Genomic DNA, 461,373 nt, shown 5'->3' on the forward strand with positions numbered 1-461,373 from the left:
TGCACCGTGTAAAGCGATTGCACCAGTACTTGAAGTACTTTCAACTGAATTTGAAGGTAAAGTTAAAATCGTTAAAGTGGATGTAACTGCGTGTGAAGCAACTGCGGTCAACTACAACATTCGTAACATTCCAGCATTATTGATGTTTAAAAATGGTGAAGTTGTTGCTCAACAAATTGGTGCAGTGCCAAAATCTAAATTAACTGCATTCATTGAAGAAAATATTTAATTTGCTGAATTTATACATTATTTGTATAAATCTAGGAAAATGAGAAATACGCTTGATTTTCTAGCGTATTTTTTTTCGACTATAATTTGACAAACTTGTTGATCTAACTTATATTCCATGCTCAAGGAACATTAGGATTCTCTTCCTGTTTCTTAAAGGACAACACATAAGATCGCCGTTCGGCAACAGAAATTGTTTTACATATTTCTCCTCGAAAGAACTACATAGATTCTGAGTTTGTTTTTGTGTCTATACAATTTCAACTCACCTATTACACTGCTGGCGACTTTTGCTTCTTTTCTCTTTATCTGTGTTCCACACATCCTTATTCAATCTGACCATTTATGAATTTAACTGAACTCAAGAAAAAACCGATCGGCGAACTCATTAAAATTGCTGAGTTTATGGGCCTTGAAGGAATGGCTCGTAACCGTAAGCAAGACATCATTTTTGCCATCCTCAAACGCCATGCAATGAATGGCGAAGAAATTTTTGGTGATGGTGTTCTTGAAATTTTGTCTGATGGTTTCGGCTTTTTACGCTCCGCTGCAGGTTCTTATCTTGCAGGTCCGGATGATATCTATGTTAGTCCTTCACAAATTCGTCGTTTTAATCTACGAACTGGTGATACGATTACAGGTACGATTCGCCCACCTAAAGAAGGTGAACGTTACTTTGCATTATTAAAAGTTAATCAAATTAACTATGACACCCCTGAAAACTCACGCAATAAAATTTTATTTGAAAACCTCACACCACTTTTCCCAACTGAGCAATTGGTTATGGAGCTGGGTAATGGTTCTTCTGAAGATTTGACAGCGCGTGTCGTGGACTTGGTTGCACCCATCGGTAAAGGTCAACGTTCAATTATCGTAGCACCGCCAAAAGCGGGTAAAACGATGTTATTACAGAACATTGCCCAATCTATTGTGCGTAACAATCCTGAATGTTTCTTGATTGTTCTTCTGATCGACGAGCGTCCTGAAGAAGTGACAGAAATGGAACGTACTGTGCGTGGTGAAGTTGTTGCATCAACCTTTGATGAATCTCCTGCTCGCCATGTCCAAGTTGCTGAAATGGTGATTGAAAAAGCCAAACGTCTGGTAGAACACAAAAAAGATGTTGTGATCTTACTTGATTCAATCACGCGTTTAGCCCGTGCTTATAACACTGTTGTTCCTTCATCAGGCAAGGTACTTACCGGTGGTGTTGATGCACATGCCTTAGAACGCCCTAAACGTTTCTTTGGTGCTGCACGTAATATTGAAGAAGGCGGTTCTCTCACTATTATTTCTACTGCATTGATTGAAACAGGCAGTAAAATGGATGAAGTGATCTACGAAGAATTCAAAGGTACAGGTAACCAAGAAATCATCCTTGATCGTCGTATTGCTGAAAAACGCGTCTTCCCAGCAATGAATATCAAAAAGTCAGGCACGCGTCGTGAAGAGCGTCTCATGAGCGAAGAAAACCTACGTAAAGTATGGATTCTTCGTAAACTTCTTCATCCTATGGATGAATTAGTGGCGATGGAATTCTTGTTGGATCGCATGAAAGAAACCAAAACCAATGATGATTTCTTTGATCAAATGAAGCGCAAAGCTGCCAACTAATTCCATAAATACTTAAAAAGGCTACTCTAAGAGTAGCCTTTTTATTTGGTTGACATTATTTACATAAATATACAATCACCGAGTTTCAACGTTACACGATATTGCAAATATTTGAATATAAAAATTATTCATCAAGATTTTTTATATTTATTAATAACTTATTTATCAATAAACCAATCTAAAAACGCAACTTGATTGTAAAATACTGTTAAAAAAACATCATTTTTTCATCAATTTGGTCAGTTTTTTTAAGATAAACAGTAGCAATTCAAAATGCGCAGTGATAGCATATTCGCATACCAGTTAGACTGCTCATGCAAAAAGCAAAAAACAGGCTAACTTGGGTTTTTTGTCTCTATTAAATTTATGAGAGTGATGCCATGTTATTCAAAAAAATCGCTATTGCTGCTGCAGTTGCTACTACTTTAGCTTTCGTTGGTTGTGCTAAAAAAACTGAAGAAGCTGCTGCTGATGCAAACGCTGCTGCTTCTCAAGCTGTAGAAGCTGCTTCTGAAGCTACTGCTGCTGTTGACGCTGCTGCTGCATCTGCTACTGATGCTGCTGCTGACGCTACTGCTGCTGCATCTGATGCTACTGCTGCTGCTGCAGACGCTTCTGCTGCTGCTTCAGCTGCTCAATAATAATCGCTTAGATTATTATCAAGAAAAGAGAACCTTTTAGGTTCTCTTTTTTTTGCTTTGTTTTTACCTTAAAAGTTCAAATAATCATAAACAAGCTGTATCACCCTTCGCTACTGAACCCGTAAATCCAATAAGTACAAAACTATACCACTCTATTTTACTTTGCTTATCAACCGTTAAAATATCAAGCGTATTGGATCATCTTAACCAATACTAGAATAGCTTTACTTATTTGCATTTTTATAAAGTTGCTAAGAGTTTTCTAAAATAAATTTATTCCGCATAAGAGTCCCACTTTTACCCAACAATTACACCATCTCCCCCTACTCTGTTTTTAACCAAACCTCACCCACGTAAACCCATTTGATCTTTGGATATAGAGATAAAAAACGATACTCCAGTCTTATCACTGTGATTACAGCAAACTGGTTAATCGAATTCAAATGATGTTTATTTCTGGCAATAAAAAACCCCAAGCAGATTACTCAGGGTTTTTATCTTACAAAACTTTTAGATTACAGAGCTTTCATCTTACGACACACAAATTGCCGATTAATCTTCTTGTTCTGTACCCACACGTTGTCTAAATTTTTGACCTGCACGGAATGTTACAACTCGACGTGCTGAGATTGGAATCTCTTCTCCAGTTTTAGGATTTCGACCTGGACGTTGACGTTTGTCACGTAGTTCAAAATTTCCGAAACCTGAAAGTTTGACTTGTTCGCCTGCAATTAATGCTTGGCTAATCTCGTCAAAGAACAACTCGACCATTTGTTTTGCTTCACGACGGTTTAAACTCGTAAGCTCACTTAAATGATCAGCCATTTCTGCTTTTGTTAATGCTGTCATGAGGCCCTCAATGTCGCTTGATAAGTGTCTTCTAACACTTGAATAATATGATCCATACCGGATTTAATCTCAGCATCTTCGAGTGTACGTGATGGATGTTGCCATAACAATGCAAATGCTAAAGAGCGCTTACCTTGTTCAACACCTTGCCCTGTATACACATCAAATAACCAAGTAGAGTCTAAAAGCTCTCCACCCGTTTTTTCGATAAGTTGCTGAATTTCACTAACATTAATCTTATCACTAATTACAAGCGCAATATCACGTCTAACCGATGGAAATCGTGATAATTCTGTAAAATTAGATACATAAGTTTGCAAAACAGCCGATTGGTCGAGCTCTGCGATCCAAGTTGTGCTCAAATCCAGTGCATTTTCCAAAGATGGATGTAGACGACCTAAATAACCTACTGATTTCCCATCCACGAGAATTTCCGCAGACTGACCTGGATGTAACCATTCACGATCAGAACGAACATATTCAACATGAACACGTCCAGCTGCTAAAATTTCTTCGACCTCGCCTTTGAGATCAAAGAAATCCATAACTTGAGCTTTTCCATGCCAAGATTCAATTTGTTTTGATCCTACAGCAATCATAGCCAAAGTTGGAATCTGTTTCAAATCTTCTATACTTTTCGCGTTTTGATAATCAAAACGTAGCCCTAGCTCAAAGAAGCGCACACGACTTTGTTGACGATTGATATTGTACTGAACACACGGAATTAAGCTTGAAAGTAAAGTTGAACGCATGACGGCCAAATCACTTGAAATCGGATTTGCAAGCGCCAATGGATTTACTTGTGAATTCAATTGTTTTTCAAGTTTTAAATCTGCAAAACTAAAACTAATCGCCTCTTGATAACCCAGTGTTACTAAAGTTTGACGTAACTGAGTCAGTTCAAATTGATCCTGATATTTAGCAAGTTTTACATCAATCACTGGCAGACTAATTTGAATATTGTCATAACCATGTATACGCGCAACTTCTTCAATTAAATCTTGATAAATTGCCATATCGTAACGATGTGAAGGTGGTACAACAGTCCATTTACCTTCAGCTGTTACAGTCACAGCACAACCTAAACGTTGCAACGCATCTGTAATAAATGCAGTAGGAACTTGATAACCCAGCAATTGATCCACTTGCGCTTGATTCAACTCAATTGCTTCGCGTTTAGGCAACAATTCAGTTTTTTCAGATACGGTAATTGGACCGAAATCACCACCTGCAAGAGTTTGAATCAATTGTGAAGCGCGTTGCATTGCGATCATAGGCAATTCAAAGTCCACACCACGTTCATAACGTTGTGACGCATCTGTATGCAAACCATAACGACGTGCGCGCCCTGCGATATGTAATGGTGCAAAGAATGCAGATTCAAGGAAAATCTCAGTGGTTTCATCTGTTACAGATGAGGACAAACCACCCATGATGCCTGCGATCGCCAATGCTTTTACATCATCTGCAATCACCATAACATCTTCGGTCAATTCAATTTCTTGTTCATTTAACAAAACAAGCTTTTCATTTGCACTTGCCTGACGCACATGCACTGAACCTTGAACCTGACCACCATCAAACGCATGTAACGGTTGACCAAGTTCCATAAGCACATAGTTGGTAATATCAACAAGAATACTGTGTTGACGAATACCTGAACGTGCTAGAGCTTGCTCCATCCATGCAGGCGTAGCTGCTTTAGTATTTACATTTTTAATTACACGACCTAAGTAACGAGGGCAACCATCCGTTGTCACAACAACTTGCTTCTGATCAGCAATCGTAGCCGCAACCTCTTGAATTTCAGGTGCGGTTACAGGCAATTGGTTAATTACCCCAATTTCACGTGCCACTCCACGAATACTAAAACAGTCACCACGGTTTGGCGTGATGCTGATATCAATCACATGATCATCAAGATTTAAATATTCTCGAATATTTGTGCCTACAGGTGCATCTGCAGGAAGTTCTAACAGACCATCAATTTTATCTTCAAGGTCAATTTCTGAAGCACCGCAGAGCATCCCTTGTGATTCAACACCACGAAGTTTGCCTTTTTTAATTTTAAAATCACCCGGAAGCACCGCACCAATGGTTGCAACTGGCACTTTCATCCCAACGCGTACATTTGGTGCACCACATACAATTTGCAAAGGTTCACTCGAACCAATATTCACTGTGGTGACACGTAAACGATCTGCATCAGGATGCTGTACAACAGTTAAAACTTCACCAATCACCACACCTGTAAATGGTTTAGCTGCGGGGACCAGTTCATCAACCTCAAGTCCCAACATGGTCAGTTGATCAGACAAGGTATCGCTATCAATTGCAGGGTTGACCCATGTGCGAAGCCAATTTTCGCTAATTTTCATTTCTAAAACCTATATTCAATATCTATGAATTCCTCTCTGACTCCCCTTTAAAAAGAGGCAGAACCCTTCGTCTCATTATCTTGGACATCCCCTCTCCTTTTAGGAGAGGTCAGGGAGAGGTATAAATTTGTTAAGCAAATTGGCGTAAAAAACGCACATCGTTTTGGTAGAACATACGCAAATCATTGATGCCATAACGCAACATTGCGAAACGCTCTACACCGAGACCAAATGCAAAGCCTTTATATTTTTCAGGATCAATACCCGCAGCTTGTAAAACATTTGGATGCACCATACCGCAACCCAAAACTTCTAACCAACGACCACGCTCATCCATAATATCCACCTCAGCACTTGGCTCTGTGAATGGGAAATAAGACGGACGGAAGCGTACTTTCAAATCTTTCTCAAAAAATTCATTTAGCAGATTAATCAACAAACCTTTTAATTCTGCGAAGCTGGTATTTTCAGCAACGTATAAACCTTCGATTTGATGGAACATTGGAGAATGGGTTTGATCTGAGTCACAACGATAAACACGCCCTGGACAAACGATACGAATCGGTGGTTGCGAGTTTTCCATTGTGCGTACTTGTACACCTGATGTATGGGTACGTAGTAAATGGTTTGCATCAAAGTAAAACGTATCATGCATCGCACGTGCAGGATGATGTCCTGGAATATTCAATGCTTCAAAGTTGTGATAATCATCTTCAACTTCTGGCCCTGTCGCAACAGTAAAACCCGCTTTGGTAAAGAATTGGCAAATACGTTCTTGAACCTGAGTAACGGGATGAATACTTCCTACAGCTTGCCCACGTCCTGGCAAAGTAATATCAATTGTTTCACTTGCTAGCTTTAATTCTAATTCAGCTTTCTGTAATTCAGTTTGGCGTTCAGTCAATGCTGCACTAATCGCTTCACGTACTGCATGAATTGCAGCGCCCTGAACTTTACGCTCTTCAGGGTCCATTTTGCCAAGTGCCTTAGATTGTTCCGCAAGCTGGCTTTTTTTCCCTGTAAATTGCACTCGTACTTGGTCGAGTGTAGTCAGGTCTTGAGCTGCTGCAATCGCAGCGAGCGCTTCAGTGGTCAGGGCTTCCAGTGACATAGTAACTCTCAAAGCAATATTTTAGAAAAATAATATAACTCTATATTCTAACAGTTTTTATGCAGTTGAATGAAGTTTCCGCTTTACAAAAAATACGATTAGTCACAACTTATTCTAAATAATTTGTATATTTCCCTGTTTGATTCCTGTTGAAATGCTAGAACTTTGATTTATAAAAAGTATAAAATGGATTTAATGTCGCTGAGATCTATAAAAAATGGCACTCGATCAAATCTGGAAACGTCAACTTACACTCGTCACTTATGGCAATGAGTATCTCACTCAAGGGATCAGTTTTTCTCGTTGGGTCAATCATGCCATTTTTAATCAGCATGCTTTTGGCTTCCGTGATTTAACCAACCAACACCTATTGGCACAGCATTTTCAGATTTGGCTTGAAGGGCTAAAAAAACAAGGCGTGTATCGACTCAGCTTACATAGCGCGAGCATTTTAAACGATGAACAAAATCCAAATGCCAATGTTGAACTGTTAGCCATCCCACACTTTATTGTTAGCCATGATCAACAAAAGAAAACTGCATGGATTTTTGGTAAAGAATTGGCGGAATGGTATAGCGCAGACAATGATTATGAAGCGCCTGAGCAACAACGCCCCAATTTACGTACCGAGATTTTTTGGCGCTATGATCTCAATGCAAAATTGATTAAACGGATTGAACAAGATTTAGTTCAACCGAATTGGGATGATATTCAAGTTTATACAGACAATGAATTGTTCGATACTCAATATGCCAAAGGTTTTCCAGAACCTGTAAATAAAGATTTACCTTATTATGGATTAGATGAAACGCTATACACGACCGAGGATTCAAGCCTTAAACTTGCGCTGTTACCCACTGACTATCAAGCTGATTACGCACATGAAACCTTCTATCGTATCGATGCATTAGAAAGCTTTATTTCTACAAAATTAAAGCATCCCTATGATGAGAATGAGCAAATCATGAGCCCTGAAGAACAAATGAATTTGCGCCATTTCCTCCAAAAAGTTGAAGATTTAAAATCAAAATTTATTGTTAAAGTTGCAAATCATTATAAATCTGCACGCTTAACGCCTAAACAAATTGCTTCACCCTTTGACGCGCATGACAATATCAAAACCGAGCAGCGTCAAGCGTTTAACAGCAAGGCAAATCCTGAGCATAAACCCGGTAAAACAGGTGTTTTTGCATTAATTATTGTGACCATTTTAATCTGCCTTGCGGCTTATTATTTCGGACTATAATGTCTTATCTATTTGATAAAATGAATCTTAAAAAGAAAGCAACATTAAAATTGCTTTCTTACTTCCATTAAGGCAAAACCCAAAAGATTTAAACCTTGCCATGCGTTTGGATTTGTCGCATTAACATGATCTGCTGCAAGTCCAATCCCCCAAATTTGATCTACAGGCGAGGCTTCAACGATGATTTGATCTGAGGTACTCAGTAGAAACGCTTTAAGATCATTGTCTTGAGAAAACTTAGCCAAATTACCTTGAACCACAATTTCATAACGATGAGCAATCCAAATCTCATCTTGATAATTTTTGACCAAACGACCTAATGCTTTTATTTTCTTAGGATCATCTGTTTGTAAAATTTTCTGAAAAATAGCCTCATCATTAAATAGTTTGGCTTTCTGCGCCATCATATACTGTTCTGTACTTTGATAATTGACACCATCAATTTCAAATTTTGCAGGAAACCATTGACTTAAACAGCTCTTGTCTATTTTTCCAGAAGTCTTTTGACTATGCCCCCAAAAACACAAATAACTATACTTTTGCCCACTCTTTACCTGTTCTTGTAAAGTTGTTAAAAATTGAGAATCACTCATTTTATTGTCCTATGATTAATATCCCACTGATACGATACTTCTGTTATGCCATCACCATAATCAGAAAGAATCTCTTCTCCAAGTACATTTCCCCCTAATTTCTCATAGAAATGACGGCTTGGATTTTTATTGATCACGCCCAAGCGAATAAATTGATAATGCTTAGCATGAGCATATTGATAAAAGCGCTCAAACATCTCACGACCAACACCTTGTTTTTGAATTTTCTTTAATAAATAAAAAGCATTAATTTCTGCGATATTATGCGTTGTATTAAAATAACCACTTAAAAAACCAACAATTTGACCATCTTGCTCATATATCAGTACATAGTGATCTTGATGCGAAAAAATCTGTTGCCAAAGATGTACTCGCTTTTCGATATCTGCGCGATCTATAATTTCTTGCTTAATCATACCAGTATAGGTTTCATTCCAGCTTTGCACATGCACTTCAGCAATCTGCTGAGCATCACCTAAAACAGCTAATCGAATCATATCATCCTCATTTAATTGGGACTTGCCTCGAAACCAAACTTTATACCCTTCAAAAAATTAGGTAAAAAACTTTTTTATATTGTTTAATCTTACATGTTTGTATCTGTCGCGCGATGTCATGGATATCAGCAACGGAGGAAAGTACTGCACATACCCCACCCAATCCAAGATTTTTATCACTTTGTATGCTAAGTAAAAACACAGCTTTCTGTAGAGCAACTTAAGATATCAGCTACACAAATATATTCAATCAATACATGGTATAGCAGGATAAGTTAACTTTTAGAGGCACTGGTGAGTTATGACGCGTCAAATAGACGCTAAAAATTGATCAATATCTTTTCGCGATTTTAACTGGATAAATCGAATATGTGAATATTGAGGATCATTCATCATCGTTATATATTGCTGACGATTTTTTTGATGCGTTTTAATCATCCACCAAATAATCGAGTCACGACTAAACATTTTACTAAAACTTTCACGATTATTTGAACTCTCCCAAAGTCTGTTTCTAAAAATAGCACGGCGAACAGCTCGTTGTATGGATTGGTAAAGATTGATATAAAAAGGAATATCCAACCAAATTACAGTATCGATATCTCGCCATTTGATCTGCGTGGTTCGCGTATAATTACCATCTATGACGAAACCAGATTTAGCTTGATCTAATTTGGCCTGAATTTTCTGAAAAAATGCAGTATCGGTAGACTCTTGCCAATCATCCAGCCAAAATAAATCATCCAATTCAATGTAGGTGAGTTTTAATTTTTGAGCCAATCTTATTGAAAATGTTGTTTTTCCTGACGCAGAAGTCCCCACGACATTGATCCGTTTCATAGATTTAAGAACTCTCTAAAAATAAAAAAGTAGCCAAATAAGCTACTTTAGATCACATAACAACCCAATCATGATTCAATCATTTTAGCTGATCTATATCAAAATACGGGCCGTATGCTGAGTATCACTTTATGTTCATTTGCATGTTGATTAATATAGTGCTCAACTGCTGTTACTTCACCTTTAACTTCTGCATCTGCACCATACATCACTTTTAAAACTTCCCCAACTCTGGGTAGTAGTTGCAACTCAACTTCAATTGCACCTTGTTGTAAACCTTCAATCTCAACACGCATACCTACTCCATCATTTTCTATTATTCGTTGTTCTACTCTATGCGAGCTATTTCTAAAACAATAATGTTTTCACGTTGATATTGTGTAATGTGTATGCAAGGTTATTTGAATGTTTAAATCATTCGGATGACCTGCTCAATCAGCATAATCCAAATCATCCTCATCAATATTGATAAAATTTGCTGGTGGTGTAATTTCAAACCTGAAGGCTTTAATCGTGAGATGATCGAGTAATTTTGCTTTTGCCACACGATGCATACCATCCATCACTCTGCCATCAGCAGATAGAATAATTGGATAACTTAGATCTGCCTGTTGTATCAGTTGAAAATGTTCAATCATTTGCTGTGTTGTTGGATGTGTATCTGGAAACCAATACGCTTCATTGAGTTCTTGTATATCTGATAATAGAACTTCATCGATTGGGAACTCTTGGCTCAGCTCAACCAGATAATGCACATCCCAAATATAAGTGTCTTCACCAACTTGGCGAAAGTGATATTGTTTACGCATAAGACTAGATTCTATAGTTTGGTCAATTCAATGTCATAACAAAATAGTTAGAGCATCCATAATGACAGATTTTACATCAACACAAATTTTACTGATTAGTACTGTATTCGAACAATCAAACTCAAAAAAAACTTATCTCGAAAAGTTCCCGCAAGAGTTTGAAAATAAATTTTTAGGCATAAAAAAGACCGCTATAAAAGCGGTCTTTTTTAATCATCGAAGATGATTAAGCAGCTAATGCGCCTTTAGCTTTTTCAGCTAAAGCAGCAAATGCAACTGAGTCATGCATAGCGATGTCAGCAAGTACGCGACGGTCGATGATCACTTGAGCTTTTTTCAAGCCATCGATCATACGGCTGTACGACAAACCATTTTGACGAGCACCAGCATTGATACGCGCAATCCATAAAGCACGGAATTGACGTTTCTTTTGACGACGGTCACGGTAAGCGTATTGACCTGCTTTAATTACTGCTTGGAACGCTACACGATAAACACGTGAACGCGCGCCATAGTAACCTTTAGCACGAGCAAGAATTTTTTTATGACGGCGATGAGCCTGTACACCACGTTTTACACGAGCCATTTATAATCTCCTTAGATGTATGGGCACATACGACGAACTGAATTCATGTCACTTACGTGAACCATGACACAACCGCGCAATTGACGAATACGTTTAGCAGATTTTTTGGTCAAAATGTGGCGTTTGAACGCTTGTTTACGCTTGAAACCGTTAGCAGTCGCTTTGAAACGCTTAGCTGCACCACGGCGAGTTTTTAACTTAGCCATAACAACCTCTTTAAACACCTGTTCGGTACGTTCGCACCATTGCGACAACGACCTGCAGGTAAGGGAGGCAGTATTCTAAATCATCTCTGTACAAAACAAAAGCAAAACATCCAAAAATTTCACAATTCCCCAATGTAATTTTCGATGTAAATTTCACCTAGTTTTATAAGAAAAATCAGGATGAAATCTTTATAATCATCACATCATGATAAAACTGGACAGTTATGACCCCTGCACAGGATGCTTTTGCTGCGCTTCGCTATCGAGATTTCTCAATTGTTACCATCAATCAATTTTGTTTAACGCTCGCAATTTTAATTCAAGAAATTATTGTTGCCTATTCACTCTATCAAATTACCAAAGACCCGCTCACCTTGGGTCTGATTGGACTAGCAGAAGCAATCCCGTTTATTGCACTGTCGCTTTGGGGTGGTTATTTTGCAGACAAGTTGAATAAACAAACTATTATGAAAGTTTGCTTATTTTTCTCCTTTCCTTTGCCGTTGGTGCTTTGGTGGTTATTTCACAGTTATGATCATGGGCAAATTGGTGTGACTACACTGTCTTGGGGGATTTATGCGGTTATTTTTGGATTGGGTACCATCCGTGGTTTCTATAATCCATCAGCAACCTCATTAAAACCATTTTTAATTCCTCGTGAACTGTATGCCAATGGTGCAACATGGACCACGATTGGATGGCAAAGTGGCGTCATTATTGGCCCAATGCTGGGTGGTTTTATGCTGGCAGGAATTGGTCGTGAAAACAGCTTACTCTCGGTAGCGGTACTTTTATTTATTTGCTTCTGTCTGATTAACTTATTAAAAAAGCGTACTTTTCCTACCATGGAACAAGACAATCTTTGGGACAGTTTAAGTGAAGGCTTTCGCTTTATTTGGAAAACCAAAATTGTACTGTGGGCCATATCTTTAGATTTGGTTTCAGTGCTGTTTGGTGGTGTGATTGCCCTACTGCCAATTTTTGCAGAAGACATTTTAAAAGTTGGACCTGAAGGTTTAGGTTATTTACGTGCGGCCCCCTCTATTGGCGCATTAATAACCATGATCGCTTTAACCAAATTTCCACCTACACATCATGCTTGGCGAAATATGCTGATTGCTGTTGCTGGTTTTGGGGTGTTTACCATTATCTTTGCATTCTCAAACAACGTCTGGCTCTCTTTATTTGCTTTGGCTATGACTGGTGCTTGTGACAGTATCTCAGTGGTTGTACGCCAAACCATTTTGCAAGTTTACCCACCTGAAAATATGCGTGGCCGTGTCGCTGCGGTGAATGGGATGTTTGTTTCATCGAGTAATGAATTGGGCGCATTTGAATCTGGGCTGGCTGCAAAATATCTAGGAACGATCACAGCCACTGTATTTGGTGGATGTATGACCTTAGCCGTTGTCGCAATAAGTTGGGTAAAAACCTCGGATTTATTCAAAGTAGACATTACCAAAGGTCAAGAATAATGCCTTTTACAGAATAAAAAACAGTAAAAAAATGCACCTTCGGGTGCATTTTCTATTGCGAGAATACAAAATTCGATAAATACTTTGCGCAATTAAACTACTCTCATGCGTATTAAACTGCATGGATTGCCAAACCTATGAATAAAGCTCTTTTTACCACTTGTTTATTGTGCCTTTCAACCTATAGCTATAGTGCGGATAAACTTCCTACAATAAAGGTCAAAGGGGAGCAATCTGAACAAAATGATCCTCAGCATTTGACTACACGTATACAATGGGTCAAATTTCCTCAAATTCACTATCAAATCGCTGAATTAAAAGATCAAGATCGTTCAGCGATCATTCGCGTAAAAGCCAATAATGCAGGTGAAGTCACAGATGCTGATATCCAAGAGAGTACAGGCATCCGTGCATTGGATCAGAAACTTGTAGATGCTGTGGAAAATGCAAAAGTAAAACCCTATTCCAAAAATGGAAAAGCCATTGCTTTAGTCGGTTATCAAACATTTACCTTAACGCTAGAGAATGCAACGGATCATGTTCAGCGCGCTAAGCAATGTACATATAGCTTTAATTCAAAAAATTGGAACAAACAACAACTCGATAAGTCGGTTGCTTTTATTTATTTAAAACAACCACAACTTGCACTGGATCAATCGCTATTAAAAAATAAAGATCGCACAGTAAAGTTTAAATTTAAAGCCAATAAGCAAGGTGAAATTACCCAAGTTAAGCTAACTCAACGTTCTGGTATTAATGCACTTGATCAACAAGTACTTGCAGCCGTAGAGCATGCATCAATCAATGTAAAACGTTCTTACCGTACTTTATGGATCTATAAACAATCCAGCTTCAATGACGCGATTCAATTTAAAATCAATGAATGTAAATAAATTCATCAAGATGCGCCTTTTAAGGTTAAAGATAGTTTAGTGTCTTTAGGGTCTGTTGACATTTCATAAATGGCTTGCGTTGTAGGTTAAAATTGAGCAGGCAAGGCATGAAACGAAGAGAATAGCGAGACTATTTTCGAGTTTCATAACGAAGGCTGAGATAATTTTAGCCACAACCCTTCGGGACTTGTGTGTTTTTTGCCGCTACGTCGTTACGAACTACTTATTTAGAATGACTAAATTTCGTATTTCGCGCCTAGTATCGCCTAAAAAACACACGTAGTCGCAAACCAAGACGAATTGTCAACAGCCCCTAACTTTTTATTAAAATAATCCGATATACACCAAATAGATAAAAGCATACCGACCACCTTTTGCAATGGTCACAATCAAAAGAAAACGCCAAAAGTTCTCTTTCATTAGCCCTGCAATAAGTGTGATTGGATCTCCAATAATTGGGGTCCAGCTTAATAACAAAGACCAAAAGCCATACTTTTGATATATTTTTTCCGCTTTAAGCATATTTTTTTCAGAAACGGGAAACCATTTCTTATCTTTAAACTGCTCGATTTTGAGTCCCAAATACCAATTCACGCATGAACCTAAAACATTGCCAATCGTTGCAACAGCAAGCAGTAAATACGCAGAATGTTGTGTTTGTACCAGTAGCCCAACCAATACAGCTTCTGACTGTAAAGGTAATAGCGTCGCTGCACCAAATGCGGAAAGAAATAAGAGGAGATAAGCCATATCACATATGCAAATTTTGTTTGAATTTGAGTTTATTAGGGATCATAGACATAAGTGCACGAACATAAGAACAATCAGAGCTACAGTCCATCACTCCGCTTACTTTCTATAACTCACAACATCATGATGATAAGTTCAACGCTTTTTTGGTTTTACGATATTGAAAATGCGCCCAAATGATCGCCAATAACATAAAGATAATCCGAGACCACTGATAACGTTGCGCAATCGGGTCGATCACACTTCTAATCAGTGCTGACGCTTGGCCATTTAATTGCTCTAAAATATTTTGGATATGCACAATTTCCGCAATATAGAGCATTAAGCAACCGGCAATACCAACAATAATGCTCCAGTAGATTTTTGGGTTTGCTTCTAATATTTTCGTAAAGTTCAAAAAGAAATCTTTCATAACTAAAGCCTACCAACCATCCAAAAATCGATTATTTAAAAAATAAAAAACCACGTTACGTGGTTTCTCATTTTAACATAAAATACATTTTACACTTTGATTGATAGCGCTCTTTGTATCGCTGGACGTGCAGTTAAACGCTCAATATATTCTTTAACATAAGGATAATCATCTAGTGCTATTTGCTGCCACTCATAGCGTAATACCCACGGTAAAATGGCCATATCTGCAATCGAATACTCACCAGCCACATATTTTTGTCCAATGAGCTGCTTATTCAAAACACCATACAAACGTTGAGTTTCCGTAACATAACGATCAATTGCATAAGGAATCTTTTCTTTGGCAAATTTACCAAAATGATGGTTTTGCCCTAACATCGGCCCTAGCCCGCCCATTTGCCACATTAACCACTGTTCAACTTCAACACGATCTTGCTCATCGCTTGGATAATACAGTCCTGTTTTACGGCCAAGATATTGCAAGATTGCGCCTGATTCAAATACTGAAATCGGCTCACCATTTGGACCATCTTGATCGACAATCGCGGGGATTTTGTTGTTCGGTGAGATACGAAGAAAATCAGGCTGGAACTGGTCATTCTCTAAGATGTTGATGGGAAAAATCTGATAATCCAAACCCATTTCTTCAAGTGCAATGGTAATTTTATGACCATTGGGAGTACCCCAATAATAGAGATCAATCATATTTCATCCTTCTTCGTTTTCACGTATTTTCTGAATTTTATTGCGTTAATCGTTTACTTTTATAACATGAATTGGCTTGATTCAGTATGCTATAAAAAGAGATTATTCTAATAATCTATTCTAAAATTATGTTATTGCATTTTATTAAATACAGTACGTTCTCATATTATGATACTAATTTCCAATATCTACCTCAGCAATTGCATCTAAATATGCTTTGGCTTTTTCACCTACAAATTTACGACCTGCATTGTTTCCCAATATCCATTCATCTGGACTAAATAAGTCAAATAAACCAACTTTCACTAAAGTAGGGATCGCGAGGATCAGTTCTTGTTCAATCTCGCCTCTTAAACCTGAGTTATACAGATTGATATTATGCAACATCGTTGCCACTGTCCCCGTTTGTACAGCACTACCATCCTTTAATTTAACCACAGGCAAGACCTCACCTGCTTGAATAATTTTTTGGTTAATACTCGATAGCGCATTTGAATTTTGAGTAGATGACATATCAACTCCGCTCGATTCAGATTAATTCACCTGCATTTTAACGTAAAAAAGCACTGCTTAATGCAGTGCTTTTTTAACAGATGAATAATTACTTTTTCTTTTTAGGTCCAAGTAACATACCCATTTGACGGCCTTCCATTTTTGGTGCTTGTTCAACAATACCAAACTCTGCTACGTCTGCTTCAATTTTTTGCAATTGTGCAAGACCCAACTGTTGGTGAGCCATTTCACGACCACGGAAACGTAGAGTAATTTTGACTTTGTTGCCTTCTTCAAGAAACTTCAGAATAGCACGCAACTTAACATTGTAATCACCAACGTCTGTACCAGGGCGCAACTTAATTTCTTTCACTTGAACTTGATGCTGTTTCTTTTTCGCATCTTTTTGCTTTTGCTTCAAGTCAAATAAATGTTTGTTGAAATCCATGATTTTACAAACAGGTGGCTCTGCATTCGCCACGATCTCAACAAGATCAAGATCAACTTCTTCAGCAGCACGCAAAGCTTCAGCAAGTGAAACGATGCCTTTTTGCTCTCCATCTGCAGCAACGAGACGCACATCTTTCGCTTTGATCTCATCATTTAATGCAGGACGATTACTTTTAGCACCTTGTTGTTGGTTACGGTCAGGCTGTTTAATCTTTCTTACTCCACAATATACCGGCCGCGTTCGGCTACGGCTGCTTTCACTAGGTCAATAAATGCGTCTATTGACATAGTACCTAAATTTTTTCCAGAGCGAGTACGAACATTCACAGTCCCTTCCTCTACTTCTCGATCTCCAAGTACCAATAGGTATGGAATACGCTCTAGTGTACGCTCACGAATCTTAAAGCCGATTTTCTCATTTCTCAAGTCTGAAATTGCTCGAATTCCATTTTCTTTGAGTTTTGCGACGACTTGCTCACAAGCTTCCGCTTGAGAATCCGTAATATTCATGACACATGTTTGGATTGGAGCCAACCATGGTGGCATAAAGCCTGCGTAGTGTTCAATTAGTATACCAATAAAACGTTCAAAACTGCCAAGAATTGCACGATGTAACATCACAGGATGGTCACGATCGTTATCTTCTGTTACATATGAAGCGTCTAAACGTAACGGTAAGTTAAAATCACACTGGATTGTACCGCACTGCCAGATACGTCCTAAACAGTCTTTTAATGAAAATTCAATCTTCGGACCGTAGAAAGCACCTTCACCAGGTTGTTCTTCCCATTTAAGATTTGCAGCATCTAAAGCATCTGCTAAAGATTTTTCTGCAACATCCCAAAGTTCATCAGCACCCACACGTTTTTCAGGACGTGTAGACAGTTTCATTTGAACTTCTTCAAAGCCAAAATCTTTATAAACATCCAAAGTCAGTTTAATAAAGTCTGCAACTTCTTTACCAATTTGTTCAGTTGTACAGAAAATATGTGCATCATCTTGAGTAAAGCCACGTACACGCATAATCCCGTGTAACGAACCTGATGGCTCATTACGATGGCATGAACCAAACTCTGCCAAACGAATTGGAAGATCACGGTAAGATTTTAAACCTTGGTTAAACACTTGAACGTGACATGGGCAGTTCATTGGTTTTACCGCATAGTTACGACTTTCTGAATGTGTCGTAAACATATTTTCTGCATAGTTCGCAGCATGACCCGATTTTTCCCACAAAGTGAAATCTACAATTTGTGGTGTTTTAATCTCTTGGTAGCCGTTGTCCTGTTGAACTTTACGCATGTATTGTTCAAGCACTTGGTAGATCGTCCAACCATTGGCATGCCAAAACACCATACCTGGTGCTTCTTCTTGCATATGGAACAAATCTAAAGCTTTACCAATTTTACGATGGTCACGTTTTTCAGCTTCTTCAATACGCTTGATATACGCTGCTAATTCTTTTTTGTCTGCCCAAGCAGTACCATAAATACGCTGTAATTGTTCATTCTTGGCATCACCGCGCCAGTAAGCGCCAGAGATTTTAGTCAATTTGAATGACTTTAAAAATTTAGTATTCGGTACGTGTGGACCACGACACATATCTAAATAATCTTGATGATAGTACAAGCCCATTTGAGTTTCTTCAGGCATGTCAGCAATCAAACGTAACTTATAATCTTCACCACGTGCAGTGAATTCAGCAATCACATCATCACGAGGTGTCATTTTTTTAATGACATCATAATCCTGATCGATGAGCTTTTTCATGCGCGCTTCGATTGCAGCCATATCATCTAAAGTAAATGGACGAGGCATCCAGATGTCATAGTAGAAACCTTCTTCAATGACAGGGCCAATCACCATTTTTGCTTCAGGGAAGAGTTGTTTTACCGCATGACCCACCAAGTGTGCACAAGAGTGACGAATAATTTCTACACCGTCTTGATCTTTTGGAGTGATGATTTGTAAGGTTGAGTCTTCGGTAATTAAATCACTTGCATCGACTAAGCGACCATTTACTTTCCCAGCAACTGTATTTTTAGCCAGTCCAGGTCCAATACTTTGAGCAACTTCCATAACGGAAACAGCTTGATCAAAACTTTTTTGATCGCCATTTGGCAATGTGATAATAGGCATATTTAAAAATCCTTAAGGAGTGATGCCCCGTACAATGGAGCATGTCACCGCGAGATTATGATCGAGGAAGATCCTCAAGATAAAATCGGTGGAACAAAATAAAAGTGTGTCGAATTTTACACCTTTGTTGAATATTTATAAACCTTTGTCTTAAATTAATCTAAATTTTAGTTTTTGATTTTATCAAAGCACTCATTTATGATCGCGCCGTGACACTTTAGTAACTTTAAAATCATAAAACGAATGGATAACTAAATGAATTCGGTAAACTTAAGCAAACTTACTTCAGCAATACTTGTTGGATTTACATTAACTGCTTGTGGCGGTAGTTCTAGCGATAATCAACAAACATCAAATACCCCCAATACACAAAGCCAATCTGAAAAAATTGAATGTAGTAATGGGATTCCAAAAAACTTTAAAACAGTTGGACAGGGCTTTTTCAGTGATGAAATTTATTCTCTAGAGACACAACCAAACGACAGTGGTGATGATTACGTTATAGTTTTATATTCAAATAAACTGATCAATGGTGTGATATACCAAAATCTCACTACCTTACTTAAAAACCCACCAAGGCAGATAAATACTGAATTTTTAGAATCGTATCTTTTAACAAAATCTAAACTCGATACAAGCTTCAAACAAACCAATACAAATATTGGATTTCCTTTAGGGTATCTGATTAATCAAGATGAGAACTCAGCAATACTAAATAATTTTACTGATAAGTGTACAATTCATATAGAAAATCAAATTAAATTAAATTTAAAACAAATTGATATTTCAGGAATGACCATTGCTGATCTCTTTAAATATTACGACTACCCAAATGCAGGTACTGCAGAACGTTATGTGAATTCAGACTTAGCTCAGATTATACAAAACAACCATAAGGGTGCTTTAGAAAAATTATTAGCAAATCCAACAAAGTTTCCGTCTGGTTCTAAACTAAGCTATGTTGTGCAATCAATATTTAATACACCTACAATTTCATTTGATGATAGTGACCTAACTGATTATAAGTCATTAGAAGAATTTACAGATAAAACGGAACTTCCAACTGGATACATTTGGCAAAAAGACCAATTTGCAGGTTATAAAGTTGTCTATCCAATCAATCCTACTACAGGTATTTCCAAGAGCTTTATTGATAACTACACTGGAGTGGAAATGGATGGAAAAATATATCAAGCATATCAAGTTATTTCTGGAGATTTAATTAAGGATCAAATGGCCCCATCAGAAAACAATGTTGATATGTCAGAAACTTACTTCAATAAAACAGCAGTGCAAACTTTAGCGGATGCTCTAAATCAAGCTCTTTGATTTGATCAATAATCTATTATTTTTAAAACCGCCATTTCTATGGCGGTTTTTCATTTATGTAATTACTCTCTAAAGGTTTCCCACGCTTCAAAATCTCGATTTTTATAACAATATAATTTATGAAATTGAGGAATAATCGCTTCGCTTTGTGTGGGTCTTAAAAATACAAAATCATCAACAGCTATTTCAGTGTTTTTAGGCACATTAACCATTTCCTGATTGGTACTCCGTCCATAAAGTGCATGCGGATGAATCCCTCGCGGATAAACATAATGTGCCATCCAATATCCACCATAAACAAATAAGGCTTTAGAGCTATGTGGTAATTTATCTAAAACTTCTAATCCAGGTAACTGGGTAAATGGCAGCACTTTTAAAACAGGAGTTGAAATCCATAGCGCAGCTTGTAAAACACTTAAACCATCACTGTCAAAGTCACTTGGTTTAAGCAACATCGAACCAAAAGAAAGATCATTACACACACTTTGCTCCACGTGGAGGTAAAATGTAGGGCTACCTCCACCATTAAAACAAAGATCAGCTCGCCATAAATGTGGAAATTGCTGTTGAATAATATTTTTATAATTTTGATAAATGTCTTGTGATTCTCGATACGCAACATCAATCTTTTTAATCACTGAAGGCAGCTTCGTCACATGGGCATCATAGCCCATCAAGCCCGCAAGTACTAAATGCTCAGGATTTTGCTCAATCAATCTTAATATTTCGATGAGTGCAAAATCGGAACGAACACCACCGCGATGCAAACCCACATCAATTTCAATATTGATTTTAAGCGTTAAGCTAAACTGTTTTGCGACCTCAAGATACTGTAATAAACGTGCTTTAGAATCAATTAACCATTGTATATCGGCTTGTCTGCAATTTTGATTCATCGCATAAAAATGCTGAACTATACTCACAGGCATCGGTTTCCCAAACAACACATCTACATCCGAAAAGTTCTCAAGGATTGGCAAAAGCTGTGGCATATGAAACACCATAAACCGTTGAGTCGAAAGCTTTAGACTAATGGTTTTTAATAATGCTAAGCATGCCAAAGACTTTACCACAATACGTGGTTGCAAATGGCTTCCATATTTAAGCTTTTTGGCAACGTACTGTAGATTTTGTTCAAGCGCCTGATCATCAACAATTAACCGAGGTAATGCACCATTTGACTGTTTTAAATCACGATTTAATTGCTCAAAAAAGTTGTTCATAGTCTACCTTTATGGTCTATTTTAGTTTTACCCATTCACTTAATTTTATCCATTATTCAGATAAGAATAGCTTTTCTAAATAAGGATTTAAAAACTTTCTGCTTGGATCAAGTCGTTCTCGCAACTGCATAAACTCATCCCACTTAGGGTATAAGGTTTTAAGTTGTGTTGCTGTCATACTATGCATTTTTCCCCAATGTGGTCGCCCTTGATAATGTTGCAAAATCGACTCAACTTCATCAAATAATTGTCTAGGTGCTTGCTTATAATATTGGTGTACTGAGATGGAAATAGAGTCCCGCTGATAAAACGAACTCAACCAAATATCATCACCTTTGACAAATCGAAACTCCACAGGGAAAAAGGTTTGTGCTCTTGAGTTTTTTAGCGCAGCTAGAACAGCTTGCAAACATTCCACACCCAATTCAACTGGAATCTGATATTCCATTTCATTAAATTTCGTTTCACGCGGTGTCGGGAAAATCTTGCCTGACCAATCAACAAATGTGCTTGGCTTAATAAAAACGCCTAAGAGCTTTTGTAGTTTTGGATTCAATGCCGGAAAAGATTTGGTTAACTCGCAACATAAGGTTAATAACGTATCCTCAGATGGCCATGATTCAGTGCGTGGTTGAACCTCATCTTCAGTAATATCTAAAGTTTTTAAAATCAATTTATCTGCATGAGAAAATGCAAAACACTCGATATGCCGATGTTGTGCTTTCCATTGGTCAATATTTTGAATAAAGTCTTTGACCGCACACAGTCTAACTTGCTCTTTAAGTTTATAGCGTGGTTTATTCTGCATGGTGATTTTAGTCAAAATCCCTAAACTCCCTAAAGACACTCGTCCTGCTGCAAAAATATCTGGATTTTCATGGCGATTACAATGAAGAATTTCTCCTGATGCTGTGAGTAATTCAAATGCTTGTACATAACCTGAAATACAATGTAAGCCCACGCCAGTACCATGTGTTCCCGTTGAAACAGCACCAGCTAAACTTTGCTGGTCAATATCACCCTGTTGCATTAAAGACTGCTGCATCGGTTCTAAATATTGCCCTAAATTAAATAATCGTGTTCCTGCCCAAATACTGGCTTGGGCAAATTCAGTATTGACTTGATCCACACCAGAAAGACCATCCAAAGACAGCAATGTTGCGTCGGTACTCACCAAAGGTGTAAATGAATGCCCTGCTCCCACCACTCGAATCTTTGCTTGGGTTTGGACAATGTGTTTTAACTCATCAAGACTGTCAGGCTTTAAAATCTGCTCAGGGTGAGACTGTTGATAGCCAGACCAATTGTTCCATTTTTGCTGATTTAATTTGTGCTTGTTCGGTGCTTGATTAATCAATTGATTCATAATGCTCATCCTTTAGCGTACAGCCGTTTTTAAATTGCTGTGATTTGTTCTTTTTTCTATTTCGTGTGGTGGAATCGCTGCGGGGCGTGTGATTTGGTCATATTCTCGTTGAGATTTATCTAGACTCAACTGCGTTGCCAATTGCTGAAATTTGTACTGAATTGCCGCATGTGTCCATTGACCATATAAAGTATGTGCACCTTCATAAGCTTGTTGCTGGTATTCTTCATTGGTGGTGATATAGCCCATATAATCATTGCAATAAGACACTAAACCAACCTTTGAAATACCATGATGCTTTGAGAACTGTTTTGCCACAGTCTGAATTACACGTTGCCCTGCTGTTGTGGTAATTTCTCCAGGGCAACAAATCAAAGCCAATTGACCAATTTGGATAATCTGTAGCGGAATAACACTTGGAACCAGTGGGCTGTATTGAATGGCACCGGCTTTAACTTGGCGATTCATTTCTGCAATTAAAGGATCAAAAATACTTGGGGGAAAATCTAAACTTTTACCCAGCAACTGATTGTCTGGACTTTCTAAAACAATCTCTTTCGGAAATTGTGAGTCATAGAGCGCTTTATATTTGCTGTACTGCAGAGAATTCGAGTTTGCTAAACGTTGCTTACGTACTCGCTTAGCGAGTAATGACATTACTTTAAGAATTGCTGTAGGTGTTCCCTTACCATCTATAGGCGTTCCCCCGAAGAAGCCGACACCATGACAAGCGGCACTGGTTTTAGCGCCTTGGATCCCCTGACTAAATTCACTCGGCACATCGACTTGACTCAGATCTACATAGGATAAAACAGCATCGACACTGCCTTGGAGTAAACATGCTTCCATCGCATTGTTGGTATTTTTTTCAAGCGGTGTAGTCAGTGCTTTAATCGCAATTTCACTTTGATAACGCCCATTTTGCTCAGCATATTGATATTCTCTTTCGCCCTTAATTTTATTGCGAATCGCATCTTGTTTGGGGCCATGAAAATGTGGCGATACATCTCCTGCCGTTGCTTGTGCAAAAATGGCAACTGGGTGTGGAATACCTTGTGTTAATAGATAATGTTCACTTATCGCCGCAGCATAGCCTTTATTGTCACCATCATGGGCTTTGAGTTGGCTACTCAAACAGGTTGCATGTACTCCAAATAATGAAATAAAGGAACATAATTGATCATCACGGTAAAACCCGATTAATTGCATTTCACGATTTAAGGCGAGATTGGTTTCTGCTTCGGTTCTTTGAATCACATCGGGGTTACGATTATATGCCTGCAATGATCGATTCCATGCCACTGGAATATCATGAGCAAATTGGCAACTTTGATAACGAAGTTCAGTTTCTTTTTCAGTGTCTAAGGCATTGGAAATACTGAGCATGACCGCCTTTACTACCGCTTCGACATGCTCTGGAACAAAACCTGGGGTCGGCATATTGTATAAAGCTTCATAAGCACAACCGCCAGGGCCAGAATGAGTATGAGTTGCCATCAAGACCAAATGCTGTTCATTAAATTGCTCAGCTAGTTGTTGTTTTAAGCATTCAACAACACCACTGCGGATCGCATAAGTAATACAACCAAAATCCAGACAACAAAAAATAATGGGCTGTTCTAAAGCCAAACGACGGATAGTGAATGTACGAGCAAACAATGCTGTGCGTTTTTGATAAGCACGATGCGACCACATACCATAACCAAACATGGCATAACCTTGCGGCTGAATCTCTATTTCTTGTTTATCCCAACCCACCATAAACATATGCGGTCATCCTTTATCTTTTTTATGTCAGCGAATTTATATCTGCGAATACCAGAAGTAGATTGAATCTTAATCAAAAATATGCGATACCAACTAGGGTAAAAGCAACAATAATATGGGGGGCGAAGCGGACTTTATGAGCTTGCAGCAAAAGGAAATTGCCAATTCTCAATTTTATATTCCACCAATGATACTGACGAGTTTGGTTCATTATGCAGAACAACAACACTGGCAATATGACAATTGGTTCGCAGCACAAAATTTAGACTTGGAACAAATTCGCCAAGGGCATGGTTTTGTTGGTTTTTCAGAACTCTGTGAGGTTATTCATCTCGCAGTTAAAGATACCCAACAACAAAATTTAGGCTTATTGTTGGGCAGTAGTGAAGGTCAGATTTCAATTGGTATTTTGGGCTTTGCCATGCAAGCCTGTAAAACAGTGGCCGAAGCACTAGAAACGGCACTGCACTATCATCCTATTTCAGGCAGTGTCTTAGATTTAACCGTCAATCTTGTTGATAATTATTGTGAAATTGAACTTTCTGAACGAAGTAACTGTGGTGAGTTAAAAGCATTTTTCTGTGATGAAGTGTTTGCCAGTATTATTACCTGTGTCAATATGATGCTAGACCATAGCTACGAGTTAATCAGCTTGGAACTGAGCTATGATCATTCAGCATATATCAATGATTATCAAAGAATTTTCAATTGTCCAATTTATTTTAAAACGGCTAAAAATATCATCCGATTTAACAAAACACTCTTGTCGAGAAGCCTCAAAAACTATAGTCCTGTCAATTATCAAAGTGCAATTCTGATTTGTGATCAAGCTTTAAAACAATTTGATCAAATGAATCAACACAGTTTGGCAAAGGTATTAGCACATTTGATTGAAAGCCACCTACCTGAACGCTTTGATATGCAACAAGCAGCGCAATATTTTCATTTTAGCGAACGCCATTTACGGCGTTTACTTCTTAATGAGGGACTAAATTTTCAGTTATTAAAGCAACAGGTGTTAGAAAAAAAAGCCAAACAATGGATTGAAGAAAATCAATCGATGAGTGAAATCAGTTTCAACCTTGGTTTTAGTGAGTTAAGGGAATTTCGTCGTGCGTTTAAAAAATGGACTGGATCTTCGCCAACGGAATACAAAAAAGCGAAACTGCTGAGTTCAGTTATTCATATTTGAATAACGGGATTTTAAATAAGATTCTGAATAAAATCAGGATTAACATTACATCAATCTTCCAAAATATTAATTTAATTCAATAAATTAAATATTCCAAAAAATATTTAAATAAGGGTAAAGATGTCTAACGATGCATATTTAGCTGGAGTACTCGACTAAAGCCTAAATGAATTCTGACAGGCTTATGCATATCTTTTAAACACGGAAATTAGAACAAATATAGATGGAGCTAAACATGGTCAGTGCCTATGATCAATTACCACGAACCCCTGCAAACTTTGTAGCATTATCACCTTTACGTTACCTAGAGCGTGCAGCCTACATTTATCCAAATCAAGATGCGATTGTACATGGTGCTCGTCATATCACTTGGCGTGACACCTATACACGTTGTCGTCAATTTGCCCATCAATTACAAAATCTTGGGATTCAAAAAAATGATACTGTTTCAGTTCTTTTACCCAATATCCCTGCGATGGTCGAAGCGCATTTTGCAGTCCCTATGGCTGGTGCTGTTTTAAATACCCTGAATACTCGTTTAGATGCCAAAACCATTGCATTTATGCTAGAGCATGCTGAAACCAAAGTACTTTTAGTTGACCCCGAGTTTGCGGCTTTGGCTAAAGAAGCGGTAGCACTTATTGCTCAACAGATTTATATCATTGATGTTGCAGATGAAGAATACGAAAACAATGATGTTACAGCACGTATTGGTCAAATTGAATATGAGGATTGGCTGAAAAGTGGTGATGCAGATTTTGAGTGGCATTTACCTCAGGATGAATGGGATGCGATTAGTCTAAATTATACCTCTGGCACTACAGGCAATCCGAAAGGTGTGGTTTATCACCATCGTGGTGCTTATATCAATGCGGCCAGTAATATCATCGCCTGTGGTATGAAGCCACGTTGTAAATATTTATGGACACTTCCACTATTCCATTGCAATGGCTGGTGTTTTGCTTGGACTGTTGCAGCCAATGGCGGTACCAATATCTGCTTACGTAAAATTGATCCTGAGTTAGTTTATCAACTCATTGATCAATACAAAGTTGACTATTTCTGTGGTGCACCGATTGTCTTGTCGATGTTGATCAACACCCCGAAAGAACAACAAATTAAATTTGAACATCATGTAGAAGTAATGGTGGCTGGTGCTGCACCGCCTGCGGCAATTATTGAAGGAATGCATCATATTGGTATTCAAGTCAATCATGTCTATGGTCTCACTGAAACTTATGGCCCTTCTGCATTATGTGCAGCTCAAGCAGGTTGGAGTGACCTGTCTATTCAAGAGCAAGCACAATTACATTCGCGCCAAGGTGTACCGTATCCATTACAAGATGGTATGCGTGTGTTAGATGCTGAAACGATGCAACCTGTGCCTAATGACGGCAAGACCATGGGAGAAATTATGTTCCGTGGCAACATTGTTATGAAAGGCTATTTAAAAAATACCAAAGCCACAGAAGAAGCCTTTAAAGGTGGCTGGTTTCATACGGGTGATTTAGCGGTTTGCCAGCCCGATGGTTATGCAAAAATTATGGACCGTTCAAAAGACATCATTATTTCAGGTGGTGAAAATATCTCATCTTTAGAAGTTGAAGAGGTTCTTTATACTCACCCCGCAATTATGACTGCGGCAGTGGTTGCGCAACCTGATCCGCGTTGGCAAGAAGTTCCTTGTGCCTTTATTGAACTTAAACACGGTGCTGAAATTACACCAGAAGAGGTGATTGAATTCTGCAAACAGCATTTGGCACGCTTTAAAGTCCCTAAAAATGTGGTGATTTGTGAGATTCCAAAAACATCGACAGGTAAATTGCAAAAATTTATCTTACGCGACTGGGCAAAAGAGCGCTCAGTGGGTGAGTTTAATTAGCCTACCCGTTTAAATCATCCAATTTACCTTCCTCTTCTCAGTAAAAATAAACGACTGTTTTTATTTAAAAGGTCATCTGGCGAGTAAGGTAAATTGGTGAAAGAGAGCTGTAAATCTGTGAAAATGGGCTTAAAACTTTCATTTCTCATTTCTCGGCTTCATTTTAGAAATTATGCTTTTCTTGTCGCTTATTGATAGCACCATTAAAACTTTTTGATCATTTAAACATAGCAAACGATGAATAAACTTCGTACAGAAATAGAACCCGATTTTGAAACAGCGCAACAACTTTATCCAACTGTGCTCGAATTGATTGCTAATTACACAGACTATTGCGATGAGTTTGGTGATGAAGACTCGCTTGAATATCAAAAACTCAGTGAAAAGCTCACAGAAACTACCAGTAAAGACATTTCTCAATATGATCTTTGGGAGTGGTGGGAAGCCGAAGGCATCGAAAATTTAAGCTTTGATATTTGCTTACCTGAGCCTAAACTCATCCATAATATTTCAAAACAAGAACTTACTGAAATCGTCCAGCGGATTAAAAGCTCAGATTTCCATACTCAACATGCAAATGAATTCATCAATGCTTTTTACCTCCGCACCATTTTCTCTGGAGGCTATTTCTACAATTTTTTAAAACTCAATTTTAAAGCATTTAAGCATCAATTGTTTCAACGCAATAAAGATCAAGCAGGACGATACTTTGAATATTCGGTAGAAGACATTGTGGATCGACTTTGGGACGAGTGATTGCCATAAAAAATATCACCATTAAAAAGTATGCAGTGCGTTTATTGGTTTAAATCATTTAGAGTCATATTGCATTTAAACACTAAAAACATTCTCAATATCTGTAGTTTTAACCACACATCCAATCACGTCTCATCCAAGATCAAGTCTACACTTCAATCTGTTCGCTACATTTTAGAAATATAAATAGCATTTCCGTCATATTTTGACTGGCATTTTATTGGACACAAGTTTTTACGATTTTGACTATTTGTATCCTTATTTTTCAATGAAAAGTGTTTACACTCAATGCACTTACAGCTTTCAAGCCTTTTTTCTTTGACTTTACAGTCACAGAGAAATAACCATGAAATACTTGTACGTCACTATAAGATGTTGCACGATGTAGCGGAACAAATATGTGTCATAGAAGACACACGTCGTATTTATGAAGATTATAAATCTGGTTTAACCAGTATTGAGGAAACCGATATGCCACAATACAAAGCACCCTTACGTGATATGCACTTCGTTTTGCATGAATTATTAAATGCTGAAGAACATTACGCGAAACTCCCTGCATTCCAAGAAACCGTAAGCCGTGAATTGATTGATCAATATTTAGAAGCTGGCGCGGATTTCTGTGAAAATGAATTATCTCCACTTAACCAAATCGGTGACAGTGAAGGCTGTAAATGGAATGATGGTGTAGTGACTACGCCTACAGGCTTTAAAGCAGCCTATGACAAATATGTAGAATTAGGCTTCCCTTCTCTTTCAGTTCCAGAAGAACATGGCGGTCAAGGTTTACCTGGTTCTTTAGCAACAGCTATTTCTGAAATGGTAGGTGCAGCAAACTGGGCATGGGGTATGTACCCTGGTCTTTCACATGGTGCTGTTCGTACAATCGAACATCATGGTTCTGCTGAGCAAAAAGCTACATATTTACCTAAACTTGTTTCAGGTGAGTGGACTGGTACTATGTGCTTAACAGAATCTCATGCAGGTTCTGACTTAGGCATTATCCGTTCTAAAGCTGAGCCACAAGCAGATGGTAGCTATGCAATCTCTGGCGAGAAAATCTTTATCTCTGCTGGTGAACACGATATGGCGGAGAACATCGTTCACATCGTTTTGGCGCGTTTACCAGGTGCTCCTAAAGGCACTAAAGGTATCTCGTTATTCATCGTACCTAAGTTCAATGTAAATGCAGATGGCTCTATTGCAGACCGTAATGCAGTTCGTTGTGGTTCAATCGAACACAAAATGGGTATCCACGGTAACGCAACTTGTGTGATCAATTTTGATAACGCAAAAGGTTTCTTGATTGGGCCTGAAAACCGTGGTTTACATGCAATGTTTACCTTTATGAACACTGCACGTATTGGTACTGCTGTTCAAGGTTTAACAGCATCTGAATCTTCTTTCCAAGGTGCACTTGCATATGCGAAAGATCGTTTGGCAATGCGTTCACTTTCTGGTCCTAAAGCACCAGAGAAAGAAGCTGATCCAATCATTGTTCACCCAGCTGTACGTAACATGTTGATGACACAAAAAGCCTTTGCTGAAGGTGGTCGTGCATTGGTTTACTTCTTATCTCAATATGCAGATATCGTAGAGCAAGGTGTTACTGAAGAAGATCGTAAATTTGCCGACAATATCTTGTCATTATTAACACCGATTGCAAAAGCATTCTTAACTGAAACAGGTTCTGAATCAGCGAAGCATGGTGTACAAGTATTTGGTGGTCACGGCTTTATTTCTGAACACGGTATGGAGCAAATTGTACGTGATACGCGTATCTCTTGCTTATACGAAGGTACAACTGAAATCCAAGCACTTGATTTGTTAGGCCGTAAAGTATTGGGTACGCAAGGTGCAATGTTGAAAGACTTCACCAAGATCATCCATAAATTTGCAGAAGCAAACAAAGACAATGCTGACCTGAAAGAATTTGTTGAACCACTTGCTGCTCTTAACAAAGAGTGGGGTGATTTAACCATGCAAATCGGTATGAAAGCTATGCAAAATCCAGATGAAGTAGGCGCAGCTGCGGTTGACTACCTATATTTCTCTGGTTATGTAACGCTTGCATTCTTATGGGCTCGCATGGCGCTTGTTGCTCAACAAAAACTTGCTGAAGGCTCTACTGAAACTGGCTTCTATAATGCAAAAATTAAGACTGCTCGTTTCTACTTCAAGAAAATCTTACCACGCGTTCGTTCACATGTTGATGTGATCGCGGGTGGCTTAGATCCATTGATGTCACTAGATGCTGAAGACTTTGCATTCTAAGTAGAATGCCGAGCTAGGTATTTAGAAAACTGTACTCAAGAGTGCAGAAATTGAGAAAGGACGGTCATAGCTTTGGCAGTCCTTTTTCTTTATAAATAGAGCGTTATTTACTTAGACCATCTAACAACATACATGCTTGTTGGTTAAACTGATCTAAGTCTACAGATTCAAACAATAAACAGGTGAACGAACATGCCAATTTATAATGCGCCACTTGCAGATATGAAATTCATTCTGAATGACGTTTTCAATGCAGAGCAATTCTGGCAAGCCAACGAAAAGCTTGCACATGTTGATGCAGCAACGGCTGAAGCAATTTTAGAAGAAATGGCTAAATTTGCACAAAATGTTACGCTTCCTTTAAACCGCACAGGTGATGAAGAAGGCGCTCATTATGAAAATGGCAAAGTCACGACACCTGCTGGTTTTAAAGAAGCATTCCAACAATACGCTGAAGGCGGTTGGATTGGCCTAGGTGCTGAAGAGGAATGGGGCGGTCAGGCAATGCCAAAAATGCTGACTGTACTTGCAGATGAAATGTTATTTGCTACCAATCCATCATTCATGCTCTACCCGCTTCTCTCTGTTGGTGCTGGTATGGCGTTAAACAGCTATGCATCTCAAGAACAGAAAGAAACCTATTTACCTAAAATCTATTCAGGTGAATGGTCTGGTACGATGTGTTTAACTGAACCTCATGCAGGTACAGATTTAGGGATTATCAAAACTAAAGCTGAACCTAACCAAGATGGTACGTATAACATTACTGGTACTAAAATCTTCATTACTGGTGGTGACCACGATCTTGCTGACAACATCATTCACCTTGTTTTAGCAAAAACACCTGATGCACCTGCGGGTTCACGTGGTATCTCACTCTTTATCGTGCCTAAATTCCTCGTCAATGCTGACGGTTCATTGGGCGAACGTAATACAGCGGGTCCTGGTTCAATTGAACACAAAATGGGAATCAAAGCGTCTGCAACATGTGTCATGAACTTTGATGCAGCCAAAGGTTTCCTTGTTGGTAAAGAAAATGAAGGGCTTGCAGCTATGTTCGTGATGATGAATTACGAACGTTTGTCGATGGGTATTCAAGGCCTAGGTGCTTCTGAATATGCATACCAAAATGCAGCACAGTATGCGACTGATCGTGTACAAGGCCGTAGTGCGACAGGTGTTAAATCTCCAAACAAACCTGCTGACAGCATCCTTGTACATGGTGATGTGCGTCGTATGTTACTCAATGCACGTGCCAACAATGAAGCTTCTCGCGCATTTGCTGTTTACGTAGGTCAACAACTCGACATTACTAAATTTTCAACCGATCCTGAAGCTGTAGCGAAGGCAAATAATCGTGTTGCATTATTGACGCCAATTGCCAAAGCTTATTTAACAGATACTGCATTTAATGCTGCAATTGACGCGCAAATGGTGTTTGGTGGTCATGGCTATATTCGTGAATGGGGTATGGAACAGTGTGTGCGTGACTTACGTATCGCACAAATCTATGAAGGCACCAACGGCGTTCAGTCACAAGATTTAATTGGTCGTAAAACAATTAAATGTAATGGTGAATTCATTGCTGAATATATTGAAGAAATCCGTGATTTTGCTAATGGTCTAGATACAGACTTAAACTTCATTAAAGATGCGACTTTAGATATTGCAACTGAAGTAGATATGATTACGCAGCATATTTTAGAACGTGCAAAAGAAAATGCTGATTTCGCAAATGCTGCGGCAGTAGAGTATCTGCATGTTGTTGGCTTATTAAGCTTCTCTTACATGTTTGCTCGTATTGCCAATGCTGCAAAAAATAAGCAAGGTCAATTCTACCAAGACAAACTTGCATTGACTCATTATTTCATTCAACGCCTCTTGCCTGATTTAAATGCACGTGTTGCTAAAATCAAAGCAGGTGCAGAAGTTATTATGAATTTCAGTGAAGATTATTTTACGAATCAGGCTTAATTTCATCATCAACTGAAATAAGACATTAAAACGCCCGATGATTCGGGCGTTTTTTTATTTGCAACTGATGCTTTTTTAGAACACCTGCTGATCTATATCTCTTGGACGTCATAAAGCCGTTAGGTTTGCTTTTCTATGCATCTTAAAATCAAGGATGGTGCAATTATATCGTGTGGCTATAAAAGTTGATCGCAACATAAATCAAGTTACATCAGATAATCTTACTTTGGATAAAACTTCCGAATCGATTCAGCCATCTCTGGAGATTGGTTTTGCAAAGCATTTGCCGCACTTGTGGCATCCACAGCGCTGCGATTTTGACTGACTTTAAATTTTCCTACAATTGAATCTATTTCGATTTCAATCGCCACAATTTTTTCTAATTGCTCTTCGATATAATCGTTGGGCGCATCTCCCATTTTCCAAGGTAGCGCCTGTGGTGCTTCATGTTGTCGAGTCAATCGCGCCAAAATACCCCGCAAATATTTTTCATCATCTATTTTTCGAATTGTTCCCTTCACATGCACAACACGATAGTTCCATGTCGGTACTTCCCGATGATGCTCAAATTTTCCTGGATACCAATTCGGTGAAATATAACTTTGTTCAGCATGGAAAATCACATAAGCCGATTGAATCTGTTCTAACACATTCAGTAAAGGATTGGCTTTGGCGATATGCCCACGTAACAATCCAGACTTGCCAGCTGACCGATCCAATTCAAAAGGAATATGATTCGCTTCAATTTCACCATCATAGATAACCATCAAACTTCCCAATGGATGCTTTTCAATTAAATCGAAAAGTTCAGGGAGATTCTCTTGTTTAAAATGAGTAGGAAGATACATGTTTTATTTCCTAATACTCTTTCGAGCCATCTGGGCTGGTTTTAAAGATTTCAGGTAATTCAGCATTTTCAGTAAAAGCTTCACCTTTGAAAATATTAACCACTTCAATGTTGCCTATAATTTGCTGATTAAACTCGTCTAATCGCTCAGCGGGAATCCATAACTCCTGACAAAAGTCATCACCAACCGTATGTATTTCAAACTGAGCCAGATACTCATCACTCAGCTCAAAACGAGTGACATAGCCAATATAACCACTTGCTTGATCTTTGGTATTCCAATCTAAAGCAATTTTTTCAGCATATTTCTGATTTAAAACAGGATAGAAAATAGGTTGCCAATACAATCTTGGTGGGAAATTTTTAAAGTCACCCTTTTCAATCAATTGATATTCAAAAAGCCCAATTGGTCGGTACAAATACATTGTTATTCCTTTCATTGTATTGAAAATAATCTATCTATAGCCCAATCAGATGAAATGATCAATTTCTTAATTAAATCGTTGTGATTTATTCACTATAAACATTTTACTTTTGTTTTCATGTGCATGAAATTTGCATAGTGTTTAATCGTAAATAACACAGGCAAATGGAGGATGTTATGAATAAAGATCCACGTATAGAAAAAATAGAAAACCTCCTCGATAAATTGGGCAATATTGCAGTAGAAGCATTTCATTATATTGCGCTGTTTATCATTGGCTGTATGATCGCTTGGTCAGCGGTACATACAATTATTGAAATTTTAACCGTAAAACAATATGCCAGTATTGACGATATTTTATTGTTATTCATCTATTTGGAATTAGGCGCGATGGTGGGGATCTATTTTAAGACCAACCACATGCCTGTACGTTTCTTAATTTATATCGCAATCACCGCACTCACGCGGTTACTAATTTCAGATATACAGCATGACCATAAAGCAGATATGGATTTAGTGATTATCACAGGATCTGTTTTAATTTTAGCTATTGCAATTTTGATCGTGAGATATGCGTCTTGGACATATCCTTCTGTCATTCGCGATAAGCATACTGAAAAATCATTACCCCATGGTAAAACACCACGACCAGAAGATGATGAACTGGCTTAGTCTTTTGTCTTGATTCATGCGCTTACCCTTCTCCCTAAGCAAAATCAAAGTAATACTATATTAAAGTCTAAGGCAAAGTGGAGAAGGGACTTTTTTAATGTGTTGAAAATTTAATACATTGCTATTGATCATGATGATGCTTTTAAATCACGTTCAGCGATCATTGGGCACTTGTAAATAACGACCATTCTGGAAAATCCAATGCATACCAACCTGCGGATCAGGTAAACCATAACGGCGCCAATCACTAATCAACGTGTATTGCGAACTTTCTATATGACCACCCTCCCCATTTACATAACCATAACTGCTACCTGAATACTCCGTCTGGGTTGGAAACTGGTGATTATAAATAATCGTCACACCATTTTGTGGTGGGTAACTTGGGTGTGGGCCATTTGGATGCGGGTATTGAGGTCGAACAGGAATCTCCTGTGACATTTGGCGGCCATATTGATCCGTATATTTATAGGTCGTTGTTGGATATTTCTTTTGAGGGCGCTCAACACTGCGATAATTCGCCCAATCTTTAGCGTCTGCCCATGTCATTGTTGAAGTTGCTGAAAGCATCAACATCAAGACACTTAAACTGAGTCTCTGTTTCATTTCAACCTCCAAACTTGAACATATACACAACAGCTTAATATATCATTCAAGATAAATAATGGATGAATTACAGTCAAAATTTAATCTTCTTTATTGTTTATACATCAACTTGGGTAAATTCTGACATCAATCTGATAAAATATAATTTTAATCTGATGAGTGCTGTATTGTGGCTGAACTGAGCTTTGACCGTTTACATCAATTTTTTTGCAAAATCCCAAGTGTGCAAGAAGCATTTATTGATAGCTATGGTTCAGATGGCAAACAAGCATGGTGGTTTAAATTTCAAATCAATATTGACCATCCTTTAGCGTGGCAAACTGTACAAGAACTTGGTCACGTTCTAAATTATATTTCTAAAAATGAACGTCTTCCGACTCAGTTTTTACCCGTTTCTCCTCCTCCGTATATGAATGGTGAAGCGAAACAATTTTTAGCTTGGGTGATTCAATGTAACCATGCAGATTTTTCGCCCGATGTGGTGTGTGACTGGTTAGAGGCACGTTTACCAAAACCCGTAGATGATGAAAGCAAATGGAAAATCAAAACTGATTTACATGAGTTAGATCATATTTCAAATAAAGATTTGGATGAGTTAGTTCCACCAAATCCGCAGTAATTTAATCTACATAAATTTCAAAAACTTAGAATTATGCAGTAAGAAGCTCAAATATCGACTTGAGCTTCTTACTCACTTATATTTTTAATTTATTTTGCAAATACAGTACTTCTGCTTTCAAACAATTGAAATACTAAAACGTCGACAAACCACTCCATTCCATAAAACGGTAAACCCCGTATTTAAGTTTTGATTCATCAGCGTACTTACTGTAATCCACACTCATTTGACGCCCATTTAAGTTTGACCAAGCCGTATTAAAATACTGTTCAGCATCGATAAAGACTTGTTGTTGTGGATTGCCAACCACGCGTAAATCAGTTTCCAAATTATAATTTTTTAAATTACGTGCGGTAAAGTTGGCAGAACCTAAAATCATTTCCGCAGATTGCGCATTATGCTTTACGATCATCTTACTATGGCACTGCTCACCTTGGGTATTACACCAACGCACATCAATTCCTGCGTCATTTAACTCTGAAGCCACTTGACGGTTTGGAATACCATTTTTTTGACGACCAAATGCATCTTTATTCGGATCAAGCAAGATACGTAATTTCACTCCACGTTGCTTGGCAGCAACTAAACCTTGAACAATTCGGCGCTCTGACAAATAGAACATGGCTAAATCAATTTGATCATTGGCTTTTGCTGACGCCAACATGTTTAAGACCGCATCATAAATTGCTTTTTCAGTGAGTACTTGAACCTGAGGATCATTTGGATTTTCAGGTAGTTTGCCAAATGCAACAAAAGGCGTATCACCTCCCGACATATGCGCGACAGTTTGTTCGGTATTTAAAATATCTGTCGCAGTTGCACCATCAACCATTAATGCGATATTGGAGTGGCGTGAGCTACCATCATGAGGATTGGCAGATGTGACGATGGTTTTCCAACCTTCCGCTGTATCGACCACAATGGTTTTACGATGATTGGCTTTAAAATTAAATAAATTTAAATAACTGCGGACTGTAATTTTTTCTTTACCAAATGGATTATTCAGCCAGCCTTTATTTGGGTTATTGCCAATATCCTGACAGCATAAATACCATATTCCAGACCAAGTAGGATTAGATGCGCGGAGTGGTGTTAAATTCGTTTCAATCACGTCAATACCGCCTAAACGTAATTGACGATATTGTTCAGGCTGAATTCCACCATAAACAGAATTGATTGGATCGGTAATAAACTTAATTTCTAAGCTTGGGTTTACAATTTTTTCATTAATCAAGGCTTGGGTTAATTGCTTGGTTAATTCTCGTTGCTGAACTTTAGAATCGCCGACTTCACTGTTAAATAGAAACATATCAATCACAATGGTGGTCTTGGCTTGCTTAATCAGCTGTAACACCTGATCAAAGATATGTTGATCAAGTTGCTGCTTCCCTTGCGCATCAATATAGGTTTCATCGGCAATAAATTTTACATTGGCGTGACGCAATGGTCCGGTAAAATTCAGCCCTTTAGGAAGCGGTTTATAAACATGATAAATCGCAGATGAGAGATATCCTAAGGCCAATATGCCGATAATAATGCCGAAATAGCGACGTTTTGACCAATTCAGTTTGTTTTGAATTTTATTGAAGATACGCATAAGAAAAGACCTAGACCAATTTAGGGTCTGTCAACATTTCATATATAACTTGCGTTGTCGGCTAAAATTGAGCAAACGAGGCATGAAATGAAGAGAATAGCGAGACTATTTTCAAGTTTCATAACGATGTTTGAGATAATTTTAACCACAACCCTTGGGGGGACTAGAGTGTTTTTTGATGCTACATCGTTATGATCTACTCATTTAGATCACTAAATTTCATAGCTCATGCCTTGTACCCTCTAAAAAACACTCGTTGTCGCAAATACAGATGAAGTATTGGCAGACCCTTAGAGCCTAGGTCGAATTCCTTTATTTTTCAATAACGATTTGGTGAATGATTGCAAATAATTAGAACTTATAGTCCATACCTATGACAAAGTTACGTCCAATTTGTGGAATATTCGATAAGAAAGAAGTGTGTTCATAAATCTTCTCGTCCAACAGGTTGTTGGCTTTAAAGAATACTTTCGCTTCTTGTTTGTTGGCCAAAGGATATTGATAAGCAACGCCTAGGTTCACCATGTTATAACCTTTGGTTTCTTGTTCATAAGACGCAAATTTATCTTGATTAAACACATGTGAATATTCTGCTGAACCAGACCAATGCTCATCAAACTCAGCATTTACACGAGCGCCTAAACGACCAGCAGGAACACGCGGTGCATTCTCATCTTCAATTTTCCCACGTACATAGTCACCAAACAGACTGGTTTTATACACATCATTCCACTGATAAGCGACTTCACCTTCTGTACCATAGAACTTAGCTTTATCTTGACTATATTTGATCAAACGGAAGTTTTCGTATTGATCCAAAGTTTTGGCATAAATGTAGTTATCAAACCAATTTTGATAGACATGTACATGATAGCTCAACTTGTCATTGTCATAATGAAGACCTAATTCCACATTATTTGACTTCTCTTTATTTAAGTCTTGATTGCCCAATTCATAGGTGTTGGTCGCATAATGCTTTCCATCAGCATAAAGTTCTTGTGCTAAAGGCAATCGTTCTTGATGAGAACCCGTTAAAGAGAGCGTGTAATTTGGTGCAAATGCCCAATTCACAGCACCAGAATATGAGAATGCATTGCCATCAAAGTCTTTTTGATCTGAGTCGACATCCACTGTTTGATGATCAAAACGAGTCCCTAATTCCACATGAAAATCACCAAATTGGCGATGCTCTAAGCCAAATACACTATATTTTTGGGTTTTATTTGGTGCAAGAACCGCTTCTTCACCTGTGATATCTAATTTTTGCTGGCTGGCTTGAACACCCCACACCCCTTCCCAAGCAGCAATCGGATTGTGTAACAACTCAACACGACCTTCATAACCTTTGCTCTTGAAGGTTGTCATTGCTGTACTTCCTTCAATTTCATCATGTTGATAGTCGGTATAACTTGCTTGTGCACGAAGTTTTTTAAAGCCAGCAAAAGGCTCATTGAGCTCAGAACGGAAATCATAACGTTCTGTTTTCATATCAATCCATGGCCCAGCTTCAGCGTGATCATGGTCTTCTTCACCATGATCATGGTCATGGCCCGCATGGTCGTCATCATCGTGCCCACCACAATGAAGTGATAAGCCATGTAAATGGCATGACTCATATTCATGGCTATGCCCAGGTAAACCGTATTGATCTTGGCGATTGCTATAAGACACACCCGCAAAACCACGTTCACCGATCCAAGATAAGCCGACATTTACATTTTCAGACTCTGAAAATGTATTGCCAACTCGACGCTCTTTCGTACTATGTGCATGATCACCATGCTCTTCTGTTACGATATAGTTCGGGGTAATGTAATCATTGGCATCGCGTTTTAAGCCTTCTACACGTAATGCAACATTTGAACCTAAACCAACAGTCACCCCAGCATGTGCCATTTTTTCGTCGTTGCCTGTGTTATAACGCAGACCAACATTGCCTTCATAACCATTTTCAGGCATCGCTGTCGGAATCTTACTGTCAACCACATTGACTAAACCACCCACAGACCCAGCCCCATATAATAATGTTGATGGTCCACGAATGACTTCAATTTTTTGTGCCAGCTGCGGATCTACAGTGACGGCATGATCGGGTGATAAGCTTGAAACATCCATTGTCTCTGTTGCATTCTGAGTCACTTTAACCCGTGCACCCTCTTGCCCACGAATTACAGGGCGACTAGAACCCGCCCCAAAGGTATTGGAATAGACTCCTAATTCATCTTTGAGTGCTTCACCTAAAGTCGTGCCCGCCTGTTGTAATTTTTCACGTGAAACAGTTTCATCTGCAACGCCAAAATCTTGACTTGAACGGACTAAGGGATGTCCAACAACGGTAATGGTTTCTAATTGTTGTGGATTTTTTTCAGTATTGGTTTGATCTTCAGCCCAAATAGAAGTTGAAATAACTGCAGAAATGGAAAGTGTTAGGGCACTTTTGGTAAAGGACATGCGATTGCTCTCAAAGCTCAATATTTTTGAATTATGTTATATTATAACATTTCAATATTTTTGCAATAAAAAAAGGAAATCAAAATTGATTTCCTTTGCATTTAAAATTAAATTTATTTTTCTTTCATAAGCTTATTGATCAAAATAAAGCTCATAAGGGAAGCAGTCACCCAATAGAACACATAGGTCGTATTTTGAAAAAATAAATAATATTCCGTAAGACCGCTACACATATAATAGATTACGAACACTGTACCAGTGATTGCTAAGTTTTGAATTAGCAAATTTTTAGCAAAGATATGCTTTATAAAAAAAACCAAAGCAGTCAAAAATGTCATCAATAAACCAATAAATCCAATCAAACCATTTGCTGCTAATTCATGGAAGTAGATGCTATGCATGTGCTGAAAACAATGTGGTAAATCGCCTCGTTTATATAAACGGCAATTATCAGCTTCTATTTCATACATCCCGATTCCTGTGATAGGTGAGGTTTTAAACATTTCCACTGAATTATTCCAAAGGAATAACCTAATTCCCGAACTATTTTGATAATTATTATTACGAATATTAAGTGAATCAGATTGAAAGTTTTCAACTCTTTTTAGCAGTGGTGAGTTTGGTATAGCCATATTTATGCCAATAAAACAAACAACCAAACCCAGCATCAAAATGATTTTTTTTAATTGAGTTTTAGTATAGAAAAGAACCAAAAAGCCCAATACAAATAGCAACCCCAGCCATGCTCCTCTAGTGCCATGAAGGATTAAAAGAAACATACAGAGTAAGCTGGTCACCAAATATAAATAAGATTGTTTACCTTTTAAATAAAATGAATAACATAGCAAAAGTATTGTGAGCGAAATAAAGCCGATATCATAACTAATCACTGGATTAAAGAAAATACTAAACAGGCCGCGATCAAACTGTAACATCACCCCCCAATACAATAAGTAAGGGGTCAACAAAAACAATATAAAAAACAATATTCGATAAAAACACTCGGCATTAAAATTACTTTTATAATAAATTGTCGGTAAAAAAATGAATGGAATAAACCAAATATACTGGTTAATAATATGCTTATACGTACTCAATAGATTATGCGGAACTGAATCAAGTCGAAAAAGTGACTGATTTAATACAGTAGTACTAATAAAACCAATACAACAAAATGCAATCAGATAAAAATTTGGTTTTATAACTTCCCCTTTAATCCCAAAATAGGTAAAAAGTAAAATTAAAACAATTGAAATATTCCAATGCCGAAAATTATCATTAAAAATATAATGCGTAAATACAATAACAAAAAGGATAGATATTAAAAAAATAAATTTATTATTTTTTATCATCAAAGAATAACTTTCAAACATTGACACTTTAGATCTACTCAATTTTTTGTAATATTCTACTTTGAAATTACATTTAATTCATTGATGTAAACAACAAATTAACGAATAATTTCCTAATATAAGTTTTAATAACCTATTTTCAATGCCCTTTACACTTTCACATGCTGTTTTAGCGCCACCTTTGTCCAAACTTTCAGGAAATCGCTTGCCGATTGCAGCACTCGCGATTGGCACAATGACGCCAGATTTGTATAGAGTATTGGTTAAAACTGAAATTTATTTAAATCATCAATTTAAAGGAATTATCTATCCAGATTTATTGGTGGGATTACTGTTCTGCTTACTTTGGTATAGCTTATATCGCCCATTATTATTTAAGTTTTTAGGCATTCAAAAACCATTAAACATTGCTTCTTTTTCAACTTTTTTTCAATTTCTAATTTGGATGGTATTGGCGATTATCTTAGGTACAGCAACCCATATTATTTGGGATGGTTTAACCCATTTAGATTTTCGAACTTTCGCTTTTAAAGAATTTTTAGCGCAACCCGTCAGTATGTTTGATCGTATTTATCCGATGCATAAAGTTCTACAAATCGGCTGCTCTGCTGCGGCTTTACCGTTTTTAATGTGGATGGGTTTACATTACTTTTTTAAATATAGAGCCCGTCAAATACGCAATCTTAAAGTAAATTTTTTCTGTATAAGCTTATTTGTAAGCTCATTTTTTAGTGGCTGCTTATATTATGTGTATGTTGCCAAAAGTATAGGCGTCGTTCCACAAGACACTGATCTATATGTGCTGATTGGCTTGTTTATGAAATTTTTTACCCAAGGTTCAATCCTTTGTTTCACTTTAGGTTGTCTATTGTTTCATTATTTAAATTATAAAAAATATTTTGAATGATGCTCTATTTGCCGTTTCAGTCACTGAAACTTTATCAAAATCAGCTTAAATTTATTCGGCAACATGCTAGTTTTTGCCCCAAGTCCTTGTGACTCACCGCTCAAAGAGGCATAATCTCACATTACATTTTTAGGCGATGCGCTGTTTACGTACTCGCTTCCTTAACCCATATAGTTGGATTTTTAACGCTATGATGCGAACTCATTATTGCGGTTCTTTAACCGAAGCTCAAATTGACCAGACTGTAACGCTTTGCGGCTGGGTACATCGTCGCCGTGACCACGGTGGGGTGATTTTCCTTGATATGCGTGATCGTGATGGTCTCGTTCAAGTCGTCATCGATCCAGATACCCCAGAAGCATTTGCAACTGCGGATAAAGCACGTTCAGAATATGTATTAAAAATTGTAGGACGTGTACGTCGTCGCTATGAAGGCACCGAAAATGCCAATATGGTGAGTGGTCAAATCGAAGTTTTAGGTAAAGAAATCGAAGTTCTTGCTGCATCTGAAACTCCACCATTCCCATTGAATGATGAAAATGCCAATATTTCTGAAGAAATCCGTCTGAAATATCGTTTCCTCGATATTCGTCGCCCAGAAATGATTGATCGCTTACGTTTCCGTTCTAAAGTAACCACGTTAATTCGTAACTACTTAGATGAACATGGCTTCTTGGATGTTGAAACACCAATCTTGACACGTGCAACACCTGAAGGCGCGCGTGACTATTTAGTACCTAGCCGTGTTTCAAATGGTAGCTTTTATGCACTTCCGCAATCACCACAACTATTTAAACAATTGTTGATGGTTGGTGGTGTAGACCGTTATTACCAAATCGCAAAATGTTTCCGTGATGAAGATTTACGTGCAGATCGTCAACCAGAATTTACTCAAATCGACATCGAAACATCGTTCTTAAACGATGACGATATTATGGATTTGATGGAAGGCATGACCGTTAAGATGTTCAATGAACTTCTTGGCGTAAAATTCGACAAATTCCAACGCATGACTTATGCAGATGCTATGCGTGATTATGCATCTGACAAACCAGACTTACGTATCCCTTTGAAACTTGTAGACGTTGCTGACATGATGCAGGACGTTGAGTTCAAAGTATTTGCCGGCCCAGCAAAAGATCCTAAAGGCCGTATTGTTGCACTTCGTGTACCAGGAGCAGGTTCACTGCCACGTAGCCAAATTGATGAATACACTAAATTCGTTGGAATTTATGGCGCGAAAGGCTTGGCTTATATTAAAGTCAATGAACTTGAAAAAGGTATCGAAGGTCTTCAATCACCTATCGTTAAATTCATCGAACCAATCGTGCTTGATTTGTTAAAGCGTGTTGGTGCTGAAAATGGCGACATCGTATTCTTTGGTGCCGATAAAGCCAAAGTTGTAAATGATGCAATGGGTGCTTTACGTATCAAGATCGGTCACGACATGAACATGTCAACAACCGAGTGGGCGCCACTTTGGGTTGTTGATTTCCCAATGTTTGAAGAAACTGATGATGGTAAATGGACCTCTGTTCACCACCCATTCACACTGCCAAAATCAAGTGTTGAAGAAGTGAAAAGCAATCCAGGTTCAGCACTTTCTGTTGCTTACGATATGGTATTGAATGGTACTGAAATCGGTGGTGGCTCATTGCGTATCTATACTTTAGAAATGCAAAAAGCGATTTTTGAAGCTTTAGGTATTGGCGAAGAAGAAGCTGAAGAAAAATTCAGTTTCTTATTAAATGCTTTAAAATTCGGTGCGCCTCCTCATGGTGGTTTAGCATTCGGTTTAGACCGTTTAGTGATGTTGATGACAGGTTCATCATCTATTCGTGACGTGATTGCTTTCCCGAAAACTAAAACGGCTGAGTGTCCATTAACTCAAGCACCTGCGCCAGTTGAACCAAATCAATTGCGTGACTTGGGTATTCGTTTACGCGAAAAACCGAAAGCTGAAGAAGCTAAATAATTTTTAGCTATTTCATCGAAAACCCTGCGCTATGCAGGGTTTTCTGTTTTGCGTATGTATTTTATTTCGATAGGTTCTAATTGAGATAAGTTCTCATAAATGGCATACTATCGCTGTTAACTTTTGAGGTGAAAACCTATGGCTATGCGACCTAATGTACTTCGTCATACAATTATTATCATTGTATTTTCAGTGGTTCAATGGGGATTTATGCGTTATATCCTAAGCCATCAGTTGTTTAATTTAGATACTTATCAACGTATTTTATATTTCAGCATGAGCAGTTTTATTGCTGGTTTCTTTATTATTTCAGCACTGATTTACTTGGTGTTGAAAGGCAATGCTGACCGCGACTAATATTCATTAAATGTATAAGCTACTTAAAACTTTCTCTCGATTACCTCTAGGTATGATACAAAGTATTGCTAGAGGTGTCGGGAATTTATTGTTTATGAGTAATTCTTCAGCAAAACGCACCACTGAATTGAATTTAACTGCGGCATATCCTGAGCTTGATGAACAACAACGTAATCAACTGATTAAAGCCAGTTTAAAAAGTCAATGTATGACTTATGCAGAGTCAATTAAAATTTGGGGATCTCCTCCAGAGTTCGCCTTAGCACAAATTAAACAGGTCTATAATGCTGAGATTTTTCTCAATGCATTAAAGAATCCCAATGGTAGTATTGGTGTGGTCCCTCATTTTGGGGCGTGGGAACTCATGAATGCCTGGATCAATCAACATACTCATCCCGTTATCATGTATAAGCCGAGTCGAAATAAAGACTTAGATCAGTTTATGCTAGAGTCTCGCCAACGCTTAAATGCAACATTGGTACCTACTGATGATACTGGTGTACGTGCCTTATTTAAACATTTAAAACAAGGTGGATTTACCGCTATACTTCCTGACCATATTCCCAAAGAGTCTGGCGGTATTTATTCTGAGTTTTATGGGCAAAAAGCATTTTCTTCAACTTTGCTTTCAAAGCTTGCTGCAAAAACCCAATGTTCAGTCGTGGGTTTGACTTGTGTCCGTCGCCCTGATTTCTCAGGTTTTGATATACATTTTACGGCACTATCTCAAGATATTAATTCTAAAGATTTACAGCTTTCTGTCGATACCTTGAACAAAGAAATGGAGCGAATGATTAACATCGCTCCTGAACAATATTTATGGGGTTATAAACGATTTAGGAAATTAGAGGGCGGCAGGAATTTGTATAAATAAGCAAATTCTTACCACTAATCAATACTCAAAATCATATTTAAATATTAAATTTTAACGGAATTTTATTTTCACAACCCGAATACCCTGTCTAAACTTTGTCAGCGTAATCAACATTTTTTGAATTTTTCTAAAAATTCGTGAACATTCTTTTTTCAATTTAACACTGAATTTCAAGTTTTCTTTTTTTAGAGACTTACCTTTTCTGAGATTTCTCACGTCCTCTAAGGCACTGGGAAATTGTGTATTACCTCTCCTCAAGATCATATCTTGAATACATAATGCAGGGCTAAGTTGGTACACTTCAAGCTCAGGGCACTCTCTAAACAAAAAGTGATCGACTGGAATCAATACTTTTGATTCAACGATAAAACTGAGTAATTTTTTTGCTACATCTAGGGATAAGATATAACCACCACATCCCATATGTGCCTCGCGTAATAACAATAGCTTACGAGCGTTGGGAGCTGAAAGGTTTTGTTGTTTTAACGCCACACCAATTTTTTTATAAAAGACTTCCAACTTGATCACTGAACATTCTTTTGGAATCCATGCATCATCCAATAAAAAATCTTTTGCATGCTCACCTAAATAAATATCATCTTCAAAAATTACAATATAATCAAGTTGCTCATCTATGGCTTTTTTCCACAACAACATGTGACTGAGTAAGCAACTCACTTCATTTTGATGTAAATTTGTTGTATACCCGACCATCCCAAGTTGAGATGTCGCGATATCTATATTCGCAGGTGTAATCGCATCAAAAAATTCAAAATTTACTTCTTGTTTTGCAAATTCAGCATCGATGTGCTTACGGCGGTCTTGAGCCGTTGATAAACTAATAACAAAATTTTTCATAAAAACTCTTACAACAATTACTTATAAATTTAATTTTGAGATCGACTCCACGATAAAGATTAATGTTCATTTAATTTAATCGCATTTAGCGATATACTATATGGCACCACTCTAATAAATGTGATTTTAGGGGCTATAAATAATGATTACTGAAAACATTAAAATTTTTGTAGGTTGCGATCCCAATAACTGTGACCTTGAACAACTTATGGTATTAGAACACAGTGTTCGTAAACATACACAGCATAATGTTGAAATTATTTGGATGCAACTTAGTCATGACATAAATAGTCCATGGTACAGCAATCAAGACACAGGTAAAGGATGGTCTACAGAAAAGTGGGCAACACCTTTTTCAGGTTTCCGCTGGGCAATACCTGAGTTATGTGACTTCAAAGGCCGTGCGATTTATATGGATGCAGATGTAATCGTGCTCTGTGATATTGCAGAACTTTGGTCACACCCGATGAATAATGATGCAATTGTTATTGCGAAAGGTGGGAAAAGTTCAGCACGTTTATGTACTTGCGTGTGGGATTGTGAAAAAGCTAAACAATATCTCCCACCACTTGATGAGATCCGTAACAATCCGGAAAGTCATAAGAATTTAATGCGTCTTATCAAAGAAAAGCCTCAGTTAGTTGAACCTTACCAAGATTCTTACAACAATATTGATGGTGAGGATTTAGCGATCGAACAAATTAAAGTATTACATTATTCAGACATGGGAACTCAATTTAGTCATAAGTATGCGATTCCACGTCTTGCTGAAATGAATCAAAAGCATTGGTTTGATGGCAAAATTATGCCTCATCCTCGTCAAGATTTAGTTGAATTATTTGATCAATACTATGCAGAAGCACTGGAGCTGGGATATAGACCTGAAAATTATTTAATTGAACCTTTTGGAACTTTTTCAAAAGCAAGTCAAATTAATTACCACGGTAATAAAGTGACTCGTCCAGATCAAGAAACCAATTGGTTGAACAAGCAAATACGTAAAATTAAAGCTAAATTTAAAAAATCTACATTCACTTTAGATGGATAAATTGTCGAATAGACAATTTTCCATCTTCACTCATTTTCTCATTACGACGCTATATGAACTATAAAGTACCACAATCGATTCAATTGCTGTTTTCAAATTTTATTTTAAGAAATATATATAAATTAATTTATAAACATAGCCACCCTAAAACATACCGACATAATCGCAGATACTGGCCTTATTATTCTGTAAAAAGAAATAAATTTGGTGGAATTGATCAGATTTATTTTCGCAAGAAACTTGTTGTCGATAATTCAGTCATGCCAACAAGTGCTTGTAAAAAAAGCATGTTGATTGCAACAGGACCCTCTATTCAGAAATATCCAGCAGACGTATTTCAAAAGCAAGATATTGATTATATAGGTGTTAATGGATCAATTTCATTAGATCACGTTCAATTTAAATATTATGTCATTATCGATCATAATTTTACTCAAAACCGTTTTGATTTAGTGCTCAAAGTACTTCAGAGCCAATGTACTTTTTTCACCACACCCCGCTGTCTTGATATAATTTTCAGAAAAATTCATCCTGATCAAATTAAGTGCCAAATTAAAGTCATTGAAACGATTACAGAAGGTAAAGTTGAACGATTTTTAGGGCCACGTATTACCATCAACCCTCACCAAAACTATTTTTACTTAGAAGGAAATAAAGGATTTTCTCAGCATATCCATGATGCCATTTTTGACTATTTCACAGTGCCATATGTTGCTTTACAGATTGTTTATGCCCTATCTTATCAAGAAATTTATTTGGCAGGTTTAGATATGAATAACTTTAATCAGCCACGTTTTTATGAAAAGAGTACCAACAAACAACCGACAATGCTCAATCAATACTTAACTGAAATATTTCCAGCATTTGACGCTGCCTCGCACTTTTTAAACAAGCAGAATATTAAAGTTTACAATCTTTCACTTAAGAGTGCGATAGAGTCATTCGAGAAATTAGATCCAAAGCTTTTATAAAACTTGGATTCACCTTAGCTCCTAATTCGTTTTCAATATGCAAACCAAAAATTTTCGTGATGATATCAATGGGCTCCGCGCCTATGCCGTAATACTTGTCGTTCTGTTCCATTTCGGGGTTTCAGGATTTTCTGCTGGTTTTTTAGGCGTCGATGTTTTCTTTGTTATTTCTGGTTATCTAATGACCAAAATTATTATTGAGAACCTTGAAAGAAACAGTTTCTCTTTTATAAACTTTTATTTAGCGCGAATCACACGGATTTTTCCTGCACTATTTTTTGTCGTATTGGCTATGACGGTTTGTGGATGTTTTTTTTTCATCCCAGAAGATTTTAAGCTATTTGCTAAAGATGCAAAATATAGTCTAAGTTTTTTATCCAATGACTTATATTACCGTCAAGCAGGTGATTATTTTGCTGTAAGCTCACATGATAAAGCCTTACTGCATACTTGGTCTTTATCAGTAGAATGGCAATTTTATATATTATTTCCTATTCTTGTTTATTTATATTTTAAAATTATTCAAAATAAAAAATTCTTAGGGATATTTTTAATCTTATTATGTATTTCATCTTTAAGCTTTTCGATTTATATCTCATCTAAAGACTCCATCTATGCTTTTTTTAAGCTCAGCTCTCGTGCTTGGGAATTGCTTGCTGGTGGCTTGGCTTATTATTATTTTAGAACGTATACACCAACCCAACCGATAAAGTATTTTTTTGAAATTGTTGGTTTCTCATGCATTGTGCTCAGTTTAGTTCTGTTTGGTCAAGATACGATATGGCCAAGTTATAACGCATTAGTTCCTGTAGTTGGAACGATGTTGATTCTTATTGCCAATCAGCAAAATTCAATTTTCACAAAATTTAAATTAATTCAAAATATAGGCAGTGCCTCTTACTCTATTTATTTGTGGCATTGGCCTGTTGCCTTTTTACTTGGATATTTTTTCTTTGAAAAAGACTTCATCAATATTAGTTTAGCGATTCTAATCTCTTTTATCTTAGGTTGGTTAAGCTATAAATATATTGAAAGCTCAAGAAAATATTTAGTCAATATCAAGGTATATTACTGCTATTTACTATTCTTTATTCTTCTTATTTCTGCATCTATGCTCTATTCATACATCAACAAGGATGGTGTAAAAAGTCGCGCAGATTCTCTATATTTAAAACACAATGAAAAACTTGAAATGCCAAAAGTTTCCAATGGCTGGTGTTTTTATAATATTAAAGACGATCACAGTCTTAAGGTGGGTCAAAAAGGTCTTGAATGTCATATTGGATCGAAGCAAGCTGATGCTCAACCCGTGCTTTTATTTGGCGATTCTTTTGCAGGGCATAATATTCCCTTTTGGCATTATCTTGGTAAAGAACTCAACTTAAATATCCATGCTATTACTACAAATTGGTGTTATCCGAGTATAGATAAACAATTTACAGGGGACAAAAACTCAACAGCCTACCAGCAATGCATGCTGAACCGAGACTACTTAAAAAACAATATAAATCAATACAATGTATTAATATTTGCAGGTCGCTGGTCCGATATTGTACAACAGCATCAAGAGCAGAGCTTTGAGAGTTTGCTAAAGCTCGCCAATCAATCTCATAAGAAAGTTATTGTGATGTCCGAGCCTTATGCCTTTGATGCAAATATTAGCCTTTTATACAAAAGATCATTGTGGTTACATCGAAATTTCAACCTCAATAATTATTTTGATAATGTTAAAGCGAAACAGCAAAGAATTGCACTTCAACACATCACAGACATGACTCAGCGCTATCCAAATACGTTATTGCTCACTCAAGCTGACTTGTTTAAACCAAATCATATGGCAAAAGAAAGTATTCCCTATTCTTTGGATGGTCGCCACTTATCTGTTTTTGGTTCATTATCATCTGAAGAGTACTTTACTCAACAGGCTAAATATAAAGTACTCAAACAGTTTTTATCTTCTTCAGACGAACCATAGCTTTTATGCCAACTCTGTTATGCGTCCTGATAAGCTTTGATTTTGTAGATAAGATCAAAGCTTATTTTTGATCTTGATTTAATTAACTTCTGATTTAAAAATAAATCCTGAGCTAAAATATTGTTTCAAAAACTGAAATCAAGTATTTTCAGGCAACCTCTTGATCATTTTTCAAAAGAGTCTGGCCGTATTTATCCTGCTATAAAAAATTTAGAAAGTTAGAGGATGGGCCTCATTTGTATAAATAGTCTAAAATTAAATCAATACACAATGCTAATGACGCAAACTATTTATTTTTGCAATCATCAGCGCAACTTGCACTCCAAAATATGCTTTAAGTCCTGAATTTTACTTATGCCTAGATTATAGTCTGGTAAAGATGCTGCATCTTATATCCTGTCTTGTTCTAAAGAAATGCTAAAACTGACGAATACAGAGCGTTATTATAAAAATATCCAAGACGCTATCTCTTTTCCTCAACAATTCTAGACAAATTCAAGTGGCTGATGATTTTGATGCAGCAATGAAAATTAAATTCATTTAAATTTTATAGATCGATATGCCGATAGTTTGAAAATTTGATGAAATAATCGTAAAACTTCTCTTTGAATTTTACTGAGTATAGTCATTGCTTCTTTCTGCCGATGTTGCTCAATCCTGTCAGATTCGTGGCGAATAGCACGCTCATTCTCTAAATGACTCGGAAAATTGTCATATTTCTTATGTAAATAAAAATCCTGAACACAAATTGCTGGCACCATTTGATAAGCCTTATATTTTCCATATTTCACATGACAACCAAATAATATGTGATCAACTGGAACTAACTCAGGCATATTACGAATAGATGCCAGAAAATATTCTGCAGCTTCTCTTGATAAGATATAACCAGCTCCACCGAGATGCTTCGCTTTAAGTTGATACAATGCCCTATCATTGATTAAAGCTGTTGGAAAAAATGAGAGATCCACTTTTTTATCAAAGGCTTCTAATTTTATAAGATGTATATTTTTAGGAATCCATGAAAAATCATCAATAAATTTTTGTAGGTTTTCTCCAAAATGCACATCATCTTCAAAAATTGCCATATATTCCAAGTTTTGTTCGACAATTTTTTTCCATAGCAATACATGACTTAATAGACAAGCGATCTCACCTTGTGTTAAGACGCCTGTGCGAGTTAATTCAATCCCTAAACTTTTCGCATTTTCTATGGTTGTTGCAGGTGTAACCGCATCAAAAAAACTAAATGGTACAGAATGCTTTTTAAACTCTGAATAAATATGCTGTCTTCTATCAAGAGCCGAATCTAAACTAATAACAAAATTCACTGAAAAACCATCTCGATGAGTGCAAAAATAATGATACAACAATTAAGCGATTATAAAACTATCATACTATTCAATTTATTGATTTTAAATAAATTAATCTTTAGAGCTTCTAATAAATTCGAGTTTGGTTTTAAACGGGAGGTCAGCAAGTTGAATAAAGACCCGACTGACTTCTCTCAAAACTTTTTGCAGTCCTGTCGGTTTAGATACAACTTGATCTCGCCATTGAAGGCTTGTCGTAAATTTTTGCTCATTGGGGTTCAATATATAATCTTGAATACATAATGCAGGTGTTAATTGATAAACCCCTAATTTCCGTTCCGAAATATACTTTCTAAAGATCATTTGATCGACATGGTCAAAAACGTCTTGCTTTTTTAAGTATTCAACAAGCTCAATCGCACCGTTGTAAGACAAAATATAACCTGCAGCACCCAGATGAGCTTTTCTCAATCTTCTTAAAAAAAAGTTCTTATTGTTAAAAACCTTAGTTTTATCTAAATCTAGAACCACTTTAGCGTAGGCTTTTTCAGTTTTCACAATATCATGACTTAACCAATTTGAGTCTTTTAAAAACAATTCAGCATCTTGGCCGAGATGAATATCATCTTCAAAAATTGCGATTGCTGGGATTTTTTCGTCGATTGCTTTTTGCCAAAGTGAAACATGACTCAATAAACACGCCAATTCATTTTGACTTAAATCACTTTGACAAAGTGTCAAATTAATTTTTTCTGCTTGGGTTACAATTGAATCAGGCTCAATCGCATCGAAAAAAGAAAAAGGAATATCTTTGTCGTCAAATTGCTGAAGAATATGAGCTCTACGGTCTTTTGCTGATTTTAAACTAATAACGAAATTTTTCATAAAATACTCGATTTATTTAAAACCTACCGACTTAAAAAATAGGATACTTTTTAGCTGATGCAATATACGATAGAGTTCTAAAATAATTTTATCTACCCCCTTCTTCTTATTATATTTTCTTCTCAGCAAACGCTCTTTATATAAATGGCTTGCAAACCGAACACTATCTTTGCATGAATACAGGGTTACATCCTGAATACATAACGCTGGTTTCATTTGATATACAGAAAAAATATTTTCTGTGATCACACATTCAAACATTAAGTGATCTAAGGCAATTAACTTATCTAGTGTTTGAATGTAGCCCAACAATGTTTTTGCACCGTCTAAAGACAATATATAGCCAGCAGTACCTAGGTTTTTACTCTTTAATTGAAAAATAGCTCTATCATTAAAATCGTTAAAAAATTTTACTTTTTTTCCTAAAGCAGTCCTATGTGTAAATTCTTCTAATTTTATAAGATGCCAACTTGGATCTATCCATTGACTATCAGAAAGAAATTCATTGACGTCTTCGCCTAAATAAATATCGTCTTCAAATATCGCCATATACGGGGTATTTTCATCAACCATTTGTTTCCATAAATAGGCGTGACTCATAAAACAAGCAACCTCACCTTTGGTTAAAGCTTGCTCATCAATATTTAAATCAAGCGCTTGGGCAAAAATAGCAGCAGGCTCTGGCGTTAAAGCATCAAAAAAATCAAAAGCTACATTTTTTTTCCCAAACTCACTCAATATATGTTGTCTACGTTCAAGTGCTGTCGATAGGCTAATAACGATTTTTTTCATAGAGATGTGACTATAAGCAATAGGTCTATTTTACTATTTTTTTGTCTAGCAATCATCCTTACTTACATACTTTACTAAGAAATATCGAGGAAACTATCTTCGAAATACATTTTTTTTGAAAAGTAATGACTGAGTGTTTTCCGTTCTTTTCCTGCGAGTTTTAACAATTTAGGTGCCTCGGTTGGAGGATAATTAATAGCAAAATCAATTAAAATTTTTTCTTTGATCCACTGATTTTTCACTTGATAAAACAAAGCATTTTCATCGCAATTAATTAACGTAATACTCGGGAAAGATTGTCTAAGTACTTTTTGACAAGCAACATAGGCGACTAAATATTCTAAATTACCGATTCTTTGAAAAAATTCTTTGTTGTTCTCTTGGGTATTTCGAATATTTGCTACATAGCGTTTGGGTGTTTGTTGAATTGCTAAATATAATTCATCATACCAATATTTAAAAAAAGCATTATTTTGAACAGTTGCCAACAACCAATTTTCCAATACTGGATAATCGATCTGCGTGGTATTTTTTTTACGATAATATGAAAAACATTCTGTCTGATTCTTTTGCATCAACTCAGAAATCCAGTCTAGATTTTCATAGACAATAATACTGGCATCTAACCAAATTCCACCATGCCGATATAACAGATCAAATCTGAGTAAATCAGCCTTTTGTTGAGGCGTTGCATTCGTCAATAAAGAGAAATCAATATCACTATACTGGCTGACATTTTTAGGATTAAGTACACATACTTGATAAGATGGATTTTTTGCTTGAGTATTTTGAATACATTTTTCAACAAACTCAGGAAAATCACCTTCCCAATACATCCATATCTTTTTAGGTAATTCAATGGGTGTAGCAACAGGATTAAAAATCAGTTGTCCTGCATAGTTATCAATTTTTTGATTAGCATGTCTAATTTTGTAATAGTACATCATATGAAATTTAGCTAAATAAAATAATTTTTTAAAAATTTTCATATAAAAAATCCAATATTTTTTACAAAAAAGCGGAACCAATAAAATTTAAACTATACAGTATTTAAAATATTCGTTACGTTATTTACTAGAACATCTTTGTACACTTAAAAATAAAGATGTTTAAATGCATACATCCGATCACGCCACATACGTTTTTGCTTCTTAAAACCATAAGAATGGTCACGATTTTCTTTCTCTTTACGAGATATTCCTTGTGTTGCAACTGTACCTAAAATATCGCTATCTAGACCTGCTGGGCGAACAAAAGCAGGCCAAACACCTAATCCTTTTCCATTCTTACTCAGCCAAGTTTGGAAAAAGATATCAACAGGCATGGCGATTGTTTTACCTTGTGCAATAAACGCTTCAGCACCTTTACGTGACCAGATTAAACCCAAACCACGAATAGGAAAATAATAAGCATGCCACAATGAATAGTCACCTAACTGAGTAATATCTTTGGCTAACTTTTTCTTCTTTGCCGCTAAATTCACCAAATACCAATCTAGCGCTTGATGGCGATCTAAATAAGCTAAAACTTGATCCATAGATTGTTTGAAATCAGCTGTAATTTTCATATCATCTTCTAAGACAACAAGATAATCTGCATCACTTGCTAAAAATTTCTGAGCGCAGCCATAATGACTGAGATAACAGCCCAGTTCTGAATTGAGTAAACGTCTTCCTAAAGTTTGCTGCGTTAACGCATCATCATAATCCTGAAAAGATGATAATTCTTTGCCACGGCCATCATAAGCAGAAAAACGCTCAAACTCCCAGTTTACCGCCTGTAACTGTTCTGTTGCGCGAGCAAGCCGCTCATCACTACCATCTAAATTGATCAGATATGTTTTAACTTTCATGATTGGCTTCCTACGATAAAACTTTGGCTGAAATCACTGATTTAGGCAAATAATCATATAATTTATCGATCATTTTACGACGTACCTGTGCAGCATTCTCAGAATTCAGTTGATCTAAACTTTGGATACAACCATATTTAATATTGTCTTGATTCAATGCGTCTACAAACGCAGCTAAGCTTTCAGCATTCTTCAAATAAGCCAAAGCTAAATCAGGCTTTAAAACAGCTTCATTTTTTTGAATCTTTAAATGATTCATCAATGAAATCGGATTTAGTTGTTCGACACTTCTAAATTTATATTTAATCTGTGTTTCCAATAGGTCTGGATGATGCAATAAGTATTCACTTAAAATTTTACGATCGACACAGTGTGGATAATGATGGATTTCAAAAAATTCTTTAAATCCTAAAATATCAGCACCCAGCATTTGTGCGATCACATGACCGGGTTGAATCGGTTTATTAAAATTACGATTTAAAAATTGACGGTATTTCAGCTTGGTCTTGTAACTAAAACAACTTTTCCAGTGCCCATAGGTGACGATTTTATTGCTCTCAAGAAAATCTTCAATTTGAGCGGGTGAATTAAAAAAGAAGTCATCATTTAAGTAGATGAAGTAATCTGAAAGCCCGTTGATATTCCATAACATGCTTTCAATTGACCGAGTGTTAAACGTAGGTAGAAATTGCGTATAACCAGCAAAAATCTCACGATGATCAACGACACGAATTTTATTTGTATCACAAAGACCTTGCGCTACAAATTCATTTAAAAACTCAGGCTGCTGATTATCTGTAACAATGAAAATATGACGGCAAAAAGGCACATACTTCAATATAGATGCAATGTTGTAATAGATCTCATCATTACTGGCAAAACGTGTATCGCTCACGGCATCTGAGGCATCACCACCTGTGAGATATTGCTGACGTTTACGTTTTAACTCAACATCATTGCCATCGACCCAAGCAATCACGATATCAAGGTTTTGCATCTATATTGTTCTCAAATGTTCTAATCATCTAAATAAAATTATTGCCAAGCGTCTTTAATCCAGTCTGAAGGCAACACATAGCGGTACCATTTACCTCCACCTCCAGTCACGGCATCAGGTGGATTAATTTCCCCATGGAAAATAATAATTTTGGCATCTTGTGGCTTAACTGGTGGCTTGAAATAAGCAAGCGGTAACTTTTGCAAACAATGGTATTTATAACTCTTACACCAATCTTTTGGCCAGTAGCTGAGTTTTTGCTGCTGATCAACATACCAAGACAGATATTCTTGTTCATTTCGAAATTTATGACTAATTTCTTTAAAGTTTTCACGAAAATAAGGCAAGATGTCAGGAAAAGTACCTAACTTAAAACGATAAACTGAACTATTGCCAGTCACACGCCAAGGACGTTTCCAGTCGTGAATAATGAGGAATTCACCCGGATAGCTAAAGAAGTCATCAATATTGTCTACAATGACCACATCAAGATCTAAAAATAATAAATTGCCTTTTAAACCATATAAGTCAGGTTCAAAAGTCGATAACTTATTCCATCCTCGTTCAGGACTTCCTTCAGGCAATGCTAACGGCGGAATTGGAAAGCATTGAACCTCTGGATTAATACCTTCTGTACGGTCAGTCAAACAGACCATTTGGAAATCAATTGTGGTATGTCGTTTGACCATGTTATATAGGCGATTGACATAATCAGCACCATATTTGCTGCCCCACTTCATACACAAAACGATATTCTGTTCTGATTCAACTAAATTCGACTGTAAATTTGATTCATTGACCTGCATGCATCAATCTTCCACCTGAGCAATCCCCATATCATACCATTACCATCGCCAAGTTACTGTATTCGATTGCATATGCTGAACAATTTGTTTCATGAGAATATGCTATGATGCGTTAACAATTTACATTGAGCATAGTCATTTTAATTGTTCGATATTTTATTGAGCAATCTTTAAATGAAATCTCAGTGAAATTGAATACAACTTTTGCAAGCACATTTTCTATATTAGGTTTTTATGAAAATAGCAGTCGCTGGAACAGGTTACGTTGGCTTATCCAATTCAATGATATTTGCACAACATCATGAAGTTGTTGCAGTAGATATTTTAGAATCTAAGGTTAACTTGCTCAACAATAAAATATCACCCATTCAAGATGCGGATATTTCATTATTTTTAAAAGAAAAATCATTAAATTTTACAGCTACGACAGATTATCAAGCAGCTTATCGCAATGCAGATTTTGTGATTATTGCGACCCCAACGGATTACGACACCAAAACCAATTATTTTAATACGCAAAGTGTCGAAAGCGTGGTTCAACAAGTTTTAGAGGTCAACCCAAATGCAGTGATGGTGATTAAATCAACTGTCCCTGTCGGCTTCACCAATAGCTTAAAAGAAAAATTCCACACTGAAAATATTATCTTTTCTCCAGAATTTTTACGTGAAGGAAAGGCATTGCATGACAATTTGTACCCTTCCCGTATTATTGTTGGGGAAAAATCTGATCGCGCTAAACTGTTTGCTGACTTATTGATCGAAGGCGCCATCAAAAAGGATAGCCCTGTTTTATTTACCGACGCAACTGAAGCTGAAGCAATTAAGTTATTTGCCAATACCTATCTCGCTATGCGCGTTGCCTATTTCAATGAACTGGATACCTATGCGCAAATTTTTGGCTTAGATACTCATCAAATTATTGATGGTGTTTGTCTAGATCAACGTATTGGTAATCACTATAACAATCCGTCATTTGGTTATGGTGGCTATTGCCTACCGAAAGACACCAAACAACTTTTAGCTAACTATAATCACGTTCCAAGTAATTTGATTCAAGCCATTGTTGACTCAAATAGTACGCGTAAAGACTTTATCGCAGACTCGGTGATCGCACGTAACCCTAATAAAGTTGGTATTTATCGTCTAGTGATGAAAAGTGGTTCAGATAATTTTAGAGCGTCGGCAATCCAAGGTGTGATGAAACGCATCAAAGCCAAGGGAATTGAAGTGATTGTCTATGAACCGACTTTACAAGAAGATGAGTTCTTTAAATCCAAAGTCGTCAATGATTTAGAACAATTTAAACAGCAAAGTGATGTGATTATTGCTAATCGAGTTTCTAATGACTTAAGTGATGTATTAGATAAAGTCTATACACGAGATATTTTCGGAGCAGATGAATGAAAGTCCTCGTCACAGGTGCAGCAGGTTTTATTGGCTTTAATGTTGCAAAAAAACTTTTAGAGCGTGGTGATGATGTTGTCGGCTTTGACAATATGAATGATTACTATGATCCCGCATTAAAACAAGCCCGATTAGCAGTTCTCAAAGATACGGCAGCACAAACCCAGCAAACGTTCACTTTTATTCATGCCAATCTTGCTGATAAAGCAATCGTTGATCAATGTTTTCAAGATCATCAATTTGATCGGGTGATTCATTTGGCTGCACAAGCTGGTGTCCGTTACTCATTAGAAAATCCATTGAGCTATGTGGAAAGTAATTTAATTGGCTTTACCAATATTATTGAAGCATGCCGTTATGCCAAAACGCCACATTTAACCTATGCCAGTACCAGTAGTGTTTATGGTGCGAATACCACCATGCCATTTAGTGAAAAACATGGTGTTAACCATCCTGTACAGTTCTATGCGGCAACCAAACGTGCCAATGAACTCATGGCGCACAGTTATAGCCATCTCTTCAATTTACCGACAACAGGCTTACGCTTTTTTACTGTCTATGGTCCTTGGGGCCGTCCAGACATGGCTTTGTTTAAGTTCACCAAGAACATTATTGAAAACAAGTCTATTCCTGTGTTCAATCACGGCAACCATACCCGCGACTTCACTTTTATTTCAGATATTGTGGAAGGTGTGATTCGTTCAAGTGATCAAATTGCACAACCTGATCCAAACTGGGACAGCAGAAATCCTGATCCATCGACCAGTTATGCGCCTTTCCGTATTTTCAATATCGGCAATAACAATCCAGTAAAATTGATTGAATATATTCATGCCATTGAAAAAGCTTTAGGCAAAGAAGCCATTTTAGAATTACTCCCATTACAACTGGGCGATGTGCCAGATACTTTTGCGGATAGCAGTGCTTTAGAACAGATGGTCGGATACAAACCATCGGTATCTGTTGATGATGGTGTCAAGCAATTCGTAGATTGGTATCGAGATTTTTATCAGGTTTAATCAATAGTATTGTTGAGTTTAAAGCTTAATTTTAGCATTTGAATTTTTCTTTCAATTCTTTCAATACTCAAATTTAAGCACAAAAAAAGGATTCCACTCGGAATCCTTTTTTAGCATGCAGCCACTTATTTTACATAAGTCAGCCAATGTGCATATTTTGGATCTTTACCTTGAACAGCATCAAAGAATGCTTTTTGAATCTTCTCAGTAATCGGACCACGAGCACCTGAACCTATTTCACGATCATCATATTCACGGATCGGCGTCACTTCAGCAGCAGTCCCGGTAAAGAATGCTTCATCACCAATATAGAATTCATCACGGGTAATACGACGTTCAACAACTTCAATACCCATATCTTTTGCAATGGTGATAATTGTTTGACGCGTAATCCCATCCAATGCACCGCCAGCAATATCTGGTGTATGTAGTACACCATCTTTGACTAAGAATACATTTTCACCTGAACCTTGGCATACATACCCTTGAGGGTCCATAAGCATTGCTTCATCATAACCAGAATGTGCCACTTCTTGGTGTGCAAGAATAGACAAGGTATAGTTACCTGAAGCCTTGGCTTTACACATGGTCACGTTAGGGTGATGGTGGGTAAATGATGAGGTTTTAACACGAATACCTTTTGCCATTGCTTCATCGCCAAGGTAAGCACCCCAGCTCCATGCAGCAACTGTCGCATGAATGGTATTATCAGTTGCAGCGATACCTAATTTTTCCGAACCAATGAAAATAATTGGGCGTAAATAGCATGATGCCAATTTATTTTCACGGACAACATCAATTTGAGCTTGTTCAAGAGTTGCTTGATCAAATGGAACTTTCATTTGATAAATTTTTGCAGAATTTAACAAACGTTTTGTATGGTCTTGGAGACGGAAAATCGCAGTACCGTTAGGTGTTTCATAAGCACGGACACCCTCAAAAACACCCATACTATAATGTAATGTATGAGTTAAGACGTGAATTTTAGCTTCACGCCAATCAACCATTTGTCCATCTTGCCAAATAAAACCATCACGATCAGCCAAATTCATGGCGCACACTCCAAATTTTTACACAATTATTCACTTTCCAAAGCGAAACTCGCTGTTGGATCAATTAATCTTTGCCATAACTTGCAAACGACCTCTCGGGTATCGTGCCAATCCGCAGCACTCACTTGCATATTATGATTTGCAAGTGCCAAACGGTGGCTCTCGGCGCGTTCACTGAGATAAGCTTGAATCAATGCGGATACATCGTCGCTGGATAAGCAACCTGCCTTTGCGGCATCTTCAAGGATTCGTACGTTGTCGGAATAATGGGCGAGATCAGGATTCGTCCCACTCCAGGCTAATACGACATACTGTGCCATAAATTCGATGTCAACGATACCACCTGCATCCTGTTTTAGATGAAAAATTCCATCTTTTTTCTGATCTTTTGAGGAACCCAAATGATCTTTCATCTTCTGGCGCATGTTCAAGACTTCTTTGCGAACCGTTTCTTCTTCTCTCGGTAATGTGAGAACCCTACAACGCAATTCTTCAAATTTTGCTCTTAGACTTTGCTCACCAGCAATTGAGCGTGCGCGAACAATTGCTTGATGTTCCCACAACCAGGCACTTTTGAGTTGGTACTGTTCAAATGCTTTTAAACTGGTGACCAATAAGCCTGCTTCACCAGATGGGCGCAAACGGGTATCAATTTCATAGACTCGACCATCTAAAGTTTGTGTGGTCATCAGAGACATAAATTTTTGCGCAACACGCATGGCAAATTCAAAACCACTAATGGCTTTTTGACCATCGGTATCTGCTTGCTCATCCATATAATGGATAAAAACTAAATCGAGGTCTGAACCATAGCCCAGTTCAATGCCGCCTACTTTGCCATAACCAATCACAGCATAGGCCATGTGATCTAATGAACAACGTAGACCTTCTGCATCGACAGGATAACCATGACGCTTGGCAACCGTCTGATAAGCCAAATTTAATGTCGCAATCACAGAAACTTCTGCAATATCTGTTAAAGCATCCGAAACTTTCATCAATGGGCTTTCTGCTAGCACATCACTTGCGGCAACGGTAAGCACATTGGATTTTTTAAATAAGCGCAATACTCGCATTTGATCTTCAACTTGATCGATTTCAATACGTAGTAATTGCTGGCGTAGCGAATCTTCCAAATAATCTCGTCGAGGCAGTTCAAAATCCATGGATAAAAACTCATCCAGCAGAACTGGATAATGTGTCAATTCCTCACAAATCCATGGACTGACTGTGGCCATTTTGACCAAACGTTGCAGCGCTCCTTTGCTTTCAATCAGCATCACCAAATACACAGTACGGCGCATTACAGATTCGACCAACGGCATCAATCGCATTAAAGCCACTTGCGGACTATTTGACTGTAAAACTGCTTCAACCAAATGCGGCCAAAATTCTTTTAAACGCTGTACAGCTTTAGCAGGCAGTTTCTTGATTGCATGACCATACCAAAACTCATGAATCAGATTTTGAGCATTACTGTCTAAGATTTCATTGAGCTGGCTTTCCAACTGACTAAAGCTTTCAATTGGAGAATCTAGCCCTTTTTCTTTAATCAAATGCTCAAATTGAAAAGTCACTTTGCTGCGCTTTTGGTTGAGAAAATCAATAAAAGCATCCCAATCATCAAAACCCAAGGTATCAATTATTCGCTGACGAAGTTCAGGCTCTGTCGGTAAAGATTGTGTTTGCTGGTCATTCAAAGCTTGAATAGCATGCTCTACACGTCGTAAGAATAGATAGGCATCTTCAAGATCCTCAACAGATTGATGATCGAGTAAGCCTGCCTCACCCAAATGTTTTAGGCTAACAAGGCATTGGCGGTCTTGTAATTCTAATTTTGCTCCGCCATAAATCAGCTGAAAAACCTGCACAATAAATTCAACTTCACGAATACCACCAGCGCCCAGCTTAATATCATCTGCAATGTTACGCCGAGCCACCTCTCGTTCAATCATGGCTTTCATTTCACGCATGGCTTCAAAAGCGGTGTAATCTACATATTTACGAAAAACGAAGGGGCGGGTCATGTCTAATAAACTATCACCGTCTTGCCCACCGGTGATAATACGCGCCTTAATCCATGCATAACGTTCCCACTCGCGCCCATGCTGGCTTAAATATTTTTCTAAAGCCACATGACTTATTGCCAATGCTGAACCATCCCCCCAAGGACGTAAACGCATATCCACACGAAATACAAAACCATCTGCGGTAATATGATCCAATAAATAGATCAGTTTTTGCCCCCACAAAATGCAAAATTGCTGTACATCAATACACTTACGCCCATTGCTTTCACCTTGTTCATCAAAGGCAAAAATCAGGTCAATATCACTAGATAAGTTCAGCTCTTGTGCGCCAAGCTTGCCCATCCCAATGACGATCAAATCTTGAATCTTACCGTTATACCCCATCGGTTCGCCATGTTTTGCCAGCAAAGGAATTCGGGCAAAATCTTTTGCTGCAACGATACAGGCATCTGCAAAATCAGACAGTTCTCTTGTCAACTTCACCACATTGGTCAGTTGGTTGGCATCTTGCCAAATCCAGCGAAACATTAAGCGTGCACGAAGAATACGTAAGACTTTCATCCACGTATTTTCATCTTGTATATTGACTAAATGATCATAAACGAGTTGCTGAATTTGTGCAGTACTGAGCGATTGTTGAAATTGATCAATTGCATAATCATGTTCTAAAGTGGCTTGATGTAGACTTAATACTTGTTCTGCATACTGACTTGCATGTAATGTTTTTTGCAATTGCTCAATGTTCATTGAAAAGCCTGTACTTATGTTTTATCAAGTTATTTATAGCAGTTTGCTTTACATTTAGGGAGGTTTTTGTACTTTTCTTAAAAAACAAAGCTCAAAAAACCACCAACCACAATCAATCTAAATTATTCAAATATAGAATTATGAAATTTTTATTTTATCTTGCTTGATTTCAGGACAAACCAAAGTTTGATGGGTGTTTTTTGCAGCGGGTAACGCAACAATAAAAGTCGTTCCCTCACCTGTTTTAGAGCTTACAGAGATTTTTCCATGATTGAGATCCACAAACCGTTTACATAGAACCAGCCCTAAACCTGTTCCTCGTTCTCCAATGGTACCTTTTATACTGGCTTTAATCTGTGGTTCAAACAGTTGTTCAATTTGCGACTGCGTCATTCCCAAACCAGTATCATGAATAATAATTTCTATATTTTTCCCTACTGGGTGCGCAACAATGGAAACTTTTCCAGAACCATCAGTACGGGTAAATTTTAAGGCATTTGAAACCAGATTTTGAATTACCGAGGTCACCATATTCATATCTGCAAAAACGCTTAAATCCTCAGCAACATTTTCAATCAGTTGTATATTTTTATTGACTGCCAAAGGCTTAAGCACATCGTAAACGATCTTTGTGGTCTGTTTTAATTTAAAATTAATTGGGTGATAAACAAAGCGCCCACCTTCTGCCATCGCCCAATTGAGCAAGTTTTCAAGTAGGGAATAAGTTGATTGCAAGGTATCATGCAGATAATCTGCAATATCCTGTATACCGTCATCAGTTAATGTTTCTCGTTCGTTTGCTAAAACATCCGAAAAGCCAATTAACCCATGAAACGGCGCACGTAAATCATGTGCAATGACTTGGAAAAACTTGGTCTTACTAAAATTTAAAGCGCGTTCTTGTTCATATAACTCATAATAATCTTGAGATTCAGATTTACGCGCTAAAATCGTCACTAAACCTGAGCTAAGTTCTTCTAATAAAGCCTGCTGCTTAGTTGTAAATCTTGTATCTTTATCATCATAAAAATAAACATGTGCAATAGAATCATCATCTTCTAACTTAAAGTCATAGCACAATAAGCGTTGGTGTTTTATCCCAATTTCAGCCATATATTGTGAGAATTTTTCATAATTTTTATGGGTTTCTGAAACGATGAGCTGATTGCCAAAATACGGCGATAAACTCAATTTATGCGGAACTGACGCAGCTTTGAAATCACCATTTTCATTTGCAACCCAAATATAAGGCTCATTATGAAAAGTAAAAAAAGCATTTTCGACATTGAGAACCGCACGCGCTACACGTAAATAGCGTTCAATTTTATTATTTGAGGTATAGACCCCTAAAATCAGCGATAGTCGACAAGCACTGAGCTGTTCGGTCTGATGAGCTTCTAAGAATTCTAATTTCATGTTTACCTCATTTGCACTTTCAGTTAACACGCTAGTTATTTAAATCGCCCACTTTTAAATATCAATTTCTTCCAAATACATCAAAACTTAAGACAGAATGTAAAATACAGCCTTGGAAGAGCACTTACAAATGTTCACATAAAACAATATAACAGCAATACAACCAAATAAAAACAATGGGGTGAAAGTTTCGATAAATTTCACATTTTTTTCAACATAAGTAGTCGGTTACAGCTTTATATATTTTTATGATTTAAATAGAAAAAACGAAGCGTTTTATATAGACTAATACTTTAAAACATGGTGATCAAATTCATGAATCAGATATCAACCTATTGGCGTCTATAACCAAGCTTAAGGATATAGAAGTCGCTGTTAAAAGACAAAACAGTAAAATTCGGCATCAACCAGAGCAAGGATATCCCTTAAATGAGTGAGAAAATACGTTATTTTTAATTCATTAAAAAGAGCATTTCAAATAAATAAACCACACCATACAAGAACATAAAAATCAGAGATAGCAGCGTTAAATTTAAAATGAATTTGAGTATCTTATATGTCTTGAAATGCTTTTCACGGAATTGTATTGAATACTGTCTAAATGGCGCAAAAAATTTAAAAATCGCACTATACACCCCTCTTTTATCTTCAGGCGTGTTTGGAACAACGGTTCCTTTAACAAGAATACGATAAGCACTGTTAAAAATTCGTCCGAATATATTCATCGGACGATCAACATCACACATCAGAATTAAACGCGCTGAATTTGCTGTGTTATATGCAAAATGAGGATAGGTTTCATCAAAGACAAAATCTTTACCATCAAACCAAGTACGGGTTTGCCCATCAATATTAATTTGGCAATTTTCAGAGTTGGGTGTCAGCAAACCGAGATGGTACCTAAAACTACTACCGATAGGATCTGCGTGTAAGCTCAGTTCAGAACCCGCTGGTAACAGTGAAAACATGGCACCGCGAATAGCAGGAACTTGATTAAGTAATGCCAATGTCTTGGGACATAATCTTTGCGCGGAAACATGCGTTGTTCCATACCATTTTAAGTAAAACTTACTCCAACCGCGTTTGTAAAAAGTGCGAAAACCAACATCATAATAACCGTCTGCTCCAGGTGTCTTGATCACTTCAAACACACCTGATGACTCTAATGCTATAGCCTCATCTCTAATAATTGTCCAATTGGCTCTAAGCACTTCAATATTTTCCAAAAAATCAGCATCTAATATTGGCTTTTTTGCAAAACTGCGTGTCGTCATATACAGAACACAATTAAATGGTGCAAATATAGGCCAGCTTTTTCTTAAATATTGTGAGAGTGAGTCATAACGTGCTTTTCCTCGCCAACGGTATACATAAGTCATGGCTGCTATCGAATACACGATTAAACCAATGATGATCATAATACTTAGATTCATTATAATTTTACTCCGATTATGATTTCTGTATCCTCATGGTGTGTCCTTGATTTTCCTTAAATAAAACCAATCTTCTTTACTGGATAAGCCGCACTGAGATCATTTAGTTATTTTTCAAAATAGCGGGAAAAATAAAATATTTTCAAATTATTTAAAATACTTTTAACTATAACTAATTAATTTTCCTATAGGCAAGAAATATGTACACCTTTGGTTAAGTTTTAAATGATTGAAATTAAAAATATTAACTATCGTTGTTAAGTGATCAGGTGCTATTTATCGCATACTGATATTTATTATAAAAATGCGTCATTAAAGAGGGATCGAAGGAACACTAGAAATTACGTAATTTTAATTAAGCATCGAAACCATCATTTAAATGCCAATCTATTAATTGCGTCATACTGATCAAAATCAGTTTTTTCTTTTTTAAAGCATTCGCGTTGTTATTGGGTTTCTTAGTTTTTGATAGCACTAATTTCAGTCAATAAAAAAATCCCTCAAGTCTAAATATGCTTGAAGGCTTTCCATAATATATGGTCCCGAGGGTCGGACTCGAACCGACACGTCATCGCTGACAGTGGATTTTGAGTCCACCGCGTCTACCAATTTCACCACCTCGGGAGAGGTTGTGTGCGTATAATAGCGCGTTTCATTTTCTTGTCAACGACAAGTTTTCACATTTGTTTAATTTTAAGGCAGTTCTGGTTTTTTTGGATTATAAAACATCAATTTCAGCCATTAATTTGAAAAACGACTATACTAGCGGCAGTTTTTAAATCCCAAATGTCAGTTTTTCTTCCTCATGATGCAACTCTCCGATTTTAATTTCGAACTTCCCGACGAACTCATTGCGCGCTACCCACTTGAAGCACGTAGCGCTTCTCGCCTTTTACATCTCAATGCAGATGGTTCATACCAAGATCTTCACTTCACCGATGTTTTTGATTTATTCAATGAAGGCGATTTATTGGTACTCAATGATACCAAAGTGATGAAAGCACGTTTAAAAGGTAAACGCGCCTCTGGTGGTGCTATTGAAGTTTTGGTTGAACGTATTTTTGATCAGACCATTGCACATTGTCATATCAAAGCCAGTAATTCGCCTAAAGCAGGTGCTGAGTTATTTATTGGCAAAGATGAAGTTAAAGTGACGGTAACAGGGCGTCATGAAAACTTATTTGTGGTGGAATTTTCTCAGCCTATTTTGCAAGTTTTAGATTTATACGGACAATTGCCTATTCCGCCTTATTTTAACCGTGAAGCAGAAGCCATTGACACAGAACGCTATCAAACCGTGTTTAACGATCCAACCAAATTAGCAAGCGTAGCAGCACCGACAGCAAGTTTGCACTTTGACCAAGCCCTATTAGAAAAATTAGAGCAAAAAGGCGTAAATAAAGCGTTTGTAACCTTGCATGTGGGTGCTGGAACATTTTTACCCGTACGTACAGATCAGATCGAAAATCACATCATGCACAGTGAATGGTGTGATGTGCCTGAAGCAACCGCAAAATTGATTCAAGAAACCAAAGCACGTGGCAACAAAGTGATTGCCGTTGGAACGACAGCAACACGCGCCTTAGAAAGTGCAGCACAAGCGTCTGGTGGAAAAATTGCCGCATGGACAGGCGATACGCAAATCTTTATTTATCCAGGGTATCAATTCTGTGTGGTTGATCGCTTGATCACCAACTTTCATTTACCAGAATCTACCTTGTTAATGTTGGTATCTGCATTATCCAACCGTGACAATATTATGAACGCATATCAACATGCTGTTGCAAGCAAATATCGTTTCTTTAGTTATGGCGATGCAATGCTGATTGAAAATGCAAATGACTAGATCCAACGAAGCACAATGTATTTAAAAATTATTGCTTAGTCAGCATATCAATATGCACAGTGTGGTTTAGACACCACACTTTGCATTCAAAATCATTTTTTCGTTACAATCAGGCATCTAAGCACTTGCTACAATAATGAATAAAGATGAATGATTTACTCACAAAAATTCAAAATGCCTTTAGTCAACAACACGCCAACAATGGCAAGACTCAGCACAATATCCATGCGATCAATCAGTTACTCTCGTCAAATCAGAATTTTGAACAGACCATTGCAAGTTTAAAGAATTGGCAAGATGATCCGAGTCTATCTATTCAAAATTATACGTTTTGGCTTTTTATCGCGATCGCGATTGGCTTATTTGTACTGGCTATTTTTACCCACCCGATACTCTTGCTGGTTGCGGGTGTGAGTGTGGCTTTTGCTTTCTATAAGCGCACTTCGACAAAAGCCCTCAATCAATTGGTTGAAGATGCTCATCAAAAGAACCTAGAAGCGAAATATCAAATCCGCTTCTATCCCAATGCCTTCGATGAAAATATTGAGTCTCCTTATAATTTCCCGTTATTTGGATTAGGGGATCATGAAAATACGATTGGCCATTGCATTTATGGCGCTTGGCAGGTCAACGGCATCAACTATCCATATATGCTGTTTAATTATCATTATGTGGATGAAGTCGAAACGCGTGATTCAGAAGGCAAAAAAAAGACTGAATATCGTCATTATGATTTATGGGGGATCATTCTAGAAAACTTCCCTGCTCAAGGTATCAGTATTTCATCTAAACAAAATCGAGCCTGCCGTCTTGGGGTAAAATGGTCGAGTGGGGATATTCGTTTCGACAATCAGTACCAATTAAGTGGTACAAATGAAATGCAACTTGCCAATTTTTTTACACCAAATCATGTATTAATGCTTGATCAAGCCATGGCTTATTTTAAAGGTGATTTTTATGTTCAAGCCCAGCGCCCTTCTTTGTGCTGGCTGTTTAAAACACATATTACCAAAGCGCAGATGCAAGTCGATAAAGTTCAAACTGTCTATGATTTGGCTGCACAACTTGAAAGTATGAACATGCCTGATTATGAGCAGCTTAAAGATTCACTGATCACGATTCTACAAGAAGTCCAGCCTCATTATGCGACAAATAAAGTTGAAAAATAAACAATTTACTTTGTCGATACAATAATTTATCGCATACTGATCAATCTGGAATTCGAACTTTAATAGACTTCAATCATGATTATTTGCCATGCCTATAGAAACCGTTGAGCGATTACTTCACCTACGCACAAGAAAAAATAAACATGTGATGCGCAATATCGCTCGGCTTTGGGAAATTGGACAACAGGCTCAATCTGCACAAGATATTTTAGATGGCTTACATCCGTGGGGAGAATGTAGAGAGTTATTTTTTCATAACCTCATCCCCAGACTGCTGTTTATGATTGGGGTACTGACTGCAATTTTTGGTTGGCTGATTCATCACTATATTCCCTACCCACTGAGTCTATTAGCAGCCTTGTTATGCTGTTTTGCTGCTTATTTAATTTATGAGCAAAGCGATCCAATTGATGAAGTCATCAATTTTTTAGAACAGCGCATGATGTTTCTCCGCTACGAGTTAGATTTTAATAAAACCCCAAGTCATATCTCCACAACAAGCAATAGCTTTTTGGTCATGAGCAAGTTAAAACAAAGTTTTCCGTTGTTTTCGCAAGGCAATGTGTTGAATGAGATTGAACAATTTGCATCCACCAAATGGTTTGATGGTGAACAAGAACATCATGTGATGTTATTTCAGTATCATTATGTCGATGAGTTTTCACTGCCCAATACCCAGGGTGAAAAACAGATAATTAAGGAAACTCATAAAAACCAATGGGGTGCTTTTATTTTTCAATTACCCGCCCTCGGCTTTGCCGCCAGTAATAAACATCATGAATTTATTCCGCCCTATACCCAAATATGGAAAACTGCGGATATTCTGGTCAGTCAAAATTTATATATTTTTGGCTATGATCAACATCAACTTGCCCGTACCATTAGTCCAAGTATCACCTTAAAATTAAGTGATTTTTTTCAACACTATTCAGGTGATATTGTTTATCATTTTGAAGAAAATATGCTGTGCTATATGGGAGATCAAGATCTCTTTCGCATTCGTCGTAAAAAACAAAAGCTTCAGGATATTTCAGCACTTCGTGGACATTTAAGAACATTAACCATGCCTGAATATGAAAAATTTAAACAGTGCATGCTAAACTTGATTTCATAAATCAAAAGGAATAATCAAAATGGGTTTAATCATATTTATTGGGATTTTTATTGTTCTGATCGTTTGGGGTATTCTGGTCAGAAATAACATTGTGCGTTATTTCAATGCGACACAACGCGCATGGGCTGAAGTTGCTAACTTTGAACGCCAGAAAGTAAAAACACTGGAAACTTTAGAGCAAACTTTGGCACAATATACACAGTTTGAAAAATCAACTTTGGAAAAAGTGACCGAGTTACGTCAGCAAATTTTGAATCTAAACTTGAACAATACTGATGTTTCTCAACTGCAACATGTTGAAAAACTCAATCAAGATTTAATGAAAAGTTTAAATGTGGTTGTTGAAAATTATCCTGAACTCAAAGCGGATACTTTGTATGCAAAAATGATGGATGATATTCAAGAACAAAATGAAAATGTCGGTGCAGCAATCACTATCTTTAACCGTAATGTTGAAGAATTTAATAACACCATCGAAATTTTTCCAAACAATATGATCAATACCATTACTTTGGCAAAGAAAACAATTCGTCCATTTTCCGACAATGTGGTCACTCAGAATTTTGATTACAAGCCTAATTTTAACTAAGCTTTACTCTATATTATTAGAAAAACCCATCCTTCCCAAAGAAATATTGGGAAGGTTCTTTGATCAATTACTTGAATAAATACGTAAAAAATAAATAATCACAATGGATTTATCAACAGGCTTGGTAAAAACAATGATCAACAATCCAGTCCCTTCATGCAGATTAAACTGAAATTTCAAATCGTCTGTAGGGTTTAAATCGGGTATAAATTACCAGCAAATAACACCAACAGCATTATTTAGAATTACAAACCCTATGTTGAAACTCTTTTCCCCCTCCCTCTTTCACATTCTTTTCAAAAACTGGAATGTATTTGAGATTATTTGGCTTTTTAGTTTTATTTTCATCGGCTGTATCATTACCTTAGTTCAACAAGATACATGGTTTAATTTCGTGGTATTACTCAGCGGAATTCTCTGTGTGGTATTAGCAGCAAAAGGCAATATTCTCAATTATAGTTTTGGTTTATTTAATAGCTGTGCTTATGCATGGATTTGCTATAACAACGGGCTTTATGGCGAAATGGGACTGAATCTCTTATTCTTTGTCCCAACCGCTTTGATCGGCATGCTACTTTGGCAGCAACATACCAAAGAAAAACAATTACAACAGGCCTATACCCTTCGGCAGGCATATTTGATTTTGATCATCCTGAGCAATATAGGTTGTATTGCGATACTCGGTTATCTGCTTGCCCAAATTCCCACTCAAAATACGCCTTATATAGATGCAACCACCAATATCCTTGCAATCACAGCAACGATTTTGATGTTGCTGCGTTTTAAAGAGCAATGGTGGTTTTATATTACTTTAAATATCTTCAGTATTTTAATGTGGGCGATCCGAACCATTGATGGGAGTGGTGATGGTGCAATGATGTTATTGATGTGGTCGGCCTTTCTGATCAATGCCATCTATGGCTACTATAACTGGAACAAACTTGCACAAAACTATTCAAACTCATCCTATTGAATTTAAAAACTATGAAAAAAATCGGACTAACACTCGGTAAATATGCACCCTTACATGCAGGTCATGTGCATGTATTTGAAACAGCATTACAAGAGGTAGATGAGCTGTATGTATTGATCTATCAAAGTTCAATTACAACTATCCCCTTAAACATTCGCGCCCAATGGATCCGTGATTTATTTCCTCAAATTCATGTAATTGAAGCATGGGATGGGCCTGAGGGTTATTCCAATGATCGGGCGTTTGAAATAGAACAAGAAAATTACATCATTCAAAAGCTCAATGGTGTGAAAATTTCGCATTTTTATAGTAGTGAATTTTATGGTGAGCATGTCAGCACAGCACTCAATGCAATTGATCGTAGAGTGGATGAGTCACGTTTACAGGTGCCGATCTCCGCTACAATGATTCGAGCAAATGCCTTTCAAAATCGAAAATTTATTCCCAACTGTGTCTATGCGGATTTGATTAGCAAAGTTGTCTTTGTCGGTGCCATGTCTACAGGCAAGTCGACTCTGGTTGAAGCACTTGCGAAAAAGTATGCAACAACTTTTGCCCCAGAATATGGACGTGAATATTGGGAAAGCCACCAAGTGGATCGTCGTATCGGTTTTGAGGATTTCAACATTATTGCAGATCGTCATATCGCCTACGAAGATCAGGCCACTTTAGATGCAAACCGTTATTTATTTGTAGATACCAACGCGATAACCACAGCGATGTTTTGTATGGATTATCATGGACGATTACCGGAACATCTCAAACAACTTGCACTCGAAAATGCACAGCGCTATGACTTATTTTTCTTGTGTGAAGATGATATTGCTTATGACGATACTTGGGATCGTAGCGGCCCACAAAAAAGAGCTATTTTTCATCAACAAATTATTGCCGATCTCAAACAACGTCGGATTCCATACATCGCTTTAACAGGAAGTTTAGAACAACGGATTGCCAAGGTTGAACAAGTGCTAAATCAGTTTGATAAATTCAATAATTTTTTTGGATCAGCTTTTAAGCCATGATCAGGAATTAATTATGGCGATTGAGTATATTTGACTCGAAACATATTACCTAAATCACCATGTGGAAATTTGAATAAAAAATTCAGTCATAATCCTGTTTATTTTCAACATAAAAAATGACATTTTGATCATTTTCTGATATTTTCAAACCGCTAAAAAATGACTATTTTTAGAACAAAACGATCAACTTAAAATGATCAACTTAATAAAAAGACAATCTAAAGATTGGAGTAAATCTAATGTTAAAAAAATTATTCATGATGTTATGTCTGTGTTTTCTTTGGCAAGCCCCTGCTCAAGCGAAAGGCCTGTTAGTTTTCAATACAGGCGATGAAATGTTTAAGGTTGGCCCATTTCCACAAGAGCTGTTAAGTCAATATGAAGATCTTAAAAGTTTAAATGCAGGGTATAAATGTAGTCACTTTGGGATCTTATGGGCAGATGTCAAAACATGGGACTGCACCTTAGTCGGCATGACCGATGCAGAACCAGATACGTTTTATGAATTACCTGATGATGTCATTTCAACCTTAAGTAAAAACCCTGAATACCAAGAAAATAAAATGCAACGTAATTTTTGGAATCATTATGGAATATTCATCATGATTCTGGGAGTTATCGCCTTGATCATTATCGGTCGTAAGGCAAAAGACTAATTTTCTATCTTGTCCAAATCTAAGCTCAAAAGCGAACTACTATTCGCTTTTGAGCAGCATAAAAATAAGACTTTGATATTCAAAAATAATTATTCAACGATAAAAAAATGATTCTCCTATCAATCTGTTGATGTTCAAGCCGCTAAATCAATAATTTTAAATTTAACATTATGAAAAACAACATGACTGGTATTCGACCATAAAATCAGGGAAAATAGCCCCCTTTTGCAATTATCAATCAGCGAACTGTTTTTTCGCCAGATTTAGGTTATTTATGAAGTTTGAAAAATTAGGTCAGTCGGGGCGTGCTCGTCGTGGTCGTTTAACTTTAGAACATGGTGTGATTGAAACACCTGTGTTTATGCCTGTGGGAACTTATGGCACAGTTAAAGGCATGTTGCCACGCGATATCGAAGACATCAAAGCACAAATTATTTTAGGCAATACCTTCCATCTTTATTTACGTCCTGGACTAGATGTTATCCGTGAACACGGCGGTTTGCATGAGTTTATGAAATGGGGTAAACCGATTCTTACTGATTCAGGCGGCTTCCAAGTCTTCAGTCTGGGTGCTATGCGTAAAATCAAAGAGGAAGGGGTTACTTTCCGCTCGCCTATTGATGGTTCAAAAGTCTTTTTATCTCCTGAAATTTCAATGGATATTCAACATACATTGAACTCAGATATTGTGATGATTTTTGATGAATGTACGCCATATCCAGCGACCCATGAAGAAGCACAGAAATCGCTTCAATTGTCATTACGTTGGGCGAAGCGTTGTAAAACACAACATCACGATGTTTTAAAAAATAGAAACGCATTGTTTGGAATCATTCAAGGCGGCATGTATGAAGACCTTCGTGAAGAGTCTTTAAACGGTCTTAAAGAAATTGATTTTGATGGCTTTGCGATTGGTGGTTTATCTGTCGGTGAACCAAAAGAAGAAATGATCAAAGTTTTGGATTATCTGCCTGCAAAAATGCCAGAAGATAAACCACGTTATTTGATGGGTGTGGGTAAACCAGAAGATATCGTTGAAGCAATCCGTCGCGGTGTCGATATGTTCGACTGTGTCATGCCAACTCGAAATGCACGTAATGGTCATTATTTTGTTACAGATGGTCTGGTTCGGATTCGTAACAGCCAATATCGTCATGATCAAAGTCCACTGGATCCACATTGCGACTGTTATACCTGTACCAACTTCACTCGTGCTTATTTATTCCATTTAGAAAAATGCGGTGAAATGCTCGGTTCGATGTTGGGCACGATCCACAATTTACGTTATTACCAACGTTTTACCCAAGATATTCGTGATGCTTTAGATCAGGGAACTTTTGATGAATACGTGACTGATTTCTATCAACGTCGCGGTTTAGAAGTTCCTCCTTGTCCTGCTGACTAATGCCCCAATATAAAGTTGAATTGAAGATTAATTCAACAGTATTTGCGCTGAAACCCAAGACAAGGTAAATTGCTGAACAAGTCAATTTAAAAGCCATGAAAATGGCAGATAATTTTTAACATTAGGAAATTAGAATGAGCTTATTTATTTCTTCTGCTCACGCTGCAGCAGCGCCTGCACAAGGCCCAGGCATGATGGCAAACATATTGATGATTGTAGTATTTGTTGCAATCTTTTATTTTCTCATCTGGCGTCCTCAAGCAAAACGTGCAAAAGAACACCGCACTTTAATCGAAAGCTTAGGTGTTGGCAGTGAAATTGTCTTTGCAGGCGGCTTAATGGGTCGTATCCTAAAAATTGATGGCGACTTTGCAGTGGTTGAATTAAGTAAAGGAAATGAAGTCAAAGTTCAACGTGCAAGTGTTATTTCAGTACTCCCTGAAGGCACATTAAATAACCTTTAATCATAAAACGGTCGTGCACTTAGCACGACTTTTTCATTTTAAGAAGAAAGCGAATGCGTTACCCTGCATGGAAATATATATTGATTCTAGTGGTACTAGTGATCAGTACATTATATGCGCTGCCGAGTTTGTATCCTGACGAACCTGCTGTTCAAATTTCTGGTGCCAAGGCTGGTACCACAATTGATCAGTCTGTCATACAAAAAGCAGAGCAAATTTTAAAAAGTGAAAATATTAGCAGTCATGATAATACCTTCACCAACAATGCTGCCCTTCTGCGTTTAAATACGTCTGAAGCACAGTTAAAAGCAAAAGATGTCCTCAGCAAAGGTTTGGGTGAGAACTATACCGTTGCATTAAACCTTGCACCAACCACACCTGAGTGGTTGCAAAAAATTGGCGCTAAGCCAATGAAGCTTGGTTTGGACTTACGTGGTGGTGTTCATTTCTTACTTGAAGTAGATATGGACAAAGCTATTGCACAACGTATGGAAACCTCAGCAACAGACTTACGTCGTGAGTTCCGTGACAATAAGATTAAATTTAATAGTCTTTCATTGAACAACAATACCATTACGATTCAGTTTGCAAATAATGATGACCGTGCAGCGGTAATGGACTTTTTACGTCGTGATGGGAATAAGTTCAATCAACAAGCTTTAGCAACGGATACAGGTTCTACGCTTAAGTTGACTTATAACGATGCGACCAAGCAAGATATTCAATCTTATGCACTTAACCAAAACTTAACCACTTTACGTAACCGTATTAATGAGTTAGGTGTGGCTGAAGCATTGGTACAAAGCCAAGGTAGCAACCGTATTGTGGTTGAATTGCCTGGTGTACAAGATACTGCCGAAGCTAAACGTGTCTTGGGGCGTACTGCAAACCTTGAATTCCGTTTAGTGTCTGATTTAAATGATCAATATATTGACCGTTTCACAGGTAAATATAATGGTCAACCTTTACCACCAGGTACTGAAGTTTTTGCTTACGAATCTTTGGACAGTGGTCGTGAACTATTATTAAATCGCAGCCGTATCCTTACGGGTGAACGTGTACAAAATGCATCAAGTGGTTTTAGCCAAGATAGTGGTGGCGCTGAAGTAAATATTACTTTAGATACTGCTGGTGGTAAGTTGATGTCAGACGCAACCCGTACTGCTGTTGGCAAACGTATGGCGGTTTTGTTTATTGAAAATAAACAAAAAATCACCTCTGTTGCTGATCCAGTTACAGGTGCGATGACAGAAGTACGCACACCATATACTGAATCTGTGGTGATCAATGCTGCAAATATTCAAGCTGTTTTAGGTTCATCTTTCCGTATTACCGGTTTAGATTCTCCTCAAGAAGCGGCTGAACTTGCATTGATGTTACGTGCTGGTGCTTTAGCTGCACCAATGTACTTTGTAGAAGAACGTGTTGTTGGTCCAAGTTTGGGGCAAGAGAACATCGACAAAGGCGTATTATCAACGCAAGTTGGTTTCCTGCTTGTTGCAATCTGGATGATCGTGTTCTTCCGTCTATTTGGTTTAATTGCGGATGTAGCATTGGTGATTAACTTGGCAATGCTTCTCACCATCATGTCTTGGATCGGGGCTTCACTGACCTTACCAGGTATTGCCGGTATCGTAATCACCATTGGTATGGCGGTCGATGCCAACGTACTGATCTGTGAGCGAATACGAGAAGAAATGCGCTGGGGGGCCTCGCCCAAACAGGCCATTATTGCCGGTTATGATCGAGCCTATAACACCATTCTCGACTCAAACTTAACCACATTCTTGGTTGCATTTATTCTGTTTGCTATTGGTACAGGTCCGATCAAAGGCTTCGCTGTAACGCTGATGATTGGTATTATTTGCTCAATGTTTACTGCAATTACAGTAACACGTGCAATTGTTCAATTGGTATATGGCAGAAAACGTAACTTGAATAAGTTGAGCATATAGGAGATCGAAGATGACTGATGTGACTCAACCGAAAAAGAAATATGGTCGCCCAGATGATGAGCATGTAATTAATTTCATGAAGATTGCCAAACCAGCGGCAATCATCTCAATCCTTTTGACCATTGCAAGTATCTTCTTTATTGCAACCAAAGGCTTAAATCTTGGTTTAGATTTTACTGGTGGTGTTTCTGCAGAATTGAACTATCAATATGCGGCAAAACCAGCAGACGTGATTTCTAATTTGGATAAAGCTGGCTTTAAAGATGCAGTTGTACAAACATTAGGTTCAAACAAAGACTTAATTGTACGTATGCCTGCGCAAGACCTTAAAGTTGAAGACTTAAGCAATACCATTACCAAAGCGGTTCAATTGCCGAATAACACTGCTGTTGTTCACAAAGTTGACTCTGTCGGTGGTCAAGTCGGTAATGAGCTATATTTACGCTCTGCAGGTGCTGTAGCGCTTGCAATGCTGCTTATGTTGATCTACGTGACCATTCGCTTCGAGTTTAAACTTGCAGTTGGTGCAGTGCTTTCATTACTGCACGATGTGATCGTAACGATTGGTATTTTTGCAATGATGCAATGGCCATTTGACCTTACTGTTTTAGCGGCTATTCTTGCCTTAATCGGCTTCTCGTTAAACGATAACATTGTTGTATCGGATCGTATCCGTGAAAACTTCCGTAAGATTCGTGGCGCGACACCGTTAGAAATTGTGAATATTGCCTTAACTGAAACCTTAAAACGTACCATTCATACTTCGATGACATTATTGCTGGTTGTACTCGCAATGATGTTCTTGGGTGGTGATGGCTTACACTGGTTCTCAGTTGCCATGTTTATTGGTGTATTTGTGGGTACGTATTCTTCAATCTATATTGGTACTGCATTTGCATTGTGGCGTGGTCTTAACCGTCAAGACTTTATCGTACAAGTTAAACCTGAATTCGAAGATGAAGAGCATATTCCTCATTAAGTTTCAGTTTTAATTGAAAAAGCTCATCTTTGGATGGGCTTTTTTATGCTTAAAATTTAACATCACAATGTAAAGAAGTTGTTCTATTCATAAAACCTTACGCTATCCCACAATTCAGCATCTGTTGATTTACATCATATAGCGATGTCAATACAAAATAGTGATACGAGGTAAATTGTGACTACTGAGCATAATATTTTGCAGTTGGATAATACTTGGTCTTTTCCTTCCATTTTCCATTAATCAAATTACGATCTGTGACTTCAACTTGATCACCTTGTGGTGATGTTGCATCCTCAATAAACTCTCGAACCAGCAATAAACCTTTTCTAGGTACAACTTGATACTCAGAACGAATATGGTAGCAACAGCCACTTTTATTAAAAGTGATGATACGTTTGCGCTTTTTGTCTAGCTCAAACATACCTAAATTTTCTTGAGTGAGTGCAGACAGTTCCTGACTTAAAACAAATTTATTCTTGCTTTGATTAAATACATAAATGTCATACACCGGACCGCCATAAGAACCATAATTGCCGTTTCTAATCGCGAGGTCTTCTGTTCCATCAAAGTTAAAATCATCAAAAATCAAAGGACTTTGTTCGCCATAAAGCTGTATAACATTAACACTCGGTTTAAACTTTTCATCCAAATACATGGTCAATTCATCAGAGTGAAATGCTTGAAATACCGCTTTACTGCCCTTTTTAAATAGCTTTACTTCGGCCTTAGCCCCACATTCATCTTTTTCACATGCAATATCAATTACGGCATCATAGTGTTTCGAGCCATCTTGAATTTCAAAAACTTGTGCATGCGTTATAGATAAGGAAAATGCCAGATAGATGCCTAAGCTGTTACAGATTATTTTAAATGGTTGATTCATCATTTTTTATTCAGTCAATTTTATCAAAATCATAGCATTAAAATTGCTTAAATAAAAAACCGCCCGAAGGCGGTTAGGCTCCCTCCTTTATCAAAGGAGGGTTGGGGGTGGATTTAATCCGATAGCGGCTTAGTGCCCACCACCATTGATTGCTTTTGTCATCTCTTCAACAACTTTCTTGGCATCACCAAAGATCATCATGGTTTTGTCATTGTAGAATAAGTCATTGTCTAAACCTGCATAACCTGTTGCCATAGAGCGCTTGATTACCATAATGGTACGTGCTTTATGTGCTTCAAGAATCGGCATGCCATAAATTGGTGAGCTTGGATCATCTTTAGCCGCTGGGTTAACAACGTCATTCGCACCAATCACCAATACAACATCAGTCGCTGGGAAATCAGAGTTGATCTCGTCCATTTCCAAGATGTCTTCATATGCAACATCAGCTTCCGCCAACAATACATTCATATGACCAGGCATACGACCTGCAACTGGATGGATTGCAAAACGAACCGTTACACCTTGCTCTTTTAAGATTTCACACAATTCTTTCACTGCGTTTTGTGCACGACCTTGCGCCATACCATAACCCGGTACAATCACAACGCTGTCCGCATTCGACATCAAGAAGCCCGCATCATCCGCAGAACCAGAACGGTAATTACGTTGAACTTGCTCACCTTTATCAACCGATGCTACAGCCGTACCACCCATCGCACCACCAAACAATACATTGATGATTGAACGGTTCATTGCTTTACACATAATGTAAGACAGAATCGCACCTGATGAACCCACCAGCGAACCCGCAACAATCAGCATGTTGTTTTCAAGTGTGAAACCAATACCAGCCGCAGCCCAACCAGAGAATGAGTTCAGTAGTGAAACCACCACTGGCATATCACCGCCACCGACTGGTGCAATCCAAACCCAACCAAATGCCAATGCCAGTGCAGTCATTGCCCAGAATGCTTGCATATTGCCTGTGGTAAAGAAGTACACACCACACGCCAGCATAGCCAGGAAAATGATCGCTTGAACGGGTTTAACCCAAGCACCTGAAATGGTTTTTGCCCATTTCTTTGCAGCTAACTTACCATAAGCAAATACAGATGCAGTAAAGGTAATCGCACCAACGAAGCAACCGACGAATAATTCAAATAAATGAACTTTACTCATATGCGCATGCTGTACACCAGCAGCGCTTAAAGCAGATTCGTTTTGTGCAAACAGAGCAGTCAGTTGGTTATTATGTAAAATTGCAGCAATTGCAATCAGTACCGCAGCCAAACCAACAAGTGAGTGCATCAATGCCACTGTTTCTGGCATTTGGGTCATTGGAACTGTACGTGCACGCGCAATACCGACAATTGCACCCAACACCATTGCACCACCAATCATCCATACAACAGGATGATCTGCGACAAAGAATGTGGTGATTACTGCAATCGCCATAGCGATCATACCGTAACGGTTACCAGCAATCGCAGTTTTAGGACCTGAAAGACCACGTAAGGTTAAGATGAAAAGGACAGCACCTACAAGGTAGAACCAATCCGCATATTCTCGAATAAATTCCATAGATTAGCCCTCTTTTTTCTTTTGTTTTGGCTTAAACATTTCAAGCATACGTGCAGTCACTGCGAAGCCACCAAAAATGTTAATACTTGCCAAGAACACTGCAATTGCACCAAGTACACTGACAACATTCACGGACTGGAATTGTACACTTGCGTCTACAACACCAGGAATTCCAACAGTTTGTATCATCGCACCTACAACGATAATTGAGGACAATGCATTGGTTACTGCCATTAACGGCGTATGCAATGCAGGTGTTACACCCCAAACCACGTAGTAACCAACAAAAATGGCTAAGACGAAAATAGTAATAGTTTCAACCATGATGACTCTCCTTAACCACGCTTCAGCAGTACTTGACCGCCATGAGTTACTAGAAGTGCTTTTTGAATTTCGTCTTGTTGATTGATGGCAAAATTTTTCTCTTGATCAAACAAAGTTTCTACGAAATTGAAAACATTACGTGCATACAGTGCCGAAGCTTCTGTCGATACTGTAGAAGGAATATTTGGAATACCTAAAATCGTCACACCATTGTCAGTGACAACATTTTCACCATTCTTAGAACCTTCAACGTTGCCGCCTGATTCAACCGCCATATCTAAGATGATTGAACCCGGTTTCATTTTGGCAACAGTTTCAGCTTTGATTAAGCGAGGTGCATCACGACCTGGCAACAACGCAGTAGTAATCACGATGTCTGCATTTGACACTGCTTTATCTACGATGATGGCTTGGTCTTGAATATATTGCTCGCCTGGCATCCAGCCATAACCATTTTTAGCGGCATCGGCAGCTTTTTGTTTTTCTTCATCAGACATCGGTACATCTAACCACTTACCACCAAGCGATTCGACTTGGTCACGTGCAGTTGGACGTAAATCTGTTGCTTCAACAACTGCGCCTAAGCGTTTTGCAGTTGCAATGGCTTGAAGACCTGCAACACCCACACCCATAATCACGATACGAGCGGGTTTCACAGTACCTGCAGCAGTCATCAGCATTGGGAACATACGTTGATATTCCGCAGCGGCCAATAACACCGACTTATAACCTGCAAGGTTGGCTTGAGAAGACAATACATCCATATTTTGCGCACGAGACAGTGTTCGTGGCAAAAGCTCTAACGCAAATGCAGACACTTGTTGTGACGCAAATTGGTCAAGTTCAGTATTACGGTATGGGTCAAACATTGCTACCACAGCTGTTCCTGCGGCAAGCTTTTGAATTTCCTCACCTTGTGGTGCACGAACTTTCAAAATAATTTGACTACCTGTATAGGCATCATCTGTAATTTTAGCGCCGACTTGTTCATAAGCACTGTCTATATAAGCCGCTTTTTTACCAGCGCCTCGTTCAATGACAATACTATGACCAGCACTAATCAACTTTTTTACTGTCTCTGGCGTAGCGGCTACGCGGTTTTCACCGACGACAGATTCTTTTGGGATTCCAATCTGCATGAGCGTTCCTCAAGCTAATTTTTCTTCAAGTAAACATCGTAAATAACCCGATGTTTCCCCCAGATGCGTTGTTATGAATTTTTGGATTCTAATTGAACTTTTTTAAAATACCACCCAATATTTATTTAATAAATACCCATATTTTGAACTGATGATTCATAAATATAATTGTGCGACATACCCTATATTCAATTTATTGTATTTTTCTCGTATTATCCTGCTCAGTTTTTTTGACATATCCTGTCTCCAATTTTTAAAAATGATGTTTTTTTAAGCTTATTTGCATATTTTAAGCTGCTCACCCTACCCTACTGATTGGCATTTACAGCAGTATGATTCACTTTTAAGCATTCCAGCTTGCTGTTTAAATACTCCATAAAACAATAGATTTAGCACAAAAACCAACATCCCTATTGACCTTTCTGACAAATTACATGGTTTTTTTATCAGCTTATATTGGCCTTTTCTATCATTTTTTTCGTCAAAAATGTAAGTCGGTTTTTATTACATTTTTTAATTTCATTAATAAAAAAAAGTACTTGGAATAACCATTAGAATTACCCTAGAACTGAGTCTAAAGCAATTACAAAAAATTTTAGTTTTTTTTTATTTGCCATTTTGTCAGTTAATAATACTCGAACAGCTTGAACCAACCATTACGATGTTGCACCTTTTTTGTGCAAAAAATAGCATATTGAATTTGAGCAGTTTATAAACAAGGATCTCACGGTTGATTTTTATACAATTTTTATTTCAATCTATTTAAATGCCACTTAAATCCACACAAAAAGAAGTAAGCAAGTGTGTTTTATATTCCTTTTATTGCGCCAATTCATTCTTTTTTTGTATTTCCACTGATTGAAAACAACATTTATACTGCTTGTTCAAATTTACATGTCGTATAGCGACATCGTCAATGCAGTCAAATTCATGAAACTTTCTTTATCCAGTACCCAACTCGGTTCGATTTTCGCACTTGGTGCGGCTTTCTTATTTAGTACCAAAGCTATTTTTATTAAACAGGCTTACGCATTATCGCCATTGGTTGACAGCACCGTGCTTATGGCATTGCGAATGGCAAGTGCCCTGCCTTTTTTCCTTTTACTGTGTTGGTTCAATCGCCATCATAATAAAAATATGACAGGAAAAGACTGGGCCTTATTGGTTGCTGCAGGTTTGATGGGCTATTATCTTTCAAGTTGGCTCGACTTCGCTGGTCTGATGTATATCAGTGCTTCGTTAGAACGTATTATTTTATTTCTCTATCCAACACTGACAGTGATTGCCACAAGCTTTATTTATAAGCAAAAACTCAACTTTAGAACCATACTAGCGATTGCATTAAGCTATGGTGGTACAGTGATTGTGATGCTGCAAGAGCAAAGCACAGTACCGCATGAAGGAAATTTCTGGCTAGGCGTGAGTTTAGTCTTTGCCAGTGCGGTCTGTTTTGCGACGTACTTACTCATGACCCCACGTTTAATTCAAAAATTTGGTTCATGGAATTACACTGGTTTGGCATTAAGCATTGCATGTTTTGGTACGCTAACTCATTTTATTATTGCAACACCCCAGCCGATTCAACTGCTTACTCAACTTCCGACACAAGTCATTTGGTATGGTATCGCCTTAGGCTTATTGGTGACGGTTTTACCGACGATTTTGGTCGCGCAAAGTATTTCTCGTTTAGGTGCTGCACAAGCAGCTATGATTGGTTCGATTGGCCCGATCCTAACCATTATTTTGGCTGTGGCTTTGCTCGGTGAGCATATGAATGCGATACAATGGTTTGGTTGTTTACTGAATATCATCGGTGTCATGATGATTACTTTGTCTAAAAAGAAACTTGCACACTAAATTGTGCAGAAGCTTGGAAGGAATATGCATTTTAAAATTGTATCGCCGAGTGCCTGTGTAGATGTTGAAAATATCCAGTTGGCACAGTCGCATTTGGAACAGTTAGGTCATACAGTCAGTTTGGGTAAACATGTATTTTCACAACATCGCTATTTGGCAGGTACAGTTGAACAACGTATTCAAGATTTAAAACAGGCATGTTTAGATCCAGATATTGATGCAATTTGGTGTGGCCGTGGTGGTACTGGTGCTGCAATGTTATTGCCATTTTTAGGCAAGTGGATTTTAAATAAACCCATTATTGGCTATTCAGATACCACCGTGTTATTAAACTATATTGCGATGCATCATGGGCAATCTTTACATGCGCCTGTATTTCAGGAAATTGCCGTTAAAAATTTAGACAATAGTCCTCTGTCGTATGATGCTTTAAAAACCATCAGCCTGTTATCCGCGGATATAAACCAACACGGTCATTATCCCTTATCCAGCGCAAATGGTTTTGCTCAAGATCAGCACATTGAAGATGTTAAAATCTTAGGCGGAAATCTTACTGTGCTGTGTACTTTACAAGGCACACCGTCTGCCTTAAAACTGAATCAGCCGAGTGTTTTACTGATTGAAGATGTAGGCGAACCCTATTATCGAATTGAACGTTCATTGACTCAGCTCCTACAAAGTATTGATACTTCAAACTTAAAGGCTTTGGTCTTGGGTGATTTTTATCAATGCCCACAAAAAAATGTCCCGCAAAGTATTGTTGAGATTGTAAAAGAACATCTCGATCCACTGCACATCCCACTTTACCAATGTGACTGGTTTGGTCATGGTGAAGTCAACCGTCCATTTTGGTTAGGGAAAACGGGCAAGATTGTAGATTCACAACTGATTATTTAACGGCTAGGTTATTTAATGACTGGGTTATTTTAGTACAGCGCTATTTCAGCGCATTGAATATAAAAATAGCCAATAACTTGCTTAAGATAGGCCTCTACGAAATCCTAGTCAGTGCTTACTGGGATTTCCTAAGAGCATCAAAGCAAAGGTAACCAACCTATATACGTTTAATCCTGAGCAATACTTTACTTGCATCGTGCTTCTTCTGATCACTTTTCTATATGACGGTTTTCTTGTTTAACAGCCCCTTGATTGTTCATTCATAAATACGATCAGTTGCTTCGGTTTTTTCTTGGCATTTTCACTTGACCTTAAGTTAACTTGAGCTTTGATACTGTCGGAAATTTCCAGTCAATCAAAAAGAGTCATCCATGCATTCCAGATCAGAATCCGCGCAGATCAAATCGTTCCAAATGATTAACCCAAATACACTTTATAATCCAACAGCATTTGCGTATAGTCATGTGGCTGAAGTACGCCATTATTTGCGTATTTTGCATATATCTGGACAAGGTGGTGAAAACCAACAAGGACAATTATCCCAAGATTTTGCACAACAAGTTCATCAAGCTTTTGTCAATCTGCAACATGCCCTACAAGCGGCTGATGCATCATTATTGGATATTGCTGTTTTAAGAGTGCTTGTGGTCGATCACAGTACTAAAAAACATCAGTTTTTAATTCAGGAAATGCAACAACTTTGGAAAGATCAACCTTTCCCTGCGTGTACACTGATTCCTGTCCCGTGTCTTGCTTTACAAGGAATGCTCATTGAAATTGAAGCAACTGCCTATTGTATGTAACTCCAAGAACTAGGATATTTTTATGAATGCTCAACTCGATATTAGCCAAAATAAAGCATTACTTTGGCTGATGGCGATTGCCTGCGGTTTATGCGCAGGAGCAAACTATTATAGTCAGCCGCTGATTCACTCGATTCAACTCTATTTCAACATGCCAGAATCACAAGTGGCACTTACAGTGACCTTTGCCCAAGTGTCTTATGCGCTTGGTCTTTTATTCATTGTGCCGATGGGTGATATTGTCAATAAAATCAAATTTATTCCTTGGTTAATGTTTTGTGCTGCGATTGGTTTATTGATGTGTGCTTTTGCTGTCAATTTACCTATGCTTTGGGTTGGCACAATTATTACAGGTCTATTTTCTGTTGCGGCTCAGGTGTTAATCCCACTTGCAACGATGGCAGTTAAACCTGAAAAAACAGGAGAAGTTGTTGGCTTTTTAATGAGTGGGCTATTGGTTGGGTTATTACTTTCCACCAGTCTTGCCGGTTTGTTATCTAACCTGTTTAACTGGAAACTGATTTACTTTGTCAGTGCGGTATTAATGTTGATTCTTGCCTATTTATTGAAAAAACGTCTGCCACATGTACCTGTGTTTAAAATGAGTTATGGCAAAATTTTCTACTCGATGGGTGTGCTGTTAAAAGAAGAACGTCGTTTGGTCTATCGTGCAATTATTGGTGGCTTTGCATTTGCAGCCATGAGTATTTTATTTTCAACGATTGCTGTTTTACTGACTTCTGAACCGTTTCAATTACCTGATGTTTTGGTTGGTGTTGCAACGATCATTGGGGTATTTGGTGCTTTAGCCACTGCAAAAATTGGTAAAATTGCAGACCGTGGACATACCAGTATCCTGACATGGATTGGGGTAGCGTTAATGATCGTCAGTTGGGCGCTGCTTTATTTCGGTGGAAAGTACCTCACCAGTTATATTTTAGGGTATGGCCTGATTAGCTTTGGACTCGCTGTGGTTCATACCAGCAATCAAAATATCATTTTCCGTTTACGCCCAGATGCTAAATCTCGGATTAACTCTATCTATATGACAGCCTATTTCACAGGTGGTGCATGTGGTTCAGCTCTAGGCGTTTATGCATGGCATCATGGCGGTTGGACCATGACTTGTCTTGTCGGTGTATGTTTGGTTATGGGTTCTGCACTATTTTCTCTGCTAGATCGTCTATATCTCAATAGAGCACAGACCATTTAAAGCATTCTAAAATCAAAATCCTTCAAAATTTGAGGGATTTTTATTTTTTAAGAAACTGATTATTTTAATAAAAATACGGATACCCAAATCATTCTATTTGAATAATATTCACTGTAACTATTGTGTGAAAAAACTGATCATAATATATTCGCATCAATAGTCTGCGATAAAATTCCAAAAAATGCGATGTACACAATTTCAATTTAAATGAATATGCGGGTTACTCTCTTAAAGCTATATGAATAAACAGTTGAGGAGCAGTAATAATACGGAAAATAAATCCCAGAGCTTTAAAGAAATTTGTACAGGACAATCGATGTTTTTGGAAAAAACATCAAAATATCCATGATTATTCAAATTTAAAGTTGATACACTTTGATCAAAATGATAACCCTATTTGTCTTTGCTAAAGTGTGATTGACGATACTCAAGCAAGGTTTTATTCAGCTCACACAACAGCCAACACTCATCCTGATAGATCAATCAAGAGTTTATCCCTTATGAAAAAAATACGATTAGCATGCTTACCGATCGGTTTTTTATGTAGTTTTTCAAGCTTGGTCTTCGCTGCACCAATAGGAAATGAAAACTTATTAAGCCAAGCTTTTATAAACTGTGACAACAGTGCCCAAGGTATTATTGAACAGGCAACTTGTCTAAAAGATGAGGCTGAACGTCAAGATACGCAATTGAATAGTACCTATAAAAAATTACAATCGCATTTGAGTGCTACCCAGAAAACAAAACTGGTTGCATCACAACGCATTTGGCTACAATCACGTCAAAGTGATGCTGAACTGGAAACAACGCTGTATGGTCAATCACAGCCAGACAACTTGCAAACTGAACTTAATGATATACAGCGTATCGCAGGCCGTACTGCACAATTGCAACGCTACCTGAAGTTACTTCAATAATGCGAATCAAAGCATAAAGATATTCAAGAACGAACATCGATATCAAGATAAAACTAAAGGTCAAATATATGAAAAAATTTAAAACTACTACATTGTTGTTTATCTCTCTTCTTCCTTTTGCAGCTTTTGCCGATGATGAAATGTCTCGTCCCCTTCCTGATGATTCTTATATTCATGCCAAATTAAGCAGCAGTTATGGCCAATGTATCAAGCAAAGTGGTGCAGTAACATTTGAAATGCAAAGCTGTATGGACCAAGAATATGCTCAACATAAGAACCGCGTTCAACAGGCCTTTGCCAAAATCATCAGTCGTCCAGACAGTGTGAAAAAAGACCGGCAGATGGATGAAATCGCAGCATGGTGGGAAAACACCGACAAGTATTGTAATTGGGATCCGAAAACCGAAGGACAAGGGCAAATGTTAGATGCACAGTCTTGCCGTCTGAACCGTATTGCCAATCTTGCCGATAAAATCAGCCACTATTGAGTCTCACAAATTAAAACTTAGCATCCCATCGTATTCAATAAAGTACTGTTGATTGGCATATTGTGATCCGTGAAACTGGGTTTATCTATGCCCAACAGTTGCATACTTATCTTCACATACTCACTTGGACTTTCTGAGAGTCTGTCAATCTTGTTGAGTAAGTAATTGATGCCCGAATGTAGCTAAAAAGTATTTTTATAAATTATTGTCATTCACAATCAATACAATGGCGTATCTGCTATTTTGAGGTTGTACTTTTGGATAAATTTGCCTTCTTAAAGAATATTCAGGAATGGTCTGATCAGTATCCATGGATAGAGATGCTAACATCATTATCAATTCTAATTTTTTTCGCTTTTGTTGCAAATTATATTGCTAAACAAGTCGTTGTTCGTGGGATACGTAAACTTATTTCAAAAATGAAGTTTGCACACAGTGAAATTTTTTCCCAGCATAGTGTTATCCGCAGAGTGGCGAATATTGTTCCTGCGATTGTTATTTTAAATGGTATTACCACAGTTCCACATTTGTCCTTAAAAGCGGTTGGCCTGATACAAATGGCTGCACAGGCGTTTATCTTCCTGACCATTGCACTGGCCATCAGCGAACTTTTAAATGTCTTTAATCTGCTTTATCAACGTAATCCAAAATCACTGAATAAGCCTATCAAAGGCTATCTTCAACTGATCAAGCTGATTCTGTTTATCGTTTGTGGTCTGCTGATCTTGGGTACCTTCTTAAAGAAAGATGTTTTTACCCTGCTTGCTGGTTTTGGTGCGATGGCCGCGGTATTGTTACTGGTTTTTCAAAATACGATTCTATCCTTGGTGGCATCGGTGCAAATCTCTTCCTACGATATGGTTCGTATCGGTGACTGGATTGAAATGCCAACATTAAATGCAGATGGTGATGTTATTGATATGTCCTTACATACCATTACCGTACAGAATTTTGATAAAACCTTTACCACAATTCCCACCAATAAGTTGGTGACGGACACCTTTAAAAACTGGCGTGGGATGAAATTGCTGGGGGCGAGACGCATCAAACGCTCAATCTTTATTGATCAAACCAGCATTCATTTTATTACCCATGAAGAACAACAGAAATTAAAAGCGTTCCTATTACTGGATCAGTATTTGGATAATAAACAATCTGAATTAGATAGCTTTAATCAACAGTTTGAAGATCAGTCCGTCTATAACCAGCGCCGTCTAACCAATATTGGAACATTTCGGGCCTATGTCGAGTTCTACCTAAAGCAACATGCTGGTATTGCTAAAAACCAATCCCTGATTATCCGTCAGTTACAACCAACAAGTGAGGGATTACCACTGGAAATCTATGCATTTGCCAATACAACAGTATGGAATGATTATGAGGCAATCCAGTCTGATATATTTGACCATCTGATGGCAATTATTCCTGAATTTGGACTCAAGATTTATCAGGCACCTTCTGGTTCAGATTTACGTTCATTGTCAAAACACGCTGAAAGCAGCTCGGAACTTCTGTCCTGAGTTGTTCATTTACATCAAAAAAGCCCATGCGGTAACCATGGGCTTGCTTGCAATGAAAAAAGAAGGTTTATAGCGTACCCCATAATCACTTCAAAGCATAAACTGACGGCTAAAACCCTCACTAAATATCTTGAACATAATTCTATATTTATTTCACCGCTATCTAATTATAAAAGGTCTATCGGTTCTATTTCAGCGAGATAGTTACTATCCAAAACTTTTAACGTTTTATTTTTAAACTGAATGATGTTTAAGTCTGATAAATCTTTAAAAATCCGATTTAGTTGTCTGGTCGAAACTCCTAACATAGCAGCAATAGAATCACGTTTTTCCAAGTGAATCATACTCCCCTCCATTTCCGCCCTAATTGCTAAATATTTACGTACTTTTATAAATGCTGGAAGCGTTGCATTTGTTAGCAGTTGAGTAGAAGCATATAATTTTTGACTGAGATGAGAGCAGATAAAACGTAGAAAAGCTGGATCGTTAAATGCATATTGCTCAATTTTGCTCAGGGATATCTCGAGAATATCCGCTTTTGAAATCGCAGTCACAGTACTTACTGTACCTATATCTCTATTTAAAAAAAGCTCTAAATCACCAATCACGGAAAAAGCCCTTTCAATAGAGAATACGGCACAACTCCCATCTTTTTGGTAATGTTCTACTTGTAATTTTCCATTCACAAGTAAATAGAGGCTACTTAGCGAGCTTCCTTGTGCAAGCAGATACTCACCTGCTTCTATTTGTTTTAATAAGAAATTTTCTAACAATATTGGAGAAAAATAACGCGATAAAGAAAACTTATCGATATAATTCTGTATTAATTCATCATTACTACTAGTCCTCATCTTTTACGGCTCTTCATTCAAAACTATCTATATTTACAAAGTCTTTATCAATATTTGAAACCTATACTGGGCCTAGATAATAGGTAATAAACAGTGACATAGACCTAAGTTATCTTCTTGAGACAAGGTATTTTACGATCAATATAAAAAAAGGTCATCTGTCCTTTTTTTAATTTATCTTGAAGCATAAGCTGTAGACCACTCCAATAGCCAAGGTTGTGTCACGATGAGCCCCTTACTGATCCATATACAATGCTTCGGATGATGAATTTGCAATGCAGCAATCAACGCATACGCCTAAATTGAAGATGTTAGCGAAAAGTCATCTGGACATTATGTTATTGATTGCTTCTATTTAATACATAAGCCTGTAGCTGCTCTCGTAGTAACCAGAATCAAAACAGATTACTTTAAAAAGCATTTATTAAGCTTATTAAAAGTAAAAATCTATAATTTTGATAGGAATAAGAAACCGAAATGAATACTGACATTATTAAAGGTCGTCTACTCTTTTTGAAAGAGGCTGAAAACCTGAAAAATATAATGCGTTCCTCTCATACCTCTAAAGGCAGAATTGAAAGTACAGCCGAGCATACATGGAGGCTTGCCCTGTTAGCTCTTGTATTTGAAGATGAATTAAAATATCTAGACTTTTCAAAGGTTTTAAAGATGTGTCTTATTCATGATTTAGGCGAGACAATCAATGGTGATGTTCCAGCGACTGAAAAGAAAAACCATCCAGATAAAGACGTTCAAGAACGTAACGATCTATTATTACTTACTCAATCCCTAGATGCTCCCCTGAGAAACACCATACTTGGATTATGGGAAGAATATGAAGCTGGTCTAACGCAAGAAGCTGTTGCAGTAAAGGCTTTAGATAAGCTAGAAACAATTTTACAGCATAATCAAGGAATTAATCCTGATGACTTTGATTATGAGTTTAATCTTAGCTATGGTGAAAAATATACAGATAAACATCCATTATTTAAAAGTATCCGTGTCCTCATGGATACAGAAACAATGCAAAAAATTAATAACAGTAAATAGAGATAAAAAGCCCATGCGGTAACCATGGGCTTGCTTGCAATAAAACAGATTCTTAACTAAAACATATCTCTTTTATTGCGTTTCAAGGACCTTTTAAATTACTAGCACACTCCCAAACTCTGCCCAAATATTGGCAAGCACTTAAAAATTAATTTTTATACAAATCATATATATATTTCAAATTTATGTGGAAGATCTAATTAAAACCTGCTTAATAGGTAATGGATTGCCTTAATGTTTTAATTAAGAGTTCATATAAATGATCGACCGCTTTTGAATTAAGAGAAGCTCGACTTCTATATACAGATGCTTCCATGGGTGCTAATGGGCCTAGTCCGTGCTCTGCTCCTAAAATTTCTAAATGCGGAGGCGCGCTACATTGTGTAAAAACTGCGACAGCCAAACCACTTTCAACTGCTGCAATTTGCCCGATTAAACTAGAACTATTATAAACAACACGATAACGGCGACCTTGCAATGCGAGCGAATTGATCGCACTTTTTTTGGCTAAACTGGTACTCTCATAAACAGCAATCGGTATCGGATCTTCACGCCATAATTCAAATTGGGGAGAACCTACCCACACCATTGGCTCATGAAACAATAAAGTGCCTTGACGGGGGTTATCCCTTGAAATCAAGGCTAAATCAATCTCGCCATTTTCTATACGTGGGATCAATGAAGTCGATTGTTCACAGATAAATTCTATTTCAACGCCACTATAACGCGGTGCAAAACGCTTAAGCACAGGTGTTAGATATTTAGCAGCATAATCATCGGGTACACCTAGTCTAATCCGACCAGTTAACTCTTCTCCATTAAAAGCCATTTGTGTTTCATGATGTAGATCAAGTATCCGTCTTGCATAACCTAAAAGAAGTTGCCCTTCAGAAGTAAGTTGAATTTGTCTATGCGTTCGAACTAAAAGTTGGCATTTTAAAGCGCCTTCCAATTTTTTTAACTGCATACTGACAGCGGACTGTGAACGGTATAGCTCAGGTGCTGCATTGGAAAGAGAACCTGTATCAACAACTGCGACAAAACATTTTAACCAATCAATCTGTAGATTTTGTAGATTCATGATTACCCCAAATTATTCGATTTTCGAATAGTATATGCAAGAATTATGCGCTTTTCATTCTAACTTTCTAAGTCCATAATTTATTAAGAAAAGAACGAAATTTCCCCTAATTTCCATCAGCGATCATTAGGTATATAGCTCATTAGAAAATTTAAAAAGATAAGGAAATTATTTTGTCGAATGTTGACCCAGATATTTACAGTTTAAGTTATTCCCAAGTTTGGTCAGGCTTTAAAAGCCTTCTTCCAATTTCATCTTTCGTGGTGATTTTTGGGGCTGCTTTCGGTTTAGCAGCAACGCAAACAGGACTAGACAATAGCTCTATCATGTTAATGAGTAGCTTTGTTTTTGCAGGAGCATCTCAATTTGCGACTTTAGAATTATGGGGCGCGCAAATATCACTGATTCCCTTAATAGTCACAGTTTTCTTTATCAATGCTCGGCATCTTTTAATGGGCGCATCTCTTTATCCTTGGCTACGGCACCTGCCTCCCATCAAACGATACAGTATCTTGCTGGTTATTTCTGATGCCAATTGGGCACTCTCACTACAAGCATTTAATCGTGGTGAATCCGGGATGGGCTTATTGTTTGGAGGGGGCCTTGCGCTTTGGCTCGCGTGGGTTTTAGGCACAGGACTGGGGTTCTATTTTGGTAATGTCATTCATCATCCTGCATTGCTGGGATTAGATATGGTCATGGCTTGTTTTCTACTGGCGATGGTTGTCGGTGGACAAAAAAACCTCAGAATACTGATCATCTGGACAATCGCAGCCTGTAGCTCATTATTGGCTTATTGGTACTTACCAGAAAATAGTCATGTCGTTGTGGGTGCTTTATTTGGCGGAATTGTCGGAATTTTCTGGAAAGAGAAACAGCTATGAACCTAGAGATTAGCACCACTTATCCATTAATTATTATTTTTATTATGGCCATTGTGACATTAGCCACTCGCTGGGGTGGTGTTTTAATTATGTCTTATGTACCTATTAGCGATCGTGTGCAACGATTCATTAATGCAATGTCGGGGTCTGTACTGGTTGCACTTTTGGCCCCTATTGCGGTTGAAGGTGATCATGGCGCTCGTTTGGCGTTACTGACAACATTGATCGTTATGCTACTGCTTAAAAAACCACTGGTGGCAATTGCAGTAGGAATATTGGCAGCAGCCTTATTCCGTCAGTATTTTGTATGAAATGATAGGGAGCTCAAAGAAGCTACCTTTGGCTATATTAAACCTAAACAAAATTGAGCAATGACTACACATTGCGCATAAGCGACATAAGGGTAATTCAGTGAAACTACAATGTATTGTGATTCATTTTTTTGAATAGAAGAATCAACCAATTAATAAATTCACTTAGTCTTCGGGGTTGATTATTTCGCGATTCATATAAAATCGACAAAGACATCGGCGCACAGGTAAACGCTGTTAATACTTCAATAAGGTCACCATTTGCCAATTGTTGTCTAACACCAATTCTGGGAATTTGAATGATCCCTAGTCCATTTAAACCTGCAGCTAAATAGGCATCCGTTGTGCCGACACTGATTAGACTCGGAGTTGGTACAAGGTAGGTTTGATTATTTTGATTGTATTCAAAAGCATTTTGTGACTGGGTGTCAGCATGCGAATAATCAACAATATAATGATTTTTAAGATCCTCTAATGATGTTGGTCTACCGTAATGTTCCGCATAACTGGGACTAATACAATTAACCATTTCCATAATACCCAAATGGCGTCCTATTAAATTACTGCTTTCAAGCGGACCACCACGGATTACGCAATCTACTCGTTCCTTGATAGGATCAATACGATAATCAACCCCAAGCAGCTTAATCTGTGTTTTAGGATATTGTTGAAACCATGCAGGTAGATGGGGAGCCACTACGCTAGAAAAAAACCGACTAGGCATATCAATGTTAATCACACCACTGAGTTCTTCACTTTGTTGTTGAAATTGATTATCTAAGCCTTCTAACTCATCCAACAATCTTAAGCATTCGACATAATAGCGCTGACCTGCTTCTGAAAGAGAAACTTGTCTTGTGTTCCGATAAAGTAAACGAGTTTTTAAATGATCTTCAAGCTTAGTGATTGACATAGAGATTGCTGACTTAGGAATCTTTAACTGTTCTGAAGCACGGGTAAAGCTACCATTTTGTACAACAGCGATAAAACGTTTCATCGTCTCAATCTTATCCATACATCACTTCCAATTGTTCATTATTTATGAACAGTCTTATCTGATTACTTATATTTATCAAGACAATTAATTCCTGTACTTTAATTTCATCAACAGTTAATCAGCATAATATGAGGTCAGTACATGAATAAAATTGCATTCATCACCGGAGGGAGTCGTGGAATAGGTCGAGATGCAGCGCTTAAACTCGCTGAGCAAAATATTGACATCATTTTGACTTATCATCGCAATGAAAAAGCCGCTCTAGACGTGGTTGAGAAGATTAAAGAAAAAGGTCAAAACGCATTTGCCATTCAATCTGATATTCGAGATATCACATTATTTGATGATTTGGTAAAAAGCTTAAGTTTCGTATTAAAAGAGCAATTTGGTCGTGAAAGTTTTGACTACCTACTCAATAATGCTGGGATAGGTTTACATACGAGTATTGAAGAAACTAGTATTGATGATCTAGATGATATGCTCAATATCCATGTGAAAGGTCCATTTTTTCTCACTCAAAAATTGCTACCACTCATTGAAAATGGCGGTCATATTGTAAATATATCCTCTGGTCTAACACGCTTTTCTATGCCTGGGTCAGCTGCATACGCAATGGCAAAAGGCGCTGTAGAAGTCATGACACGTTATATGGCAAAAGAATTCGCCTCCAAAGGGATTCGTGTCAACACGATTGCGCCCGGTGCGATTGCGACTGATTTTAGAGACGGTGCCGTCCGCAATAGTGAACAAGTTCAGGGGATGATCGCATCTATCACGGCATTAGGCCGTGTTGGTGAAGCGGATGATGTTGGAAAAGCAATCGCTGCAATTTTTAGTGAAGGATTTGACTGGATCACAGGTCAGAGAATAGAAGCCTCTGGTGGTATGATGTTGTAGTTTTAACTCGCACACTTTTAACATATTGGTGGAGTTATGCAAATTTCATATAACTCTGCCATATCGGGGTTCTAAGCAAATACAAAAAATTAATATTCATTAATTTTACAAATTCTATCTTTTGAGTATGGCTATTGATTTTAAAATAAAGCACGTATAATCCGCACTTGCTTTTTTTTCTATCTTTTTCAGGTTGACTGTATGTCTGAGCTCCAATCTTTAACGCCTCGTATTTCGGTCGCTCCGATGATGGATTGGACAACTCGTGACTATCGTTTCTTTGCACGTTTGTTTAACCCCAATATTATCCTCTATACAGAAATGGTTACTACAGGTGCCATCATCTATGGTGGAGCAAATCGTCATTTGGACTATAACCATGAAGAACATCCGATTGTTCTACAGCTCGGTGGTTCAAATCCGAAAGATCTAGCAACTTGTAGCAAAATGGCTCAAGACTGGGGTTATGACGAAATCAATTTAAATGTGGGCTGTCCAAGTGACCGTGTGCAAAATAATAAGATTGGTGCCTGCTTAATGGCAGAGCCTGATTTGGTTGCAGAATGTATTGCTGAAATGCGTAATGCAGTTGATATTCCAGTTACTGTAAAGCACCGTATTGGTATAGATGACATGCAATCTTATGAAGAGATGCTCCATTTTGTCGATACAGTTGCGAAAACTGGATGTGATAATTTTATCGTACATGCCCGTATTGCTCTGCTTCAAGGGTTATCACCAAAAGAAAACCGCGATGTTCCACCTCTACGTTATGACGATGTTTATCGTTTAAAACAAGAGCGTCCTGAGTTGCTGATCGAGATCAATGGTGGGGTTAAGACTTTTGCTGAAACGCAAACACATTTAAAGCATGTTGATGGGGTCATGATTGGGCGTGAGGCTTATCACAACCCTTACCTCTTGGCAGAATTAGGTCAACTTTGGAATTTAGATTTACCTGATCGTTTTGAAATTATCGACCAAATGCTGCCTTATATTGCCAAACGTATGCAAGAAGGCGCGCCTCTATCGATTATTACACGCCATATTTTAGGCTTATTTCAAAATCTTCCCGGTGCCCGTAAATGGCGTCAGGCTTTAAGTGGCGGTAATGCCAAAACATTTGCAGATGTTGAAAATGCCATTATCAATATTAAAGAAGCCATGAAGCGTACAGAAGATTATATTCGTGAACAGTCTGTCTGATCACGACTGAAATTTCTACGATTCAATACAGTCTTAATCCACAGCTATCTTTTCAATCAAACGATGGTCTTTAAAGATCATCGTTGAAACTGTTTGATCATGTATTCAGTACATCGCTGAATGACATCATCTGCATTTTTACTCCAGACCATCACAACATCAGACCATGCATTTTCAGCGTCCAAAGCTATCAGTCTTACCCGTTTAGGCAGAATATGTCTAAATTCTTCAGGAACAATACAAATTCCAATTTCAGCAGCCACCAATTGTAATTGTGAAACTTTACGGGACTGAACCGCCGCTTTCTTTGGAGAAAAACCAGCACTTAGGCAAAGGGTTGCAACCAAGTAACTTAATCCACCCCGTTCCGCATGTGGTGTAGAAACAAAATTTTCATGTCTTAACTGTTGGATTTTAATACTGCGTTCTGAAGCGAGTATATGATTTTGATGAAGTGCAACGTACAAAGGTTCAGGGTAGAGCGTGGTTGCATGTAACTCATCTAAGCGATTTAAAACAGGTGGGCGAATAAAACCAACATCAATATTTCCTTTCATCAGTGCAAGAATTTGGTCTTCAGATGACAAGGTATTGATCTCGAAATTAACATTGAAATGCTTTGAGGTTTGATCAAATACTTTGACTTTTTCTAAGCTCATGGTAATAGTACTTGAGTGTGCAATTTTGATGAGTCGATTTTTTCCACCTGCAATATCTTTAGCATTTTCAATAATATGATCTAAGTTCAGTAAATTATTTTTAATTTGAGCATAAAAGAACTGCCCTGCTTGGGTGAGTTTTATTTTTTTATCACTGCGGTCAAAAATTTCAAATCCTACTTCGTCCTCTAAAAGCTTGATCTGACGACTTAAAGCAGATTGAGCAATAAACAGCTTTTCAGAAGCTGCAATAAAACCACCTTCCTCCACAATTCTAATCAAATAATTAAATTGTTTGAATGTCGCCATACCCATCTCAAAATTAGATCAATCCTGCTTTTTTCTATATTAGATTAGATTGTTTAATTTCACTAGACTTTACTTAAAGCGACTTAGATCAGAGAGAAATAGTATGAGCATATCCAAACAATTACTGGTTTTTATTTGTATTATTTGCGCTGTTGTTTTACTCAATCTTTATGATGGTTTTATCGCAAAGCAAACAGGTAAAACGCCCCAACAGCCTGAATTTATTTATTTACAGGACTGATTAAGCGAAACAGATAAAGTATGTTTTTTACAAGCGCGTGCAAGATTTCACTAAAGCATACTTTTTTATATTGGTGACGCATGTTGTGGTGCTTTTTTAAAATCATATTGGTAAGTAATATACTTGCCAGCAAGCTCATCACTTACAAAGGCGTCTTTTCGAAAATGAGCACGTATAATACAGCCGTGTAAATCAGGTGCAGCATATACTTTTATGCTTTCAACATATTTGCTGTGTTGTTGGATATTGACATTCCAGCCCAACAGTTGCTTGATCTTTTGAAACTCTTCTTGTTTGCTGATCTGTTGGATATTTTGCAAATTACAGACTTGAATTGCATCCGCTTGAGGTTGAAGGATTGACCATCCCAACAAGTTCTGTATATCACGCATTATTGTTTTAGCTTCATCCAATTGGTTGACCGCCTGAAAATGACGAACCGTTGAATAAAGGTAATATCCAATTCCGCCAATCAACAGGATCGCCAATATTATTATTTTAAGATCGGGGATAGCTCGATTAAAAAGCCGCTTCATTCTCTAAGCTGTCCATGTCTATGGTCTGAATGCTATAGAGCATTTCAAGCGACTTTTCAGCATAGTTAACGACCAAACTTATTTAAACAACGCCAATATTTATCTTTAAATAGGCTGACATCGATTTCAAAATTGTTCTGATATTTTTCAACAACCTGATCTATAACTTTGGCGGGTTTTCTAAACTCTTTACAAGCAAAATACATGGTTCTTAAGTTATTGCCAGTTTCTCGCCCAATATTTAAATACCCTTCAAAATCCTTTAGCTCATCTAATAATTCTTCTTCAATCGCGTTAAGCAACTCATAATCTGTTGCAGACGGCATACCACTTGAATTCTGGCCAGCATAAGGTATTTCTACCAGCAGCATCCACGGATGAGAAGCCTTTTGATCCCATGTTAAAAGTGTACTGTTTAAGATCGCCACCAAAGGCAAACCGTCATTGGTCTCCCCCTCCAAACTGATATATTCATCTTCATCAGTGCTTGAACGGGTTATTTTGTCTAAGCGAGAAATTTCACTGTTCTTTAAAATTAAAATATTCTTTAAACGATCGATAGGCATTAATTCTTTTTCAGCATCTTGTCTGAATTGTAGCGAAACTTGATCTAGCTTTGTAATCGAATCATATTCACCCAAATAATTATCCAAAAAGATATAAACCGCTTGTAAGAATTCAGCTTTTTGAGCTTCATTATATTGATCATGCACAACCACAAGATCAGTTTCATCTGGATATTCTTCATGATCCTTTAAATAAAACGATAGCGTTTTTTGACTAAATTCATGACCATGCATACCAATACTGGTTTGCTGAATATCACTTGCGGGTTTAAGGGCGGTAAATTTCCAGCCAGGAATTTCAGGGGCTGCTGCCACCAACTCCTCTACAAATACAATATTTGCCACAACACCATCTGGCGTTAAGATCAATTCAGCTGTTTGTGGGTCAAGCATCCCGGTAAGGAAAAAAATTCCACCATGAACTTTGGCCAATTCAGGCGATAATTTATCAAAGAAATCCGCCTGAATCGTATCTTGATTTAACTCATCCACAATACGATGGAAATCCTGTTGATGCTGCTCAAACCATTGCCAAAATTCAGCATAGCGGTTTCGATTGATTTGTATTTGTTGTTCTTTCTTTCCAAATAACTTTTTGAAAAAACTCATTTTGATTGTTCTCTGTTATTGCGTTTATTTCAGATTAATTTAACTGAATTTTTATGATTTTTAAATGCATCTAAACTTTTACTTAAAAATACCAAGCGCTTATTTGATCCGATCTAACTTTTTCAACACTTCTGCAACAGCGACCATCGCAAAACTAGAAGTCACCACCACAGCCGAACCATATCCACCACAACGCAAGCCTGCACTCGCACACACATCAGCACTGGAAAAAGGATTATCAATTGAATACACACAAGTAATGCCAAATTTTTCTTTTGGTTTCTTACAAATGCCTTTGGCGCGCAACTGGCTCCGCAATTTTGCAAGCATCGGATCTTGTTCTGTTTTAGATAAATCAGCAACACGAATTTTTAAAGGATCAAGCTTACCACCTGCCCCACCCGAAACAATCAAAGGAATTTTATTAAAACGACAATGTAGCATGAGTGCAAATTTTGCTTTAACGTCATCGATGCAATCTAAAATAATATCGGGAACATTTTCTAAAATTTCTTTCACATTGTCAGGGCTGAGATAATCATCAATCAAATTAATCTTGACCCGAGGATTAATTGAACGGCAACGTTCCGCCATCACTTCAATTTTCTCATGACCTAAAGTAGAGGTCATTGCAGGCAATTGTCGGTTGATATTTGAAGCAGCCACTGAATCCATATCGACCAGTGTTAACTCGCCAATCCCTGTACGTGCTAAGGCTTCGACCGCCCATGAGCCGACCCCACCAATACCGATCACCATGACATGACTTTTTTCATAGTGATTGAATGTCTCTTCTCCATAAATTTTGGCTACGCCTGCAAAACGGCGCTCATATTCATCATTTTGGAAAAGTTCAGTCATGTCTAGTATCAACTCAAAAATACCTCGCTATTTTACTCATTTATCGACAGTGTGTCTTGTTCCAACACAATAAAAAAAGCCCTGCATTCTATACAGGGCTTGGAGAACTGAAATATATCGTGATTTATTGATTAGGCTATGAAGCGATTAAATTACGCAGTACATAATGCAAGATACCACCTGCTTTAAAGTATTCCACTTCATTCAAAGTATCAATACGGCATAACACTTTGAAACGATCTATTGAACCATCGACACGTTTAACCTCCACATCTAAACTTTCATGTGGTTGTATGTCATCAGAAAGTCCATAAATCGACAGTTGCTCATGTCCAGTTAAGTTAAGTGATTGACGAGTTTGACCATCCACAAATTGCAACGGTAAAACCCCCATACCAACCAGATTTGAACGATGGATTCGTTCAAAACTTTCAGTAATCACCGCTTTTACCCCTAAAAGGTTGGTGCCTTTCGCTGCCCAGTCACGTGATGAGCCTGTACCATATTCCTTACCTGCGATGATGACCAACGGCGTACCATCTTGCTGATACTTCATCGCAGCATCGTAAATGGCTAACTTCTCATCTGTCGGGATATAGAGGGTATTGCCGCCCTCTTCACCATTGAGCATTTCATTCTTGATACGAATATTGGCAAAGGTACCTCGCATCATCACTTCATGATTACCACGACGAGATCCATAAGAGTTAAAGTCCTTTTGATCGACACCTTGCGCTTCTAGGTAACGACCTGCTGGGCTGTCTTTCTTAATATTCCCCGCAGGAGAAATATGATCTGTTGTGACTGAGTCGCCAAGAACGGCCAAGATATTTGCATTGAGAATATCTTTAATTGGTTTCGCGGGTTGATCAATGCCTTCAAAGAATGGAGGATGACGAATATACGTTGAGTTTTCATCCCATTCATAGGTTTCAGAGTCTGGGATTTGAATTGCTTGCCATTTTTCATCACCATCAAAAACTGCCGCATATTCTTTATGGAACATCGCTGTATTAACTTTTTGCAGCACCTCATCAATCTCGATTTGACTCGGCCAAATGTCTTTGAGATATACCGGTTGACCTTGTTGATCGTGCCCTAATGCTGTGCTGGTAATGTCACTACGAATGGTCCCCAATAAACCAAACGCAACCACCAAAGGCGGTGATGCTAGCCAATTGGTTTTTACCAGTGGATGTACCCGCCCTTCAAAGTTTCGGTTGCCTGAAAGTACCGATGCAACATTCAGGTCATGGCACTGAATAGCGTCTTCAATCGGTTTAGGTAAAGGTCCAGAATTACCAATACATGTGGTACAGCCATAACCAACGAGGTTATAACCCAACTGGTCCAAATAAGGTAATAGCCCTGCTGCTTCTAAATAATCGGTCACCACTTTAGAGCCTGGTGCTAGAGAGCTTTTCACCCATGGCTTACGTTGAATGCCTTTTTCGATGGCTTTCTTTGCCAACAAACCCGCAGCCAACATCACACTTGGATTAGAGGTATTGGTACATGAAGTAATCGCAGAAATCACCACATCACCATCCGTCAATGGATAGCGTTTACCGTCAATCACACAATGCGGTTCTTCATTTTGTAAAGCAGACTGTTTTGAATCAATTGCTGTACCTGCACCACCTTCATTGGCTAAACGTTCTTTTTCTTCACCTTTAGCTGGCTTAAGATCCAGCGCCATTAAGGCACTAAAAGTTTGTGGGATATCAGGCAATGCCACTCGATCTTGCGGACGTTTCGGGCCAGCAACACTTGCTTCGACGGTTCCCATATCCAAAGCAAGCACATCGGTAAATACAGGCTCATCCCCAGTATGACGCCATAAGCCTTGTTCTTTACAATAAGCCTCAACCAATGCAATACGGTCTTCTTTACGACCCGTTAAACGCATATAGCCTAGAGTGATTTCATCAATCGGGAAAAAGCCGCATGTTGCACCATATTCGGGTGCCATATTGGCAATGGTTGCACGGTCTGCAAGTGGTAAAAATGCCAACCCATCACCATAAAATTCAACAAATTTACCCACCACACCTTTTTTACGTAGCATCTGAGTAATGGTTAAAACCAAATCCGTTGCGGTAATCCCTTCACGCAATTTCCCTGTCAATTTAAAACCAATCACTTCTGGAATCAGCATTGAAATCGGTTGTCCAAGCATGGCCGCTTCGGCTTCAATTCCCCCCACACCCCAACCTAATACACCTAAACCATTGATCATTGTGGTATGTGAATCTGTACCGACTAAGGTATCGGGAAAGGCAAATACCTCGCCATCACTTTCACCCAGCCACACTGCTTGAGCTAGGTATTCTAAATTAACTTGATGGCAAATCCCTGTTCCGGGCGGTACCACACTAAAATTATCAAAAGAAGACTGCCCCCAACGGAGGAATTGATAACGTTCTCCATTACGTTGCATCTCAATTTCGACGTTCTCATCGAAGGCATGATCTGTCCCAAAGTGATCCACCATCACAGAGTGGTCAATGACCAAATCCACTGGAGATAAAGGGTTAATTAAATTGGGATCTTTATTGGCTTTCTGTACAGCTGCACGCATCGCAGCCAAATCTACCACAGCAGGTACGCCAGTAAAATCTTGCATCAAGACCCGTGCAGGTCGATATTGGATTTCTTGATCTGAAGTTTTATTGTTTTGCCAATCGACAATCGCCTGAATATCGCTTTGCCTCACGGTTTGATCATCTTCAAATCTAAGTAAATTTTCCAATAATACTTTGAGTGATTTAGGCAATTTTGAAATATCACCTAAACTCGCTTGAACCTGTTTTAAATTAAAAATTTTATATCTTGTATCCCCTACAGTTAGGTCTTGTAGAGAATTTAAACGATTGATATGACCATATTTTGCCATTGGTTGAACCTCCAGCTTGGCGTTAACTTTCTTATTGGCTACTTGGAGTACTTCTTTAAATCTAAGACAAATATTTATTTTAGGTGTTGTTGATTGGTTATTTTTATTCAAATTTACATCGCTAAATATGGGGTCTGTTGACAATTCGTTAACGTTTGCGACTACGTGTGTTTTTTAGGCGATACTAGGCACGAAATACGAAATTTAGTCATTCTAAATGAGTAGTTCGTAACGACGTAGCGGCAAAAAACACGCTAGTCCCGAAGGGTTGTGGCTAAAATTATCTCAGCCTTCGTTATGAAACTTGAAAATAGTCTCGCTATTCTCTTCGTTTCCTGCCTTGCCTGCTCAATTTTAACCTACAACGCAGGCCATTTATGAAATGGCAACAGACCCTAAGCATTCATGTGAATTTTTCCACAACATCCCTGCCAGCGTTGCTTGATCCATTGCCAAACTTTCTGCTAAACCTGCCAAGACAAAAGGCAAGTTCACTGGTGTATTACGGGTATGCTGCTGGTCAGACGTCTGGCAACACAGTGGTGTCATATCTGGGCAATCGGTTTCTAGCACTAAATGTTCTGCACCAACCGCTTGTACAACTGCATGCAATTTTTTGGCATTTGGATTGGTAATTTGTCCTGTGACACCCAGTTTAAAGCCTAATTTAATAAAGGCTTTTGCTTCCTCTATCCCGCCACTAAAAGCATGTGCAATACCACCATGTTTAAACTGGTGCTGTTTCAACATTGCAAGCACGTCAGCATGAGACTTACGAATATGTAGAAGAATGGGTTTATCGTATTGTTGGGCAAGTTCAATTTGGGCTGAAAAAAAATCTTGTTGTTTTTGAAAAATTTCAGCTTGTTTATGCTGTTTAAGAAACGTGTCTAAGCCGATTTCACCAACCGCAATACAAGCTTCAGTTTTCAGTATATTTTCCAAAGCATTTAAATGCTCTAGACGGTGTTGTTCGATATAAAAGGGATGCAACCCCGGCGCAAGATGGCTACGGGGCGCATTATTTAGCTGATTTAAAAATTGCTGAGTGTCAATCAAATCTTGAAAGCGTTCATATAGAAACCCAATCAAAATCAAATGTTCTACACCCACCTTTTTTGCTTGATACGCCAATTGTTCCCGATCCAGATCAAAATCAGGAACATCAAAATGTGTATGCGTATCAAACAAAGACCAAGGCATTAGGATTTCGCTTTACCACTTGCAACAGGTGTAGAGCTGCTTGGCTGATCAACTTGCATCTCCGCGGGGAAATATTGACTTTTCAGCACGCCTTTTAACTGATCGTAAGGAATCATCAAACGCGGTAAGCCAACAACATAAGGCCCAATATCATATTCACCATATTGTAAAATCAGACCTTGTTTACCCAAATAGAAATTGTCTGATAATGTAAACTTCCACGCCTGTTCATATTCATTGACGCTTTCAGCAAGTTTTGAATCGATAACCCAAGTTTTAAATGCATCATGTGCCAATTTTTCAAATTTAGCTTTTTGATTGGCTTCAATGATTTGATCCAAGCCAACTTGTTTTTTACTCACCAAATCAAAGTTAAAATAGGTTTGCGCAGATGCCCCATGTGCACCGCCTAAATAACTACTGGTATTTAATACCACCGTCGCTAAAGGTTTATCTGAGTTTAAAATTTTAGGACTTAAACTAATCGTGATCTGGCCACTTGCCCCTAATGTTTTAAGCTCTTTATCCATCTCAAGGAATGAATTTGCATAAGGTTGCACCCGCTCTTGCAATTGCTGAACAGGGGTTTTATTGGCTTGCACCTCACTTGCTGAAGCTTGTGAAGCCGTTTGTTGCTGATCTGCATCTTTTTTTGCTTTACTCAATTGCGCGATATCCAGCATTTTATCCAGATTATCAAGAATCGCTTGATCAATCGTTTCATCAACAAAAGCCTGATTACTTTTTAGTCTTTCTATAGAAAACTCAGGGCATGTATTGCCATTACACTCAGGCAGTGTCAATTTTACTTTTTCTGTATCGCCCTGTAATAACATTGATGTATCAGGCACTTGAGATGCAGCACTTTGATCAACTGTTGGTTCTGCTTTTTTCGAGTCAGATTTTTGACATGCAGTTAACCCTAAAGTGATCACCAGAATTGAAAGCGCTAAAGTACTTTTTTGATTTAACATTTCACAAACCTATCCAACGAATCAAGCCAAGATTTTTTAATCTCTATATTCATTAGCCTATTCTTCTCTATACAAATCCTCAATCAAAATTTGTATGAAAATTGAAGCGTTATTGCAATACGTGGCCCTAGTTTATTGATCGCTGAGTCAATTCAACAAGGACCAATGATCTTAACCGCTCTGCTTTAGAATCCCGCTAAAATTGGCAGAATGATCAGAATACTCCTTAGAACATGCGTTGATACACTTCAGGCTTGAATATTTTTTGCGTCTGTTCTTTGCTCAAATAAATATCCAACTGGGTACCATCTTCGACAATTTCATTGGCGCGATAATGTAAGCCAACACCTTCACCATCAAAGAACCAATCGGCTTGCCCCCAATATAACTTTTTAGGCGCATTTTTTTTCACATCACTATTTTGCTTTTCCAACCATTCTGCATATTTTTCTTGGACCCAAGTATTCAGTTGGTTCTGATGTTTGGCATCAATCACATCTAAGATACTTAAGCTTTTCTTCAATTTCCGGTCAGCAACAAAAAAGTATTGTCGTTCTTTGATACTGACATCCGCTTGTAAACTATTGACTGAAACTTGCAACAAAACATACTGATTACGTTGTGAAGCCATACGCGTTTGCATATGCAGTTCAAAGGCTTTATTTTTCGGGAACTCTTCTTGCCAAGTATCTGACTTTTTGACAAAAGCATTAATGGCCTGTTGTAAGGTCATATTCTGTTTTAAATCAATCTGTGCCTGAATCACGCTGGACTGACTATTTGCAATCCACTGATTTAACCAATTGTCTTGGGTTTTAATGGTTTGAATATCAATTTCAATGCAATTGTTCTTTTCACAAAACGGTAAGGCATAATCAGCTTTGGTTTCTTGAATATTTAAATAAGGTAAGACTTCAGCGGCTTCTTGTTTGGGTTGTAATACAGAACCATCTTTGTCCTGATCTTTTTTAGAATCACATGCAACCAAAACCATTGTACTTAAGCAAAGCACTGAAATTATTTTTTTTGAAAATTGCACTGCATAAATCCCTTTGGACAAAAAGCATTGTATTTTGATACAAAAACAGCTTCACAAGGAAGCTGTTTTTACATTTTGCAATAAGTTAGCTGAACTTAATGCTCACGTGTAGAACGGAATTGAATATCCGGATAACGCTCTTGCATTAATTGTAGATTCACTCGGCTTGGTGCGAGATAAGTTAAATGCCCACCACCATCGACAGAAAGTTGGTCATGTGCCTTTTTCTTAAATTCATTAAATTTCTTTTCATCATCACAAGAAACCCAACGCACTGTGTTGATGTTCACTGGCTCATAAATACAATCTACTTTGTATTCTTCTTTCAAACGATACGCCACCACATCAAACTGAAGTACACCTACAGCCCCAACAATCAAGTCATTGTTGATTTGCGGCATAAACACCTGCGTTGCACCTTCTTCTGAAAGCTCTTTTAAACCCTTTTGCAATTGTTTAGATTTCAATGGATCTTTTAAGCGTACACGGCGGAACATTTCAGGTGCAAAGTGTGGAATCCCCGTAAAATGGAGTTTTTCACCTGAAGTGAATGTATCACCAATCTGGATCGTACCGTGGTTATGTAAACCAATGATATCGCCAGGCCAAGCTTCTTCAAGTTGCTCACGTTCACCGGCAAGGAATGTCAATGCATCACTGATACGCACATCTTTACCAATGCGCACATGATTCATCTTTAAACCTTTCTCATACTTACCTGAACAGATACGCATGAAGGCAATACGGTCACGGTGTTTTGGGTCCATATTGGCTTGGATTTTAAATACAAATCCACTGAAGCCTTCTTCCGTTGCTTCAACAGTACGTTCATGTGTTGGATGCGCTTTTGGTTGTGGTGCCCACTGAATAAATGCATTTAATACATGGTCAACCGCAAAGTTACCTAACGCTGTACCAAACAATACTGGCGTTTGACGACCTGCTAAAAACTCCGCTGGATCTAGCGGATCATTCGCCATTTGCACCAACTCTAAAGACTCTTCAAATGAAGCAAAGGCCAGATCACCGACTTTTTCACGAATGTCTGGATAGTCATAGCCATCACGAATTTCAATATCTGTAATGGTCGAACCAAAACCCGCTTTATATACATAAAGCTTATTTTCAATGATGTTATATACGCCTGCGAAGTCACGCCCCATACCCAATGGCCAAGTAATCGGCACACAACGGATTTTAAGCACGTTTTCAATTTCATCAAGCAATTCTAATGGCTCACGGATTTCACGGTCCATTTTGTTGACGAAAGAAATGATCGGGGTATCGCGCATACGACACACTTCCATCAATTTGATGGTCCGTTCCTCGACCCCTTTTGCACCATCAATCACCATCAATGCTGAGTCAACGGCAGTTAAAGTACGATAAGTATCTTCAGAAAAGTCTTCATGTCCTGGTGTATCAAGTAAATTGATGACATGATTTTTATAAGGGAACTGCATGACTGAGGTGGTAATCGAAATACCACGCTCTTTTTCCATTTCCATCCAGTCAGATGTCGCAGAACGGTCTGACTTTCGACTTTTAACCATACCTGCAACTTGGATTGCTTTACCCCACAACAACAGTTTTTCTGTCATTGTGGTTTTACCAGCATCGGGGTGGGAAATAATAGCGAAGGTACGTCGCTGAGCGACTTGCGCCGCTAATTCATCTTTAAACATAAAAAATCTACAATATGTACACAGTTATGTACACATTTATAAATATGTACTTGAACTGGAAAATGGGAATTCAAAAATTGGCGATATTGTATCAGATTTAGCGTCGTTTTTAACGATTGTTGCTATATCATTAAGCACTTTGATCGCACAGACATCGCAAAAATTCCAGAAAGAGGATGAGCGATACAGACGACAAGCAAATGGTTTTAAAGATCAACATAGATCTCAATATACAGTGGCGATGATTAAGTAAAACGCGATTATGCTCAGCTTAAACCTCGTTTGAATGATCGTGCTAGGTCTTTAGCTGGCTGAATATTTTTATATCTAAGGTATGGCTTTAACCATACTATAATTGGTTTCCAAACGGTCTACAGGTAACGGCATGCCTAACAAATAACCTTGTAATTGCTGGCAACCTAAACGTTTAAGAATCTGCGCCTGCTGTTCAGTTTCAACGCCTTCTGCCGTCACCACCAGACCCAAACGAATCGCCAAATGAATAATACTTTCTAAAATGATTTGTTCTTTTGAACCTTCACACAAATTACGGATAAATTCTCGATCTATTTTTAATTCATCTACAGGTAAATCTTTTAAATACAAGAAACTCGAATGCCCCGTCCCAAAATCATCAATTGCCAATCGGATACCTAAATTTCTTAATTTCTCAAAGGTTTGAATACTGTCATCAATATGATGCATCGCTGTAGATTCAGTAATTTCAATAATTAAATTACCATTTTTGACATGGTATTTTTGAATCAATTTTTCTAAAGTTTCAATCAAATGTTTATGTTCAAATTGTACTGCTGAAAGATTTACGGCGATGGGACCAAAAGCATATTTTTTATCTTCCCATTCTTGAATTTGCTTACATGCTTTCTCTAAGGCCCAATAGCCCATACGAATAATCAGCCCCGTTTGCTCAGCGCCATCAATAAACATACTCGGGGCTAACAAGCCTAGGGTTGGATGCTTCCAACGGATTAAAGCTTCTACCCCACAAATTTGGTAGTCCGCAGTGAATTTAGGTTGATAAAATAGAATAAATTGTTGTTCTTCAACTGCTTTATATAAATCATTGATGAGTTTAGATTGACTTCGACTTTGGTGTTGTTGGTCTAATGAACTGCTATAAACACTAAAAGTATTACGCCCCTGCTCTTTAGATTGCATCATGGCGGAGTCAGCATTGATCAATAAATCTTGTAAGTTCTGCCCGTGGTCGGGGAAAAATACGATGCCAATACTGGCAGAAATATTAATTTCTTTACCTGAGATTTGAAAACCATCTTGTATTTTTTGTAAGAACAATTCGGCAATCTCTTCAGCTTCATTACGATTAGAATCTTCCAGAATCAGAATGAACTCATCTCCACCAATACGAGTGAGTCTTTGCCCATCCTTAAGTAACGGATATAAACGCTGGGCGAGTTTAACCAAAAGCTCATCACCGATATGATGACCAAATGCGTCGTTAACAGATTTAAAGCGGTCTAGATCAATATAAATAAAAGCAATTTTAGACTGTATGTCCTTATAATCTAAAAATAAAGCATCGGTGTATTCAACGAGAAATAATCGGTTTGGAAGTTTAGTCAGATTGTCTTGAAGTGCTAAGTCTTCAAGCTCTTTATTGGCTTGTAATAACTGTAAACTACGTTCTTCTAATCTTCGTTCTAAAATCGCCACACAAAAAGCAGAGACAAGTATTAAACTCGCGACAAAAATAATGGTAAACAATAAAATACCTTGCCCTTCGTGTAGTTGACTTCCAAAATGATTGTCATGCACCGATGAGATCGTTGCTGCTGCCATACCGATATAATGCATTCCCACAATACTGAGTGCGATCATGATTGATACAGCAATTTTATAAAGCATCTTATGATTAAAAGAGTTCTTATATTTAAATGCGAGCCAGAAAGACAATCCTGAACCACTAATCGCGATGATGACAGAGAGCATCACCAAAATAACATCATAATCAACTTGTTGATTTGGAATATCTAGCCCCAGCATGCCGATATAGTGCATTCCAGAAATTCCCAGTCCCATCAACACGCCACCTAAAATCAACCGTACAATTGGCAAAGTCTCTTGAGTGGTGAGCCAAATCGCAAAAGTCGAAGCCATGGCCGCAATAATATAGGAGATCACAGTTAATGTTAAATCAAAGGAATAACCTTGCGGTAGATCACAAGCCAACATTCCGACAAAGTGCATTGCCCAAATGGCGAAGCCAAAAACCATGCCACTTAAACACAAGATAATTTTCTGTAGACGAGGGGTATGTTGGGTAAATATGAGTTGTTCTAATGAAATAGCTACGTAACAGATGATAACTGCAATACATGCAGAACCTATTACGAGATTACTATCATAACTCATATAACTCATAAAAATTTACTTCCAGTAATGAACCTATTTTTGTTATAAGCAACCTCTATATATACAACGCAAAATTGCGAGAAGGTTCACCTTTTTTTAAAGAACGTTCGTTTTACTTAAAATATCACTATCCTATTGAACGTCAAGTTATTTTTTGAATCGAAATAAAAAAAGCATATCCGAGATATGCTTTTTTATTTTACCTAAATAGAATTTTTAGTTATTTACTTGTTAGATGTGCCAAATCTAACAGAACATTGGCAGCCTCATTCACAAAGGTCTCTTCCTCTGGCAATGCCGGACGTTGGTTTACCTTCATTTTCGCTCTTGATTCAGCCAATGCATCCAAACTTGCTTGGTAACTTTCCCAATTTGAATATGGCTTTAATCCTGTTTCAGTGCGACGCTTATTCTCCGCAGCCAATGTTCTTGCTTCAAGTGCCACTAAATCTGCTTTACGTTTATCAATATCTAAAGAGATACGTTTCTGATCTTTGGTTTCTTGAGCAATCGCTTTACGCGTCTCTAAGTATTGGAACTGTGGATCACCTGCCGCACGAACTTTTGATTTTTCACCAAGCTGTGCCACATACGGTTGAATTGATCCTTCACGTTTAAACGGCGCAGTTGGAATCGTATCCCATTTCAAAGCATTTTTAGCTTTACGCTCACCAAACTCTTCATCATAAATATCCACCAGTTTGATATCTGGAATCACACCTTTGTTTTGGGTGCTGCCACCAGTCACACGGTAGAATTTACGTTGCGTTAAGGTTGCTTGACCATAAGCAAGACTATCCAATTGAACTTGTGCAGTCCCTTTACCCGTGGTCGTACTTCCTAAAATTACCGCACGATCGTAATCTTGTAAGGCAGCAGAGTAAATTTCACTGGCAGAAGCCGATGCTAAGTTAACCAAAACAGCCAAAGGTCCTGCATAGGTTTGCGCACCACCGTCGGTGTCTTCAAACACGCTCACATTGCCGTTACCATCACGGATTTGAACCACTGGGCCTTCTTTAATCACTTGCCCAATCATTTTGGCAACTTCTTCTAAAGAACCACCTGGGTTATTACGTAAATCAATAATAATCCCTTCAACATTTTGTGCTGCAAGTGACTTCAATGCTTTATTGGTATCTTCTGAAACGGAACGATATTCAGTCCCTGCACGACGTGCGCGATAGTTCAGATAGAAAGATGGGATTTCTAAAACACCAAACTTATGTTTTTTACCATCACGTGTTAGCTCTACAGTACGTGAACGCACACCCGCATCTTCTTCTTGAATCACATCACGAGTAATGGTCACAACTCGTGCTTGGCTCATAGAAGCGCCTGCAGCCAACAATTTCACTGACACCTTGGTGCCACGTTTACCACGAATCAAGCCGACAATTTCAGAACTTGGCCAACCAATCACGTCGACCATTTTATTGCCATCTTGTGCAACACCAATAATGCGATCACCAGATTTAACCTGTCCGGTCTTACTTGCCGGCCCACCATCTACAATGGTTTCAATCTTGGTATAGTCTTCATTACCACGCTCAGGACGAATCGAAACACCGATACCTTCAAGTTGTAAGGTGGTTTGGCGATTCAACTCCATAGCATCAACAGGTGGGAAATAATTGCTGTGTGGATCGTAGGTCAAGGTCATTGCATTGAGGATACGTTCCAGTACATCATCACTCTTGGTTCGTCCAATACGCTCTAGTTGGCGGGCATACCGCTTGGTGAGTGTTTGAACCGGTGTAAGATCTTCTGATGCTGCCAAATCCTGACCATTGGCCAATGTTGGATCATCTTTCAATGCTTTTTGTTTGGCTTGATCTTCTTGCTTAGCAATAGTGAGATTGATTAATTGCGACACCAGCATCTTACGCCAATAGTTTTGCAACTCGGCTTTGCTGGCAAAGAATTCAGCTTTCTCACGATCTGCATCAATAAATTCATTTGGCTGATTTAAGTTCTGGGTCTTTTTAAGTTCAGCCAATTCAAATTCATAAAATTCTTTTAAACGTGCACGATAATGCGCATGAATCGCAAATGGTCCAGACAAATCGCCTGCTTTTAATTTTGCGCCGAGTGTTGCCCCATATTGCTTTTTATATTGTTCAATTTCTGAAGCTAAAAATAAGGTGTGCTCTGGGTCAAGGCTATCAATATACATGTCGAGAATACGATTTGATGTATTTGCATCTAAACGCATATTCAAATAATGCTGACGGTCAATCAATGTTGCAAGTTGACGTGTCACTAAGGCTTGATCTTGTGAAGGATGAATCGATTGAGACACGTTTGTAGCATTGGTTTCCGCCATTGCCTGATTGATGGTATGGGTAAAGAATAAACCACCTGTTGCAAGTGCTATAGCGCAAGCGAGAGTTTGAATTTTCATAAATTCTTAATACTTCCTTGGGTTTTCCAATTTCTATATCGTTTTTCAATCTGAACTCAACAGTTTCAATATCTTAAACGACTTTATCTGTTTATGTTGTGTAGTTTTAGCATAATCTGTACTGAGTAAGTGTAGCAAATCATTGCAGAAATCGGGTATTGTTTCCCAGTTTATATAAATACAACCGTGGATTCCTATGATCGGCGCATTGATGCTTGATATTGCAGGCACAGAACTTACTCAAGAAGATATTGAACTATTACAAACTCCGCAAGTCGGTGGCATGATTTTATTTTCAAGAAATATAGAATCACCCGCTCAAGTTCGCGCTTTAACCGATCATATGCGCCAAATTCGCCCCGACATTCTTATTGCCGTTGATCAAGAAGGTGGACGAGTACAACGCCTAAAACAAGGCTTTACCCTACTACCAGCCATGGGGCATTTTGGTGAGCTATACTTAACTCAACCTGAAAAAGCCTTAACCCTGGCTGAACAATGTGGTTGGCTCATGGCAATTGAAGTGCTTGCAGTGGGGATTGATTTTAGTTTTGCACCTGTTTTAGATCTGAATGACATTAGTGATGTAATTGGCGATCGTGCCTTTGCAAAAAATGTACAAGATATTGTACCGCTTGCCAGCGCATTTATGAAAGGAATGCAACGTGCGGGTATGGCAACCACAGGAAAACACTTTCCTGGACATGGTTCTGTGAAAGCAGATTCACATGTTGCTGCAGCAATTGATCCACGTGAATACCAAGACATTTATAACAAGGATATGCAAAGCTTTATTCAGCTACAAACCCAGCTGGATGCACTGATGCCTGCACATGTGATTTATGAAAAAGTAGATCCAAATCCTGCTGGTTTTTCACCTTACTGGATTCAAACGATTTTACGCCAAGAGCTTCAATTTGATGGTGTGTTATTCTCGGATGATTTAAGCATGCAAGCAGCTTGTGTTGCAGGCGGAGCAGATGCACGTATCCGTGCTGCCCTCGAAGCAGGTTGTGATATGGGCTTGGTGTGTAATAACCGTGAATCGGCATGTATTGCATTGGCTGGGATCGAAAACTTACCTTTGCCAAATCAAGCACGTTTAGAACGTATGCGTGGCAAAATTCCACAGATCAGTATTGATGAAACATTTGATCTTGGAAATGAATGGCAAGCTGTCAAAAAAGTCATTGAAGAATTTAAAAATTCACTTTAAAACCAATAGAGAGCTATCCATAGGATATTGCGCTAGATAACTCAATTTTCCTGCCCCCTCTTGATGACAAGCTGGGGCAAATCTCCAGCCTTTTATGATTAAAGAGATTTAAACAATCCTCCTTTCAACAGGAGGGTTGCAAAGGATCAAAAAAGACGACGAAGCAAAATTAAATTTTTAGTTGTGTTTTAATTGCTTTTCATCATGACCCCATTAGAAAAAATAAAAGTTAAGGATAACCATGTCAGACCAGCAACTTTCCAAGCACCGCCATATTTCATTTACAGCCCATTACACAGGCTATATTTGGTATCAAATGGGCATTTCTCATCCCTTATTTGCCACATCCAAAGGTAAAACTTTGGCTATGATTGCCCACCCAATAGAAAGTTGGGGAGAAAAATATGTCGGTGGCAGTATGCGTACCACACTCAAGCAACGTCATACCATGTTGGATGAGCGCTTAGCTGAACTGATTGAACAGTCTCCAGACTTACAAGTATTGGAAATAGCCGCGGGGCTGTCACCCAGAGGCTGGTGGTTTAGACAACATTATCCCTTGATTGATTATCGTGAATTAGATTTACCCGATATGGCAAAAACCAAGCAAACGGCGCTTAAGCAAATTGATCACAAGAGCCCAGATGTGTTGTCTGTCGACTTATTTACAGAGGATTTTAAAAAAGCCTTTAAGGTATTTGATCCACAACGACCACTCGTCGTGATCAGTGAAGGTTTAATTAACTACTTCACCAAAGAACTGTTACAACAATTGATTCAATCGATTGCCCATTATGGGCAAGACTTTAACAGTCTGCATTATCTCACCGACCTTTACCCTGAACCGGTAAAAAACAAATTGGCAAAAGTGATTTGGAACAGCAGCAAGCTGTTAAAAGTCATGTCACGAAGTGCTTTTACTTTTCACTTTGTCACACCAGAACAAGTCAGAAATTTTATCTATCAAGCTGGTTTTCAAAAAGTTGACGTGATTCAGCCTCGTGTCTATTTCAATACAGATTCAACTGAATACAATGCTGAAGAGCATCTCGGTGATTTGGTGTGGATGATTGATGCACAACGCTAAAGCAATCATGTATTGAGATTTCGAGACTTAAATCCTTCGAAACATAAACACTTCGAGATTTAAATACTTCAATTCTTAGAAATAAAAAAACCAGTCCAAAAGACTGGTTTTTTAACAGATCAATATATCAAAAGCTTAAGCCACCGCGCCTTCTTGCGCTATACATAACTGCACTGCTTGAGTCTGGCGTGCAATAAACCGTAATAAGCGATCTGCATTTTCAAAGCTACCATGCTTAAATAGTGCGCGAACACCAGCTGCAGAGGTTTCAAAAATCAAACATTCAATCGCAAACTCACCTTCATCATCACTTAAATTTAAAGCCAAATCACGTGTATGTTGATTTACAAAAGCTAAATCTTGTTGATGATCAAGACGCATCAATAAACCAAAGTAATTTAAATCAACCACCTCAACCTGAATCACTTTATTTGAATGGCGATGTGTCAACTGACGATGTGGATCAAGCACTTGAATACGATTTTCACCACGACGCTCGATATGCTGCATTTGTTCCCGTGTGAAATTGACAATCCCATCCAGCCCTTGGATCGACCCACCTTTTAAGTAAGTGGTGAATAAAGTCATGGTTTCTTTACGGCGTTGTAATTGAGGAACATGATCGGCATTGGCAATCATTGCAAACTGCATATCTGGGCATTGCAAAGCAAAGTTTGCATTTTCATGAGGTAAGGTAAAACTGTCGTATTGACCACATGCCACCAGTGTATTCACTTGAGGAACCGGTACATGGCTTAAGCGTAATAGACGATTACAATTGATTTCATAACGTTCTTGTTCAGTATTTGAAAACTCAGCCATTTGCTTAAAGAATAATCTTTTGGCTGTGGGCGACATACGCGTTTTATCGAGCTTGGCATGATTGACTAAATACAAAATCACGGCCTGACCAAACTCGCCCATACGTTGCTCTTTCATCAACATCAATGATTCTTCTAACAACATGCGCCAGCTTTTACGGGTTTCTTGCATCACCCCCATCAAGATCATTTTCTCGACCAGTTCAGGGCGTTGATCAACAAAAAATGAAGCAATCACAGAACCTAAAGAAATCCCCACCACAGCAACTTTTTCAATCGCGACAATATCAAGCCACTGTCCCAACATACGAGAAAGATCAGGTAATTCTAATGTCCCCGCAGATAAACCAGAGTCGATATTGGTGATTTGTTGATTGGCGCCCATAGAGGGCAAATCAATCAAAATGACTGGGCCACTTTCAAAGAACTGCTCAACACAATACTTATATGAGTTAAAGTTTTGGAACGCTCCGCCCACAATCACAATCGGTGTATTGTGAATTGTTCGTGGATCCGCGATCGCCATATACTCAATTTTCCAGCCATCAATCCAAGTTGTTCTTGGCTCCTGCTTAAAACTGTTTTTGTGGTATATGTCGAAAAAACCAAAGCTTGATAAAGATTGGTGTGATTCTGTGTCCATTTGGATAATGGAATTCATATCCTTCCTCCATCCTTGCTTTATTCTTTTAATATGCAAGATTTTGACCCGCATTATTCTTTCAAATTCGTGATACGTATGAATTCTGTATCACATCAATGTCCTTATTGTTTCATTCTTACAGATGTGTGATTTATACGCAATCGCTAAATTGACCGTTTATCCAGTTTAAATGGCAAAAGATTTTGCAAGATATTTAACGCTTCAACGCTGCAAAATAAGTTTATTTCAGTGAAATACTTCCTTGGCTTTACTTAGACTGCTACTATCAAAGGGAAATTTTTAATGATCAAATAAACTGCTATGCAAGACTCAATTGAACAGTATATGCAAACTGTAGGGAAGCAAGCACGCCAAGCCGCTAGTGTTTTGGCAGGCGCAACTACACTTGCAAAAAATAATGCCTTATCTGCGATTTATACTGCTTTGGAAAATAGTCAACCGCAAATCTTGGCCGCCAACCAAATTGACATAAACAAAGGTCGTGACAATCAATTGGATAGTGCTTTACTTGATCGTTTAGAACTCAACCCCACACGCTTTAAAGGGATGTTACAAGGCTTAAAAGATGTCATCAGCCTTGTCGATCCGATTGGTGAAATCACGGATCTTGCTTTCCGTCCGACAGGTATTCAGATTGGTAAAATGCGCGTGCCTTTAGGTGTGGTCGGTATGATTTATGAATCACGCCCAAACGTTACCCTTGAAGCTGCCTCACTTGCGTTAAAATCTGGCAATGCCATCATTTTACGTGGTGGCTCTGAAGCATTGAATTCAAATCAAGCAATTGCTGAAGCTATCCAACATGGTTTAAAAGCAGCGGGCTTACCTGAAACTTGTGTACAAGTGATTAACACTACTGACCGTGCTGCCGTGGGTCAATTGATTACTATGTCTGAATATGTCGATGTCATCGTACCTCGTGGTGGTAAAGGCTTGATTGAACGCATTACCAATGAAGCAACCATTCCTGTGATTAAACATCTTGATGGAAACTGTCATGTTTTTGTTGAGGCGCAGGCGGATCTACATAAAGCACTTCCTATCGCATTAAACTCAAAAACACATCGTTATGGTGTGTGTAATGCAATGGAAACATTGTTGGTTGATGAAAAAATTGCGGAAGAGTTTTTACCCCGTATCGCTGAGCTTTATGCAGAAAAAAACGTTGAATTACGTGGCTGTATCAATGTTCAAAAAATCTTAGGCAATGCTGTAAAACCAGCCAGTGAAGAAGATTGGTATGAAGAATATCTAGGTCCAATCTTGGCAGTGAAAATTGTGACGGGGATTGAAGAAGCCATTCAACATATTAACAAATATGGCTCACATCATACCGATGCAATCATCACTGAAAACTTTAGCTTAGCGCGTCAATTCTTAACCCGTGTAGATTCAAGTTCAGTTATGGTCAATGCTTCGACGCGTTTTGCTGATGGTTTCGAATACGGTTTAGGTGCTGAAATTGGTATTTCTACCGATAAAATTCATGCCCGTGGTCCAGTCGGTCTTGAAGGTTTAACCTCGCAAAAATGGATTGTTTTAGGCGATGGTCAAATTCGTCATTGATTCCAAGCTTGAATAACTCGACTCAGCATTTATCTCAAACATAAGTGCTGAGTTTTTATTTTTAATGCACAGTAAAAACATCAATCAATTTAAAATTTTGATAAAAAATATGTGCTTATCTTTTAGAAAAACGCAAAGATTGCCTTTGGATAGGACAAGATTATTTACAAGAAATTATAGAATGCAGATAGATTAAAACAACAATGAGTGATAATTTTTAACAATCAATTGATAAATATTAATTATTAATCAATATCAGGTCGATAGTCCAAAAGTCTAATCACCTAAAGTCTATCTAGGACAAAAAAACTACACATGGTACAACATGACTGCTGATCTAATTTGCCCTTTATAAACAAGCATAATCAGATCAATCAGGATGACTTTTTTAAATTATAATTTCGGGTATTCAAACGTGTCTACATCAGTATTAGTAATTAACTGCGGATCTTCATCAATCAAATATGCGCTTGTTTCTGAACGTCGTGAAGATCGAATCTTTGGTTTAGCAGAAAACCTAGGCTCTGCTGATGCACGTATTAAAGGAATCACGGCGGGCAATCAACCGCTTGAGCTTTCAATTCCCTATGCAGACCATGAAAAAGCTTTAGAAACCATCTTAGGGCGTTTATCACAGTATAAACCTCAAGCCATTGGACACCGTGTTGTTCATGGCGGTACCTTAACCAAAGCTGAGTTATTGACGCCTGAAATTGTAGAAAAAATTCGTGAAGCAACACCACTTGCACCACTGCATAACCCTGCTCATTTAGTCGGTATCGATGCGACAATGCGTCTATTCCCGGAATTACCGCAAGTTGCCGTATTTGATACAGCATTCCATCAAACCATGCCTGCACATGCATATCGTTATGCTTTACCAAAGTTCCTGTATACACAACACAATGTTCGTCGTTATGGTTTCCATGGTACCAGTCATGCCTATGTTTCTGAACGTGGTTCTGAACTTGCGGGGAGCTATAAACATGGCGGTTGGTTAACAGCACACTTAGGCAATGGTAGCTCCACTTGCGCCATTTGGAATGGTCAAAGTGTCGATACCTCCATGGGACTGACTCCGCTTGAAGGTGTGGTTATGGGTACCCGTAGTGGTGATGTTGATCCAAGTATTCATAGTTTTCTTGCTTCAAATCTGGGCTGGGACATCTATAAAATTGATAAAATGCTGAACAGTGAATCAGGCTTACTGGGCTTATCAGATCTTTCAAATGATATGCGCACCTTGATTGAAGCCTCAGAACAAGGCAATGAAGATGCGACTTTGGCGATTGAAGTATTCTGTTATCGTTTAGCCAAATCACTTGCGGCATTAAGCTGCGGTTTACCACGTATCGATGGCCTGTTCTTTACTGGCGGTATTGGTGAAAACTCTGCCTATATTCGTGAAAAAACGATCGCTTACTTACCACACTTCGGTTTCAACCTCAGCAAAGAACAGAATGATGGTTTAAAACGTGGTACAGAAGGTCGAATTGATGCTGGAACAGGTCCTCAAATTTGGGTCATACCAACCGATGAAGAAGGTCGTATTGCTAAAGAAACCGTTCATGTTGTAGAACACGAGGTACAACAGGCCGCAAAAAAGCCTGAATCTGATATTGCGACAGCTTAAGCTGTCGTAAGTTTTGTACGAGCTTTGGGTATACCTGTTGAAATAGCAGCATACTCAAGCTCGTTATTACAATTGATCTTGACCAGATTTTGATATAAAGCTGTTTTGTAATCGCTTAAGCTGGCATAAATATATAAACCAGCCTTGTAGATAAATATCGTTTTGCGATCACTGTATACACCACCAAAAAGATGTTGAGTGAAGCAGATGATTTGAGATATTCATCTTCAATTTATCCATGAATTCACATATTTTTACTGATTAAAGAATCGTCTATGAAAACAATTTTATTGGTTCCAACTGGGGAAGGCGTAGGTTTAACGTCTGCGTGTTTAGGTTTAGTCTATGCATTGGAATGCCAAGGCGTTAAAGCAGGCTTTGTAAAACCATTTTCACAAGAATTAGTTGCTGAACCAGACCGCACCACTGCGCTTTACCGTCATATCTCAAAATTAGATACGGTTGAACCGATAGCTTATACAAAAATCACACAACAGCTCAATGATGGTGAAACTGATGAGCTCCTTGAAGAAGCGGTCAGCTTACAACGCCAAATTGCAAAGTCCCATGACATTGTGATTGTAGAAGGCTTAGTCCCTACTGCACGTGATGCTTTTGCCAGTGATTTAAATGCCTCTTTGGCGCAAGCTTTGGATGCCAAGGTTATCTTTGTCAGTAATGCCAATATCGAAAAACCAGAACAAACTGCTGAAAAAGTTGAAGCACAAGTACGTAATTTTGGTGGTGCATCATCATCGCGTAATGCAGGCGTACTGTTTATGCGTACCCGTGGTCTACCGGCAGAATCTGCACAAATTCCGGTGACCATTGATCCAAGCTTACGTTTAGTTGCAGATACTGAAAAATTTAAAACTGAAATTCAAAAAACTCATGCACACATCGGCTCAGCAACATTTCCAATTATTGGCTTAGTTCCATTCAGTGACACCTTGAGTGTGCCTCGCATCTCAGACTTAGCAAAACAAATTCAAGCCACGTGGATTAATCAGGGCAAAGCCAACACACGCCGTGTATTGCACAGCAGCTTAATTGCTTCAAATATTGAACATGAACTACAAAAATTCGTTGCAGGTGAACTGATTATCAGTGCTTCTGATCGTATTGATGTGTTATTGGCCAGTAGTTTAGCCACCAGCAATGGCATTCCACTCGCAGGTTTGGTTTTAACTGAACACCATGAGCCAAATCCATTGGTTTTAGAGTTCTGCCAGGCTGCAATCAAAAATGGTCTACCGATTTTACATACACCACTCAGTACCTTTGAAACAGCACAGCAACTTGCCAATCTAAGCAATGAAATTCCTGTGGATGATACTGAACGTGCTGATCAAGTGACCCGCTTCGTTTCAAGCCATATTGATCCAAAATGGTTGACCCAGATGTTAAATGGTGACTATAAACCGCGTTTATCCCCTTCTGCATTCCGTCATGAATTGGTACAAAAATCTATTGCTGCAAAAAAACGTATTGTACTGCCTGAAGGCGATGAGCCACGTACCATTCAAGCCGCAGCAATTTGTCAATCTCGTGGTATTGCGCAATGTGTATTGTTAGCAAAACCTGAAGCGGTACTCGAAGTCGCCAAAGCACGTAATATTGAACTTCCTGTGGATTTAGAAATTATTGATCCAGATCTGATTCGTGAAAACTACGTGACCCAAATGGTTGAATTACGTAAAGGTAAACTTAACGAATTACAAGCACGTGAACAACTGCAAGATACTGTGGTACTCGGTACGATGATGCTGGCACTTGATCAAGTCGATGGACTGGTTTCTGGTGCTGTGCACACCACCGCCAATACGGTGCGCCCTGCATTTCAGCTGATCAAAACTGCACCAGAATACTCCTTAGTCTCTTCAATCTTCTTTATGCTACTGCCAGACGAAGTTTATGTATACGGTGATTGCGCGATCAACCCTGATCCAGATGCTGAGCAATTGGCAGAGATTGCAATTCAATCTGCAGATTCGGCAAAAGCATTTGGTATTGATCCACGTATTGCCATGATTTCCTATTCAACCGGTACTTCAGGTGCAGGTGCGGAAGTTGAAAAAGTTGCAAAAGCCACGGAAATTGCCAAACAACGTCGTCCAGATTTACTGATTGATGGCCCTTTACAATATGATGCTGCATCTGTTGAAAGTGTTGGACGCTCTAAAGCACCAGACTCTCAAGTTGCTGGGCGTGCCAATGTATTTATCTTCCCAGATCTCAATACAGGCAATACCACCTATAAAGCAGTTCAACGCTCGGCTAATGTGGTCAGTGTTGGTCCAATGCTGCAAGGTTTAAATAAACCTGTAAATGACTTGTCGCGTGGTGCATTGGTAGATGATATTGTCTTTACCATTGCATTAACGGCGATTCAGTCAGAACAACAAGCTGCACATTAATGCTGATCTGCTAGACATAAAAAACCACCCAAATATCGGGTGGTTTTTTTATAATATACTGACTGAAATTTATACTAATATCCCCATCGATTCAATTGCTATCATGACAATCAGACCGCTTTATTTTCGATGAGATTAAAGCTTAGAAGAAATAGTTCACGCGAAATAAATAATTACGCGGAGTACCTGGCATAGCGTTTGAACGCCAATATTCTTTATCTGTTAAATTATTCACAGCAATCGTCGCGCCCCATTTATCGTCTTTATAACCAATTGCAGCATCTACACGAGTCCAGTCTGGCATTTTGATCAAATTTTTATCCGTAGTGTAATAAGAACCAACATAGGTCGCCCCTACCTCTCCATACCATTTTTCTGTTGGTAAATAACGAACAAATAAGTTACCTGTATTTTCGGATATTCCAGATAATTTTTTATCTTTTAGACGATCCTCATCTTTTACAGTAGTACGGCTATCATTTTTCCATTTCGCGTCAGTATAGCCATAACCACCTCGTACATAGAGATTATCTAAGACTTGACCAATAAAACTAAACTCTACACCTTGTGATTGTTGCTTCTGCCCCACTTCCCAATCATTCGGTCTGTTCACTGCATCTGGCTGGTAGCGTATATTATTTTTAGTAATATCAAAGATAGAAAGCTGAGTGTTTAAACGACCATCCAACCAATCACTTTTCACTCCAATTTCATATTGCTCATTATATTGAGGTTCAGCATCATACAAGCTTGGATTTATTGTAGTACTCACCCCTAACAATCCTCGACCACCATAGGGTGAGAAGCTTTTACTATAAGAGGTGTAGAAACTTTGACTTTCAATAGGTTGCCAAACAAAACCAATATTTGGACTTACACTATCATCTCGATATGATCGTTTACTTTGATTACGAATATCATTGGTTGCAAAATCATAGCTGTCATAGCGGAGACCTAGCATCATTTTATATTTTTCATTGAATGAGATTAGATCTTGTAGGAAGAAGCTTAATGAAGTTGCATCAGTTTCACTATGTGAAGTCTCTGCTGGGCGTGAACCATTGAGTGTAGACCAACCAGAAGATAAAGAACTATCTGAAGTATTAAATGGATTGACATAACGATAATAAAGCCCCGCCTTGTCACCACTTGAATAATTCCCAAGAATTGGCTCTCTTTTTTCCATTGACCAATCACTACCAAACATAACTTTATGATCTAAAACACCAGTTTTAAACTGTCCTGTAATATCAAAGGTATTCATTAGAGTTTTATTGGTAGTTTGCTGCCAAGCATAGTTTTGACGTATTTTTCCTTGCCAATTACATGTTTTGCCATCGTTTTGTAACCCAGCTGCTGAACACCATGTTCCACCAAAGAAGTTATCGAAATCCTGAAAAGATTCACGCTGACTCAGTGCCCAATGGAATTTCCAATTTGGTGCTAATTCATATTTCAGATCAGTTCTAAATGATTTTGTTTCATCAACAATATTATCATTGCTTCCCGCAAAACCTGTTTTAATGGAAACGCCTGCAGGCAGTTCATTGTAGGCTGGACCACGGTCAGGCGTTCTATTTAAATTATCGTAAGTGAATTCGGTCGTCCAAAGTAGTTTTTCATCATCGCTACGATAAGTAATACTTGGTGACAACATCTCCTGATTAAAGCCGATCCCTGAACGGAAGCTATTGGTATCAGACTTTTCACCAACCAAACGTACAGCCCAGTTATCATTGAGTGCCTTATTAATATCAATGATTCCACCAACATTATCATAAGAACCAACATAAGCTCCAACTGAGCTTTTTGAATCAAAATTGGCAACTTTAGTCACCATATTAATCACACCACCACCTGCACTTCGTCCGTACAATACTGATGCTGGTCCTTTTAAAATTTCAATCCGTTCAACATTGGCAGTACTTCGTCGGAACTGTCCGCTTTCACGAATACCGTCACGATAGATATCATTCGCATCAGCATTAAATCCACGAATAGAGATTCCATCATTTCTTGTATCATAACTGGTTGATACGCCTGGTGTGCCTTGTAACATAACACTCAAATCATTTGCGCCATACAGCTTATATTTAGAAACATCAATTGTATCAATCGTTTGTGGTATATCTTTTTTATCTAAACCATTTCTCGTAACATTGGCTTGTTTATAGTCCACATATGTTTTTATTGGGTCACCATCATTCATTGCTTCAATGACAATCGTGGGAAGCGTTGCTGTACTTTTTTTCTGTTCTTCACTGCTATCTGTATTTGCAAATGTTAGAGAGGAAACGAAAAGTCCTCCCGTCGACAGCATCATTAAAGTTAAGCTTTTTTTAACAAAAGGCATTATTGCACCAAGAAAAATAATGAGAATTATTATCATTATAATATGATTTTTCACTAAAATTTACAATAACACGCTAATTTAACTACAAAATAATGATAGGTAAAAAAATAAACGTGAAAAGTATATTAAATTAGCTAAAATTATTTTTAGTTATTTAGAAATTAAACTAAAAAATAACTTCAATATCCACAATTAAAATATATGAATCTCTTAATTTGAGAATATTAAAATTTTTAGATATTGTTATATTTATTGCTTAATTTATTTTCATCTAGATATTTTATATTCGCTTGGCTAACCAAACAGTATGTCCTGTACAATCACGGTCTTCAGCAATCATCTTTATCACTTCAAAATTATACTTTTTAAATAGTTCGTGGTACTCAGCAGATGCTAAGCTGGCATGATACAGCGCATCACCAAACATCTCTCCAACCGCTTCACCCTGTGATGGTCCACTGGTAAACATTAAAGCAGCGCCAGCTTTTGTATATTGATCAAAAATTTCAAACATATCTCGCTGATCCTGTGGTGTAAGATGAAAAAAGCTATCCCAAGCGAGTATTGCATCAAATTTGCGATTTAAATTTACTGTTCGCATATCAGCTAAAATCCAAGTGTGCTCAGGAAAATTCTGTTTCGCCATTTCAATCATCACATCAGAACTATCAACACCTATCACAGTATTCTCTTGCTCAATCAAATAAGTTGCAATTGGTTTTGCAGAGCCACAGCCCAAGTCAAGAATATGGGAGTGAGCGGGAATTAAAGTTAAAAAGCGATCCAACCACGCTTTTTCATAAAGAAATTCCCCGCGTAATTCAGTCCATGCACGAGCATGCTTTGTATAAATTTCAATAATATTTTCCGCAAGATGCGTATAGTTTTCCATGTTGTTGTTATTTAACCCAAGCTTTTGACTCAATAGAGTATAGAACTTTTCACCCTGTAAAATCTGAAATTTATTTCAATACGGCTTTATCATCATTTATATAAAAAGTAGAAAAGTTGACTTGATCAATCAAAATATAAGCTGAGTTTCTCAAATAAAATCATAAAACTTTAGGCTGAAATTAGATCTAAGCCACCACAAAACAAGCAATATCACGTATAATTTAGCCCGCTAGCTAACAGCCCGCTCAAGAGATTTTTGATATGACAACTATTATCAAACAAGATGACTTGATCACATCGGTCAAGGACGCGCTTCAGTTCATTTCGTACTATCATCCACAAGACTTTATCCAAGCGATGAGCCGTGCTTATGATCGTGAAGAGAACCAAGCTGCAAAGGATGCAATTGCACAAATCTTAATTAATTCACGTATGTGTGCAGAAGGTCATCGTCCAATCTGTCAAGATACTGGTATTGTTAACGTATTTGTTGACGTGGGCTTAGATGTTAAATTTGATTTAACCATGAGCTTAGATGATGCGATCAATGAAGGTGTACGCCAAGGTTATTTAGAAAACAGTAACGTACTCCGCGCTTCAGTTTTAGCAGATCCTGCTTTTGGTCGTAAAAATACCAAAGACAATACACCTGCTGTAATTCACTACAAACTCGTTCCAGGCAATAAAGTCGATATTACTGTTGCAGCGAAAGGTGGTGGTTCAGAGAATAAATCTAAACTGGCAATGCTTAACCCTTCTGACTCGATCGTAGATTGGGTACTTAAAACTGTGCCAACGATGGGTGCGGGTTGGTGTCCTCCAGGAATGCTCGGTATTGGTATTGGTGGTACTGCTGAAAAAGCCATGATGCTTGCGAAAGAATCGCTCATGGAAGAAATCAATATGGACGAGTTACTTCGCCGTGGTCCACAGAACCAAATCGAAGAACTGCGTATTGAAATCTTTGAAAAAGTAAATGCATTGGGTATCGGTGCACAAGGCCTTGGTGGTTTAACCACAGTGCTTGATATCAAGATCAAAGACTACCCTTGCCATGCTGCTGGTAAACCAGTCGGTATGATTCCAAACTGTGCTGCAACTCGTCACGCTCATTTCCAGTTAGACGGTTCAGGTATCGCACATATTCAAGCGCCTTTACTTTCAGATTACCCAGAAGTGACTTGGGATACGTCAACATCTAAACGTGTTGACTTAGACAATATCACACAGGAAGAAATGAACTCATGGCAACCAGGCGATACATTATTATTGAACGGTACCATCTATACAGGTCGTGATGCTGCGCATAAACGCATGGTTGACATGTTGAATAAAGGCGAACAGTTACCTGTAGATCTCAAAGGTAAATTCATTTACTACGTGGGACCTGTAGATCCTGTAGGCGATGAAGTTGTAGGCCCTGCTGGCCCAACAACAGCAACACGTATGGATAAGTTCACACGTCAAGTCCTTGAAGCGACTGGCTTGTTCGGTATGATCGGTAAAGCGGATCGTGGCCCTGCTGCTGTTGAAGCAATCAAAGACAATAAAGCAACTTATTTGATGGCTGTTGGTGGTGCTGCTTATTTAGTATCTAAAGCCATTCGTGAAGCAGAAGTTGTTGCATTTGCTGACTTAGGTATGGAAGCTATTTATAAATTTAAAGTACAAGACATGCCTGTATCTGTTGCAGTTGATGTCAATGGTACTTCTATTCATGCGACTGCACCTAAAATCTGGCAAGCCAAAATTGGTAAAATCCCAGTGGTTGATGCTGTTGCACAATAATCTGATCTAAAGCTTAGATTAAGCTTGAGCATCACTTAAAAAGCACTCTATGATTAGAGTGCTTTTTATTTTGAGTCAGATCATGAACTTTATAAAATATATTATTTTTTCTGGGTTATTTGTATGCTTGATCTCTATTCAAAGTTTTGCTTCAAACACTGATAGTGACGCCGTTGACCGGCTAGCGCAAGGTATCATTACCAATCAAATATGGCGCCTACAATACAATGAAAGTGCAAAAAAGATTTATCAAAATCAAGCGGAAAATTTAATCAAAAACGGATTAAGTACAATAGGACTAACTGATAAAGAAAAACAAATCATCCCTCAAATTGTAGAGATTTATCAGGCAATACCAGAGAATATTCTCCGAGACCCACAATTTATCGCCCAAACCAAACAAATTCTTTTAGAATCGTTAAGTTCTCAAGAAATTGAAATGCTCTCACAGCATGACACAACGTCGAGCCAAGAGCTGTACACAAAACTTGCCAATATTGACACAGAAATATTCCTAGAAAGCAATGCAGCTATTCGTAAGGCAGTCAATGACTCTCAATTTATCCAACAATATCGCAATAAAATTGGAGAAATTATTCAGCAACTGCATCATTTAGATGAAAATAAATAATGGAAACCCTATGAAAATTAAGCAGTTCGTTTTAACTTTAAGTTTATGCTGCATCACAATGTCAAGTTTTGCATCTCCAGCAACAGATAAAAGTGTCGACAAATTGATGCAACTCTCCAATATCTCAGAGATTTTCAAACAAAGTACTCGTGATATGCAACCCTACTTTGACGATCAAGCAGAAGCACTTGTTCGCCAAGTGACGGGGGTTCAAACATTGAATATCGATCAGCAAAATGCAGCACTACAAATTAGTGCGCTGTATAGTGATATTCAACAACAGCTGGTGACTGACCCAGAATATCTCAATATGTTTAAATCATTATTTAAAAAGACCTTTACTGAAGAAGAAGTTCAAGCCAATATCGCTTTTTTAAGTACACCGATTGGACAATCTATCAATCAAAAGATGAACACGCTTATGACAGAAGTCATGCAAGAAACCGCAAAGTTTTCTCAAGAAAAAATGCTAAAAGTAGAAAATCAAAAAGCCCTGAAAGAAAAAATGGAAACGATTTTAAAGCCGATTCTTCAAGTTGAATAAGCTTTTACTCAACCATTTTATGATGTGAATTACAACCAGAACTTATATAGGTATTTTATGAAATTACTCCAACACTTACTACTTGCAAGCGCATGTATCAGCACAAATTTTGCTTTTGCAGCGCCCGCTTCAGACCAACAAGTTCAACAATTATTAAAAGTCATGAATATTGATGAACTGCTACAAGAAACCATACAACAGATTCGTCCTCAGCTGGATCAACAAGCTTACCAGATCATTCAAATGACAGTAAAAAAAGATCAGCTCAATCCACAAGAACAAATTGTCGCCAATGAGCTTGCTGACAAAATGTATGAGCAAAGTAAAAAAACTGTTGCGTGGGATCAAATCAAACCAATTTATCTTAAGATTTATAAAGACATATACAGTGCTGAAGAAGTTCAAGCTCAAATTGATTTTTATTCAAGTGCGATTGGACAGTCGATTCTGAAAAAAACACCTCAAGTTGCTCAAGAAACCATGAAAGTCATGAACAGCCAACTGATTAAAAGTGTACAAACCGCATCTGAAGACTTTAAAGAAGTGACTAAAAAACTAGATGCTTTAAAAAAGGCCGCAAATACTCAATAAAACAAATAAGAAAAGAGAGCCTCGCTCTCTTTTCTATATCAAACATCATCTAGCGATAGATTACCAAGTCATTGGGTTCCAAAGTTTAAACTGCTGCCCCAAGTGCACATCATCACTCACTTTGTACGGTTCACCTTTGATTTTTTCTTTAGGTTTGATCACTCGTCCATCTGCAGTCACTTCAGCCACGAAATTAAGGCCTGGAGTTTTCAGTTGAGTCATTGCAATTTCTTTAAGTCCTTGTCGGGTAGGCATTTGCATTAAAGGCCCTACACGTAATAACCCTGCTTCACCATTGGGTCCACCGCGAAATTTTTCTTCTTCATATTTGACAAAATATTGCCCGCCAGCTTCCACTGAGAAGTAAGCAACTTTGGGTTTCTGGAAATGAAAAACCGTTAATGGGCGACTGAGACTTAATTTATAGTCACCTTCAGCCAGTTCAATCCAGTAATAATGATTACTGATCAAACTTGGAATTTTCTTACCATTCAGAAAAAAATTGTTTGGAATAATTTCTTGTCTATTCCAACGACTGTCTGGTCGATAAAAATACACAATTGCAGCTTGAGGATTCTGTGGTTTAACCAGCTTAAAGTATTGCCCCGGTTTTTGATTGACCCAAGATCCGGTAGAGAATGATGCAACTTTATATTGTTCAAGCTTTTCATGAACCAACGAATCTTCTTTTTTGAAATCGATTGGATCTAAAGTTGAAACAACTTTTGCAGGTTGCTGTTCAACAGATTGATGACTTTGACAAGCTGCCAACCCACAACTGATCAAAACGACTAGACCGATGTAACGCATGATTTTCCCTCACCGCGTATTTTTTATTTTCGTTTTTAATAAACCCTATTGTCTACAGCCAGCTTAACATTTCAATGACCATTTAAAAATAAAAAACGTGCAAATAGTCAAGCTACTTGCACGTTTCAGATGAATTGCACTGAGGATGTATCAGAATCCAGCTTTTAAGCTGATTTTGTATCCAACACCTTCAAATCTACTTTTTCAACTTCAGTATTTTCATGCTTTGGTTGACGTTCAGATTTGAACTCTGGTGCAGCTTTATCGTTAATCACCGCTTCATTGATAATCACAGTACCAATGTCTGAACGACTTGGTAAGTCATACATGGTTTCAAGCAATACATTTTCTAAAATAGAACGCAGACCACGTGCACCTGTATTACGCTCTAACGCTTTTTTCGCGATCGCACGTAAAGCAGAGTCTTCAAAAAGAAGGTCTACATTTTCCATCTCAAAAAGATATTGATACTGACGCGTTAATGCATTTTTTGGTTCTGTTAAAATCTGCATCAAAGCTTCTTGATCAAGCTCTTCAAGTGTTGCAATCACAGGTAAACGACCAATGAATTCTGGAATTAAACCAAATTTCACCAAATCTGCGGCTTCAACTTGACGGAATAATTCAGATACTTTCTTACTATCGTCTTTATTCTTTACGTCTGCGGTGAAGCCAATGCCTCCTTTTTCTTGACGTTGTTGCACAACTTTTTCAAGACCAGAGAATGCACCACCGCAGATAAACAAGATATTTGCAGTATCGACTTGAATAAACTCTTGCTGTGGATGTTTACGTCCACCTTGAGGCGGAATTGACGCAACCGTACCTTCAATCATTTTCAACAATGCTTGTTGCACGCCCTCGCCAGACACATCACGTGTAATCGAAGGGTTTTCAGATTTACGGGTAATCTTGTCAATTTCATCAATGTAGATAATGCCCTTTTGTGCTTTTTCTACATCGTAATCCGCTTTTTGCAAAAGTTTCTGAATAATGTTTTCAACATCTTCACCAACATAACCAGCTTCGGTCAAAGTTGTTGCATCAGCCATTGCAAAAGGTACATCAAGCAAACGCGCAAGTGTCTGTGCCAGCAATGTTTTACCTGAACCTGTCGGTCCAATCAGCAAAATATTACTTTTAGCAATTTCAACGGCATCTTTAGGCTTGTGACCTGTTTGTGATACTTTTAAACGTTTGTAATGGTTATACACTGCAACTGAAAGTGTTTTCTTTGCTGTGTCTTGACCAATTACATACTGGTCCAAAGCCGCACGAATTTCATGTGGTTTTGGCAATGGACGTGTTGCCCAATCGCCTGTTTCCACCTGCTGACTCGTTTGCACTAAGTCTAAGCACACATCCACGCATTCATTACAAATATATGCGTCCTCGCCTGCGATCAGCTTACCGACTTCAGACTGCGTTTTACCGCAAAATGAACAATGCTTTTGTCCTTGAGGAAGATCGGACATTTTCACTCCAAATTCTTAAATCTTATCTATAAATGTTTAGTCTTGAGGTCGTTTACTTAATACCTGATCCACTAAACCATATTCTTTTGCTTGCTGTGCAGTCATAAAATTATCACGATCTGTATCTTTCGCGACAGTTTCGTAATCTTGACCACTATGTTCAGCCATTAAACGATTTAAACGTTCTTTGATGAATAAAATTTCACGTGCATGAATTTCAATATCCGATGCTTGACCACGGAAACCACCCAATGGTTGGTGAATCATCACACGCGCATTTTCCAAGCAATAACGCTTACCTTTTGCACCAGCATTTAATAAGAAAGCCCCCATAGATGCAGCTTGACCCATACAATAGGTCACTACATCAGGCTTAATAAATTGCATCGTATCGTAAATTGCCATACCCGCAGTCACTGAACCACCAGGTGAATTGATATATAAATGGATATCTTTATCTGGATTTTCAGCTTCTAAAAACAACATTTGCGCGACAATAAGATTCGCCATGTTGTCTTCAACTTCACCAGTTAAAAAAATCACACGTTCACGTAAAAGACGTGAAAAAATATCGAAAGAACGCTCACCACGTGAAGATTGTTCTACGACTACTGGCACCAAAGCGCTTTCAATTGATGGAACATACATACGTTATTTATTCCTGAATTCTTGTTACTTCACTCATGTTCACAATATGAGGGATAATTGCTGAAAATGCAAAATATTCCCAACTTAATATCAGATATTTTTTGCATAAGTATTGTGAATGGAATGATTAAATCCATGTTTAAGCTCATAAAAAAAGGCGCCAAAGCGCCTTTTTTTAGATCAAACAACTTAGCCTTGTTGGCGCGCTTGTTGCTCTTTTAACAAATCTTGATAGCTAACAACTTCATCAGTTACTTTAGCAGCAGCTAAGATATGATCAACAACTTGATCTTCTAACACTACGCCTTCGATTTGAGCACGTTGTTGCTTATCAGTTTTGAAATATTCGATCACTTCAGTCGGATCTTCATAAGAAGAAGCCATATCTTCGATATAAGCATCAACACGTGATTGGTCTACTTCAAGTTTAGCGTCAGCCAATACTTTGCTTACCAATACACCAAGTTTAACTGCTTTTTCAGCTTGTTCTTTGAACAATTCATCAGGAAGCATGCTGCTGTCAAATGCTTTAGCACCTTGAGCACCAAACTGTTGAGTAAATTGTTGAATCATTTGTTGACGTTGACGATCAATTTCTTGAGCCAACATAGATTCAGGAACTTCTACGTCATTTGCAGCAACAAGTGCATCAAAAGTTGCACCTTTCACTTGGTTACGTAGGCCATTTTTTACTTCACGTTCCATGTTTTTGCGAACGTCAGCTTTTAATTTCTCAACGCCTTCTTCTTCAGTTAAACCGAAGATTTTAAGGAATTCAGCATCAATTTCAGGAAGTTTTTGTTTTTCAACAAGTTTAACTGTGATTTTGAATTGAGCCGCTTTACCTGCTAAGTTTTCAGCTTGGTAGTCTTCAGGGAAAGTTACATCAATCACTTTCTCTTCGCCTTTCTTCATACCAACGATACCGTCTTCGAAGCCAGGGATCATACGACCAGAACCTAAAACAAGTTTAAAGTCTTCAGCAGCACCGCCTTCAAACTTCTCACCATCAACAGTACCTTCAAAATCGAAAGTTACTTGCATGTCTTTTTTAGCCATGCCTTTAGTTTCAGTCCATTCAGCGCGTTGCTTTTGAAGATTTTCAAGCATTGCATCAACGTCTTTATCTGTTACTTCAGATGATTTACGTGATACTTCAAGACCTTCAAATTTAGCTTCAACTTCAGGATAAACTTCAACTGTAGCTTGATAAACTAAAGCATCATCTTTGTTTTCAACTTTGTCGATGTTTGGCATACCAACAGCGTTGATTTTTTCTTGTTGAATTGCTTCAAATACTGTGTCACGAATGATGTCGTTTACAACTTCTTGGTAAATACCAGCGCCGTATTCACGACGTACAACGTTTACTGGCACTTTACCTTGACGGAAGCCGTTGATCTTCACAGTTTTGGCAGTGCGTTTCAAGCGAGCTTCAAACTGCTCGTTAATACGGCTCGTCGGTACAGATACATTTAAACGACGGGCAACGCCCGAAACCGCTTCAGAAGTTACTTGCATGGCTTCCTCGATAGAATTTAATAATTACAGTTTTTCAAAAAGTGCCACATTATATGACAACATTTGAATATATACAAAACACCTGTGTAAATCATTTTATTTCGATCACTGATTTTCTCATTGTGACGCTTTTTTTAATAAATTATCTTCGACTCGATGACAAAATAAAAATTTTGTATTTCTTTATGAATTTACCAAATTCAAATACTTTAGTGACATTAGAATAAATTTATTTACATTTTGAAATATCTAGAAATAAAATTAAATAAATAAAATTCAAAAAGTTAAGTGAAATTTCAATACATTTTTAATTCATTTTCTCATCATAAACATTTAAAACCATCGACAATTTCAATTTCAAACAGATGCAATAAACAATAAGAATCATTATTATTCGCATACAAATTTACACTACTCTTTGTGAGTTCACGTATGTCTTTTATCAAATCACGCAAAAAGATTGTTTCTACTGCAATCGCATCTTCACTTTCAGTTATTGCAACATCAGCCATCGCTCAAGACGAAATCGCAAAGCTTCCAACAATTAAAGCACAAGCGACTGTAGAACAAAGTTTAAAAGTAGATGAGTCTGCCAATAAAAAATTTGTTGCACCTTTATTAGATACACCTAAGTCTGTATCAGTTATTTCAAAACAATTGATTGAAGATACTAAAGTAACCACTTTGAGTGATGCCCTTCGTACAGTACCTGGCATTACCTTAGGCGCTGGTGAAGGCGGTAACCCAAATGGCGATCGTCCATTTATCCGTGGTTATAACTCTGAAGGCTCGATGTATGTTGATGGCGTACGCTCTACAACTTCACAAAATCGTGAAATGTTTGCTGTTGAGCAAGTAGAAGTAACCAAAGGGTCTTCTTCAATGCTTGGTGGTGGTGGTAATGCCAGCGGTAACATCAACTTAATCTCTAAAGTCGCTAAGAAAGGAGATTCTTTAGAAGGTTCTGTGCAAGCTGGTACTGATGATTATCAGCGTATTACTTTAGACGGTAATAAAGATTTTGGTAATGGTATTGCTGCTCGTGTTGCAGTGATGGGGCACCACAATAATAAGGCTGGTCAAGGTGATGATGGTTCAGAATATAAACGTGCTGGGATCGCACCAAGTATTACTTTTGGTTTAGATACTGCGACACGTGCAACTTTAAGTTATTACTATTTAAAAACAGATGATACACCTGATGCAGGTGTTCCATACAACAATCCAAACAATTATGCTGCTGGCTCAGGTAAACCAATTGATGTTAAACAAGGCATCTATTATGGCTGGAAAGATCGTGACTTCCAGAGACAAGAAAACCAAATTGGTACATTTAAATTAGAGCATGATTTAGCAGATAACTTAACCTTAACGAATGTTGCGACTTACAGTAAATCAAAAAATGACTATGTCTGGACACAACCAGATGACAGTCAAGGTAACTTTATTAACTCAGCCACTGGACAATTAAAAGATAAAGGTATCTGGCGTCGTGCCAATACTCGAACAACCGATATTGATACATTTAGTGACCAACTTTTCTTAAATGGTAAATTCAATACGGGTTCATTAAAACATAGCTTTATTGCAGGTGCTGAATACTCAAAATTAGATGGAGATAAAGGTACATATGTCGTTACTGACCCAGCGACAGGTAACAGCACTGCAATTGGTGGTAGTATCACAGCTGGGGCATGCACCCTTGCTAATTCAAATGGCTGGTGTACTTCTACATTTAACCCGAACTCAAAGGATCCGTTCTTAGGTTCTGTACAAGCAAATAAACGAGTAACAAATACAACAACTGAAACCACAGCATTTTATCTCAGTGATCATATTGAGATTAACCCTCAATGGCTTGTTGATTTAGGTGCTCGTTGGGATAAATTTGAAACAGAATTAACCACATATAAAAATGGGACAACAGCACTTCCAACACCGACAAAAGTAAATAGTGATTCTGATTTTTGGAGTTGGAATGGTGGTGTAACATTCAAACCTACAGAGAATGGTAGTATCTATGCAAGCTATTCAACCTCTGCAACTCCTGTAGGTATTGATGCAAGTGAAAGTAGCGAAGCGGCTCCATCTGATGCAATTAAAAATTTAGACCCAGAAAAAGCGCGCACTTATGAAATCGGTACTAAATGGGATCTATTAAATGATAAGTTAAATTTAACTGCTGCTATTTTCCGTACTGAAAAACAAAATACGCGTATTCAAATTGATCCAACTACATATACCAATGGTGGCGACAGCAAGGTCGATGGTATTGAACTTGGTTTAAACGGTAACATTACTGATAAATGGGCTGTTTCAGCGGGCTATACATATTTAGATAGCGAACAAACCAATCCAGGTCCATCATGTACTCGTGCTGGTGTTTGTACATATCCAAATGCGGCAAAAGGGAAACAACTACCAAACGTACCTAAAAACTCTGCGACACTATGGACGACTTATAAAGTATTACCTCAAGTTACACTTGGTGCTGGTGCAGTTGCAATGGATAAAGTCTATGGCAATGCTACAAATACAAAATGGGTTCCAGGTTATGTCCGTTATGACGCAATGGCAAAATATGATGTCAATAAAAATGTTAACTTACAGTTAAATGTAAATAACCTTTCTGATGTCCGTTATTTCAGCAAAGCGTATGCATCTCACTATGCAACAGAAGCAGAAGGTCGTAGCGCAGTATTGTCGATCAACTTTAAATATTAATTGAAAGAACAAATCCATAATTATTTTATGGATTCGTTTTAAATGATATAAAATAGCCTCTGTACAGAGGCTATTTTTCTATAACCGATTACTCTGCAATCAATTTGATTAAAAGGTATTAAGATGATCCATCATATTCCTAATGTATTAAGCAAAGAACAAGTTCTATATTTTAGAAATACAATGCAAAGTACAGAATGGATTAGTGGTCAATATACAACAGGTTCACTTTCAGCCAATGTCAAAAAAAACCAACAACTGCCAGAAAATCATCCATTAACACAACAATTAGGCAATATCATCTTAGACGCTCTAGGACAAAATGCTCAATTTTTATCAGCAGCATTGCCATTAGAAATTCTTCCGCCATATTTTAATCGTTACGAAAATAACCAATCTTTTGGATTTCATGTTGATAACTCCATCCGTAATATTCGCGGTACTCAGCAACGTATCCGTACTGATCTATCTTGTACTGTTTTTTTAAGTGAACCTGATGAATATCAAGGGGGTGAACTCGTTGTTGAGGACACTTATGGCTATCACGAAATCAAACTCCCTGCGGGAGATCTAATTCTGTACCCTTCCACAAGCCTTCATGAAGTAACAGCTGTGACTCAAGGTGCTCGCATCGCTTCTTTTTTTTGGCTTCAAAGTATGATTCGCGATGATGCTAATCGCCATATGTTATTCAATCTAGATCAAAGCATTCAAAATTTAAGAATTGAATTAGGTGATATGCACGCTGAAGTCGTTAAACTCACCAGTCTTTACCATAATTTAATTCGTAAGTGGGCTGAATTGTAACCCTCCATCCTGTGAAATTGATTTTCTCAATCGGTAAGTTTTCTCATGAGTAAAAAAATCCAAGCACCACTCACTCAAATTCCAACATATTTACAGACCATTGCGGATTACGAGAAACAAGCAGAACAGCATCTATCTGAAAACACTTGGCACTACTTGCAAGGTGGGGCGATGGATGAGCAAAGTGTGCAAGAAAACTTACAACAATTTAAAAATATTCAACTGATTCCAAGACTGCTCAATGACTTAACTCAAGGCTCGACCGAATGTGAAATTTTAGGACAAAAATTTCCTCATCCAATTTTTCTTGCACCGATTGGACATCAACAATTGTTCCACCCTGACGGCGAAACTGCGGCTGCACTGGCGGCCGAAGTTTTAGGAAGTAATATTGTACTGAGCACTTTCACCAATACTGATATGCGAAGTTTAAAACAAGAAAACCCTTTGAAATGGTTTCAACTGTATTGGCAAGGTGATCGTGAGAAATCATTGGCCTTAGTTCGACTCGCAGAACAACAAAATTTTAAAGCACTTGTGATTACAGTAGATTCACCGCATACAGGGATTCGTGATCGTGAACGTCGGGTGAATTTTCAATTGCCAGAAGGCATGCAACACCCCCATACACCCACCCACATTCCCCTACCCGAAATTTCTGAGCATCAACACCCTGTATTCAACGGTTTAATGCAAATTGCACCCAAATGGGCAGATATCGAATTTATAATTGCCCATAGCCATTTGCCTGTAATTTTAAAGGGTGTGCTACATCCACTCGATGCAAAAAAAGCAGTCGAAATCGGAGTAAAAGGCTTAATCGTTTCCAATCATGGTGGACGGGTACTCAATACGAGTATTTCCCCACTGATCGCCTTAGCAAAAATTAAGGCCGTTGTTCCGCATGATTTTCCTTTGCTTTTAGATGGTGGAATCCGTCGTGGTACCGATATATTTAAAGCATTGGCATTAGGCGCATCTGCGGTGCTGATTGGCCGTCCTGCGATCTACGGGCTCTCTGTTGCTGGTGCTTTAGGTGTGGCCCATGTGATTAAAATTTTAAAGGAAGAATTTGAAATTACCATGGCATTAATGGGAACAGCTACCGTAAAAGAAATCAATCAAGAATATATTTTTCAAGATTAAGTCGTTCAAAGGAAATTTTTCTCTCAACTGATATTTTTTATGCAAATTAAGGAAATTATTTCCAAGATAATTGTTTTAGAATTAATCTCAAGTTAAACCATTTGTAAGTTATCAGTGTTTAGATTTATCTCGTGTTACCCACGTATAAGTTTATGAAAATTTACTGTGTTTTCATCTTAAAAACACTTGTAAATTGAACAGATAGACACAATCTATATTTGTAGTAAGTTGCCTTTACCCAAGAGACGAGCAACAACAACTACACAAGGAGTTCCCTCATGATGTTGGCTGATCCAAGTAAAAAATATCGTCGCATGTATCAACGTGTAGACTTGCCTGACCGTCAATGGCCAAATAACGAAATCAATAAAGCGCCAATTTGGATGAGTACCGACCTTCGTGATGGTAACCAAGCGATTTTCGAGCCAATGAACATTGAACAAAAATTCAAAATGTTCGAAATGTTGGTCAAAATCGGCTTTAAACATATTGAAATTGGCTTTCCTTCAGCATCACAAGTTGATTTTGATTTCACTCGTAAGTTGATTGAAGAAGGTCATATTCCAGATGACGTTTATATCGAAGTCTTGGTGCAAGCGCGTGATCATTTAATTGCACGTACCTTTGAAGCCTTACAAGGTGCGAAACGTGCCATTGTGCATATCTATAACTCGAACTCACCCACTTTCCGTAAAAAAGTATTGAATGTTGATGTCAATGGTGCAAAACAATTGGCCATCAATGCAGCAAGCAAAGTAAAAGAATATGCAGCAAAACAGCCTGAAACTGAATTTATTTTTCAGTACAGCCCAGAATGTTTTACAGCAACAGAATTAGAGGTTGCTAAAGATGTCTGTGATGCAGTGACTGAAATTTGGGAAGCATCACCTGACAATAAAGTCATTTTAAATTTACCTGCAACTGTTGAGGTTTCAGGTCCGCATGTCTATGCCGACCAAATCGAATGGATGCATCGTAATTTGCAACGTCGTGATGGTGTGATTATTTCAGTACATTGTCACAATGACCGTGGCTGTGGTATTGCAGCATCTGAGTTAGCGATCATGGCTGGTGCTGATCGTGTTGAAGGTTGTGTATTTGGGAATGGTGAACGTACTGGTAACGTTGACGTTGCTGCAATTGCATTAAACATGTACACACAAGGTGTAGCATGCGAGTTAGATTTCTCAAACATTAATGAGATTATTGCCACAATAGAAGAATGTACTGGCTTGCCTGTACATCCACGTCACCCATATGCTGGTGATTTGGTCTTTACTGCTTTTTCTGGTTCTCACCAAGATGCAATTAAAAAAGGCTTTGAATTCCAAAAAGATGAAGAAATTTGGGATATGCCTTACTTACCAATCGACCCTAAAGACTTAGGTCGTGATTATGATGCCGTGATCCGTGTCAACTCACAGTCGGGCAAAGGTGGTATTGCTTACTTATTAGAGTCTAACTATAACGTGGTTTTACCTCGTCGCTTACAGATTGAATTCTCACAAATTGTTCAACAAGTTGCAGATGAAGAAGGCGTTGAAGTTTCAGCTCAACAAATTTGGACCTTGTTTAAAGACACCTATGTTGCTGCAAAAGATGCACATTATTCAGCGAAAAATTATAGATTGTCAGATGAAAATGGTAGCCAAGTGATTGAGCTTGATGTGGTCATCAATGGTGAAACTCAGCGCTTACGTGGTGAAGGGAATGGTCCAATTTCTGCGATTTTAAATGCACTTCAATTACCAATTGATGTCTTAAACTACGAAGAACGTAGTATCAGTTCAGGCGCACACGCAAAAGCGTTGGCATTGATCGAACTTCAAGTCCAAGGCACAGGTAAATCTGCATTCGGTGCTGGTGTACATGACAATATCGTCACCTCTTCAATTGAAGCAATCATTGCGGCAACCAATCGTTTGATTGACCAAGGTGTTTTAAGTACTGAACAAGTCATCGCTGCTGCTGTATAAGCGATATCAATTAAAAGACTTTAGAAAGGATGCCCCCTAGTGGTATCCTTTCTTTTATTTATTTGATGTTATCAAGCAATCTCTTCGATCAACTTTATATCTTTTAAAAATAATTTAAAGATAAAAAGAGACGTGGAAATTTCATCCATGATTGTTTGAGGTCAGACTGATGTTGGCGAGTAGTGAACATGCTTGGTGATGAGAAGCAAAGTTTGACAAGATCGCTCTCTTATAAAGCTTAGCTTTTCATTTTTTCGAAAGAAGAATACGTTGCGCCTCAGCAAAGTCAAAACATTCATTGTGACTCTACTCGACATCATCACTCATCCAGAAGTGAACTTTAATGATAAAAGCTATTGTGAAAACCATGGAATATCATTAATTTATTAGCCATACAGATGACTTAGATATCTCTAATATCCGTAATTTATCGACCTTCTAAAATTTTAAGGTGAACATTTCCAGTGTCTTTTCCAGCTGATTCAGTGGGGCTCGTTACTCCACAAAAGTTTGAATTTGAAGAACCGTTAGAGCTTGAGTGTGGTCGAGTATTGCCACGCTATGAAATCATGGTGGAAACCTATGGTGAGCTCAATGCAGATAAATCAAATGGAATTTTGATTTGCCATGCACTTTCAGGACATCATCATGCGGCTGGCTATCACCATGAAGACGATAAAAAAACCGGCTGGTGGGATGCATGTATTGGGCCGGGTAAAGCCATTGATACCTCGAAGTTTTTTGTGGTCGCACTCAACAATATCGGAGGTTGTAGTGGCTCAACGGGCCCCACTTCACCTAACCCTGAAAATGAAAATCGCCCATACGGTCCCGACTTTCCATTAGTGACTGTACGTGATTGGGTTAAAACCCAAGCCCTCCTCTCTGACCGTTTAGGGGTAGATGTTTGGTATTCAATCATTGGTGGTTCTTTAGGTGGCATGCAGGCTTTACAATGGTCTGTGGACTATCCAGATCGTTTACAAAAATGTGTCATCATTGCCAGCGCACCAAAGCTTTCCGCACAAAATATTGCATTTAACGAAGTGGCACGTCAGTCCATTTTGTCTGATCCAGATTTTCACAATGGCCGCTATTTAGAACTCGATAGTTATCCAAAACGTGGCTTAATTTTGGCACGTATGGTGGGTCATATTACCTACCTTTCCGAAGAAGCCATGAAACAAAAATTTGGCCGTGATTTAAAATCAGGCAAATTTATGTATGGTTTCGATGTTGAGTTCCAAGTTGAAAGCTATCTGCGTTATCAAGGCGAACAATTCAGTCGTAACTTTGATGCCAATACTTATCTGATCATGACCAAAGCCTTGGATTATTTCGATCCATCACGTGAATATGAACAGTCACTGACGAAAGCCCTATCTAATACCAAATGCCGCTTCCTAGTGGTGTCATTTACAACAGACTGGCGTTTTAGCCCAGAACGTTCGCAAGAGATTGTCAACGCCTTGATTACCAATCAAAAACCTGTGAGTTATTTGGATATTGATGCTGAGCAGGGCCATGACTCATTCCTATTCCCTATCCCCTTGTACGTCAAATCCTTACGTGCATTTTTAGGTGGTATCGAACACCTTCATTCAACACCTAAGGAGGCTTTGTAATGCGTATTGACCAACAGCTTGCAGAAAAATGGATCAATGCTGGTGCAAGTGTGCTCGATTTAGGTTGTGGTGATGGCGAATTATTGTCACAAATGAGCAAAAAACAGCAAATTCATGCTTACGGGCTAGAAATCGATCAAGAAAAGATTGCAATTGCCGTCAGCAAAGGGTTAAATATTATACAACAAGACTTAAACCTCGGTTTGGGACGCTTTGCCGACCAGTCTTTTGACTATGTGGTTATGGCACAAGCTTTGCAAGCTGTAGATGCACCTGATGTGCTTCTGCGCGATATGGTGCGTGTGGGGAAACAAGCAATTATTACGTTTCCTAACTTTGCGTATTGGAAAACACGGTCTTTCCTTGCACTGAAAGGCAAGATGCCTGTTTCTGATGCCTTACCGTATATGTGGTACAATACACCTAATATCCACTTATGCACCTTTCGTGATTTTGAAGCATTATGTGCTGAAAATCAGATTCAAATTATTGATCGACTCGCTGTAAATGGGAACCAACAAGGTAGCTTTTTAAGTAAAGCCATACCGAATTTGTTCGGCGAAGTCGCTATTTATCGAGTGAGCGCTCTATGAAGAAATTATTATTAGGCAGTACGTTATTTTTTGGGCTAGTGAGTATTCAAGCCCATGCGGACTATGTACCGCAGCAACAACAATCTGTATCAGCAATGGCAGCGCAATATGCACATATGAATGTGACAGATTTGCAAAAAGCAGCCAAAGCTGGCCAACCTGCTGCACAATTTTATTTAGCAACACATTTTCAGGCTGGTACTGGCGGTGTATCTAAAGACCTTAAACAAGCATTTACATGGTTTAAAGCTGCGGCTGACCAAGGTATTTCTGCGGCTCAGTTAAATGTTGGTCGTATGTATGCTGATGGTTTAGGCGTTTCTAAAAGTGAAACATCTGCGCGTCAATACTTTGAAAAAGCAGCAAGCCACGGCGATAACCGTGCAAGCTTTAATCTTGCGGTGATGGAAGAGCAAAAGAAAAACTACATGGGCGCTTATCAGTGGTATGAGCTTTCTACACGTGATGGTATGTTAGACAATAAAGTAATTAACATGTCGCAAACCAAGAAAACTGCTTTGGCTGCTAACTTAACTCAAGACCAAATTCGTACTGCAACACAACGTGCAGATCAATGGATTCAAGCTCAATAATTTGATTCTCATCGATCATAAAAGCACCTTCGGGTGCTTTTTTTACTGCCACCTATTTAAGTATTTCAACTGGGATTGTTGACAATGCAAGACCTATTCAAACAATTAATTCAATATGAATGCGGGTTGCATCATCGTGATCGTCAAAACTTTCAAATACTTGATCAACGGTTACATCCAGATTTTAAAGAAATTACCAAATCAGGGTGGGTTGTGCATAAAGCCCAAATGATTGAAGCACTTTTAAACGATACAGATAGCGACATCATTCAAGCACAGGATTTTCAAGTTCAGTCGTTATCTGATCATAGCGTTTTACTGACCTATCAAAGCCATCAAATCAGTGTGGCAACTCAAGCTCAATACAATGTGGCTTTACGCAGTTCAATTTGGGTTATGAATGATCACGGTATATGGCAAATGATTTTCCATCAAGGCACCACTTGTGCTTTTGAGAAGTAAATCGAGTTCTTCTATGTATGGAAAGATATGCAAAAGAAAAAATATTATGCTTCACGCAAACAAATGATTCCTTTGGCGATTTTTGCTGGAATTTTGGCCTGCCCCTTTTGGGCTGCGACCGTGCTTTTGATCTTGGAAATGTTTGAATGGAAGAACGGCTTAAAAAGTCTCTTTTCGCTATTTCTTGTTACGCCTTTGGGTTTCATTGCTTATTTTTTCAGTAATAAAGCTATTCAGATGTTTAGCAATCAACGTCCTATTTTAACCCTCTCCCAAGACATGATTAGAAGCATTGATTTTAAAGGTCGAGTGATAATTAAAAAACACATTAAAATACCAGAGATCTATGAAGTTGAGCTAAAAAAAACCTTACTTGATCGGCAGTATTATTTACTTTTTATCATGAAAGATAACAGCAAACAGAAACTCAATGTTGGGCTAGGTTTTATGAAAAATGAAGATGTTCTCGATTTAAAACAAGAATTGGACAAACGCATTAGTGCAAAAGCAAAACACATCCAGTAAAGCGTAGAGGACAAGAGAATTTAGCCATATTTTATGACACAGATTAAGTTAAAATAACTCAATTTTAAATTTTGAGTCTGCATCATGTCATCAAAAGATTGGTTATCACAAGGAACACTGGTACTCGCAAGCAATAACAAAGGCAAAATTGCTGAATTTGAAAAATTGTTTGCTGAATTGGCTTTACCCGTTGAAGTGATTCCTCAAGGTCGACTGAATATCGAAGATGCGATTGAAGATGGCTTAAGCTTTATTGAAAATGCAATTATCAAAGCACGTCATGCAAGCCGTATTTCAGGTAAACCTGCGATTGCAGATGATTCTGGGATTTGCGTTCCCGTATTAGGTGGAGCACCTGGAATTTACTCTGCACGTTATGCAGGTGAACATGGCGATGATGCAGCCAATAATGCAAAGTTGCTGGAAAACCTTAAGCCTTTACGCCAAGACGATCAAGCGATTGAAGCAATGTTCGTATGTGTATTGGCATTGGTTGAACATGCAGATGACCCTTTACCACAAATCTTCCAAGGGATCTGGCAAGGTGAAGTACTCGAGCAAGCTCGTGGTGAAAATGGTTTCGGTTATGACCCACTGTTCTGGCTACCCGAGCTAAATATTTCAAGCGCAGAAATGAGTAAAGAAGAAAAGAACAAAATTAGCCATCGTGGTCAGGCGATGCAATTGTTTAAAGCAAGCTTGAAATAAGCAGCTAAAACCAGCCGTTTAAGATCATACGATCTTGTTAGATTCCTCCTCGCCTTTGAGCAAAGGAGGAATACGATGAGTCTCGCTAAAGCTTATCTAAAACAAAGTGAAATAAACCGATAAGACTATAAAAAATGAATCAATGCACCGTATAGGACACATACCACACAACTGACTATCGTTCCTGAAGCAATATATTTTGCTGAAACGCCAGTGCCTTGATAGTGGGTTTCCAATGCGACAATATTGGCAGCTGGCGGTAAACAAAACAGTAAAAACATCACCCCAATATATTGATGGATCTGTGGAACCGGTAAAAAGAAATAAGCCAGACTACACAATACAACACCACAAACTAACTTTAATATTGCAAGCTTAGTACTGGACAGTAAATCCTCGATATGGACTTTGGTTTTTCTTAACCACATCCCCAATACACACATACCGGTAAAACTCATACTCCATTTAGCCAGAGTATAAATCCAATTAATCCAATCATTTGTCTGAAACTGTTGCACATCAAAACAACGTAAAAGCCCGGCAATGATCAAGGCAATCACAGGTGGCGATTGCAGTACTTTTTTGATAAGCAATCGTTTGGATAGTGGAGCTGAGCTCACCGAAGTCACAGCCCAAGAGTTTCCAAAAATTGAAACCCCGATATAAAGCGGTATCATCAGCATACTATTGTCTGGGCCAAATATAGCCAAGGCAATCGGAAAGCCGAGCCATGCCATATTGGTATAGCTAAAACACAATGAAGCTAAACGATCTTTAGACAGCGTGAGATAAATAAAGAAAAGCGTAAAGCATGAGAAAAAAGCAAATAAGATTAAAGCAATACTGCCCGATTTATAAAATACCATATTGTAAATAATCACAATCGGGATAAATAAGCGAGCCAGCAGCAAAGACATGAATGATTTTAAGTTTACTGAAAATTTGCTATTCGCCAGTATCAGCCCACAGATAAATGATAAAACTGGAAATAACAAAGCCACAATACAACACCTTATTCTCAAATCATGAACATACTAGCATTTTCCAAATACAGATGACGTTGAACATATCAAAATAATTTATAAATATTGTCTGTCTTTAAATTGAAATATTAGTGTCACTTTTTTGTCATGGATAACTGTTGTTATAGCTGTTATTAAATAGGAGTTAAAACTATGGCTGGATTATCGATTTGGCATGTACTTATTTTTGCAATTGTTGTGATTCTACTATTTGGTACATCAAAGCTGAAAAACTTAGGTAAAGATGTTGGTGGTGCCGTCAAAGATTTTAAGAAATCAATTAAAGAAGAAGAGGCAACAACTGCTTCACTGACTGAAACACGTACCCTAGAACATCAAACAAGCAATACTGATGTGAACTCTACAGTAAAACACTAATCGGTGAGGCGTAGATCATGTTAGATGTTGGATTTTCAGAACTGTTAGTGTTTGGGATCATTGCGCTCTTAGTATTGGGACCAGATAAACTTCCTGAAGCTGCGCGTTTTGCTGCCAAATGGTATAGCAAATTTAAACGTGCAATTAGTAGTGTCCAAAATGACATCGACCGTGAATTACGTCTTTCTGAATTTAGAGAACAAATGCAACAAGAGATGCAAAAAATTCAAGAACTTGAACAAAAAATGCAGGCTCAGATGCAGGAGTTACAGCAACAAAAAATTGCTGTAGAACAAGAAAGTCATCTCGCAATAACAGACAATAAAAAAATTCACACGACTTATCATAAACTTGATATTACGGTTCCCGCTATTTATATGTCAAAGACTTGGTTAGATAAACAAAACTGTACTGTAACTCGACCACAAATTGTTCTTGTTAAAGAAGTACCGCAATTGAAGGTGGCTGTATGAGCGACTCATTAGCACCACAAGTACATGATGCCTCATCTACCGAGATGCCGCCTTTAGATGCGATGCCGATTACTCAACACCTGATGGTGTTACGTAAGCATTTATTTAAAATTGTTGGCGCGCTCATTGCTATATTTTTTTGTTTATTGCCATTTGCCAATAAGACCTATATTGCGTTATCAGAACCACTCAGAAAACAATTACCTGCAACCTCAACCATGATTGCAACTGATGTTACAGCAACCTTCATGGCGCCGTTTAAGTTAAACTTCTTTATTGCGCTGATGCTGGCGATGCCCTTTATTATCTATCAGCTTTGGGCGTTTATTAAACCTGCATTATACGAAAAAGAAAAAAATCTAGCGTTTCCATTGCTGTTTGGCAGTATTGTGCTGTTTTATTCAGGGATTGCTTTTGCTTACTTTATTGCATTGCCATCTATCCTGCATTTCTTTATCAGTGTTTCACCAGAAACCGTCGCGCCAATGACGGACATCAATAGTTATTTAAGCTTCTGTCTAAAATTATTTTTGGTCTTTGGTGTGACCTTTGAAATCCCAATTATTACTTTAGTGTTAATTTTAGTTGGCTTGGTCACCACTAAAACATTGGCTGAAAAGCGCCGCTTTATCGTGGTGGGATGTTTCTTCGTATCTATGTTTATTACCCCTCCAGATGCAATTTCAATGATCATGCTCGCAATTCCAATGTGGATGCTATTTGAGTTAGGTTTATTGCTGGGTAAAGTGATTGAAAAACGTAAAACTGTAGATGCTTAAGTATCAAAATAAAAAAGCGTTTTAATATTTAAATGACTTCTTTTGAGGTCATTTTTTATTTTAAGAATGCTAATTTTTTTAAAACAATTATAAAAACAAGTCTATGGCTTAATCTTCTGCACTTTTATTCAAATACATTAGATCTATTTCACAAGTCGAAAAATGATCATATTGAGTGAATTATATTGTGATTAAAAGTTCCTTTTCCCCTCGTGAGAAGGTCAGGATGAGGGGAATTTTATGTTGATCTATGCTTTTAATAAGCGTTTATAAAAGAAGTCTATTCTTAAAATCTCTTTATGAAACATCTCTATTAAAAAAACAACTGCAAGTTAATCCTGTTAATTCAATTCACCAAGCACATACCATGCTCAATCAGTCATACCTCAATGTTTATAGAAATTGAACAGCACAGTAATTATCTAAATACAAATATGACAATCCTATTACTTTCTTAAAATAAGATTAAATTTAACCAATATTAAATATAAGAGTAAGAGATCTTACACATTTGTTCTGTATGTTTTTAAGCTGAATCAAAATCACATTTAATCAAGACTTAAAGCCAAAGGGAATCGTATGACAGACCTCACGCCATATCATGAAAATCAAGAGTTAGATAACAATACTTCGAATAACACGCATTTCCGTGACATTTTAGAACAACGGATTTCTCGTCGTAGTTTAATTACAAAAACAGCAAGCGGTGCAGCGGCTCTCGCTTTAGCATCGAGCCTAGTCGGTTGTAATGACGACGATGACAATAACTCAACCCCAACAACGACCGTTAAAAAACCAGAAAAATTCACCTTTAACCCTGTTGCAAAAAACCTCAATGACATCGTCACTGTTCCTGCTGGTTATGAAGCAAATGTGCTTTATGCTTTAGGTGATCCATTAACACAGACTATCCCTGACTGGGATGATAACAATGTTCCTTCAGGGGCCAGCTTTACAGCGCGTTCAGGCGATTGTCATGATGGTATGAGCTATTTTGGCTTAAATTCCAATAGCTCTAAATATGATGCGAAAGCCTCAAACCGTGGCTTACTGGTCATGAATCATGAATACATTAATCAAACCTTCTTACACCCTAAAGGTGCAACAAAAGTAAATGGTCGTCGCCCAGAAGATGAAGTGATTCGTGAAGTTAATGCACACGGTGTTTCCGTCATTGAATTAAAAAAAGATGCAACCACACAAAAAGTAGAGATTGTTAAAAGCTCTCCATTTAATCGCCGTATTACAGCGTCAACGGTCATGGACTTTGCAGGTACAGTTGCGGGTTCAGACTTGGTGAAAACCAAATACTCAAGCTCAGCAAAGCAAACACGTGGCACACATAATAACTGTGGTAATGGTTACACACCTTGGGGGACTTACCTCACTACAGAAGAAAACTTTATTGGATACTTTGTGCGTAATAAAGGTGACGATGCAAAACGTAGTGCGGCTGAAATCATCGCACTGAATCGCTATGGTTTAAAAGATGGTGCCAGCTCACGTTATGGCTGGGAAACTGCGATTGGGGCTATCGAGAGCCAAGATTTATATGACCGTTGGAACGCTTCAATTACCGCTGACTCAGCAGACAAAGATTATCGCAACGGCGCAAATACCTTTGGTTGGATTGTTGAAATCGATCCGTTCGATAGTCGTTCGAACCCAGTTAAACGGACCTCTTTAGGTCGCTTTGCACATGAAGACTGTCGCTCAAGCCGTTTAATCGAAGGGGAAAATCTGGCCTTCTATATGGGCGATGACTCACGTGGCGAATATATCTACAAATTTGTATCTGATGCGAAGTGGGATGCAAAAGATGTCAATGGTGGCTATCGCGCTGGCGATAAATATATGAACAGTGGCAAGTTATATGTTGCGCAATTCAATAATGATGGTACAGGTAAATGGATTGAATTGGCATACGGTAAAAATGGTTTAAATGATAGCAATACTGTCTATCCTTTTAAATCTCAAGCCGATGTCACTACTTTTGCACGTTTAGCCGGTGATTCGGTCAAAGCCACCAAAATGGATCGTCCAGAATGGGTTGCGGTGAACCCTGAGAATGGTGAAGTCTATGTCACCTTAACCAATAACTCGAACCGTGGTACAGCACATGCATTAGATGCTGCAAATCCACGAAACTATAGTGACCCTGAAGGCGGTAAAGGCAATGTAAATGGTCATATTATCCGCTTCCATGAAAAAGATAATAAAACCACTGCTGAAAGCTTTACTTGGGATATCTACCTCTTTGGTGCTGAAGCAAAAATGGCCAGCAACATCAACTTATCTGGGTTAAATGATAACAATGATTTATCGTCACCAGATGGTATGTGGTTTGACCCACGTGGTGTCCTTTGGATTCAAACCGATGATAGTGCTTATACAGATACCACCAACTGTATGATGCTTGCTGCACTGCCTGGTAAAGTCGGTGATGGTGCAAAAGCAATAACATCTGCTGGGCAAGAAACGATCGTGGGTAAACAAGTCACTGATGAAAACCTGCGTCGCTTCCTAACAGGTCCAAAACAATGTGAAATCACAGGTGTCACCATGACACCCGACTACAAAGCCATTTTTATCAATGTTCAGCATCCAGGTGAAGACTCACCTAGCTTTGATAAGCCATCAAGTAACTGGCCTGCCTCACAAAAAGATCCAAGTAATAAGACCGCTCGCCCACGCTCTGCAACGGTCGTCATTACTCGTAAAGATGGCGGTGTAATTGCTGGCTAATCAACTAAATTTTTTTTTAAAGCCATAGTGACGAAAGTTGCTATGGCTTTTTATTTTTCAATAACGCGCTTAATCTCGACTAACTCGCCCATATGTTCACCTTGTTGTGTTTTTTCGATCCAATCAATCTGCGTACTGCTTATTCTTAAAAAGTTGGAACAGCGTGTCCCATAAATTGGACTTTGAATAAATGTTGAAGACAACAAGGCTTCCATCTCAGGATTAATTCCAGTATTGGGCAGTAAATCAGGAATAATTTTTCGTTCATCTTCTAAAATATCCCAAACAGCGAATTGTAGATCTTGTTCAGGGATAGCAGGAACTTGCAGCATGGGTAAAAATTCTTGGGTAAAGCGTTTACGTAAATGCTTAGTTTTTTCCCAATCGTCTGACATCAAGCCGTTTGAAACAACAAATACACCTTGGGATAATACTTGTGGGGCTTCACCACGATTACTCATATAAACAGCCTGCTGTCGATCACCCACAAATAAGTTAAAACCCGCATAATCTCTTTGCTGCTTTTCCAGTGCTTGTGCAAAACGAATCGGTGTTTGATCTGACGCTAAAAAAGCTTGAATCAAATAGCCTCGTGTCGTCGGATAAGTTTGTTTATCAGCACCATCACGATAATTGGTAATCACTGCCCAACGTCCCTGTGGTGTGACCCCCATCCATGTCCCGCCTGATTGCAAATCTTGCCCTGCAATAATCGGACTGTTCGACCATGACTGTAATTGAGTGCTTGGACGATGGTAGAATTCGTCACGATTTGAAATTAAACAAACAGGTAAATCATCCAAAACTTGCCAAGCCAATGCCACAATACACATAAAATACATTCCATGAAGTTTACACATTGAATGTACAACATTTTTAATATGTTTCAGCTAAAATCTGTGCAAAATAGAAAATCAAGGATTGGGAATGCTTACCTACCCGAATATTGACCCAGTTGCAATATCACTGGGTCCACTCAACGTCCATTGGTATGGGCTGATGTATCTCTTGGCATTTTTATGTGCTTGGGGCCTTGCCACTTATCGCGCCAAACAACGTGCTGACTGGAACTCTGAAATGGTTTCCGATCTGGTGTTCTATGGCGCACTTGGGGTTGTACTCGGTGGTCGTGTTGGTTATGTCTTATTTTACGAGTTTGGCAAATTTTTAGCAGATCCTATCTGGCTATTTAAAGTCTGGACTGGTGGTATGAGTTTCCACGGGGGCTTCCTTGGCGTAATGATCGCCATGCTTTTGTGGTGTCATAAATATAAGAAAACTTGGTTTGAAACACTAGATTTCATTGCACCCTGTGTACCGACGGGCTTGATGTTTGGTCGAATTGGTAACTTCATTGGTGGTGAATTATATGGCCGCCAAGTTTCTGACCCTAACTTTGCGCTAGGTATGATCTTCCCGACTGATCCACTACATTTGGTTCGTCATCCATCTCAGCTCTATCAAGCGCTGTGTGAAGGACTGCTGCTGTTCCTTATTCTATGGTTCTATAGTGCTAAACCGCGCCCACGTTATGCCGTATCTGCAATCTTTCTAATGGGTTATGGCTGTGCTCGATTCTTTATGGAGTTCTTCCGTGAACCTGATGCAGATCAAGGTTATATCTTGTTTGGTTGGATGACCAAAGGTCAAATCCTCTCATTCCCAATGATTCTGATTGGATTGTGGTTAATTTGGTACGCTTACCAAAAGAAAATTTTTGACTGGGGTCCACAAAAAAATACTTAAGCCTTATGAGCTAAGTTTAAAAAGGTGAAGCTAAGCTTCACCTTTTTTATGCTAAATTATCATTATCCAATTTAAACGAAATCACTATGCTTGAATTTTGGTTTGATCCTAAAGTCTCGGTTGCAAAGAAGCTCATTTTTCTTATTTTATTGGCACTGGTCACTATTGGACTATATTGGTACCAGCCTTTAACCCTTGATAATATTTTACTTTTTGCAGGTACAGGTATTATTTTTCTGATTTGTCGTTACTGTAAGGTTCATTTTGCAGCCCAACGCCCAACAGGATTTCTTTATCGTTTATTGACCTGGATTCCACTGGCTTTAGTTTTGGCATTGGTTTTTAAAAATATGAACAATGGTGAAATTTTGATCCCAGGCGCTCAAGGTATTGGTTTTATGGCCCTAGCGGTTTGTATTTTTTCACCACTCTCGCTACTCAATAAAAATTCATCTGAACACGTGTCTAAATAATGTTAGATTTTTGGTATTCAGCGCGCTGTAGCCGTGAAATGAAAGTGATCATCTCAATCTTAACCTGTGTGATAATTTATTATTGCGCCACGATTGAGAAGTTAAGTCCAACGTTTACCATAATATGTTTAGCCATTGGAATCTCTACGCATTTATTAAGAATGCTAAGGCTAAAAATTACTCAACATAATGTCTATGCTCAAGGTTTTAAAATTTTATTTTCAATCTACCCATTGCTTGCACTTATGCTTTTAATGGTTTTTTTACCCGCACAACATAAAATATTGACCTCGATTCAAGCCATTGGCTTTGCTGCATTGGGGCTATTTATCATGTCAATTTATCAAAATCGCGCAAAACGTTTTGACTAAAGGTGGTGTAGTAAAAAAGCATAGTAATAAAAAAGGAAGCCTTTCATTCCAAAAGCTTCCTTTTTTATCTTTTAATCCGTAATGGATTAAATGCTTTTGACTGTATAACTAAGCAGCTAAACGATAATATTCATAGGTTACATTTGGGTCTTTATACACATCGTAACTACGTTGTCTAAAATCAGAAACCCATTGAGAACCTGTAAATCCAGCAATATGGCCATAACGATGGCGACTGGTACTGTTGATGATATAAATATCACCTTCTTGAGGATTATCAAAGTCAGGACGGATTTGCTTATAACCAATCTCAGTTAAAGTCGAACCCCAATCTGAAGCGGCAACAGGATGATCAGAAAAACGTGCACCAGCTGATTCAAGCGCTATACGCACATATCTTGCACAACGATGTGCAGTAGTACTACGTGACATACTGACAAGTTTTTCAGTAAATTTACTAATATCGATTAAGCTTTCTTTCTTAAATGCTTCAGTTTGATTTTTAAAAGTTTCAAATGCTTTATTTTTTAAGTATTCATCTGGTCGAAAATTATTATTTTGATTTTCCGATCGAATCTGAATATGAACCGTGGGATTCACGTATTCATTCATATTAACATTGTGGTCGTAAATCATGCATTGTCCTCAAACTGCCCTTTTGAATTGATTCAAACCACCTTGTTTAAACCAATAACAACTTTTCACAAGCCATGAATAGTAATCAGCAATTCTTAAAATGTAGACTTAAAACATGTAAAAAAATATGTAAGTGTTAATAAATCTCATTTGTAACACCTCAAACTACTGAAACTGCTGACATTACACAATTCATCATCTGGGTTTGTTTGTTTAAAAATTAATCAACAAAAGTTTACTCGGCCGTATCATTAAAATATTTTCTTAATCTAATCAACATATTAAACTGTCAATTCAGTCACACTTTTGTTTTATGAATTCAGAAAAATCGTATGCCAAAAAAAGATTTTTTCAATAAAAAGCTGACGTTATCAACATCAGCTTTTTAGAAATTATGCCGTCAGTGCTTAATAACAATCCCAGTTATACACCACTTTAGAGAAATCTCTTTTTTCAAGATCATCAGGATGAATAAAGAAGTTCCCTACACCTGAGTCGCCCCACATAATCTCAATACCTTCAGCTTCACCTGTATCAATCTGCAACAGCAAAATATAATCTTGAATAGATTCATTGTATTCACGCGGATCAGATTGAGTAAAAAATGGATATCCCCCTAAACGATGACCGCTTGCGGAAAAAACTTCACTGTACTCATCACAAAACTCTTCCTCATCGTCTCTTTCATAAGGGTCTGTGACTTTTTGAGCAAAATCAAAATTATTCATATCAATATAGCTTTCTGCCTTCTCAAACTGAATCGCAGACTGCCCTGCGATAGGACTATAAATATCGTCCTCAGCAAAACTTGGAAAATCGCTTTGTAAAAGTGCAAGATCTTGCTCAATCTTGTCATAAAAAACCACACGAAAGCCATCTTGCTTTTTTTGATCATCAAAATTGAGACCATATAAATCATCATGCGGATTGATAAAAAACTGTAAAATTCCAGACTTTGGATAATGTTGATTTTCTGGCACTTCTGCAAAATTGATCTGCGCCAATAATTGTAGGTCATCCCCCTCCGCACTCTGCGGATATTGCTTTCCTACAGGTAAATAAGGATTTCCACTCACTTTGCTTTGCCAAATCTGTAAATCTTCAGTCGGCACTAATGATATTTCTATACTGTCTTTTTTTGTCGCAATAATTTGCGTTTTATATGGCTGTAAACATGCTGGGAGCTCATTCAAATTTATACTCATTTTCAAATACTCTTAGTTTTAGCTGTTAGATGGATGCAAAACAGAAAATAATCTAGCTTAAAAAGAAACTCAGATTAGTATAAACTCTGAAGCTATTCAGAAACATTACGAATGGGTAATCATGCGACATAATCTGTCATTTATGTCGTATAGACGCCCCAAATTGGACACTATATGAAAGCGTATTTAGACCTTCTACAACATATCCTAGACGATGGCGGTGACAAAGGTGATCGTACTGGTACAGGTACTCGTTCTGTATTTGGTCATCAAATGCGTTTTGACTTGTCAAAAGGGTTTCCGCTACTAACCACTAAAAAAGTTCATTTCCGCTCAATTGTGATTGAACTGCTGTGGTTCCTAAAAGGCGACACCAACGTTCAATATCTTAAAGACAATAAAGTTTCGATTTGGGATGAATGGTCTACCGCTGAGCAGACTGCCCGTTTTGGACGCCCTGAAGGGGAATTGGGCCCAGTCTATGGTCATCAATGGCGTAACTTTGGCGCAACGCAAAAAGACAATGGTTTGTTTGAAAGTGATGGTTTTGACCAAATCAGTTGGTTGGTCAATGAAATCAAGACCAATCCAAACTCACGTCGTTTGATTGTGTCTGGCTGGAACCCAAATGAAGCAGGTAAAGTTGCCTTACCGCCATGCCACACTTTATTCCAATTTTTTGTTCAGGATGGAAAGTTGTCTTGCCAACTTTATCAACGTAGTGCAGATGTTTTCTTAGGGGTGCCATTTAATATTGCCAGCTATGCTCTACTGACTCATATGGTTGCTCAAGTTTGTGGTTTAGGCGTAGGTGATTTTGTCTGGACTGGCGGTGATACACATTTATATGTTAACCATTTTGAACAAGCAAAACTTCAGTTAACACGTGAGCCCTTACCACTGTGCCAACTCAAGTTAAATCCTGAAATTAAGGATATTTTTGACTTTAAATTTGAAGATATTGAAATTACAGGTTATGAGTCACATCCTGCAATTAAAGCACCTGTAGCTGTTTAAATATTTTAATTCAGTCTTTCCTTATTCCCTCCTTGCAATAGGAGGGAAAATTTTCCAATGGATAATAAGCGAATTCATTATGACATTTAAAAACTTTGAAATTGTGCATGTCGTTGCAATGGATCAACAACGCTGCATTGGTAAAGCGAATGATCTTCCATGGCATATTTCAGCAGATCTTAAACACTTCAAAGAAATCACCCAAGGTGGTGTTGTGGTGATGGGACGTAAAACGCTTGAATCGATGGGACGTGCATTACCTAAACGTGTCAATTGGGTAATTACCCGTGATCAGGATTGGAGTTTTGCTGGGGTTAAAACGGCCCATAGTATAGATGCTGCTTTGGAGCAAGCGATTCCTGATGTATTGGCATCAGAAAAACCTGCCAGTATCTTTATCATTGGTGGTGGTGAAATTTTTAAACAAACCATGCACATTGCCGATCGTTTAGAGCTCACCCACATTGAGCTCGATGTACAAGGTGACGCGTATTATCCAAAAATTCCAACGGAATTTAAAAAAGTTGCGAGCGAGTCACATGTTGATGACAAAACAGCTATTGCTTTTGAGTTTGCAACATACCGAAAATAGCACTGAACTTTATGAATAAAAATAGTGGCTTATGGATAGCTTAAAAGCAAGATCAATACTGCATACACTTGGAATGGGGATAATCCATTCCTTGTTTAGCTTATTTGTCATATTGAGCAGCCTGTGGTTTTGTTTCGCGATTTGGATTCAACACCCCTTAGGAAAGATTTTCAGTTATATCATCATCCCTATTTGGATTATTTTTGCACTGAGTATTCTTGGGATCTATTTTACTAAAAATATATTTAGCCGAAAAACTGACAGTTTGATCTATATCATCGCCTTTATTGTCAGCTTAGTCTGGTACTTTAATATTCCTGCACAGCAAGATCGTCAATGGAGTCCAGAAGTTTCCAGAATTTTTACTTACGAGCAGCAAGATAATCTTGTCACGATTCATAATGTCCGCAACTTTAATTGGCACTCCCCTGATCAATATGACGAACGCTGGGAAACCAGAAGCTACAACTTAGATGAGATTACAGGCGTCAATATCATCACCTCTTATTGGATGGGACCACAGATTGCCCATACCTTGGTTAGCTTTGATTTTTTAAATCAGCGCCCACTCGTTTTTTCCATTGAAATTCGAAAAGAAAAAAATGAAAACTTTTCTGCAATTGGTGGGTTTTTTAGACAGTTTGAGCTAAGCCTAATCGCTGCAGATGAAAAAGATATTGTTTATACACGAAGTAATATTCGAGGCGAGCAGGTTTATTTTTTCCCGATTCAATTACCGAAAGCAGAAACCAAAGCATTATTTGAAGAGTATCTTTTGAAATCTTCCGCTTTGGCAGAACATCCAAAGTGGTACAACACCCTAACTAGTAACTGTACAACTTTGGTTTTTGATATGGTTCAGGCGATTTCCCCTGAAAAATTACCAACAGATTATCGTTTATTGGCTTCAGGTTATTTACCCAATTATCTTTATGATTTGGGTGCATTAAATCATCAATGGTCAATCAAAGAATGGTATAAAAAAGCACATATTAATCCAAGAACAGCTGAATATGCTCAGTTTAAATATCAAAATAGCGATAACTTTTCTAAAGTGATTCGTTTTGGTTTACCTGAAGACCATACTCAATAATGTATAGCTTTAGTCAGCCCGTCTTTATGGTTTAACTCAATTTTGTTTATATAATGATTAAAATTAGGAGAATACGCATGTTTAAATCCATACTCGCAACCACATTCATCACAGCAACGCTCTTGTTTTCTGGATGTGCATCTACACCAAGTGTCGATCAGCAAAGCCAAAATTTAAGTTTGTTGCAAAACAAAAATTGGACACTTACGCATATTGGTGCAACAGAATATAAAGCAACGCCAAATGCTCACAACATACCAAGTATTCAATTTGGTTCAGATTTACGGGTAAGTGGTGCAGATGGTTGTAATCGTATTATGGGTGCATACGCCATCAAAGGACAGCACTTAACCTTAGGGCAACTCGGCTCTACTCGGATGTATTGTCAGGACACTATGAAACTCGCGGCTAACTATACTGAAGCACTCAATAAGGTGAAAGGTTATCAAGTCTATGACAAAACGTTAAAGTTAGTTGATCAATATGGTAATCGTGTTTTGCAATTTACAACACCATAACATCACCGAATCAGTTATTTGTATACTCCTGTTTAAAAGCTTAAAACTTTAGGCTTTTAAACACCTCCAATTATAAAATCCAATACCAACAATGAAATTGAATAAAAATTTTAACTCAATCAATGAAAGACAATAATTTTACTACACACGCCGTCTTATCAATGGGATTAGAATAACAACAACTTAAAATTTGGATATCTCTATGAAAGTTATTGGCCTTATCTTGATCTCATGTCTACTTCTATCTGCATGTAGTTCAATGAATGTAAGACCTACGGTTGGGGTAAGTATGGGAACATCTGTTAAATAAAAAAACAGCGCCGAAGCGCTGTTTTTTATCAATAAAAATTATGGGCATGTAGTCGTATTGATACCATAAGGACTGTTTAAATTTGGTCCGTATGTCCCATCAGTACTGTAATCAGATGCAACTGAAGCCAGCCCTAAATTATATGTCGTTCTAAATGGTAATGTCGCAACTTGTGATGATGCGCCAATTTGTACATTAAGCCATTGAGCATAAATCTTCGGATAACGAATCACAAAATCAAATTTCCCTTCAGCATCCGTTGTATACGTTGCCGTAGCCCCTTGTCCTAAGAATGTTGGTACTTTAACTGGAATGCTGTTTACTTCATTATTGGTAATTGCACTATATGGCGCGGTTACAGCACAACTATGTGCTGAATTGATTGTTGTTAATGCAGGAAAGTCATCAGTCGTATCTGCTGGCGTTCCATTATTGTTCATTGGAATACCATTACTTAAATAAATATTTGGATTGTTCAAGTTATAATAACCACTACCAGGTCCAACCCATTTTAATACTGGATCAGAGCCAGGCACAGGTGCTAACGCCCAAATGTAACGACCTTTAACATAATTAGTTGGATTAATATCCATTTCCACTTTTTGATTCGCTAACGGCTTACCATCAAAATCGACAACACTTACTGATAAATTTTTCGTGTAGTACACACCGTCATTTGAAGATCCCGTTTCTGTAGGATTAACGCCGATGACAATTGATGCAACTGGATTCTGCACAACTGACTGCACAACATCAATACGTGAAATTTGAGTTGCGTCTAAATACCCAGCTTCACTGAATGTCGCTGTTAAATTTAAATCATCAGCATCAAATGCTGCTGCAGTATATGTCGCATTACGTGCACTTTCATCAACCTTAACTTTAAATACTGCTTGTCCATTTTGGTCGGTTGTTAAACCAGATGCACCAACAATAATTACACCATTTCGAACAAAATCTTTGATATTCAAGTTGACATATTTATTCGCAACACCACCACCATTTTGATCGACTAAAGTCACTGTAACATTTGCTAGATCATTACGCACATTTAGTGTTGCTTTATTCGACTCGATTCGTAAATTATAACGCGCAGGTTGAGGTGCTGTTGGTGAAGGTTTAAATGCAGTTAAACGATAAATCTGTGTTGTTAAGGCACCATTTGTATTGGTATTACTTGCTGTGAGTTCAATACCACTTGCCAATAACAAGTCTCCATCAGCAGTATTACCATCCACTTCCACAGAGAAGAAAGCATTACCATTTGAGTCAGTTTTTACAGTCTGTGGTTTACTTGTATTTGTTGGGTGTCCATCTCCTGGTGTTCCAATAATCAATGTCGCAGAATTATTCGCCGCTAAGGTTACATCTTCATCTCTAACAGGAAGACCATTGTTATCAAGCAATTGCACTTTAACAATTGTTTTATCACCAGCAACACTTAAACTTGCCTTAGAAGAATCTATAGTTAAATGATTTGGATTCACTGCCTCAAAAACACTAAATTCTAAGGTAGATACAACATCAACACCCTTCGGATTTTTAATCGTACCTTTGATTTGAATTGCTTTAGAACCTAAATCAATTAATGCTTGTTTAGCAGCACTTGGAATATCTTTTGGAATCGTAATCGTAATCTGTGTTTGACCATTTGCTGCTGTGACTAGCGAATCATTACTTAAACGAATTCCTGCATCATAAGCTTCTTTATTTAAAGCTAAATTTACAGGATAGCCTGTATTAGCACCCAATTCATCTTTAACTGCAACTTGAACTTGATAACTTTTGCCAAACTCTAATTCTTTTTTATCAGCAGTTAAACGCAAGTTTACAGAATCTTGAGGGATAGCAACCTGAATCGAACCCGTCTGCTGAATACGATCACCATTATTACGATTTGTACCCACAACAGCAAACGTGATGCCATTCTTGATTAAGCTCGCATCATAAGCACCTTCAGCAACTCTAATGGTAAATTCAGCTTCACCCTTACTATTTGTTGTTAAATTGGAGTCTGACAATGAAACTCGAGAACCCGCTAAACTTGATAATGCAATCGCGACAGATGTATTTGGAATAATTGTTCCATTCTCATCTTTAGCAATTACTTTAACACGGACTTCTCCACCCAATACAGAAACGGTTTGAACATCATAGCTCAGACTTAACGCAGCCAAATCTGGAATGATAACCACAGGTTGAGAGATCTCAACTTTACGTGTAACGGTATAAGCAGAGCCATCGGTACGTACTCCTTTTACAGCCACGGTAAGGCCATTTGCAACCAAGTTTGCCAACTCACTTATATTATTGGCTTTCACCTTAATCTTAAACGTTGCTTGACCTTGGGCATTCGTTGTAAGTGTTGCCGCCGTGGCTAGGCTCGCTCCATTACTTGTCGCTGCATCATTTAGCCCGATAGACACTTTTTGATTCGCCAGCGCCTTACCATCTGTACCCAACGCATTAACGGTTACATCGAATGTTTGTTCGTTATTTGCGGTTAAAATGAGGCTACCCAACATATCAATATTCAAGTGATCTAAATCAATTTCACCTTGAGCTGTTGGTGCTTTGAAATTGAGATTGACTGTACTTGCCGCGCCAACTCCATTGGTTGGTTTAGCAATGAGGCCTAAACCATTCTCAACTAATGCTTTTTGGGTTGGACTTCCACTTGCTTTATACTGATAGGTAAAGGTTGCATAACCTGTTGCATCCGTAAGTGCATCCGCAGAACTGGATAGACTTAATCCTAGGCTTTGCAACTCTGAAACTGAATATGCCGTTGAAAATCCTAAATTAACAGTCTCTCCTTTTAATGCACTACCTTTTACACCTGTAGCTTTCACTTTGACTACAATGGTTTGATCCTTAGTGTAATCATAGGCCACATTAATCGGGTCTATTGCAAGATAACTTAATGCTTCCTCTGACTTCGCTTCATCTTCTACTGTAATCTTAATGCTGTTCGTTACATTATTATCGGTGGTAAATGTTGCAGTAATACCTGCCGCAACTAAAGCTTCAACAGCTGCCGGCGTTTTAGCATTGGTTTTTAAGGTGTAAGTGACATAACCTGTTTTAAATTCCTGTTCTGCACTTCCATCAAAAGTAACACCATTAGAATTCGCTTCAGCATTTAGGCTCAGTTTGACCTTACCTTGAGTCGCGGCTTCACCTTTATTATTAATTCCTTTGACTGTAATGGTAATCGAATCATTTTTTGCATTAATCTGATACGAAGATGCAATTTCAAGACGTTGAAGTGCCTGCTGGTTTGATGCTCCAGTATCAGCAGTTGTCACTTTAACTGTTGCTGTTGCAAAAATATCTGCGGAATCACTATAGGTCGCTTTTAAGTTAATTCCTTGTTGAGATAAGGCAATCGGATACGATGATGCAGATTTAAGGGTAAATACTGCATAGCCTTTCGCATCAGTTGTCACTTCTGCCTGATCAATCGTTACACCATATACAGCACTACTATCTGTAAAAGATAATTTTACTTTTTTATTGGTTAAAAGATTACCATCACTATTTTTTGCAACAACAGTAACTTGCGTCGTTCCACCTTGTGCAACGATAGGGCTATCTTGAGTAACAATTTCTAATTTTTGAACAATTTGAGAAACATCTTTAAAAGTAATTGATGCTTTTGCTTGGCTCTCAGCTTTAAACTCATCCACTAATTTAAAATCTAAACTTGACGAGGTTAATACAAGTTGAGCAATGTCAGCTGCCGTTAAATCACTATTCGCAGTAATATTAAAAGTTGCTTTGCCTAGCTCATCTGTTTTTAAGGTAGAACCATTTGTAATCGAAAATTTACCTTGCATTTCAGCAGGTAAAGCTAAAGATACAGATTGATTCGCTTTTACACCACCATTTTTATCTGTGACTTGGGCAGTAATAGAAGCTGAACCTTTTGGTAAATTAAGCACAACTCCCTGTTGGATTTTAAGATTATATTCACTTTGAATCGTGCTTGTTTTTTTAATATTAAGGGTATAAACCTGTTTAATTGTTGTTCCATCTACAGTTGCAGTCAGCTGTACTTTTCCAGAATTCGCATTCAGTGTAGGAATATTTAATTCAAATACCGCAACACCATCATCACCAGTCGTTACTTGAGAACTCTTACTTGTTACACCTAATTTTTCACTATCTGCAATCGATAAATTTACCAGTTTAGCAGCAACACCACCTTTATCACTGTTCAAGGCTTGAACTGAAATTAAGACTTTAGAATTGTCATAAGCAACATCAATTGGTTTAGCTTCAGCATCTTGTAGCGAAAGCCCCAAACTTTCTACAACTTTTTTAGTATCCGTGGTTGAACCATTACCACCATTTCCTGTACCTGTTCCACCATTATTCTTATCATCCCCATAATATCCACCACCTCCACCGCCGCCACACGCCACTAAAGCTAATGAGGACGCCAGAACTGTTGCTTTAACCCCTAATTCTTTAAATTTTGTTAAGTAAATCATAATTTCATCCATTGTATTTAGTATAAGTTTTGCCCTAAAAATACTTTTATGGCTTTTACACGAAATGTACTCAAATCTACAAAACTTTTCAATCTAATACTTGTGATATATTGAAAAAATATAATTTGACGACACTCTTTATATGAATATTTTTTATAAATTGCTATTAAATCTTTAATTAATATTTCTTGTAATATAATTAAATGAGGAGAAGATATGTACGACATCATCATCATTGGCGCAGGAACAGCGGGTATTAGTGCATATAAAGAAGCAATCAAATATACATCTAACATATTGATTATCAATAAAGGTCCATGGGATACAACCTGTGTCCGTGTTGGCTGTATGCCAAGTAAAGTTCTCATTTCAACTGCAAATCGGATGTATGACATTCAAAATGCCAAAGAAGTCGCTTTAGAGGTAAAAGCAGAGATCGATACACGTCAAGTTATGCAACATGTCAGAAATTTACGTGACCGCTTTGCTCGTGCGACGCTTAAAGATGTAGAAAGTTGGGAAACTGCACATAAAATTGATGGCGAAGCTAAATTTGTAAATGCAAATACGGTTGAGGTCGATGGAAAACATTATCAATCTAAATCATTTATTCTTGCTGTAGGTTCAACGCCGACCTATAACCAAGATTGGAAAAATAAAATAGGCAATAAACTGATTACTTCAGATGAAGTATTTGAGCTTGAGACACTGCCTAAGTCTATTGCCGTGATCGGGAGCGGTGTGATTGCAATTGAATTAGCTCAAGCAATGCATCGCCTAGGTGTAAATACGACTGTTTTTGCAAGAAGCAAAAAAGTGGGGGTGCTTAGTAGCCCTAATTTACAAGAAATCGCTCAAGCGGAATTATCCAAAGAACTGAATATTAAATTTGAAGTTTTACCTGATTCAATCCAAGATATTAAAAATGGGGTTGAAATATCATTTATTGAAAATAATGAATCTAAATGCATACAGGTTGACTATATTTTAAATGCGACTGGTCGTGCTACACACTTATCAACCTTGTCCCTCGAAAACATTGATCAGTCATTCTCAGATTTAAAACAATTACCAGTTCATCCCACCACTAAACAACTGGCTGATTTTCCAATATTTATTATTGGCGATGCTTTTACCCAAACGCCTTTACAACATGAGGCTGCAAATGAAGGAAGAAATGTCGTTTCAAGTTGTTTAAATTTTCCCAATATACATAACTTAAATAACCTATCCCCTTTAGGTATTGTGTTCTGTAGTCCAGAAATGGGGATTGCTGGGCAAAACTTTGCCACGTTGTCAAAATCAGACACAACATTTGTTACAGGTTTTGCTTCTTATGAAAAACAAGGTCGTGCATTGGTTTTAGGTAAAAATAAAGGTGCTGTTGAAGTTTATGTAGATCAGCAAAGCAGAAAACTCTTAGGTGCTGAGCTTTTTGTTGAGTCTGCCGAACATATGACCCACTTACTCTCTTGGATCATTGCAGAACAGCTGACAATTGATGAGATATTAGCAAAACCTTTTTATCATCCAACATTGGAAGAAGGCTTAAGAACAGCATTAAAACATGCCCGAAGACAACTTAAATAACGTTTTACCTATCAAATTAAGCTCTATTTTAAAGAATGGAGCTTTTATATTTCCTTTCGCAGTTTTCTTTTCATTAAGCCTATAAACACCACCCATAAAAAAACACCCCGCTCTCGTTAGAGATCGGGGTGTTTTAGATTTAAAAGCTGGCGATGACTTACTCTCACATGGGTAACCCCACACTACCATCAGCGCTAAGAGGTTTCACTTCTGAGTTCGGGAAGGGATCAGGTGGTTCACTCTTGCTATTGTCGCCAGCAAACTGTTATGGACTTGTTCGGGTCTTATTTAAATGCCTTACTTCGTACCAAATGAGTTTAACAGAACATTTGAGTTGAATAGTTTAACTAGCTTTACAACTAAATCAAGTATGTTTGATCTTTTATGAATCAAATGATGCTTCGTATACAACTGCTTGGGTGTTGTATAGTCAAGCCTCACGAGCAATTAGTATTGGTCAGCTTCATGCGTCACCGCACTTCCACATCCAACCTATCAACGTCGTAGTCTTCAACGGCTCTTTAGAGGACATAAAGTCCTAGGGAAATCTTATCTTGAGGTAGGCTTCCCGCTTAGATGCTTTCAGCGGTTATCCCTTCCGAACATAGCTACCCGGCGATGCGACTGGCGTCACAACCGGTACACCAGAGGTTCGTCCACTCTGGTCCTCTCGTACTAGGAGCAGATCCTCTCAAATTTCCAACGCCCACGGTAGATAGGGACCGAACTGTCTCACGACGTTCTAAACCCAGCTCGCGTACCTCTTTAAATGGCGAACAGCCATACCCTTGGGACCTGCTTCAGCCCCAGGATGAGATGAGCCGACATCGAGGTGCCAAACACCGCCGTCGATATGAACTCTTGGGCGGTATCAGCCTGTTATCCCCAGAGTACCTTTTATCCGTTGAGCGATGGCCCTTCCATACAGAACCACCGGATCACTAAGACCTACTTTCGTACCTGCTCGACTTGTGGGTCTCGCAGTTAAGCGCGCTTTTGCCTTTATACTCTACGCGTGATTTCCGACCACGCTGAGCGCACCTTCGTACTCCTCCGTTACTCTTTAGGAGGAGACCGCCCCAGTCAAACTACCCACCAGACATGGTCCTCGTCCCGGATAACGGGACAGAGTTAGAACCTCAATATTACCAGGGTGGTATTTCAAGGATGGCTCCATAGCAACTGGCGTCACTACTTCAAAGCCTCCCACCTATCCTACACAAGTAAGATCAAAGTTCAATGTCAAGCTGCAGTAAAGGTTCACGGGGTCTTTCCGTCTAGCCGCGGGTACACCGCATCTTCACGGCGATTTCGATTTCACTGAGCCTCTGCTGGAGACAGCGCCCCCATCATTATGCCATTCGTGCAGGTCGGAACTTACCCGACAAGGAATTTCGCTACCTTAGGACCGTTATAGTTACGGCCGCCGTTTACTGGGGCTTCGATCAAGAGCTTCGCTTACGCTAACCCCATCAATTAACCTTCCAGCACCGGGCAGGCATCACACCCTATACGTCCACTTTCGTGTTTGCAGAGTGCTATGTTTTTAATAAACAGTTGCAGGGGCCTGGTTTCTGTGGCTGCCAATAGCTCAAGGAGCAAGTCCTATCACCGTCAGCAGCGTACCTTCTCCCGAAGTTACGGTACCATTTTGCCTAGTTCCTTCAGCAGAGTTCTCTCAAGCGCTTTGGTCTACTCGACCTGACCACCTGTGTCGGTTTAGGGTACGATTCCTGTGTAACTGAAGCTTAGAGACTTTTCCTGGAAGCATAGTATCAGCCACTTCGCTAGTAAACTAGCTTGCTATCAGCTCTCAGCATAGAGCACCCCGGATTTGCCTAAGATGCATGCCTACTGCCTTTCACCTGGACAACCAACGCCAGGCTGACTTAACTTTCTCCGTCCTCTCATCGCATTACACAGAAGTATTGGAATATTAACCAATTTCCCATCGACTACGCCTCTCGGCCTCGCCTTAGGGGTCGACTCACCCAGCCCCGATTAACGTTGGACTGGAACCCTTGGTCTTTCAGCGAACGGGTTTTTCACCCGTTTTGTCGTTACTCACGTCAGCATTCGCACTTCTGATACCTCCAGCATACTTCTCAATACACCTTCATCGGCTTACAGAACGCTCCCCTACCACGTATACATAGTATACATCCGCAGCTTCGGCATATAGTTTTAGCCCCGTTACATCTTCCGCGCAGGCCGACTCGACTAGTGAGCTATTACGCTTTCTTTAAAGGGTGGCTGCTTCTAAGCCAACCTCCTAGCTGTCTATGCCTTCCCACATCGTTTCCCACTTAACTATAATTTGGGGGCCTTAGCTGGCGGTCTGGATTGTTTTCCTCTTGACTACGGACGTTAGCACCCGCAGTCTGTCTCCCGGATAGTACTCATAGGTATTCGGAGTTTGCATCGGTTTGGTAAGTCGGGATGACCCCCTAGCCGAAACAGTGCTCTACCCCCTATGGTATTCGTCCGAGGCGCTACCTAAATAGCTTTCGGGGAGAACCAGCTATCACCGAGTTTGATTAGCCTTTCACCCCTATCCACAAGTCATCCCCTGGCTTTTCAACGACAGTGGGTTCGGTCCTCCAGTTAGTGTTACCCAACCTTCAACCTGCTCATGGATAGATCACCCGGTTTCGGGTCTATACCCAGCAACTAAACGCCCTATTAAGACTCGATTTCTCTACGGCTCCCCTATGCGGTTAACCTTGCTACTGAATATAAGTCGCTGACCCATTATACAAAAGGTACGCAGTCACCGAACAAGTCGGCTCCCACTGCTTGTATGCATGCGGTTTCAGGATCTATTTCACTCCCCTCACAGGGGTTCTTTTCGCCTTTCCCTCACGGTACTGGTTCACTATCGGTCAGTCAGGAGTATTTAGCCTTGGAGGATGGTCCCCCCATATTCAGACAAGGTTTCACGTGCCTCGCCCTACTCGTCATCATTATATGTGCCCTTTCGTGTACGGGACTATCACCCTCTACGGTAGCACTTCCCAGAGCTTTCCGCTAAAACACATATAACTTAATGGGCTGATCCCCGTTCGCTCGCCGCTACTGAGGGAATCTCAATTGATTTCTTTTCCTAAGGGTACTGAGATGTTTCACTTCCCCTCGTTCGCCTCGCATGACTATGTATTCATCATGCGATACCTACCTTATGGTAAGTGGGTTTCCCCATTCAGAAATCTCCGGATCACAGGATATTTGCCGCCTCCCCGAAGCTTATCGCAGGCTATTACGTCTTTCATCGCCTCTGACTGCCAAGGCATCCACCACATGCACTTAATTACTTGACTATACAACCCCAAACAGTCGTTAATCCCTACAAGGAGGATCAACAATGTGAACTTAATCACTTCTATTTGTTGCCTGTGAATTTAATCACCATACAGCTTCAATTTAATTCATATACCAAAACGCTTGATTCAGTTTTATCGCTAGTGCTCATTTCATTCAACATTAACAATTACTTGCTAACATCAACTAAAACGAGTTTAAACAATTATTTCAACTCAAATATATTCTGTTAATGATTCACTACCGCCTCGTCAGCAAGTAGTTAACTGTGATAAATCACAGAACTTAATAAGCTATCGGCTTACTAAGTTCTGTAATCACTTAGTCTTTAATTAGTGGTGGAGACTAACGGAGTCGAACCGTTGACCTCCTGCGTGCAAAGCAGGCGCTCTACCAACTAAGCTAAGTCCCCAGCTTAAGATCTTAATATATCTGCTCTTCTGTGTTCAGTAGACTTGGTGGGTCTGACAAGACTTGAACTTGTGACCCCACGCTTATCAAGCGTGTGCTCTAACCAACTGAGCTACAGACCCTCAGATACATCAATGAAGAACAACTTGTTGTGGATTCTTACCAATCGTCAATCTTTCGTTAAGGAGGTGATCCAGCCGCAGGTTCCCCTACGGCTACCTTGTTACGACTTCACCCCAGTCATCGGCCACACCGTGGTAAGCGTCCTCCTTACGGTTAGACTACCTACTTCTGGTGCAACAAACTCCCATGGTGTGACGGGCGGTGTGTACAAGGCCCGGGAACGTATTCACCGCGGCATTCTGATCCGCGATTACTAGCGATTCCGACTTCATGGAGTCGAGTTGCAGACTCCAATCCGGACTACGATCGGCTTTTTGAGATTAGCATCCTATCGCTAGGTAGCAACCCTTTGTACCGACCATTGTAGCACGTGTGTAGCCCTGGTCGTAAGGGCCATGATGACTTGACGTCGTCCCCGCCTTCCTCCAGTTTGTCACTGGCAGTATCCTTAAAGTTCCCACCCGAAGTGCTGGCAAATAAGGAAAAGGGTTGCGCTCGTTGCGGGACTTAACCCAACATCTCACGACACGAGCTGACGACAGCCATGCAGCACCTGTATGTAAGTTCCCGAAGGCACCAATCCATCTCTGGAAAGTTCTTACTATGTCAAGACCAGGTAAGGTTCTTCGCGTTGCATCGAATTAAACCACATGCTCCACCGCTTGTGCGGGCCCCCGTCAATTCATTTGAGTTTTAGTCTTGCGACCGTACTCCCCAGGCGGTCTACTTATCGCGTTAGCTGCGCCACTAAAGCCTCAAAGGCCCCAACGGCTAGTAGACATCGTTTACGGCATGGACTACCAGGGTATCTAATCCTGTTTGCTCCCCATGCTTTCGTACCTCAGCGTCAGTATTAGGCCAGATGGCTGCCTTCGCCATCGGTATTCCTCCAGATCTCTACGCATTTCACCGCTACACCTGGAATTCTACCATCCTCTCCCATACTCTAGCTTCCCAGTATCGAATGCAATTCCCAAGTTAAGCTCGGGGATTTCACATCCGACTTAAAAAGCCGCCTACGCACGCTTTACGCCCAGTAAATCCGATTAACGCTCGCACCCTCTGTATTACCGCGGCTGCTGGCACAGAGTTAGCCGGTGCTTATTCTGCGAGTAACGTCCACTCACTGTAGGTATTAACTACAGGAGCCTCCTCCTCGCTTAAAGTGCTTTACAACCATAAGGCCTTCTTCACACACGCGGCATGGCTGGATCAGGGTTCCCCCCATTGTCCAATATTCCCCACTGCTGCCTCCCGTAGGAGTCTGGGCCGTGTCTCAGTCCCAGTGTGGCGGATCATCCTCTCAGACCCGCTACAGATCGTCGCCTTGGTAGGCCTTTACCCCACCAACTAGCTAATCCGACTTAGGCTCATCTATTAACGCAAGGTCACAAGTGATCCCCTGCTTTCCCCCGTAGGGCGTATGCGGTATTAGCATCCCTTTCGAGATGTTGTCCCCCATTAATAGGCAGATTCCTAAGTATTACTCACCCGTCCGCCGCTAGGTCAATCACCGAAGCAATCTCCCCCGCTCGACTTGCATGTGTTAAGCCTGCCGCCAGCGTTCAATCTGAGCCATGATCAAACTCTTCAGTTAAAAATCATTAGTGACTTAAGGTCACAATTCTGGCTCATCAATGTACTGACAAATTCTCTCAAATAAACTTCGAGTAATTTAAACCAATCAATCAATGATAATATTTCGATCAATCAATCAGTAAAAATCCACACAAGTTGTTCTTCATATTCTCTTAATGATCTTCTCAATGCTTCGTCAGCATCAAGCTAGGTCGGCTATACTACTCTCTATCTCTAAAAAGTCAATCAATAATGTTAATTATTTTTTCTAACAAACCCAACCCTAACATCATCTTAAAATCTCAATTCGAAATCTTAACAACTTAATCAAGTGCCTGATTTATCAGAAGTTTTATTTAACATCACCGCCGATGGATGTGCATTCTACAGCATTCCCAATCCAACACAACCCCTTTTTTTAATTATTTTTCATTTTATCTATCACTTGCTTATTTATTCTTCTAAATTGGCCTTATTTCTGTTTTTTGGTCTATTTTTTAAGCATGATCAGCACAGGACTGCTCGATTTATTTGATAATTTATTGTCTTTATCTATTTCCTGCCATTTTAAAGGGCGGCAATCTATATATTCACAGTAACCACCCTCACCTTGATAGTATTCATCATTGAGATGTAGTTGATAAACAAAACTTCCAACATAACCTGCAGCTAAACCAAACTTATAATCACCACGGCTTTGTGCTTGAATATCAATTTTGGTATTTTCATCTTGATATTGCCATTCAAACTCGCGTGGTAAATACATCTCCTGATGATTTACTGTTGTGACTTTAGGGAACACCCGATGAATATTGAAACGGACCTGTCGATCAAGCATTTCTGTTTCATTGTTTTGAATATCTCGAATATAGATACGTGAATGTAAAATATTATTCATCTGATCACGACTATGCATAAAAATAATCTGTAGATCGTCATTCACTTGAATCAATTGATATGTATACAGCGCATAAGGCAGATAAGGAAAATTCACTGTTTTCATATATTCAAAAACAGCATTTTGTTCAATTTCGTAATTTTGATCTTTGTATTGAATTGTCCCTTTACAATGCGCAACCAAAGACCAGTGCTGTGCAAATCCAAATTTCAAATGAATAAAATGAGAAATTAAAGGCATTGTTGTAATGCTTAAATTCATACTCAATTCGTCATCTTGTCTTTGAATAGTAAAATCAGGAATTTTTCCAAACACTTTTTCTTTTTGACCAAATGTATAAGTCACATTGCTATTTTCATCAATGTGAAATTGGCATTCATGCTGAATTGAGTATGAGTTTAATTGTCCCACCATATGGGGACTGGAGCTGACCAGTAAGGTTGCTGTATCTAAAGCAGTTGTTGAGATTTCATTGTTATTGCAAAAAACAGGACTATTGGGCTGCCCAATCAAACTAAAAAAATTGAGGTAATGCAACGGCGCAGGTAAATTGGAAAGCACTAATTTTTGATGAATAATTTTATATCTGTCTTGTGGGGGATGACAGCAAAGTTCTATAGGCTTTTGAGCTTGATTCAGCTGTTTAGACTGATCTAAGAAATCTTGAAACAACCGCATATCAAGCCCCCTTACCTTTTTATCTTTTTACATTTTATTCAACAGTATTCTTTCTCGCTAAGAATGTTGTCACAAAACCAGAAATCGCATAGATAATCGAAATGACTAAAATCCCTACAGGAATATTATAAGTGATTGCTGCAAGGATAAAAACTGCTATAGGCAATACAAAGAATGGAACACGTTTACGGTCTACCGTTTTAAAAGAATAATATTTGATATTTGAAATCATCAACAAACCTACTGCAATAATAACAAATGCATTGGTCGCTTGAATCGCAACATCTTTTAAATCAAAAATATAGGTAAAATCTTGTCCAACCCATACCCATGCAATAATAATAATTGCTGCCAATGGGCTTGCCACACCAATGAAATAACGCTTATCGACCACACCAATTTGTACATTAAAGCGGGCTAAACGAAATGCAGCACATGCGGTATAAACAAAACAAGCAGCCAAGCCAATCCGCCCGAGATCATGCAAACTCCAGCTATACATCAAAATTGCTGGCGCAACACCAAATGCCAAGAGATCTGAAAGAGAATCGAATTGTTCACCAAAAGCACTTTGTGCACCAATTGCACGAGCAACACGACCATCTAAACCATCAAATAGTGCTGCAAGGAATATCGCATAAACGGCTTGAGTGAAGTCACCATTCATACTGGCAATGATCGAGTAAAAGCCAGATAACAACGCAGATGTTGTAATCAGGTTAGGCCACAAATAGATTCCGCGACGTTTGACCTTCTGCCCTTCATGGGTATGCTCTTCTTCTTCCACTTCAAAAGTAATGCCATCAAATCCATGGTCTTGATTAGAAGAGTTTGGGCTTTCTGGTTTATTTATATTTGTCATTTTTTGAATCCTATCTATGGCTCTTATAGAGCTGTTGATATCTCACTTAAATATTTTATCACATTCATTTTTAAGTGAAATTGATGTGAATTACTCAATGTATTTCGTCTTAATTTGTAATTCACACCATCGTTCATGTTTCTGTTGATATCCAATCGAATGGATTATTCACCCACTAACCAGCGAACAGCAGCATGTCCACCATTCTCACTCATACGTAAATGTGGGAACAACCATTGTAATGCCTCATCAGCATCGTTAGAGAATTTCCAAGGTGGGTTAATCACCAATAAACCACAACCATTCAACCCGACTGGTGTGTCATCTGGCCAAACACAAACTTCACAGACCAACTGACGGCGAATCCCTGTTTTCATCATTTTCTTTTCAAAACGATCAATCATGGCACGGTCTTTAATTGGATACCAAATGGCAAATACGCCTGTTGGCCATTTTTTATGTGCAGTGGCAATCAACTCAACCAATTGCGGGAAGTCTTTACGTTCTAATTCATAAGGTGGGTCGATCATCACCAAACCACGTTTTTCTTTTGGAGGAATAACCCCCAAAAGACCTTCATAAGCATCACGCTCATGTAAACCCGCACGTTTATCGCGAATATTAAAATACAGTTGTTGAAACACATCACGCTGCATTTCAAAAATAGTCGCTTTATCAATATCACGCATGCCTTCAAGTGCAAACCACGGTGAACCTGGATAAGCGCCTTTACCTGAACCTGCACGCATATCTTCAACAATTTTAAGATATTGTTTTACACCTTCAGGCGCATTACGTTTAATCGACTCATCCAGCTTAACCAGACGATGAATACCGGTTAAGAATTCACCTGATTTTTGTGCTTCAGAAGTAGATAAATCGTATTTACCTGCACCACCATGTGTATCTATATAGCGATATGGTTTGTCTTTAGTATTTAGACGTGTCAAAAGTTGCAGCAATAACACATGTTTCATGACATCGGCAAAGTTGCCTGCATGGAAATGGTGACGGTAATTCATGTTTCGATTAATTCCTGAGTTCAATAATCATTTTAACACGAAAAAATATTTCTTCACTGTCCATCGTTTGTTCTAATATAACAACATATCTTTATTGCACTATTTTTTGGTAATTTATGGAAGCGCTGCTACTCCCAAAGTCATGGAATGTTGATCAAATTCTTGATGATTTAGATCAACATGGATTTACCATTATTGATCATGCTTACTCCGCTGAATACGGACTTCAACTGGTTGCAGAATGTACTTCAAATTTAAATCGCTTTCGTGAAGCAGCAATTCAAAATGGTGTGATCAGCAATATTCGCAGCGACCATATCTTGTGGATCAATGAAGAGCTTACGATCGCACAACAACATATTGATGCACTCAAACAGCTCTCGCAAATTTTAAACTACTCATTTTATTTAGGCATTCAGGATGTAGAAGCACATTTTGCCTGCTATAACGCAGGTGAATTCTATGCACTTCATCGCGATAATCCGCAAGGTAAAAATGGCCGTATGATTTCTACTGTGTATTATCTACACCAAGAATGGCAGGATGACTGGGGTGGAAAGTTACACTTACAGGATAAAAATAATGTTTGGCATACAATAGATCCCCAGCCTAATCGTATTGCCATGTTCCAAAGTGATTTATTACATGAAGTGCTAGAAGCCAACCATCAGCGATTATCAATTACCGCATGGCTAAGAAGCGACAATACTGTGTTGTAATATACTCAGTTTTCAAATTTGCAACGCTGTATCTCTATAGGCCAAGCTTTAAATTATTGAAATAGACCTCATAATACTCTTCATAAATTCAGAGGATTCAGCACATGTTTGATAATACAAAACAAATCATCTCGCGTATTGGGGAAACAGATCAATTGTATTTGTCAGGCAATACACCTGAACTTGCACTTGAACGTGGGGACTTACGCTTACAGCTGGTCACTCAAAGTCATTCAAAGCAGGAACAAATCCATTTCTTGCAAGAAGCCATTGTTTTACTTGAAACTGCACGATTTGAATATGAAGAAATGCCAATGTCAGTCTACATTCAGCTTTCTTTGCATTTGGCCAAAGCTTATATGATTTACTTTGAATTGACCAAAGAATCACGTTATGCCTTGATTACGCAGCAGATTTTAAAACCATTGGCACAACATCATCATGCTGATATTTACTTTATGTTGGCTTATGCATCTGTGAGTAAAAATGAATTTGCATTGACTCGTCACTGGCTGAGTAAATATATCAAGACAACTGATTTTGATTTAACCTTACTGCAACAACACACTGCCTTTAGACCTGTTCGCAATGAAACTTGGTTTAGTCAAATGATTCAGTCTAAATTACATTGATCAGCGCTATGCCCATTCAAAATAACTCAATTTGTTATTCGTTTTGATCAAAGCTAATTTGATCGATGCGAAATAGAAAAGATGGCCATAACGGCCATCTTTTTTGTTGCTCTGGGGGAAACTAAATCATTAGGCTGTTAGCTTATACGCATCTAGATGTAATTGTTGGTTTAACTCGTCAATCCAAATTGCCCAATCATCATCTTGTATCAAATGACTAATTAATAAGTCACGTTGAGATTTATTCCAAAACGGCGCTTCATGTAATGAAAGATTTGCTGGCAATTGATGAGTGCGTACATATAGCTCAATTGCTGCGGGACTATTTGCCAAACCAAGTTGAGAAAATAGTAATTCTAAGGATGGTGTGTTCGTCCTGAGCATATTGCCTCCTTATATAAATTTATTTGTCATCTTTTATTCAATTAACTTATAAGAAAATAATTTTAAAAGATAGTCTAGATTTTAATTTTCTTGTTTCAATTTGTGATTAAAAAACAAACAAATGTTGGCTTAATATAAATTATCGATTCTCAGAATATTTGATTTGAAGCATAAAAAAAGCACTCTAAATAGAGTGCTTTTTCAAAATTAATCTTTAAAAGATTAATTTTTAATTATTTAAGCATATCAGCAATAGCTGCGCGCTCTTCTTCAAGTTCTTGAAGTGTTTTGTCCATACGTTCACGGCTGAATGCATCAATTTCTAAGCCTTCAACACGAGTGTATTCGCCATTTTCACAAATTACAGGAACACCGTACATCACACCTTCAGGAATTCCATAAGAACCGTCAGAAGGAATACCCATTGTTACCCATTCGCCATTGGTGCCAAGCGCCCAATCACGCATATGATCGATCGCAGCATTTGCAGCAGAAGCAGCAGAAGAAAGACCACGCGCTTCAATGATTGCAGCACCACGTTTACCAACAGTTGGAAGGAATACGTTTGCGTTCCAATCAGCATCGTTGATTTTGTCTTTTAAGCTTACGCCATTTGCAGTTGCAAAACGGTAGTCCGCATACATTGTTGGAGAGTGGTTACCCCAAACTGTAAGGTTTTTGATATCCGCTACAGCAACACCCGCTTTTTGAGCAATTTGAGTCAACGCACGGTTGTGGTCAAGACGTAACATTGCTGTAAAGTTCTTCGCTGGAAGATCTGGAGCAGATTTCATTGCGATATAAGCATTTGTATTTGCAGGGTTACCTACAACAAGTACTTTAACGTCACGGCTCGCAACTTCGTTAAGTGCTTGGCCTTGACCAATGAAGATTTCACCGTTCACTTTCAACAAGTCAGCACGTTCCATACCAGGACCGCGTGGACGTGAACCAACCAATAACGCGTAGTCAGCATCTTTAAATGCAACTTTTGGATCATCAGTACCGATCATGCCAGCCAATAATGGGAAAGCACAGTCATCTAATTCCATCATTACGCCTTTAAGCGCAGCTTGAGCTTTCTCAAATGGAACTTCTAACAATTGCAAAATAACGGGTTGGTCTTTACCAAGCATTTCACCGCTAGCGATACGGAATAATAAGCTGTAACCGATTTGACCAGCTGCGCCAGTAACGGCAACGCGAACAGGTTGCTTCATGTAATTATCTCCAATGAGGATCGTTAATGTGATTAAACGGTTAAATCCGTTTTAATCGAATTATCATAAACGGCAAAGATTGTACTCCAATCCTTTAACAGTTGCATGTAAAAGAGAATGCTTTTCAACAAAAGTATGATAGGAAATATAAATAAAATTCCTCAGAAGAACTAATAAGTCCCTTTGATCGAGAATGTATTTGGGCAGTTTGAAACAATGTGATTTGAACATTGTTTATACTGACCATTGACCCGATAACACACTTGAACCTCGGTTAACACTGGGTTTGATGATGAACTTTGACAAGTAAAACGGATACTGTCGTTATTCATTCCCGGGTTTAATCTAACAAATTGAGTTTTTAACGCATTATGTTGCACATTCTTGTTTTCAGAGCTGGTTAAATCTGCAGGAATTTTCAAACGATCTGCTAAATTAATCACAGTTCTAAAATATTGACTCGCGTTCATTGGAACACAGCCACCCACGCTACGCCACAACTGAATACGTGCATTTTCCTCAGGCATTACCCGTGCAACCACCTTAGCTTGTAAAGGGGTCAAACTTGCAGATGTATTGGTGGTGCAATTCCGCTCTGTCGTTTCAGGCAACAGACCTGTGATTGTCAATGAATAACCTTCGAGACATTTGCGTTGCTTTTGTTTTGAAGAATCAAGTGCACAGACAGCAGGTGTCAACTGGACTTGCATGACATAGCCTTGTAATTGCGGTGCAGCATGTAACTGCACATTGAGCCCAAACAATCCCGCAAAGCATAAGCTCCATGCTAAGCAAGATTGTTTCAATTTACGCAAAATTTTGAAAATCATTGATTTACCAACAAAGTTTCATCCAAGTCCAAATAGTTTTATTGTGAAACACGGGTTGGAATAACAGGCATACGACTTTCAATCGCTTGAGGCCCTTGTCCCAACAAGATTCCATAATGTGCTGCATTGGTCATCACATTTTTGACATAGTCACGTGTTTCATTCAGAGGAATAGATTCTGTATATTGATCTGCTGAAAGATTTTGATAATCTGGCTGCCAACGCTTCGCGCGATTTGGCCCAGCATTATACCCTGCGGTTGCCAAGACAGGATTACTGCTTAATTGACCATGAATCATCGACAGATAGAAAGTACCATAGCGAATATTGGTGTTGGCATCACTGAGTGCAGCAGGATTATAAGTTTCACCCATTTGTTTTGCCACCAACTTTGCAGTGCCTGGCATAATTTGCATTAAACCACCTGCACCAACATGTGAGCGAGCAGCAGTCACAAAACGACTTTCTTGGCGCATTAAACCATAGGCCCAAGCTGGATCAATACCTGCATTACGGCTATGACTCACCACCAACGACTGATGAGGTGTGGCATAACGATAAACATAGTTATGTTTTTTCTCAGTACGTTCTGCTGCGTAAATTGCACGATCATACCAGCCCATATCAGTTGCACGTTTTGCCGCAGCAAGCAGCAACCCATCATCATGTTTTAAGTATGCCTGACGTACCGCCCAGTTCCATTCCCTATTGGTATAAGTCGCAGGCGCATTAATATTTCGCAAAGTAAATGCACGACGGAAATGAATATCGCTATTTAAGCGTTGCTGATCATCAGTTGAAGGCTGTTCTCTGGCAGGACTATCATTATACTTTTGCCCCAAATGATCTTTGGCAAGCAGATTATGATAATCATCACCTGACATTGCCAATCGTTGATAAATATCTTTGGCAGTTCTTTTAGATTGTGCATCATTGCGTTGTTCTGAAGCACGTGCCAACCAATATTGCCAACGGTCTTCTTGCTTTTGTGTCACGCTCATACTGTCTATTGCACGAATCACACTTTCCCAAGCCCCAAATCGAATGGCTTGTCGTGCATAAACTTCTGCTTCTTCTGCACTGAATGGCGCACCATAGCTTGCATCAAAATTTTGCAGTACTTCACGATTAAAATTATTTTTCATAACGGTCGTTCCGCCGATATAACCGACAGTACGATAAATATATTTTTGCACATCCGCTGGTACACCCTGAACCAACTTAGGTACCGACTGCAAAGCGCTGGTTAAATCCGTATCTGCCGCACGACCCAATGCATAAACCAAATAAGCATAATCTTCTACATTATTTTTTGGTGCAGACCATAAATAATTTAATGGATTCGCTTGGATTTGGTTCAATTGGGTTAACGATAAATTAACGCCAATCGTTTGTGCGGTAGCGATGGCTAGACCAGACTGCCCTGCTCTCAGTTGTGCATATAATCGTTGTTGACGATCTTGAGCAGTCATGAGTGGGCTACTAAGCATCATGCGGCCTAAACCATTACATGACTCAGGTTGAGAATTGGTTGCCAACCAAACATCTTTAAATTCAGCATAGACCAAAACGTCACCAGTTTTCGCACGAACTTGAGCAACGGCACAACGTTCTGCTTGATCTGGATTAGAGACATATTGCAATACAGGTTGCGCGCTTGCGTAATCTGCTTGTTTAACCTTTTCTTCGACATAATCCGCAGCCAACTTTTCCGCCATCGCCGATTGAGGATAACGTTGCGCAAAGCTAATAATATTTGCAGAAGGTTGAAAAGCGAGATTTGAATTCAGTGACCAATACTCAGGATAATAGCCCAAAGCATCATTTTGCATTGAAGAACGATATTGTTCTAAAGCACTTGGATTATTTGCATTGCGTAAAGCATCATTAAACTGCTCTTCAGCAGCATGAGCCACTTGCAGGCTTGTACATGCAACTGTTCCTAAAAGGTAAAGTTTTAATTTATTTTGCTTAAGTTGCTGCTTTAACACCGTTTTTCTCTCAACCTGCATGATGTGCCTTTAACATACTGATGCACTTATTTGTGCCTAGTTTAATTATTCTAATCCATTTCTACTGTTGTGTTATGTAACCTTATGATTCATCATTAATATTGTTCTCTATTTTTTCTTCATAATTTTCATTTTCAATGCCCTACAATCCAATAAATGGCAATAGCCGCTAAATATTTTCCTGAGTTCACTCTAAATGCTATAAAATGGCGCGCCTTTTATGAGTCTGTTAAAATAGCAGGCTTAGTACACATTCAAAATTCCCTTTATTCATAGGAAAGACGCCTCCATGACGGTTCAAACCTTCATTCCCAATGGTGCCAAAGCTGCCTCAGAAAACACTGTAACCCAGCCACAGCACACCCCAGCCGACGGTGCAGTAAAAAAACTGTATATCGAAACGCAAGGGTGTCAGATGAATGAGTATGACAGTCATCGTATGGCAGATCTTTTAGGCGACTCACACGGTTATATTTTAACCAAAGATCCAAGTGATGCAGATATCCTGTTAATGAATACCTGCTCAATTCGAGAAAAAGCCCAAGAAAAAGTATTTTCTGAGTTGGGTCGCTGGCGCAAATTAAAAGAAAAAAATCCTGATCTCGTCATCGGTGTTGGCGGATGTGTTGCTTCTCAAGAAGGCGACAATATTCAAAAACGTGCACCGTATGTCGATATGGTTTTTGGCCCTCAAACCTTGCACCGTTTACCGCAAATGCTGGATCAGCATGTTGAGCAAATTGAAAAGCCGAAGAAAGACAAAATTAAACTTGTAGATATTTCATTCCCTGATATTGAAAAATTCGACTTTTTACCTGAACCACGTGTTGAAGGTTACAAAGCGTTTGTTTCAATCATGGAAGGTTGCTCGAAATACTGTTCTTTCTGTGTGGTTCCCTATACGCGTGGTGAAGAAGTTTCTCGTCCTTTGGATGATGTCTTGGCAGAAATTGCTGGTTTGGCTGAAAAAGGCGTTCGCGAAATTAGCCTTTTAGGACAAAATGTAAATGGCTATCGTGGTGAAACTTTTGAAGGTGAAATTTGTACCTTTGCAGATTTATTACGTTTGGTTGCAGAAATTCCAGGAATCGGTCGTTTACGTTATACAACATCCCATCCGCTCGAATTTAATGAAGATTTGATTCAATGCTACCGTGACCTGCCACAAATGGTTTCACATCTGCATTTACCAGTACAAAGTGGCTCAAATGATGTGTTACAAGCGATGAAGCGTAACCACACCATTGATGTCTATATCGAAAAAATTGCCAAACTGCGTAAAGCTCGTCCAGATATGCATTTATCTTCAGATTTTATCATCGGCTTCCCTGGTGAAACTGATGCACATTTTGAAGAAACCTATCAGTTTATCCAAGATTTAGACTTTGATCATTCTTATAGTTTTGTTTATTCAAAACGCCCTGGTACACCAGCGTCTGAATTACCTGATGATACCTCTGATGCAGTCAAGAAAGAACGTTTAGCCAAAGTTCAACACTGGATTAAGCAATCAAGTATTCGTAAAACCGATGCGATGTTAGGCACCATTCAACGTGTACTGGTTGAAAATGTTTCCAATAAAGATCCAAATTTATTGGTCGGTACAGCTGACAATACACGTTTAGTAACATTTGTAGGTGACGCCTCTTGGGTCGGACGCTTTGCAGAGATTGAGGTTACAGAGATTAAGACCCTAAATTTAGTTTATGGAGAACTCTTGAATCTTGAGCCTGACGTGGCGTAATGTAAGGGTATAGACTTTACTTTAAAAAGGATATCTCTTGACTGCAGCGATTCGACGTACAGTAGCTTTTCCAGGTATTTCAGTTGAACGTTTAAAAAGCATGTTAGGTGCTTATAACGGTCATCTGAAACAAATCGAACAACGTTTAAATGTCAACATTTCTCATCGCAACGATAACTTCTATATCGATGGTGATTTAGAAGCAGTTGAGAGAGCTGAAGGTTTATTGCAGCGTTTGCATGCAGAAGCTGAACTCTCTCAGCAAATCAGTGCTGATACGATTCATTTGATGATTCAAGGCAGCCAAACTGACCGTGAGTTACAAGACGACCTTTCAGACAATGAGCATACCGGTTTAGATGATGTCTGGTTGCAAACGCGTAAAGGTCGAATCAACCCTCGTGGTGCCAATCAAAAACGTTATGTACAACGTATTCTACAAAGCGATATTTCTTTCGGAATCGGCCCAGCAGGTACAGGTAAAACCTATCTTGCAGTCGCTGCTGCGGTAGATATGCTAGAACGTAATGAAATTCAACGTATCCTTTTGGTTCGCCCTGCTGTTGAAGCTGGAGAAAAACTTGGTTTCTTGCCGGGTGATTTAAGCCAAAAGATCGACCCATATCTACGCCCGCTATATGATGCGTTATATGAAATGCTTGGCTTCGAAAAAGTTGCAAAACTGATTGAGCGCCAAGTGATTGAAGTTGCACCGCTTGCTTATATGCGTGGTCGTACATTAAATCATTCCTTTGTGATTCTCGATGAAGCACAAAACACCACCCCTGAACAGATGAAGATGTTTTTGACCCGTTTAGGTTTTGGTTCTCGTGCAGTGATCACCGGGGATATTACACAGGTCGATTTACCACGCGGGCAACAGTCTGGTCTTGCTCACGCATTGCGTATTATCGAAAAGATCAAAGAAATTCACATCACTCGCTTCCATTCCCGAGATGTCGTTCGTCATCAGCTAGTACAAAAAATTGTAGAGGCTTATGAAGGATGGGACAGTGAACAATACCGTTTAAGTGCTGAAGCACGTGCAGAACGTAAAGCACGTCAAGAAGCCTTAATTTCTGAAAATGATTCTGCCGCAGATGCTCAACATGAAGAACATACTGCTGCAAATCAGGAAAATGTTTAAGGACTGTTTTTGAAACTTAGCTTATCGTTACAACAAGCGTTTGAAGCACCAGAATTGGTGCTCAAACGTGTCTATGTAAAAAAAGTCATTGAAACAACACTACGTCATATTGATGTAGACCAAGATTGTGAAATCGGAATTGCGTGTGTTGATGAAGATGAAAGTCACAAATTAAATTTTGAGTATCGTGAAAAAGACAAACCCACCAATGTATTGTCTTTTCCAAGTGAGATTCCAGAAGAAGTTTTACCCATGCTCGATGCATTACCCATCGGTGATTTAGTCATTTGCATCCCCGTGGTTTTGCAAGAGTCGATTGAACAACAAAAAACACCGATTGAGCATTTCACTCATATGCTGGTTCATGGCACCTTACATTTAATGGGGTATGACCATGAAACTTCTGATGATGATGCTGAAGAAATGGAAGCACTCGAAATTGAAATCTTGAAAAAACTAGGCTTTGAAAACCCTTATACTGTTAAAGAAAGTTGATTTTATAATCAACTCCAAATCCCTCTGCTCTAGAGGGATTTTTTGTTTCATTCAAATGAGATGCCTTTCAAAAAACTGATCTCATTCGAAAATCTAAGTATTTGAATACATCATCACGGTGTATTATCGGAAACTCTCCCAAATCCCAACTTGCCCTTCTTTGACGCGTGGAATATTGCCTAATTTAATCCAAGGCATATTGTCACCATGAAAATCACTCCCCACAGACACTTTTAAACCATATTCAGCAATCATTCGATCAACCATTTGTCGTGTTGAAGCGGGTTCCATTGCGGGTGGAAGCTCAACAGCATCACCACCATATTGTGCAAAGATTTCAATTAAATAACGGGTATTTGTTGCTGATAGATCATAACGTGTTGGGTGTGCCAATACTGCAAAACCTTGACTTTCATGAATCACCTGAATGGTTTCTGCCAAACCTAAACCATCAAATTTCACATAGGCTTTTTTACCTTCCTTAATGTATTTATCAAATGCCTGCTGTGCGCGCTGAACAAAACCCTTTTCTACAAGGGTCTTGGCAATATGCGTCCGAGTAATCCGATCAGGTTCACCATCTACTTTTGCCACAACTTCTGCATAAATATCCTGATGAATCAAAGGAATTAGCAAATCACAGATTTGCTTGGCTCGCTCAGCACGAATTTTCTTCTGTTGCGTTAAAAGCTGTTGTAATGGTTCAGGATTTTGCATATTGAGCGCAACAATATGCACACCATAACTTTTTTTAGTCTCTGGTCTGGACCATTGACTAGAGATTTCTACACCTGAAATGATTTGAATTGGTTGATTTTTTGCAAATTGTTCAGCTTGTATTAAGCCATCCATGCTATCGTGGTCCGTCAATGCAAGTGTATGTATGCTTTTCTCGATGGCAGCTTGAACCAATAACTCTGGTGTTAGAGTCCCATCAGAAATATTACTGTGAGTATGTAAATCTATGCCTTGCATCTTTTATACTATCCCATCAACCTGAACAGACTAGATACTTTAACATGAAAGCACTTTTAGACTTTGTGCCCCTCATAATTTTCTTTTATTTATACAAAACGGTTGATCCTAAAAACACCGATCATCCATTATTACAATTGATCGGCTCAGCAGGTGGTGTAAATAACAACAACATTCTTGTTGCAACTACAGGTCTTATTATTTCAATGCTTGTGGTCTATGGTGCGTTATTCATTTTCCAAAAATTCCGTCTGGATAAACAACAATGGTTTGTTTTGTTCATGACCGTCATTTTTGGTGGAATCACCTTAATGTTGAGTGATGACTTCTATATTCGCCTGAAAGCTGCAATTTTGAATTTAGCCTTTGCTGGCGCGTTCTTACTCTCTCCCTATTTTGGTAAAGAAAAGAAGCCTCTCATTCAAAGATTATTTGGTCCTGTTTTAAACCTGACTGAAAAAGGCTGGAAAAATCTAAACTTTGCATGGGCTGCAATGTTCATTGTCATGTCTTGTTTACATATTTTCTTCGCATTTTTATTTGCAGGTGGAAAATATTGGGGTGAATTTACAGCATTTGGTGACATGATCGTCATGTTTTCCTTTATTATTATCCAGTTTGTTATATTACGAAAACACTTTAAATCTACCGATGAATAAAGTGTTTTAGAAAATCGAGAAATATCATGCCATTATTTGTAATTACGTGTACAGATCAAGCAGGTACAGTAGAAAAACGTCTTGCTGTACGCCCACAACATTTAGCTCGACTCGAGAAGTTAGATGCTGAAGGCCGTGTCATCGTGGCTGGCGCGATGCCGATTGATCGTGAAAATCCACAAGCAGGTTTTTATGGCAGTACTTTAATTCTCGATTTTGACAGCCGTGAAGCTTTGGATGAATGGTTAAAAGACGAACCTTTCTTAAAAGAAGGGATTTATAGTCATATTGATGTTAAACCATTCAATAAAGCATTGCCTAAGGGATAACATAATGCGCGTTGTCGTCCAAAGCTTACTTAGCATGACTTTAAGTTCTTTTGTACTTTTATCACCTGTTGTATCGGCTGAGCCTACTCAATCTTCAGCGACTCAAGCAACGACGGCAGCGCCTACTCAGGCAGCCCAACCTGTTGCACCGCCAAAACCGAGTATTATTCCTGCTGTAGCAGGCGCAAATTCCAGTACCCAAACACAGGCGCAAGCACAAGAAAATAAACCGTTAACAGCTGAACAAATTAGCAAAGAAAAAGCATCTCAAGATGCCAAAGCTAAAGCTTTGGTTAAAGACCAAGCAACACGTTTACAGCAACTTGAAAAGGCCAATTTAGAAGCCCTTTCACAGAACCAAGAATTACAACTCAAAAATGACAATCTGGGTGTACAAGTTCAAGTTCTACAAAGTGAACAAAGTGCGCAAATGTTCTTATATGGTGCTGCGACCATTGCTGTTGGTGTTTTACTTGGCTTTTTAATCGCAAGCTATATCTATACCAAACGTCGTCGCCAGTGGTAAGCCACTGCTTCGACATTACGCTTAAAAAGTTTCACGCTATAACCTGATACTGCGAAATGTCAGGTTTTTTCATTTTAATTATCAAAAGGTAATCTGCTTTGTCAAATGCCATTCAAACTGCCGATTTAGACTGGCAATGTATTGATGGAATTGAAGTTCCAATTTCCAAACAATTTGGTGATGTCTATTTTTCTAAAGACAACGGGTTACTTGAAACCCGACACGTATTTTTGAATGGTAATGATCTTTCAACACGACTTGCAGATTTAGATGATTTTGAATACTTCTGTGTTGGTGAAACTGGTTTTGGTACAGGATTAAATATTTTGGCATTGTGGCAACTTTGGCACAATGTTCGTCCAGATAATCACAGCCACTTACATGTGATCAGTGTAGAGAAGTTCCCCTTGTCTAAACAGGATTTAACCCGTGCGTTAAAGGTCTGGACTGAACTTCAACAATTTTCTGATCAATTGATTCAACACTATCCATTGCCCATCGCTGGTTGTCACCGTTTAAGCTTTCCAGAAGCGCGTTTTTCAATTGATCTCTGGTTAGGTGATGCACATGATGTATTTCCAGCAATGGTTAAAGCCCAACAAGTTAACGCATGGTTTTTAGATGGATTTGCACCCTCTTGTAATCCAGACATGTGGGAAGACAAAGTTTTAAACAATATTGTCAGACTGTCAGATTTTGGAACAACTTTTGCCTCATTCAGCGTGGCAGGTGTGCTTAAACGGGGTCTAAAACAACATGGAATCACTATTTCACGTCCGCGTGGTTTTGGTCATAAACGTGAAATGCTAAAAGCCATTTGGAATCCATCTGAGCAAGCAGCCGAAGAAAATCAATCACAGTCAATGGACCTTACAGCGCAAAATATTCAAAAAAAAACACGGAAAACTCAAAATAATTTAAATCAACGCCACATTGCTATCATTGGTGCTGGAATTGCAGGTTTAAGCTGCGCATGGGGATTTGCCCAAAGAGGACATCAAGTTACGATTTACGACCAATCAGCGCCTTTAGCAGGTGCTTCTGGTAACCCTCTGGCCTTATTAAATCCGAAACTATGCCCTATCGAGCAAAGTTCGGAACATTTAATGACCTTGGCTTGGCAACATGCCCTACAGCACTATCCAAAATTTCAGGCTTTTCGTGCTATTGCCGTTCAACAATTAGCACAAAAAAATGCTGAACATTTACTGGATTTAGCAGCGCAATATCCTCAAGATTTACTCAAAACTCAAACAGCCGATGATTTAGAGCTACAAACTACACTTGAGAGTTTACAGCTCACTCAAGCGGGTTCAATCTATCCCCAGCAACTTAAAGACCAAATCATTGAACATCCGCTGATTCAATTTAAACATGCTCACATTCATAGTATTGTTCAATCGAATCATCATCAATTAACCCTACAAGATAGCCAACACACCGATCTTGGTGATTTTAATCATGTGATTGTCTGTTGTGCCAAGGAAAGCCATGCTTTTTTTGAGCAGTTCCCAATACTCAAACCGATCCGTGGACAAGTCAGTTGGCTCAACAATGTTAAACACCGATTAGATCCGCAATATGCCTACAGTTATGGTGGCTACTGCATGCAGCTTGATGAGCAGCATTTGATTTTAGGTGCTTCTTTTTATCCCAATCGTGATGACACTGAAGTTTTGCTTGAAGACCATGTGCATAACTATGAACTTATCCACAGTGTGTTTCCACAATACGCAGAATCACTCTGCAAAGTAGATGAATGGCACGGGCGTGCTTCTGTACGAGCCCAAAGTCTGGACTATTTTCCATTACTGGGAAAAGTTGAAGCTGAGAAAGAGGTTTATACATTTTCTGGGCTGGGCTCTAAAGGTTTTTTATTTGCGCCCTTGTGTAGTGAAATATTGGTGGCTTTGGTCCTTAATCAAGCTTGCCCGATTCCCCAAAATTTATTGCAAAAATTAAATCCAAACCGCTTTCAAAAGAAAGTAAAAGCCAAAAAACCTTATTTTAAACCGATTCAATCATGATTCTTTTTTATTAATTATGTGTAATAAAAAAGCGCCTTTCGGCGCTTTTTTATGAACCCTGTTCTAATGGGAGACCTGCATCACGTGCTGCACGTGTTCCCCCCATAAGTACAACGTAATCACGAGAATCATCTAAACTCTCTAATTTTTCAGCAGCTCGAGGCGCTTTACTTCCACCACCACATAAAATGTAAATGGACTGATCCGAATTCACTTGAGTCAAGCTCTCAGCACTTAAACCATCTATAGGCTGATTTACAGCCCCTTTTACATGGCCTTCGGCAAAGGCTTTTGCATCACGAACATCCCAGATAACTGCATTTTCTGGGAACTCAAATGTTGTAATTTCTAATTTACGGATCATTGTGCACTCCTTTGATGTAAACAACACTTGGCAAATGAAGAAAACATCCCTAGCATCTCAGATATTCTTTCCATTTGTAAAGGTCTAAACTATGCCATCTTTCGATATTGTTTCAGAATTAGAGATTTTTGAAGTAAATCATGCTGTTCAAAACACACAAAAAGAAATTGCAACACGCTTTGACTTCCGTGGTCAGGACGTTTCAATCGAAATTAATGAAAAAGCCAAAGAAATTAAAATTTCAACTGAAAGTGATTTCCAGTGTGAACAAGTCTATAGCATGCTTGAAAATCATTTCTTTAAACGTAAAATCGATATTCAAGCCCTTGATCCACAAAAAATGACGGCTTCAGGTAAAAATATTGTGCAAGTGATCAAGCTTAAAGATGGACTTGACTCAGATACCGCAAAAAAAATTAATAAAGCCATTAAAGAAAGTGGCGTCAAAGTGCAATCTTCTATCCAAGGTGACAAGATACGTGTAACTGATAAAAAGCGCGATACATTACAGCAAGTTATGGCATTTTTAAAAGAACAACAATTCGGTGTACCTTTACAATTTAATAACTTCAAAGACTAAGGTCTTTAGCAACACTATAGGTTAAGACATGACTCAGACCAACCGTTTATCTAAACTTGTGAAAGCGACTTCTAAATTCCCTAAAGGCATTCGTAGTACGCTCTGGAGTAAGGCGTTTGGTCGAGTTGTGCCTATGGTGGGCACAGCCAATATTAAGTACCTAGAAGTCAGTCATTCAAAAGTTGTGGTGGAAATTAAAAACCACCGTGCTATGCAAAACCATATTGGACAATTACACGCTGTTGCAATGGCGCTGATTGCTGAAACAGCAACAGGCTTTGTCACAGGTATGAATGTTCCTGATAGTTCAATTGTATTGATCAAAAGCATGCATATTGAATATAAACGACCGTCTAAAGGTGATATGACAGCAACAGCGACATTGAGCAAAGAACAAATTTTAGAAATGCAAAGCTCTGAAAAAGGTGAAACACTGGTTCCAGTCACCATTATGGATGAGTCTGGAAAAGAGCCTGTCGAATGCCAAATGGTGTGGGCGTGGGTGTCAAAAGAACGCCTAAAAAAGAAATAAATACAAATCTGTAAATGTAAATAAAACTTACTGTTTAGTTAGTATAAAATTTACCAAAGTACAAATAATGAGTGACGATTATTCACTATATTCATGCTTACTTACTCATCAAGATGGTGTTATTTCCACCACCATCTTGAACTATTGAGACTTGAACTATAGAGGATAATCATGCGATCAGCTACGCCAAGAAAAATTATTGCACTCAGCCTCATTCTAAGCCCTATTTTGTTTCTCACTGCATGTGCCCAAAATCCAAGTCACGTTGCTACTGCTGCAAAGGGCAACACATTAGCAGTGAATTCAACCACCCAACAAGCGCAACAAAATAAAGCCATTGTGACTGATTTTTATGAAGGTGTATTTCAAAAGCATCAAGTTAAAGCATATGCAGATCGTTATATTGGTGACCGATATATCCAACACAATCCGCGTGTTCCAGATGGTAAAGCGCCCTTTGTAAATCACTTTACCCAGTATTTCCAAAAAAATCCTGAAGCAAAAAGTGTAATCAAACGTGCTGTCGCAGAAGGAAATTTAGTATTTTTACACGTTCATTCAGCTCAAAATCCACAAGATCGTGGTGTTGCAATTGTCGATATCTTTAGAGTCGAAAATGGAAAAATTGTTGAACACTGGGATGTACAACAAGCTGTTCCAGAATCAAGCGCCAACAGCAATACCATGTTTTAACACAATATTTAAATCAAACGATCTAAGCACCTATTCCATAAAAAAATCCCAAACAATGTTGGGATTTTTTATCTTGAGCATTTAAGCACTTTGCGAAGCTAAATACTTCTGCTTTACATCTTCAGGAATTTGGCGTTTATTTCCCGCAACATCTACAGCAACAAAAGTAAATACACCTGCGGTAACACGCTTGGCAGCACGAGAACTGTCATGACTATCCCAAACTTCGATCTGCATTTGAATCGATGTATTACCGACCTTTAAAAGCTTGGTATAACAACTGATCACATCCCCCACTTTTACGGGAACAAGAAAAGTCATCTGATTAATCGAAATCGTTGCACAACGCCCTTTACTAAAGCGTTCTGCATGAATTGCACCAGCCAAATCCATTTGTGAAACAATCCAACCACCAAAAACATCACCACTCCAGTTTGTATCTGCTGGCATTGCGATGGTTTGTAAAGACAGTGTACCTTCAGGTTTTACATGAGAATCTGACACAATAACTCCGAGCCCGTGAATTACTTATGGGCATTCAATTGTTGATCTAACCATTCTTGTAATTGGTTAGCACGTAACGCACCACTTATTCTAGCAACTTCCGTGGTTTTATTCATTAAAACCAAGGTTGGAATGCTGCGAATATTAAATGCACTACTTAACCGTGGATTCGCTTCAGTATCAATTTTAGCAAAAACCACATGGGGGTTATTTTTTGCAACTTCAGCAAAATGCGGTGCCATCATTTTACAAGGACCACACCACTCTGCCCATAAATCAATCATAATTGGCAAATCACTATGGCTGACAAAGTTACTGAAATTTTGTTCATTTAACTCAATAGGAGCAAGTGTAATCAAATTTTGATGACATTGACCACAAGTGGGTTGAGCATTTAATTTATCTTCGGGAACTCGGTTTTTTGCGCCACATGATGGACATACAATAATCATCTAGCTCACTCCAATATGTTGATGTAAAAACTCTAATTGGGTCAAAATTGATTTTTCCAACCATTTCCCATGATAAATATCAAAATGCGCCATATCCCATTCATGATATTGTACAAAAGGTGCAATATTTGTCGCCGTTTCCCGACTAGATTCAATCGGGATAAAACTGTCTTTTTTAGCTGCAATAAATAGCACAGGAATATTAATACTTCTGACGGTCTGAATTGGTCTAAAACGAATTAAATTAAAAAATACCCGTGCTGGAACTTCCCCACTCCAAAAATAGTCTGGATTTACAATCGACATATAGCCTTTATAACTATCTTTGGTCGGAATAAAGCATAAATCAAAGGGGTGCACCACAGGTAAGGTTCGTGGAAGCATGCCAACTTTTGCCCCCATATAATCTTGACTGGATATTTTTAATGCCTTGGGTAACTGTTGAATTGGAAATAATTTTGCAGTTTCTGCCCCATCCACATAAGGCACTTGCACCATAATGGCTTGGACACTTTTTAGCTCACTTGCAAGGTTTAGTACATAGCCGCCACTCAAAGAGGTCCCCCAAAGCACTATTTTTTTTGGATTAATTTTCTTTTGTGTTGCAACATAACTGACCACAGTTTTCCAATCATCCAACTGATTTTGCAATGAAATCAGTTCACGAGGAAAGCCTGTACTTCCTCCCCAAAAACGATAATCAAACAGTACAACTGCATAGCCTGCCTGTGCAATTTTTTGCGCATAGCTCACCAACTTAAATTGTCTTAAACATGCAAATCCATGAGCCATAATAATAACAGCAGGTTTTTTTAGATTTTTAGGTCGATAAAAATCAGCCGCTATGACTTCTTGTCCAATGGGAATATATAGTGGTTCAACTGTATATGCGTACATACACACTCCATTGCGTTATCTTTTATAGATATTTCTTTTATAAATCTTTTATCGTTCAAACTCAGTTCTGAGCTTAATGCTATTATATATAGCATATTGGATTTTAAATCATATAGGAGTGACGAAATGAGTGAAAATGTTGGTTTTGCTGGTCAAATTGGTCCAGAACATATTGCTCAAGTGGCAGAAAAAGGCTTTAAGTCTGTAATGAATAATCGTCCTGATTTGGAAGGCGGAACGGAACAGCCTACAAGTGCTCAAATTGAAGAAGCTGCACGTGCTGCAGGTTTGGACTATGTATTTCTACCTGTCGTTGCTGGTCAAATCACAGAAGTTGATGTCAGAACCTTTGCCAACCGCTTTAACGAGCTTCCAAAACCAGTACTCATGTTTTGTCGTACAGGGAATCGTTCAAATAACCTCTATCAAATTGCAAAACAAATGGATTTATTAGACGACGAATAAATTCTCATGAATATAGAAGGCATTCTATTGAATGTCTTTTGGTTCACCTTAAATAGAAAAGCTTAAGTTTTTACAGCAATTCGAATAGATTGCGCTTTTAAAATTTTGCAACAATTTAAACAGATCTGTTTAGTGAATCAAACAGCTATTGTACCTATGCTTAAATGGTTATATGACAAACTAAGCAAGTTCACGATATGATCTTTGGCATCGTTTCGTCTTTTCTATAATTTAAAAATAAAGGGATCTTCACATGCAACAGGCTCTATTTGGTGGTGGCTGCTTTTGGTGTACCGAAGCCGTATTTTTACAACTCAAAGGTGTCAATCACGTTGTCAGTGGTTATGCTGGCGGGCATACTCCCAATCCAACTTATGAAGCAATTTGTAATGGGGATACCAATCATGCTGAAGTGATTTTGATTGAATTTGATGAACAACAAATCAATTATCAACAATTACTCACGGTTTTTTTTGCAATTCATGATCCAACCACATTAAACCGCCAAGGCAATGATATTGGAACACAATATCGTTCGGTGATTTATTACTTCAATGAGCAGCAAAAACTTGAATCTGAACAATTTATTGAGCAGCTCAAAGCAGATGGTTTAAATATTGTGACTGAACTCAGTCCAGCACCCACCTTCCATCCTGCCGAAGAATACCATCAAAACTTCTTTGCCCGTAATCCTGCGCAAGGTTATTGTAATTTTGCCATTCCACCAAAATTACTCAAACTCCATAGCCAATTTCAAGATCTTTTAAAAGACTAAGATCACTGAAATAGTTCACTTTATGCAACAAAAGTGAAGTAACCCAATAGTTAAAATATCAACATAAAAAAACCTCCTTAAAAGGAGGTTTTCAAATATTTGTAATTATTTAAATTAATTATCACTCATAAAGGCAAGATCATTTAATCCTGCTTCACTTGCACGAGACATCACTTGTGCAACGGTATCATAGCGAGATTCTTTATCCGCTCTCAACTGTACAGCTGGTTTTACTGGCTTTTGACCTTCTTCATCAAATCGTTTAGCCAATTCATCTAAAGTAATGACTTTATCATTCCAAGCCACATCGCCATTCTGATTGATACTGATGGTAATTGCTTCAGGTGGAGGCGCGATTACTTCAGCAGTGGTCTTTGGTAAAGTTAATGGTATCGATGGGTTAGCAACGGTGGCTGTCACCAAGAAGATGATCATCAATACCAACATAATATCGATCAGCGGAATGAGATTCATCTCATTCATGCCAGAATCGTTGTCTTCTCCCAATTGAAAAGCCATTAAGCTTGACCTCCAACTAAACCTTTATTGGTAGATTCAGATTCAACTTTTTGCGTTGAAGAATCTTGTTGTAACATCGTATCAATTAACAAACCATGTGCTTGATCTTGCAACTCATTTGACAATGTACGGTTAAAACGTACGCAAATGTTATATGCCAATACCGCTGGAATCGCAACAGCAAGACCTAGACCGGTCATGATCAATGCCTCACCAACTGGCGTTGCAACTTGAGCTAAACCTGCTTGACCACTTTTACCTACAGCAACAAGTGCATGGAAGATTCCCCATACTGTACCAAATAAACCAACAAATGGTGCAAGTGAAGCAATCGTTCCTAAAACTGAAACACCTTTTTCAGCATTGGCCTTTTCTGCTGAGATTTGACGGAGTAAAGCTTGTTCTGCAACCGCTTTACGTTGATCAAAGCTTAATGGCGCAAGCTTGGCTTTTAATGCTTTTAAAGCCTGAGCAAGGTGATCCTGAGCAACCTGCTTGAGTTGACGCGTGCCTAAAATACGCAAAATGAACACAGTCCACGTTGCAATAGACATTGCCAATAACACGAAATACAGTGTCTTACTGACCGCATCAGCATGTTGCCAATAAACTGAAAAGTTCATATGCACATTTCCTAATTCTTAAAAAAATTATTTACTTTTTAGAGACCGACAATGCAAAATCTTGCCTAATTTTAAATGGTACACCCGCACCATTTTCTCTATAAGCTTTAAATTTTGCAGATTGAGTCTGCTTAACAACATAACTATCTAAACTTGAATTACCGCTAGATTGAAGAATACGGACATTGGTAATATTTCCGCCCGCATCCGCAGTAATTTCTAGATTCACAACCTTTGTTCCATCTTCTGGAGACATCAGTTTAAGTAATTGCTCTTTTGCGATACGTGGACTACGACTCCAAGACACCTGACCTTCATTTACATTACGCGGCGTGTTTCTTTGCTCTTGATCACGACGTTGACGATCGCGCTCATCTTGCTCACGTTTTTGACGATCACGTTCATCTTGTTCACGTTTCTGCTGTTCCGCACGCTTCTGATCATCTTGACGTTTTTGCTCATCTTGACGTGCCTTATCCTGCTTCTGTTGCTCTTCTAAACGCTTTTGTTCTTCAAGCTTTCTTGCCCGATCATCATTTTCTACAGGTTTTTTCTGCTCAATGATTTTTGGCTTAACCACAGGTTTAGGCTCAACTTTCTTCTCTATAGGTTTCGGTTGAACTTTAGGTTTGATGGGTTCAGATGGAGGAGGTGGCGGTGGTGGAACATCTTCTTTTAACTTTAAAAATTTGATTTTTAAAGGTTCTTTCTTTATTTGAGGCAGTTCAAATGGTTTCATATGACTTACCCCCCACAACACACCTACGTGCCCGACAACAACTGCTAACACTGCAGCAAGGACTTTTTTCTTCATCGGTGGTGGCGTTTGAAGTGGTGCAATGGAAGACTGACTCATAAGAATCTAAATACCTAAAATTGAGCAAACTACAAAAAATTATTCAGTTTGTAGATTAAGCTCATCGGATAGAACAATTAAAGTGCAACAATGATAAATGAGAAGTGTTTTCATTTGCAACTGGTTTTTCAATGTTTTTAATCGATTTTACAAATTAAAAATAAAAAAAAGATGCATAAAGCATCCTTTTTTACTACTCATATTAAATGAATATTCACATGTTATTGAAAAACAACAGTCTTATTGCCATCGACAATAATACGGTCTTCTAGATGCCATTTTACCGCTCTAGCAAGTACGTTACGTTCAACGTCTTGGCCTAATTCACGCAGTTGTTCCACAGTAAAATCGTGGTTTACTCGTTCTACATCTTGCTCAATGATTGGACCTTGATCCAGATCAGCCGTCACATAATGCGCTGTTGCGCCAATCAATTTAACGCCTTTTTCATAAGCCTGTTTATATGGATTTGCCCCCACAAAAGCAGGTAAAAATGAGTGATGAATATTGATCACTTTCATTTCCCACTTTTGTACAAACTCTTCATCGAGAATTTGCATATAACGCGCGAGAACCAATAAATCATTCCCTTGCATTAACTCATCGATCTTTGTATAGGCTTCACGTTTATTTTCTTTGTTGACTGGAACCACATAGAAAGGGATACCAAAGTTTTCTACTGATTCGCGTAAGTCTTCATGGTTTGAAACCACTTGAGTAATTTCACAAGGTAAGCCACCACGAGAATGGCGCCACAACAACTCAAGCAAAGCATGGTCAACTTTAGACACCAAGATACCAACTTTTTTAATGTCGCTCACCAAAGCTAAACGCCAATGCATACTATAACGTTCAGCCACATTGGTTGCGAAAGTTTGAATGAGACTCTCACGACGGGATTGCAAATGATCAAGTTCAAACTCAACACGCATAAAATAACGCCCGCCCTGAGCTTCAGTTGCGTATTGATCAAGCGCAGTAATGTTCGCGCCCTGATGATACAAAAAGCTCGATACAGCTTGCACGATTCCTGGCTTGTCTTCACAAGTAATCAGTAGACGTGCTGTGTTGGCAGTAGTCATGTTCATGTTGATGGATATCACTTATAAGTTAATTTAAAAAACAGCCGAATATTTTAACGCTTTTTCATCAGCTTTCAATCTTGATTCAGCATCAATCGCGTTTTACCGCAGATAAACTGGCAAATAATTCCGAAGAACCGAAGCTTTCTAGCAAACGTTCATAGGTTTCACGACTTTCGCCACGTAAATAAGGACCTTCTAAAAACACCATCTGGCGCAATGCTTGCCAAATCCATTTTTCATCTAAATGATTGGAATCACTTAAATGCCCAGACATATACAGGAAGTTGGTCCAGTTGGTCAGGACAATCCAAATATTGATGATGAGTGCTTCAATTTCAGAAGGTGTCATCTGCATCAGTCCCGCTTCAACAAAGGCATGATAAATTTTTTGCCCTTGTTGCATCACCTTGCCAGCAAAGCGAGGATAAATTTTTCTAAAGTCGTCGTTATTTTCAATTAAATGATAAACATCACGATGTAGAAAGCGATATTCCCATAGCTGACTGCTTAAAACTTGGAAATAACGGATTTTATCATTGGCATTGACTCCACGGTCATCGGGTAATGACAGCATATCTAAAGTTTCTTTTTGGTATTGTTCCATCAATTCTTTGATGATTTCTTGTTTGTTTCGAAAATGATAATACAAATTTCCAGGACTGATCCCAAGCTCTGCTGCAATATGATTCGTTGTAACTGCACGTTCGCCGCGCTCATTAAAAAGTTGCAGACTAATCTGCAAAATTCGGTCTTTCGTTTTCAAAGTTTTGGAGCTCGACATCCTATTACCATTTTTAACCGTTAGCACAAGCTAACATAAAGTGACTTGACTATTTAGAGTATTTACTCTAAAAATTATATTATATTAACCTATTCGTAAATGGTGTTTGTCATGAACAGTCATACAAAAACAAATTCAATGACTTCTTACTCACCTGAAGTTCAACGTATGCATGACATTCTTGAACAACAGAAAGTCGCTTATCAACGCTACCCTGTTCCTACAGCAAAGGAACGTATTGAACGTTTAGCTCGCTTAAAGAAAGTTCTGGTAAAATACCAAGATCAATTTGCAGAAGCAATCAATCAAGACTACGGCAATCGTTCAATCAGCGAAACTAAAATTGGTGAACTACTCACATGTTTAGAACAAATTAAATATTATAGCAAGCATTTAACAGCATGGATGAAACCATCTAAGCGCCATGTGTCTATCTTACACCAACCAGCCAAAGCTTGGGTGCAATATCAGCCTTTAGGTGTGATTGGAATTATTGCACCATGGAACTATCCATTGTTACTTTCTGTTGGCCCACTGATTTGTGCGCTGGCTGCCGGAAATCACGCAATACTCAAAATTTCAAGTTCATCTTCTAATTTTGGCTTCGTACTTGAAAATGCTCTCTCAGAAGCATTTCCACAAGAATTGGTTGCCGTGGTGAATGGCGGTGGTCAAATTTCCGATGCATTTTCACATTTAGCATTCGATAAAATCATTTTCACTGGCTCTACCAATGTCGGTAAAACCGTGATGTCTGCTGCTGCCGAAAATCTAGTGCCTGTTATTCTTGAGCTTGGTGGTAAATCACCTGTAATCGTACACCCTTCAAGCGATCTCAATCTGGTCGCTGAACGTATTGCTTTTGGTAAATTGTGGAACTCTGGTCAAACCTGTGTAGCACCAGACTATATGTTCCTACCTAGAGGAAAAACTGCCGAGTTTATTGAAAGCTTTAAACAAGCTGCAACAACAATGTACCCGACGATTCGTGATAATCAAGATTACACCAGCATCATCAACGATAAGCAGTACAACCGTGTTCAAGGTTATTTAGAGGATGCACGTCAACAAGGCGCTGAGTTGATTGAAATCAATCCTCAAAATGAAGAATTAGCGAGTGTACGTAAAATTGCCCCAACATTCTTAACAGGTGTTCTACCTACAATGGACATTATGAAGAATGAAATCTTTGGTCCAGTGCTTCCAATTATGGAATATGATCAAATTGACGATGTAATTGACTTTATTAATGGCAGACCGCGTCCACTTGCTTTATACTATTTCGACTTTGACAATGCCCGCGCAGAATACGTTTCTCAACGTACCCATTCTGGGCATTTCGGTCAAAATGCCGTAGTTACCCATGTTGCACAAGACGATTTACCATTTGGTGGCGTTGGTGCATCTGGCATGGGCAAATATCATGGCCCAGAAGGTTTCTTTGGTTTATCACATGAGCGTTCAGTAATGTCTATTCCTAAGCTATTTAGCTTAAAATTCATATTAGCGCCTTATGACAAAGCCCTAAATAAGATTTTAGAGAAAACTTTCTTACGCTAACTGATCAAGGCATGATCTATCAAATTAGATCATGTTGCGTTTTGACGAATTCCGCTTGTCTTTTAAGCGGAATTTTGGTATAAAACGCCCCTTGAATGAATTCAATCCGTTTTATTTTGACTGGCCATACAGATTTGCTGTTGGCTAAATCAATGGAGTTACACCATGTCTAAGGTTTGCCAAGTTACCGGCAAGCGTCCAGTCGTTGGTAACAACGTCTCACACGCCAACAACAAAACTAAACGCCGGTTCGAGCCGAACCTGCATCACCACCGTTTCTGGTTAGAAAGCGAAAAACGTTTTGTACGTCTTCGTCTAACCACTAAAGGTATGCGTATTATCGACAAATTGGGCATTGAAAAGGTTGTTGCTGACCTTCGTGCTCAAGGTCAAAAGATCTAAGGAGTCTGAACCATGCGTGATAAAATTCGCTTAGTTTCTACTGCTGGTACAGGTTATTTCTATACCACTACTAAGAACAAACGTACTATGCCGGAAAAAATGGAAATCAAAAAATTTGATCCAAAAATCCGTCAACACGTAATCTTCAAAGAAGCTAAAATTAAATAATTTTAGTTTTCTTAAAAAATACGATCCATTTGGGTCGTTTTTTTTGCCTTTTTTTTCTTCGACTTGTTAAACTCTTTAGCGAATTTGGCACTGATTGTGCATTTTATATGGCTTTATACAAAGTCATTACCTTAAGAAATGATTTTTTGAATGATTTCTCCTGAAGATTTAAGGAGTATTTAGTGCCTCATGATGTAGATCTGATTATTTTACTTGCAGTTGGTTTTGGTATAGCCCTGATCTTTGGCTATATCGCTGCACGATTACGCCTGCCACCTTTGATTGGTTATTTAATTGCGGGAATTATCATCAGCCCCAATACCCCAGGTGTTGTTGCAGACATCGCGCTGGCCAATCAGCTTGCTGAATTAGGCGTCATGTTCTTGATGTTCGGTGTCGGGATGCATTTTTCCCTCAACGATTTAATGCAAGTCCGAAAAATTGCCCTCCCTGGTGCAATTTTACAAATCGCGGTTGCGACCTTACTGGGTATGGCAGTTTCCATCTTTTGGGGCTGGAGCTTTGGCTCTGCACTGGTCTTTGGCTTAAGTTTATCCTGTGCGAGTACGGTGGTTTTACTCAAAGCATTAGGTGACAAAGGACTGCTTAACTCGGTGAATGGTAAGATTGCCGTTGGCTGGTTGCTGGTCGAAGATCTGGTCATGGTTTTAGTCTTGGTTCTACTGCCTGCAACAGCTGTACTTTTAGGCGGACATCCTATTGCAGGACATGAATCTGATCAAAACATTTGGTTAACACTCGGCATCACCCTATTAAAAGTAACTGGTTTTATCGCCTTTATGCTCATCATTGGCAAACGCCTTGTGCCAATGATTATGCAATATGTGGCACGTTTAGGCTCTAGAGAGCTTTTTACTTTAACCGTAGTCGCAGCAGCAGTTTCAATCGCTTATGGCTCATACGCAATCTTCGGCGTTTCTATGGCACTTGGAGCGTTCTTTGCCGGAATGGTGGTTAAAGAATCAGATTTTAGTCATCGTGCAGAAGAAGAAACCTTGCCTTTACGCGAAATTTTCTCGATTTTGTTCTTCGTTTCTGTCGGGATGTTATTTGATCCACGTATTATTGTGGAACAGCCTCTGCATATTTTAGCAGTCATTGCCATTATTATGATTGGTAAGACGCTGGCCGCCATGGCATTGGTGTTATTTTTCCGTTATCCCATCAATACAGCATTAACAGTGGGCGCCAGTTTGGCACAAATTGGAGAGTTCTCCTTTATTCTGGCAACCTTAGGCTTGTCACTGGGATTACTTAGCCCTGAAGCGCAAAACTTAATCTTAGCGGGTGCTTTATTTTCTATCACTCTCAATTCATTTCTATTTTCTGCGATCGAACCTGTACAAAACTGGATCCGTGAACGTTCGCATTTAGCGCGCTTACTTGAGCGTAGCGGTGACCCATTGGCAATGCTTCCAGATGAAGTTGATCAAGCCTATTTACGTGATCAAGTGGTGATCGTTGGTCATGGTGAAGTCGGACGTCGTATTACCAAAACATTGATGGATGATGGCATCAAAGTGGTCATCGCTGAAGAAAACCGTGAAATTGTAGAGAATTTGCGTGAAAAAGGCATCGCTGCGGTTTCTGGCCGAGCAACTGAACCCAGTGTATTGATTCAAGCCCATATCCAACATGCACGGCTATTGGTGATTTCACCGATGGATATTGTAGATATTCATAAAATTGTCGATACAGCCAAGCTGCTTAATCCAGAAATTCAAGTGTTAGTCTGTGCTGAAAATAAAGAAGAAGCTGAAGTGATCCGTAAAGACAATGTCGGTGAAGTGTATTATGCAAAAGAGGAAATGGCGAAAAACATGAGTAATCATATTTTAAACCAGATCCAAATTGCTCATCATCATGAACCAACACATTGAATTCGGCTCATCTTTAAAACGTAGATCTTTAAAACGCAGCTAAAACCACATGACTGTTCTTTGTAGACCTTGGAAAGTCGTGGTGCTTCATTATGTAATGGTATCGATAATGATGTTGGATGGGGGATCGCCACCCCATCAAAGCAGAGATTTAGAACTTCTAGAATTTGATGCCATTTGCGTATGTCAGGTTATTTGCATACAAAGAAAAACGCACTCGAAAGTGCGTTTATTGTATTTATTCTAGAATAAATAAAATCACTAGCTCATAAATTTTGGTTGTTCATCAACAACTTCAGCGTGCCATTCATCTGCCTGTTTTTCAAGTAACGCAAATAATGCAGCTTGAATCATCTGTTGTGCAATCGCTGGCGTTTGATCACCCAGTAGTGCTTTCACTTCTTCATTAAATTGAATAGTGACCAATGGCTCTTTTTCAGAACCTGCATTACGCAGTGCCAGCTCCCCACTTTCGAGCTGTACCAACTCCAAAATAGCTTCCTGATTTCCAAATAACTCTTTTAACTGTTCGATAGACATAAATCCTCCATGCTCAACATGGGGCAAAGTGCTGAATGCACTTTGCATCTTGTAGATATTTTATATAGTCATTTAAAACAAAATTTCAAGTATATCTGATCAAAAAGATCAGAATTCAACCATTTCATTACGAAAACCATCAATAAGTTGCGATAAATCTCGGTGCCACTCTCTTAAAATCTTTGTATCAGGCAACCAAGCTTGTGGTGTTTGCGTCACTTTGATAATTAAGTTTGATGATGTTTCATCCTCTGGTTCTGGCGCACTTGGTTCAGGTGCATATTGACAAAGTCGATACGCTCTTTTGAGTTCAGCAATAAATCCGTCTTTGGCTAATTTTTGCATCACTAAAACTTCTGGTGAGACTTGTCCTTTAGCCGCCATATTTTCTTCGATTGACTTTAAGGTTGGGGAAAAATCATTTAAACGGTAATAACGTACCAACTCTTGCAGAAATGCTAAAACCGCGCCATGTAAATGAAATACTGCTGCTTCACGATGTGCTTGAGCTTGTTGAACATTTTCAGTTTGTTCTCCCTGCATACATGCAAGACGAGCAAAATAAAGTTTTTGATTGGTACGGTCTGCATGAAAGCGAGCTACACGTGACATGGAAGTTCCCTAAGATTTTGGCATTCGTTGCAGTCTTAGCTTAATCTTTATTGAACAAAAATCACAATGAATTTTATCCATGTTGTATGTCAATAAAATAGATAGCGCTCTTTTTTTCAAAAATATCAATTTAAGCTTTTATTTTTATCATGGTTTGACGAGATTACTTAAATACTAAAATAAAAAAAGGAGCAATAAATGCTCCTTAGACTATCTGCCAATTATGCTTCTGGCTTATCTTCCGCTGCTTTTACACGAATTCCATGACCATGTAAGCGCAAGGTATTTAAACCTTTAATCGCTTTAACTGCTTCTCTACCGTGTGGCATTTCAACAAAAGCAAAACCTTTCGATTTACCTGTTGCTGCATCAAGTACTAGAGTACAAGTATCTACTGTACCGTATTGCTTAAATAACTCTAACAATTCAGCTTCAGTTACAGTACGTTCTAAATTACGAACTAAAATTTTCATCTCACAACCTTAAAATATAAACGAGGCAAAAAACATCAAAAAGCACTCGCCTACCTACTTTTTGAATGAAAAACGATTGCTATAGTTTAATCTAGATCTATACCAAAATCTAAATTAATCGCCCGACGTTCGATTAAGGCACTTTTTACAGTTTGCTCTCGCTGTCTATAGTGGGTTTCTGTGCTACATAAATTTCGAGTTAAATCATTGAGAAAATAACTTTCAATCTTACGACCTTGTTCATCTGATTGCGTATGTGCCCAAAAACTTAAATTTTGTTTGGTTAGAATAAGTTCATTTTGCGCGCGTGTTAAAGCCACATAAAGTACACGGCGCTCTTCTTCAACTTCATCGAAATTGCCTTGTGCACGTGCATTTGGGTATTGCCCCGCAGAGACATTTGCCACATAGCAAACCTTTTGTTCTGTGCCTTTAGCAGAATGGATGGTAATTAAAGTCACCACATCATCTTGCGACTGACGCTCAATTTCACTGATTGAAACAGGGTCAAGTACATATTCTTCTAAGAACTCGCTCAGTTGAGTATGTTTAGACGCCAATTGCTTGACCAGATCAAAATCCCCCACCCGTTTATGCCAATCTTTTTTAGCATAATTTTCTTCAAGTTGGTTGAGAATAGCCTCTACACCGAGTTTTACACAGGCTTCAACTTCAGTTTTTAGCACACTCATTTGCTTCATAATCAGCAAGGTATTTTCAGGAATGCGCCCAAACTTTTCTAATTTTTCTGTAATTTTTTCAATATCTGCATCAAGTAAGAGTTGTTGCGCCAGCTTACTCGCACCAACATCACCCACGCCATTCCATAAGGTTAAAAACCGCATCCACGCAATATCATCCAATGGATTGGCAATAACACGCAATAAGCTCAGTAAGTCTTTAACATGTGCTGTTTCAAGTAACTTCATCCCTCCAATAAATCGGTAGGGAACATTGGCTTGGATAAAAGCAGCCTCGATATGCCGTGCAGCAAAGGCTGAACGCACCAACACCATGTGGTCATTCCAAGCTGAACCTTCCAATAAATGCCGTTCTTTGATGTCGATCGCGATCCATTTTGCTTCATCAAACTCATTTGGAAAAACATGCATTCGCGGTTTAATCCCATCACCACGATAAGCTTCTAGTTTTTTATCGTAATGAATCGAACTTTGATCGAGTAACCAGTTTGAAAAATCTAAAATTTCTTGAGTAGAGCGATAATTTTTTTCTAATTTGAAAATCTCTGCATCTGGCACACGCTCTTTAAAATGGTGGATATTTTCAAAATCCGCACCACGAAAACCATAAATCGACTGTGCATCGTCCCCCACGCAGAAGAGTGATGTTTTATCTTTTAATGGTTCAAGAATCGCCCACTGTAGAGGATTGGTATCTTGCATTTCATCAACCAGCATGTACTGACATAAGCCCGCAACATAATCCGCTAAACCATCGGACTGTGCCAAAGCAGACGCAACCACGGCGAGAATATCATCGTAATCTAGAAAACTACGTGCCCGCTTACGTGTTTCGTACTCTTTCATGATTTCTGCGATTTGATCTTTATCGTCTAAAAACTCAGGCAGTTGCTTTTCTAAAGCCAAACTTAGTTTTTGCCGAGTATTACGTGCAAAGGAATATAAATCACAAAGCTGTTGTGGTTTGGGTAAGGCGTTGGGATTCTTTTTATCGTCCTTTCCACGAATCAAACGGAACAACATCAATTGATCATCACGATCTATGATCGAAAATTGATCTAATCCAAAAGCTTTTGGCACGCGTCTGAGTAAATACATGCAAAAGGTATGAAATGTAGATGCGCGCAACCCTTTGGCCTGATCACCTAAAGCAAGTTCTACCCGGGCCACAATCTCGCTGGCAGAACGGCGGGTAAATGTCAAAATTTGGATTTGATTGGCAGGAATGCCTTGATCAATGAGATATGCAGCTCGTGCCACAATGGTTTTGGTTTTGCCACAACCTGCCCCAGCAAGAACTAGACTATGTTTTGTTTCAGTCGTAGCAGCTTGTTTTTGTTGAGGGTTTAATTCATTAATCAGGTTGGCTAAACTCATTTTCACTCATCATTTTATGGATGGCTGCTAGTTTAGCAGAGCTATAGTGAAATTATGCATTTTAACACAAGAATCAAGTCGTGAATTGACGCTTAACTCAGGACATACCAACGAAGAAAAATTCAAGACAATAAAATTTATTGTCCCTAGCAGAGATTAAAGGAGGACTTTTACAATAAAAACCGCCTTATAGTCTTAACAACCGTGCCACACTCTCACAACAGCGTTCTAAATTTTGCTCACCATACTTTAATGCTGTTGCTAAATCACATGCACCATCAACAATACCAAAAATTGCACTAAAGCCTTCTGCATAAAGCTCCTCGACGCCTTCACCGATATGCCCTGCAAAAGCAATCACAGGTTTATTCAACTGCTTGGCAACTTGCGCTACCCCAAAAGGTGTTTTGCCAAACTTGGTTTGAAAATCAATACCACCCTCGCCAGTAAACACATAATCTGCTTGGGCAATTTTTTCCTCAAGTCGGGTTTCTTTAATCACGATTTCCACACCAGAGCCTATTTTTGCACCCGTAAAAGCCATAAGTCCGAAACCCAAACCGCCTGCAGCACCAGCACCCTGTAGATTTGCAACATCAACATTCAACTGTTGTTTCACCAACGCAGCAAAATGATCAAGGTTTTGATCTAAGATCCCAACCATCTCAGCAGTTGCTCCTTTCTGTGGCGCAAAAATAAAAGAAGCACCATTTGGACCACATAATGGATTGTTTACATCACTGGCAATAATAATCTCAGTCGCTTTTAAACGCGCATCGAGTTGTGAAATATCAATGCTTTTGATCTGTTGAAACTGCCCACCACCCACGTCTACAGAATGGTTGTTCTCATCTAAAAATTTTGCCCCTAAAGCCTGTGCCATCCCAGCACCAGCATCATTGGTAACACTACCACCCAGACCAATAATGATTTTACCAACACCCAAATCCAAAGCGGCTTTAATCATTTCCCCTGTACCCAGAGTTGATGTGATTAAAGGATTGCGTTGAGACTTCTCGATCAGATGAATACCGTTTGCCAGCGCCATTTCTATAACAGCTGTTTGACCGTCATCAATTAATCCCCAATAGGTCGATATTCGTTGCTGAGCCAATGGACCAGTGACCTCAACATATACTTTACGACCACTTCGTGCAGCGACCAAAGCATCGACTGTTCCCTCGCCACCATCTGCCATAGGTACATGAATAAACTTTGCATCAGCAATGACTTTTTCAATGCCACGTTGCATTGCAAAACAGGCTTGTTCGGCTGTCATACTTTCTTTAAATGAGTCAGGCGCAAGAACAAAAACTTTAGACATGAGCAAATGTATTTTGGTGAGATTCAAAAATTAACATAACGATTTTTCGAGTATAGATAAACTAATAAATTCATAATTAAGACTAAAGAAATGACAACTATGCAACGTGTAAACCTTGGTAAGACTGCCCCAGAACTATATAAAACGGTCATCGAGCTTGAAAATTTATCTATGCAAAAAGTTCAGCAAGCTGGGCTTGATGTTGGATTCTCTCATTTGCTCAAATTAAGAGCCTCGCAAATTAACCAATGTGCTTTCTGTGTTCGTATGCATACCCAAGATGCAATTAAAGCGGGCGAGTCAACGGATCGTATTGCGCTGATTAGTGCTTGGCGTGAAAGTGAATACTTTACTGAAAAAGAACGAGCGGCTTTAATTTTAATTGAAGAGATCACTTTAATTACCAATCAACATTTTCCAGATAGCGCTTATGAACAAGCTGCACAGCATTTATCCAGTGATGAAATCACGGCGATTGAATGGGTTGCGATTGTAATCAACACATGGAACCGTATCGCTATTTCCAGCCAGTATAAAGTCGCGAAATAAGCTGAGTTTTAACACTTAAATCATTTATCTAGCTAACTTCACGCTTTTTAGGAAGGTTAATTAAGATAAGATTTAACTGAATACTGCTCTAGTTGCATAAATATTTACGCCAAAATGCAAAACGCCTGATCTCATTGATCAGGCGTTTTGTTAAAAGCACATATGATTTAAAACATTAAGTGAAACCTTAATGACTCGCAGGTGGGATTTGTTTAATTGCCGCAGCAAAGGTGAGATAGTTGACTCCTTGGAACAAAATATCCACACCTAAAAATAATCCGAGTACCCAAAAAGGAGAATCTGGTGATGCCAGAATAATTGCACCTGTTGCCAAGGTTAAAAGCCCTGAAAATAATGTCCAGCCCCATCCAGACATTGGTTTCAACATAAATGCATTAAAAATACGAATAAAACCGCCAATCAATAAAGCAATTGCCAGTAAATTGGTTAATACCACTGCAGTGGTAATCGGAGATTTAAACGCATAATAACCCGCTGCGATATACAACACACCAAACAACGCCCAAAGCCAGCGAAAGCCACCATCAAAAATTTTAAATGCTGCAATCAGGTGTAAAACCCCACCAATCATCATTAAAGCACCAAACAATGCAACAACCGTCAATGTTGCCATACCCAGTGAAGCCAATAGCACTAATCCAAAGATCACCAATAAAGCTCCAAGCAGAAGGTACCATTTACGGTTTTCATGGAGTTGATGACGAACTAAATCATTTCCTACAGTACGCATAATTCTTCTCTTGGTTGTTATTCATTCATTTTATTGTTGATCTAATTCAGGTGTTTGTCTGTATAAAATCTGCATCTATACCAGAATAAAGCTTTGTTTGAGCAGAATCTAAGCGATAAACAGCACAGCTCTATACACTACTTCACCCAACCCATTTCTTGTGCAGTGAGTCGACTGATCATGGTATCTTCTAGATCTTCAGGTGTTTTGCTTTTACTTTCTGAAAGCGCAATATAGCCGCCCATAATTTCTGCACGCTGCTGCGGATAACGTGGTTGTTGCTCAGGATTGGCATAGCCCGTCGGATAGAGTGGCTGCCCCGTTGTAAAATCATATTTGTCTTTTGCACCAAAGGTATGCAATAACTCATGTACAAGAACGACTTTATTACTCGAACTTTGCTTTCGTGATGCAAATAAATTCACTGAGCCAATACGCCCACGCTCCAATGCAGTAGAGTGTTTCAATACTTTCTGCAACTTGGGATCATAATAATTTAAATACAGGGTCACCGATGGTGAGCCATCTTCGCCTTGATGCTGTTTCCATGCATAAAATCTAAATTTTAAACTCCACAAAACTGTATCCAAGATACGGCCTGATTCTGGAAACTTAGGTGGCAAGGTATTTAATTCCCGTCCAAGCTGAAAATGAAACGAAATCGGTTGCCCACGAAATGCTTGAGACTGTAAACCTAAATAATGTTCAATTTCCTCAAGATCATCTGTTGAAATTTGCTGAATATAGGCAGATGTGGAGCGTTGACCATCTGCATTGATCGGATGTAATAAAACAACGATTGGCTTGCTCCAATCTTGGTTCATATCACGCCATGCGTTCATTGCAACAATCAACAGAATGACCAGTAAAATACCAACTCGAATCTTTTTCCACATTGAATATATTCTCAATTTTTAATCGCAATAAAAATGCTGACCTAGGCCAGCATTTTTAAATATTTATGGATTAAGCTTCTACCCATTTTCCATCTTGGTAGACCAAAGACCATTTGGTTTGTTTACCTTCTGGAGTTTCTGAACCAATATATTGTGCTTGGTTTTTACGGCTAAACTTAACCAATGTTGGATTACCATCTGGATCTTGATCAGGTGCTTGCAAGATAAACTGATACTTAGGATCAAGTTGATCTGCAACTGAACGTAACTCCGCAACCTTCGGTGCACGTGTTTCGCGTACTTTAGGGAATTTGCTTGCCGCCAAGAATAAACCCGCTGCTCCATCACGTAGAACAAAGTAATCATCATGTTTGACTGAACGTAAATGTTCCATTTTGATTGGGTCGACACGAGGTGGCGCTGGCTGACCATTTTTCAAAACTTTACGGGTATTGTCACAACTCATACAAGCGAAATATGGACCAAAACGACCCGTTTTCAACTGCATCTCGCCATCACATTTATCACATGGAATGGTTGGACCATCATAACCCTTGATTTTGAACTCGCCTTCTTCTAGCTCATAACCATCACAATCTGGGTTATTACCACAAATATGTAACTTGCGACCACCATCAATCACATAGCTGTCCATTGCAGTACCACAGACTGGACAACGTTTTTTCGACATTAAATCAGCAGTTTCAGCACTGTCATCATCAGAAAGTATAGCCAACGACTCAACTGGTGTTAAATTCAACGTCCCTTTACAGCGTTCTTTTGGAGGTAAGTTATAACCAGAACAGCCAAGGAAGACACCCGTCGTCCCTGTACGAATCTGCATCGGGCGTTCACATTCTTTACAGTGAACAGCTTCAACTTCTACAGGTTGATTACGGCGCATGCCGTTTTCGCCCTGTGCTGTGGTTAAACGCTTTTTAAAATCACCATAGAAACTATCTAACAGTTCTTTCCAATTACGTTCACCATCTGCAACTTTATCCAATTGACCTTCCAAATCTGCAGTAAATGCATAATTCATCAGGTTATTAAAGTTCTCGTCTAGACGATCGGTAACAATTTCGCCCATCTTCTCTGCAAAAAGACGGCGATTGTCGAGTTTGACATAACCACGATCTTGAATCGTCGAAATAATCGCAGCATAAGTCGATGGGCGACCGATTCCACGTTTTTCCAATTCTTTTACTAAAGATGCTTCAGTAAAACGTGCAGGTGGTTTAGTAAAGTGTTGAGAAGGATCAAGTTTCTCAAGTTTGAGAATTTCACCCACTTTGACTGCAGGTAATAAAACATCATCATCAGACTTGTTCTGACCACGAACTTTGGTAAAACCATCAAAAACTAAAGTACGACCTTTGGCCTTGAGTTCTACACCATTGGCATCAACCAAAATCGTTGAGGATAAATACTCTGCTGGGGTCATTTGACATGCAACAAATTGACGCCAGATCAAATCATATAAACGTTGTGCATCACGCTCAACACCTGCCAAACTATCGCCTTTTAAGGCAACATTGGAAGGACGAATCGCTTCATGGGCTTCTTGCGCATTGGCTTTATTCCCATAACGATTTGCTTTAGCAGGTAAGTACTTCGCACCAAATTCAGTTTCAATATGATTACGCACCATACTGACAGCATCATCACTCAAGAATGTTGAGTCAGTACGCATATAAGTAATAAAACCAGCTTCATATAAGCGCTGTGCAAGCATCATGGTTTTCTTTACAGAGAAACCTAAACGAGTACTTGCAGCTTGTTGCAAGGTTGAAGTGATATAAGGCGCACTTGGATTGACCTTCGTTGGCTTATCTTCACGTGTTGCAACTTTATATTCAGCATCTTTTAAAATTTTCAATAAAGCATCTGTTTGCGCTTTATTTTGTAATTTTAATGTTTTGCCGCCTTGTTTAACTGCTTCTAAACGAATTTCATCTTTTGCAGAATGAGTGTCTGCAAAAACTTGCCAGTATTCTTCAGGAATAAAGGCACGAATCTCACGCTCACGCTCGACCACCAATTTTACTGCAACCGACTGTACACGCCCAGCAGAGAGACCACGCGCAATCTTTTCCCACAGTAGTGGTGAAACCATAAAGCCCACCACGCGGTCGAGAAAACGACGTGCCTGTTGCGCATTCACACGGTTTAAATCTAGACGTGTAGGTTGTTTAAATGCTTCTTGAATGGCATTTTTAGTAATCTCGTTAAAGACCACACGATGGTAACGGCTATCATCACCACCAATCACTTCTCTTAAATGCCACGCAATCGCTTCTCCTTCTCTATCCAAATCCGTTGCGAGATAGATTTCATCTGCATCTTTGGCTAGTTTTTTGAGTTCAGCGACCACATGTTCTTTGCCGGGAAGCACTTCATATTTGGCTTTCCAACCATGCTCAGGATCGACACCCATACGATTGACTAAAGCGGATTGTGCTTTTTCAGCCTTCTGTTCATCCGTCAATTTGGTACGCGTTGCAGGCTTTTTTTCTGTCGATTTACTTGAACCACCTGTAGGTAAATCACGAACATGACCTACCGAAGACTTCACAATGTAATTTGAGCCTAAATATTTATTAATCGTTTTCGCTTTTGCAGGCGACTCCACAATCACTAATGCACGTTTTTTCCCAGCATCAGGAGAATTTGCTGTTGTGCTTTTGGATGTGGACCGAGGAGCGTTCGCCATAATAAACCACTGTTCCTATTATTAAGTTAAATTTCAGCCAATTTAAGTAAATATGCCTTCATATCATCAAGCTGTGTTGCTCTGAGGTCAGATTCTTCATCCCAATAAAGCCCTACACAGTTGGCCTGCATATCAATAGCATAAATCCCTTTTAATGCAATGGGAAAATCTTTAAATTTCTCATCACCGAGGACCACTTGAAGCTTTTGCTCTTCTACACGGGCGCGCATCAAAGCTAAGCGTGCATCTGGAATCAGTACACTATAATAAGCCACCATACTCGCACGAGACTCTGTTGCCATCGGGATTTTCGTCCACTCTGGTGCAGCCACTAAACGTGGGTGTAAGCCCATCTTGCGTGCTTTCTCTCGCATTAAACCTAATGCTTTTTCTCTAGGGCTTACGCGTAAGCCAAAAATTGAGCCCAATACAAAAACAATAATAACGAGCGCAACCCAAAGACCAGTGTGTTCCATAGTTCACCTTTTAATTCCTATATTAGAGTTGCATAAGCTGAATATAAAACGCAAGTTTAAAATTAAAATTACCGCCAATTACTGATTTTGAGGTCAGTTTAATTTCTTATTTTTCATTCATATTTTTTTCATAAAGCTCCATCCAGCTTCCCAATGACTGAATAGCACTTTGCAGTGTTTGTCCTAATTCGGTAATTTGATATTCCACTCTAGGCGGTACTTCTGGGTAAATCTGCTTGGTTATAAGTTGGTGTTGCTCCAGCAGTTTTAAATGTTTCGACAACTCTTTTTGTGGAATTGGCGCTAAAGCCCTCTGTAATTGGCTAAATCGAACAGGATGTTTTGCTTCAATAAGATGATAGACAATTGGCAATACCCATTTTCCCGAAAATAATCCAACAAATCGCATAATCGAACAATTTTGCTCATATTGCAGTGTTGTCATTTTTCCACCTTACATAAAGCTACATTTTATAGCCTTTGAGTTTAGTCTATTTCAAACCAAACAACGACTAAGTCACCAATTGGTAAGTACTTACTTTGGCAAATAAATTTTCACAATATAAGAGTTTGTAGACATTTTAGTGAAAAACATGCGATTAAAGGATAAAACGGTTTTAATTACTGGTGCAACCAGTGGAATTGGTTTTGCAGCAGCACAACGTGCAATAGAAGAAGGTGCTTTTGTTGTGTTTACTGGCCGAAATCCAGATCAAATTGTACTGACACAAGAACAATTCGGCAGCCAAAGTTTGGGCATCCAGTGTGATCACTCAAGCTTAGCATCACAAGATCATTTCATTGAAAAAATGCAACAATTATCCATTAAATTCGATGTGATTTATATCAATGCTGGCAATGTTAGCCATGAAGCATTTGGACAATGGACCGTTGAACAATTCGATGCGATTTTCAACACCAATGTAAAAGGTCCATTTTTCCTGATACAACGCTTACTTCCAATGATCAAGCCCCATGCTTCAGTGATTTTATGTGGTTCGACCAGTATTCATATCGCCTTAGAGAAAAGTAGCGTTTATGCTGCCTCAAAAATCGCCTTACGCTCTTTGGTCAAGACCTTATCTAGAGAACTTTTGGCCCAGCAAATACGATTTAACTTACTTTCACCAGGACCAACCTTAACCCCTGCCCTCAACAAAGTTGCGAGTACACCCGCTGAAGTTGAACAGCTCAAAGCCAGTATTGAAAATCTTGTGCCAATTCAAAGGTTGGCGGATCCAGTCGAAATTGCCAATGCCTTTATTTATCTTGCTTCTGATGAAGCTAGATTTATTATCGGTAGCGAACTCTTGGTGGATGGTGGCGTAGCAAATTTATAAGCATAAGCAAAGCTATAAAATACAATGTATGGCTTAATAAAAAAGCGCTAAATATTCAAATCTAAGCGCTTTTTTATATTGCTCTGAGCAGCTTAAAAATCGCCCTAATTTAAATACATTTCATGACTATAAACAACTTCATGACCATTCCAATAAATATAGCCTTTTTCAATCAATTCTTTAAGCAATAAACGGATATCAGATTTTGGAAACATTTGCTCCAATAAATCACGCAACTCATAAATATCTTTAGGTTTATCGGTTTTTAAATTATTCAATTTATGAATAACTTCAATTTGCACTGGATCTATTTTTGCAAAGTTTTTAAACAAAACCTGATGTACTGCACCCACAGAGTCTTGCTGATCCATTTCCTGTAACACCTGATCTGAATCAACACGTAATTTTTCTAAAATTTGATCAATTTTTTCAAGTTTGATATTGGGTTGTGCTGCGGATTCAGTCTCAACTGGGTGTGCTAAAACAGGCTTGTCGATGTCAAGACTTGTCCATTGTTTCAAGACTTTTTTACGATAAGCCACCTGATCATCAAAGCGTTTGACAATTTTTAAATTAATTAACATGCCGACCAGATGCTGAGCTTTTTCTGGCACAACTTGTAAAATATTTACAATAGAATTCTTTAATTTTTCAATGGTATTCGGTTTGCCTGTCATCTCTCCCAAGGCATCGCAATACTTTTTAACCATTTGCAAATACGGCTTATTTTGAATGGTTTGTAGACTAGGTATCGAGTACTTGTTGCGTTGACGTTCCAACGTTGATTCGACTTGAATAAAACTACACGCTAGATCAGCACTACGCATCAGATCCAACAATAAGGAACAACTTGGCATCGCAGAAATGACCTCAATCTGCATCTCTGGCTCTAATAATGCCAATAATTGCCCCACCACAACTGCATATTCATATTCTTTTTCAGATGCATTCGGTACTTCTAAAATCACCACTTGACCACTGCTCACCCAGCCTGAAAATTCAGTTAAATCTTCCAGTGAGTACTGGAATTGCCCCGTACAATTGAAAAGATAGAGTGTTGGGTAATGTTCAATAATCTCCCGCAGCATTTTGGCTGTAGGCATATTATTTTCAAGATCGAGAAGAACAGCTTTATTCGGCATGGTCAAAAAGTTTGCAACTGAACAGTGGCAAGCATTACAACCAGCTTTCAACAAAAGGTCAAATAAAATTGGAAATTTAATCCTAAATTCCCAATTCCATCTGACTTAAATGCATAAGTTTTAGATTTTAAAGATAAATATTATTGGATGGTTGCAATCACTTGATCAGCCTGACACGTGCTCCCGACTTCTTTCAGCAATTCAATTTGACCACTTTGATGTGCCAAAACTTGAACTTCCATTTTCATGGCTTCCATAATTGCCACAACTTGCCCTGCACTCACTTGCTCACCAGTTTGGACTTTCCAAGCAATGATTGCCCCGTTTATAGGCGCTTGTAAGTGCTCAGGTTGAAGTGCTAACTCTGTGCTTTGCGCTGGTTGTTGCTCCACCTGAACTGCACCTTGAGCAAACATTCCTGCAGGTAGGCCTAGACGGTGTAATTTCCCATCAATTTCGATATAGCTTAAAACCATCGCTTGTTGATGCTGAGGAATCGCACGTCGAGTTGATTTTAAGTCTTGTTTAAAGTCATTTTCAATCCAACGCGTATGTACTTTAAATTCGTCGGTAAAATCAGGCTCATTCAGCACGGCACGATGAAAATCTAAAACTGAAGCCACCCCCTCAATTTTAAACTGCTTTAAAGCACGTTTTGCGCGGCGTATTGCGATTTCACGCGTTTCCCCCGTCACAATCAGCTTTGCCATTAAAGAATCGAAATGGCTGGAAACCAGAGAGCCTGTGCGCACGCCAGTATCGACACGCACACCATGACCAAAAGGTGCTTCAAATAAACTTAGTGTACCAAATGCTGGAATAAAACCACGACTAGGGTCTTCTGCATTGATACGAAACTCAATGGCATGACCTTGTGCTTTAGGGGTTTCTTTGATCGATAACTCTTCGCCCAAAGCCACCTGAATTTGCTCAACCACCAAATCAACGCGCGCTGTTTCTTCGGTCACAGGATGTTCAACTTGCAACCGCGTATTGACTTCTAAAAATGATAAAGTCCCATTTTGGCTCAATAAATACTCGACTGTCCCTGCTCCAACATACTGAGCAGCCTGACAAATATTTTTTGCTGAAGTTAAAATCTCTTGATAAATCTCATCACTGATAAATGGTGCAGGAGATTCCTCAACTAATTTTTGATTACGACGCTGTAAAGAACAATCACGCGTACCTAAGACCACCACATTCCCATGCAGGTCGGCAATCACTTGCGCTTCCACATGACGAGGATTGTCTAAGTACTGCTCAACAAAGCATTCGCCACGACCAAAGGCCGCTTTTGCTTCACGGACAGCAGAGTCATAGAGTTCTTTCACTTCTTCAAGCTTCCAAACCACTTTTAAACCACGACCACCACCACCAAATGCCGCTTTAATTGCAATAGGTAAGCCATATTGTTTTGCAAAGGCTAAAGCCTCATCTGCATTATTCAATGGGTCTTGTGTGCCTTGTACCAAAGGAGCACCCACTGAAGCAGCGATTTTACGTGCTTCAATTTTATCACCCAACTTGGTAATTGCTTCAGGAGATGGGCCGACCCACTTCAAGCCTGCATCAATCACAGCTTGTGCAAATTCAGCCCGTTCCGATAAAAAACCATAACCAGGATGCACCATGGTGGCTTTTGATTTTTTAGCAATATCAATAATGGCATCAATATTTAAATAGGTTTCTTTTGCGGTTGCACCAACCAAACCCCATGCTTCATCTGCAAGTTCGACATGTAAACTGCCGATATCGTCATCTGCATACATTGCCACAGAAGCAATGCCCATATCACGACAAGCATGGATAATACGCACAGCAATTTCACCACGATTGGCAATCAATAATTTTTCATTTACATATTTTTGCTGGTTCATCTTAGTTCTCGATATCTACAAATTCGGCGATTTTTCTAAATTTGATATGGCAATCCGCAGGTATTTGTGCCACCAAATCCCAATGATGCTTGGCAACCGAAGCAATCACAGGATAACCACCAGTTAATGGGTGATCATTCATAAACAATACAGGTTGACCATTGGGTGGAATCTGCAAAGCACCAATACATGTGCCTTCGCTTTCCAACTCATGGTGAATCTTACGTGTTAAGGGCGCTTTCCCAGATAAACGTAATCCCACTCGATTACTTTCATTGGTGACTAACCATGCTTGATTGTACAGTTTTTCAATACTGCTTTGCTCAAACCAATCCGTTCGAGGCCCCATCACAATATCAAGTTCAATCGTATCGCCAAGGGATGGGAGATTGGATTTTGGCACTTCGTTGATGCTGATATTGGATGGGATGACTTGACCTTGGTAAATGACATCACCCGTTTTTAAAGGGGCTGGACCAAGAATGGCTAAACTGTCAAAAGAACAGCTATTTAAAACGGGTTGAATATCCAAACCACCACGAACCGCAAGGTAATTGCGCAACCCTGCACTCGGCGTTTGAATTTGAAATTCATCTCCCTCATCCAGTGCAATCGCCTGATAGCTATCAAAATCTGCTTTTTGACCATCTGCAAATTTCACATGAATATTGGAAATTGCACCTGCCACGCTAATGACAGCTGAATTTTGCATGACTGCTTTTAAACCGCCATTTAGCACCTCAATCACAGGCGTATCCGTTGGATTCCCCACGATTCGATTGGCACAATGCATCGAAGCGACATCCATCGCCCCTGCTGTACCCACACCGATATTGCTGTGCTGAAAACGGCCTTCATCTTGAATCGAAACTTGCAAGCCAGATGCCGTGATTTTGAATAGGGGGTGTTTTAAATTTAAATCTTGTCGTGGCGTGATTTGCTTGGGCACATCCACAGATACAGGATGATGGGTTATATCCTCAAAATGCACCCGCATTCCTGGTCGTAAAAGCGCAGGATTTTGACGCTCCAAATCCCACATTTTTTCTGACGTTGTTCCAATCAATTGCCAGCCACCCGGACTATCTTTTGGGTAGATACCCGAGTATTGTCCAGCAAGTCCAAGTGAACCTGATGGAATTTTTTTACGCGGTGTTTTTAGACGAGGAACGTCTGTAAAGGGTAGATCAAGGCTACTCATATAAGCAAAACCTGGAGCGAACCCAATAAAGGCAACGTCCCAAGTGCTTTGATGATGTTTTAAAATCAGATCGGCTATAGAGAGGCCTTGCAGTTCCGCCACTTGTGCTAAATCTTCACCATCGTAACGAATCGGAATAATCACTTCCTGCGTATTGCGATCAAAGCCTGAATCAAGGTTTAAAGTACCAATCAAAACACTCAAGGTTTTAAAGTCAGTCTTGATTTCGTTAAAACAAATTAAAATTGTTTTTGCAGCAGGAATTAAATCTTTGATTCCATTCAAGTGTAAATTTTGCAATTTACTGTATAACGCCAAAGTTTCTTCTAAACTAGAAAGTTCAATCAAGAAACTGTCGGAATTTACCGATAAAAATCGCATTTACTGATCCTTTCTTGTCTTAACGCAGCCACGCACGATCAGGTATGTCTGTAATCAACATATGTCCTGGTGCATGGCTAATGGCAAATGGGATTTTCGAGTTCATAATTGCAGCTTGAGGCGTTACACCACATGCCCAAAATACTGGAATTTCACCCTGTTCAATACGTGAGGCATCACCAAAATCTGGCTGATTGATGTCGCGTATGCCCAAACTTTCAGGATGACCAATATGTACGGGAGCGCCATGAACACTCGGCATACGCGCCGTAATTTTCACAGCCTCAGCTATTTGATGGGCAGGAATGGGGCGCATAGAAACCACCATATTTCCTGAAATACGTCCAGCAGAAAGGCATTCGATATTACTCAAATACATCGGTACATTGGTCTTGTCATGGATATGACGCACTTCAATCCCCGCTTCTTGCAAAGCTGTTTCAAAGGAGAAACTACAGCCAATTAAAAAGGTCACTAAATCAGGATGCGCGTTATAAAGCTCACTCGCATCAGTGAGCTCATCCACCATTTCACCGTCTTTCCAAACACGATATCGTGGAAAGTCAGTGCGAATGTCTGAGTCAGTAGCCAATCGAGAGTGGTATACGCCTTCTTCCAAAACATCTAATACAGGACAGCTTTGCGGATTACGCTGTGCGTACAACAAGAAATCATATGCCCAGTCTTTGGGTACAGAAATCATGTTCACTTGGGTCATTCCAGCAGCCATTCCTGCAGTGGGTTGATCAAAACCCGCACGAATTTGTTGTCGCGCATCCAATGCAGCTTTGAGTTGAACTGGATCGACTTTAATCTCTTTAAACATGTGACTTGTCCTTACTTGTTTTATGCACAAAATGAACGAACTTGAATGTCGTTTTTTAACAGCTCAGCTTTAATCGCTGCGGACATTTCTAGTGCACCTGCGGTATCACCATGCAAACAAATCGTATCGGCTTGAATTGGGGTAAAGACACCATCAATTGACTCAACCCCGCCATTTTTTAACATCGCAACCACACGTTTTGCCACAAACTCTGCATCATGCAAAACAGCACCCTCTAAACGGCGTGAAACCAGTGAACCATCACGGTTATAAGCACGATCAGCAAAGGCTTCTGAAACCACTTTTAAGCCTGCCTGACGTGCTTGTGCAACCAAATTTGACCCAGCCAAAGCAACCAGTACCAATGCTGGGTTATACATTTTAATGGCTTCAATCACGGCTTCGGCTTGTACGGGATCTTTGGCTATGGTGTTATACAACGCCCCATGCGGCTTGACATATTGCACTTTGGAGCCAGCAACTTTTGCCAAACCATCAAGCGCCGAAATTTGATAGAGCACATCCGCGATTAGCTCGTCTTGAGACAGATCCATATTACGGCGACCAAAACCAACCAAATCTGGGTAGGAAACATGTGCACCAATCGTGACATCTAATTTCACTGCTTGCTGAAGCGTCTTCAATATTCCCAACGGGTCACCTGCATGAAAGCCACAGGCAATATTGGCACTACTGACCACAGGTAAAATTTGCTCATCATTGCCCATTTTCCACGAGCCAAAACTTTCACCCAAGTCACTATTTAAATCGACATACATTGTGATTATTCCTTTTCAATTGAGTGTGAAGTTGATTAGAGCTTGGTGAGGTAATTAAATACCGTCGTGAATGACATATAACCCATCCACCATGTGAGTAAGCAGGTTAATACACCCAAAACCAGCAACCATTTTGGATAATTATAATTACCCATCATGTCTTTACGACATGCCGCAACATAGACAAAAATCGTTAAACCAATTGGTAATACCAAACCATTAAAACCACCCACAAAGATCAGTAAGCCCGCAGGTGTTGCACCTAGAATCACGTAAAGCAACAAGGCTAAAGAAATAAAGCTAATGGTGAGGTAGTTGGTATGTTTAGTGGTTAAGTTCTGTTTAAATGCGGACATAAATGAAACAGAGGTATAGGCTGCACCAATTGTGCTACTGATTCCCGCTGCCCAAAAAATCAAGCCAAACAGTTTAAAACCAAATGTACCCGCAGCATATTGGAATGCTTGCGCAGCTGGGTTGGCATCGTGACTTGCTAAATCGATATTTGCGCCGCTGACCACAACCCCTAAGAATGCCAAGAACAATACATAACGCATGATCCCGACCACCACAATACCTTTGGTTGCGGCTCTGGCCACTTCATCAATATTTTCTGGTCCTACAGCACCTTTGTCCAATAAGCGATGCGCGCCTGCGTAGCAGATATAACCGCCCACTGTACCGCCAACAATGGTTGTAATGATGGCGAAATCAATTTGATCAGGTGCAAAAGTTTGTTGAACGGCTTGCCCCACAGGTGGCATGACAATAAATGCAACGATCACGATCAAAACGATTTTGAGTAACCCCAAAATAATCATGCTCTTGTCCATCGCCAGTGTGGCTTTTCTGGAGGCAAAAATCAGAATTGCCAAAGCACCACTCAGCACGCCGCCGACCTTGGTATCCAACCCAAAGAGTGCATTTAAGCCCAGTGCAGCACCTGCAATGTTACCGATACTAAAGAAAAACCCACCTAAAATGACCAGAAATGCGAGTAAGTAACCACTCCCCGGTAAGGCTTTATTGGCAATATCAGAAGCACGCATTTGCGTTAAAGTGACCACCCGCCAAATGTTTTGCTGAACAACGTAATCAATAATGATCGAAACTAGGATTGCAAAGCCAAATGCAGCACCTAATTTCACTGTAAATACAGCGGTTTGAGTTAGAAAACCTGGCCCCATCGCAGACGTTGCCATCATAAAGATAGATGCAACAATTGCCCATTGACGGTCAGACAAAAAAGAAGATTTCAATAAAGACATGTAGGCGTTCCTCATCCATTTGAGCTTAATCAACGCTATTTCAAGTGAAACAAAGAACATCTATTTTTCTAAAATACGAGATTCTTTAATCCTTTAAACTTTTAAGATTTTCTGGTTATGCTGAACCAAATCTGTATTTCAAATAAAAGCATAGGCGAAGGTCAGTCACAATAAGACTTTATCCAAAATTCATTAAACATAAGGTATTGAATTTATATGTTTTTATTATTTTTAAAATCATTTAATAATGAATGTTTATCAGTTTCTATAAGTTCTCATTATCAATATTTCATATTTTTGCAATTTTTAAATCAAAACCAAAGCTGCATAAAATGCCGTTTTATTGTTCATTATCTAATTTTATTATTCAGTTTTTTCATGGCATTTTCCGAAGTTAAAACCGCTAAATCCGTCAACTTTTCTTTTAATGCGGTGTTATTGCCTTGTGTATAGATTGCGGTAAAGTGGAATGTCTTTAGTTGGATTGGCGTATCTAGAATTTCAAGTCGCCCATCTAAAATTTCTTTGATTGCCGTTAGTTTAGGTACCACTGCAATCCCTAAACCTTGTTCAGCTAAACGTAATAATGTGACCAATGAATAACTTGTGATGGATAGTGGTTCATCGATCTTCTGTTCTTTCATTTTGGCTTTGAGCTCTTTATAAGGATATGTAATTCTTGGATAGGTTAAAATGGTATGCGACATCAATGTCCGCAATGACATCTGCCCGATTCCACCTTTAAATGAAGGTGATGCTAGAAAGCTTAATTCAAAATCACACAATGAACGTTCTATACATTCAAAAGGCAAAGTTGGTCCCAGTAAAAACGCCATATCCAAATCACCAATGCGTACACCTTCTTGTAAATCTGGAGTTAAATTCACTACAATTTCGATCGAAACTTTGGGAAACTCTTGCTGGACTTGCTCCATATACTCCACTAACCAAGTATGGACAATCGTTTCTGAAACCCCCAAACGAATCGTTCCTGTTAAATACTGACTTTCTGTGAGTTCAGCCACCAAGTCTGTTTCCAGTCGCATAAACTTTTCAGCATATTTAAATAAGGTCATGCCCTTATGCGTGGCTTTGATTTGACGAGAACTGCGATCAAGTACTTTAAAACCGAGATCATTTTCAATCGCAGTAATTTTTTGAGAAATTGCAGGCTGTGTCGTTTGAAGCTTTGTTGCGGCTTTATTAAAACTGTTTAAGGTCACCACCCAATAAAATGCTTCGAGGTTTTTTAAGTTCATAATCCATCTTAACCCACAAATTTAGCGCTTGCGTTATGCAAATCCTTTGCCAATATCACTGCTATGTGTGAATTTACACCTGATTCAGCACACCTCAGCCACTCATATTTCACATCCGTTGCATCAATAATGCGGAGGACGATTGGTCATTGGGTCAAATGCTGCAATACCTTCTGACAAATCAGCAGATTCTATACGTTGGTAAATTAACTGCATTTGTTTTTTTAAATCAGCGATTTCCAAGCTTTGTTGCGCCACTTGATCATTTAATTGTTCGACTAAATCATCTAAAAATGCAATTCGGACTTGCAAATCTTCTATGGGTGCGGAAAATGACGCCTGATCATCAATATTTTTATGTTTAGTCATTTTTAGTCCTCAGTGTGGGATGTTTAGGAAACCGTATGGCCTATATTACTATAAGGGATGTCCAACTTGCGTTTGGTGGACCTGCCCTGCTCGATGGCGCAAACTTCAATTTAGAACGAGGCGAACGAGTCTGTCTGATTGGTCGTAACGGTGAAGGTAAGTCTACTTTACTCAAACTGATTGAGGGAAGTTTATTGCCTGATCAAGGTGAAATTGCATTACAAAATGGTATTACGATTTCTATGCTTGCTCAGGATGTACCGATGGATTCGGGCAAAGTTGCAGATATTGTTGCCGAAGGTGCAGGAGAAGCCGCGCTCGTCCTAAAAGAATACCACGAAGCCAGCGATGCTTGTGTATTAGGTGATATGGAAGCTTGTGATCGTATGGGCAACCTACAACATAAGCTGGATTTGCTCGATGGTTGGGCCTTAGAAACCAAAGTAAATTCTATCTTAAGCAAAATGGGCTTAGATCCTGAAGCGGATTTAGCTGATTTATCAGGCGGGCGTAAACGCCGTGTACTTTTAGCACGTGCATTGTTGACGCAACCTGACGTTTTATTACTTGACGAACCAACCAACCATTTGGACGTAGAAAGTATTGAATGGTTAGAGAAATTCTTACTCGATCAAAACAATCTCACCCTGTTATTTATTTCCCATGACCGTGCTTTTGTTGACAGTATTGCGACACGTATTGTGGAGTTAGATCGTGGTGTTTTACGTAGTTATGAAGGTAACTACTCACGCTACCTCGACCTAAAAGCACAGCAAATGGAAGCTGAAGAAAAGCAGAATGCACTGTTTGATAAACGCTTGGCTGAAGAGGAAACTTGGATTCGTCAAGGGATCAAAGCACGTCGTACCCGTAACGAAGGTCGTGTACGTGCATTAAAAGATTTACGTGAACAATCTAAAGCACGTCGCTCACAACAAGGTAAAGTGAGCATGGCGACTCAAGAGGCAAATCGTTCAGGTAAATTGGTCTTTGATATTGAACACTTAAGTGTGGCTTTTGGTGATAATGCACCAATTATTAAAGATTTCTCTGCGTTAGTACTGCGTGGCGACCGTATTGGTTTAGTCGGTGACAATGGTGTAGGTAAAACCACCTTGATTAAAGCCATTTTAGGTGAACTTGAACATGGCGGTTCGGTAAAAACAGGTACACAGCTTGAAGTGGCTTATTTTGACCAATTACGTAATGCGCTAGATCTTGAAAAATCAGTAATGGCCAACGTGTCTGAAGGCTCAGACTTTGTCGATGTTAATGGTGGTCGCCGTCATATCTACAGCTATTTACAAGACTTTTTATTCTCGCCTGAACGCGCGCGTACTCCAGTAAAAGCACTTTCAGGTGGTGAGCGTAACCGTATCCTTTTGGCGAAGTTATTGCTTAAACCGTCTAACCTTATTGTGATGGATGAGCCAACCAATGACTTAGACATGGTGACTTTAGAATTACTCGAAGAGATGTTGAGTGATTATAAAGGGACTTTGTTATTGATCTCCCATGACCGTGCATTTATGGACAATGTTGTGACATCAACTTGGGTATTTGATGGTAAAGGCAATATCGATGAATACATTGGTGGCTATCAAGACTATCTAGAACAACGTCCAGATCAACGTGTTGTCGATCAGAAAAGTGATGTAAAAAAAGCCATTGCTAAAGCGGAAGCTGCTGCGACACCTGCTGAACCAGCCGTTAAAAAAGTGAAATTGAGTTATAAAGATCAACGCGCTTTAGAACAATTACCCGCAGAAATTGAAGCTTTGGAAAAAGAACAAGCTGAACTGACTGCAAAACTTGCTGATGGTTCTTGGTTTGTGACTGATGCAGATGCAGCCACCAAAGCGTCGCAACGTCTTGGTGAGATTGATGAACTGCTGCTTGAAAAAGTGGAGCGTTGGGATGCATTAGAAGAAATGACCAAAGGTTAATTCTTCTAAAATCTTTAAATAAAAACTCCGCAAATATGCGGAGTTTTTATTGAGCCTGCCGACATTGAAACCAACAACATTGATCAATCATCTTATAGATATACAAGACATATTTTCAGCTTTATGTATTAACCAGATTTAAAGACATTGGAACATAATGTAACCCATGATTTTCAATGGTTTCATCTTTCACCACAAAGCCAAATCGTTCATAAACAGGTTGTGCATTACAGCTTGAATTTACCGTAAATACTGAAACACCAGACTTTTGCACCTCCTGCAAAATAAAGTCCCACATTGTTCGGCCAATTCCCTGAGCTTGCTTCTCTTTCGATATAAAGAAATGAACCAAATGGGCAGGATTCTTATACGCAATAACACCGATCATCTACTGATGATCGCTATAAACAAAATAGTGAATTTCAGGATTCTCAAGCATTTTTTCAATCATACTTACGCAAAACAGTTGTCGCCCACTGTCATTAATTGCAAATTCATCAATAAAAGGCGCAATCAATTGGGTAATTGCAATTAAGTCCTTTGTGGTTGCTCTTCTGATTGTTTTATTCATGTGAGGCACATTTCAATAGTGGAGTAGCAGTAAAAGATCAAAATGCTAAACTTAAGTCTGTAATCAGCATTTCGTTATCTAAATAATACTTGAAATGATATATAACAGACTCTTTCATTTTTAAAAATAAACGCACTTATTTAAATGGCTTAGTTCAAGTTAAAATGACGGCAATACTTTACTGATTAAAATTAAATAAAACTTAAAAAATCAAAGCACTTACCATTCCCCACTCATCTTACCAATGATCATTTCATTTATACTGAATTTCGCTACAAGCACTTCATGATGTTTCCATACAAATCCACCAAGATATGATTATCGAATCTAGTTCAGATCTCGAATTATTTAGTGAGAATATGATCATGAAAAAAGTTACATCATTACTTGTTGCAGCATTCACCACAGCAATTTTCGCAGGTTCTGCAATGGCAGCAACTCCAGCACAGCATTCGACTCAAGCGGTTAAAACCCATCAAATGCAAAAACAACATAAAGCTGGTCATAGCCAAAAACACCATGCCGCTGCACAAAAATCAGCAACAGCAAAAAAAGTAGAGGGTAAAGCAGCAACCAAATAATCCACTTTAAAACTGTCGCTTTATAAAATTATGATCCTCATGCTTAAAAGCTACACCAACAGTGTAGCTTTTAAATTTTCAGCGAATGCTCTGGATCGCTTCAAATCCATTCGCTACTTTAAACCGAATTTTTCAACAGGTTTGATTAACCATAAAGATAATTTTCTTAATAAAATATCAAAAAATTGCTGTTGTAACATCCAGCAAGTCAATACAGATAAACCAATACAAATCCCAATTTCCACAAAAATATTAAAATCCAGTTGCCAATAACGTGCAATCAACATCACCACAAAACCATGTAGCAAATACACCGCCAAGGTGTTTTTTCCAAGTTGCACACAGCCAATATTTAATAATTTTGTCCATGCAAACATCGCGAAAATGCCCAAACTCGACACCAAAAGACAGCCTATTCTGATCCAAGTACCATCCCACATACTTACCTTAAGTTGCTGATAACTTAAACTGCCATATAACCAAAATGGATTGATTTGGGTGAAATACACCAAGCTTGCAATACCCATCACGATGAATCCAGCTAAAATTTGAGTGAATTTAAATTGCTGAATTTTCTCGACAATAGTTTTGCCATAAAGTGCACCCACAATAAAAAATGGAAAGAAGCTAAAAATTCTTCCGATTGAGTATTGGTAATTGTTCCATGGGCTTAAGCCGACACATAAAGCAAGAATCAGTGCAATCAGCAGTGCAAATTTTGTTTTTATCAAAAAATGGCTAAGCGTTGTCCATACCATCATGCCCAACAGATACCATAAGATCCAATAAGGTCGTTCAAACACATTCCAATTGAGCTGAAATTTACCTGACCAGATGGCATCAAATGCAGGAAATAGAATTTGAAAAGGTAAATAGAGCGCAACAAAAAATAGAATATTCTTAAACCATTTACTGTCTTTAAACAACATGCCCGAAATAAAGATAAAAGCAGGCATATGTACAAAATAAATCGTACCTAATAAGACATGATCCATCGGATCTTTCCAACCGATCATGCGTTCTAGAAAGTGCCCGAGAACCACAAGAAATATCAGTGTTGCCTTACAACTGTCTAAGTAGGTATCTCTCATCGCAAGGTTGTCTAAAATAGTCAGTGAGTAACTGCGATTATATACCTAAAACATGCACTTGCTTTTGATCAATCTCAGCAAGATGTTGGCGATAGATTTTAAAATTTTCCAAATCAAAACACACGAAACTGACTTCCTCTAAGTTGTTCGTCTGGGTTAAAAACTTAGTCACGCTGTTTATAGCGATAAATGCTGCCTCTGATTTGGGAAAACGATAAATCCCTGTTGAAATATTCGGAAATGCCAGTGTTTTTAGCTGATGTTGCTCAGCGAGTCTTAAGCTATTGAGATAGGCTTTCTCAAGCAATTCATTTTCAGCATGCTGTCCATCTTGCCAAGTGGGGCCCACGGTATGAATCACATAATTACAGGGCAACAACCCCGCTGTGGTAATCACTGCTTCACCAACTGCACAACCACCCTGTCTGGCTCGGATCTTTTGACAATCCTCCAAAATAGCAGAACCACCTTTTCGATGAATTGCACCATCCACACCACCACCGCCAAGTAACGAGGTATTGGCAGCATTTACAATTGCATCCACCTTTTGAACTGTAATATCACCTTGAATTAACCGAATTATTTTCACGTCATGCTTCCTTGCGTATCCTCAATGAGAGTGAATGACATCTTGAATTTTCTTCTTTAAACCGCTTCATGCTACACTCCTTTCAGTTTTAACTTCCCCAAAATTTACAAAACTGCTATGAGTAAAAAGCATCAATACGAGCCTGGAAAATTTTATTGGGCATTTTTACATCCGAAATATTGGGGAATCTGGATTGCGATTGTATTTTTGATGATGCTCGCAATTTTGCCTTGGGCAATTCAGTATCGCTTAGCAACATTGTTGGGCAATATTGCCTTTGACCGACTGAAATCGCGTCGTGAAACAACAACACGTAATTTAGAAGTCTGCTTTCCAGAATGGTCGCCTGAACAAGTCATCGACAATTCAAGACAAGTCTTTGTTGATCAAATGGTCGGGGTCTTTGAAACCTTAAATGCATGGTACTCACCACAATGGTTTAAAAACCGCGTCAGCATTCAAGGGCTAGAGCATATCCAACAGGCCAAACAAAATGGTCAAGGCATACTGTTACTCGGCACCCATAGCACCATGCTTGATGCTGGTGGTTATTTATGCGCACAATTTTTTGAACCTGATGTCGTATATCGCCCACAGAATAATCCTTTACTCGATATGCTAATTTATCGTTGTCGTGCAACGATTTATAAAGCGCAGATTGATCATGATGATATGCGTGGATTGATTCGCCATCTGAAAGAAGGTGATGCGATTTGGTATAGTCCAGATCAGGATTTTGGATTAAAACAAGGGGTGATGGCACCCTTTTTTGGTACGCCCGCTGCAACAGTAACAGCGCATCGACGTTTATTGAAAATATCAAAAGCTGTCGCAATCCCACTGTATTTTTATCGTGATGGTGATATCAAAGATCCAAAATATCATGTGCTTATTGAACCTGCTGTTGATCCATTACCCAGTGAAGATGAAATGGATGATGCGATTCGTGTCAATAAAATCATTGAAAATCAACTGCGGATCGCACCGACACAATATATGTGGTTTCATCGTCGCTTTAAAACACGTCCAAAAGGCTACGAGAAAATCTATTAAGTTTAAGTGTTTTGTTTTAACAATCAGGAGATATAAAATATCTCCTTTTTTATTTTGGTCATCTGGCATCTAAATAGCATCGTTCATGGCAAACTGTGTCTAGTTACATATGCCCACTTTCTTGATTAAACAAAGCGAATTAAGATTTATCAATAATAAATTCAAATTTAAGGAAAATAAAACAATGAATATCACCAATAAAGTTCTTTTTTCATGTTTGATCAGTTTCAGTTTGATGTTTACCGCATGTTCAGAGCAAAAAGCAGATATCGCCCAAAACAAAACCTCAGAAACTACGTCTACTGCAACAACTCAAGACAATTGGAAAAGCAAAGCGACTGAACTGAGTACAGCCAACGCAACAGAGATTACAACAGACTTAGCTCAACTTAATCAGATCGTCAATCATGCAAATACTCAAGCACTTCAATTAAGAGCGGAGCTTCAATCAGCCACTCGCCAACCTGAAAAGCACCAACAGATTTTACTCAAAGCCAATGATATACAAGCGGCAACTCAACAACAAATCATGGCATTAAATTTAAAAAGTAGTGAAGTACAAAGTCTACGCACACAAATGATTGATAATTTAATCACCAGTCAGAAAATGTATATGCTTTCAACAGCCCCAGATTTTAATGCAAATGCACCCAGTGATGAATTTAAGCAACTTGGTAAACGTTCAATGGCGCTTCAACAAAAAATTTCTGCTGAAATGGACGCCTTAAATCAACATTATGGAAAATAAAAACAATCTGAATCATAAGCGGGTTAAGTAGAAAGACCTAACCTTTCCATACTCGAAAACGTGCCATCGCCCAAATCACATAAGGCCAAAAAATCATATTGACTATGCTATGGATACTTTCCCAAATACGCCAATAGCCTCTACCAAAAATATCTGCGCGTGCATTAAAGATTTCAATTACAAAGGCAAACACCACTGTGGCGATAATCGCAAGATTTGATTTAAGTTGTCTTTTATGAATTGCAGCAACAATAAAATAGATGATTAAACCTGTATAGATAAATAAAGCATCACTACTTAAACCAGTAAAATGTTTAAGACTTGAAGCGAATTCTTGAACTTTTGCGAGAAACATAGCCACTCTTTTTTATTTTCAATTTTGTCTATTCTAAATTATATACCATAAATAAAGCATAACCCGAGTTCTGCATCCTGCAAAACTCGGGTTCATGAGGTTGTGCTTTCACATCTTATTCTTATTTTCTTGGTTATCCATTCCAACATCAAATCCTTGATGATTGCTCCATCGACTTCGTCTTCCTTAGTGAGATTTTCCGTTCTCATTCCCTGTGTCGATAAGTAAAGATTAAAACGAATATGCTTTGCATGCTATCCGCTTAGGGCCTAAATCCATGTAAGTAATTGCTTACAAAAATCAGCCGTTTTTTAATTTTATTGTCAGACAATCAGGTTCCAGCTTTATAACTTTGCGCAATTTCATCAGTCACCAACTTCTCCTCTTTCTCTGCTTTTTCAATCCCTTCCTGAATTGCCTCTTGCGCTTCCCTTTCATCTGCATCGGTTTGCTCTAACTCTTCTTGAGTTTGCTCAAAAATACGCCCTGTTTGTAATACTACATAAATCGGAAAATGATCTGAACCCACATGAGGCAGTCGTTGCATATGTACTAAAGCAAAATCTGTACTGTGAAATAAATGATCCAAAGACCATCTTAAAAATTTATAATTGGCATGGAAGGTGTTGATATATCTGCGCCCCACACGTGGATCAAGCAAACCACTAATACGCTGAAATAAACGTGTTGTGCGTGACCAAGCAACATCGTTTAAATCACCCATAACAATACAGCTCTCATCCAAGTCTTTGATCTGATCCCCCACAATAAGCAATTCAGCATCACGCAAAGTCGAGTCTTTGGCTTCTGTTGGGCTTGGTGGTTTGGGATGTAAACAATACAGTTGCACCGCTTGCCCAGATGGTAAAATCACCGTGGTATGAATAGACGGAATTTCATCACTGAGAATGAATTTAACCTCTGTATCGACCAGCTTGAGTTTGCTATACAAATGCATCCCATAGAGATTGTCTAAAGGTATAGCCACACGATAAGGATAGTCTTTTTCAATTTGAGTCAATTCATTTTGCCAAGTTTGATCAGTTTCAAGTGTCAAAACAATATCTGGCTGGTGCTGTTCAATTTGCTCAAGCAATAAGTGATATTGATCATTCGGTGTCAGCACATTCGACACAATCACTGAAATTTGCTGATCAGGATTAAGCTGATCTTTGCTCACCTGTTTGACTTGTTTCTTCCAAATGAAGGTATAAGGCAAAACCATCTTTAATTGAAAAGCTAAGGCAGCTATCAATAAAAATAAAATCACTTCACGAGCCAAGTCCCACGGCGCTGTCCAAAACAACATCAAGACCAAGGCAATCAAACCAACAAATAATATCTGCAAGCGTGGAAAATCAGCACCTCTAAACCACCATTCATCACGGGGAATCAGTGACCAGAAACTTAGCCAAATCACGATCAACGCAAGTACTTCTATCCAGATCATATTTTGTCACTCTTATATTCTTAATTTTTGAATGATTCATAAATTAATATCAATTTTGCATGTATCATAAACAAGATATATTGCACAATATAGTTGTGTTTTCATTGTGTATGCTATTGCAGTTACACACTCTTTTGATACACTCAAACCCCCTTTTATTTTTTAACGCACCGAGGCAAAGTGACATGAAAGTAGGTCTGGTCGGTTGGCGCGGGATGGTTGGTTCTGTCCTTATGCAACGTATGGTTGAAGAGAATGATTTTGCTCATTTTGAGCCATTCTATTTCTCTACCAGTAACGCAGGTGGTGAATCGCCTGCTTTTGGTGGTAAAACTGCTCCAGCACTTATGGAAGCGACGGACATTACCAGTCTGAAGCAAATGGATGTCATTATTACCTGTCAAGGTGGCGACTATACATCAGAAGTCTTTCCTCAGCTAAAAGCTGAAGGTTGGAAAGGCTATTGGATCGATGCAGCTTCTACATTACGTATGGATGATGAAGCAATCATCGTACTCGACCCAGTCAACTTAAATGTTATCAAAGACGGTTTGGTCAATGGTATTAAAACATTTGTTGGCGGTAACTGTACGGTTTCTTTGATGTTGATGGGCATGGGTTCACTGTTCCAACACAATTTGGTGGAATGGATGACGGCGATGACGTATCAAGCCGCTTCAGGTGCTGGCGCGCAAAACATGCGTGAGCTGATCACAGGTATGGGCTATTTATATAACAATACTCAAGACTTGTTAGATGATCCACGTTCTGCGATTTTAGACATCGACAGCCGAATTGCCGAATTACAACGTGGCGAAGCTTTCCCGAAAGCAAACTTCGGTGTGCCTTTAGCGGGTTCGTTGATCCCTTATATTGATAAGCAACTTGAAAGCGGTCAATCTAAAGAAGAGTGGAAAGGTCAAGTTGAAACCAACAAAATCTTAGGTAATGCTCAGATTGTTCCAATTGATGGTCACTGTGTACGTATTGGTGCAATGCGTTGTCACTCTCAAGCCTTAACATTGAAATTGAAAAAAGATGTTCCGCTTGATGAGATTGAGGACATGATTCGTCAGTCTAACCAATGGGCAAAAGTGGTTCCAAATACACGTGATGCATCAATGACGGATCTTACTCCAGTCACTGTAACAGGTACTCTATCTGTGCCAGTAGGTCGTTTACGTAAATTAAATATGGGTAAAGAGTATTTAGGCGCATTCACTGTAGGTGACCAATTACTTTGGGGTGCTGCTGAGCCTTTACGTCGTATGTTACGTATCTTAATCGACTATAAAAATGCTTAAAGTCACAAAAAACTCATAAACAATGAAAAAGCCGATCTATCTTGATCGGCTTTTTTATGTAACTATATTTATGTAACTCTAATGTTAATATTTTACATATAGACTACAGCTAAATATTGTATTATGGGGATGCCTTGAACTTTGTCAGAGCAATGGATAGAGATGACTGTATATAACAAATTAAAAATTGCCATTTTAGCCATCATGACGTCGCAAGCGGTGAGTGCGATTACAATAGACCCGATTCAAGTTCAATCAGGGTCTGGTGATCTGCTTTATGCTGAAATGAAGTTTAGTAATGCAAATCCAAATGAAAAAATAGAAGTCGGATTAGCCGATGCAGATGATATTCAAAATATTGGTATTTCCACGCAAGCACCTGGACATTTAAATTTTTATACTCGTCGTTCCGGAGATGGCACTGGGGTGATTGTGATTACCTCTTCTCGTCCGATTGTTGAATCTGAATTAAATATATTATTAAAAGTCAAAGAAGGCAGTGCGACCCATATTCAACAAGTCAAAGCCCCATTGACCCGTGGGCGTAGCAACCTCCCTGCTCCAATGAGCAATGCTTTAGTCAAAGAAAAGCCTCTGACACCTCAAATCATCGTCAGCGAAAAAGATATTGCATTAAATTTACCAACCAGCACGCAATACCACGTGACAACGCCAGAAGTCGTAACTCCACCAGCTATGGCAACCAAAGCAACGACGACAACGGATTCAGCTGGTACTTTAGCGATTAATGTAATTGCACCACCAGCACTCAAAACAGAACAAAAACCAACCACAGTTGCGACAAACACACCGCCTGCGGCTACAACCAATACTCCGAACCCTCTTCAAAGCAATCATCAAAGCAGTGCTCAGAATACGCCACAAACACCAACGGTAACTGTACAACAAGTGCCTCAGCCACCAGCCGCAAAAGCACCAGTGCAATCTGCAAAAGCTCAGACCCCACCCGCTAAATTAGACGAGCAAAAAGCAGAATCACAAAAGCCAAAAGATTCCAAAGCTGAGACCAAGCAAGCAAAATCGAATGAGCCTCGCATAGCGAAATCGAAAGCGGAGTCACAAAAAGCGCTTAAACAGGAAAAAGCCAATAAAGCATTAGATAAACAACCTAAGCATATTGTTCAGGCCAATGAGTCACTGTGGAAAATTGCTTCTCGGATTGCAGCAGAAACCAATCAAAGCGTTCCAGAAGTGATGCGACAAATTAAAGCAAATAATGCCAATGCGTTTATTCAAGGTGATGTAAACCGTATTCGTCGTGGTGCTGCGCTCAATCTTGCAGCAAGCTATCGTCAAATACCACAAAGCAAAAATAAAGTTGCAACGACTGCACCTGAAATTGCCAAAAAACAATCGGGTTCTGCCAAATATCGTTTAGACCAAGCAGAAATGAGTTTAGTCGCAGACAATGAACAACCCGCTGCTCAGAGTCAAGGAAAGCAAAATACACAGTTGAATCAGACCACTACTGAATTATCTACAAAAGTTATGACTTCTCGTGAAAAAACGGTTAAATTACAGAAGAATGTGAACCAACTTGCAGCAGGTTTACAACAAAAGAATCAGCGAATTCAATTATTAAATGCTCAGCTCGCTCAATTGCAACAGCAATTACAACAGCAGAATGCAAAAAAACCAAATAGTTAGGATATTCAAAATATTGATTCATTGTGCTCAATGAAGGGGAAATAAAATGTTGTTGTATGTGATTCCATTTGTTCTACTCTTGGTCGTGGCGATCGTGCTCAAAAAACGAGAGGATGCCAATAAAGAGAGCGCCAGTACCAATAACAAAAAAAGTAACAATAAAAAGACGTCAAAGAAAAATGTTGCACGCACTGCGCGTACCTCAAAAAAACAACAGACCACTGTTGTTGAAGATGAAGTTATTGTTAAACAAGCAACAAAACCATTAAGCCCTGAATTAAAAACTAATATTGAAAAGCTGATTGCTGAGAAAAACTATTTTTCTGCTGAAGCAAAAATCAATCAAGTTTTAAACCAAGACAATGCTCAACATGAACTTTATCTTTATCTTTTAGATGTGCATCTGGCACAAAAAGATGAATTTGCAGTGAATCAGTTGATTAATCATATTCGTTCATTGGGCTTAGACGAAATCGTCATTCAAGCCGAAGAACGACGAAAAGCCAATCAAGCTGATCATCCAGTTGAATCGATTGCTTTTGAGCCCTCAAGCCCTGTCGTGCCAGAAAGCAAAAATACAGCTGCCTTTGATGCCTTGATTGGAAATACAGAAACAATTTCACAACCCGCTGTATCTAAAACCGAAACGCAAAATCTGGCACAAGTCGATGCGCTAGAATTCGATCATTCAACGCTTGTTGAGCAGAAAGTTGAGACACCGCAACAACCTGTTCAGCCTTTAGAATTTAATTTAGATCCTGCACCTGAAAAAGCGCCAACAACAACACCTGAGCTTTCTTTTGAAGTAGTTCCTCCTGCCCCAGAAATTAAAACTGAAACTGTTAAGCCGTTAGAGTTCACGTTTACAGCAAATGAACCTACAGCAATTCCAGTTGAAAAAGCAGCAGAAGTTGAAGTCGCACCAGAATTCAAACTTGATTTTGCTGAACCGATTACCCCAGTAGCTACTGAAGAAAGCACACCAGTACGTGAGTTTGAATTTAAACTCACGCCTACTGAACCAGAGACACAGCCTACTTTTAGTTTTGATTTAGATCCAAAACCTGAAACAGTTGAGCAAGTGCATAGTACAGCAACACTTAGCCTTGAAACGCCTAGTGAAGCTGAAACCAGTCTGGCCATAGATGCAAACGACCCATTACTCCATTCATTCCCTGAGCTGGCTCAAGTGAATGAAGTTCAATTAAATTTAGACCTTGCTCAACAATATCTAAATTTGGGTGCATATGCTTCCGTTCGTGAGCTACTCTCACAAAATGAAGCAGCGTATACCGCTGAACAACGCCAACAATCACAAAATTTACTCAATCAAATAGCTTCTTAAATCTATTCGTCTTAAGATAAAGCAGTCATGAATGGCTGCTTTTTTATTATGAACAAAAAAATTGCTTTAATTTACATGGGTGGAACTTTTGGCTGTATTGGCGAGCCTTTAGCGCCGATGCCTGATGCTGAGTTTATTCCACAACTCAAAAAGGTCTTAGCACCTCAGTTTAAAATTGAGTGCTTTAAGGCGCCCAGTATCAAAGACAGTAGTGCATGTACAGCCATTGACTGGCTTATGCTGATTCAACAAATACAAAGCCTACAACTCCAAAATTTCCAACACTTTGTCATTATTCATGGCACAGACACGCTCAGTTATGCTGCGGCGACCTTATCACGCTTTTTAGCTGAGTCCTGTCATGTCGTCCTTACTGGAAGCCAATATCCACTGCTCAATATTCAAGGGGACAATACTCGAGAATTCACCGATGCGCTGGATAATTTAAATACCGCACTGGATGCCGTCACTCGACTTCCTGTAGGCGTGTATTTGGCTTTCTACCATCAAGTGATTCATGCCAGAACCACTTTAAAAGCCCATAGCACTGCTTTAGATGCATTTAAAGGACTCAAAGCCGAACAGCAAATAGCGGTAGATCATTCCGTCATTCAGGTACAACTTTCACATATCGAAAAAGCCAAATCGCTCAATATCGTCAATTGGATGATGGTGCCGACTGAAATATTACAGTTTGAACATAATCTGGAAATTTTCTCTAAACAGGCTCCGCATTTCTTGATCATTCAAGCTTATGGGGTAGGTAATTTAGCCGTAAATGCGGGCATTATGCAAAAAATTAAAAGCTTGCAGGAAAATGGCTGCCAAATCATTTTATCGACTCAAGTGCCTCTAGGCGGTATGGATCAACGCTATGCGATTAGCCAATGGATCAAAGATTCAAAAATTTTAGCCAGTGATGCACTGAGCCAAGCAGATCTTTATGCCAAAATTGTTAAAATTTATTTACAATACCCCTCTTCGGAACAATGGCATGACCATTGGTATGATCATCCTGAATAGAGGTATTTATGCAACGTTTTGCAATTGGTATTGAGTTTTGTGGCATGCGATATAAAGGTTGGCAAACTCAACAGCCTGGCGTACGTAGTATTCAGGAAACCATGGAAAAGGTGCTCAGTAAAATTGCCGATGAGCCCATTATTTTACATGGTGCAGGTCGTACTGACGCGGGTGTCCATGCGACCAATATGGTCGCCCACTTCGACACCAATGCGATTCGCCCTATACGTGGCTGGTTAATGGGTTCAAATAGTCAATTGCCCAAAGACATTTCAATCCAATGGATTAAAGAAATGGATAACGATTTCCATGCACGTTTTAAGGCAAAGGCACGTCGTTATCGTTATGTGGTCTATCAATCGGCAAATCGCCCAGCCCTGTTACATAAACAAGTGACACATGCCTATTATCCACTCAATGTGGATAATATGATTGAAGCGGCGCAAAAATTTCAAGGTACGCATAATTTTGAAAGCTTTCGTGCTGCGGCATGTCAGTCCAATCAACCTGTACGTCATGTCAAACATTGCCGCTTAATTCGCCATGGCAACTATCTAGTTCTCGATATTCAGGCAGATGGCTTCTTACACCACATGGTACGTAATATCATGGGCTGCTTACTCGAGATTGGCCAAGGTCTATATGAAGTGGATCATATTGATGAAATTTTTGCGGCACAAGATCGTAAAGCGGCAGGAATCACCGCACCACCAGATGGGCTTTATTTTATTCATGCAGATTATCCAGAACAGTTTGAATTACCTCAACCACCGTTAGGGCCACATTGGTTAAATATGCCTGAATAATTTTTGCGGCTACATATAAAAAATCCTTCTCAATAGAAGGATTTTTTATTAAAACTGTTCAGTTCGTTTCCCGTAAACATACGACTTAACGCTGTTTACGCTTTCTATATTCCACAGGCGTTTCATTGGTCCAGCGTTTAAATGCGCGGTAAAAAGTACTTGGCTCAGAGAATCCAGTCAAATAAACAATACGCTCAACACTTTCGGTGGTATTGGCCAATAATTTCTTGGCTAAGCGACAACGATAATCTGAAAGAATTTGCTGAAAGCTGGTGTTGGCTTCCGAAAGCTGTGTACGTAAACGACGTGGGGTAATGCTGAGTTGTGCAGCAACAGTTTCAAGGGTTGTTTCACCACTTTCCAAAGTGGAGCCTATGGCACGGCGTACTTCACCCACCAAATCATAACGTGCAAGCTCTTGTAGTTTTTCAATTGCAAGTTGTTCATGCAATTGCAATAACTCAGGCTCCGCTTGCCACAATGGATATTCTAAAATTGAAGGATCAAAATAAAGACGTGTCTCCTTTTGCCCTAAACTGACAGGACAACCATAAACACGATAGTACTCACCATCAGAAGCACCATTGGTGAAATTAAAATCGATATAAATCGGTTCAAAACGTCCTTCAGTGATAAATTTAAAGAAGCGTAAAATCCCTGAAATAGCACATTCTGAAAAATGACGATTGACGATGTTCTCACCCCAAGGCTGCTCACCATTGGTTAAATAACAACGTCCATCGTCATCAATGATCAATTTGGCATGAAATGCATCACTAATTAAACGTTGATAAGCCAAAGCACGCTTTAAGCCTTCGCCAAAGTTTTCACTTGAAATAAACAGGTGTTCGATTACTTGCCCACGATACAGTGGCAAGTGCTCTCCGAGGTGTAAACCAATATCTGGATCATTACTGACTTCCTCCGCAGCGACCCAAAATGCAAATTGTGCATTCAACGGTGTTCGAGCATTTTGGTCAACCTGACCCAATGCTACCCCAGCCTTTGATAATATTTCTTCTGTCGGCAATCCTGCACGACGGATCGCTTGATAGCCTAATCGTAAAACAACCGAAGCATCAGTTAGCTGACTCACGCAGTGCCCTTCCTTGTATGTTATTCATTTATACTTAAAACATTTAATTTAGATTACAGTCGATTGACCAAACTGACAATATTTATCCGCTTTTTTTTGTAGAAATTGTTTAACAATATGTTCGCTTATTTTCAAGTCATCTACCGCCTTGTAATGCCGAATATTCTTGTCTTTCTGCAAAAAATTGCCTATAATTTGCGCCTTTCCAATTTGATCATCAGGTAGGCTATGGCCAATAAAGAGGAACTTATCGAGTTCGAAGGCGTTGTCACCGAAACGCTTCCTAATACTATGTTCCGTGTGCGTTTAGAAAACGGTCACGAAGTGATTGCTCACATTTCTGGTAAAATGCGTAAACACTATATTCGTATTTTAACAGGCGATAATGTAAAAGTTGAAATGACTCCATATGACTTAACAAAAGGTCGTATTACATATCGTGCACGCTAAGTTTTAGTGTAAGCAAAAGCCACTTTTAGGTGGCTTTTTCATTATCCACAAGATTTACCCTCCTGCTTACGATCTTTTATCGTCTGGCAACTATACATCTGACACATTAAAATCTGTTTCCTATACCTATTTATCACTTGTAATCCATTTACTTCAAAGTTGATAGCACTAATTTGTTCTAAATTTTAATACAACTGATCTTTTCACAGCTTCACCAATTCTGTCTGTTTGACGCTTATTTAGTAAAATCTATATGACTTGGTTTGCTCTGTAACCAAGCTACATACATATGGCTGTATATTTATTATACTGAATAGAAATCATTTCTAAATTAAGTTAACTATGGATTAGGTGAAACTTATGAAAATACATGTATGTATGTTTTTATTGGCATCTGTTGCACTTGTTGGATGTAAAAGCTTAAACACCCGACCTGCAAATTTAGATCAATATTTACAGCAATTTATTGGTAAAACCAGTGCTGAAATTCAAAGTACCCTAAATTTTCGGGCTTTGGGATATAAGGTGAGTGATAAAATTCAAACCACCAGTAACACCTTAAGCTATACCATTCTTAGACAAATCAATATCCCTATGGCAGGAAGCAATGCGATTGTAGGCTCTACGATTGCCATTGCCACACCAAGCTATAACATTAATTTTAATTGTAAAGTCATTTTTCTATTAAAAAATGGTGTTGCTGAATCTGTTGAGTATTTAGGTCGAGCCTGTTAGCTGTTTTAAAGTGAATCTAATACCCATCGCTATAATGACGAGAATATGGATAGACTTTTATCAAAACTTATCAAAAGCTAAAATTTAACAATAAAAAACACAGCTTAAGCTGTGTTTTTTATTACCAACCATTTAAAACAGGTATTTAAGCAATCGCCGCAACGACAGCCTCGCCCATTTCAGCCGTACCAACTTTACGCATACCATCAGACATAATATCGCCAGTACGCAAGCCTTGGTCTAAAACTTGCCCTACAGCATCCTCAATGGCTTTTGCAGCCACTTCTTCACGGAAGGTGTAGCGTAGCATCATTGCCACAGAAAGAATGGTTGCAAGTGGATTAGCAACGTTTTGGCCAGCAATGTCAGGAGCAGAACCATGACAAGGTTCATACATACCTTTGCCATTCTCATCTAAAGAGGCAGATGGAAGCATACCAATAGAGCCGGTTAGCATTGCTGCTTCATCGGAAAGAATGTCACCAAACAAGTTCCCTGTCACAATCACATCAAACTGTTTTGGCGCACGAACCAATTGCATTGCTGCATTATCGACGTACATATGTGAAAGTTGAATATTTGGGTATTGTTGTTCTTTAAGTGCAGTCACTGTCTGCTTCCAAAGCTCAGTCACTTCAAGCACGTTGGCTTTATCCACTGAACAAACTTTACCACCGCGTAAGTTTGCCATTTCAAAAGCAACTTTTGCGATGCGTTTAATTTCAGACTCTGAATAAACGTCAGTGTTATAACCTTGCTTCTCACCATTTTCGAGTTCACGAATACCACGTGGTTGACCAAAGTAGATGCCACCCGTCAATTCGCGAACAATAAGGATATCTAACCCAGAAACAATCTCTGGTTTAAGACTAGACGCATCCGCCAATTGCGGATAAAGGATTGCAGGGCGTAAGTTAGCAAATAGATTTAATTCACTACGAATTTTCAATAAACCACGTTCTGGGCGAATTGAACGTTCAATATTATCCCATTTTGGACCGCCTACAGCACCCAGTAAAATTGCATCTGCTTTTTTCGCTTGTTCCGCTGTTACAGCAGGGTAAGGTTCGCCATGTGCATCAATTGCTGCGCCCCCTAACAAACCCTGTTCCCATGTTAAACCTAAATTAAATTTATCATTGACACGTGTCAGTACTTTTTCAGCAGCAGCAACGATCTCAGGACCGATACCATCACCTGCCAAAATCAAAATTTGTTTAGACATTTGTAGTTCCATTTATTTTTCAGTATCTATACTGATGTGAGATTAAATCTTCTGTTCAACAAATTCGCTCACGCCCGTCACCGCATTATGCGGGCGACAAAAACGGCGAATTGTCCGTTTTTCTTGAATCATATCGACACATAGTGGCGTCGGTGAAGAAACATTCAGTAAACTTCCTGAACCCTGTGACCTTAAGCGATACATCTTAAATGTGTATTTTTGATTTGCTTTAAAATCATGAATAACATGGAAAACTTCAGCATGCTGTTTAGTGATTGGATAGAATCGAATCACCATCTCATATTGCTGAGGTGGAATCGTTAAATAAACACCATTTTGATCTAAAGGCTCACCCGTTAATTTGAGATAACCTTTTTGAATGGCGCTACGATTGGCACGTTCATCCATGATAATCACATCATTTAAGCGCGCAAATTCACAATGCTCTGCACCTGAACAATAGACAGAAACCGAATTTTGGCTGACATGTTTATTTTCAGCTTGCTTGATACGCATTAAATCAACCATTTGAGTGGATTGACATGCACTAAGCATAAAGCTTGTTAAACCGATTAAAACACTGCAACTCAAAAACTTAGTCATTGCTCAACCCCAACCCTCACTTCACTGAGTCAACATTCATTTTGTTATACTCGCATGTTAGCAAGAGTTAGGCATTCACGCTATGTGTAAAATGTTCGCTGAAAATTAACCTTGAATTTCAGCAAATACCCAAGGGCGTGATTGTTTGGTTTTTTCTTCATAAGCACGAATTTCATCCGCAGCCTGTAAAGTCAAACCAATATCATCCAAGCCATTCAATAAACAGTGTTTACGAAATGGATCGACTTCAAATTTAAAAGCTTCACCACTTGGTGTACGGACTTCTTGAGCTTCTAAATCAATGGTTAATTGATAGCCTTCCTGAGCAGCACATTCTTTAAACAGTTGATCCACAACAGATTCAGGCAAAATCACTGGCAACATGCCATTTTTAAAACTGTTATTGAAAAAGATATCTGCGTAGCTTGGTGCAATCACAGTACGAAAACCATACTCTTCCAATGCCCAAGGCGCATGTTCACGACTCGAACCGCAACCAAAATTGGCACGAGAAATTAATACAGATGCCGCTTGGTAACGTGGCTGATTCAAAATAAAATCAGGATTCTTCGGACGTTTAGAATTGTCTTGCCCCGGATAACCTTCATCTAAATAACGTAATTCATCAAATAAGTTATCCCCAAAACCGGTGCGTTTAATTGATTTTAAAAACTGCTTTGGAATGATTAAGTCGGTATCTACATTGGCACGGTCTAAGGGTGCAACAATACCCTGTTCAACGGTATAAGCTTTCATCTCTTTGCTCCTTAAGCCTGATTAGAATGAACGTACATCAACAAAGTGACCTGCAATTGCTGCCGCAGCGGCCATTGCTGGACTGACAAGGTGAGTACGTCCACCATTGCCCTGACGGCCTTCAAAGTTACGATTTGAAGTCGATGCACAATGTTCACCCGGTTGTAACTTGTCAGCATTCATCGCCAAACACATTGAACAACCTGGCTCACGCCACTCAAAACCAGCTTCGATCAAGATTTTATCTAAACCTTCCGCTTCCGCTTGTTGTTTCACTAAACCAGAGCCAGGAACAACCATGGCCTGTTTAATACTAGACGCTACTTTTTTACCTTTTGCCACTTCTGCAGCAGCACGAATATCTTCAATACGTGAGTTGGTGCAAGAACCAATGAATACACGGTCTAATTGAATATCAGCCAATGCCTGACCTGCATTTAAACCCATATATTGATACGCACGGGTCCAGTCATTACGCTGCACATCATCTTTGGCCTGTTCCAAAGTTGGAACTGCTTGAGATACAGGAATCACCATCTCAGGAGAAGTGCCCCAAGACACTTGTGGTTCAATTTCTTCACCATTTAAAACCACGATCGTATCAAAATGTGCATCTTCATCAGAATGTAAAGTATTCCAATACGCGACTGCCGCATCCCACTGTTGACCTGTTGGTGCATAAGGACGATCTTTAACATATTCAATCGTTTTGTCATCGACAGCAACCATACCAACACGCGCACCGCCTTCGATTGCCATATTGCACACGGTCATACGCCCTTCAATCGACATATCACGGAATACCTGACCACCAAATTCAATCGCATGCCCTGTACCGCCAGCCGTTCCGATTTTACCAATAATTGCCAAAACCACGTCTTTTGGGGTAACACCTTGACCTAATGTTCCGTCAACACGCACCAACATGTTTTTCATTTTCTTCTGCACTAAGCATTGTGTTGCCAATACATGTTCAACTTCTGACGTTCCGATCCCGTGTGCCAAACAACCGAATGCGCCATGTGTCGCTGTATGCGAGTCACCACATACCACCGTCATACCCGGTAAAGTTAAACCTTGTTCTGGCCCAACGACATGTGCAATACCTTGACGCACATCGTTAATGTCAAACTGCACTACATTAAAGGTTTTACAGTTATCGTCTAAGGTCTGAACTTGGATACGAGAAGTATCATCTTCAATCCCAGCAATCCCTTCTGAACGCTCTTTGGTTGATGTAGGAACATTATGGTCAGGTGTTGCAACGTTAGCACTTAAACGCCAAGGTTTACGCCCAGCAAGTTGTAAGCCTTCGAATGCTTGTGGAGAAGTCACTTCATGCAATAAATGACGGTCGATATAAAGTAATGCTGAACCATCATCACGTTGTGTTACAAGATGGTCATCCCACAATTTGTCATACAAAGTTTTTACTGATTCTGTTTTTGCTTTTTGGTTTTCGCCTGCCATGTCGAAATGCTCCACTGGACTGGGTAATTCTTTCATTCACTCAATTATAACCACGTTTTTACATAAATCTAATTTATCATTTTTATTAATTTAAAAACTTTTTGGAATTGATTTTATTCAAATAAATGCTCCTAAAATCACCTTTATAAAGTATTTAAATCAATGATATATTTTCAATGACTTTAAAAGCACTTGGCTTAATCATCAAGAAAAAAATAGAGCTTAGACAAATAAATGTACGTCCTAAACCATAAATTAAGCAAATCCATGATTTAAAAAGAACTCAATACGTCCTATATCAACAATCACGATGCAATGTATAAAGAATAAAATATCGCTTTATCCAATCAACATTAATCAAAAAAACCTTTTTACATTACAATTGATAATGATTATTATTTAACTATTGAATTAATAAGTGGTGATTCTCATGGCGAGTATCCAAAATTTCCTACAAAGCAATCAACGTGTTTTCAAAAAAACCTTAAGCTATTACATCATGCATATCACAGTAGCAATGCTGGTTGCTTATGCGGTGACTGGTAATTTTTGGATGGCTGTGACATTAAGTTTACTTGAACCGACTGTACAAGCATTTGCATTCTTTTTCCATGAAAAGGCTTGGAATAAACGAGACCAAAAGGCAGCACAAAGCACTGAAATTAAAATCTAAATCAGATGTATTTTCTGTGGCTGGAGGTGTTAATCACCACCGCCTCCACCACAGCTGCTACAACTACTACAAGAGGAAGATGAATCAGAACTTGTACTATGTGAATGGCTCGAATCACTGGATGAACTTGATCCTGAACATGAGCTAGAAGAACATGATGATGTTGCAGAAGCCTGTGGAAAATCTGAAGTTGAACTCATCATTTGGCTATACATTGTCATCATAAACGGTAAGCTAAAAATTAAACCCCGCTCCCATCGAACATGAGCATCAACCTGAAAAATTCGAGGTAAGACCTGTGTGTTTTGTGGATTCAATCCATGTAAAGCACATGCCCCATGCCAAATATTGAACAATTGCTGTCTTTGAGCAGCTCGCTGTGATTCTGTTACTTGTAAATCATGCGGTTTATGAATCAGTTCATAACCTAAAAAACGTTGGCTCATGGACTGATAAAAGTCATCAAATTCTTCAATCAATATATGCCATAACGCATCCACTGAGTGTGAAGGCATTGCATAAGCTCCCCTACGCCACAAATGAATTGCTAAATAGTCTTTAAAACCCTCTTCAATCAATGGATAAGAAGATTGTCGAATGTTTGGATGTCTTTGTTTAAAAGCAAGCCAAATACGATTTGGAAATTTAAAATTCTCCAACTCTTGCATTTTTCTTAGGCGATTTAACCGAAGCTTCAACCAAATTATGCTGAGAATAGCGATGATAATGATGGGGAAATAGATATTGAAAAAATATACAAAGATTAAGCCTAGAGCAGAAAATATCAGTATCGTGGTAAAAAATCGAAGCCAAGTTTTAGAGAAGGTATTTCTAGTATGTTGTTGAAAATAGTGAATGGTGGTGTTTGTTGGTTGATTCAAATAGCTTTCCTTTTGTTGTTTTTATGCGCTGACTATAAATGAGCTTTGCTTAAATTGTATAGTAAAAAGTTGTATTAAAATTTTTCCAAAGCACGAATAGAACCAGTCACTTTGCTAAAAATAAAAAAATTTGAAAATTACTTTGATTAATTCTTAAATTTTCTAAATAATGAATTACGCATAAAAATTCTTTATGGATGGAAATATTATGAATCTCGCTGCTTTTGAAGCCTTTGTCAAAGTTATGGAAACTGGTTCGATTTCTATGGCAGCAGAACATCTGTTTATTACTCAGCCAGCTGTCACCAAACGCATACATAGCTTAGAAGAATATTTCGGCGTCAAACTTTTTGAGTCTGCAGGTCGTGGTGTTCAAGCCACACATGCAGCGCATTCATTATTACCTAAAGTAAAAAACTGGTTAAATGAATTGGGAGATATTCACCATACCCTGAGTCATGAGCAAGGTGAAGTTCGAGGAAAACTCAAGATTGGCACCAGTCACCATATTGGCCTACACCATTTACCACAGCATTTAAAAAAATATGTACAGCACTTTCCTGAAGTCAAACTAGATGTACATTTTGTGGACTCTGAACAAGCGCATGAACAAGTGCTTGCTGGGGATTTAGAACTGGCATTTTTAACCCTTCCGCCACAAGGTGATGAGCGTTTGCGTTATATCACGATTTGGAATGATCCTTTGGTATTCGTGGTTGCACCTTTTCATCCTTTGGCACAAAAAAAGAACCTTAAGCTTGAAGATCTGATCGAATACCCGAGCTTATTGCCAGCAGCACAGACTTATACCAGTCAAATCACCTTGGCAGAATTTGAAAAGAAAGGTTTAAAGCCAAAAATTACCATGAGCAATAATCCGCTTGAATCTATTCGGATGTTGGTTTCCATTGGTTTAGGTTGGTCTGTTCTACCTAAAACATTGTTAAATCAAGACTTACAACAACTTGATATTCGTTTTGAAATGAACCGCCAATTGGGTATGGTTTGGCATCCTGGACGTACCCAGTCTAGAGCTGTGCAGGAATTGATTGAGATGATGAAATAATCCCTACAATAAAAATCCCTTATCTTGTTACTCAAGATAAGGGATTTAAATATTACACAGGAATGGTCGTACTTATCTTTCCCTTCATTCCCTTATAAAGTCTTCATTGCACAATTTTTTACTTCACCGAGTCTTCATGTAGAGACTCGTTTAACTGATCAACCACTAATGCCCATTCCCCATCAGATTTAATTTTTTCAGCAAGAAACTGACGTTGTCCCTCACTCCAATAAGATGCGTCTGTAATTAGAGTATCTGCATCCAACTGGTGATTTTCAATAAAACTTTGAATTGTTTCTTCGCTAGAATCCAAACCGAGTTGTTCAAATAAATTGGTCATTCTTGGACGTGTCTGGCTCATTATATAATCTCCGTCAGTTTTAAAAGTGCTCAAATCAACATAGCATTTTTACACTATAAATGAAGTACAAAATCTTCATTTATAAAAATATTTACAAAACTTCTCATTCTTGACAAAACAATCAAGCCATAAAAAAGCAGTGATCAACACTGCTTTAAATCACAATAATCAGCCCAGCTCAAATCGACCAATCTTGGATATCCCAACCCTGTTCTTTTGCCAGATGCTCAAGACGATCATCAGGATTTACTGCAATCGCATGGTCAGCATATTCCAATAAAAAACGATCATTAATCGAATCTGAATAAGCCCATGATTCAGTGACAGTACGACCATCGAGCCATTGATCCAAACGTGCCAATTTACCTTTTTGGTAACATGGAATATTGGTCACTTTCCCCGTGTACTTGCCATCTTTTATTTCAGCATTGGTCGCAATAATTTCGCTGATACCAAATTCACGGAAAATAGGTGCTGTAATAAAATCTGAAGTTGCCGTAATACCAACCAATGCATGGCCTAAATCTTTATGTTTTTGAATCGCGGCAAAACCAGCTGGACGCATTTGTGGGCGAATCACTTTTTGCATAAATAACTGATGTAATTCAGTTAAATAATCATTATCGTGTTGAGTAAGAAACTCAAAGACAAATTCATTATAAGCAATTGGATCAAGCTTGCCTGCTTTATAGTCTTCATAAAACTGATCATTCATCGCACGATGTCGGACTGGATCGACCAAGCCTTCATTGACTAAGAACTCTCCCCAAGAATGGTCAGAATCTGTATTTAATAAGGTGTGATCTAAGTCAAACAGCGCCAATTCCATGAAAATACTCGTTTAAACTGAAATTTAAGAAAAAAATTGTAAATCTATCACCGCTAGTCGATAGAAATTCGTTAAGATCATAGCAATTTTAAAACATTATTACTTTGACTTTATCGAGTTGGACAAAAGAGTGTATGTCCCCATATATAAAGTCAAATGAAATTAACAAATTTTAGGTAGCCAAATGATCGACTCAGAAGGTTTCCGACCCAACGTCGGGATCATTTTGGCAAACGATATTGGACAAGTTTTATGGGCAAAACGCATTGGACACAATGCTTGGCAATTTCCTCAAGGAGGCATCCAGTTTGGAGAGACTCCTGAGCAAGCTCTATTTAGAGAACTACGAGAAGAAGTTGGGCTCCTACCCGAACATGTCCAAATTATTGCCCAGACAGATGACTGGTTGCATTATCGTTTGCCGCTTCGATACATTCGCTCGGATTCCGATCCGATTTGTATTGGACAAAAGCAAAAATGGTTTTTACTGAAACTCACAGCTTCAACGAAACATATTCAGTTGAATCTCTCTGACCCGCCGGAGTTTGATCAATGGCAATGGGTTAGTTACTGGTACCCGCTTGGACAAGTGGTGAATTTTAAACGAGATGTTTATCGTAAAGCGATGATGGAGTTATGTATGCGAATGCCGCAATATACAGCTGAAATTTCTTCAAAATATGAATGATTTTTCAAGGTAGTACTGTTATAAATAATACTGATGAAGTCGCTTTAAAACATAGCTTAAATTAGGAGCATACATCCATGTCGAACATGCAACTGGACACATTAAGACGTATTGTACAAGAGATCAATGCGTCAGTCAGTTTGCATGATTCTTTGGAAATCATGGTTAATCAAGTTTCCGAAGCCATGCATGTTGATGTTTGCTCTATTTACCTTTTAGATGAACGTAACCAACGTTATGTACTCATGGCAACCAAAGGCTTAAACCAAGAATCTGTAGGGACAGTTTCCTTACAACTTGGCGAGGGTTTGGTTGGTTTAGTGGGGCAACGTGAAGAGATTGTCAACTTAGACAATGCGTTTAAACATGAACGGTTTGCCTACTTCCCCGAGACAGGGGAAGAGATCTATAACTCGTTCCTTGGTGTTCCAGTCATGTATCGCCGCAAAGTGATGGGCGTGATGGTGGTTCAGAACACCGAACCTCAAGATTTTAGCGAGGCAGCAGAATCATTTCTGGTGACCTTGTGTGCACAACTCTCTGGGGTAATTGCTCATGCACATGCAGTGGGTAATATTGATGTTTTCCGTAAACCCAGCAATTCATCTAACTATAAGACCTTCCAAGGTTCATCTGGTGCAGGCGGTATTGCACTTGGTCGTGCCATCATCCTTTACCCTCCGGCAGATTTAGCTTCAGTCCCAGACCGTGATGCGGATGATATCAGTGAAGAACTTAAGCTTTTAGACCAAGCTATTGCGTCTGTACGCAATGAAATTCAATCGCTTGATGACAAAATGCAAGATTCGCTCATGGCGGAGGAACGTGCTTTATTTAGCGTGTTCTTACGTATGTTGGATGAAAATGCCCTACCTGCTGAAATTAAAGAAATTATTCGAGATGGAAGCTGGGCGCAAGGTGCAGTTAAAAATGTGATCGAACGCCATGTTGCGCTTTTTGCACAAATGGAAGATGACTATTTACGTGAACGTGTATCTGATTTAAAAGACCTTGGACGCCGAATCCTCGCAGCATTACAAGAAGGCGATACTAGCCATAAAGAGATCACCTCTGAAAGTATTTTAATTGGAGATGAGATCAGCACTGCTGCTTTGGTTGAGCTTCCTGTAGATAAAATCGCCGCGATTGTAACCTCTGAAGGGGCTGCCAACTCCCACATGGTGATTGTCGCCCGCGCACTCGGTATTCCAACTGTGGTGGGTGTTACTGAGCTGCCGGTAAATACGCTTGATGATGTTGAAATGATTGTCGATGCTTATCAAGGCCGGGTTTTTGTCAATCCACCACGTCGTTTACGTACACGTTATAAAGAGATCCAAAAAGAAGAAGAACAAATTGCCAAAGATTTAAAGCAATACGAAACCAAAGATGCCATTACACCTGATGGTGTTGCTGTAAAGCTGTATGTAAATACCGGTCTGATGATTGATGTAGTACGTGGGGTTCAACGTGGTGCAAAAGGCGTAGGGCTTTATCGTTCTGAAATTCCATTTATGCTGCGTGAACGCTTCCCGGGCGAAGAAGAACAGCGTGCGATTTATCGTCAACAGCTTAGTCACTTTGCCAACAAACCTGTGGTGATGCGTACACTTGATATTGGTGCGGATAAAGACCTGCCATATTTCCAAATTGAAGAAGAAAACTCAGCTTTAGGATGGCGTGGCATTCGTTTTACCCTCGATCACCCTGAAATCTTTTCCTCACAAATCCGAGCAATGTTAAAAGCCAGTATCGGCTTAAACAATCTGCATATTTTATTGCCAATGGTCACCAGTGTCAGTGAAGTAGAAGAAGCACTTTACTTACTGGAACGTGACTGGATTGCGGTTCAAGAAGAAGAGCAAGTTAACTTCGCCAAACCGAAAATCGGGATTATGGTTGAAGTACCGAGTGTACTTTTACAAATTGGTGAATTTGCTGAATTGGTCGATTTCTTCTCAGTCGGTTCAAATGACTTGATTCAATATTTATTGGCAGTTGATCGTAATAATCCACGTGTATCCAGTGTTTATTCACACTTCCACCCTTCTGTACTTCGCGCTTTAACGCGTTTGGTTCAAGAATGTCATAAGTATGAAAAACCGATCAGTATTTGTGGAGAAATGGCAGGCGACCCACTCTCAGCCATTTTACTTATGGCAATGGGATTCAATACATTATCGATGAGTTCAAGTAATATTCTGCGAGTGCGTAAAGCGATTTGTCATGTATCAATGACAGATGCACAAAAGCTATTAGAAGAAGTGATTGCGATGAATAACCCACTCATGGTCAAGAGCTGGATGGAGTATTACTTTAAACATCATGGTTTGGCTGATATGGTGAAATCGAATCGTCTAGTCAATATTTAATTATTTATTTTTATTAGATTTTTATAATTATTTAAGCAAAAATTGCAGTCCACAAAAAAGGCCGATAATCATCAGAATATCGACCTTTTTTGTGTTTATCATAACCACGTTTTGCATTCTTTTTACGATCTACAAACACTTGGCTTTTGTTGACTTCATGCATGTGTTTGGCCACAAAGTTGTGAATCACAACCTCTGGCATTGCTTTTTTCTTTGCCATTTTCTTTACCTATTTTGCTGTATACCACTTGATCAGTGGGAATCTGATATTACGCTTTTTTGTGTAGAATACAAGTATTTGTATTGATCAAGTTTGTGATTATTTCCTATTGCACTCTTTTTACCTATTACATCAAGGTAAATTTGCTGATTTATCTCAAATTGATTTTAATCATCAGAAGATCATCTTTAATTTAATTAAAATTTTACAAATCAGATTGAAAACTTCATGTAATTCATGAGTATTGTTATCTATAGTATTTAAAGAAATTTGAATATAAATATACTCAAAAAAATATAGGGTAATGAGTTAGAACTGGAGGATCATGTGTTCAATCAAAAGAAATTATCGAGTTTTCTACTATTGTTGGTTATTCCTACACTTGGTTTAATCGCATGTAGTAAACCTGAGAAAGCGGAAGTCATAACAACTGAATCAAGTGCGAGTTCTGTACCATCTGAAACTGTGAAAACTGAATCTACAGAGAACACTTTTGATCTCTCCAAGATTCCAATTTCAAATATTACACTCGGTCAGTTTCCATATATTTCTTTGCCAAATGGCTATCAGTTTCACGAAGCAACAAGCGTAAATTTTGAGAAAATACCATTTTGGACAGGTCAACATATCGAAAATGTTGAAGGTCAATTATATAGTGCAGCCATTCAACAAAATGAAAATTATAAAGAAGGAAGTTTTTTAGAATTGCAACGTAATTTGGAAAATGTAATCCAGCAATTGGGTGGCAAACAAATTACCCAGAGTAAAATTCCTCAACAAGAATTAGAAAAGATCCCACAAAAATTCCAAGTCGATTATGTTGCAGGATTGGGAGATGTTTTTAATAACCCGACACAGACCTTTGTGATACGTCAAGCGAATAAAAATATTTGGTTCCAATTGACACAGACAGGGAATGGACATGCTGGCCTATTCGTCGCAGAAACTAAACCGGTTGAAATTACAGCTAAAGCATTAAGTTCAGACCAACTCAAAACAGCTTTGGATAAGGACAATAAAGTCAATATTGAGATTAACTTTGCCACGGATCAAGCGAATATTTTGCCTGACTCTCAACCCCAAATTGAACAAGTCATTCAACTGCTAAAAAACAACCCTGAACTCAAATTGAGTATTAATGGTCATACAGATAATTCAGGTGATACCAAACATAATCAAACGCTTTCAGAACAACGTGCAAATGCTGTTGTTAAGGCTTTAACCAATAATACTGGAATTCAACAAAGCCGTTTAACAGCCAAAGGCTTGGGAGATACACACCCTATTGCGGATAATTCAACTGAAGACGGTAAAGCTTTAAATCGTAGAGTTGAGCTGATTAAATCTAATTAATTCTGTGAAATGCTGAGTTCAATGAACAAAGAAAACCCATTATAAATAAATGGGTTTTCTTTTAAAAATAGCTCACTCACTACATACACGATGTACTCAGTAAAACTCTATCTAGCAATCGTTTTACATCCACAGCTTGCACATCTAACATTTCAGCCACTCGTCCATAAAACACACTATAAGGTGTTTTAATAAAAGCATCCGCTTGTAATCTACTGTTGATTCTTCTGCTCATAAACAAATTTTTATCAAAAGATAAAAACTGCGATAACAACAACTTATTTACAGAAATAAAAGTTTAATTACAACAGCTTTCAATAAAAAACAAAAATATTAAATATTTTCAACAATATAAATTTGCCGAATTCAAAAAATGCATATATATTGTATATACATTTTTTTGATTATCACCTTTGGGGATAAATACGTCATGGCTGAATTACCCAAAAAGACAAAGGTGAATAAAAAAGATGGGCAACTCTTAATTCGCATTAACAGTGCTGAGCGTGACCAGTTTTTACAACTCTGTGAAACGATGGATACCAGTGCAGCACGTGAGTTAAGAAAATTTATCCGTAGTTTTATCAAAAAACATCAGCCAACGGATACTCAAACTAAGGAGTAACATGATGTCTAAGCAAGTTAAATCTTTAAAACAGAAAATCAAAGCACGTTTGGAAAAAATATCCAAACACGAAGGTAAATTGAAAAAGCTCAAAAAAAAGCTTAAAAAACAAAAGTAATTTCGATTACACATCCTAAGCTTGAACTTTGATAAAAGTGGCTTAAAAAAAGCGGCATTATTTACATAATGCCGCTTTTTGCATTTTCGAAGGGATTAAGCTAAAGCTCTATCTAACAAGCGTTTTACATCTACAGCTTGTGCATCTAACATTCCGACCACGCGTCCATAAAACGCACTATAACGTGTTGCAATAAAAGCATCCGCAACAAAATCTGGTGCATGTTGTTTCAGCAAAATAGCTTGTGCCAAGATGACCAAACGACTGACTAAGCTACGTGCCATAAATTGCAATTCATCTGCTTGTAAGCCACTAAATAACTTAAATAAAGCTTGTAATTCATCTTGTAAAATTGAATCTTGAGATGCAACTTGTGCAAATGATTTAAATAAGACTTCAATTGATTCACGGTCACGTTGGATTGCACGTAATACATCCAAACACATCACATTACCAGAACCTTCCCAAATAGTATTTACAGGGGCTTCTTTAAAAATACGCGCCATGATTCCTGTATCGACATAACCATTGCCACCGAAGACTTCCATCATCTCACCCGTCAACTCCACAGTACGCTTACACACCCAGAACTTTGCTGCTGGTGTCATGATTCGTCTCCATGCCAGAGATAATTCATCATCACTCTCATAGCAATGCGCAAGATGAAAACTCAATTGCATGGCTGCTTCTGTTTCCAAGGCTAAATCCGCCAATACCGCTTGCATCAACGGTTGTTCCGCCAAATGTTTACCAAAGGCCTTACGCTGACGGGTATAGGCAATACATTGCACCAAAGCCTGACGTAACATCGCACTTGAACCGACTGAACAGGTCAAACGTGTATAGTTTGCCATTTCAATAATCGTGGGAATCCCGCGCCCAGCTTCACCGATCATAATGCCCCAAGCATTTTTAAATTCAACTTCTGAGCTTGAATTACTGCGATTACCCACTTTATCTTTAAGTCGTTGTACTTGAACCGGATTTTTTCTCCCATCTTCCAGCCAACGTGGTACAAAAAAGCAGGCCAATCCATCTTGTTCAGTTTTTGCCACGACTAAATGTGCATCACACATCGGTGCAGAAAAGAACCATTTATGCCCTGTCAGTAAATATGCTTGCCCACGTCCCGAATCAGCCACAGGAACAGCCCGTGTTTCATTGGCGCGCACATCTGACCCGCCCTGCTTTTCCGTCATCCCCATACCTAACCAAATAGATTTTTTCTGAGAAATCGGAATGTCACGTTCATCGTATTCAGTCGATAAGAGTTTTTCACCGACTTTTTCCCACAATTCAGGTTCATTTTGAATTAAGGGAATACTACCTAGTGTCATAGAATTAGGGCATAGATTGCCACACTCAACTTGTCCACTCAGGAAAAATCGAGCCGCCCAATCGACCCATTTTGAACTTGATTGTGGATGATTAAATGGATGTGCGTGTGTGTCAAATTGTCGATTTAGCCGCATCCATTTATGCCATGCAGGATGAAATTCTAGAAAATCTTTACGGCGACCACGAGCATCAAAACTATGTAATTCTGGGGTATGACGATTGGCTAAATCGGCATATTCATAATATTCAGTAGAACCCGCAATCTGTGAGAATTCAGTTAGGCGTTGCTGATCCTGACTGCCATAACGTTGCAAAATTTCTTGTAAGACTTGATCTGTAGTCAATAAATTATAATTTTGCAGTTCGTCAAACTGATTGCTGATTTCATGTGTTTGCCAATTCTCTGCTGTGTTCATCCTGAATTCCTGTCTTGTTGTTTTAACCAATTGCATTCAGTATAGAAGAAAATACCTTCAAGGATGTTCGGATTATTTTTATGGCTTTACCTGCAATCAATGTGCGTCGTAAACCCCGCCAATCAAGGGCACGTATCACGCAAGAAGCGTTGATGGAAAGTTTTGTTCGGCTTTTACATGACCATCCTGCCAATAAAATTACCATTCGTGAAATTACCGATCTTGCTGGTGTGGGTTTAGGGACGTTCTATGAGTATTTTTCTAAAAAGGAAGATTTGATTGCTTTAACTATTCACCAACATGTAAAAAGCAATGCAGAAGTCTTAAAAAGTTATGCACAAAGCGTGTATGACTTATCCACAAAATCAGATTTTCAAAGCTATTTACAGCAAATCATTCATTATCAACTTGAGCAAATTCAAGCACAACAATTTTTATGGGCCCAGTCTTTCTTGTTAGAACGACAGGTTTCCAGCATTGAAACATATCAAAAAAGTTATGCCATGATGGTAGAGATGTGGCAAAACATGCTGAAACCTTTTATTCAGGATGATGAACAACTCAAACAGATGAGTCTAAATGTACAACGAATTTGCTATGGTTTTGTCTCGCAGACATTGTTGATTGAACCTGAGTTTAAGGATTGGAAAGTTTTGGAGGCGGATATGGTTCAAATCATAAACAGCGTTATATGTATTAAAAAACAGATTTTCTAAAATTGAATGCTATCAATTTTCGTTTAGCAAAATATTCTCAAATGGATGAAGACAAGCTGAATGTTTCCAAGTCCATTTTCACTAAAAAACACAATCTATTGATTTTCATTTATTTTGTATTTTAAACCATCATTGTTATCGTAAATAAAAGCTGAATTAATGTTTTTCTTATCAGTACGCAGAGCTCTGCCCATTAATCGCCAAAACAAATCAATAATAATATTTTTATCAATTTCACAAATATAAAAAATCACTCTAAAGTAAAGTTATCGCTTTAAAACATTGCTTGCTCTTCCTTGAACAACAGTATTTTAAAGCAGATAGAGACCGGTAAGTTGTTTCTAAAAATAAATGACAAATCATTTATTTTTAGATCAATTAGATTTAACAATTGTTCACTATATTGGTTTTTCAATTACGGTTAATGTCATGTAATAGCGAATATTCTTTATCTATTCCATCTATTCAAAAATGAATACATGATTAATTAAAAATGGAGAAATAGAATGAGCCAAGACTCAAAAAAATGTCCTGTAACCCACCTGACAACGGCTTTTGGTGCACCTGTTGTAGACAACCAAAATAGTTTAACGGCAGGCGCACGTGGTCCTCTACTGGCACAAGATTTATGGTTAAACGAGAAACTGGCCAACTTTGTACGCGAGGTGATTCCTGAGCGCAGAATGCATGCAAAAGGTTCAGGTGCTTTTGGTACATTTACCGTAACTCACGATATTACCCAGTACACACGCGCTAAAATCTTCTCACAGATTGGCAAACAAACAGAAATGTTTGCACGCTTCACCACTGTCGCTGGTGAACGTGGTGCAGCAGATGCAGAACGAGATATCCGTGGTTTTGCACTTAAGTTCTATACCGAAGAAGGTAACTGGGATCTCGTTGGAAACAATACTCCCGTCTTTTTCATGCGTGATCCACGTAAATTCCCAGATTTAAATAAAGCCGTAAAACGCGACCCTAAAACCAATCTACGTAGTGCAACCAACAACTGGGATTTTTGGACGTTATTACCTGAAGCTTTGCATCAGGTGACGATTGTGATGTCTGATCGTGGTATTCCAAAAAGCTTCCGCCATATGCATGGTTTTGGTAGTCATACGTACAGCTTTATCAATGCAAACAATGAACGTTTTTGGGTCAAATTTCATTTCCGCACCCAACAAGGCATTGAAAATTTAACCGATGCTGAAGCGGAAGCGGTTGTTGCTAAAGACCGTGAAAGTAACCAACGTGATTTATTTGATTCGATTGAAAATGGTAACTTCCCAAAATGGAAGCTTCAAATTCAAGTGATGCCTGAAACAGATGCAGAAAAAGTCCCTTATCATCCATTTGACCTGACCAAAGTTTGGCCTCATGCAGATTATCCACTGATTGATGTGGGTGAGTTTGAGCTGAATAAAAATCCTGAAAACTTCTTCCTTGATGTAGAGCAATCGGCTTTCGCACCAAGTAACTTAGTTCCAGGTATCAGTGTTTCACCTGACCGTATGTTGCAAGCGCGATTATTTAACTATGCCGATGCTCAACGCTACCGTTTGGGTGTGAATTATCAACAAATTCCTGTCAATGCTGCACGTTGCCCTGTTCATTCTAATCACCGTGATGGTCAAGGTCGTGTCGATGCAAACTATGGCGGTTTACCACACTATGAACCGAATAGTTTTAGCCAATGGCAGGAACAAGCTCAGTTTAAAGAACCACCATTAAAAATCAGTGGTGATGCAGATCATTGGGATTTCCGCCAAGATGATTCGGATTATTTCAGCCAACCACGCGCTTTATTCAATTTAATGAATGATACGCAAAAACAAGCACTGTTTGATAATACGGCGGGTGCGATGGGTGATGCACTTGATTTTATTAAGTATCGTCATATCCGTAACTGTTATGCATGTGACCCCGCCTATGGTGAAGGCGTGGCAAAAGCCTTGGGCTTAACTGTTGCAGATGCACAAGCTGCACGCGATAGCGATCCTGGTAAAGGTCATCCTGGTTTTCAATAAGCCTAGCTCAATATAAAGTCATTCAATAGAAACCGCCTTCGGGCGGTTTTTTATTTTGTGTAAATACACTATATTGAAGAAACTCCCAATCGCGAGTAAAGCCATGCAACAGAAAATTGAAGCGATAATTCAACAACATGACATCATTTTATTTGATGAAATCTGTGTGTTATGTAATGGCTGGGCAAAGTTTTTAATCAAATATGATACACAGGCACAATTTAAATTAACTTCGGTGCAATCACCTTTAGGGCAAGACATCTTAAGACATTACCAAATGCCCACAGAGCAATTTGATAGCATGTTGGTGATCAAAAATGGGCAAGCTTATAGTGAATCCACTGCATTTTTAAAAGTGATTGAAAGCTTAGGACGACCCTTTTCATATTTAAAAATGGGTTATGGGATACCCAAATTTATCCGAGATTTTCTATACCGCCGAGTCGCTTTAAATCGCTATCGTTTATTTGGTACAACTAAACAGTGTTTACTACCTTCATCTGAAAATAAAAAACATTTCTTGGAACATAGCATTGATGCAAAATTCTAAAGCACTTCAGAATGCCCTATTGACCATTCATATTTCACTGGCTGTATTATGGTTTTATCAGGGACTCATCCCTAAAATCATATATAAAGTCATCGAAGAGCAACAATTTTGGCAATTTACAGGGATTCAATTGTTGCCGATTCCTAGACTTATTGAACTCTCAGGATTTGGAGAAATAATATTTGGTGGGTTATTTCTTATTTTTAGACAATCAAAACTTCTGCATTATTTAAATATCATCGCGATGCTGTTGTTTTTACTGGTTGTCGCGATCGTTTATCCACACTATTTTGCGCAGGGTTTTAATCCTTTCATCATGAATACTGCAATGGCTGCACTGTCTATTGTCGCAATTCAACTTCTCAATGCTCAAAAAGCCGAATAAACTTACATTCGCACATTTGTACCAAACTGCTCTTTCCATCCTTTGGTTTCAGTCGCAATTTGCTTGGCAAGTTTGCTTTTCACTTCTTGAATTAAGCGCGCCCGTTCCTGTCCATGCACAAATCGACCTTTATAATCACTTTGCATGGTTTGAATATATTCATTCAGTGCACGTTGTTGTTGCTTGGTTTTTGGAGCAGTATGCAAAAATTGAAGGTATTCCTCATCTGGGTTTGTGCTAAGCGGATCACCCAAAATATCTTCAACATATAGTACAGCACTGACTAATTTCACTTTACCCTTTGCATCCACAGTATAGGTTTGTTTACGCACACCATAAGGATAGGTCCAGAGCCCCTGCCGATCACCTGAAGCCCAATAGCTATAAAAAATAATCTTGTTATCTTTGACCTCATAATCACCCAATTCAATCTGGAGAATACTGCAGTCACCCGTGGTTGAATAAATTGTATGCGTGAGCAGCTTTTGGTTATTTCGATATAATTCAATATCTTTACGCAAAAAGTCGGCTTCTTCTTCATTCATCACTGTTTTCAACTCAAAATTATTCTGATTAATTTGTATATTTTGAGTCTCAGCAAAAGCTGTACTGGATAATGCCAGTAACATCAATAAAGTTTGGATTATTTTCATTATTCATCTCCCTTGATTTTTCAATCAGGAATCAACACTATTTTTTAGTTTGGGTAAATACACCCTAATCCTGACACAGCTTTTGCAAAACTGGAAGTATTTCACCAGCCTGACTAAAAGGTTGTATTTGACGATAATGCTCGACCTTTTTAACCAGTTTATAATTTTTATCGTCCTGACTTTTAAACTGTTCAAGTCGAGTAAATGTCCGATCCTTACACAATACTTGATAATAATTAATCGTGTATTGTCTTTTTGGGTTCACACTTTTCACCCAAGCTTGAATAAGTTGATTACCATCAGATATTGTGGTGATACTTTCAAAAAATTGAGTATTTGAATTTTGATGAATTAATTTCCATTCATCACCCGTTTCCAAATCATATTTTTCATTGAGAGGTTTAATACTCTCTGTATCATCTGCTGCTGGACTATCTTCGGCTGTTGCCATAGTCAACTGATCTCCATCAGCACAAGGCGCATCTGAAACACAATCAGCCCTAGCCGCTTGAGTTAGGTCTATAGATTTTGCAGCGACTGAAGTCATCACCAAACAAAACAACAAAGTACTGGATAAGATTTTTATCATTTTTAGTGTTCTCAATTTTTATGGCTCAATAAGAGCCCACTACACCACCAATTTACGACCTTCACGGATACAGTAGAATGGATTAACCATTTTTGATGAATTCTTCATGGCCTTTTGTAAATCCTGCTCAGGCTGTTCCCGCGCTTCATCCGTCAATTGGAAAGTACGGTAATGAATTGCCAAAGAACGTTTGGCTTGTAAATCTAAATGCGCCTGAAAAGCATCTTGTGGATTCATGTGCATATATTTCATTAACGCTCTTGGTTCATACGCACCGATTGGCAATAACGCAATTCGCGGTGAGCCTAAACGTTTTTGAATTTCTTTAAAATGCGGTGAATACCCTGTATCGCCAGCAAAGAAGAAATGACCATGTTGCGATACCACAGAAAAACCACCCCACAATGCAATATTCTGATCACGTAAACCACGACCCGAACCATGCTGTGCAGGGGTATAAATAATTTTTAAGTTTTTAAATAATGCAGATTGCCACCAGTCCATCTCAATCACATGGAACTCTTTAGGCAAGTAACAAGCATTGCCCAAACCTGTATAGATTGGCATAGCAAATTTGTTGTGTAGCCATCTTAAAGAGGCTAAATCCATATGGTCATAGTGATTATGACTGAGTAAAACTGCATGAATCTCGGGCAATTGCTCTAAAGCAATTCCAGCAGGAATCACACGTTTTGGTCCACGCCCATGTTTCGGACTAACATAATCGGCCCAAACAGGATCAGTTAAGAAGTTATAGGGACCAATTTGAACCAGTACAGTCGCATGACTCACAAACCAGATTTGCCAATCATGCTCATCAGCATCTGGTCGATTCTGAGGTAATACACGTTTTGCCGCATAGAATTCTGATGATTCTTTTTGAGTATCCACATTCCAAGTATATGATTTTCGGGTACCCAGCCATTTCATCAAATCCCAACGGCTACGACCTTGTGGTTTACGTATTTCATTAAAGAACCGTTCACCATTGTGCTGATTTGAACCAATCACACTAAATACAGGTTTATACCATGTATGTGACAGACAATTTTCAGTATCAATTCGATAATGCAATTGTTGAACTTGCTGAGATGGAACAGTCTTATTTTGCATTGTGTTGTCTTGTACCGTTGTATCTTCAAGACGGACCATTGGCTCTTGTTTCGACATGATTACTCTAAACGCCCTTTCATTCTTTCAAGCCATACTTGCTGTGTTTGTGGCTTCACGAATAATGCCACGATTTCGGGATGAATACTTTTAATCTTTGCTTCAATTCTGTTCACACAGGCTTCGATATCATCTGAAGTTAAACTATCTTTAAACTCTAAGCTTAAAGAAGCAATCACCTGATGTGCACCCATTTGTTCAGTCAGTACGCCATTTGCTGAATACACGGCAGGATCTTCCTGAGCAATTTTCAGTACATTATGACGTAGTTTTGGATCTGCTGTTTCACCCATCAACAATCCTTTGGTTTCCCTTGCCAAAAGCAGGGCTGAGATGGCTAAGACAACCCCAATCAGCACCGAAGCCACACCATCTAAAACGGGTAAATCAAACTGCTGGGCACAAAATATTCCCAGCAATGCAATGATTAAGCCAATTAAAGCTGCTGAGTCTTCAAATAAAACTGTAAAGGTTGTCGGATCTTTACTGCGACGAAAGGCTTCAAAATATCCCATTTGACCTTTGGTCTTTTTAAATGTTTTCAACGCAATAAACCATGAAGTACCCTCACAAAGCAGCGCAAACCCGAGTACTACATAGTTGACCAATGGGGATTGTATAACTTCTGGATGACGAATATGTTGAATACCCTGATAAATTGAAACCACAGCACCTAAAGCAAAAACCAACAATGCGACAATAAAGGCCCAGAAATATAATTCTCGCCCATAACCAAAGGGGTGATGATAATTTGCAGGCTGCTGTGATTTTTTTAAACCATACAGCAATAAGATTTCATTTAAAGTGTCTACGACAGAATGGACTGCCTCACTGAGCATCGCCGAACTATTTGTAATATAAGCGGCAACAAACTTAACCAGAGCAATGGCTAAATTGCCCAAAAGTGCTGCATATACAACAATTTTGTTGGAATCTGACATTTATTGTCCTGTTTTTTATCATCAAATACATCAATTTGATTTTTATATCTGTCCTGCTTCATATTAGCGAAACTATCTGTGATTTTTCTTTATTTTTTGTTGCTTTTCACAATTGAGTGAATCTTTTATGGAACCCAATTTAACCAATATTCTAAATACTCCGTCGCAGTCTCATCCACAATTATTAAAAATTTGGGAAGCTTCTGTACGTGCGACTCATGACTTTTTAAACGAACAGCATATCTTACAAATTAAAACGCTCATCATTCAGCATCATTATTTTGATCATGTGCGGTTGTTTCATGTGGAACGTGAAGGTCAAATCGTTGGGTTTATGGGACTGGCTTATCAAAAGATTGAAATGTTATTTATTGACCCTAAATTTTTTGATCAAGGTATCGGTTCCATGCTCATTCAAAAAGCCCTTGAGTTAGGTGCGCATGAGGTAGATGTCAACGAACAAAATATTCGTGCTTTGGAGTTTTATAAGAAACATAACTTCCAACAAATTGCGCGTTCGGAACTTGATGCTGAAGGTAATCCATTTCCAATTTTGCATTTGAAACTAAAGAAGCCTTCCGTCTAAGTATTTTGAGATAGAGCGATATCAAAAACATCATCATAAACACCCTGATCAAGCTAAGTGTCCATGATGACGAAACCGATCTTGCCCCCTATCTGCAAGTCGGTTCTAGTAATCCTCAGCATGATCATGTTTATCAGACAGATTGCAACAACTTAACCCAGTGCAATCAAACACTTTTCAAGTGTTCCTTCATATAAATTTGGATCACTATAGATTGATGACGAGATACATCAATTAAAACATCGATATCAATTTTTCCATTCCTGCAAGTACGCTTATGACACGTAAGGGTCATAGATAAATTGATGCAACTTTATACAGATGACGGCTTCTAGGCTAGGGCTTAGCGAAATATTTTGTGTTTTAATTAAGATATTTTATCAATTATTCACCATGTTATTTTCTATATTAAAATAACAATGATTTTGAAAAGTTCATTTATTTTCTAAATACTATAATCGTCTTCACCTGACAGTTGTTTATAGATTATACTCTTTGAAAATCTTAGTAAGACATTTTTTGGATTATTCTTTGGACGCGTTATATGGAATTACGACATCTGAGATACTTCATTACTGTGGCTGAAGAACTCAACTTTAGCAAAGCAGCATTGAGACTTTATACAGCACAACCCTCACTCAGCCAGCAGATCAAAGATCTTGAAGAAGATGTCGGTGTTCGGCTGTTAAATCGGACCAAGCGTAAAGTTGAACTTACTGAAGAAGGTGCTGTTTTTCTGGAGCAAGCACGCTTAACTTTAGCACAAGCCGATAAGGCTGTTGCTATGGCAAGACAGGTCTCCAAAGCCAGACAGCTATTGTTAAGGATTGGGTTTGTACCCGTGGCTGAAATAAAGATTTTCCCTTATATCTTACCGAATTTAAGGGTACAAAATCCTGAGCTAAAAATTGAGTTATTGAGCTTAAATAACCTTGAACAAATGCGCGCATTGAAAAAGGGTGAGCTAGATATCAGCTTTAGCAGGCACAATTTTCATAATGATGAAATCGAAAGTAAATTTGTGCTCCGTGAGCCGTTAATTTTTGTTTTACCCAAAGATCACCCTTTAGCCAAGTATGAACGTATCCCTGTTAAAGCGCTCAATGGGATCGATTTTATAATTCCTGCTGAAGAACAATCCACGACTTTGCACAACACCATTTTAGAGTTTGCCAAACACAATCATATTGAATTGAATATCGTCCAAAAAGCTGACAATATTTCATTGAATATTAACTCAGTTGGAGCGGGCTTAGGCTGTACAATTTTGCCAAGTTATATTGCGCCATTAATCAACAATAACACTGTCATTCGACCTTTAGAGATTGAGCTTCCCTATCTAGACTTGTATGTAAGTTATCGAAAAAGTGCTGGCTCTGTTGCAATACAAAAATTCATTGAACTATTAACCAAGGTATTTTATCTGGATATCAATCGTTTAGAGCAAGAATAAGACCGCTGCGACAAGACATAGAGCGTAAGCTTATTTTTTAATATGACGACTTAAACCAATCGAATTTAATGCTCATTTTCTTTGCTTAAATATCCATCAATTTTTAATTCAGGCGGTGTTCATCATGGTAGGACGTGCATTTCACCAACTTCGATCAGGTATTCTGTCTCGTCCATATTTCTTTATTAGTTTTCTCCTTACAGCAGTTGTGTATATGGGGATGTCTTTGAGTACAAATTGGCAGTGGTCAACCAATTTATTATTCAGCTGGAATATTGCCACTCTGGTCTACTTAATCCTGACCATAAAAATGCTCTGGGCAACCAATCAAGCGCATATTTTAAAGCGTGCTCAGCAACAGGATGCCAGCAAATGGATCATTTTGCTGTTGGTTGTGCTCTCACTCATCATGTGTTTTATTGCCATTATTATTGAATTGGCACATTTGCCCGATGTGACTGGAGTTAAAGCAGGACATATCGCCTTAGCAATTTTTACCATCATTTTTGCATGGTTATTTATGCATACTATTTTTGCTATTCACTATGCACATGACTTTTATTTGGCAGTGGAAAATCATCAAGATGGTGGATTGGACTTTCCAAAAACACCTAAACCAACCTACCCTGAGTTTTTATATTTTAGTTATGTCATTGGTACTTCTGCACAAACAGCAGATGTATCGATTACATCTCGTTCGATGCGCGTTTTAAATATTCTCCATATCCTTTTGGCGTATGGATTTAACACCACAATTTTGGCGATCTGTATTAATGTTGCCGCAGGTTTTATTTAACTGAAGTAAAAAATAGAGGGATTAACACCAAAAGCCAATCTCCAAAGTTTTTTTATCATTTTTCTGCGCTTGAATGTGACTAAAAAACCTCAATGCAAACCCAGCACGAGATCATGCTAAGTTTGCATCGTCTTGATGATTTAGTCGCTAAAAAGTGCTTGATTATTTCTTAAGTTTTTTCGGCTTTTGATTGAATTAAGATATTTTTCAATTGCAGGATGGCTTTCAATCTCTGCCATCTTCAATTGCCAAAATAGCATGGAACCAACAAACACATCGGCTACCGTAAATTGTTCACCACATAGATAAGGTTGAGCCTGCTCCAAGCCCTGAATTAAAGCGGTATAGGTGTCCTGAAAGTTTCCATAGCCAATATGCATTTTTTGCTCGTCGGTAATCTCAACTTTTAATGCGCGATCCGTCGTGGCTGCATCCCACGGTCCAGCAGCAAAGAATAACCAACGGAAATACAAGCCACGTTTTGGATCATCCAATGCTGGTGCAAGCCCTTGATCAAAAAACTTATCTGCCAAGTATGCGCAAATTGCAGGCATTTCGTAAATCACCATATCGCCATCGACTAAGGTGGGCACTTTGCCAAATGGGTTAATCTTTAGATAAGATTCCGACTTCATTTCAGTGTGATAAGCCAACTCAATTTTTTCAAATTCAGCACCCAGTTCAATCAGTAGCCATTCAATAACCAGACCTCTAGACTGCGCGTTGCTATATAGTTTTAAGCCCATTTTTCCATTCCTTTATAGTGGTGTATTGAATATAAAGGGCGGCTGTGTCAGTTTTTGTCAGGAGCTTTTCAGCATGGATTTTTTTTGCAGCTCTTTTTGCCACCATGCCTGAAAAAGATGGCGCTTAAACTCTGGGTAAATGATTTCGGTCACAGTTAATTTTTGAATCCGATCTAAACGAAAATTTCGAAAATCCTCACGTAATTCACACCATGCAGCCAACAACATTTTGTCATTGAAATACCCTAAGACAAAAGGCCAAAGCATACGGCTAGAGATATTTTGTTTTTCATCTAAATAATGCACTTCAATCTTGACCTGATAACGAATTGCTAGACGTACTTGTTCGACAATTTTTTCATCAACCACAAGCCAATGGTTGATAGACCGAAGCATGGTTTCATCAATCAGTTCTTGTTTATTCTTGGGCAATACCGCATTGAGTTTGGCCAAAACTGAATGTGCAGCATTTTTTAATGCTGGATCTGGCACTGACCTTAACCAATGCAATGCCAAGAACACTGCTTCGACTTCCGTTTCATCCAAACTCATCGGAGGCAGTAAAAAGTTTTCTTTCAGCTGAAATCCTAAGCCCGCACTGCCCTCAATATTGACACCTTGGTCACGTAAACTTTCAATATCCCGATAAATACTTCGGACGCTAATCTCCAAATGTTCTGCTAAGCATTGCGCGGTAATGGGATAACGCTGTTCACGTAAAAGTTGTAATAAAGTGAGTAATCGAATAGAACGGCTCATGGTCAATTTTCTTATTATATCTCTTTGGTTTTATCTAAGTTTACGCTGAGGGCAATCTGCAAACAGCGTAAAAACAGCATCTAAGCAACTTCACTGGCCTTAAGCTGTTGAGTTAAAAACTGATGTAAATGATCGACGTTATCCGCGATCGTCAGCGGATTAAAACGCTGTAATACATCAATCGCATGCACCCCATAACTCACCCCAACACGTGGCATGGCAATGTTCTGTGCCATTTCTAAGTCATAAGATGTATCGCCCACCATAATGGCTTGCTCCGCCGAAATTCCAGTGTAATCTAAAATTTCAGCCAACATCAATGGATCTGGCTTGGATTTGGTTTCGCTCGCTGCACGGGTGATCTCAAATAAATCCTGACTCTGGGTCTGAGCCAAAACACGATCTAAACCACGACGGCTTTTCCCTGTTGCAACTGCCAATTTGATATTTTGATTTTTTAAATCATGCAACATTTCAGAGACACCAGCGAACCACAAATCATCTTTGGAATGCTCAACATAATGATCGCCATAGCATTTCAAAATTTCAGTGTGTAACTCAGGGACTTGTGGAAATAACACTTGAGCAACTTCTGGTAAACCTAAACCAATAATACTTTTCGCAGCATCAGCTGTTAACGGTTGGTCAAAGGTTTTTGCAGCAACCAATAAACTCGCCACAATTTGCCCAACTGAATCAAATAAAGTGCCATCCCAATCAAAAATGATAAGTTCTACAGGTTTTTGCATGAATTATTTCCAATATTTGCTCAGTTTACGCATGACTAATGTTTAGATCTTATGCCCTTTACATGACAAGCTAACGCATTTTTAAACACAAAGGGAACTTTTCATAAAACAAGTTCCCTTTGTGTAAAAGATAAAGTGAGCAGCAAGATCGAATCAATCTTTCTTTTGTGCTCTTAACTGCGCAACCAAGCTTTGCATATCTTCAGGTAAAGGCGCTTCGATCACAGGATAACCAGGAATTTCAAGGCGCATTGCATGTAGGCTCAATCGACGAGCTTTGGGGCCACGATACTCTGTTTCATGACCATACTTATCGTCACCCACTAAAGGATGACCAATACTTAAACCATGCACACGAATTTGATGGGTACGGCCTGACAGTGGAGAAGCATAGACCAGTGTCGCATGCATAAAGCGCTCGGCAACTTTCCATTGTGTCTTAGATTCTTTACCTTCTTCTGAGACACGTACACGACGTTCACCATTGGACAGTTCATAGCGCAATAAAGGTTGATTAATCAACTGTTGATCTAAACTCACTTGACCTTTAACAATCGCAGCATAGGTTTTTTTAATTTTATGCTCACGCAACATGTCTTGTAACGCCTTCAATGTGCTGCGTTTTTTACTCACCATCACCAGGCCCGAAGTATCGCGGTCAATACGATGAATCAATTCCAAATATTTTTTACCTGTTGCCGCGCGTAAGCCTTCAATTAAGCCATACGCCACACCGCTTCCACCATGTACGGCAATTCCAGACGGCTTGTTGACCACCAATAAACCTTCATCCTCATACACCACACGGCTGAGTAAGCTTTGTGCAACCTTATCGGATACAGGTGCATCAGTTTCGTCTTTTTGCTCAAAGCGAATAGGTGCAACACGGATTTGATCGCCAATCGCTAGCTTAGTTTCTGCTTTTATACGCTTTTTATTGACGCGCACTTGACCTTCACGAATTAAACGATAAATACGGCTTTTCGGCACACCTTTCAGGCGAGTAAATAAGAAATTATCGATGCGCTGGCCTTCTTGATGCTCGTCTACTTCAAACCAAGTTACATTTTGCCATTGTTGCGTAGAATTCATACAGTTAGGTGATCCAATAAAAAACTAAAATTTGATTAAAAACTGATCATTTAGACTATGCTTTTCATACAAAATAAGCATATAGCCCATAGGCAGATGATTCAAGGTTTGCTATAGTCAGCGCACGGATACCACCGTAAGTGAAATTTAGTGCCACCCTTTTTTAAAAATGAAAGCGTGACACAAACGATAAAATTCACGACAGATGCGGAAAGGTCCCAAAAGAATATGCCGACGCCGAAGGCTTTATTATATCGGCAAAAAGACAAACTGTTGCGTTTAATTGTACTTAAAGTACAGAAATCAGTTTGTTTAAAAATATATGTCGCCAACCCAGACGTTGGTTTTTAAACATAAACTGATACACATCAGGCAAGTCGCTGTAGAGTGTTATTCAGGACATAAGTGTTTGAGGCATTGGAACTGCACAATTTGTAAAGGTACGATGATAATTCCGTATCAAGACGCTCTCACAAAAGTTGAGATGCTCTTCGAGCAATGTGATAGTGAAAGACGAATCAAATCAGTCATCCAATGCACCACTTAAGTGCCAGTGAAGAGCTCAAAACTTTAATCGTGCAAAGATTAAAGAAGTATTGCAGCATCAATACAGGCATCAAACCCAACCTTGCTCAAAACAAGTGGGTAAATTACTCAGATCATATTGGATGTATCCGTGATTTGAGCATTGATCCAATATTTTAGATGTTCGCTTCACTTAAAAAGATAGCGAGTTGTTGGTGTGAATCACTATTAGGTGTTACACCCATGAAACGTATGTTGATTAATGCAACACATGCCGAAGAAGTTCGCGTTGCACTCATCACTGGTCACCGTCTTTACGATTTCGATTTAGAAAACCGTACACGTGAACAAAAGAAAGCCAATATCTATAAAGGCCATGTCACTCGCGTAGAGCCTTCTTTAGAAGCTGTATTTGTAGAGTATGGTGCGGGTCGTCAAGGTTTCTTGTCGATGCGCGAAATTGCCAATACTTACTACAAGGCAGACCCTCGCCAAACATCAAATATTCGTGAACTCATCACTGAAGGCACTGAACTTTTGGTTCAAGTTGAAAAAGAAGAGCGTGGCAACAAAGGCGCTGCACTTTCAACTTATATTTCCCTTGCTGGTCGCTATTTAGTTTTGATGCCGAACAACCCAAAAGGTGGTGGTATTAGCCGTCAAATTTCAGGTTCAGTTCGTGAAGAACTCAAAGAAATGTTGGCGTCATTAAATACCCCTCGTGGTATGAGCGTAATCGTTCGTACAGCAGGGATTGGCCGTTCACAAGAAGAACTGCAACTTGATCTTCAACATTTGTTAGACCTATGGGCACAAATCCAAGGTACAGCAAACTCTGGTCCATCACCAATGCTTGTTCATCAAGAAGCTGGTGTGGTGACGCGTGCTATCCGTGACTATTTACGTGATGATGTTGCAGAAATTTTAATTGACTCAGAGCAAGCCTATAACGAAGCCTATAACTTTGTTAAAGCGGTAATGCCAAATCAATTGGATAAGTTAAAAACCTATACGTTAAATGAACCGTTATTTGCGCATTTTGGTATTGAAAGTCAAATTCAAACAGCTTATGAACGTGAAGTTAAACTTCCTTCAGGCGGTTCAATTGTAATCGACCAAACTGAAGCACTGGTTTCAATCGACATCAACTCAGCGAAATCAACACGTGGACATGATGTAGAAGAAACTGCGCTCAGCACCAACTTAGAAGCAGCTGAAGAAATTGCTCGCCAATTACGTTTACGTGATATTGGTGGTTTGGTGGTGATCGACTTTATTGATATGACCAAAGAACGCAACCAACGTATGGTTGAAGCTAAACTTCGTGAAGCGACGCAAAGTGACCGTGCCCGCATCCAGTTCGGTCAATTGTCACGTTTTGGTTTAATGGAAATGAGCCGTCAACGCTTACGCCCATCTCTTGAAGAAGCTACTGGTTATGTATGCCCTCGCTGTCATGGCACAGGTATGGTACGTGATCTACGTTCTCTTTCTCTTTCAATTATGCGTAAAGTTGAAGAGATTGCATTACGTGAACGTCAAGGTGAAGTTCAAGTTGAAGTGCCTGTTGAAATTGCAGCATTCTTATTGAATGAAAAGCGTCACAGTTTGGTTTACTTAGAACAAACGTCAAATGTGCGTGTTACTGTACTGCCACATCCACATTTAGAAACGCCACATTACGAAATCTCATATAACCCAGAAGGTTTTGCGCCAACTAGCTATGAACGTACTGAAGCTACCCGTTCAAGCGAAAAAGAATTGGGCTATGAGTCATCTGAGTGGCATTTAGAAGAAGAGCAAACGCAACACAATGCTGCACCAGCTCAAGCACAAAACAATAAGCAAAACAGAAAGCAACAACCTGCTCAAGCTCAAAAAGCTCAGCAAGCGGTTCAAGCACAAGTTGCTCAACCAGCTTCAAGCCCATGTGCTTGGTTAGAAAATCTGTTTGTACAAAAACAAGCAGCAACTGTTGACCAATCACGTACTGCAAACAATGCAGCTGCAGCCATTGAACAAATGATTAACGGTGGTGCTGTAAGCCGTGGTCAATTTGGCCAAGTGAATAGCAATAGCGCGCCAGCTGCAATTGAAGCTCAAGTTGTTGCTGAAACCAATGCTTATCTTTCACATGCACCTGTTCAAAAACAAGAACCGCGTGAATATGAAAAACAGGGCGAGAAAGAAGAACGAGCTCCGCGTAACAACAACAATAAAAATAAAAATCGCAACAAGCACAAAGAGTCACGTGAACAAAACACTGATCAACATCAAGTGATTGAAGAAGTGGTTCAGGTGCCTCGTCAAGAGCAACGCCAAGAACAGCGTCAGGAACAACGTGATCAACGTCGTCAGCAAAAGCAGCCACGTCAACAGCATGATCAAAATGCTGAAACGAATCATGCTGAACAAGCTGTTCCACGTCGTGATCGTAACCATCAGCAACGTCCAAACCGCCCAAATCGTCATCGCGATAGCAGCGTGTTTAATGATGAGCAACAACAAGCGCCAAACAACAATGCGCCTGTAGAGCATAATCAACCTCAAGAGAAACAACCTAAGGTTGAACTCATTGACACCCCGAAGCATGCAGCACTTGAAACAGCTTTAGTGGTTAACCTTGATCAAGCTCAAAGTGAAATTGTCGCATTAAACCCGCAACAAGTTGCTGCGCCAGCAAGCAACAAGCCGAAGCGTCATGATCGCAATGAAAAAGCTGAAACTGTTGCTAAAGCACCTCGCACTGTAGATGCTCAACCAGCTACTGCACCGGCTGTAGAAAGTCAGGCTGTAACGACTGAAGCAAAAGCACCTGCAGCAGAGGTTCAAGCAGAACAGCCTGTGCAACGTGCCAGCAATGACCCGCGCCAAAAACGCCGTCAACAACGTGACGCTGCTCAAGCAAAAGCGGCAACGCCTAAAATCGCACCATCTCAAGTACCGACATTAAATCAGTACACAGTGGGAACGTTGATTCGTCATGTCTATGGTGATGACTGTGCGGTACTGATTGAACAGTTTGGGTTAATTCCAACATTCAATCGTGCTTTGGTTAAGTTTACTGAAGAATATTCAGCGACCTTAACTGTGGTAGAAAAGACCGATGTACAAAGCAAGCAGCCTGTAACACGTGATGTTGCTATCTCTAAAGCAGCACCAGAAGCACAACCTGCTGATGTTTTAGACTTAACACCACCGAAGCCTGAGAATGATCGCCGTGTAGCGAATGATCCTCGTGAACGTCGTCGTTTAGCAAAACAAGCGGCTGTACAAGCAAAGCAAGAGCATCAAGCTGAACTTGAGCAACAACCAGAAGAAGTGAAAACTGAGACTCAAGCAAGTCCAGTTGAAGCAGCACCGGTGGTTACTCAAGCAGAAGAAGTGCAAGCTGAAACGCCTGTAGAAACGACAGTTGAAACAGCACCTGCGGAAGTTCAAGTGGTTAAAGCAGCCCCGGCTAAGTCAGCTGAGAAAGCAGTTGTTGTAACTGAAAAGGCGAAAAAGCCACAACAATCGCTTGCTTTAGATACGACTGCTGAAGCTGCTGTAGATGAAGATGCCCAAAAGGCAGACAATGTGGCAACAGATGAAAAACCTGCCCGCCCTCGTCGCCCTCGTGGTCGCCCGCCAAAAAAAGCGACACCGCCAGCGGATGAGTAATTTTTAAAAATTTGCTTAAAATGTAGCGATTAAAGAGAACCTAGTCATTTCGATGGCTAGGTTTTTTTGCTATTTTGAAGAGATTATCAGGACATTTGTCAGATTAGGTTGATTGCACTAGTCTTATACGATTAAAAAGACAAATGTAATGTGAGTCAATGACACTCTAAAAATTGTATTGGATTACGAAAAATAAATAGGATTGATATGAGTCAAACAACACAGGCCGATCTCATCGGATTTACTGATGTCGCAGAGCGCTTACCACAGCTCATCAATAAGCTTCCCAATATCCTGACTGGACTTAAACAAGCTTATATCAGAACACCCAATACGCCTGCTGGGCTAGGTCTTGCTTTTGAACGTGCTGTAAAACGCAATCCTTATGGTGATGCGTTATTATTTGAAGATCAACGCTATAGTTATAAAGAACTGAATAACTGGGCCAATCAAATTGCACACTTTTATCTTTCTATTGGCATAAAAAAAGGCGATGCGATCACCGTGATGATCGAAAATCGTCCTGAGTTGATTGCGACCGTGATTGCACTGGCAAAAATTGGCGTAACAACAGCTTTAGTCAATACCTCACAGACAGGTAAAGTCCTGACGCATAGTATCAATTTGGTCAATCCTGTTGCGGTGATCGTCGGTGAAGAATGCCGTGCTGCGGTAGATGAGATTCGTCAAGACTTAAACATTGCTCAAGACCGCATCCATTGGTTTGCAGATCAAAATACAACGCAAGACCCGGGTATAGCACCTCAAGGCTTTATCAATCTTGCTGAAAAAATTCAACAATTTCCAAAATTCAATCCTTCGACCACACAAAGTGTCAAAGGGAAAGATGGCTTGTTTTATATCTATACCTCTGGCACAACAGGTTTACCTAAAGCTGTGGTCTTTACCAACAGTCGTTGGACCTTGGCATATGGAACATATGGTCATGTCTTAAACTTAGGTGAAGATGATGTGATGTACTGCACTTTACCGCTTTACCATGCAACAGGTATGGTGGTGTGCTGGTGTGGTGCTATTGCAGGGGGTTCAGCCTTGGCAATCCGTCGTAAATTCTCTACCTCTGCATTCTGGTCTGATGTCAAAAAATTTAATGCGTCAGCGATTGGATATGTTGGTGAACTTTGCCGCTACCTTATGGATGCACCTGCTTCAGAACTTGATCATACGCACCGTGTCACCAAAATGATCGGTAATGGTATGCGCCCAAATATTTGGGGCAAGTTTAAAGAACGCTTTGGTATCGAAGAAATTTTAGAACTTTATGCCTCTAGTGAAGGAAATGTAGGCTTCAGTAATGTTTTTAATTTTAACAATACTGTTGGCTTCTCACCTACACCTTATGCCATCGTCCAGTTCGATAAAGAAAAAAATGAAGCAATCCGTGACAGTCATGGTGCATGTCAAAAGGTCAAAAAAGGTGAAGTGGGCTTATTGATTGGTAAAATCACCAAGCGCTCCCCTTTTGATGGCTATACAGACCCAGAAAAGAACAAGTCAGTGATCATGAAAGATGTCTTTAAAAAGGGCGATTCTTACTTTATTACTGGTGACTTGGTTCGTGATATTGGTTTCCGACACGCGCAATTTGTCGATCGCCTTGGCGATACTTTCCGCTGGAAAGGTGAAAATGTTTCAACCACCGAAGTTGAAAATATTTGTAGTGAATACCCTAAAATCACAGAAGCTGTGGTTTACGGCGTTGAAATTCCAAATACCAATGGTCGAGCAGGTATGGCTGCCATTACTTTACATGATGGTGAAGAACTGACTGAACAAGATCTAAGCCAGCTTGCAGCCGAGTTTAAAAAGAACTTGCCAGCCTATGCTGTTCCGGTATTTTTACGTATCCAACAAATTGTAGAAACGACGGGTACATTTAAATATCAGAAAAATAAATTAAAGGAACAAGCCTTTAATCCTGAAAAAACCTCTGATCGTTTATTGGTTTTACTGCCAAGTGCCAATGCCTATTGTGATGTCACTGCGGAAGTTTTTGCCAATATTGAAGCTTATAAATACCGCTTCTAAAGCTAAAAGCCCTGATTTCAGGGCTTTTTTAGTCCATTTTGTGTTATTTATAACCGAACGTTGCAAACTTTCTTAATTTTTACTTGCGCTCTATCAATATCTTGCTAAAATACGCTCCATCAAAACAAAGTGGTGTTTAAAAACTTTTTAGTTTTCTTGCACTACACATTCAAGCCTAGCTTGGATGAAGGTTCAGGGTCGTTAGCTCAGCTGGTAGAGCAGCGGACTTTTAATCCGTTGGTCCCGCGTTCGAATCGCGGACGACCCACCACTTAATTGTTTTGACCTGTAAATGGATAGCGATAGAAAATTCTCAATTTTCACAAATATCGTGTAAAGCATCGCTTTATACATCCTTGCTCAGGGTCGTTAGCTCAGCTGGTAGAGCAGCGGACTTTTAATCCGTTGGTCCCGCGTTCGAATCGCGGACGACCCACCATCTTCATGTTTCAACCTGTAAATAGATACCGATAGAAAATTCTCGATTTTCACTGATATCGGGTAAAGCAACGCGCTTTACACATCTCGCTCAGGGTCGTTAGCTCAGCTGGTAGAGCAGCGGACTTTTAATCCGTTGGTCCCGCGTTCGAATCGCGGACGACCCACCATTCTTTCTTAGGGCTTCTTTCTGTAAAGTTAAAGTACTACAATAGAAACGAAACCTGCAAACGTTCCGACCAAGACCAAACATCTTTTTAGATGCTTCGCCATTCTCGAAATTTTGCTTCATCTTTTGTTCTGGTTTAATCATGTTTTAAACAAGTTCAGGGTTGTTAGCTCAGTTGGTAGAGCAGTAGACTCTTAATCTATTGGTCGTGGGTTCGAACCCCACACAACCCACCAGATTTTTAAGTCATTTACCACCCCTTTAAATAAGTTCAGTTGAATTATTTTTCTGATAGCTGCACGCCCTAATCAAACGGATTGTTTTATCATTCAATGATGACGAAGCATCAATACTCAAATATCGACTGAGATCTTAGTCAACGGTTTTAGCTCAAAACAACCAAGCCAACAATCACAATCAGATGACACGACCGAACTGAATAGCTAAAAAGCTTTTATTCTTCTTGTCGAACGAGTAAATGCCAAATCATCGCTAGCAAAATAATATTCTCCTGCTTGACGAGTCATCGTATTCCCCCTCCCAAACAATATAAAACCGTGCCCAATAACCAAGATTGCGCACGGTTTAATTATGCGTATGGCCATTCAATTAAAACAATCTAGGGAATTTACCCAGTGGATTATTGCTGTTGAAGGATAAAATCTGCGGCACGTTCACCAATCATCATACATGGCGCATTGGTATTGCCTGATACAAGATCAGGCATAATGGATGCATCAGCGATACGCAGATTATTAAAGCCAACGACCTTAAGCTTTGGATCGACCACACTCATTGCATCAATCCCCATCTTACATGTTCCCACGGGATGAAATACGGTTGCAGCATATTCACGAACATAGGCTTGATAGTCTGCATCAGTTTTAACATCAGGTCCAGGTAAGATTTCTTGACCATTGAACGCCTTAAATACATCTTGTTTTAAAATACGCTGTGCCAGTTTAATTCCTTCAATCAGCACGTGCATATCTTGTTCTTTTTCAAGGAAGTTATAATCAATCTCGATCTGCTTTTGGGCATTCACACGTATTTCACCAATGCTCTTTGGTCTTAAAACACAGGTGTGGATTGCATAGCCATGCCCCCATTCAAACAGACGACCACGATGACTCCGATACCCCGGAACAAAGTGAAATTGCACATCTGGTAAATCTGTTGCCAGTGGTGTTTTTGCAAAGCCCCCTGCTTCTACATAGTTGGTGGTCAACCAGCCTTTTCTTTTGAGTGCATACTGGAATGGTGCCGGCAGTATAGATGCCAAAGCCCCAACGGAAAAACCCAGTGTTTTTGAACTATTTGTTCTAACCGTCACCAAACCATCAATATGCTCTTGCAAGTTTTTACCTACCCCTGGTAAATCAACCTTACATTCAATACCAGCCTGTTCCAACTCAGATTTCGGACCAATACCAGATTTCATCAATAATAACGGCGAAACAAAAGCACCAGCTGAAAGGATTAACTCTTTATTGATTCTGATATCAAAATTTTGTCCTTGTCGTTGCACATGAATCGAGTGTACTTGCCCCTCACTATGATGAATACGCTCAACCTCGCATTCAGTCACCACTGTAAGGTTTGAACGTGTCAATATTGGCTGAACGAATGCTTTAAAGCTGGATAGACGCTGACCATCACGTTGAGTCACATCATATATCCCCACACCTTCACTTGATGCAGCATTAAAATCTTGATTTTCTTTTAGATTGAGTAAAGCGGCAGCTTGGATAAAGAGTTTAGATAATGGGTTCGGATCTTTCGGATGATCAACAAATAACTCGCCCTCAACACCATGAAAAGCCAAGTCTTGCTGAATGACATTTTTTTCAGAGCGTTTAAAGAAGGGTAAAACCTCTTTCCAGCCCCATCCAGCACAACCTTTCGCTTCCCAATTATCATAATCAGAGGCATTTCCGCGAATATAAATCATACTGTTCATTGAACTTGAACCGCCGACCATTTTGCCACGTGGGGCATGGATTTGACGATTATTCAAACGTTTCTGAGGGGTAGAAAAGAAATTCCAGCTGTATTTTTTACTCTTATATAACGTGATCGTTCCTGCGGGAATCTGAATGCGTGGCGAATTATCAGCAGCGCCTGCTTCAATCAAGCAGACACGAGTATTTGGGTTTTCACTTAGTCGATTGGCAATCACACTCCCCGCCGAACCCGCGCCAACGATGACATAATCATAGCTATGTTGCTGTAATAGTTGATTGTCTATTTCAGGTAATGTGCGTTTATATAACATCGCCACAACATAATACAGTGGGCTAACCACCAACAAACCAACCGCCCATGAAATATCCACTTCACCCAGTAATTTGGCAAGCGGACCAACATACAGCGGTGTAGATAAAAATGGAATCTGAATCAAAATCCCAATCACATAACAGATTAATGCAGGCCAATTGAAGTAACCATAAATCCCACCATCCGGTTTAAAGAAGGATGCCACATCATATTCAGTATGATGGATAAAGTAATAATCGATGAGGTTGATGGCTGTCCATGGAATCAGTACACACATGAGCAAGAGAATAAAATTGACATAACTCTCGACAAAGCTTTCCGAACTTGAAACAGATAAGAACATCGCCACACTAAATAAGCTTAATGCCACTATAGTTCTGGCAAGCACTCGCGGTGACCAACGGTGAAAAATCGTTTGTAGAATAGTGATGCTCGATAAAGTACCACAGTACAAATTCATCGAGTTTGTGGCAGCAATCCCGAGAGAAAAGACGATAATCAAAGCGGTACTGAATAGACCGGAGCCGGTTAAGTGAATTAAGCCTTGAATAAAGTCACCACTATAGGCACGAGCAACGGTTAAGCCCAAGATCATTGAAATCAGTGAGCCGAGTGAACAGCCCCAATAGCTTGCCCAAAATGCAGTTTTTGCCCCAGTCGCTTTAGGCAAATAGCGGGAATAATCTGATACATACGGGGCATAAGCCAACTGCCATAATGCGGCAATGGATAAGGTTCCCATAAAGCCAATGCTTGAAAACGTTCCCAGCTGAAAGAAATCTTGGGGGAAGTATTGCGAACTAAATACACGAATAAAAGCAGCAAGCAGCATTAAACCTGAAAGTACCGCAAGGATTTGGGTGTATTTATGAATGAGTTTATAACCAAAAATAACTGCAATCAGACTCCCAATCGCAATAATCGTAATGCCTTGTACCTTGGAAATCGGCTGATAAATTGTATGTAGCGCTTCACCACCAACCACCAAATTGGATGCATAAAAACCCAAGTACATAATCACCACGACGCCAACAACAAGCAAAGCCCCATAGAAACCAAATTGCCCGCGTGTCTGAATCATTTGCGGCACTGCAAGTTGTGGGCCTTGCGCAGAATGCAGTGCGACAAAAATCGCACCAACAAGATTGCCTAAAACCAATGCCATTAAGGCGGAAAAGAAACTCAGATTAAAAACTGTAACTGCCAATGAGCCCGTAAACATAGTCAACAACATAATGTTTGAGCCAAACCAGATCGTAAATAGATCGCGTGCGTTACCGTGACGTTGATTTTCAGGAATTGCCTGAATCGTACTACTTTCCATAGTTGTGATAGACATAGGAATCCATTCCATAAATAAAAAAGTTATAACCAATCTTAGAATCGGCTTAAATTTTTATATTCAGTATCAAGCCTTTAGTTTTTTTAAAGTAAGACTAAAAAGGACTGAATAACGTAGTTACTCCATCGTAAAGAGATCAAAATCATTTGCGAAATCACCTTAAAATTTAAAATAAAGACCATCTAATATTTTGAAAATATTGAGGTCAGAATAATCACGAACAAATTAAAGAAAAAATTATCTCAGGCCTGTATTTGATCGATGTTCAATATCGACCTATACACCAGCTTGAGTACCACTTGAATTGAATAAAAACGATGGGTGAAAAGCAGATCATTGATCTAGGGTTAAAAAAGTAATTTATCGTTCAAAAGAATTTTTTATTAAAAAATAATTACATAAATAATCATTAAAAAAATTTAACTCAATTGGATAAAAGTCATCGTTATACCCAAGCGATTCAGATTTTTTGAGGCATGTGTTCTGAATATTCTATTATCTCTTTATAACATCACTACTTAAGATAACAAAAACAAAAATGCGTCGTTGATCGACATAAAAAAGGATTTTGGAATAATCCAAATTTTTACGAAAAGGAAATCAATATGATTAAACCAGTAATTTTATCGGTAATGCTGACAACAATGGCAACTCATTCTGCTATGGCCTCAGAAACAGGACATTCATCAGGTCTTAGCTTAAGCGGTTCTGCTGCACTGACAACGGACTACCGTTTCCGTGGACTCTCCCAATCTCGTAATGATCCTGCGGTACAAGGGACCTTTGTACTGTCACATGATTCTGGTTTATACGGCGGAATCTTTGCGGCCAATACGGACTTCGGTGGTTCAACATCACCACATTTTGAGTTTACCTCATATATTGGCTATAACACGGCATTAAATTGGTCTGAAAAAGTTAAGCCAACACTAGATTTAAGCTATAACCGATTTAGCTATCCAGGTTGGTCGGATTGGGCATGGCATGAGTTTTCTGCACGTTTAACCTTTAATGATATCTTTTTGGGTAAAGATAGCCTCCTCACCAATATTAATTATAGTGATGACTATATTGGGTTTGCAGGTGATGCATGGAACTTCACCTTAGGCTATTCAGTACCATTGGCTGAAACAGGTTTTGGTCTGACGTCAAGTATTGGTTATTCCATCATCCAAGATAAAGGTGCATTGATTGATGTTGATGCCGACAATTACATCGATTGGAAGCTTGGGGTGAATTATCAATTTAAAACACTTGAAGGTTTAACTGCGGAGTTATCTGCGGTTGGTACCAATTTGAATACCGATCAGCTCTCTAAAAGTGAAAAACGTACAGTCGCAAACGGTGCAATTTTTAGTTTAACCAAAGCGTTTTAACATTGCATTTTTAGACGATACACAATGTTTAACTGCTATCTGATTTTCTAAGATGATCATTCATTTCAAAATTTTAAATGTGTCATTCTGGTGGGTTACACCCTAAAGCCCCACCAGATTGTTTAATTATCAATTTTTCTAGCTACCAATTTTTTAACTACTATTTTTTTAATTATCAAATTTCTTTAACACATAGGCTTTTGTTGGCGCGGTATGGTGTTGACTAAAATAAAGTCGATTTTCTTCAGTGCCATTAACTATTTTATCAATATCCATCACCAAGTCATTTTGTGCGTCCACGTTGTAATAGAACTGAATACCTTCAATTCGATTAATCACAATTTCATGATTTACTTCATCATAGGCCCAAGTATTTTTTTGATAGCCACGGTTCGGCTTGATATCACTATTTTCATAGGTCATTTTTCCCATATACACAAAGGTACGATGTGCAGTACCGTCTGGGAGTAAGTTAATAATAAACTCCGCACTGCCTTTTTCACACTTGGCAAACGGATCTTCACAACTCATTTGTACATGATAACGTCCAACAAATGCCTCAGCTTTTGTGGAAACCACGTCACTTTGCTGGTCTTGCCCTTTCATTTCTACCATTGCAGGCAAGGTGGCTTGACCGGCGAGATCGGTCAGTTTTTTCCCTTCACTTGCATTGGCACGTGGTGGCGTTTGTTGCAAAGCAAGTTCGCTGGATGAATTTTGTGTGTCAGATGCACCTTGTTGTTTATCATTTGATTTTGAGGAATCGCAAGCACTCAGTACTGTACAAATACTGATGCCTAAAATTCTAAAAAAAATTACTTTATGAAAAGTTAAATACATAAATCCAAATAACCCAATTGCACCGTGCCAGACACATCAAAGATCAATGTGTATATCTATATCTTATTGCGTTGTGCCGTTTCTCGAAATCTTAACGCTGTATTTTTTACAAAAGTATAAAAAACATATTTATCACCACCGCCACCTACATCGGATTGGACACTTTTTACATTATTTTTAATGATTTAACTGGCGTTGTTACACAGTCTTAACAATTTTAATTGGTGATTCACTTGAAGAATCAAACAGAAACGCCACTATTTACTTATATGAATTCATTTTTAATTTTTTAATCATGAATGATGATGAATAACTTTAAGGAGATTTAAATGGCCAATTCTGGTTTATATCGTTCAAGCCGACACAATATGATCGCCGGTGTAATGGGCGGTATTGCTGAACGTTTTGGTTGGAATGTCACATTACTACGAATTATTTTCGTAATTGTTTCATGTTTGAGCGCAGCTTTTCCAGGTATTCTGGTGTATTTGGTGCTTTGGTTAATTATGCCAAAACAAAACTTGCAGCTAAATGAACCGCAAAGCTATGAACGCCCTGTACGAACCATTTATGAAGAGAAAACCCATTAATTGACTTCGATTTAAAGATATGACCCTTTTCAGCTACAACAGTTCCCCCAAACTGCTGTAGCTTTTTTTATACCGCATCATTTTTAAACAGTTTCATTTTTAAACGGTTTTATTTTTAAACAGTATCATTGTGAATTATTGAGTTGTTGCTGTAATGCTGCAATCATATCTGCGCGACTAATAATCCCGACCATTTTTTGATGATCAACCACAGGGATATAATTAAAAGAGCGCTCAACGAAATAAGGCACCAAGTCTTGAATCGGTTGCGTCGGCTGTACAGTCACCACTTGTCGATTCATAATTTGTTTGACCAAATGTTCCCAAGGAGCACGCGCATCGGCAGCGCGTTTAAACCACTCTACAATTTCATACAATGCCAATGTGCCAACCAATTCCCGATCAGCATTGAGCACGGGCAAACTCATCAAATTCACATGTTTAAACTTATCTAAAGCTTGGTGAATATCATCTTGTTCATCCAAGCTCAGCACATCTTTGCTCATAATATCTTGGCAAAGGTATTGATGTACTGCCCTTGCATTGGCCTTTGCTTGTGCTTCTAAAATGATTTTCTGTAAATCATATTCACTAATATCTAAAAGCTGTGTCTGTTGTTCTAACACATCTTGAATATCTTGCGGTTGAATGGTGACTTTCTGTGTCGGGGTTGGATCCTTCGAACGTGTATTAAGCTGTGCAGCTTGTGGATATTGCTTTCCCAACATACGATTAAAAATGATCGCGATCACCAGCAGCAAGACTGAATTGAGTAATACTGGGTAAAAGATAAATTGATAACCCAACTGGTGAATAGATGCACCACCCAATACGGCAGTAATCGCCACTGCGCCACTTGGCGGATGCAATGAATCTGTACTCATCATCAAGAATATCGACAATGCAACAGCAACACTAAATGCCTCGGTTGGATTGGAAATAAAGATGGCACAAGTCACGCCGACTAAACCTGCGATGGTATTCCCCACCACCATATTCCAAGGTTGTGCTAAAGGGCTTGCGGGTACAGCAAAGAGCAATACCGAGGACGCGCCCATCGGTGCGATATACCATGCATTAAATCCACCGAGTACATACCAACTGATCAATGATGACACTGCTAATCCAAGCAGTGCACCAACACCACAGACTAAACGATCTTTTAGTGGTAAAACTTTAAAATTGGGTTTTAAGGTATTTAACCATTCAAGTTGCGTATGAAACACGACAGTCCTGCGCTTTAACACGGTTTAAAGTGTGAATTATACGATGTTGTGGTTATAAGATATATTTATTATCTATCTTAAATGGATAAATTTTTCGCTGATATTTCTCATCTACTGATTTTTCACTGGGCATATTCAGTCAATTGATCAAGTCTTTTTCCATATTCTTGCATTGGACAAAAGGCATACATGGGTGAACCAATATAACTTCCAGCATTTTGACACTCCTGATCAACATAAGCTTTCCATAAGCGTTGTGATTTCATGATGTCGTTATAACGTTCTGGCTGATGGTTTATCTGACTCTGTTTTTTAATCTGATCGAGAACTTTGACAATTTCTTTTTCATAATATGCTCTGCTCTGGTTACTACATGATTCAACCACGGCATTGTTGATGTTGCCTAAAGCCAGTTTTTCGATGGTTTGTTCAACACATTGGTTATATACATCGGGTGAAGCAGCACTCTGTTCTGCATAAGCCGATATTGAACAAATAGTTGTAGATAAAACCATCATGATTGTGCATGCTCTTATCATATTTATTCCTTTGTTGTTTTGATCATGGCTCAATATAGCAATAAATCGATTTTAAAGGCTTTGTTTTTAGCACCCAGTCTGAGCTTAATCCTATTGATCGCGTTTTTTCTTTTTATGAATCATCAATATGATATACAGTCTTTACTGACAATATTTGGTATCAGCCTAATCGTTTATCTGATTTATTGCATTCTTGTCATTCCAATTGCTTATGTCATTTCACTTTGGCTTGCACATCAATATTGGCTTAATTTTTTCAGTATTTTCGTCGGCTCACTGTTAATGTGGCTAATTGTCAGCATCATTGGCTATCTGGTTTTTACTGGGTCATTACCCACACCGCTATGGAAACTATTGAGCGATTGGTTTTTTTATGCAATTTCTGTATTTGCAGGGTGCTGTTATTGGGTTTTGTTAAAAGTATTCTCCAGACCATCATTTACGACTCACGATAATGTAGATAAAACTGATTACTAAAAATCTCCTCTGGATCATATTTTTTCTTCAAACTAAAAAAGGCGTCCGTTTGCGGATAGGCTAAACGCATCTTGTCGCGACTCACATGTAAACGATAAGGCAAATAAAATGTGCCTTGGTTTTTAAGTGTAATATCAACCAATTGCTGAGTCAGTTGTTGCATATCCTGCTCTTGTTGTGCGGTCTTCTTTTGATTAAACAGAAACACCAAGCCAAAAACATCCTCTCGGGCATAATTCATAAACGCATCATGATCATGTTCAACTTCACGAATCGTGATATTGAGTAGATCCACTTTTTTCGTTTTTAAAACAGGCTTGAGATCTTGAATAAACTGAGCCAAGTGCTGCTTTGGAATAAAATATTCATGCAATAGATCGGTTGAATGGCTATCTTTATTTTCAATCAAGGCAGCATCCTCACTGAGAATTTCATTGCGACTAAACGTCGCATAAGGCGATACTGAATTCAGGCTACTTTCTAGATCCCAACGTAGTCGTTTGCCGTATTCACTATCGACAGAACCACGGAACACGATCCGCTTGGTTTCAGCATTTTTACTTTGTTGTTGTGACAAGGCTAAGGGTTTTTTATCGATTTTTTCAAAATAGTTTAAGGTTGCCTGCTGTAAAAAATGCTTATCTGAAATACGTAACCGACCATAAGCAAATTGTACATCTGGATTATTACTGACAATCTTTTGGTACGCATTTACATAGTCTTCAGGTAATACTGAAATTGATTGAAATGTTAAAGCGACATTATCCACAACTTTTAATTTCACATCGAGAATAATGCCAAATAATCCATAGCCACCAATCACCAATTTAAACAGTTCAGGATGTTCTGTACGACTACATTTTACAATCTCTCCCTGTGCATTCATCAAGGTAAATGACTCAACACTGGATGAAATCGGGGGTGAATTCTTTTGCCAACCATGCCCATTGACACTGATCGAACCGCCAATCGAGAAATTACTAAAAGATTGCATCACTGCAATTGATTTACCATAGCGGTCTAAATACTGAAGGGCCTCTTCCCATGTTGCACCCGAGCCAATCGTGAGAATATTGCTCTTCTCATCAAAGCTCATATGGTTATAGGGCAGCATATTCAGTGCAATACCATCAGGGTAAATCGTATGCCCACCCATACTGTGCTTAGCCCCCGCAATCGAAACTTTTAGATGATGTTCACTTGCATATTTAAGCAAAGTTTTAAGTTGTTGTTGAATCGCTTCGGGTGTACTTTCTACATCGACAATTTTATGCACTTTTGTCAAATTAAGATGACTGGCATCATCCCGATAGCCTATAGGAATATGCTCAATTCCCTGTTGCTCATTGATTTTTGTTTTAAAAAGATGAATCGCAGGAATAGAAATAACCGCTAATAGAATAAGGAGAAGGCTTAGCCAAAGTTTGTTTTTCTGTGCTTTTTGCATAATGAATGATTTAAAATGTTTTAAATTTATTCAATAATTTATAAGCTATAAATATTAAAAAAGCAAAATACCGATAAAGTTTGTCAGCGATCAGAATCATCATTTATAATGAATTCCAGCATAAAAACAATATCTTAAAATAAGGAGAATATATGGCTTATATTATGGTGGACATCGAAGCAGATGGTCCAATTCCCGGTGATTACTCAATGATTGCGCTAGGTGCAGTGTTGGTAGAAGATCACTTACATCAACAATTCTACGGTTTACTTAAACCAATTTCCGAAAATTATATTCCTCAAGCGCTCGCAGTTTCAGGCTTTAGTCGTGAAGAAACCCTAAGCTTTAACAATCCTGAGCATGTTATGAAAGACTTTGCCAAGTGGGTGAGTAAAGTCAGTAAAGATCGCCCTATCTTTATTAGTGATAATAATGGTTTTGACTGGATGTTTGTCTGTTGGTATTTTCATCATTTTACTGGCAGTAATCCGTTTGGATTTAGTTCACAAAATTTAGGCAGTTTGTATAAAGGACTGGTCAAAGATAGCGTTCTAAGTTTTAAGCATTTGCGTAAAACAGCACATACCCATAACCCTGTTGACGATGCCAAAGGCAATGCAGAAGCGTTATTGGCAATGAAAAAGGACTATGGATTGAAGATTAAGTTTTGATTGGCCTTTTCTAGATATAAAACCCGCCCCTCATAACCACGCATATCCCACATGATGTTCTGCTGATTAATTGAAAGTTCCATGAAGTTTATGGGTAGGTTTAATGACAACATATACTGGAATTGATGTATCACTTGTAAAATATAACCATCAATATTTAGAAGATTTAAACCTATATTAAACATACTGAATTCATCGATAGATAGCATATATAAATCCTCATCTAGATAATACCAAATATCCATTATTGGATGATAAACACCATCAAACACCGTATTGTCACTAATCGTTTCACAAATATTTTTTAAAATATTTACAGCAAGTTCAGGCTGGATTTTACCGCCCAACACTTCATCACAAAAAAATTGTAAGTAAGCAAAAATTGCTTTTTTTGAATCTGGATAAGGTAAACCTAGTTCGTCTATTGATGCGTGAAAATATTTTTCAGCTAACCCGATCTCTGGAAAACTTTCCAATATTAAAGAAACCAAAGCAATAATAGATTCTGTTTCAAAACCATTTTCTAATTTTGCTACAGCCCAATCAATATAATCTTGTGCATTTTTACCATCTACTAAATTCTTACCAATGATTTCTAAATAATTCATTTAATCACCATTGAATAAAAAGTCATGATCTGTTCATGATGAACTTCCAGCATCCAACTTCTGGTTTGATCCACAATATTTAAACTTATCCCAACAGACCAACTAAAGATATCCCAGTGTTTCACAAAAACTTTCCATTGGGTTTTGATTACATTTTCATCATATAGCATGTAAATATCTTGATCGAAAGGAATCTTTTGCTGAAACAACCATTCTCTCACTTGCGCAATTTCAAGATCAGAATTCCAACTTTCTGAAATATTTAAGTATTGCTCATTCTTAAAAGATTTAGGCATTTCTTTATACATGAGTCGAGCAAATTCAGTGGCTTCAAAGCCTTTCAAAAAAGTTATGCGTTGGGAAAGATAGTGTTCTAACGCGAATTCGTCGATCAAAAAAGATAAACCAAATGGCAGCTCTGCATAGCTTTGCCAACTTTTGAATTTACGCTCATAATCCACTAAATACATAATATTTAAAATTTCCATGTTAATATCAAATATATAATTTAACTTATTTAATTTTACCAATGAACAAAATAACCCATTTCATCATTTTAACTTCTTCGTTTTTCCTTGCTGCATGTAGTACATCAAATGAACCCGTAATTTTAGAAACAAAGCAAATTGCAATGACGGGCGAACCATCAAGCACACTTGAACTTACCCTAATTAAAAAAGATAAAATCTGCATCTTAAAAGCAAAAAACACTTCTAAAAATACACCAACAATAGAAAAAGATTGGGCTTTTTTTAGGGACGATCTCATTTTAATATCTGAAAATTCAAGCTCGGAACCCGTAATCAATAGCGATGCTCCAGATGCAAAAATTGAAGAGCACATTGAGGAAATGAAAATAAGAAAAGAGGCCAAAGAAATGAAAAGTTTTATCTCAAAAGAAAATCTGAAAAAATGTACATAAGTTGATCTGCGATAAGAATCAATATTTATAGACTAACCTTTGCCACACCTCCCCAAAATCCTTATACTTAGAACCAATTTTTTCTAATACTTATAGTGGATGCTGCATGAGTCGCGCCATATCGCATATTGATACATTCCAAGGCTTAATTCTTGCCTTACAAAACTACTGGGCTGAACAAGGTTGTGTGGTGTTACAGCCTTACGATATGGAAATGGGCGCAGGGACATTCCACACTGCAACATTCTTACGTGCGCTTGGGCCAGAAACATGGAACGCAGCATACGTTCAACCCTCACGTCGTCCTAAAGACGGTCGTTATGGCGAAAACCCAAACCGTTTACAACACTACTATCAATTCCAAGTGGTACTTAAACCCAACCCTGACAATATCCAACAACTGTATCTAGACTCTTTAGAAGCGATTGGTATTGACACGCTTACACATGACATTCGTTTTGTAGAAGACAACTGGGAATCTCCAACATTGGGCGCTTGGGGCTTAGGTTGGGAAGTGTGGTTAAACGGTATGGAAGTGACTCAGTTTACTTACTTCCAACAAGTCGGTGGGGTTGAGTGCTACCCAGTCACAGGTGAAATCACTTACGGTCTTGAACGTCTGGCAATGTACTTGCAGGGCGTCGATTCAGTTTATGACTTGGTTTGGACCAAAGGTCAATTTGGTACAGTCACCTACGGTGATGTGTTCCATCAAAATGAAGTAGAGCAATCAACTTATAACTTTGAATATGCCAACGTTGAAAAAATGTTTGAACTCTTCGACTTTTATGAAGCTGAAGCAACCCGCTTAATGGAAGCGGAACTTCCACTTCCAGCATATGAGCAAGTCATCAAAGCATCACACAGCTTTAACTTACTCGATGCACGTGGTGCTATTTCTGTCACTGAGCGTCAACGTTATATTTTACGTGTGCGTACTTTGGCACGCTCTATTGCACAAAGCTATGTGGCTGCTCGTGCCAAACTCGGTTTCCCAATGGCTGAACCGCATTTACGTGACGAAGTGCTTGCACAGTTAAAGGCACAAGTTGAAGCAGAAGCAAAAGCTGAGGAGAATAAATAATGTCTAAACATACAGTTTTATTCGAACTTGGCTGTGAAGAATTACCGCCTAAAAGCTTAAAGACCTTACGTGATGCGTTACAAGCTGAAACGGTTAAAGGTTTAAAAGACGCAGGTTTGGCATTTGATTCAATTGAAGCTTATGCAGCACCACGTCGTTTGGCATTAAAAATTGTTAATGTTGATGGTGCACAAGCAGACACTCAAAAGCGTTTTGATGGTCCTGCCCTACAAGCTGCTTATGATGTAGAAGGCAAACCAACCAAAGCCTTAGAAGGCTTTATGCGTGGTCAAGGCATTACTGCGGATCAAGTATCAACTTTCCAAGCAGGTAAAGTTGAAAAAGTTTGTTATTTAAAAGATGTGAAAGGCCAAAGTCTTGACGCTTTACTTCCACAAATTTTACAAACAGCACTAGATAACTTACCAATCGCAAAACGTATGCGTTCTGCGGCAAGCCGTACTGAATTTGTTCGTCCAGTGAAATGGGTGGTCTTGTTAAAAGACAATGATGTGATTGATGCAACGATTCAGGATCATAAAGCGGGTAATCTGACCTACGGCCATCGTTTCCATGCCCCTGAAGCGATTTCACTCACAAATTCAGATGATTATTTACCGAAATTAAAAGCAGCACATGTCGTGGCTTCTTTTGAAGAGCGTCAAGCGATCATTGACCAACAAGTTAAAGCTTTGGCTGATGAAGTCAATGCGATTGCCATCGTTCCTGCCGACCTACGTGATGAAGTGACTGCATTGGTTGAATGGCCTGTTGCGTTACGTGCAAGCTTTGAAGAACGTTTCCTTGCAGTGCCTCAAGAAGCCTTGATCACCACGATGCAAGACAACCAGAAGTATTTCTGTTTGGTCAATGCAGCACATAAATTACAGCCTTATTTCATTACTGTTTCCAATATTGAGTCTAAAGATCCAACTCAAATCATTGAAGGTAATGAAAAAGTTGTACGTCCTCGTTTGTCTGATGCAGAGTTTTTCTTCTTACAAGACCAAAAGCAACCGCTTGCTTCTCGTAAAGAGAAATTAGCCAATATGGTCTTCCAAGCACAATTGGGCACACTTTGGAACAAGTCTGAACGTATTGCAAAATTGGCTGTGGCGTTATCTGCAATCACGGGTGCAAATCCTACTGATGCTGAAAAAGCTGCACTGCTTGCAAAATGTGACTTAACTTCAGAGTTAGTTGGTGAATTCCCTGAACTTCAAGGGATCGCGGGAACTTATTACGCACGTATTGAAGGCGAAAATGATGAAGTTGCTGAAGCTTTAGGTGAGCAATATTTACCTAAGTTTGCTGGCGATGTTCTACCAAAAACGAAAACAGGTACAACCATTGCCCTTGCTGATCGTTTAGATACCCTCACAGGTATTTTCGGGATTGGTCAAGCACCGACGGGTTCGAAAGATCCATTTGCTTTACGTCGTTCTGCGATTGGTATCTTGCGTTTGGTGATTGAAAATAATCTTGATGTTTCGATTGAAGAACTAATCAAGCTTGCTTTGGCTGCTTATGGCGATGTATTAAAAGATCATGCGAAGACTTTAGTCGATGCTGTCGCATTCCTCGAAGGTCGTTACCGTGCTAAGTACGAAGACCAAGGTGTTGCCGTTGATGTGATTCAGGCTGTTCAAGCACTTTCTCCAAAATCACCTCTTGATTTTGATAAGCGTGTAAATGCAGTAAATCACTTCCGTAGTTTGCCTGAAGCTGCTGCTTTGGCTGCTGCAAATAAGCGTGTTGCCAATATTTTGGCGAAAGAGGTAATTCCCGAAGGAAATGTGTTTATTGACAACTTAGTTGAAGATGCTGAAAAAGCTTTGTTTGAAGAGTTTTGGCGAATAAATCCTATTGTTAAACCATTATTTGATACTAAAGACTACACAAAAGCACTGTCTAAGTTAGCTGCGCTTCGTGCACCAATTGATGCATTCTTTGAGAATGTGATGGTGATGTCAGATGATACTAACTTAAGAATAAATCGCTTACGAATGCTTCAACTATTCCGTAACTTATTTATGCAGATTGCAGATATTTCTGTGTTACAGCATTAAGTATGACGATCTATAGTAATTCTCCAATTACTATCACTATTCTCAAGCTCTTTCAAGAGCTTGAGAATTACATATTAAAAAATCATAAGAATTTACCGCATGGTGCTGTAAAGGCTTTTATTTTTGGTGGTTGTGCATTTCATATTCATACCAATGCTCGTGGTAGCAATGATATAGATGCTGAAATTCAGGCAATCCAGCAATTAAAGAAACACGATATAGTTGTGTTTTTAGAAAATAATGATGTTGAATATTTAGATGATAATAATCTTGAAACTAATTTAGAGTTTGATCGTAGTTTTAACACCAGCCTTGCATCTGTCGACCCTGACTACCTTGAAAGAGCGATTCCATTAGTTGCCAATCGTATTGTTGAAGTTTATTTAGTATCCGGTTTAGATTTAGCCATTTCAAAACTTGCTCGTTTATCTGATAGAGATATCGAAGACATCAAAGAATTATACCTTAATGGTAAGTTTTCTCTTGAAGCGTTTAAAAAATCAGCGAATAATGCTGAAATGTACTATGCGACTCCTGAACAATTACACTCGAATAGTCAATATATCGTGTCAATCCTTTCGGAGTTAAGAGGCTAACTCATATGATGAATCAGGTAGAGTTTGAACACGCTTTAAATACATTGTTAAAACAACCATTATCATCGGCAACATTTAGTGAAGTGAAACCAGTTGCTGAGGCTTTACTCTATTCAGAGCTTTTACCTTCTATAACAAATAATCTAAGTACGCTTGAAACACGCCGTTTAGTTTTCTTACTTGAAAAATTTAGACGCTATTCATGTTCTAGCGTATCCCGTAGACAACAGTTAAAGTCTTTTTCAGATGATTTGTCTTTACAGACCACTCATCTTGACTCAAGCCACTTGGTTGATCCTTTAGCGCAAAGATTTGGTTTAGATGAAGATTTAAATCATTTAAAATCACAATTACTCACACTTCAAACGCGCCATTATCATCAAGAGCATGGGTAAAAATCATTCGCTGTTTCCTCTTTTACATTAGGTGACGAATAAGTTCTTTGAGAATGTGATAATGATATAGCGTTTTTTTGGAGAAAATCGTTTAAATTTACTTGTACAGCTAAACAGCTTGTTTGAGGATGTTCTTGCATTAAAAAGTTAAAATTAAGCTATTGAAATAAAATTAAAATTCTGATAAAAGATGAATTTTATTTATTTTTTATTAACATGCAGAAAAATTTAATACATCCATTTTTAAAATTCAGTTTCATCTCATTATTAACATTGGTTATTCCAGTGATAACTATCGAAAAATTCCAACTCTACTCCATAATTCTGTCAGAAAACTCCATTCTATACATCTACTCAACAATAGCACAAGTTGTAGCTGGGCTAATGGCGCTAACATTAGTAGCTGTACCGTATTTATTTACCTTACTTGAAAAAAAGATACAACAAGATGAAAGCTGGGAAACAGCTGTTTCAATTGCAAAAGAAAAGGTGTTCGAATATTTTCTATTGATTTTTATCATAGGAATTGTATCTGTTTTATTTTGTCTTATTGTTATTGGTACATTTAATTATTTAGACTATCAAAATTATTCATTAACTATTGCAACATGTAGTTTTCTTTACTTCATCTCTATTGTTCTATATTTAATATTCTATAGCGTTGACCCAACAAGATTATCTAAAATCAATGATAAATATGTTGAAAAATATTTAGAGAAAAAGAATGTAGAAAATCTACCAAATGCCCAAATCATTTCACCAAAAGGTATTCGACCTGAAATAATTTCTAAAGATTTAGAAATTAAAAGTGAACAAAATATAAGTTCTAGTGTCGGTAACTTTTTTATGGAATATTCAAAATTTGAAGACAATATTAATACTTACTACAAAAAATTAGTAGAATCGACAAAAAAACCTCCTTTTATACAACAGATTAAAGAATTAAATCGTTTCAATATCATTCCTGATAATTTATATCATGAAATAAATGATATCCGAATCTTTAGAAATGCTTTAGTCCATACTAGTCATCAGATGGAGTTAGACAAAAATTTAATAGATAATTTAAATTTAAAAATTAGAAATATTAATCAAGAAATTAAAGAATCAATTGAAAGTTCTAAATAAAATTAGAACTTTCATTAACAATCTAAAACTAAATATTCCTAATACATTGTATAGACTCAATTGATCAAGTTAAGTTTAAGATCAAAAGCATATGAATTCTAAAATATTATTATCTGTACCTTTAATCGCGATCGTCCTCACCGCCTGCTCAACTACACCCACCAATCCAAACGCTCCAACTGTTTTAGAACAACATAAAAATATCTCTGCTGAACCAAGCACAAAACATAACCTTGCCAAACTCATCAAACAAACAGACAACTGTGTCATCGAATTTACTGGCAACTTTGAAACAGGAAAAGCCACAGAACATTGGATTTTTAAAGGTGATCAGCTCATCTCTGCATTTTCAAATGTAGATGCTGAAGTCGAAAATAAACAAACTGTTTTTGATCCAAAAGATGCTGAAAAGCTAAAAAACTTCAACTCACTTAAAAATAACTTTAAAACATCAAATCTGGAAAAATGTAATTAATCTCGGCACTTCACTTTGATACGTCGTTGAGGCTAAAAGAGCTAAATACAAAATTATTTCGCTCTTTTAGCCACATAAATGACGGGATAAATCCAAACAAGGACGCCAATGAGTCCAATCGCAGCAAATATGAAACTATTTGGGAGGTAATGATTAAACCAATAATAAATTGGATTTAAACCCAATTTAAACGAATTCATCATTGCGTAGAGTATCGCAATCATCAGCACATGAGACAAAATCAGATGTCCAATAGATAGCTGATATTTCCTAAAATATTTTGCAAAATAAAGGCTTGGAATCAAATAAATTAAAAATACCACGCCCATAATGACCCAACCCATTATTTGATGCCTGGAAGATAGTTCATCTCCACAGCCACAGGCAAAACTGGGTTTTAAACTCAATATAAAGGTGAGAAATATTAAGATTATTATATTTTTCATTATGATGATTAAACCAACAATTTAACCCAAAGCTTATGTCGTTTTTATTTTAATAACAAGCTAGAAATTTTTACAGAAAATGCTTTTATCATCATTCTCATATTCTTATAAGCATCAGAATTTAAAAAGTAAAAACGCTCAATTCCCCCAAACACATCTGGCCGTAACATTCATTCACAATTCTTACACTATTGTTAAAACTCTGTAGATAAGCTGTTGCTGTTTTATCTCAAAGACTATTTTTATACATATTTCACATTATTATAGGCAACACTCAAACTTGAACTCATTCAGGTACAGGATAAAACTAATTATGAAAATGCTTAAAACAACAGTGATCGCCACAGCACTTCTTGCCAGCTCTCCTCTTTTTGCCAATACAGATATAAGTGCAAATGCTTCTGCTGAAGTCGGAACCAATGGAGGCATTCTAAGCAACATTGGTCAAGGTATCCATAACACAGCAGACAAAGTAGGTAATGGAATTGAAAAAGGTGTTGATAAAACCCGTGATGTGTCTAAAGACGCTTGGGATGGCACCAAGAATACTGCTGCTAAAGTAGGTACAGGTATTGAAAAAGGTGTCGATAAAACCCGTGATGTATCTAAAGATGCATGGGATGGCACTAAAAATGTTGCGGATAAAGTCGGTACGGGTGTGGAAAAAGGTGTCGATAAGACCCGTGATGTATCTAAAGATGCATGGGACGGCACTAAACATGCTGCTGATAAAGTTGGGACTGGTGTGGAAACAGGCATAGACAAAGGTAAAGTTGCGACGAAAGGTGCGTGGGAAAATACCAAAAAACTAAGTTCTGAAGCGGGTCATAACACCAAAGAAGCAGCTGTTAAAGTAAAAGACAAAACTAAATCAGCAACAAGTAAAACTTGGCAGAAAACCAAGGATTTAGTTAAACCTAAACCAGCAAATACAGGTGCAAAAGTAAATTCACAAACCCATGTGAAAACACCAGTAGGTAGCGCTAAAGTCGCCGTATCTACAGACGCTAAAGTTGCTACAAAATAATTTAAATTTAATGCACATTTAGAAAAGCTCACTTAGGTGAGCTTTTCTTATACATCTGCCAGTAATTTGGTATGCAATGTATACATATGTTTTCTTGCTGTAGGATTTTTCTTTCCATTTTACTTTTTATCTAAATAAAACAGTATGATAATCCCAATTAGCACTGAGCGAATCGCTACAATCATCATAAAGGGATCAAAACATCATGAAGATGATCAAAAGTCTATGTGTGATCACTGCAATACTTGCAACACCATCACTCTATGCGCAAACCAATACTCAAAATCAAACCCAGCCTTATGGTGACAATCCAAATATTTTTAAAGTATTGGCACATAAGACCGGTGAAGCTGTACAGAATACCGCTGAAAAAGTAGGTGATGCGACCGAAAAAGGGATTCAAAAAATTAAACCGTCTTTGGATGAAACCATTGAAAATACCAAAAAATATACCACTGAAAAAGCCACTGAGGCTCGTGATAGTACTCGCCAAGGCATCGATACTGCGGTAAAAAAGGTTGAGCAAACCAAAGATCGAGTAATGGGTAAAACCAGTTTAAATGTTCCGATTGAACAAGGCAGCTTAAGCCAATCTTCGACCACACCCAATACGGCGAATACTGTAACTGCTGCAACGACAACAAACGTTCAAAATACGCCGATCACCACACAACCTGTTCAACCCGCAGTTCAAAATCAATTACCCAACAATGCGCAAGAAGAACCTGAAATTAAAAAACAGTCGTTACCAATCGAGAACCAAGAGCATGATGCCAACACCAATACCACAGGCTCAAAAGACACCAGCTCAACCAATACACAAAGCTCAACAGATGATGAGGTTGGTGTACCAAGATAAGCAGCTAAACACACTTAATCTGTTGATCTCCACACCTTGCGCTACCTATGCTCAAGCTGATAGCAGTAAAACGAATATAGCTGTTTAACTGTACTTTTTTAACGATGCCTTTTAATTGCGCCTTTTTTCATTGTGCTTTTAACTCGGCCCTTTAGCCATTCACCTGACGAATCACTTTACCCTGCTTAAATGCCTCAAAATTTTCAAGCATTTGATTCACAATACGTTGACGTGCATCAACACTGCCCCACGCACTATGCGGTGTGATAATCAGGTTTGGAATATCTTGTGCAAGTAAAACATTACCTTGTGTCGGCGGTTCAACAGAAAGTACATCTGTTGCCGCACCTGCAATTTTGCCTTGTCTTAATGCGTCTGCTAAAGCCTGTTCATTAACGATACCACCACGCGCACAATTGATTAAGAAAGCAGAATTTTTCATTTTATCAAATGCTTGGCTATCAATTAAATCACGTGTTTCCTCTGTTAGAGGACAATGCAGAGAAAGAAAATCGACTTGAGCAAGCATTTCGGCAAAAGGTGTTCGATCCTTATGCGTTGGTCGATTGGGTAATGATGCGACCAAAATTTTCATTCCAAAAGCTTCTGCCAACTTGGCAACCGCTTGACCAAGCTCACCATAACCAATGATGCCAAGGGTTTTTCCAGATAATTCGACAATTGGAAAATCCAGTAAGCAGAAAATTGGCGACTTGTTCCATTCGCCTTGTTTAACTGCATGCTCATATTTAAGTAAAGATGTCGCTAATGCCAACATTAACGTCAGCGTATGTTGTGCAACTGCAGAAGTGCCATAGCCCTGACAATTACACACCACAATACCTTTTGATCGCGCAAAATCTAAATCAATATTGTTGGTCCCCGTGGCCGAAATCAAAATCAATTTTAAATTTTTACATTGTTCCATCGCCTCAGCATTCACAATCACTTTATTGCTGATCACCACGTCTACATCTTGAATCCGCGCTAGAACTTGTTCTGCTGTGGTCGATGGATAAAGTATTAAGTCATCAAAAGCTGCTCTTAACTGACTAAAATCCAAATCCTGTTTATCTAAAGATTCATAATCTAAAAATACAGCTTTCATTGCTTTTCCTTAATGATAGAGAGCTAGTTTTACACTTACGAAGCAGACGCTTCTGGAAAACCAAAAGAATTATTCTTTAAAGCCAATAAGTATGCATTGGTCATACGGTAAGCCTCTTGAATAATGGCTTCAGAAATATAGCTTTCGTTGTAATAACCATGCTTCATACAAGTAAAAACCAATTCCATTAAAATCGTCAATGTATCAGGCTCCTGTGGTACATATTCATCGACGTTAATCATTTCCAGTGCTTTTCGGACGCCATGACTGACCTTTTTTAATTCTATTTGGTATTCCAGATAAGCTTGCCGGGTAAAAGGTCCACTTAAAATCAACAAGCTTGCCGTTTCAGATTCATTAAAATATTTGGCTGTGGTACGAATCATACTTTCAGAGAGTAGCTGTCCGTATACTTCTATGGCTGCATTTGGATTTTCCGTCAACACTCGAACAGCAGCCTGTCCGAGTTGTTTGACTAAATCATTTAAATGCGTCAGTGCAATATGACGAAAAATATCGTATTTCGTCGGAAAGAATTGATAAATACTGGTCCGCGGAACGCCAGATGCATTGGCAATTTCAGGAATCGAAATCTTTTCAATTCCAATGGATAACAGTAACTCTTGCGTGGTTGCCAGCATCTTATCCATTCTTTTTTGGGAACGTTCTTGTTTTGGTTGGCTCACCTTTTTCGTCATTTTTTTTAAAACTGACGTTGACGTTATTTTAATCATCAGATAATCTCTCATAAAAACCAACAAATGTTGGTTTTAAAAAACTTCCTTGTCGTACTACAAAAATATAGAGGAAACCGAAAATGAATTTACCCCTTTCCGATGTACAAATGTCCATACAAAGCAAAACTAAACTTTTTGCTGATCCAGAAGATGAACAACGTAGCCACCGAATTCGTAAAACAATTTTGGAAGCGGGAAATCAATTACGTGAACGTCATCCTTGGCTGGTTCAGCACCAAGACCAAATTGGCCTAGCCATCCTTGTAACAGCTGTAACAGGGATTATTTTCAATATAACACAATACACTCGTGGGAAAATGCCTTGGTATGTGGCAATTCCGCTTTCTGCATTTTGGATGTCGCTCTTACATGAACTAGAACATGATCTTATTCACCAAATGTATTACCGTAAAAACAAAAAAATCAATGATGCCATGTTGGCAGCCGTTTATGCCTTTCGTCCAAGTACCGTGAACCCGTGGATACGTCGCGAGGTACATTTACATCATCACAAATCATCGGGTACTAAAACAGATTTAGAAGAACGCGGTATTAACAATGGTGATCAATGGGGCTTAAAACGCTTGCTGATGACTGGTGACAATATGCTGGCGATCTATTTACGCCCCATCACCATGATGAAAACCACCAAGCGTTTTATTCATGCGCAAAAGCATTTATCCCAAGCCGATAAACTCAAATTAAAAGCAAAACTTTCTGCGAGTTATGCACCCTTTGGACATATTCATTATGCCTTATGGCATGGTTTCTTATTGTTCAATGCTGCCAAATTAGCAATGAAAGCCACAGGCATAGCACAACCTAAAAATAGCTTATGGAGACTTGCAGACAAAACCACAAAGTTTTATGCCGTTAGCATTGCAGCACCAAATTTCTTACGCACCTTAAGTCTGCATTTTACCAGTTCCAATATGCATTATTATGGTGATGTTGAAGATGGCAATATCGTTCAGCAGTGTCAGGTCTGGACAGATTGGCGGATGAAACCTTTACAGGCCTTTTGTTTTAATTTTGCTGGCACACATGCCATTCACCATTTTGTTGTACGTGATCCATTTTATATTCGTCAAGCCATTGCTCAAGACTGCTATCCAGTGATGCAAGAAAATGGGGTCCGTTTTAATGACTTTGGGACGTTTAAACGAGCGAATCGTAGGTTCTAAATTTGATAACTGGTATCTTCGTCTTATGAGTTGATAGAGACCTCTGGCATGGATCTTTTATATTTTAAAACACCTGATTACGCCTTATAGTGAGTTAAACAATCAACAAAAAGACCTTACAATGAATTGGACAGCTTATCCGTCACTTATGCTCGCTCTGCTTGGTTTTAGCTTATATTCGCCAGTCTATGCAAAAGTATATGTTTTACAATCAATAAATAACTTAGACGAAGCTGAGTTTAGAAGTTCTGAGGGAAATGAATTTAAACTGATTAAATTAAATCAGGGTTGCCGTATTCAAGCTCGATATTATTTGGAAATGGAAAATCGTGTGTTTAATTATACCTTCCTTCATCAACCACCCATGAAGCAAAAACTGCTCCATGCCACGCAAAAAACCTTCCGTTATCATTATAAAGACGGTGAAGAAGGTTCTCTGGCAGCAGTGACTGATGTTTATCAACATTCCAGCGAAGTCTATAAAGTCAGTGATTTAGACGTTCAAAATGAATTTAAAAAATATACCGCTTTATTTCCAATCGCCTATTTAAAGCAATGTAACTAAAGCCGTATCTGTCTATTTAAATAGCTCAAATGTCAAATCGTTAGACACCAAATGGTGTTTCAGCTCAACCGCTGACTTTAAGCAACCTTAAAGTGGCAAAACTCATTTAAGCTTTCATCATCAAAACTCACCAAACCTTGAATATCACAACTCATATAAAAGTTTTTATAGGTCAACACATAAAAGTCAGTGGTTTTTTTAATCACAATTGGATTCATATCCAAAGATAAAGCTTCATCTTGCTTAAATAATTTGGTCACACGGCGATCATTCATACAAATCAAATAGGTCTGCTTTTTGATCTCGACTTGTGCCAAACCATTGTTTTCAACATGCAATGGAATAATATATTTTCCATTCACATCAATCACTTGTTGATCATAGCTTTCTAGCTTTTGCGTGATCACGTTAAATACTAAAATATTGCCAAAACTGTCTTGTAGCTGCGTTTTATCTTCAAAAGCAAAATTGACTTGAATACCCAGTTTCTGCAAATCTTGCTCATCTACTCGTTTATTGGTCAATAAAATACGCGTAATGGTCTGCTTTAAACTGGCATCAAAGAAAGTACTATCCAGTTGGATATCTGTACCTTTTAGAATTTTACCCAAAGCCTCGTTATGTGTCCCCAATAAGTGAGCAATCACACTTCGATAATAAAATTTGCTGTTTTTCTTTACTTCACGAATCTGCTTATAAAAATAAGTTTGATCGTATTCACGTTCAATAAAATCATGTAGTAACGCAGAGTTGGCTAAAACTGCAATCGCATCATGACCAGTATACGGTAAATGTAACGTATGCAATTGAGGGATCAATGGCTTAATTTTTAAATAATGTTCTTTATCATTTTCAAAATAAGGGTCATAAACAATGATGTATTCACAGTCTGCAACGATGTCTTGTGCCTGAATACGCATATCCGCATTTAATTCAGCATCATAGAAATCTGTATAACGCTTGTCCTCAACCTCTAAAGGGTCGATAGAATATTGCGGAACCATGGCAACAACACGATTCATTTTTAAAGCTTTGGCATATTTGATTGCCGCATAGCCACCCATCGAACCGCCATAACCCACTATATTTTTAAATTGTTTTAAAATGGGATCTAGATGCTCTAACAATGCAGCCATGCTTGAGGCAGGAAACCAAGACTTCTGTTTTGGCATAATCCCGACCACGGCGTAGTTATATTTAATCAAAGACTTTTCAGCATTGATGGAAAGTCCTTTAGCTCTAGAAATCAAGTCACCAAATGACAGGACTAAAGTGTCAGAATCGCCTTGTAAATAGATTGCTCTAATATGATCATCTTCAAAAATTATTTGCTTATCCATTCGCACACCGAGCACTAGCTCTATCATTGGCTGAAATTAAATAAATAGGCACTTGCCTATTGATTGCTTCAAGTGTCATATTTTATAGAGTCTAGTCAGATAAAAAAGCGCAAAATATGACACATTCCCTACATCCTGCTGCTCAAAAAGGCTTCAGTACTGCTGCTGAACTTTATCAACAAGTCAGACCCAATTATCCACAAGACGTGGTCAAATGGTTAAAAGAAGATTTAGCCCTTGGCCCAGATTCAAGCGTTGTTGACTTAGGCGCAGGTACTGGAAAATTTCTCCCTTACCTCAAACAAGCAACGCCCAATATTATTGCTGTCGAGCCCGTCACAGAAATGTTGGAACAATTGAAAATAGTACATCCTGATGTACAAACGCTTCAAGCAAAGAGTGATCAAATTCCGTTAGAATCTGAAAGTATTGATGCTGTTTTGTGCGCGCAGTCATTTCACTGGTTTGCCAATATTGAAACCTTGAATGAAATTCACCACATTTTAAAACCTGAGGGTCATCTTGGTTTGGTCTGGAACCAGCGCGATGAGACGATAGACTGGGTTAAAGCATTGGCAGATCTGCTCGCAACGATCGAAGGAGACACACCACGTTACCATAGTGGGCAATGGAAGTTGGCGTTTGAAAATCAATTTTTATTCCAACTTGAAACAGCCAAAGTCTTTTCACAAGTACAAACGGGAACCGTGGAAAATGTGGTCAGCAAGCGCTTATTATCCACCAGTTTTATTGCAGCGATGCCAGAACAACAGCAACTCACGCTGAAACACAAATTCGAACATATTGTCTTGGAATATACGGGTAAACATGCGCAAGATGAAATAGACTTCCCTTATGTCACCTATGTTTATAACTTTAGGAAACTGCGCTAATCGAAACGCTTTAATGAGGAATGTTTATCATGAATTTAATACTTCGCCCTTTACTCCTTTCAGGTTTACTTACATCCGTCGTTTTCATGGCAGCATGTTCTCCTAAAGATAGCCCACAGCAAAACAATTCATCTGAACCTAAAGATGCCTCTCAAGAGATCATGGATCAATTGAAAACCAAACCGATTAAAAGCTTTCCAAGTACACCCGATGATGCTCACGATATCGCATTACTTGAAGAATATGATCAGAAATTTACCGAAAATAATAATGCTTTAGAAGCTGACCTAAAAAAACGTGCAACAGATGGCACTCTTACCGAAGAAATAGATCGTCAGCTCAAACGTGATGGCATTGAATCTGCGCTGAATATGCTTAAACAACTGGATCTAAAAACCGAACAAGGACGCTATATTCAAGGGTTACGATATCAATATTGGGAAAATCAAGCCAAAGTCTATGATGAGAAAAAGCAATCTGCAGATGGTGAACTGAAAAATCCAAGTGATGCAGTCAAAGGTATGGGAGAAATGTTAAGCGCTGATGAGCAACTTGATCATTGGAAACAATTGACCGATAAAAAATAAAAAAACTAATGCTTTAATCTTCTCTTGCGCCAGATCAAATGGCACAAGAGAAGAATCTCTAATCATGTTTAAACCAGTAAAATTAAAGTGAAATCCTAAGAAACCCGAATACGACAACGCCATTGCTGATCAGGTTGTTTTGAAGATTCCCATGAACGAACGTGCACCAATTCAATATAATCTTGTCCTGGTTTTTCAGCTTTAAAACGGAAAGTCTTGGTGCCACCGACACCCACTGCTCCCTCTTCATTATCATTTTGCAAATAGGTTTCTTCTGTTTTAAATATTTTAAGTGGTTGTAATAACTGCCATTGGTAACCTGTGCTTGGGTTTTCAGGTGCATTGAATACAAGCACTTCACCCACTTTCATATCCATCAAAGTTGGGCACTTTTGTTTCAATGTATACTCATGTGTTTTACCTTCCACTGTAGGACTTGAACTTTGACAAGCGACTAAGCCCAAACTGCAAACCAACAAAGTAAAACCCACTAAACCTTTCATTTATCACACTCTTTATGATTCAAACTGGCTAAAATTATAGCAAACCTTATCATCTTCTCTGATGTGGCTCAATTTGAATTTAGATATTTTGCTTTTCCAACCACTGAATAGAATTCACCCGAATCAGTTTACACGCCCCATCACCGACACCATTCCAATCCAAAGCAGATTTCCACACCAAATCTTTATCATTCACTTGAACCAAATCACCAGTTAAACGAACTAAATCACCACGCTTTACCTGTTTGATTTTTTGAGCAATTTCAGGGTTAGCGGGAATAATATGCATATTACTGACCAATTGAGTTGCCAATTGAGCAGGAATTGGTGGTCGAGCCATTTTCCAATTTAAGAAACGATCATATTGATTGATCGAAATCTGACGGGCAATTTCAGGCTCAGTAAATAAACCACGAGTTACTGCATAATCAATTGGAGAAAATTTTGCTTGCTCATCATCCTTATATTCTTTTGAACCGAGGATCCGAAATTCACCATGAAAAGGTTCCAAAACGGAAATTTTCTGATGTTGGTCGATTGGTGCTAAACCATTGGCAATATTAAATGCTGGGTTGGCTTTTGAAACTTTAGAAGAATCAGTAGATTGAAAGGCATAGACCTGAAAAGCACTCAGTGCCATCAACGCTGCACAGATTAACTTTTTACTCATATCATGCTCCTCAAACCACACTTAAAAATTGTACAAAATCTATAATCCTAGTATCAATATAAAAACTTAAAATAAAAATCGAGTTTCGGTAACAAAATACAGAGATTTCGTCCTATTTTTGTCTTATATTCAAAGCAGGCTTTGGTTAGAATTTAGCTTATATTCCTATAATTGCATACAATGATGATTTATAAATTTTACCAACAACGTATTTTCCCGCATTTGCTCAATCAAGTGATGCAAACACCAAGCATGATGGATGGACGTGCAGAATTACTTGGAAAAGTTCGAGGTGAAGTCTTAGAAATCGGTTTTGGTACGGGTTTAAACCTGCCATTTTACCAAGAGGTTGATCAAGTGTATGCGCTTGAGCCAAACCGAGATGTCTATCAACTTGCTCAAAAACGGGTATTTGATGCGCCCTTTCATGTACAACACATTCAAGCCAGCGCAGAAAAGCTGCCTTTTGCAGATCATTCAGTCGAAAATATTGTCAGTACATGGACCATGTGTAGCATTGCCAATTTAGACAAAGCCATTCAAGAAATTCATCGTGTTTTAAAGCCTCAAGGAACACTGCATCTAATTGAACACGTTCAATATCATGACAATAACACCTTAAAAAAACTGCAAGATCTTTTAACACCTATACAAAAAGTTATTGCTGACGGGTGTCACTTAAACCGTAATATCGAACTTGAACTTTTAAACGCCAATTTTAAGTTTTCTGAAAAATATTATTTTGATGCTGAGGATCTGCCAAAAATTGGACGACGTATGTTTATGGCCAGAGCACACAAGCTTTAAGCTTTCGTTATTGAATAGAATAGAAAATTTGATAGAGAAATTTTAACCTCACTCAATCCCCGTTAAAAACAAGATCGTTTTGACTTTCACTCACAATTTTAAAACAGTGTCCTTTTTACTTGATCTAAAGCAAAGTCGAAAAGGACCTTGGTTTTTGATTTCGGCTAAAAATCTACACACTCGATGCAATAACACTTCAACCTTCTAATCGTCAAAATCAATCCGAATCGTTTCAAAGCGGACTCGCCCGTCTTGAATTGCTTGAGCAATCGCTTGTTGCCCTTTGGTCAAACGTGCCCCACCACTCTTAATATCAATCAGCACCACTTCAATATCTTCAGCCAAACCTTCACCATCTCGAAAATCGGTATAACCATCAAACACCACATAATCAATAGGATCACCTAAAAACTTGGCATCACTGGGCAAATAACGAAACTCAGGCATGATTGGTGCCAGTTGTTCCGCCATCTTGCCTTTCAACACAGCACGACTGGTATTTACACTACGCTTTTGCGCGCTTGCTAAAGTCTGCTGATGCTCCAATTCCAACTCAGCAATATATTGCTCATACTCTGCTTTGATTTTGCCATTACGCGTACTTGATAACACGATTGTGGTTAAAACGATGCCAATACATGCACCAATTAACATCGCCATCCAGATGGACATGCTTTTTCCTTTAACTCGATATCTTGCACAATGTAAACAACTACTAAAGTTTTGTCATGTATAACCTATATGCTAAAAATTAATGCTAAAGTAAAGTGAAGGTTAGCTTACAGACTTAATTGATCAATCATGAAAACAATACTTGTTGCAAATTTAAAAGGCGGTTGTGGGAAAACGATTACAGCAATAACATTAGCGACGGCGCTTGCACAAAAAGGCTATAAAGTGGCCTTGGCTGATGCAGATGGGCAAAAATCTGCACTGCAATGGTTAAAGCAACGTCCTGACACTGCAGCAACAATTCAAAGTCTGGATTGGCGTCATGAAAAATCAATTGGAGATGCACCTAAAAACTTAGATTATTTAGTGATTGATGCACCAGGTGCTTTAACTGGTGAACATGCTGAGCAATTGATTAGTGAATGCCATGCTGTAGTCACTCCGCTACAACCCTCATTTTTTGATATCGACAGTACCCGACGTTTCCTTAAACACATCCAAGACATTAAAAAAATCCGTAAAGGCAAAGTTTCTGTATATCTGGTTGCCAATCGAATGAAAGCCAACAGCTCAAGCTCGAAAGATATTCAGCAATTCTTTGATAAAATCGAACAAAAACCTGTTGCATGGATATCCGAACGTACTGCCTATAGCCAATTGGCGATGCAAGGTTTAAACGTTTTTGATAAAACCCAAAAGAACTTTTTAACCATTCAAGAACAATGGCAACCCTTACTTGATGCTTTAATAGACGATCCAAGCGATTGGTTCTAAAACCAATTCAAGAAAGATCAGATAAAGTACGGTTAAAATTTGCCACACTTTATTTTTCAGTTAATATTGAGTCAATCACTCACAATTTTTAGAGTAATTCGTGCAAGATTTCACTTCGAACTTACAACGTATCTTATTGTTTGGATTATTGTTTATCCTTATTTTTCTAGGTTACGATATTCTCAAATACTTCATTGTACCTGTGTTATGGGCATGTATTATTGCCTATATGACTTGGCCAATGTACAAACGCATATTAAGAATGTTTGGTTCGAATCGACCAACCCTCAGTGCATCACTGATGATTACGCTGGTGGTTTTGGTGGTTGGAATTCCACTGACTTTTGCCATTTTTATTTTACAACATGAAGGACGAAATCTTTATTTCGACCTACAACGCCAATTATCTTCAGGTCATTTGACTGTTCCAGACTTTATCCGTGAACTTCCCATCATTGGCAAAGAAGTCAGCCGTACTGTACGTGAAATTAATGCTGATCCTACCAGCCTTTCGCAAACCATTGGTCTGTGGATTCAAGGCCATATGAACTATGGTAAATTCGTCTTGAACGAAATTACCAAAAATCTGGTTAAGCTAGGTTTTGCAATCATGTCTTTATTCTTCTTCTATCGAGATGGTCAAACCATTTTGGAACAAGTCAGTAAAGCCTTACAAATGTTAATTGGCCCACGTATTCACCATTATCTTGACACCATTTCTGAAACAACCCGTGCTGTGGTTTATGGTGTTGGTTTAACTGCGGTTGCTCAAGCATTTCTTGCTGGTGTAAGTTATTTTGTTGCGGGTGTTCCAAATCCAATGGTACTCACCATTGTGACTTTCTTGATGGCACTGATTCCATTTGGCCCTCCTGTTGCTTATGGTGCAGTTTCATTATGGCTGTTTTCACAAGGTCAAACCATGGAAGCAATCGGTGTAATGGCTTGGGGTGTTTGTATTGTCAGTACTGCTGATAATGTGATTCGACCTTTGGTTATTTCAGGTGCAACCAAGATTCCGTTCTTGTTGATCATGTTTGGTGTACTTGGTGGATTGGCAAGTTTTGGGCTGGTTGGACTGTTTATTGGTCCTGTCATTCTTGCAATTCTTTTGGCCATTTGGCGTGAGTGGTTACATGAAACCACTGAGCCAGAAATCCTAATGCCAGATGCCACGATGGCCTATGACATTGATGATGATCAGCCCACAAAACCTTAGCCCAATCCAGGCAAGTGACAATTAAAATTTCAATATGGGTAAATCGTATATTCGCCAATAAGCTTTAATTGGCGAATATACCTTGTATAGCGATCTTATATCGCAGATATTCTGCGTAATTATTTTGCTGATTATTTTGTTTATTTATTTTTAGTCAGCATAATCAATGCCAATCAAATTTACTGTTAAATAAATTCATACAATCAGACATTTAATTCACATTGTTTATCAGGCCGTGCTTTGTTTGAATAGTGACTAATCATAATCAAATACTTTGGATGCGTTCGATGACATCTACTTTCTTTAAAACTTCTATACTTTGTACATGTATCGCACTTTTTACAGCGGCATGTAGTACAACAACGGTCAAACCTAAGCTTAAAACACCACTACAAACAGTGGATATGCATGCGGTCTCTGCACAAGGCATTGGTGCAAAAATTGGTACAGTGAGCTTGCAAGATTCTCCAAATGGTTTAACCATCAACACCCAACTTAGCCAATTACCTTCTGGTTATCATGGTTTCCATATTCATGAAAAAGGCTCATGTGCCCCCGCTGAAAAAGACGGAAAAATGGGCGCGGCTTTAGCTGCGGGTGGTCATTTCAATCCACAAAAAACTGGTCATGGCACTCCGAATGATGGGCATATGGGCGATTTACCTGTACTTAATGTAGATTCAAATGGTAATGCCAAAACAACCTTAATTGCACCACGTCTAAAACTGGCCGATATTCAAGGCTTAGCTATTATGATTCATGCGGGTGGTGATAATTATTCAGACCATCCAAAACCACTGGGTGGCGGCGGTGATCGAATTGCCTGTGGTGTGATTCAATAATTTAAATCATTAATTGTGGATAAGTATGTGCTTATCCACATCGTGTTTATTTTAGATGCGAAAGCGCGTAACGGCGGCAATGTTCCAAATAACCTGCCTCATGTACACTCATCAATTCAACAATACTACGCCATAGCCAAAATGGCGCATCAATGGTTTTAGATTGATTGCGTTTTAGCTCTTTTACCCAAGCATTGCGTACTACATCATCCATCTGTCGAGCATGTGCACGACCAACCACAAAAGCCAAATAGAAAGCTAAGTCTTTGGCTTCAACTTCATTGACCCCTTCTATTTCGAGTTTTAAATCTTGTGGCAATAACTCTCGAATAAAAATCGAAGTATCTAAAAACTTACTTGCTCGCATCCGCTCCCCTAAAAATGGCGATAAATGTCTTGCGCCTTCAACAATTCTTGCCGCATTGTCTTTTGGCATTGGTGCATTTGAATAACGTGGTGCAAGTGCTGTTGTGGCTTCTTTCAGATCCATTAAACACAGGCCTTTCCCATCTCTGACAATATGATTCGATGAATCCATCAGTACGATATAGCGCAATAAGCCTAGAGAACTGCACCCTTTAACCCAATATGCTGAATCGATGACTTTCAATTGAGTGGATTGATCACGCTGACCAATCATTGTGACCAAGTCTTGAATATCAGGCTGATTAAAAACATTATGAATTTCGAGATGTTCTTTTTTTAATAAAGGCCAAAATTTCTTCCCCAAGGTTATTTCAGGCGTTAAACCTTCTAAACGCTCTCTTGCTAAATTTTTCCAGGTTCGCTTGAGTGCTTTTTGCATTGCAGTATGTACAAGTACTGGTCGCTGTAATTTATCAATCCCTCGACCATTGTGGGCTAAGGCATGCACATAACCTGCATACAACGCTTCAATCATCTGCGCGGTGACCACACCAGGTAAATCTGAACTACGCACAGCTGTGGCTAAGGATAACCCTAAACGGATAACATCATTGGCAGGATTACCAATCACAGTTTGATCTAGGTCGCGAATTTCAATATCAATTTTACCCTCAGCATTGGCAACAGGGCCTAAATTCCCAGTATGACAATCTCCACAAATCCAAATCGCAGGCCCCTGTGGGATCGAACTTATTTCAGCTTGCTTCAACCAATCATAATATTTGGCCGTATTGCCACGTACATAGGCATGGATCGAACCCGCCATTTTTAAATTACGACGTTCTGTTAATTCAGCATTGCGATAACGAGGTTGTTTTATTTCAGTGTTTTGTTGGTTTGACATTTTTACTATTTTTAAGTATTTGATCGCTTATTCTGAGTTTTTTTAAGCATTTAAGTAAGGGTTAAACTGTATACAAAATGTTGAATATTACCGTTTATTTTTTACATTTCTACATGCAATAAATCGTGTCGCCTTTTCAGAAACGAGTAAAATATTGAAACGCCCAAGCCACTGAATTGACACTGTGAATAGTTATCAGCAAATCTTTCAAAATATAAAATCAAATTCAACTTTGATTTATTGCCTACAGATTTTGATTGTTTTAACTGGAACAACGCTTGGACTGTATTTTCTAGGTTATGAACAGCTCATTGTACCGATTACGCTTGGTGCAATTGCAACAGCGCTCACAGATTTTGATGACCGACTGAGTATTCGTTTAAGAAATCTTGGCTTGGTCTGTGTGCTGTTTTTTACTGTCAGTAGTATTTTAGATTTTTTACATCCCTATAAACTTTTATTTTTAATTTACTTATCTCTATCCAGCGCAGCTTTTATCTTAATGGGGGCATTGGGGCAACGCTACGCCACCATTTCATTTGGAACCGTGCTCTTGTCAATCTATACCATGTTTGGCTTAGGTGAATATACTGAGTGGTATCAACAGCCCAGTTATTTTGTCATGGGTACATTATGGTATGGCTTGACCTCTATCATTTTCTATCTACTGAAACCGACACAGGCTGTACAAGACAACTTATCCAATAGCTTTAATCTTCTTTCTGAGCTGTTGATGTCAAAAGCAAAACTGTTTGATCCTGATAATGTCGACAATGTTGAGCAACTTTTATATGATCTTTCTTTGAAAAACAGTCAGTTGGTACAAAACTTAAACCAAACCAAAGCCTCATTACTGACCCGATTAAAAGCCTCTCGTGCCAATAAAAACACCATTTACTGGCTTAATTTATATTTTCTGGCCCAAGATATTCATGAACAAGTTACTTCTAATTATTTGCACTATGAAAAGATTCATCAAAACTTTAGTCGCACAGATTTAATTTATCGTATTCAGAAGAATGTTCGTTTGCAGGCGCGTAATTGTCAGCAACTTGCCGAGGCAATTTTAAAGCGCCAAATCTTTCAAACGCATACAGACAACAATATTGCTTTATCCCATTTAGAAAACTCAATGCAGGAATGGATTCAACACAATCCACATAATTTAGAAGTAAAAAATTTACTGTTGGTATTAAACAATCTGAAAAATGTGCAAGATCAATTTGTTAACCTGAGTATTGAACAACGTAATTATCAACAAAGTTATAGCCAACATCGAGATAATCTCAATTTATTGGATGATGATATCCATGATCTACCAGACCTTTGGCTCAAGATTAAACAACATTTAACCCCAAATTCTGCATTATTTCGCCATGCCGTGCGTATTGCGTTTGTGTTTGCTGTGGGCTATACCATTTCGCTACTTCCCTTTGCCAAAAACGGCTATTGGATTTTACTTACCAGTTTATTTGTATGCCAAATCAGTTATTTTGCCACCAAAAGCCGTTTAAAACTGCGCACGCTAGGCACTGTATTAGGGGTACTTTTGGGTATTCCGATTTTATACTTTGTCCCCAGTATTGAAGGGCAATTGCTCCTCACCATTATTTTTGGGGTGTACTTTTTCTACCTACGCTCAAAAAAATATGCCATGGCGACTTTAATGGCAACGCTTATGGTCTTGTTGATCTTTAATTTAAAAGGCGCAGGCTATGCCATTATTTTACCACGCATTATCGACACCCTCTTGGGATGTTTAATCGCATGGTTTGCGGTCAGTTTTATTTGGCCAGACTGGAACTTCCGTGATATTTCTAACAATATCCGAAAAAGCAGTAAAGCAACCTTAGACTATTTCGATGCGGTTGTTGAACAATATCAACAAGGCCGCACCAACAGTATTGATTATCGTAAAGCGCGCCGAGCAGCACATAATGCACAGATTGAATTATCCACGATGATTTCCAGTTTAAGTGCTGAACCCAATCCAAATCCGGATTTAATTCACAATGCCTTTCGATACTTGGTCTATAGCCATAGCCAGCTCAGTTATGTTTCAGCTTTAGGTAGCCATCGTGAACATGTACATGATCAGCAGATTTTAGACTTAATGTTATGGTGCAAACATACCTTAACTGATGTTTTGCTTAACCAAACCGCTGTAAATGAAGCCTTAATTGAAACAAAGCTCACTGAAATTCAGCACATCAGTGATCAAGAAAATTTGTCAGATAATTTACTTTTGGTGCTTAAACAAATCAGTTTATTATTGGAAACCTTACCTGAGTTGTTAAAACTAAAAACAACCTTACTTCGATTAGAAATTAAATAGCAAGAATGACCAGACATTTAGAGGCTTCACATGAAACTTAGACATTGCCTAACGTTTTTATTCTCTGCATTGACCATTAGTGCTGCACCCAGTGCTTTTGCAGATTCTCAATTTAATCAAGACTTACAGCAATTTTTAGAGTGTAAAAAGACACTGAAAAATTATTATGATTTAGGTTTTGAATTTGAGGATGATCTGAAAAAGAATGGCTGGATCAAACAAGGTGAAGAATATAGCTATGTCAGTAAAGTCCCGATTACGGTATTCGGTCAAACTACAGATCAAATCAGTTTGGTTTCTGGTGGAATGTTGGCTGTTTTAAAACATGCGAATACCAAAGACCTCGCTAAAAAGTTTCAAATCACGCAAAACCCTTTCTTTAAAGATATGCCGTATTTTTCAGGAGAGAAAGTTGTAAAAACAGATCTTGAGACCAAAGAAACCGAAAAATCTTTGCGTAAACTGACTTTGGCTGAATCGAATCCCGTTGTAGATCAAGGTGAACATAAAACCTATATCGGGTGTGTTTATATCACTGCATTTGAACAGCAACAGCAGGATGCAGCAATCAAAGCATTACAATAATCGATCTTAAATATTGAGCTATATCTAGTCTGGAGACTAAAAACTTATTCTCCAGAACGATCTTCAATCTATTTAAATGAATCGATTTTATTTACTATTTTTTTCAAATCGTTTAGATAATTCGGTTAGACTCAAGCTTCATTCTCATTTGACTAAGTGACCATGAATATCAAATCTTTACGTATTGTTGGTTTTCTTGAAGGCATTTCCTTTCTCCTTCTTCTCTTTATTGCGATGCCTTTGAAATATATTTGGGATATGCCTATTTATGTGAAATATATTGGCATGGGACATGGCGTGTTATTTCTTGCTTTTCTTGCAGTGTTATTGATTGTCTGTGGAAAACAGAAGTGGTCCGTTCATATGTTTATTTTAGGTTTAATTGCTTCAATTTTACCTTTTGGGCCTTTTGTTTTTGATCATAAATTAAAAGCATTGCAACAGCCTTAACCTGTTTTATTTAAGAAGCAAAGCTCCCTCCCCTTTTACAAGGAGAGGGAAACTCAAGTGAGCTTAAAACTCACCATTTACTTTACGTTGCTGCATAATTGTTTTTAATAGTCCACGTGGAATAGTGAACCACAAAGCAATTAACGCAAAACATGACAACGCATAAGCCCAGAGATGGAAATGCTCATACAGAATTCGAATCAGTTCAATCACAAAGAAGAACGTGAACATCATCAACACTGAAACAGCAGCAGCGACAGTGCCTTTAGAAACTTCAGATGACATTAAAGCAAAACGATAAAGCACTGAAAAACTAATTCCTTCACCAAAACTGACTAAGGTCATGCCTAAAATAACGCAATGAAGAAAATATTCGCGCCAAATGATCCCAGCCACCACAATTGCGGTACCTAACAGCATCAAAGGTAAACCAATCAAAACTGTTTTACCCAGTGGCAAGCGATCAATCACTTTAATCAGCACAATATTACCTAGAATCAATCCACCCAATACAGGGAATTGCGCCAGACCATATTGCATACTACTGAGCCCCAGTTCTTCAACCAACATCACTGGAGACAATGCGATCCATAGCATCAAAGGCATCGCCACCATCGGCAAGCCGAGGGTCATGCCCATGAACGTCTTATTTTTCAAGACTTGCATATAATCATCCCAAATATAACTCAACGGTTTTTTGGGAATACTGCTTGTACGTGCTGGCATCTTGGCTTTTAGACCAAACCAACTCAGAAAAGCTAAAAAGGCAATCGCAATAAATCCCCAGTGCCATGACACATGATCGATGAGGAATGCGCCGACAACAGGGCCAATCAAAGGGGCAAGCAAAGAAATATTTGCCATCAGTGCCATGACTTTAATGGCATCACGCTCTTCAAAGGTTTCTTGAATCGCGGCATAACCCACTGCTGCGATCACAGATAAACCAAAACCTTGTAAGAATCTTAAAACAAGAAAACTTTCAATATTGTGGGTGAGTAAAATTAATAAACAGGTGATGACAAAGAATGCAACACCTGACAATAAAACTTTCTTACGTCCTAATCGGTCAGACAAAGGTCCGAGTATCCCTGCGACGCATGCCCCGCCGAGAAGATAAAATGACATAGATGACGGTGCCCATGCACTACTCACACCAAATTCTTTGGTAATTGCGAGCATCGCGGGCTGAACCAAATCATTACCGATATAAACTGAAAATTCAAATAACACCAACGCCAACGGAAACATAAGCGTAGCGCGACTCAAACTTGCAGTTTGTTCTTTTTGCACTAAATTTTGCATTATTTTCTACATATCTTTATTGGCTTGCATCGCTCACACTACTTTTTAAAGATAAGCGTTCGCCCAATGACAAGCACTGAAATATAAATATTAAATTGTGGAATTTACGTTGAATAAAGGCAGTTCAACACCGTATTCACAAGGTGTCTAATTCAATAGGTAAAGTAATTGCTGAAACTATATTTGTGAGATTTATAACTTAACCCAATCGATGAGAAAGCTCACAGAGGTACACACAGGGTTAAGTTTTACTAGTCTAACACAGACAAATTTCCAGTGAAAGTTGAACATTTATTATTCTTAAGCTACTCTAAATGCTGTATAAGCGGATATAAATAATTTAAATGAAAAATAAAAACCCAATATCGCTGATCATTATTGGCGTGATTTTATTGTTGGTAGGTGGAGGACTTTATTTTATCAGTTCTGCACCTAAAATTAGTGCTGAAGATCAGGCGCGATGTGAACAATTGGTTCAAAATAAATATGCTGAAAACTCAAGCACTATCATAGGAAGCTGTAAAACAGATACAGGCTTTGTAGCACTGATGGATAGTCAAGCCAATGCGACCGCCTCGGCTGAAGATACGGCGAAAGCGATTAGCTCCGCCAACCATAAAGAATTGGGCTTGGGTATATTTGGCAAGTTCTTAATGGGACTATGTGTGGGTATCGGGATTGCATTGCTGATCAAAGGCTTGATTGCACTCAAGAACAAACCACAATCGATAAATTAATTGTCAAAGCGAATTGTAATTCTCACAGTTTGCTTTATTCATCATCGCGCACTGTTGATTTGATAAATGTGCCACGTTTAATATCGTCATATGCTTCAAGAATTTCAGTATAGTTGTTCATGACGAATGGCCCATGCCCATTGATTGGCTCTTGAAGCGGTTTGCCTGTAAGCAGCAACAATTTACACTGTTGCAATGCCGTTATTTCAAAGTCTTGTTCCAAACTCGACATCACAGCAAGCCCTTGCTCTTCAAATATTTCATCTTCAGCTTGAAACTGAGCCTTACCCGTTCGTAAATAGACCAGTGTGGTTTCTCCTGCGCCTGCGGGCAATCTGATCTTATGCCCTGCTTGGATTTCAATATCCAAAACTTGAAGTGGCGAATGCGTTTTTGCTGGCCCTTGATTGCCTTGATAGTTCCCAGCAATCACCCGTGCCGTTCCAGCACTATTCGGGAGTTCAATCACTGGAATATTGGCTTTTCGCAAGCTTTGGTAACGTGGTGGATTCATTTTATCTTTGGCAGGTAAATTCACCCATAGTTGTACCATTTCAAAATAGCCACCCGTTTTTGAAAATGCCTCACTAAAGACCTCTTTGTGTTCCACACCTGAAGCTGCGGTCATCCATTGCACATCACCCGCTGAAACAATACCACCACCACCCGATGAGTCACGATGTTCTAATTCACCAGCAAAAATCAGGGTAACCGTTTCAAAACCACGATGAGGATGCTCACTCACCCCTTTGCGTAAATTGGTCGGTTTTAAAACACCAGGTCCTAAATGATCCAGTAATAGAAAGGGAGAAACGGTATTGCCTAATTCATAGTGTGAAAATACAGAAAGTACAGGATAAAAATCCCCTATCGCAAAGCGGGTGTCATTACGATGAATAAAGGCAAGGGTTTTCATAGTGTCACTATTCTCTGATTGAGTAAAAGCATTAGCCATAAAAATGTTGTTTTAAATTAAAGCTATATTCGGTGAGATATTGCTTTAATTTTTCAATATCATTGGTCGGTTCAATCGCTCTTAGATTTAAGGCCTCAATTTTATTTTCTAACAGTTGTAAGATTTGCGCTTGTTCCGCGACAGGTAATTGCGCTTTTTCTTTCTGCTGCTTTTTGATTTCTAAATAATCTTCTGCCCAATGTCGTAAGGGATCATGAGCATCGATTTGATCAAACAATTGCGTAATCAGGAGTTCAGGCATAATTTGCTGTGTTGCTAGTTCTGCTGACATCAGACCACGAATAGAATAAAACACTTTTTTATAGGTAAAGTTATCTGCGGTTTGCATGACATGCATACCGCCTTTCGCCAATGACAAGTAATGATAATACAGAGCTTTATAGTCTATTCGTTCAAGTAAGCCATCTCTAAATTTTTCCCATTCAGGAAATTGATTAAAATAGACTATATGTGCACGTACCCACTCTAAAACAGTCGGATTACTTTTTGCCAAAAGCCCAAACATTTTATTTAAGTCGAATGAAACAAAGTCAAAGTCGCCATCCATGATCTCGATTAAATCACGGTGTTGGCGATAATCGTAATATTGTGCTTTGGAGGGTAGATGAAAACCACGCACATCGTAATCGCTGTCTGGACTTGCCATACCCCATAAGCGACTACCGCTTTCGATATAAAACAGTGGATGTTCATCTCGGTTTTGGAATAAGTGTTGAATTTCTTGTTGGATGTTCATTGTGTTCACATTTTGGGTAAATCTTTTAAAGTTATAGCATCTTCTGTCGTAATTTTTGGATTTTCTTTAAATTGAAGCCATTTATTTTTCATCCAATGTTCTACTTTCTCTTTACCTAAAATTGCTAATAAATTGTTTAATAAATCAAACTTTGCTGTTTTATTGAAATAATAGACTATCACTCGTACCTTCCGATCTACTTCATCATTTAATGAAAACAAATCAATAATATAATCTTTATCGGAAACATCTAATGAATGTCCCCAAATATGAAAATTTAAGTTAAAAATTTCATTTTTAATTAGCTCATTTATAAACATTTCTTTAGTTCGATGATCACCATTGAAACTTCTATCTAAACTTTCCAACTTTTTTTTATTATCAATAATTCTTAATTTATAATTATCTAAAAACAAATAATCCGTATCTTTAAAAAGTTTTTGCTGATATTTAGTAAAACCATAGGCTTTTATCTTTTTTAGTGGCTCATTGTCTAAATCCGCTACACCTAAAACGATATTTTGGTCCTCACCATGACTACCATGTAAATATTCAACATCTACAGAACCATGAATTCGTTGATAAGTATTTGTATAATTGAATGAGTAAATTCTATCAGGATATAACCATTCTTTAGCATCAATTTGTAATTGAGAATAAGGTTCAAGCCTACTAACAATTAATTCTAAATATTGATCAAAAATGCTAATAAATTCTTCTAATTGTTGATGTAAAAAATCAATAAATCCTGATGGATTAAAACCATTTTCTAACTTTTCACCATGGCAAAATTTTGGGTTTAAATTATTCCTTTTTGCAATTTCATAAGGTCTTGAATCTAAAATAGATGCTATAGGGATTTTAACCTTGTATTCTTCTGGAGTTATAAAACTAAAGAAATTTAATATTTTAAAATCTTTTTCTTTAATTCGATTTCCATCCATATGTTCATGCTCAAAATATTTAAAGTACTCACTCGATCGTTTAATTTTTTCTATTTCTACAAGGCAATTTACTAATGTTGTAAGCACTTCTTCAATTTTTTGTTCAAAATCAATCCAAGTTTTAATTTCTTCCACATGATTTTTAAAATATTGATACCAACTATTAAGTTCTAACCGATATTGTAGTTTGAGAACATCTTTTGTAGACAAATGAATTTGTTCAGTCAAATAAAATTCTTTAGTTTTTTCAATAAAATTTGAATCTCGAGTCTGTGAAAAAAGTTCATGAAAACTCATTGTATAATTTGGATCTGCTACAGCACCTTCTCTTTTTTCAAATATTGTATCTAATTGCTTCATCCATCCCTCTACTGGGTAAATGGATAAATCTTTTATTTTTTCTCCTGTTTCCTTTTCTTTCACTGCTTTCATGACGTCCATAAAATGGTCATACTTTGTTGGCAAGTAATGCGAAAGATCAAAACCATTACCCACAATTAAAATATTCATTTATTGTTATTTCCCAAATAAAAAACGTACCAAGTCTGATACGTTTTTATCCAGTATTTCTATCTATTTTTCAAGCATAAATCAAAAAATCATCAAGGACATTTTGCCTTTTGGAATGTCTTAGTATTTTTACCACGGTAACACTGATATTCCTTCTGCATATCTATACGTTTCCACTGACCATCAATATTTTTAAAGCTATACACACTACGAATTGAGCGCACTGAATCATCCATCAAGCCTGTTTCAGTCAACTTCACTTCGGCAACAGTGGGCGATTCCACACTATTAAAATACTGACGCAACTCAACAGTCGCGAGATCCTTACGTAAATCAGGACGTTCATTTAAAACCTGACTTAATGGTGTCTCTGAACCACCCACTTTATTCATTAAATTTTGTGTTGTTGCACAGCCAGACAAAGTCACTAAACAAAATACTGAAATTAAACTCAAACGATTCATTCTGATCACCCTAAAACTAAAAGCATAGCCTAATGATGCTATGCTTTTTAAACGTACACTATTTAAAAACTGTGTCTTTATGACTCATCTGCAATATGGCTAACATCGAGCGCTATGATTTGTTGATCATTTTCATCAAACATCAAGGCTTGATCACCTAGATCCAGCATATAAAAATGCCCTGCATCGGTTAGGAAATGCCAAGCAACGATCTCTTGCCCATTATACTCATGTGATGGATCACCAATGGTAATACGATCTAGCTCCTGACCTGCTTGCTGGCATAAGGCTTGAATAATTTTAAAATAACGTGGACTGTTTTCAATTGCTTGCTGTTTACGTTGTTCTAAATTTGGAATTTTGGCTGCAACCTGCTCTACAATCGTCAAAATCTGATCTTCATCGACAACTTGTAACTTTGGATGTTGCTTTAACCATCGACTATTTATTTCAATCAAATCTTCGCTATCATTCAATGCATAAAACTGGTCATCAAAAGCATTGAGAATATCTCGTTGCTCATTTTCACCAAAGTATTCACCCTCTAAGAACTGTTCTAATTGCTCATCCGAAAACTGATCAATTAAATCCGCACTTTGCTCAAAGAGAGCAGAATGCTCAGTCGCATTCATAGCTTTTAATCCTTCACGAACATGTTTCACCATGAACGCATCCCACCCCGTGTTATAAACGAATTGTGAAAAACCACCATTATTGACTTGAGCTAGATAGTAATCGACAAAATAACTGTATAAAGCCTCTGCCGATACTTCATCATATTCGACATAATGTTCAAATAAGCCATTTAAGCTATCAATATTGGACATAATCACATCATAGTGATCATCACTGTCTAAACTTTGTTTAGAAATTAAAATGTTATCAATGAGCATAGTTTTCAGTTTCTTATCAATATTTAAGCGCAACCAACATAACAAATTTTCAGCAATAAATGGCGACCAGCATGTAACTTTATTTTATCTTTTGTTCGGCAATAAAAAAGCGCTTCTCTCGAAGCGCTTCTACAAACGAGCTATTTAAATCATTACAGATCAAATAACTTACCTGGGTTCATGATACCATTTGGATCAAACACTTTCTTCAAGGCTTTCATATATTCAATTTCTTCAGCAGTCCGTGTGTAATCCAGATAAGGCTTTTTGGTCATGCCTACGCCATGCTCCGCAGAAATTGAACCGTCATATTTCTTCACAGTTTCAAACACATACTTATTTACCACCTGACATTTGGCAAAGAATTCATCTTTAGATAAATTCACAGGTTTTAAAATATTTAAGTGTAAGTTTCCATCACCAATATGGCCGAACCAGCAGATTTCGAAATCAGGATAATTTTCAGCAACAATTGTATCAATTTCCTTAATAAAAGCAGGAACATGTGTAATCAATACTGAAATATCATTTTTATACGGAGTAAATGGCGCAATCGTTTCAGAAATGTCTTCACGTAAACGCCATAAGCTTTGAACTTGTTCAAGATTTTGGCTCATCACTCCATCAAGCACCCAGCCTTGTTCCATGCAATGCTCGAAGATTTCCATCGCAGCATCCATAATTGGTTCATACGGCGCTTCAAACTCAAGTAAAACGTAGAATGGGCATTCTGTTTCAAATGGACGTTGTACATGACCACGATCCAAAACTTTTTGCATCGCCAGTTCACCAAAGAACTCAAAGGCAGTTAAATCAATTTTGCTTTGGAATGCATGTAATACGGGCATGATTGCATCAAAATCAGGAACACCCAATACCATCACTTGTAGATCATGCGGTTGGCGTTCAAGTTTAATTTCAGCTTCAGTCACTAAGCCTAAAGTCCCTTCACCACCAATGAATAAATGTTGCATTGCATAACCTGTAGCATTTTTAATCATGCCTTTGTTTAAACGCAATACATCACCTTTACCTGTCACCACGGTCAGACCAAGTACCCAATTACGAGTCATCCCGTATTTGATCACTTTAATTCCGCCTGCATTGGTTCCAATGTTGCCACCCAATTGTGATGAACCAGCAGAAGCAAAATCAACTGGATAATACATCCCCTGTTCTTCTGCATAGTTCTGCAACTGTTCAGTCACTACACCCGCTTGAATACGTACCATACGGTCAGCTGGATAAAATTCTAAAATTTGGTTCATTTTGTCGAAGCTCACGACAATTTCACCATTGGCAGCAACAGCACCTGCCGATAAACCTGTACGGCCACCCGATGGGGTAATCGCAACATTAAACTGATTGGCCAATTGAACAATTGCTTGCACTTGCTCTGTGCTCGATGGGAAAACGATGACCGATGGCTGAGGATCAAAATGCTTAGTATGGTCTTTGCCCCAATTTTCTAAGCTGTCAGCATCCGTTTTAATCCGGTTTTCACCGACGATTTGCGTCAATTGGGTCAATAATTCAGGTGCTATCGTTACTGGAGCATTCATCGTTTTGCGGACCTAGCAAGAAGTAAATAAGAGGTTGTGCTATACAACATTCGAGATTTTAAATCAGTCTGTGAAAAATTTTCAGCATTTTTTATAGCTGAAATCGGCAACTTTACTGATTTTAGCAGTATTTTACCTAGATGACTGCTGAGGATAAAGCACAGATTTGATTCACATTATCCACACTTTGTGTATAAAGTGTGCTTCAAGCATTATAAAAATCAATGCATTAGCATTTCATTTAAATTTTGAATAATGCTTATCAGAAATCGTAGATAAAATATCCACTGTACTGTCACAATCGAAATATCTATAGAACAAGGTCTATGGTATCATATTGCGACTAAATTTGGCCTTTGTAGCGGAGCCGTAATGAGCCAACATCTTTCACTACCTAAAGATAAAATTCGTTTCTTGTTGTTAGAGGGCGTTCATCAAAACGCAATCGACACGTTAAATGCTGCCGGATATACCAATATCGATTACCGTAAAACTGCGCTTGAGGGTGAAGCGTTGAAAGAAGCGGTTAAAGATGCACACTTCATTGGTATTCGTTCCCGTACACAATTAACTGAAGAAGTCTTTGCAGCTGCGAATAAATTGATCGCAGTGGGTTGTTTCTGTATCGGAACAAACCAAGTGAATTTAAATGCAGCCATGATTCGTGGTATTCCTGTATTTAACGCACCATACTCAAATACTCGTTCAGTTGCTGAATTGGTTCTTGCAGAATCAATTCTTTTACTTCGTGGTGTGCCTGCTAAATCTGCTTCAACTCACCGTGGTGGTTGGAACAAGTCTGCGGTAGGTTCATTTGAAACGCGTGGTAAAACTTTAGGTATCGTAGGTTATGGCTCTATTGGCTCTCAACTTTCAGTTTTAGCTGAAAGCATGGGTATGCACGTCATTTATTATGATGCTGTGACTAAGCTTCCTATGGGTAATGCACGTCAAGTAGGTTCTTTAGACGAACTACTTGCAAATGCAGATGTTGTTACACTGCATGTACCCGATGTTCCTTCAACACGTAACTTCTTTGCAAAAGCTCAATTTGCAAAAATGAAAGAAGGTTCAATCTTCATCAATGCTGCACGTGGTACATGTGTTGTTATTGAAGATTTGGCAGATGCGATTAAATCTGGTCATATTGCTGGTGCAGCTGTTGACGTATTCCCGAAAGAACCTAAAGCCAATGGTGAAGAATTTGTTTCTCCACTTCGTGGCCTAGACAATGTGATTTTAACACCTCACGTTGGTGGTTCAACCATGGAAGCGCAAGCCAACATCGGTCTAGAAGTTGCAGAAAAATTTGTGGCTTATTCGGATAAAGGCATGACTTTATCTGCAGTAAACTTCCCTGAAATCGCACTTCCATTGACTGAAGGTAAACACCGTTTACTACACATTCATAAAAACGTGCCAGGCGTGTTATCTAAAATTAACAACCTGTTCGCTGAGCATGGCATCAACATTTCTGGTCAGTCTTTAATGACTAAAGGTGATGTCGGTTACTTGGTGATGGATGTAGACGCAACTGCATCTCAAGAAGCGCTTGATACCCTTCATGAAGTTGAAGGCACAATCCGCGTTCGCGTATTGTTCTAAGACGATTTAAGCTAAAAAAACCACAGGTATTTGCCTGTGGTTTTTTATGGGATTTATAAATCTGTCACTTCTTTCCGATAGCATATTTTTAAGTTAAATTATTTGTTTAATAAACTATTTGGCATCTTCTCTCACCCTACTCTACAAAGGCAGTGTACTATCTAAAGCGCAATAAGCTTTGCAAATTACATGAGCATTTCATCTAAATTGTTTTATATAAGAAGCCTGTTGTGGAGATTTTCCTCCAAGCCCCTTACTCTAAATTTCAGAAACAATGCCAAATTTAAAAAATGCACCACACCTGCAAGCTTTAGTTCTATTGTTCATTGCCATGATCAGTATGCAAAGCAGTGGCGCATTAGCAAAAACATTATTTGATCAATTTCCAGTCCTTACCATTTCCGCTATGCGTTTATTGCTCGGCTCATTGATTTTGGCCGTGATTTTTAAAATTTGGCAGGTCAATTTTAAACAGGTGAAATGGTCATCCATCATCAGTTATGGTATTGCCCTTGCAGGAATGAATGCTTTATTTTACTTATCGATTCATCGTATTCCGCTCGGCATTGCCGTAGCGTTTGAATTTATTGGACCGCTCAGTGTGGCCCTGTTTCATGCACGACAAAAATTCGATTTTATCTGGGTTGGACTTGCAGTACTTGGACTGGTTTTACTGTTTCCATTTGATCAGGCAAAGCAAAGCCTCGATCCTATTGGTATTGCATTTGCCTTAGCTGCTGGCGCTTGCTGGGCGCTGTATATTATTGCAGGTCAACGACCTTCAGGGGTTTCTGGAAACCATACTGTATGTTTGGGGATGTTTGTAGGCATGTTGTGCTTAATGCCAATTGCCTTATTTTCTGGGATGCCTTTACAGGTTTTTGAACCTTCAAATTTAATTTATTTTATTGCGTTGGCGATCTTGGCAAGTGCATTGCCGTTTTCATTGGAAATGATTGCATTAAGAAATTTATCTGCTTTAAGTTTTGGCACACTAATGAGTCTTGAGCCTGCAATTGCCGCATTCTCAGGGTTTATTTTCTTAAATGAACAATTGTTATGGACTCAATGGTTGGCATTAGCCACGATCATTAGTGCATCGATTGGTTGCACCGTAACCACACAAAAAGCACGGCTTAAAGGATAAAACCACCTCGAAAGGTGGTTTCAATTCACTCATCTAAAACCTACCAATCAGGTGCCCCCATAATTAGTTTTATCATGCTATTCGGATCTGGTTCTAGTTCAAAACCAATTCGTTCAACCAAGTCACCATTACTGCCTTCTATATTTGCATAAATACTTAAATAAGTAATAGGACCTTTTCCTGCTGAATCAAAACCTGAATATTGATTTGGTAATTGAATTTGCATCGGTTTTCCATAGATTGCATTATAGGTTAAGATCTCATTGCTACCATTTATGTTATATACCGTGATTTCTATATTGCATGACTTTCCAATTAATTCTGGAACAACTTCCCAATTCCCATTGGGCTCAGTGGTCCCATTTAAAGGATCCTCAATCATACTGGTACAGACAATCGGGAAACTCAAGCCTTGATTGCTGACATAAACAACTTCACGATCTGCCAAGATAATATTAACATTGCCTGTTAAACCTGAAGTTTGCTGACCTTTATAACGTACCCACTGGTTACTCTCAAAAATTAAAGCTGTTTGTGCAGACCAATCCAACTGCCCGTCAGGGTCTTTTATACCTGTGAGGAACCGACCGCCATCTTGCGATATTGAAAAATCCAACTGGTCGTTTATTTTGCCAAAACATGCTACGGACGTCCCATTGGGTAGTGTACATTTTACAAAATGATCTGTAGCTGATTTTCCAAGATCAATAATCACATTACCTGAGGTTGTCGAAGTTTTTTCCCCCAGCATCGTGCCTGTTAAATCTTTTGCAGTCCAATGAATTGAGCCACTCGAAGGCATATTCACCACCGTCAATCCTTCTTTAGGAATACTGTTGGATTTGGTTAAAGATGAACCATCATTTAAGCTGATTTTTGCAGTCACATTGCATGGAATCCCCTCACCATTGGATTGACACTGAACAAAGACTGAACCTGCATTTACAAATTTAAAATCCCAATTCCATGTTGAAAAATGCTTCACTGTTGCATGTACAGCAAGGCCTGTAGGTGATTGATTTGACGTCATCACCTGCCCAATACCCTCTTCAATCCACAAGCCACTCGCTTCATCAAAATACCACATTGGAATTTGTGTACCTGCTTTCATCTGTTGATTATTGATACTCTTTATCGGCAGGTTCATTTGAAGATCTGCTGTTTTACCAGCTGCAAGTTGTAATTCCTGACCACCTGCATCTTTAAATGTGGCTGTAATCATTCCCGCACTGATCAAATCCACAATATTGCCTGGCACATCGCGTGCGACACCATTGGCAGGCATTGCATTTAAATCACGATTGGTAATATCCCATGGGGTAAATTCAACAGTCACAGCGCCGGTAGCAAGACTGCCATCTGCTTTTACAAAAGCGTTGGCGGGGATGCTAATACTTGCACCCAAATTTAAGGATTGAATCACTTGAGCGGCAGAGATATCAGACACAGGAACAACTTGTTTAATGGCCAATAAATTTGCTGAGATTGCTTTTAAATTGGCAACATCATAAACAATCGACTGCGTGATAAAGCCTTGTTTTTCAAATTTAGCCACCACTTTTTGTGTGTTTTGAGGAAGTATCAGATTCAAAGTCGCATGACCATTTTGATCTGTTTTAACACTTTGCCCCTGTATTGTAATATTTGTATTTGGAATCGAAGCACCATCAACCGTTTGAGCTGAGACTAAAACCTCGCGGTTTATCGTTGTTGCTCCCTGTTTTACTTCTATTTTCTGTGTAGTTGAATCAGTCCGACCTGCTAGGTCTGTTATCGTCAGGCTCACGGTATATTGACCAACTTTTGTATAACTATGTTCAACTGTAGCACCTGTTCCGCTTGAACCATCTCCAAAGTTCCAAGCATAGCTAGCAATTGCACTGGCTTCTTTTTTTTGATCAACCGTACTTTTCGTTCCATCAAATTTGACAACTTCACCGATACTTGGCGCTGTTGGACTATATTCAAATTTGGCTGTAAGACCCTGTTCAAATTGAGTTGAAGAGTTACAAGCCAACAAAAGTAAGCTTAGCCATGCAAAAAGAAACCATTTTATATAATTTTTCGATCTCATCATTGTCGTCACCTTATTGTTATTTAATTCGCGATATCCATCACGATAACTTATATTACTGTGAATTAATTATTAATAATAGCTGTTTTATTTTAAAAATATTTTAATATCTTGTTCTATCTAATTGAGTTGATGCTTACTGTATCAAAGCAAGTGATAACAAAAAATTTGATTGAATATTGATAAATGAAAGAATGATTTTGACTAGAAATAAATATTTTATCTTATAATTCATTGCTTTATATTTATGTGTTTTATAATTGATACTTTTATATCTATGTATTTTTTAATTAAAGACTTATTTTTTTCACAACACAGATCAAATTTAAGTAATAGCCATATAAAATTCACTACAATGAAGAGTCTGAACGCTTAAAAATATTTAAACAATAGAGAAATCAAATCATGACTTCAGGACAAATACTTGTTTTTCTATCGGGCGGTTTTTATCTATTTCAACAAGGCTTAGTTCACTTCCAAAACAAGCGCCCGTATCTAGAAAATAGCAATTATGCTTCTTGGTGACAAAATCAACCACGGTATGACCTAGAAAAACCTGTTCTACACCGACAACCGTTGAATAACGCATAAAGCGCTTATTTTTAATTCGCCCCCTGCCCCATAACGCCAATTCGCGACTTTTAGAACGTGTGGCAACTTTAAACGCATCCCAATCATTTAGATCTATATCAGCATGCACAAAGCCATACTTCTTATTTTGATAAATGACTTCTAATAGTATGGGTAAAGTGTTTAATTGATCGATGACTTGTTGCTGCTGATCCGAACTTAATGCATAAAACCATTCTCCACCATGATGCGCATGCATATCTTTCATCATCGGATCGATCTGCGATAATAAGCACATCTCTTCATGATTACCTAAAACAGCTTTAAACCAAGGCTCTGCAAGCAGATGCAAACATTTCAAACTGTCAGGACCACGATCAACAAGATCCCCTACAGCAATCAATAGATCCTTTTCAAAGTTAAATTGAACACGTTCAAGCTGTTGCATCAACAAATCATAACAACCATGTATATCGCCTACCACAAACAAGCGACCTGTCTCATGAGTATAGGTTGCTACATGCGCGAGCTTGTGTTGCGATAATTCAGACATAGACTGATCTTTGATTAAAACTCAATTGAAGCTGCTTCAATATGCTGGTTTTCTTTGGCTAAATCCAAATATTTGCTGGCAGTTTTTTTATTTTTACGTACCCCGATCCCATCTTTATAAATTTTAAATAATTCAAAATAAGAGTCGATATCACCATGATCGGCAGCTTGTTTAAACAAATCTGCACTTTGGGTCAGATCAGCCTCTACACACTTACCTTCCTGATACATTTGTGCCAATAAAAAGAAAGCACGTGGAACTTTCAACTCTTTGGCTTTGTTTAACCAGAATAATGCCCCATCTGCATTGTTTTGACGTTGCTCAAAAATCGACATACACAGCATGGCCTGAACATGGCCTTTCTCTGCAGCGGAATTTAATAATGGGAGGTGATGTTCATGTTCTAAAGGCAATAACATCGACAATTCAAACTGTGCATCTGGATGGTTTTGCATTGCAGCACGTTCTAACCAAGAAATGCCTTGATCAAGATTTTTCTCAGTTCCCATACCATAGCGTAAACACTGTGCTAAAGAATATTGAGCTGGAACATTGCCTGAAACAGCAGCATGCGATAATAAATCAAAAGCGAGTGCTGCATATTCTTTCTGCTTTTGCTCAGTCTTGGCATTTTCCGAATTTTTTAACAGTGTCACTGCAGCTAAATAAGCAGATTCGATATGTCCATTTTTTGCAGCTTTAAGTAAAAACTCTTGCACAACTGCTGCATCCGCTTTAGCACTTTGTTGTTCAATAAGTGCGCGAACATAGCAGCCAAATGGATCATTATGTTCTTGCGCGATATCGGCATATTTTAAAGCAGCATCAAGATTGTTCTGTTTTAAATAACTAAACGCCAATAAAGCACAGGAAAAATGGTCTTTTTCAGCAATTTTTAACAATTCATTTTGTACTTTGATCGAATCAAACCCTGAAAACTCTACAAAAAACTTCAGGCTGTTTTGATGCTGGTTTTTTAAATAATTATTTAAAAGTAATAAGTACGCAGACTGTGGATCCTGTGACAATTGTTGTTGTGCATAAACAAAAATTGCTTCTGGATGATTCAGTTGAACTGCCTGTTGCAAATGCATTAGGGCTTGTGCTTTTGTCAATTGATCTGTTGCATTGTTCAAGCCAAGATAAGCAAGTTCTAAATGTGCCAGTGCATGATTAAGCTTTGCTGCATGTTGAAAAAAAAGAAGAGCTGACTGCACACTTTGATTTACATAACGGCCTAAAACATGCCACTGTCCTAACAAAGTACTGGCAGGTGCAAAATTCTGATTAGAGGCATTGACCAACAAATCAACACGCGCTTGAGCGTCTTGCTCATTTTGAGCAAGACCTTGTTGTTCTAATTTAAGTACATCGATATACCAAGTTTCTGCTTGTGAAAGTTCTGTCGCATTTAAGCCTAAATTTTCAGTTTTATTGGTGTTTCCTGACATCTTTTATTCCTAACACATGTGCCATTGCAAGTATAATCATTCCCATCTTACAGAGGACTCGGCTGAATCTCAAAGGGAAATGTTGAATCAATATTCATCTATTTGCGAAATACTCAAATAAATCCGAGAAAGTGCTAAAATCTGTGCAATATTTTTCTTCACCTTAGATATGCCAAACTCTCAACTCACTGCTGTGCTCTTCATGGTTTTATCTATGGTGGCTTATCAGATCAGTGCCTCATTTGCGAAACAGTTATTTGAGGTTTTAGATCCGATTACCGTCGTGACCTTAAGATTATGTTTTGCGTCTATTTTAATTATTTTAATGTTCCGTTCATGGAAAATTATCAAGCGTTTACCTTATCTAAGATGGAATGAGCTACTTTATTATAGCGGTTCAGTCTGTTTGATGAATGTGCTGTTCTATGCCTCTTTAGGCAAATTGCCTCAAGGTATTGCTGTTGGACTAGAATTTTTAGGCCCTCTGACTTTGGCACTGCTCTCGATTAAACAAAAAACTGACTATATTTGGGTATTTCTTGCCATCATCGGTATTGCATTGATGGTGCCTTGGCAAGATGCGACCGCACATAACTTTTCCTATCTTGGTGCTGCTTTTGCTTTGGGTGCAGGTGTCTGTTGGGCAAGTTATATTTATTTTGGGCAAAAAGTTGTACGACAAAATATTGGTATGCATGCGCTGAGTATTGCAATCGTCTTGTCGGCCTTGGTTATGCTGCCAATCAGTGCTGTACATAACCCAGATGCCTTGCTACAAACACAGTACTGGGGCAAAGCTTTGCTGATTGCACTTTTAGCAACAGCGATTCCGTATGCCTTAGATCTGCTTGCTTTAAAACAATTAAGCAAAATGAGCTATGGTACTTTATCGAGTCTATCTCCTGCACTTGCCGCAATTTCAGGTATGGTATTACTGAATGAACATATTACTGCTTGGCAAACCGTTGCTTTAATCTGCATTATGATTGCGTCGGTAGGGGTAACATTTAGAGCGGCGAAAAGCTCAGATACCCACTAAAACATTCTCAATACTGCCCCACTGCCAGTCATATAGAACCTCGACCATATTTACGCGATCTTTAGGAAGAGAGGAAGATCAGCGTAAATATATGATGGATGAGAAGCATTTCATTAACTAAAAAAGTAAATATCGTTCAGCAATCTGCTCATCATTCTCTGGATACTTTATAGCTTCAATTTTATTCAGTTTGCCTTTGTAAACAAGTCAACGAAATACAAGCCAATAGACTTAGCCAACCAAGCGGATAAGGTCTTTTGCTTTATACTTTTTATATTCCGATAAATACTTCTTCGCTAAGTTTAATTTTTGATTTTCATCTAAAATCTTTAGCGCTTTTTGAAAAAAAGAATGCTCTTCTTGTTGAATATGATGCGCGATGATTTCAGATAATCGTTTCGCCAAAACCAACCAGCGAGAGTGGCTAAAATCTGTTTGTTCTAGTGATTGTAATATTTCATCCATCTCATGATGTTCAGCCAGTGCCAAACGGGTAATATTTAAACCTGAATCCGTCATCATTAACGGAATATAAAAATAGCGATCTTCCGCAATCGCATGAGCAAATAATTCATTTTTTAATAAATTAAAAATTTTCCTTCGTTCAGGACTATCGCCTGAGGTATGCGTTAATTGTTCTGACAAATCCTTCTGAATGATATGGCTTTCTCTCAAAGCCTCAAATATATTCATCTAAATCCCTCTTTTTATGATATTTACCTTCCATTGCTTCGGTTTGTGATTTTTCGATCAAGAAACCAACAATCTTAGAAGACAAATCAAAAAAAAGCCTTACAAAATTTAAGCTTTTTTGTATCAAAAAAAATTAACCAGAGAATCTAGCAAATTACGCGACAAACATTTGATAGGCCAAGCGACAAATCAAAATGCTGACCAAAATCAAAAATAGAATACGAATAAAACCACTGCCATATTTCAATGCCATTTTCACACCAACCAATGAACCACACACATTGGCAACAGCCATCAGCAGGCCCAATTGAAATAACACATGTCCAGTGGGAATAAAGAAACTCAGCGCGGCAAAGTTGGTCATGAAATTGCCAATTTTGGAAAGCGCCGATGCGTGCAAGAAGTCAACTTTCAGATAACGAATAAAATAAAAGATGAAAAAACTGCCTGTACCTGGCCCAAATATTCCATCATAAAAGCCAATCAATAAACCACCAACACCCGCGATCAATAACATTTTACGCGTGATTTCTTGTTGAAAATGGACTTGTCCAAATTGCTTCTTAAAAAATGTATAGATTGCGATCACAATCAGCATAAACAATACAAATGGCCGCAAAATTTCTTGGGGGATCAGTGAGACACAAGCAGCACCCCCAAATGAGCTAATAAATGCAGTGATTCCAATCACTGCCAACAGCTTCCACTGAATTTTGACTTGTTTTAAGTATGAAAAAGCAGCCGAAGCCGTTCCACAAATCGAAGCCAGTTTATTGGTTCCAAAAACTGTGGCGGTAGGATAATGCGGTAAAGCACCCATTAATGCAGGAATTTGAATCAGTCCCCCACCTCCAACAGCGGCATCAATTGCCCCTGCACAAAAGGCAAAGAATACTAAACTGAGGATGATATCAAATTCCATAACATTCACTTATCTTTTAAAGGCGTCTATTAACGCTGGGAGACTTAACCGTGCTCTGGCTTAATCCTGCTTTAGCTTAATCAGGCTTAGATTTAAACTGAGTTATTTTCTAACAATGAAACCAAATTAAAGATTTAGCACGCGTTTAGGCACTAAACGCTTTTTATCGGTAATTTCAGCCAAGCCTAAACATTTGTCGCCATCAAAAACCAAGACTTCAGCTTCGGCGGCATGCTCAATATTGCTTTCCATACCACGGCTAAAATATTCCGCACGTCCTTCAGGCACCTGAACTTTAGAAAAATGATCAATTGGTGCATAGACAGGCAGCAACAAGGCTTCACGCGCTTGTTCAGTCAAGCTTTCCAAATGTTCAATGGTATATTCTGGTATCAAATCAAAATGACCGGTTTGAGTTCGATTTAAATACGTTAAATGCCCATAAGTTCCCAATGCTTTGGCAATGTCTTCACCCAAAACTCGAATATACGTTCCTTTAGAACAAGTAATATCCAAGGTCAGGCTGTGCTGATTAAACGCAATCAGCTCAATGGCAAAAATATGAATTGGGCGTGCATCACGTTCAATCTCAATTCCCTGACGCGCCAACTCATATAAAGGACGGCCTTGTTTTTTTAAGGCTGAATACATTGGCGGAACTTGTTGAATATCACCAGTAAATTGCGCCAAAACCTGTTGAATACTGTCTTCACTTAATTCAGGTACGGCCTTTTCAAGTAAGACTTCACCTTCGACATCACCCGTGGTCGTACTATGCCCGAGCTGAACAGTCGTTTGGTAACGCTTGGTCGAATCTAACAGATAGTGTGAAAATTTAGTCGCTTCACCTAAACAGATTGGTAAAAGTCCAGATGCCAAAGGATCAAGCGCCCCTGTATGCCCTGCTTTTTGAGCGCGATACAACCACCGCACTTTTTGTAGCGCCGCATTTGAACTTATGCCTAAAGGCTTATTCAATAAAAAAACACCACTGATATGGCGACGCGGTATTTTCTGAGCTTTTGAAGACATATTGGTCTGGATACGGAGAATAATGCGCTATTTTAGCAAAAACCATTCGTCTATTTTTACAAATTTTCTGTTTGAAATTTCGAATTCTATGGCAAATTATTTTTTCAATAAAAAATCTAAAAATAGTAGGAATATTAGATGGATCTATCTAAAAAAATGATTGGGATCATCATTGGTAGTCTCTTGATCATTCTTTTAGCCGTAATTTTTTGGCTAAAACCCAATACAGAATCGACTGAAACACCACCAGCTTCAGGAAAAGCACATGAACAACAGATGGGGCAATTGGCTTCAACTCAACTTCCAGCATCCGAAGCACTGAGCTTTGCCAGCAAAAGCCAACAAGACACGCAAATTAATTGCCAAATCCGTGCAGATGCCTCCAATCGTTTAATTGTCAATGAACAGACCAAAGATTGCTTTGAATATTTCATCACCCAATATGGTGAAAAAAGCATTGAGCAAATCAAAACCGATTTTCTCAGCTATACCAAAATCAGCTATAAAGAGCCTCTACTATCGCAGTTAAATGATCTCTGGACACGTTATATTGATTACAGAAGTAAATTAGGCGATTTACAAGCACCCACCGCAGATAAAGAAAGCGCAAAGTATTATCAGCAGATTTTAGTCAATACTCAAAACTTAAGAAAAAAATTCTTCTCGGATTATGAAATTCAAGGCTTATTTGGCACACAAGATACTTATGACCGATATACGGTAGACCGCTTAGAAATTATGGATAATCAAAAGTTATCTGTGGCTGAAAAAGCGCAAAAACTCAAAGAACTTTTTGAGCAACTCCCTGAAGACTGGAAAGAGAATTTACAACAACTCAATCAACTTGAAGACTTAAGAAAGCTGACAGCGGAGATTAAGGCACGTGGTGGTTCTGCACAAGAGATCCGTCAAATGCGCACCAATCTGGTGGGACCTGAGGCAACACAACGCTTAGAAACGCTTGATGTACAAAGAAATGATTGGAAAGGCAAAGTTAATCAATACCTTGCTGAGCGTGACAATATCCTCAAAAGTAATCTGAGCGATTCAGCCAAACAGCGTGCGGTAGAACAATTGAAATCACAACAATTTGCAAATCAACAAGAGCAACTCAGATTACAAACTTTTGAAACTGTACATGATCAAGGAGGAAAATTACCCTTTGCAAATTAACCATAAAATACATAGCACATCGCTAAAATGATGAAAAAAGCGAAAACAAAAATATTTAGATTATGCGGTATAGCACGTTTTATGGCTTGAGTTTGCAAGCCAGACTCAATATCTCTGCAGATTTATGACTCAGGGATACCAACAAGTCTGCGGATACAAAGTGGAAAATAATATTAACAACCACCTATAAGGAGGATGCACACAAACTAAAAACTTGCTCGGGATTGACACGATTTTAATGCAACTTGCACCTTTGGTTTAGAGCAATAACGATAATGATGGTATGCCAATCGCTTGAGACCATAAGGGTTGTAAGCAAATTTTAGCTTGCAACATAGACTTCATGTCAATCAACAATTCACTTAAAAACAACAAGAGTATTTTAATATGAAATTTAAGATCAATATTTTCGCCATGAGTTTAATCATTGGATTAAGTTCGATGACTGCATCTGCATCTGGCTTACAAACTGTAAATCCACGTTATGTCAGTTCAAACTATGCAAAAACCAAATATCCGATTGTATTTAATCATGGGATGTTCGGTTTCACCCGTCTAGGGCCTTCATCCTTTGGCATAGATTACTTCTATCAGATCCTCCCTGATTTAGCTCGCAATGGCGCAAAAGTTTATGCGACACAAGTCTCCCCATTGGAATCGACACAGCTTCGTGGTGAACAGCTCTTACAGCAAGTCGATGAAGTCATCGCACTAACTGGCTCACCCAAAGTCAATCTGATTGGACATAGTCATGGTGGTCCAACAATTCGCTATATTGAAATCGTTGCACCCACAAAAGTTGCTTCTTTAACTGCTGTTGCAGGGGCAATTAAAGGTTCTAAGATCGCGGATGATATTTTAAGTAACCGAGGTGCAAATACGCTTCTGACAGTTTTTAGTCAATATATCTTAGCACCTGTGATTACACTTCTCGAAGGTAATCCATCCCTCCCCCTCAGTCTAAATAACTCTTTACAAAGTGTGAGCGAACAAGGGGCTGCTGAATTTAATGCAAAATTTCCAAGTGCTGCGATTCCCAAAGACTGTGGTAATGGTCAAAAACTAACAGCCAATGGTGTTTATCATTATTCTTGGACGGGTACAGCTCAATTCACCAACATTTTTGATGTTATGGATGGCGTCATTTCTACACTCGCGCCTTTGTCTTATAAAAATCTAGACAATGATGGCATGATGAATCGTTGCAATACTCATTATGGGCAAGTGATTCGAGACAATTACCGTCAAACACACATGGATGAAATCAATCATGTTTTAGGGCTACGTGGGTTATTTTTTGCGCCGAATCCACTTGCTCAATATCGTCAACATGCCAATCGTCTGAAATTACAAGGCTTGTAAATATTGCCGATGAGAGGCGATAAAATGTACTGTTCATTCAGTATATTTTATAGTTGAATAGTAAATGATTCTGGATTCAAATTTTATATTGAACATCGTATTGAATTTCGAATTCCAGAATCTGATTTGATATGAGATTTAAAAAAACAAAGAAGTTAAAGTTTGCGTTCCTGCAAACATGATCAGAATCGAGGCTTTACACTCAATACATTTAAAATTGAGGTATGTAAATCGCCCAATAATAAAATAGATGGAGTTTTAACATGAAATATGGACGTATTATCGCGAGTCTACTGCTGGCGAGTACATTATCAACCGCATATGCATCTAATAATGCGCAAAAAGTGACTGTCAGTAAAGTAAACTCGGACTATGCAAAAACCAAATATCCTGTGGTATTTGTGCACGGTATGGCTGGGTTTATTCGTGCTGGCGATGTTTTAGGATTAGACTACTGGTATCAAATTTTACCTGATTTGGCTCGCAACGGCGCCAATACATGGGCTACGCGAGTATCACCCTTTAATTCTACTGAAGTCCGTGGTGAGCAATTGGCTCAGCAAGTGGAAGAGATTCTGGCAATTACCGGCAGCCAAAAAGTCAATCTGATCGGACATTCTCATGGTGGCCCAACCAGCCGCTATGTCGCAGGCATCATGCCTACGCAAGTTGCATCTGTGACTGCTGTTGGTTCACCACAAAAAGGCAGCCCTGTTGCAAACATTATCTTAAGTATAGAAGGCACGCCACTTCAAGGTCCATTGGTGAGTGTGGTCAATTTATTTTCAAAAGCAATTGTCTGGGCGCAAGGTCTTGACCCGAAAGAACTTCCCCATGATGCGTTGGCAGGTGGGAAAAGCCTCACCATTGAAGGTTCTGCGCTATTTAACAGTAAATTCCCGATGGGCGTTGGCACCACAGCTTGTGGTGAAGGGGCTTATCAAGAAAAAGGGATTCAATTCTATTCATTTACGGGCAATACCGCCGTTACAAATCTTCTCGACTTAGATTCTGCCCTACTTGGCACAAGCCTATTGATTAACGCTGGTCGTGATAATGATGGTTTAGTTCCACGATGTAGTGCCAAATTCGGTAAAACGATTCGTGATGATTATCGATGGAATCACTTAGATGAGGTCAATCAAATTTTAGGATTGCGTGCAATTTTTTCACCAGACCCAGTACAAGTCTATCGTGAACATACTAATCGCCTAAAACTACAAGGACTTTAGCAAGAAACAAAAAATGCGCCAAATGGCGCATTTTTTTAGCTGTAAAGCAAAGTTAAAATTAACCTTGTTTACGTGCTGGTAATTTTTCACGAATACGCGCAGCTTTACCAGACAATTCACGTAGGTAATAAAGCTTAGCACGACGAACGTCACCACGACGTTTCACTTCGATTTTAGCAACGATTGGAGAGTGAGTTTGGAATACACGCTCAACACCAACACCGCTAGAAATTTTACGTACTGTGAACGCAGAGTTCAAGCCACGGTTTTTCTTCGCAATAACTACGCCTTCAAAAGCCTGAAGACGCTCACGATCACCTTCTTTTACTTTTACTTGAACGATAACTGTGTCACCAGGAGCAAAAGTTGGGAGGTCAGTTTTTAACTGTTGGTTTTCAATTGCTTGAACTAAAGGATGTTTACCACTCATTGTGGGAATCTCCGTTTTGCGGGACAGAAGAGGTCTGCACAACCGCTGGGGATAGAGGCTAAATCGCGTATCAACCCGTTTATCTTTCCCTTTATTGCTGATGTTATTCAGATCAATAAAGAGCCTAATATAAGTACTTAATCATAAGTATTTTCTCGAAGCCGACTTCTTATGGAACTCACATTCCGCAGGCCAACAATGATGAATTGTTGTATTACTAATAAGAAGTACAGCTTCTGACGTGCGTTGAAACAAACATGATCAATGCTTGCCTACCCTCGCTCATCTTTTAGCCATTTTTTTTGCTGCTTGGTCAACTCAACTTTTTCCACCAACTCAGGTCGGCGTTCTAAAGTGCGTTGATAGCGTTGCAAAAACCGCCATTTCTCAATATTGGCATGGTGCCCTGACTTAAGTACTTCAGGAACATCCAAACCTTCAAAATGATCTGGCTTGGTATATTGTGGGCAATCTAAAAGACCATCCACAAATGAGTCCTGCACTGCTGATTGTTCATCTGACATGGTATTCGGCAAACGTCGAATAATACTGTCCAATAAAACCATCGCAGGGAGTTCACCGCCTGATAATACGTAATCTCCAATCGACCATTCCTGATCAACATATTTTTGGATCAAACGCTCATCAACTCCCTCATAACGTCCACACAGCACAATTAATCCGTCATATTCAACAAATTGTTGTACTGCAGGTTCATTTAAGGTCTGCCCTTGTGGTGACATATACACCACAGGAACATGAACTGCACCTGCTTGCTTTGCAAGCTCTTTTGCATGGTGGATTGCTTTTGCCAACGGCTCAGCCATCATCACCATACCAGGACCACCACCAAATGGACGTTCATCCACTCGTTTGTAGTTACCCTCAGCAAATTCTCGCGGATTGATACAATGAACTTGTACAATGTCACGCTTTGCCGCTCGCCCGCTAATTCCGTACGCTGTAATCGCTTCAAACATTTCAGGAAAAAGCGTAATGACTGCAAAAAACATCGCAGACTCCTCTATTTTCCTGCTGCGCCAATCCTTATCGGATTAGAAATCTACGCCCCAATTGACATAGATACGACCAGCTTCGAGATCAACGCGTTGTACCACATCTTTATGCCATGGAATCATTCGCTCTTCGCCATCGATGCTATCTGCTGTTGCGCGAACAACCATGACATCATTGGCACCTGTTTCAAACAATTCGTGGATTTGACCAAGATTTACTTCCTGTTCTTCTTCATTCAGACCTAATACGATTAGACCTTTTAAATCAGACCAGTAATACTCGTCCACGCCTGCTTGAGGCAGTTGCGATTTTGAAATCCAAACATTCGCGCCAACTAAGCTGTCTGCTGCAGTGCGATCACTCACACTTTTCAACGAAACAACCAAGCCTTTACCATGTGGTTTCCAACGTTTTACGTCTACAATTTGCCAACCTGCTTTGGTCTCAATGTACCAAGGGAGATAGTCAAATATGTTGCTCATAGGTTCTGTATTGGAATAGACCCAGAGCCACCCATTTAATCCATATGCTGAACGTAGCTGTCCAATCTGAATACGATCTTCGGGCACATTCTGTGCTGGTGTCATGGGCTTACTGCCTAATTAAAGATTTAATTATGCAGTAGCTGCAGCTTTCTTAGCTTGAGCAGCTAAAGAAGCAACACGTTCAGACGGTTGAGCGCCTTGAGCAACCCAGTGAGCAAAACGGTCAGCATCTAAACGAAGTTTTTCTGCTTTACCTTGAGCTGTAGGGTTAAAGAAACCAATACGTTCGATGAAACGACCGTCACGCGCATTGCGGCTATCAGTTACGATTACTTGATAGAACGGACGTTTTTTAGCACCACCGCGTGCTAGACGAATTACAACCATGATAGAACCTTATAGTTTTTACGGATTATCCTTGTACCGACCATCGATACATTTCAAACCCCTTTCATAGAGGGCAATATTTTACGTTATCTTTGTCATGAAAGAAAGATCAAATTTTATTTATCCACAATTTTGAATTTAATTTTTATTTGCCGTCCCAGTTTGTGGTTGCGGAGAGGGTGCAAGTGGTACCTTTGCTCCAACATTTTTGGCCTTGGCTATCTAATCCGACATCACCATTTCCAGCTTGCTGAGAACCCGCTATTGGAGCAGCATTTAAAGACCAAGTTAAATTATCTTTAGAAACTTCTAATTTAACTTTATATTTTGCTTCTCCAACACTTGGATAATCTTCTTCAAATGCTCCATTTTCCAATTTGGCATCTTTAAATGTCCCTTTCGCCATTTTATAATTGGATAAATTTCGGGCAATTTGAAGCATTTCACTTTGTGCATCAACTCGGTTTGTTCGAACAATATATTCTTGATATGACGGATAAGCTATTGCAGCTAAAATTCCTATAATTGCTACAACAATTAATATCTCAACCAATGTAAATCCTTTCTGCTTCATACTTTCACCATGATGTAATCTCACTACCCGTACAAGCTGTAAAAGTAACACTGTCTTTGGTTTTACAACGAAGCCCTTCGCTCGTCATAAGTAGATTATAGTTTTTAACATCTGTACTTTCAGCTTTGATTGCCCAACCAAATCCCGATGCACTAGAATTTGTAAGAGATAAACTTGGATCGGATAGATCTTTGAGGGTAATTTTGTACTTAACCATATCTCCAGTTGATCCAACAGGTGTCGAAATCTCGTCTGACGAGCTAGAGCTATATAAATCTTTTAAATCAAAATTTTGATAGGTGAGATTCTTAGATTTAAATATCTCCAACTGATTTGCAATTTTCTGTATTTCCTGTTGAGCTTGGGCAGCGGCGGCTCTCCGAACATGATCCTGATAGTTTGGATAAATAATAGCAGCTAAAATTGTAATGATAACAATGACAACCATTAGTTCTATTAATGTAAAACCATAAGTGTTCCTGTGACAAGTTTGGCTTGTCACAGTTCCATATCGACTAATTCTTCTTAGCTTCAACATATTTTTCATACCATCGGATTGGGTTTAAAATCTTATTACACTCCCATCTTCCTTTTCCTTGTTGTAAACCCAGCAAAGTTAAGGCTCCACAATTACTACCTGTATTATTTCCACCACTAGTATCATCTGGACCAAAAGTAATACCTTGTATACCTGGTCCCAAGACATTTTGATTCTTACCATCTACAATCTGAAAACCAGTACTCTTTTCAAGACTCCAATCAACAACACCTTTTGAATCCAAACAGGCTCCATATGGCAAGCAGAACTGTTGAGTATTACTTTCACCAATAATTCGAGGTTGACAAGGATTCTGTTTATCAACAATACCTGTACCTTCAGGATCATAAATTGGAACAATTAATCTTCCCGTCATCGCTACAGGTTCTTCTTCAAATGCTTTCACGCCTCCCGCAGTTCGTCCAGATACTGGATTTCCATTCTGATCGCTAGAGAGTGAGCGATACCATCCCTGCATACCTGTTTTAGCGTATGGGAAAAAAGTCGAAGAAATGATACCTGTTATATTTTGCGGATTTTCCTTTAAAGATTTCAAGGTGATGTCAACTGATTTTAGATCAATGTCTTTATAAGCACCTGTTTGAGCATCTTTTGTACCCGTAATCAATCCACTATCTGCAATATCACGATCAATCAATCCATAAACTTTATTGGTTGGGCGTCCAGTTAACTCATTTAAAGGCAGCATGAGTTCACGACCTTTATTTGGTGAAACATCCAATGGTGTACTACGATCACCAGACGCAATACCAACCATAACAAATGTTGAGCCTGCCTCATCATGTACAGTTAACGTTGGTGGTTGATAAAAACGAGATTGATCTCCATTTGTAATACTTGTTCCATCGGCTTTTGTTGCAAGATTTGCTAAACGAACAACTCTTTTTCCAAAGGATGCGACTGGAGTATTTTTGGCATTATTTAAATCAATACGAAATACTTGCCCACCTAAATCACCAAAATAAAGATTATCAACTAAGCCATCCCCATCACGATCCAAAGTACTGATTCTACTAACAATACTATGGGTCATATTTGCATTATTCGTGTTAGCACCTGAATTACTTGCCCACCAAATTCTCTCACCCGTTTTTGCATTGATAATATAAACTGCATTACCATCTGCCTGTGCTTTATTGTTACATGATGTAGATGGATAATCTGTATTGGAATTTGATGAGTTCAATTTAAATCTTGGATTTTCATAGCACATATCATAACCACCACCCACAATCATCACTCGGGTAATTTGGTTATTATAACGAATATTGGCTAGTACAGGTTTAGACCAAGTTTGCCCCATACGAGTGTAGTCACCTGCCCCACCAAGAATACGGAAAAGTAATTTAGGTGCGCTTGGATTAAGGACATCTAAGCCATAATAGCTTTTTCCTCCCATACGCATACCACCGTATACATTCATCTTATTTGCTACGACTGATGTATCTGTATCACTTCCACCAGTTACTTTATAATCTGAATCAGCAACCCATGCCCCATTTATCCCTTGTGTAACACCATTTACATCTGACTCACCTTTCCTCAGCGCTTTTGATAAAGTACTGTCCTGCAAAATTTCAGTAGGGACAAAAACCATCTGCTCTTCACCAGTCAATGAATTGGCTATACGCAAAGCACCTTCCATACTGCCATAAAGCACAGACTGATCACGTGTAGACTTTAAATTACCATCCGCATCTAACGTTCCTTTATAGGTCATTTGTACAGGAAAAGAGTGAATACTCGCACCCATTGATGTAAAAGCATCTCTTGGTGTATCTAAAGTCGTCGGAAGCTGAGTCGCACTCAGGCTTAAGTTATAACCTAGATAATTTAATAATTTTAATTGAATATCTAATGTTAAATTCTTTAACCTACTGTCTGTCTTAAACTTGTCCAGTAAATTTGTTGCGGTGGTGGCAGATTGAGTGACTAAAAATAAATCTGAATTTTTATCTGTGGAAGTAATTGCCCCTCCTGATGCTACACTCTTAACATCTGAAAAAAGTGGTCTATAACCGTTAGGGCTAGCGAGTGTTGGCAATTTAATTTTTGAATAGACGCCACCCGCTGTAACACCATCACCATCAGTTAGAGAGGTACTGTTCCAAATATCTTGAGAGCTTGGATTGAGTAATCCATTGCTTTGGAAAACAAAGTTGCTTCCTGATTTTAAAGCGCCACCTTGAATACTGTATTTTTTCAAGTTCCCAGTCCAAGTAATATTCTGAGTCCCTGGTTTTGGTTCCAATGCTCTCAAATATCCATAAGGTTGGAATGATTGCGGACTTAAAGCATCCACAGGAACAGAAATCGCTCCCGTTGATAATGGGCTAATTGGATTTTTCCCTAAATTATCGATAAATTGAATAACGCTATTGGTAATTTCATCAGATTCTTTTGCAATGAAAAAACCACCGTTACCATACCCTGGTTTACTTGTTTTATAACTTGGTGCTGTAGGAGAACATTGGTCATCTGAGGTACGTTCATCCTGTGTTCGGGAACTGAGTCTGCAAGCATTTTCTACATATTGATTGTTTAAGTTATCCATGGTACTACCAAACCCAACAAATGCAGTTTGAATAGAAACACCTGTTGGATTTTTAGTTTTATCAAATAATTTTTTTGCAAATTCTCCCATACAACGCCAACCACCGTCAGAGTTATCAGCAAGCCCCCCAGCACAACTAAAATTATTACCAAATGTATCTAGGGCAGAAGACATTAAGTTACTTGATCTAGTGTCATCTGTTGTATTCGCAGCTCCATCTGAAAGAATATAAACCCCTTGCCCATCACAGCTTTGCCGATCTTCAACAGCGGGGAGTGGCGACTCGTATGTTGTATTATCAGCAACTTTTGTATCATCAGCAGATTTTGTAAATCCACTATCATTATTTGAGAATAAAACAGTACCTGTTTTATTATAACATGTACCACTATTACCATTTATAGTACATGATTGAGCTGTTAAACCACTTGTATTGATAGAATTCACTGTATACCAAGAATTACAGTTTGTTCCCGCGTTATTCCAACTATTACATTGATTGTAAATAGTTCTTCCCCAGTAATCTCTATATGTAAAGAAGAAAGGAGCATTATTTAAGTAGATTGATTGTAAAGTATTCGTTCCCATTAAATATGCTGCTGCTTCTGCATATCCATGTGCGGTAGGTGTACCATTGTAAGCTGTTAAATCTTTAAGCGCATTTTTTAATGCTATTCTTTGAGAAGAATTCACCGCTCCTAGCTCTTTAGCAGGCACTAAAATTTGACCACTACGACCATCCCCATTGCTAGAATAATTTCCTAAACCAACACGAACTAGCCTTAATGAAGCATCATCACTATTTAAGAAAGTAAACATTCCATCTTTTAAACGAGTTAATCGATCTAAACATTGGTAGCCTGATATATTTCCACTCGAATTTTTTATTGGATCACACCCAGTAACTTCATTTTTAACGGCGGCTGTTGCAGCAGAAGGGGATACATAACAAAAGTTACGTTCATAACTAGGAGTTGTTCCTGAACTAATTCGATATGCTTTATTATTAGAAAGACCCGATAAACTTGTAGTTAAGGTTGCTAAAGCCGTCTGTGTATAACTTATTCCACAATTTAAACCATAATCATCCCTATAACTGAATCCACTGCCATTCGCGGGCCCCATACTACCCGATGTATCCAACATCATCACCAGCGTCTTTTTTCCTGCCGTAGGTGCAGCATAAATCTGTAAATCATTCGCTTGGGTGACAGAAGACATTATCAGGAATGTACCAACAAACGTTGTAAATCCAACCATGCCTAAATTTAATTTTTTTTGCTTGCCTGCATAACTCAATAAGGCCGTAAGCTTTTTAGATTTCATTTTACATTCCTCATCATTATACTGGTGCTTTAACCATCTTTATAAATGTTTGCAAATTAAACTCTTGGACTTGGCTGTTAACTGGAATACCAAGATTTACGAGACATTGTGCTGTTGTTTGTTTAGCACTAGATTCCGCATCTAAATTGTCATTCACATTTTCTTTTAAACATGCTTGAGCAGCAGACAAGTTTTTAGCATAAATAGGCATCACTGCTACTGTCGTCATCCGAATACGTTTTTGCTCAGTTACCCCTTGTGGAATTGTTTGTCCGCCACTTACATTAATATTTTTTGCGAGTAATGCCAAAGGCGGTAAATCAGCGGTATCTGTTGGAATTTTAATAGAAACCTGTGTAACTACCCCTCGTCTTGCACTACCAAAGTCAGTGGTTAAATTACAAAAACTATCTGTACTTCCCTCAACCAACTCAACACCAGAACTCGTATTTCTAAGTACAGCCATCGATGTAACTGAGCCAAATCGAGTACTCACTCTAGGTTTATAGCAAAATACATATTCTTTACCGGGTTCTGTATCTGCATCTTTCAAAGCCTTACCAATAACACTTGAAAGATTCACTTGTTTATTTAGATCCTCTAAAAAAACTTGGTTGATCGGTGTATCTGCTGTTTGACTTGAAAGCTGACCAATTTGCGCATTTGTCGCAATATTCAATGTCGTCATAGAGGTCCTAATCGCCATCACTCCAACTATTGTTAAAAATAACAACATCATCATAACAACGATAATCGTTGACCCTTTCTGCTTGCTTAGGTTAGTTCGATGTTTCATAAATCTTCTCTCCTAAGCCATTTCTTAATGCAATATTTGTTGTATATAAACGCCGTAAATATTTGGTACTTTTATCCGTCAAAGTCACGTCACCATCAGGGAAATTAAAACTTTCTTTAGATGGATCTATATTTTTATTTGTTATTGGATCTTTAGAGCGCACCAAAACCATCATTCTAATGGAAACAACTCTAGGGATGTTTGGAGAGGACGCCGCCTTTACCGCTGTCTTAAATTGCTCAATAGTGTAATAGCTAAAATTGTTTCCCACTTTTGCCCCGATGTAAAATCTAACAAGATCCACTCTTGGCATAATCACTTCACCATTATTTGAATCATTTAATCCGGCAATAGAAGGGACACTACTTCCTGGGGTATTTGCATCACAAGCCAATGCCAAGTTGCCATTATCTGTCCTTAAGAAATAACGCTGAATAACATACTCACTAGCCTGTACTTCTCTACCTTCACAGTTCATCATTTTATTGGGTGCTTGAAACATAATCGTGAGTTGATCACTACTAGAACTCGCCCCAGTAGGACCTCCTGATTTTGTTAACAATCCTGCACTTACATCTTTTAATTGTAAATTTGCCTTGCCTAAAGCTGGGTCTCCACTGGTAAAAATAATTCCACCATTGGGTGTTGTTGTATCTAACACTGGATTATTTACATTTCCAAAATTCGCGAGACGGATATCTCTAGCAATATAATCGACACCGAACACCCCACTATCCTGTAACTCTGCACTTGCTTCTTGCATTTTTGCCGTAATTAAACCGCCAGTGAACAATTGCAAAGCTGCAGCGCTAATAATAAGACCAATAGCAAGAGCAACGATCAATTCAATGAGTGTGAAACCCTTCTGAGGTCCCATTATTTCGTGCTTTGTCATGAATCTCATTAATATGCCTCCATCATTAGGCATTTTGCAGTAAACACATACGTTCCTGTGCTACTCATACAAGCACTATAATCACTTGCTTTTAACTTCGATGCAGTTTCATCCCAAGCAGCGAATAAGCATTGCCTTTTAATTGTACTGCCTACACCTGGGCAATCTGTCATTGTAATACTAATCCCGATTCTTGATGCTGCATCGGCAGCCAAATATGAATCATAATCAGCCATTTCTGCTGGTGTACATGTGGCATTAAAACATTTTTTTTTCGGAGACTTTTCTCCCACACCAATATACCCTTTTACAGCAGCAGGATAACTAGATTGACCATTAGGATTGGCCCGAATACTTTCTGTTAAGCCTCTCAGAATTAGTGTTGCTTGAGATCTTGTAAGTGCTTCACTAGTCGCATCTACAGCCCTTAACTGTAAAGCAGTAAATCCCAAAACCCCGATCGCAAGCAAAACCAGGGCAACTAAAACTTCAACGAGCCCCACACCCAATTGATTCTTCTTATTCTTCATGAGCATGCTCCATTCTTTTCAGAGGATACAATTCCGATAACGGACACTGTTATTTCGGTGAGTTCCTTATTACCGCATATTGTTATTTTTCTTGCCTTTAGGTTGGTACTTGGCACATTATCAAGTGATGACCCAATAGCACTAAAAACAACATATAAGTCACCACCAACACTAACAGCCTTGTCAATATTGGCTAAAATGACACGTTTTGCATCAATGAAATTTGAAACATTGGCTGTACTAACTCCTGCTTTGGTTAAACAGAGTGTCTTTGTTATTTCCTGATTCGAGCCATCTTTATTCGGGCAAACGATCACAGACATTTTCATTGATGATGCACGACTCTTCCCTTCTTTTAGTGCTGTCATTAACTCTTCATTGCTTTTATTCGCCTGATAGGTTGCTAAGAGCTTTGAAAAAGAAGGCGCTGCAATCGACGCAACAATCGCCAAAACAGCAATCGTCACCATCAACTCAATTAAGGTGAATCCTCGATTTTTTTGCATTGCTCCCCCCATTGCAACAAAACGCTACCCTATTAAAAATCATAACTTAAATACTTACAAAACCAATACAAGTTGGATAAAAGGCATAAAAAAGCAGATAACTGAAATCTCAGCTATCTGCTTAAAAAATAAAGTTTAAATTTAAGCTTGCGTTACATGAATCCGTAGCTCTTTTGGTAAACTAAATGTGATGTTTTCCTCACGACCATTTAACTCTTGTGGCGCTGTCGCACCCCAGTCCTGTAACCGTTGAATTACTTGTTTAATTAAAATCTCAGGTGCAGATGCCCCTGCTGTAACGCCGATCTTATGATTGACGTTAAACCACTCCTGCTTTAATTCATCTGCGTTATCGATCAGATAGGCATGTTTCCCCATCCGTTCAGCCAGCTCACGTAAACGATTTGAATTCGATGAGTTTGGAGAGCCAACCACCAACACCACATCACACTGTGTTGCTAAATCACGTACAGCATCTTGGCGGTTTTGCGTGGCGTAACAAATATCATCTTTACGAGGCCCTTGAATTTGAGGGAATTTATTTCGTAAAGCATCAATCACTTTGGCCGTATCATCTATAGATAAAGTTGTTTGGGTCACAAATGCTATTTTTTCAGGATGATGTACTGTTAATGAAGCGACATCTTCTTCATCTTCAACCAGATAAATTTCACCACCATTCTTTTTATCATATTGCCCCATGGTCCCTTCAACTTCCGGGTGACCTTCATGACCAATCAAAATTGCTTCGGTTCCCTCACGTGCATATTTCGTGACCTCAATATGTACTTTAGTGACCAATGGACAAGTTGCATCAAATACTTTTAGACCACGACGTTCAGCTTCTTGTTGAACCGCCTTTGAAACGCCATGTGCGCTAAAAATAACAATATTATCGTCAGGCACTTCATCTAACTCATCCACAAAAATTGCGCCGCGCTGACGTAAATCGTCAACCACAAATTTGTTATGAACCACTTCATGACGGACATAAATAGGTGGATTAAAACATTCAAGTGCACGATTGACGATGGCAATTGCACGATCTACACCTGCACAAAATCCACGCGGATTAGCCAATACAATTTCCATAAAACCCTCAATGCTCACTTCAATGGTTGGATATATTTTATCGATTAAACACAAACAATGTGTAAAAACAGTTTTGTTTGTCTTCGCTCTACTCTAAAATAGAGAAGATATTTTATCATATCAGGAAAAATATCATGTCGGGTCTATTGTTTGTCGTTTCTGCGGCATCAGGAACAGGCAAAACATCTCTCGTTAAAGCGCTACTTGAGCGTGTGAGCAATTTACACGTTTCAGTTTCACATACGACTCGTGGTCAGCGACCTGGCGAACTCGACGGTGTTCATTATCATTTTACCTCTAAAGAAAACTTTCTCGATCAAGTCAATCAAGGCGGTTTTATTGAGTATGCAGAAGTTTTTGGTAATTATTATGGTACTGCGCAAGCAACTGTAAAAGACCAATTGGCGAAAGGCCATGATGTGCTACTTGAGATCGATTGGCAAGGTGCTGAGCAAGTTCGTAAACTTTTTCCTGAATCTAAACAAATTTTCATTCTTCCTCCAACGCAGTTTGATTTACGTCAGCGCCTTTCAAATCGCGGTACTGACTCTGTTGAAGTTATTGAACATCGTTTAAGTTGTGCGGTGGAAGACATGCAACAATATGTCAACTTTGAATACATCATCATCAATGATGATTTCAATAAAGCGTTACATGATTTAGAATCTGTTATTAATGCCAATCGCTTAAAAATAGATCAACAGGCAAATCGTCATCAGGCTTTAATTACCAAACTGATTACACCACAATCTTAGATCTAAACAATTATGATCTAAATGCTTTTTAAATAAGCTTCGATTAAAACTTGAGTCTATGATGAAAGCATTTTATACTGCACAGTCTATTTAAAAAATTTGTATTCAAACGAGAATTCTTATGGCACGCGTAACCGTTGAAGATTGTTTAGACCATGTAGACAACCGCTTTGAGCTTGTACTAGTGGCAAGCAAACGCGCGCGTCAATTGGCACGTCAAGGCATTGAACCAACTGTTGAGTGGGACAATGACAAGCCGACTGTTGTTGCATTACGTGAAATTGCGATTGGTCATGTGACTAAAGATATCTTGAAGCAACGTGATCAAGATTACCAAACGTCTAGTCTTGACCTTGCTTTATCAGCAAACAATCTTAATCTTGAAGGTTTTTCTTTTCAGTAAGCTAAGTCTTTGAAAAAAGCCTAGTTTTTCAACTAGGCTTTTTTATTTCAATTATTTTGCAAAAAGTTTTGCCAATCAATCGACAAAATTCAAAATATTTGTTAAAAAAAATAGATATATTTGATGTCTAGAAATTGACAAGCGGCTCAATATGCTTTTCATTAAAGCATTAGGAAAAATATTTCAAATTTGTAATTTAAGATAGGTGTTCTATGCCAGGCCAACAGGTCAGCCAATCCAAGCAACAGTTGAATGTAATTATCGACGCGTACTTAAAACCAAGTGATGTCGAGCGAGTACTTGTGGCTTGTGATTATGCTGATATTGCGCATGATGGTATTACACGTAAAAGTGGTGAACCCTATATTTTACATCCGATTGCGGTGAGTTGTATCTTGGCACATATGCGTATGGATGCCGAAACGCTCATGGCAGCCTTATTGCACGATGTGATTGAAGATACAGATTTTACCAAAGAAGATATCACTGAAAAATTTGGTAAAACCGTGGCTGAATTGGTCGATGGGGTCACCAAACTCAGCCACTCCAGCGATAAAGAATATAATAAAGCTGCGTCTTTCCGTAAAATTCTTCAAGCCACCTTACAAGACCCGCGTGTCATTATTATCAAACTCGCCGATCGTTATCATAATATGACGACTCTGGGGGCTCTACGGCCAGATAAACGTGCACGCATCGCACAAGAAACTTTTGATATCTTTGTTCCTATGGCACGGCTTGTCGGTATGAACGAGATGGCAGATAACTTAGAACATCTGTGCTATCAAAACCTAGATCTCGATATGTACAATGATGTACAAGAGAATTTACTCAAAACCAAACCAGAACGCTGTAAATACCAATCGGTTTGGGAACAAAATTTAGCTGAGTTACTGAATAACTATAATATTCAAGGGCGTATCAAAAAGAAAAACAACAATATCGAACTCTTACGGCACTTTGTAAAAAATGAAATCGACTTACAGGAACTCACCCATAGCCATGCTTTTGAAATCGTTTTACAAAGCATTGCCGATTGTGACCGTTTGGTCGATGCCTTACGTGAGAATTTTCAAGTCATCGACTATGAAGACCATATCCGTCGCCCATTACCAGGCGGAAATCAGTCTTTAATGATCAAACTCAAAGGTGAACGTACCACCTTGTCCTTAACCATTCAAACAGAGCTGATGCGTAAAGCTGCGCGCTTTGGTGTGGTTCTCGGTGAAAATGCACCACAAGCTTGTCGCTCTGCGATTCAAGCATCGATGAAGAATTTAGATCTTCTTGTCGGTGGCGAGTGTGCAAAAACCACATTTAGCGATCTACTTGATTATTTACATCAAGAGAAGATCTGGGTCTACACTCCACATGGACAGCTACATGAATTACCACAAGGTGCTACAGCAGTAGATTTTGCGTATTCTGCGAGTTTATTTTTAGGCAACCATGCGGTGGGTGCTAAAATTAATGGTGAAATTAAACCACTTTCAACACCTTTAGTCAGTGGTCAGGTGGTTGAAGTCATTACCGATGTATTGGCAACACCAAACCCAGACTGGTTAAGTTTTATTAATACCCAAAAAGCGCGCCGTGCGATTCAAAATATCTTGCGAGATCAAGATCCAGATGAACAACGCCTAGTGGGGCAACAAGCGCTCAATCGTGCTTTAAAACTGTTTAATCGCTCGACCAAAGACTTATCCGAAGCGGATTGGAAAGATCTATTAGAGTGGCGTCATGTGCCCGATAAAGACACTTTATTTGAGCAAATTGCAGTGGGAGACCTACTACCACAACTGGTCGCTAACCATTTATTTGCCCAATCTAAAGCCACTGAAGAACATGCTTCAAATCGTCTCATCCAAGGTACAGATGGTGTCGATGTAAAATATGCACACTGTTGTAACCCAGTCTTGGGAGATCCTATTCAAGGACATTTATCCCGTCGTGGATTAATTGTGCATCGTGCACGCTGTCATAACTTATTGCATGAACAACATTTACATCCTGAAAATATCATGTCCTTACAATGGACATCGGAAGAAGAAGACGATGTGAACTTTAATGCTTATTTGAGTATTGATCTTATTTTAACCGATGAGCAAATTTCAGAATTGATTTACTTATGTCGTAAAGCAAAAACTGGGGTTGAATCAGTACGCTCTCATGAAGATAAAACCTATGTGAATATCGTGGTGAATAATCGTAAACAAATTGCGCAAATCATTCGTGAATTACGTATGCAATTTGGTTTTCCTCGTATTAGTCGAATGTCTATGCCAGTTTCAATTAATGAGACGCTAAAAGCAAAAGCGTGCTAAATTAAGACCTGTAATGTTTATCGATACTCTTCGATGCACTTTGCATGCCATTCATGCTTTATGATGAAATGATTTGAAATCAAGGAGAAATCAATGTCCCGCCAAGTGATCCATACTGAAAATGCCCCTGCTGCAATTGGTACTTATTCACAAGCCATTTTAGTAGACAACACATTATATCTTTCAGGGCAAATTGGCTTAGATCCATATAGCATGGAATTGGTTGAAGGCATTGAAGCACAAATTCGACGTGTTTTTGATAATTTAAAAGCAGTCTGTGAAGCAGCAGGCGGTTCTTTGGCAGATATTGCAAAGCTCAATATTTTTCTTACCGATTTATCGAACTTTCAATTGGTCAACCAGATCATGGGCGAATACTTTGCTCAACCTTATCCTGCACGTGCAGCATTAGGTGTTGCCTCTTTACCTAAAAATGCATTGGTTGAAATGGATGGTATTGTGATTATTCCTCAATAATAGTAGCCCAAACTAATTATTTGATTTTAAATAATTTAAAAAATAGAATTAAATACTACCGATCAGGTGGTATTTTTTTATTCAAAAAGCCAATAAAGATTAATGAGATTTCAAATGAATTTCATTGACAAATGATAACAATTATCAATAATATTAGATATCGCATTTAACCTTAGGGTTGAGTTTCATGTACGTTTGTTTATGTCGTGGTATTACAGATCAAGATATCAAAGATGCAATGGCAAATGGTGCAGAGAGCTACCGTGAAGTACGTGAATTATTAGACTTAGGCACGTGCTGTGGTCGCTGTGCTCCTGAAGCAAAAAGCATTATCAATGAAGAGCTCTCGCTGATTGCAGCACGTATTTCTGTTGCCGCGTAGTTTTGATTTAAAAATTCAAACATAAAAATAAGTTCAGATTTATAACGACAATAAATAAGTTTTTTAATGATCCCCAGATCATTCTCCTCCCCCGCTTCGACTCAAAGCGGGTTCGTTTTTTTTCAATCACTCTCTTTTAGCCAAAACGACATCCCTATTGTTTTTGATTGCGATTTTCATTTGCCGTTCCATAAACTACTCGTAACCCTGCAAAAAGTTGATTAATATAGAGCCATATCAAATTACCTTAATCATTAAATTTCAATGACTCAGTTTAAATTCACGTTAAGGTAAAAAATTAGAATGGAGTTTTAACCATATGCAAGGCAATCGAGACGTAATTAATCAGCTCAATCAAGTGCTTTATCATCATTTGACTGCGATTAACCAATACTTTTTACACTCGCGTATGTTTAATGATTGGGGAATCGAGAAACTTGGTTCGGCTGAATACAAAGAATCTATTCGCCAAATGAAGCATGCGGATAAGATCATTGAACGTATTCTTTTCTTGGAAGGTTTACCGAACCTTCAACATTTAGGCAAGCTATACATTGGTCAACATACAGTTGAAGTTTTAAACTGTGATGTCCGTAAAGTAAAAGAAAACATTGATGCATTAAAAACAGCAGTTGCACTCGCTGAAAGCAACTTAGATTATGTGACTCGTGATCTTGTTCAAGAAATTCTTGAGAAAGAAGAAGAGTTTTGGGATTGGACAACCACCCAATTGGATCTAAGTGAAAGTATCGGTATCGAAAATTATATTCAAAGCCAACTATAATTTTTTAAATATCGCAAAAAAATCCCCCAACTGATTGGGGGATTTTTTATTTTATTTCGAAATGTGGTGATGCAAAATTTACAATCATCAAAATTCACTTTTATGAAATGGTATTATTTCCCTGCAACAGATACAGGTAATAGATCCTGATATGATTTCTCTTGCCCATGCAGTGTCTTAAGAATCCATAATTGATGTTCAGCCTCAACTTTTTTACCATTAAAAGCCAAAACCTGTGCATATTTCTGAATATCATAGGCAGAAGCTAAGTTCGCTACCATACGTCCCATATATTGCAACTGCTGATCTGACATTTTGCTATATGGATTTAGACCAATCCACCAGACACGTTCTTTAAATTGTGTCAGTAACAAAATATCCTGATTCATCACTGCTTGCTGTGATGCACTTAACGGTGTTTTCTTATTTACGAATATGCTTTGTTGGCGATATAAAATATAGTCTCGATAAATCCCCCCCACCAAGACCAAACCAATCACAATAATACTGACCGTAACCGAAGACTTTAAGTTCACTGTAGGCAAACGAGGATACTGAGCTTGGATGATCCCCAATAAGAAACCTAAAGGGAGCAAGAAATATGCATAATGAATTGGGTATTCCAATAGAGCATGAATCAAAATGGCACAGACCATTAATCCTGCTGCAATTGAAACCGCATCTTTGATGCCTTTATTTAGCCAATACAACCAAAATGCCATATAAACAATAATCAATCCACCAATCGGGATACCATTCCAAATCAGTAAATCCAAAATCACGTTATGTGCCGTTTTATACCATTCATGTGATGGATATAAATCAAAAGCGGCGATTTGCGCCATCCCCGTTTGGTTCCAACCATAAGCAAACCATGGCTTTTCTGAAATCGCGACTAAGGCTTGATTCCACATATCTAACCGTAGATAGCCTGATGTTGCTCGTTCGACCACTGAATCTGCTTGTGCTACGTCTTGAGTTGATACAGATGCAATCCACTGATTCAGCATTGGCAAGCATGTAATCAATGCAATAAACACACCACACCATACGAGCAATTTGATAAACCCAAAGCGCTTAGTTTGACCGAATTGCTTGATCGTCAAATAAATCAATGTAAACAGACATACTACCCAAGCAGTCCGTGATTGAGTCAGCGCAATGGTCAATAGAAAAATAAATGTTGATGGTCCGAGTATGTAATTTGGCAGTATTTTCTTTTCATAAAAGTATAAACATGCAAATACCCCCATACAGATAAACGTCGCCAGATTATTCGGCTGGGCAAAGTTTGCATAGGGACGATTGCCATTTAGCAAATTAACCAATGGTCTAAAATATTCGTTTACGCCTAACCACTGGGTCATTGCAATAAAACTTGAAAGCATCGCCCCCGTAAAAACCACAAGGCTAAATACTTTAAAGACTTGTTCTCTTTGACCTTTTTCACCTACTGCCAAGTTATAACCAACAACCAGCATCAACCAAAACATCGCAATATAGGCTGTACAGAGCAATGCATTACTTAAATACAAAATCTCACCAAAGCCCCATTGAATCAATGGAATTGCCAATACAGGCAATATAAGCACTTGCGGTTTTGGAATTTTTAAATCTTTGTGAATAAAAGCACTGAGTAGGATTAGGGCTGAAAGAAAAGTAAGTGCTTCACTACCAAAGGTTGTCCAAGGCATTTTATGAATAGGTAAAAGCCAAGCGAGTAAAAGCAACAGTGCTGAGAGAATATAAGGGATGGCTTTCATAGGAAAAGTGAAAAGAAAAACTGAGCCTATTATAAGCTCAGTTTTAAAAAATCTAAGTATTTATTTCCAAGGTCTTAAATCCACAATCTTAACGACCTCACCTTTTTCTTTATTGATCAGTACAACCATGTCTTTTACTGGTGCTGAAAGTCCAGCCCAAGCATTCGCTTGTGGATACTTTTGTATCACATCACGAATCTGCTTATTATTATTATATTTTTCAAGTAAAGAGATTGGAAATGAAACTGACTGCATTTGTGATTTAGCATTCGAGATATTGGTAAAGTACATGGGATGATCCATTGCAATCGTCCCATTTGGTGGAGGATTGTCACGAAACAATTTAGATGAAATATCCAAATTAACAAACTGCGGTTTTAACCACGAGGTGTTTTGAAATTCTGTTTTTGCCAGATCTATTCTACTTGTATCTATATCGCTCTTTTTAAGTACATGAAAAACTATTGAATCATAAATAATCCAGACAGGGCGACCTTGAGCAATGATATTAAACCCATAACCAAAAGCCATAATCTGTATTAAAATTATTACTGTTAAATCAAACTTTAAGCTTTTTTTCCCTTCCTTATAAATTATAAGTCCCAATAAAGGACCAATCATTACATCAATAAAAATCAACATTAAAAATAAATGCCCTACCCCCAAAGCTTCCGCTAGCGGTGCAGGATACCAAATAAAAAAAACCAACCAGATTGAAATCAAAGCAATCAATACTGAAATTAGCAAATGACTTGAAAAGAATTTTAACCGTTTTGACATTATAATTTATATACTCTGAAAGTTTTGATCATCTTTCCAGATCTTAATGAATCAATTGACAAGGAGAACCAGCAGGCAAATCACACTCTATTTGTTCATTGACTGGTGCCTTTGTAGTTGCCTTAATTTTTTTTATTGTTGCAACAGTCCAACCAGAAGCGTCAGTGATCGCTCCACAAGCACTGATATTCGGTGCTACAGGAGAAGTCTGTTCGGGGCTATATAAAGCATAGACAACCGAATTACTATATGCCTTAACCTCATACATACAAGCCTTAATATTAGCTTTATACATATATTGATTATATAGCGGTATAGCAATAATCAACAAAAGTCCCAATATTGCGACAACAATCATAATTTCCATCAAAGTAAAGCCTTTTTGCATTATCCACAATCCTTACATGCCTGATAAAAAGAAGCTCGTTCTTTACTTTTATAAAAGTAAATATAATTACTTATAGAAAATTTAATATAAACAATAAAAAATGCATCATATTTGATGCACTTTTTAAAATTTTTCACAATACTAATACTTAATCGTATTAAGGACCCTTGGCTAAAAGATTACAAGTTCCTGTTGCAGTAGAACACTCTGCAACCTGCACATCTCCTGACGCACCACGTACTAATGGATCAAATTTTAATGCTGCTGTTTTTGTACTATCAATTTTTGCGGCTGCTGTAAGAGCTGTAATTGAAGTACCAGTATTACTACCATCTTTATCACAAGCAGCAGGTTTATAGGTATTTACCAATGCTCCATTAGATGCCATTTCCGCAATCGCAGCATTTACTGCAGATTTTGCTTCACCTAAACATGCATTATTTGAAGACTTCTGCACATAAGTTTGATAAGCAGGAAGCGCAATCGCAGCAAGAATACCAATGATTGCAACAACGATCATTAATTCGATAAGAGTAAAACCCTTTTGAACTGATTTCATAACATTTCTCCAATGTTTTAAAAATTTTTATAGCTTTTAGAGCAATTTATATGGCTGTTTTTTTGTGGAAAAAATCAACAACCAATCGAGACTCTTTGATTTTAGAGAGAATGTAACGCTTTACAAGTTTTTTTTTGCTGCTTATATTTTTACGTAATTATACGTAAAAAAGTGACATTTATTGTCACCAAAAAACCAAATCAATTCACAATGATTGGATTATTAGTTAACTCATTAACATTATCAGCCTGACGATATTGGTTGCCATAAAATAAATTCAAAATTTGACCAATTTCTAAGACACCATTGGTGACCGCAGTTCGATAATTTTTGTTTTTTAACTCTAAAATCATCACATCACAAATCTGCTGCCATATTTGTTGCGTTGTCGCTTGATAAATACCACGATCGATCACAATTTCAACTGTCTTTTCACACAAGTTTAAATACAGTAAAACACCACTATTATACTCAGTATCCCAAACACCCAATTCAGCAAATAACTGCTGCGCTCTTAAACGTGTATTTTGATGATAGGCCTGATGACTTGGAATATGCCCCTCAATCACCACTTGTATTTCACCGACATGACCTTCTTCGGCTTGCGTCACAGTTTGTGCAATGACTTGTTGATCTTGCTTTGAAAAATAACGTTTCGATGCAGGCATATATAAAACGTGTTTTAACCAACGCTTAAAGCTAGGTTGTACGTGTTCCTGTAACTTCGGTTCAGTCACAATTGCTGTTGTATCTGTTTTTGTTACCATGAGCCTGATGCTCCTCCACCGCCGAAACCGCCACCGCCGCCGCTATAGCCCCCACCACCACCGAAACCTCCCCCTCCACTGCTTCCACCACGCCCACCACCAGATAAAAACATTTGGAAAATGAGTTGAGCCAGTGAGGTAATCAACAAAAAGAATATACCAAAACCCAAAACCAGACTCATCACAATCCCTGAACCATAAATAAGACCTGCAGCGGTTGCGGTCACACCCGCAACTGCTGCACTTAAACGATTACCGACAATAAATGATGCAAAGATACCAATCACCAAAATCACCATCGCAGTGGTTAAGGTACGATCCTTGGCTTCTTGTTCTTGCAGTGCTTGAGTTTGTCGCGCTTTTAGCTCATCTGCGGCTTGTTTGGCAATTTCAGGGTCAAGATTTAAAATACGCTCAATCTCATTGACACCTGCCTGTAAACCTTGAGCATATTGCCCCTGTTTAAAATCAGGGGTAATTTGATTGCGTATAATTCGACTGACCATAATGTCAGGAAGTACACCTTCTAAACCATAACCTGTTGCAATATGAATTTTTTGATCATTAACTGCGACTGCAATCAATAAACCATTGTCTTGTTTTGCTGAACCTAACTTCCATTGCTCAGCAACACGCATTGCGAAATCAAAAATACCTTCTTGCCCCGTGGTTGGGACAATAATAATACCGATTTGCGCTTTGCCTTGGCGGTATATATCACGAATTTGTTGTTCTAAATTTTGCTTTTCAGCTGCAGATAAAACCTTAGCTTGATCAACGACAGGCTGATTCAGTGTGGGAATATTTCGAGTAGTTTCACCCTCTGCCATATCATTGGCAACTGGGGGTACGTTTTGTACGGGACTTTGAGGGACTTGTTGTGTAGTTGGTGTTTGTTTTTGAGTATCTGATGGTTTTGAACCAATCACATTGGGTAAATTGGCATTGGGTACCACTTTGCCCAAAACAATCGCATCTTGTGCCTCTTGCTCATCTGTGGCTGTCGCAGTTTCAGCCCAGACACTTGATTGAACAGAAAGCATCAGTCCAAAAAATACAAATAATATTGTACTCATGTTTTTCATTACTGATTTTTCTTGCCATTCAATCATAGGTCACCTTTTATTTAACAATGAATATTCTTAGCCTATCTTTTTCAGCATGCTTTAAAGACAGTGAAATGAAATCACATCATTAATTAAAATTAACTGTTGGTGCTTTAGATGCACCCGCTTCAGCACTAAAGTTTGGTTTGGCTTTCATACCAATCACTTTAGCGGTCATTGCTTGAGGGAATTGACGCACATAAGTATTGTAGTCTTGGACAGATTCTACATAACGTGTACGTGCAGTACTGATGCGGTTTTCCGTACCTTCTAGTTGAACCTGTAGATCACGGAATTGTTCATTGGCTTTTAAATCTGGATAATTTTCTGTCACCGCTAACAGTCGCGATAATGCGCCCGTCATTTGTGATTGTGCTTCTTGGTATTTTTTAAACAGTTCAGGATCGTTCAATACTTCTTTATCTACTTTTAAACCTGCAACATTGGCACGCGCCTCAGTCACTTCAGTTAAAACTTTTTCTTCATGCGTTGCATAACCTTTGACGACATTGACCAGGTTAGGCACTAAATCTGCTCGACGTTGATATTGGTTTTCAACTTCTGACCATGCCGCATTTACTGACTCATCTTTGGCTTGCAAAGTGTTATAGCCACAACCTGAAAAAGCCAAAGTACTTGCCAATGTAAGTGCAACTAAACCTTTTTTCATTGAATTCATTGCCAATTCCTCAGAGATATTTATTTGTATTTGTTGATATCTCTGCATTCTATACAGTTTAAGGCAAAGTTTTGTTTAATTTCTGCTACCTAGCCAATGATCAAACAATTAAATTTTTGAATGTTTGATAGATATTGACAAAAAATGCCTTAAAGCGAAACCATTTTGAATGTTGAAAATAATCTAAACGTGTCTCAATTAATTTCGGATTGTGATAGCCAATATCTTGAGCGCGCCGATACAGTAGATCTACCGTATCATCCACCAAGTTATAATTCAGCATTTCAATATTGGCCATATTAAAAATAATTTGCGCACTGATTGGATCACGCTTTGTAAACCTTAGACGTTGATCCATCTGAGTTTGACTATGTAATAGGATTTGGTCTAAATCGTAATGTTTATGCTGAAATTGTACAGTTTTAACTTTTGCCTTTGGTTCGACTGCTTGACCAAAATCCAATCCTAAAACATCGTGATGTTGAATCCATGTTGCATCTTTTTGTTGTTGGATTTTCGCATCTAAAATTTTAACATGAATCCATTCACTGCCCTGATGAATATTTAGATCACGTTGAATCCCTTGCTCAATCCAATACTTGGCTTTTTCAGACTGCCCAGCCAGTTCATATGCTGTTCCTAGATTCGCAGCAGTTTTTGCTAGATTTGGGTGTGATTTTTCAATGTGTTGAAATATTTTTATCGCTTGATCAAATTGATGTGCATAAATCAGCAAGACACCGTAATCATTTAAATCCTCAACAGATTTGCTCTTAGGAAAATCACCTTGCGCCAATTGCTTTTGAGCCGTTTGCTGAGTTAATCCGCCAGAACTTAACTCAAGAGCATAATTATTGATACAAGCATGGGATATAACAGAAATCACGGACAGCCCAACCACAGGGATATAAAATTTTAGCTTCATCTTGTTATTCTCATTTAAATTATTTAAAAAAATTTAACTTATAATTTAATCATACTTTAAAAATATAAAAAAGACATAAAAAAGCCACCCTAAGGTGGCTTCTTATTTCAATTACTTTTACTCTTCGTCTTTTTGCTCAGGTAAATCTTTCACTGCTTCTGCGATTAAACCAAACATATAGTTACCATAGGCATTGGTTTTATCATAATGAAAGCGCAAACGCGGTGTTACACGAGTTTTAATACGACGACCTAATTCGTGGCGTAAAAACCCAGATGCTTTATTTAAAACATCTAAAGTTTCTTTATTCGCCGCTTCACTTTGCTCATCGCCAAGTTCACGTCCCATCACGGTAACATAAACTTCCGCATAACCTAAATCTGGACTGACTTTCACTGCAGAGATGGTCACTAGACCACCTAAGCGTGGATCTTTCAGCTCTTGGCGAATCAGTTCTGACAACTCACGTTGTACTGTATCTGCCATACGCTTAAGACGTTGACTACCCGCCATTAAAGACTCCGTTTAATCAACTGAACATCATACACTTCGATTTTATCAAGTGCTTTGATGTCTTTATAACCTTTCACTGCAAGACCACATTCCATACCAGCGCGAACTTCTTCAACCACTTCTTTATAGCGACGAAGAGATTCAAGCTCGCCTTGGAATACCACAACATCGTCACGTAGTACACGGATTGGTTTATTACGATGTAATACACCTTCGAGTACCATACAACCCGCAGCAGCACCAAACTTACTTGAATGGAATACTTCACGAACTTCTGCAACACCCAGAATTGTTTCACGGTGTTCAGGTGCAAGTTTTCCGCTCATTGCTGCTTTCACATCATCAATAAGTTGATAGATGATTGAGTAGTAACGAATGTCGATACCATCTGCATCTGCTTTTTGACGCGCGGTATTGTCTGCACGTACGTTAAAGCCAAGAAGTACCGCTTCTGAAGATTCAGCAAGGGTCACATCTGACTCAGTGATTGCACCCACGCCTGAACCAATGACGCGTACTTTAACTTCATCAGTTGCAAGATCAGCAAGTGCAACATGTAGCGCTTCCAAGGTACCACGTACATCAGTTTTAAGAACAACATTTACAATCGGCACATCTTTCTTGCCCATTGATGCCATGATGTTCTCAAGACGCATTGCGCTTTGACGTTCAAGACGTTTTTGACGCTCACGATCCATACGCGCATCGGCAACTTCACGTGCTTTTTTCTCGTCATTAACAACAAGAACTTCATCACCTGCCATTGGCGCTTCTGGAAGACCTAAAATTTCAACTGGAATTGAAGGACCTGCAGATTGAATACGTTGACCATTCTCATCCGTCATCGCACGAACACGTCCGTAAGATGCACCAGCAAGAACCAAGTCACCTACTTTCAATGTACCGTTTTGAACCAGAATAGACGTTACCGCACCACGGCTATTGTCTACACGTGCTTCAATTACAACACCTTGAGCAGCACCTTCTTCAGATGCTTTCAATTCTAACATTTCAGCTTGAATTGAAATCAAATCTAGAAGTTCGTCGATACCTTGACCAGAATGTGCTGAAACCATTGCAACCGGTACATCACCACCCCATTGTTCAGGCACGATTTCTTTGGTTGTCAATTCATTCAATACGCGATCTGGATCAGCTGATTCTTTATCCATTTTATTGATTGCAACAATAATTGGAGTACCCGCAGCACGCGCATGGTCAATTGCTTCCGCAGTTTGTGGCATTACACCATCATCCGCTGCAACAACAAGTACCACAATATCAGTCGCTTTGGCACCACGTGAACGCATTGCAGTAAATGCAGCATGTCCAGGCGTATCAAGGAAAGTAATAATTCCTTTATCCGTTTTAACGTGATAAGCACCAATATGCTGTGTAATTCCGCCTGCTTCGCCTTGAGCAACTTTGGCACGACGAATACGATCAAGCAACGAAGTCTTACCATGGTCAACGTGACCCATGATCGTTACAACTGGCGCACGTGTTGTTTGTGCACCACGCGCTTCTTCAGCCGCTTCAAGTAGGTTATCTTCAGCTTGTGTATCAGATACACGTACTGGATTGTGACCCATTTCTTCAACAATCAATGCTGCAATTTCTTGCTCAATGGCTTGGTTCTGAGTAACAAGCTCACCCATTTTCATAAGTGATTTAATCACTTCACGAACTTTAACTGCCATTTTTGCTGCAAGATCTGCAACAACAATGGTTTCACCAATTTCAACGTCATAAACTTGCTTTTTAACTGGTTTTTCAAAACCATGTTTATTGGCTTGGCTGGTTTTTAAGCCACGTTTATGCGGGTTATGGCTGAAAGATTGCTCTTCCTGACCACGACGACCACCTTTTTTAGGAGAACGCGTATTTGCAGTATTGGTACCACGTTTGATTTCACGGTCTTCTTTCGCAAATGAATCTTCATATGCTTGACCAACCAAACCAGCAGCCAACGGCGAATCATCAACTACACGAATCGTTGTCGTTGTTTCATCAGAAGAATACTTAGACGCCATTTGACGCATTTGCTCAAGGGTACGTTGTTGAGCTTCTTCTGCTGACTTACGACGAGCTGCTTCTTCAGTCGCTTTCAGTTGTGCTGCTTGAGCTTCACGGGCACGTTTCTGCTCAGGAGTTTCAATGGTTTTTACGGTTGCTTTGGTAATCGGCTTATTGGTCGATTTACGCTTTACAACAACAGCTGCTTTTGGTGTTTCTTTTGCAGCTGTTTGCTGTTTTGCAGCAGCACGCATTTTTTCTAAATTTGCTTTCGCTGAACTTTCAGTTTTTTCAACTCCACTCACTACAGTATTTTGCTGTACTTTTTGAGTTGATGTCACTTGAGCATTTGCTTGAGCTTTCGCCAAAGCTTCCGCTTTAATTTGTTCAGGGTCTGGCTTAGTAAACGTATGTTTCTTACGAACTTCTACGTTAATTGTCTTCGCTTTACCTGAAGTACTCGCAACTTTAGCTGTACTTGTCGTTTTACGTTTCAACGTGATTTGTCCTGCTTGTCCCGTATCTTGACCATGCGCTTTTTTCAAATGGTTCACGAGAACATCTTGCTGTTCAGTAGAAATTTTATCTTCAGCCTGTTTTTGTGGCAATCCAGCTTCACGCACCTGATCAAGGAGCTTTGCAACAGGAAGTCCGACGCTGACCGCTAACTCTTGAATTGACTTATCCGTCATGTATTACCTCCTAGTTAAACCATGATTCACGTGCTTTCATAATCAATTGACCTGCTTTCTCAGCGCCTAAACCGTCGATATCAGAGATATCATCCGTTGCTTGGTCAGCTAAGTCATCGATTGTTACCACACCACGTGCTGCTAAAGCATGCGCAATTTCAGAAGTCATTCCTTCCATCGCAACAAGTTCTGGACTTGGGTCCTGAATATCTTCTTGTTGCTTTAACGCATCAGCTAAAGCTGCTTCTTTTGCACGACTTTGTAGCAATTCAACTGTATCTGCATCTAATTCGATTTCATCGAAAGTTTCTGCAGGTACATAAGCGATTTCCTCAAGTGAGGTAAAGCCCATTTCTACTAAAGCCATTGCAAGATCTTCTTCAATATCAAGACGTGTTACAAACATGTCTAAATACTGTTGAGCTTCATTTTGTTGACGAGCACGGTACTCATCTTCAAGCATCATATCTAATTTATAGCCCGTAAGCTCTGATGCTAAACGGACGTTTTGACCTTGTGAACCAATTGCTCGCGCAAGTTGGTCGCTGGTTGCAAAAATAATGTCTGCTGTACGCGCATCTTCATCAATCACAATCCCAGATACATCAGCAGGCTCTAAAGCACTGGCGATATATTGAGCAGGATCGTCAGACCACACCACAACATCGATACGTTCACCATTTAACTCAGACTGTACCGCTTGGATACGTGTACCACGCATACCAATACATGCACCGACTGGATCAATACGATGATCGTTGGTTTTAACCGCAATTTTTGCACGTACACCGGGTTGACGCGCTGCTGCTTTAATTTCAATGATTTCTTCAGAAATTTCAGGAATTTCTTTTTTCATTAATGCAATCAGCATTTCAGGTTTAGCACGTGACAACAAGAGTTGTGCACCACGACCTTCACGGTTCACATTATAAAGAATTGCATTCATACGCTGTTTAGGGCGAAGAATTTCTTTAGGAATCATTTCTTCACGCGCTAAATACGCTTCTGCATTATCACCCAAGTCAATGATGAAGCCATCTTTGGTTTGTTTTTTCACTTCACCATAGATCAATTCACCGACTTTAGCTTCATAAGCATCCGCCACTAAAGCACGTTCAGCTTCGCGAATTTTTTGCACAATGACTTGTTTAGCAATCTGCGCTGCAATACGACCAAAATCAATTGATGGTACTTCCAACTCACGGATATCACCAATTGACCATTGAGCAGGATCAACATCAGAAATCGCATCTTGACATGCTGGCATTTCATGATCTTCATCAGCAACAACTTCCCATTGACGGAAAGTGCTGTAATCACCTGTTTTACGGTCAATTTCTACACGTAACTGAGCTTCTTCCGAATTCGTTCCTTCGTAGAATTTCTTTTTCGTCGCTGCAACCAAAGCCTGTTCAAGCGCTTCAAAAATTGCTTCACGACTTACACCTTTCTCATTACTAACCGTTTCAACGACGGTGAGAATTTCACGAGCCATAAGTCACCTATTTATTCAGATTTCTATTTCTGGATTAATCCTGAAAGATCAAATTCGCTTTGTCTATATTGTTGCTATCGATCTCAAGTACCTGTTGTTTTTCAACTTCGACTTGAATGAATTCATTTTCTAAATCTACAGCAATTAATTTTGCTTGGAATTTACGGCGATTTTCAACTGCAGCAATCAAACGCAATGCAACTTGTTGTCCGATGTATTTTTCTAACTGTGCCAACTGGAAGAATGGGCGATCCCAACCTGGTGATGATACTTCTAAAGCATATTCACCTGAAATTGGATCATGTACATCTAATATTGCACCGACTTGCTGAGTCACACGTACACAATCTTGTACGCCAATACCACGACCCAATTCTGCTTCACCATCTTCATTGATTGTTGGTTCAGCATTTTCCACAACGTCTTTGTCGATATAAATACGCAATAAAGAACGCTTACCTTGAGGAATAAATTCGATTCCCCAAAGCTCTACATCACAAGCTTGCACTGCAGGAGTGATTAGATCTTGAAGTGCTTGAGTTTTATTTGATAGCTTCATTTACTCTCGTCATATTTGTGCGATTCAATCGCTCATCGGACTAATTCAAACTTACTATAGTGAAGCATGTCTTTTTGACCAATTGATGTCCACACTACACGATAGCCAATAAAAAAGGGCGTAATCGCCCCTATTATCGCACAGTAAACCGAAGTTCACTATGCAAAAAAGACCCACCTATCTGTGAGCCCTTTTAGAAACTTGGTAGCGGGAGCTGGATTTGAACCAACGACCTTCGGGTTATGAGCCCGACGAGCTACCAGACTGCTCCATCCCGCATCAGCGTTGCAAAATTATACACAAGAAATTTATTTTTTTCAATCTATCATTAACCGATACATTGTATTTCTTGCTTGATTAAGTTGCACCTTAATCAAAATGGTAGCGGGAGCTGGATTTGAACCAACGACCTTCGGGTTATGAGCCCGACGAGCTACCAGACTGCTCCATCCCGCAACAACACTGCAAATTCACACATCATCTCAATTTTTCAACTTAGATGATCTTTAATTAAGTTGCATCTTAATTAAATTGGTAGCGGGAGCTGGATTTGAACCAACGACCTTCGGGTTATGAGCCCGACGAGCTACCAGACTGCTCCATCCCGCATCAATGTTTTTTCAGCTGCTAACACCAACAATCTGGTTCATTGTTGGTGCGGAAGGGGGGACTTGAACCCCCACGCCCGAAAGCACTACCACCTCAAGGTAGCGTGTCTACCAATTCCACCACCACCGCAGCTGTGACGCATTCTAGTCGCATCATTCAGAAAAAGAAAGAACTAAATGGCATTATTCGCCAGTTTTTGGTGCAGTTGGTGAAGTTTCACCCGTATTGGCTGGTGCAGCTGGTGCCGTTTGAGAGCTGGTCTGTACAGATTTTAAACCATACGCATCTGAAGTTTGTTTTTTAGCAAACACCGCCAAACTTAAACTAGTGATAAAAAACAAAGCCGTGAGAATCGCAGTTAAACGAGTTAAAAAGCTTGCAGAACCTGAAGCACCAAATACTGTTGCAGCACCACCGCCACCAAATGATGCACCTGCATCTGCACCCTTACCATGTTGAACGAGGATAAGCCCGATCATCAAAACGGCCAAGATGATATGTACAACCAGCACAAATGTATGCATGCTGAACTCCTATTCTTCTGTTTTAGCAAATGCTTGAGCAATTTTATAAAATGACTCAGCATTAAGTGATGCACCACCAACCAGCGCACCGTTGATATCTGGACAAGCAGCTAACTCTACTGCATTTTCAGGTTTGACACTACCGCCATACAAAATCGCTATATGTTGAGTTTGGGTCGTAATTTGAGTTAAACCTTCGCGAATTTTTGCATGCATTGCCTGAGCATCTTGTGGAGAAGCTGTTTTACCTGTTCCAATCGCCCAAATCGGTTCATAGGCAATCACAATATTGTGCCATTGCTCTGCTTTTACAACCGCTGCGAGATCGCAAATTTGTTGTAAGACCACCTGCTCTGCCTGCCCTGCTTCACGTTGTTCTAAGCTTTCACCTACACAATAAATCACTTGAAGCCCAGCATTTAAAGCATTTGATAATTTTGCTTTAATTTTTGTAACATCATCGCCAAAAATTTCTCGACGTTCTGAGTGCCCAATCAACACATAATCAATCTGGCTGTCTTTGAGCAGTTCAGCACTCACTTCGCCGGTATAAGCGCCTGTGCCTGCCATTTGAGAAAGATCTTGTGCGACAACTTTGACTGGTGAATGTGCATCTTTAAGTAATTTTTGCACAGACAGTAATGCAATAGAAATAGGAGCAACACCAATATGACATTGTTGTTCTGTAATCGGTGATTGTTGTAAATACTGATTTAAATCTTGAATGAGCTGTTGCGAATTCGCTTGCATTGGGTTCATTTTCCAATTGCCGACAACCCAAGGAGTAATAGTCGAACCCGACATACATCTAACCTTTTATCGAAAATGTGCACATTCTACACGGAATTTATATTTTTAAAGTATTTTTTCTTTATCAATTCAGTCATCTCATTTAAAGTCATGCTTTAATAATAAGGAATGAAACATAAATCATTTCAAAGATAATGCCAAAAAGCCTGATTGGCTCAAGTTATTTTCAAATATGTTTCTATAAAAAATACGTTTAATTCTAGATATTTCTAAGGATCATCGTATAATTTTCGTATTCCAATTATAAAATGAAATTTAATGTGTTTTGGGGATGTCTATGCAAAATGGTTCACCTAAGTTTTCGGGATATATCCGTCGCTTAGTCGACGAAGGTTTTTTATCTGCCCAGCAAATGAAAGATGCGCTCAGTAATGCTCAAAAAAATAAAGTGAGTATCGTTGCCTATCTCAGTGAAAAACTCAATATACAGCCACTGATCATTGCTGAAATGATCTCCCAAGAATTTGGTGAGCCCATTTTTGATTTGGACAGCTTCAATCCTGAAATGCTGCCCAAGGATCTTATTGATCCAAATTTAGTTAGCAAACATAAAGTGATTCCTTTGGTGCAACGTGGCAATATTTTATATGTCGCCACCAGTGATCCGACCAATATTGAAGCGCTGGATGCCATTCGTTTTAACTGCGGTTTGAATATTGAACCGATCATTATTGAACATCATAAATTAGAAAAATATTTAGAAAAACACTTTACGGTAGAGGAAAGTTTTAATTTTGGTGATGAAGATTTTGATGTTGATATCATCGCAACTGATGACCAACCGCCATCAGAAGATGATGACGAAGCATCTGAAGAAGAAGCACCTATTGTTAAATATATTAATAAACTCTTGGTTGATGCAATTCGTATGGGTGCATCAGATTTACACTTTGAACCTTATGAAAAAAGTTATCGGGTGCGTTATCGTGTAGATGGTGTACTGAGAACCATTACCAATCCCCCCTTACAATTGGCAAGTCGTTTGGCCTCACGTTTAAAAGTGATGTCTAGAATGGATATTTCAGAAAAACGTGTTCCACAAGATGGTCGTATTAAGTTAAAACTCTCAAAGACCAAAGCTATTGATTTTCGTGTGAATTCACTACCGACATTGTTTGGCGAAAAATTGGTGTTGCGTATTCTCGATCCTTCCAGCGCAATGTTGGGTATTGATGCGCTGGGTTATGAGGAAAAGCAAAAAGCATTATTTATGGAGGCCTTAGAAAAACCTCAAGGCATGTTACTGATTACAGGACCCACGGGTTCAGGTAAAACAGTTTCCCTCTATACAGGTTTAAATATCCTCAATACAGAAAGTTCAAATATCTCCACCGCTGAAGATCCAGTGGAAATTAACTTGGAAGGGATCAATCAAGTCAATGTCAATCTTAAAGCAGGTCTTAGTTTTTCAGTCGCTTTGAAATCATTCCTACGTCAAGATCCTGACATTATCATGGTCGGTGAGATTCGAGACCTCGAAACTGCTGAAATTGCGATCAAGGCTGCTCAAACGGGGCATATGGTGATGTCTACCCTACATACCAACAGCGCACCTGAAACATTAACCCGTTTACGTAATATGGGTGTACCTTCATTTAATATTGCCACCTCAGTCAATCTTGTGATTGCACAACGATTGGCAAGACGTTTATGTAATCATTGTAAAGCACCCGTTGAAATCCCTAGGCAGAGTCTGTTAGAAATGGGCTTTACTGAACAAGATTTAAGCAACCCTGAATTGCAAATTTTTCAACCTGTAGGCTGTAATGAATGCCGTGAAGGCTATAAAGGTCGTGTCGGGATCTACGAAGTGATGAAAGTAACACCTGAGATTTCAAAAATTATCATGGAAGATGGCAATGCACTTCAAATTGCAGCGGCATCGGAGAAATTGGGGTTTGATAATCTAAGACGTTCAGGTTTAATTAAGGTCATCAATGGCTTAACTTCTTTACAAGAAATTAACCGTGTGACCAGCGAATAAATATAATCAATATTCAAGGAAATTATGATGGCAGCTAAAAAAGCTCAAATGATGCCGACATTTGCTTATGACGGGGTTGATCGTAAAGGGATCCAAATCAAAGGTGAGCTACCAGCCAGAAATATGGCGCTTGCCAAAGTCACCCTACGCAAACAAGGCATCACCATAAAAACCATTCGGGAAAAAAGGAAAAATATTCTTGAAGGTTTAATGAAAAAAGGCATTTCCACTTTAGATATTACCATTTTTACTCGTCAACTCGCCACAATGATGAAAGCCGGTGTACCTTTAGTACAAAGCTTTGAAATCGTTGCAGAAGGCTTAGAAAACCCCTCTATGCGTGAAGTGGTATTGGGAATCAAAGGTGAGATTGAAGGAGGCAATACTTTTGCTGGCGCGTTAAGAAAATATCCACGTTATTTTGATAACTTATTTTGTTCATTGGTCGAATCTGGTGAACAATCTGGTGCTTTGGAAACCATGCTTGATCGTGTGGCGATCTATAAAGAAAAAAGTGAATTACTCAAGCAAAAAATTAAAAAAGCCATGAAATACCCAATCACTGTAATTGTAGTTGCACTTATCGTCACCATTATTTTAATGGTCAAAGTAGTGCCTGTATTTCAGGATTTATTTAGCTCTTTTGGTGCAAACCTCCCCGCATTTACTCAAATGGTGGTCAATATGTCAAACTGGATGCAAAAATATTGGTTTGTATTTTTGCTGATTGTTGGCATTATTATTGCCATATTCTTAGAAACAAAAAAACGCAGTAAGAAGTTTCAAAATTTTTTAGATCGAACAGCACTCAAAGCCCCTATTTTTGGTGATTTGGTTTATAAAGCCATTATTGCCCGTTATTGCCGTACCCTTGCCACAACATTTGCCGCAGGGGTACCACTCATTGAAGCGTTAGAATCAACCGCAGGTGCGACCAATAATGTGGTTTATGAACAAGCAGTAATGAAAATACGTGAGGATGTTGCTACTGGACAACAATTGAACTTTGCCATGCGTGTCACCAATAAATTTCCCTCTATGGCTATTCAAATGGTGGCGATTGGTGAAGAGTCTGGTGCGCTTGATGCAATGTTAGATAAAGTTGCAACACATTTTGAAAATGAAGTCGACAATGCTGTTGATGGTTTAACCGCCATGATGGAGCCGTTAATTATGGCCATCTTAGGCGTACTTGTGGGTGGCTTAGTGATTGCAATGTATCTTCCAATCTTCCAAATGGGCTCAATTGTTGGCGGATAATGATGAACTTGTTTAATGATTTGTTAAGTTTTTTGATTCAATCACCAACAGCACTCTATCTGACTGTTGGTATTTTAGGCTTATGTGTTGGTAGTTTTTTAAATGTAGTCATTTACCGTACCCCCAAGATGATGGAAAAAGAATGGCGACAGGAATGGCATGCAGAATGCCAACTACTGACAGGCTCACAACAGATTGTGATTGATGAAGAAAAGCTCAGCCTGAGTCAACCAGCCTCTACCTGTCCCCAATGCAAAACTCCAATTCGTTGGTATCAAAATATCCCCATCATCAGTTGGTTGGTTTTAAGAGGCAAATGCGCTTCGTGTCAAAACCCGATTAGTATTCGTTATCCATTGGTTGAGCTTTTAACTGCGGTGTGTTCATTGACAGTCGTTGCTGTTTACGGTCCAACGCTACAAATGGTTTTTGGTGTGCTACTGACATGGGTGCTGATCACGCTTACTTTTATTGATTTTGACACTCAATTGCTCCCAGACCGTTTTACCTTAACCTTGGCTGCAATAGGTTTAGGTATTAACTCATTCCATTTATATACAACAGCAAGTGCTGCAATTTGGGGTTATATTATTGGCTTCCTGTGTCTTTGGATTGTCTACTATCTATTTAAAATAGTGACAGGTAAAGAAGGCATGGGCTATGGTGACTTTAAGCTGCTTGCTGCACTTGGCGCTTGGATGGGGCCATTGATGTTACCGTTAATTATCCTACTGTCTTCTGTAGTGGGTGCGATCATTGGTATTATTTTACTTAAGATTCGTAAAGAAAATGTGCCTTTTGCCTTTGGTCCTTATATTGCAATTGCAGGATGGATTGCGTTTTTATGGGGTGAGCAAATTATGAAAGTATATTTGGGTCAATAATTTCAACACAGTATTAGGAATGCGCAATGACGTTTATCTTGGGTTTAACAGGTGGAATTGGTAGCGGTAAATCCGCAGCAAGTCAATGGTTTGAAACCCAAGGGATTACAGTTGTTGATGCAGATATTGTTGCAAGAGAAATTGTTGAAAAAGGACAACCCGCGCTTCAACAAATTAAAGAGGTTTTTGGGGATTGGGTACTATTAAACACTGGGGAGCTTGATCGTCGTGCATTGAGAGAACATATTTTTAAAGACCCATTAGCACGACAACAACTTGAATCAATTACCCATCCTGCGATTCGCGCTGAGATTATTCAACAATTACAAGCAGCAACCAGTCCTTATGTGATTTTGGTTTCACCGCTACTGTTTGAAACCAATCAACATGAACTCACCCTGCGCTCTCTACTGATTGATGCCAGTGAAGACATGCAAATCTTACGTGCTTCACAACGAGATGGCCAATCCATCGAACAAATTCAGAAAATTATTGCAGCCCAAATGCCACGCCATGAAAAACAAAAATTAGCAGATGATATTGTGCTCAATGATGGGCATATTGATCATCTATATGCGAGATTAGAGTCTTTACATCAACAGTATCTAAAACAGGCACAGCAGTAAATTGTGTGTCTCATCATTTTAAAATAGATTTTTATCAATCAATTTTGTAGCAATTTAACCTGTTTGATCTATTTCTTCTTATCTAACTGCTGCTGCAAACTGTCTTTATGTGTAAACCAACGCCACGGTTGTAAAGCACCAATGCCCATACCAATCAAGCCGCACAGCATTGCAAGGCTTATCGGTTCATTTAACAAGGGTACGGCGATAATTGCGGCAATAAAAGGCGCAAGTGTGACGATACTGCCTGTTTTAAAAGCACCTAATCGTTTAATTGCTTCGACATAGGCCAAAGTCGCAATGATCACTACAAAAATACCATGAAACAACGTTTGCATGACCAAATGTGGTGTGGACACTTGATCTAAATGTTTAGGCAAAAACAACAAATAAATTGGGACATAAACGATCGCCGACCAAATCGCAACACCTGCCATGGCGTGCCATGCGGAAAGTTGCCATTGACGCAATAATACGGTAAAAGTCCCCCACCAAATTGCACTGATAAAAAACAGTAAATCACCAATACCAAAAGCAACGCCTGTTTCTCTATACATCAAAAAACTCATCACAGAAATCGCAGAAAGCATGATGATTAAACTGATCCATATATGTTTATCAAATGGTTGGCGATAAAGTAAGAAACCAGCCAAAGCTGTACACAATGGAATACAACCATTTAAAAAAATGGCAGCATGTGCCGCAGGGACAAAGTGAAACGCGCTATATGACGTCAAACAATAGGCAACACCGCCAATCATCGCCAAAATAAAGGGTTGTTTGTTAAATAGGAAAGCCGTGTCTTTTTTATAGATTAAAATCGGCATCAGAATACAAAATGCCAAAGAAAAGCGTAATGCTGTGATATCCCATGGACTGATATGCCAAATTGCATTCAGTCTTGAGGTAATCGTAAAACCTCCCCAAATACACATTGTAATGGCGACATACATGTAGCCTTGGGTACGGGAGGTCATCATGTTGCTTCTCTAATCTTACCAATATAATTTAAATTAAATCATTCACTTTGTTGACGTTGACGGCATGCCTCATACAACGCCATACCAGTAGCCACACTTACATTTAAACTTTGTAAGTTTCCAGCCATCGGAATAAATACAGTTTGATCACATTGCGATTGGGTGATTGGACGCAATCCAGTATCCTCTGCACCCATCACCACACATACTGGTGTTCCTGTAAAATCAAACTTCTGAATAGGTAATGCTTTTTCATCAAGCATAGTACCGACCACACGAACATTATAATTTTCTTTGATTTGTCCAAGCGTACGCGCCAAATTGGTCACTTGAATAAACTTCACTTTTTCAGCCCCACCTGCTGCAACTTTACGTGCAGTCGGGGTTAATGTTGCTGCACGGTCACGCGGTACAATCACCGCCTCCACGCCCATAGCTGCCGCTGTACGAATACATGCGCCTAGATTATGCGGATCCGTAATATGGTCTAAAGCCAACAATAAAGGTTGTTGGGTTGATTCTAAAAGCTGATCTAAATCTTTTTCATTTAATACAGGGTGTGGGCGAACAGCTGCGACCACGCCTTGATGAAAAGGTTGACCTGCCAATTTTTCCAAACTATCGCGACTTGCTTTTTGGACACTGATTCCAAAAGGCTCTGCAAGTTGGAGAATGCGCTGTAAACGCTGATCATCACGACCTTTTAAGGTAAATAAGGTTAAAACACGTTCAGGTTCTAACTCCAATAATGACTCCACTGAATGAACGCCATAATAATATTCGGACTTCGCCATGAACAACCTCATTAACAACATGATGATAGAAATGAAAAATCCTGCAAAGCCAACTTTACAGGATTCTATTTGATGCTTTAGTTTAACCGATTTCGCTTAAAAATTCTTTGCCTAATTTAGTGTCTGTTTTAAGCAAAGCTTTTTTAATTAGCCTTCTAAATGGCAAACGTAGTCTAAAACGTCATCCGTTTCAATTTTAAAACGACTATTACCAGGCACATAGAATGACTGACCTGCGCGGAACAACTCACTTTCTTCACTGTCTGCGATTTTAACGCGACATTCACCAGAAATAATTTCCATGCGTTCAGGCACATGTGTTTCAAATGTTAAAGCTTCTTCTGTTGGAAGAATGACCCCTAAAGTCTTTTTGGTTCCGTCTTCAAACTGCACAGTGTGGCTAATACATAAACCGCCAAAATATACATTAGATTTTTTAACTACTGATACATGATCATACTGAGCTGACATGCGTATTCTCCAGATAATGCGCATTTATAAAAATTATGTTCGATGTAGTTTAATGTTGCTCCGCAAACTAATCAATCTATGTTTTTAAGGTTAAGCTATTTCTATTTTTGCTCTGCTTTATCAGTCCGCTTAGATCAAAGCTTAAGCTTCTCTAACAATAAAGACCCAAAACCACAATACACGTCACCAAGAATACCAATCCTGTGGATGCTCAATTTATTCCCTACTTAGACTGAAGAAATGTCTTGTTTCAATATTGGCTGATAAAAGATGCAGATCAATAGATTCAAATGTCTGTTGCATAAAATCAGTCATAAAAAATCTAAATATTTGCTTCATTTTTTATCTAATTCAACAGGATTTATCTATTTTGATGTTTTTACTGGCAACTTAAGCAAAGGAAATTACATTTTCATATTAAAATTATTTAGAATGCTTAAAATTACTTCGTATTAGAATACGTTCTGACTTGTGACCACAACAAAACTTCACTATCTTAGAACTTCACCGTTCGCAGCTTGGATGCGTTTATGCTGACACACTTAAATCTGATCAATTTTGCTTTAGCTGATAACCTTGCTATTGATATCGAGCAAGGGTTCAACGTGCTTACAGGTGAAACAGGTGCGGGTAAATCATTATTATTAGATGCGTTGTCAGCCTGTTTAGGTGAGCGTACCGATACCAATTATGTGCGTTATGGTGCTGAAAAAGCCGACATTACCACCGTTTTTAGCTACCAAGCACAAAGTCCAGAAGCAAATTGGCTCAACACCCATGAATTAGATGATGAATCTGGTGAAATTCATTTAAGACGGGTGATCTTTGCAACAGGTCGCAGCAAAGCATGGATCAATGGTCGTCCTAGCAGCCTCGCTGAATTAAAAGAACTTGGCCGCCTTTTGGTACAGCTATACAGCCAACATAGCCAACAACAACTGCTTGAGCCACCCTACCCGAAGCATTGGTTAGATCGTTATAGTAATTTTTATCAGCCTGCCCAAGATGTGCGGGATGCGTATAGCACTTGGCAAAAAAATATTCGTACACATCAAGCAGCAATTGATGCACAAGCCAACCGTCTGCAACGTATTGATACTTTAAAATTACAACTTGAAGAACTCGAAGATGTCATTCGTATTGATTATAAAGAAATCGAACAAGAATTTGATCGTTTAAGTCACCATGAACACATCATGCAAGACTGTGGCTATAGCTTAAATGTTCTTGATGAATCTGAACAAAATATTACTCAAGAAATTTCTTCAATTATTCGACGTTTAGAATCGCATGCTGGACGAAGTGAACTGCTGTCTGAAATTTACAATTCATTGATCAACGCACAAAGTGAAATTGATGACGCAACGGCAAATTTACGTCAGTTTATAGACCGTCAAAGTTTTGATCCTGAACGTATGGATGAGTTAAATACACAACTCGAAGTCTTTCATCGCTTGGCACGTAAATACCGTATTCAACCCGATGAACTCAAACAACAATATGAAACATGGCAAAATGAATTAGAGCAACTACATCAACTTGAAGATCCTGAAACCCTCGCTGAGCAAGTTGAACAATCTCATCAAGTGTTTGTAGAGAAAGCACAACATTTAGATCAGATTCGTCGTAATGCCGCTGAACCTTTAGCCAAGCAACTGACTGAGCAAGTCAAACAACTGGCGCTACCAGAAGCGCATTTTGAATTTAAATTTGAACCATTGGAACAGGCTTCTGCGGAAGGTTTAAGCTTTATTCAATTACTCTTTACTGCCAATAAAGGTATTCCACCTCAACCACTGGCACGTGTTGCTTCTGGTGGTGAGCTGTCACGTATTGCACTGGTCATGCAAGTGATGAATGCCGAAAAAACTGAAGCAGAAGTTTTAGTGTTTGATGAGATTGATGTCGGAATCAGTGGTGGTACCGCTGAAATTGTCGGGCGCTTATTGGCCGGCTTAGGTCAACACGTTCAAATTTTATGTATTACTCACCAAGCTCAAGTTGCGGCCCAGTCCGATCAACACCTATTGGTGAAAAAACTGCAAACAGATCCTGCAAGTAGTACCATCGTTGCACTAGAAGAAGAGCAACTTATTTTAGAATTGGCACGAATGACGGGTGGTATTGAAATCGGTGAAACCACCTTGCAACATGCAAAACAATTAAGACAATTAAAATTTCAGCCGTCTTAATACTTCAATCTAGCGTATAAAAAAGAATACCCATATAAAAACCAGTCAGCACGCGACTGGTTTTTTTATTCCTATTTTGGAATATAAGCGCTTTCATCTATTCGCTCGCCCTATTGCATCGCTTTTATAGAGATACGTATTTTTATTTAGACACCATTTTGTTTATATTTTAAACATATTGATGAAAAACTTGAGCTGTTTTTACAGGCTTTTAAAATATTCACAACCTATTGATATTAATTGTGCTATTTATATAGGTATAGATTTTATTTGAACAATTAAAATTATTTAAGCGGATTGAAAAGGAGTTGCATATCGGTGCCAAAACAATATCTTTCTCATCGCTGCTTGATTGCACCACCTGATCTTGCTGATGATTTCTTTGCCAATACGGTAATCTATCTTGCCCGTCATGATGAAGATGGTGCGCAAGGTATTATTATCAATCGACCTTCAGGTATTCAAGTCAAAGAACTTTTGAATGACTTAGAAATTGAAGCAGATAATGTGCATCCGCATGAAGTCTTACAAGGTGGCCCATTACGCCCTGAAGCGGGTTTTGTGATTCATACAGGACAACCGACCTGGCATTCATCTATTGCCGTGGGTGAAAACCTGTGTATTACCACCAGCAAAGATATTTTAGATGCGATTGCACACAATGAAGGTGTTGGTCGTTATCAAATTGCATTGGGCTATGCCAGCTGGAGCAAGAATCAACTTGAAGATGAAATTACCCGTGGCGATTGGTTGATTTGTGATTCAGATATGGATTTGGTGTTTAATTTGCCTTATACCGACCGTTGGGATGCTGCTTATCGTAAAATAGGGATTGATCGTACTTGGTTATCTTCTGAGATTGGACATGCCTGATTTAAATTCCCCACAACTGATTATTGCATTTGATTTTGGTACACAAAAAACGGGAATGGCTGTAGGTTCCTCCATGATTGAAAGTGCAACACCGCTTGCACTTTTTCCAATGAAAGATGGTATCCCCAATTGGGATGAACTGCTTAAGATCATCAAACAGCATCAACCGAATTTATTTCTGGTCGGCTTACCGTTAAATATGGATGATTCCGAGTCAGAATTATCCACACGCGCACGCAAATTTGCACGACGTTTACGCCATCAAACCAATATTGAAACCCTGATGGTCGATGAGCGCTTAACTACACGTGAAGCACGAGATGAACTCGATCATTACCACGCGCAAGGGCGAGCAAAGAAATTAGCAGCGGATAGTATTGCAGCTGCTTTATTTATTGAAAGTTGGTATCGAAACCCAGAAGGAATTACCCCTTAAACTGAGCATTAAAAATGTCAAAAACCTATGTCATCTATGGTGTAAGCAAAGGCTTGGGACAAGCTATTTTACACGCAGTACCTCAAACACAAGATCTGGTTTTTGGTATTTCACGTTCTCAACCACAGTGCGACCTTGCTCATTTCAAATGGATCTCTGCTGATTTATCAAAACCTGAACATGCTCGGGATGTAGTTAAAAATCAAATTCAAAATCAGCCTATAGATTATCTGATTTACAATGTCGGGATCTGGGAAACAAAAGCCTTTCAAGCAGATTATGACTTTGAACAATGTACTGACATTGAAATATCAAATTTAATTCATACCAATATTCAATCCTGTATTTTGGCAATTCAATCCTTGATTGAGAATCTTAGATTGTCTCCAAATGCAAAAATTATCTTGATTGGTTCTACGTGGGGACTAGATAATCATAACGGCAAAGAAGTGGTCTTTTCAGCCAGCAAATTTGCCCTCAGAGGCATTGTCCATTCGCTCCGAGAAAGTTTACGCAAAGACCAGATTGGGGTGAGTATATTAAATTTAGGCTACTTGGCCACTGAGTTTGATCTAAATACATCTGTGGATGAGGTTTTACAACAGAGTAGTCATGAGTTAATTCCCTTACAGGATGTTATTCTTGCCATCAAATTTATCTTATCCACCAGTCAAGCCAGCTGTGTTAAGGAAATTAATATGCCCGCTATGGCAGACCTAAATCTATAAAAAAACCCATTTTTCAATGGGCTTCAAGATCAAAGTTTAATGATGGATGCTGGTTATTTTTTTGCTTGTTCTAAAATATGTACTGTCACGGTACGTCCTGCGACAAAGGCCAATGAATCATGGGGCACTTCATCTAAAATAATTTTCACAGGTACCCGTTGAGCCAAACGTACCCAGCTGAATGTTGGATTTACATTGGCCAATAAGCCTGATGAAGTGGTCCGTTCACGATCCTCAATCCCTGAAGCAATCCCTTGAACATGGCCTTTATATTTCAAAGAATCGCCCATGAGTTGTACTGTTGCAGGATCACCTAGATGTATTTTATTGAGTTTGGTTTCTTCAAAATATCCCACAACATAGAGCTGTTTACGATCAAGTAAAGCGGCAACAGCTTGCCCAACTTTGACATAATTCCCTGCGCGCAAATCAAAATTTGATAATGTTCCATCTGCAGGTGCAATCACTTCTGAACGTTGCATATTCAATTGCGCCAAATGTACACTACTGGTTGCTGCTTCAATCAAAGCTTTTTGTTGTTTGATATTGGCTTCTGCTTGTTGTACCGCAGCTTGCAATTGCTGATGCTCTGCATGGGACTGATCTCGTGTAGCAAACATTTGATCTTGTTCTTGTTTAGAGATCGCACCATTCATCAGGTCTGCATATCGGCGTGCATTTTTATCTGCAAGATTGATATTGGCTTTTGACTTCACAATATTGGCTTTTGCCTCAGCAAGCCCCGCTTCAGCTTCAGCCAGTCCTGACTGGGCTTTTGCAAGATCTGATTTTGCTTGTTCCACGTCTAAAGTTTGGCGTGCTAAATCAATTTTAAAAAGCACCTGCCCTTTTTTCACGGTTTGGTTATCTTGAACCATCACCTCTGTGACTAAACCAGCAATATCAGAAGACACTTGAATAACATCGCCACGAACACGCCCATCACGTGTCCAAGGTTCTGCATTGTAGTAATTCCAGATATGCAGCGCACAAAATATCGCAATAATTACCACGATACCCAATGATATCGGCCGGATTGCCTTACGTATGTCAAACGTATTCATTTCAATTTTCCAATCATTAAACTTAAAAGTAAATCAGCTCTATTACAGCGGCTAAGTCGTCACCTGAATAAACACCCAATGAATCGACCACAATAAAATCAGATAGATACAGATGTTAAAAATTCCAGGTAATGCAATCCATTCTTTTTCAACCAAGCGATCTGTACCAATACACACCACTTTCCAGATGATGAATGCCAGAATTGCTTGAATTAAAAATATTGGGACATAAACACCATAAATGTTGAGCTCACCCATATTTATGCTCCCAATAAAACAGTTGAAGGTTGCGCATCAACCAGATGAATATGACAAATACTATTGCGAATATTATTCACAGAAATTTCTATACGCTGTCGGATATCTTGATCACCTACCGCTTGCGCATCTTGCAAGACTTGAGCAAATTGCTGAATCAATGCCTGTCGTAAATTATCATCAGGCTGAGTTATTGCTTTTTCGCTTAACCACTGGTTAAGTAGGCCTTGTAATTTAACAATTGCACTGGTCGTCGTAGATTCAGGCGACAATTTTTGGACCAGCTCCTGCAAACGGGTTAAATCAATTGCGGCACTCGACTCAATCAAAGCATTGTTAATTTCGATTTTGAGCTGTTCTGACTGAATCAATTTGGTATTTAACACGCCAATACGATCAAGCATGCTACGTAAATGTATTCTAAAGCCCGTTCCATAAGACATCGCAATACTTTCCCGCATGGCTTTATAGTGTAACGCCAACATCCGTTTTACCGTCATCTCAGGAGACATTGAACGTACCATTTGCATGATACAAACCGTGATAATCGGCCCAATCACGGTTGCAATCGAAGCATCAAAAAAGGTGATCTGATCCATCAAATAACGGTTTTGCAGATTTAACCCCATAATCGTACTCATAATCAGCGGTAAACCCAGTGCATGCAAAGGCGGATGTAAATACAACATCACACAGAACATAATAAAGGGGGCTAATACAACGGCTAACTCCCAAAATGCAGTGATATGCGGAAAAATCCCATACGCATAAATAAAAACCAAAATAGCGGCATAAATACTGGAGCGGATAAATATTTTTAGTGCAGGTACAGGGTCATCTAAAAAGGTCAAAATACATGCTGTAATTGCGGCCATTTCTGCCACCATAAAGCCCATTTTCCAGCCACTTAAAATCCAAAATGCACAGGCAATGTTGGTGGTTAAAAATGCCGATATCCCGCCACGTACCGCAACGCCATAATCACGATGTAAACTGGGATAAGTTGTGGTTAAAGGTACAATGGATTCAGGTAAGCTATGATTACCTTGCTGCATGCATTGCCAAATAAACTTCACTGCACGAACATTTTGAATAAAATGGCGAATATCCATTTTTAGACTGCCCAAAATCACCTGTTGTTTAGCAGTTGCATGTTCAGTGATGGTTTGAAATTCTTGGTCAAAATGTTCAGGTAAGTGCTTAAGCTCATCTTCAAGAATGGCATTCTCACCTTCTAAAAAATCATCAATCTTTTGATGAAACTCAAGCAGATACGGACGATAAGCTAAATCAATTTGATCCAGTTGCTTGATCCGTTCTGACATTGCGACCAAGTTAGCCACTAACATCGTCACTTGATGTAGCAACTCTTGGAGTGGTTTGGTCATGCCCTTAAATTTTGAAGTTTCATAACTTAAATGCACAGCCATACTATGAATATCTGTTGTATCACGCGTGATATTGGTCAATAGCTGAGTATAATTATCTGTATGTGCGGGATCAGACAAAATTGAGTCAAAAGCCTGTTTAGTGTCTTGCATGGTTTTAGTGACACGGAGTTCGACCACAGGCCCAATATGCATAGGAAATATAGTGGCAGAGACCACAGCACTACACACCACACCCAACGAGATTTCTAAGAAACGACCCACTGCCATATCGAAAATCGACACCGTCTCGATATAATAAATCGAGTTAAAACAAATAATCACTGCGGTATAACCCGCTAACATCACCACATAACTGCGTGGTGATCGGTCGATTAAAGACAGATATAGACAGATCCCCACCCAAGTTGCCAATACAAAGGTAAATAACCAAGGGGTATTAACCAAATGAGGCATCACTGCGATAGCAAAAATTGCTCCGATCAAGGTTCCTAAAATTCGATAGATACTTTTTGATGCCATCATGCCCGAATAAGGATTGGCAATCACAAAGACTGTACCAATCGCCCAAATCGGATAGCTCAGGTTGAGCTCAAATGCGATATAGAGTGCCAGCATTCCTGCAATGAAAGTTTTGCTCGCAAAAATCCAATCGAGTTTATTGGGTCTAAAAGCCAATAAGGGTTTGATCAGTAACATGCAAGCAACTCACTATAAATTCAATTTCATTGATTTTCTCTGTCATCTCTAGCTCTGTAAGATCTAGGAAGCTGATATTCACCACTTTTATGAGGCTTTGTTGTACACATCACATTTTCTTTTCTTAGCGACCAAAAAACCACACTGCTTAGTCAAATAAACAGTGTGGTTTAAAAAAAGATGTGAATAGAAGAACAAATTTAGGCATTTGCTCAAATACAACGATTGAGTAGAGAAGGACTCAATTTATGATAAAAATTTATACTTCTAGAAAAGTATAAATTCACCATTGGATATTCATATCAGCAATAATCTCAAAAAAAATACAAATAATCAATAAAAATATCTCATTTTGATAATTCAACTAAATATAATTTACTTTGATGTTCAAATGTAGTGCTTTTTCTCAAAATAACTACTAAAGTTAAAAATGTAGAATCATTTGCATTTACAATGCAAATTCCACTGTTTTTTCTTGAACAATTTGTTATAAAGTAACATTCATTATTATTTTTTTTGATTCTCACTAATTGAGTAGGTCATCAATGGCACTTTCCAGTTTTGGCAAAATTCTCACCGTATTGGATTTATTTTCGGTGTCTCGCCCAGTAATTAATGTCGATGTGATTTGTGAAGAGCTTGGTTTATCTAAACCGACCAGCTATCGCTATTTAAAAGAATTAGTTTCGGCTGATATTTTGCAACGCTTAAATGGAACTTCAGGCGATTACACCCTTGGTCCTAAAATTGCTGTGATGGACTATATTTCTAGAACCACCGATCCATTGGTTCAAATCAGCAAACCATTTATGCAAGAAATTTCAGAACGTACAGAGCTTTGCTGTTTACTGACACATTTAAATGATGACTATTGTATTGATGTTCATCATGAGGTGTATCGTGATGAAACTTTACTTTCTTATGGTCGTGGTTGCCCTCGTCCCGTATTTATGGGCTCCTCACCTAAAGTGATCATGGCGCATTTATCTAAACAAAAAATTCATGAGTATTACCTTCGCTTTGCAACACAATTAACTGAAGTTGGTTTTGCTGAAAATGAAGAAACCTTTGTTAATAAAATGAAAAAAATAAAAAAACAAGGTTATTATTTTTCACAAGGTGAACTTGATCCAAATGTTTCTGGCTTATCGATCCCAGTGAAGTTTTCAAGTAAAGAAGCGCCTTTAGCATTGACCGTACTTGCTTCAAAAAATCGTTTTGAATACGTCAACACCCCAAAACTAATTGAAACCTTGCAAGAGTCTGCTGCACAGATTGAAAAACGCTATCAAGCACTCTCTGCCAATGACCAATTATCTGAATTTCACCCATAAGCGCAATCATCTTGATAATTTAACATTTCGTAATGTTTTTATCTCTTGATAATGTTTTTATATTCTCATAATATGATTATGTTCTTCAGTAATCCATGATTTTTTGGACATTGTTTTTGCGAAGACAATTCCTCCTCAGAGTAAGGAAGCCTATGTGTTTAAACATAGGCTTTTTTATGTGCATTTTTTTATCCATTGAGTTTACTTTTAAGCCATTAAAAAAATAATTAGAGTAATTGGCGAATCATTTTCATTGAGGAATAATCTAAAGCAGCCAATAACAATGATGCATAATTTTAATTAAGGAATGTTATGAATATTCTCATCGTCCATGCACACCCTGAACCCCTTTCATTTACAACCGCGATGAAAGATCATGCTGTTGAGGTCTTGGAAAAATTAGGACATCAAGTTGAAGTTTCAGACTTGTATGCCATGAATTTTAATCCAATCGCATCACGAGAAGATTTCTTAGAACTGAGTCATCCTGAATATATGAATTATGCTTTGGAGCAACGCCATGCTTGTAAAAATAAGCAGATTGCCGCAGACATTCAGATTGAAATTGAAAAAGTACAAAAAGCAGATTTAGTGATTTTAAGTTTCCCCATGTATTGGACATCTGTACCTGCCATCTTAAAAGGCTGGATTGATCGCGTATTCGTTTCGGGTATTTTCTATGGTGGTAAACGTTTTTATAACCACGGCGGCATGGTGGGGAAAAAAGCCTTGTTAAGCTTTAGCTTGGGTGGCCGTGAACATATGTTTGGTGATCATGCGATTCATGGTTCAATTGAAGATTTATTACTGCCGATTCAACGTGGAACTTTAGCTTATGCAGGCTTTGACGTGTTGCCACCATTTACCGCTTACCATGTTCCTTATATTTCTAATGAAGCACGTCAACAAATCCTGCTTGATTATCAGCAATATTTACATAACTTAGAAAATTTACCTGCATTAGACTTTCCTAAACTTGAACAATTTGATGACAAGCTTTATCCACTTGGATAAAAGTAACGAAAGGTCAAATTTACACGAGGCGCTAAAATTCGTGTAGATTTGGCGAGGGTATGTTTCCAATAACGTTGGGTCTGCCCTTGCATCACAATCAACTGACCACTGTGTAAAAGTAAATCTACTTTTTTAGCTTTCCACTTGTGCTTAAAACTGAATTTTCGAGTAGCACCTAGACTCAATGAAGCAATCACCACATTGTGGTTGGGCGCTTCCAATGATGGCTCATCATCACTATGCCAACCCACGCCTTGCGAGCCATTTTCATATAAATTTGCCAAACAGGAATTATAAGTTTGCCCTGTGAGTTGCTCGATATGCTGTTTGAGTCGATATAAAGCGGGATTCCAGATATGGGCTTGTTTTGCCATACCTGAATAATGATATTGGTAATCATCATCGCCATACCACACCACTTTGCGCTCAGTTTTATAATATTGACCATGCAAATAAACTTCATCATGTTGCCAGGCCAAATGCTGTAGAAAATAGTTTAAATATTTTTGACTTTGTTGATGATCCAAAATTAAGCCAAAGTCTTTTACTACCCCATCATAAGGCAGTAAATTATCTTGTGCTTCAGGTTCAAATAAATCTAAATTCATTGTCTAAAATGAGCGACTGGTTCATCCAACAATGAATCAATATTTAACATGAAACAAGTCTTTTTTGATCAAAATTGAACAACTTTAATATGAAGAATAGTAGGTCATATCATGGGTAAATATTCAAATGAACAGTGGTATATAGAAGGCGTCCAAGCCTATTTAGCCAAATATGGCGAAGTCCCACCGCCATGGATTTTTGCACCAGAATACCATCCTTATTCTATAGGATGGCGAATGGGAAGCGGAGAATCACATATGATGTATTTAGATGAATGGATGAGTCAGCAAAAAATGAGCTTTGCTGAAAAGGTCAACTATTTGCATCGTTACCCAGCACCACCACGTTGGTATCAATGGCTGGTTCACTTTTTATGGAATGATCTTCCATATGATATGGAAGATCAAGACTATCTCAAGTATTTTGAAAAGCTTAATGAACTCGGATTTAAATTAGCAGACCAATTTCAAGAGGATTTTGATCGTGAAAATTTGGACTAGTGTAAGACATTATTAAAATCTTTCACAATTCAAAACATAGCAATCACTTGTAGCAACGTTTATTCAGCTTTAGACTAAAACCAAGCTGATAAAAAGCAAAAACCTATGAATTTATGGCAATTATTTCAAAAATTACGCCCCTTTGTACGTCCCTACCGCTGGCTTGTCATCGTCACCTTAGTGTTAACGTTGATTGGCTCACTCACCGCTCAGGTCAATGCCCTCACACTTAAATATGCTGTAGACAGCATTAACCATCTGATCCAAGCAGGACAAGGCCTAGCGGATGGATGGCACATTATCATTACCATTACTGTGGTTTTATTGGCCAAAGAAGTCATCAATGCAATTGTTCAATTTGGGCAAAAATCATTTGGTGAAAAACTCAGAATTTTAATTTCACAGGATTTATCTCAGGGCATTATCGAAAAGTTTATTACCTATCGATTGGCCTTTTTCGATCAGAAAAATAACCAAGCAGGAAAATTACAAACCCGTATCGACCGTGGAGTTAGCTCACTCACCCGACTGGTACAAATCTTTTTTATTGATATTTTACCTTTATTTACCAGTGCAATTATTGCTTTAGCCCTAATGTATTATGCCAATTTTTGGGTGGGTGTAGTCGCGACAATCATTGTACCAATTTACTTTTGGCTGACCTTTAAACAATCACAAAAGCTTTCCGGCAAACGCCGAGCCTTGCGCGATAACATGGAAAAGAAGAATCAAGGTATTTTGAGTATTATTAACTCAATTACAGTGATTAAATCTTTTAATAAAGAGGCTGTTGAATCCACCAAGCAACTGAATTTACAAAAGTCACTGACTGAAAATCAGATGCAAACTCGACAAACCAGCTATATTTTTGATGGTCTAAAAACCTTTATCGAACAAGTTGGTGTAGTCCTGATCATTATCTTAACTGCTTACTTTGTTTTAGATGGACAAATGAGTATAGGGATGATCATGTACCATGTATTGTTGTTCAATAACGTGTCTGCACCGATCCGCTCTTTGCACCGTATTTATGATGAAATTAACTCGGCAATGATCTATTCAGAAAGCTTCTTTAGTATCTTAGAAGCAGATCATGAAATCGAAGCCAGTGGTTTAATGAAACCTCAAATTCATGGCAAATTTGAATTGGAAAATGTTGATTTTATCTATCCGAATGGTCATCAAGCCTTACATCGGATTAACATGACTATTCAACCCAATAAAATCACAGCCTTAGTCGGCTTATCAGGTGCGGGAAAATCAACCTTAATCAGCCTATTGGATAAATTTTACGCCCCGAACTCAGGCTGTATCAAACTCGATGGGATTGATTTAGAACAACTCGATACACACTATTTAAGAGAACATATTGGCTTAGTATTGCAAAAGAATCATATTTTCCAAGGCTCAATTTTAGAAAATATTCGTTATGGTAAGCCCCATGCAAGCAATGAAGAAGTCATCTCAGCTGCCAAAAAAGCCTCGATTCATGAGCAAATTTTAAAATTACCCCATGCCTATGAAGCAGATGCCTTGCTGTTATCTGGCGGACAGCAACAGCGAATCGCACTTGCTCGAATGTTCCTTAAAAACCCGCCAATTATCTTTTTAGACGAGCCCACAGCGAGTTTAGATGCCATCGCTTCAGAGCAAATCAAACAAAGCTTAGATGAGATTAAACAAGGCCGAACTGTGATTATGATCTCGCATAGCCTTTCACAAATTATTGATGCCGATTACACCTATGTGATGAAAGAAGGACAAATCGTTGAGCATGGTGAACATCATGATCTTTATCATCAAGATGGTGCTTATAAGGAAATTTTTGATGCGATGGCTAAAAGCTTAAATATCGAAAAAATTGCACGAACTTTTGAAGATGATGGTGAAGAAGAAACCCATAGCTAAAGCGTAGTTGGTGCTTTATATCAACTGACAGAAGCTCATACTGATTAAATTGCTTTTTGCAGCATTGGATCATTCAAGATATGTCTATCAGATAGCGATATAAATTATCTTTTACGAACTACTATTCCCATATACAAATAAAAAGCCACTCTATGTTCTAGAATGGCTTTTTTCTTTTTAGAGTAATAATTTAGAGGCTAATCATTTCCATTTTACGGCTTGGACTTCAACTTTTTTAGGATTGTCCGTTTCAGCACTACTACAACCACAACCGCCACCGCATCCACTCACCATCGCAGGCTGAATCCATTTGGCTAAACGATTCCAACCTTGCGACTGACAAAATTGAGCCAGTTTAGAAAACACCGAATACGCTGACTTTGGGAAGACTTTCTTAAATACAAAAATTGCACTCCAAATCACCAATACCGCAATAATCAAAAATTCAATCATCTCTAGCTCCTTTGCTTCAAGATTCTGGCTTATAGACCAAAATAACGTGACGCAATTTGATAAGTGAGGAAAGCCATTAAATAAGCCAAACCAAATAGATAAACTGTCATACCAGCAACAGTTTTCCAAGAACCTGTTTCACGTTTTACCGTAGCCAATGTCGCTAAACAATGCGGTGCATAGATAAACCACACCAACAACGATAAACCTGTTGCAACTGACCAGCTTAAATCCCCCTGACTGATCAGATGTGATAAACCTTGAGCGACTGCATCATCATCCGCTGCAGATAAAGCATAAACCGTACCCAATGCTGCAACCACAACTTCACGTGCTGCCATCGCTGGAATTAAAGCAATACAGATTTGCCAATTAAATCCAAGCGGTTCAAAGATTGGGTGCATCACATGCCCCAACATCCCGGCAAAAGAGTAGTCAATATCGGGTAAAGTTGCACCCTCTGGCGGTTGAGGGAATGTACACAAGAACCATAACAAAATCGATAAAGCGAAAATAATGCCACCGACGCGCTTTAAGAAGATCTTGGCACGGTCTAACAAACCAATCCATACACTTTTTATATCTGGGATACGGTAGCTTGGTAATTCCATCAATAAAGCATGTTGTGATTTATCTTTCTGGAAAAATTTCAGCACGGTCGCAACAATGAGCGCACTCACAATTCCCGCCATGTATAAACCGAAGAGCACTAAACCTTGTAGATTAAGGAAACCCCAAACCATTTTCGCTGGAATAAATGCGGCAATCAGTAAAGCATACACAGGCAAACGCGCAGAACATGTCATCAACGGCGCAACCAGTATCGTCACCAAACGATCTCGTGGATCACTGATACTTCGAGTCGCCATGATCCCAGGTACCGCACAGGCAAAACTGGATAACAGTGGGATAAATGCCCGACCACTTAAGCCTGCTTTAAACATCAATTTATCGAGTAGAAACGCCGCACGCGGTAGATAGCCTGACTCTTCTAAAACCAAAATAAAGAAGAACAGAATTAGAATCTGTGGCAAGAACACCACTACACTACCTGCACCTGCAATGATCCCATCGACCACTAAGCTGTGAAGTAGTGGTTGGGTAATAAACTGCCCAATCCAGCCACCAAACCAGCCAAAAAATTCTTCAATACCATCCATAAATGGCGCTGCCCAAGCGAATACTGCTTGGAAAACAATAAACATCATCAGCGCAAGGCTAAGAAGTCCTAAAACGGGGTGTAAAAAAATCTTATCGAGAAAATCAGTACGTTTGTCTTCATGATCTAAAAAAATCACCACATCTTTTAAGATTTGGTCAATTTTTTCATGATTGGAACCTGAAAGCTTAACATCACTCAGTTCTGCACTTGGTGTGTGGAATTTTTCATTTTCCAAAGCACCCATCAAGTTTTCAATCCCTGCATTACGCACAGCAACCGTTTCCACCACGGGAATACCTAAACGCTGTGATAATTTTTGGGTATTGATCTGCATCCCACGACGACGTGCTTCATCCATCATGTTTAATACAAGCAGAATCGGTTTGCCTTGTTCAATGACTTCAAGCACAAGTCCCAAATGTAATTTTAAGTTGGTTGCATCCACCACACATAAAAATGCCTGTTGATCTTGTTCACCGGCAATTTTCCCCAAGACTACATCACGGGTAATGGCTTCATCAGGACTGGCTGCATCGAGGCTATAGGTTCCAGGCAAATCCAGAACACGCACTGCACGACCAGAAGGTAAATTAAATGTACCCACTTTACGTTCAACAGTCACCCCAGCATAGTTGGCAACTTTTTGACGTGTACCGGTTAAATGGTTGAAAAGTGAAGTTTTACCGCAGTTAGGATTTCCCACTAAAGCAATACGTAAAGTTTCGCTCATGCGGAAGCTCCTTCTAATGCCTGATGTATTTCAATTTTTTCGGCTTCGATCTTACGTAACGCAAATCGAGTAAAACCAATTTGAATGAGAATAGGATCACCACCAAAAACACCTTTTGTGATCACTTGTACACGTGTGCCAGGCACAAAACCTAGAGTTTCTAAACGACTCGCCACTAAATCTGGCTGATTGACATTATCTTGCGAGGTGCGATTGACCTTTGCGATAATGGCAGTTTGCTTTACTTTCAAGTCTGACAAACGCACAGCAATTAACCCTAAAATTTACACGATAGACAGACTATTATACATACAAATGAGAATAATTACCAAGTAAGGTTTGATTACAATTCTCATTCAAATACGATATTCGACTTATGTTTTCTTTTAGTCTACATTCCATCAACAAATAAGTTTTAAACACCACCGAAGCCCATGCTAAATAAGAAACCACGTATTCCTGCTGCTGTTGCCATTCCTGAAAATCTAGGCTTTTTACAGGGATTCCGTGACTATTTAATTGCGCAAACGGTCAGTCCGCATACAAGAAACGCCTATTTATCTGACTTAATTCAATGTAGTGAATGTGTAAATTCTTACCTTCCGAATTGGACACATGAAGACATCTCCGATGTGCTTATTCAACTCACCAAACAAGGTAAAAGTCCTCGGTCAATTGCCCGTTCACTTTCTGCTTTACGTTCATTCTTTAAGTTTTTACGTGAACAAAAGATTCGTTTAGATAATCCTGTCGCAATCCATAAAACCCCAAAACTCGGACGAGCATTGCCTAAAGATTTATCGGAGCAGGACGTTGAAGCACTGATCCAAGCACCAGACGTCACAACAGCGTTAGGTTTGCGTGATCGCGCCATGTTTGAAGTGCTTTATGCTTGTGGTTTACGTGTTTCAGAGCTTTTAAATTTAAGATTAGATTTGATCAATTTAAAACAAGGCTATTTAAGAATCACAGGTAAAGGCAATAAAGAACGTTTGGTGCCTTTGGGGGGCATGGCATGTGAATGGGTGGAAAAATATTTAACTGAATCTCGCCCACAACTGTATAAATCCGCTACCGATTATCTATTTCTAACCCAACATGGTGGCATCATGAGTCGTCAAAACTTTTGGTATGCCATCAAGCGTTATGCCTTACAAGCTGGAATTCAAGCTGAGCTATCACCTCATACCTTACGTCATGCTTTTGCAACGCATCTTTTAAATCATGGCGCTGACTTACGGGTGGTGCAAATGCTTTTGGGGCATAGTGATTTATCGACCACACAAATTTATACCCATGTCGCACAAATCCGTATGCAACAGCTGCATGAAAAATATCATCCACGCGCTTGATGGCTGAGCATGACGTGTATATCGGCAATTTACATCCCTTAATCAAGTTTTAAAGTACACTATTAAAAATTTTGTTATGCTAATTCCCTCAAATCATGCTGAAGAAACATAAAGAGTTATTTATGCAATTGAATCGTTCAAAATTGATGTTGGCTTGTCTTATTGCAAGCACGATGGCAGTGAGTGCTTGTTCAAAGAATCCAGACTCAAAAAAAGATGACACTTTAACTGCGACTGCACCTGCAACAGGTGAGGCATCGAATTTAACTGAGCGTGATGCAAAACAACGTCTAATCCAAACATTACAGGCCAATTTCAAAAAGGCTGGTGTTAAAGCCAAAATTTTAGATGCGAAACCGACTGAAATGCCCAATCTTTATTGGATCAGTATGGAAGGCATGAGCTCAGTCTATGCAACATCTGATGGTAAATTCCTAATCCAAGGCGATGTAATCCGTTTAGGTGGCGATAAACTCAGTAGCATTGGTGACAAAATACAAGCTGCAGAAAACAAGAAATATCTTGCTGAGTTAAATATTAAGGACCTCTTGGTTTACCCTGCGCAAGGTAAGGTTAAACATGTGATCTATGTATTTACTGATGCAAGCTGTCCTTATTGCCATAAACTTCATGAACATATCAGTGAAATCACGGCTAAAGGTATTGAAATACGTTATATCGCATGGCCACGTGGTGAGCAATTTATACCGACGATGGAAAGTATCTGGTGTAGTGCAGACCGTAGTGCTGCATTTAATCAAGCCATTGCCGGTACTGCGCTTCCACCAGCAAGCTGTAAAAATCCAGTTCGTGACCTGTATGCTTTAGGTCTAAAAATGGGTGTAAATGGTACCCCTGCGATCTACAATGCAGAGGGTGAATATCTGGGCGGTTATATGACTGCTGACGAAATTGAAAGCCGTTTAAATAAATAATTTTTATCAGTAAATTTACTATTATTTATAGCTCAATATAAAGATGCGTCAGACTCTAGAGTCTGGCGCATTTTTTAGCTATGATCTAAGCTTAATATAATTTATATACATAATTGGAGTGTGACGTGAAACCAGTTCGTCTGGCAATACTCGGTCTTGGAACCGTAGGCGGTGGTGCCCTTAAACTACTACAAGAAAACGCTGCTGAAATTAGACGTCGCACCGGCCGAGAAATTGAAATTACCCACGTAGGTACGCGTCGTCCACGTCCAGATCTAAATTTACCAGCAAGCATTAAACAGAGCGCCGACCTGCTAGATATCGTCCGCCAGCCTGATGTTGATGTTGTCGTTGAAGTCATGGGCGGTATCCACCCTGCTTATGAAGTCATGATGGAAGCGATTAAACATGGCAAGCAAGTGGTAACGGCAAACAAAGCTTTACTGGCAGAACATGGAAATGAGCTGTTTAAAGCAGCTGATGATCACCACGTACAAGTTGCCTTTGAAGCAGCGGTTGCCGGTGGTATTCCAATTATCAAGGTCATTCGTGAAGGCTTAGCAGCCAATAAAATTGAATGGCTTGCGGGTATCATCAATGGTACAGGTAATTTCATTCTGACTGAAATGAGTGAAAAAGGTCGTGCCTTTGCGGACGTACTCAAAGAAGCGCAAGAACTTGGTTATGCCGAAGCAGATCCAACGTTTGATGTTGAAGGCATTGATGCTGCACATAAGCTGACTATTCTTGCATCATGTGCCTTTGGTATTCCTTTACAGTTCGATAAGGTTTATACCGAAGGTATTACCAAGATTACCGCACAAGATGTGAAATACGCTGAAGAGCTTGGCTATAAGATCAAACACTTGGGTATTGCACGTCGTTCTAGCAAAGGCATCGAACTTCGCGTACACCCAACCCTAATTCCTGAAGAAGAGCTTCTTGCCAATGTAAATGGTGTGAAGAATGCTGTTCTGGTTCAAGCCAATGCAGTTGGTCCTACATTGTATTATGGCGCAGGTGCAGGCGCAGGCCCTACTGCTTCTGCGGTTGTGGCAGATGTGGTTGATATTGTCCGTGATATCATTTACACAGAAGATGGTTCAGGTACTATTCCTCAGCTTGCCTTTGAAGCTCTTTCTGACTTGCATATCTTGTCGAGTGATGAGATGACTACAGGTTATTATTTGCGTTTAAATGCTGAAGACCAAACTGGCGTACTTGCAGATGTAACAACAATTTTAAGTCGCACGGGGATCAGTATTGATGCCATCATGCAGCAACCTCGCTTAAAAGATCTGATTCCTATCGTGATTTTGACTGATCCGATCGTCGAATCGAAAATGAATGAAGCGATTGCACAAATTCAAGCCTTACCTGCTATCCATGGCGAAATCGTACGAATTCGTTTAGAATTGCTCGATAACTAATCGGGTTTTAAACTCCTCTAAATTTGCAGCAATACCCTGCAAAGCGCCATTCAATGAATGGCTCAGCCTCTCCGAGTAGAGGCTTAGAGGTTAAAAGAATATCTTATTTGCTCTACACAATTGGAACACCATCATGTCTAATGCCAATCGCTATACAGGACTTGTTGATCGCTATCGTGACCGCTTACCAGTATCGAAAACTACACGTGCTATTTCTTTAAATGAAGGTAATACGCCTCTCATTAAATTAGACAATATTCCCGGTATTATTGGTAAGAATGTTGAAATTTATGTGAAGTATGAAGGTTTAAACCCGACAGGTTCGTTTAAAGACCGTGGTATGACCATGGCAGTGACCAAAGCAGTAGAAGAAGGCTCTAAGGCGATTATCTGTGCATCTACAGGCAATACCTCTGCTGCTGCTGCTGCATATGCTGCTCGTGCGGGTATCAAAGCATTTGTGTTAATCCCAGAAGGCAAAATTGCCATGGGTAAAATGGCACAAGCGATGATGTACGGCGCGATCACCATGCAAATTCGCGGCAACTTCGATGACGGCATGCGTTTGGTTAAAGAAGTTGCAGACCAAGCGCCGGTAACGATTGTTAACTCAATCAACCCATACCGCTTACAAGGTCAAAAGACCATTGCTTATGAAATCGTAGAAGCGTTAGGTCGTGCGCCTGACTACCACTGCTTACCTGTCGGTAATGCGGGTAATATCACTGCGCATTGGATGGGTTATACCGAAGCAGTTGCGAATCAACCTGTTGAAGCATTTGAACAAGTGGTTTATGACCCTGCAACAGATAAGTTTACCGGTCCAAACCCTGAAGGTCGTCCGATCATGGTCGGTTATCAAGCTTCTGGTGCTGCACCGTTCTTACGTGGTGGTCCTGTTGAAAACCCAGAAACAGTTGCAACAGCAATTCGTATTGGTAATCCTCAAAGCTTTAATCATGCTAAAGCGGTCGTTCGTGACTCAAATGGCTGGTTTGATGAATTGACTGATGCTGAAATTTTAGAAGCGCAACGTCTGCTTTCTATGTATGAAGGTGTATTTGTTGAACCTGCTTCTGCGGCATCTATCGGTGGTGCAATTCGTGATATCAAAGCAGGTAAAATTGCTGAAGGTTCTGTGATTGTATGTACTGTGACAGGTAATGGTCTAAAAGATCCTGATACTGCAATTAAACAATGTGAAGATGCAGTGATGCTGTCTATTGATGCAACAATGAATCAAGTGAAAGACTCTATTCTTTCAAATATGTAATAACGCATTCATTTATAAAAAACCAGTTGTGCGCAACTGGTTTTTTTATAAGCTCAAGCTCAACATTATTCTTCTTCATATTGGTCATAGCTATACTGTCTTGCCAAGTCCTTTTCTATACGTTGAATATCTTCAATACTAATTTCCTTGATTTCAAATAAAGACTGCTTGAGTAAAGGATTTACTGCATATAAAGCCTCATGTTTCGAATAATCTATGCTTAACTTTTGCTCAGTCTCGTCATAACTTAGACCTGATTCAGTTGCAATCAATGCTTCCAACAATCCTGGTTGCTCTGAAAGTTCTGATAAGGTTCCATTGAGATGAATAGAACAATAGTCATATTCAGCAAAAATTTTCCCCACACTATTTCTAAGCACTTCTGAGTTTTCTGAATAAACCAAACCAGCAAAACCCTCATCATGCTCTTCAAACCATTGTTGCTTTTTCATCGACCATAAACCATAAAACTTCACTTCTTGATCAAACTGTATCAACTGAAATTTTTGCATCTCGGCAAGCTGAACAAATTCAAATGTATCCTCATCATTTAAGCTTACAGGTAATACATCCATAGATAATTCATCATCATCCAGAATATGTTCACCACAACGCGCAAAGACAAAATCATCCAGTTGTTTTAATTGCGCCTCATCCGCTTCAAAAAGCGATTCAACTTCATATAGAGCAAAATCACGCGCACTCTCAATTTCAAGTTGCTTATAGGTTGCTTCTGCCTGTTGTTTATTGTCAAAAATATTGGCAATACGATTTCCCGCAATATAAAAAACCTCATCGTTATAGCCAAAGTATTTTGCACGTATCACATAAGTCGCCATACGAATCCCCTAATTTTTTGTTGATTGCATTGTCTGTTTTCGTTGATATAGACCTTGAGCACTTAAAGGTATCGCCATTCCATTATCCATCCACAATTCAAAATGCATGGCATTAAAAAAATCTGCTGGGCTATACACAATATTTTCCAATGGAGGTAATTCCCCAATACGCGGCAAAATATCGTAAATAAACCAACTGTTGTGGGTGATTAACAAAGAATGCAATTTGCCTGTTAAAGCCAGAGGTGACAACATCAGCTGTGAAAGCGTTTTATCCTGTAAATAATATTGATGTAACTGCTCGAGTTGCTGTTCAAAGTTTTTAGGTAAATGTTTAGCATCTATCGCATTAACAAAATCATTTAAGGTTGGAATAAAACGCTGTTGGTAGTCCACCAAGAGATGATCACGCTCACACAAGTCTTTAATATCAATTGACTTGCCTGCACTATTTTGAAGGCTATGCCCAAACACAGGAATCACCACCGAATTTACGCCCCATAATGTATGTAAAATTCGATGACGGGCATCACTGCATAAACTTTTGGTACTATCAATAAATCCATGTATTTGATAATAGTCTTCTGCTTCGCCGCCCCAACGTTTGGCAGAAATCCGTGCATGTTGCATTGCATTCATTATCTGAGGTCATCATTTCTTGTTGTTGCTCAACAATAAACCATTTAAAAAAATAAGCGAATATAATTTATTGATCATGGTCTATTGATCTGCTTAATTTAAGCATAAAAAAAGCCCTTCATATTGAAGAGCTTTTTGTCATTTGGCTGGTTAAGTACCGTGAAAAACCAATTAGATACGTTTCGGTAAATTACTCACCCAATTTAATAAATTGGTTGCATCATTGGTACGAGCCTGAGAAGAACTTGCACCTAATAACACCACTACAGCTGGACGACTATTTACAGTGGTATGCATAACCACGCAACGCCCTGCCTCATTGATATAACCCGTTTTAGAAATATTAATATTCCAGCCACCATTACGTACTAAGGCATTGGTATTGTTTGATTTCAACACGCGATAACCTAAATTAAAGTCATAGTGTGCTGTTGTTGAAAATTGACGGATCAAGCCATATTGCGATGCAGCACTGACTAAAATCCCCAAATCTCGAGCAGAAGAAACATTACGTGGATCTAAACCAGTAGATTCAACATAATGGGTTGAGTTCATGCCCAATTGACGTGCTTTTGAATTCATTGCAGCAAAAAATGCTTGGCGACCACCTGGGTAAGTACGGGCTAAAGCCGCTGCAGCTGGATTTTCAGATTTCATCAATGCCACAAGTAACATTTCAGCACGATTCATGGTATCGCCAACTTTTAAAGTTGAACTTGAATTCTTACCACCAGCACCCGCGAAATCGATTTGTTGCAAGGTGATGTCTTCAGACATATTTAGACGAGCATCTGCAGTAATCACCGCTGTCATCAACTTGGTAATTGATGCGATAGGCAACGCCATATTGGTATTTTTACTAAACAGGACTTCACCTGTTTTTGCATCCATCACCAACGCAGCACGTGCATTTACCGATGGTTGGCTGTTATAGGTATTGGTGTCATAAATCTGTACAGACTTATTGGTCAATGTTGTCGGTGCAGCATTTGACGCACGAATTGTTGTGGTTAAGGTGGTTGAGCCTTTTGGAGAAATATCCTCGCCATCATCATCCAGAGAGTCACCATTGAGTAACTGGCTGGCATCTGAAGAAGACCAATTTACAGTTGCTTGTCCGCTCCCCCCCGATGAGTTCATAATGATTTCAGCAAAACCGGTAGAACTCAAACTGAGTAGTACTGACAAACTCAGCACATGCATTAACGTTTTTTTTGGTTTTTTCACGATAACTTACTCACCTCAAGGAGGTATTCACAAACTTGCTAATTACCTCAAATATGACTTACATTTACACTCAAACGTGACTATATTAAAACAAATATTTCAATCACGCCGTATTATGCGTAAATATTGAATGGATATTAGGAATAGGATTGCCAATTTTGTTATGTCTTTGCAAGTCTTTTTTGCTTTATGTAACAAAAATGTCGATATTGAGAAATTTAAGGAGGTGTAAGTGATTACTGTTTTAGTGGTAGATGACCATGAATTAGTAAGAACCGGCATCTGCAGAATGTTAGAAGATCAGACCGATATTCAAGTCATTGGACAAGCAGAATCTGGTGAAGAAGCAATTACGATTGTAAGGCAACAACATCCCAATGTGGTTTTATTGGATGTCAACATGCCTGGAATTGGTGGTGTAGAAACTACCCGTCGTTTGTTACAAACCGCACCTGATACCAAAGTACTCGCTGTGAGTGGTTTGGCTGAAGAACCCTATCCATCGCTATTATTGAAAGCTGGAGCTCGTGGTTACATTACCAAGGGCGCGCCAATCACAGAAATGGTTCGTGCAATCAAAAAAGTCATGCAAGGCGGTAAGTATTTTAGTGCCGATATTGCCGAACAACTTGCAAGCTCTTATTTATCCGATACACAAACCTCACCTTTTGACGCGCTGTCAGAACGTGAAATGCAAGTTGCCATGATGGTGGTAAATTGTGTCAGTGCACAAGAAATTTCTGACAAACTCTTTGTCAGTGTAAAAACAGTCAATACTTATCGTTATCGTATCTTTGAAAAATTAGGACTTGATAGTGATGTAAAACTCACTCACCTTGCGATACGTTATGGTCTAATTAAGCCATAAATTGATTAAAACAATAATTTATCTTGAGTACGATTTATGTCGCCTACGGTAACGGTTCCCATTTATCAAACAATTTACCGTCTAGGCACACTGTATTCAGGGTATAGATTGGTTATTGCCTTTTGCTTAGTCATTATTTTTCTGATTACCCTTGAACATCAACCCGTACATTACCAATATCCCAGCTTATATTTTTATTCTCTAACCGCATTTACGCTGATTGCAGCATTACAAATGATGCTGCTCAAGTTCTACCCGCATGGGGTTGGACGACAATTTATTGGTTTTTTTATTGTTGATATTCCCTTTCTAAGTACCTTGGTATTTGCCCTCAATGGGCCAAATTTAGCCATCAGTATTTTGTTCGTGATTGCCGTTTTTACCGCGAATTTTCTGCTGAGTAAAAATAAAGCGCTATTCGTAACACTGGTTTCTGTGATTGCGATTATTTACCAACAGTTTTTAGGCAGCTTCTTCGATTTTTCAAATTTAAATAATATTAGTAACAGTGCCTTATTGGCTTTTTTATTTTTTATGGTCTATGGCATTGGGCAGATTGCAATTAATCGCTTCCAAGTTTTAGAGTCGTTAAATACCTATCAATCGCTTGAATTATTTAAGTTACAGAACATTAACCGCTATATTTTAGAACAGATTGAAGTGGGTTATTTGGTGCTCGATGAAAAGTGCAAAATTATCGTCAGTAACCCTGCTGCCTGTTTACTTTTGGGTATTTCACCACTTTACGCGCATGAGCAATATCATTTATCCAGCTTTCAACCAGACTTATATGAAATCTTAAAAGATGCCATGTTACGTGATGGAGAACGCTTCCAATTTGAATCGCATCAGTCCTCGTATACAGTCGATATTCGCGTACAAAAATTGATTGTTCCGCATCAAGCACTCACGCTTTTGGTCCTCGAAGATGCACAAAAAATTAATCAAAAGGTACAACAACTCAAACTTGCTGCACTTGGTCAATTGTCCGCCAGTATTGCCCATGAAATTCGCAATCCACTTGCTGCCATTGCGCAGGCCAATGATCTCTTTATTAGCAGTGACCGAGAACAACAAACCATTTTAAATCAAATGATTACCAAACAAACCATCCGTATCAATAATATTATTAAAGATACCTTGGATATGGCAAAAAATAAAAAGACCCATACATCGAAAATTAATTTTCAAGAATTTGTTGATGACTTATTACGCCATGATTTAGGGGATGCTCAGGAAAAAATCAAATTAGAGGTTCAATCTGATGTTTGGATTTATTTTGATGATTCTCATCTTCGACAAGTTTTAATCAATTTAGTCCGTAATGCATTACGTCATAATGATCAAAATGCTGAACACATTTTAGTGCAAACGTTTAAAAATGAATCACACGTATATATCGATGTGATTGATTATGGGAAAGGCGTCACAAAACAAGATCTTTCGCAATTATTTCAGCCATTTTTTAGTACCGAAATCAATGGAACTGGTTTAGGATTGTACCTATCGCAGACGATATGCGAAGCGAATCAAGCGAAACTAATTTACGTAGAGCAAAAACAACAAGGGGCGTGCTTCCGTATCGAATGCCCACTCATGGATTAGATTAGGTTTTTGGGGATATGACTACACGACAACCATTGGTTTTACTTGTAGATGATGAACAAGATTTATGTATGTTAATGCAAATGAGCCTTTCTCGAATGGGCATCAAAACGCATATGGCACACCATTTACAACAAGCCAAATATTTTTTTAGTGAATATAAATATGATGCCTGTATTACCGATTTAAACCTCCCTGATGGCAGTGGTTTAGATTTGGTTAAACATGTATCGCAGCATTATCCTAAAACGCCTATTGCAGTCTTAACTGCATATGGAAATATGGAAATTGCGATTGCCTCGCTGAAAGCAGGCGCTTTTGATTTTGTCAGCAAACCGATTAACCAATTACATCTGCAACAACTTTTACAAAAAGCTTTGCATGTACCACAGTTAAGAGAAACGATCAGCGATGCGCCGCTTGAGGAATCAATGCTCATCGGTGATTCACAGGTGATTCGTAAGTTAAGAGAATCGATTAAAAAAATTGCCCGGTCACAAGCACCCGTATTTATCACGGGTGAATCTGGAACAGGCAAAGAGGTTGTTGCCAACCTCATCCATCTACTCAGCAACCGCAGTGATAGCCCTTTTGTTGCGATTAATTGTGGTGCAATTTCTGAAGAGCTGATGGAGAGTGAGCTATTTGGGCATAAAAAAGGCTGCTTTTCAGGTGCAACTCAAGACAAACAGGGTCTTATTCAAGCTGCCAATGGTGGTACCCTGTTTTTAGATGAAATTGCAGAACTGTCATTGGCGATGCAAGCCAAACTGTTACGAGCATTGCAAGAAAAGAAAATTCGTCCTCTAGGCAGTGATAGCGAAATCGAAGTTGATTTTCGTATTATCAGTGCAACACATCAAGACATTGAAGCATTCGTTGAACAAGGCAAATTCCGCCATGATCTGTTCTTTAGAATTCATGTGATGGATATTGTCCTGCCGCCATTGCGCGAACGTGATTGTGATATTCTAATTTTAGCCAATCATTTTCTTCAGCAAATTTGTACAGAGTGGCGTATTTCAACCAAGTCTTTCACTGAACAAGCCAAAGCTTTTCTTTTGCAACAACATTACTCAGGCAATGTTCGTGAATTACGCAATATCATTGAAAAAGCCATTACCATGAGTGATGAAGACTATATTGATATTCAACAGCTACAACCTGCTCCACATCGTGGTGTCCACAAAGTCGAACAGCATGATCTGATGCAAAGTAAAGCCTTGCCTATCGTCATGCCGAATAAAGCACAAAACATTCCAGAAGAAGGTTTGGAGCAATATTTGGAAAAAGTCGAAAAAGAAGTGCTGTTATCTGCATTAAATCAAACCCATTGGAATCGCACTTTAGCTGCGAAGAAATTGGGCATGACCTTTCGTTCTTTACGCTACCGTTTGAAAAAGTTTGGTTTAGATACCGATGATGATGAATAAAGCAGCCTCCATTCTTCATCATAATATCAACTCAAGCATTTTTTGCTTTTTAAATGGTTACAACATAGCGACATAGATGTCGTCGTTGGGTAAGGAGGGGGTAGATCGCCCCCTTGCCCAACACAACGTGATTTAACTGCCGAATGTCAGATATAGCAGCATAAACTGCTACAGGGTTATAAACTCACTTCTCAGCATTCAACTTTATCTATCACGATGTTTTAATAGTTGATCTGCAACATTATTTAAATAAGTTTCTTCTTTTTGATCTAAAGCCCATGGATATTCCAAGTTAGGGCGAATACCCTGCCCATCAATCATATTGCCATTAGGCGTATAATAATGCGAAACCGTCATTTGTAATGCAGCGCCATTTGGCAATGGAAATAACTTCTGTACAACGCCTTTGCCATAACTTTTTTCACCAATGACCCAAGCACGTTGATGCTCTTTCATTGCAGCTGTAAAGACTTCTGCGGCAGATGCTGAACGACCATTAATCAAAATACCTAATTTAGTATTAGACGACTCATCACCGGGTAAGGCTTGGAATTGTTGATTGCCTTCTGAACGACTTTTGGTAGAAACAATCGTTCCCTGAGTTAAAAACAGATCAGCCGTTTCAACAGCAGCGGAGAGTAAACCACCGGGGTTATTGCGCAGGTCGAATAGTACGGCTTTTACTTTTTGAGTGCTGTATTCTTCGATTAAACGTTTAATTTCATTGGCTGTATCTTGTTGAAAAACTTTAACTTTAAGAACTAAAACCTGATTGTGCAACATAATCGGCTCGATATCTGCCACTTCTAATTTGCGATTTCTGACCACGGTGATGGCTGGGCTTTTTTCATTCAGTTGCAACTGAAAAGTTGAACCAATTGAGCCATGTAATAAATCTTCGACTTGTTGGGCATTTAAATTTTTAAGTTCTTGATTTTCAATTTTAAAAATAGTGAAGCCATTTTTTAAACCGAGTTTAAATGAGTCTGAATTATCGCGTAAATTCTTCACTTTCCATTGATGAATATGACTATCAAAAGCCAATTCAAAGTCAGCAGTCGCAAGGTCACTTTCCGTATATTGCATTAACTGTTTATATTCTTCAGGACTCAAATAACGTGAATAGCGATCTAAACCACCCACCAGCCCTTTGATTGCCTGTAGAAACAGAACATCATCCGGTTTTTCCTGAACATAATTGTCTTTGACAATGCCGTAGATTTGCACAAACTGCTCAATCGATTCAATGGGCACTTCGGCAATACTTTCTTCGACATCACCATCAAAATCAAGTGCGGCAGCATTTTCTGCTGCCCAAACTGAATGGCTTCCACAAGCCAACAATCCTGTTAATACAGCAATATATTTCCAAGCTTGAGCCATTCACGCACCTAGTTTTTAATAGAGATAATTTTATGCTTTCAATGTAATTAGATTACGGCCTTGCATTTCTGTCGGTACAGGGAGATGCATTAAACTTAAAATAGTCGGTGCAACATCTGCTAAAACGCCACCTTCAGCAATCGTCGCTGAGCTTGGTCCAACATAAATGAAAGGTACAAGTTCAGTGGTATGCTGGGTATGGACTTGACCACTCACATAATCCTGCATTTGCTCGACATTACCATGATCAGCGGTAATCAGCATGTGACCATGCTTTGCCATTACTGCTTCATATAAACGACCAAGGCTTGTATCAACCGCTTCAACTGCTTTCACAGCTGCATCAAAAACGCCAGTATGACCCACCATATCGCCATTGGCATAGTTCACCACCAAAAGGTCAAACTCGCCTGAATTGATCGCATCCACCAGCTTGTCAGTGACTTCTGGTGCGCTCATTTCTGGTTGTAGATCATAAGTCGCCACTTTCGGTGATGGGATTAGAATTCGTTTTTCACCTGGATATTCATCTTCACGGCCACCGCTAAAAAAGAAAGTCACATGGGCATATTTTTCTGTTTCTGCAATACGTAACTGCGTTTTGCCTAAAGAAGATAAGTATTCACCAATTGAATTTTTTAAACCTTCTGGCATATACGCCACTGGTGCATCGATCGTCGCTTGATAACGCGTTAACATCACAAATTTGGATAGATGTGGTACCACTTTACGCTCAAAACCAGCAAAGTCTTGCTCTACAAAGGCTTTGGTAATTTCACGTGCACGATCAGCACGGAAATTCATAAAGACCACACTGTCACCATCTTGGATTTTTGCGATTTCACCAATACGGGTTGCTTTAACAAATTCATCATTTTCATTGGCTGAATAAGCTTGCTCTAAACCTTCAACTGCTGAATCAACAACACGTAAAGCTTCTCCTTCAGTCATCAGGCGGTAAGCTTGTTCCACACGATCCCAACGATTATCACGATCCATAGCAAAGTAACGTCCAATCATGGTGGCAATACGCCCTTGATTTGGATATTGTGCAAATAAAGCATCGAGTTTTTCTAAAGAAGGTTTTGCACTTCGTGGTGGCGTATCACGACCATCTAAGAACGCATGTAAATAGACTTTTGCCCCACGTTTCAAGGCAAGCTCACACATCGCAATAATATGATCTTGATGAGAGTGGACACCACCCTCTGACAACAGCCCCATGATGTGTAATGCACCATTTGCCGCTTTGGCTTTTTCTACTGCATCAATCAGAACTTCATGCTGGAAAAAATCGCCGGTACGAATGTCTTTGGTGATACGGGTAAAATCTTGATACAGCACACGACCTGCGCCCAAGTTCATATGACCCACTTCTGAGTTACCCATTTGCCCATCTGGCAAACCCACATCTTCACCTGAACCTGAAATTAAACTATGCGGATGCTGTTCTTGCATCATGGTTAGATTTGGCGTTTTTGCTGCTAAAAACGCATTATCTTCGACCGCTTCACGATGACCCACACCATCCATAATCACTAGAACGTGAGGGATTTTGCCAGCAGTTGCATCCGTCATGATTTACACTCTTTACTGTTTACAAATTAATCGTTACATCTTACCGTTTTTTTACGGCAGACTCTATGCTAAGACCATGGCAAAAACGGGTTGCCATCATCTAAATTTCTAATCTAGTTAAAATTCAACTGACCTAAGCAATTGATTCATCAAATTATCTTGCTCTGTACAACAAATAACTGCCGATACCAAACATCAATACAATTGGCAAAAATACAAACCAAGCTGGCGATGGTGCATAGACCAAACTCGCATAGCCCAAGAAGTCTTGTATGTAATAGAAGCCCAAACCAACAAATAATGCGATGACTAAGCGAAAACCCATTGATTGTTGGCGCAAAGGCCCAAAAATAAATGAACAGGCAATCAACACCAATGCAAGTAACGCAAATGGTGAACCAATATTTTTCCAGAAAGCCAAAAGATATGTCTTCGGTACTTGGCTATATTCATGCATATATTGCATAAAACTCAACAACTGCGTAGGGGCTAAGTCCTCAGGATTGATGGTCACCATATGCACATATTTCGGTTGCAATGCGAGTGCTAAATCCTGTTGGTTTTTATTGACAACTTGAGCTTGACCATTGTCTAATAAATTGACTTGGGCACTGTTTTTTAAATTCCATTGACCTTCTTTGAAGAACTGCCCTTCTTCCGAATTTAGCAATGATTTCATTCGATAATTTTCGTCAAAATCGACAACTTGAACTTGTTTTAGCGTGCCTTGCGAGTTGGCATAATCAATATAAATAAAGCGTTGCCCTTCACGTGTCCAATAGCCTTTAACTTCCCCAAGCGCCGCGACACTGCGATGGCTTTTAATACTTTTCGCCTGTTCATTGGTATAGGGAATTACGAATTGGGTCAATAAAAATGAAAGCACCACCAAAAGCATCGCTGAACGCATCACCCAACCAACAATACGCCAGAGGCTAATACCCGCTGCTCGCATCACAATCAGTTCACTGTTGGAAGCCATTGAACCTAAACCCAATACAGCCCCGATCAAGGCTGCAATTGGAAGAATCTCATACAAATAACGAGGTGCGCCCCATAAAACATATTGCAACGCATTCCAAGCCGTATAGCCTTGTTTAAGATCACTTAACTCACCCAAATAGGTGAACAATATCTGCAAACTGGCAAGGACTGCGGTCGCACCTAACATGGCGAGCAAGGTGGTTTTCGTCACATGTTTTGCGACAATTCTACGTGCTAACATTATGATTTTACTCGCTGTATTTGCTTTTTAATCTTAGGTGCTAATTTCTGCTTTCTTGAAAATAGAGCGGCAGCAACAGCATAGAATAATAACACTGCAGGATATGCCCAAACACCCACTTCATCTTTACTGATACGGGTTCGTATTGCCATGAGTGCCACAATTAAGCTGGCAAAAATCAATAATGCTGGGAAAAGTTTGAGATAGCGACCTTGTCTTGGGCTGACTTCACACAATGCAGTTGCCAGCATTAAGGCGACAATAATGGAAAACGGAACAAATAAGCGCCATCCCAACTCACTTGCCACAACAGGGTCATTTCTATTTTCAAGCAATTTGCCAAAAGATAGCCCCTCAACTTCATCACTTTCAAACTTGGCTTCTTTATTATTTTCTAAACGTAAACGATAAGATTGGAATTCGGTTTGGCTATATTTGGGTGTTCCTGGGTAAATTTCATAACGGCGACCTTCGACTAAATCAACCACACTGGCGGTTTCATTGGCAATTTCAATCCGTGTCGCTTCCTTTGCCAAAATCATGACATCAGGTTTGCCTTCTTTTTCAGCACGTTGATAAAAGAAAATATCTTTTAGATTTTTACGATCTTCAGATAAAGAGCCTGCATAAATCGTATAAGCCCCCGAAGAAATAAACTCACGTGGCCGAACTAAATCAAAGCCTGTTCGTACCGCTTGTGTAGAGATCAGTTGCTCATATTGACGGATCCCCCATGGAGACATCCAGATCATTAAGACACTTTGTACACACAAGTAAATAACAGTCAGTGGAATCAATAATCTGGCGACTTGAATACGGCTAATACCACTCCCGTTCAGTACCGCCATTTCATGATCGACATATAAACGACCAAAAACCAGCATCAACCCAATAAAGAAACCCAAAGGAAGAATTAAAGTCAAAAACTCAGGTAAACGAAAACCGATAATACTCAACAGAATACTCGGATCTACACGCCCCATAGCAGCTTGACCAAATCGTTTAATCAATTGCCCACCCATCATAATGACTGTCAGTAATGTGACAACCACAAGAGAGGTCGAAACGACTTGTTTGACAAGGTAACGTCGAATAATCAAATTAATCTTCCAAATAAGGGTAATATCGTGATGTAGCGCTAGTTTACCCGAAGTTAAAATTATAAAACTAGATTGAAATTCTACCATTTGAAGTGGTTCAATGGTTTAATGATTTGAAATGTACAAAAGGCACAAAGACAACACATGAAACTTACGATCAATACGTCATTTTCAGCGTCTACATCTAGCCAGTCGTTATTTATTCTGGTGGATTCTGAAAACGCTAAACAAGTTCAAGAAACATATAAAATCAATGACTTGAACAGCATAATTGAAGACACTCAATTCAAAGCAAGTTTAAACGAAACTCTACCACTTATCGGAAAGCTAACTCAAGTTACGCAATGTACTTTAGTGGGCATAGATAAAGCCTCTGAAATTAAAGCTGCGAAATTAGCAAAAATCGCACAAACCATTATCAAAGCTTCACAAAAAAAATTCCAAAAAATCAGCATCGATATTTCGGCTTTACCGACTGAGTTACATTATCTATTTGCATTAAATTTGACGCAAGCTGCATATGCTTATGATGAATTCAAATCGAAGAAGAATGAGTTTACTTTAGAAAATATTGAATTTATTGCAACGCAATCAAGTCTGACTGCAGAACAGATCACGCTTATTCAAGCTGTTCAAAAAGGTCAAAACTTTGCCCGTGACTTAGGTAACTGCCCTCCTAATATTTGCTTCCCTGAATATTTAGCAGAACAAGCACGTGCTTTAGCAGCTGAATTCCCTGAGCTTTTACAAGTAACGGTACTTGAAGAACAACAACTTGCTGATCTAGGCATGCATGCTTTCCTTGCGGTAAGCAAAGGTTCTGATCGTCCAGGACGAGTGATTACCCTTGAATATAAAGCCAATCCTGATCAAGCACCAATCGTACTTGTGGGTAAAGGTGTGACTTTTGATACAGGTGGTATTTCATTAAAACCGGGCTTAGGCATGGATGAAATGAAATTTGATATGTGTGGTTCAGCATCTGTGCTGGGTACGATTCGTGCACTTTGTGAAGCAAAACTCCCGATTCATGTAGTTGGCGCAATTGCTGCTGCTGAAAACATGCCTTCTGGTCATGCAACTCGCCCTGGTGATATTGTAACCACCATGAGTGGTCAAACGGTTGAAATCCTGAATACCGATGCCGAAGGTCGTTTAGTCCTTTGTGATACCTTAACCTATATTAAGCGCTTTAATCCTGCAGTAGTGATTGATATTGCAACACTGACTGGTGCTTGTGTAGTGGCTTTAGGTTCAGTGGTTTCAGGTTTATTTACACCAGATGATGAACTTGCAGAAGAAATTACAGCAGCAGGACACACTGCATTTGACCGTGTATGGCGTATGCCCGTATATGACGATTATCAAGAACAACTTGATTCGCCATTTGCCGATATTGCCAATATTGGTGGTCCAAAAGCTGGCGCAGTTACAGCAGCTTGCTTCTTACAACGCTTTACCCGTGACTATCGTTGGGCACACTTAGACATTGCAGGTACAGCGTGGAATTCTGGTGCAAATAAAGGTGCAACAGGCCGTCCAGTGCCATTGTTGATGCAATTAATCGCCAACCGTGTACAAAAGAATGGCTAAAATTAGCTTTTATTTGTTTGAAAAAAGCCCTGAGCGACAGGTGGAAAGTGCCTGTCGTTTATGTCGTAAAATTTTACGAAATGCAGCCAAAGTTTGGTTGCATTGCCCTGATGTAGACATGCAGCAACAACTGGATGAGCGTTTATGGAGCTTTGATCCGACCAGTTTTATTGCGCATGGAATTGATCAAATTGATGCACCGATCTGTATTTCTTCAAGATTACCTGAGTCTTTAGACTGGATTGTGTTTAATTTTAACAATCAAGCACTTGAACAAGTGACACAATTTAGTCACATTATAGAAATTATTGAAAATGCTGAATCAGCAAAACAAATTGGTCGAGAGAAATATAAAGCCTATCGACGAATGGGTGTTTCGCCTCAAACATTTAAACTTTAATTCTTCATTCTCATTTTATATCAAGGAGATGCGTGGTGACATTAAATGTCGGTCAAGATTTTAAAAAGCGCTGGTTAGATACGCCTGAAGCGGTACGCCAAACTTTTGTAGATGACCTTAACCGCATCTGTGACCTTCTCAGCCCTAAAACAAATGTACAGGATTGGCTAAGTAACGACCAACGCCAAATGCAAGTGGCGCAACTCCAAGTTGAACACGCCTATGCTGAGCTAAAAGCCCAGCTGATTGAAGAAGCACGAATCCGTAGACAATTGGCGCTTGAAAAATCTTTAGCGGAAAAACGAGCATTACAGCACGCCTATAATTTAGCACTACAACAAGATGAAATTCAGCAGTTTGAACATCAACAATTGACCTTACAAAATTTACGTCAACAAATTGATATTGAAATTTCAGAATATAGTGAAAAATACACTAAAAATCCTGATTATCCAGCAATAGATTATGCCAATGGGCAATTCCGCATCACAGATGCACAAATGACTTCAGAGTTGGAAAGTGTTCGTCTACGTCTTGAGTTAGAAGCAGAAACGCTCATCGAACAGAGCCTAAATGCTTTACGTAGCAAACTACAAACTGCGGCAAAAGAAGAGATTGAATATATTTTGGCAAATTCGAATTTTTCGGCAGAAAAAAAATAAAGTTTATTTATTTTAATCGGATATCCAAGTTTACTTGTCACGAAATTGCAATATTAATGTCACATGATAGTCATCTCGGATGGCTTTAACGCTTATGTGTACAGGTTAAAAATATTTTAAGTGATCAACTCAGTGAGTTTTTATTTTCAAGATAAAAATTTCCAATCACTTGCATCAGGATGAATAAAATGGATCTGCTTAACCACATTTCGAACCAAATTGCGCGACTACATTCAGGTGAAAAATGGACTGTTTCTATACAAGATTTACTGATTAGCCGTGTAGATTTTCAATCGCTTTCAGTATTTCTTTCTCGGGAATCTGAAAAAGGGACGTTCTCACTGACTGATATGGACAAGCTAAAATCGCGCTTTGAACATACTTCACTGACGATTATCAAAAACTAATTAAGCCTGATACTTTGTCTCCTTCTCAAAACAAGTTCGCAAATAAACCAAAGTCTCATTTCAGCTTTGGTTTATTTTAAATGTAGTGTAGAAACACAGGACCTCAACAGATAATTTTTGAAATTAGCTTGGCTTCAACCCGCAAGGTCTCATTGTTATTTTGATCAATTTCAACCAAATATTTTCCATTGGAATAAAAAATAGAATTGTCTTTTAAAGCAAAACTCATCACGCCTTTTTTTAATACAATCATTTCACCAGAAGCTGTCATCTTGATCAACTCCCAAGAATTTGGAATCATCCCTGGATATTTTTCGCCCGCCTTCTGATTACGTTCTAAATTTTGCTGAGCCTTAATCAAATTACCTTCAACAAATAACTCTTCTTCTGACTTTTGTTGCGATTTGGCTGGATTATTTCCAGACGTTGTTTTTAACGATTCACCCGTATAGCGTTGAGTAAAGAAATCCAACCACCCCACAATCGCACGAATAATTTTAAAAGGCGCAAAAATAATATCTTTAAACGTTGTTAACGGGGATTGGTGAGCGCCATCACGGGAATACGGGCGTTTAATAAAATACAAATTGCCCTGCTCATCCATTTTGGGTTTAAAGAAATCAAACTTTGGATTTGAAGCGATTGTTTGCAACTCGCCTGTTCCCATATCCAAATGAAAAATTTCTTTGGGGCTATAGGCAATACGGTGTTCGCCATAGGCTAAACCACACGAATCATAATACAACTGCATGGTATCTCGCGGATCAAAACATGGGTTTGAATCCTGACAATCCCCTTCGGTCAAATACTGTGTTCGATTGGCGTCTAAAGGCAGAATACAAATATGTCGTTCATAGCCCTGTGTGTTAACGGATAGGGCTAAACGCTTTTTAGATTCATCATAAGCCATGTCCTGTACCACAAAATCATTCTTTCGTAATACTAAGCCTTCGGTTTCTTGTAAATCTGTCAATGATTTGATATTGATCGAAGTGCCTTCTTGCAAACAAGCGGTATAAATCATTTTATGATCAGCAGTGAGAGCTACATCTGTGGGGAAAATATGGTTTAAATCCACCTCATCATCTTGTGAAGATGTTCGCATGAACTGTGCACCCGTACCTTTGGTTTTCCAATCTTTACGTTGTTGAATCTCAACTAAATTCTTTTTATATAAGTCAATGGCTTGGCAAGGAACCGTAATACTTTTATTCCCATCCAATAAATACAAATTTTGATTCGATAAATAAAGCAATGCTGCCATGTGTATTCCTTAATTTTACCTGCAATGGCGTGTTTCTCAATATTCCAGTTACAGTGTTTCTTGTAATTTGATTGATTTTCAATATAGCCCAAGATGATGTTTAACGATTTGTATCTGTTTTCATCAATCTTTCCATTGTACTGACTTTCAAGCACAAAAAAAGCCTTTCACGAGAGAAAGGCTTTGATCTGTATATTGCATTCAATTGCGCAAATTAAGGCTGTTTTAAATAAGGCCACGCTGCTTTTAAATAAATAAACATCGACCAGAGTGTCAAAATGACCGCGGTATATAACAAGGCATAAGCCAGTATTTCTAGCGGCTGCCAATTTAATAAAAATACCGTGATCGCAATCATCTGAAAGGCTGTTTTATATTTACCCACCGTGGAGACTGCCACATTGGTACGTGCACCTAATTCAGCCATCCATTCACGCAGTGCTGAAACTGTAATTTCACGTGAAATAATCACAATTGCGGCAAATGCCATAGTGATTGATGGTTGCCATTGCACTAAAACAATCAGTGCTGCTGCCACCATTAATTTATCTGCAACTGGATCTAAAAACCGCCCAAAAGCTGAGGTTTGATTTAATGTTCGTGCCAGATAACCATCAAACCAATCTGTGACTGCTGCAACAACAAAAATTGCAGTCAAGATAATATGACGCGTCATACCACCAGTATGTCCAGCCACTCCAATTGCAGGTGGCCAATAGGCAATAATTAAAAAAACAGGAATTAACGCGATTCGAGCAAGCGTCAAGATATTTGGAATATTCAGGATACGACCTGTAGTCATAGACACCGCCAGTGAGTCCCCTACTTACCCGAATGAAGGTAAATAATAATTTAGAGTAAAGCTCTATTTCGTTAGTACTTTAAACGATTCACATGAAACTGTCGACTAGGTAAATACTGTAACCGTCTGTCTTGCAATCGCAATGAGTCGATTTTGCTCATCCCAAAGATAGGCATGTTCTGTTGCATATCCATGCTCAGCAAAGTCTGTAATCACTTTATACTTGAACCAATCATTCAACTGATTTTGTAAAGGATGGATAAACGTTACTTGCCAAGTCAGTGTACTTGCGGGCGCAGGCAGTTTAAACATCGGCAATACACCCGGAGGCCAAACGTCCATTAAGGTCATGATGTCTGAGATATTCATTGTTCGATTGGCATGTAGCTCAGGGTCAAAACGACACAAACCCGAGAAATCAGGTTGCTTACTGCCTGACATTGGATAATTCCCTTCAATCCAAGCCAGTTGGAAATTTTTTACACACTCAGGAAAAGGTAAATATTTAGGGACAATATTAATCTGATCAAGTGGCGGAAAATCAGGGGCTTGAGGCTCTAAAGACACTTGAATTTTAGAATCGCGTTGGCTACCAAAACTCGCAATTAAAATACTTTGTACAGCCTCATTTTGCCACAGTCTGACTTCAATCGTCGTGACAGACTTACCCTGTCTCAGGATTTCAGCAGTCAATTTCACTGGTATTTCTTCAACAGGCCCAACAAAAGTGACACTACAACTTAACAACTTTTTAACTGGATCGTGAATGGTTGCAATTGCTTTATAAACCAACATACCTGCAACGAGACCGCCAAAGATGGTACGCCCCTGCAACCACCCTTGAGGAATATCAATCCACTCTTCTTGTTCAATCTGCTGAAATAGCGCTTCTAATGACATGATCTGTCCAATTTTCCAATCTTTGTTGTACTGTTTCATATTTAACAGGAGATGAAAATGATCAGTGACTGATGCGTCAATGGTTGTTTTTGCAAATGCGATTTAGGTTCAATAGCGATCATTCATATTCCAAACCAGCTGGCTCACGTCTACAACGACAAGAATAAGGTTTTAACACATTGTATTAAATAGATATTGAGCCTGCTATTATTTATTCATATTTCAGTGCTTCGTATAACAGCACGATGCGCAGAATAAAGTAGATCTGAATCGAGGCTGATTGTTTAGAATCAGAGAATATCAGCACATATCACATAGAAGATAAGCGCTAATTGAACACTTTTCACCCTTCACTTGATCAGATAACGGATTGAAGGCAATATGTATAACGTACTTATCTTTAAGAAATTTCCAAACAGGAAATAAGAAACGTACGCTTAAAATAACAAATACAACCCAATGATAACTTCAAAAATATTGATCTAGGGTGTTCTTTAGCTTCATCAATTTTGGATTTTATGATGAATATACGCAATCTTTGGCGAAACCTGCTTAAACACTATTGTCGAAGTTGGATCGGGATTTGCTTTGTTCCAATGCTCCTCGCCTGCCAACAGACCAACACAGCAAAGACCATAAATACTGAAAGCATAGACTGGAACGCACTACACTTTACCTGTAGCAAAGAGCAAAACCCAGCATTCGATGACGCGTCTGATGCCTTGTTTCAACGTGCAAGAGCCTTAGAGAAAGCCAATAATCCAGCCAATGATGCTGAAATGGTTCGCCTCTATCAACAAGCTGCCAAACGCGGTCACTATAAAGCATTACTGAATTTAGCGGGTCTATATATCCATGGCACTGGCGTAGCAGTTGATCAAGGAAAAGCCCTTGATTTAGTAGAAAGCGCGATGAAAATGCAGTCTGCACACGCTTACTACTCAATGGGTGTCATGCTGCAACAAGGTATTGGCGTTAAAAAAGATAAGACGGCAGCGCTCAACTATTTTCGTAAGGCGGCGGATATGGGGAACAAGTATGGACAAGCAGCAACAGGTGAAAACATAATTCGTGCTTTTCAACTGCAACTGGAACCCGCTAGAAGTCGCGGCAAGACTATTGGAAGGCAAGCACTAGAATGTGCACTATCACAAGACTTGGCTGATGCAGGCCACGCTCTTGGAGTGGACTATCTAATTGTAGAAAAAGATATTCCTACCGCACTTGAATATTTCCAAAAAAGCAGCATCTCTTGGCAGCAAAGACAGTTTATTTCGACTCTATTTTTCATTAGACAGAGGGGAACATGGAATCCCCAAAGATCCTAAACACGCTTCATGCTATTACGAATTGCTAGAGCAACGTCGAGCCGATCCCAATAAACGTTTTCCTGATATTGATCAGATCTGCCCATTACCGCCGCTGTTGTTACCACACTGAAAACAACTACCGCATCATACCTGCAAATAATCGATCAGCGCTGCTTGTATATATCAACATATAAAACCAAGACTGCATAAATATTTAATTAAAATCAATAAGCTGAATTATACATACGACTTATGATCGAGAATAATAACAGTGTTATTCATGCAACACTTTATAAATCACTCGTGCCATAACATCGCCTAAACCGGGAACATTTTTTAAATCATGTTCAGAGGCTTTAAGTACCCCTTGAATCCCACCAAAATGAGTCAGTAAATCACGGCGACGTTTTGGACCCAAGCCCGGAATAGCCTCAAGTACCGAACCTCCACGACGCTTATCTCGTTTAGCGCGATGTTTGGTGATTGCAAAGCGATGTGCTTCATCACGAACTTGCTGAATCAAATGCAGTGCCTTATGGTCTTCAGGAAGCTGAATCTTCGTGCCATCGGTAAAATGTAGTGTTTCTAAACCAGGTTTACGCCCTTCACCTTTGGAGACACCCACCATAAATGCATCTAAACCAAGCTCTTGCATAACTTCCATCGCCATATGAAGTTGCCCTTTACCCCCATCAATCAATAATAAATCGGGTAACATGGCTTTTTTATAACGGCGTGTTAAGGCTTGGCGCATAGCGGCATAATCATCACCGCCAGTAATATCTTCAATCGCAAATTGGCGATAATCGCGTTTACGTGCGCCACCTGCATCAAAAACCACACATGATGCAATGGTTGCTTCGCCCATAGTATGCGAAATATCAAAGCATTCAATACGATCAACAGGTCGCCCACAGACTTGTTCCAATTGATGAAAACGCTCATTTAATTCTAAATGATTGGCTAATTTTCCTTTGATCGCATGCTGAACATTCATTTCAGCCAACTCAAGCCATTCAGCGCGAGTTTCACGAACATTGTGTTTAATCTGAATTTTCTTTTCAAACTGTTGATGTAAAGCCGCTTCCAGTTCTTTTCGGTCTGTCACATTCACGTTGACAATCAGTTCAGCAGGAACTTCATCTGCGACCTGAAAATAAAAATTGGCGATAAAATCAGACAACATTTGCCCCAAATCATCATCCAACATATCGGGAAAATAACTTTTCCCACCCAGCATTTTCCCATTACGCACATGCATGATCTGTACACAGGTCACACCCGCTTGATAGGCAATGGCAAGAATATCAGCTTCACCTTTGACTTTATAAATGGCTTGCTGTGCTTGGACATCACGCAGTAAGGCCATGCGGTCACGGTAAAATACCGCTTTCTCAAATTCTAGATTTTCTGCCGCTTGTTCCATTTTTTGAATCAATTCCTGATTCAGTTCTTTGGTATCGCCATTTAGAAAACGAATCGAGTTTTGTACGTCTTCATTATAAGCTTCGGCTGAAATAAGCCCCACACAAGGCGCAGTACAACGCTTGATCTGATATTGCAAACAAGGACGTTTACGCTGTGAAAAATAGCTGTTTTCACATTGGCGGACATTAAATAATTTTTGTAGAACTAACAGTGTGTCTCTTGCATTATAAGCACTTGGATAAGGGCCAAAAAACTTACCCACTTGATGTTTGCCTTTGCCCCGTCCTGAAGCAATACGTGGATAAGGTTTATCTGCGGAGACAAAAATATAGACATAGGATTTATCATCACGCAACATAATGTTATACGGTGGGCGATGCAGTTTTATTAGATTCTGTTCGAGTAATAAAGCTTCTGTTTCAGAACGGACGACAAGGGTTTCAATATTATAAATACGTGCAACCAAAGCCTGTGTTTTCGGATGTTCAATCGTTTTGACAAAATAACTCAGTACGCGATTTTTTAGATTTTTGGCTTTTCCGACATATAATAACTCCCCCTCTTTTCCCAGCATTTTATACACACCAGGTAAAGTCGTCATATTGGCTAGAATCTTTTCGATATTTTCACGTGCGTTTTCGTTCACAGTAGGCTTTTAACTTTGGACTATAAATGGATGATGTAGTTAGATCATCCATTTTTCAAGTCTACTTGAGTGAATTACTTGCGCTTTCTATTGGAACATATCTTGATTTTTCATTTTTTAAAGGGCTGATTCGCAGCTTTATAGGCGATACGGTTCATCCAATTACACGCCAATTCATCAGATTTATGATAAAAAAATTCATTTTGAGGATGATATTTTCCACGATAGTCGTTTCCATCTATTGTGAGCTTTACATTGCTATATAGAGTGTTTTCCTTGTCTTTGAATCGCGTCCAAGCCACATTATTCCAATTTCCTGTTGCTTCTATTTCTAAATCTGCAAATACCTTTGCATCAACGATATACGGTAAAAACTCAATATATTCCTGATTACTATTGGCTGACAAACTTTGCCAACAAATAGAGCCTTTTGGAAATACTTCATTTAGCGAATAACCTAACCCTAAGATTGCAAGTAAAATCTGACCTGTCACACTACTCCTCATTTGACGGATTGGATTATAAATATCATCCGTAATCAATTGCCCAGAGACATCAATTTTCTTATATTGATAGGATAAAACCAAAGGTTGTTCAGCAATATAATTACTCACGGAATATTGTAATTTCGTTCCATCAAATGTTGCAGACTCACCTAGCAAGTATGTATTTTGATCTAATTGTGGTGGGGTAAATGTCGAAATAGCATTTTGTGTTAGATAATATTTTGAAGTTTCTTCTATAGAAGCATCTTGAACCAAGAGATTTTTATTTTCATTAATATGGTAAGTTTTTGCTCCGAATAGTAAGTCAATGCCTCCACCTTGAAATGAATATAGGGTATCAAATTTATCTGATTCGCTTTTTGAATCATCCGATCCACCACAAGCTGTTAAAATTAAAGCATTGATTATAAAAAATATTGTTTTTTTCATTATAGCAGTTCACTCGACTATTTATTTTGAATCATTATTAACCAATATTTCATAAAATCACAAGTGAAAATTGCTTCAAATTTGACTGTTTTTATTTTCATATGGTTGATTATTAACATTATTATAACCTTGCTTAGACCTTATCATTTATCTTTCATCTCTATAAAAAAGCTATTTTACCGTTTATGAAAATCAGGCTTGAGGATGATCTTTATCATGATATTGTCTCATCACTTTCTCTTTATAGACTTTAAATGCATTAAAGCCTTGTGAAAGCACAAGCAACATTTCTGCTGCACTGTTCACCCATACAGCATCATTCAAATCGGGAATATTGTGTTGCTCATGATTAGTAGTTGGGATGAGATACATGGGATTAGTTTGCGGATTGACGATCAGCATTTTTCCAGCCACGCACAGATCATAAATAAAGATGCATTCTTCTTCACTTAGCGTGGCATGGTATATTCCACCTGTAATAGGTTCAGATTGCTCTAATGGGTCTAAATATAAATCACTCAAATAACCATTAAAAGCTAAAGCCTTTTCATTCTGATCAACTAATGCTCCACTGCCTACTTGAGTATGAACATATAATTGATTTTCCGCTAAAAATCTGGCGAGTCCATCACGATCGGCATCGACTATCTCCTGATTTTTTATCCGTATAAACAGTAGAGAAAAGCCCATAATAGGTTCCTTTATGATGATTCTAAAATATTTATCACAAACGATTGCTATTCTCTATTTATTTAAATCTGAGTACGACCGACTTCTACTGCCTGACGGAAGGCCTGTTGATCTCTTGGAGAAACCAAGACCTGTTTGATTTTTCCATCTTTCATATATTCGATTTTCAAACGATCTAGAGATAAGGCAGGTGATGAAATCGAATTATTGGTTTTGCTGATGTTTTGAATATTTGCCAATGGGATATGCCATTTTAAAAATAGACTATGAATGATCAATGCTTCATTTTCAATGATATAGCGTGTATTGAAAACTGGCCACCAAATCACAGCAATAGTTAAAATATACACCGCTGTATGCTCAGGATATTCAACCATAGTGCCTTTTGCATACATGGTATAAAGCAATTGAATCAGTAGACCTGTCATTGCGATTAAAAAGCCTAAAATCCACCAATCAATTTTAGTATGAAATTTTTGCATCACGCTCTTCAAAGTTTCCCCATACAAAATATTATTCTATCTGAATTTCGAGTTAAATATGACTATAAAATCATCAATTTACATAATAAAAAACGCCCTTTCGAGCGTTTTAATTTTTGACTAAATGTCTAAACCTCAATTTTTTAAATAGCGATCAAAAATTTCAGAAAAATCATAATTTTCAATCTGTCGAATACGCTGGTTGGCATAATCTTCAACTTGTTGCGCAGTCTGATTGATAATTTCAGGTAAATTTAAAATTGCCTGTTCACTAAGCTCTCGTAAGTTAAACATTTTCTGCACATTGTCAGTGCTTTGTAATAGCACATTACGTTTACGATTGATCTCTTTGCAAGTTTCACCGATGGTAAATAAAGCTTTATAAAGATCACGAATTTTCTCGATTTGTTTTTTATCAATATCGATAGAGAAATGCTGTTCACCTAATTGGAACTTGATTTCAGCATCTAAATCCACGGTACCTGCTGTTTCTAAAAGTACATTTTTAATTGGATTGTGCTTATACAAGTAGCGATACAGCATACGTTTTTTACTGATGGCACTTTTACCATCTAGGTGCATAAAGGCCACATTGGTAAAGCAATATTCATCTGTTTTACTTTTGATGACAAAGAAAATTTTCTCGTTATCTTCATGAAAAATATAATCATCAATATCTGTTTTATTGAAATCATGTGGCTCAATAATTGTTCCAATATCACTCATACCCATCATTTCTGAGGCTAAATTTTTAAACATTTTGTGTTTTCCAGCGCTTTTATAAATTATGAAAGTAAATTAAAAAAATCGAGCGTTAAACTCAAGTCAAAATTTGTTATTAAAAAACGCCCTAGCGGGCGTTTAAAATCAAATCATTTTTTCAAAAAATGCAATGATCTGTGACATATATGGTCGAATAAAAATCAGGAAGAAAATCCCTAACATCAAGAACCACTTTAAAAAGTAATACAACTGACGATTGGTTTTTTTCAAGGCTTTGGCTTTAATGCGGATTTGGTACACATAACCAAAAACTTTGTTTAACCCCCCTGTTTGATCACCTGCTTCATTTGGAGAACTGGCAGCTGTCATCACTTTTTTACCGAACCAGTGATTAAAGCGCTGCATAAATCTTGTTTTTAATGGACGCTCTACATCAGCAAAAAAGATAATACGATTTTGGTCTGTGGTATTTTCAGCATAATGAATATAGGTTTCATCAAAAACCACGCTTTCACCATCACGCCATGAATAACGCTGACCATCTACATCAATAAAGCAACGATCATCATTTGGCGTAATGAGCCCCAAGTGATAACGCAATGAACCTGCATAAGGATCACGATGGCGCACTAATCGACTATCAGGTGCAAGCTCTGTAAACATTGCCGCCTTAATACTTGGCAAAGTTTTCAGCAATTCAGTTGTTTTTGGGCAAAGCTCTGCTGCTGACGGATGCGCTGAGTCATACCATTTTAGGTAAAACCGTTTCCAACCTGTTTTAAAGAATGAATTAAAGCCTAAGTCATCATATGTACTTGAAGCCTTGATTCCACCTTTGGCATATAACGCTTGCGCCTCTTCACGAATCATTTCCCAGTTTTCATCTAACACTTTTAAATCTTTAAAATGTTGTGTGTCGATATACGGCTGATTCGGCACTTTTGAAAACATATACATGAGAAAGTTAATTGGTGCGAGTATCGTTGAATGGTCAAAAAATTGACGATAAAACGAATGTCGCACTTTACCGCGATTTTGGATATACAAAGCAGAAATCACAAAAATCGCCAATATGATCCATTTAATCATACAGCACTCTTTTCATTAATCAGGTTAATCAAGCAACATGTGCTGATAGAATTTTAAATCTCAAAAAGTGAGAATGTTTCTACAAAGTATAACAAACCTATAAATCAAAAAGCCACAATGACCTAATTGGATGTTTTTATTGATTATTATTAAAAATAAACCAAATTTGTAGAAGTGACTACAAATTTGGTTGAAGTTTTATTAGACAGACATCTAAGTTGTTTTCTTATTTATTCCAATCAATCAGTCTTAAAGAAACCAAAGCTGATGCAGCTTGCGTGTTATATATAAAACATCCATTCTTCAACCGTTCAATATTTAACGTTGCTGTTCTTCTTTGTTTGTCTGTTGTCGCTGCAGCTAGCAGTTTTTCCCATTGTTTAATTTCTTTGGCTCTCGTCCATTCAATTTCACTATCGTAATCAGCCAAATATGTTTTATTTTGATATTTAACCGCAACTGCACTTTTATCCCTCACCCCCGTATCAGTTTCATAAATAGTTGTCCAAGGAACATTTTGCCAATTACCACTTGAATAACGATAAGTTATACCTAATCCTTCATATGTTTTATTCAAATAGTTCACATAGCTAAGATTACCACTATCAAACTCTTCAAATGTTTTATTTAATTCATCATTTGTATTAAAACTAAAATAATCTTGGTTGTTCTTTCTGGAAATAAAACGATAACAGTTACTCCCTTGTGGAAAACGATCATTACCGTATGAAGCTAATAATTTTCGTGCTTCAAAATAACTATTTTCACTATCGAAACCTAAACTACGATAGCCTGGTAAAACTGTATCAAAAATATTTTTTCCTGAGACATTAACTTTTTCTAATTTAAGATCCGTTTTAACATTACCAATTAAGGTTGAGGTCCATGAAGTCATAGAGTTTAGTGCAACTGTATTCGCCGCAATCTCTAGCGGAGTATACAATTTGTTGGCTGTTAATATATATTTTTTTAGGCTCGTATTGGTTGCCTCATCCTTAAACTGTTTATTGAAAATTTCAAAATATTTCATCGTTAAATTATCGGAACCCTTATTCAATGCGTAATCAACGGAGTAATAGCGAGTTCCATTATCCAAACTGTCTTGTGCTGTTGAAGGTTTCGAATTATCTGATGAAGAGTCACCACCACCCCCGCATCCAATCAGGGAGAGTGATAAAAAAATAGCTGTAAATACGAGGTTCTTGTTTTGTGTATTCATAACGGGTTCTTTTTTTAAGCAAATACCAACCAAATATTACATATATAATACAAAACATTCAATATATTATAAAGATTTTCTAAACATATAATTAAATTTCACAGCAATTGACCTAAATGACAAAAAAAATGAATCACTATGAATGGCTATTCTTATTCCTTTTTCTAAAGAAAGGCACAAAGGAATTTACATTAAATAGATAAATTTCAAATATTTATATAAAAAATTTATAAATTTCTTAAAATTTAAAAGCTTAATTTAATCTTCTACTCAAAAAAAATTGATGACCCTTGCGTCACGGCTTGATACAACTTGTTAGGTTATTTTTAGATATAGTTATCGTAAGATTAGTGAAGTCGAAATGTGTGCGGGAATTGCATACACACTTCAAAACATCAACTTAAGAAGTCCTCCAAAAAAGGAGATCAGGGCATGATCCACGCTGGCAATGCCATTACCGTCCAATTGCTTTCGGACGGAATTGCAGAATTCCGCTTTGACTTACAAGGTGAGTCGGTTAACAAATTCAACCGTGCAACGATTGAAGACTTTAAAGCTGCTATTGAAGCTGTAAAAAATAACAGTGAAGTGAAAGGTCTCATCGTTACCTCTGGTAAATCAACATTTATCGTTGGTGCAGACATCACTGAGTTTGGTGAAAATTTTAAGCAAGGTGAAAGTGCAATTGTAGAATGGGCAATGCCTGTTCACGAGATTTTTAACGCTTTTGAAGATCTAGAGATTCCTAAAGTTGCTGCGATCAATGGTATTGCATTGGGCGGCGGTTTTGAAATGTGTTTGGTATGTGACTACCGCGTAATGTCAAATGCTGCAACAGTGGGCTTACCAGAAGTTAAACTGGGTATCATTCCTGGTTTCGGTGGTACTGTTCGTCTAAGCCGTTTGATTGGTATTGACAATGCGGTTGAGTGGATCGCGACTTCAGCAAACAAACGTCCAGATGCTGCGCTGAAAGACGGTGCTGTAGATGCAGTTGTTGCAGCTGACAAACTCCAAGAAGCTGCGATTGATCTTGTTAAACAAGCAATCTCTGGTCGTTTAGACTGGAAAGCAAAACGTCAAGAAAAATTAGAGCCTGTTAAATTAGACATGCTTGAACAAATGATGGCGTTTAACTCATCTAAAGGTGTGGTCCTTGCGAAAGCAAACCCTGCTCAATACCCTGCGCCAAAACTTCTTCTTGATTCACTTCAAGCTGGTGTAAGCCAAAAACGTGATGAAGCGTTAAAAATTGAAGCTGAAGCATTTGCTAAAGCTGCGATTACACCACAAGCAGGTGCATTGATCGGTTTATTCATCAATGACCAAGTTGTGAAAAAAGCCTCTAAAAAACATGAGAAAGGTGCTCACCCTGTTAACCAAGCAGCTGTTTTAGGTGCGGGTATTATGGGTGGCGGTATTGCTTACCAAGCGGCAAGCAAAGGCACACCAATCATCATGAAAGACATCGGTAACCCACAGCTTGCTTTGGGTATGTCTGAAGCGAATGGCTTGTTGACTAAACAAGTTGAACGTAAAAAGATGACACCTGCAAAAATGGGTGAAACACTTGCACGTATCCGCCCTACTTTAAGCTATGACGAGTTTAAAGAAGTTGACATCGTGATTGAAGCAGTCACAGAGAATCCTAAAATCAAGGAAGCTGTGTTACGTGATACAGAAGCAAAAGTTCGTGAAAATACGATCATTGCTTCAAATACCTCTACGATTTCAATCACGCGTCTTGCAAATGCATTGACTCGTCCTGAAAACTTCGTGGGTATGCACTTCTTTAACCCAGTTCACATGATGCCTTTGGTTGAAGTGATCCGTGGTGAGAAAACATCTGAAGAAGCAATTGCGACAACTGTTGTTCTTGCTCAGAAAATGGGTAAAACACCAATCGTTGTAAACGACTGCCCTGGCTTCCTTGTAAACCGTGTATTGTTCCCTTACTTTGGTGCGTTTGACCTTCTGCTTAAAGATGGCGCAGACTTCCAACAAGTCGACAAAGTCATGGAAAAATTCGGCTGGCCTATGGGACCTGCTTATTTGATCGACGTTGTGGGTATCGACACTGGTGTGCATGGTGCTGAAGTTATGGCTGAAGGTTTCCCAGACCGCATGAAGCCTGACTATAAAGGCGCAATCGAAATCATGTACGAAAACAAACGTCTTGGTCAAAAAAATGACATCGGTTTCTACAAATACGAGCTTGATCGTAAAGGTAAGAAAGCGAAATCTATTGATCCAACTGCGTATGAGCTTGTTGCAACGATGGCAACAACTGAAAAGCACGAGTTTGATGCTCAAGAAATTATTGACCGTATGATGCTCGCGTTCTGTAACGAGACTGTTCGTTGCTTAGAAGACAACATTGTTTCTACTGCTTCTGAAGCAGATATGGCAATGATCATGGGTGTAGGTTTCCCTCCATTCCGTGGTGGTCCAGCGCGTTACATCGACCAAACAGGTGTTGCTGAATATGTTGCGCTTTGCGACAAATATGCACACTTAGGTAAGGCTTATGAAGCGCCACAAATGTTGCGTGACATGGCTGCAAACAACAAAAAATTCTACGGTTAAGGAGCAACGTGAATGGCTACTTTAAATCCACGTGACGTTGTCATCGTTGATGGCGTACGTTCTGCAATGGGTAAAACCAAAAACGGTATGTTCCGCAATGTACGTGCTGACAGCTTATCTGCTGAATTGGTTCGTGCTTTAGTTGCTCGTAACCAGTTTGATGTCAATGAAGTTGAAGATTTGATCTGGGGTTGTGTCAACCAAACCCTAGAACAAGGTATGAACATTGGTCGTAACATCGTGTTATTGGCTGACTTGCCGAAGACTGTTGGTGGTCAAACTGTAAACCGCCTTTGTGGTTCTTCTATGCAGTCAATCCATACGGCTGCGGCGCAAATTGCAACCAACCAAGGTGATGTATTCATCATCGGTGGTGTAGAGCACATGGGTCACGTTGGTATGATGCACGGCATCGACCTTAACCCAGAAGCATCTAAGCATTATGCGAAAGCATCTAACATGATGGGCTTAACTGCTGAAATGTTAGGTCGTATGAACGGCATTAGCCGTGACGAACAAGATGCGTTTGGTGTTGAATCTCATCGTCGCGCTTGGGCTGCAACTCAGGAAGGTCGTTTCAAAAACGAAATCGTGGGTGTTGAAGGTCATGATGCCAATGGCTTCAAAATCCTTTGCGACATCGACGAAGTCATCCGTCCAGATGCAAACCTTGAAGCATTCAAAGCGTTACGTCCAGTATTTGACCCTAAAGGTGGTACTGTAACTGCTGCGACTTCTTCTGCATTGTCTGATGGTGCATCAGCAATGTTGTTGATGTCTGCTGAACGTGCTCAAGCTTTAGGTCTTAAGCCACGTGCTGTGATTCGCTCTATGGCGATTGCAGGCTGTGATGCTGCGATTATGGGTTATGGTCCTGTTCCTGCAACACAGAAAGCGCTTAAACGTGCTGGCTTAACGATGGAAGACATCCAAACCATCGAGTTAAATGAAGCATTTGCTGCTCAAGGTCTTTCTGTAATGAAAGGCTTGAACATCTATGACAAGCAAGACAAGATCAACTTAAACGGCGGTGCGATTGCATTGGGTCACCCATTGGGTTGTTCTGGCGCACGTATCACCACGACATTGTTGAACGTGATGGAGCAACAAGATACACAAATCGGTCTTGCAACGATGTGTATCGGTCTTGGTCAAGGTATCGCGACAATTATCGAACGTGTTTAATATTTAGTTAAATACTGAGATAAAAAAAACCCCCGCTTATTGCGGGGTTTCTTTATATTTATCAATCTCAACAATTAATTTCTGATATAAATCCTTATATTCTTTTACATTAACTAAATCATTTTTTCTATTCGCGACATAAGCACTCAATTTATCTAAGTCTAAAAGTTCAATTTTATTATTCATATTTTGGTAAGGTGATAATATACCTAGTTCATCCAAATACTCTTGATGCTTAAAGAGGAGTTTGTTGAATTTTTTTAATAAATTTAGCTTATCACTACTATTATTCAAATACTCTGTATATATAGTATTAGATTTCATCTCATAAGTATTCTGTCTTCTCAGGCTCACCCATAGAATTTGGAATACATTATCCTCTTCATGAGTATAATATAAGTCATTTTTTTCCCAAACTGAATCATTATATTTACTATTAGGTTCAATAGATTTACTATAAAATTTTAGACTAAAAGGCTCAGAGTAGCGGTATGAATTTTCTGATAACCTTAAGATATAAATATTATATTTTTGCATATGGCAAAAGTTATCCAAAGAGTATAACATCAACTCATCAAAATATTGCCTTCCCTCTAAAACAATAAAATCATCAAATAACTTTATTAATTTGTCCCTTTTAGATTGATAATCTTTCGAATTAGCATTTATTTCAATTATATAAAATCCATCTTGACTTAAAATATCTTGTACTTGATGCCCATTTATTATTTTACTCTCCCACTCCTTTGACAGTTCAAAATCAATGTTATAATCAGCACAATAAGTTAATTTTAGAAGATCAGTTTCAAATGTTTTAATTTTAGAAATATGTTTTTCAAATAATTCTTTTAAATAATCCGCATGGCGAGATTCAAAGTCCACATTCCAAAAATCTCTACTTATATTCAAAATTTCTTTAGCATTACTACCATATATATCAACCACATATTCAAAATAACTATAACTATTAAGACCATAACGTCTATGATCATTTATTTCTACTTTTTGACCTTTAAATAAAAATTCATATCTACCCTCATTATTATTAGTTTTAGATTTGATATAAAATGCTACTTGCTTGTCCTTATCCCAAATCATATCTGGTATTACTTTTTTTACAAATCCAAAAGTATAAATTGGTGCATTTTTTAAAATTATCTCATATATTTTTTCTTTTTGATAATCACACCATTTTTTTTCAAAAACATCTATATCTATCAAATTAAAATCTTTAATATTCTCTATTTTCTCTAAATTAAAATTACTTCTGATATAAAAATTTGTCGTTGTACCAACCTTTCTAGTATCACCCATATTTTTTGTGATAAAACAATAACCTTGCTTTCCACCTAAAGGTGAAAACATTTCAACATCTAAACTCTCATGTGAAAAATAGTTATACGTATTAAATCTAATGCTTTGCATTTCATCAGGTAATTCTTTTGTAAGTAGAAAAGCGCTATGTAAACCTATGCCAAACTCACCCGAAGGTCGCATCCACTGAGGCATTTCATTTATAATTTTCTTTTTATGAATGTTTTTGCTCGATCCTGCCATAGTTTGCATATAGCTAAGATCAATCATACTCATTCCAACACCTTGATCTATAATCTGAAACTGCCAAATACTATCCAATGTTCCTTCAATATTTTTAACCTTATTAAGTTCTAATCGAAGCGGATATTTTTCGAGAATTTTTAGAAAGTCTTCATGGTAAGGATGTAATTCTTTAAGAATTTCTTGATCTTCTTCAAGCCATATTCTTAACATTGTCGCATCAATAGAGTTTTGAATAAGTTCCCGATAAATACTGTATTCATCACTATACAAGTTTGCTCCTTGTAAAAGCTCCATAGCATTTTTTTCATCCAACTTAAATTTCATTGGCTTATTATTTAGAAGTAATTTTTCTTTCTTAACCCCATTTTCGTATTTCACTTCCATTTTTACATCTAATTGTTCGATAGTAGGTAATGAGCCAAATTTCAAATCAGGAACAATTAAATTCCATTGTGACATTTGGTTTTGGAATTCTTCTCGTATCCATCCAAACCAATTTTGTGTTTCAACATAAGACATTTCATCAGGACATTCTGCTACAAGTTTCACTGTCCTTTTATCAAGTTGAAATTCACGTAACGATAAATGTTTATCATGATGATGTTTACTCACAGAAGGCATATTACTGACATGCTTTGCCATGACAGGGCAAAAACGGTTATCATCCAAATCAAATAAATCGCCTAAACGAAGTAAACAACCAATAAAACGTGGATGACAATCCTCCGTACCCAAACCAGTTTGTTTATAAGGAATTGTTTCCATCAAAGTATCAAAATTCATTCCATGAGAAACACAAATTTGTCCTAAATAGCGGTATATTCTATTTGGTAAAAGTTCAGTTCTAGGTGAAGTTATTCCCAAATCCTTAAAAGGATCCTCAACAATTTTACCAACGCGCTTGTCATGTCCGCGTCTAAACCACTCAGCCACTAATTGACGATACTGTTCAATTCCATCAAAAGGATGATCTACAGTTCCAATTGCTGATAACCAATTTTTTTCAACATAGGCTTGGCAAAACTTTTGAAGATCATGCCCTTTTTCATTTGCGATCGCTTGGATCATGAAATTAAAATCGGGATTTGAATGCACTTCTTTTGCATTTTTGGCATCAACTAGCATTCCAACATCATGCCAATATGCTGCTTCAAGAATTAACCATGTATCTGTAGCACTTAATAATTCAATATCGTTACCTAGAATTCGTTCAATATTGACTAAAATTTGCTGTGAATGTGAAGCATTATGATTGCTAAAATGTGGATAAAAACCACCAATATTTTCTAAAGCTTTACCTACAAGCTTTTGATCGAATTCCCACTGCGACAGTAAAATTTTTACATTGTCATCTTCTTCACATTTCTTTTTTAAATGGGCAATTAAATTAGTGCTCATAGCTATTCATCAATTATTATAAAGTTATTGATATACTAACAAATATTCTAATTAAATCACTATTTAGACGATTATTCTTTTCACTCAAATTTTAGATTCATACTCAACAAAAAGCCAATCAACAGATTGGCTTAATGAAATAATCAAAATTTTAAATAACGAATCACTTCGGTAAGCCACTTCGCCATTTATCACCTAACATCAAATCTAAACGGTCAGCATCGATATTCAACTTAAATGTTCCATTACGTACTGCTTCTAAGGCTTTCTCGCGATTCATCCCCATCGAAAGTGGCTCCATCATGGTAAACAAACCTGATGTTGGGTCAGCGGACTGCAAACCAGCAGCCACAGCTAAAACATACTCTCTGAGTAATGGTGAAGAAATTTGATTTATATTCGGTTCAGAGGCTTTGGGCTGCATATCAAGCACAGCAAAATTATCGCCTATCACATAATTTTGGATCTCATTCTCTTTTTTAATGATCTGATGCTGTAATGCTTTACGTACATCCTTATCTTCTTGATAAGGAATAACACCTACAGCTTCTTGACGCAATTCAGAATCCGCCATCACTTTAATGGTAGGCAATGAGGCAACTTCTTCTGCCTGTACAGTGGGTAACCAAACAGAAAGAGCCGTTGCAAGTATCGAAACTTTGATAAAGTTCATACATTTCACCTAAAAAATAAATCATCCTATAAATTCAATAAAATGATTCAATACATTTAATATTGTCTATTAAATAGGCTATAACAAATTATAGCGAGATTCACTAAAGCTCAGATAAACGGTAAATACTGTTAAAATTCTAAAATAAAGATTAAATAGGTTTTACTCATTCAACAGCTTGAATAGAGCCACCGATAAATTTTTTCCAACTGATCCGATTCAGTTTATAAGAGGTCGATTATGAATCTTGCTAAAGTTGCTGAGATAACTCAAGTCAGCCCGCGTATGCTCCGTTATTACGAAGAGCTAGGATTAATTCGTCCGCGACGAACAGCGAATCACTATCGAGATTATAATCAAGCAAACATCGAGGATATTCAAAAAATTAAAGTTCTCAATGATGCCGGCATGCATTTAAAAGACATTAAATTATTATTGCCATGTTTCGATTTGGGTGAGGAAAAACTTACCTTATGCCCAGTTGCCAAAGAGACATTAGAAATGGAGTTAAAACATATTTCAGAAAAATTAGCCAAACTCAAAAAATCTCAAAGCTTATTAGCATCTTTTTTAATGCAAGGAAAAGTTGAAGAAACCAAGCGCTAATCGAGATCAACCTCATTGAAGTGCTTTGGCCCGCTCTTTTTCTTCACTATTCATATCTTTCCAAGCTTTTCGATCATTCCAAAACCAATAGCCATTTTTATCCTGTGCAACACATCCCGCATCAGATTTGGTTTTAAAACTTGCATAATCTGCATCCTCAAGTTTGCCAAAACGTTCTTCATAAATATTGTGCTTGTCTTTTGCATAGCAATCTCCGAGCAACTCAAAGCTGCTGGCATCTGCACCCTCTAAAATAGAAAAACTGCCCCCATCCAGCATGCTAAAGTAACGATAAACATGCCGTTTATCTTTATACAAATTAGAAGGGTTTAACTGCTTAAAGCTCGCTAAATCTATAGTGTCATTCAAAGAAGGCCCATCTTCACCACCAAAACCCAAATGTTGATAAAAACGCTCACCCATGATCGACAGGCTTTTGCTCGGCAAAACATGTTCAGATAGAAATATGCTACAACGATTTGCATAAGGAAACTTTAACGCCAATTCTCGTTGAGGATTGATATATAAATTGTCCCGCACAAGGCTCCATTGCTGTTTTTCTTGCTCAGCATTTAAAGCCGCTCGCTTTTCCTCCACAACACATTGGTCATACTCAATTTGTTCAGCACATAAAATAGGAGCTAAGCCTAAAAAATGCTTCCATCCATAAACCTTTTTATCAGTATCGACATCCAGAATGGAATCTCGGTCAATTTGATAAATACCAAAATGATAACGATATAAAGCAACGCTTTTCAATCCTGCTGAACGAGAATTGGCGTCTGGTAGACATAGCCAATTCCACCCAGTAATAGCAGTATAGATATTGCAAAAAACAGCGATACTTTTATATTTTCCATTCATTTACTTCTAAAATTTACAAGGCTTCTTCTAATACTTCCGCATTTTGCTCTTTTTTCTGATTGATTTGGCTATTCAATTTCAGTACATCCTGAAATAACTGATTAAATTGTTTCACTTGAGCATCTTCCTTAAACAAAATTTGATTGCCCTGCTTCTGCCACTCATATTTTTTTAACAAATCAAACATGGTTTCAGCTTTACCTAAAATTTGTAGCTCATTTAAGATTAAGGTATTTTCAGGGTCAAGTTCAGCATTCTGTTCGAGCTTATCCTGTAATGGTTTTTTGAGGTCCTTGCGCAAATCTATTTTTTTTAATTCGTTTAAAGCCTCAATTTTATTTTGTCTATTTTTTTGCTGATATTGCTGCATCGCTTGTCGTACAGTCACCAGCATCTGTGTTGTTTCGACATAGTTCTGTTTACGGTCAGCATCCAAACGATTTACATCTAAAAAATGATCCCATTTGGCCGCTGCGAGCTGATTTAAATAAGTGTTTCGTGTATCAATATTCTTGGCCCAATATTTGAGTAAAAATTCGGACAAGGTTTTGTAATCACCTTTGAGCCGATTATCATGAATATCAATATTTACTGGTTTCGAGCGGTCTTGAGCTTGTTCAGAAAGTTGCCGCATTTTTTCAGTCATCACCAAATCAAATGCTTGGCGATTGGCTTCTTCATTCTTTACTGAAGTATGGTCATAGTAGAAAAATCCAATAACAGCCAGAAAAATGATACCGAAAACAATCAAAAGTCGACGCATACCAAGCTCCGAACATCCTTATAGATTACTTAGAATATCCTAAGCGACTCTTTTTTGTATATTAATTATGCAAAATAACAATAAATAACCTTTGCTGAATAAGCTTAAAATGAGCATCGCTTAAAAGTTTCACTTTAAATTTATGCAAACAAACCCCATCATAATCCAGAATTAGATTGTAGAGATTTCCCATGCGCGTAGATATTTGGTCAGATGTGGTTTGTCCTTTTTGCTATATCGGTAAAAAACGTTTAGAAGCTGCTGCTGAACAAGCAGGTATTGAGCTTGAAGTCCATTGGCACAGTTTTGAACTTGATCCTGAAGCACCTACGCGTCAAGAAGTCTCAAACTCTGAACGTCTTGCGCAAAAATATGGACGTAGCATCCCTGAAGTTGAAGATATGCAACGTAATATTGCAGCTATGGCGAAAGAAGAAGGCATCCAATTTAACTGGGAAAATGCCAACTCAGGAAATACCTTTAATGCGCATCGTATCATTCACCTTGCACAAAGTAAGGGTTTAGGTTCAGAAGCGGAAGAAGCTTTTTTCTATAGCTATATGACACAAGGTCTACCAATTGGTGAGCGTGAAACAATTGAAGATGTTGCATCTCGTATTGGTTTAAATCCAATAGAAGTTGATGATGTTCTAGACTCTGAAGAATATGCAGATTTTGTAAAATTCGATGAACAAGTTGCTCATGAACAATTAAAAGTAACAGGTGTACCATTCTTTGTCTTTGATCAACGTGTGGCTTTAGCGGGTGCTCAACCACGTGAAGTTTTTGTACAAGTGTTAGAAAAAGCCCTTGAAACTGCAAATGATGCTGAAATCGAACAACAGGATGGCCCTGTTTGTGCTGATGAGTCTTGTGAAGTTCCCAACAAATAAACTCAGCCAATGAAGAAATTCCTTGAAGGAATTTCTTCATTGTTCAATAACTATCATAATATTTAAGAAAGTGGCTAAAAAACCAACGCAAACAGATCATAAAAATATATTGAATGATTTCTATGCCTTATTTTTAATGGGTCATTTTTTAAAATTTTACGTGCCATTTTTGCAATACAGCGTTGCAGAAAAGGAACTATTCATCACCTTTTTCTTAGACTAAGATCTGTAAATATTTTTCGTTCCCACGAAATTCATGCGCTGTAGTTTCTTTTTTAATTTTCTTATTTTTTAAGACACAACACCTCCTTTTTTGGAGGTGTTTTTGTTTATGCCACAATAAAATCGGCCTTGAGGATAAAATTAAAGTTATCCACAACGGCGTATAATTTTTCTTCATTCTCGATTTACAAACGTGCATGGCAGTTATAGTCAAACCACCTAATTATTAATACAAGTGATTGATCAGAAATGAAGCTTATATTTTTGTATGAGCTTTTTAAAACTATTAGTTATCAATTCGTTTTTTGTGCTTTTGAATCATAGATGGTTATCCTATCGTGGGGTGACAGGGATATCGCTGTTGGGCGGGGGTATAGGACGTACCCCTCGCCCATGAGCAAAAACAAAGCACAGCTTTGTTTGCAGCGCAAGGTTTAGCATCGCCTACGCAAAAAGATTTAAACTTTGAATGTAAGGTGTGGCATTGCAAGCTTTTATAATCAAAAAATTTTCCATTCAATTGATTTTAATAAAAATATTAATTAAGAGAAATTATATTCTTTTGTGTAAATTTTTTGATAGATTGACTATATTAGGCTTCTTTCATAAGTCCTTTTAAAACTATAAATCAACATAAAATCCCCCTCATCCTAGCCTTCTCCCAGAGGGCATAGGTATCTACACAATTAAATCTATTTAAGTTAAATTGGAGAGCATGCTCTCCAATTTAACATTCCACACTTAGATAACCGATTAGTTAAACGCTACGGACGTCTTGTAAAACTTAATATGAATCCACTTGCTTCATTAGCTCCAGCGCTTAAAGATATTGCTTCTACCCAAAAGACTAGCTTTGCTACAACCCAAGCAGTTTGGCGTTTCTTAAATAACGAAAACGTTTCATTTCAACAACTCAATCAGCCTCTTCAAAAACTTGCGTTTGAACAAATCGCTCTATCGAATCACCACTATGCCTTAGTTGCTCATGATTGGTCTCAACTACAATATTTCAAACATAACAACAAGTTAAATAGATTCAAAAGAACACATGCAAGTGACAAAGGCTATGAATTACAAAGCAGTTTATTAATTGATGCTGAAACGGGTTTACCCATTGCACCATTAGATCAAACTTTATGTGATGCTACTGGACGTTATTCAACATTTACTGATGGGCATAAAATAAAAGAAACCCACTTAAATGCACTATGTGAACAAATCGAACATATTGAGTCTTTACCAATAGAAAAGAAACTCGTACATATTATTGATCGTGAAGGAGATTCAATTGCTCATCTTAGATTATTGAATCAACAAGAACATTTATTTCTTATTCGAGGTAAAGAAGGAAATCGTGTTGAATATCAAGGAGAAGATGTTAAGTTAAGGGAAGTGTCAGACCAAATACCAACTACACAAACCCATACAATTCAATATAAAGGGAATTGCGAACAACTCTATGTTGGTGAAACTCAAATCAGTATTACACGTAATGCAAGACCAATGCAGAAAGACGAAACGGGAAAAAGAGTTCCACCACAAAAGGGAAAGTCATTAACCGTTCGACTGATTGTAGTTGAAGTTAAAAATAAGCAAGGAAAATCACTTTCTCGTTGGAGCTTATTAAGTAATGTATCATCAGAAATTCCAAGTATAGAATTGGCAACTTGGTATTACTGGCGTTGGAAAATAGAAAACTATTTTAAGTTGTTAAAACAGGCGGGCCATGACATTGAGTCATGGCTACAAACAACTCCGCAAGCGATATTAAGACGACTCTTAATTGCAAGTATGGCATGTGTGTTAACTTGGCGAATACAGCGAGAAAATGATGAGAAAAATTCAAGAGTTAGAGTCTTTCTAACACGTCTATCAGGAAGGCAACAAAAAAGAGGAACAAGGGAAAGTGCTCCTGCAATTTTGGCTGGTCTGTCAATATTACTGAATACACTACAATTATTATCTGAACATTCGGTGGATGACCTTAAGCTGATTGCTGAAATTGCATTAGAGTCTCTACAAAAAGATGTGTAGATACCAATGCCCAGAGGGAGAAGGAACTTTCAATACGCAAAAGAATTTTTAGCTTAAAAGCTTTACTACAATTGAGCTTTGTATAATAAAAGCACTTATCTATTCAAAAACAGCTTAAGTCGCGCTTTGATTCGCGATATCGCTGATAGAATGCACTTCATTTTAAATAAATTTATGTTTTTTGTACTTAAAATAGCGATTTCATTGAAATTCAGTGTTTTTTTAAGGCATAGTTATACTGAAAATTAAAAACTGAATGACTCAAAGTTTAAGAAGTGGGCATATGAATAAAATATCAATCTTCTCGAAACTACCTTATGTCTTAATATTAGGCGGTTTTTTTGGGAACGCTGCATTTGCAGAAGTAAATAGCAGTCTTGAAGCGAATGCTAAAACGGGGAAAGTTGATCAGCAACCTTCTTTAGCCACCACCAAAGAAAATGAGATCGGCTTGCTCAACTATATTCCAAAAATTGTTGACTCAACACCGACCATTTTCCCAGAGCAATCTGATCAGGTTATTGTTCCCCCAACAAATGCGACAGAAGATCAAACCTGGGCCGACAAAAAGCAGAAAAAAATTAGCAACTGGGCAGACCGCACAGCCAATAAAATGGACAACTGGTTTGGAAAAACTGATCCAGCACATCCAGCATCAGCAACGTTGCGGATCATTGTTGATAATCAATGGAATAAACATGATGGTTATGATGTCAATCCACGTATCCGAGGAAAAGTAAAATTACCCACACTTGAAAACCGTTTAAGTGTGGTGTTTGGTGATGATTCATTAGATGATGAAATTTCCAATAATATCGCGATCAATAATAATCATGCTGATGGTGATCCAGATAAACGCGTGGATGGTAAACAAATCCGTGATGATAACAGCTCGATTGCTTTACGTTGGTCACAGCTTTCTAAACGCTTACCTTTTGACTTAGATGCAGACCTTGGTATTCGTTCAGGCGATGATATTTATGCACGTTTAAAGGCCCAAAAGGATTGGAAACTGGGGAATGATTTTACTTTTCACGCGGAACAAATTTATCGCTATGGCATCGACAGTGAAAACTATTTGAGAACCAACTTAGAGCTAACCCATGCTCGCCCCAATCAACCCTTTATTTCTAACCAATTCTATGTGACGTATGCAGATGAACAAGACGATGATTTAACTTGGGATAACCGTACTTATCGTCAACATCAGTTCTTTAAAAACAATCGCTTTAACTACGGTATCTATACTGGCGGTTATTATAATAATAATGACCTTAAGCTCAACAGTTGGGGGCCTTTCGTGTCTTGGCGACAACCTGTTTGGCGTGAATGGTTTTACGTACAAGGCGATTTAAATTATTTTAATGATCGTCGTGAAGATCGTAGCCATTTCCCAAGTGCTTTGGTCCGTTTAGAAGCGTTATTTTAAACATCAGCTGAATCTTTAAGCTGAACTGTGGATAAGTTTCGACTTATCCACTGATGTTGATAAAACGCCTGCCACATCCTTTTAATTCAATGAGGCAATTGAAAACAATTCAAAAGTAAAACTATAAGCGGGACCAAAGTCGCTAGAATTTGGCATATACATTGTTTCGTAAGTCATTCGCCCAATCGCCCTAACTTCTTTATCGACTAAAGCATCGTCTATTTTAAGGCTTGGATGTACTGCTATCGGTAACGCCATTCCCCCTTTCCCATCGCTAGCTGCAAGTTCATACTTCTGACCATTTTTTTTCAATATACCAATCACAGCAGCCTGTGTGTTTTGTCGTAAGAACATGGCGTTATGTACTGAAAGATCTGTAGTATTTGCATTACGCTTTTCAACAGGTGGAAGTTCATATGCCATCACTACTGTTGTAGCTAAACTGAGCAATACAGAATATCCTATACTTTGAATTGTTTTAAATTTATTCATTTAATCTTATTGATAAAAAAGCCTATCTCTAAGATAGGCTCTGTTAAAACAAATGACGACTTATTTAAGCAATAAATTGTTAATACGTTTTACATATTCTGCAGGATCATCAGGTAAACCACCCTCAGCAATTACGGCCTGATCAAAGATCACATTGGCTAAATCATCAAACTGGGCTGAACCTTCCAATTTTTTCACTAAAGGATGTTCTGGGTTAATTTCCAGAATTGGCTTAGATTCAGGTACAGCCTGACCCGCTTGTTTTAACATACGAATCAATTGCGGCGAAAGCTCACCATCACTGGTCACTAGACATGCTGGTGAGTCCACCAAACGCGTTGTCACACGCACTTCTTTGGTCTTGGCTTTTAATGAATCAGAGAGTTTTTCAACCACAGGTTTAAACTGTTCTGCGGCAGCTTCAAGTGCTTTTTTCTCTTCTGCATCTTGTAAATCACCAAGATCAACTGCACCCTTTGCGACATTTTGCATAGGTGTGCCATCAAAGTCATGCACAAACTCCATCGCCCATTCATCAACACGGTCTGCCATAAGCAAAACTTCAATGTCTTTTTTACGGAACAATTCGAGTTGTGGTGAGTTTTTCGCAGCCGCTAAGCTATCGGCGGTCACATAATAGATGGCTTTTTGCCCTTCTTTCATGCGTGCTTTATACGCTTCCAATGATGTTGATACTTCATCATTGTTCGAAGTAGAGAAGCGTAAAAGTTTTAGAATACGTTCACGATTACCAAAGTCTTCACCTAAACCTTCCTTGATTACTGAACCAAATTCAGCATAGAAGGTTTTAAATTTGTCTTGGTCAGCCTGATCTTCTGATTTTGCTAAAGCATCCAATGTTGTCAATACACGACGTGCATTTCCTTCACGGATAGTTTTCACATCACGGCTTTCTTGTAAAATCTCACGGCTTACGTTAAGCGGCAGATCAGCACTATCCACCACACCTTGTACAAAACGTAGATAATTTGGAATCAGATTGTCTGCATCATCCATAATAAATACACGTTTTACATAAAGTTTAATGCCTGCTTTCGCTTCACGCGTGAAAATATTACTTGGTGCTTTACTTGGAATATAAAGCAATTGGGTATATTCAGTACTGCCTTCAACTCGGTTATGTGCCCAAGCCAATGGCGCATCAAAGTCATGCGTTAAATTCTTATAGAATTCTACATACTGCTCTTCAGTAATTTCGCCTTTGCTACGTGTCCACAAAGCACTTGCTGAGTTAATCGCTTCCCATTCATCTGTTTTAACATAATGACCTGGTTTTTTCTCTTCACCTTCAGCAGCTTCTTCTTCCTGCCAAACTTCCTTCTGCATTTCGATAGGTAAGCTGATATGGTCAGAATATTTATTGATAATTTGTTTAACTTTATAAGATTCTAAATAATCCAGCGCATCATCACGCAAATGCAAAATAATCGACGTTCCACGTGAAGCCTTCTCAATTTGTTCAACTTCAAAGTCACCCGTACCGCCACTGATCCAACGTACACCTTCTGATGCATCTAAACCTGCACGGCGAGATTCAACGGTAATTTTATCAGCAACGATAAAACCAGAATAAAAACCTACACCAAACTGACCAATCAGTTGCGCATCTGCTTTTTGATCACCAGATAACTTTGACATAAAGTCTTTAGTGCCCGATTTAGCAATCGTTCCTAAGTTATCAATTGCTTCTTGTTGGCTTAAACCAATACCATTGTCTGAGATGGTGATTGTTTTGGCATCTTTATCTAAGCTTACACGAACATGTAAGTCTGGATCATTCTCATAATATTCAGGATGATTAATTCCTTCAAAACGTAACTTATCACATGCATCTGAAGCATTTGAAATCAGCTCGCGTAGGAAAATTTCAGGGTTAGAATAAAGCGAATGCGTCACTAAATGTAAAAGCTGAGCCACTTCTGCTTGAAAGCTATGCTTTTTTGAACTGTGTTGTACGTTCTGTTCACTCATAAAATCACTCCGTAAATTCATAACGCTTTTTTATTGAATGCATTAGAAATGGAGTGGTTTAAGCATATTTCAATAGGCAAATTTAATTTTTTTTAAAATGGGCCTTGTTGATAAACTCGATTCATATAAATCTCTAGTTTTTGCTGACGCATCTGATACGCATCGGTTAAACAACGCAGATTGTCCTGACATTGATTGCGCAGTTGTAACCATTTCACTTGCTGATCCTGTATCACACCCCGTGTTCCCATTGGAACGAGTTTACGGATAATGGTATAGGTGGTCGCCATTTTGACATCTGCATCGTTTAAACTGCGATGCTCACAAATGGCATGTTCGCTTTTGGTCTGAGCATGCTCACAATTAAAACTTGCAGCATTGGCTATAGTGCTGCTACTTAACCCTACAAATATTATAAAAATTAAATTTTTCATATCATGTCAAAGTCTTATTGATGTTCTGATAGATTAAATGGATTTAATCAGCGCTTATATAGCTAAAAATAACTATTTTTTATTGCTTCTTGTTTCAATATATAAGGCTCTGTAAAAATAAAAAAAACTCGGTAAATTTACCGAGTTTTTATGATTCTAAAGCGAACTTAGAATCTATAGCTATAACCCAAAGTATAGATAACTGGATCAATATCTAAATCAAATTTTGCAGCAGTGGTATTACCCGCTTTAACAGTCACTTCTGGGCTTAATTGAGCATAACGGGCATCAAAGAAAACACCCCAGTTTTTTGCATCAGCAGGTTGGAAGTTAAAACCGATTTGACCTGCAAAACCAAAATCATCTTTAACTTTAACCTTAGTACCCGCCAATGCTCCAGATGATTCCTCATTCCATGCAAGGAATGCTGTACCACCCACACCAATATACGGTGTAAAACGTGTAGAGTTTTTAAAGTTATATTTAAACGTTACAGTTGGTGGTAAGTGTTTAAGGTTAACTGCTTTTTCACCATCTAATTTCACATCGTGGCTAATTGGTGTCGCCAATAAAACTTCCGCAGAGAAAGGTGTTTCACCAAAGATATATTCTACAGAAGGCGTAAAAGCATATTCATGGTCTGCTTTCACAGTACCAACACCAGCAACTTTGGTGTCTTGTGTTGGTGCAATCACCGAACCACCAACTTTGACTTGCCAATCTGCAAATGAAGCAGAAGAAATTGCCATTAATGCAATAAGAGCAGTTTGCTTTAACATTATAAATACCCCAGCGTTGTTATTAACAAACATTAAACATAGGTATTAATAATATTGCAACATTTATTTAAATCAAAAATTATTATATATTTTCAAACAATTGTTATATAAGTAAATTTATTTTAATCATATCAATATAGTTGGTTTTTAAATCCAACTTAATTAATCAAGATTATTTAATTAAAACCAAGTATTTTAATCAAGTTAATATTATCTATTGGTTAGTTATTTTAAATAAATCAAATCACAGCTATTATTTTATTTTTTCAATATTTATAGTAAATTTCCTGCAAATACAAGTTATTTTAGACCAAATAACCATAAAAAAAGGAGATTCATCAATCATTTAATGAATCTCCTTATGTCTGATCAGTACCGACTTATAAAACCATCGCAGCAATCCAACCAAACACCAATAATGGAATATTAAAATGAATAAATGTTGGAACAACCGTATCCCAAATATGATCATGTTGCCCATCTACACCCAAACCAGCCGTAGGTCCCAAGGTCGAATCTGAAGCTGGTGAACCCGCATCTCCTAGTGCTGCCGCAGTACCAATTAAGGCAACAGTTGCAAGTGGAGAGAAGCCGAATTGTACACATAAAGGAACATAAATGACTGCAAGTACAGGCACACTTGAAAATGATGAACCAATTCCGATCGTTACAAATAAACCAATAAATAACATCAAGAAAGCAGCCAACGCTTTATTGTCACCAATCAAATGTACAACACCGTTAACCAACTGATTAATGTCCCCAGTATGGGTCATCACAGATGCAAAACCCGCGGCAGAGATCATAATAAAACCGACCAATGCCATCATACGCATCCCTTGTACAAAAACATCATCCGCTTCTTGCCATTTAAAAATCCCTGCGGCAGAAAGAACAGAGAATCCAACCAATCCACCAAGAATCATCGAGCCTGAATACAATTGAGAGATCAGGGTTAAAATGATTGCCAGCAATGCCATAACAATAGTTTTCTTGGCAATCACAGGGGCTTCTTGCTTGGCAGCTTGCTCTAAGGCAATCCCATCAGCTTTTAATACTTCAACATTTACCGCACGAAGTGGTTTATCTAAATCAATCGTGGTAATTGGTGCAACATTACGATCAACATAAATACGCGGTTTACGATAACTGACAAAAACGGCAAATAAAGTACCAATCACCATACCCAATACAGGAATAGCCATTCCCATAGGCATCATGCTTCTTTCAACATGCAAATGATAAGCAGCGCCAATTTTGTTGATATTCCCCATCAGAATTTGTTCAAGAAAAATTGCACCAAAGCCTACAGGCAAGAAGATATATGTGCCGACTAAACCTAAGGTCAGTACACATGCTGCGGCACGACGGTCGAGTTTCAAGTGATTCATCACTTTTAATAGCGGTGGAACAAGTACAGGAATAAAAGCAATATGCACAGGGATTAAGTTTTGTGAACAAATCGCGGCAATCAGTAAAATACCCAATAATAAGAATTTTACTTTGGTTGCTTGTTTCTGCGTGGCTTCCATACCGAGTAAGCCAATCAGTTTATAGGCCAATAAATCGGGCAAGCCTGACTTTGAAAGTGCCAAAGCGAAAGCGCCTAATACCGCATATGCCAAGGCAACTTCTGCACCATCACCTAAGCCCGCATTAAATGCTGTAACTGTATCTGACAGACTTAAACCTGCAACCAACCCACCTATAATTGCTGAAATAACCAATGTTAAAACAACAGAAACTCGTGCCAGTGACAAGATAAACATCACGGCAATCGCAATAACGACAGCATTCATGGAGAAATTTACGAAAATTTGAAAGCCGATATTTTATCAGATTCACTACAATGAAGCTGTAATTTAGTCGAACTGGTCATAAAATGAATAGGCCATGTGAAAACATGGCCTATTCTTACAAGAACTAATCATCACTTTGAGTAAATCAACTCTCACTATTTTTGAGTGCAAATTCTTGAATATATTGTGCAATTTCTTGTGGTTGGCTAAGTATCGCCCAATGGTTTGCATCAACTTCTACACGTTCAAAATCTGTTGCCCATTTAGGCACTTCATCAATCAATTCTGGGCTTACAAATTTATCTCTTAACAATACAACCGCCTGCACAGGACATACTGCATAACGCTCACGTGGTCGAGTTAAACGTGGTAGAAAGTTAGCACGGTATAGCCCAATACCATGTTCACCATCTTTAGCAATATTTTGGTTTAACGGTAAGCCTTTCTTTTTCTCAAGTTGCGTTAAAATTGCGCCCCAGCGTTGTGGACTAAAGAAATGCCAAACGGTCGGTGCAAGAAATGGTAACTGGAATGCGACGATATACCAAGATTTAAATAACTGCTTAAAAAATTTAGGCTTTTCATGTAGAAACTGTTCACGCATCCAAAAAGCAGCGTGATCTAAACAAGGTCCAGACATGGTAGTATAAGACAAAATACGATTTTTAAATTTAGGTTCCGTCACAGATTCCCACGACTGAATCGAGCCCCAGTCATGCGCTGCAAGATGAAAACTACGATTGGGCAGTAGCTCATTTACCACACACTCTAAATCCAGAGATAAGCGTGCTAAAGCATAATCACGAATTCGTTTCGGTACAGAAGACTGTCCTGCCCCACGCACATCATAAGTAATGATGTAAAATTTTGAGATCAATTGTTCAATAATCGGTTCCCAAACTTCCTGATTATCAGGATAGCCATGCACCAAAACCAATGCAGGGTTTTCAGCATTACCCCATGTTTTTGCATAAAGTTTTTGCTTATCTTGTGTGGATATCCAATAAGTTTGCACTTGCATTGAGTCACCTTTTATTGTTTTACCATTGGCTGTGATTTCGTAGTAGAGGGCATTTGGATCAATGCCACATTCCATTCAGTTCTTTATTATGGTTTAAAAATCGATAACTAGAATTGACCATGAATGCGCTAATCAAAAAACTACAGACAATCCCATTTGTTTCCAAATTTATGTTGAATCATTTTTCTCCATATAAAGGTGCAGGGATTGAAATCGAAAAAATTGATCTAAAAAACTATCATGTTCGGGTCAAAATGCCACTGACACACAGCAATCAAAATATTGTTGGTGTGCACTTTGGCGGTAGTTTGTATTCAATGGTTGATCCATTTTATATGCTTCTTTTAATGCATCATCTGGGTCCGAAATATATGGTTTGGGATAAAACCGCAAGCATCAACTTCCTTTCCCCTGGACGTAGTACGGTTTATGCAGATATTCGTTTAGATGCGATTGAAATTGAACATGTCAAAGATTTAGCTGAAAACTATAGTCCAGTCTATCGTAACTATACCGTGAATATTTTTGATGATTCTGGCTTAAGAATTGCTGAGGTACAAAAAACCGTATATATCCGTCGTAAAAACCCACACCCCTTAAAACGCTAAACAAGATTTAAATCAGTCTTACTAAAACGAAATATCCATAGATGCAACAAGAGTGCTGAAATGGTCAGATCTTTTACATTAGATTTGAAAATAGGAATAAAAAAATAAGCGCATCACGTAATCAACAATGCTAATACGTTGCGCTTATTTTTATTGAGTCTTGGGTTCAGACGCTTACTTATTTTGCTCAATAGCAGCACCTGCACCACCACCGATCGCGCCACCAATTGCAGCACCGGCATCACCGCCAAGAACACCCTTACCAAGGACTGAGCCAATACCCGCACCGATACCACTATAGGTTGCATTGCGATTTGAACCATTGTTGGCTTTGCTTCCTACAGCTGCACCACCGCCTGCACCAACAGCAGCACCAACGCCATTACCTGCATGATTACCTACACCGCCACCAACAGCACCACCAAGGGCCGCTGAAGCAATACGCTTATCGTTTGCTGACATGTTTTCACAACCTGTAAGCATCACAATAGGTAAACTCACACACATCATAGTCATTACTATTTTTTTCATGTTATTCATCCTTTCTATCTGAACTTACAAATGCAATTGATTAAGACTGATTTTATGAAAACACTAATTTATGGATTAAATTAAATTTTCATGTTGCCATTTGTAGTCTTTGATTATCAAAGATGCACAATCGAATTTAAATAACATTCATGTTAATAAGAAATTATTAAGTCGCTTTCATAAAGCAAAAGATGATCATGTTGAGTGAATTATATTGGTATTGAAAGTCCCTTCTCGCTTTGGAATAAGGCTAGGATGAGGGAAATTTCATGTTGATTTATCGTTTTAAAAAGCGTTATGAAAAAAGCCTATCTTTGAGCAATCACTTTCTAGTTAAATATTTAAAAACAATAGGTTAATCATCAAATAACTCATATTGAATCTTAATTTTTTTATTTAAATTTTTCTTTGAGAAAACGATAACTTGCATAAACAAGCATCAAGATTGCTAGCTGGCTGAATACCAAGAAAAGCATAAAAAAGAGTTCAGTAAAGACAACGCCAAGTTGATAGTGATACAAGGATTGGAATAAATAGCCATTTCGACCTAAACCTATGGTCATATCTTGTTGAGCGAAATGCCATTGCATCATCGAAAAACTAAACCAGATAAACCCAAGAATACATACAACTATAAGCACCGCATCCCACAACTTAAACTGCGCTGTCTGGAGCGTTGTTTGAGGTGTAGTTTGACGCCCTTCTTGCCAAATCATGCAAAATAAAAAAACGGCCCAAATGCTGCTCAATAGCGAAAAATATGCAGTCACCGATACCGTATAAAAAGCCAAGGGACCAAACCTTCCCGTTTGAATCTTTAATTTTTCTGTGATGAATTGAAATACATCGTGCTGCCAATTCATTTCTGGCTGAGCTGGTAAAAACATCAACAAACAGACGGGAACGAACATGACTGCCAGTAAAACTATCCATATATTTCTAATTTTAATTGCCATTTTTAATGTTTGTGACTGAGATCTACTCAGTATATAAAAAAAGACGCCCTAAGGCGCATATCATAAGACAACGAATAGTCATCATCGTTTTCACAAGCATCCTAACTTGATTAAGTTTGGAATTGAGCAAGTGATACCGCAGAAACCGGAGCAGCTCTGGGTTGCAGATATAACCTATCTTCCACTAGAAACAGGAGAGGCCTATCTGAGTCTAATAACCGATGCTTGGTCTAGAAAAATAGTGGGTTATCATGTAGATGACAATTTAGGTGCAGAAGCTGTTAGCCAAGCATATATCAAAGCATTAAATGAACGTAAAGCCCCACAATCCTCATTGATTCATCATTCAGATCGAGGTATCCAATATTGTTCAAAGAAATATCAGGAATTACATCAAAAACATAATATTCGATGTTCTATGACAGATGGATATCTTACGAAACAGTGTTTCTCATATCAAAATGCTTTAGCTGAAAGAGTGAATGGTATATTGAAGAATGAATATTTACTTCATAAACCAAAGAGCCTTGAAGACGCTAAACGAATGGTTGCAGAGTCCATAAAAATTTATAATATTCGTAGACCGCATATGTCACTAAAATACAAAACGCCCGATGAAGTTCATCGAGCGATTGTGTGAAATAAGTGTCAACCTATTTCAGGACTAGACAAAATTAATATAGATATTTTATCTCAATGGATTATGAGAAATTTTTATCTTAACTTCATGCTCAGTTCGTTGTTTTTTCCTTGCATGAGAACATAAATATTCAAACATATTTTTTTCATGCTGAGCATGAGGTCCTAAATATATTTTTTTCAAATGTTTTACTACATCTTGACCATAACCAATGTAAAAGCGTTTGAGCTTTTCATCATATTGAATATATTCATCATCCCATTGAGTTACATAAACCACACGGCACTCTTGTTCTTCTTTAAAAGCCATATGCTTAATCAGAAATCTAAGAGGTAATAATATTTCAGCTAAAAGCTCAGCTTCATTGGAATATTTCTTTATGTCTTCAGAAATTTTTTGATAAAGTGGCTGAATCAATTCTTCAAGTTTCTGAAACTCCCCCCTAACTTTATCACGTAATTTTTTAATATCCTTTAAATAATTTTCCCATTTATCGCTCTTTGAGCTTTTCGCTTCTCTACAGAAAGTCCATTCTTCTCGGTGTGAAATTTCAATTAATTTTGAGTCTGGATCAATATAAATACAGCGATATAATGGTAACTTTTCTATAACTTTACTATTCGAACTTTCAACTACAGAGCTAGTTTCAATATTTTTATTATTCTTATCAACTTCACCAAACTCAATGATTTCCGAAGAGGAGCTATTGGTGTTTTGAAGTCGGATATTTGAGAAGCTATTCTCTTGCTCAAAAAACTGTTCTGTTAAAATCAGACTCAAACCACTTCCTTCCTTTTGGTCTTCTTTACCATATAGTCGGAACTGATTTAATGAATCGTGATGTAATGTAAAACAGCCCATAAAAGCTTGATCATTTGTTGTTATCAAATCAGAAGAAATACTTAGAAAATTATTTAATATTTCCCCTTCAGTAGGATCATTCATTAAATCAATCGTATTCAATCTCATTTTCGAACTATTATAATGACCACAAATATTGTTAGCTATCAATAACTTTGCAACAGATGGCGATGTATAATGAGCAATTAAATCTTCATTCTTATTTTTTATAATTAAAGAGTTTAATAAAGAGTCAACTTTTTTAAATATTTCAAATAGTTTTCTTGATGATTCTTTTTCAATATTCAAAATTTTCCTTATCAAATATTTTTTATAAATTAGCTTAAGATACCATACTGAATTTTCAGAAACATTACCCCAATACTTTAAAATTTCATCTAAGTTAGAATTTTTAGAACAATATTCTAGGTCACCTAATTTATAATGAGCTCTATCATATGCCTCTGCTAAATCCTCCTGCTTTATATTTTGATATGCTTGTTTTGCTTCATCTAATCGATTTAACTTTATTAGTAAACTACCTAAATTAAACTGTGCACTAGCATATGCTTCCTTTGAGTCTTCTCTCTCCACTCTTTTATAAGCTTGCTCTGCTTCTTCTAATCTTTCATCATTTTTTGTTAATAAATTACCTAGATTGAATTGTGCTTTAGCATATGCTTCTTTTGAATCTTCTCGTCCCACCTCTTTATAAGCATGTTCTGCTTCGGCTTGTTTATCGTGGAAAAAATCAGCCAATAAACATCCTAAATTCAATCGAGCTTTTACATATGATACAGCACGATCTTCTCTTAAGACATTTTCGTATGCTTGCTTTGCTTCTTCTAATTTATTCCTGTGTTTAAATAAATTAGCTAAATTCAATTGAGCGCTGGCATATGACTGAGCGTGGTCTTCTCTTAAGACATTTTTATACGCTTGTTCTGCCTCCATAAACCCCTTTTGATTATTAAATAAGAAACCCAAAATATATTGAGATTTAGCATAAAGTTCTTTCAAGTCATCAGAAGTTTTTTTTATTTGTGAAAATAATCTAATTGCATTATCAATTTGGTCATTTTCATATGCTTCCCATGCCTGCTTGTAAATCTTCGTTGCTTCTACTAAATTCATTTGTCACGTCTTAAAATAAATGTAATTTAAAAGAAGTATACAAAAAAAGACGCCCTAAGGCGTCTTCTTCATTTCAAAAGCTGTTTAAACTTAGAAAGAATCTTCGTTTAAAGCTTGAGAGAATGCTTGATCAACTTCAGAGAAGTCATTTACAAGCTCATGCTCTGCAGCTTCTGCTTCTTGACGACGACGTTCTAAGTGGTATGCAAGACCAGTACCTGCTGGAATCAAGCGACCTACAACAACGTTTTCTTTCAAGCCACGTAAATCATCTTCTTTACCTGTTACAGCCGCTTCAGTTAACACACGTGTTGTTTCCTGGAACGATGCAGCAGAGATGAACGAGTCAGTAGAAAGCGATGCTTTGGTAATACCCATCAATTGACGTTCATACTTCGCAGGGAACTTGTTCTGAGCCAATACCGCTTGGTTTTCGCCCACAACGCGGATGTAATCCACTTGTTCGCCTTTGATAAAGCTTGTATCGCCACCGTCGGTAATGTCAACTTTACGCAACATTTGACGAACGATTACTTCGATATGCTTATCGTTGATTTTTACACCTTGTAAGCGGTAAACGTCTTGAACTTCGTTCACGATGTAGTTGGTTAATGCAACTTCACCTTTCAAACGCAAGATGTCATGTGGGTTTTGTGGACCATCAGAAATGGTTTCACCACGGTTCACATGCTCACCTTCAAACACGTTAATGGTACGCCATTTTGGAATCAACTCTTCATAAATTTCAGAGCCATCATCTGGGGTAATCACTAAACGGTTCTTACCTTTGGTTTCTTTACCAAAGCTTACAACACCTGAGATTTCAGCAAGAATTGCATGTTCTTTCGGCTTACGTGCTTCGAACAAGTCAGCTACACGCGGCAGACCACCAGTAATATCACGAGTACGTGAAGTTTCTTGTGGTACACGACCAATAACGTCACCAACACCGATCGTCTCACCATCACGAACAGTCACGATCGTGTTTTGTGGCAAGAAGTAGAACTGTTCGCCGCCATCGGTTGTATCCAACACGATTGCAGGACGCAAATCTTTACCAGAAGCAGGACGTGCTGTTACAGGTAAAATTTCAACAGTGGTCATACCCGTTGCATCATCAGTTTTCGATGTTGCAGTTACGCCATCCGAAATTTGGCTGAAGCGTGCTTTACCAGCAACTTCTGTAACCAATGGATGTGTATGCGGATCCCAAGTTGCAACAATACCGCCGCCTTCTACAGGTTGACCATCTTTAATCAAGATAGACGCACCGTATGGAAGTTTATAACGCTCACGTTCGCGACCTAAATCATCAGCGATACCGATTTCACCTGAACGTGAAACAGACACCAAGTGACCTTTGGCATGTTGAACAGTTTTAACGTTATGGAAACGAACTGTACCTTTGTTACGTACTTGTACGCTATTTGCAGCAGACGTTCGGCTTGCAGCACCACCTACGTGGAATGTACGCATGGTTAACTGTGTACCAGGTTCACCAATTGATTGCGCAGCCATAACACCGACAGATTCACCTGGATTTACCAAGTGACCACGCGCCAAGTCACGACCATAACATTTAGCACATACACCGAAAGTCGAAGCACAGTTTACAACTGAACGTACTTTAACTTCATCGACACCCGCATCTTCAAGATACGCAGCGATTTTCTCGTCAATCAATGTGTTACGTGGAAGCACAACTTCATCTGAACCCGCTTTTTTCACGTCTTCAGCAGTTACACGTCCTAATACACGTACACTTAATGGCTCAATGACATCGCCACCTTGAATGAACGGAGTCATTACAAGACCTTCCAGCGTACCACAATCTGGCTCAGTAATAACCAAGTCTTGCGCAACGTCAACTAGACGACGTGTCAAGTAACCAGAGTTTGCTGTTTTAAGTGCTGTATCGGCCAAACCTTTACGCGCACCATGTGTTGAAATGAAGTACTGAAGTACTGTCAAACCTTCACGGAAGTTTGCTTTAATCGGTGTTTCAATGATCGAACCATCTGGTTTCGCCATCAAACCACGCATACCTGCAAGCTGACGGATCTGAGCTGCCGAACCACGGGCACCAGAGTCAGACATCATGTAGATACTGTTGAATGATTTTTGCTTCTCGTCTTCACCCTGTTTGTTTTTAACAGTCGTGAATGACAAGTTGTCCATCATCGCTTTGGCAACTTGGTCGTTAGTACGCGCCCAAATATCGACAACTTTGTTGTAACGCTCACCCGCAGTTACGAAACCTTGCTCGAATTGTTGTTCAATTTCACGAACTTCAACTTCTGCTTTTTCGATAATTGCTTGTTTTTGTGGCGGAATCAACATGTCTTCCATACCCACAGAAACACCAGAACGTGTTGCTTGACGGAAGCCCAAGTACATCAATTGGTCAGCAAAGATAACTGTATCTTTCAAACCTAATTTACGGTAGCAAGAGTTAATCAACTTAGAGATGTTCTTTTTAGTCATCTCAACGTTGATTTGTTGGAAATCCATACCTTCAGGAACAACTTCCCAAAGTAAGCAACGACCAGGTGTCGTATCTACAACAATAGTTTGATGCTCACGGTTACCGTTTTCATCAATCACTGTTTGGTGTACACGTGCTTTTACACGCGCATGTAAGTCAACTTGACCTGTTGCAAGTGCACGGTTTACTTCGTGAGTATCCGCAAACACCATGCCTTCACCTTTGGCATTGATTGCATCACGTGTGATGTAATACAAGCCCAAGACAACGTCCTGAGAAGGTACGATGATCGGCTCACCGTTGGCAGGTGACAAGATGTTGTTGGTCGACATCATTAACGCACGAGCTTCTAATTGAGCTTCAAGTGTTAATGGAACGTGAACCGCCATTTGGTCACCATCGAAGTCGGCGTTAAACGCAGCACAAACGAGTGGGTGTAAACGGATCGCTTTACCTTCAATTAGAATAGGTTCAAATGCTTGAAGACCTAAACGGTGAAGTGTTGGCGCACGGTTCAACATCACTGGATGTTGACGAATTACAGATGCAAGAACGTCCCAAACTTCAGGAGTTTCACGCTCAACCATTTTCTTCGCAGCTTTAATGGTTGTTGCTTGGCCAGAAGCTTGTAGCTTAGCAAAGATAAACGGCTTGAATAATTCAAGTGCCATTTTCTTCGGAAGACCACATTGGTGTAAACGTAAAGTTGGACCTACAGTAATTACCGAACGACCAGAGTAGTCAACACGCTTACCAAGTAAGTTTTGACGGAAACGGCCTTGCTTACCTTTGATCATATCTGCCAAAGATTTAAGCGGACGTTTGTTCGAACCGGTAATTGCACGACCACGACGACCATTGTCCAATAACGCATCTACAGACTCTTGTAACATACGTTTTTCGTTACGTACGATAATGTCTGGTGCAGCAAGGTCAAGAAGACGTTTTAAACGGTTGTTACGGTTGATCACACGACGATAAAGATCGTTCAAGTCAGAAGTCGCAAAACGACCACCTTCAAGCGGTACCAACGGACGAAGATCAGGTGGAAGTACTGGAAGTACATTCATCACCATCCATTCTGGCTTGTTGTTCGACTCTTTGAACGCTTCCATCAACTTCAAACGTTTAGAGGCTTTTTTAAGCTTCGTTTCTGAAGTTGTGTTTGGAATTTCTTCACGTAAACGAGAAATTTCAGCTTCAAGATCGATGTCTTTCAACAAATCTTGAACTGCTTCTGCACCCATTTTCGCGCTGAATTCGTCACCATGTTCTTCTAACGCAGTGAAGTATTCTTCATCGTTAAGAAGTTGGTACTTTTCCATTGGCGTCATGCCAGGATCAGTAACCACATAAGATTCGAAGTACAATACACGTTCGATATCACGTAAAGTCATATCAAGTAATAAACCGATACGGCTTGGTAATGATTTCAAGAACCAAATATGCGCAACTGGAGAAGCAAGCTCGATGTGACCCATACGCTCACGACGAACTTTTGCAGTTGTTACTTCAACGCCACATTTTTCACAAATGACGCCTTTATATTTCATACGCTTGTATTTACCACACAAGCATTCGTAATCTTTTACTGGACCAAAGATTTTGGCACAGAATAAACCATCACGTTCTGGTTTAAACGTACGATAGTTAATGGTTTCTGGCTTTTTAACTTCACCGTGAGACCATGACTTAATCATTTCTGGTGACGCAAGACCAATACGGATACGGTCAAACTCTACTGGAGCGTGACCATCTGAATCCGTCTTTTTGCGCATGATATCGAGCAAGTCTTTCAATTTTTTTCTCCGTGTGTCGAAGCGCTTTTCAGGCTACGACTGGGTCACAAATATTGTTTTTTCACTGAATTTTAATCCCCCTTGATCCCCCTTTTTCTAAGGGGGAAAGTCCCTCTTTCATAAAGAGGGATTTAGGGAGATTCAATGGTGAAGTTTAGTCACCATTTTTCAGTTCAATGTTGATACCTAAAGAACGGATCTCTTTGGTCAATACGTTAAACGATTCAGGCATACCCGGATCCATATAATGGTTACCATCTACGATGTTCTTATAGATGCGAGTACGACCTTCAACGTCATCCGACTTCACAGTAAGCATTTCTTGAAGTGTATAAGCAGCACCATAAGCTTCTAGTGCCCAGACTTCCATCTCACCGAAACGCTGACCACCGAATTGTGCTTTACCACCAAGCGGTTGTTGAGTTACAAGTGAATAAGAACCAGTAGAACGTGCATGCATCTTGTCATCAACCAAATGGTTCAACTTGAGCATGTACATATAACCAACAGTTACTGGGCGGTCAAAACGCTCACCTGTACGTCCGTCATACAATACTGTTTGACCTGTACGTGAGATACCACCAAGCTCAAGTAACTCTTTGATCTGACTTTCTTCTGCACCATCAAATACTGGCGTAGCTAAAGGAACACCTTTACGCAAGTTACCTGATAACACCAAGATTTCTTCATCAGTTAAGCTATCAAGATCTTCTTGCTCGCCACCAACTTTGTTATAAATCTTGTCTAAGAAATCACGAAGCTCAAGAACGGTACGTTGCTCTTTCATCATCTTGTCGATCTTATCGCCAAGACCTTTTGCAGCCATACCTAAGTGAGTTTCAAGAATCTGACCCACGTTCATACGTGATGGTACACCCAATGGGTTAAGTACGACATCAACTGGAACACCATGGATATCATGCGGCATGTCTTCAACAGGCAAGATGTTTGATACAACACCTTTGTTACCGTGACGACCCGCCATCTTATCACCAGGCTGGATACGACGTTTTACAGCTAAGTAAACTTTAACAACTTTCAAGACACCTGTTGTAAGCTCATCACCTGTAGAAAGTTTGCGTTTTTTCTCAGCAAATTTCTCATCAATCTCGTAGCTCTTCTCTTTCAAGAACACTTGAATTTGAGTTAAGCGTTCAGCGATGCCTTCATCTGTTGGTTGAACTTCTAAAAGATCAACAAGCTCTAAACCAGACAATACATCTTCAGATAGCTTATCACCGCGCTTGGTCGTACCGCCGCCATTCGACTCTTGGCCTTTTAACAAACGGATAATACGTTCACGAGCAGCTTCTTCGAAGATTTTGAATTCTTCTTTCAAGTCTTTACGATAAGCATCAAGTTGCGCTTTCTCAATCGCTTGAGCACGTTCATCTTTCTCGATACCGTCACGTGTAAACACTTGAACGTCGATGACTGTACCTTTAACGCTTGAAGAAACACGTAAAGATGAATCTTTAACGTCTGCCGCTTTCTCACCAAAGATTGCACGAAGTAATTTTTCTTCAGGGGTTAATTGTGTTTCACCTTTAGGTGTCACTTTACCAACAAGAATATCACCCGCTGCAACTTCAGCACCGATATAAACAATACCTGATTCATCAAGTTTAGATAACGCTGCTTCACCTACGTTAGGAATATCGGCAGTGATTTCTTCCGCACCTAACTTCGTATCACGCGCAACACATGATAATTCTTGAATATGAATTGACGTTAAACGATCTTCTTGAAGAACACGTTCAGATAATAAAATCGAGTCTTCGTAGTTATAACCGTTCCAAGTCATGAACGCGACACGCATGTTCTGACCCAATGCTAATTCACCACCATCAGTTGATGGACCATCAGCAAGAACGTCACCACGGCCGACTTTATCGCCCATGCTCACAAGCACTTTTTGGTTAATACATGTGTTTTGGTTTGAACGCGTGTATTTGATCAAGTTGTAGATATCTACACCTGCTTCACCCGCGATCATTTCATCTTCGTTGACACGAATAACCACACGTGATGCATCTACAAACTCAATGCGTCCGCCACGTTTCGCGATCACACATACACCAGAGTCGTGCGCTACGTTTGCTTCCATGCCGGTACCCACAAGTGGTTTATCAGCAAGCAATGTAGGAACAGCCTGACGTTGCATGTTTGAACCCATCAATGCACGGTTGGCATCATCGTGTTCAAGGAATGGAATAAGTGATGCAGCGACAGATACAACCTGTTGAGCAGATACATCCATATGCGTCACTTTTTCAGGTGGCATACGAACGAAGTCACCTTGGTGACGTACTGAAACGAAGTCTTCTGTTAAATGTCCATCTTTATCCAATGCAGAATCGGCCTGTGCAATAACAGTACCTACTTCTTCAATTGCAGATAAATATTCAACATCATCTGTTACACGACCATCAACAACGCGACGGTATGGTGTTTCCAAGAAACCGAAGTTGTTCGCTTTTGCATAAACAGAAAGCGAGTTGATCAAACCAATGTTTGGTCCTTCAGGAGTTTCAATTGGACATACACGACCATAGTGAGTTTGATGTACGTCACGTACTTCAAAGCCCGCACGTTCACGTGTCAAACCACCAGGCCCAAGCGCAGATACACGACGTTTGTGTGTAATTTCTGACAACGGGTTGTTTTGATCCATAAACTGTGACAATTGGCTTGAACCAAAGAATTCTTTGATTGCAGCAGCAACTGGTTTCGCATTGATCAAATCTTGTGGAGACAAGTTATCTGTTTCAGCTTGGTTTAAACGCTCTTTAACAGCACGTTCAACACGAACTAAACCAACACGGAATTGGTTTTCTGTCATTTCACCAACAGAACGTACGCGACGGTTACCCAAGTGATCGATATCATCGACTTCACCTTTACCGTTACGAATTTCTACCAGTGTTTTCAGTACATCAATGATGTCATCGTTAGAAAGAATACCTTCTACTTCACGAGACTTCTGATCTGTACCTACTTCGTAAGGACGACCCAAACGACGGTTAAACTTCATACGGCCCACAGGCGATAAATCATAGCGCTCTGTAGAGAAGAATAAGTTATTGAATAAGTTTTCAGCTGCTTCTTTCGTTGGTGGCTCACCTGGACGCATCACTTTGTAGATTTCTACAAGTGCTTCTTCACGACCAGATGTTGTATCTGCACGTAAGGTGTCAGCAACAAAAGAACCACGATCGATGTCATTGGTGAACAGGATATTAAATTGTTTAATACCACCTTCAGCAATTCTGACCAAAATCTCATGACTTAATACAGTGTTAGCAGTAATTACTTCACCGTCTTTAAGTACGATATCTTCAGCAGTAATACGCTCATACAAATATTCATCTGGAACTGGAAGTTTAGTTAAACCAGCAGCTTCCATTTGACGTACATGGCGAGCATTAATACGTTTACCTTGTTCAACAATGGCTTTACCATCATTGTCCACGATATCAAATTGAGCCATTTCACCACGAAGACGTTCAGGCACAAGGTCAATCTGATAGCTACCCATATCAAGATATACAGGTACTTTTTCGTAGAACATATTCAGAATTTGTTCATTGCTATAGCTCAATGCACGTAACACAACAGTCGCAAGCAATTTACGACGACGGTCAATACGTACAAAGACTAAATCTTTAGCATCAAACTCAAAATCTAACCATGAACCACGATAAGGAATAATACGTGCTGAATAAAGCACTTTACCGCTTGAATGCGTTTTACCTTTATCATGGTCAAAGAATACGCCTGGTGAACGGTGTAATTGAGATACGATTACACGCTCAGTACCATTGATCACAAAGGTACCATTCTCAGTCATGAGTGGCATTTCACCCATGTACACTTCTTGTTCACGTACGTCTTTAATAGATTTCGTTTCACGATCTTTGATGATCAAACGAATTTTAACGCGCATTGGTGCCGCAAAGGTTGAACCACGAAGAATACATTCGCGAACATCAAACTCTGGTTTACCAAGACTATACTCAACGAATTCTAAAGCAGCATTGCCCGAATAACTTTCAATAGGAAAAACTGAACGAAATGCAGCTTGGAGACCGATATCTTCGCGATTTTTTGGTGTTTTGCCGTCTTGCAAGAATGTTCTGTACGAGTCGACTTGAATCGAGAGCAGGTACGGAGCATGCATGACTTGGGGCAATTTACCAAAATTCTTACGGATCCGTTTCTTTTCGGTATATGAGTATGCCATCTGGAGTCCTCGGAAAGTAAACTAAGTCCGCCTGCAGAACGAACTTAGAAGGAATTACGCAGGTCGATATGACCACCACTTTTATACAAATGCTGCAAATTTCAGTGGTACAAAACGCTTAGCAATATTTTTAAAATGGAAAAATATTGGTAAGCGTTTGATTGTGTTTATTTATTTTTAAAATTGATGGTTTTTCTACCAATCAATCTAAAATCGAGCCGATTATTGTAACGCAAAAAGGCTGATGACCCAAGAGCCATCAGCCAATTTTTGGGGTCAAATTAAAATTTGACCCCTAGCGAAATTACTTAACAGTAACTGTAGCACCAGTTTCTTCAAGTTTTTTCTTAAGTTCTTCAGCTTCTTCTTTAGAAACGCCTTCTTTAAGATTTGAAGGAGCGCCTTCTACTAAGTCTTTAGCTTCTTTCAAGCCAAGACCAGTAACTTCACGTACTGCTTTAATTACAGCAACTTTGTTAGCACCGAAAGAAGTCAATTCAACATTGAATTCTGATTGCTCTTCAGCAACAGCAGCAGCAGGACCTGCAGCTACAGCTACAGCAGCAGCTGATACGTTGAATTTCTCTTCGAAAGCAGAGATAAGTTCAACAAGTTCAAGAACAGTTTTTTCAGCAACTGCGTTTAAGATTTCTTCGTTAGTTAAAGCCATGAGAATAACTCCAAATGGATATTGAATGGTGTGTGAAATTTATTAAGCTTATGCAGCTTCTGACTCGTTTTTCTCTTTGAGCGCTGTAATAAGGCGACCCAATTTCGAAATAGGAGCTTGAAGAACATTGGCAAGCATAGTAAGTGCTTTTTCTTGGTTCGGAAGATTCGCGATAACGCTAACGTCAGCACCTTGATAAAGTTTGCCGTCAAATGCAGCAGCTTTAAGTTCAAATGCTTTGTTAGTTTTAGCAAATTCTTCAAACAAGCGAGCAGCTGCGCCCATGTCATCTTCAGAAGTTGAAAAAGCTAGAATAGTTGGACCAACAAGGTTTTCGTCTAAGATATCAAATTGAGTACCTTCGAAAGCACGTTTAGCCAAAGTGTTACGCACGATACGTGTCTTAACACCTAACTTACGAGCTTCAACACGAAGTGTAGTCAATTGTTCAACTGTTAAACCTTGGTAGTCAGCAACAACAGCAGCAAACGCGGTAGAAGCAACTTCATTTACTTCCGCAACGATCTGTTTTTTGTCTTCGATAAGAAGAGCCATTGTAAAACCTCCTAACGGTGATTTATGCAATCCACGGACTGCACTCCCAATTCGTAAATCAATCTCTTGACTTACACGCGGAGGAGGAATCAATCACACCACCGCGTCTACTCAGACTGGTATTTTAAGAAGCGAATCCGAAGACTCCCCTCGCCTGAGGTCTTTGACGCTGATAAATTTACATCTATCAATTCAAAGTCCGCCTGATGATCAACAAAGCCATGCTTTATCAATCCACAAGAAGAAAAGCTCAACTTCAATAGAAGCCATCACTCTTTCTTGCGTAAAATTTGAAGTAACACTTCAAATTTCACTCAGGACTTTAAAATTCTTTTATCGTAATATAATTATTGAAAAATAATTATTTAGAAACGTTTTGTACATCAACAACAAGACCAGGACCCATAGTTGAGCTCAAAGTGATCTTTTGGATGTAGATACCTTTAGAAGTCGCAGGTTTTGCTTTCTTAAGGTCAGCGATAAGCGCTTCAACGTTTGAACGAACAGCTTCAGCAGTGAAACCTACTTGACCGATCGCAGCGTGGATGATACCCGCTTTGTCTACACGGTAACGTGCTTGACCAGCTTTTGCATTTTTAACTGCAGTTGCTACGTCAGGAGTTACAGTACCCACTTTAGGGTTTGGCATTAAGCCACGTGGACCAAGGATCGTACCTAACTTACCAACAACACGCATTGCATCTGGAGCAGCAATAACAACGTCGAAGTCTAAGTTACCCGCTTGAATGCTTTCAGCAAGATCATCAAAACCAACGATGTCCGCGCCTTCAGCTTTAGCAGCTTCAGCAGCAGCGCCTTGAGCAAACACAGCAACACGTACAGTTTTACCAGTACCTGCAGGAAGTGTAGTCGCGCCACGAACAACTTGGTCAGATTTACGAGGATCAACACCTAGGTTTACCGCAACATCCAAAGATTCTTTGAATTTTGCAGCAGGTAGGCTGCTAAGAACTTGTACTGCTTCTTCCAAAGTGTAAACTTTGTTTGCTTCAATAGCTGCAGCAATGGCTTTTTGACGTTTAGTTAACTTTGCCATGTCTTATAGCTCCACTTCCAAGCCCATAGAACGCGCAGAACCAGCAATGGTACGTACACGTGCGTCTAAATCAGCACCAGTTAAATCTGGTTCTTTAGTAGTCGCAATTTCTTCTAACTGAGCGCGAGTCAACTTACCAACTTTAGTTTTGTTTGGTACAGCAGAACCCTTTTGGATACCAGCAGCTTTCTTAAGAAGAATCGCAGCAGGTGGAGTTTTCATGATGAATGTGAACGACTTATCGTTGTACACAGTGATCACTACAGGAATTGGAAGACCTTGTTCAACTTTTTGTGTAGCAGCATTGAATTCTTTACAGAATGCCATGATGTTAACACCACGTTGACCTAATGCAGGACCAATCGGTGGAGATGGATTCGCTTTACCAGCTGGAACTTGCAGCTTGATATAGCCGTCAATCTTCTTAGCCATTTCAAATTACCTCTGGGTACAAACGCCTTTTAGAGCTCCCCAACATTTCAAGTAACGATACCGTTACAACAACAATGCCCGATCCATAACAAATCGGGCGCTTTCAAACAGTGCAAATTAAATTGTTTTTTCGACTTGGCGAAATTCCAATTCAACTTGAGTTGGTCGATTAAATACATTAATCGTCAACGTTAAACGTGATTTTTCGTACTGAACTTCTTCCACCACACCTTTAAAGTCTGTGAATGGACCGTCAGTAACAAGTAATTCTTCACCCGGCTCAAACATCGTCTTAGGACGAGGTGCTTCACCTTTATTGTGTACACGTGCAAGAATCGCATCAGCTTCTTTTTGCGTAATTGGTGCTGGCTTTTCAGCTGTACCACCGATGAAACCTAATACTTTTGGACATTCTTTAACAATGTGCCAAGTTTCATCATTCATTTCCATTTCGACTAACACATAGCCAGGAAAGAATTTACGCTCTGATTTACGCTTCTTACCATCCTTCATCTCTACCACTTCTTCGGTAGGAACAAGGACTTCACCAAAACTATCAGCAACAGCGCTACGCTGGATTCGATCATTAAGTGAACGCATCACTTGTTTTTCATAACCTGAATAGGCATGAATAATGTACCAACGTTTCATAGCTCTCTTACCCGATAATAAACTTCATAAACCAACCGATGATATAGTCAAAACACCACAAAATAATTGCGGCAACTATAACAACGAGGAGAACTTGCCATGAAGTGGTTACTGTTTCATGTTTCGTAGGCCATGTAACTCGACGTAATTCGATACGAGAGTCTTTAAGCAAACGAACAAAGCCTTTGCCTTGATGGGTGGCGTATAATAAACCTAAAGCTACGATGATACAAGCTAAAATTACCCCAATACGCACCCAGACACTATTTGCAGGTGCCCAATACGCTGGAAGATATTGATTTGTCATCAACGCACCGCCAAATAAAGCCAATGCTATGATCCACAAAATAAAATCAAATGGAGAACTTGTCTTCACCATTTCAGCAGAATTGTTGCTTTGAGGAATTGCCGCGCCGCCCATTGCGTCACGTGATTTATCATTCGACATTTTTGTACTCGTCGTAGGTTTCGCGACTTATTATATGACCAGTTTAGCCGACATCAAGTTTTTTATTTAAAAAATGGCAGGTCAGGAGGGACTCGAACCCCCAACATTCGGTTTTGGAGACCGACGCTCTACCAATTGAACTACTGACCTATAAACAAACCGAGAGCCTAAACTCTCGGTTAGAACAAACATATTAGCGGTTATGCAGTTACTTTAGCAACTACACCAGCACCAACTGTACGACCACCTTCACGGATCGCAAAACGTAGACCTGGGTCCATTGCGATTGGGTGAATTAGTTCTACTGACATTTCAACGTTGTCACCTGGCATAACCATTTCAACGCCGTCTTGTAATTGGATTGCGCCAGTTACGTCAGTTGTACGGAAGTAGAACTGTGGACGGTAACCGTTAAGGAACGGAGTATGACGACCACCTTCTTCTTTAGAAAGTACATATACTTCTGCGTCGAATTTAGTGTGCGGCTTGATTGTACCTGGTTTAGCAAGTACTTGACCACGTTGTACGTCTTCACGCTTAGTACCACGTAAAAGAACACCACAGTTCTCGCCCGCACGACCTTCGTCAAGAAGTTTACGGAACATTTCTACGCCAGTTACAGTTGTTTTAACTGTATCTTTGATACCAACGATTTCAACTTCTTCGCCGACTTTAACGATACCAGATTCTACACGACCTGTTACCACTGTACCACGACCAGAAATAGAGAATACATCTTCGATTGGCATCAAGAATGCTTTATCGATAGCACGTTCTGGTTCTGGAATATAAGAATCAAGCGCTTCAACAAGTGAAAGTACAGCTGATTCGCCATATTGACCAGCATCACCATTAAGTGCAGCAAGCGCTGAACCACGGATGATAGGTGTGTCATCACCTGGGAAGTCATAAGTAGAAAGAAGTTCACGAACTTCCATTTCTACTAATTCAAGTAATTCTTCATCATCAACAAGGTCACACTTGTTAAGGAATACAAGAATATAAGGTACACCTACTTGGCGAGAAAGAAGGATGTGTTCACGAGTTTGTGGCATTGGACCATCAGTCGCAGCACATACAAGGATCGCACCGTCCATCTGAGCAGCACCAGTAATCATGTTTTTAACATAATCGGCGTGACCTGGGCAGTCTACGTGAGCGTAGTGACGAATTGGAGAATCGTATTCTACGTGTGAAGTATTAATTGTAATACCACGTGCTTTTTCTTCTGGTGCAGAATCGATTGCTGCGTAGTCTTTAGCTTCACCGCCGTAAGTTTTTGCACAAATTGTTGCAATTGCAGCAGTTAAAGTTGTTTTACCATGGTCGACGTGACCAATTGTACCCACGTTTACGTGTGGCTTATTACGTTCAAACTTAGCCTTAGCCATTTGCTCTTCCTCGTTTATGTCGAACACGAGTTAAACAACTCAGCATCGACAATCGTCTAAAAAACTAGACACCTAATACTTGAAAAGCAGACTAATAAGCCTGCTTTTGAGAAACTGGTGTAGAATAATCTACCAAATTGTATCTGGAGCTCTTATCGAGATTTGAACTCGAGACCTCTCCCTTACCAAGGGAGTGCTCTACCACTGAGCTATAAGAGCATCATCTTCGATGGAGCGGGAGACGAGGGTCGAACTCGCGACATGTAGCTTGGAAGGCTACCGCTCTACCAACTGAGCTACTCCCGCTTAATGTTGGTAATTACCACTTATCGAAGTAATGGTGGTGAGAGAAGGATTCGAACCTTCGAAACTTTCGTGGCAGAGTTACAGTCTGCTCCCTTTGACCGCTCGGGAATCTCACCTTTACACTTACTTTCAGTGTCGTTCTTCAACATTATAACACAAAACCTTAAGATGGTGCCGGCACACGGATTCGAACTGTGGACCTACTGATTACAAGTCAGTTGCTCTACCAACTGAGCTATGCCGGCGTTTCTTAGTGTTTCGTACGTTTCGTATCGGAACGGTGTGCAGTTTAGCAAAACTCAGAATCCTTGCAAGTGTTTTTTGCAAAAAAAACCTCAAAAACTCATAAAATCAATCCGTTTGACGATAATTCAACCGCTTTGATCACTGCGCGAGCTTTTATTTGGGTTTCATTCCACTCTGATTCAGGATTTGAGTCGACAACCAACCCTGCACCAGCCTGTACATAAACCTTATTTTCACGAATAACACAGGTTCTGATCGCAATCGACATGTCCATTTCGCCATGCCAGCCCAAATAACCCACTGCACCACCAAAAATTCCACGTTTTACCGGCTCAACTTCGTCAATAATTTCCATTGCACGAATCTTTGGGGCACCTGAAAGCGTCCCTGCTGGAAAAGTTGCCTTAAAAACATCCAAAGCATCGACATCATCCAACACTTCACCTTGTACATTGGAAACAATATGCATGACATGTGAATAACGTTCGATCACCATTTGATCAGTCACTTGCACTTTACCGATTTTCGAGACACGCCCCACATCATTACGGCCTAAATCAATCAGCATTAAATGTTCCGCAATCTCTTTTTCATCAGAAAGCAAATCTTTTTCAAGCGCCAAATCTTCTTCTTTGGTTTTTCCTCGTGGACGTGTGCCTGCAAGCGGACGTACAGTCGCGATCCCATTTTCGAGTCGAGAAAGAATTTCCGGTGAAGACCCTACGATATGGAACGGCTTTTGATCTAAAAGGGTCTGGCCTTGCACCAAAAATAAATACGGTGATGGATTGAGATGTCGTAATGCGCGATAAACCTGTAAAGGCTCACCATCAAAATCCGACACCATACGATGCCCAGGAACAACCTGCATCACATCACCAGCACGGATATATTCTTTAACTTTCTCAATTGACTCAAGGAATTTGTCATGCCCAGTCAGTGACTCAAAATGCGGAGCGGTATGTTTTTTGGCAACCAAGCTGATTGGCATAGCCAATAATGCCTCAATCTCATCCAGCTGTTGCTGAGCCTTGGCATAAGCCTCTGTATCATTAACATCTGCATGTACGATTAAAAACAAAGTATCTTTTAAGTTATCAAATACAATGACGGTTTTAGACAACATCATCCATAAATCTGGCAGTCCAACGGGATCCGCCTCAGGCACATTCTTTAACCGTGGCTCAATATAACGTACTGCGTCATAACCAAAGTAACCCACCAAGCCGCCAGTAAAATTAGGCAGCGCGGGTAAATCTTGCTGGGTGGGTACTTTAAACTGCGCTTGAAAATCACGGATATATTGAAAGGGATCTGCACATGGCTGGGTATCTATCGAGCCATCTACCGATTTGATCGTGAGCTGTCCTGCATTACAGGAAAATACGATTGATTCACCCAGTCCAATAATTGAATATCTTGCCCAGTTTTCGCCACCTTCGACAGATTCAAAAAGATAAGCTTGTTGATGCTGTTTTAAACGAGCAAATACAGACAATGGCGTATCTGTATCGGCTAAGCGTTGGCGGTATACAGGGATAAGGTTATAACCCGCTGATTTTAGTTGTTCAAATTGCGCTAAGGTTGTCATCAGGAATTCTCTCTATTTTCGATAATACTAAGTATGGATGTCTCTGCATTTCACTTAGTGACGCCATCGAAAAGTGCGTTTGCTATTCATTCCTCTTCCCTTTTTTCGCAACAATTTAAATATACAGGTGTTAAGCCAAAAGCTCTGTTAAATCATCCACCACTTGTTGTGGCTGACAGAGTTGAATATCTTCACCGTGATTATAACCATAGCTGACCACAATACAATCAACCTCTGCACGGCGTGCAGCCTCGACATCATTACTTGAATCGCCAATCATCAAGGTTTTGTCAGTTGATGACTGATAAGTTTCAACACAATACAACAATGGTTTTGGATGTGGTTTACGCACTTCAAAACGATCACCACCTATTACATCGACAAAATAGTGATCCATTTGCAATTCTTCTAGAATTTTTCGTGCGGGCTGTTCTGGTTTATTGGTCACACAAATCAATTTCTTATTGTTTTCAATTCCCCATTCTAAAAACTCTAAAATTCCAGAGAATGGTTTGGTATCAACACAAGGCTCTGCATTGTAAATTTCCAAGAATGTATCCAAAAGCTGTTGATGCAGTAGAGGATCCACCTCACCCTTTAAATACTTCAATGTACTTTCACAAAATAATGAGGTGCCTTTACCAATCCAAACCCGAACCTGTTGTTCAGTGACTTGGGGTAAGTTCAAACGCGCTAGACTTAAGTTCATGGCACGATATAAATCAAATGCTGAATCAACCAAGGTCCCATCCAAATCAAATAAAATCAGTTCGCGTTGGTCTAGCTTTGCCACATTCATGATTTACACCTAAATCGAGTTTTAATTTTTAAAAACGAAAATACAAAAAACAAAGGCATGCGATTGCATGCCTTGAGTGTAGCGCATTCGCAAATTATTTAAACAATAGCCATGCAATAATTGCCAAAATGATCAAAATCACCAGTGTTGCCAAACCTAACTTTGCATTTTTCTGGGTTTCGACGTGTTCTTCTGCAACAATCTCAGGTGCTTTAACCTGCTCTACTTTTGGCTGTGTAGCCGCATGAATATCCACACCTTCTGGAATTGGCGCAGGTTTAGGGATTGCTACACCAGACGGCATACCTTCACGGTTGATTTGCACACTGCTATCTCGTTCTGAAAGCTCAGGCATGCCCTGTTCATTCATCTGATCTGCCACTGTACGTTCTACTGGGGCAGCTGGTTTAATTTCAGCAGTCGCCACAGCCTCAGCAGGTTGTTGAACTGGCGTTTCTACTGGAACTACAACCGGTTGAACTTCGACCTCAGGCGCTGCCTGTTCAGTTTGCAAAACAACAGGTTTTACCGGTGCAAGTACATTAAATTTAACACTGGCAAATTGAACAATATCACCATCCATCAACAGTTTATCTTGATCGATACGGATATCATTCACAAAAGTACCATTGGATGACTTTAGATCTTGAACCCAAAGCGCATCTTCTTTTAATAAGAATGCAGCATGGCGACGTGAAATTTCCGCAGCTTGTAATAACAGGTCTGCATCTTGATGGCGTCCAACCAGCATATCACGGTCAATCGTGACTTCCTGCCCTTCTAACTCACCTGTAATTGCTTGTAATTTCCAAGTCATGATTATCTTCCCATTCTAATTCAAGTCTATCTTAGCATGACATTTCTACAGTGCTAAATCAGCGTAAAACCAAGCTTTATGTTGTCCACGCCACAACAGAACACACCACAATACTTTAACAAGCTATTTTAAATATCAAATAAAGCATGCGATTAGAAGCACTTGTTACGCGAAGCCCACAATGCTACTGCTTACGGATATCATTTGGTTCCTCTGCAACGGGTGTAGTCACTGCATTGCCTTGTACTGCACTTGTCTTGGCACCTGTAGGCACTTTTTGATACTGACTTGATGGTTGTGCTGTCGGTTGCGGTTGTACCAGCTTAGGCTGCGAACTTGGTGTTGAGCTGATCGGTAGTCGTTGCTGAAAAACATCATCCACATTGGCTGGGAGTTTGGCAAAATTACCATCTTTATCCATCGCCAATTGCAGACTATACAGCTGATCATAACGTTGTTGAGATACACGACGTATATCAGCGTTATCACCAATTATCGTTGGATGGATAAACACCAATAAGTTACGTTTAGCATTTGATTTACCTTCCGCTCTAAATAAACGGCCTAAGCCCGGGATATCACCCAAGAAGGGTACAGACTGACGCGTATGAGCTGTATCATCTGAAATCAATCCACCTAACACCACGGTTTGCCCATGATCCGCAAGCACAGAGGTCTTGATCGAGCGTTTACTGGTGACCAAATCCGTTGCCTGTCCTTTATTTTCAGCAACTGCAGAGACTTCTTGCTCTACCTCTAAGCGAATCGAACCGCCCTCACCAATATGCGGAATTACCTTTAAGGTCACCCCCACATCCTTACGTTCAATTGAGGTATATGGGTTGACGGTGCCTCCTGTCCCAGTACTGACTGAACCTGTAACAAATGGAACGTTTTGACCAACGACAATATACGCTTCTTCATTATCCATTGTGACAATTGATGGCGTAGATAATAAATTTGACTTGGTGTTGGCTTTTAAAGCCTGAATCACTGCACCATATAATTTACGAGAACCATCAGCACCTTCTCTATAATCCCCTAAAATCAGAGATGTACCTGCACCAACAGCACTACCTAAACCAGCCGCCCCACCTGACAGATAGCCTGCTGCCAATTTTGATAAACTTGTACCCACATTTGA

The 461,373-nt window shown here is 38.6% G+C and carries 422 protein-coding genes, 16 tRNA genes, 3 rRNA genes and 4 pseudogenes (2 of these 445 cut by a window edge); 196 read left to right on the plus strand and 249 right to left on the minus strand.

Annotated features, from left to right (window positions below):
- From trxA to ACQ7EO_RS17960, 3 genes are all read left to right on the plus strand, one after another.
- Positions 1-229, plus strand: the 3' portion of a protein-coding gene (trxA, locus tag ACQ7EO_RS17950) for a thioredoxin (RefSeq protein ID WP_004723035.1). Its footprint begins 98 nt before the window's first position; the window shows 229 of its 327 coding nt (coding positions 99-327); its start codon lies beyond the left edge, outside the window; it ends in the stop codon at positions 227-229.
- 344 nt (positions 230-573) lie between these two features.
- A complete protein-coding gene (gene rho / locus ACQ7EO_RS17955; RefSeq protein ID WP_004723038.1) occupies positions 574-1,842 on the plus strand; it encodes a transcription termination factor Rho in 1,269 nt (422 codons plus the stop codon).
- A gap of 380 nt (positions 1,843-2,222) precedes the next feature.
- The gene (locus ACQ7EO_RS17960; RefSeq protein WP_034609976.1) at positions 2,223-2,483 is read left to right on the plus strand and encodes a hypothetical protein; all 261 of its coding nucleotides are present in this window, start codon (positions 2,223-2,225) and stop codon (positions 2,481-2,483) included.
- Between the two features lie 552 nt (positions 2,484-3,035).
- Here ACQ7EO_RS17960 and ACQ7EO_RS17965 read toward each other — a convergent pair.
- The 3 genes from ACQ7EO_RS17965 to pheS form a co-directional block, all read right to left on the minus strand.
- A complete protein-coding gene (locus ACQ7EO_RS17965; protein WP_004723042.1) occupies positions 3,036-3,332 on the minus strand; it encodes an integration host factor subunit alpha in 297 nt (98 codons plus the stop codon).
- Positions 3,329-5,710, minus strand: coding sequence for a phenylalanine--tRNA ligase subunit beta (gene pheT, locus ACQ7EO_RS17970; protein WP_434278237.1), 2,382 nt, complete (start codon positions 5,708-5,710; stop codon positions 3,329-3,331). The genes ACQ7EO_RS17965 and pheT overlap by 4 nt, the downstream gene beginning before the upstream one ends.
- Positions 5,711-5,840: 130 nt before the next feature.
- Positions 5,841-6,821 carry a phenylalanine--tRNA ligase subunit alpha gene (pheS, locus tag ACQ7EO_RS17975; RefSeq protein ID WP_004723046.1) on the minus strand — a complete coding sequence of 327 codons (981 nt, stop codon included), beginning with the start codon at positions 6,819-6,821 and terminating at the stop codon, positions 5,841-5,843.
- 217 nt (positions 6,822-7,038) lie between these two features.
- On the opposite strand from pheS, the gene ACQ7EO_RS17980 reads away from it, so the two are divergent.
- Positions 7,039-8,067, plus strand: coding sequence for a hypothetical protein (locus ACQ7EO_RS17980; RefSeq protein ID WP_434278238.1), 1,029 nt, complete (start codon positions 7,039-7,041; stop codon positions 8,065-8,067).
- A 44-nt stretch (positions 8,068-8,111) separates the two neighbouring features.
- Here ACQ7EO_RS17980 and ACQ7EO_RS17985 read toward each other — a convergent pair whose 3' ends face one another.
- The 7 genes from ACQ7EO_RS17985 to rpmI all read right to left on the minus strand — a co-directional run bounded on the left by ACQ7EO_RS17985 (position 8,112) and on the right by rpmI (position 11,598).
- The gene (locus ACQ7EO_RS17985) at positions 8,112-8,660 is read right to left on the minus strand and encodes an NADAR family protein (RefSeq protein ID WP_434278240.1); all 549 of its coding nucleotides are present in this window, start codon (positions 8,658-8,660) and stop codon (positions 8,112-8,114) included.
- Positions 8,657-9,157 (minus strand): GNAT family N-acetyltransferase, encoded by a 501-nt coding sequence (locus ACQ7EO_RS17990; RefSeq protein WP_434278241.1) that lies wholly within the window; start codon positions 9,155-9,157, stop codon positions 8,657-8,659. The genes ACQ7EO_RS17985 and ACQ7EO_RS17990 overlap by 4 nt, the downstream gene beginning before the upstream one ends.
- 309 nt (positions 9,158-9,466) lie before the next feature.
- Positions 9,467-9,997: an adenylate kinase gene (locus tag ACQ7EO_RS17995; RefSeq protein ID WP_434278243.1), complete on the minus strand. Its 531-nt coding sequence runs from the start codon at positions 9,995-9,997 to the stop codon at positions 9,467-9,469.
- 98 nt (positions 9,998-10,095) lie between these two features.
- A complete protein-coding gene (locus ACQ7EO_RS18000; RefSeq protein WP_004723056.1) occupies positions 10,096-10,293 on the minus strand; it encodes a hypothetical protein in 198 nt (65 codons plus the stop codon).
- A 135-nt stretch (positions 10,294-10,428) separates the two neighbouring features.
- Positions 10,429-10,806: a hypothetical protein gene (locus ACQ7EO_RS18005; protein ID WP_303576751.1), complete on the minus strand. Its 378-nt coding sequence runs from the start codon at positions 10,804-10,806 to the stop codon at positions 10,429-10,431.
- Positions 10,807-11,032: 226 nt separating this feature from the next.
- Entirely contained in the window at positions 11,033-11,392 is a 360-nt protein-coding gene (rplT, locus tag ACQ7EO_RS18010; RefSeq protein ID WP_004723060.1) for a 50S ribosomal protein L20, read from the minus strand.
- A gap of 11 nt (positions 11,393-11,403) precedes the next feature.
- A complete protein-coding gene (rpmI, locus tag ACQ7EO_RS18015; RefSeq protein ID WP_002054552.1) occupies positions 11,404-11,598 on the minus strand; it encodes a 50S ribosomal protein L35 in 195 nt (64 codons plus the stop codon).
- A 224-nt stretch (positions 11,599-11,822) separates the two neighbouring features.
- Here rpmI and ACQ7EO_RS18020 point away from each other — a divergent pair, with 224 nt between their 5' ends.
- Both ACQ7EO_RS18020 and ACQ7EO_RS18025 read left to right on the plus strand, forming a co-directional pair.
- On the plus strand, positions 11,823-13,073 hold the full coding sequence (locus tag ACQ7EO_RS18020; RefSeq protein ID WP_004723063.1) for an MFS transporter: 1,251 nt from the start codon (positions 11,823-11,825) through the stop codon (positions 13,071-13,073).
- Positions 13,074-13,210: 137 nt separating this feature from the next.
- Positions 13,211-13,966: a TonB family protein gene (locus tag ACQ7EO_RS18025; RefSeq protein WP_004819110.1), complete on the plus strand. Its 756-nt coding sequence runs from the start codon at positions 13,211-13,213 to the stop codon at positions 13,964-13,966.
- Between the two features lie 324 nt (positions 13,967-14,290).
- Here the strand turns inward: ACQ7EO_RS18025 and ACQ7EO_RS18030 are convergent, their stop codons facing one another.
- From ACQ7EO_RS18030 to thrS, 6 genes are all read right to left on the minus strand, one after another.
- Positions 14,291-14,716, minus strand: coding sequence for a YqaA family protein (locus ACQ7EO_RS18030; RefSeq protein ID WP_004819108.1), 426 nt, complete (start codon positions 14,714-14,716; stop codon positions 14,291-14,293).
- 121 nt (positions 14,717-14,837) lie between these two features.
- On the minus strand, positions 14,838-15,128 hold the full coding sequence (locus ACQ7EO_RS18035) for a hypothetical protein (protein WP_004819106.1): 291 nt from the start codon (positions 15,126-15,128) through the stop codon (positions 14,838-14,840).
- Between the two features lie 89 nt (positions 15,129-15,217).
- A complete protein-coding gene (locus ACQ7EO_RS18040) occupies positions 15,218-15,835 on the minus strand; it encodes a glutathione S-transferase N-terminal domain-containing protein (RefSeq protein ID WP_004819104.1) in 618 nt (205 codons plus the stop codon).
- 174 nt (positions 15,836-16,009) lie between these two features.
- Positions 16,010-16,348 (minus strand): DUF7709 family protein, encoded by a 339-nt coding sequence (locus ACQ7EO_RS18045; protein WP_434278246.1) that lies wholly within the window; start codon positions 16,346-16,348, stop codon positions 16,010-16,012.
- An 88-nt stretch (positions 16,349-16,436) separates the two neighbouring features.
- On the minus strand, positions 16,437-16,988 hold the full coding sequence (infC, locus tag ACQ7EO_RS18050; RefSeq protein WP_081401514.1) for a translation initiation factor IF-3: 552 nt from the start codon (positions 16,986-16,988) through the stop codon (positions 16,437-16,439).
- 5 nt (positions 16,989-16,993) lie between these two features.
- Positions 16,994-18,916, minus strand: a complete 1,923-nt coding sequence (thrS, locus tag ACQ7EO_RS18055; protein WP_004723075.1) for a threonine--tRNA ligase — start codon at positions 18,914-18,916, stop codon at positions 16,994-16,996.
- 255 nt (positions 18,917-19,171) lie between these two features.
- On the opposite strand from thrS, the gene ACQ7EO_RS18060 reads away from it, so the two are divergent.
- Positions 19,172-20,245 (plus strand): hypothetical protein, encoded by a 1,074-nt coding sequence (locus ACQ7EO_RS18060; RefSeq protein WP_434278248.1) that lies wholly within the window; start codon positions 19,172-19,174, stop codon positions 20,243-20,245.
- A 62-nt stretch (positions 20,246-20,307) separates the two neighbouring features.
- Here the strand turns inward: ACQ7EO_RS18060 and ACQ7EO_RS18065 are convergent, their stop codons facing one another.
- From ACQ7EO_RS18065 to ACQ7EO_RS18075, 3 genes are read right to left on the minus strand one after another with little or no spacing between them, the layout of a single operon-like run.
- The gene (locus ACQ7EO_RS18065) at positions 20,308-21,468 is read right to left on the minus strand and encodes an alanine racemase (RefSeq protein ID WP_034609959.1); all 1,161 of its coding nucleotides are present in this window, start codon (positions 21,466-21,468) and stop codon (positions 20,308-20,310) included.
- 52 nt (positions 21,469-21,520) lie between these two features.
- Positions 21,521-22,834, minus strand: a complete 1,314-nt coding sequence (locus ACQ7EO_RS18070) for a D-arabinono-1,4-lactone oxidase (protein WP_434278249.1) — start codon at positions 22,832-22,834, stop codon at positions 21,521-21,523.
- Between the two features lie 12 nt (positions 22,835-22,846).
- Positions 22,847-24,601 carry a neutral/alkaline non-lysosomal ceramidase N-terminal domain-containing protein gene (locus tag ACQ7EO_RS18075; protein ID WP_434278250.1) on the minus strand — a complete coding sequence of 585 codons (1,755 nt, stop codon included), beginning with the start codon at positions 24,599-24,601 and terminating at the stop codon, positions 22,847-22,849.
- Between the two features lie 136 nt (positions 24,602-24,737).
- Here ACQ7EO_RS18075 and ACQ7EO_RS18080 point away from each other — a divergent pair, with 136 nt between their 5' ends.
- From ACQ7EO_RS18080 to ACQ7EO_RS18100, 5 genes are all read left to right on the plus strand, one after another.
- Complete coding sequence (locus tag ACQ7EO_RS18080; RefSeq protein WP_434278251.1) at positions 24,738-25,793, plus strand: AraC family transcriptional regulator ligand-binding domain-containing protein; 1,056 nt, start codon at positions 24,738-24,740, stop codon at positions 25,791-25,793.
- A 235-nt stretch (positions 25,794-26,028) separates the two neighbouring features.
- A complete protein-coding gene (locus ACQ7EO_RS18085; protein WP_434278252.1) occupies positions 26,029-27,675 on the plus strand; it encodes an acyl-CoA synthetase in 1,647 nt (548 codons plus the stop codon).
- A 237-nt stretch (positions 27,676-27,912) separates the two neighbouring features.
- Positions 27,913-28,431, plus strand: coding sequence for a hypothetical protein (locus ACQ7EO_RS18090; RefSeq protein ID WP_434278253.1), 519 nt, complete (start codon positions 27,913-27,915; stop codon positions 28,429-28,431).
- A gap of 471 nt (positions 28,432-28,902) precedes the next feature.
- The gene (locus ACQ7EO_RS18095; RefSeq protein WP_034610112.1) at positions 28,903-30,705 is read left to right on the plus strand and encodes an acyl-CoA dehydrogenase C-terminal domain-containing protein; all 1,803 of its coding nucleotides are present in this window, start codon (positions 28,903-28,905) and stop codon (positions 30,703-30,705) included.
- Positions 30,706-30,897: 192 nt separating this feature from the next.
- Positions 30,898-32,679, plus strand: a complete 1,782-nt coding sequence (locus ACQ7EO_RS18100; RefSeq protein WP_004723090.1) for an acyl-CoA dehydrogenase C-terminal domain-containing protein — start codon at positions 30,898-30,900, stop codon at positions 32,677-32,679.
- A gap of 221 nt (positions 32,680-32,900) precedes the next feature.
- Here ACQ7EO_RS18100 and ACQ7EO_RS18105 read toward each other — a convergent pair whose 3' ends face one another.
- Positions 32,901-33,527 carry an FMN-binding negative transcriptional regulator gene (locus ACQ7EO_RS18105; protein WP_434278254.1) on the minus strand — a complete coding sequence of 209 codons (627 nt, stop codon included), beginning with the start codon at positions 33,525-33,527 and terminating at the stop codon, positions 32,901-32,903.
- A gap of 10 nt (positions 33,528-33,537) precedes the next feature.
- Positions 33,538-33,951, minus strand: coding sequence for a hypothetical protein (locus ACQ7EO_RS18110; protein WP_034609953.1), 414 nt, complete (start codon positions 33,949-33,951; stop codon positions 33,538-33,540).
- Between the two features lie 176 nt (positions 33,952-34,127).
- Here ACQ7EO_RS18110 and ACQ7EO_RS18115 point away from each other — a divergent pair, with 176 nt between their 5' ends.
- Entirely contained in the window at positions 34,128-34,622 is a 495-nt protein-coding gene (locus tag ACQ7EO_RS18115; RefSeq protein WP_004723097.1) for a phosphate-starvation-inducible protein PsiE, read from the plus strand.
- Between the two features lie 153 nt (positions 34,623-34,775).
- Here ACQ7EO_RS18115 and ACQ7EO_RS18120 read toward each other — a convergent pair whose 3' ends face one another.
- On the minus strand, positions 34,776-35,228 hold the full coding sequence (locus ACQ7EO_RS18120) for an RcnB family protein (RefSeq protein ID WP_434278257.1): 453 nt from the start codon (positions 35,226-35,228) through the stop codon (positions 34,776-34,778).
- Between the two features lie 169 nt (positions 35,229-35,397).
- Between ACQ7EO_RS18120 and ACQ7EO_RS18125 the strand changes: the two genes are divergently transcribed.
- Entirely contained in the window at positions 35,398-35,847 is a 450-nt protein-coding gene (locus ACQ7EO_RS18125) for a hypothetical protein (protein WP_096733160.1), read from the plus strand.
- A gap of 133 nt (positions 35,848-35,980) precedes the next feature.
- On the opposite strand, the gene ACQ7EO_RS18130 is transcribed toward ACQ7EO_RS18125, so the two are convergent.
- From ACQ7EO_RS18130 to ACQ7EO_RS18140, 3 genes are all read right to left on the minus strand, one after another.
- The gene (locus tag ACQ7EO_RS18130) at positions 35,981-37,444 is read right to left on the minus strand and encodes a phospholipase D family protein (protein WP_239046444.1); all 1,464 of its coding nucleotides are present in this window, start codon (positions 37,442-37,444) and stop codon (positions 35,981-35,983) included.
- Positions 37,445-37,795: 351 nt separating this feature from the next.
- Positions 37,796-39,895, minus strand: a complete 2,100-nt coding sequence (gene znuD, locus ACQ7EO_RS18135) for a zinc piracy TonB-dependent receptor ZnuD (protein ID WP_244015039.1) — start codon at positions 39,893-39,895, stop codon at positions 37,796-37,798.
- 113 nt (positions 39,896-40,008) lie between these two features.
- On the minus strand, positions 40,009-40,830 hold the full coding sequence (locus ACQ7EO_RS18140) for an O-antigen ligase family protein (protein WP_434278259.1): 822 nt from the start codon (positions 40,828-40,830) through the stop codon (positions 40,009-40,011).
- A gap of 559 nt (positions 40,831-41,389) precedes the next feature.
- Here ACQ7EO_RS18140 and ACQ7EO_RS18145 point away from each other — a divergent pair.
- The 4 genes from ACQ7EO_RS18145 (at position 41,390) to ACQ7EO_RS18160 (ending at position 45,360) form a co-directional block, all read left to right on the plus strand.
- The gene (locus tag ACQ7EO_RS18145) at positions 41,390-42,154 is read left to right on the plus strand and encodes a DUF4184 family protein (protein ID WP_244015035.1); all 765 of its coding nucleotides are present in this window, start codon (positions 41,390-41,392) and stop codon (positions 42,152-42,154) included.
- 190 nt (positions 42,155-42,344) lie between these two features.
- Positions 42,345-44,129, plus strand: a complete 1,785-nt coding sequence (gene aspS, locus ACQ7EO_RS18150) for an aspartate--tRNA ligase (protein ID WP_244015034.1) — start codon at positions 42,345-42,347, stop codon at positions 44,127-44,129.
- Positions 44,130-44,267: 138 nt separating this feature from the next.
- Positions 44,268-44,486, plus strand: a complete 219-nt coding sequence (locus ACQ7EO_RS18155) for a hypothetical protein (RefSeq protein WP_004723114.1) — start codon at positions 44,268-44,270, stop codon at positions 44,484-44,486.
- 10 nt (positions 44,487-44,496) lie between these two features.
- A complete protein-coding gene (locus ACQ7EO_RS18160) occupies positions 44,497-45,360 on the plus strand; it encodes a lysophospholipid acyltransferase family protein (RefSeq protein ID WP_434278260.1) in 864 nt (287 codons plus the stop codon).
- A 51-nt stretch (positions 45,361-45,411) separates the two neighbouring features.
- Here the strand turns inward: ACQ7EO_RS18160 and ACQ7EO_RS18165 are convergent, their stop codons facing one another.
- Positions 45,412-46,218, minus strand: coding sequence for a glycosyltransferase family 25 protein (locus ACQ7EO_RS18165; protein WP_434278261.1), 807 nt, complete (start codon positions 46,216-46,218; stop codon positions 45,412-45,414).
- Between the two features lie 142 nt (positions 46,219-46,360).
- Between ACQ7EO_RS18165 and ACQ7EO_RS18170 the strand changes: the two genes are divergently transcribed.
- Genes ACQ7EO_RS18170 through ACQ7EO_RS18180 form a run of 3 tightly spaced genes read left to right on the plus strand, consistent with a single transcriptional unit; the run spans position 46,361 to position 50,212 of the window.
- Positions 46,361-47,266 carry a glycosyltransferase gene (locus ACQ7EO_RS18170; protein ID WP_004819062.1) on the plus strand — a complete coding sequence of 302 codons (906 nt, stop codon included), beginning with the start codon at positions 46,361-46,363 and terminating at the stop codon, positions 47,264-47,266.
- 53 nt (positions 47,267-47,319) lie between these two features.
- Positions 47,320-48,237: a lipopolysaccharide biosynthesis protein gene (locus ACQ7EO_RS18175; RefSeq protein ID WP_096735472.1), complete on the plus strand. Its 918-nt coding sequence runs from the start codon at positions 47,320-47,322 to the stop codon at positions 48,235-48,237.
- A 37-nt stretch (positions 48,238-48,274) separates the two neighbouring features.
- Entirely contained in the window at positions 48,275-50,212 is a 1,938-nt protein-coding gene (locus ACQ7EO_RS18180; protein ID WP_434278264.1) for an acyltransferase family protein, read from the plus strand.
- A gap of 536 nt (positions 50,213-50,748) precedes the next feature.
- Here ACQ7EO_RS18180 and ACQ7EO_RS18185 read toward each other — a convergent pair.
- From ACQ7EO_RS18185 to ACQ7EO_RS18215, 7 genes are all read right to left on the minus strand, one after another.
- Positions 50,749-51,543 carry a glycosyltransferase family 25 protein gene (locus ACQ7EO_RS18185; RefSeq protein WP_434278266.1) on the minus strand — a complete coding sequence of 265 codons (795 nt, stop codon included), beginning with the start codon at positions 51,541-51,543 and terminating at the stop codon, positions 50,749-50,751.
- A gap of 93 nt (positions 51,544-51,636) precedes the next feature.
- Positions 51,637-52,410, minus strand: coding sequence for a glycosyltransferase family 25 protein (locus tag ACQ7EO_RS18190; RefSeq protein WP_434278268.1), 774 nt, complete (start codon positions 52,408-52,410; stop codon positions 51,637-51,639).
- A gap of 12 nt (positions 52,411-52,422) precedes the next feature.
- Positions 52,423-53,202 carry a glycosyltransferase family 25 protein gene (locus ACQ7EO_RS18195; protein WP_004819051.1) on the minus strand — a complete coding sequence of 260 codons (780 nt, stop codon included), beginning with the start codon at positions 53,200-53,202 and terminating at the stop codon, positions 52,423-52,425.
- A 74-nt stretch (positions 53,203-53,276) separates the two neighbouring features.
- The gene (locus tag ACQ7EO_RS18200; RefSeq protein ID WP_434278269.1) at positions 53,277-54,191 is read right to left on the minus strand and encodes a glycosyltransferase family 32 protein; all 915 of its coding nucleotides are present in this window, start codon (positions 54,189-54,191) and stop codon (positions 53,277-53,279) included.
- Between the two features lie 104 nt (positions 54,192-54,295).
- A complete protein-coding gene (locus ACQ7EO_RS18205; protein WP_209826839.1) occupies positions 54,296-55,054 on the minus strand; it encodes a glycosyltransferase family 25 protein in 759 nt (252 codons plus the stop codon).
- A 10-nt stretch (positions 55,055-55,064) separates the two neighbouring features.
- The gene (locus ACQ7EO_RS18210) at positions 55,065-56,051 is read right to left on the minus strand and encodes a Stealth CR1 domain-containing protein (RefSeq protein ID WP_434278270.1); all 987 of its coding nucleotides are present in this window, start codon (positions 56,049-56,051) and stop codon (positions 55,065-55,067) included.
- A 38-nt stretch (positions 56,052-56,089) separates the two neighbouring features.
- Positions 56,090-56,857 carry a hypothetical protein gene (locus ACQ7EO_RS18215; RefSeq protein WP_004723130.1) on the minus strand — a complete coding sequence of 256 codons (768 nt, stop codon included), beginning with the start codon at positions 56,855-56,857 and terminating at the stop codon, positions 56,090-56,092.
- Between the two features lie 234 nt (positions 56,858-57,091).
- On the opposite strand from ACQ7EO_RS18215, the gene ACQ7EO_RS18220 reads away from it, so the two are divergent.
- Positions 57,092-58,261, plus strand: coding sequence for a nucleotide sugar dehydrogenase (locus ACQ7EO_RS18220; RefSeq protein ID WP_434278272.1), 1,170 nt, complete (start codon positions 57,092-57,094; stop codon positions 58,259-58,261).
- Complete coding sequence (locus ACQ7EO_RS18225) at positions 58,258-59,280, plus strand: NAD-dependent epimerase (RefSeq protein ID WP_434278275.1); 1,023 nt, start codon at positions 58,258-58,260, stop codon at positions 59,278-59,280. The genes ACQ7EO_RS18220 and ACQ7EO_RS18225 overlap by 4 nt, the downstream gene beginning before the upstream one ends.
- 125 nt (positions 59,281-59,405) lie before the next feature.
- Here ACQ7EO_RS18225 and ACQ7EO_RS18230 read toward each other — a convergent pair whose 3' ends face one another.
- The 5 genes from ACQ7EO_RS18230 to ACQ7EO_RS18250 all read right to left on the minus strand — a co-directional run bounded on the left by ACQ7EO_RS18230 (position 59,406) and on the right by ACQ7EO_RS18250 (position 66,582).
- Positions 59,406-60,332 carry a branched-chain amino acid transaminase gene (locus ACQ7EO_RS18230; RefSeq protein WP_004723137.1) on the minus strand — a complete coding sequence of 309 codons (927 nt, stop codon included), beginning with the start codon at positions 60,330-60,332 and terminating at the stop codon, positions 59,406-59,408.
- 26 nt (positions 60,333-60,358) lie between these two features.
- Positions 60,359-63,109, minus strand: a complete 2,751-nt coding sequence (glnE, locus tag ACQ7EO_RS18235; RefSeq protein ID WP_239046458.1) for a bifunctional [glutamate--ammonia ligase]-adenylyl-L-tyrosine phosphorylase/[glutamate--ammonia-ligase] adenylyltransferase — start codon at positions 63,107-63,109, stop codon at positions 60,359-60,361.
- A 138-nt stretch (positions 63,110-63,247) separates the two neighbouring features.
- Entirely contained in the window at positions 63,248-64,525 is a 1,278-nt protein-coding gene (locus tag ACQ7EO_RS18240) for a sensor histidine kinase (protein ID WP_004819037.1), read from the minus strand.
- A gap of 452 nt (positions 64,526-64,977) precedes the next feature.
- Positions 64,978-65,958 (minus strand): aspartyl/asparaginyl beta-hydroxylase domain-containing protein, encoded by a 981-nt coding sequence (locus ACQ7EO_RS18245; RefSeq protein WP_434278278.1) that lies wholly within the window; start codon positions 65,956-65,958, stop codon positions 64,978-64,980.
- Positions 65,959-66,495: 537 nt separating this feature from the next.
- Positions 66,496-66,582, minus strand: a tRNA-Leu gene (locus tag ACQ7EO_RS18250).
- 184 nt (positions 66,583-66,766) lie between these two features.
- Between ACQ7EO_RS18250 and queA the strand changes: the two genes are divergently transcribed.
- The 11 genes from queA (at position 66,767) to secF (ending at position 78,133) form a co-directional block, all read left to right on the plus strand.
- A complete protein-coding gene (gene queA / locus ACQ7EO_RS18255) occupies positions 66,767-67,804 on the plus strand; it encodes a tRNA preQ1(34) S-adenosylmethionine ribosyltransferase-isomerase QueA (protein WP_434279633.1) in 1,038 nt (345 codons plus the stop codon).
- A gap of 146 nt (positions 67,805-67,950) precedes the next feature.
- Positions 67,951-68,973: a hypothetical protein gene (locus ACQ7EO_RS18260; protein WP_434278280.1), complete on the plus strand. Its 1,023-nt coding sequence runs from the start codon at positions 67,951-67,953 to the stop codon at positions 68,971-68,973.
- An 88-nt stretch (positions 68,974-69,061) separates the two neighbouring features.
- Positions 69,062-70,087 (plus strand): hypothetical protein, encoded by a 1,026-nt coding sequence (locus ACQ7EO_RS18265; protein ID WP_096733038.1) that lies wholly within the window; start codon positions 69,062-69,064, stop codon positions 70,085-70,087.
- Positions 70,088-70,106: 19 nt separating this feature from the next.
- Positions 70,107-70,676, plus strand: coding sequence for a LemA family protein (locus tag ACQ7EO_RS18270; protein WP_004723147.1), 570 nt, complete (start codon positions 70,107-70,109; stop codon positions 70,674-70,676).
- A gap of 256 nt (positions 70,677-70,932) precedes the next feature.
- On the plus strand, positions 70,933-71,649 hold the full coding sequence (gene pnuC / locus ACQ7EO_RS18275) for a nicotinamide riboside transporter PnuC (RefSeq protein ID WP_434278282.1): 717 nt from the start codon (positions 70,933-70,935) through the stop codon (positions 71,647-71,649).
- A gap of 11 nt (positions 71,650-71,660) precedes the next feature.
- Positions 71,661-72,674, plus strand: coding sequence for an AAA family ATPase (locus tag ACQ7EO_RS18280; RefSeq protein ID WP_434278284.1), 1,014 nt, complete (start codon positions 71,661-71,663; stop codon positions 72,672-72,674).
- 239 nt (positions 72,675-72,913) lie between these two features.
- Positions 72,914-73,330 carry a hypothetical protein gene (locus ACQ7EO_RS18285; RefSeq protein ID WP_434278285.1) on the plus strand — a complete coding sequence of 139 codons (417 nt, stop codon included), beginning with the start codon at positions 72,914-72,916 and terminating at the stop codon, positions 73,328-73,330.
- Between the two features lie 274 nt (positions 73,331-73,604).
- Entirely contained in the window at positions 73,605-74,735 is a 1,131-nt protein-coding gene (gene tgt / locus ACQ7EO_RS18290) for a tRNA guanosine(34) transglycosylase Tgt (protein WP_004723155.1), read from the plus strand.
- Between the two features lie 134 nt (positions 74,736-74,869).
- On the plus strand, positions 74,870-75,199 hold the full coding sequence (gene yajC, locus ACQ7EO_RS18295) for a preprotein translocase subunit YajC (RefSeq protein ID WP_004723156.1): 330 nt from the start codon (positions 74,870-74,872) through the stop codon (positions 75,197-75,199).
- Positions 75,200-75,252: 53 nt separating this feature from the next.
- The gene (secD, locus tag ACQ7EO_RS18300) at positions 75,253-77,154 is read left to right on the plus strand and encodes a protein translocase subunit SecD (RefSeq protein ID WP_004723158.1); all 1,902 of its coding nucleotides are present in this window, start codon (positions 75,253-75,255) and stop codon (positions 77,152-77,154) included.
- A 10-nt stretch (positions 77,155-77,164) separates the two neighbouring features.
- A complete protein-coding gene (gene secF / locus ACQ7EO_RS18305) occupies positions 77,165-78,133 on the plus strand; it encodes a protein translocase subunit SecF (protein ID WP_004723159.1) in 969 nt (322 codons plus the stop codon).
- Positions 78,134-78,314: 181 nt separating this feature from the next.
- Here the strand turns inward: secF and ACQ7EO_RS18310 are convergent, their stop codons facing one another.
- From ACQ7EO_RS18310 to ACQ7EO_RS18325, 4 genes are all read right to left on the minus strand, one after another.
- Positions 78,315-79,022, minus strand: a complete 708-nt coding sequence (locus tag ACQ7EO_RS18310; RefSeq protein ID WP_434278289.1) for an XAC2610-related protein — start codon at positions 79,020-79,022, stop codon at positions 78,315-78,317.
- A 126-nt stretch (positions 79,023-79,148) separates the two neighbouring features.
- On the minus strand, positions 79,149-80,603 hold the full coding sequence (locus tag ACQ7EO_RS18315) for an NAD(P)(+) transhydrogenase (Re/Si-specific) subunit beta (protein WP_434278290.1): 1,455 nt from the start codon (positions 80,601-80,603) through the stop codon (positions 79,149-79,151).
- Positions 80,604-80,606: 3 nt separating this feature from the next.
- A complete protein-coding gene (locus tag ACQ7EO_RS18320; protein ID WP_004723166.1) occupies positions 80,607-80,927 on the minus strand; it encodes a proton-translocating transhydrogenase family protein in 321 nt (106 codons plus the stop codon).
- A gap of 11 nt (positions 80,928-80,938) precedes the next feature.
- Positions 80,939-82,066: a Re/Si-specific NAD(P)(+) transhydrogenase subunit alpha gene (locus ACQ7EO_RS18325; RefSeq protein WP_004723168.1), complete on the minus strand. Its 1,128-nt coding sequence runs from the start codon at positions 82,064-82,066 to the stop codon at positions 80,939-80,941.
- Between the two features lie 930 nt (positions 82,067-82,996).
- Here ACQ7EO_RS18325 and ACQ7EO_RS18330 point away from each other — a divergent pair.
- The 7 genes from ACQ7EO_RS18330 (at position 82,997) to ACQ7EO_RS18360 (ending at position 89,761) form a co-directional block, all read left to right on the plus strand.
- On the plus strand, positions 82,997-83,923 hold the full coding sequence (locus tag ACQ7EO_RS18330; protein WP_171478416.1) for a DMT family transporter: 927 nt from the start codon (positions 82,997-82,999) through the stop codon (positions 83,921-83,923).
- A gap of 24 nt (positions 83,924-83,947) precedes the next feature.
- Positions 83,948-84,820: a S66 peptidase family protein gene (locus tag ACQ7EO_RS18335; protein ID WP_434278293.1), complete on the plus strand. Its 873-nt coding sequence runs from the start codon at positions 83,948-83,950 to the stop codon at positions 84,818-84,820.
- Positions 84,821-85,191: 371 nt separating this feature from the next.
- Positions 85,192-85,623 (plus strand): RidA family protein, encoded by a 432-nt coding sequence (locus tag ACQ7EO_RS18340; protein WP_262085063.1) that lies wholly within the window; start codon positions 85,192-85,194, stop codon positions 85,621-85,623.
- Positions 85,624-85,645: 22 nt separating this feature from the next.
- Entirely contained in the window at positions 85,646-86,836 is a 1,191-nt protein-coding gene (locus tag ACQ7EO_RS18345) for an MFS transporter (RefSeq protein WP_434278294.1), read from the plus strand.
- A gap of 500 nt (positions 86,837-87,336) precedes the next feature.
- Positions 87,337-87,753, plus strand: a complete 417-nt coding sequence (locus ACQ7EO_RS18350) for a lysozyme inhibitor LprI family protein (protein WP_434278295.1) — start codon at positions 87,337-87,339, stop codon at positions 87,751-87,753.
- 140 nt (positions 87,754-87,893) lie between these two features.
- Positions 87,894-88,241: a hypothetical protein gene (locus tag ACQ7EO_RS18355; protein ID WP_228270444.1), complete on the plus strand. Its 348-nt coding sequence runs from the start codon at positions 87,894-87,896 to the stop codon at positions 88,239-88,241.
- A 257-nt stretch (positions 88,242-88,498) separates the two neighbouring features.
- The gene (locus tag ACQ7EO_RS18360) at positions 88,499-89,761 is read left to right on the plus strand and encodes a mechanosensitive ion channel family protein (protein WP_434278297.1); all 1,263 of its coding nucleotides are present in this window, start codon (positions 88,499-88,501) and stop codon (positions 89,759-89,761) included.
- A 167-nt stretch (positions 89,762-89,928) separates the two neighbouring features.
- Here ACQ7EO_RS18360 and ACQ7EO_RS18365 read toward each other — a convergent pair whose 3' ends face one another.
- Positions 89,929-90,612: a Crp/Fnr family transcriptional regulator gene (locus tag ACQ7EO_RS18365; RefSeq protein WP_434278298.1), complete on the minus strand. Its 684-nt coding sequence runs from the start codon at positions 90,610-90,612 to the stop codon at positions 89,929-89,931.
- A gap of 477 nt (positions 90,613-91,089) precedes the next feature.
- Here ACQ7EO_RS18365 and ACQ7EO_RS18370 point away from each other — a divergent pair, with 477 nt between their 5' ends.
- The gene (locus tag ACQ7EO_RS18370; protein WP_434278299.1) at positions 91,090-91,662 is read left to right on the plus strand and encodes an HD domain-containing protein; all 573 of its coding nucleotides are present in this window, start codon (positions 91,090-91,092) and stop codon (positions 91,660-91,662) included.
- Positions 91,663-91,873: 211 nt separating this feature from the next.
- Here ACQ7EO_RS18370 and ACQ7EO_RS18375 read toward each other — a convergent pair whose 3' ends face one another.
- Complete coding sequence (locus ACQ7EO_RS18375; protein WP_262780788.1) at positions 91,874-92,743, minus strand: LysR family transcriptional regulator; 870 nt, start codon at positions 92,741-92,743, stop codon at positions 91,874-91,876.
- A 173-nt stretch (positions 92,744-92,916) separates the two neighbouring features.
- On the opposite strand from ACQ7EO_RS18375, the gene ACQ7EO_RS18380 reads away from it, so the two are divergent.
- Together ACQ7EO_RS18380 and ACQ7EO_RS18385 are read left to right on the plus strand one after the other, a co-directional pair.
- On the plus strand, positions 92,917-93,627 hold the full coding sequence (locus ACQ7EO_RS18380) for an AzlC family ABC transporter permease (RefSeq protein ID WP_004818982.1): 711 nt from the start codon (positions 92,917-92,919) through the stop codon (positions 93,625-93,627).
- Positions 93,624-93,938 carry an AzlD family protein gene (locus ACQ7EO_RS18385; RefSeq protein WP_434278300.1) on the plus strand — a complete coding sequence of 105 codons (315 nt, stop codon included), beginning with the start codon at positions 93,624-93,626 and terminating at the stop codon, positions 93,936-93,938. The genes ACQ7EO_RS18380 and ACQ7EO_RS18385 overlap by 4 nt, the downstream gene beginning before the upstream one ends.
- A 106-nt stretch (positions 93,939-94,044) precedes the next feature.
- Here the strand turns inward: ACQ7EO_RS18385 and ACQ7EO_RS18390 are convergent, their stop codons facing one another.
- On the minus strand, positions 94,045-94,953 hold the full coding sequence (locus ACQ7EO_RS18390) for a LysR family transcriptional regulator (protein WP_434278301.1): 909 nt from the start codon (positions 94,951-94,953) through the stop codon (positions 94,045-94,047).
- Positions 94,954-95,076: 123 nt separating this feature from the next.
- Between ACQ7EO_RS18390 and ACQ7EO_RS18395 the strand changes: the two genes are divergently transcribed.
- Positions 95,077-95,832 (plus strand): SDR family NAD(P)-dependent oxidoreductase, encoded by a 756-nt coding sequence (locus ACQ7EO_RS18395; protein WP_434278302.1) that lies wholly within the window; start codon positions 95,077-95,079, stop codon positions 95,830-95,832.
- A 201-nt stretch (positions 95,833-96,033) separates the two neighbouring features.
- Entirely contained in the window at positions 96,034-97,038 is a 1,005-nt protein-coding gene (dusA, locus tag ACQ7EO_RS18400; protein WP_096732997.1) for a tRNA dihydrouridine(20/20a) synthase DusA, read from the plus strand.
- 77 nt (positions 97,039-97,115) lie between these two features.
- Here dusA and ACQ7EO_RS18405 read toward each other — a convergent pair whose 3' ends face one another.
- Positions 97,116-98,006 (minus strand): LysR substrate-binding domain-containing protein, encoded by an 891-nt coding sequence (locus ACQ7EO_RS18405; RefSeq protein ID WP_434278303.1) that lies wholly within the window; start codon positions 98,004-98,006, stop codon positions 97,116-97,118.
- Positions 98,007-98,109: 103 nt separating this feature from the next.
- Between ACQ7EO_RS18405 and ACQ7EO_RS18410 the strand changes: the two genes are divergently transcribed.
- Entirely contained in the window at positions 98,110-98,247 is a 138-nt protein-coding gene (locus ACQ7EO_RS18410) for a hypothetical protein (protein ID WP_171252541.1), read from the plus strand.
- 65 nt (positions 98,248-98,312) lie between these two features.
- On the opposite strand, the gene ACQ7EO_RS18415 is transcribed toward ACQ7EO_RS18410, so the two are convergent.
- The 10 genes from ACQ7EO_RS18415 to ACQ7EO_RS18460 form a co-directional block, all read right to left on the minus strand.
- Positions 98,313-98,783 (minus strand): hypothetical protein, encoded by a 471-nt coding sequence (locus tag ACQ7EO_RS18415; protein ID WP_434278305.1) that lies wholly within the window; start codon positions 98,781-98,783, stop codon positions 98,313-98,315.
- A gap of 65 nt (positions 98,784-98,848) precedes the next feature.
- Positions 98,849-99,958, minus strand: coding sequence for a DUF695 domain-containing protein (locus tag ACQ7EO_RS18420; RefSeq protein ID WP_434278306.1), 1,110 nt, complete (start codon positions 99,956-99,958; stop codon positions 98,849-98,851).
- Positions 99,959-100,057: 99 nt separating this feature from the next.
- Complete coding sequence (locus ACQ7EO_RS18425) at positions 100,058-100,819, minus strand: tRNA threonylcarbamoyladenosine dehydratase (protein ID WP_209826906.1); 762 nt, start codon at positions 100,817-100,819, stop codon at positions 100,058-100,060.
- Positions 100,820-100,955: 136 nt separating this feature from the next.
- Complete coding sequence (acnA, locus tag ACQ7EO_RS18430) at positions 100,956-103,715, minus strand: aconitate hydratase AcnA (protein ID WP_434278308.1); 2,760 nt, start codon at positions 103,713-103,715, stop codon at positions 100,956-100,958.
- A gap of 375 nt (positions 103,716-104,090) precedes the next feature.
- Complete coding sequence (locus ACQ7EO_RS18435) at positions 104,091-104,918, minus strand: TatD family hydrolase (protein WP_434278310.1); 828 nt, start codon at positions 104,916-104,918, stop codon at positions 104,091-104,093.
- On the minus strand, positions 104,918-105,892 hold the full coding sequence (locus ACQ7EO_RS18440) for an RsiV family protein (RefSeq protein WP_034609772.1): 975 nt from the start codon (positions 105,890-105,892) through the stop codon (positions 104,918-104,920). Before ACQ7EO_RS18440 ends, ACQ7EO_RS18435 begins: the two co-directional genes overlap by 1 nt.
- Before the next feature lie 226 nt (positions 105,893-106,118).
- Positions 106,119-106,886 (minus strand): hypothetical protein, encoded by a 768-nt coding sequence (locus ACQ7EO_RS18445; protein WP_434279634.1) that lies wholly within the window; start codon positions 106,884-106,886, stop codon positions 106,119-106,121.
- A gap of 140 nt (positions 106,887-107,026) precedes the next feature.
- Entirely contained in the window at positions 107,027-108,616 is a 1,590-nt protein-coding gene (locus ACQ7EO_RS18450; protein ID WP_004723253.1) for a peptide chain release factor 3, read from the minus strand.
- 327 nt (positions 108,617-108,943) lie between these two features.
- A complete protein-coding gene (locus ACQ7EO_RS18455; protein ID WP_034609768.1) occupies positions 108,944-111,019 on the minus strand; it encodes a putative bifunctional diguanylate cyclase/phosphodiesterase in 2,076 nt (691 codons plus the stop codon).
- Positions 111,020-111,230: 211 nt separating this feature from the next.
- Complete coding sequence (locus ACQ7EO_RS18460; RefSeq protein WP_434278311.1) at positions 111,231-113,414, minus strand: carboxy terminal-processing peptidase; 2,184 nt, start codon at positions 113,412-113,414, stop codon at positions 111,231-111,233.
- A 196-nt stretch (positions 113,415-113,610) separates the two neighbouring features.
- On the opposite strand from ACQ7EO_RS18460, the gene nagZ reads away from it, so the two are divergent.
- On the plus strand, positions 113,611-114,630 hold the full coding sequence (gene nagZ, locus ACQ7EO_RS18465) for a beta-N-acetylhexosaminidase (RefSeq protein ID WP_004818920.1): 1,020 nt from the start codon (positions 113,611-113,613) through the stop codon (positions 114,628-114,630).
- Between the two features lie 241 nt (positions 114,631-114,871).
- Entirely contained in the window at positions 114,872-115,717 is an 846-nt protein-coding gene (locus ACQ7EO_RS18470) for a class I SAM-dependent methyltransferase (protein WP_434278313.1), read from the plus strand.
- A gap of 135 nt (positions 115,718-115,852) precedes the next feature.
- Here ACQ7EO_RS18470 and ACQ7EO_RS18475 read toward each other — a convergent pair.
- Positions 115,853-116,074, minus strand: a pseudogene (locus ACQ7EO_RS18475) (alpha/beta fold hydrolase); the annotation flags it as partial.
- A 77-nt stretch (positions 116,075-116,151) separates the two neighbouring features.
- Positions 116,152-117,199: pseudogene (locus tag ACQ7EO_RS18480) on the minus strand (alpha/beta fold hydrolase); the annotation flags it as partial.
- 303 nt (positions 117,200-117,502) lie between these two features.
- Between ACQ7EO_RS18480 and ACQ7EO_RS18485 the strand changes: the two are divergent.
- From ACQ7EO_RS18485 to pta, 3 genes are all read left to right on the plus strand, one after another.
- A complete protein-coding gene (locus tag ACQ7EO_RS18485) occupies positions 117,503-118,768 on the plus strand; it encodes a glutamate-5-semialdehyde dehydrogenase (RefSeq protein ID WP_434278314.1) in 1,266 nt (421 codons plus the stop codon).
- A gap of 415 nt (positions 118,769-119,183) precedes the next feature.
- Positions 119,184-120,401, plus strand: a complete 1,218-nt coding sequence (locus ACQ7EO_RS18490) for an acetate/propionate family kinase (protein WP_034610100.1) — start codon at positions 119,184-119,186, stop codon at positions 120,399-120,401.
- Between the two features lie 275 nt (positions 120,402-120,676).
- Positions 120,677-122,818, plus strand: coding sequence for a phosphate acetyltransferase (gene pta, locus ACQ7EO_RS18495; RefSeq protein WP_434278317.1), 2,142 nt, complete (start codon positions 120,677-120,679; stop codon positions 122,816-122,818).
- A 142-nt stretch (positions 122,819-122,960) separates the two neighbouring features.
- Here the strand turns inward: pta and ACQ7EO_RS18500 are convergent, their stop codons facing one another.
- Both ACQ7EO_RS18500 and ACQ7EO_RS18505 read right to left on the minus strand, forming a co-directional pair.
- Positions 122,961-125,171 (minus strand): TonB-dependent receptor, encoded by a 2,211-nt coding sequence (locus tag ACQ7EO_RS18500; RefSeq protein WP_434278318.1) that lies wholly within the window; start codon positions 125,169-125,171, stop codon positions 122,961-122,963.
- A gap of 280 nt (positions 125,172-125,451) precedes the next feature.
- Positions 125,452-126,063 (minus strand): class I SAM-dependent methyltransferase, encoded by a 612-nt coding sequence (locus tag ACQ7EO_RS18505; protein WP_434278320.1) that lies wholly within the window; start codon positions 126,061-126,063, stop codon positions 125,452-125,454.
- A gap of 263 nt (positions 126,064-126,326) precedes the next feature.
- Between ACQ7EO_RS18505 and ACQ7EO_RS18510 the strand changes: the two genes are divergently transcribed.
- From ACQ7EO_RS18510 to ACQ7EO_RS18525, 4 genes are all read left to right on the plus strand, one after another.
- Positions 126,327-127,853 carry a fumarate hydratase gene (locus ACQ7EO_RS18510; protein ID WP_004726542.1) on the plus strand — a complete coding sequence of 509 codons (1,527 nt, stop codon included), beginning with the start codon at positions 126,327-126,329 and terminating at the stop codon, positions 127,851-127,853.
- Positions 127,854-127,935: 82 nt separating this feature from the next.
- On the plus strand, positions 127,936-128,484 hold the full coding sequence (locus ACQ7EO_RS18515) for a hypothetical protein (protein ID WP_434278323.1): 549 nt from the start codon (positions 127,936-127,938) through the stop codon (positions 128,482-128,484).
- A 58-nt stretch (positions 128,485-128,542) separates the two neighbouring features.
- The gene (locus tag ACQ7EO_RS18520; protein ID WP_434278324.1) at positions 128,543-129,028 is read left to right on the plus strand and encodes a DUF2059 domain-containing protein; all 486 of its coding nucleotides are present in this window, start codon (positions 128,543-128,545) and stop codon (positions 129,026-129,028) included.
- 57 nt (positions 129,029-129,085) lie between these two features.
- The gene (locus ACQ7EO_RS18525; protein WP_419335130.1) at positions 129,086-129,619 is read left to right on the plus strand and encodes a DUF2059 domain-containing protein; all 534 of its coding nucleotides are present in this window, start codon (positions 129,086-129,088) and stop codon (positions 129,617-129,619) included.
- Between the two features lie 60 nt (positions 129,620-129,679).
- On the opposite strand, the gene ACQ7EO_RS18530 is transcribed toward ACQ7EO_RS18525, so the two are convergent.
- The 4 genes from ACQ7EO_RS18530 to tig form a co-directional block, all read right to left on the minus strand.
- Positions 129,680-130,429: a DUF2846 domain-containing protein gene (locus ACQ7EO_RS18530; protein ID WP_004726536.1), complete on the minus strand. Its 750-nt coding sequence runs from the start codon at positions 130,427-130,429 to the stop codon at positions 129,680-129,682.
- 164 nt (positions 130,430-130,593) lie between these two features.
- Positions 130,594-131,904 (minus strand): ATP-dependent Clp protease ATP-binding subunit ClpX, encoded by a 1,311-nt coding sequence (gene clpX, locus ACQ7EO_RS18535; RefSeq protein WP_034609735.1) that lies wholly within the window; start codon positions 131,902-131,904, stop codon positions 130,594-130,596.
- Positions 131,905-131,940: 36 nt separating this feature from the next.
- Entirely contained in the window at positions 131,941-132,552 is a 612-nt protein-coding gene (gene clpP, locus ACQ7EO_RS18540) for an ATP-dependent Clp endopeptidase proteolytic subunit ClpP (RefSeq protein WP_004726532.1), read from the minus strand.
- 189 nt (positions 132,553-132,741) lie between these two features.
- Positions 132,742-134,073 (minus strand): trigger factor, encoded by a 1,332-nt coding sequence (gene tig / locus ACQ7EO_RS18545; protein WP_004726530.1) that lies wholly within the window; start codon positions 134,071-134,073, stop codon positions 132,742-132,744.
- A 432-nt stretch (positions 134,074-134,505) separates the two neighbouring features.
- Between tig and ACQ7EO_RS18550 the strand changes: the two genes are divergently transcribed.
- The 10 genes from ACQ7EO_RS18550 to rdgB all read left to right on the plus strand — a co-directional run bounded on the left by ACQ7EO_RS18550 (position 134,506) and on the right by rdgB (position 145,232).
- Positions 134,506-136,797, plus strand: a complete 2,292-nt coding sequence (locus ACQ7EO_RS18550) for a TonB-dependent receptor (RefSeq protein ID WP_151800922.1) — start codon at positions 134,506-134,508, stop codon at positions 136,795-136,797.
- A gap of 123 nt (positions 136,798-136,920) precedes the next feature.
- Positions 136,921-137,604 carry a Fe2+-dependent dioxygenase gene (locus tag ACQ7EO_RS18555; protein WP_004818896.1) on the plus strand — a complete coding sequence of 228 codons (684 nt, stop codon included), beginning with the start codon at positions 136,921-136,923 and terminating at the stop codon, positions 137,602-137,604.
- A gap of 45 nt (positions 137,605-137,649) precedes the next feature.
- On the plus strand, positions 137,650-138,750 hold the full coding sequence (locus ACQ7EO_RS18560) for an alpha-hydroxy acid oxidase (RefSeq protein ID WP_434278327.1): 1,101 nt from the start codon (positions 137,650-137,652) through the stop codon (positions 138,748-138,750).
- 278 nt (positions 138,751-139,028) lie between these two features.
- Positions 139,029-140,726, plus strand: a complete 1,698-nt coding sequence (leuA, locus tag ACQ7EO_RS18565; protein ID WP_004818892.1) for a 2-isopropylmalate synthase — start codon at positions 139,029-139,031, stop codon at positions 140,724-140,726.
- A gap of 464 nt (positions 140,727-141,190) precedes the next feature.
- Positions 141,191-142,351, plus strand: a complete 1,161-nt coding sequence (gene metX / locus ACQ7EO_RS18570) for a homoserine O-succinyltransferase MetX (RefSeq protein WP_434278328.1) — start codon at positions 141,191-141,193, stop codon at positions 142,349-142,351.
- On the plus strand, positions 142,351-142,944 hold the full coding sequence (gene metW / locus ACQ7EO_RS18575; protein ID WP_004726517.1) for a methionine biosynthesis protein MetW: 594 nt from the start codon (positions 142,351-142,353) through the stop codon (positions 142,942-142,944). The genes metX and metW overlap by 1 nt, the downstream gene beginning before the upstream one ends.
- Positions 142,941-143,537, plus strand: a complete 597-nt coding sequence (locus tag ACQ7EO_RS18580; protein ID WP_004726515.1) for a tetratricopeptide repeat protein — start codon at positions 142,941-142,943, stop codon at positions 143,535-143,537. Before metW ends, ACQ7EO_RS18580 begins: the two co-directional genes overlap by 4 nt.
- An 84-nt stretch (positions 143,538-143,621) precedes the next feature.
- A complete protein-coding gene (locus tag ACQ7EO_RS18585; RefSeq protein WP_434278330.1) occupies positions 143,622-143,999 on the plus strand; it encodes a DUF4440 domain-containing protein in 378 nt (125 codons plus the stop codon).
- Between the two features lie 27 nt (positions 144,000-144,026).
- Positions 144,027-144,524 (plus strand): hypothetical protein, encoded by a 498-nt coding sequence (locus tag ACQ7EO_RS18590; RefSeq protein ID WP_434278331.1) that lies wholly within the window; start codon positions 144,027-144,029, stop codon positions 144,522-144,524.
- 84 nt (positions 144,525-144,608) lie between these two features.
- The gene (gene rdgB / locus ACQ7EO_RS18595) at positions 144,609-145,232 is read left to right on the plus strand and encodes an RdgB/HAM1 family non-canonical purine NTP pyrophosphatase (RefSeq protein ID WP_034609719.1); all 624 of its coding nucleotides are present in this window, start codon (positions 144,609-144,611) and stop codon (positions 145,230-145,232) included.
- Between the two features lie 125 nt (positions 145,233-145,357).
- Here the strand turns inward: rdgB and ACQ7EO_RS18600 are convergent, their stop codons facing one another.
- On the minus strand, positions 145,358-146,233 hold the full coding sequence (locus tag ACQ7EO_RS18600; RefSeq protein WP_239046496.1) for a permease: 876 nt from the start codon (positions 146,231-146,233) through the stop codon (positions 145,358-145,360).
- Positions 146,234-146,407: 174 nt separating this feature from the next.
- On the opposite strand from ACQ7EO_RS18600, the gene tatA reads away from it, so the two are divergent.
- From tatA to ACQ7EO_RS18620, 4 genes are all read left to right on the plus strand, one after another.
- The gene (gene tatA, locus ACQ7EO_RS18605) at positions 146,408-146,632 is read left to right on the plus strand and encodes a Sec-independent protein translocase subunit TatA (protein ID WP_004726505.1); all 225 of its coding nucleotides are present in this window, start codon (positions 146,408-146,410) and stop codon (positions 146,630-146,632) included.
- A 17-nt stretch (positions 146,633-146,649) separates the two neighbouring features.
- Positions 146,650-147,105, plus strand: a complete 456-nt coding sequence (tatB, locus tag ACQ7EO_RS18610; protein WP_004818879.1) for a Sec-independent protein translocase protein TatB — start codon at positions 146,650-146,652, stop codon at positions 147,103-147,105.
- 44 nt (positions 147,106-147,149) lie between these two features.
- Positions 147,150-147,884 (plus strand): twin-arginine translocase subunit TatC, encoded by a 735-nt coding sequence (tatC, locus tag ACQ7EO_RS18615; RefSeq protein ID WP_434279635.1) that lies wholly within the window; start codon positions 147,150-147,152, stop codon positions 147,882-147,884.
- Between the two features lie 579 nt (positions 147,885-148,463).
- Positions 148,464-150,629, plus strand: a complete 2,166-nt coding sequence (locus ACQ7EO_RS18620) for a PhoX family protein (protein WP_434278333.1) — start codon at positions 148,464-148,466, stop codon at positions 150,627-150,629.
- A gap of 50 nt (positions 150,630-150,679) precedes the next feature.
- Here the strand turns inward: ACQ7EO_RS18620 and ACQ7EO_RS18625 are convergent, their stop codons facing one another.
- Complete coding sequence (locus ACQ7EO_RS18625; RefSeq protein WP_034609687.1) at positions 150,680-151,462, minus strand: NRDE family protein; 783 nt, start codon at positions 151,460-151,462, stop codon at positions 150,680-150,682.
- A gap of 94 nt (positions 151,463-151,556) precedes the next feature.
- Here ACQ7EO_RS18625 and lgt point away from each other — a divergent pair, with 94 nt between their 5' ends.
- From lgt to ACQ7EO_RS18640, 3 genes are all read left to right on the plus strand, one after another.
- Positions 151,557-152,375 carry a prolipoprotein diacylglyceryl transferase gene (gene lgt / locus ACQ7EO_RS18630; RefSeq protein ID WP_034609684.1) on the plus strand — a complete coding sequence of 273 codons (819 nt, stop codon included), beginning with the start codon at positions 151,557-151,559 and terminating at the stop codon, positions 152,373-152,375.
- Positions 152,376-152,461: 86 nt separating this feature from the next.
- Complete coding sequence (locus ACQ7EO_RS18635; RefSeq protein ID WP_434278335.1) at positions 152,462-152,848, plus strand: hypothetical protein; 387 nt, start codon at positions 152,462-152,464, stop codon at positions 152,846-152,848.
- Positions 152,848-153,219 carry a hypothetical protein gene (locus ACQ7EO_RS18640; protein ID WP_434278337.1) on the plus strand — a complete coding sequence of 124 codons (372 nt, stop codon included), beginning with the start codon at positions 152,848-152,850 and terminating at the stop codon, positions 153,217-153,219. The genes ACQ7EO_RS18635 and ACQ7EO_RS18640 overlap by 1 nt, the downstream gene beginning before the upstream one ends.
- 108 nt (positions 153,220-153,327) lie before the next feature.
- On the opposite strand, the gene ACQ7EO_RS18645 is transcribed toward ACQ7EO_RS18640, so the two are convergent.
- Together ACQ7EO_RS18645 and ACQ7EO_RS18650 are read right to left on the minus strand one after the other, a co-directional pair.
- Positions 153,328-153,855 carry a hypothetical protein gene (locus tag ACQ7EO_RS18645; protein WP_004726489.1) on the minus strand — a complete coding sequence of 176 codons (528 nt, stop codon included), beginning with the start codon at positions 153,853-153,855 and terminating at the stop codon, positions 153,328-153,330.
- 407 nt (positions 153,856-154,262) lie between these two features.
- Positions 154,263-155,060, minus strand: a complete 798-nt coding sequence (locus ACQ7EO_RS18650; RefSeq protein WP_434278338.1) for a YwqG family protein — start codon at positions 155,058-155,060, stop codon at positions 154,263-154,265.
- A 174-nt stretch (positions 155,061-155,234) separates the two neighbouring features.
- Between ACQ7EO_RS18650 and thyA the strand changes: the two genes are divergently transcribed.
- The 4 genes from thyA (at position 155,235) to ACQ7EO_RS18670 (ending at position 158,280) form a co-directional block, all read left to right on the plus strand.
- Entirely contained in the window at positions 155,235-156,077 is an 843-nt protein-coding gene (gene thyA, locus ACQ7EO_RS18655) for a thymidylate synthase (protein WP_434278339.1), read from the plus strand.
- 79 nt (positions 156,078-156,156) lie between these two features.
- Positions 156,157-156,669, plus strand: a complete 513-nt coding sequence (locus tag ACQ7EO_RS18660) for a dihydrofolate reductase (protein ID WP_434278340.1) — start codon at positions 156,157-156,159, stop codon at positions 156,667-156,669.
- A gap of 31 nt (positions 156,670-156,700) precedes the next feature.
- Complete coding sequence (locus ACQ7EO_RS18665) at positions 156,701-157,762, plus strand: Lnb N-terminal periplasmic domain-containing protein (protein WP_434278341.1); 1,062 nt, start codon at positions 156,701-156,703, stop codon at positions 157,760-157,762.
- 77 nt (positions 157,763-157,839) lie between these two features.
- Entirely contained in the window at positions 157,840-158,280 is a 441-nt protein-coding gene (locus ACQ7EO_RS18670) for an META domain-containing protein (protein WP_434278343.1), read from the plus strand.
- Positions 158,281-158,628: 348 nt separating this feature from the next.
- Here the strand turns inward: ACQ7EO_RS18670 and ACQ7EO_RS18675 are convergent, their stop codons facing one another.
- A complete protein-coding gene (locus ACQ7EO_RS18675) occupies positions 158,629-163,086 on the minus strand; it encodes a hypothetical protein (RefSeq protein WP_434278345.1) in 4,458 nt (1,485 codons plus the stop codon).
- A 216-nt stretch (positions 163,087-163,302) separates the two neighbouring features.
- On the opposite strand from ACQ7EO_RS18675, the gene ACQ7EO_RS18680 reads away from it, so the two are divergent.
- A complete protein-coding gene (locus ACQ7EO_RS18680; RefSeq protein WP_434278347.1) occupies positions 163,303-164,676 on the plus strand; it encodes a dihydrolipoyl dehydrogenase in 1,374 nt (457 codons plus the stop codon).
- Positions 164,677-164,820: 144 nt separating this feature from the next.
- Here ACQ7EO_RS18680 and rrf read toward each other — a convergent pair.
- The 8 genes from rrf to ACQ7EO_RS18720 form a co-directional block, all read right to left on the minus strand.
- Positions 164,821-164,935, minus strand: a 5S ribosomal RNA gene (gene rrf, locus ACQ7EO_RS18685).
- A gap of 167 nt (positions 164,936-165,102) precedes the next feature.
- Positions 165,103-167,993 (minus strand): 23S ribosomal RNA (locus ACQ7EO_RS18690).
- Positions 167,994-168,330: 337 nt separating this feature from the next.
- Positions 168,331-168,406: transfer RNA gene (locus ACQ7EO_RS18695), tRNA-Ala, on the minus strand.
- A 44-nt stretch (positions 168,407-168,450) separates the two neighbouring features.
- Positions 168,451-168,527 (minus strand) — tRNA-Ile (locus ACQ7EO_RS18700).
- A 59-nt stretch (positions 168,528-168,586) separates the two neighbouring features.
- Positions 168,587-170,125 (minus strand): 16S ribosomal RNA (locus ACQ7EO_RS18705).
- Together the 16S, 23S and 5S rRNA genes with 2 tRNA genes alongside form the textbook arrangement of a ribosomal RNA operon.
- Positions 170,126-170,596: 471 nt before the next feature.
- Entirely contained in the window at positions 170,597-171,682 is a 1,086-nt protein-coding gene (locus ACQ7EO_RS18710; protein WP_434278348.1) for a DUF6670 family protein, read from the minus strand.
- A 34-nt stretch (positions 171,683-171,716) separates the two neighbouring features.
- Positions 171,717-172,544 carry a CDP-diacylglycerol--serine O-phosphatidyltransferase gene (gene pssA, locus ACQ7EO_RS18715; RefSeq protein WP_004717950.1) on the minus strand — a complete coding sequence of 276 codons (828 nt, stop codon included), beginning with the start codon at positions 172,542-172,544 and terminating at the stop codon, positions 171,717-171,719.
- Positions 172,545-172,708: 164 nt separating this feature from the next.
- Positions 172,709-173,566, minus strand: a complete 858-nt coding sequence (locus tag ACQ7EO_RS18720) for a 23S rRNA (adenine(2030)-N(6))-methyltransferase RlmJ (RefSeq protein WP_004717951.1) — start codon at positions 173,564-173,566, stop codon at positions 172,709-172,711.
- 116 nt (positions 173,567-173,682) lie between these two features.
- Between ACQ7EO_RS18720 and ACQ7EO_RS18725 the strand changes: the two genes are divergently transcribed.
- Together ACQ7EO_RS18725 and ACQ7EO_RS18730 are read left to right on the plus strand one after the other, a co-directional pair.
- Positions 173,683-174,285 (plus strand): 2OG-Fe(II) oxygenase, encoded by a 603-nt coding sequence (locus tag ACQ7EO_RS18725; RefSeq protein ID WP_434278351.1) that lies wholly within the window; start codon positions 173,683-173,685, stop codon positions 174,283-174,285.
- 104 nt (positions 174,286-174,389) lie between these two features.
- Positions 174,390-174,917 (plus strand): hypothetical protein, encoded by a 528-nt coding sequence (locus ACQ7EO_RS18730; RefSeq protein WP_105713953.1) that lies wholly within the window; start codon positions 174,390-174,392, stop codon positions 174,915-174,917.
- A 129-nt stretch (positions 174,918-175,046) separates the two neighbouring features.
- Here the strand turns inward: ACQ7EO_RS18730 and ACQ7EO_RS18735 are convergent, their stop codons facing one another.
- From ACQ7EO_RS18735 to ACQ7EO_RS18750, 4 genes are all read right to left on the minus strand, one after another.
- Complete coding sequence (locus ACQ7EO_RS18735) at positions 175,047-175,301, minus strand: DUF2789 family protein (RefSeq protein WP_004818847.1); 255 nt, start codon at positions 175,299-175,301, stop codon at positions 175,047-175,049.
- Positions 175,302-175,534: 233 nt separating this feature from the next.
- Entirely contained in the window at positions 175,535-176,521 is a 987-nt protein-coding gene (locus tag ACQ7EO_RS18740) for a malate dehydrogenase (RefSeq protein WP_004717959.1), read from the minus strand.
- A gap of 170 nt (positions 176,522-176,691) precedes the next feature.
- Positions 176,692-177,351 (minus strand): ribonuclease T2 family protein, encoded by a 660-nt coding sequence (locus ACQ7EO_RS18745; protein WP_004717962.1) that lies wholly within the window; start codon positions 177,349-177,351, stop codon positions 176,692-176,694.
- Between the two features lie 38 nt (positions 177,352-177,389).
- Complete coding sequence (locus ACQ7EO_RS18750) at positions 177,390-179,363, minus strand: lytic transglycosylase domain-containing protein (protein WP_034611701.1); 1,974 nt, start codon at positions 179,361-179,363, stop codon at positions 177,390-177,392.
- A gap of 289 nt (positions 179,364-179,652) precedes the next feature.
- Between ACQ7EO_RS18750 and miaB the strand changes: the two genes are divergently transcribed.
- The 3 genes from miaB to ybeY are packed head-to-tail and all read left to right on the plus strand — an operon-like array spanning position 179,653 to position 182,749.
- Positions 179,653-181,107 carry a tRNA (N6-isopentenyl adenosine(37)-C2)-methylthiotransferase MiaB gene (miaB, locus tag ACQ7EO_RS18755; protein ID WP_004717965.1) on the plus strand — a complete coding sequence of 485 codons (1,455 nt, stop codon included), beginning with the start codon at positions 179,653-179,655 and terminating at the stop codon, positions 181,105-181,107.
- A gap of 37 nt (positions 181,108-181,144) precedes the next feature.
- Entirely contained in the window at positions 181,145-182,254 is a 1,110-nt protein-coding gene (locus tag ACQ7EO_RS18760) for a PhoH family protein (RefSeq protein WP_004717967.1), read from the plus strand.
- Positions 182,255-182,263: 9 nt separating this feature from the next.
- Positions 182,264-182,749 carry an rRNA maturation RNase YbeY gene (gene ybeY, locus ACQ7EO_RS18765; RefSeq protein ID WP_004818840.1) on the plus strand — a complete coding sequence of 162 codons (486 nt, stop codon included), beginning with the start codon at positions 182,264-182,266 and terminating at the stop codon, positions 182,747-182,749.
- A 123-nt stretch (positions 182,750-182,872) separates the two neighbouring features.
- Here the strand turns inward: ybeY and ACQ7EO_RS18770 are convergent, their stop codons facing one another.
- Positions 182,873-183,724 carry a PHP domain-containing protein gene (locus ACQ7EO_RS18770; protein ID WP_004717971.1) on the minus strand — a complete coding sequence of 284 codons (852 nt, stop codon included), beginning with the start codon at positions 183,722-183,724 and terminating at the stop codon, positions 182,873-182,875.
- 44 nt (positions 183,725-183,768) lie between these two features.
- Here ACQ7EO_RS18770 and ACQ7EO_RS18775 point away from each other — a divergent pair, with 44 nt between their 5' ends.
- The 4 genes from ACQ7EO_RS18775 (at position 183,769) to mnmC (ending at position 187,265) form a co-directional block, all read left to right on the plus strand.
- On the plus strand, positions 183,769-184,383 hold the full coding sequence (locus ACQ7EO_RS18775) for an inner membrane-spanning protein YciB (protein WP_004717972.1): 615 nt from the start codon (positions 183,769-183,771) through the stop codon (positions 184,381-184,383).
- A 26-nt stretch (positions 184,384-184,409) separates the two neighbouring features.
- Positions 184,410-184,712, plus strand: coding sequence for a YciI family protein (locus tag ACQ7EO_RS18780; RefSeq protein WP_004717974.1), 303 nt, complete (start codon positions 184,410-184,412; stop codon positions 184,710-184,712).
- Positions 184,713-184,716: 4 nt separating this feature from the next.
- Positions 184,717-185,238, plus strand: coding sequence for a hypothetical protein (locus tag ACQ7EO_RS18785; protein ID WP_434278355.1), 522 nt, complete (start codon positions 184,717-184,719; stop codon positions 185,236-185,238).
- A gap of 98 nt (positions 185,239-185,336) precedes the next feature.
- Entirely contained in the window at positions 185,337-187,265 is a 1,929-nt protein-coding gene (mnmC, locus tag ACQ7EO_RS18790) for an FAD-dependent 5-carboxymethylaminomethyl-2-thiouridine(34) oxidoreductase MnmC (protein WP_434278357.1), read from the plus strand.
- Between the two features lie 49 nt (positions 187,266-187,314).
- Here mnmC and ACQ7EO_RS18795 read toward each other — a convergent pair whose 3' ends face one another.
- Positions 187,315-187,629, minus strand: coding sequence for a rhodanese-like domain-containing protein (locus ACQ7EO_RS18795; protein WP_004717980.1), 315 nt, complete (start codon positions 187,627-187,629; stop codon positions 187,315-187,317).
- Positions 187,630-187,720: 91 nt separating this feature from the next.
- On the opposite strand from ACQ7EO_RS18795, the gene ACQ7EO_RS18800 reads away from it, so the two are divergent.
- From ACQ7EO_RS18800 to ACQ7EO_RS18810, 3 genes are all read left to right on the plus strand, one after another.
- On the plus strand, positions 187,721-188,209 hold the full coding sequence (locus tag ACQ7EO_RS18800) for a YajQ family cyclic di-GMP-binding protein (protein WP_004717983.1): 489 nt from the start codon (positions 187,721-187,723) through the stop codon (positions 188,207-188,209).
- Between the two features lie 28 nt (positions 188,210-188,237).
- Positions 188,238-188,741 carry a DUF4442 domain-containing protein gene (locus tag ACQ7EO_RS18805; RefSeq protein ID WP_004717985.1) on the plus strand — a complete coding sequence of 168 codons (504 nt, stop codon included), beginning with the start codon at positions 188,238-188,240 and terminating at the stop codon, positions 188,739-188,741.
- 171 nt (positions 188,742-188,912) lie between these two features.
- On the plus strand, positions 188,913-189,434 hold the full coding sequence (locus tag ACQ7EO_RS18810) for a nuclear transport factor 2 family protein (RefSeq protein WP_434278360.1): 522 nt from the start codon (positions 188,913-188,915) through the stop codon (positions 189,432-189,434).
- An 81-nt stretch (positions 189,435-189,515) separates the two neighbouring features.
- Here the strand turns inward: ACQ7EO_RS18810 and ACQ7EO_RS18815 are convergent, their stop codons facing one another.
- From ACQ7EO_RS18815 to ACQ7EO_RS18825, 3 genes are all read right to left on the minus strand, one after another.
- Complete coding sequence (locus ACQ7EO_RS18815; protein ID WP_154130156.1) at positions 189,516-189,884, minus strand: acyl-CoA thioesterase; 369 nt, start codon at positions 189,882-189,884, stop codon at positions 189,516-189,518.
- 74 nt (positions 189,885-189,958) lie between these two features.
- Entirely contained in the window at positions 189,959-190,390 is a 432-nt protein-coding gene (gene trxC / locus ACQ7EO_RS18820; protein ID WP_004818833.1) for a thioredoxin TrxC, read from the minus strand.
- Positions 190,391-191,287: an alpha/beta hydrolase gene (locus ACQ7EO_RS18825; RefSeq protein ID WP_434278361.1), complete on the minus strand. Its 897-nt coding sequence runs from the start codon at positions 191,285-191,287 to the stop codon at positions 190,391-190,393.
- A 126-nt stretch (positions 191,288-191,413) separates the two neighbouring features.
- Between ACQ7EO_RS18825 and ACQ7EO_RS18830 the strand changes: the two genes are divergently transcribed.
- Both ACQ7EO_RS18830 and msrA read left to right on the plus strand, forming a co-directional pair.
- The gene (locus tag ACQ7EO_RS18830; RefSeq protein ID WP_004818831.1) at positions 191,414-191,752 is read left to right on the plus strand and encodes a TIGR01244 family sulfur transferase; all 339 of its coding nucleotides are present in this window, start codon (positions 191,414-191,416) and stop codon (positions 191,750-191,752) included.
- A gap of 253 nt (positions 191,753-192,005) precedes the next feature.
- Positions 192,006-192,527 carry a peptide-methionine (S)-S-oxide reductase MsrA gene (msrA, locus tag ACQ7EO_RS18835; protein WP_004818830.1) on the plus strand — a complete coding sequence of 174 codons (522 nt, stop codon included), beginning with the start codon at positions 192,006-192,008 and terminating at the stop codon, positions 192,525-192,527.
- A gap of 114 nt (positions 192,528-192,641) precedes the next feature.
- On the opposite strand, the gene ACQ7EO_RS18840 is transcribed toward msrA, so the two are convergent.
- From ACQ7EO_RS18840 to ACQ7EO_RS18860, 5 genes are all read right to left on the minus strand, one after another.
- On the minus strand, positions 192,642-193,046 hold the full coding sequence (locus ACQ7EO_RS18840; protein ID WP_004717995.1) for an ExbD/TolR family protein: 405 nt from the start codon (positions 193,044-193,046) through the stop codon (positions 192,642-192,644).
- Entirely contained in the window at positions 193,046-193,669 is a 624-nt protein-coding gene (locus ACQ7EO_RS18845) for a MotA/TolQ/ExbB proton channel family protein (RefSeq protein ID WP_004818829.1), read from the minus strand. Before ACQ7EO_RS18845 ends, ACQ7EO_RS18840 begins: the two co-directional genes overlap by 1 nt.
- Before the next feature lie 31 nt (positions 193,670-193,700).
- A complete protein-coding gene (locus ACQ7EO_RS18850; RefSeq protein ID WP_004818828.1) occupies positions 193,701-194,525 on the minus strand; it encodes an energy transducer TonB family protein in 825 nt (274 codons plus the stop codon).
- Positions 194,526-194,746: 221 nt separating this feature from the next.
- A complete protein-coding gene (purU, locus tag ACQ7EO_RS18855; RefSeq protein ID WP_434278362.1) occupies positions 194,747-195,613 on the minus strand; it encodes a formyltetrahydrofolate deformylase in 867 nt (288 codons plus the stop codon).
- A gap of 85 nt (positions 195,614-195,698) precedes the next feature.
- A complete protein-coding gene (locus tag ACQ7EO_RS18860; RefSeq protein ID WP_034611676.1) occupies positions 195,699-196,391 on the minus strand; it encodes a TetR/AcrR family transcriptional regulator in 693 nt (230 codons plus the stop codon).
- 111 nt (positions 196,392-196,502) lie between these two features.
- Here ACQ7EO_RS18860 and ACQ7EO_RS18865 point away from each other — a divergent pair, with 111 nt between their 5' ends.
- The 4 genes from ACQ7EO_RS18865 to ACQ7EO_RS18880 all read left to right on the plus strand — a co-directional run bounded on the left by ACQ7EO_RS18865 (position 196,503) and on the right by ACQ7EO_RS18880 (position 200,422).
- Complete coding sequence (locus ACQ7EO_RS18865) at positions 196,503-197,951, plus strand: coniferyl aldehyde dehydrogenase (RefSeq protein WP_016539261.1); 1,449 nt, start codon at positions 196,503-196,505, stop codon at positions 197,949-197,951.
- Positions 197,952-198,116: 165 nt separating this feature from the next.
- Complete coding sequence (gene rpmB, locus ACQ7EO_RS18870) at positions 198,117-198,353, plus strand: 50S ribosomal protein L28 (protein WP_000048256.1); 237 nt, start codon at positions 198,117-198,119, stop codon at positions 198,351-198,353.
- Between the two features lie 12 nt (positions 198,354-198,365).
- Positions 198,366-198,521 (plus strand): 50S ribosomal protein L33, encoded by a 156-nt coding sequence (gene rpmG / locus ACQ7EO_RS18875; protein WP_003654787.1) that lies wholly within the window; start codon positions 198,366-198,368, stop codon positions 198,519-198,521.
- Between the two features lie 182 nt (positions 198,522-198,703).
- Positions 198,704-200,422 carry a cation:proton antiporter gene (locus ACQ7EO_RS18880; RefSeq protein WP_004718008.1) on the plus strand — a complete coding sequence of 573 codons (1,719 nt, stop codon included), beginning with the start codon at positions 198,704-198,706 and terminating at the stop codon, positions 200,420-200,422.
- A gap of 261 nt (positions 200,423-200,683) precedes the next feature.
- On the opposite strand, the gene ACQ7EO_RS18885 is transcribed toward ACQ7EO_RS18880, so the two are convergent.
- The 5 genes from ACQ7EO_RS18885 to ACQ7EO_RS18905 all read right to left on the minus strand — a co-directional run bounded on the left by ACQ7EO_RS18885 (position 200,684) and on the right by ACQ7EO_RS18905 (position 205,449).
- Positions 200,684-200,962 carry a hypothetical protein gene (locus ACQ7EO_RS18885; RefSeq protein ID WP_004718010.1) on the minus strand — a complete coding sequence of 93 codons (279 nt, stop codon included), beginning with the start codon at positions 200,960-200,962 and terminating at the stop codon, positions 200,684-200,686.
- Positions 200,963-201,070: 108 nt separating this feature from the next.
- Positions 201,071-201,574 (minus strand): DUF6586 family protein, encoded by a 504-nt coding sequence (locus tag ACQ7EO_RS18890; RefSeq protein ID WP_434278365.1) that lies wholly within the window; start codon positions 201,572-201,574, stop codon positions 201,071-201,073.
- 221 nt (positions 201,575-201,795) lie between these two features.
- Positions 201,796-202,047 (minus strand): RNA recognition motif domain-containing protein, encoded by a 252-nt coding sequence (locus ACQ7EO_RS18895; protein WP_004718014.1) that lies wholly within the window; start codon positions 202,045-202,047, stop codon positions 201,796-201,798.
- 86 nt (positions 202,048-202,133) lie between these two features.
- Positions 202,134-204,125 (minus strand): ATP-dependent helicase, encoded by a 1,992-nt coding sequence (locus ACQ7EO_RS18900; RefSeq protein WP_434278367.1) that lies wholly within the window; start codon positions 204,123-204,125, stop codon positions 202,134-202,136.
- A 187-nt stretch (positions 204,126-204,312) separates the two neighbouring features.
- A complete protein-coding gene (locus tag ACQ7EO_RS18905) occupies positions 204,313-205,449 on the minus strand; it encodes a glycerate kinase family protein (protein WP_434278368.1) in 1,137 nt (378 codons plus the stop codon).
- Between the two features lie 99 nt (positions 205,450-205,548).
- On the opposite strand from ACQ7EO_RS18905, the gene ACQ7EO_RS18910 reads away from it, so the two are divergent.
- Complete coding sequence (locus ACQ7EO_RS18910) at positions 205,549-205,998, plus strand: carboxymuconolactone decarboxylase family protein (RefSeq protein WP_434279636.1); 450 nt, start codon at positions 205,549-205,551, stop codon at positions 205,996-205,998.
- 187 nt (positions 205,999-206,185) lie between these two features.
- Here the strand turns inward: ACQ7EO_RS18910 and ACQ7EO_RS18915 are convergent, their stop codons facing one another.
- From ACQ7EO_RS18915 to ACQ7EO_RS18935, 5 genes are all read right to left on the minus strand, one after another.
- On the minus strand, positions 206,186-206,749 hold the full coding sequence (locus ACQ7EO_RS18915; RefSeq protein ID WP_004718021.1) for an HdeD family acid-resistance protein: 564 nt from the start codon (positions 206,747-206,749) through the stop codon (positions 206,186-206,188).
- A 137-nt stretch (positions 206,750-206,886) separates the two neighbouring features.
- Positions 206,887-207,645: a hypothetical protein gene (locus ACQ7EO_RS18920; protein WP_434278369.1), complete on the minus strand. Its 759-nt coding sequence runs from the start codon at positions 207,643-207,645 to the stop codon at positions 206,887-206,889.
- Between the two features lie 70 nt (positions 207,646-207,715).
- Complete coding sequence (gene topA, locus ACQ7EO_RS18925; protein ID WP_004818820.1) at positions 207,716-210,358, minus strand: type I DNA topoisomerase; 2,643 nt, start codon at positions 210,356-210,358, stop codon at positions 207,716-207,718.
- 26 nt (positions 210,359-210,384) lie between these two features.
- Positions 210,385-210,834: an ammonium transporter gene (locus ACQ7EO_RS18930; protein WP_004718027.1), complete on the minus strand. Its 450-nt coding sequence runs from the start codon at positions 210,832-210,834 to the stop codon at positions 210,385-210,387.
- Between the two features lie 106 nt (positions 210,835-210,940).
- Positions 210,941-211,279 carry a winged helix-turn-helix transcriptional regulator gene (locus ACQ7EO_RS18935; RefSeq protein ID WP_270382925.1) on the minus strand — a complete coding sequence of 113 codons (339 nt, stop codon included), beginning with the start codon at positions 211,277-211,279 and terminating at the stop codon, positions 210,941-210,943.
- 148 nt (positions 211,280-211,427) lie between these two features.
- On the opposite strand from ACQ7EO_RS18935, the gene ACQ7EO_RS18940 reads away from it, so the two are divergent.
- On the plus strand, positions 211,428-212,174 hold the full coding sequence (locus tag ACQ7EO_RS18940; protein ID WP_270382924.1) for an SDR family oxidoreductase: 747 nt from the start codon (positions 211,428-211,430) through the stop codon (positions 212,172-212,174).
- Positions 212,175-212,278: 104 nt separating this feature from the next.
- Here ACQ7EO_RS18940 and ACQ7EO_RS18945 read toward each other — a convergent pair whose 3' ends face one another.
- From ACQ7EO_RS18945 to ACQ7EO_RS18980, 8 genes and pseudogenes are all read right to left on the minus strand, one after another.
- Positions 212,279-213,316, minus strand: a complete 1,038-nt coding sequence (locus ACQ7EO_RS18945; protein WP_004718031.1) for a hypothetical protein — start codon at positions 213,314-213,316, stop codon at positions 212,279-212,281.
- A gap of 140 nt (positions 213,317-213,456) precedes the next feature.
- Positions 213,457-215,196, minus strand: a complete 1,740-nt coding sequence (locus tag ACQ7EO_RS18950) for an acetyl/propionyl/methylcrotonyl-CoA carboxylase subunit alpha (protein WP_034611657.1) — start codon at positions 215,194-215,196, stop codon at positions 213,457-213,459.
- A 1-nt stretch (position 215,197) separates the two neighbouring features.
- Positions 215,198-216,778 carry a 5-oxoprolinase/urea amidolyase family protein gene (locus tag ACQ7EO_RS18955; RefSeq protein WP_434278370.1) on the minus strand — a complete coding sequence of 527 codons (1,581 nt, stop codon included), beginning with the start codon at positions 216,776-216,778 and terminating at the stop codon, positions 215,198-215,200.
- Between the two features lie 19 nt (positions 216,779-216,797).
- Positions 216,798-217,604 carry a putative hydro-lyase gene (locus ACQ7EO_RS18960; RefSeq protein ID WP_004818813.1) on the minus strand — a complete coding sequence of 269 codons (807 nt, stop codon included), beginning with the start codon at positions 217,602-217,604 and terminating at the stop codon, positions 216,798-216,800.
- A gap of 20 nt (positions 217,605-217,624) precedes the next feature.
- Positions 217,625-218,383 carry a LamB/YcsF family protein gene (locus tag ACQ7EO_RS18965; protein WP_004818812.1) on the minus strand — a complete coding sequence of 253 codons (759 nt, stop codon included), beginning with the start codon at positions 218,381-218,383 and terminating at the stop codon, positions 217,625-217,627.
- Positions 218,384-218,418: 35 nt separating this feature from the next.
- Positions 218,419-219,670: pseudogene (locus ACQ7EO_RS18970) on the minus strand (NRAMP family divalent metal transporter).
- 331 nt (positions 219,671-220,001) lie between these two features.
- Positions 220,002-220,910: a LysR family transcriptional regulator MumR gene (gene mumR / locus ACQ7EO_RS18975; protein WP_004818810.1), complete on the minus strand. Its 909-nt coding sequence runs from the start codon at positions 220,908-220,910 to the stop codon at positions 220,002-220,004.
- 123 nt (positions 220,911-221,033) lie between these two features.
- The gene (locus ACQ7EO_RS18980) at positions 221,034-221,279 is read right to left on the minus strand and encodes a SlyX family protein (RefSeq protein WP_004718047.1); all 246 of its coding nucleotides are present in this window, start codon (positions 221,277-221,279) and stop codon (positions 221,034-221,036) included.
- A 35-nt stretch (positions 221,280-221,314) separates the two neighbouring features.
- Here ACQ7EO_RS18980 and ACQ7EO_RS18985 point away from each other — a divergent pair, with 35 nt between their 5' ends.
- The gene (locus tag ACQ7EO_RS18985; RefSeq protein WP_434278372.1) at positions 221,315-223,225 is read left to right on the plus strand and encodes an ATP-binding cassette domain-containing protein; all 1,911 of its coding nucleotides are present in this window, start codon (positions 221,315-221,317) and stop codon (positions 223,223-223,225) included.
- Between the two features lie 121 nt (positions 223,226-223,346).
- Here ACQ7EO_RS18985 and ACQ7EO_RS18990 read toward each other — a convergent pair whose 3' ends face one another.
- Together ACQ7EO_RS18990 and ACQ7EO_RS18995 are read right to left on the minus strand one after the other, a co-directional pair.
- Positions 223,347-223,613 carry a GNAT family N-acetyltransferase gene (locus ACQ7EO_RS18990; RefSeq protein ID WP_434278374.1) on the minus strand — a complete coding sequence of 89 codons (267 nt, stop codon included), beginning with the start codon at positions 223,611-223,613 and terminating at the stop codon, positions 223,347-223,349.
- Complete coding sequence (locus tag ACQ7EO_RS18995) at positions 223,614-223,796, minus strand: hypothetical protein (RefSeq protein WP_434278376.1); 183 nt, start codon at positions 223,794-223,796, stop codon at positions 223,614-223,616. It abuts the gene before it with no gap.
- Between the two features lie 365 nt (positions 223,797-224,161).
- On the opposite strand from ACQ7EO_RS18995, the gene ACQ7EO_RS19000 reads away from it, so the two are divergent.
- Positions 224,162-224,377, plus strand: coding sequence for a hypothetical protein (locus ACQ7EO_RS19000; RefSeq protein ID WP_224964682.1), 216 nt, complete (start codon positions 224,162-224,164; stop codon positions 224,375-224,377).
- A 113-nt stretch (positions 224,378-224,490) separates the two neighbouring features.
- Here ACQ7EO_RS19000 and ACQ7EO_RS19005 read toward each other — a convergent pair whose 3' ends face one another.
- Both ACQ7EO_RS19005 and ACQ7EO_RS19010 read right to left on the minus strand, forming a co-directional pair.
- The gene (locus tag ACQ7EO_RS19005; RefSeq protein ID WP_434278377.1) at positions 224,491-225,468 is read right to left on the minus strand and encodes an acyltransferase family protein; all 978 of its coding nucleotides are present in this window, start codon (positions 225,466-225,468) and stop codon (positions 224,491-224,493) included.
- Between the two features lie 37 nt (positions 225,469-225,505).
- The gene (locus ACQ7EO_RS19010; RefSeq protein WP_262782167.1) at positions 225,506-226,057 is read right to left on the minus strand and encodes an O-acetyl-ADP-ribose deacetylase; all 552 of its coding nucleotides are present in this window, start codon (positions 226,055-226,057) and stop codon (positions 225,506-225,508) included.
- Between the two features lie 117 nt (positions 226,058-226,174).
- Here ACQ7EO_RS19010 and ACQ7EO_RS19015 point away from each other — a divergent pair, with 117 nt between their 5' ends.
- Both ACQ7EO_RS19015 and ACQ7EO_RS19020 read left to right on the plus strand, forming a co-directional pair.
- The gene (locus ACQ7EO_RS19015; protein WP_056516890.1) at positions 226,175-227,110 is read left to right on the plus strand and encodes a lauroyl acyltransferase; all 936 of its coding nucleotides are present in this window, start codon (positions 226,175-226,177) and stop codon (positions 227,108-227,110) included.
- A 184-nt stretch (positions 227,111-227,294) separates the two neighbouring features.
- On the plus strand, positions 227,295-227,858 hold the full coding sequence (locus ACQ7EO_RS19020; RefSeq protein ID WP_434278379.1) for a hypothetical protein: 564 nt from the start codon (positions 227,295-227,297) through the stop codon (positions 227,856-227,858).
- A 37-nt stretch (positions 227,859-227,895) separates the two neighbouring features.
- Here the strand turns inward: ACQ7EO_RS19020 and ACQ7EO_RS19025 are convergent, their stop codons facing one another.
- Both ACQ7EO_RS19025 and ACQ7EO_RS19030 read right to left on the minus strand, forming a co-directional pair.
- Entirely contained in the window at positions 227,896-228,213 is a 318-nt protein-coding gene (locus tag ACQ7EO_RS19025) for a hypothetical protein (protein WP_434278380.1), read from the minus strand.
- 331 nt (positions 228,214-228,544) lie between these two features.
- Entirely contained in the window at positions 228,545-229,663 is a 1,119-nt protein-coding gene (locus tag ACQ7EO_RS19030) for an endonuclease/exonuclease/phosphatase family protein (RefSeq protein ID WP_434278381.1), read from the minus strand.
- 185 nt (positions 229,664-229,848) lie between these two features.
- On the opposite strand from ACQ7EO_RS19030, the gene asd reads away from it, so the two are divergent.
- The 5 genes from asd (at position 229,849) to truA (ending at position 235,809) form a co-directional block, all read left to right on the plus strand.
- The gene (gene asd, locus ACQ7EO_RS19035; protein WP_434278383.1) at positions 229,849-230,967 is read left to right on the plus strand and encodes an aspartate-semialdehyde dehydrogenase; all 1,119 of its coding nucleotides are present in this window, start codon (positions 229,849-229,851) and stop codon (positions 230,965-230,967) included.
- Positions 230,968-231,129: 162 nt separating this feature from the next.
- Positions 231,130-232,635: a hypothetical protein gene (locus ACQ7EO_RS19040; RefSeq protein WP_434278384.1), complete on the plus strand. Its 1,506-nt coding sequence runs from the start codon at positions 231,130-231,132 to the stop codon at positions 232,633-232,635.
- 46 nt (positions 232,636-232,681) lie between these two features.
- Complete coding sequence (locus tag ACQ7EO_RS19045) at positions 232,682-233,980, plus strand: hypothetical protein (RefSeq protein WP_034611634.1); 1,299 nt, start codon at positions 232,682-232,684, stop codon at positions 233,978-233,980.
- A gap of 48 nt (positions 233,981-234,028) precedes the next feature.
- Positions 234,029-235,003 (plus strand): asparaginase domain-containing protein, encoded by a 975-nt coding sequence (locus tag ACQ7EO_RS19050; protein WP_434278385.1) that lies wholly within the window; start codon positions 234,029-234,031, stop codon positions 235,001-235,003.
- Between the two features lie 8 nt (positions 235,004-235,011).
- A complete protein-coding gene (gene truA, locus ACQ7EO_RS19055; RefSeq protein WP_434278387.1) occupies positions 235,012-235,809 on the plus strand; it encodes a tRNA pseudouridine(38-40) synthase TruA in 798 nt (265 codons plus the stop codon).
- Between the two features lie 85 nt (positions 235,810-235,894).
- On the opposite strand, the gene ACQ7EO_RS19060 is transcribed toward truA, so the two are convergent.
- Entirely contained in the window at positions 235,895-236,905 is a 1,011-nt protein-coding gene (locus tag ACQ7EO_RS19060) for an AraC family transcriptional regulator (protein ID WP_004818793.1), read from the minus strand.
- A 228-nt stretch (positions 236,906-237,133) separates the two neighbouring features.
- On the opposite strand from ACQ7EO_RS19060, the gene infA reads away from it, so the two are divergent.
- Together infA and ACQ7EO_RS19070 are read left to right on the plus strand one after the other, a co-directional pair.
- Positions 237,134-237,355 carry a translation initiation factor IF-1 gene (gene infA, locus ACQ7EO_RS19065; protein ID WP_004718087.1) on the plus strand — a complete coding sequence of 74 codons (222 nt, stop codon included), beginning with the start codon at positions 237,134-237,136 and terminating at the stop codon, positions 237,353-237,355.
- 360 nt (positions 237,356-237,715) lie between these two features.
- A complete protein-coding gene (locus ACQ7EO_RS19070) occupies positions 237,716-238,090 on the plus strand; it encodes a hypothetical protein (RefSeq protein ID WP_004818791.1) in 375 nt (124 codons plus the stop codon).
- Positions 238,091-238,235: 145 nt separating this feature from the next.
- Here ACQ7EO_RS19070 and leuB read toward each other — a convergent pair whose 3' ends face one another.
- The 4 genes from leuB to leuC form a co-directional block, all read right to left on the minus strand.
- On the minus strand, positions 238,236-239,315 hold the full coding sequence (gene leuB / locus ACQ7EO_RS19075) for a 3-isopropylmalate dehydrogenase (protein WP_004718091.1): 1,080 nt from the start codon (positions 239,313-239,315) through the stop codon (positions 238,236-238,238).
- A gap of 42 nt (positions 239,316-239,357) precedes the next feature.
- Complete coding sequence (locus tag ACQ7EO_RS19080; protein ID WP_434278388.1) at positions 239,358-239,918, minus strand: hypothetical protein; 561 nt, start codon at positions 239,916-239,918, stop codon at positions 239,358-239,360.
- A gap of 105 nt (positions 239,919-240,023) precedes the next feature.
- Positions 240,024-240,674 carry a 3-isopropylmalate dehydratase small subunit gene (gene leuD / locus ACQ7EO_RS19085; RefSeq protein WP_004718096.1) on the minus strand — a complete coding sequence of 217 codons (651 nt, stop codon included), beginning with the start codon at positions 240,672-240,674 and terminating at the stop codon, positions 240,024-240,026.
- Positions 240,675-240,695: 21 nt separating this feature from the next.
- Complete coding sequence (gene leuC, locus ACQ7EO_RS19090) at positions 240,696-242,144, minus strand: 3-isopropylmalate dehydratase large subunit (RefSeq protein ID WP_004818782.1); 1,449 nt, start codon at positions 242,142-242,144, stop codon at positions 240,696-240,698.
- A 424-nt stretch (positions 242,145-242,568) separates the two neighbouring features.
- Here leuC and ACQ7EO_RS19095 point away from each other — a divergent pair, with 424 nt between their 5' ends.
- Positions 242,569-242,817: a DUF2061 domain-containing protein gene (locus ACQ7EO_RS19095; protein ID WP_171066891.1), complete on the plus strand. Its 249-nt coding sequence runs from the start codon at positions 242,569-242,571 to the stop codon at positions 242,815-242,817.
- A 29-nt stretch (positions 242,818-242,846) separates the two neighbouring features.
- On the opposite strand, the gene ACQ7EO_RS19100 is transcribed toward ACQ7EO_RS19095, so the two are convergent.
- The gene (locus ACQ7EO_RS19100) at positions 242,847-243,332 is read right to left on the minus strand and encodes a hypothetical protein (RefSeq protein ID WP_434278390.1); all 486 of its coding nucleotides are present in this window, start codon (positions 243,330-243,332) and stop codon (positions 242,847-242,849) included.
- Positions 243,333-243,906: 574 nt separating this feature from the next.
- On the opposite strand from ACQ7EO_RS19100, the gene ACQ7EO_RS19105 reads away from it, so the two are divergent.
- A complete protein-coding gene (locus tag ACQ7EO_RS19105; RefSeq protein ID WP_004718104.1) occupies positions 243,907-244,764 on the plus strand; it encodes a LysR family transcriptional regulator in 858 nt (285 codons plus the stop codon).
- 118 nt (positions 244,765-244,882) lie between these two features.
- On the opposite strand, the gene ACQ7EO_RS19110 is transcribed toward ACQ7EO_RS19105, so the two are convergent.
- Positions 244,883-245,125: a DUF2789 domain-containing protein gene (locus ACQ7EO_RS19110; protein ID WP_434278392.1), complete on the minus strand. Its 243-nt coding sequence runs from the start codon at positions 245,123-245,125 to the stop codon at positions 244,883-244,885.
- A gap of 178 nt (positions 245,126-245,303) precedes the next feature.
- Positions 245,304-245,954: an HAD family hydrolase gene (locus ACQ7EO_RS19115; protein WP_096732890.1), complete on the minus strand. Its 651-nt coding sequence runs from the start codon at positions 245,952-245,954 to the stop codon at positions 245,304-245,306.
- Between the two features lie 184 nt (positions 245,955-246,138).
- Between ACQ7EO_RS19115 and ACQ7EO_RS19120 the strand changes: the two genes are divergently transcribed.
- Both ACQ7EO_RS19120 and ptsP read left to right on the plus strand, forming a co-directional pair.
- Positions 246,139-246,642 (plus strand): RNA pyrophosphohydrolase, encoded by a 504-nt coding sequence (locus tag ACQ7EO_RS19120; RefSeq protein WP_004718109.1) that lies wholly within the window; start codon positions 246,139-246,141, stop codon positions 246,640-246,642.
- Between the two features lie 77 nt (positions 246,643-246,719).
- The gene (gene ptsP / locus ACQ7EO_RS19125) at positions 246,720-249,014 is read left to right on the plus strand and encodes a phosphoenolpyruvate--protein phosphotransferase (protein WP_004718112.1); all 2,295 of its coding nucleotides are present in this window, start codon (positions 246,720-246,722) and stop codon (positions 249,012-249,014) included.
- Positions 249,015-249,045: 31 nt separating this feature from the next.
- Here the strand turns inward: ptsP and ACQ7EO_RS19130 are convergent, their stop codons facing one another.
- Positions 249,046-249,234 (minus strand): DUF7230 family protein, encoded by a 189-nt coding sequence (locus ACQ7EO_RS19130; protein WP_004718115.1) that lies wholly within the window; start codon positions 249,232-249,234, stop codon positions 249,046-249,048.
- A 327-nt stretch (positions 249,235-249,561) separates the two neighbouring features.
- Between ACQ7EO_RS19130 and ACQ7EO_RS19135 the strand changes: the two genes are divergently transcribed.
- Both ACQ7EO_RS19135 and ACQ7EO_RS19140 read left to right on the plus strand, forming a co-directional pair.
- A complete protein-coding gene (locus ACQ7EO_RS19135) occupies positions 249,562-250,587 on the plus strand; it encodes an OmpA family protein (RefSeq protein ID WP_434278394.1) in 1,026 nt (341 codons plus the stop codon).
- Positions 250,588-251,017: 430 nt separating this feature from the next.
- Positions 251,018-251,212: a hypothetical protein gene (locus ACQ7EO_RS19140; protein ID WP_004718119.1), complete on the plus strand. Its 195-nt coding sequence runs from the start codon at positions 251,018-251,020 to the stop codon at positions 251,210-251,212.
- 213 nt (positions 251,213-251,425) lie between these two features.
- On the opposite strand, the gene ACQ7EO_RS19145 is transcribed toward ACQ7EO_RS19140, so the two are convergent.
- A complete protein-coding gene (locus tag ACQ7EO_RS19145; protein WP_434278396.1) occupies positions 251,426-253,084 on the minus strand; it encodes an acyl-CoA dehydrogenase family protein in 1,659 nt (552 codons plus the stop codon).
- Positions 253,085-253,164: 80 nt separating this feature from the next.
- Here ACQ7EO_RS19145 and ACQ7EO_RS19150 point away from each other — a divergent pair, with 80 nt between their 5' ends.
- The 4 genes from ACQ7EO_RS19150 (at position 253,165) to ACQ7EO_RS19165 (ending at position 256,762) form a co-directional block, all read left to right on the plus strand.
- Positions 253,165-253,800 (plus strand): TetR/AcrR family transcriptional regulator, encoded by a 636-nt coding sequence (locus tag ACQ7EO_RS19150; protein WP_434278397.1) that lies wholly within the window; start codon positions 253,165-253,167, stop codon positions 253,798-253,800.
- Positions 253,801-254,306: 506 nt separating this feature from the next.
- Complete coding sequence (locus ACQ7EO_RS19155) at positions 254,307-255,827, plus strand: catalase (protein ID WP_239046537.1); 1,521 nt, start codon at positions 254,307-254,309, stop codon at positions 255,825-255,827.
- A gap of 103 nt (positions 255,828-255,930) precedes the next feature.
- Positions 255,931-256,377 (plus strand): thiol-disulfide oxidoreductase DCC family protein, encoded by a 447-nt coding sequence (locus ACQ7EO_RS19160; protein WP_270382898.1) that lies wholly within the window; start codon positions 255,931-255,933, stop codon positions 256,375-256,377.
- On the plus strand, positions 256,364-256,762 hold the full coding sequence (locus ACQ7EO_RS19165; protein ID WP_105714048.1) for a DoxX-like family protein: 399 nt from the start codon (positions 256,364-256,366) through the stop codon (positions 256,760-256,762). The genes ACQ7EO_RS19160 and ACQ7EO_RS19165 overlap by 14 nt, the downstream gene beginning before the upstream one ends.
- A gap of 2 nt (positions 256,763-256,764) precedes the next feature.
- On the opposite strand, the gene ACQ7EO_RS19170 is transcribed toward ACQ7EO_RS19165, so the two are convergent.
- The 4 genes from ACQ7EO_RS19170 to ACQ7EO_RS19185 all read right to left on the minus strand — a co-directional run bounded on the left by ACQ7EO_RS19170 (position 256,765) and on the right by ACQ7EO_RS19185 (position 260,115).
- The gene (locus ACQ7EO_RS19170) at positions 256,765-257,415 is read right to left on the minus strand and encodes a hypothetical protein (RefSeq protein WP_034611607.1); all 651 of its coding nucleotides are present in this window, start codon (positions 257,413-257,415) and stop codon (positions 256,765-256,767) included.
- Between the two features lie 64 nt (positions 257,416-257,479).
- Entirely contained in the window at positions 257,480-258,004 is a 525-nt protein-coding gene (locus ACQ7EO_RS19175; protein WP_434278398.1) for a hypothetical protein, read from the minus strand.
- 39 nt (positions 258,005-258,043) lie between these two features.
- On the minus strand, positions 258,044-259,174 hold the full coding sequence (locus ACQ7EO_RS19180) for an MBL fold metallo-hydrolase (protein WP_004718147.1): 1,131 nt from the start codon (positions 259,172-259,174) through the stop codon (positions 258,044-258,046).
- Positions 259,175-259,176: 2 nt separating this feature from the next.
- A complete protein-coding gene (locus ACQ7EO_RS19185) occupies positions 259,177-260,115 on the minus strand; it encodes a cation diffusion facilitator family transporter (protein ID WP_034611603.1) in 939 nt (312 codons plus the stop codon).
- 127 nt (positions 260,116-260,242) lie between these two features.
- On the opposite strand from ACQ7EO_RS19185, the gene ACQ7EO_RS19190 reads away from it, so the two are divergent.
- From ACQ7EO_RS19190 to ACQ7EO_RS19200, 3 genes are all read left to right on the plus strand, one after another.
- Positions 260,243-260,701: a GNAT family N-acetyltransferase gene (locus tag ACQ7EO_RS19190; RefSeq protein WP_004818751.1), complete on the plus strand. Its 459-nt coding sequence runs from the start codon at positions 260,243-260,245 to the stop codon at positions 260,699-260,701.
- A 544-nt stretch (positions 260,702-261,245) separates the two neighbouring features.
- Positions 261,246-262,154 carry a DNA-binding transcriptional regulator HcaR gene (gene hcaR / locus ACQ7EO_RS19195; RefSeq protein WP_034611600.1) on the plus strand — a complete coding sequence of 303 codons (909 nt, stop codon included), beginning with the start codon at positions 261,246-261,248 and terminating at the stop codon, positions 262,152-262,154.
- Between the two features lie 124 nt (positions 262,155-262,278).
- Positions 262,279-262,950, plus strand: a complete 672-nt coding sequence (locus tag ACQ7EO_RS19200; RefSeq protein ID WP_004718152.1) for a DUF1345 domain-containing protein — start codon at positions 262,279-262,281, stop codon at positions 262,948-262,950.
- A 140-nt stretch (positions 262,951-263,090) separates the two neighbouring features.
- On the opposite strand, the gene ACQ7EO_RS19205 is transcribed toward ACQ7EO_RS19200, so the two are convergent.
- The 4 genes from ACQ7EO_RS19205 to ACQ7EO_RS19220 form a co-directional block, all read right to left on the minus strand.
- Entirely contained in the window at positions 263,091-263,696 is a 606-nt protein-coding gene (locus tag ACQ7EO_RS19205) for a glutathione S-transferase family protein (RefSeq protein WP_303577456.1), read from the minus strand.
- Positions 263,697-263,753: 57 nt separating this feature from the next.
- The gene (locus ACQ7EO_RS19210) at positions 263,754-264,455 is read right to left on the minus strand and encodes a helix-turn-helix transcriptional regulator (RefSeq protein ID WP_056516819.1); all 702 of its coding nucleotides are present in this window, start codon (positions 264,453-264,455) and stop codon (positions 263,754-263,756) included.
- A gap of 80 nt (positions 264,456-264,535) precedes the next feature.
- Positions 264,536-265,204, minus strand: a complete 669-nt coding sequence (locus tag ACQ7EO_RS19215; RefSeq protein WP_004818744.1) for an HAD-IA family hydrolase — start codon at positions 265,202-265,204, stop codon at positions 264,536-264,538.
- Positions 265,205-265,357: 153 nt separating this feature from the next.
- Positions 265,358-266,296 (minus strand): RluA family pseudouridine synthase, encoded by a 939-nt coding sequence (locus tag ACQ7EO_RS19220; protein ID WP_004718156.1) that lies wholly within the window; start codon positions 266,294-266,296, stop codon positions 265,358-265,360.
- A gap of 768 nt (positions 266,297-267,064) precedes the next feature.
- Between ACQ7EO_RS19220 and ACQ7EO_RS19225 the strand changes: the two genes are divergently transcribed.
- The 6 genes from ACQ7EO_RS19225 to ACQ7EO_RS19250 all read left to right on the plus strand — a co-directional run bounded on the left by ACQ7EO_RS19225 (position 267,065) and on the right by ACQ7EO_RS19250 (position 273,376).
- Complete coding sequence (locus ACQ7EO_RS19225) at positions 267,065-270,484, plus strand: Rne/Rng family ribonuclease (RefSeq protein WP_434278400.1); 3,420 nt, start codon at positions 267,065-267,067, stop codon at positions 270,482-270,484.
- A 207-nt stretch (positions 270,485-270,691) separates the two neighbouring features.
- Positions 270,692-272,533 (plus strand): long-chain-acyl-CoA synthetase, encoded by a 1,842-nt coding sequence (locus ACQ7EO_RS19230; protein WP_034611588.1) that lies wholly within the window; start codon positions 270,692-270,694, stop codon positions 272,531-272,533.
- A gap of 195 nt (positions 272,534-272,728) precedes the next feature.
- Positions 272,729-272,804 (plus strand) — tRNA-Lys (locus ACQ7EO_RS19235).
- Positions 272,805-272,896: 92 nt separating this feature from the next.
- A tRNA-Lys gene (locus ACQ7EO_RS19240) sits at positions 272,897-272,972 on the plus strand.
- Positions 272,973-273,065: 93 nt separating this feature from the next.
- A tRNA-Lys gene (locus ACQ7EO_RS19245) sits at positions 273,066-273,141 on the plus strand.
- Between the two features lie 159 nt (positions 273,142-273,300).
- Positions 273,301-273,376, plus strand: a tRNA-Lys gene (locus tag ACQ7EO_RS19250).
- 404 nt (positions 273,377-273,780) lie between these two features.
- Here the strand turns inward: ACQ7EO_RS19250 and ACQ7EO_RS19255 are convergent.
- On the minus strand, positions 273,781-276,756 hold the full coding sequence (locus tag ACQ7EO_RS19255; protein WP_434278401.1) for a cytosine permease: 2,976 nt from the start codon (positions 276,754-276,756) through the stop codon (positions 273,781-273,783).
- Positions 276,757-277,364: 608 nt separating this feature from the next.
- Between ACQ7EO_RS19255 and ACQ7EO_RS19260 the strand changes: the two genes are divergently transcribed.
- Positions 277,365-278,135 carry a TorF family putative porin gene (locus tag ACQ7EO_RS19260; RefSeq protein WP_434278403.1) on the plus strand — a complete coding sequence of 257 codons (771 nt, stop codon included), beginning with the start codon at positions 277,365-277,367 and terminating at the stop codon, positions 278,133-278,135.
- A 168-nt stretch (positions 278,136-278,303) separates the two neighbouring features.
- Here the strand turns inward: ACQ7EO_RS19260 and ACQ7EO_RS19265 are convergent, their stop codons facing one another.
- Positions 278,304-278,975 (minus strand): hypothetical protein, encoded by a 672-nt coding sequence (locus ACQ7EO_RS19265; RefSeq protein ID WP_004818735.1) that lies wholly within the window; start codon positions 278,973-278,975, stop codon positions 278,304-278,306.
- Positions 278,976-279,304: 329 nt separating this feature from the next.
- Here ACQ7EO_RS19265 and ACQ7EO_RS19270 point away from each other — a divergent pair, with 329 nt between their 5' ends.
- Positions 279,305-279,565, plus strand: a complete 261-nt coding sequence (locus ACQ7EO_RS19270) for a PspC domain-containing protein (RefSeq protein ID WP_004818733.1) — start codon at positions 279,305-279,307, stop codon at positions 279,563-279,565.
- A 125-nt stretch (positions 279,566-279,690) separates the two neighbouring features.
- Here ACQ7EO_RS19270 and ACQ7EO_RS19275 read toward each other — a convergent pair whose 3' ends face one another.
- The 3 genes from ACQ7EO_RS19275 to ACQ7EO_RS19285 all read right to left on the minus strand — a co-directional run bounded on the left by ACQ7EO_RS19275 (position 279,691) and on the right by ACQ7EO_RS19285 (position 283,254).
- Positions 279,691-280,791, minus strand: coding sequence for an HPP family protein (locus ACQ7EO_RS19275; RefSeq protein WP_004818732.1), 1,101 nt, complete (start codon positions 280,789-280,791; stop codon positions 279,691-279,693).
- Positions 280,792-280,913: 122 nt separating this feature from the next.
- Positions 280,914-281,330, minus strand: a complete 417-nt coding sequence (locus ACQ7EO_RS19280) for a lysozyme inhibitor LprI family protein (protein WP_315077556.1) — start codon at positions 281,328-281,330, stop codon at positions 280,914-280,916.
- 439 nt (positions 281,331-281,769) lie between these two features.
- Positions 281,770-283,254: an FAD-binding oxidoreductase gene (locus ACQ7EO_RS19285; RefSeq protein ID WP_434278405.1), complete on the minus strand. Its 1,485-nt coding sequence runs from the start codon at positions 283,252-283,254 to the stop codon at positions 281,770-281,772.
- Between the two features lie 152 nt (positions 283,255-283,406).
- Between ACQ7EO_RS19285 and ACQ7EO_RS19290 the strand changes: the two genes are divergently transcribed.
- Positions 283,407-283,925, plus strand: a complete 519-nt coding sequence (locus ACQ7EO_RS19290) for an exonuclease (protein ID WP_434278407.1) — start codon at positions 283,407-283,409, stop codon at positions 283,923-283,925.
- Here the strand turns inward: ACQ7EO_RS19290 and ACQ7EO_RS19295 are convergent.
- Both ACQ7EO_RS19295 and ACQ7EO_RS19300 read right to left on the minus strand, forming a co-directional pair.
- Entirely contained in the window at positions 283,901-284,533 is a 633-nt protein-coding gene (locus ACQ7EO_RS19295; protein ID WP_434278408.1) for a hypothetical protein, read from the minus strand. The two genes, ACQ7EO_RS19290 and ACQ7EO_RS19295, sit on opposite strands and share 25 nt — an antisense overlap.
- Positions 284,530-285,021: a hypothetical protein gene (locus ACQ7EO_RS19300; protein ID WP_270382876.1), complete on the minus strand. Its 492-nt coding sequence runs from the start codon at positions 285,019-285,021 to the stop codon at positions 284,530-284,532. Before ACQ7EO_RS19300 ends, ACQ7EO_RS19295 begins: the two co-directional genes overlap by 4 nt.
- 41 nt (positions 285,022-285,062) lie before the next feature.
- Between ACQ7EO_RS19300 and ACQ7EO_RS19305 the strand changes: the two genes are divergently transcribed.
- From ACQ7EO_RS19305 to ACQ7EO_RS19335, 7 genes are all read left to right on the plus strand, one after another.
- On the plus strand, positions 285,063-285,455 hold the full coding sequence (locus ACQ7EO_RS19305; RefSeq protein ID WP_434278409.1) for a hypothetical protein: 393 nt from the start codon (positions 285,063-285,065) through the stop codon (positions 285,453-285,455).
- 106 nt (positions 285,456-285,561) lie between these two features.
- Complete coding sequence (gene glyQ / locus ACQ7EO_RS19310) at positions 285,562-286,539, plus strand: glycine--tRNA ligase subunit alpha (protein WP_004718182.1); 978 nt, start codon at positions 285,562-285,564, stop codon at positions 286,537-286,539.
- A complete protein-coding gene (gene glyS, locus ACQ7EO_RS19315; protein ID WP_434278411.1) occupies positions 286,539-288,608 on the plus strand; it encodes a glycine--tRNA ligase subunit beta in 2,070 nt (689 codons plus the stop codon). The genes glyQ and glyS overlap by 1 nt, the downstream gene beginning before the upstream one ends.
- A gap of 2 nt (positions 288,609-288,610) precedes the next feature.
- On the plus strand, positions 288,611-289,204 hold the full coding sequence (locus tag ACQ7EO_RS19320; protein ID WP_434278412.1) for a DUF6036 family nucleotidyltransferase: 594 nt from the start codon (positions 288,611-288,613) through the stop codon (positions 289,202-289,204).
- A gap of 5 nt (positions 289,205-289,209) precedes the next feature.
- The gene (locus ACQ7EO_RS19325) at positions 289,210-289,599 is read left to right on the plus strand and encodes a hypothetical protein (protein ID WP_303577677.1); all 390 of its coding nucleotides are present in this window, start codon (positions 289,210-289,212) and stop codon (positions 289,597-289,599) included.
- Positions 289,600-289,983: 384 nt separating this feature from the next.
- Complete coding sequence (locus ACQ7EO_RS19330) at positions 289,984-290,727, plus strand: hypothetical protein (RefSeq protein ID WP_434278414.1); 744 nt, start codon at positions 289,984-289,986, stop codon at positions 290,725-290,727.
- 91 nt (positions 290,728-290,818) lie between these two features.
- Positions 290,819-291,202 carry a hypothetical protein gene (locus tag ACQ7EO_RS19335; protein WP_434278416.1) on the plus strand — a complete coding sequence of 128 codons (384 nt, stop codon included), beginning with the start codon at positions 290,819-290,821 and terminating at the stop codon, positions 291,200-291,202.
- A 53-nt stretch (positions 291,203-291,255) separates the two neighbouring features.
- On the opposite strand, the gene ACQ7EO_RS19340 is transcribed toward ACQ7EO_RS19335, so the two are convergent.
- A complete protein-coding gene (locus ACQ7EO_RS19340) occupies positions 291,256-291,648 on the minus strand; it encodes a hypothetical protein (RefSeq protein WP_434278418.1) in 393 nt (130 codons plus the stop codon).
- Between the two features lie 313 nt (positions 291,649-291,961).
- On the opposite strand from ACQ7EO_RS19340, the gene ACQ7EO_RS19345 reads away from it, so the two are divergent.
- Together ACQ7EO_RS19345 and ACQ7EO_RS19350 are read left to right on the plus strand one after the other, a co-directional pair.
- Positions 291,962-292,675 (plus strand): hypothetical protein, encoded by a 714-nt coding sequence (locus ACQ7EO_RS19345; protein ID WP_434278419.1) that lies wholly within the window; start codon positions 291,962-291,964, stop codon positions 292,673-292,675.
- A gap of 205 nt (positions 292,676-292,880) precedes the next feature.
- Positions 292,881-293,534: a hypothetical protein gene (locus tag ACQ7EO_RS19350; protein ID WP_434278420.1), complete on the plus strand. Its 654-nt coding sequence runs from the start codon at positions 292,881-292,883 to the stop codon at positions 293,532-293,534.
- 151 nt (positions 293,535-293,685) lie between these two features.
- Here the strand turns inward: ACQ7EO_RS19350 and ACQ7EO_RS19355 are convergent, their stop codons facing one another.
- Together ACQ7EO_RS19355 and ACQ7EO_RS19360 are read right to left on the minus strand one after the other, a co-directional pair.
- Complete coding sequence (locus ACQ7EO_RS19355; RefSeq protein ID WP_434278422.1) at positions 293,686-294,642, minus strand: 2-hydroxyacid dehydrogenase; 957 nt, start codon at positions 294,640-294,642, stop codon at positions 293,686-293,688.
- A gap of 35 nt (positions 294,643-294,677) precedes the next feature.
- A complete protein-coding gene (locus tag ACQ7EO_RS19360) occupies positions 294,678-295,376 on the minus strand; it encodes a TetR/AcrR family transcriptional regulator (RefSeq protein ID WP_004818708.1) in 699 nt (232 codons plus the stop codon).
- A gap of 83 nt (positions 295,377-295,459) precedes the next feature.
- Between ACQ7EO_RS19360 and ACQ7EO_RS19365 the strand changes: the two genes are divergently transcribed.
- Positions 295,460-296,563, plus strand: coding sequence for a fatty acid desaturase (locus tag ACQ7EO_RS19365; RefSeq protein WP_434278424.1), 1,104 nt, complete (start codon positions 295,460-295,462; stop codon positions 296,561-296,563).
- Positions 296,564-296,684: 121 nt separating this feature from the next.
- Positions 296,685-297,128, plus strand: a complete 444-nt coding sequence (locus ACQ7EO_RS19370; protein WP_244014808.1) for a hypothetical protein — start codon at positions 296,685-296,687, stop codon at positions 297,126-297,128.
- 77 nt (positions 297,129-297,205) lie between these two features.
- Here ACQ7EO_RS19370 and ACQ7EO_RS19375 read toward each other — a convergent pair whose 3' ends face one another.
- On the minus strand, positions 297,206-298,495 hold the full coding sequence (locus ACQ7EO_RS19375) for a hypothetical protein (RefSeq protein ID WP_434278426.1): 1,290 nt from the start codon (positions 298,493-298,495) through the stop codon (positions 297,206-297,208).
- A gap of 89 nt (positions 298,496-298,584) precedes the next feature.
- Between ACQ7EO_RS19375 and ACQ7EO_RS19380 the strand changes: the two genes are divergently transcribed.
- Together ACQ7EO_RS19380 and ACQ7EO_RS19385 are read left to right on the plus strand one after the other, a co-directional pair.
- Positions 298,585-299,361, plus strand: coding sequence for a class I SAM-dependent methyltransferase (locus ACQ7EO_RS19380; RefSeq protein ID WP_004818704.1), 777 nt, complete (start codon positions 298,585-298,587; stop codon positions 299,359-299,361).
- A 29-nt stretch (positions 299,362-299,390) separates the two neighbouring features.
- Positions 299,391-299,948 (plus strand): hypothetical protein, encoded by a 558-nt coding sequence (locus ACQ7EO_RS19385; protein WP_004818703.1) that lies wholly within the window; start codon positions 299,391-299,393, stop codon positions 299,946-299,948.
- Positions 299,949-300,043: 95 nt separating this feature from the next.
- Here ACQ7EO_RS19385 and ACQ7EO_RS19390 read toward each other — a convergent pair whose 3' ends face one another.
- Both ACQ7EO_RS19390 and ACQ7EO_RS19395 read right to left on the minus strand, forming a co-directional pair.
- Positions 300,044-300,451, minus strand: a complete 408-nt coding sequence (locus ACQ7EO_RS19390; RefSeq protein WP_004718213.1) for a protease inhibitor I42 family protein — start codon at positions 300,449-300,451, stop codon at positions 300,044-300,046.
- Between the two features lie 79 nt (positions 300,452-300,530).
- A complete protein-coding gene (locus tag ACQ7EO_RS19395) occupies positions 300,531-301,121 on the minus strand; it encodes a hypothetical protein (protein WP_239046559.1) in 591 nt (196 codons plus the stop codon).
- Positions 301,122-301,304: 183 nt separating this feature from the next.
- Here ACQ7EO_RS19395 and ACQ7EO_RS19400 point away from each other — a divergent pair, with 183 nt between their 5' ends.
- Complete coding sequence (locus tag ACQ7EO_RS19400) at positions 301,305-301,928, plus strand: class I SAM-dependent methyltransferase (protein ID WP_004818700.1); 624 nt, start codon at positions 301,305-301,307, stop codon at positions 301,926-301,928.
- Between the two features lie 204 nt (positions 301,929-302,132).
- Here the strand turns inward: ACQ7EO_RS19400 and ACQ7EO_RS19405 are convergent, their stop codons facing one another.
- Entirely contained in the window at positions 302,133-302,600 is a 468-nt protein-coding gene (locus ACQ7EO_RS19405; RefSeq protein WP_004818699.1) for a Holliday junction resolvase-like protein, read from the minus strand.
- A gap of 129 nt (positions 302,601-302,729) precedes the next feature.
- Here ACQ7EO_RS19405 and ACQ7EO_RS19410 point away from each other — a divergent pair, with 129 nt between their 5' ends.
- From ACQ7EO_RS19410 to sodC, 3 genes are all read left to right on the plus strand, one after another.
- Positions 302,730-303,374, plus strand: coding sequence for a ParA family protein (locus tag ACQ7EO_RS19410; RefSeq protein WP_004718222.1), 645 nt, complete (start codon positions 302,730-302,732; stop codon positions 303,372-303,374).
- 100 nt (positions 303,375-303,474) lie between these two features.
- Entirely contained in the window at positions 303,475-304,593 is a 1,119-nt protein-coding gene (locus ACQ7EO_RS19415) for an AI-2E family transporter (RefSeq protein WP_004818697.1), read from the plus strand.
- Positions 304,594-304,880: 287 nt separating this feature from the next.
- Positions 304,881-305,435, plus strand: coding sequence for a superoxide dismutase family protein (gene sodC, locus ACQ7EO_RS19420; protein WP_004718225.1), 555 nt, complete (start codon positions 304,881-304,883; stop codon positions 305,433-305,435).
- A gap of 46 nt (positions 305,436-305,481) precedes the next feature.
- On the opposite strand, the gene ACQ7EO_RS19425 is transcribed toward sodC, so the two are convergent.
- The gene (locus ACQ7EO_RS19425) at positions 305,482-306,705 is read right to left on the minus strand and encodes a DUF2252 family protein (RefSeq protein WP_434278431.1); all 1,224 of its coding nucleotides are present in this window, start codon (positions 306,703-306,705) and stop codon (positions 305,482-305,484) included.
- Between the two features lie 184 nt (positions 306,706-306,889).
- On the opposite strand from ACQ7EO_RS19425, the gene yccS reads away from it, so the two are divergent.
- The 3 genes from yccS (at position 306,890) to ACQ7EO_RS19440 (ending at position 310,075) form a co-directional block, all read left to right on the plus strand.
- Positions 306,890-309,040 carry a YccS family putative transporter gene (yccS, locus tag ACQ7EO_RS19430; RefSeq protein ID WP_434278432.1) on the plus strand — a complete coding sequence of 717 codons (2,151 nt, stop codon included), beginning with the start codon at positions 306,890-306,892 and terminating at the stop codon, positions 309,038-309,040.
- A gap of 30 nt (positions 309,041-309,070) precedes the next feature.
- Complete coding sequence (locus tag ACQ7EO_RS19435) at positions 309,071-309,625, plus strand: hypothetical protein (RefSeq protein WP_244014798.1); 555 nt, start codon at positions 309,071-309,073, stop codon at positions 309,623-309,625.
- A 162-nt stretch (positions 309,626-309,787) separates the two neighbouring features.
- Positions 309,788-310,075 carry a DUF3817 domain-containing protein gene (locus ACQ7EO_RS19440; protein ID WP_244014795.1) on the plus strand — a complete coding sequence of 96 codons (288 nt, stop codon included), beginning with the start codon at positions 309,788-309,790 and terminating at the stop codon, positions 310,073-310,075.
- 63 nt (positions 310,076-310,138) lie between these two features.
- On the opposite strand, the gene ACQ7EO_RS19445 is transcribed toward ACQ7EO_RS19440, so the two are convergent.
- The gene (locus ACQ7EO_RS19445; RefSeq protein WP_434278434.1) at positions 310,139-311,380 is read right to left on the minus strand and encodes an MFS transporter; all 1,242 of its coding nucleotides are present in this window, start codon (positions 311,378-311,380) and stop codon (positions 310,139-310,141) included.
- Positions 311,381-311,724: 344 nt separating this feature from the next.
- Between ACQ7EO_RS19445 and ACQ7EO_RS19450 the strand changes: the two genes are divergently transcribed.
- Positions 311,725-312,117 carry a hypothetical protein gene (locus tag ACQ7EO_RS19450; protein ID WP_004718237.1) on the plus strand — a complete coding sequence of 131 codons (393 nt, stop codon included), beginning with the start codon at positions 311,725-311,727 and terminating at the stop codon, positions 312,115-312,117.
- 34 nt (positions 312,118-312,151) lie between these two features.
- Here the strand turns inward: ACQ7EO_RS19450 and ACQ7EO_RS19455 are convergent, their stop codons facing one another.
- The 6 genes from ACQ7EO_RS19455 to ACQ7EO_RS19480 form a co-directional block, all read right to left on the minus strand.
- Complete coding sequence (locus ACQ7EO_RS19455; protein WP_434279637.1) at positions 312,152-313,033, minus strand: pirin family protein; 882 nt, start codon at positions 313,031-313,033, stop codon at positions 312,152-312,154.
- A 31-nt stretch (positions 313,034-313,064) separates the two neighbouring features.
- A complete protein-coding gene (locus ACQ7EO_RS19460) occupies positions 313,065-313,829 on the minus strand; it encodes a nucleotidyltransferase domain-containing protein (RefSeq protein ID WP_096732810.1) in 765 nt (254 codons plus the stop codon).
- A gap of 5 nt (positions 313,830-313,834) precedes the next feature.
- Positions 313,835-315,283 carry an AbiH family protein gene (locus tag ACQ7EO_RS19465; protein WP_434278436.1) on the minus strand — a complete coding sequence of 483 codons (1,449 nt, stop codon included), beginning with the start codon at positions 315,281-315,283 and terminating at the stop codon, positions 313,835-313,837.
- Between the two features lie 92 nt (positions 315,284-315,375).
- A complete protein-coding gene (locus ACQ7EO_RS19470; RefSeq protein ID WP_004818679.1) occupies positions 315,376-315,747 on the minus strand; it encodes a hypothetical protein in 372 nt (123 codons plus the stop codon).
- A 77-nt stretch (positions 315,748-315,824) separates the two neighbouring features.
- Complete coding sequence (locus ACQ7EO_RS19475; protein WP_434278438.1) at positions 315,825-316,640, minus strand: DMP19 family protein; 816 nt, start codon at positions 316,638-316,640, stop codon at positions 315,825-315,827.
- Between the two features lie 152 nt (positions 316,641-316,792).
- On the minus strand, positions 316,793-318,202 hold the full coding sequence (locus tag ACQ7EO_RS19480) for an FAD-binding oxidoreductase (RefSeq protein ID WP_004718247.1): 1,410 nt from the start codon (positions 318,200-318,202) through the stop codon (positions 316,793-316,795).
- 372 nt (positions 318,203-318,574) lie between these two features.
- Here ACQ7EO_RS19480 and serA point away from each other — a divergent pair, with 372 nt between their 5' ends.
- Positions 318,575-319,807, plus strand: coding sequence for a phosphoglycerate dehydrogenase (gene serA, locus ACQ7EO_RS19485; protein ID WP_004718250.1), 1,233 nt, complete (start codon positions 318,575-318,577; stop codon positions 319,805-319,807).
- Positions 319,808-320,081: 274 nt separating this feature from the next.
- The gene (locus ACQ7EO_RS19490) at positions 320,082-320,954 is read left to right on the plus strand and encodes an EamA family transporter (protein WP_303577661.1); all 873 of its coding nucleotides are present in this window, start codon (positions 320,082-320,084) and stop codon (positions 320,952-320,954) included.
- A 40-nt stretch (positions 320,955-320,994) separates the two neighbouring features.
- On the opposite strand, the gene ACQ7EO_RS19495 is transcribed toward ACQ7EO_RS19490, so the two are convergent.
- The 3 genes from ACQ7EO_RS19495 to ACQ7EO_RS19505 form a co-directional block, all read right to left on the minus strand.
- The gene (locus tag ACQ7EO_RS19495; protein ID WP_434278441.1) at positions 320,995-323,031 is read right to left on the minus strand and encodes a PKD domain-containing protein; all 2,037 of its coding nucleotides are present in this window, start codon (positions 323,029-323,031) and stop codon (positions 320,995-320,997) included.
- 400 nt (positions 323,032-323,431) lie between these two features.
- Complete coding sequence (locus tag ACQ7EO_RS19500) at positions 323,432-324,151, minus strand: metallophosphoesterase (protein WP_434278442.1); 720 nt, start codon at positions 324,149-324,151, stop codon at positions 323,432-323,434.
- 14 nt (positions 324,152-324,165) lie between these two features.
- Complete coding sequence (locus ACQ7EO_RS19505; RefSeq protein WP_434278443.1) at positions 324,166-325,602, minus strand: SEL1-like repeat protein; 1,437 nt, start codon at positions 325,600-325,602, stop codon at positions 324,166-324,168.
- Between the two features lie 169 nt (positions 325,603-325,771).
- Between ACQ7EO_RS19505 and ACQ7EO_RS19510 the strand changes: the two genes are divergently transcribed.
- The gene (locus tag ACQ7EO_RS19510; protein ID WP_244014783.1) at positions 325,772-326,641 is read left to right on the plus strand and encodes an EamA family transporter; all 870 of its coding nucleotides are present in this window, start codon (positions 325,772-325,774) and stop codon (positions 326,639-326,641) included.
- A gap of 231 nt (positions 326,642-326,872) precedes the next feature.
- On the opposite strand, the gene ACQ7EO_RS19515 is transcribed toward ACQ7EO_RS19510, so the two are convergent.
- From ACQ7EO_RS19515 to truB, 3 genes are all read right to left on the minus strand, one after another.
- Positions 326,873-327,334, minus strand: a complete 462-nt coding sequence (locus ACQ7EO_RS19515) for a hemerythrin domain-containing protein (protein ID WP_096732796.1) — start codon at positions 327,332-327,334, stop codon at positions 326,873-326,875.
- Between the two features lie 154 nt (positions 327,335-327,488).
- Positions 327,489-328,256: a sulfite exporter TauE/SafE family protein gene (locus ACQ7EO_RS19520; RefSeq protein WP_004718268.1), complete on the minus strand. Its 768-nt coding sequence runs from the start codon at positions 328,254-328,256 to the stop codon at positions 327,489-327,491.
- A 126-nt stretch (positions 328,257-328,382) separates the two neighbouring features.
- Positions 328,383-329,288: a tRNA pseudouridine(55) synthase TruB gene (gene truB / locus ACQ7EO_RS19525; protein WP_262084889.1), complete on the minus strand. Its 906-nt coding sequence runs from the start codon at positions 329,286-329,288 to the stop codon at positions 328,383-328,385.
- A 138-nt stretch (positions 329,289-329,426) separates the two neighbouring features.
- Between truB and ACQ7EO_RS19530 the strand changes: the two genes are divergently transcribed.
- The 3 genes from ACQ7EO_RS19530 (at position 329,427) to ACQ7EO_RS19540 (ending at position 333,055) form a co-directional block, all read left to right on the plus strand.
- Complete coding sequence (locus tag ACQ7EO_RS19530) at positions 329,427-330,461, plus strand: lipase secretion chaperone (RefSeq protein ID WP_434278445.1); 1,035 nt, start codon at positions 329,427-329,429, stop codon at positions 330,459-330,461.
- A gap of 387 nt (positions 330,462-330,848) precedes the next feature.
- Complete coding sequence (locus ACQ7EO_RS19535; protein ID WP_434278447.1) at positions 330,849-331,823, plus strand: esterase/lipase family protein; 975 nt, start codon at positions 330,849-330,851, stop codon at positions 331,821-331,823.
- 263 nt (positions 331,824-332,086) lie between these two features.
- Positions 332,087-333,055: a lipase family alpha/beta hydrolase gene (locus tag ACQ7EO_RS19540; protein ID WP_315077618.1), complete on the plus strand. Its 969-nt coding sequence runs from the start codon at positions 332,087-332,089 to the stop codon at positions 333,053-333,055.
- Positions 333,056-333,113: 58 nt separating this feature from the next.
- Here ACQ7EO_RS19540 and rplS read toward each other — a convergent pair whose 3' ends face one another.
- The 12 genes from rplS to ispH all read right to left on the minus strand — a co-directional run bounded on the left by rplS (position 333,114) and on the right by ispH (position 344,206).
- Positions 333,114-333,485 (minus strand): 50S ribosomal protein L19, encoded by a 372-nt coding sequence (rplS, locus tag ACQ7EO_RS19545; protein ID WP_004718278.1) that lies wholly within the window; start codon positions 333,483-333,485, stop codon positions 333,114-333,116.
- Between the two features lie 272 nt (positions 333,486-333,757).
- Entirely contained in the window at positions 333,758-334,498 is a 741-nt protein-coding gene (trmD, locus tag ACQ7EO_RS19550; protein WP_004818651.1) for a tRNA (guanosine(37)-N1)-methyltransferase TrmD, read from the minus strand.
- Between the two features lie 42 nt (positions 334,499-334,540).
- Positions 334,541-335,089, minus strand: coding sequence for a ribosome maturation factor RimM (rimM, locus tag ACQ7EO_RS19555; protein WP_004718282.1), 549 nt, complete (start codon positions 335,087-335,089; stop codon positions 334,541-334,543).
- A 27-nt stretch (positions 335,090-335,116) separates the two neighbouring features.
- Positions 335,117-335,374 carry a 30S ribosomal protein S16 gene (gene rpsP, locus ACQ7EO_RS19560; RefSeq protein WP_004718284.1) on the minus strand — a complete coding sequence of 86 codons (258 nt, stop codon included), beginning with the start codon at positions 335,372-335,374 and terminating at the stop codon, positions 335,117-335,119.
- Positions 335,375-335,519: 145 nt separating this feature from the next.
- Positions 335,520-335,948 (minus strand): type IV pilin protein, encoded by a 429-nt coding sequence (locus tag ACQ7EO_RS19565; RefSeq protein WP_434278450.1) that lies wholly within the window; start codon positions 335,946-335,948, stop codon positions 335,520-335,522.
- A gap of 4 nt (positions 335,949-335,952) precedes the next feature.
- A complete protein-coding gene (locus tag ACQ7EO_RS19570; protein WP_419335493.1) occupies positions 335,953-336,486 on the minus strand; it encodes a type IV pilin protein in 534 nt (177 codons plus the stop codon).
- The gene (locus ACQ7EO_RS19575; RefSeq protein WP_434279638.1) at positions 336,464-340,321 is read right to left on the minus strand and encodes a pilus assembly protein PilY; all 3,858 of its coding nucleotides are present in this window, start codon (positions 340,319-340,321) and stop codon (positions 336,464-336,466) included. Before ACQ7EO_RS19575 ends, ACQ7EO_RS19570 begins: the two co-directional genes overlap by 23 nt.
- 82 nt (positions 340,322-340,403) lie before the next feature.
- Positions 340,404-341,183 carry a pilus assembly PilX family protein gene (locus tag ACQ7EO_RS19580; RefSeq protein ID WP_434278453.1) on the minus strand — a complete coding sequence of 260 codons (780 nt, stop codon included), beginning with the start codon at positions 341,181-341,183 and terminating at the stop codon, positions 340,404-340,406.
- Positions 341,167-342,078: a PilW family protein gene (locus ACQ7EO_RS19585; RefSeq protein WP_434278454.1), complete on the minus strand. Its 912-nt coding sequence runs from the start codon at positions 342,076-342,078 to the stop codon at positions 341,167-341,169. The genes ACQ7EO_RS19580 and ACQ7EO_RS19585 overlap by 17 nt, the downstream gene beginning before the upstream one ends.
- Positions 342,079-342,086: 8 nt before the next feature.
- Entirely contained in the window at positions 342,087-342,608 is a 522-nt protein-coding gene (gene pilV, locus ACQ7EO_RS19590; protein ID WP_034617453.1) for a type IV pilus modification protein PilV, read from the minus strand.
- Positions 342,605-343,114 carry a pilus assembly FimT family protein gene (locus tag ACQ7EO_RS19595; RefSeq protein WP_434278457.1) on the minus strand — a complete coding sequence of 170 codons (510 nt, stop codon included), beginning with the start codon at positions 343,112-343,114 and terminating at the stop codon, positions 342,605-342,607. The genes pilV and ACQ7EO_RS19595 overlap by 4 nt, the downstream gene beginning before the upstream one ends.
- Positions 343,115-343,255: 141 nt before the next feature.
- Positions 343,256-344,206: a 4-hydroxy-3-methylbut-2-enyl diphosphate reductase gene (gene ispH / locus ACQ7EO_RS19600; RefSeq protein WP_096732771.1), complete on the minus strand. Its 951-nt coding sequence runs from the start codon at positions 344,204-344,206 to the stop codon at positions 343,256-343,258.
- A gap of 134 nt (positions 344,207-344,340) precedes the next feature.
- On the opposite strand from ispH, the gene gmk reads away from it, so the two are divergent.
- The 6 genes from gmk to bfr all read left to right on the plus strand — a co-directional run bounded on the left by gmk (position 344,341) and on the right by bfr (position 349,331).
- Positions 344,341-344,961, plus strand: a complete 621-nt coding sequence (gene gmk / locus ACQ7EO_RS19605) for a guanylate kinase (RefSeq protein WP_034617459.1) — start codon at positions 344,341-344,343, stop codon at positions 344,959-344,961.
- Positions 344,962-345,082: 121 nt separating this feature from the next.
- Entirely contained in the window at positions 345,083-345,364 is a 282-nt protein-coding gene (rpoZ, locus tag ACQ7EO_RS19610) for a DNA-directed RNA polymerase subunit omega (protein ID WP_004718302.1), read from the plus strand.
- Between the two features lie 212 nt (positions 345,365-345,576).
- Positions 345,577-347,688, plus strand: a complete 2,112-nt coding sequence (locus ACQ7EO_RS19615) for a RelA/SpoT family protein (protein WP_004718304.1) — start codon at positions 345,577-345,579, stop codon at positions 347,686-347,688.
- Positions 347,689-347,781: 93 nt separating this feature from the next.
- A complete protein-coding gene (locus ACQ7EO_RS19620; protein ID WP_004718306.1) occupies positions 347,782-348,165 on the plus strand; it encodes a RidA family protein in 384 nt (127 codons plus the stop codon).
- A gap of 187 nt (positions 348,166-348,352) precedes the next feature.
- Positions 348,353-348,547 (plus strand): bacterioferritin-associated ferredoxin, encoded by a 195-nt coding sequence (locus tag ACQ7EO_RS19625; protein ID WP_004718308.1) that lies wholly within the window; start codon positions 348,353-348,355, stop codon positions 348,545-348,547.
- Positions 348,548-348,866: 319 nt separating this feature from the next.
- Positions 348,867-349,331, plus strand: coding sequence for a heteropolymeric bacterioferritin subunit Bfr (bfr, locus tag ACQ7EO_RS19630; protein ID WP_434278460.1), 465 nt, complete (start codon positions 348,867-348,869; stop codon positions 349,329-349,331).
- Positions 349,332-349,444: 113 nt separating this feature from the next.
- Here the strand turns inward: bfr and ACQ7EO_RS19635 are convergent, their stop codons facing one another.
- From ACQ7EO_RS19635 to tpiA, 18 genes are all read right to left on the minus strand, one after another.
- A complete protein-coding gene (locus tag ACQ7EO_RS19635) occupies positions 349,445-351,094 on the minus strand; it encodes an O-antigen ligase family protein (protein ID WP_434278461.1) in 1,650 nt (549 codons plus the stop codon).
- A 60-nt stretch (positions 351,095-351,154) separates the two neighbouring features.
- Complete coding sequence (gene tfpZ / locus ACQ7EO_RS19640; protein ID WP_434278462.1) at positions 351,155-351,874, minus strand: TfpX/TfpZ family type IV pilin accessory protein; 720 nt, start codon at positions 351,872-351,874, stop codon at positions 351,155-351,157.
- 43 nt (positions 351,875-351,917) lie between these two features.
- On the minus strand, positions 351,918-352,262 hold the full coding sequence (locus ACQ7EO_RS19645; protein ID WP_434278464.1) for a prepilin-type N-terminal cleavage/methylation domain-containing protein: 345 nt from the start codon (positions 352,260-352,262) through the stop codon (positions 351,918-351,920).
- Positions 352,263-352,419: 157 nt separating this feature from the next.
- Entirely contained in the window at positions 352,420-352,821 is a 402-nt protein-coding gene (locus ACQ7EO_RS19650) for a pilin (RefSeq protein ID WP_434278466.1), read from the minus strand.
- A gap of 200 nt (positions 352,822-353,021) precedes the next feature.
- Positions 353,022-353,588 (minus strand): TPM domain-containing protein, encoded by a 567-nt coding sequence (locus tag ACQ7EO_RS19655; RefSeq protein ID WP_434278468.1) that lies wholly within the window; start codon positions 353,586-353,588, stop codon positions 353,022-353,024.
- Positions 353,582-354,700: a TPM domain-containing protein gene (locus tag ACQ7EO_RS19660; protein ID WP_434278470.1), complete on the minus strand. Its 1,119-nt coding sequence runs from the start codon at positions 354,698-354,700 to the stop codon at positions 353,582-353,584. Before ACQ7EO_RS19660 ends, ACQ7EO_RS19655 begins: the two co-directional genes overlap by 7 nt.
- An 82-nt stretch (positions 354,701-354,782) precedes the next feature.
- A complete protein-coding gene (locus ACQ7EO_RS19665; RefSeq protein ID WP_004718326.1) occupies positions 354,783-355,373 on the minus strand; it encodes a LemA family protein in 591 nt (196 codons plus the stop codon).
- A gap of 100 nt (positions 355,374-355,473) precedes the next feature.
- Complete coding sequence (locus tag ACQ7EO_RS19670) at positions 355,474-356,298, minus strand: tetratricopeptide repeat protein (protein WP_434278472.1); 825 nt, start codon at positions 356,296-356,298, stop codon at positions 355,474-355,476.
- Positions 356,299-356,415: 117 nt separating this feature from the next.
- Positions 356,416-356,811 (minus strand): ribosome-binding factor A, encoded by a 396-nt coding sequence (locus ACQ7EO_RS19675; protein ID WP_004718330.1) that lies wholly within the window; start codon positions 356,809-356,811, stop codon positions 356,416-356,418.
- Entirely contained in the window at positions 356,811-359,519 is a 2,709-nt protein-coding gene (infB, locus tag ACQ7EO_RS19680) for a translation initiation factor IF-2 (protein WP_004718332.1), read from the minus strand. Before infB ends, ACQ7EO_RS19675 begins: the two co-directional genes overlap by 1 nt.
- A gap of 10 nt (positions 359,520-359,529) precedes the next feature.
- On the minus strand, positions 359,530-361,014 hold the full coding sequence (gene nusA, locus ACQ7EO_RS19685) for a transcription termination factor NusA (RefSeq protein WP_004718337.1): 1,485 nt from the start codon (positions 361,012-361,014) through the stop codon (positions 359,530-359,532).
- 34 nt (positions 361,015-361,048) lie between these two features.
- Positions 361,049-361,573, minus strand: coding sequence for a ribosome maturation factor RimP (gene rimP, locus ACQ7EO_RS19690; RefSeq protein ID WP_004718339.1), 525 nt, complete (start codon positions 361,571-361,573; stop codon positions 361,049-361,051).
- Between the two features lie 202 nt (positions 361,574-361,775).
- Positions 361,776-361,852, minus strand: a tRNA-Met gene (locus ACQ7EO_RS19695).
- A 100-nt stretch (positions 361,853-361,952) separates the two neighbouring features.
- Positions 361,953-362,029, minus strand: a tRNA-Met gene (locus tag ACQ7EO_RS19700).
- A gap of 76 nt (positions 362,030-362,105) precedes the next feature.
- Positions 362,106-362,182: transfer RNA gene (locus ACQ7EO_RS19705), tRNA-Met, on the minus strand.
- 44 nt (positions 362,183-362,226) lie between these two features.
- Positions 362,227-362,311: transfer RNA gene (locus ACQ7EO_RS19710), tRNA-Leu, on the minus strand.
- A 53-nt stretch (positions 362,312-362,364) separates the two neighbouring features.
- A complete protein-coding gene (secG, locus tag ACQ7EO_RS19715) occupies positions 362,365-362,706 on the minus strand; it encodes a preprotein translocase subunit SecG (protein ID WP_034613616.1) in 342 nt (113 codons plus the stop codon).
- 9 nt (positions 362,707-362,715) lie between these two features.
- Positions 362,716-363,510: a triose-phosphate isomerase gene (tpiA, locus tag ACQ7EO_RS19720; protein WP_434278475.1), complete on the minus strand. Its 795-nt coding sequence runs from the start codon at positions 363,508-363,510 to the stop codon at positions 362,716-362,718.
- Between the two features lie 277 nt (positions 363,511-363,787).
- On the opposite strand from tpiA, the gene pilB reads away from it, so the two are divergent.
- From pilB to coaE, 4 genes are read left to right on the plus strand one after another with little or no spacing between them, the layout of a single operon-like run.
- Positions 363,788-365,500: a type IV-A pilus assembly ATPase PilB gene (gene pilB / locus ACQ7EO_RS19725; protein WP_434278477.1), complete on the plus strand. Its 1,713-nt coding sequence runs from the start codon at positions 363,788-363,790 to the stop codon at positions 365,498-365,500.
- A 27-nt stretch (positions 365,501-365,527) separates the two neighbouring features.
- Positions 365,528-366,760: a type II secretion system F family protein gene (locus ACQ7EO_RS19730; RefSeq protein ID WP_434278478.1), complete on the plus strand. Its 1,233-nt coding sequence runs from the start codon at positions 365,528-365,530 to the stop codon at positions 366,758-366,760.
- Positions 366,761-366,762: 2 nt separating this feature from the next.
- Entirely contained in the window at positions 366,763-367,644 is an 882-nt protein-coding gene (locus tag ACQ7EO_RS19735; protein WP_434278479.1) for a prepilin peptidase, read from the plus strand.
- 26 nt (positions 367,645-367,670) lie between these two features.
- Positions 367,671-368,270 carry a dephospho-CoA kinase gene (coaE, locus tag ACQ7EO_RS19740; protein ID WP_434278481.1) on the plus strand — a complete coding sequence of 200 codons (600 nt, stop codon included), beginning with the start codon at positions 367,671-367,673 and terminating at the stop codon, positions 368,268-368,270.
- A 68-nt stretch (positions 368,271-368,338) separates the two neighbouring features.
- Here the strand turns inward: coaE and ACQ7EO_RS19745 are convergent, their stop codons facing one another.
- From ACQ7EO_RS19745 to ACQ7EO_RS19755, 3 genes are all read right to left on the minus strand, one after another.
- On the minus strand, positions 368,339-369,250 hold the full coding sequence (locus ACQ7EO_RS19745; RefSeq protein ID WP_434278483.1) for a DMT family transporter: 912 nt from the start codon (positions 369,248-369,250) through the stop codon (positions 368,339-368,341).
- Between the two features lie 38 nt (positions 369,251-369,288).
- Positions 369,289-370,044 (minus strand): 23S rRNA (guanosine(2251)-2'-O)-methyltransferase RlmB, encoded by a 756-nt coding sequence (gene rlmB / locus ACQ7EO_RS19750; protein ID WP_004818598.1) that lies wholly within the window; start codon positions 370,042-370,044, stop codon positions 369,289-369,291.
- Between the two features lie 147 nt (positions 370,045-370,191).
- Positions 370,192-370,515 (minus strand): pyrimidine/purine nucleoside phosphorylase, encoded by a 324-nt coding sequence (locus ACQ7EO_RS19755; RefSeq protein ID WP_004718357.1) that lies wholly within the window; start codon positions 370,513-370,515, stop codon positions 370,192-370,194.
- A 530-nt stretch (positions 370,516-371,045) separates the two neighbouring features.
- Between ACQ7EO_RS19755 and recN the strand changes: the two genes are divergently transcribed.
- From recN to ACQ7EO_RS19775, 4 genes are all read left to right on the plus strand, one after another.
- On the plus strand, positions 371,046-372,707 hold the full coding sequence (gene recN / locus ACQ7EO_RS19760) for a DNA repair protein RecN (protein WP_434278485.1): 1,662 nt from the start codon (positions 371,046-371,048) through the stop codon (positions 372,705-372,707).
- 318 nt (positions 372,708-373,025) lie between these two features.
- The gene (locus ACQ7EO_RS19765) at positions 373,026-373,580 is read left to right on the plus strand and encodes a YqgE/AlgH family protein (RefSeq protein WP_105714632.1); all 555 of its coding nucleotides are present in this window, start codon (positions 373,026-373,028) and stop codon (positions 373,578-373,580) included.
- Entirely contained in the window at positions 373,573-374,016 is a 444-nt protein-coding gene (ruvX, locus tag ACQ7EO_RS19770) for a Holliday junction resolvase RuvX (protein ID WP_315078954.1), read from the plus strand. Before ACQ7EO_RS19765 ends, ruvX begins: the two co-directional genes overlap by 8 nt.
- Before the next feature lie 14 nt (positions 374,017-374,030).
- The gene (locus ACQ7EO_RS19775; protein ID WP_434278488.1) at positions 374,031-374,744 is read left to right on the plus strand and encodes an SDR family NAD(P)-dependent oxidoreductase; all 714 of its coding nucleotides are present in this window, start codon (positions 374,031-374,033) and stop codon (positions 374,742-374,744) included.
- 53 nt (positions 374,745-374,797) lie between these two features.
- Here ACQ7EO_RS19775 and ACQ7EO_RS19780 read toward each other — a convergent pair whose 3' ends face one another.
- The 3 genes from ACQ7EO_RS19780 to ACQ7EO_RS19790 are packed head-to-tail and all read right to left on the minus strand — an operon-like array spanning position 374,798 to position 378,153.
- Positions 374,798-375,808, minus strand: a complete 1,011-nt coding sequence (locus ACQ7EO_RS19780) for an HlyD family secretion protein (protein ID WP_004818589.1) — start codon at positions 375,806-375,808, stop codon at positions 374,798-374,800.
- Positions 375,809-375,859: 51 nt separating this feature from the next.
- On the minus strand, positions 375,860-376,066 hold the full coding sequence (locus tag ACQ7EO_RS19785; protein ID WP_004718368.1) for a DUF1656 domain-containing protein: 207 nt from the start codon (positions 376,064-376,066) through the stop codon (positions 375,860-375,862).
- Between the two features lie 2 nt (positions 376,067-376,068).
- Positions 376,069-378,153 carry an FUSC family protein gene (locus tag ACQ7EO_RS19790; RefSeq protein ID WP_434278491.1) on the minus strand — a complete coding sequence of 695 codons (2,085 nt, stop codon included), beginning with the start codon at positions 378,151-378,153 and terminating at the stop codon, positions 376,069-376,071.
- 545 nt (positions 378,154-378,698) lie between these two features.
- On the opposite strand from ACQ7EO_RS19790, the gene ACQ7EO_RS19795 reads away from it, so the two are divergent.
- Entirely contained in the window at positions 378,699-379,487 is a 789-nt protein-coding gene (locus ACQ7EO_RS19795; RefSeq protein ID WP_004818582.1) for an IclR family transcriptional regulator, read from the plus strand.
- Between the two features lie 312 nt (positions 379,488-379,799).
- Entirely contained in the window at positions 379,800-380,501 is a 702-nt protein-coding gene (locus tag ACQ7EO_RS19800) for an NAD(P)H-dependent oxidoreductase (RefSeq protein ID WP_434278493.1), read from the plus strand.
- Here the strand turns inward: ACQ7EO_RS19800 and ACQ7EO_RS19805 are convergent.
- Positions 380,486-381,109: an alpha-ketoglutarate-dependent dioxygenase AlkB family protein gene (locus ACQ7EO_RS19805; protein WP_434278495.1), complete on the minus strand. Its 624-nt coding sequence runs from the start codon at positions 381,107-381,109 to the stop codon at positions 380,486-380,488. The genes ACQ7EO_RS19800 and ACQ7EO_RS19805 overlap by 16 nt on opposite strands.
- A gap of 111 nt (positions 381,110-381,220) precedes the next feature.
- Between ACQ7EO_RS19805 and ACQ7EO_RS19810 the strand changes: the two genes are divergently transcribed.
- Together ACQ7EO_RS19810 and ACQ7EO_RS19815 are read left to right on the plus strand one after the other, a co-directional pair.
- Positions 381,221-381,610 carry a hypothetical protein gene (locus ACQ7EO_RS19810; protein ID WP_434278496.1) on the plus strand — a complete coding sequence of 130 codons (390 nt, stop codon included), beginning with the start codon at positions 381,221-381,223 and terminating at the stop codon, positions 381,608-381,610.
- A 105-nt stretch (positions 381,611-381,715) separates the two neighbouring features.
- The gene (locus ACQ7EO_RS19815; RefSeq protein ID WP_434278498.1) at positions 381,716-383,518 is read left to right on the plus strand and encodes an ABC transporter ATP-binding protein; all 1,803 of its coding nucleotides are present in this window, start codon (positions 381,716-381,718) and stop codon (positions 383,516-383,518) included.
- A 201-nt stretch (positions 383,519-383,719) separates the two neighbouring features.
- Here the strand turns inward: ACQ7EO_RS19815 and ACQ7EO_RS19820 are convergent, their stop codons facing one another.
- Genes ACQ7EO_RS19820 through ACQ7EO_RS19830 form a run of 3 tightly spaced genes read right to left on the minus strand, consistent with a single transcriptional unit; the run spans position 383,720 to position 386,129 of the window.
- Positions 383,720-383,971, minus strand: coding sequence for a DUF6587 family protein (locus tag ACQ7EO_RS19820; protein ID WP_004818576.1), 252 nt, complete (start codon positions 383,969-383,971; stop codon positions 383,720-383,722).
- Positions 383,972-384,000: 29 nt separating this feature from the next.
- A complete protein-coding gene (gene feoB / locus ACQ7EO_RS19825) occupies positions 384,001-385,863 on the minus strand; it encodes a ferrous iron transport protein B (protein ID WP_034613576.1) in 1,863 nt (620 codons plus the stop codon).
- Positions 385,860-386,129 carry a FeoA family protein gene (locus ACQ7EO_RS19830; protein ID WP_004718380.1) on the minus strand — a complete coding sequence of 90 codons (270 nt, stop codon included), beginning with the start codon at positions 386,127-386,129 and terminating at the stop codon, positions 385,860-385,862. Before ACQ7EO_RS19830 ends, feoB begins: the two co-directional genes overlap by 4 nt.
- 168 nt (positions 386,130-386,297) lie before the next feature.
- On the opposite strand from ACQ7EO_RS19830, the gene xerD reads away from it, so the two are divergent.
- The 4 genes from xerD (at position 386,298) to thrC (ending at position 390,853) form a co-directional block, all read left to right on the plus strand.
- On the plus strand, positions 386,298-387,215 hold the full coding sequence (xerD, locus tag ACQ7EO_RS19835) for a site-specific tyrosine recombinase XerD (protein ID WP_096732730.1): 918 nt from the start codon (positions 386,298-386,300) through the stop codon (positions 387,213-387,215).
- Positions 387,216-387,337: 122 nt separating this feature from the next.
- Positions 387,338-388,150, plus strand: coding sequence for a thioredoxin fold domain-containing protein (locus tag ACQ7EO_RS19840; protein ID WP_004818569.1), 813 nt, complete (start codon positions 387,338-387,340; stop codon positions 388,148-388,150).
- A gap of 125 nt (positions 388,151-388,275) precedes the next feature.
- The gene (locus tag ACQ7EO_RS19845) at positions 388,276-389,580 is read left to right on the plus strand and encodes a homoserine dehydrogenase (RefSeq protein ID WP_004718385.1); all 1,305 of its coding nucleotides are present in this window, start codon (positions 388,276-388,278) and stop codon (positions 389,578-389,580) included.
- A gap of 133 nt (positions 389,581-389,713) precedes the next feature.
- Positions 389,714-390,853, plus strand: a complete 1,140-nt coding sequence (gene thrC / locus ACQ7EO_RS19850; protein WP_004818568.1) for a threonine synthase — start codon at positions 389,714-389,716, stop codon at positions 390,851-390,853.
- Positions 390,854-390,918: 65 nt separating this feature from the next.
- Here the strand turns inward: thrC and ACQ7EO_RS19855 are convergent, their stop codons facing one another.
- The 3 genes from ACQ7EO_RS19855 to pbpG all read right to left on the minus strand — a co-directional run bounded on the left by ACQ7EO_RS19855 (position 390,919) and on the right by pbpG (position 393,558).
- A complete protein-coding gene (locus tag ACQ7EO_RS19855) occupies positions 390,919-391,692 on the minus strand; it encodes a hypothetical protein (protein ID WP_434278502.1) in 774 nt (257 codons plus the stop codon).
- A 9-nt stretch (positions 391,693-391,701) separates the two neighbouring features.
- Positions 391,702-392,331, minus strand: a complete 630-nt coding sequence (locus ACQ7EO_RS19860; RefSeq protein ID WP_434278503.1) for a DUF6915 family protein — start codon at positions 392,329-392,331, stop codon at positions 391,702-391,704.
- A gap of 171 nt (positions 392,332-392,502) precedes the next feature.
- On the minus strand, positions 392,503-393,558 hold the full coding sequence (pbpG, locus tag ACQ7EO_RS19865; protein ID WP_004718389.1) for a D-alanyl-D-alanine endopeptidase PBP7/8: 1,056 nt from the start codon (positions 393,556-393,558) through the stop codon (positions 392,503-392,505).
- A gap of 232 nt (positions 393,559-393,790) precedes the next feature.
- Here pbpG and gacA point away from each other — a divergent pair, with 232 nt between their 5' ends.
- Genes gacA through ACQ7EO_RS19880 form a run of 3 tightly spaced genes read left to right on the plus strand, consistent with a single transcriptional unit; the run spans position 393,791 to position 397,464 of the window.
- Positions 393,791-394,426, plus strand: coding sequence for a response regulator transcription factor GacA (gene gacA, locus ACQ7EO_RS19870; protein ID WP_004718392.1), 636 nt, complete (start codon positions 393,791-393,793; stop codon positions 394,424-394,426).
- 36 nt (positions 394,427-394,462) lie between these two features.
- Positions 394,463-396,031: a sensor histidine kinase gene (locus ACQ7EO_RS19875; RefSeq protein WP_434278505.1), complete on the plus strand. Its 1,569-nt coding sequence runs from the start codon at positions 394,463-394,465 to the stop codon at positions 396,029-396,031.
- Positions 396,032-396,048: 17 nt separating this feature from the next.
- On the plus strand, positions 396,049-397,464 hold the full coding sequence (locus ACQ7EO_RS19880) for a sigma-54-dependent transcriptional regulator (RefSeq protein WP_239046606.1): 1,416 nt from the start codon (positions 396,049-396,051) through the stop codon (positions 397,462-397,464).
- 204 nt (positions 397,465-397,668) lie between these two features.
- On the opposite strand, the gene ACQ7EO_RS19885 is transcribed toward ACQ7EO_RS19880, so the two are convergent.
- From ACQ7EO_RS19885 to lptF, 4 genes are all read right to left on the minus strand, one after another.
- Positions 397,669-398,847, minus strand: a complete 1,179-nt coding sequence (locus ACQ7EO_RS19885) for a S41 family peptidase (protein ID WP_004818558.1) — start codon at positions 398,845-398,847, stop codon at positions 397,669-397,671.
- Between the two features lie 30 nt (positions 398,848-398,877).
- Positions 398,878-400,425: a 2,3-bisphosphoglycerate-independent phosphoglycerate mutase gene (gene gpmI, locus ACQ7EO_RS19890; RefSeq protein WP_434278506.1), complete on the minus strand. Its 1,548-nt coding sequence runs from the start codon at positions 400,423-400,425 to the stop codon at positions 398,878-398,880.
- 154 nt (positions 400,426-400,579) lie between these two features.
- On the minus strand, positions 400,580-401,650 hold the full coding sequence (gene lptG / locus ACQ7EO_RS19895; RefSeq protein ID WP_004818556.1) for an LPS export ABC transporter permease LptG: 1,071 nt from the start codon (positions 401,648-401,650) through the stop codon (positions 400,580-400,582).
- Positions 401,650-402,750, minus strand: coding sequence for an LPS export ABC transporter permease LptF (gene lptF / locus ACQ7EO_RS19900; RefSeq protein ID WP_034613617.1), 1,101 nt, complete (start codon positions 402,748-402,750; stop codon positions 401,650-401,652). Before lptF ends, lptG begins: the two co-directional genes overlap by 1 nt.
- A 144-nt stretch (positions 402,751-402,894) precedes the next feature.
- On the opposite strand from lptF, the gene ACQ7EO_RS19905 reads away from it, so the two are divergent.
- From ACQ7EO_RS19905 to ACQ7EO_RS19920, 4 genes are all read left to right on the plus strand, one after another.
- The gene (locus tag ACQ7EO_RS19905) at positions 402,895-404,343 is read left to right on the plus strand and encodes a leucyl aminopeptidase (protein WP_434278508.1); all 1,449 of its coding nucleotides are present in this window, start codon (positions 402,895-402,897) and stop codon (positions 404,341-404,343) included.
- On the plus strand, positions 404,336-404,743 hold the full coding sequence (locus ACQ7EO_RS19910; RefSeq protein WP_004818553.1) for a DNA polymerase III subunit chi: 408 nt from the start codon (positions 404,336-404,338) through the stop codon (positions 404,741-404,743). The genes ACQ7EO_RS19905 and ACQ7EO_RS19910 overlap by 8 nt, the downstream gene beginning before the upstream one ends.
- A gap of 32 nt (positions 404,744-404,775) precedes the next feature.
- Positions 404,776-405,405, plus strand: coding sequence for a cell division protein BlhA (gene blhA, locus ACQ7EO_RS19915; protein ID WP_239046608.1), 630 nt, complete (start codon positions 404,776-404,778; stop codon positions 405,403-405,405).
- A 188-nt stretch (positions 405,406-405,593) separates the two neighbouring features.
- Positions 405,594-405,812 carry a hypothetical protein gene (locus tag ACQ7EO_RS19920; protein ID WP_004818550.1) on the plus strand — a complete coding sequence of 73 codons (219 nt, stop codon included), beginning with the start codon at positions 405,594-405,596 and terminating at the stop codon, positions 405,810-405,812.
- 103 nt (positions 405,813-405,915) lie between these two features.
- Here the strand turns inward: ACQ7EO_RS19920 and ACQ7EO_RS19925 are convergent, their stop codons facing one another.
- From ACQ7EO_RS19925 to ACQ7EO_RS19935, 3 genes are all read right to left on the minus strand, one after another.
- Complete coding sequence (locus ACQ7EO_RS19925) at positions 405,916-407,076, minus strand: hypothetical protein (protein ID WP_434278511.1); 1,161 nt, start codon at positions 407,074-407,076, stop codon at positions 405,916-405,918.
- A gap of 214 nt (positions 407,077-407,290) precedes the next feature.
- Complete coding sequence (pgsA, locus tag ACQ7EO_RS19930; protein ID WP_004718416.1) at positions 407,291-407,878, minus strand: CDP-diacylglycerol--glycerol-3-phosphate 3-phosphatidyltransferase; 588 nt, start codon at positions 407,876-407,878, stop codon at positions 407,291-407,293.
- 105 nt (positions 407,879-407,983) lie between these two features.
- The gene (locus tag ACQ7EO_RS19935; RefSeq protein ID WP_434279640.1) at positions 407,984-408,778 is read right to left on the minus strand and encodes a thioesterase family protein; all 795 of its coding nucleotides are present in this window, start codon (positions 408,776-408,778) and stop codon (positions 407,984-407,986) included.
- A 521-nt stretch (positions 408,779-409,299) separates the two neighbouring features.
- Between ACQ7EO_RS19935 and ACQ7EO_RS19940 the strand changes: the two genes are divergently transcribed.
- A complete protein-coding gene (locus ACQ7EO_RS19940) occupies positions 409,300-410,106 on the plus strand; it encodes a tetratricopeptide repeat protein (protein ID WP_434278512.1) in 807 nt (268 codons plus the stop codon).
- Between the two features lie 256 nt (positions 410,107-410,362).
- Here the strand turns inward: ACQ7EO_RS19940 and uvrC are convergent, their stop codons facing one another.
- From uvrC to ACQ7EO_RS19975, 7 genes are all read right to left on the minus strand, one after another.
- Positions 410,363-412,162: an excinuclease ABC subunit UvrC gene (uvrC, locus tag ACQ7EO_RS19945; RefSeq protein WP_434278514.1), complete on the minus strand. Its 1,800-nt coding sequence runs from the start codon at positions 412,160-412,162 to the stop codon at positions 410,363-410,365.
- Positions 412,163-412,272: 110 nt separating this feature from the next.
- Positions 412,273-413,097 carry a hypothetical protein gene (locus tag ACQ7EO_RS19950; protein ID WP_434278516.1) on the minus strand — a complete coding sequence of 275 codons (825 nt, stop codon included), beginning with the start codon at positions 413,095-413,097 and terminating at the stop codon, positions 412,273-412,275.
- A gap of 192 nt (positions 413,098-413,289) precedes the next feature.
- Positions 413,290-413,787 (minus strand): hypothetical protein, encoded by a 498-nt coding sequence (locus tag ACQ7EO_RS19955; RefSeq protein ID WP_434278517.1) that lies wholly within the window; start codon positions 413,785-413,787, stop codon positions 413,290-413,292.
- A gap of 62 nt (positions 413,788-413,849) precedes the next feature.
- Entirely contained in the window at positions 413,850-414,269 is a 420-nt protein-coding gene (locus ACQ7EO_RS19960) for a PH domain-containing protein (protein ID WP_004818543.1), read from the minus strand.
- Between the two features lie 135 nt (positions 414,270-414,404).
- Positions 414,405-415,028 (minus strand): PH domain-containing protein, encoded by a 624-nt coding sequence (locus ACQ7EO_RS19965; RefSeq protein WP_004718435.1) that lies wholly within the window; start codon positions 415,026-415,028, stop codon positions 414,405-414,407.
- A gap of 108 nt (positions 415,029-415,136) precedes the next feature.
- Positions 415,137-416,081 (minus strand): lipid A hydroxylase LpxO, encoded by a 945-nt coding sequence (gene lpxO / locus ACQ7EO_RS19970; RefSeq protein WP_004718437.1) that lies wholly within the window; start codon positions 416,079-416,081, stop codon positions 415,137-415,139.
- Between the two features lie 226 nt (positions 416,082-416,307).
- Positions 416,308-417,300: a hypothetical protein gene (locus ACQ7EO_RS19975; protein WP_434278519.1), complete on the minus strand. Its 993-nt coding sequence runs from the start codon at positions 417,298-417,300 to the stop codon at positions 416,308-416,310.
- A gap of 432 nt (positions 417,301-417,732) precedes the next feature.
- Here ACQ7EO_RS19975 and fadB point away from each other — a divergent pair, with 432 nt between their 5' ends.
- Both fadB and fadA read left to right on the plus strand, forming a co-directional pair.
- Positions 417,733-419,886 carry a fatty acid oxidation complex subunit alpha FadB gene (fadB, locus tag ACQ7EO_RS19980; protein WP_004818537.1) on the plus strand — a complete coding sequence of 718 codons (2,154 nt, stop codon included), beginning with the start codon at positions 417,733-417,735 and terminating at the stop codon, positions 419,884-419,886.
- Between the two features lie 12 nt (positions 419,887-419,898).
- Positions 419,899-421,071 (plus strand): acetyl-CoA C-acyltransferase FadA, encoded by a 1,173-nt coding sequence (fadA, locus tag ACQ7EO_RS19985; RefSeq protein WP_004718442.1) that lies wholly within the window; start codon positions 419,899-419,901, stop codon positions 421,069-421,071.
- A gap of 36 nt (positions 421,072-421,107) precedes the next feature.
- On the opposite strand, the gene ACQ7EO_RS19990 is transcribed toward fadA, so the two are convergent.
- Entirely contained in the window at positions 421,108-424,029 is a 2,922-nt protein-coding gene (locus tag ACQ7EO_RS19990) for an HD domain-containing protein (protein ID WP_434278522.1), read from the minus strand.
- Between the two features lie 163 nt (positions 424,030-424,192).
- A complete protein-coding gene (locus ACQ7EO_RS19995) occupies positions 424,193-424,702 on the minus strand; it encodes a hypothetical protein (protein WP_434278524.1) in 510 nt (169 codons plus the stop codon).
- Between the two features lie 240 nt (positions 424,703-424,942).
- Here ACQ7EO_RS19995 and ACQ7EO_RS20000 point away from each other — a divergent pair, with 240 nt between their 5' ends.
- The gene (locus ACQ7EO_RS20000) at positions 424,943-425,308 is read left to right on the plus strand and encodes a MerR family transcriptional regulator (RefSeq protein WP_434278526.1); all 366 of its coding nucleotides are present in this window, start codon (positions 424,943-424,945) and stop codon (positions 425,306-425,308) included.
- Positions 425,309-425,320: 12 nt separating this feature from the next.
- Here the strand turns inward: ACQ7EO_RS20000 and ACQ7EO_RS20005 are convergent, their stop codons facing one another.
- Complete coding sequence (locus ACQ7EO_RS20005; RefSeq protein WP_434278528.1) at positions 425,321-426,172, minus strand: DKNYY domain-containing protein; 852 nt, start codon at positions 426,170-426,172, stop codon at positions 425,321-425,323.
- A gap of 13 nt (positions 426,173-426,185) precedes the next feature.
- Complete coding sequence (locus tag ACQ7EO_RS20010) at positions 426,186-426,935, minus strand: hypothetical protein (protein ID WP_004818529.1); 750 nt, start codon at positions 426,933-426,935, stop codon at positions 426,186-426,188.
- A 191-nt stretch (positions 426,936-427,126) separates the two neighbouring features.
- Here ACQ7EO_RS20010 and ACQ7EO_RS20015 point away from each other — a divergent pair, with 191 nt between their 5' ends.
- The 3 genes from ACQ7EO_RS20015 (at position 427,127) to ACQ7EO_RS20025 (ending at position 431,513) form a co-directional block, all read left to right on the plus strand.
- Positions 427,127-427,828, plus strand: coding sequence for a DsbA family oxidoreductase (locus ACQ7EO_RS20015; RefSeq protein WP_004818526.1), 702 nt, complete (start codon positions 427,127-427,129; stop codon positions 427,826-427,828).
- 1,011 nt (positions 427,829-428,839) lie between these two features.
- Positions 428,840-430,084 (plus strand): transposase, encoded by a 1,245-nt coding sequence (locus ACQ7EO_RS20020; protein ID WP_244012863.1) that lies wholly within the window; start codon positions 428,840-428,842, stop codon positions 430,082-430,084.
- A gap of 283 nt (positions 430,085-430,367) precedes the next feature.
- Positions 430,368-431,513 (plus strand): hypothetical protein, encoded by a 1,146-nt coding sequence (locus ACQ7EO_RS20025; protein ID WP_434278531.1) that lies wholly within the window; start codon positions 430,368-430,370, stop codon positions 431,511-431,513.
- Positions 431,514-431,594: 81 nt separating this feature from the next.
- On the opposite strand, the gene ACQ7EO_RS20030 is transcribed toward ACQ7EO_RS20025, so the two are convergent.
- The 6 genes from ACQ7EO_RS20030 to ACQ7EO_RS20055 form a co-directional block, all read right to left on the minus strand.
- Positions 431,595-431,963 carry a hypothetical protein gene (locus ACQ7EO_RS20030; RefSeq protein ID WP_004818523.1) on the minus strand — a complete coding sequence of 123 codons (369 nt, stop codon included), beginning with the start codon at positions 431,961-431,963 and terminating at the stop codon, positions 431,595-431,597.
- Positions 431,964-432,065: 102 nt separating this feature from the next.
- Positions 432,066-433,997, minus strand: a complete 1,932-nt coding sequence (htpG, locus tag ACQ7EO_RS20035; protein WP_262084833.1) for a molecular chaperone HtpG — start codon at positions 433,995-433,997, stop codon at positions 432,066-432,068.
- Positions 433,998-434,089: 92 nt separating this feature from the next.
- A complete protein-coding gene (locus tag ACQ7EO_RS20040) occupies positions 434,090-434,431 on the minus strand; it encodes a lysozyme inhibitor LprI family protein (RefSeq protein ID WP_004818519.1) in 342 nt (113 codons plus the stop codon).
- A gap of 167 nt (positions 434,432-434,598) precedes the next feature.
- The gene (locus tag ACQ7EO_RS20045) at positions 434,599-435,210 is read right to left on the minus strand and encodes an OmpW/AlkL family protein (protein WP_434278533.1); all 612 of its coding nucleotides are present in this window, start codon (positions 435,208-435,210) and stop codon (positions 434,599-434,601) included.
- A gap of 380 nt (positions 435,211-435,590) precedes the next feature.
- Positions 435,591-437,009 carry a Na+/H+ antiporter family protein gene (locus ACQ7EO_RS20050; RefSeq protein ID WP_234623369.1) on the minus strand — a complete coding sequence of 473 codons (1,419 nt, stop codon included), beginning with the start codon at positions 437,007-437,009 and terminating at the stop codon, positions 435,591-435,593.
- A gap of 145 nt (positions 437,010-437,154) precedes the next feature.
- A complete protein-coding gene (locus ACQ7EO_RS20055; protein WP_434279642.1) occupies positions 437,155-438,030 on the minus strand; it encodes an alpha/beta fold hydrolase in 876 nt (291 codons plus the stop codon).
- A 119-nt stretch (positions 438,031-438,149) separates the two neighbouring features.
- On the opposite strand from ACQ7EO_RS20055, the gene ACQ7EO_RS20060 reads away from it, so the two are divergent.
- A complete protein-coding gene (locus ACQ7EO_RS20060) occupies positions 438,150-438,638 on the plus strand; it encodes a PaaI family thioesterase (protein ID WP_004818511.1) in 489 nt (162 codons plus the stop codon).
- 174 nt (positions 438,639-438,812) lie between these two features.
- Here the strand turns inward: ACQ7EO_RS20060 and ACQ7EO_RS20065 are convergent, their stop codons facing one another.
- Both ACQ7EO_RS20065 and ACQ7EO_RS20070 read right to left on the minus strand, forming a co-directional pair.
- Complete coding sequence (locus ACQ7EO_RS20065) at positions 438,813-439,169, minus strand: hypothetical protein (RefSeq protein WP_004718470.1); 357 nt, start codon at positions 439,167-439,169, stop codon at positions 438,813-438,815.
- 392 nt (positions 439,170-439,561) lie between these two features.
- Positions 439,562-440,125 carry a hypothetical protein gene (locus tag ACQ7EO_RS20070; protein ID WP_434278536.1) on the minus strand — a complete coding sequence of 188 codons (564 nt, stop codon included), beginning with the start codon at positions 440,123-440,125 and terminating at the stop codon, positions 439,562-439,564.
- 55 nt (positions 440,126-440,180) lie between these two features.
- Between ACQ7EO_RS20070 and ACQ7EO_RS20075 the strand changes: the two are divergent.
- Positions 440,181-440,793, plus strand: a pseudogene (locus ACQ7EO_RS20075) (IS3 family transposase); the annotation flags it as partial.
- 20 nt (positions 440,794-440,813) lie between these two features.
- On the opposite strand, the gene ACQ7EO_RS20080 reads toward ACQ7EO_RS20075, so the two are convergent.
- From ACQ7EO_RS20080 to gspD, 19 genes are all read right to left on the minus strand, one after another.
- A complete protein-coding gene (locus ACQ7EO_RS20080; protein ID WP_434278538.1) occupies positions 440,814-442,739 on the minus strand; it encodes a tetratricopeptide repeat protein in 1,926 nt (641 codons plus the stop codon).
- 90 nt (positions 442,740-442,829) lie between these two features.
- Positions 442,830-447,023, minus strand: coding sequence for a DNA-directed RNA polymerase subunit beta' (gene rpoC / locus ACQ7EO_RS20085; RefSeq protein WP_004718473.1), 4,194 nt, complete (start codon positions 447,021-447,023; stop codon positions 442,830-442,832).
- 154 nt (positions 447,024-447,177) lie between these two features.
- Positions 447,178-451,266, minus strand: a complete 4,089-nt coding sequence (rpoB, locus tag ACQ7EO_RS20090; RefSeq protein WP_004718475.1) for a DNA-directed RNA polymerase subunit beta — start codon at positions 451,264-451,266, stop codon at positions 447,178-447,180.
- Between the two features lie 304 nt (positions 451,267-451,570).
- Positions 451,571-451,936: a 50S ribosomal protein L7/L12 gene (gene rplL / locus ACQ7EO_RS20095; protein WP_004718477.1), complete on the minus strand. Its 366-nt coding sequence runs from the start codon at positions 451,934-451,936 to the stop codon at positions 451,571-451,573.
- 48 nt (positions 451,937-451,984) lie between these two features.
- Positions 451,985-452,491 (minus strand): 50S ribosomal protein L10, encoded by a 507-nt coding sequence (gene rplJ, locus ACQ7EO_RS20100; RefSeq protein ID WP_004718479.1) that lies wholly within the window; start codon positions 452,489-452,491, stop codon positions 451,985-451,987.
- Between the two features lie 361 nt (positions 452,492-452,852).
- Positions 452,853-453,548: a 50S ribosomal protein L1 gene (gene rplA, locus ACQ7EO_RS20105; RefSeq protein WP_004718482.1), complete on the minus strand. Its 696-nt coding sequence runs from the start codon at positions 453,546-453,548 to the stop codon at positions 452,853-452,855.
- 3 nt (positions 453,549-453,551) lie between these two features.
- Positions 453,552-453,980 (minus strand): 50S ribosomal protein L11, encoded by a 429-nt coding sequence (gene rplK / locus ACQ7EO_RS20110; protein ID WP_004718484.1) that lies wholly within the window; start codon positions 453,978-453,980, stop codon positions 453,552-453,554.
- A gap of 117 nt (positions 453,981-454,097) precedes the next feature.
- Entirely contained in the window at positions 454,098-454,631 is a 534-nt protein-coding gene (nusG, locus tag ACQ7EO_RS20115; RefSeq protein ID WP_004718486.1) for a transcription termination/antitermination protein NusG, read from the minus strand.
- A gap of 7 nt (positions 454,632-454,638) precedes the next feature.
- The gene (secE, locus tag ACQ7EO_RS20120; protein WP_434278540.1) at positions 454,639-455,079 is read right to left on the minus strand and encodes a preprotein translocase subunit SecE; all 441 of its coding nucleotides are present in this window, start codon (positions 455,077-455,079) and stop codon (positions 454,639-454,641) included.
- A gap of 74 nt (positions 455,080-455,153) precedes the next feature.
- Positions 455,154-455,229, minus strand: a tRNA-Trp gene (locus ACQ7EO_RS20125).
- A gap of 50 nt (positions 455,230-455,279) precedes the next feature.
- The gene (gene tuf, locus ACQ7EO_RS20130) at positions 455,280-456,470 is read right to left on the minus strand and encodes an elongation factor Tu (protein ID WP_004723653.1); all 1,191 of its coding nucleotides are present in this window, start codon (positions 456,468-456,470) and stop codon (positions 455,280-455,282) included.
- Between the two features lie 144 nt (positions 456,471-456,614).
- Positions 456,615-456,689: transfer RNA gene (locus ACQ7EO_RS20135), tRNA-Thr, on the minus strand.
- An 11-nt stretch (positions 456,690-456,700) separates the two neighbouring features.
- Positions 456,701-456,776: transfer RNA gene (locus ACQ7EO_RS20140), tRNA-Gly, on the minus strand.
- A 32-nt stretch (positions 456,777-456,808) separates the two neighbouring features.
- Positions 456,809-456,892 (minus strand) — tRNA-Tyr (locus tag ACQ7EO_RS20145).
- A gap of 53 nt (positions 456,893-456,945) precedes the next feature.
- A tRNA-Thr gene (locus ACQ7EO_RS20150) sits at positions 456,946-457,021 on the minus strand.
- A gap of 98 nt (positions 457,022-457,119) precedes the next feature.
- Positions 457,120-458,613 carry an anthranilate synthase component I gene (trpE, locus tag ACQ7EO_RS20155; RefSeq protein WP_004718493.1) on the minus strand — a complete coding sequence of 498 codons (1,494 nt, stop codon included), beginning with the start codon at positions 458,611-458,613 and terminating at the stop codon, positions 457,120-457,122.
- A 130-nt stretch (positions 458,614-458,743) separates the two neighbouring features.
- A complete protein-coding gene (locus ACQ7EO_RS20160) occupies positions 458,744-459,412 on the minus strand; it encodes an HAD-IA family hydrolase (protein WP_434278542.1) in 669 nt (222 codons plus the stop codon).
- A gap of 94 nt (positions 459,413-459,506) precedes the next feature.
- Positions 459,507-460,229: an FHA domain-containing protein gene (locus tag ACQ7EO_RS20165; RefSeq protein ID WP_004818502.1), complete on the minus strand. Its 723-nt coding sequence runs from the start codon at positions 460,227-460,229 to the stop codon at positions 459,507-459,509.
- Positions 460,230-460,413: 184 nt separating this feature from the next.
- Positions 460,414-461,373 carry the end of a type II secretion system secretin GspD gene (gene gspD, locus ACQ7EO_RS20170; protein WP_434278544.1) on the minus strand. It continues 1,287 nt past the right edge of the window, so only the last 960 of its 2,247 coding nucleotides appear in the window; its start codon lies off the right edge, out of view — the gene reads right to left on this strand; its stop codon occupies positions 460,414-460,416.

The organism is Acinetobacter sp. CE-15 (assembly GCF_051059255.1).
In the GTDB taxonomy this organism is placed as follows: Bacteria; Pseudomonadota; Gammaproteobacteria; order Pseudomonadales; family Moraxellaceae; genus Acinetobacter; species Acinetobacter guillouiae.

Excerpts from the sequence above, each read along its gene's own strand:
- rho (WP_004723038.1), top strand. The coding sequence starts at position 574 with ATGAATTTAACTGAACTCAAGAAAAAACCGATCGGCGAACTCATTAAA.
- ACQ7EO_RS17960 (WP_034609976.1), top strand. The coding sequence starts at position 2,223 with ATGTTATTCAAAAAAATCGCTATTGCTGCTGCAGTTGCTACTACTTTA.
- ACQ7EO_RS17965 (WP_004723042.1), bottom strand. The coding sequence starts at position 3,332 with ATGACAGCATTAACAAAAGCAGAAATGGCTGATCATTTAAGTGAGCTT.
- pheT (WP_434278237.1), bottom strand. The coding sequence starts at position 5,710 with ATGAAAATTAGCGAAAATTGGCTTCGCACATGGGTCAACCCTGCAATT.
- pheS (WP_004723046.1), bottom strand. The coding sequence starts at position 6,821 with ATGTCACTGGAAGCCCTGACCACTGAAGCGCTCGCTGCGATTGCAGCA.
- ACQ7EO_RS17980 (WP_434278238.1), top strand. The coding sequence starts at position 7,039 with ATGGCACTCGATCAAATCTGGAAACGTCAACTTACACTCGTCACTTAT.
- ACQ7EO_RS17985 (WP_434278240.1), bottom strand. The coding sequence starts at position 8,660 with ATGAGTGATTCTCAATTTTTAACAACTTTACAAGAACAGGTAAAGAGT.
- ACQ7EO_RS17990 (WP_434278241.1), bottom strand. The coding sequence starts at position 9,157 with ATGATTCGATTAGCTGTTTTAGGTGATGCTCAGCAGATTGCTGAAGTG.
- ACQ7EO_RS17995 (WP_434278243.1), bottom strand. The coding sequence starts at position 9,997 with ATGAAACGGATCAATGTCGTGGGGACTTCTGCGTCAGGAAAAACAACA.
- ACQ7EO_RS18000 (WP_004723056.1), bottom strand. The coding sequence starts at position 10,293 with ATGCGTGTTGAGATTGAAGGTTTACAACAAGGTGCAATTGAAGTTGAG.
- ACQ7EO_RS18005 (WP_303576751.1), bottom strand. The coding sequence starts at position 10,806 with ATGCGTAAACAATATCACTTTCGCCAAGTTGGTGAAGACACTTATATT.
- rplT (WP_004723060.1), bottom strand. The coding sequence starts at position 11,392 with ATGGCTCGTGTAAAACGTGGTGTACAGGCTCATCGCCGTCATAAAAAA.
- rpmI (WP_002054552.1), bottom strand. The coding sequence starts at position 11,598 with ATGGCTAAGTTAAAAACTCGCCGTGGTGCAGCTAAGCGTTTCAAAGCG.
- ACQ7EO_RS18020 (WP_004723063.1), top strand. The coding sequence starts at position 11,823 with ATGACCCCTGCACAGGATGCTTTTGCTGCGCTTCGCTATCGAGATTTC.
- ACQ7EO_RS18025 (WP_004819110.1), top strand. The coding sequence starts at position 13,211 with ATGAATAAAGCTCTTTTTACCACTTGTTTATTGTGCCTTTCAACCTAT.
- ACQ7EO_RS18030 (WP_004819108.1), bottom strand. The coding sequence starts at position 14,716 with ATGGCTTATCTCCTCTTATTTCTTTCCGCATTTGGTGCAGCGACGCTA.
- ACQ7EO_RS18035 (WP_004819106.1), bottom strand. The coding sequence starts at position 15,128 with ATGAAAGATTTCTTTTTGAACTTTACGAAAATATTAGAAGCAAACCCA.
- ACQ7EO_RS18040 (WP_004819104.1), bottom strand. The coding sequence starts at position 15,835 with ATGATTGATCTCTATTATTGGGGTACTCCCAATGGTCATAAAATTACC.
- ACQ7EO_RS18045 (WP_434278246.1), bottom strand. The coding sequence starts at position 16,348 with ATGTCATCTACTCAAAATTCAAATGCGCTATCGAGTATTAACCAAAAA.
- thrS (WP_004723075.1), bottom strand. The coding sequence starts at position 18,916 with ATGCCTATTATCACATTGCCAAATGGCGATCAAAAAAGTTTTGATCAA.
- ACQ7EO_RS18060 (WP_434278248.1), top strand. The coding sequence starts at position 19,172 with ATGAATTCGGTAAACTTAAGCAAACTTACTTCAGCAATACTTGTTGGA.
- ACQ7EO_RS18065 (WP_034609959.1), bottom strand. The coding sequence starts at position 21,468 with ATGAACAACTTTTTTGAGCAATTAAATCGTGATTTAAAACAGTCAAAT.
- ACQ7EO_RS18070 (WP_434278249.1), bottom strand. The coding sequence starts at position 22,834 with ATGAATCAATTGATTAATCAAGCACCGAACAAGCACAAATTAAATCAG.
- ACQ7EO_RS18075 (WP_434278250.1), bottom strand. The coding sequence starts at position 24,601 with ATGTTTATGGTGGGTTGGGATAAACAAGAAATAGAGATTCAGCCGCAA.
- ACQ7EO_RS18080 (WP_434278251.1), top strand. The coding sequence starts at position 24,738 with ATGAGCTTGCAGCAAAAGGAAATTGCCAATTCTCAATTTTATATTCCA.
- ACQ7EO_RS18085 (WP_434278252.1), top strand. The coding sequence starts at position 26,029 with ATGGTCAGTGCCTATGATCAATTACCACGAACCCCTGCAAACTTTGTA.
- ACQ7EO_RS18090 (WP_434278253.1), top strand. The coding sequence starts at position 27,913 with ATGAATAAACTTCGTACAGAAATAGAACCCGATTTTGAAACAGCGCAA.
- ACQ7EO_RS18095 (WP_034610112.1), top strand. The coding sequence starts at position 28,903 with ATGCCACAATACAAAGCACCCTTACGTGATATGCACTTCGTTTTGCAT.
- ACQ7EO_RS18100 (WP_004723090.1), top strand. The coding sequence starts at position 30,898 with ATGCCAATTTATAATGCGCCACTTGCAGATATGAAATTCATTCTGAAT.
- ACQ7EO_RS18105 (WP_434278254.1), bottom strand. The coding sequence starts at position 33,527 with ATGTATCTTCCTACTCATTTTAAACAAGAGAATCTCCCTGAACTTTTC.
- ACQ7EO_RS18110 (WP_034609953.1), bottom strand. The coding sequence starts at position 33,951 with ATGTATTTGTACCGACCAATTGGGCTTTTTGAATATCAATTGATTGAA.
- ACQ7EO_RS18115 (WP_004723097.1), top strand. The coding sequence starts at position 34,128 with ATGAATAAAGATCCACGTATAGAAAAAATAGAAAACCTCCTCGATAAA.
- ACQ7EO_RS18120 (WP_434278257.1), bottom strand. The coding sequence starts at position 35,228 with ATGAAACAGAGACTCAGTTTAAGTGTCTTGATGTTGATGCTTTCAGCA.
- ACQ7EO_RS18130 (WP_239046444.1), bottom strand. The coding sequence starts at position 37,444 with ATGCGTATCTTCAATAAAATTCAAAACAAACTGAATTGGTCAAAACGT.
- znuD (WP_244015039.1), bottom strand. The coding sequence starts at position 39,895 with ATGTCCTTTACCAAAAGTGCCCTAACACTTTCCATTTCTGCAGTTATT.
- ACQ7EO_RS18140 (WP_434278259.1), bottom strand. The coding sequence starts at position 40,830 with ATGTTACAGTTTGATCGCGGCCTGTTTAGTATTTTCTTTAATCCAGTG.
- ACQ7EO_RS18145 (WP_244015035.1), top strand. The coding sequence starts at position 41,390 with ATGCCCTTTACACTTTCACATGCTGTTTTAGCGCCACCTTTGTCCAAA.
- aspS (WP_244015034.1), top strand. The coding sequence starts at position 42,345 with ATGATGCGAACTCATTATTGCGGTTCTTTAACCGAAGCTCAAATTGAC.
- ACQ7EO_RS18155 (WP_004723114.1), top strand. The coding sequence starts at position 44,268 with ATGGCTATGCGACCTAATGTACTTCGTCATACAATTATTATCATTGTA.
- ACQ7EO_RS18160 (WP_434278260.1), top strand. The coding sequence starts at position 44,497 with ATGTATAAGCTACTTAAAACTTTCTCTCGATTACCTCTAGGTATGATA.
- ACQ7EO_RS18165 (WP_434278261.1), bottom strand. The coding sequence starts at position 46,218 with ATGAAAAATTTTGTTATTAGTTTATCAACGGCTCAAGACCGCCGTAAG.
- ACQ7EO_RS18170 (WP_004819062.1), top strand. The coding sequence starts at position 46,361 with ATGATTACTGAAAACATTAAAATTTTTGTAGGTTGCGATCCCAATAAC.
- ACQ7EO_RS18175 (WP_096735472.1), top strand. The coding sequence starts at position 47,320 with ATGAACTATAAAGTACCACAATCGATTCAATTGCTGTTTTCAAATTTT.
- ACQ7EO_RS18180 (WP_434278264.1), top strand. The coding sequence starts at position 48,275 with ATGCAAACCAAAAATTTTCGTGATGATATCAATGGGCTCCGCGCCTAT.
- ACQ7EO_RS18190 (WP_434278268.1), bottom strand. The coding sequence starts at position 52,410 with ATGAAAAATTTCGTTATTAGTTTAAAATCAGCAAAAGACCGTAGAGCT.
- ACQ7EO_RS18195 (WP_004819051.1), bottom strand. The coding sequence starts at position 53,202 with ATGAAAAAAATCGTTATTAGCCTATCGACAGCACTTGAACGTAGACAA.
- ACQ7EO_RS18200 (WP_434278269.1), bottom strand. The coding sequence starts at position 54,191 with ATGAAAATTTTTAAAAAATTATTTTATTTAGCTAAATTTCATATGATG.
- ACQ7EO_RS18205 (WP_209826839.1), bottom strand. The coding sequence starts at position 55,054 with ATGAAAGTTAAAACATATCTGATCAATTTAGATGGTAGTGATGAGCGG.
- ACQ7EO_RS18210 (WP_434278270.1), bottom strand. The coding sequence starts at position 56,051 with ATGCAAAACCTTGATATCGTGATTGCTTGGGTCGATGGCAATGATGTT.
- ACQ7EO_RS18215 (WP_004723130.1), bottom strand. The coding sequence starts at position 56,857 with ATGCAGGTCAATGAATCAAATTTACAGTCGAATTTAGTTGAATCAGAA.
- ACQ7EO_RS18220 (WP_434278272.1), top strand. The coding sequence starts at position 57,092 with ATGAAAATAGCAGTCGCTGGAACAGGTTACGTTGGCTTATCCAATTCA.
- ACQ7EO_RS18225 (WP_434278275.1), top strand. The coding sequence starts at position 58,258 with ATGAAAGTCCTCGTCACAGGTGCAGCAGGTTTTATTGGCTTTAATGTT.
- ACQ7EO_RS18230 (WP_004723137.1), bottom strand. The coding sequence starts at position 60,332 with ATGAATTTGGCTGATCGTGATGGTTTTATTTGGCAAGATGGACAAATG.
- glnE (WP_239046458.1), bottom strand. The coding sequence starts at position 63,109 with ATGAACATTGAGCAATTGCAAAAAACATTACATGCAAGTCAGTATGCA.
- ACQ7EO_RS18240 (WP_004819037.1), bottom strand. The coding sequence starts at position 64,525 with ATGAAATTAGAATTCTTAGAAGCTCATCAGACCGAACAGCTCAGTGCT.
- ACQ7EO_RS18245 (WP_434278278.1), bottom strand. The coding sequence starts at position 65,958 with ATGAATCTAAGTATTATGATCATCATTGGTTTAATCGTGTATTCGATA.
- queA (WP_434279633.1), top strand. The coding sequence starts at position 66,767 with ATGCAACTCTCCGATTTTAATTTCGAACTTCCCGACGAACTCATTGCG.
- ACQ7EO_RS18260 (WP_434278280.1), top strand. The coding sequence starts at position 67,951 with ATGAATGATTTACTCACAAAAATTCAAAATGCCTTTAGTCAACAACAC.
- ACQ7EO_RS18265 (WP_096733038.1), top strand. The coding sequence starts at position 69,062 with ATGCCTATAGAAACCGTTGAGCGATTACTTCACCTACGCACAAGAAAA.
- ACQ7EO_RS18270 (WP_004723147.1), top strand. The coding sequence starts at position 70,107 with ATGGGTTTAATCATATTTATTGGGATTTTTATTGTTCTGATCGTTTGG.
- pnuC (WP_434278282.1), top strand. The coding sequence starts at position 70,933 with ATGTTGAAACTCTTTTCCCCCTCCCTCTTTCACATTCTTTTCAAAAAC.
- ACQ7EO_RS18280 (WP_434278284.1), top strand. The coding sequence starts at position 71,661 with ATGAAAAAAATCGGACTAACACTCGGTAAATATGCACCCTTACATGCA.
- ACQ7EO_RS18285 (WP_434278285.1), top strand. The coding sequence starts at position 72,914 with ATGTTAAAAAAATTATTCATGATGTTATGTCTGTGTTTTCTTTGGCAA.
- tgt (WP_004723155.1), top strand. The coding sequence starts at position 73,605 with ATGAAGTTTGAAAAATTAGGTCAGTCGGGGCGTGCTCGTCGTGGTCGT.
- yajC (WP_004723156.1), top strand. The coding sequence starts at position 74,870 with ATGAGCTTATTTATTTCTTCTGCTCACGCTGCAGCAGCGCCTGCACAA.
- secD (WP_004723158.1), top strand. The coding sequence starts at position 75,253 with ATGCGTTACCCTGCATGGAAATATATATTGATTCTAGTGGTACTAGTG.
- secF (WP_004723159.1), top strand. The coding sequence starts at position 77,165 with ATGACTGATGTGACTCAACCGAAAAAGAAATATGGTCGCCCAGATGAT.
- ACQ7EO_RS18310 (WP_434278289.1), bottom strand. The coding sequence starts at position 79,022 with ATGATGAATCAACCATTTAAAATAATCTGTAACAGCTTAGGCATCTAT.
- ACQ7EO_RS18315 (WP_434278290.1), bottom strand. The coding sequence starts at position 80,603 with ATGGAATTTATTCGAGAATATGCGGATTGGTTCTACCTTGTAGGTGCT.
- ACQ7EO_RS18320 (WP_004723166.1), bottom strand. The coding sequence starts at position 80,927 with ATGGTTGAAACTATTACTATTTTCGTCTTAGCCATTTTTGTTGGTTAC.
- ACQ7EO_RS18325 (WP_004723168.1), bottom strand. The coding sequence starts at position 82,066 with ATGCAGATTGGAATCCCAAAAGAATCTGTCGTCGGTGAAAACCGCGTA.
- ACQ7EO_RS18330 (WP_171478416.1), top strand. The coding sequence starts at position 82,997 with ATGAAACTTTCTTTATCCAGTACCCAACTCGGTTCGATTTTCGCACTT.
- ACQ7EO_RS18335 (WP_434278293.1), top strand. The coding sequence starts at position 83,948 with ATGCATTTTAAAATTGTATCGCCGAGTGCCTGTGTAGATGTTGAAAAT.
- ACQ7EO_RS18340 (WP_262085063.1), top strand. The coding sequence starts at position 85,192 with ATGCATTCCAGATCAGAATCCGCGCAGATCAAATCGTTCCAAATGATT.
- ACQ7EO_RS18345 (WP_434278294.1), top strand. The coding sequence starts at position 85,646 with ATGAATGCTCAACTCGATATTAGCCAAAATAAAGCATTACTTTGGCTG.
- ACQ7EO_RS18350 (WP_434278295.1), top strand. The coding sequence starts at position 87,337 with ATGAAAAAAATACGATTAGCATGCTTACCGATCGGTTTTTTATGTAGT.
- ACQ7EO_RS18355 (WP_228270444.1), top strand. The coding sequence starts at position 87,894 with ATGTCTCGTCCCCTTCCTGATGATTCTTATATTCATGCCAAATTAAGC.
- ACQ7EO_RS18365 (WP_434278298.1), bottom strand. The coding sequence starts at position 90,612 with ATGAGGACTAGTAGTAATGATGAATTAATACAGAATTATATCGATAAG.
- ACQ7EO_RS18370 (WP_434278299.1), top strand. The coding sequence starts at position 91,090 with ATGAATACTGACATTATTAAAGGTCGTCTACTCTTTTTGAAAGAGGCT.
- ACQ7EO_RS18375 (WP_262780788.1), bottom strand. The coding sequence starts at position 92,743 with ATGAATCTACAAAATCTACAGATTGATTGGTTAAAATGTTTTGTCGCA.
- ACQ7EO_RS18385 (WP_434278300.1), top strand. The coding sequence starts at position 93,624 with ATGAACCTAGAGATTAGCACCACTTATCCATTAATTATTATTTTTATT.
- ACQ7EO_RS18390 (WP_434278301.1), bottom strand. The coding sequence starts at position 94,953 with ATGGATAAGATTGAGACGATGAAACGTTTTATCGCTGTTGTACAAAAT.
- ACQ7EO_RS18395 (WP_434278302.1), top strand. The coding sequence starts at position 95,077 with ATGAATAAAATTGCATTCATCACCGGAGGGAGTCGTGGAATAGGTCGA.
- dusA (WP_096732997.1), top strand. The coding sequence starts at position 96,034 with ATGTCTGAGCTCCAATCTTTAACGCCTCGTATTTCGGTCGCTCCGATG.
- ACQ7EO_RS18405 (WP_434278303.1), bottom strand. The coding sequence starts at position 98,006 with ATGGCGACATTCAAACAATTTAATTATTTGATTAGAATTGTGGAGGAA.
- ACQ7EO_RS18410 (WP_171252541.1), top strand. The coding sequence starts at position 98,110 with ATGAGCATATCCAAACAATTACTGGTTTTTATTTGTATTATTTGCGCT.
- ACQ7EO_RS18415 (WP_434278305.1), bottom strand. The coding sequence starts at position 98,783 with ATGAAGCGGCTTTTTAATCGAGCTATCCCCGATCTTAAAATAATAATA.
- ACQ7EO_RS18420 (WP_434278306.1), bottom strand. The coding sequence starts at position 99,958 with ATGAGTTTTTTCAAAAAGTTATTTGGAAAGAAAGAACAACAAATACAA.
- ACQ7EO_RS18425 (WP_209826906.1), bottom strand. The coding sequence starts at position 100,819 with ATGACTGAACTTTTCCAAAATGATGAATATGAGCGCCGTTTTGCAGGC.
- acnA (WP_434278308.1), bottom strand. The coding sequence starts at position 103,715 with ATGGCAAAATATGGTCATATCAATCGTTTAAATTCTCTACAAGACCTA.
- ACQ7EO_RS18435 (WP_434278310.1), bottom strand. The coding sequence starts at position 104,918 with ATGCCTTGGTCTTTGTTTGATACGCATACACATTTTGATGTTCCTGAT.
- ACQ7EO_RS18440 (WP_034609772.1), bottom strand. The coding sequence starts at position 105,892 with ATGTTAAATCAAAAAAGTACTTTAGCGCTTTCAATTCTGGTGATCACT.
- ACQ7EO_RS18445 (WP_434279634.1), bottom strand. The coding sequence starts at position 106,886 with ATGGTTTTGGTTGCATGTGATTCTAAAAAAGATCAGGACAAAGATGGT.
- ACQ7EO_RS18450 (WP_004723253.1), bottom strand. The coding sequence starts at position 108,616 with ATGTTTAAAGATGAATTAGCGGCGCAAGTCGCTCAGCGACGTACCTTC.
- ACQ7EO_RS18455 (WP_034609768.1), bottom strand. The coding sequence starts at position 111,019 with ATGAGTTATATGAGTTATGATAGTAATCTCGTAATAGGTTCTGCATGT.
- ACQ7EO_RS18460 (WP_434278311.1), bottom strand. The coding sequence starts at position 113,414 with ATGAAAATTCAAACTCTCGCTTGCGCTATAGCACTTGCAACAGGTGGT.
- nagZ (WP_004818920.1), top strand. The coding sequence starts at position 113,611 with ATGATCGGCGCATTGATGCTTGATATTGCAGGCACAGAACTTACTCAA.
- ACQ7EO_RS18470 (WP_434278313.1), top strand. The coding sequence starts at position 114,872 with ATGTCAGACCAGCAACTTTCCAAGCACCGCCATATTTCATTTACAGCC.
- ACQ7EO_RS18485 (WP_434278314.1), top strand. The coding sequence starts at position 117,503 with ATGCAAGACTCAATTGAACAGTATATGCAAACTGTAGGGAAGCAAGCA.
- pta (WP_434278317.1), top strand. The coding sequence starts at position 120,677 with ATGAAAACAATTTTATTGGTTCCAACTGGGGAAGGCGTAGGTTTAACG.
- ACQ7EO_RS18500 (WP_434278318.1), bottom strand. The coding sequence starts at position 125,171 with ATGCCTTTTGTTAAAAAAAGCTTAACTTTAATGATGCTGTCGACGGGA.
- ACQ7EO_RS18505 (WP_434278320.1), bottom strand. The coding sequence starts at position 126,063 with ATGGAAAACTATACGCATCTTGCGGAAAATATTATTGAAATTTATACA.
- ACQ7EO_RS18510 (WP_004726542.1), top strand. The coding sequence starts at position 126,327 with ATGACAACTATTATCAAACAAGATGACTTGATCACATCGGTCAAGGAC.
- ACQ7EO_RS18515 (WP_434278323.1), top strand. The coding sequence starts at position 127,936 with ATGAACTTTATAAAATATATTATTTTTTCTGGGTTATTTGTATGCTTG.
- ACQ7EO_RS18520 (WP_434278324.1), top strand. The coding sequence starts at position 128,543 with ATGTCAAGTTTTGCATCTCCAGCAACAGATAAAAGTGTCGACAAATTG.
- ACQ7EO_RS18525 (WP_419335130.1), top strand. The coding sequence starts at position 129,086 with ATGAAATTACTCCAACACTTACTACTTGCAAGCGCATGTATCAGCACA.
- ACQ7EO_RS18530 (WP_004726536.1), bottom strand. The coding sequence starts at position 130,429 with ATGCGTTACATCGGTCTAGTCGTTTTGATCAGTTGTGGGTTGGCAGCT.
- clpX (WP_034609735.1), bottom strand. The coding sequence starts at position 131,904 with ATGTCCGATCTTCCTCAAGGACAAAAGCATTGTTCATTTTGCGGTAAA.
- clpP (WP_004726532.1), bottom strand. The coding sequence starts at position 132,552 with ATGTATGTTCCATCAATTGAAAGCGCTTTGGTGCCAGTAGTCGTAGAA.
- tig (WP_004726530.1), bottom strand. The coding sequence starts at position 134,073 with ATGCAAGTAACTTCTGAAGCGGTTTCGGGCGTTGCCCGTCGTTTAAAT.
- ACQ7EO_RS18550 (WP_151800922.1), top strand. The coding sequence starts at position 134,506 with ATGTCTTTTATCAAATCACGCAAAAAGATTGTTTCTACTGCAATCGCA.
- ACQ7EO_RS18555 (WP_004818896.1), top strand. The coding sequence starts at position 136,921 with ATGATCCATCATATTCCTAATGTATTAAGCAAAGAACAAGTTCTATAT.
- ACQ7EO_RS18560 (WP_434278327.1), top strand. The coding sequence starts at position 137,650 with ATGAGTAAAAAAATCCAAGCACCACTCACTCAAATTCCAACATATTTA.
- leuA (WP_004818892.1), top strand. The coding sequence starts at position 139,029 with ATGATGTTGGCTGATCCAAGTAAAAAATATCGTCGCATGTATCAACGT.
- metW (WP_004726517.1), top strand. The coding sequence starts at position 142,351 with ATGCGTATTGACCAACAGCTTGCAGAAAAATGGATCAATGCTGGTGCA.
- ACQ7EO_RS18580 (WP_004726515.1), top strand. The coding sequence starts at position 142,941 with ATGAAGAAATTATTATTAGGCAGTACGTTATTTTTTGGGCTAGTGAGT.
- ACQ7EO_RS18585 (WP_434278330.1), top strand. The coding sequence starts at position 143,622 with ATGCAAGACCTATTCAAACAATTAATTCAATATGAATGCGGGTTGCAT.
- ACQ7EO_RS18590 (WP_434278331.1), top strand. The coding sequence starts at position 144,027 with ATGCAAAAGAAAAAATATTATGCTTCACGCAAACAAATGATTCCTTTG.
- rdgB (WP_034609719.1), top strand. The coding sequence starts at position 144,609 with ATGTCATCAAAAGATTGGTTATCACAAGGAACACTGGTACTCGCAAGC.
- tatA (WP_004726505.1), top strand. The coding sequence starts at position 146,408 with ATGGCTGGATTATCGATTTGGCATGTACTTATTTTTGCAATTGTTGTG.
- tatB (WP_004818879.1), top strand. The coding sequence starts at position 146,650 with ATGTTAGATGTTGGATTTTCAGAACTGTTAGTGTTTGGGATCATTGCG.
- tatC (WP_434279635.1), top strand. The coding sequence starts at position 147,150 with ATGCCGCCTTTAGATGCGATGCCGATTACTCAACACCTGATGGTGTTA.
- ACQ7EO_RS18620 (WP_434278333.1), top strand. The coding sequence starts at position 148,464 with ATGACAGACCTCACGCCATATCATGAAAATCAAGAGTTAGATAACAAT.
- ACQ7EO_RS18625 (WP_034609687.1), bottom strand. The coding sequence starts at position 151,462 with ATGTGTATTGTGGCATTGGCTTGGCAAGTTTTGGATGATTTACCTGTT.
- lgt (WP_034609684.1), top strand. The coding sequence starts at position 151,557 with ATGCTTACCTACCCGAATATTGACCCAGTTGCAATATCACTGGGTCCA.
- ACQ7EO_RS18635 (WP_434278335.1), top strand. The coding sequence starts at position 152,462 with ATGCTTGAATTTTGGTTTGATCCTAAAGTCTCGGTTGCAAAGAAGCTC.
- ACQ7EO_RS18640 (WP_434278337.1), top strand. The coding sequence starts at position 152,848 with ATGTTAGATTTTTGGTATTCAGCGCGCTGTAGCCGTGAAATGAAAGTG.
- ACQ7EO_RS18645 (WP_004726489.1), bottom strand. The coding sequence starts at position 153,855 with ATGATTTACGACCACAATGTTAATATGAATGAATACGTGAATCCCACG.
- ACQ7EO_RS18650 (WP_434278338.1), bottom strand. The coding sequence starts at position 155,060 with ATGAGTATAAATTTGAATGAGCTCCCAGCATGTTTACAGCCATATAAA.
- thyA (WP_434278339.1), top strand. The coding sequence starts at position 155,235 with ATGAAAGCGTATTTAGACCTTCTACAACATATCCTAGACGATGGCGGT.
- ACQ7EO_RS18660 (WP_434278340.1), top strand. The coding sequence starts at position 156,157 with ATGACATTTAAAAACTTTGAAATTGTGCATGTCGTTGCAATGGATCAA.
- ACQ7EO_RS18665 (WP_434278341.1), top strand. The coding sequence starts at position 156,701 with ATGGATAGCTTAAAAGCAAGATCAATACTGCATACACTTGGAATGGGG.
- ACQ7EO_RS18670 (WP_434278343.1), top strand. The coding sequence starts at position 157,840 with ATGTTTAAATCCATACTCGCAACCACATTCATCACAGCAACGCTCTTG.
- ACQ7EO_RS18675 (WP_434278345.1), bottom strand. The coding sequence starts at position 163,086 with ATGATTTACTTAACAAAATTTAAAGAATTAGGGGTTAAAGCAACAGTT.
- ACQ7EO_RS18680 (WP_434278347.1), top strand. The coding sequence starts at position 163,303 with ATGTACGACATCATCATCATTGGCGCAGGAACAGCGGGTATTAGTGCA.
- ACQ7EO_RS18710 (WP_434278348.1), bottom strand. The coding sequence starts at position 171,682 with ATGCGGTTGTTTCAAGATTTCTTAGATCAGTCTAAACAGCTGAATCAA.
- pssA (WP_004717950.1), bottom strand. The coding sequence starts at position 172,544 with ATGACAAATATAAATAAACCAGAAAGCCCAAACTCTTCTAATCAAGAC.
- ACQ7EO_RS18720 (WP_004717951.1), bottom strand. The coding sequence starts at position 173,566 with ATGAATTACCGTCACCATTTCCATGCAGGCAACTTTGCCGATGTCATG.
- ACQ7EO_RS18725 (WP_434278351.1), top strand. The coding sequence starts at position 173,683 with ATGGAAGCGCTGCTACTCCCAAAGTCATGGAATGTTGATCAAATTCTT.
- ACQ7EO_RS18730 (WP_105713953.1), top strand. The coding sequence starts at position 174,390 with ATGTTTGATAATACAAAACAAATCATCTCGCGTATTGGGGAAACAGAT.
- ACQ7EO_RS18735 (WP_004818847.1), bottom strand. The coding sequence starts at position 175,301 with ATGCTCAGGACGAACACACCATCCTTAGAATTACTATTTTCTCAACTT.
- ACQ7EO_RS18740 (WP_004717959.1), bottom strand. The coding sequence starts at position 176,521 with ATGAAGCAACCTGTTCGCGTTGCCGTTACTGGCGCAGCTGGTCAAATC.
- ACQ7EO_RS18745 (WP_004717962.1), bottom strand. The coding sequence starts at position 177,351 with ATGATTTTCAAAATTTTGCGTAAATTGAAACAATCTTGCTTAGCATGG.
- ACQ7EO_RS18750 (WP_034611701.1), bottom strand. The coding sequence starts at position 179,363 with ATGCAGGTTGAGAGAAAAACGGTGTTAAAGCAGCAACTTAAGCAAAAT.
- miaB (WP_004717965.1), top strand. The coding sequence starts at position 179,653 with ATGACGGTTCAAACCTTCATTCCCAATGGTGCCAAAGCTGCCTCAGAA.
- ACQ7EO_RS18770 (WP_004717971.1), bottom strand. The coding sequence starts at position 183,724 with ATGCAAGGCATAGATTTACATACTCACAGTAATATTTCTGATGGGACT.
- ACQ7EO_RS18775 (WP_004717972.1), top strand. The coding sequence starts at position 183,769 with ATGAAAGCACTTTTAGACTTTGTGCCCCTCATAATTTTCTTTTATTTA.
- ACQ7EO_RS18780 (WP_004717974.1), top strand. The coding sequence starts at position 184,410 with ATGCCATTATTTGTAATTACGTGTACAGATCAAGCAGGTACAGTAGAA.
- ACQ7EO_RS18785 (WP_434278355.1), top strand. The coding sequence starts at position 184,717 with ATGCGCGTTGTCGTCCAAAGCTTACTTAGCATGACTTTAAGTTCTTTT.
- ACQ7EO_RS18795 (WP_004717980.1), bottom strand. The coding sequence starts at position 187,629 with ATGATCCGTAAATTAGAAATTACAACATTTGAGTTCCCAGAAAATGCA.
- ACQ7EO_RS18800 (WP_004717983.1), top strand. The coding sequence starts at position 187,721 with ATGCCATCTTTCGATATTGTTTCAGAATTAGAGATTTTTGAAGTAAAT.
- ACQ7EO_RS18805 (WP_004717985.1), top strand. The coding sequence starts at position 188,238 with ATGACTCAGACCAACCGTTTATCTAAACTTGTGAAAGCGACTTCTAAA.
- ACQ7EO_RS18810 (WP_434278360.1), top strand. The coding sequence starts at position 188,913 with ATGCGATCAGCTACGCCAAGAAAAATTATTGCACTCAGCCTCATTCTA.
- ACQ7EO_RS18815 (WP_154130156.1), bottom strand. The coding sequence starts at position 189,884 with ATGCCAGCAGATACAAACTGGAGTGGTGATGTTTTTGGTGGTTGGATT.
- trxC (WP_004818833.1), bottom strand. The coding sequence starts at position 190,390 with ATGATTATTGTATGTCCATCATGTGGCGCAAAAAACCGAGTTCCCGAA.
- ACQ7EO_RS18825 (WP_434278361.1), bottom strand. The coding sequence starts at position 191,287 with ATGTACGCATATACAGTTGAACCACTATATATTCCCATTGGACAAGAA.
- ACQ7EO_RS18830 (WP_004818831.1), top strand. The coding sequence starts at position 191,414 with ATGAGTGAAAATGTTGGTTTTGCTGGTCAAATTGGTCCAGAACATATT.
- msrA (WP_004818830.1), top strand. The coding sequence starts at position 192,006 with ATGCAACAGGCTCTATTTGGTGGTGGCTGCTTTTGGTGTACCGAAGCC.
- ACQ7EO_RS18840 (WP_004717995.1), bottom strand. The coding sequence starts at position 193,046 with ATGGCTTTTCAATTGGGAGAAGACAACGATTCTGGCATGAATGAGATG.
- ACQ7EO_RS18845 (WP_004818829.1), bottom strand. The coding sequence starts at position 193,669 with ATGAACTTTTCAGTTTATTGGCAACATGCTGATGCGGTCAGTAAGACA.
- ACQ7EO_RS18850 (WP_004818828.1), bottom strand. The coding sequence starts at position 194,525 with ATGAGTCAGTCTTCCATTGCACCACTTCAAACGCCACCACCGATGAAG.
- purU (WP_434278362.1), bottom strand. The coding sequence starts at position 195,613 with ATGAACATGACTACTGCCAACACAGCACGTCTACTGATTACTTGTGAA.
- ACQ7EO_RS18860 (WP_034611676.1), bottom strand. The coding sequence starts at position 196,391 with ATGTCGAGCTCCAAAACTTTGAAAACGAAAGACCGAATTTTGCAGATT.
- ACQ7EO_RS18865 (WP_016539261.1), top strand. The coding sequence starts at position 196,503 with ATGAACAGTCATACAAAAACAAATTCAATGACTTCTTACTCACCTGAA.
- rpmB (WP_000048256.1), top strand. The coding sequence starts at position 198,117 with ATGTCTAAGGTTTGCCAAGTTACCGGCAAGCGTCCAGTCGTTGGTAAC.
- rpmG (WP_003654787.1), top strand. The coding sequence starts at position 198,366 with ATGCGTGATAAAATTCGCTTAGTTTCTACTGCTGGTACAGGTTATTTC.
- ACQ7EO_RS18885 (WP_004718010.1), bottom strand. The coding sequence starts at position 200,962 with ATGTCTATCGAACAGTTAAAAGAGTTATTTGGAAATCAGGAAGCTATT.
- ACQ7EO_RS18890 (WP_434278365.1), bottom strand. The coding sequence starts at position 201,574 with ATGTCACGTGTAGCTCGCTTTCATGCAGACCGTACCAATCAAAAACTT.
- ACQ7EO_RS18895 (WP_004718014.1), bottom strand. The coding sequence starts at position 202,047 with ATGAAAATTTTAGTTCGTAATTTAGAACGTACTGTAACTGAAGCTGAA.
- ACQ7EO_RS18900 (WP_434278367.1), bottom strand. The coding sequence starts at position 204,125 with ATGAGTTTAGCCAACCTGATTAATGAATTAAACCCTCAACAAAAACAA.
- ACQ7EO_RS18905 (WP_434278368.1), bottom strand. The coding sequence starts at position 205,449 with ATGTCTAAAGTTTTTGTTCTTGCGCCTGACTCATTTAAAGAAAGTATG.
- ACQ7EO_RS18910 (WP_434279636.1), top strand. The coding sequence starts at position 205,549 with ATGCAACGTGTAAACCTTGGTAAGACTGCCCCAGAACTATATAAAACG.
- ACQ7EO_RS18915 (WP_004718021.1), bottom strand. The coding sequence starts at position 206,749 with ATGCGTACTGTAGGAAATGATTTAGTTCGTCATCAACTCCATGAAAAC.
- ACQ7EO_RS18920 (WP_434278369.1), bottom strand. The coding sequence starts at position 207,645 with ATGTGGAAAAAGATTCGAGTTGGTATTTTACTGGTCATTCTGTTGATT.
- topA (WP_004818820.1), bottom strand. The coding sequence starts at position 210,358 with ATGGCGAACGCTCCTCGGTCCACATCCAAAAGCACAACAGCAAATTCT.
- ACQ7EO_RS18930 (WP_004718027.1), bottom strand. The coding sequence starts at position 210,834 with ATGGAACACACTGGTCTTTGGGTTGCGCTCGTTATTATTGTTTTTGTA.
- ACQ7EO_RS18935 (WP_270382925.1), bottom strand. The coding sequence starts at position 211,279 with ATGACAACACTGCAATATGAGCAAAATTGTTCGATTATGCGATTTGTT.
- ACQ7EO_RS18940 (WP_270382924.1), top strand. The coding sequence starts at position 211,428 with ATGCGATTAAAGGATAAAACGGTTTTAATTACTGGTGCAACCAGTGGA.
- ACQ7EO_RS18945 (WP_004718031.1), bottom strand. The coding sequence starts at position 213,316 with ATGCCGAATAAAGCTGTTCTTCTCGATCTTGAAAATAATATGCCTACA.
- ACQ7EO_RS18950 (WP_034611657.1), bottom strand. The coding sequence starts at position 215,196 with ATGAACCAGCAAAAATATGTAAATGAAAAATTATTGATTGCCAATCGT.
- ACQ7EO_RS18955 (WP_434278370.1), bottom strand. The coding sequence starts at position 216,778 with ATGCGATTTTTATCGGTAAATTCCGACAGTTTCTTGATTGAACTTTCT.
- ACQ7EO_RS18960 (WP_004818813.1), bottom strand. The coding sequence starts at position 217,604 with ATGTTTAAAGAGATTAAAGTCGATCCAGTTCAACTCAAAGCTGCATTG.
- ACQ7EO_RS18965 (WP_004818812.1), bottom strand. The coding sequence starts at position 218,383 with ATGTATGTCGATTTAAATAGTGACTTGGGTGAAAGTTTTGGCTCGTGG.
- mumR (WP_004818810.1), bottom strand. The coding sequence starts at position 220,910 with ATGAACTTAAAAAACCTCGAAGCATTTTATTGGGTGGTGACCTTAAAC.
- ACQ7EO_RS18980 (WP_004718047.1), bottom strand. The coding sequence starts at position 221,279 with ATGACTAAACATAAAAATATTGATGATCAGGCGTCATTTTCCGCACCC.
- ACQ7EO_RS18985 (WP_434278372.1), top strand. The coding sequence starts at position 221,315 with ATGGCCTATATTACTATAAGGGATGTCCAACTTGCGTTTGGTGGACCT.
- ACQ7EO_RS18990 (WP_434278374.1), bottom strand. The coding sequence starts at position 223,613 with ATGATCGGTGTTATTGCGTATAAGAATCCTGCCCATTTGGTTCATTTC.
- ACQ7EO_RS18995 (WP_434278376.1), bottom strand. The coding sequence starts at position 223,796 with ATGAATAAAACAATCAGAAGAGCAACCACAAAGGACTTAATTGCAATT.
- ACQ7EO_RS19000 (WP_224964682.1), top strand. The coding sequence starts at position 224,162 with ATGAAAAAAGTTACATCATTACTTGTTGCAGCATTCACCACAGCAATT.
- ACQ7EO_RS19005 (WP_434278377.1), bottom strand. The coding sequence starts at position 225,468 with ATGAGAGATACCTACTTAGACAGTTGTAAGGCAACACTGATATTTCTT.
- ACQ7EO_RS19015 (WP_056516890.1), top strand. The coding sequence starts at position 226,175 with ATGAGTAAAAAGCATCAATACGAGCCTGGAAAATTTTATTGGGCATTT.
- ACQ7EO_RS19020 (WP_434278379.1), top strand. The coding sequence starts at position 227,295 with ATGAATATCACCAATAAAGTTCTTTTTTCATGTTTGATCAGTTTCAGT.
- ACQ7EO_RS19025 (WP_434278380.1), bottom strand. The coding sequence starts at position 228,213 with ATGTTTCTCGCAAAAGTTCAAGAATTCGCTTCAAGTCTTAAACATTTT.
- ACQ7EO_RS19030 (WP_434278381.1), bottom strand. The coding sequence starts at position 229,663 with ATGATCTGGATAGAAGTACTTGCGTTGATCGTGATTTGGCTAAGTTTC.
- asd (WP_434278383.1), top strand. The coding sequence starts at position 229,849 with ATGAAAGTAGGTCTGGTCGGTTGGCGCGGGATGGTTGGTTCTGTCCTT.
- ACQ7EO_RS19040 (WP_434278384.1), top strand. The coding sequence starts at position 231,130 with ATGACTGTATATAACAAATTAAAAATTGCCATTTTAGCCATCATGACG.
- ACQ7EO_RS19045 (WP_034611634.1), top strand. The coding sequence starts at position 232,682 with ATGTTGTTGTATGTGATTCCATTTGTTCTACTCTTGGTCGTGGCGATC.
- ACQ7EO_RS19050 (WP_434278385.1), top strand. The coding sequence starts at position 234,029 with ATGAACAAAAAAATTGCTTTAATTTACATGGGTGGAACTTTTGGCTGT.
- truA (WP_434278387.1), top strand. The coding sequence starts at position 235,012 with ATGCAACGTTTTGCAATTGGTATTGAGTTTTGTGGCATGCGATATAAA.
- infA (WP_004718087.1), top strand. The coding sequence starts at position 237,134 with ATGGCCAATAAAGAGGAACTTATCGAGTTCGAAGGCGTTGTCACCGAA.
- ACQ7EO_RS19070 (WP_004818791.1), top strand. The coding sequence starts at position 237,716 with ATGAAAATACATGTATGTATGTTTTTATTGGCATCTGTTGCACTTGTT.
- leuB (WP_004718091.1), bottom strand. The coding sequence starts at position 239,315 with ATGTCTAAACAAATTTTGATTTTGGCAGGTGATGGTATCGGTCCTGAG.
- ACQ7EO_RS19080 (WP_434278388.1), bottom strand. The coding sequence starts at position 239,918 with ATGACTAAGTTTTTGAGTTGCAGTGTTTTAATCGGTTTAACAAGCTTT.
- leuD (WP_004718096.1), bottom strand. The coding sequence starts at position 240,674 with ATGAAAGCTTATACCGTTGAACAGGGTATTGTTGCACCCTTAGACCGT.
- leuC (WP_004818782.1), bottom strand. The coding sequence starts at position 242,144 with ATGGCAGGCGAAAACCAAAAAGCAAAAACAGAATCAGTAAAAACTTTG.
- ACQ7EO_RS19100 (WP_434278390.1), bottom strand. The coding sequence starts at position 243,332 with ATGCCTTCACACTCAGTGGATGCGTTATGGCATATATTGATTGAAGAA.
- ACQ7EO_RS19105 (WP_004718104.1), top strand. The coding sequence starts at position 243,907 with ATGAATCTCGCTGCTTTTGAAGCCTTTGTCAAAGTTATGGAAACTGGT.
- ACQ7EO_RS19110 (WP_434278392.1), bottom strand. The coding sequence starts at position 245,125 with ATGAGCCAGACACGTCCAAGAATGACCAATTTATTTGAACAACTCGGT.
- ACQ7EO_RS19115 (WP_096732890.1), bottom strand. The coding sequence starts at position 245,954 with ATGGAATTGGCGCTGTTTGACTTAGATCACACCTTATTAAATACAGAT.
- ACQ7EO_RS19120 (WP_004718109.1), top strand. The coding sequence starts at position 246,139 with ATGATCGACTCAGAAGGTTTCCGACCCAACGTCGGGATCATTTTGGCA.
- ptsP (WP_004718112.1), top strand. The coding sequence starts at position 246,720 with ATGTCGAACATGCAACTGGACACATTAAGACGTATTGTACAAGAGATC.
- ACQ7EO_RS19130 (WP_004718115.1), bottom strand. The coding sequence starts at position 249,234 with ATGGCAAAGAAAAAAGCAATGCCAGAGGTTGTGATTCACAACTTTGTG.
- ACQ7EO_RS19140 (WP_004718119.1), top strand. The coding sequence starts at position 251,018 with ATGGCTGAATTACCCAAAAAGACAAAGGTGAATAAAAAAGATGGGCAA.
- ACQ7EO_RS19145 (WP_434278396.1), bottom strand. The coding sequence starts at position 253,084 with ATGAACACAGCAGAGAATTGGCAAACACATGAAATCAGCAATCAGTTT.
- ACQ7EO_RS19150 (WP_434278397.1), top strand. The coding sequence starts at position 253,165 with ATGGCTTTACCTGCAATCAATGTGCGTCGTAAACCCCGCCAATCAAGG.
- ACQ7EO_RS19155 (WP_239046537.1), top strand. The coding sequence starts at position 254,307 with ATGAGCCAAGACTCAAAAAAATGTCCTGTAACCCACCTGACAACGGCT.
- ACQ7EO_RS19160 (WP_270382898.1), top strand. The coding sequence starts at position 255,931 with ATGCAACAGAAAATTGAAGCGATAATTCAACAACATGACATCATTTTA.
- ACQ7EO_RS19165 (WP_105714048.1), top strand. The coding sequence starts at position 256,364 with ATGCAAAATTCTAAAGCACTTCAGAATGCCCTATTGACCATTCATATT.
- ACQ7EO_RS19170 (WP_034611607.1), bottom strand. The coding sequence starts at position 257,415 with ATGAAAATAATCCAAACTTTATTGATGTTACTGGCATTATCCAGTACA.
- ACQ7EO_RS19175 (WP_434278398.1), bottom strand. The coding sequence starts at position 258,004 with ATGATAAAAATCTTATCCAGTACTTTGTTGTTTTGTTTGGTGATGACT.
- ACQ7EO_RS19180 (WP_004718147.1), bottom strand. The coding sequence starts at position 259,174 with ATGTCGAAACAAGAGCCAATGGTCCGTCTTGAAGATACAACGGTACAA.
- ACQ7EO_RS19185 (WP_034611603.1), bottom strand. The coding sequence starts at position 260,115 with ATGTCAGATTCCAACAAAATTGTTGTATATGCAGCACTTTTGGGCAAT.
- ACQ7EO_RS19190 (WP_004818751.1), top strand. The coding sequence starts at position 260,243 with ATGGAACCCAATTTAACCAATATTCTAAATACTCCGTCGCAGTCTCAT.
- hcaR (WP_034611600.1), top strand. The coding sequence starts at position 261,246 with ATGGAATTACGACATCTGAGATACTTCATTACTGTGGCTGAAGAACTC.
- ACQ7EO_RS19200 (WP_004718152.1), top strand. The coding sequence starts at position 262,279 with ATGGTAGGACGTGCATTTCACCAACTTCGATCAGGTATTCTGTCTCGT.
- ACQ7EO_RS19205 (WP_303577456.1), bottom strand. The coding sequence starts at position 263,696 with ATGGGCTTAAAACTATATAGCAACGCGCAGTCTAGAGGTCTGGTTATT.
- ACQ7EO_RS19210 (WP_056516819.1), bottom strand. The coding sequence starts at position 264,455 with ATGAGCCGTTCTATTCGATTACTCACTTTATTACAACTTTTACGTGAA.
- ACQ7EO_RS19215 (WP_004818744.1), bottom strand. The coding sequence starts at position 265,204 with ATGCAAAAACCTGTAGAACTTATCATTTTTGATTGGGATGGCACTTTA.
- ACQ7EO_RS19220 (WP_004718156.1), bottom strand. The coding sequence starts at position 266,296 with ATGAATTCTACGCAACAATGGCAAAATGTAACTTGGTTTGAAGTAGAC.
- ACQ7EO_RS19225 (WP_434278400.1), top strand. The coding sequence starts at position 267,065 with ATGAAACGTATGTTGATTAATGCAACACATGCCGAAGAAGTTCGCGTT.
- ACQ7EO_RS19230 (WP_034611588.1), top strand. The coding sequence starts at position 270,692 with ATGAGTCAAACAACACAGGCCGATCTCATCGGATTTACTGATGTCGCA.
- ACQ7EO_RS19255 (WP_434278401.1), bottom strand. The coding sequence starts at position 276,756 with ATGTCTATCACAACTATGGAAAGTAGTACGATTCAGGCAATTCCTGAA.
- ACQ7EO_RS19260 (WP_434278403.1), top strand. The coding sequence starts at position 277,365 with ATGATTAAACCAGTAATTTTATCGGTAATGCTGACAACAATGGCAACT.
- ACQ7EO_RS19265 (WP_004818735.1), bottom strand. The coding sequence starts at position 278,975 with ATGTATTTAACTTTTCATAAAGTAATTTTTTTTAGAATTTTAGGCATC.
- ACQ7EO_RS19270 (WP_004818733.1), top strand. The coding sequence starts at position 279,305 with ATGGCCAATTCTGGTTTATATCGTTCAAGCCGACACAATATGATCGCC.
- ACQ7EO_RS19280 (WP_315077556.1), bottom strand. The coding sequence starts at position 281,330 with ATGATAAGAGCATGCACAATCATGATGGTTTTATCTACAACTATTTGT.
- ACQ7EO_RS19285 (WP_434278405.1), bottom strand. The coding sequence starts at position 283,254 with ATGCAAAAAGCACAGAAAAACAAACTTTGGCTAAGCCTTCTCCTTATT.
- ACQ7EO_RS19290 (WP_434278407.1), top strand. The coding sequence starts at position 283,407 with ATGGCTTATATTATGGTGGACATCGAAGCAGATGGTCCAATTCCCGGT.
- ACQ7EO_RS19295 (WP_434278408.1), bottom strand. The coding sequence starts at position 284,533 with ATGAATTATTTAGAAATCATTGGTAAGAATTTAGTAGATGGTAAAAAT.
- ACQ7EO_RS19300 (WP_270382876.1), bottom strand. The coding sequence starts at position 285,021 with ATGGAAATTTTAAATATTATGTATTTAGTGGATTATGAGCGTAAATTC.
- ACQ7EO_RS19305 (WP_434278409.1), top strand. The coding sequence starts at position 285,063 with ATGAACAAAATAACCCATTTCATCATTTTAACTTCTTCGTTTTTCCTT.
- glyQ (WP_004718182.1), top strand. The coding sequence starts at position 285,562 with ATGAGTCGCGCCATATCGCATATTGATACATTCCAAGGCTTAATTCTT.
- glyS (WP_434278411.1), top strand. The coding sequence starts at position 286,539 with ATGTCTAAACATACAGTTTTATTCGAACTTGGCTGTGAAGAATTACCG.
- ACQ7EO_RS19320 (WP_434278412.1), top strand. The coding sequence starts at position 288,611 with ATGACGATCTATAGTAATTCTCCAATTACTATCACTATTCTCAAGCTC.
- ACQ7EO_RS19325 (WP_303577677.1), top strand. The coding sequence starts at position 289,210 with ATGATGAATCAGGTAGAGTTTGAACACGCTTTAAATACATTGTTAAAA.
- ACQ7EO_RS19330 (WP_434278414.1), top strand. The coding sequence starts at position 289,984 with ATGGCGCTAACATTAGTAGCTGTACCGTATTTATTTACCTTACTTGAA.
- ACQ7EO_RS19335 (WP_434278416.1), top strand. The coding sequence starts at position 290,819 with ATGAATTCTAAAATATTATTATCTGTACCTTTAATCGCGATCGTCCTC.
- ACQ7EO_RS19340 (WP_434278418.1), bottom strand. The coding sequence starts at position 291,648 with ATGAAAAATATAATAATCTTAATATTTCTCACCTTTATATTGAGTTTA.
- ACQ7EO_RS19345 (WP_434278419.1), top strand. The coding sequence starts at position 291,962 with ATGAAAATGCTTAAAACAACAGTGATCGCCACAGCACTTCTTGCCAGC.
- ACQ7EO_RS19350 (WP_434278420.1), top strand. The coding sequence starts at position 292,881 with ATGAAGATGATCAAAAGTCTATGTGTGATCACTGCAATACTTGCAACA.
- ACQ7EO_RS19355 (WP_434278422.1), bottom strand. The coding sequence starts at position 294,642 with ATGAAAGCTGTATTTTTAGATTATGAATCTTTAGATAAACAGGATTTG.
- ACQ7EO_RS19360 (WP_004818708.1), bottom strand. The coding sequence starts at position 295,376 with ATGATTAAAATAACGTCAACGTCAGTTTTAAAAAAAATGACGAAAAAG.
- ACQ7EO_RS19365 (WP_434278424.1), top strand. The coding sequence starts at position 295,460 with ATGAATTTACCCCTTTCCGATGTACAAATGTCCATACAAAGCAAAACT.
- ACQ7EO_RS19370 (WP_244014808.1), top strand. The coding sequence starts at position 296,685 with ATGAATTGGACAGCTTATCCGTCACTTATGCTCGCTCTGCTTGGTTTT.
- ACQ7EO_RS19375 (WP_434278426.1), bottom strand. The coding sequence starts at position 298,495 with ATGATAGAGCTAGTGCTCGGTGTGCGAATGGATAAGCAAATAATTTTT.
- ACQ7EO_RS19380 (WP_004818704.1), top strand. The coding sequence starts at position 298,585 with ATGACACATTCCCTACATCCTGCTGCTCAAAAAGGCTTCAGTACTGCT.
- ACQ7EO_RS19385 (WP_004818703.1), top strand. The coding sequence starts at position 299,391 with ATGAATTTAATACTTCGCCCTTTACTCCTTTCAGGTTTACTTACATCC.
- ACQ7EO_RS19390 (WP_004718213.1), bottom strand. The coding sequence starts at position 300,451 with ATGAAAGGTTTAGTGGGTTTTACTTTGTTGGTTTGCAGTTTGGGCTTA.
- ACQ7EO_RS19395 (WP_239046559.1), bottom strand. The coding sequence starts at position 301,121 with ATGAGTAAAAAGTTAATCTGTGCAGCGTTGATGGCACTGAGTGCTTTT.
- ACQ7EO_RS19400 (WP_004818700.1), top strand. The coding sequence starts at position 301,305 with ATGATTTATAAATTTTACCAACAACGTATTTTCCCGCATTTGCTCAAT.
- ACQ7EO_RS19405 (WP_004818699.1), bottom strand. The coding sequence starts at position 302,600 with ATGTCCATCTGGATGGCGATGTTAATTGGTGCATGTATTGGCATCGTT.
- ACQ7EO_RS19410 (WP_004718222.1), top strand. The coding sequence starts at position 302,730 with ATGAAAACAATACTTGTTGCAAATTTAAAAGGCGGTTGTGGGAAAACG.
- sodC (WP_004718225.1), top strand. The coding sequence starts at position 304,881 with ATGACATCTACTTTCTTTAAAACTTCTATACTTTGTACATGTATCGCA.
- ACQ7EO_RS19425 (WP_434278431.1), bottom strand. The coding sequence starts at position 306,705 with ATGTCAAACCAACAAAACACTGAAATAAAACAACCTCGTTATCGCAAT.
- ACQ7EO_RS19435 (WP_244014798.1), top strand. The coding sequence starts at position 309,071 with ATGAAACTTAGACATTGCCTAACGTTTTTATTCTCTGCATTGACCATT.
- ACQ7EO_RS19440 (WP_244014795.1), top strand. The coding sequence starts at position 309,788 with ATGAATATCAAATCTTTACGTATTGTTGGTTTTCTTGAAGGCATTTCC.
- ACQ7EO_RS19445 (WP_434278434.1), bottom strand. The coding sequence starts at position 311,380 with ATGCAAAATTTAGTGCAAAAAGAACAAACTGCAAGTTTGAGTCGCGCT.
- ACQ7EO_RS19450 (WP_004718237.1), top strand. The coding sequence starts at position 311,725 with ATGAAAAATAAAAACCCAATATCGCTGATCATTATTGGCGTGATTTTA.
- ACQ7EO_RS19455 (WP_434279637.1), bottom strand. The coding sequence starts at position 313,033 with ATGAAAACCCTTGCCTTTATTCATCGTAATGACACCCGCTTTGCGATA.
- ACQ7EO_RS19460 (WP_096732810.1), bottom strand. The coding sequence starts at position 313,829 with ATGAACATCCAACAAGAAATTCAACACTTATTCCAAAACCGAGATGAA.
- ACQ7EO_RS19465 (WP_434278436.1), bottom strand. The coding sequence starts at position 315,283 with ATGAATATTTTAATTGTGGGTAATGGTTTTGATCTTTCGCATTACTTG.
- ACQ7EO_RS19470 (WP_004818679.1), bottom strand. The coding sequence starts at position 315,747 with ATGAATCGTTTGAGTTTAATTTCAGTATTTTGTTTAGTGACTTTGTCT.
- ACQ7EO_RS19475 (WP_434278438.1), bottom strand. The coding sequence starts at position 316,640 with ATGCTCATTGATAACATTTTAATTTCTAAACAAAGTTTAGACAGTGAT.
- ACQ7EO_RS19480 (WP_004718247.1), bottom strand. The coding sequence starts at position 318,202 with ATGAATGCTCCAGTAACGATAGCACCTGAATTATTGACCCAATTGACG.
- serA (WP_004718250.1), top strand. The coding sequence starts at position 318,575 with ATGAGCCAACATCTTTCACTACCTAAAGATAAAATTCGTTTCTTGTTG.
- ACQ7EO_RS19490 (WP_303577661.1), top strand. The coding sequence starts at position 320,082 with ATGCCAAATTTAAAAAATGCACCACACCTGCAAGCTTTAGTTCTATTG.
- ACQ7EO_RS19495 (WP_434278441.1), bottom strand. The coding sequence starts at position 323,031 with ATGATGAGATCGAAAAATTATATAAAATGGTTTCTTTTTGCATGGCTA.
- ACQ7EO_RS19500 (WP_434278442.1), bottom strand. The coding sequence starts at position 324,151 with ATGTCTGAATTATCGCAACACAAGCTCGCGCATGTAGCAACCTATACT.
- ACQ7EO_RS19505 (WP_434278443.1), bottom strand. The coding sequence starts at position 325,602 with ATGTCAGGAAACACCAATAAAACTGAAAATTTAGGCTTAAATGCGACA.
- ACQ7EO_RS19510 (WP_244014783.1), top strand. The coding sequence starts at position 325,772 with ATGCCAAACTCTCAACTCACTGCTGTGCTCTTCATGGTTTTATCTATG.
- ACQ7EO_RS19515 (WP_096732796.1), bottom strand. The coding sequence starts at position 327,334 with ATGAATATATTTGAGGCTTTGAGAGAAAGCCATATCATTCAGAAGGAT.
- ACQ7EO_RS19520 (WP_004718268.1), bottom strand. The coding sequence starts at position 328,256 with ATGGAATTTGATATCATCCTCAGTTTAGTATTCTTTGCCTTTTGTGCA.
- truB (WP_262084889.1), bottom strand. The coding sequence starts at position 329,288 with ATGTCTTCAAAAGCTCAGAAAATACCGCGTCGCCATATCAGTGGTGTT.
- ACQ7EO_RS19530 (WP_434278445.1), top strand. The coding sequence starts at position 329,427 with ATGGATCTATCTAAAAAAATGATTGGGATCATCATTGGTAGTCTCTTG.
- ACQ7EO_RS19535 (WP_434278447.1), top strand. The coding sequence starts at position 330,849 with ATGAAATTTAAGATCAATATTTTCGCCATGAGTTTAATCATTGGATTA.
- ACQ7EO_RS19540 (WP_315077618.1), top strand. The coding sequence starts at position 332,087 with ATGAAATATGGACGTATTATCGCGAGTCTACTGCTGGCGAGTACATTA.
- rplS (WP_004718278.1), bottom strand. The coding sequence starts at position 333,485 with ATGAGTGGTAAACATCCTTTAGTTCAAGCAATTGAAAACCAACAGTTA.
- trmD (WP_004818651.1), bottom strand. The coding sequence starts at position 334,498 with ATGTTTTTTGCAGTCATTACGCTTTTTCCTGAAATGTTTGAAGCGATT.
- rimM (WP_004718282.1), bottom strand. The coding sequence starts at position 335,089 with ATGACACCAGCACAGAATGTGCCCGAAGATCGTATTCAGATTGGACAG.
- rpsP (WP_004718284.1), bottom strand. The coding sequence starts at position 335,374 with ATGGTTGTAATTCGTCTAGCACGCGGTGGTGCTAAAAAACGTCCGTTC.
- ACQ7EO_RS19565 (WP_434278450.1), bottom strand. The coding sequence starts at position 335,948 with ATGAAGCAGAAAGGATTTACATTGGTTGAGATATTAATTGTTGTAGCA.
- ACQ7EO_RS19570 (WP_419335493.1), bottom strand. The coding sequence starts at position 336,486 with ATGTTGAAGCTAAGAAGAATTAGTCGATATGGAACTGTGACAAGCCAA.
- ACQ7EO_RS19575 (WP_434279638.1), bottom strand. The coding sequence starts at position 340,321 with ATGGTTGGATTTACAACGTTTGTTGGTACATTCCTGATAATGTCTTCT.
- ACQ7EO_RS19580 (WP_434278453.1), bottom strand. The coding sequence starts at position 341,183 with ATGAAACATCGAACTAACCTAAGCAAGCAGAAAGGGTCAACGATTATC.
- ACQ7EO_RS19585 (WP_434278454.1), bottom strand. The coding sequence starts at position 342,078 with ATGACAAAGCACGAAATAATGGGACCTCAGAAGGGTTTCACACTCATT.
- pilV (WP_034617453.1), bottom strand. The coding sequence starts at position 342,608 with ATGAAGAATAAGAAGAATCAATTGGGTGTGGGGCTCGTTGAAGTTTTA.
- ACQ7EO_RS19595 (WP_434278457.1), bottom strand. The coding sequence starts at position 343,114 with ATGCAAAAAAATCGAGGATTCACCTTAATTGAGTTGATGGTGACGATT.
- ispH (WP_096732771.1), bottom strand. The coding sequence starts at position 344,206 with ATGGAAATTGTATTGGCTAATCCGCGTGGATTTTGTGCAGGTGTAGAT.
- gmk (WP_034617459.1), top strand. The coding sequence starts at position 344,341 with ATGTCGGGTCTATTGTTTGTCGTTTCTGCGGCATCAGGAACAGGCAAA.
- rpoZ (WP_004718302.1), top strand. The coding sequence starts at position 345,083 with ATGGCACGCGTAACCGTTGAAGATTGTTTAGACCATGTAGACAACCGC.
- ACQ7EO_RS19615 (WP_004718304.1), top strand. The coding sequence starts at position 345,577 with ATGCCAGGCCAACAGGTCAGCCAATCCAAGCAACAGTTGAATGTAATT.
- ACQ7EO_RS19620 (WP_004718306.1), top strand. The coding sequence starts at position 347,782 with ATGTCCCGCCAAGTGATCCATACTGAAAATGCCCCTGCTGCAATTGGT.
- ACQ7EO_RS19625 (WP_004718308.1), top strand. The coding sequence starts at position 348,353 with ATGTACGTTTGTTTATGTCGTGGTATTACAGATCAAGATATCAAAGAT.
- bfr (WP_434278460.1), top strand. The coding sequence starts at position 348,867 with ATGCAAGGCAATCGAGACGTAATTAATCAGCTCAATCAAGTGCTTTAT.
- ACQ7EO_RS19635 (WP_434278461.1), bottom strand. The coding sequence starts at position 351,094 with ATGAAAGCCATCCCTTATATTCTCTCAGCACTGTTGCTTTTACTCGCT.
- tfpZ (WP_434278462.1), bottom strand. The coding sequence starts at position 351,874 with ATGTCAAAACGGTTAAAATTCTTTTCAAGTCATTTGCTAATTTCAGTA.
- ACQ7EO_RS19645 (WP_434278464.1), bottom strand. The coding sequence starts at position 352,262 with ATGCAAAAAGGCTTTACTTTGATGGAAATTATGATTGTTGTCGCAATA.
- ACQ7EO_RS19650 (WP_434278466.1), bottom strand. The coding sequence starts at position 352,821 with ATGAAATCAGTTCAAAAGGGTTTTACTCTTATCGAATTAATGATCGTT.
- ACQ7EO_RS19655 (WP_434278468.1), bottom strand. The coding sequence starts at position 353,588 with ATGGTAACAAAAACAGATACAACAGCAATTGTGACTGAACCGAAGTTA.
- ACQ7EO_RS19660 (WP_434278470.1), bottom strand. The coding sequence starts at position 354,700 with ATGATTGAATGGCAAGAAAAATCAGTAATGAAAAACATGAGTACAATA.
- ACQ7EO_RS19665 (WP_004718326.1), bottom strand. The coding sequence starts at position 355,373 with ATGAATTCAATGAAAAAAGGTTTAGTTGCACTTACATTGGCAAGTACT.
- ACQ7EO_RS19670 (WP_434278472.1), bottom strand. The coding sequence starts at position 356,298 with ATGAAGCTAAAATTTTATATCCCTGTGGTTGGGCTGTCCGTGATTTCT.
- ACQ7EO_RS19675 (WP_004718330.1), bottom strand. The coding sequence starts at position 356,811 with ATGGCGGGTAGTCAACGTCTTAAGCGTATGGCAGATACAGTACAACGT.
- infB (WP_004718332.1), bottom strand. The coding sequence starts at position 359,519 with ATGACGGATAAGTCAATTCAAGAGTTAGCGGTCAGCGTCGGACTTCCT.
- nusA (WP_004718337.1), bottom strand. The coding sequence starts at position 361,014 with ATGGCTCGTGAAATTCTCACCGTCGTTGAAACGGTTAGTAATGAGAAA.
- rimP (WP_004718339.1), bottom strand. The coding sequence starts at position 361,573 with ATGAAGCTATCAAATAAAACTCAAGCACTTCAAGATCTAATCACTCCT.
- secG (WP_034613616.1), bottom strand. The coding sequence starts at position 362,706 with ATGCATACATTTGTGCTGGTTGTACATATCATCTTGGCCGTTTTGATG.
- tpiA (WP_434278475.1), bottom strand. The coding sequence starts at position 363,510 with ATGTCGGGTTCGACTATTACTCCTTGGGTTGTCGGCAATTGGAAAATG.
- pilB (WP_434278477.1), top strand. The coding sequence starts at position 363,788 with ATGTCTATGCAAAATGGTTCACCTAAGTTTTCGGGATATATCCGTCGC.
- ACQ7EO_RS19730 (WP_434278478.1), top strand. The coding sequence starts at position 365,528 with ATGGCAGCTAAAAAAGCTCAAATGATGCCGACATTTGCTTATGACGGG.
- ACQ7EO_RS19735 (WP_434278479.1), top strand. The coding sequence starts at position 366,763 with ATGAACTTGTTTAATGATTTGTTAAGTTTTTTGATTCAATCACCAACA.
- coaE (WP_434278481.1), top strand. The coding sequence starts at position 367,671 with ATGACGTTTATCTTGGGTTTAACAGGTGGAATTGGTAGCGGTAAATCC.
- ACQ7EO_RS19745 (WP_434278483.1), bottom strand. The coding sequence starts at position 369,250 with ATGATGACCTCCCGTACCCAAGGCTACATGTATGTCGCCATTACAATG.
- rlmB (WP_004818598.1), bottom strand. The coding sequence starts at position 370,044 with ATGGCGAAGTCCGAATATTATTATGGCGTTCATTCAGTGGAGTCATTA.
- ACQ7EO_RS19755 (WP_004718357.1), bottom strand. The coding sequence starts at position 370,515 with ATGTCAGCTCAGTATGATCATGTATCAGTAGTTAAAAAATCTAATGTA.
- recN (WP_434278485.1), top strand. The coding sequence starts at position 371,046 with ATGCTGACACACTTAAATCTGATCAATTTTGCTTTAGCTGATAACCTT.
- ruvX (WP_315078954.1), top strand. The coding sequence starts at position 373,573 with ATGCCTGATTTAAATTCCCCACAACTGATTATTGCATTTGATTTTGGT.
- ACQ7EO_RS19775 (WP_434278488.1), top strand. The coding sequence starts at position 374,031 with ATGTCAAAAACCTATGTCATCTATGGTGTAAGCAAAGGCTTGGGACAA.
- ACQ7EO_RS19780 (WP_004818589.1), bottom strand. The coding sequence starts at position 375,808 with ATGAATACGTTTGACATACGTAAGGCAATCCGGCCGATATCATTGGGT.
- ACQ7EO_RS19785 (WP_004718368.1), bottom strand. The coding sequence starts at position 376,066 with ATGGGTGAGCTCAACATTTATGGTGTTTATGTCCCAATATTTTTAATT.
- ACQ7EO_RS19790 (WP_434278491.1), bottom strand. The coding sequence starts at position 378,153 with ATGTTACTGATCAAACCCTTATTGGCTTTTAGACCCAATAAACTCGAT.
- ACQ7EO_RS19795 (WP_004818582.1), top strand. The coding sequence starts at position 378,699 with ATGGCACTTTCCAGTTTTGGCAAAATTCTCACCGTATTGGATTTATTT.
- ACQ7EO_RS19800 (WP_434278493.1), top strand. The coding sequence starts at position 379,800 with ATGAATATTCTCATCGTCCATGCACACCCTGAACCCCTTTCATTTACA.
- ACQ7EO_RS19805 (WP_434278495.1), bottom strand. The coding sequence starts at position 381,109 with ATGAATTTAGATTTATTTGAACCTGAAGCACAAGATAATTTACTGCCT.
- ACQ7EO_RS19810 (WP_434278496.1), top strand. The coding sequence starts at position 381,221 with ATGGGTAAATATTCAAATGAACAGTGGTATATAGAAGGCGTCCAAGCC.
- ACQ7EO_RS19815 (WP_434278498.1), top strand. The coding sequence starts at position 381,716 with ATGAATTTATGGCAATTATTTCAAAAATTACGCCCCTTTGTACGTCCC.
- ACQ7EO_RS19820 (WP_004818576.1), bottom strand. The coding sequence starts at position 383,971 with ATGATTGAATTTTTGATTATTGCGGTATTGGTGATTTGGAGTGCAATT.
- feoB (WP_034613576.1), bottom strand. The coding sequence starts at position 385,863 with ATGAGCGAAACTTTACGTATTGCTTTAGTGGGAAATCCTAACTGCGGT.
- xerD (WP_096732730.1), top strand. The coding sequence starts at position 386,298 with ATGCTAAATAAGAAACCACGTATTCCTGCTGCTGTTGCCATTCCTGAA.
- ACQ7EO_RS19840 (WP_004818569.1), top strand. The coding sequence starts at position 387,338 with ATGCAATTGAATCGTTCAAAATTGATGTTGGCTTGTCTTATTGCAAGC.
- thrC (WP_004818568.1), top strand. The coding sequence starts at position 389,714 with ATGTCTAATGCCAATCGCTATACAGGACTTGTTGATCGCTATCGTGAC.
- ACQ7EO_RS19855 (WP_434278502.1), bottom strand. The coding sequence starts at position 391,692 with ATGGCGACTTATGTGATACGTGCAAAATACTTTGGCTATAACGATGAG.
- ACQ7EO_RS19860 (WP_434278503.1), bottom strand. The coding sequence starts at position 392,331 with ATGAATGCAATGCAACATGCACGGATTTCTGCCAAACGTTGGGGCGGC.
- ACQ7EO_RS19875 (WP_434278505.1), top strand. The coding sequence starts at position 394,463 with ATGTCGCCTACGGTAACGGTTCCCATTTATCAAACAATTTACCGTCTA.
- ACQ7EO_RS19880 (WP_239046606.1), top strand. The coding sequence starts at position 396,049 with ATGACTACACGACAACCATTGGTTTTACTTGTAGATGATGAACAAGAT.
- ACQ7EO_RS19885 (WP_004818558.1), bottom strand. The coding sequence starts at position 398,847 with ATGGCTCAAGCTTGGAAATATATTGCTGTATTAACAGGATTGTTGGCT.
- gpmI (WP_434278506.1), bottom strand. The coding sequence starts at position 400,425 with ATGACGGATGCAACTGCTGGCAAAATCCCTCACGTTCTAGTGATTATG.
- lptG (WP_004818556.1), bottom strand. The coding sequence starts at position 401,650 with ATGTTAGCACGTAGAATTGTCGCAAAACATGTGACGAAAACCACCTTG.
- ACQ7EO_RS19905 (WP_434278508.1), top strand. The coding sequence starts at position 402,895 with ATGAAACTTACGATCAATACGTCATTTTCAGCGTCTACATCTAGCCAG.
- ACQ7EO_RS19910 (WP_004818553.1), top strand. The coding sequence starts at position 404,336 with ATGGCTAAAATTAGCTTTTATTTGTTTGAAAAAAGCCCTGAGCGACAG.
- ACQ7EO_RS19920 (WP_004818550.1), top strand. The coding sequence starts at position 405,594 with ATGGATCTGCTTAACCACATTTCGAACCAAATTGCGCGACTACATTCA.
- ACQ7EO_RS19925 (WP_434278511.1), bottom strand. The coding sequence starts at position 407,076 with ATGGCAGCATTGCTTTATTTATCGAATCAAAATTTGTATTTATTGGAT.
- pgsA (WP_004718416.1), bottom strand. The coding sequence starts at position 407,878 with ATGACTACAGGTCGTATCCTGAATATTCCAAATATCTTGACGCTTGCT.
- ACQ7EO_RS19935 (WP_434279640.1), bottom strand. The coding sequence starts at position 408,778 with ATGTCATTAGAAGCGCTATTTCAGCAGATTGAACAAGAAGAGTGGATT.
- ACQ7EO_RS19940 (WP_434278512.1), top strand. The coding sequence starts at position 409,300 with ATGAATATACGCAATCTTTGGCGAAACCTGCTTAAACACTATTGTCGA.
- ACQ7EO_RS19950 (WP_434278516.1), bottom strand. The coding sequence starts at position 413,097 with ATGAAAAAAACAATATTTTTTATAATCAATGCTTTAATTTTAACAGCT.
- ACQ7EO_RS19955 (WP_434278517.1), bottom strand. The coding sequence starts at position 413,787 with ATGGGCTTTTCTCTACTGTTTATACGGATAAAAAATCAGGAGATAGTC.
- ACQ7EO_RS19960 (WP_004818543.1), bottom strand. The coding sequence starts at position 414,269 with ATGCAAAAATTTCATACTAAAATTGATTGGTGGATTTTAGGCTTTTTA.
- ACQ7EO_RS19965 (WP_004718435.1), bottom strand. The coding sequence starts at position 415,028 with ATGTTTAAAAATTTAGCCTCAGAAATGATGGGTATGAGTGATATTGGA.
- lpxO (WP_004718437.1), bottom strand. The coding sequence starts at position 416,081 with ATGATTAAATGGATCATATTGGCGATTTTTGTGATTTCTGCTTTGTAT.
- ACQ7EO_RS19975 (WP_434278519.1), bottom strand. The coding sequence starts at position 417,300 with ATGAATACACAAAACAAGAACCTCGTATTTACAGCTATTTTTTTATCA.
- fadB (WP_004818537.1), top strand. The coding sequence starts at position 417,733 with ATGATCCACGCTGGCAATGCCATTACCGTCCAATTGCTTTCGGACGGA.
- fadA (WP_004718442.1), top strand. The coding sequence starts at position 419,899 with ATGGCTACTTTAAATCCACGTGACGTTGTCATCGTTGATGGCGTACGT.
- ACQ7EO_RS19990 (WP_434278522.1), bottom strand. The coding sequence starts at position 424,029 with ATGAGCACTAATTTAATTGCCCATTTAAAAAAGAAATGTGAAGAAGAT.
- ACQ7EO_RS19995 (WP_434278524.1), bottom strand. The coding sequence starts at position 424,702 with ATGAACTTTATCAAAGTTTCGATACTTGCAACGGCTCTTTCTGTTTGG.
- ACQ7EO_RS20000 (WP_434278526.1), top strand. The coding sequence starts at position 424,943 with ATGAATCTTGCTAAAGTTGCTGAGATAACTCAAGTCAGCCCGCGTATG.
- ACQ7EO_RS20005 (WP_434278528.1), bottom strand. The coding sequence starts at position 426,172 with ATGAATGGAAAATATAAAAGTATCGCTGTTTTTTGCAATATCTATACT.
- ACQ7EO_RS20010 (WP_004818529.1), bottom strand. The coding sequence starts at position 426,935 with ATGCGTCGACTTTTGATTGTTTTCGGTATCATTTTTCTGGCTGTTATT.
- ACQ7EO_RS20015 (WP_004818526.1), top strand. The coding sequence starts at position 427,127 with ATGCGCGTAGATATTTGGTCAGATGTGGTTTGTCCTTTTTGCTATATC.
- ACQ7EO_RS20020 (WP_244012863.1), top strand. The coding sequence starts at position 428,840 with ATGAATCCACTTGCTTCATTAGCTCCAGCGCTTAAAGATATTGCTTCT.
- ACQ7EO_RS20025 (WP_434278531.1), top strand. The coding sequence starts at position 430,368 with ATGAATAAAATATCAATCTTCTCGAAACTACCTTATGTCTTAATATTA.
- htpG (WP_262084833.1), bottom strand. The coding sequence starts at position 433,997 with ATGAGTGAACAGAACGTACAACACAGTTCAAAAAAGCATAGCTTTCAA.
- ACQ7EO_RS20040 (WP_004818519.1), bottom strand. The coding sequence starts at position 434,431 with ATGAAAAATTTAATTTTTATAATATTTGTAGGGTTAAGTAGCAGCACT.
- ACQ7EO_RS20045 (WP_434278533.1), bottom strand. The coding sequence starts at position 435,210 with ATGTTAAAGCAAACTGCTCTTATTGCATTAATGGCAATTTCTTCTGCT.
- ACQ7EO_RS20050 (WP_234623369.1), bottom strand. The coding sequence starts at position 437,009 with ATGAATGCTGTCGTTATTGCGATTGCCGTGATGTTTATCTTGTCACTG.
- ACQ7EO_RS20055 (WP_434279642.1), bottom strand. The coding sequence starts at position 438,030 with ATGCAAGTGCAAACTTATTGGATATCCACACAAGATAAGCAAAAACTT.
- ACQ7EO_RS20060 (WP_004818511.1), top strand. The coding sequence starts at position 438,150 with ATGAATGCGCTAATCAAAAAACTACAGACAATCCCATTTGTTTCCAAA.
- ACQ7EO_RS20065 (WP_004718470.1), bottom strand. The coding sequence starts at position 439,169 with ATGAAAAAAATAGTAATGACTATGATGTGTGTGAGTTTACCTATTGTG.
- ACQ7EO_RS20070 (WP_434278536.1), bottom strand. The coding sequence starts at position 440,125 with ATGGCAATTAAAATTAGAAATATATGGATAGTTTTACTGGCAGTCATG.
- ACQ7EO_RS20080 (WP_434278538.1), bottom strand. The coding sequence starts at position 442,739 with ATGAATTTAGTAGAAGCAACGAAGATTTACAAGCAGGCATGGGAAGCA.
- rpoB (WP_004718475.1), bottom strand. The coding sequence starts at position 451,266 with ATGGCATACTCATATACCGAAAAGAAACGGATCCGTAAGAATTTTGGT.
- rplL (WP_004718477.1), bottom strand. The coding sequence starts at position 451,936 with ATGGCTTTAACTAACGAAGAAATCTTAAACGCAGTTGCTGAAAAAACT.
- rplJ (WP_004718479.1), bottom strand. The coding sequence starts at position 452,491 with ATGGCTCTTCTTATCGAAGACAAAAAACAGATCGTTGCGGAAGTAAAT.
- rplA (WP_004718482.1), bottom strand. The coding sequence starts at position 453,548 with ATGGCAAAGTTAACTAAACGTCAAAAAGCCATTGCTGCAGCTATTGAA.
- rplK (WP_004718484.1), bottom strand. The coding sequence starts at position 453,980 with ATGGCTAAGAAGATTGACGGCTATATCAAGCTGCAAGTTCCAGCTGGT.
- nusG (WP_004718486.1), bottom strand. The coding sequence starts at position 454,631 with ATGAAACGTTGGTACATTATTCATGCCTATTCAGGTTATGAAAAACAA.
- secE (WP_434278540.1), bottom strand. The coding sequence starts at position 455,079 with ATGTCGAATGATAAATCACGTGACGCAATGGGCGGCGCGGCAATTCCT.
- tuf (WP_004723653.1), bottom strand. The coding sequence starts at position 456,470 with ATGGCTAAGGCTAAGTTTGAACGTAATAAGCCACACGTAAACGTGGGT.
- trpE (WP_004718493.1), bottom strand. The coding sequence starts at position 458,613 with ATGACAACCTTAGCGCAATTTGAACAACTAAAATCAGCGGGTTATAAC.
- ACQ7EO_RS20160 (WP_434278542.1), bottom strand. The coding sequence starts at position 459,412 with ATGAATGTGGCAAAGCTAGACCAACGCGAACTGATTTTATTTGATTTG.
- ACQ7EO_RS20165 (WP_004818502.1), bottom strand. The coding sequence starts at position 460,229 with ATGACTTGGAAATTACAAGCAATTACAGGTGAGTTAGAAGGGCAGGAA.